The 447,455-nt window shown below is 65.3% G+C and carries 453 protein-coding genes, 5 tRNA genes and 1 pseudogene (1 of these 459 running past the window's edge); 251 read left to right on the top strand and 208 right to left on the bottom strand.

Annotated features, from left to right (window positions below):
- A protein-coding gene (locus ACXJ1Z_RS07305) for a hypothetical protein (protein WP_463780675.1) crosses the window boundary here: on the top strand, positions 1-148 show its final stretch. 179 nt of this gene lie to the left of the window's left edge; only the last 148 of its 327 coding nucleotides appear in the window; the start codon falls outside the window, past its left edge; the stop codon is at positions 146-148.
- 45 nt (positions 149-193) lie between these two features.
- Here ACXJ1Z_RS07305 and ACXJ1Z_RS07300 read toward each other — a convergent pair whose 3' ends face one another.
- Positions 194-820 (bottom strand): outer membrane protein, encoded by a 627-nt coding sequence (locus ACXJ1Z_RS07300; RefSeq protein ID WP_463780674.1) that lies wholly within the window; start codon positions 818-820, stop codon positions 194-196.
- 547 nt (positions 821-1,367) lie between these two features.
- Here ACXJ1Z_RS07300 and ACXJ1Z_RS07295 point away from each other — a divergent pair.
- On the top strand, positions 1,368-2,855 hold the full coding sequence (locus tag ACXJ1Z_RS07295; protein ID WP_463781193.1) for a phosphomannomutase: 1,488 nt from the start codon (positions 1,368-1,370) through the stop codon (positions 2,853-2,855).
- 188 nt (positions 2,856-3,043) lie between these two features.
- Here ACXJ1Z_RS07295 and ACXJ1Z_RS07290 read toward each other — a convergent pair whose 3' ends face one another.
- Positions 3,044-3,718 (bottom strand): YiaD family glycine zipper/OmpA-like lipoprotein, encoded by a 675-nt coding sequence (locus tag ACXJ1Z_RS07290; RefSeq protein ID WP_463780673.1) that lies wholly within the window; start codon positions 3,716-3,718, stop codon positions 3,044-3,046.
- Positions 3,719-3,900: 182 nt separating this feature from the next.
- Here ACXJ1Z_RS07290 and ACXJ1Z_RS07285 point away from each other — a divergent pair, with 182 nt between their 5' ends.
- A complete protein-coding gene (locus ACXJ1Z_RS07285; RefSeq protein ID WP_463780671.1) occupies positions 3,901-5,232 on the top strand; it encodes a hemolysin family protein in 1,332 nt (443 codons plus the stop codon).
- A gap of 76 nt (positions 5,233-5,308) precedes the next feature.
- On the opposite strand, the gene ACXJ1Z_RS07280 is transcribed toward ACXJ1Z_RS07285, so the two are convergent.
- The 5 genes from ACXJ1Z_RS07280 to panC all read right to left on the bottom strand — a co-directional run bounded on the left by ACXJ1Z_RS07280 (position 5,309) and on the right by panC (position 10,918).
- A complete protein-coding gene (locus ACXJ1Z_RS07280) occupies positions 5,309-5,752 on the bottom strand; it encodes a DUF3035 domain-containing protein (RefSeq protein ID WP_463781192.1) in 444 nt (147 codons plus the stop codon).
- 3 nt (positions 5,753-5,755) lie between these two features.
- Positions 5,756-6,283: a signal peptidase II gene (lspA, locus tag ACXJ1Z_RS07275; protein WP_463780670.1), complete on the bottom strand. Its 528-nt coding sequence runs from the start codon at positions 6,281-6,283 to the stop codon at positions 5,756-5,758.
- The gene (ileS, locus tag ACXJ1Z_RS07270) at positions 6,280-9,081 is read right to left on the bottom strand and encodes an isoleucine--tRNA ligase (protein ID WP_463780668.1); all 2,802 of its coding nucleotides are present in this window, start codon (positions 9,079-9,081) and stop codon (positions 6,280-6,282) included. The genes lspA and ileS overlap by 4 nt, the downstream gene beginning before the upstream one ends.
- Positions 9,082-9,180: 99 nt before the next feature.
- Positions 9,181-9,948 (bottom strand): CsgG/HfaB family protein, encoded by a 768-nt coding sequence (locus tag ACXJ1Z_RS07265; RefSeq protein ID WP_463780667.1) that lies wholly within the window; start codon positions 9,946-9,948, stop codon positions 9,181-9,183.
- Between the two features lie 115 nt (positions 9,949-10,063).
- Positions 10,064-10,918 (bottom strand): pantoate--beta-alanine ligase, encoded by an 855-nt coding sequence (panC, locus tag ACXJ1Z_RS07260; RefSeq protein WP_463780665.1) that lies wholly within the window; start codon positions 10,916-10,918, stop codon positions 10,064-10,066.
- Positions 10,919-11,015: 97 nt separating this feature from the next.
- Between panC and ACXJ1Z_RS07255 the strand changes: the two genes are divergently transcribed.
- From ACXJ1Z_RS07255 to pgmG, 3 genes are read left to right on the top strand one after another with little or no spacing between them, the layout of a single operon-like run.
- Entirely contained in the window at positions 11,016-11,846 is an 831-nt protein-coding gene (locus tag ACXJ1Z_RS07255) for a division plane positioning ATPase MipZ (RefSeq protein WP_463780663.1), read from the top strand.
- The gene (locus tag ACXJ1Z_RS07250) at positions 11,843-12,133 is read left to right on the top strand and encodes a J domain-containing protein (RefSeq protein WP_463780662.1); all 291 of its coding nucleotides are present in this window, start codon (positions 11,843-11,845) and stop codon (positions 12,131-12,133) included. Before ACXJ1Z_RS07255 ends, ACXJ1Z_RS07250 begins: the two co-directional genes overlap by 4 nt.
- Before the next feature lie 3 nt (positions 12,134-12,136).
- On the top strand, positions 12,137-13,540 hold the full coding sequence (gene pgmG, locus ACXJ1Z_RS07245; RefSeq protein ID WP_463780660.1) for a phosphoglucomutase/phosphomannomutase PgmG: 1,404 nt from the start codon (positions 12,137-12,139) through the stop codon (positions 13,538-13,540).
- Positions 13,541-13,625: 85 nt separating this feature from the next.
- Here the strand turns inward: pgmG and ACXJ1Z_RS07240 are convergent, their stop codons facing one another.
- Positions 13,626-14,918 (bottom strand): BON domain-containing protein, encoded by a 1,293-nt coding sequence (locus ACXJ1Z_RS07240; RefSeq protein WP_463780658.1) that lies wholly within the window; start codon positions 14,916-14,918, stop codon positions 13,626-13,628.
- A gap of 225 nt (positions 14,919-15,143) precedes the next feature.
- On the opposite strand from ACXJ1Z_RS07240, the gene ACXJ1Z_RS07235 reads away from it, so the two are divergent.
- On the top strand, positions 15,144-17,606 hold the full coding sequence (locus ACXJ1Z_RS07235; protein ID WP_463780656.1) for a ligase-associated DNA damage response DEXH box helicase: 2,463 nt from the start codon (positions 15,144-15,146) through the stop codon (positions 17,604-17,606).
- Positions 17,607-17,821: 215 nt separating this feature from the next.
- On the opposite strand, the gene ACXJ1Z_RS07230 is transcribed toward ACXJ1Z_RS07235, so the two are convergent.
- From ACXJ1Z_RS07230 to ACXJ1Z_RS07215, 4 genes are all read right to left on the bottom strand, one after another.
- Entirely contained in the window at positions 17,822-18,256 is a 435-nt protein-coding gene (locus ACXJ1Z_RS07230) for an ExbD/TolR family protein (protein WP_463780654.1), read from the bottom strand.
- 36 nt (positions 18,257-18,292) lie between these two features.
- Positions 18,293-18,823: an ExbD/TolR family protein gene (locus ACXJ1Z_RS07225; RefSeq protein WP_463780652.1), complete on the bottom strand. Its 531-nt coding sequence runs from the start codon at positions 18,821-18,823 to the stop codon at positions 18,293-18,295.
- 133 nt (positions 18,824-18,956) lie between these two features.
- Entirely contained in the window at positions 18,957-19,727 is a 771-nt protein-coding gene (locus tag ACXJ1Z_RS07220; RefSeq protein ID WP_463780650.1) for a MotA/TolQ/ExbB proton channel family protein, read from the bottom strand.
- 101 nt (positions 19,728-19,828) lie between these two features.
- Positions 19,829-20,494, bottom strand: a complete 666-nt coding sequence (locus tag ACXJ1Z_RS07215) for an energy transducer TonB (RefSeq protein ID WP_463780648.1) — start codon at positions 20,492-20,494, stop codon at positions 19,829-19,831.
- A 423-nt stretch (positions 20,495-20,917) separates the two neighbouring features.
- Between ACXJ1Z_RS07215 and ACXJ1Z_RS07210 the strand changes: the two genes are divergently transcribed.
- Both ACXJ1Z_RS07210 and ACXJ1Z_RS07205 read left to right on the top strand, forming a co-directional pair.
- Complete coding sequence (locus ACXJ1Z_RS07210) at positions 20,918-21,724, top strand: hypothetical protein (RefSeq protein WP_463780647.1); 807 nt, start codon at positions 20,918-20,920, stop codon at positions 21,722-21,724.
- A gap of 101 nt (positions 21,725-21,825) precedes the next feature.
- Entirely contained in the window at positions 21,826-23,145 is a 1,320-nt protein-coding gene (locus tag ACXJ1Z_RS07205) for a homoserine dehydrogenase (RefSeq protein ID WP_463780646.1), read from the top strand.
- 68 nt (positions 23,146-23,213) lie between these two features.
- On the opposite strand, the gene ACXJ1Z_RS07200 is transcribed toward ACXJ1Z_RS07205, so the two are convergent.
- Positions 23,214-23,555: a hypothetical protein gene (locus ACXJ1Z_RS07200; RefSeq protein WP_463780644.1), complete on the bottom strand. Its 342-nt coding sequence runs from the start codon at positions 23,553-23,555 to the stop codon at positions 23,214-23,216.
- A 177-nt stretch (positions 23,556-23,732) separates the two neighbouring features.
- Between ACXJ1Z_RS07200 and glpX the strand changes: the two genes are divergently transcribed.
- On the top strand, positions 23,733-24,719 hold the full coding sequence (gene glpX, locus ACXJ1Z_RS07195; RefSeq protein ID WP_463780642.1) for a class II fructose-bisphosphatase: 987 nt from the start codon (positions 23,733-23,735) through the stop codon (positions 24,717-24,719).
- A 195-nt stretch (positions 24,720-24,914) separates the two neighbouring features.
- Complete coding sequence (locus ACXJ1Z_RS07190) at positions 24,915-25,850, top strand: ribose-phosphate pyrophosphokinase (protein WP_463780640.1); 936 nt, start codon at positions 24,915-24,917, stop codon at positions 25,848-25,850.
- Positions 25,851-25,857: 7 nt separating this feature from the next.
- Here ACXJ1Z_RS07190 and ACXJ1Z_RS07185 read toward each other — a convergent pair whose 3' ends face one another.
- Positions 25,858-26,760, bottom strand: coding sequence for a helix-turn-helix domain-containing protein (locus tag ACXJ1Z_RS07185; protein WP_463780639.1), 903 nt, complete (start codon positions 26,758-26,760; stop codon positions 25,858-25,860).
- Between the two features lie 248 nt (positions 26,761-27,008).
- On the opposite strand from ACXJ1Z_RS07185, the gene hisN reads away from it, so the two are divergent.
- The 6 genes from hisN to ACXJ1Z_RS07155 all read left to right on the top strand — a co-directional run bounded on the left by hisN (position 27,009) and on the right by ACXJ1Z_RS07155 (position 32,211).
- Positions 27,009-27,791 (top strand): histidinol-phosphatase, encoded by a 783-nt coding sequence (gene hisN, locus ACXJ1Z_RS07180; protein ID WP_463780637.1) that lies wholly within the window; start codon positions 27,009-27,011, stop codon positions 27,789-27,791.
- 17 nt (positions 27,792-27,808) lie between these two features.
- Positions 27,809-28,234 carry a gamma-glutamylcyclotransferase family protein gene (locus tag ACXJ1Z_RS07175; RefSeq protein WP_463780636.1) on the top strand — a complete coding sequence of 142 codons (426 nt, stop codon included), beginning with the start codon at positions 27,809-27,811 and terminating at the stop codon, positions 28,232-28,234.
- 49 nt (positions 28,235-28,283) lie between these two features.
- Positions 28,284-29,006 carry a tRNA (guanine(46)-N(7))-methyltransferase TrmB gene (gene trmB / locus ACXJ1Z_RS07170; protein ID WP_463780634.1) on the top strand — a complete coding sequence of 241 codons (723 nt, stop codon included), beginning with the start codon at positions 28,284-28,286 and terminating at the stop codon, positions 29,004-29,006.
- Complete coding sequence (locus ACXJ1Z_RS07165) at positions 29,006-30,625, top strand: NAD(P)/FAD-dependent oxidoreductase (protein ID WP_463780632.1); 1,620 nt, start codon at positions 29,006-29,008, stop codon at positions 30,623-30,625. The genes trmB and ACXJ1Z_RS07165 overlap by 1 nt, the downstream gene beginning before the upstream one ends.
- A 97-nt stretch (positions 30,626-30,722) precedes the next feature.
- Positions 30,723-31,502 (top strand): sulfite exporter TauE/SafE family protein, encoded by a 780-nt coding sequence (locus tag ACXJ1Z_RS07160; protein ID WP_463780631.1) that lies wholly within the window; start codon positions 30,723-30,725, stop codon positions 31,500-31,502.
- 70 nt (positions 31,503-31,572) lie between these two features.
- Positions 31,573-32,211: a DUF4328 domain-containing protein gene (locus ACXJ1Z_RS07155; RefSeq protein ID WP_463780630.1), complete on the top strand. Its 639-nt coding sequence runs from the start codon at positions 31,573-31,575 to the stop codon at positions 32,209-32,211.
- 31 nt (positions 32,212-32,242) lie between these two features.
- Here ACXJ1Z_RS07155 and ACXJ1Z_RS07150 read toward each other — a convergent pair whose 3' ends face one another.
- Positions 32,243-34,504, bottom strand: a complete 2,262-nt coding sequence (locus tag ACXJ1Z_RS07150) for an NADP-dependent malic enzyme (RefSeq protein ID WP_463780628.1) — start codon at positions 34,502-34,504, stop codon at positions 32,243-32,245.
- Between the two features lie 148 nt (positions 34,505-34,652).
- On the opposite strand from ACXJ1Z_RS07150, the gene mutS reads away from it, so the two are divergent.
- Both mutS and ACXJ1Z_RS07140 read left to right on the top strand, forming a co-directional pair.
- A complete protein-coding gene (mutS, locus tag ACXJ1Z_RS07145) occupies positions 34,653-37,259 on the top strand; it encodes a DNA mismatch repair protein MutS (protein ID WP_463780627.1) in 2,607 nt (868 codons plus the stop codon).
- Between the two features lie 24 nt (positions 37,260-37,283).
- On the top strand, positions 37,284-37,478 hold the full coding sequence (locus tag ACXJ1Z_RS07140; protein WP_463780626.1) for a hypothetical protein: 195 nt from the start codon (positions 37,284-37,286) through the stop codon (positions 37,476-37,478).
- Between the two features lie 250 nt (positions 37,479-37,728).
- Here ACXJ1Z_RS07140 and ACXJ1Z_RS07135 read toward each other — a convergent pair whose 3' ends face one another.
- The 5 genes from ACXJ1Z_RS07135 to gluQRS form a co-directional block, all read right to left on the bottom strand.
- A complete protein-coding gene (locus ACXJ1Z_RS07135) occupies positions 37,729-38,034 on the bottom strand; it encodes a hypothetical protein (protein ID WP_463780624.1) in 306 nt (101 codons plus the stop codon).
- A 56-nt stretch (positions 38,035-38,090) separates the two neighbouring features.
- Entirely contained in the window at positions 38,091-38,960 is an 870-nt protein-coding gene (locus ACXJ1Z_RS07130) for a 3-hydroxyacyl-CoA dehydrogenase family protein (protein ID WP_463780623.1), read from the bottom strand.
- Between the two features lie 108 nt (positions 38,961-39,068).
- Positions 39,069-39,638: a cob(I)yrinic acid a,c-diamide adenosyltransferase gene (locus ACXJ1Z_RS07125; protein WP_463780621.1), complete on the bottom strand. Its 570-nt coding sequence runs from the start codon at positions 39,636-39,638 to the stop codon at positions 39,069-39,071.
- A gap of 18 nt (positions 39,639-39,656) precedes the next feature.
- Positions 39,657-39,890 (bottom strand): hypothetical protein, encoded by a 234-nt coding sequence (locus ACXJ1Z_RS07120; protein WP_463780619.1) that lies wholly within the window; start codon positions 39,888-39,890, stop codon positions 39,657-39,659.
- Positions 39,887-40,732, bottom strand: coding sequence for a tRNA glutamyl-Q(34) synthetase GluQRS (gene gluQRS / locus ACXJ1Z_RS07115; RefSeq protein WP_463780618.1), 846 nt, complete (start codon positions 40,730-40,732; stop codon positions 39,887-39,889). The genes ACXJ1Z_RS07120 and gluQRS overlap by 4 nt, the downstream gene beginning before the upstream one ends.
- A gap of 218 nt (positions 40,733-40,950) precedes the next feature.
- Between gluQRS and ACXJ1Z_RS07110 the strand changes: the two genes are divergently transcribed.
- Positions 40,951-41,559 carry an HNH endonuclease gene (locus ACXJ1Z_RS07110; RefSeq protein ID WP_463781191.1) on the top strand — a complete coding sequence of 203 codons (609 nt, stop codon included), beginning with the start codon at positions 40,951-40,953 and terminating at the stop codon, positions 41,557-41,559.
- Between the two features lie 11 nt (positions 41,560-41,570).
- On the opposite strand, the gene ACXJ1Z_RS07105 is transcribed toward ACXJ1Z_RS07110, so the two are convergent.
- The gene (locus ACXJ1Z_RS07105; RefSeq protein WP_463780617.1) at positions 41,571-42,854 is read right to left on the bottom strand and encodes a dicarboxylate/amino acid:cation symporter; all 1,284 of its coding nucleotides are present in this window, start codon (positions 42,852-42,854) and stop codon (positions 41,571-41,573) included.
- Positions 42,855-42,998: 144 nt separating this feature from the next.
- Between ACXJ1Z_RS07105 and glmM the strand changes: the two genes are divergently transcribed.
- The 3 genes from glmM to thiD are packed head-to-tail and all read left to right on the top strand — an operon-like array spanning position 42,999 to position 45,327.
- Positions 42,999-44,339, top strand: coding sequence for a phosphoglucosamine mutase (glmM, locus tag ACXJ1Z_RS07100; RefSeq protein ID WP_463780615.1), 1,341 nt, complete (start codon positions 42,999-43,001; stop codon positions 44,337-44,339).
- On the top strand, positions 44,339-44,563 hold the full coding sequence (locus tag ACXJ1Z_RS07095) for a DUF1272 domain-containing protein (protein ID WP_463780614.1): 225 nt from the start codon (positions 44,339-44,341) through the stop codon (positions 44,561-44,563). Before glmM ends, ACXJ1Z_RS07095 begins: the two co-directional genes overlap by 1 nt.
- Before the next feature lie 5 nt (positions 44,564-44,568).
- On the top strand, positions 44,569-45,327 hold the full coding sequence (gene thiD / locus ACXJ1Z_RS07090) for a bifunctional hydroxymethylpyrimidine kinase/phosphomethylpyrimidine kinase (protein WP_463780613.1): 759 nt from the start codon (positions 44,569-44,571) through the stop codon (positions 45,325-45,327).
- A 66-nt stretch (positions 45,328-45,393) separates the two neighbouring features.
- Here the strand turns inward: thiD and ACXJ1Z_RS07085 are convergent, their stop codons facing one another.
- The 4 genes from ACXJ1Z_RS07085 to ACXJ1Z_RS07070 all read right to left on the bottom strand — a co-directional run bounded on the left by ACXJ1Z_RS07085 (position 45,394) and on the right by ACXJ1Z_RS07070 (position 50,800).
- A complete protein-coding gene (locus tag ACXJ1Z_RS07085; protein WP_463780611.1) occupies positions 45,394-47,001 on the bottom strand; it encodes a cisplatin damage response ATP-dependent DNA ligase in 1,608 nt (535 codons plus the stop codon).
- Positions 47,001-48,005, bottom strand: coding sequence for a ligase-associated DNA damage response exonuclease (locus ACXJ1Z_RS07080; RefSeq protein WP_463780609.1), 1,005 nt, complete (start codon positions 48,003-48,005; stop codon positions 47,001-47,003). The genes ACXJ1Z_RS07085 and ACXJ1Z_RS07080 overlap by 1 nt, the downstream gene beginning before the upstream one ends.
- Before the next feature lie 75 nt (positions 48,006-48,080).
- On the bottom strand, positions 48,081-50,453 hold the full coding sequence (clpA, locus tag ACXJ1Z_RS07075) for an ATP-dependent Clp protease ATP-binding subunit ClpA (RefSeq protein WP_463780607.1): 2,373 nt from the start codon (positions 50,451-50,453) through the stop codon (positions 48,081-48,083).
- A gap of 128 nt (positions 50,454-50,581) precedes the next feature.
- Positions 50,582-50,800 carry a DUF1192 domain-containing protein gene (locus tag ACXJ1Z_RS07070; protein ID WP_463780606.1) on the bottom strand — a complete coding sequence of 73 codons (219 nt, stop codon included), beginning with the start codon at positions 50,798-50,800 and terminating at the stop codon, positions 50,582-50,584.
- Between the two features lie 100 nt (positions 50,801-50,900).
- Between ACXJ1Z_RS07070 and ACXJ1Z_RS07065 the strand changes: the two genes are divergently transcribed.
- Positions 50,901-51,902: an NAD(P)H-quinone oxidoreductase gene (locus ACXJ1Z_RS07065; protein ID WP_463780604.1), complete on the top strand. Its 1,002-nt coding sequence runs from the start codon at positions 50,901-50,903 to the stop codon at positions 51,900-51,902.
- Between the two features lie 60 nt (positions 51,903-51,962).
- Here ACXJ1Z_RS07065 and ACXJ1Z_RS07060 read toward each other — a convergent pair whose 3' ends face one another.
- Positions 51,963-52,169: a hypothetical protein gene (locus tag ACXJ1Z_RS07060; protein ID WP_463780602.1), complete on the bottom strand. Its 207-nt coding sequence runs from the start codon at positions 52,167-52,169 to the stop codon at positions 51,963-51,965.
- Positions 52,170-52,347: 178 nt separating this feature from the next.
- On the opposite strand from ACXJ1Z_RS07060, the gene ACXJ1Z_RS07055 reads away from it, so the two are divergent.
- Both ACXJ1Z_RS07055 and ACXJ1Z_RS07050 read left to right on the top strand, forming a co-directional pair.
- Complete coding sequence (locus ACXJ1Z_RS07055; protein ID WP_463780601.1) at positions 52,348-52,962, top strand: glutathione S-transferase family protein; 615 nt, start codon at positions 52,348-52,350, stop codon at positions 52,960-52,962.
- Between the two features lie 160 nt (positions 52,963-53,122).
- The gene (locus ACXJ1Z_RS07050) at positions 53,123-53,830 is read left to right on the top strand and encodes a DUF1013 domain-containing protein (protein ID WP_463780599.1); all 708 of its coding nucleotides are present in this window, start codon (positions 53,123-53,125) and stop codon (positions 53,828-53,830) included.
- 89 nt (positions 53,831-53,919) lie between these two features.
- On the opposite strand, the gene ACXJ1Z_RS07045 is transcribed toward ACXJ1Z_RS07050, so the two are convergent.
- Together ACXJ1Z_RS07045 and ACXJ1Z_RS07040 are read right to left on the bottom strand one after the other, a co-directional pair.
- Complete coding sequence (locus ACXJ1Z_RS07045) at positions 53,920-54,378, bottom strand: bactofilin family protein (protein WP_463780597.1); 459 nt, start codon at positions 54,376-54,378, stop codon at positions 53,920-53,922.
- Between the two features lie 4 nt (positions 54,379-54,382).
- Entirely contained in the window at positions 54,383-55,405 is a 1,023-nt protein-coding gene (locus tag ACXJ1Z_RS07040) for a peptidoglycan DD-metalloendopeptidase family protein (protein WP_463780595.1), read from the bottom strand.
- 335 nt (positions 55,406-55,740) lie between these two features.
- On the opposite strand from ACXJ1Z_RS07040, the gene ACXJ1Z_RS07035 reads away from it, so the two are divergent.
- The 9 genes from ACXJ1Z_RS07035 (at position 55,741) to ACXJ1Z_RS06995 (ending at position 63,217) form a co-directional block, all read left to right on the top strand.
- Complete coding sequence (locus ACXJ1Z_RS07035) at positions 55,741-57,009, top strand: glutamate-5-semialdehyde dehydrogenase (RefSeq protein WP_463780593.1); 1,269 nt, start codon at positions 55,741-55,743, stop codon at positions 57,007-57,009.
- A 13-nt stretch (positions 57,010-57,022) separates the two neighbouring features.
- The gene (locus ACXJ1Z_RS07030) at positions 57,023-57,694 is read left to right on the top strand and encodes a nicotinate-nucleotide adenylyltransferase (RefSeq protein ID WP_463780591.1); all 672 of its coding nucleotides are present in this window, start codon (positions 57,023-57,025) and stop codon (positions 57,692-57,694) included.
- Positions 57,695-57,822: 128 nt separating this feature from the next.
- Entirely contained in the window at positions 57,823-58,230 is a 408-nt protein-coding gene (gene rsfS / locus ACXJ1Z_RS07025; protein ID WP_463780589.1) for a ribosome silencing factor, read from the top strand.
- Positions 58,231-58,312: 82 nt separating this feature from the next.
- Complete coding sequence (locus ACXJ1Z_RS07020; RefSeq protein ID WP_463780588.1) at positions 58,313-58,738, top strand: 23S rRNA (pseudouridine(1915)-N(3))-methyltransferase RlmH; 426 nt, start codon at positions 58,313-58,315, stop codon at positions 58,736-58,738.
- Between the two features lie 133 nt (positions 58,739-58,871).
- Positions 58,872-60,095: a murein hydrolase activator EnvC family protein gene (locus ACXJ1Z_RS07015; RefSeq protein WP_463780587.1), complete on the top strand. Its 1,224-nt coding sequence runs from the start codon at positions 58,872-58,874 to the stop codon at positions 60,093-60,095.
- 125 nt (positions 60,096-60,220) lie between these two features.
- Positions 60,221-61,570, top strand: a complete 1,350-nt coding sequence (locus ACXJ1Z_RS07010) for a S41 family peptidase (protein ID WP_463780585.1) — start codon at positions 60,221-60,223, stop codon at positions 61,568-61,570.
- Entirely contained in the window at positions 61,567-62,061 is a 495-nt protein-coding gene (locus ACXJ1Z_RS07005; protein WP_463780583.1) for a disulfide bond formation protein B, read from the top strand. The genes ACXJ1Z_RS07010 and ACXJ1Z_RS07005 overlap by 4 nt, the downstream gene beginning before the upstream one ends.
- Positions 62,054-62,566, top strand: coding sequence for a demethoxyubiquinone hydroxylase family protein (locus ACXJ1Z_RS07000; RefSeq protein WP_463780582.1), 513 nt, complete (start codon positions 62,054-62,056; stop codon positions 62,564-62,566). The genes ACXJ1Z_RS07005 and ACXJ1Z_RS07000 overlap by 8 nt, the downstream gene beginning before the upstream one ends.
- A gap of 105 nt (positions 62,567-62,671) precedes the next feature.
- Complete coding sequence (locus ACXJ1Z_RS06995; RefSeq protein ID WP_463780581.1) at positions 62,672-63,217, top strand: hypothetical protein; 546 nt, start codon at positions 62,672-62,674, stop codon at positions 63,215-63,217.
- Between the two features lie 47 nt (positions 63,218-63,264).
- Here ACXJ1Z_RS06995 and fabI read toward each other — a convergent pair whose 3' ends face one another.
- From fabI to ACXJ1Z_RS06980, 3 genes are all read right to left on the bottom strand, one after another.
- Positions 63,265-64,068, bottom strand: coding sequence for an enoyl-ACP reductase FabI (fabI, locus tag ACXJ1Z_RS06990; RefSeq protein ID WP_463780580.1), 804 nt, complete (start codon positions 64,066-64,068; stop codon positions 63,265-63,267).
- Entirely contained in the window at positions 64,065-65,054 is a 990-nt protein-coding gene (locus tag ACXJ1Z_RS06985) for a YihY/virulence factor BrkB family protein (RefSeq protein ID WP_463780578.1), read from the bottom strand. The genes fabI and ACXJ1Z_RS06985 overlap by 4 nt, the downstream gene beginning before the upstream one ends.
- A gap of 94 nt (positions 65,055-65,148) precedes the next feature.
- Positions 65,149-66,099: a DnaJ C-terminal domain-containing protein gene (locus tag ACXJ1Z_RS06980; RefSeq protein WP_463780577.1), complete on the bottom strand. Its 951-nt coding sequence runs from the start codon at positions 66,097-66,099 to the stop codon at positions 65,149-65,151.
- A 127-nt stretch (positions 66,100-66,226) separates the two neighbouring features.
- On the opposite strand from ACXJ1Z_RS06980, the gene pdxH reads away from it, so the two are divergent.
- The 3 genes from pdxH to ACXJ1Z_RS06965 are packed head-to-tail and all read left to right on the top strand — an operon-like array spanning position 66,227 to position 68,588.
- Positions 66,227-66,838, top strand: coding sequence for a pyridoxamine 5'-phosphate oxidase (pdxH, locus tag ACXJ1Z_RS06975; RefSeq protein ID WP_463780575.1), 612 nt, complete (start codon positions 66,227-66,229; stop codon positions 66,836-66,838).
- Positions 66,835-67,794, top strand: coding sequence for a cation diffusion facilitator family transporter (locus tag ACXJ1Z_RS06970; protein ID WP_463780574.1), 960 nt, complete (start codon positions 66,835-66,837; stop codon positions 67,792-67,794). The genes pdxH and ACXJ1Z_RS06970 overlap by 4 nt, the downstream gene beginning before the upstream one ends.
- Positions 67,794-68,588: a PhzF family phenazine biosynthesis protein gene (locus ACXJ1Z_RS06965; RefSeq protein ID WP_463780572.1), complete on the top strand. Its 795-nt coding sequence runs from the start codon at positions 67,794-67,796 to the stop codon at positions 68,586-68,588. The genes ACXJ1Z_RS06970 and ACXJ1Z_RS06965 overlap by 1 nt, the downstream gene beginning before the upstream one ends.
- A gap of 6 nt (positions 68,589-68,594) precedes the next feature.
- Here the strand turns inward: ACXJ1Z_RS06965 and ACXJ1Z_RS06960 are convergent, their stop codons facing one another.
- Complete coding sequence (locus ACXJ1Z_RS06960) at positions 68,595-69,740, bottom strand: serine hydrolase domain-containing protein (protein ID WP_463780570.1); 1,146 nt, start codon at positions 69,738-69,740, stop codon at positions 68,595-68,597.
- Between the two features lie 29 nt (positions 69,741-69,769).
- Here ACXJ1Z_RS06960 and ACXJ1Z_RS06955 point away from each other — a divergent pair, with 29 nt between their 5' ends.
- Complete coding sequence (locus tag ACXJ1Z_RS06955) at positions 69,770-70,126, top strand: hypothetical protein (protein ID WP_463780569.1); 357 nt, start codon at positions 69,770-69,772, stop codon at positions 70,124-70,126.
- A gap of 65 nt (positions 70,127-70,191) precedes the next feature.
- Here ACXJ1Z_RS06955 and ACXJ1Z_RS06950 read toward each other — a convergent pair whose 3' ends face one another.
- The 3 genes from ACXJ1Z_RS06950 to hflK all read right to left on the bottom strand — a co-directional run bounded on the left by ACXJ1Z_RS06950 (position 70,192) and on the right by hflK (position 73,934).
- Positions 70,192-71,736, bottom strand: coding sequence for a Do family serine endopeptidase (locus tag ACXJ1Z_RS06950; RefSeq protein ID WP_463781190.1), 1,545 nt, complete (start codon positions 71,734-71,736; stop codon positions 70,192-70,194).
- A 165-nt stretch (positions 71,737-71,901) separates the two neighbouring features.
- On the bottom strand, positions 71,902-72,741 hold the full coding sequence (hflC, locus tag ACXJ1Z_RS06945) for a protease modulator HflC (protein WP_463780567.1): 840 nt from the start codon (positions 72,739-72,741) through the stop codon (positions 71,902-71,904).
- The gene (hflK, locus tag ACXJ1Z_RS06940; protein ID WP_463781189.1) at positions 72,738-73,934 is read right to left on the bottom strand and encodes a protease modulator HflK; all 1,197 of its coding nucleotides are present in this window, start codon (positions 73,932-73,934) and stop codon (positions 72,738-72,740) included. The genes hflC and hflK overlap by 4 nt, the downstream gene beginning before the upstream one ends.
- 143 nt (positions 73,935-74,077) lie before the next feature.
- Here hflK and ACXJ1Z_RS06935 point away from each other — a divergent pair, with 143 nt between their 5' ends.
- The 5 genes from ACXJ1Z_RS06935 to ACXJ1Z_RS06915 all read left to right on the top strand — a co-directional run bounded on the left by ACXJ1Z_RS06935 (position 74,078) and on the right by ACXJ1Z_RS06915 (position 79,819).
- Complete coding sequence (locus ACXJ1Z_RS06935) at positions 74,078-75,061, top strand: Mrp/NBP35 family ATP-binding protein (protein ID WP_463780565.1); 984 nt, start codon at positions 74,078-74,080, stop codon at positions 75,059-75,061.
- A 31-nt stretch (positions 75,062-75,092) separates the two neighbouring features.
- Entirely contained in the window at positions 75,093-77,363 is a 2,271-nt protein-coding gene (locus tag ACXJ1Z_RS06930; protein WP_463780563.1) for a molybdopterin cofactor-binding domain-containing protein, read from the top strand.
- Positions 77,363-78,403, top strand: a complete 1,041-nt coding sequence (gene hemH, locus ACXJ1Z_RS06925) for a ferrochelatase (protein WP_463781188.1) — start codon at positions 77,363-77,365, stop codon at positions 78,401-78,403. The genes ACXJ1Z_RS06930 and hemH overlap by 1 nt, the downstream gene beginning before the upstream one ends.
- Positions 78,404-78,621: 218 nt before the next feature.
- A complete protein-coding gene (locus ACXJ1Z_RS06920) occupies positions 78,622-79,632 on the top strand; it encodes a MarR family transcriptional regulator (RefSeq protein WP_463780561.1) in 1,011 nt (336 codons plus the stop codon).
- 111 nt (positions 79,633-79,743) lie between these two features.
- Positions 79,744-79,819 (top strand) — tRNA-Val (locus ACXJ1Z_RS06915).
- A gap of 188 nt (positions 79,820-80,007) precedes the next feature.
- Here the strand turns inward: ACXJ1Z_RS06915 and ACXJ1Z_RS06910 are convergent.
- From ACXJ1Z_RS06910 to ACXJ1Z_RS06820, 19 genes are all read right to left on the bottom strand, one after another.
- Positions 80,008-80,613: a response regulator transcription factor gene (locus ACXJ1Z_RS06910; RefSeq protein WP_463780559.1), complete on the bottom strand. Its 606-nt coding sequence runs from the start codon at positions 80,611-80,613 to the stop codon at positions 80,008-80,010.
- Between the two features lie 158 nt (positions 80,614-80,771).
- On the bottom strand, positions 80,772-81,143 hold the full coding sequence (locus ACXJ1Z_RS06905; protein ID WP_463780558.1) for a flagellar protein FliS: 372 nt from the start codon (positions 81,141-81,143) through the stop codon (positions 80,772-80,774).
- 1 nt (position 81,144) lies between these two features.
- Positions 81,145-82,581: a flagellar filament capping protein FliD gene (fliD, locus tag ACXJ1Z_RS06900; protein ID WP_463780557.1), complete on the bottom strand. Its 1,437-nt coding sequence runs from the start codon at positions 82,579-82,581 to the stop codon at positions 81,145-81,147.
- Positions 82,582-82,611: 30 nt separating this feature from the next.
- Positions 82,612-83,751, bottom strand: a complete 1,140-nt coding sequence (locus tag ACXJ1Z_RS06895) for an EscU/YscU/HrcU family type III secretion system export apparatus switch protein (RefSeq protein ID WP_463780555.1) — start codon at positions 83,749-83,751, stop codon at positions 82,612-82,614.
- On the bottom strand, positions 83,748-84,530 hold the full coding sequence (gene fliR, locus ACXJ1Z_RS06890; protein ID WP_463780554.1) for a flagellar biosynthetic protein FliR: 783 nt from the start codon (positions 84,528-84,530) through the stop codon (positions 83,748-83,750). The genes ACXJ1Z_RS06895 and fliR overlap by 4 nt, the downstream gene beginning before the upstream one ends.
- 13 nt (positions 84,531-84,543) lie before the next feature.
- Positions 84,544-84,816 carry a flagellar biosynthetic protein FliQ gene (locus ACXJ1Z_RS06885; protein WP_463780552.1) on the bottom strand — a complete coding sequence of 91 codons (273 nt, stop codon included), beginning with the start codon at positions 84,814-84,816 and terminating at the stop codon, positions 84,544-84,546.
- 22 nt (positions 84,817-84,838) lie between these two features.
- A complete protein-coding gene (gene fliP, locus ACXJ1Z_RS06880; protein WP_463781187.1) occupies positions 84,839-85,606 on the bottom strand; it encodes a flagellar type III secretion system pore protein FliP in 768 nt (255 codons plus the stop codon).
- Positions 85,607-85,620: 14 nt separating this feature from the next.
- Positions 85,621-85,896, bottom strand: coding sequence for a flagellar biosynthetic protein FliO (locus ACXJ1Z_RS06875; RefSeq protein ID WP_463780550.1), 276 nt, complete (start codon positions 85,894-85,896; stop codon positions 85,621-85,623).
- Entirely contained in the window at positions 85,896-86,228 is a 333-nt protein-coding gene (gene fliN, locus ACXJ1Z_RS06870; RefSeq protein WP_463780548.1) for a flagellar motor switch protein FliN, read from the bottom strand. The genes ACXJ1Z_RS06875 and fliN overlap by 1 nt, the downstream gene beginning before the upstream one ends.
- A gap of 28 nt (positions 86,229-86,256) precedes the next feature.
- Entirely contained in the window at positions 86,257-87,153 is an 897-nt protein-coding gene (locus tag ACXJ1Z_RS06865; protein ID WP_463780546.1) for a FliM/FliN family flagellar motor switch protein, read from the bottom strand.
- A gap of 8 nt (positions 87,154-87,161) precedes the next feature.
- On the bottom strand, positions 87,162-87,740 hold the full coding sequence (locus ACXJ1Z_RS06860) for a flagellar basal body-associated FliL family protein (RefSeq protein ID WP_463780545.1): 579 nt from the start codon (positions 87,738-87,740) through the stop codon (positions 87,162-87,164).
- Positions 87,741-87,773: 33 nt separating this feature from the next.
- Positions 87,774-89,927, bottom strand: coding sequence for a hypothetical protein (locus ACXJ1Z_RS06855; protein WP_463780543.1), 2,154 nt, complete (start codon positions 89,925-89,927; stop codon positions 87,774-87,776).
- Positions 89,928-89,962: 35 nt separating this feature from the next.
- Positions 89,963-90,403: a hypothetical protein gene (locus tag ACXJ1Z_RS06850; RefSeq protein WP_463780542.1), complete on the bottom strand. Its 441-nt coding sequence runs from the start codon at positions 90,401-90,403 to the stop codon at positions 89,963-89,965.
- Positions 90,400-91,725, bottom strand: coding sequence for a FliI/YscN family ATPase (locus ACXJ1Z_RS06845; protein WP_463780541.1), 1,326 nt, complete (start codon positions 91,723-91,725; stop codon positions 90,400-90,402). Before ACXJ1Z_RS06845 ends, ACXJ1Z_RS06850 begins: the two co-directional genes overlap by 4 nt.
- Complete coding sequence (locus ACXJ1Z_RS06840; protein WP_463780539.1) at positions 91,719-92,339, bottom strand: FliH/SctL family protein; 621 nt, start codon at positions 92,337-92,339, stop codon at positions 91,719-91,721. Before ACXJ1Z_RS06840 ends, ACXJ1Z_RS06845 begins: the two co-directional genes overlap by 7 nt.
- Complete coding sequence (gene fliG, locus ACXJ1Z_RS06835) at positions 92,323-93,330, bottom strand: flagellar motor switch protein FliG (RefSeq protein ID WP_463780538.1); 1,008 nt, start codon at positions 93,328-93,330, stop codon at positions 92,323-92,325. Before fliG ends, ACXJ1Z_RS06840 begins: the two co-directional genes overlap by 17 nt.
- A complete protein-coding gene (gene fliF, locus ACXJ1Z_RS06830) occupies positions 93,330-95,054 on the bottom strand; it encodes a flagellar basal-body MS-ring/collar protein FliF (RefSeq protein ID WP_463780536.1) in 1,725 nt (574 codons plus the stop codon). The genes fliG and fliF overlap by 1 nt, the downstream gene beginning before the upstream one ends.
- Before the next feature lie 3 nt (positions 95,055-95,057).
- Complete coding sequence (gene fliE, locus ACXJ1Z_RS06825; RefSeq protein ID WP_463780534.1) at positions 95,058-95,426, bottom strand: flagellar hook-basal body complex protein FliE; 369 nt, start codon at positions 95,424-95,426, stop codon at positions 95,058-95,060.
- Positions 95,426-96,691: a sigma-54 interaction domain-containing protein gene (locus ACXJ1Z_RS06820; protein ID WP_463780533.1), complete on the bottom strand. Its 1,266-nt coding sequence runs from the start codon at positions 96,689-96,691 to the stop codon at positions 95,426-95,428. The genes fliE and ACXJ1Z_RS06820 overlap by 1 nt, the downstream gene beginning before the upstream one ends.
- A gap of 245 nt (positions 96,692-96,936) precedes the next feature.
- On the opposite strand from ACXJ1Z_RS06820, the gene ACXJ1Z_RS06815 reads away from it, so the two are divergent.
- The 12 genes from ACXJ1Z_RS06815 to ACXJ1Z_RS06760 all read left to right on the top strand — a co-directional run bounded on the left by ACXJ1Z_RS06815 (position 96,937) and on the right by ACXJ1Z_RS06760 (position 109,684).
- On the top strand, positions 96,937-97,782 hold the full coding sequence (locus ACXJ1Z_RS06815; RefSeq protein WP_463780531.1) for a flagellin N-terminal helical domain-containing protein: 846 nt from the start codon (positions 96,937-96,939) through the stop codon (positions 97,780-97,782).
- Positions 97,783-98,496: 714 nt separating this feature from the next.
- A complete protein-coding gene (gene gmd / locus ACXJ1Z_RS06810) occupies positions 98,497-99,561 on the top strand; it encodes a GDP-mannose 4,6-dehydratase (protein WP_463780530.1) in 1,065 nt (354 codons plus the stop codon).
- A 16-nt stretch (positions 99,562-99,577) separates the two neighbouring features.
- Positions 99,578-100,540 (top strand): GDP-L-fucose synthase, encoded by a 963-nt coding sequence (fcl, locus tag ACXJ1Z_RS06805; protein WP_463780529.1) that lies wholly within the window; start codon positions 99,578-99,580, stop codon positions 100,538-100,540.
- Positions 100,537-101,757, top strand: a complete 1,221-nt coding sequence (locus ACXJ1Z_RS06800; protein WP_463780528.1) for a WcaI family glycosyltransferase — start codon at positions 100,537-100,539, stop codon at positions 101,755-101,757. Before fcl ends, ACXJ1Z_RS06800 begins: the two co-directional genes overlap by 4 nt.
- 103 nt (positions 101,758-101,860) lie before the next feature.
- Positions 101,861-102,199, top strand: coding sequence for a spike base protein, RCAP_Rcc01079 family (locus ACXJ1Z_RS06795; RefSeq protein ID WP_463780526.1), 339 nt, complete (start codon positions 101,861-101,863; stop codon positions 102,197-102,199).
- 13 nt (positions 102,200-102,212) lie between these two features.
- A complete protein-coding gene (locus ACXJ1Z_RS06790; protein WP_463780524.1) occupies positions 102,213-103,610 on the top strand; it encodes an SGNH/GDSL hydrolase family protein in 1,398 nt (465 codons plus the stop codon).
- Positions 103,607-104,782, top strand: coding sequence for a glycosyltransferase (locus ACXJ1Z_RS06785; RefSeq protein ID WP_463780522.1), 1,176 nt, complete (start codon positions 103,607-103,609; stop codon positions 104,780-104,782). The genes ACXJ1Z_RS06790 and ACXJ1Z_RS06785 overlap by 4 nt, the downstream gene beginning before the upstream one ends.
- Entirely contained in the window at positions 104,775-105,383 is a 609-nt protein-coding gene (locus ACXJ1Z_RS06780) for an LbetaH domain-containing protein (protein WP_463780520.1), read from the top strand. The genes ACXJ1Z_RS06785 and ACXJ1Z_RS06780 overlap by 8 nt, the downstream gene beginning before the upstream one ends.
- A complete protein-coding gene (locus tag ACXJ1Z_RS06775) occupies positions 105,380-106,360 on the top strand; it encodes a glycosyltransferase family 2 protein (protein ID WP_463780518.1) in 981 nt (326 codons plus the stop codon). The genes ACXJ1Z_RS06780 and ACXJ1Z_RS06775 overlap by 4 nt, the downstream gene beginning before the upstream one ends.
- On the top strand, positions 106,357-106,977 hold the full coding sequence (locus ACXJ1Z_RS06770; RefSeq protein ID WP_463780517.1) for an LbetaH domain-containing protein: 621 nt from the start codon (positions 106,357-106,359) through the stop codon (positions 106,975-106,977). Before ACXJ1Z_RS06775 ends, ACXJ1Z_RS06770 begins: the two co-directional genes overlap by 4 nt.
- On the top strand, positions 106,974-108,323 hold the full coding sequence (locus ACXJ1Z_RS06765) for a hypothetical protein (protein WP_463780515.1): 1,350 nt from the start codon (positions 106,974-106,976) through the stop codon (positions 108,321-108,323). Before ACXJ1Z_RS06770 ends, ACXJ1Z_RS06765 begins: the two co-directional genes overlap by 4 nt.
- The gene (locus ACXJ1Z_RS06760) at positions 108,320-109,684 is read left to right on the top strand and encodes a lipopolysaccharide biosynthesis protein (RefSeq protein WP_463780514.1); all 1,365 of its coding nucleotides are present in this window, start codon (positions 108,320-108,322) and stop codon (positions 109,682-109,684) included. Before ACXJ1Z_RS06765 ends, ACXJ1Z_RS06760 begins: the two co-directional genes overlap by 4 nt.
- 49 nt (positions 109,685-109,733) lie before the next feature.
- Here ACXJ1Z_RS06760 and ACXJ1Z_RS06755 read toward each other — a convergent pair whose 3' ends face one another.
- The 14 genes from ACXJ1Z_RS06755 to flgB form a co-directional block, all read right to left on the bottom strand.
- Positions 109,734-110,240 carry a hypothetical protein gene (locus ACXJ1Z_RS06755; protein ID WP_463780512.1) on the bottom strand — a complete coding sequence of 169 codons (507 nt, stop codon included), beginning with the start codon at positions 110,238-110,240 and terminating at the stop codon, positions 109,734-109,736.
- 109 nt (positions 110,241-110,349) lie between these two features.
- A complete protein-coding gene (locus tag ACXJ1Z_RS06750; protein ID WP_463780511.1) occupies positions 110,350-111,198 on the bottom strand; it encodes a flagellar motor protein MotB in 849 nt (282 codons plus the stop codon).
- Position 111,199: 1 nt separating this feature from the next.
- A complete protein-coding gene (motA, locus tag ACXJ1Z_RS06745) occupies positions 111,200-112,063 on the bottom strand; it encodes a flagellar motor stator protein MotA (RefSeq protein ID WP_463780509.1) in 864 nt (287 codons plus the stop codon).
- A 110-nt stretch (positions 112,064-112,173) separates the two neighbouring features.
- A complete protein-coding gene (locus tag ACXJ1Z_RS06740; protein ID WP_463780508.1) occupies positions 112,174-113,097 on the bottom strand; it encodes a flagellin N-terminal helical domain-containing protein in 924 nt (307 codons plus the stop codon).
- A gap of 7 nt (positions 113,098-113,104) precedes the next feature.
- A complete protein-coding gene (gene flgK / locus ACXJ1Z_RS06735) occupies positions 113,105-114,442 on the bottom strand; it encodes a flagellar hook-associated protein FlgK (protein ID WP_463780506.1) in 1,338 nt (445 codons plus the stop codon).
- 3 nt (positions 114,443-114,445) lie between these two features.
- Positions 114,446-114,787 (bottom strand): rod-binding protein, encoded by a 342-nt coding sequence (locus ACXJ1Z_RS06730; RefSeq protein WP_463780505.1) that lies wholly within the window; start codon positions 114,785-114,787, stop codon positions 114,446-114,448.
- A complete protein-coding gene (locus ACXJ1Z_RS06725) occupies positions 114,784-115,899 on the bottom strand; it encodes a flagellar basal body P-ring protein FlgI (RefSeq protein WP_463780503.1) in 1,116 nt (371 codons plus the stop codon). The genes ACXJ1Z_RS06730 and ACXJ1Z_RS06725 overlap by 4 nt, the downstream gene beginning before the upstream one ends.
- On the bottom strand, positions 115,899-116,591 hold the full coding sequence (locus ACXJ1Z_RS06720; RefSeq protein ID WP_463781186.1) for a flagellar basal body L-ring protein FlgH: 693 nt from the start codon (positions 116,589-116,591) through the stop codon (positions 115,899-115,901). The genes ACXJ1Z_RS06725 and ACXJ1Z_RS06720 overlap by 1 nt, the downstream gene beginning before the upstream one ends.
- A gap of 5 nt (positions 116,592-116,596) precedes the next feature.
- Positions 116,597-117,385, bottom strand: coding sequence for a flagellar basal-body rod protein FlgG (gene flgG, locus ACXJ1Z_RS06715; RefSeq protein WP_463780502.1), 789 nt, complete (start codon positions 117,383-117,385; stop codon positions 116,597-116,599).
- Between the two features lie 19 nt (positions 117,386-117,404).
- Positions 117,405-118,145 (bottom strand): flagellar basal body rod protein FlgF, encoded by a 741-nt coding sequence (locus ACXJ1Z_RS06710; RefSeq protein ID WP_463780501.1) that lies wholly within the window; start codon positions 118,143-118,145, stop codon positions 117,405-117,407.
- 10 nt (positions 118,146-118,155) lie between these two features.
- On the bottom strand, positions 118,156-118,956 hold the full coding sequence (locus tag ACXJ1Z_RS06705) for a flagellar hook-basal body protein (protein WP_463780499.1): 801 nt from the start codon (positions 118,954-118,956) through the stop codon (positions 118,156-118,158).
- A 12-nt stretch (positions 118,957-118,968) separates the two neighbouring features.
- Positions 118,969-119,283 carry a flagellar hook capping FlgD N-terminal domain-containing protein gene (locus ACXJ1Z_RS06700; protein ID WP_463780498.1) on the bottom strand — a complete coding sequence of 105 codons (315 nt, stop codon included), beginning with the start codon at positions 119,281-119,283 and terminating at the stop codon, positions 118,969-118,971.
- Complete coding sequence (flgC, locus tag ACXJ1Z_RS06695) at positions 119,280-119,684, bottom strand: flagellar basal body rod protein FlgC (protein WP_463780497.1); 405 nt, start codon at positions 119,682-119,684, stop codon at positions 119,280-119,282. Before flgC ends, ACXJ1Z_RS06700 begins: the two co-directional genes overlap by 4 nt.
- Positions 119,685-119,687: 3 nt before the next feature.
- A complete protein-coding gene (gene flgB / locus ACXJ1Z_RS06690; RefSeq protein WP_463780495.1) occupies positions 119,688-120,038 on the bottom strand; it encodes a flagellar basal body rod protein FlgB in 351 nt (116 codons plus the stop codon).
- A gap of 286 nt (positions 120,039-120,324) precedes the next feature.
- Between flgB and ACXJ1Z_RS06685 the strand changes: the two genes are divergently transcribed.
- The 8 genes from ACXJ1Z_RS06685 (at position 120,325) to ACXJ1Z_RS06650 (ending at position 126,588) form a co-directional block, all read left to right on the top strand.
- The gene (locus tag ACXJ1Z_RS06685; RefSeq protein ID WP_463780493.1) at positions 120,325-120,990 is read left to right on the top strand and encodes a MotA/TolQ/ExbB proton channel family protein; all 666 of its coding nucleotides are present in this window, start codon (positions 120,325-120,327) and stop codon (positions 120,988-120,990) included.
- Positions 120,990-121,472, top strand: a complete 483-nt coding sequence (locus tag ACXJ1Z_RS06680; RefSeq protein ID WP_463780492.1) for a hypothetical protein — start codon at positions 120,990-120,992, stop codon at positions 121,470-121,472. Before ACXJ1Z_RS06685 ends, ACXJ1Z_RS06680 begins: the two co-directional genes overlap by 1 nt.
- Entirely contained in the window at positions 121,469-121,966 is a 498-nt protein-coding gene (locus ACXJ1Z_RS06675) for a flagella basal body P-ring formation protein FlgA (RefSeq protein ID WP_463780490.1), read from the top strand. The genes ACXJ1Z_RS06680 and ACXJ1Z_RS06675 overlap by 4 nt, the downstream gene beginning before the upstream one ends.
- A gap of 114 nt (positions 121,967-122,080) precedes the next feature.
- Positions 122,081-122,407, top strand: a complete 327-nt coding sequence (locus ACXJ1Z_RS06670; RefSeq protein ID WP_463780488.1) for a flagellar biosynthesis anti-sigma factor FlgM — start codon at positions 122,081-122,083, stop codon at positions 122,405-122,407.
- Entirely contained in the window at positions 122,404-122,769 is a 366-nt protein-coding gene (locus ACXJ1Z_RS06665) for a flagellar protein FlgN (protein WP_463780487.1), read from the top strand. Before ACXJ1Z_RS06670 ends, ACXJ1Z_RS06665 begins: the two co-directional genes overlap by 4 nt.
- 71 nt (positions 122,770-122,840) lie before the next feature.
- Positions 122,841-123,716, top strand: coding sequence for a transglycosylase SLT domain-containing protein (locus tag ACXJ1Z_RS06660; protein WP_463780485.1), 876 nt, complete (start codon positions 122,841-122,843; stop codon positions 123,714-123,716).
- Positions 123,713-125,836 carry a flagellar biosynthesis protein FlhA gene (locus ACXJ1Z_RS06655; protein WP_463780483.1) on the top strand — a complete coding sequence of 708 codons (2,124 nt, stop codon included), beginning with the start codon at positions 123,713-123,715 and terminating at the stop codon, positions 125,834-125,836. The genes ACXJ1Z_RS06660 and ACXJ1Z_RS06655 overlap by 4 nt, the downstream gene beginning before the upstream one ends.
- Entirely contained in the window at positions 125,833-126,588 is a 756-nt protein-coding gene (locus tag ACXJ1Z_RS06650; RefSeq protein WP_463780481.1) for a sigma-70 family RNA polymerase sigma factor, read from the top strand. Before ACXJ1Z_RS06655 ends, ACXJ1Z_RS06650 begins: the two co-directional genes overlap by 4 nt.
- Before the next feature lie 43 nt (positions 126,589-126,631).
- Here ACXJ1Z_RS06650 and ACXJ1Z_RS06645 read toward each other — a convergent pair whose 3' ends face one another.
- On the bottom strand, positions 126,632-127,441 hold the full coding sequence (locus tag ACXJ1Z_RS06645; protein ID WP_463780479.1) for a class I mannose-6-phosphate isomerase: 810 nt from the start codon (positions 127,439-127,441) through the stop codon (positions 126,632-126,634).
- A complete protein-coding gene (locus tag ACXJ1Z_RS06640) occupies positions 127,438-128,475 on the bottom strand; it encodes a mannose-1-phosphate guanylyltransferase (protein WP_463780478.1) in 1,038 nt (345 codons plus the stop codon). Before ACXJ1Z_RS06640 ends, ACXJ1Z_RS06645 begins: the two co-directional genes overlap by 4 nt.
- Positions 128,476-128,874: 399 nt before the next feature.
- Between ACXJ1Z_RS06640 and rpoZ the strand changes: the two genes are divergently transcribed.
- Positions 128,875-129,219, top strand: coding sequence for a DNA-directed RNA polymerase subunit omega (gene rpoZ / locus ACXJ1Z_RS06635; protein ID WP_463780476.1), 345 nt, complete (start codon positions 128,875-128,877; stop codon positions 129,217-129,219).
- Between the two features lie 38 nt (positions 129,220-129,257).
- On the top strand, positions 129,258-130,079 hold the full coding sequence (locus tag ACXJ1Z_RS06630) for a ParA family protein (protein WP_463780474.1): 822 nt from the start codon (positions 129,258-129,260) through the stop codon (positions 130,077-130,079).
- A 223-nt stretch (positions 130,080-130,302) separates the two neighbouring features.
- Here the strand turns inward: ACXJ1Z_RS06630 and ftsH are convergent, their stop codons facing one another.
- Both ftsH and ACXJ1Z_RS06620 read right to left on the bottom strand, forming a co-directional pair.
- The gene (gene ftsH / locus ACXJ1Z_RS06625; protein ID WP_463780473.1) at positions 130,303-132,237 is read right to left on the bottom strand and encodes an ATP-dependent zinc metalloprotease FtsH; all 1,935 of its coding nucleotides are present in this window, start codon (positions 132,235-132,237) and stop codon (positions 130,303-130,305) included.
- 111 nt (positions 132,238-132,348) lie between these two features.
- Entirely contained in the window at positions 132,349-133,404 is a 1,056-nt protein-coding gene (locus ACXJ1Z_RS06620; protein ID WP_463780471.1) for a histidine kinase dimerization/phosphoacceptor domain -containing protein, read from the bottom strand.
- Positions 133,405-133,619: 215 nt separating this feature from the next.
- Between ACXJ1Z_RS06620 and ACXJ1Z_RS06615 the strand changes: the two genes are divergently transcribed.
- Positions 133,620-134,795, top strand: a complete 1,176-nt coding sequence (locus ACXJ1Z_RS06615; protein ID WP_463780469.1) for an aminotransferase — start codon at positions 133,620-133,622, stop codon at positions 134,793-134,795.
- Positions 134,796-134,916: 121 nt separating this feature from the next.
- Positions 134,917-136,422 (top strand): NCS1 family nucleobase:cation symporter-1, encoded by a 1,506-nt coding sequence (locus ACXJ1Z_RS06610; RefSeq protein WP_463780467.1) that lies wholly within the window; start codon positions 134,917-134,919, stop codon positions 136,420-136,422.
- A 41-nt stretch (positions 136,423-136,463) separates the two neighbouring features.
- On the opposite strand, the gene ACXJ1Z_RS06605 is transcribed toward ACXJ1Z_RS06610, so the two are convergent.
- The 3 genes from ACXJ1Z_RS06605 to ACXJ1Z_RS06595 all read right to left on the bottom strand — a co-directional run bounded on the left by ACXJ1Z_RS06605 (position 136,464) and on the right by ACXJ1Z_RS06595 (position 138,712).
- Positions 136,464-137,042 (bottom strand): LOG family protein, encoded by a 579-nt coding sequence (locus ACXJ1Z_RS06605; RefSeq protein ID WP_463780465.1) that lies wholly within the window; start codon positions 137,040-137,042, stop codon positions 136,464-136,466.
- Positions 137,043-137,154: 112 nt separating this feature from the next.
- Positions 137,155-137,688, bottom strand: coding sequence for a phosphoribosyltransferase (locus ACXJ1Z_RS06600; protein WP_463780464.1), 534 nt, complete (start codon positions 137,686-137,688; stop codon positions 137,155-137,157).
- 73 nt (positions 137,689-137,761) lie between these two features.
- Positions 137,762-138,712 (bottom strand): LysR family transcriptional regulator, encoded by a 951-nt coding sequence (locus ACXJ1Z_RS06595; RefSeq protein WP_463780462.1) that lies wholly within the window; start codon positions 138,710-138,712, stop codon positions 137,762-137,764.
- Positions 138,713-139,089: 377 nt separating this feature from the next.
- On the opposite strand from ACXJ1Z_RS06595, the gene ACXJ1Z_RS06590 reads away from it, so the two are divergent.
- Positions 139,090-141,648 (top strand): TonB-dependent siderophore receptor, encoded by a 2,559-nt coding sequence (locus ACXJ1Z_RS06590; protein ID WP_463780460.1) that lies wholly within the window; start codon positions 139,090-139,092, stop codon positions 141,646-141,648.
- 53 nt (positions 141,649-141,701) lie between these two features.
- On the top strand, positions 141,702-142,823 hold the full coding sequence (locus ACXJ1Z_RS06585; RefSeq protein ID WP_463780459.1) for a purine nucleoside permease: 1,122 nt from the start codon (positions 141,702-141,704) through the stop codon (positions 142,821-142,823).
- A gap of 4 nt (positions 142,824-142,827) precedes the next feature.
- On the opposite strand, the gene ACXJ1Z_RS06580 is transcribed toward ACXJ1Z_RS06585, so the two are convergent.
- The gene (locus tag ACXJ1Z_RS06580; protein ID WP_463780458.1) at positions 142,828-143,925 is read right to left on the bottom strand and encodes an endonuclease/exonuclease/phosphatase family protein; all 1,098 of its coding nucleotides are present in this window, start codon (positions 143,923-143,925) and stop codon (positions 142,828-142,830) included.
- Positions 143,926-144,035: 110 nt separating this feature from the next.
- Here ACXJ1Z_RS06580 and ACXJ1Z_RS06575 point away from each other — a divergent pair, with 110 nt between their 5' ends.
- Genes ACXJ1Z_RS06575 through ACXJ1Z_RS06565 form a run of 3 tightly spaced genes read left to right on the top strand, consistent with a single transcriptional unit; the run spans position 144,036 to position 146,106 of the window.
- Positions 144,036-144,452, top strand: coding sequence for a secondary thiamine-phosphate synthase enzyme YjbQ (locus ACXJ1Z_RS06575; protein ID WP_463781185.1), 417 nt, complete (start codon positions 144,036-144,038; stop codon positions 144,450-144,452).
- A gap of 11 nt (positions 144,453-144,463) precedes the next feature.
- Complete coding sequence (locus tag ACXJ1Z_RS06570) at positions 144,464-145,348, top strand: cytochrome b/b6 domain-containing protein (protein WP_463780457.1); 885 nt, start codon at positions 144,464-144,466, stop codon at positions 145,346-145,348.
- Positions 145,345-146,106: a molybdopterin-dependent oxidoreductase gene (locus ACXJ1Z_RS06565; RefSeq protein ID WP_463780455.1), complete on the top strand. Its 762-nt coding sequence runs from the start codon at positions 145,345-145,347 to the stop codon at positions 146,104-146,106. Before ACXJ1Z_RS06570 ends, ACXJ1Z_RS06565 begins: the two co-directional genes overlap by 4 nt.
- A 21-nt stretch (positions 146,107-146,127) precedes the next feature.
- Here ACXJ1Z_RS06565 and ACXJ1Z_RS06560 read toward each other — a convergent pair whose 3' ends face one another.
- From ACXJ1Z_RS06560 to wecB, 3 genes are all read right to left on the bottom strand, one after another.
- The gene (locus ACXJ1Z_RS06560; RefSeq protein ID WP_463780453.1) at positions 146,128-148,494 is read right to left on the bottom strand and encodes a TonB-dependent receptor; all 2,367 of its coding nucleotides are present in this window, start codon (positions 148,492-148,494) and stop codon (positions 146,128-146,130) included.
- A 153-nt stretch (positions 148,495-148,647) separates the two neighbouring features.
- Positions 148,648-149,949 (bottom strand): UDP-N-acetyl-D-mannosamine dehydrogenase, encoded by a 1,302-nt coding sequence (gene wecC, locus ACXJ1Z_RS06555; RefSeq protein WP_463780452.1) that lies wholly within the window; start codon positions 149,947-149,949, stop codon positions 148,648-148,650.
- The gene (gene wecB, locus ACXJ1Z_RS06550; RefSeq protein WP_463780451.1) at positions 149,927-151,066 is read right to left on the bottom strand and encodes a non-hydrolyzing UDP-N-acetylglucosamine 2-epimerase; all 1,140 of its coding nucleotides are present in this window, start codon (positions 151,064-151,066) and stop codon (positions 149,927-149,929) included. Before wecB ends, wecC begins: the two co-directional genes overlap by 23 nt.
- Positions 151,067-151,284: 218 nt before the next feature.
- Between wecB and ACXJ1Z_RS06545 the strand changes: the two genes are divergently transcribed.
- The 11 genes from ACXJ1Z_RS06545 (at position 151,285) to ACXJ1Z_RS06495 (ending at position 161,204) form a co-directional block, all read left to right on the top strand.
- Positions 151,285-153,318: a putative bifunctional diguanylate cyclase/phosphodiesterase gene (locus tag ACXJ1Z_RS06545; protein WP_463780449.1), complete on the top strand. Its 2,034-nt coding sequence runs from the start codon at positions 151,285-151,287 to the stop codon at positions 153,316-153,318.
- 37 nt (positions 153,319-153,355) lie between these two features.
- A complete protein-coding gene (locus tag ACXJ1Z_RS06540; RefSeq protein ID WP_463780448.1) occupies positions 153,356-153,778 on the top strand; it encodes a BLUF domain-containing protein in 423 nt (140 codons plus the stop codon).
- A 67-nt stretch (positions 153,779-153,845) separates the two neighbouring features.
- Positions 153,846-154,400, top strand: a complete 555-nt coding sequence (gene dcd / locus ACXJ1Z_RS06535) for a dCTP deaminase (protein ID WP_463780446.1) — start codon at positions 153,846-153,848, stop codon at positions 154,398-154,400.
- A 95-nt stretch (positions 154,401-154,495) separates the two neighbouring features.
- Complete coding sequence (locus ACXJ1Z_RS06530; protein ID WP_463780444.1) at positions 154,496-155,056, top strand: DoxX family protein; 561 nt, start codon at positions 154,496-154,498, stop codon at positions 155,054-155,056.
- 91 nt (positions 155,057-155,147) lie between these two features.
- Entirely contained in the window at positions 155,148-155,672 is a 525-nt protein-coding gene (locus tag ACXJ1Z_RS06525) for a nuclear transport factor 2 family protein (protein WP_463780442.1), read from the top strand.
- Entirely contained in the window at positions 155,669-156,448 is a 780-nt protein-coding gene (locus tag ACXJ1Z_RS06520) for an SDR family NAD(P)-dependent oxidoreductase (protein WP_463780440.1), read from the top strand. The genes ACXJ1Z_RS06525 and ACXJ1Z_RS06520 overlap by 4 nt, the downstream gene beginning before the upstream one ends.
- Positions 156,445-156,912: a nuclear transport factor 2 family protein gene (locus tag ACXJ1Z_RS06515; RefSeq protein WP_463780439.1), complete on the top strand. Its 468-nt coding sequence runs from the start codon at positions 156,445-156,447 to the stop codon at positions 156,910-156,912. Before ACXJ1Z_RS06520 ends, ACXJ1Z_RS06515 begins: the two co-directional genes overlap by 4 nt.
- A 154-nt stretch (positions 156,913-157,066) precedes the next feature.
- Positions 157,067-159,025, top strand: a complete 1,959-nt coding sequence (locus tag ACXJ1Z_RS06510) for a 3-oxoacyl-ACP synthase III family protein (protein WP_463780437.1) — start codon at positions 157,067-157,069, stop codon at positions 159,023-159,025.
- 191 nt (positions 159,026-159,216) lie between these two features.
- Complete coding sequence (locus ACXJ1Z_RS06505) at positions 159,217-159,636, top strand: hypothetical protein (RefSeq protein WP_463780435.1); 420 nt, start codon at positions 159,217-159,219, stop codon at positions 159,634-159,636.
- A 168-nt stretch (positions 159,637-159,804) separates the two neighbouring features.
- Entirely contained in the window at positions 159,805-160,536 is a 732-nt protein-coding gene (locus ACXJ1Z_RS06500; protein ID WP_463780433.1) for a cytochrome c oxidase assembly protein, read from the top strand.
- Positions 160,533-161,204 carry a cytochrome b gene (locus tag ACXJ1Z_RS06495; protein WP_463780431.1) on the top strand — a complete coding sequence of 224 codons (672 nt, stop codon included), beginning with the start codon at positions 160,533-160,535 and terminating at the stop codon, positions 161,202-161,204. Before ACXJ1Z_RS06500 ends, ACXJ1Z_RS06495 begins: the two co-directional genes overlap by 4 nt.
- Here the strand turns inward: ACXJ1Z_RS06495 and ACXJ1Z_RS06490 are convergent.
- Positions 161,101-161,781, bottom strand: coding sequence for a c-type cytochrome (locus ACXJ1Z_RS06490; protein ID WP_463780429.1), 681 nt, complete (start codon positions 161,779-161,781; stop codon positions 161,101-161,103). The genes ACXJ1Z_RS06495 and ACXJ1Z_RS06490 overlap by 104 nt on opposite strands.
- A 99-nt stretch (positions 161,782-161,880) precedes the next feature.
- On the opposite strand from ACXJ1Z_RS06490, the gene ACXJ1Z_RS06485 reads away from it, so the two are divergent.
- The 4 genes from ACXJ1Z_RS06485 to ACXJ1Z_RS06470 are packed head-to-tail and all read left to right on the top strand — an operon-like array spanning position 161,881 to position 166,010.
- Entirely contained in the window at positions 161,881-162,243 is a 363-nt protein-coding gene (locus ACXJ1Z_RS06485; RefSeq protein ID WP_463780428.1) for a c-type cytochrome, read from the top strand.
- Positions 162,236-163,189: a cytochrome c oxidase subunit II gene (locus ACXJ1Z_RS06480; protein ID WP_463780426.1), complete on the top strand. Its 954-nt coding sequence runs from the start codon at positions 162,236-162,238 to the stop codon at positions 163,187-163,189. Before ACXJ1Z_RS06485 ends, ACXJ1Z_RS06480 begins: the two co-directional genes overlap by 8 nt.
- Positions 163,186-165,729 (top strand): cbb3-type cytochrome c oxidase subunit I, encoded by a 2,544-nt coding sequence (locus ACXJ1Z_RS06475; protein ID WP_463780425.1) that lies wholly within the window; start codon positions 163,186-163,188, stop codon positions 165,727-165,729. Before ACXJ1Z_RS06480 ends, ACXJ1Z_RS06475 begins: the two co-directional genes overlap by 4 nt.
- Positions 165,729-166,010, top strand: coding sequence for a hypothetical protein (locus ACXJ1Z_RS06470; protein WP_463780424.1), 282 nt, complete (start codon positions 165,729-165,731; stop codon positions 166,008-166,010). The genes ACXJ1Z_RS06475 and ACXJ1Z_RS06470 overlap by 1 nt, the downstream gene beginning before the upstream one ends.
- 34 nt (positions 166,011-166,044) lie before the next feature.
- Here the strand turns inward: ACXJ1Z_RS06470 and ACXJ1Z_RS06465 are convergent, their stop codons facing one another.
- Positions 166,045-166,233 (bottom strand): hypothetical protein, encoded by a 189-nt coding sequence (locus tag ACXJ1Z_RS06465; protein ID WP_463780422.1) that lies wholly within the window; start codon positions 166,231-166,233, stop codon positions 166,045-166,047.
- A 34-nt stretch (positions 166,234-166,267) separates the two neighbouring features.
- Here ACXJ1Z_RS06465 and ACXJ1Z_RS06460 point away from each other — a divergent pair, with 34 nt between their 5' ends.
- Both ACXJ1Z_RS06460 and ACXJ1Z_RS06455 read left to right on the top strand, forming a co-directional pair.
- On the top strand, positions 166,268-166,711 hold the full coding sequence (locus tag ACXJ1Z_RS06460; RefSeq protein WP_463780421.1) for a hypothetical protein: 444 nt from the start codon (positions 166,268-166,270) through the stop codon (positions 166,709-166,711).
- A gap of 5 nt (positions 166,712-166,716) precedes the next feature.
- Positions 166,717-167,526 carry a ferredoxin--NADP reductase gene (locus ACXJ1Z_RS06455; RefSeq protein WP_463780419.1) on the top strand — a complete coding sequence of 270 codons (810 nt, stop codon included), beginning with the start codon at positions 166,717-166,719 and terminating at the stop codon, positions 167,524-167,526.
- 29 nt (positions 167,527-167,555) lie between these two features.
- Here ACXJ1Z_RS06455 and ACXJ1Z_RS06450 read toward each other — a convergent pair whose 3' ends face one another.
- Positions 167,556-168,563 (bottom strand): alpha/beta fold hydrolase, encoded by a 1,008-nt coding sequence (locus tag ACXJ1Z_RS06450; RefSeq protein WP_463780418.1) that lies wholly within the window; start codon positions 168,561-168,563, stop codon positions 167,556-167,558.
- A 132-nt stretch (positions 168,564-168,695) separates the two neighbouring features.
- Here ACXJ1Z_RS06450 and ACXJ1Z_RS06445 point away from each other — a divergent pair, with 132 nt between their 5' ends.
- Positions 168,696-168,902, top strand: coding sequence for a hypothetical protein (locus tag ACXJ1Z_RS06445; protein ID WP_463780416.1), 207 nt, complete (start codon positions 168,696-168,698; stop codon positions 168,900-168,902).
- A 29-nt stretch (positions 168,903-168,931) separates the two neighbouring features.
- Here the strand turns inward: ACXJ1Z_RS06445 and ACXJ1Z_RS06440 are convergent, their stop codons facing one another.
- The 3 genes from ACXJ1Z_RS06440 to ACXJ1Z_RS06430 form a co-directional block, all read right to left on the bottom strand.
- Positions 168,932-170,581: a cation:proton antiporter domain-containing protein gene (locus ACXJ1Z_RS06440; protein WP_463780414.1), complete on the bottom strand. Its 1,650-nt coding sequence runs from the start codon at positions 170,579-170,581 to the stop codon at positions 168,932-168,934.
- 269 nt (positions 170,582-170,850) lie between these two features.
- Positions 170,851-171,255, bottom strand: a complete 405-nt coding sequence (locus ACXJ1Z_RS06435) for a hypothetical protein (protein ID WP_463780413.1) — start codon at positions 171,253-171,255, stop codon at positions 170,851-170,853.
- A 315-nt stretch (positions 171,256-171,570) separates the two neighbouring features.
- Positions 171,571-173,730 (bottom strand): TonB-dependent receptor, encoded by a 2,160-nt coding sequence (locus ACXJ1Z_RS06430; protein ID WP_463780412.1) that lies wholly within the window; start codon positions 173,728-173,730, stop codon positions 171,571-171,573.
- Between the two features lie 296 nt (positions 173,731-174,026).
- Between ACXJ1Z_RS06430 and ACXJ1Z_RS06425 the strand changes: the two genes are divergently transcribed.
- Both ACXJ1Z_RS06425 and ACXJ1Z_RS06420 read left to right on the top strand, forming a co-directional pair.
- Complete coding sequence (locus tag ACXJ1Z_RS06425) at positions 174,027-174,638, top strand: hypothetical protein (RefSeq protein ID WP_463780411.1); 612 nt, start codon at positions 174,027-174,029, stop codon at positions 174,636-174,638.
- 403 nt (positions 174,639-175,041) lie between these two features.
- On the top strand, positions 175,042-176,892 hold the full coding sequence (locus ACXJ1Z_RS06420) for a putative bifunctional diguanylate cyclase/phosphodiesterase (RefSeq protein WP_463780410.1): 1,851 nt from the start codon (positions 175,042-175,044) through the stop codon (positions 176,890-176,892).
- Positions 176,893-177,029: 137 nt separating this feature from the next.
- Here ACXJ1Z_RS06420 and ACXJ1Z_RS06415 read toward each other — a convergent pair whose 3' ends face one another.
- Positions 177,030-178,835: a DUF885 domain-containing protein gene (locus ACXJ1Z_RS06415; RefSeq protein WP_463781184.1), complete on the bottom strand. Its 1,806-nt coding sequence runs from the start codon at positions 178,833-178,835 to the stop codon at positions 177,030-177,032.
- A gap of 508 nt (positions 178,836-179,343) precedes the next feature.
- Positions 179,344-179,417 (bottom strand) — tRNA-Gln (locus ACXJ1Z_RS06410).
- A 179-nt stretch (positions 179,418-179,596) separates the two neighbouring features.
- Between ACXJ1Z_RS06410 and ACXJ1Z_RS06405 the strand changes: the two genes are divergently transcribed.
- Together ACXJ1Z_RS06405 and ACXJ1Z_RS06400 are read left to right on the top strand one after the other, a co-directional pair.
- Complete coding sequence (locus tag ACXJ1Z_RS06405) at positions 179,597-180,973, top strand: Ppx/GppA phosphatase family protein (RefSeq protein ID WP_463780408.1); 1,377 nt, start codon at positions 179,597-179,599, stop codon at positions 180,971-180,973.
- Positions 180,974-181,010: 37 nt separating this feature from the next.
- Positions 181,011-181,697, top strand: a complete 687-nt coding sequence (locus ACXJ1Z_RS06400) for an RlmE family RNA methyltransferase (protein WP_463780407.1) — start codon at positions 181,011-181,013, stop codon at positions 181,695-181,697.
- Between the two features lie 286 nt (positions 181,698-181,983).
- Here the strand turns inward: ACXJ1Z_RS06400 and ACXJ1Z_RS06395 are convergent, their stop codons facing one another.
- Positions 181,984-182,670 (bottom strand): c-type cytochrome, encoded by a 687-nt coding sequence (locus ACXJ1Z_RS06395; protein WP_463780406.1) that lies wholly within the window; start codon positions 182,668-182,670, stop codon positions 181,984-181,986.
- 127 nt (positions 182,671-182,797) lie between these two features.
- Here ACXJ1Z_RS06395 and ACXJ1Z_RS06390 point away from each other — a divergent pair, with 127 nt between their 5' ends.
- Positions 182,798-183,691, top strand: coding sequence for a prephenate dehydratase (locus tag ACXJ1Z_RS06390; RefSeq protein WP_463781183.1), 894 nt, complete (start codon positions 182,798-182,800; stop codon positions 183,689-183,691).
- A gap of 15 nt (positions 183,692-183,706) precedes the next feature.
- On the opposite strand, the gene ACXJ1Z_RS06385 is transcribed toward ACXJ1Z_RS06390, so the two are convergent.
- The gene (locus ACXJ1Z_RS06385; RefSeq protein ID WP_463780404.1) at positions 183,707-184,099 is read right to left on the bottom strand and encodes a VOC family protein; all 393 of its coding nucleotides are present in this window, start codon (positions 184,097-184,099) and stop codon (positions 183,707-183,709) included.
- Positions 184,100-184,172: 73 nt separating this feature from the next.
- On the opposite strand from ACXJ1Z_RS06385, the gene ACXJ1Z_RS06380 reads away from it, so the two are divergent.
- The 8 genes from ACXJ1Z_RS06380 to ACXJ1Z_RS06345 all read left to right on the top strand — a co-directional run bounded on the left by ACXJ1Z_RS06380 (position 184,173) and on the right by ACXJ1Z_RS06345 (position 191,766).
- Positions 184,173-184,838, top strand: a complete 666-nt coding sequence (locus tag ACXJ1Z_RS06380) for a hypothetical protein (protein WP_463780402.1) — start codon at positions 184,173-184,175, stop codon at positions 184,836-184,838.
- Positions 184,835-186,169 (top strand): DUF4350 domain-containing protein, encoded by a 1,335-nt coding sequence (locus ACXJ1Z_RS06375; protein WP_463780400.1) that lies wholly within the window; start codon positions 184,835-184,837, stop codon positions 186,167-186,169. The genes ACXJ1Z_RS06380 and ACXJ1Z_RS06375 overlap by 4 nt, the downstream gene beginning before the upstream one ends.
- Before the next feature lie 8 nt (positions 186,170-186,177).
- Positions 186,178-187,134: an AAA family ATPase gene (locus ACXJ1Z_RS06370; protein WP_463781182.1), complete on the top strand. Its 957-nt coding sequence runs from the start codon at positions 186,178-186,180 to the stop codon at positions 187,132-187,134.
- A 4-nt stretch (positions 187,135-187,138) separates the two neighbouring features.
- Complete coding sequence (locus tag ACXJ1Z_RS06365) at positions 187,139-188,455, top strand: DUF58 domain-containing protein (protein ID WP_463780399.1); 1,317 nt, start codon at positions 187,139-187,141, stop codon at positions 188,453-188,455.
- A complete protein-coding gene (locus tag ACXJ1Z_RS06360) occupies positions 188,455-189,504 on the top strand; it encodes a stage II sporulation protein M (protein ID WP_463780397.1) in 1,050 nt (349 codons plus the stop codon). Before ACXJ1Z_RS06365 ends, ACXJ1Z_RS06360 begins: the two co-directional genes overlap by 1 nt.
- Positions 189,444-190,427 carry an RDD family protein gene (locus ACXJ1Z_RS06355; RefSeq protein ID WP_463780396.1) on the top strand — a complete coding sequence of 328 codons (984 nt, stop codon included), beginning with the start codon at positions 189,444-189,446 and terminating at the stop codon, positions 190,425-190,427. Before ACXJ1Z_RS06360 ends, ACXJ1Z_RS06355 begins: the two co-directional genes overlap by 61 nt.
- On the top strand, positions 190,424-190,894 hold the full coding sequence (locus tag ACXJ1Z_RS06350; RefSeq protein ID WP_463780394.1) for a GNAT family N-acetyltransferase: 471 nt from the start codon (positions 190,424-190,426) through the stop codon (positions 190,892-190,894). Before ACXJ1Z_RS06355 ends, ACXJ1Z_RS06350 begins: the two co-directional genes overlap by 4 nt.
- Before the next feature lie 122 nt (positions 190,895-191,016).
- Positions 191,017-191,766: an SDR family NAD(P)-dependent oxidoreductase gene (locus ACXJ1Z_RS06345; RefSeq protein ID WP_463780393.1), complete on the top strand. Its 750-nt coding sequence runs from the start codon at positions 191,017-191,019 to the stop codon at positions 191,764-191,766.
- Between the two features lie 115 nt (positions 191,767-191,881).
- Here ACXJ1Z_RS06345 and ppa read toward each other — a convergent pair whose 3' ends face one another.
- On the bottom strand, positions 191,882-192,439 hold the full coding sequence (gene ppa, locus ACXJ1Z_RS06340; RefSeq protein ID WP_463780391.1) for an inorganic diphosphatase: 558 nt from the start codon (positions 192,437-192,439) through the stop codon (positions 191,882-191,884).
- A gap of 141 nt (positions 192,440-192,580) precedes the next feature.
- Complete coding sequence (locus ACXJ1Z_RS06335; protein ID WP_463780390.1) at positions 192,581-194,521, bottom strand: M61 family metallopeptidase; 1,941 nt, start codon at positions 194,519-194,521, stop codon at positions 192,581-192,583.
- Between the two features lie 99 nt (positions 194,522-194,620).
- On the opposite strand from ACXJ1Z_RS06335, the gene hisS reads away from it, so the two are divergent.
- The 7 genes from hisS to ACXJ1Z_RS06300 all read left to right on the top strand — a co-directional run bounded on the left by hisS (position 194,621) and on the right by ACXJ1Z_RS06300 (position 203,143).
- Complete coding sequence (gene hisS / locus ACXJ1Z_RS06330; RefSeq protein ID WP_463780389.1) at positions 194,621-195,874, top strand: histidine--tRNA ligase; 1,254 nt, start codon at positions 194,621-194,623, stop codon at positions 195,872-195,874.
- Positions 195,875-195,878: 4 nt separating this feature from the next.
- Positions 195,879-196,949 (top strand): peptide chain release factor 1, encoded by a 1,071-nt coding sequence (gene prfA / locus ACXJ1Z_RS06325; RefSeq protein ID WP_463780388.1) that lies wholly within the window; start codon positions 195,879-195,881, stop codon positions 196,947-196,949.
- Between the two features lie 42 nt (positions 196,950-196,991).
- Positions 196,992-197,825 (top strand): peptide chain release factor N(5)-glutamine methyltransferase, encoded by an 834-nt coding sequence (prmC, locus tag ACXJ1Z_RS06320; RefSeq protein ID WP_463780386.1) that lies wholly within the window; start codon positions 196,992-196,994, stop codon positions 197,823-197,825.
- Between the two features lie 242 nt (positions 197,826-198,067).
- Positions 198,068-199,168: a DUF4167 domain-containing protein gene (locus ACXJ1Z_RS06315; protein WP_463780384.1), complete on the top strand. Its 1,101-nt coding sequence runs from the start codon at positions 198,068-198,070 to the stop codon at positions 199,166-199,168.
- Between the two features lie 67 nt (positions 199,169-199,235).
- Entirely contained in the window at positions 199,236-200,963 is a 1,728-nt protein-coding gene (gene lnt, locus ACXJ1Z_RS06310; protein ID WP_463780383.1) for an apolipoprotein N-acyltransferase, read from the top strand.
- A gap of 25 nt (positions 200,964-200,988) precedes the next feature.
- Positions 200,989-202,233 (top strand): methionine adenosyltransferase, encoded by a 1,245-nt coding sequence (gene metK, locus ACXJ1Z_RS06305; protein WP_463780382.1) that lies wholly within the window; start codon positions 200,989-200,991, stop codon positions 202,231-202,233.
- 61 nt (positions 202,234-202,294) lie between these two features.
- On the top strand, positions 202,295-203,143 hold the full coding sequence (locus ACXJ1Z_RS06300; protein ID WP_463780380.1) for a sulfurtransferase: 849 nt from the start codon (positions 202,295-202,297) through the stop codon (positions 203,141-203,143).
- Positions 203,144-203,182: 39 nt separating this feature from the next.
- Here the strand turns inward: ACXJ1Z_RS06300 and ACXJ1Z_RS06295 are convergent, their stop codons facing one another.
- The 4 genes from ACXJ1Z_RS06295 to ACXJ1Z_RS06280 all read right to left on the bottom strand — a co-directional run bounded on the left by ACXJ1Z_RS06295 (position 203,183) and on the right by ACXJ1Z_RS06280 (position 205,540).
- Positions 203,183-203,728 carry a glutathione peroxidase gene (locus ACXJ1Z_RS06295; RefSeq protein WP_463780378.1) on the bottom strand — a complete coding sequence of 182 codons (546 nt, stop codon included), beginning with the start codon at positions 203,726-203,728 and terminating at the stop codon, positions 203,183-203,185.
- Positions 203,729-203,847: 119 nt separating this feature from the next.
- On the bottom strand, positions 203,848-204,498 hold the full coding sequence (locus tag ACXJ1Z_RS06290) for a CoA transferase subunit B (protein ID WP_463780376.1): 651 nt from the start codon (positions 204,496-204,498) through the stop codon (positions 203,848-203,850).
- Positions 204,498-204,824: a DUF5076 domain-containing protein gene (locus ACXJ1Z_RS06285; protein WP_463780373.1), complete on the bottom strand. Its 327-nt coding sequence runs from the start codon at positions 204,822-204,824 to the stop codon at positions 204,498-204,500. The genes ACXJ1Z_RS06290 and ACXJ1Z_RS06285 overlap by 1 nt, the downstream gene beginning before the upstream one ends.
- Positions 204,821-205,540: a CoA transferase subunit A gene (locus ACXJ1Z_RS06280; protein ID WP_463780371.1), complete on the bottom strand. Its 720-nt coding sequence runs from the start codon at positions 205,538-205,540 to the stop codon at positions 204,821-204,823. The genes ACXJ1Z_RS06285 and ACXJ1Z_RS06280 overlap by 4 nt, the downstream gene beginning before the upstream one ends.
- Before the next feature lie 540 nt (positions 205,541-206,080).
- Between ACXJ1Z_RS06280 and ACXJ1Z_RS06275 the strand changes: the two genes are divergently transcribed.
- On the top strand, positions 206,081-208,396 hold the full coding sequence (locus ACXJ1Z_RS06275; RefSeq protein ID WP_463780370.1) for a CDC48 family AAA ATPase: 2,316 nt from the start codon (positions 206,081-206,083) through the stop codon (positions 208,394-208,396).
- Positions 208,397-208,448: 52 nt separating this feature from the next.
- Here ACXJ1Z_RS06275 and ACXJ1Z_RS06270 read toward each other — a convergent pair whose 3' ends face one another.
- Positions 208,449-209,570 (bottom strand): mechanosensitive ion channel family protein, encoded by a 1,122-nt coding sequence (locus tag ACXJ1Z_RS06270; RefSeq protein ID WP_463780369.1) that lies wholly within the window; start codon positions 209,568-209,570, stop codon positions 208,449-208,451.
- Positions 209,571-209,742: 172 nt separating this feature from the next.
- Here ACXJ1Z_RS06270 and ACXJ1Z_RS06265 point away from each other — a divergent pair, with 172 nt between their 5' ends.
- On the top strand, positions 209,743-209,955 hold the full coding sequence (locus ACXJ1Z_RS06265; protein ID WP_463780367.1) for a DUF4287 domain-containing protein: 213 nt from the start codon (positions 209,743-209,745) through the stop codon (positions 209,953-209,955).
- A gap of 16 nt (positions 209,956-209,971) precedes the next feature.
- Here ACXJ1Z_RS06265 and polA read toward each other — a convergent pair whose 3' ends face one another.
- Positions 209,972-212,842, bottom strand: a complete 2,871-nt coding sequence (polA, locus tag ACXJ1Z_RS06260; protein WP_463780366.1) for a DNA polymerase I — start codon at positions 212,840-212,842, stop codon at positions 209,972-209,974.
- Positions 212,843-213,066: 224 nt separating this feature from the next.
- Between polA and ACXJ1Z_RS06255 the strand changes: the two genes are divergently transcribed.
- Both ACXJ1Z_RS06255 and mobA read left to right on the top strand, forming a co-directional pair.
- Positions 213,067-213,366: a hypothetical protein gene (locus tag ACXJ1Z_RS06255; protein ID WP_463780364.1), complete on the top strand. Its 300-nt coding sequence runs from the start codon at positions 213,067-213,069 to the stop codon at positions 213,364-213,366.
- Between the two features lie 159 nt (positions 213,367-213,525).
- On the top strand, positions 213,526-214,053 hold the full coding sequence (mobA, locus tag ACXJ1Z_RS06250; protein WP_463780362.1) for a molybdenum cofactor guanylyltransferase: 528 nt from the start codon (positions 213,526-213,528) through the stop codon (positions 214,051-214,053).
- A 28-nt stretch (positions 214,054-214,081) separates the two neighbouring features.
- On the opposite strand, the gene ACXJ1Z_RS06245 is transcribed toward mobA, so the two are convergent.
- Both ACXJ1Z_RS06245 and ACXJ1Z_RS06240 read right to left on the bottom strand, forming a co-directional pair.
- Complete coding sequence (locus ACXJ1Z_RS06245; RefSeq protein WP_463780360.1) at positions 214,082-214,801, bottom strand: winged helix-turn-helix domain-containing protein; 720 nt, start codon at positions 214,799-214,801, stop codon at positions 214,082-214,084.
- Between the two features lie 139 nt (positions 214,802-214,940).
- Positions 214,941-216,140: an LL-diaminopimelate aminotransferase gene (locus ACXJ1Z_RS06240; protein WP_463781181.1), complete on the bottom strand. Its 1,200-nt coding sequence runs from the start codon at positions 216,138-216,140 to the stop codon at positions 214,941-214,943.
- A 237-nt stretch (positions 216,141-216,377) separates the two neighbouring features.
- On the opposite strand from ACXJ1Z_RS06240, the gene ACXJ1Z_RS06235 reads away from it, so the two are divergent.
- From ACXJ1Z_RS06235 to lptG, 5 genes are all read left to right on the top strand, one after another.
- Positions 216,378-218,237 carry a PHA/PHB synthase family protein gene (locus ACXJ1Z_RS06235; RefSeq protein ID WP_463780358.1) on the top strand — a complete coding sequence of 620 codons (1,860 nt, stop codon included), beginning with the start codon at positions 216,378-216,380 and terminating at the stop codon, positions 218,235-218,237.
- A 169-nt stretch (positions 218,238-218,406) separates the two neighbouring features.
- Entirely contained in the window at positions 218,407-219,615 is a 1,209-nt protein-coding gene (locus tag ACXJ1Z_RS06230) for a phasin family protein (RefSeq protein WP_463780356.1), read from the top strand.
- 217 nt (positions 219,616-219,832) lie between these two features.
- Positions 219,833-220,207 carry an ATP-dependent Clp protease adapter ClpS gene (gene clpS / locus ACXJ1Z_RS06225; protein WP_463781180.1) on the top strand — a complete coding sequence of 125 codons (375 nt, stop codon included), beginning with the start codon at positions 219,833-219,835 and terminating at the stop codon, positions 220,205-220,207.
- A gap of 372 nt (positions 220,208-220,579) precedes the next feature.
- Positions 220,580-221,827, top strand: a complete 1,248-nt coding sequence (gene lptF, locus ACXJ1Z_RS06220; protein ID WP_463780354.1) for an LPS export ABC transporter permease LptF — start codon at positions 220,580-220,582, stop codon at positions 221,825-221,827.
- A 1-nt stretch (position 221,828) separates the two neighbouring features.
- Positions 221,829-222,926: an LPS export ABC transporter permease LptG gene (lptG, locus tag ACXJ1Z_RS06215; protein ID WP_463780353.1), complete on the top strand. Its 1,098-nt coding sequence runs from the start codon at positions 221,829-221,831 to the stop codon at positions 222,924-222,926.
- Positions 222,927-222,969: 43 nt separating this feature from the next.
- On the opposite strand, the gene ACXJ1Z_RS06210 is transcribed toward lptG, so the two are convergent.
- Positions 222,970-224,058, bottom strand: coding sequence for a fatty acid desaturase family protein (locus ACXJ1Z_RS06210; protein ID WP_463780352.1), 1,089 nt, complete (start codon positions 224,056-224,058; stop codon positions 222,970-222,972).
- A 164-nt stretch (positions 224,059-224,222) separates the two neighbouring features.
- On the opposite strand from ACXJ1Z_RS06210, the gene ACXJ1Z_RS06205 reads away from it, so the two are divergent.
- Positions 224,223-225,371, top strand: coding sequence for an N-acetyltransferase (locus ACXJ1Z_RS06205; RefSeq protein ID WP_463780350.1), 1,149 nt, complete (start codon positions 224,223-224,225; stop codon positions 225,369-225,371).
- Between the two features lie 22 nt (positions 225,372-225,393).
- On the opposite strand, the gene ACXJ1Z_RS06200 is transcribed toward ACXJ1Z_RS06205, so the two are convergent.
- Both ACXJ1Z_RS06200 and lipB read right to left on the bottom strand, forming a co-directional pair.
- On the bottom strand, positions 225,394-225,672 hold the full coding sequence (locus ACXJ1Z_RS06200; RefSeq protein WP_463780348.1) for a hypothetical protein: 279 nt from the start codon (positions 225,670-225,672) through the stop codon (positions 225,394-225,396).
- Positions 225,669-226,379 carry a lipoyl(octanoyl) transferase LipB gene (lipB, locus tag ACXJ1Z_RS06195; RefSeq protein WP_463780347.1) on the bottom strand — a complete coding sequence of 237 codons (711 nt, stop codon included), beginning with the start codon at positions 226,377-226,379 and terminating at the stop codon, positions 225,669-225,671. The genes ACXJ1Z_RS06200 and lipB overlap by 4 nt, the downstream gene beginning before the upstream one ends.
- A 99-nt stretch (positions 226,380-226,478) precedes the next feature.
- On the opposite strand from lipB, the gene ACXJ1Z_RS06190 reads away from it, so the two are divergent.
- Genes ACXJ1Z_RS06190 through ACXJ1Z_RS06175 form a run of 4 tightly spaced genes read left to right on the top strand, consistent with a single transcriptional unit; the run spans position 226,479 to position 227,999 of the window.
- The gene (locus ACXJ1Z_RS06190; RefSeq protein WP_463780345.1) at positions 226,479-227,294 is read left to right on the top strand and encodes a DUF7847 domain-containing protein; all 816 of its coding nucleotides are present in this window, start codon (positions 226,479-226,481) and stop codon (positions 227,292-227,294) included.
- Positions 227,294-227,509 (top strand): nucleotidyltransferase substrate binding protein, encoded by a 216-nt coding sequence (locus ACXJ1Z_RS06185; protein ID WP_463780343.1) that lies wholly within the window; start codon positions 227,294-227,296, stop codon positions 227,507-227,509. Before ACXJ1Z_RS06190 ends, ACXJ1Z_RS06185 begins: the two co-directional genes overlap by 1 nt.
- Positions 227,510-227,535: 26 nt before the next feature.
- On the top strand, positions 227,536-227,700 hold the full coding sequence (locus ACXJ1Z_RS06180; protein ID WP_463780342.1) for a nucleotidyltransferase substrate binding protein: 165 nt from the start codon (positions 227,536-227,538) through the stop codon (positions 227,698-227,700).
- Positions 227,697-227,999 carry a nucleotidyltransferase domain-containing protein gene (locus ACXJ1Z_RS06175; protein ID WP_463780341.1) on the top strand — a complete coding sequence of 101 codons (303 nt, stop codon included), beginning with the start codon at positions 227,697-227,699 and terminating at the stop codon, positions 227,997-227,999. Before ACXJ1Z_RS06180 ends, ACXJ1Z_RS06175 begins: the two co-directional genes overlap by 4 nt.
- 3 nt (positions 228,000-228,002) lie before the next feature.
- On the opposite strand, the gene ACXJ1Z_RS06170 is transcribed toward ACXJ1Z_RS06175, so the two are convergent.
- The 9 genes and pseudogenes from ACXJ1Z_RS06170 to ACXJ1Z_RS06130 all read right to left on the bottom strand — a co-directional run.
- A complete protein-coding gene (locus tag ACXJ1Z_RS06170; RefSeq protein ID WP_463780339.1) occupies positions 228,003-228,641 on the bottom strand; it encodes a class I SAM-dependent methyltransferase in 639 nt (212 codons plus the stop codon).
- A 94-nt stretch (positions 228,642-228,735) separates the two neighbouring features.
- Positions 228,736-229,080 carry an arsenate reductase family protein gene (locus tag ACXJ1Z_RS06165; protein ID WP_463781179.1) on the bottom strand — a complete coding sequence of 115 codons (345 nt, stop codon included), beginning with the start codon at positions 229,078-229,080 and terminating at the stop codon, positions 228,736-228,738.
- A 14-nt stretch (positions 229,081-229,094) separates the two neighbouring features.
- Positions 229,095-229,625, bottom strand: coding sequence for a (2Fe-2S)-binding protein (locus ACXJ1Z_RS06160; RefSeq protein WP_463780338.1), 531 nt, complete (start codon positions 229,623-229,625; stop codon positions 229,095-229,097).
- 41 nt (positions 229,626-229,666) lie between these two features.
- Positions 229,667-231,709, bottom strand: coding sequence for a TonB-dependent receptor plug domain-containing protein (locus ACXJ1Z_RS06155; protein ID WP_463780337.1), 2,043 nt, complete (start codon positions 231,707-231,709; stop codon positions 229,667-229,669).
- 65 nt (positions 231,710-231,774) lie between these two features.
- Positions 231,775-232,194, bottom strand: coding sequence for a DoxX family protein (locus ACXJ1Z_RS06150; RefSeq protein WP_463780336.1), 420 nt, complete (start codon positions 232,192-232,194; stop codon positions 231,775-231,777).
- An 11-nt stretch (positions 232,195-232,205) separates the two neighbouring features.
- Positions 232,206-232,619, bottom strand: a complete 414-nt coding sequence (locus ACXJ1Z_RS06145; RefSeq protein ID WP_463780334.1) for a hypothetical protein — start codon at positions 232,617-232,619, stop codon at positions 232,206-232,208.
- A gap of 104 nt (positions 232,620-232,723) precedes the next feature.
- The gene (gene tldD, locus ACXJ1Z_RS06140; protein ID WP_463780333.1) at positions 232,724-234,151 is read right to left on the bottom strand and encodes a metalloprotease TldD; all 1,428 of its coding nucleotides are present in this window, start codon (positions 234,149-234,151) and stop codon (positions 232,724-232,726) included.
- A 66-nt stretch (positions 234,152-234,217) separates the two neighbouring features.
- A complete protein-coding gene (locus ACXJ1Z_RS06135; protein ID WP_463780332.1) occupies positions 234,218-234,463 on the bottom strand; it encodes a zinc-finger domain-containing protein in 246 nt (81 codons plus the stop codon).
- A 178-nt stretch (positions 234,464-234,641) separates the two neighbouring features.
- Positions 234,642-235,070: pseudogene (locus ACXJ1Z_RS06130) on the bottom strand (AAA family ATPase); the annotation flags it as partial.
- A gap of 59 nt (positions 235,071-235,129) precedes the next feature.
- Between ACXJ1Z_RS06130 and ACXJ1Z_RS06125 the strand changes: the two are divergent.
- Positions 235,130-236,068: an ABC transporter ATP-binding protein gene (locus tag ACXJ1Z_RS06125; RefSeq protein WP_463780330.1), complete on the top strand. Its 939-nt coding sequence runs from the start codon at positions 235,130-235,132 to the stop codon at positions 236,066-236,068.
- Between the two features lie 58 nt (positions 236,069-236,126).
- The gene (gene nadB / locus ACXJ1Z_RS06120; protein ID WP_463780329.1) at positions 236,127-237,728 is read left to right on the top strand and encodes an L-aspartate oxidase; all 1,602 of its coding nucleotides are present in this window, start codon (positions 236,127-236,129) and stop codon (positions 237,726-237,728) included.
- A 31-nt stretch (positions 237,729-237,759) separates the two neighbouring features.
- Here nadB and ACXJ1Z_RS06115 read toward each other — a convergent pair whose 3' ends face one another.
- Entirely contained in the window at positions 237,760-238,086 is a 327-nt protein-coding gene (locus tag ACXJ1Z_RS06115; protein ID WP_463780327.1) for a GlsB/YeaQ/YmgE family stress response membrane protein, read from the bottom strand.
- Between the two features lie 510 nt (positions 238,087-238,596).
- On the opposite strand from ACXJ1Z_RS06115, the gene ACXJ1Z_RS06110 reads away from it, so the two are divergent.
- The 3 genes from ACXJ1Z_RS06110 to ACXJ1Z_RS06100 all read left to right on the top strand — a co-directional run bounded on the left by ACXJ1Z_RS06110 (position 238,597) and on the right by ACXJ1Z_RS06100 (position 242,056).
- Positions 238,597-240,582, top strand: a complete 1,986-nt coding sequence (locus ACXJ1Z_RS06110) for a ribonucleoside-diphosphate reductase subunit alpha (protein ID WP_463780325.1) — start codon at positions 238,597-238,599, stop codon at positions 240,580-240,582.
- Positions 240,583-240,752: 170 nt separating this feature from the next.
- Positions 240,753-241,826 (top strand): DUF1440 domain-containing protein, encoded by a 1,074-nt coding sequence (locus ACXJ1Z_RS06105; protein WP_463780324.1) that lies wholly within the window; start codon positions 240,753-240,755, stop codon positions 241,824-241,826.
- Between the two features lie 50 nt (positions 241,827-241,876).
- Positions 241,877-242,056 carry a hypothetical protein gene (locus ACXJ1Z_RS06100; protein ID WP_463780322.1) on the top strand — a complete coding sequence of 60 codons (180 nt, stop codon included), beginning with the start codon at positions 241,877-241,879 and terminating at the stop codon, positions 242,054-242,056.
- Positions 242,057-242,162: 106 nt separating this feature from the next.
- Here ACXJ1Z_RS06100 and ACXJ1Z_RS06095 read toward each other — a convergent pair whose 3' ends face one another.
- A complete protein-coding gene (locus ACXJ1Z_RS06095) occupies positions 242,163-242,384 on the bottom strand; it encodes a DUF2171 domain-containing protein (protein WP_463780320.1) in 222 nt (73 codons plus the stop codon).
- Between the two features lie 191 nt (positions 242,385-242,575).
- On the opposite strand from ACXJ1Z_RS06095, the gene ACXJ1Z_RS06090 reads away from it, so the two are divergent.
- The gene (locus tag ACXJ1Z_RS06090; RefSeq protein WP_463780318.1) at positions 242,576-242,950 is read left to right on the top strand and encodes a DUF4440 domain-containing protein; all 375 of its coding nucleotides are present in this window, start codon (positions 242,576-242,578) and stop codon (positions 242,948-242,950) included.
- Between the two features lie 98 nt (positions 242,951-243,048).
- Complete coding sequence (locus tag ACXJ1Z_RS06085; RefSeq protein WP_463780317.1) at positions 243,049-243,432, top strand: PepSY domain-containing protein; 384 nt, start codon at positions 243,049-243,051, stop codon at positions 243,430-243,432.
- 54 nt (positions 243,433-243,486) lie between these two features.
- Here ACXJ1Z_RS06085 and ACXJ1Z_RS06080 read toward each other — a convergent pair whose 3' ends face one another.
- Positions 243,487-243,936 (bottom strand): DUF2171 domain-containing protein, encoded by a 450-nt coding sequence (locus ACXJ1Z_RS06080; RefSeq protein WP_463780315.1) that lies wholly within the window; start codon positions 243,934-243,936, stop codon positions 243,487-243,489.
- A gap of 609 nt (positions 243,937-244,545) precedes the next feature.
- Between ACXJ1Z_RS06080 and ACXJ1Z_RS06075 the strand changes: the two genes are divergently transcribed.
- The 5 genes from ACXJ1Z_RS06075 to ACXJ1Z_RS06055 all read left to right on the top strand — a co-directional run bounded on the left by ACXJ1Z_RS06075 (position 244,546) and on the right by ACXJ1Z_RS06055 (position 248,608).
- Positions 244,546-245,598: a ribonucleotide-diphosphate reductase subunit beta gene (locus ACXJ1Z_RS06075; protein ID WP_463780313.1), complete on the top strand. Its 1,053-nt coding sequence runs from the start codon at positions 244,546-244,548 to the stop codon at positions 245,596-245,598.
- A gap of 399 nt (positions 245,599-245,997) precedes the next feature.
- On the top strand, positions 245,998-246,504 hold the full coding sequence (locus tag ACXJ1Z_RS06070; protein WP_463780312.1) for a hypothetical protein: 507 nt from the start codon (positions 245,998-246,000) through the stop codon (positions 246,502-246,504).
- Positions 246,505-246,571: 67 nt separating this feature from the next.
- The gene (locus ACXJ1Z_RS06065; RefSeq protein WP_463780310.1) at positions 246,572-247,342 is read left to right on the top strand and encodes a transporter; all 771 of its coding nucleotides are present in this window, start codon (positions 246,572-246,574) and stop codon (positions 247,340-247,342) included.
- 318 nt (positions 247,343-247,660) lie between these two features.
- Positions 247,661-248,041, top strand: a complete 381-nt coding sequence (locus ACXJ1Z_RS06060; RefSeq protein WP_463780308.1) for a hypothetical protein — start codon at positions 247,661-247,663, stop codon at positions 248,039-248,041.
- Between the two features lie 132 nt (positions 248,042-248,173).
- Positions 248,174-248,608, top strand: a complete 435-nt coding sequence (locus tag ACXJ1Z_RS06055; RefSeq protein WP_463780307.1) for an MAPEG family protein — start codon at positions 248,174-248,176, stop codon at positions 248,606-248,608.
- A 13-nt stretch (positions 248,609-248,621) separates the two neighbouring features.
- On the opposite strand, the gene spt is transcribed toward ACXJ1Z_RS06055, so the two are convergent.
- From spt to ACXJ1Z_RS06040, 3 genes are all read right to left on the bottom strand, one after another.
- A complete protein-coding gene (gene spt / locus ACXJ1Z_RS06050; protein WP_463780305.1) occupies positions 248,622-249,872 on the bottom strand; it encodes a serine palmitoyltransferase in 1,251 nt (416 codons plus the stop codon).
- Positions 249,873-249,879: 7 nt separating this feature from the next.
- Positions 249,880-250,119 (bottom strand): acyl carrier protein, encoded by a 240-nt coding sequence (locus ACXJ1Z_RS06045; RefSeq protein WP_463780302.1) that lies wholly within the window; start codon positions 250,117-250,119, stop codon positions 249,880-249,882.
- An 84-nt stretch (positions 250,120-250,203) separates the two neighbouring features.
- Complete coding sequence (locus ACXJ1Z_RS06040; RefSeq protein WP_463780300.1) at positions 250,204-250,566, bottom strand: response regulator; 363 nt, start codon at positions 250,564-250,566, stop codon at positions 250,204-250,206.
- 106 nt (positions 250,567-250,672) lie between these two features.
- Here ACXJ1Z_RS06040 and ACXJ1Z_RS06035 point away from each other — a divergent pair, with 106 nt between their 5' ends.
- The 5 genes from ACXJ1Z_RS06035 to ACXJ1Z_RS06015 are packed head-to-tail and all read left to right on the top strand — an operon-like array spanning position 250,673 to position 253,967.
- Entirely contained in the window at positions 250,673-250,921 is a 249-nt protein-coding gene (locus ACXJ1Z_RS06035) for a DUF3572 domain-containing protein (protein ID WP_463780298.1), read from the top strand.
- Positions 250,918-251,571 carry an HAD family hydrolase gene (locus tag ACXJ1Z_RS06030; RefSeq protein ID WP_463780297.1) on the top strand — a complete coding sequence of 218 codons (654 nt, stop codon included), beginning with the start codon at positions 250,918-250,920 and terminating at the stop codon, positions 251,569-251,571. Before ACXJ1Z_RS06035 ends, ACXJ1Z_RS06030 begins: the two co-directional genes overlap by 4 nt.
- Positions 251,568-252,050: a RidA family protein gene (locus ACXJ1Z_RS06025; RefSeq protein ID WP_463780295.1), complete on the top strand. Its 483-nt coding sequence runs from the start codon at positions 251,568-251,570 to the stop codon at positions 252,048-252,050. Before ACXJ1Z_RS06030 ends, ACXJ1Z_RS06025 begins: the two co-directional genes overlap by 4 nt.
- Positions 252,022-252,831 carry a glycerophosphodiester phosphodiesterase family protein gene (locus tag ACXJ1Z_RS06020; protein ID WP_463780294.1) on the top strand — a complete coding sequence of 270 codons (810 nt, stop codon included), beginning with the start codon at positions 252,022-252,024 and terminating at the stop codon, positions 252,829-252,831. Before ACXJ1Z_RS06025 ends, ACXJ1Z_RS06020 begins: the two co-directional genes overlap by 29 nt.
- Entirely contained in the window at positions 252,828-253,967 is a 1,140-nt protein-coding gene (locus tag ACXJ1Z_RS06015) for a GNAT family N-acetyltransferase (protein WP_463780293.1), read from the top strand. Before ACXJ1Z_RS06020 ends, ACXJ1Z_RS06015 begins: the two co-directional genes overlap by 4 nt.
- A 41-nt stretch (positions 253,968-254,008) precedes the next feature.
- On the opposite strand, the gene ACXJ1Z_RS06010 is transcribed toward ACXJ1Z_RS06015, so the two are convergent.
- Entirely contained in the window at positions 254,009-254,350 is a 342-nt protein-coding gene (locus ACXJ1Z_RS06010) for an SEL1-like repeat protein (protein ID WP_463780291.1), read from the bottom strand.
- A 295-nt stretch (positions 254,351-254,645) separates the two neighbouring features.
- Between ACXJ1Z_RS06010 and dksA the strand changes: the two genes are divergently transcribed.
- The 22 genes from dksA (at position 254,646) to ACXJ1Z_RS05900 (ending at position 277,581) form a co-directional block, all read left to right on the top strand.
- Positions 254,646-255,104 carry an RNA polymerase-binding protein DksA gene (dksA, locus tag ACXJ1Z_RS06005; protein ID WP_463780290.1) on the top strand — a complete coding sequence of 153 codons (459 nt, stop codon included), beginning with the start codon at positions 254,646-254,648 and terminating at the stop codon, positions 255,102-255,104.
- Between the two features lie 151 nt (positions 255,105-255,255).
- A complete protein-coding gene (locus ACXJ1Z_RS06000) occupies positions 255,256-255,612 on the top strand; it encodes a PilZ domain-containing protein (protein WP_463780289.1) in 357 nt (118 codons plus the stop codon).
- A gap of 65 nt (positions 255,613-255,677) precedes the next feature.
- On the top strand, positions 255,678-257,210 hold the full coding sequence (locus ACXJ1Z_RS05995; RefSeq protein WP_463780287.1) for an ABC transporter substrate-binding protein: 1,533 nt from the start codon (positions 255,678-255,680) through the stop codon (positions 257,208-257,210).
- Between the two features lie 33 nt (positions 257,211-257,243).
- Positions 257,244-257,660: a DUF4112 domain-containing protein gene (locus ACXJ1Z_RS05990; protein ID WP_463780285.1), complete on the top strand. Its 417-nt coding sequence runs from the start codon at positions 257,244-257,246 to the stop codon at positions 257,658-257,660.
- A 71-nt stretch (positions 257,661-257,731) separates the two neighbouring features.
- Positions 257,732-257,956 (top strand): hypothetical protein, encoded by a 225-nt coding sequence (locus ACXJ1Z_RS05985; RefSeq protein ID WP_463780284.1) that lies wholly within the window; start codon positions 257,732-257,734, stop codon positions 257,954-257,956.
- Between the two features lie 182 nt (positions 257,957-258,138).
- Positions 258,139-259,290: a bile acid:sodium symporter family protein gene (locus ACXJ1Z_RS05980; protein WP_463780282.1), complete on the top strand. Its 1,152-nt coding sequence runs from the start codon at positions 258,139-258,141 to the stop codon at positions 259,288-259,290.
- Positions 259,287-260,639: an AtzE family amidohydrolase gene (locus tag ACXJ1Z_RS05975; protein ID WP_463780280.1), complete on the top strand. Its 1,353-nt coding sequence runs from the start codon at positions 259,287-259,289 to the stop codon at positions 260,637-260,639. Before ACXJ1Z_RS05980 ends, ACXJ1Z_RS05975 begins: the two co-directional genes overlap by 4 nt.
- 14 nt (positions 260,640-260,653) lie before the next feature.
- Positions 260,654-262,012 (top strand): NCS2 family permease, encoded by a 1,359-nt coding sequence (locus ACXJ1Z_RS05970; RefSeq protein WP_463780279.1) that lies wholly within the window; start codon positions 260,654-260,656, stop codon positions 262,010-262,012.
- Positions 262,012-262,938, top strand: coding sequence for a 5'-methylthioadenosine/S-adenosylhomocysteine nucleosidase (locus ACXJ1Z_RS05965; protein ID WP_463780277.1), 927 nt, complete (start codon positions 262,012-262,014; stop codon positions 262,936-262,938). Before ACXJ1Z_RS05970 ends, ACXJ1Z_RS05965 begins: the two co-directional genes overlap by 1 nt.
- A complete protein-coding gene (locus ACXJ1Z_RS05960) occupies positions 262,938-264,515 on the top strand; it encodes a gamma-glutamyltransferase family protein (RefSeq protein WP_463780275.1) in 1,578 nt (525 codons plus the stop codon). The genes ACXJ1Z_RS05965 and ACXJ1Z_RS05960 overlap by 1 nt, the downstream gene beginning before the upstream one ends.
- A gap of 133 nt (positions 264,516-264,648) precedes the next feature.
- Positions 264,649-265,902, top strand: coding sequence for an allantoate amidohydrolase (locus tag ACXJ1Z_RS05955; protein WP_463780274.1), 1,254 nt, complete (start codon positions 264,649-264,651; stop codon positions 265,900-265,902).
- Positions 265,895-267,133, top strand: coding sequence for a pyridoxal-phosphate-dependent aminotransferase family protein (locus ACXJ1Z_RS05950; protein ID WP_463780272.1), 1,239 nt, complete (start codon positions 265,895-265,897; stop codon positions 267,131-267,133). The genes ACXJ1Z_RS05955 and ACXJ1Z_RS05950 overlap by 8 nt, the downstream gene beginning before the upstream one ends.
- Positions 267,130-268,014 (top strand): allantoinase PuuE, encoded by an 885-nt coding sequence (gene puuE / locus ACXJ1Z_RS05945; protein ID WP_463780271.1) that lies wholly within the window; start codon positions 267,130-267,132, stop codon positions 268,012-268,014. Before ACXJ1Z_RS05950 ends, puuE begins: the two co-directional genes overlap by 4 nt.
- Complete coding sequence (gene hpxZ, locus ACXJ1Z_RS05940) at positions 268,001-268,381, top strand: oxalurate catabolism protein HpxZ (RefSeq protein WP_463780269.1); 381 nt, start codon at positions 268,001-268,003, stop codon at positions 268,379-268,381. Before puuE ends, hpxZ begins: the two co-directional genes overlap by 14 nt.
- Positions 268,378-268,821 carry a 2-oxo-4-hydroxy-4-carboxy-5-ureidoimidazoline decarboxylase gene (uraD, locus tag ACXJ1Z_RS05935; RefSeq protein WP_463780268.1) on the top strand — a complete coding sequence of 148 codons (444 nt, stop codon included), beginning with the start codon at positions 268,378-268,380 and terminating at the stop codon, positions 268,819-268,821. The genes hpxZ and uraD overlap by 4 nt, the downstream gene beginning before the upstream one ends.
- A complete protein-coding gene (locus ACXJ1Z_RS05930; RefSeq protein ID WP_463780266.1) occupies positions 268,818-270,230 on the top strand; it encodes an NAD(P)-binding domain-containing protein in 1,413 nt (470 codons plus the stop codon). The genes uraD and ACXJ1Z_RS05930 overlap by 4 nt, the downstream gene beginning before the upstream one ends.
- Positions 270,227-270,556 carry a hydroxyisourate hydrolase gene (gene uraH, locus ACXJ1Z_RS05925; protein WP_463780265.1) on the top strand — a complete coding sequence of 110 codons (330 nt, stop codon included), beginning with the start codon at positions 270,227-270,229 and terminating at the stop codon, positions 270,554-270,556. The genes ACXJ1Z_RS05930 and uraH overlap by 4 nt, the downstream gene beginning before the upstream one ends.
- Entirely contained in the window at positions 270,546-271,982 is a 1,437-nt protein-coding gene (gene xdhA, locus ACXJ1Z_RS05920) for a xanthine dehydrogenase small subunit (RefSeq protein ID WP_463780263.1), read from the top strand. Before uraH ends, xdhA begins: the two co-directional genes overlap by 11 nt.
- A complete protein-coding gene (gene xdhB / locus ACXJ1Z_RS05915; RefSeq protein WP_463780260.1) occupies positions 271,975-274,278 on the top strand; it encodes a xanthine dehydrogenase molybdopterin binding subunit in 2,304 nt (767 codons plus the stop codon). Before xdhA ends, xdhB begins: the two co-directional genes overlap by 8 nt.
- A complete protein-coding gene (xdhC, locus tag ACXJ1Z_RS05910) occupies positions 274,275-275,192 on the top strand; it encodes a xanthine dehydrogenase accessory protein XdhC (RefSeq protein ID WP_463780258.1) in 918 nt (305 codons plus the stop codon). Before xdhB ends, xdhC begins: the two co-directional genes overlap by 4 nt.
- A 47-nt stretch (positions 275,193-275,239) precedes the next feature.
- Entirely contained in the window at positions 275,240-276,529 is a 1,290-nt protein-coding gene (gene guaD / locus ACXJ1Z_RS05905; protein WP_463780257.1) for a guanine deaminase, read from the top strand.
- Positions 276,530-276,561: 32 nt separating this feature from the next.
- Positions 276,562-277,581, top strand: coding sequence for an adenosine deaminase (locus tag ACXJ1Z_RS05900; RefSeq protein ID WP_463781178.1), 1,020 nt, complete (start codon positions 276,562-276,564; stop codon positions 277,579-277,581).
- Positions 277,582-277,600: 19 nt separating this feature from the next.
- Here ACXJ1Z_RS05900 and ACXJ1Z_RS05895 read toward each other — a convergent pair whose 3' ends face one another.
- A complete protein-coding gene (locus tag ACXJ1Z_RS05895; protein ID WP_463780255.1) occupies positions 277,601-278,338 on the bottom strand; it encodes an SDR family oxidoreductase in 738 nt (245 codons plus the stop codon).
- A 7-nt stretch (positions 278,339-278,345) separates the two neighbouring features.
- Complete coding sequence (locus tag ACXJ1Z_RS05890) at positions 278,346-279,860, bottom strand: replicative DNA helicase (protein ID WP_463781177.1); 1,515 nt, start codon at positions 279,858-279,860, stop codon at positions 278,346-278,348.
- Positions 279,861-279,998: 138 nt separating this feature from the next.
- Between ACXJ1Z_RS05890 and ACXJ1Z_RS05885 the strand changes: the two genes are divergently transcribed.
- From ACXJ1Z_RS05885 to ACXJ1Z_RS05870, 4 genes are all read left to right on the top strand, one after another.
- Positions 279,999-280,481, top strand: a complete 483-nt coding sequence (locus ACXJ1Z_RS05885; protein WP_463780254.1) for a UPF0262 family protein — start codon at positions 279,999-280,001, stop codon at positions 280,479-280,481.
- 4 nt (positions 280,482-280,485) lie between these two features.
- Positions 280,486-281,211, top strand: a complete 726-nt coding sequence (locus tag ACXJ1Z_RS05880) for a glycoside hydrolase family 25 protein (RefSeq protein WP_463780252.1) — start codon at positions 280,486-280,488, stop codon at positions 281,209-281,211.
- Positions 281,208-281,630, top strand: a complete 423-nt coding sequence (locus ACXJ1Z_RS05875; protein ID WP_463780250.1) for a cytidine deaminase — start codon at positions 281,208-281,210, stop codon at positions 281,628-281,630. Before ACXJ1Z_RS05880 ends, ACXJ1Z_RS05875 begins: the two co-directional genes overlap by 4 nt.
- Before the next feature lie 105 nt (positions 281,631-281,735).
- Positions 281,736-282,548, top strand: a complete 813-nt coding sequence (locus ACXJ1Z_RS05870; protein WP_463780249.1) for a hypothetical protein — start codon at positions 281,736-281,738, stop codon at positions 282,546-282,548.
- Positions 282,549-282,627: 79 nt separating this feature from the next.
- Here the strand turns inward: ACXJ1Z_RS05870 and ACXJ1Z_RS05865 are convergent, their stop codons facing one another.
- From ACXJ1Z_RS05865 to ACXJ1Z_RS05855, 3 genes are all read right to left on the bottom strand, one after another.
- On the bottom strand, positions 282,628-283,800 hold the full coding sequence (locus ACXJ1Z_RS05865) for a M14 family metallopeptidase (RefSeq protein WP_463780247.1): 1,173 nt from the start codon (positions 283,798-283,800) through the stop codon (positions 282,628-282,630).
- Positions 283,797-284,399 carry a DUF4136 domain-containing protein gene (locus ACXJ1Z_RS05860; protein ID WP_463780246.1) on the bottom strand — a complete coding sequence of 201 codons (603 nt, stop codon included), beginning with the start codon at positions 284,397-284,399 and terminating at the stop codon, positions 283,797-283,799. Before ACXJ1Z_RS05860 ends, ACXJ1Z_RS05865 begins: the two co-directional genes overlap by 4 nt.
- Positions 284,400-284,479: 80 nt before the next feature.
- Positions 284,480-285,244: a hypothetical protein gene (locus ACXJ1Z_RS05855; protein ID WP_463780244.1), complete on the bottom strand. Its 765-nt coding sequence runs from the start codon at positions 285,242-285,244 to the stop codon at positions 284,480-284,482.
- Positions 285,245-285,456: 212 nt separating this feature from the next.
- Between ACXJ1Z_RS05855 and ykgO the strand changes: the two genes are divergently transcribed.
- From ykgO to ACXJ1Z_RS05745, 22 genes are all read left to right on the top strand, one after another.
- Positions 285,457-285,582: a type B 50S ribosomal protein L36 gene (gene ykgO, locus ACXJ1Z_RS05850; protein WP_003046794.1), complete on the top strand. Its 126-nt coding sequence runs from the start codon at positions 285,457-285,459 to the stop codon at positions 285,580-285,582.
- Between the two features lie 84 nt (positions 285,583-285,666).
- A complete protein-coding gene (locus ACXJ1Z_RS05845; protein ID WP_463780239.1) occupies positions 285,667-286,296 on the top strand; it encodes an HAD-IA family hydrolase in 630 nt (209 codons plus the stop codon).
- Positions 286,297-286,359: 63 nt separating this feature from the next.
- Positions 286,360-287,058 (top strand): PEPxxWA-CTERM sorting domain-containing protein, encoded by a 699-nt coding sequence (locus ACXJ1Z_RS05840; protein ID WP_463780238.1) that lies wholly within the window; start codon positions 286,360-286,362, stop codon positions 287,056-287,058.
- A 38-nt stretch (positions 287,059-287,096) separates the two neighbouring features.
- Positions 287,097-287,777: a L,D-transpeptidase family protein gene (locus tag ACXJ1Z_RS05835; protein ID WP_463780236.1), complete on the top strand. Its 681-nt coding sequence runs from the start codon at positions 287,097-287,099 to the stop codon at positions 287,775-287,777.
- 104 nt (positions 287,778-287,881) lie between these two features.
- Entirely contained in the window at positions 287,882-288,433 is a 552-nt protein-coding gene (locus tag ACXJ1Z_RS05830; protein WP_463780234.1) for a CAP domain-containing protein, read from the top strand.
- 73 nt (positions 288,434-288,506) lie between these two features.
- Positions 288,507-288,875 carry a hypothetical protein gene (locus tag ACXJ1Z_RS05825; RefSeq protein ID WP_463780232.1) on the top strand — a complete coding sequence of 123 codons (369 nt, stop codon included), beginning with the start codon at positions 288,507-288,509 and terminating at the stop codon, positions 288,873-288,875.
- Positions 288,876-288,996: 121 nt separating this feature from the next.
- Complete coding sequence (locus ACXJ1Z_RS05820; RefSeq protein WP_463780231.1) at positions 288,997-290,427, top strand: circularly permuted type 2 ATP-grasp protein; 1,431 nt, start codon at positions 288,997-288,999, stop codon at positions 290,425-290,427.
- A gap of 46 nt (positions 290,428-290,473) precedes the next feature.
- Positions 290,474-291,421, top strand: coding sequence for an alpha-E domain-containing protein (locus ACXJ1Z_RS05815; RefSeq protein WP_463780229.1), 948 nt, complete (start codon positions 290,474-290,476; stop codon positions 291,419-291,421).
- Positions 291,422-291,433: 12 nt separating this feature from the next.
- Complete coding sequence (locus ACXJ1Z_RS05810) at positions 291,434-292,303, top strand: transglutaminase family protein (RefSeq protein WP_463780228.1); 870 nt, start codon at positions 291,434-291,436, stop codon at positions 292,301-292,303.
- A gap of 92 nt (positions 292,304-292,395) precedes the next feature.
- Entirely contained in the window at positions 292,396-293,130 is a 735-nt protein-coding gene (locus ACXJ1Z_RS05805; RefSeq protein WP_463780226.1) for a proteasome-type protease, read from the top strand.
- Between the two features lie 188 nt (positions 293,131-293,318).
- Entirely contained in the window at positions 293,319-293,585 is a 267-nt protein-coding gene (locus ACXJ1Z_RS05800) for a hypothetical protein (protein ID WP_463780224.1), read from the top strand.
- 496 nt (positions 293,586-294,081) lie between these two features.
- Positions 294,082-296,727, top strand: coding sequence for a calcium-binding protein (locus tag ACXJ1Z_RS05795; protein ID WP_463780223.1), 2,646 nt, complete (start codon positions 294,082-294,084; stop codon positions 296,725-296,727).
- A gap of 363 nt (positions 296,728-297,090) precedes the next feature.
- Positions 297,091-297,558, top strand: coding sequence for a glucuronosyltransferase (locus ACXJ1Z_RS05790; RefSeq protein WP_463780221.1), 468 nt, complete (start codon positions 297,091-297,093; stop codon positions 297,556-297,558).
- The gene (locus tag ACXJ1Z_RS05785) at positions 297,555-298,031 is read left to right on the top strand and encodes a glycosyltransferase (protein WP_463780220.1); all 477 of its coding nucleotides are present in this window, start codon (positions 297,555-297,557) and stop codon (positions 298,029-298,031) included. Before ACXJ1Z_RS05790 ends, ACXJ1Z_RS05785 begins: the two co-directional genes overlap by 4 nt.
- A gap of 146 nt (positions 298,032-298,177) precedes the next feature.
- The gene (locus tag ACXJ1Z_RS05780) at positions 298,178-299,287 is read left to right on the top strand and encodes a glycosyltransferase (protein ID WP_463780219.1); all 1,110 of its coding nucleotides are present in this window, start codon (positions 298,178-298,180) and stop codon (positions 299,285-299,287) included.
- Positions 299,274-300,626, top strand: coding sequence for an O-antigen ligase family protein (locus ACXJ1Z_RS05775; RefSeq protein WP_463780217.1), 1,353 nt, complete (start codon positions 299,274-299,276; stop codon positions 300,624-300,626). Before ACXJ1Z_RS05780 ends, ACXJ1Z_RS05775 begins: the two co-directional genes overlap by 14 nt.
- 82 nt (positions 300,627-300,708) lie before the next feature.
- Complete coding sequence (locus ACXJ1Z_RS05770) at positions 300,709-302,037, top strand: O-antigen ligase family protein (protein ID WP_463780215.1); 1,329 nt, start codon at positions 300,709-300,711, stop codon at positions 302,035-302,037.
- On the top strand, positions 302,034-303,308 hold the full coding sequence (locus ACXJ1Z_RS05765) for a polysaccharide biosynthesis protein (protein WP_463780214.1): 1,275 nt from the start codon (positions 302,034-302,036) through the stop codon (positions 303,306-303,308). Before ACXJ1Z_RS05770 ends, ACXJ1Z_RS05765 begins: the two co-directional genes overlap by 4 nt.
- Before the next feature lie 226 nt (positions 303,309-303,534).
- Complete coding sequence (locus ACXJ1Z_RS05760) at positions 303,535-304,329, top strand: WecB/TagA/CpsF family glycosyltransferase (RefSeq protein WP_463780213.1); 795 nt, start codon at positions 303,535-303,537, stop codon at positions 304,327-304,329.
- A gap of 222 nt (positions 304,330-304,551) precedes the next feature.
- Entirely contained in the window at positions 304,552-305,586 is a 1,035-nt protein-coding gene (locus ACXJ1Z_RS05755) for a glycosyltransferase (RefSeq protein WP_463780211.1), read from the top strand.
- A complete protein-coding gene (locus ACXJ1Z_RS05750; RefSeq protein WP_463780210.1) occupies positions 305,583-306,683 on the top strand; it encodes a glycosyltransferase family 4 protein in 1,101 nt (366 codons plus the stop codon). Before ACXJ1Z_RS05755 ends, ACXJ1Z_RS05750 begins: the two co-directional genes overlap by 4 nt.
- Before the next feature lie 119 nt (positions 306,684-306,802).
- A complete protein-coding gene (locus ACXJ1Z_RS05745; RefSeq protein WP_463780208.1) occupies positions 306,803-308,044 on the top strand; it encodes a hypothetical protein in 1,242 nt (413 codons plus the stop codon).
- A 152-nt stretch (positions 308,045-308,196) separates the two neighbouring features.
- Here the strand turns inward: ACXJ1Z_RS05745 and ACXJ1Z_RS05740 are convergent, their stop codons facing one another.
- Complete coding sequence (locus tag ACXJ1Z_RS05740) at positions 308,197-309,369, bottom strand: acyltransferase family protein (protein ID WP_463780207.1); 1,173 nt, start codon at positions 309,367-309,369, stop codon at positions 308,197-308,199.
- A gap of 281 nt (positions 309,370-309,650) precedes the next feature.
- Here ACXJ1Z_RS05740 and ACXJ1Z_RS05735 point away from each other — a divergent pair, with 281 nt between their 5' ends.
- Complete coding sequence (locus ACXJ1Z_RS05735; protein ID WP_463780205.1) at positions 309,651-310,574, top strand: glycosyltransferase family 2 protein; 924 nt, start codon at positions 309,651-309,653, stop codon at positions 310,572-310,574.
- Here the strand turns inward: ACXJ1Z_RS05735 and ACXJ1Z_RS05730 are convergent.
- The 3 genes from ACXJ1Z_RS05730 to ACXJ1Z_RS05720 all read right to left on the bottom strand — a co-directional run bounded on the left by ACXJ1Z_RS05730 (position 310,559) and on the right by ACXJ1Z_RS05720 (position 314,141).
- Positions 310,559-311,410 carry a glycosyltransferase family protein gene (locus ACXJ1Z_RS05730; RefSeq protein WP_463780203.1) on the bottom strand — a complete coding sequence of 284 codons (852 nt, stop codon included), beginning with the start codon at positions 311,408-311,410 and terminating at the stop codon, positions 310,559-310,561. The genes ACXJ1Z_RS05735 and ACXJ1Z_RS05730 overlap by 16 nt on opposite strands.
- Before the next feature lie 105 nt (positions 311,411-311,515).
- Positions 311,516-313,009, bottom strand: a complete 1,494-nt coding sequence (locus ACXJ1Z_RS05725; protein WP_463780202.1) for an oligosaccharide flippase family protein — start codon at positions 313,007-313,009, stop codon at positions 311,516-311,518.
- Positions 313,010-313,064: 55 nt separating this feature from the next.
- Positions 313,065-314,141 carry a glycoside hydrolase family 5 protein gene (locus ACXJ1Z_RS05720; protein ID WP_463780201.1) on the bottom strand — a complete coding sequence of 359 codons (1,077 nt, stop codon included), beginning with the start codon at positions 314,139-314,141 and terminating at the stop codon, positions 313,065-313,067.
- Between the two features lie 571 nt (positions 314,142-314,712).
- On the opposite strand from ACXJ1Z_RS05720, the gene ACXJ1Z_RS05715 reads away from it, so the two are divergent.
- Positions 314,713-315,291: a nitroreductase family protein gene (locus ACXJ1Z_RS05715; protein ID WP_463781176.1), complete on the top strand. Its 579-nt coding sequence runs from the start codon at positions 314,713-314,715 to the stop codon at positions 315,289-315,291.
- Positions 315,292-315,404: 113 nt separating this feature from the next.
- Here the strand turns inward: ACXJ1Z_RS05715 and ACXJ1Z_RS05710 are convergent, their stop codons facing one another.
- Positions 315,405-316,046 carry a sugar transferase gene (locus tag ACXJ1Z_RS05710; RefSeq protein ID WP_488199533.1) on the bottom strand — a complete coding sequence of 214 codons (642 nt, stop codon included), beginning with the start codon at positions 316,044-316,046 and terminating at the stop codon, positions 315,405-315,407.
- A gap of 104 nt (positions 316,047-316,150) precedes the next feature.
- Positions 316,151-316,669 carry an FxDxF family PEP-CTERM protein gene (locus ACXJ1Z_RS05705; protein WP_463780196.1) on the bottom strand — a complete coding sequence of 173 codons (519 nt, stop codon included), beginning with the start codon at positions 316,667-316,669 and terminating at the stop codon, positions 316,151-316,153.
- An 860-nt stretch (positions 316,670-317,529) separates the two neighbouring features.
- Here ACXJ1Z_RS05705 and xrtV point away from each other — a divergent pair.
- Genes xrtV through ACXJ1Z_RS05690 form a run of 3 tightly spaced genes read left to right on the top strand, consistent with a single transcriptional unit; the run spans position 317,530 to position 320,053 of the window.
- Positions 317,530-318,495 (top strand): exosortase V, encoded by a 966-nt coding sequence (xrtV, locus tag ACXJ1Z_RS05700; RefSeq protein ID WP_463780194.1) that lies wholly within the window; start codon positions 317,530-317,532, stop codon positions 318,493-318,495.
- Positions 318,492-319,223, top strand: coding sequence for an exosortase C-terminal domain/associated protein EpsI (locus tag ACXJ1Z_RS05695; RefSeq protein ID WP_463780193.1), 732 nt, complete (start codon positions 318,492-318,494; stop codon positions 319,221-319,223). Before xrtV ends, ACXJ1Z_RS05695 begins: the two co-directional genes overlap by 4 nt.
- Positions 319,224-319,234: 11 nt before the next feature.
- Complete coding sequence (locus tag ACXJ1Z_RS05690) at positions 319,235-320,053, top strand: hypothetical protein (RefSeq protein ID WP_463780192.1); 819 nt, start codon at positions 319,235-319,237, stop codon at positions 320,051-320,053.
- 347 nt (positions 320,054-320,400) lie between these two features.
- Here ACXJ1Z_RS05690 and ACXJ1Z_RS05685 read toward each other — a convergent pair whose 3' ends face one another.
- Positions 320,401-320,892, bottom strand: coding sequence for an acyltransferase family protein (locus ACXJ1Z_RS05685; protein ID WP_463780190.1), 492 nt, complete (start codon positions 320,890-320,892; stop codon positions 320,401-320,403).
- Positions 320,893-321,003: 111 nt separating this feature from the next.
- Between ACXJ1Z_RS05685 and ACXJ1Z_RS05680 the strand changes: the two genes are divergently transcribed.
- Positions 321,004-322,113: an acyltransferase family protein gene (locus ACXJ1Z_RS05680; RefSeq protein WP_463780189.1), complete on the top strand. Its 1,110-nt coding sequence runs from the start codon at positions 321,004-321,006 to the stop codon at positions 322,111-322,113.
- A 785-nt stretch (positions 322,114-322,898) separates the two neighbouring features.
- Here the strand turns inward: ACXJ1Z_RS05680 and ACXJ1Z_RS05675 are convergent.
- The 5 genes from ACXJ1Z_RS05675 to ACXJ1Z_RS05655 form a co-directional block, all read right to left on the bottom strand.
- Positions 322,899-322,972, bottom strand: a tRNA-Cys gene (locus ACXJ1Z_RS05675).
- A gap of 100 nt (positions 322,973-323,072) precedes the next feature.
- Positions 323,073-324,113 (bottom strand): serine hydrolase, encoded by a 1,041-nt coding sequence (locus ACXJ1Z_RS05670; protein WP_463780187.1) that lies wholly within the window; start codon positions 324,111-324,113, stop codon positions 323,073-323,075.
- 182 nt (positions 324,114-324,295) lie between these two features.
- A complete protein-coding gene (locus ACXJ1Z_RS05665; protein ID WP_463780186.1) occupies positions 324,296-326,227 on the bottom strand; it encodes a potassium transporter Kup in 1,932 nt (643 codons plus the stop codon).
- A 222-nt stretch (positions 326,228-326,449) separates the two neighbouring features.
- The gene (locus ACXJ1Z_RS05660; protein WP_463780185.1) at positions 326,450-328,162 is read right to left on the bottom strand and encodes an amidohydrolase; all 1,713 of its coding nucleotides are present in this window, start codon (positions 328,160-328,162) and stop codon (positions 326,450-326,452) included.
- Between the two features lie 89 nt (positions 328,163-328,251).
- Positions 328,252-329,151 (bottom strand): NAD(P)-dependent oxidoreductase, encoded by a 900-nt coding sequence (locus tag ACXJ1Z_RS05655; protein ID WP_463780182.1) that lies wholly within the window; start codon positions 329,149-329,151, stop codon positions 328,252-328,254.
- 79 nt (positions 329,152-329,230) lie between these two features.
- Here ACXJ1Z_RS05655 and ACXJ1Z_RS05650 point away from each other — a divergent pair, with 79 nt between their 5' ends.
- Both ACXJ1Z_RS05650 and ACXJ1Z_RS05645 read left to right on the top strand, forming a co-directional pair.
- Positions 329,231-330,547, top strand: coding sequence for a threonine ammonia-lyase (locus tag ACXJ1Z_RS05650; RefSeq protein ID WP_463780180.1), 1,317 nt, complete (start codon positions 329,231-329,233; stop codon positions 330,545-330,547).
- 250 nt (positions 330,548-330,797) lie between these two features.
- The gene (locus tag ACXJ1Z_RS05645) at positions 330,798-331,643 is read left to right on the top strand and encodes an arginyltransferase (RefSeq protein WP_463780178.1); all 846 of its coding nucleotides are present in this window, start codon (positions 330,798-330,800) and stop codon (positions 331,641-331,643) included.
- A gap of 22 nt (positions 331,644-331,665) precedes the next feature.
- Here the strand turns inward: ACXJ1Z_RS05645 and ACXJ1Z_RS05640 are convergent, their stop codons facing one another.
- The 7 genes from ACXJ1Z_RS05640 to ACXJ1Z_RS05610 form a co-directional block, all read right to left on the bottom strand.
- Positions 331,666-332,994, bottom strand: a complete 1,329-nt coding sequence (locus ACXJ1Z_RS05640) for a M1 family aminopeptidase (protein ID WP_463780177.1) — start codon at positions 332,992-332,994, stop codon at positions 331,666-331,668.
- 59 nt (positions 332,995-333,053) lie between these two features.
- A complete protein-coding gene (locus ACXJ1Z_RS05635; RefSeq protein ID WP_463780175.1) occupies positions 333,054-333,410 on the bottom strand; it encodes a hypothetical protein in 357 nt (118 codons plus the stop codon).
- A gap of 106 nt (positions 333,411-333,516) precedes the next feature.
- Positions 333,517-334,926 (bottom strand): type I glutamate--ammonia ligase, encoded by a 1,410-nt coding sequence (glnA, locus tag ACXJ1Z_RS05630; RefSeq protein WP_463780174.1) that lies wholly within the window; start codon positions 334,924-334,926, stop codon positions 333,517-333,519.
- Between the two features lie 105 nt (positions 334,927-335,031).
- The gene (locus ACXJ1Z_RS05625) at positions 335,032-335,370 is read right to left on the bottom strand and encodes a P-II family nitrogen regulator (RefSeq protein ID WP_463780172.1); all 339 of its coding nucleotides are present in this window, start codon (positions 335,368-335,370) and stop codon (positions 335,032-335,034) included.
- A gap of 279 nt (positions 335,371-335,649) precedes the next feature.
- The gene (gene argC, locus ACXJ1Z_RS05620) at positions 335,650-336,588 is read right to left on the bottom strand and encodes an N-acetyl-gamma-glutamyl-phosphate reductase (RefSeq protein WP_463780171.1); all 939 of its coding nucleotides are present in this window, start codon (positions 336,586-336,588) and stop codon (positions 335,650-335,652) included.
- A complete protein-coding gene (locus ACXJ1Z_RS05615) occupies positions 336,585-336,938 on the bottom strand; it encodes an SH3 domain-containing protein (RefSeq protein WP_463780170.1) in 354 nt (117 codons plus the stop codon). The genes argC and ACXJ1Z_RS05615 overlap by 4 nt, the downstream gene beginning before the upstream one ends.
- Before the next feature lie 119 nt (positions 336,939-337,057).
- Positions 337,058-338,437 (bottom strand): leucyl aminopeptidase family protein, encoded by a 1,380-nt coding sequence (locus ACXJ1Z_RS05610; RefSeq protein WP_463780168.1) that lies wholly within the window; start codon positions 338,435-338,437, stop codon positions 337,058-337,060.
- Positions 338,438-338,484: 47 nt separating this feature from the next.
- On the opposite strand from ACXJ1Z_RS05610, the gene ACXJ1Z_RS05605 reads away from it, so the two are divergent.
- The 3 genes from ACXJ1Z_RS05605 (at position 338,485) to ACXJ1Z_RS05595 (ending at position 341,460) form a co-directional block, all read left to right on the top strand.
- Positions 338,485-339,345 carry a DUF4163 domain-containing protein gene (locus ACXJ1Z_RS05605; RefSeq protein WP_463780166.1) on the top strand — a complete coding sequence of 287 codons (861 nt, stop codon included), beginning with the start codon at positions 338,485-338,487 and terminating at the stop codon, positions 339,343-339,345.
- A gap of 77 nt (positions 339,346-339,422) precedes the next feature.
- Positions 339,423-340,250 carry a type I methionyl aminopeptidase gene (gene map, locus ACXJ1Z_RS05600; protein ID WP_463780164.1) on the top strand — a complete coding sequence of 276 codons (828 nt, stop codon included), beginning with the start codon at positions 339,423-339,425 and terminating at the stop codon, positions 340,248-340,250.
- A gap of 169 nt (positions 340,251-340,419) precedes the next feature.
- On the top strand, positions 340,420-341,460 hold the full coding sequence (locus ACXJ1Z_RS05595; protein ID WP_463780162.1) for a DUF7064 domain-containing protein: 1,041 nt from the start codon (positions 340,420-340,422) through the stop codon (positions 341,458-341,460).
- Positions 341,461-341,689: 229 nt separating this feature from the next.
- Here the strand turns inward: ACXJ1Z_RS05595 and ACXJ1Z_RS05590 are convergent, their stop codons facing one another.
- The 12 genes from ACXJ1Z_RS05590 to ACXJ1Z_RS05535 all read right to left on the bottom strand — a co-directional run bounded on the left by ACXJ1Z_RS05590 (position 341,690) and on the right by ACXJ1Z_RS05535 (position 351,839).
- Positions 341,690-341,818 carry a hypothetical protein gene (locus ACXJ1Z_RS05590; RefSeq protein ID WP_463780161.1) on the bottom strand — a complete coding sequence of 43 codons (129 nt, stop codon included), beginning with the start codon at positions 341,816-341,818 and terminating at the stop codon, positions 341,690-341,692.
- Positions 341,819-342,374: 556 nt separating this feature from the next.
- Positions 342,375-343,046 (bottom strand): CDP-alcohol phosphatidyltransferase family protein, encoded by a 672-nt coding sequence (locus ACXJ1Z_RS05585; protein ID WP_463781175.1) that lies wholly within the window; start codon positions 343,044-343,046, stop codon positions 342,375-342,377.
- Between the two features lie 399 nt (positions 343,047-343,445).
- Positions 343,446-344,699, bottom strand: a complete 1,254-nt coding sequence (locus ACXJ1Z_RS05580) for an adenosylmethionine--8-amino-7-oxononanoate transaminase (protein ID WP_463780159.1) — start codon at positions 344,697-344,699, stop codon at positions 343,446-343,448.
- Positions 344,696-345,331, bottom strand: a complete 636-nt coding sequence (gene bioD, locus ACXJ1Z_RS05575; protein WP_463780158.1) for a dethiobiotin synthase — start codon at positions 345,329-345,331, stop codon at positions 344,696-344,698. The genes ACXJ1Z_RS05580 and bioD overlap by 4 nt, the downstream gene beginning before the upstream one ends.
- Positions 345,332-345,336: 5 nt before the next feature.
- On the bottom strand, positions 345,337-346,080 hold the full coding sequence (locus ACXJ1Z_RS05570) for a methyltransferase domain-containing protein (protein WP_463780156.1): 744 nt from the start codon (positions 346,078-346,080) through the stop codon (positions 345,337-345,339).
- A 10-nt stretch (positions 346,081-346,090) separates the two neighbouring features.
- Positions 346,091-346,732 carry an alpha/beta fold hydrolase gene (locus tag ACXJ1Z_RS05565; protein WP_463780154.1) on the bottom strand — a complete coding sequence of 214 codons (642 nt, stop codon included), beginning with the start codon at positions 346,730-346,732 and terminating at the stop codon, positions 346,091-346,093.
- Positions 346,723-347,898: an 8-amino-7-oxononanoate synthase gene (gene bioF, locus ACXJ1Z_RS05560; protein ID WP_463780153.1), complete on the bottom strand. Its 1,176-nt coding sequence runs from the start codon at positions 347,896-347,898 to the stop codon at positions 346,723-346,725. The genes ACXJ1Z_RS05565 and bioF overlap by 10 nt, the downstream gene beginning before the upstream one ends.
- A 671-nt stretch (positions 347,899-348,569) precedes the next feature.
- Positions 348,570-348,770, bottom strand: a complete 201-nt coding sequence (locus tag ACXJ1Z_RS05555) for a hypothetical protein (protein WP_463780151.1) — start codon at positions 348,768-348,770, stop codon at positions 348,570-348,572.
- On the bottom strand, positions 348,770-348,949 hold the full coding sequence (locus tag ACXJ1Z_RS05550) for a DUF4169 family protein (RefSeq protein ID WP_463780149.1): 180 nt from the start codon (positions 348,947-348,949) through the stop codon (positions 348,770-348,772). The genes ACXJ1Z_RS05555 and ACXJ1Z_RS05550 overlap by 1 nt, the downstream gene beginning before the upstream one ends.
- A gap of 9 nt (positions 348,950-348,958) precedes the next feature.
- Positions 348,959-350,425, bottom strand: coding sequence for a helicase HerA domain-containing protein (locus ACXJ1Z_RS05545; RefSeq protein ID WP_463780147.1), 1,467 nt, complete (start codon positions 350,423-350,425; stop codon positions 348,959-348,961).
- Positions 350,426-350,519: 94 nt separating this feature from the next.
- Positions 350,520-351,248, bottom strand: coding sequence for a hypothetical protein (locus tag ACXJ1Z_RS05540; RefSeq protein ID WP_463780146.1), 729 nt, complete (start codon positions 351,246-351,248; stop codon positions 350,520-350,522).
- A gap of 96 nt (positions 351,249-351,344) precedes the next feature.
- Entirely contained in the window at positions 351,345-351,839 is a 495-nt protein-coding gene (locus ACXJ1Z_RS05535; RefSeq protein ID WP_463780144.1) for a hypothetical protein, read from the bottom strand.
- Between the two features lie 170 nt (positions 351,840-352,009).
- Between ACXJ1Z_RS05535 and ACXJ1Z_RS05530 the strand changes: the two genes are divergently transcribed.
- Positions 352,010-352,783, top strand: coding sequence for a DUF72 domain-containing protein (locus tag ACXJ1Z_RS05530; protein WP_463780143.1), 774 nt, complete (start codon positions 352,010-352,012; stop codon positions 352,781-352,783).
- Between the two features lie 12 nt (positions 352,784-352,795).
- On the top strand, positions 352,796-353,254 hold the full coding sequence (locus ACXJ1Z_RS05525; protein WP_463780142.1) for a COG3650 family protein: 459 nt from the start codon (positions 352,796-352,798) through the stop codon (positions 353,252-353,254).
- Between the two features lie 68 nt (positions 353,255-353,322).
- On the opposite strand, the gene ACXJ1Z_RS05520 is transcribed toward ACXJ1Z_RS05525, so the two are convergent.
- Positions 353,323-353,748 (bottom strand): OsmC family protein, encoded by a 426-nt coding sequence (locus tag ACXJ1Z_RS05520; RefSeq protein WP_463780141.1) that lies wholly within the window; start codon positions 353,746-353,748, stop codon positions 353,323-353,325.
- Between the two features lie 244 nt (positions 353,749-353,992).
- Between ACXJ1Z_RS05520 and ACXJ1Z_RS05515 the strand changes: the two genes are divergently transcribed.
- From ACXJ1Z_RS05515 to ACXJ1Z_RS05505, 3 genes are read left to right on the top strand one after another with little or no spacing between them, the layout of a single operon-like run.
- Complete coding sequence (locus ACXJ1Z_RS05515) at positions 353,993-355,081, top strand: PAS domain-containing protein (protein WP_463780139.1); 1,089 nt, start codon at positions 353,993-353,995, stop codon at positions 355,079-355,081.
- A 34-nt stretch (positions 355,082-355,115) separates the two neighbouring features.
- Positions 355,116-355,490, top strand: coding sequence for a response regulator (locus ACXJ1Z_RS05510; RefSeq protein WP_463780138.1), 375 nt, complete (start codon positions 355,116-355,118; stop codon positions 355,488-355,490).
- Positions 355,490-355,789, top strand: coding sequence for a hypothetical protein (locus tag ACXJ1Z_RS05505; RefSeq protein WP_463780137.1), 300 nt, complete (start codon positions 355,490-355,492; stop codon positions 355,787-355,789). Before ACXJ1Z_RS05510 ends, ACXJ1Z_RS05505 begins: the two co-directional genes overlap by 1 nt.
- Positions 355,790-355,793: 4 nt before the next feature.
- Here the strand turns inward: ACXJ1Z_RS05505 and ACXJ1Z_RS05500 are convergent, their stop codons facing one another.
- The 3 genes from ACXJ1Z_RS05500 to ACXJ1Z_RS05490 form a co-directional block, all read right to left on the bottom strand.
- Positions 355,794-356,231: a cupin domain-containing protein gene (locus ACXJ1Z_RS05500; RefSeq protein ID WP_463780135.1), complete on the bottom strand. Its 438-nt coding sequence runs from the start codon at positions 356,229-356,231 to the stop codon at positions 355,794-355,796.
- 15 nt (positions 356,232-356,246) lie between these two features.
- Entirely contained in the window at positions 356,247-356,528 is a 282-nt protein-coding gene (locus ACXJ1Z_RS05495) for a DUF427 domain-containing protein (RefSeq protein ID WP_463780133.1), read from the bottom strand.
- A gap of 66 nt (positions 356,529-356,594) precedes the next feature.
- Complete coding sequence (locus ACXJ1Z_RS05490; protein WP_463780132.1) at positions 356,595-358,196, bottom strand: GMC family oxidoreductase; 1,602 nt, start codon at positions 358,194-358,196, stop codon at positions 356,595-356,597.
- 141 nt (positions 358,197-358,337) lie between these two features.
- On the opposite strand from ACXJ1Z_RS05490, the gene ACXJ1Z_RS05485 reads away from it, so the two are divergent.
- The 3 genes from ACXJ1Z_RS05485 (at position 358,338) to ACXJ1Z_RS05475 (ending at position 361,049) form a co-directional block, all read left to right on the top strand.
- Positions 358,338-359,198 carry a TIGR03620 family F420-dependent LLM class oxidoreductase gene (locus ACXJ1Z_RS05485; RefSeq protein WP_463780130.1) on the top strand — a complete coding sequence of 287 codons (861 nt, stop codon included), beginning with the start codon at positions 358,338-358,340 and terminating at the stop codon, positions 359,196-359,198.
- Positions 359,195-359,710 (top strand): SRPBCC family protein, encoded by a 516-nt coding sequence (locus tag ACXJ1Z_RS05480; RefSeq protein WP_463780129.1) that lies wholly within the window; start codon positions 359,195-359,197, stop codon positions 359,708-359,710. The genes ACXJ1Z_RS05485 and ACXJ1Z_RS05480 overlap by 4 nt, the downstream gene beginning before the upstream one ends.
- A gap of 82 nt (positions 359,711-359,792) precedes the next feature.
- Complete coding sequence (locus tag ACXJ1Z_RS05475) at positions 359,793-361,049, top strand: dipeptidase (RefSeq protein WP_463780127.1); 1,257 nt, start codon at positions 359,793-359,795, stop codon at positions 361,047-361,049.
- Between the two features lie 57 nt (positions 361,050-361,106).
- Here ACXJ1Z_RS05475 and ACXJ1Z_RS05470 read toward each other — a convergent pair whose 3' ends face one another.
- Complete coding sequence (locus ACXJ1Z_RS05470; RefSeq protein WP_463780126.1) at positions 361,107-362,390, bottom strand: cytochrome P450; 1,284 nt, start codon at positions 362,388-362,390, stop codon at positions 361,107-361,109.
- A 189-nt stretch (positions 362,391-362,579) separates the two neighbouring features.
- Here ACXJ1Z_RS05470 and ACXJ1Z_RS05465 point away from each other — a divergent pair, with 189 nt between their 5' ends.
- Complete coding sequence (locus ACXJ1Z_RS05465) at positions 362,580-363,848, top strand: amidohydrolase family protein (protein WP_463780125.1); 1,269 nt, start codon at positions 362,580-362,582, stop codon at positions 363,846-363,848.
- Positions 363,849-363,943: 95 nt separating this feature from the next.
- Here ACXJ1Z_RS05465 and ACXJ1Z_RS05460 read toward each other — a convergent pair whose 3' ends face one another.
- Together ACXJ1Z_RS05460 and ACXJ1Z_RS05455 are read right to left on the bottom strand one after the other, a co-directional pair.
- The gene (locus tag ACXJ1Z_RS05460; protein WP_463780123.1) at positions 363,944-364,624 is read right to left on the bottom strand and encodes a DUF2490 domain-containing protein; all 681 of its coding nucleotides are present in this window, start codon (positions 364,622-364,624) and stop codon (positions 363,944-363,946) included.
- Positions 364,625-364,705: 81 nt separating this feature from the next.
- A complete protein-coding gene (locus tag ACXJ1Z_RS05455; RefSeq protein ID WP_463780122.1) occupies positions 364,706-365,362 on the bottom strand; it encodes an extensin family protein in 657 nt (218 codons plus the stop codon).
- A 216-nt stretch (positions 365,363-365,578) separates the two neighbouring features.
- Between ACXJ1Z_RS05455 and ACXJ1Z_RS05450 the strand changes: the two genes are divergently transcribed.
- From ACXJ1Z_RS05450 to ACXJ1Z_RS05420, 7 genes are all read left to right on the top strand, one after another.
- Entirely contained in the window at positions 365,579-366,709 is a 1,131-nt protein-coding gene (locus tag ACXJ1Z_RS05450; protein ID WP_463780121.1) for a phosphoserine transaminase, read from the top strand.
- 111 nt (positions 366,710-366,820) lie between these two features.
- On the top strand, positions 366,821-368,404 hold the full coding sequence (gene serA / locus ACXJ1Z_RS05445) for a phosphoglycerate dehydrogenase (protein WP_463780118.1): 1,584 nt from the start codon (positions 366,821-366,823) through the stop codon (positions 368,402-368,404).
- Positions 368,405-368,491: 87 nt separating this feature from the next.
- Complete coding sequence (locus ACXJ1Z_RS05440) at positions 368,492-369,613, top strand: ATP phosphoribosyltransferase regulatory subunit (protein WP_463780116.1); 1,122 nt, start codon at positions 368,492-368,494, stop codon at positions 369,611-369,613.
- 47 nt (positions 369,614-369,660) lie between these two features.
- Positions 369,661-370,161 carry a nuclear transport factor 2 family protein gene (locus ACXJ1Z_RS05435; RefSeq protein ID WP_463780115.1) on the top strand — a complete coding sequence of 167 codons (501 nt, stop codon included), beginning with the start codon at positions 369,661-369,663 and terminating at the stop codon, positions 370,159-370,161.
- Positions 370,162-370,294: 133 nt separating this feature from the next.
- Positions 370,295-371,584 carry an adenylosuccinate synthase gene (locus tag ACXJ1Z_RS05430; protein WP_463780113.1) on the top strand — a complete coding sequence of 430 codons (1,290 nt, stop codon included), beginning with the start codon at positions 370,295-370,297 and terminating at the stop codon, positions 371,582-371,584.
- A gap of 276 nt (positions 371,585-371,860) precedes the next feature.
- Positions 371,861-372,118 carry a L,D-transpeptidase family protein gene (locus ACXJ1Z_RS05425; protein WP_463780111.1) on the top strand — a complete coding sequence of 86 codons (258 nt, stop codon included), beginning with the start codon at positions 371,861-371,863 and terminating at the stop codon, positions 372,116-372,118.
- A 118-nt stretch (positions 372,119-372,236) separates the two neighbouring features.
- Entirely contained in the window at positions 372,237-373,253 is a 1,017-nt protein-coding gene (locus tag ACXJ1Z_RS05420) for a sensor domain-containing diguanylate cyclase (RefSeq protein ID WP_463780109.1), read from the top strand.
- On the opposite strand, the gene ACXJ1Z_RS05415 is transcribed toward ACXJ1Z_RS05420, so the two are convergent.
- Entirely contained in the window at positions 373,250-373,420 is a 171-nt protein-coding gene (locus ACXJ1Z_RS05415) for a DUF1674 domain-containing protein (protein ID WP_463780107.1), read from the bottom strand. The genes ACXJ1Z_RS05420 and ACXJ1Z_RS05415 overlap by 4 nt on opposite strands.
- Before the next feature lie 54 nt (positions 373,421-373,474).
- On the opposite strand from ACXJ1Z_RS05415, the gene ACXJ1Z_RS05410 reads away from it, so the two are divergent.
- A complete protein-coding gene (locus tag ACXJ1Z_RS05410) occupies positions 373,475-374,707 on the top strand; it encodes an RsmB/NOP family class I SAM-dependent RNA methyltransferase (RefSeq protein WP_463780106.1) in 1,233 nt (410 codons plus the stop codon).
- Between the two features lie 64 nt (positions 374,708-374,771).
- Here ACXJ1Z_RS05410 and msrA read toward each other — a convergent pair whose 3' ends face one another.
- Complete coding sequence (gene msrA, locus ACXJ1Z_RS05405; RefSeq protein WP_463780104.1) at positions 374,772-375,299, bottom strand: peptide-methionine (S)-S-oxide reductase MsrA; 528 nt, start codon at positions 375,297-375,299, stop codon at positions 374,772-374,774.
- A 119-nt stretch (positions 375,300-375,418) separates the two neighbouring features.
- On the opposite strand from msrA, the gene ACXJ1Z_RS05400 reads away from it, so the two are divergent.
- The 4 genes from ACXJ1Z_RS05400 (at position 375,419) to ACXJ1Z_RS05385 (ending at position 377,770) form a co-directional block, all read left to right on the top strand.
- Complete coding sequence (locus ACXJ1Z_RS05400; protein WP_463780103.1) at positions 375,419-376,279, top strand: class I SAM-dependent methyltransferase; 861 nt, start codon at positions 375,419-375,421, stop codon at positions 376,277-376,279.
- Positions 376,280-376,292: 13 nt separating this feature from the next.
- Positions 376,293-377,159 carry an N-carbamoylputrescine amidase gene (gene aguB / locus ACXJ1Z_RS05395; RefSeq protein ID WP_463780101.1) on the top strand — a complete coding sequence of 289 codons (867 nt, stop codon included), beginning with the start codon at positions 376,293-376,295 and terminating at the stop codon, positions 377,157-377,159.
- Between the two features lie 80 nt (positions 377,160-377,239).
- Entirely contained in the window at positions 377,240-377,704 is a 465-nt protein-coding gene (folK, locus tag ACXJ1Z_RS05390; protein WP_463780100.1) for a 2-amino-4-hydroxy-6-hydroxymethyldihydropteridine diphosphokinase, read from the top strand.
- Positions 377,695-377,770, top strand: a tRNA-Lys gene (locus ACXJ1Z_RS05385). Before folK ends, ACXJ1Z_RS05385 begins: the two co-directional genes overlap by 10 nt.
- 131 nt (positions 377,771-377,901) lie before the next feature.
- Here the strand turns inward: ACXJ1Z_RS05385 and ACXJ1Z_RS05380 are convergent.
- The 6 genes from ACXJ1Z_RS05380 to ACXJ1Z_RS05355 all read right to left on the bottom strand — a co-directional run bounded on the left by ACXJ1Z_RS05380 (position 377,902) and on the right by ACXJ1Z_RS05355 (position 382,194).
- Positions 377,902-378,051 (bottom strand): hypothetical protein, encoded by a 150-nt coding sequence (locus ACXJ1Z_RS05380; protein ID WP_463780098.1) that lies wholly within the window; start codon positions 378,049-378,051, stop codon positions 377,902-377,904.
- 82 nt (positions 378,052-378,133) lie between these two features.
- Positions 378,134-378,775, bottom strand: a complete 642-nt coding sequence (locus tag ACXJ1Z_RS05375; RefSeq protein WP_463780096.1) for an FABP family protein — start codon at positions 378,773-378,775, stop codon at positions 378,134-378,136.
- A 63-nt stretch (positions 378,776-378,838) separates the two neighbouring features.
- Positions 378,839-379,204 (bottom strand): response regulator transcription factor, encoded by a 366-nt coding sequence (locus ACXJ1Z_RS05370; RefSeq protein WP_463780095.1) that lies wholly within the window; start codon positions 379,202-379,204, stop codon positions 378,839-378,841.
- 76 nt (positions 379,205-379,280) lie between these two features.
- A complete protein-coding gene (locus ACXJ1Z_RS05365; RefSeq protein WP_463780093.1) occupies positions 379,281-379,928 on the bottom strand; it encodes a response regulator transcription factor in 648 nt (215 codons plus the stop codon).
- Complete coding sequence (locus ACXJ1Z_RS05360) at positions 379,925-381,397, bottom strand: sensor histidine kinase (RefSeq protein ID WP_463780092.1); 1,473 nt, start codon at positions 381,395-381,397, stop codon at positions 379,925-379,927. The genes ACXJ1Z_RS05365 and ACXJ1Z_RS05360 overlap by 4 nt, the downstream gene beginning before the upstream one ends.
- Before the next feature lie 149 nt (positions 381,398-381,546).
- Positions 381,547-382,194 carry a sensor histidine kinase gene (locus tag ACXJ1Z_RS05355; protein WP_463780090.1) on the bottom strand — a complete coding sequence of 216 codons (648 nt, stop codon included), beginning with the start codon at positions 382,192-382,194 and terminating at the stop codon, positions 381,547-381,549.
- Between the two features lie 234 nt (positions 382,195-382,428).
- Between ACXJ1Z_RS05355 and ACXJ1Z_RS05350 the strand changes: the two genes are divergently transcribed.
- Complete coding sequence (locus ACXJ1Z_RS05350) at positions 382,429-382,728, top strand: UBP-type zinc finger domain-containing protein (RefSeq protein WP_463780088.1); 300 nt, start codon at positions 382,429-382,431, stop codon at positions 382,726-382,728.
- Positions 382,729-383,263: 535 nt separating this feature from the next.
- Positions 383,264-384,034 (top strand): EAL domain-containing protein, encoded by a 771-nt coding sequence (locus tag ACXJ1Z_RS05345; RefSeq protein WP_463780086.1) that lies wholly within the window; start codon positions 383,264-383,266, stop codon positions 384,032-384,034.
- Positions 384,035-384,149: 115 nt separating this feature from the next.
- On the opposite strand, the gene ACXJ1Z_RS05340 is transcribed toward ACXJ1Z_RS05345, so the two are convergent.
- The 4 genes from ACXJ1Z_RS05340 to ACXJ1Z_RS05325 all read right to left on the bottom strand — a co-directional run bounded on the left by ACXJ1Z_RS05340 (position 384,150) and on the right by ACXJ1Z_RS05325 (position 388,249).
- Entirely contained in the window at positions 384,150-384,791 is a 642-nt protein-coding gene (locus ACXJ1Z_RS05340; RefSeq protein ID WP_463780084.1) for a glutathione S-transferase, read from the bottom strand.
- Positions 384,775-385,752: an oxygen-dependent tRNA uridine(34) hydroxylase TrhO gene (trhO, locus tag ACXJ1Z_RS05335; protein WP_463780083.1), complete on the bottom strand. Its 978-nt coding sequence runs from the start codon at positions 385,750-385,752 to the stop codon at positions 384,775-384,777. Before trhO ends, ACXJ1Z_RS05340 begins: the two co-directional genes overlap by 17 nt.
- A gap of 64 nt (positions 385,753-385,816) precedes the next feature.
- Positions 385,817-387,460: an inorganic phosphate transporter gene (locus ACXJ1Z_RS05330; protein WP_463780081.1), complete on the bottom strand. Its 1,644-nt coding sequence runs from the start codon at positions 387,458-387,460 to the stop codon at positions 385,817-385,819.
- Between the two features lie 87 nt (positions 387,461-387,547).
- A complete protein-coding gene (locus tag ACXJ1Z_RS05325; protein WP_463780078.1) occupies positions 387,548-388,249 on the bottom strand; it encodes a TetR/AcrR family transcriptional regulator in 702 nt (233 codons plus the stop codon).
- Between the two features lie 199 nt (positions 388,250-388,448).
- Here ACXJ1Z_RS05325 and ACXJ1Z_RS05320 point away from each other — a divergent pair, with 199 nt between their 5' ends.
- From ACXJ1Z_RS05320 to ACXJ1Z_RS05310, 3 genes are all read left to right on the top strand, one after another.
- On the top strand, positions 388,449-389,663 hold the full coding sequence (locus ACXJ1Z_RS05320; protein ID WP_463780077.1) for a CaiB/BaiF CoA transferase family protein: 1,215 nt from the start codon (positions 388,449-388,451) through the stop codon (positions 389,661-389,663).
- Positions 389,664-389,712: 49 nt separating this feature from the next.
- Positions 389,713-390,738: a phytanoyl-CoA dioxygenase family protein gene (locus ACXJ1Z_RS05315; RefSeq protein WP_463780075.1), complete on the top strand. Its 1,026-nt coding sequence runs from the start codon at positions 389,713-389,715 to the stop codon at positions 390,736-390,738.
- A gap of 101 nt (positions 390,739-390,839) precedes the next feature.
- Positions 390,840-392,150 (top strand): LLM class flavin-dependent oxidoreductase, encoded by a 1,311-nt coding sequence (locus tag ACXJ1Z_RS05310; RefSeq protein WP_463780072.1) that lies wholly within the window; start codon positions 390,840-390,842, stop codon positions 392,148-392,150.
- 57 nt (positions 392,151-392,207) lie between these two features.
- Here the strand turns inward: ACXJ1Z_RS05310 and ACXJ1Z_RS05305 are convergent, their stop codons facing one another.
- The 8 genes from ACXJ1Z_RS05305 to ACXJ1Z_RS05270 form a co-directional block, all read right to left on the bottom strand.
- On the bottom strand, positions 392,208-392,789 hold the full coding sequence (locus ACXJ1Z_RS05305; RefSeq protein WP_463780071.1) for a DUF7700 domain-containing protein: 582 nt from the start codon (positions 392,787-392,789) through the stop codon (positions 392,208-392,210).
- 58 nt (positions 392,790-392,847) lie between these two features.
- The gene (locus ACXJ1Z_RS05300; RefSeq protein WP_463780070.1) at positions 392,848-393,717 is read right to left on the bottom strand and encodes a fumarylacetoacetate hydrolase family protein; all 870 of its coding nucleotides are present in this window, start codon (positions 393,715-393,717) and stop codon (positions 392,848-392,850) included.
- A gap of 200 nt (positions 393,718-393,917) precedes the next feature.
- Entirely contained in the window at positions 393,918-394,472 is a 555-nt protein-coding gene (locus tag ACXJ1Z_RS05295) for a nuclear transport factor 2 family protein (protein ID WP_463780068.1), read from the bottom strand.
- 94 nt (positions 394,473-394,566) lie between these two features.
- Positions 394,567-396,936, bottom strand: a complete 2,370-nt coding sequence (locus ACXJ1Z_RS05290) for a PQQ-dependent dehydrogenase, methanol/ethanol family (protein ID WP_463780066.1) — start codon at positions 396,934-396,936, stop codon at positions 394,567-394,569.
- A gap of 32 nt (positions 396,937-396,968) precedes the next feature.
- Complete coding sequence (locus ACXJ1Z_RS05285) at positions 396,969-399,752, bottom strand: xanthine dehydrogenase family protein molybdopterin-binding subunit (RefSeq protein ID WP_463780065.1); 2,784 nt, start codon at positions 399,750-399,752, stop codon at positions 396,969-396,971.
- Positions 399,749-400,240 (bottom strand): (2Fe-2S)-binding protein, encoded by a 492-nt coding sequence (locus ACXJ1Z_RS05280; RefSeq protein ID WP_463780063.1) that lies wholly within the window; start codon positions 400,238-400,240, stop codon positions 399,749-399,751. The genes ACXJ1Z_RS05285 and ACXJ1Z_RS05280 overlap by 4 nt, the downstream gene beginning before the upstream one ends.
- Positions 400,237-401,106 (bottom strand): FAD binding domain-containing protein, encoded by an 870-nt coding sequence (locus ACXJ1Z_RS05275; protein ID WP_463780061.1) that lies wholly within the window; start codon positions 401,104-401,106, stop codon positions 400,237-400,239. Before ACXJ1Z_RS05275 ends, ACXJ1Z_RS05280 begins: the two co-directional genes overlap by 4 nt.
- Positions 401,103-401,816 carry an SRPBCC family protein gene (locus ACXJ1Z_RS05270; protein ID WP_463780059.1) on the bottom strand — a complete coding sequence of 238 codons (714 nt, stop codon included), beginning with the start codon at positions 401,814-401,816 and terminating at the stop codon, positions 401,103-401,105. Before ACXJ1Z_RS05270 ends, ACXJ1Z_RS05275 begins: the two co-directional genes overlap by 4 nt.
- Before the next feature lie 354 nt (positions 401,817-402,170).
- Here ACXJ1Z_RS05270 and ACXJ1Z_RS05265 point away from each other — a divergent pair, with 354 nt between their 5' ends.
- From ACXJ1Z_RS05265 to ACXJ1Z_RS05250, 4 genes are all read left to right on the top strand, one after another.
- Positions 402,171-402,707: a hypothetical protein gene (locus ACXJ1Z_RS05265; protein WP_463780057.1), complete on the top strand. Its 537-nt coding sequence runs from the start codon at positions 402,171-402,173 to the stop codon at positions 402,705-402,707.
- Positions 402,707-403,186, top strand: a complete 480-nt coding sequence (locus ACXJ1Z_RS05260; RefSeq protein ID WP_463780056.1) for a DUF421 domain-containing protein — start codon at positions 402,707-402,709, stop codon at positions 403,184-403,186. Before ACXJ1Z_RS05265 ends, ACXJ1Z_RS05260 begins: the two co-directional genes overlap by 1 nt.
- Before the next feature lie 180 nt (positions 403,187-403,366).
- On the top strand, positions 403,367-404,296 hold the full coding sequence (locus tag ACXJ1Z_RS05255) for a LysR family transcriptional regulator (RefSeq protein WP_463780054.1): 930 nt from the start codon (positions 403,367-403,369) through the stop codon (positions 404,294-404,296).
- The gene (locus ACXJ1Z_RS05250) at positions 404,289-404,879 is read left to right on the top strand and encodes a TMEM175 family protein (protein ID WP_463780053.1); all 591 of its coding nucleotides are present in this window, start codon (positions 404,289-404,291) and stop codon (positions 404,877-404,879) included. The genes ACXJ1Z_RS05255 and ACXJ1Z_RS05250 overlap by 8 nt, the downstream gene beginning before the upstream one ends.
- Here ACXJ1Z_RS05250 and ACXJ1Z_RS05245 read toward each other — a convergent pair.
- From ACXJ1Z_RS05245 to ACXJ1Z_RS05190, 12 genes are all read right to left on the bottom strand, one after another.
- Positions 404,876-405,592, bottom strand: a complete 717-nt coding sequence (locus ACXJ1Z_RS05245) for a YoaK family protein (RefSeq protein ID WP_463780052.1) — start codon at positions 405,590-405,592, stop codon at positions 404,876-404,878. The genes ACXJ1Z_RS05250 and ACXJ1Z_RS05245 overlap by 4 nt on opposite strands.
- Before the next feature lie 102 nt (positions 405,593-405,694).
- Positions 405,695-407,053, bottom strand: a complete 1,359-nt coding sequence (locus ACXJ1Z_RS05240) for an alginate export family protein (RefSeq protein ID WP_463781174.1) — start codon at positions 407,051-407,053, stop codon at positions 405,695-405,697.
- A gap of 5 nt (positions 407,054-407,058) precedes the next feature.
- Entirely contained in the window at positions 407,059-407,484 is a 426-nt protein-coding gene (locus ACXJ1Z_RS05235; protein ID WP_463780051.1) for a DoxX family protein, read from the bottom strand.
- Positions 407,481-408,386 carry a glyoxalase gene (locus tag ACXJ1Z_RS05230; RefSeq protein ID WP_463780050.1) on the bottom strand — a complete coding sequence of 302 codons (906 nt, stop codon included), beginning with the start codon at positions 408,384-408,386 and terminating at the stop codon, positions 407,481-407,483. The genes ACXJ1Z_RS05235 and ACXJ1Z_RS05230 overlap by 4 nt, the downstream gene beginning before the upstream one ends.
- 25 nt (positions 408,387-408,411) lie before the next feature.
- The gene (locus ACXJ1Z_RS05225) at positions 408,412-410,268 is read right to left on the bottom strand and encodes an amidohydrolase (RefSeq protein WP_463781173.1); all 1,857 of its coding nucleotides are present in this window, start codon (positions 410,266-410,268) and stop codon (positions 408,412-408,414) included.
- Between the two features lie 86 nt (positions 410,269-410,354).
- Positions 410,355-410,603, bottom strand: a complete 249-nt coding sequence (locus tag ACXJ1Z_RS05220; protein ID WP_463780049.1) for a XapX domain-containing protein — start codon at positions 410,601-410,603, stop codon at positions 410,355-410,357.
- A 22-nt stretch (positions 410,604-410,625) separates the two neighbouring features.
- Positions 410,626-411,465, bottom strand: coding sequence for an alpha/beta fold hydrolase (locus tag ACXJ1Z_RS05215; protein WP_463780048.1), 840 nt, complete (start codon positions 411,463-411,465; stop codon positions 410,626-410,628).
- Between the two features lie 84 nt (positions 411,466-411,549).
- Positions 411,550-412,209 carry a hydrolase gene (locus ACXJ1Z_RS05210; protein ID WP_463780046.1) on the bottom strand — a complete coding sequence of 220 codons (660 nt, stop codon included), beginning with the start codon at positions 412,207-412,209 and terminating at the stop codon, positions 411,550-411,552.
- Positions 412,210-412,453: 244 nt separating this feature from the next.
- Positions 412,454-413,380, bottom strand: a complete 927-nt coding sequence (locus tag ACXJ1Z_RS05205) for a DMT family transporter (protein WP_463780044.1) — start codon at positions 413,378-413,380, stop codon at positions 412,454-412,456.
- A gap of 90 nt (positions 413,381-413,470) precedes the next feature.
- Complete coding sequence (locus ACXJ1Z_RS05200) at positions 413,471-415,144, bottom strand: acetolactate synthase large subunit (protein WP_463780043.1); 1,674 nt, start codon at positions 415,142-415,144, stop codon at positions 413,471-413,473.
- A gap of 228 nt (positions 415,145-415,372) precedes the next feature.
- A complete protein-coding gene (locus tag ACXJ1Z_RS05195; RefSeq protein ID WP_463780041.1) occupies positions 415,373-416,083 on the bottom strand; it encodes a PspA/IM30 family protein in 711 nt (236 codons plus the stop codon).
- The gene (locus tag ACXJ1Z_RS05190; protein ID WP_463780040.1) at positions 416,080-416,538 is read right to left on the bottom strand and encodes a DUF2170 family protein; all 459 of its coding nucleotides are present in this window, start codon (positions 416,536-416,538) and stop codon (positions 416,080-416,082) included. The genes ACXJ1Z_RS05195 and ACXJ1Z_RS05190 overlap by 4 nt, the downstream gene beginning before the upstream one ends.
- A gap of 329 nt (positions 416,539-416,867) precedes the next feature.
- Here ACXJ1Z_RS05190 and ACXJ1Z_RS05185 point away from each other — a divergent pair, with 329 nt between their 5' ends.
- The 6 genes from ACXJ1Z_RS05185 (at position 416,868) to rodA (ending at position 422,489) form a co-directional block, all read left to right on the top strand.
- Positions 416,868-417,530, top strand: a complete 663-nt coding sequence (locus tag ACXJ1Z_RS05185) for a DUF2491 family protein (protein ID WP_463780039.1) — start codon at positions 416,868-416,870, stop codon at positions 417,528-417,530.
- 58 nt (positions 417,531-417,588) lie between these two features.
- Entirely contained in the window at positions 417,589-417,990 is a 402-nt protein-coding gene (locus ACXJ1Z_RS05180) for a DUF350 domain-containing protein (RefSeq protein ID WP_463780037.1), read from the top strand.
- 22 nt (positions 417,991-418,012) lie between these two features.
- Positions 418,013-418,633 carry a DUF1190 domain-containing protein gene (locus ACXJ1Z_RS05175; RefSeq protein WP_463780036.1) on the top strand — a complete coding sequence of 207 codons (621 nt, stop codon included), beginning with the start codon at positions 418,013-418,015 and terminating at the stop codon, positions 418,631-418,633.
- 5 nt (positions 418,634-418,638) lie between these two features.
- On the top strand, positions 418,639-419,790 hold the full coding sequence (locus ACXJ1Z_RS05170; RefSeq protein ID WP_463780034.1) for a glutathionylspermidine synthase family protein: 1,152 nt from the start codon (positions 418,639-418,641) through the stop codon (positions 419,788-419,790).
- Between the two features lie 335 nt (positions 419,791-420,125).
- Positions 420,126-421,319, top strand: a complete 1,194-nt coding sequence (gene nhaA / locus ACXJ1Z_RS05165; protein WP_463780033.1) for a Na+/H+ antiporter NhaA — start codon at positions 420,126-420,128, stop codon at positions 421,317-421,319.
- A 90-nt stretch (positions 421,320-421,409) separates the two neighbouring features.
- Positions 421,410-422,489 (top strand): rod shape-determining protein RodA, encoded by a 1,080-nt coding sequence (rodA, locus tag ACXJ1Z_RS05160; protein WP_463780031.1) that lies wholly within the window; start codon positions 421,410-421,412, stop codon positions 422,487-422,489.
- 58 nt (positions 422,490-422,547) lie between these two features.
- On the opposite strand, the gene ACXJ1Z_RS05155 is transcribed toward rodA, so the two are convergent.
- The 3 genes from ACXJ1Z_RS05155 to ACXJ1Z_RS05145 all read right to left on the bottom strand — a co-directional run bounded on the left by ACXJ1Z_RS05155 (position 422,548) and on the right by ACXJ1Z_RS05145 (position 426,306).
- A complete protein-coding gene (locus ACXJ1Z_RS05155) occupies positions 422,548-423,585 on the bottom strand; it encodes an aldo/keto reductase (RefSeq protein WP_463780030.1) in 1,038 nt (345 codons plus the stop codon).
- Positions 423,586-423,761: 176 nt separating this feature from the next.
- Positions 423,762-425,012 carry an arsenic transporter gene (locus ACXJ1Z_RS05150; RefSeq protein ID WP_463780028.1) on the bottom strand — a complete coding sequence of 417 codons (1,251 nt, stop codon included), beginning with the start codon at positions 425,010-425,012 and terminating at the stop codon, positions 423,762-423,764.
- Positions 425,013-425,055: 43 nt separating this feature from the next.
- On the bottom strand, positions 425,056-426,306 hold the full coding sequence (locus ACXJ1Z_RS05145) for an MFS transporter (protein WP_463780027.1): 1,251 nt from the start codon (positions 426,304-426,306) through the stop codon (positions 425,056-425,058).
- A 234-nt stretch (positions 426,307-426,540) separates the two neighbouring features.
- Here ACXJ1Z_RS05145 and ACXJ1Z_RS05140 point away from each other — a divergent pair, with 234 nt between their 5' ends.
- Positions 426,541-426,927, top strand: coding sequence for a hypothetical protein (locus ACXJ1Z_RS05140; protein ID WP_463780025.1), 387 nt, complete (start codon positions 426,541-426,543; stop codon positions 426,925-426,927).
- 165 nt (positions 426,928-427,092) lie between these two features.
- Here ACXJ1Z_RS05140 and ACXJ1Z_RS05135 read toward each other — a convergent pair.
- A tRNA-Ser gene (locus ACXJ1Z_RS05135) sits at positions 427,093-427,184 on the bottom strand.
- Between the two features lie 244 nt (positions 427,185-427,428).
- On the opposite strand from ACXJ1Z_RS05135, the gene ACXJ1Z_RS05130 reads away from it, so the two are divergent.
- The 3 genes from ACXJ1Z_RS05130 (at position 427,429) to ACXJ1Z_RS05120 (ending at position 430,075) form a co-directional block, all read left to right on the top strand.
- Positions 427,429-428,277 carry a DUF1134 domain-containing protein gene (locus ACXJ1Z_RS05130; RefSeq protein ID WP_463780024.1) on the top strand — a complete coding sequence of 283 codons (849 nt, stop codon included), beginning with the start codon at positions 427,429-427,431 and terminating at the stop codon, positions 428,275-428,277.
- Positions 428,278-428,339: 62 nt separating this feature from the next.
- Positions 428,340-429,518: an amino acid aminotransferase gene (locus tag ACXJ1Z_RS05125; RefSeq protein ID WP_463780022.1), complete on the top strand. Its 1,179-nt coding sequence runs from the start codon at positions 428,340-428,342 to the stop codon at positions 429,516-429,518.
- Positions 429,519-429,529: 11 nt separating this feature from the next.
- Positions 429,530-430,075: a GNAT family N-acetyltransferase gene (locus tag ACXJ1Z_RS05120; protein ID WP_463780020.1), complete on the top strand. Its 546-nt coding sequence runs from the start codon at positions 429,530-429,532 to the stop codon at positions 430,073-430,075.
- On the opposite strand, the gene ACXJ1Z_RS05115 is transcribed toward ACXJ1Z_RS05120, so the two are convergent.
- Genes ACXJ1Z_RS05115 through ACXJ1Z_RS05090 form a run of 6 tightly spaced genes read right to left on the bottom strand, consistent with a single transcriptional unit; the run spans position 430,072 to position 434,074 of the window.
- Entirely contained in the window at positions 430,072-430,689 is a 618-nt protein-coding gene (locus ACXJ1Z_RS05115) for a riboflavin synthase (protein ID WP_463780019.1), read from the bottom strand. The genes ACXJ1Z_RS05120 and ACXJ1Z_RS05115 overlap by 4 nt on opposite strands.
- An 8-nt stretch (positions 430,690-430,697) precedes the next feature.
- Positions 430,698-431,663 (bottom strand): bifunctional diaminohydroxyphosphoribosylaminopyrimidine deaminase/5-amino-6-(5-phosphoribosylamino)uracil reductase RibD, encoded by a 966-nt coding sequence (ribD, locus tag ACXJ1Z_RS05110; RefSeq protein WP_463780017.1) that lies wholly within the window; start codon positions 431,661-431,663, stop codon positions 430,698-430,700.
- A 33-nt stretch (positions 431,664-431,696) separates the two neighbouring features.
- Positions 431,697-432,194, bottom strand: a complete 498-nt coding sequence (locus tag ACXJ1Z_RS05105; protein WP_463780016.1) for a hypothetical protein — start codon at positions 432,192-432,194, stop codon at positions 431,697-431,699.
- A 48-nt stretch (positions 432,195-432,242) separates the two neighbouring features.
- Positions 432,243-432,968, bottom strand: a complete 726-nt coding sequence (locus ACXJ1Z_RS05100) for a M48 family metallopeptidase (RefSeq protein WP_463780014.1) — start codon at positions 432,966-432,968, stop codon at positions 432,243-432,245.
- Positions 432,969-433,472 carry a YcgN family cysteine cluster protein gene (locus tag ACXJ1Z_RS05095; RefSeq protein WP_463780013.1) on the bottom strand — a complete coding sequence of 168 codons (504 nt, stop codon included), beginning with the start codon at positions 433,470-433,472 and terminating at the stop codon, positions 432,969-432,971.
- On the bottom strand, positions 433,460-434,074 hold the full coding sequence (locus tag ACXJ1Z_RS05090) for an SCO family protein (RefSeq protein WP_463780011.1): 615 nt from the start codon (positions 434,072-434,074) through the stop codon (positions 433,460-433,462). The genes ACXJ1Z_RS05095 and ACXJ1Z_RS05090 overlap by 13 nt, the downstream gene beginning before the upstream one ends.
- Positions 434,075-434,172: 98 nt before the next feature.
- On the opposite strand from ACXJ1Z_RS05090, the gene ACXJ1Z_RS05085 reads away from it, so the two are divergent.
- The 5 genes from ACXJ1Z_RS05085 (at position 434,173) to ssb (ending at position 438,347) form a co-directional block, all read left to right on the top strand.
- Positions 434,173-434,823: an ankyrin repeat domain-containing protein gene (locus ACXJ1Z_RS05085; RefSeq protein ID WP_463780010.1), complete on the top strand. Its 651-nt coding sequence runs from the start codon at positions 434,173-434,175 to the stop codon at positions 434,821-434,823.
- Between the two features lie 20 nt (positions 434,824-434,843).
- A complete protein-coding gene (locus ACXJ1Z_RS05080) occupies positions 434,844-435,524 on the top strand; it encodes a COQ9 family protein (RefSeq protein WP_463780009.1) in 681 nt (226 codons plus the stop codon).
- Between the two features lie 63 nt (positions 435,525-435,587).
- Positions 435,588-435,827, top strand: a complete 240-nt coding sequence (locus tag ACXJ1Z_RS05075; protein WP_463780007.1) for a FeoA family protein — start codon at positions 435,588-435,590, stop codon at positions 435,825-435,827.
- 24 nt (positions 435,828-435,851) lie between these two features.
- Positions 435,852-437,699, top strand: a complete 1,848-nt coding sequence (gene feoB, locus ACXJ1Z_RS05070; protein ID WP_463780005.1) for a ferrous iron transporter B — start codon at positions 435,852-435,854, stop codon at positions 437,697-437,699.
- Positions 437,700-437,780: 81 nt separating this feature from the next.
- The gene (gene ssb, locus ACXJ1Z_RS05065; protein ID WP_463780004.1) at positions 437,781-438,347 is read left to right on the top strand and encodes a single-stranded DNA-binding protein; all 567 of its coding nucleotides are present in this window, start codon (positions 437,781-437,783) and stop codon (positions 438,345-438,347) included.
- 30 nt (positions 438,348-438,377) lie between these two features.
- On the opposite strand, the gene ACXJ1Z_RS05060 is transcribed toward ssb, so the two are convergent.
- Both ACXJ1Z_RS05060 and ACXJ1Z_RS05055 read right to left on the bottom strand, forming a co-directional pair.
- Positions 438,378-438,887, bottom strand: coding sequence for a YceD family protein (locus ACXJ1Z_RS05060; RefSeq protein WP_463780003.1), 510 nt, complete (start codon positions 438,885-438,887; stop codon positions 438,378-438,380).
- Positions 438,884-439,333, bottom strand: a complete 450-nt coding sequence (locus ACXJ1Z_RS05055; RefSeq protein ID WP_463780002.1) for a ubiquinol-cytochrome C chaperone family protein — start codon at positions 439,331-439,333, stop codon at positions 438,884-438,886. The genes ACXJ1Z_RS05060 and ACXJ1Z_RS05055 overlap by 4 nt, the downstream gene beginning before the upstream one ends.
- A 274-nt stretch (positions 439,334-439,607) precedes the next feature.
- Between ACXJ1Z_RS05055 and ACXJ1Z_RS05050 the strand changes: the two genes are divergently transcribed.
- From ACXJ1Z_RS05050 to ACXJ1Z_RS05030, 5 genes are all read left to right on the top strand, one after another.
- Positions 439,608-440,099 (top strand): outer membrane protein assembly factor BamE, encoded by a 492-nt coding sequence (locus ACXJ1Z_RS05050; RefSeq protein ID WP_463781172.1) that lies wholly within the window; start codon positions 439,608-439,610, stop codon positions 440,097-440,099.
- An 81-nt stretch (positions 440,100-440,180) separates the two neighbouring features.
- Positions 440,181-440,753, top strand: coding sequence for an ATP-dependent protease subunit HslV (hslV, locus tag ACXJ1Z_RS05045; RefSeq protein WP_463780001.1), 573 nt, complete (start codon positions 440,181-440,183; stop codon positions 440,751-440,753).
- Positions 440,754-440,823: 70 nt separating this feature from the next.
- A complete protein-coding gene (gene hslU, locus ACXJ1Z_RS05040; protein ID WP_463780000.1) occupies positions 440,824-442,125 on the top strand; it encodes an ATP-dependent protease ATPase subunit HslU in 1,302 nt (433 codons plus the stop codon).
- An 84-nt stretch (positions 442,126-442,209) separates the two neighbouring features.
- Positions 442,210-442,611, top strand: a complete 402-nt coding sequence (locus ACXJ1Z_RS05035; protein ID WP_463779998.1) for a GFA family protein — start codon at positions 442,210-442,212, stop codon at positions 442,609-442,611.
- Between the two features lie 2 nt (positions 442,612-442,613).
- Positions 442,614-442,814 (top strand): DUF1737 domain-containing protein, encoded by a 201-nt coding sequence (locus tag ACXJ1Z_RS05030; protein ID WP_463779997.1) that lies wholly within the window; start codon positions 442,614-442,616, stop codon positions 442,812-442,814.
- 4 nt (positions 442,815-442,818) lie between these two features.
- Here ACXJ1Z_RS05030 and ACXJ1Z_RS05025 read toward each other — a convergent pair whose 3' ends face one another.
- The 3 genes from ACXJ1Z_RS05025 to ACXJ1Z_RS05015 form a co-directional block, all read right to left on the bottom strand.
- Positions 442,819-444,648, bottom strand: coding sequence for an ABCB family ABC transporter ATP-binding protein/permease (locus tag ACXJ1Z_RS05025; protein WP_463779996.1), 1,830 nt, complete (start codon positions 444,646-444,648; stop codon positions 442,819-442,821).
- Between the two features lie 67 nt (positions 444,649-444,715).
- A complete protein-coding gene (locus ACXJ1Z_RS05020) occupies positions 444,716-446,212 on the bottom strand; it encodes an oligosaccharide flippase family protein (protein ID WP_463779995.1) in 1,497 nt (498 codons plus the stop codon).
- Positions 446,209-447,228 carry a glycosyltransferase gene (locus ACXJ1Z_RS05015; protein ID WP_463779994.1) on the bottom strand — a complete coding sequence of 340 codons (1,020 nt, stop codon included), beginning with the start codon at positions 447,226-447,228 and terminating at the stop codon, positions 446,209-446,211. The genes ACXJ1Z_RS05020 and ACXJ1Z_RS05015 overlap by 4 nt, the downstream gene beginning before the upstream one ends.
- Between the last annotated feature and the right edge of the window lie 227 nt (positions 447,229-447,455).

Below are 447,455 nucleotides of genomic sequence, written 5' to 3'. Positions count from 1 at the left end.
GTTCGGCCACGGGTTGCGAGCGAACATGCCCTGGTGGGGGCCTTTCGACATGCGGGTCTGGCCAAAGGCGGATCAATGGATCGACTGGATGGGGCCGTTGACGGCCACTTGCGCCTTGGCGCGATACAGCACCCGTAAGCCGCGATAGATCGGACCAGCACCGATCACGGCGCTGGTCCGAAGGTGCTCAAGCTTACTTGAAGCGGATGCCCACGCCACCCATCAGGCGGCTGCGCGACGAAGCGCCGTTGTAGTTCGAGTAGACATACTGCGCGTTGACATAGACCGGGGCACGGCCCTGAGTCAGCGTGAACTCAGCGCCGCCGCCAAGCTGATAGCCGTCAGCATTGTACTTGTCATAGACGAGCTGGGTGCCGGTAGGACCGTCGATACGGCGGCGCTGCTCGCCGTTCACGTAACCGCCCTTGCCGAAGACCAGCAACTGCGGGGTAACCAGATAGCCGACGCGGAAGGCAGCGCCGAGTTCCTGGAACGCCTTGTGGCAGATCGAGTTGGTGTCGGGGAGGCCAGTGCAGTTCTCGTTGCCGTTGCCCGGACGCCAGTAGCTGCCCTCGGCGCCGATCACGATGCGCTCACCCAGCGTGCCGTCGAAACCGATGGTGCCACCGTAGCCGAACTTGTCGTTGTGCTCGCCTTCGGAGTAGAAGCGATCGCCGCCTGCGTTTCCTTCGATGCGGATGCCGCGGAACGAGGTGCCGTTGGCAGCCAGGTCGGTGCCGGTCGCGTCCTGAGCGAACGCCGGCTGAGCGGCGATGCCAGCTACCAGCATCGCGGCGAGGGTGAGGGTTGTCTTCTTCATTTCAAATCCTTGCATTGCCGTCAGGCGACAAACGGCCGCGTACTTGTGTAGTTGCCGTTAGTGAAGCCTCTAGGATTGTTATTTGTCGGATCGTGCTTTTTGCGCAACAGCACGATTACAGTTACGTTCAGCGACAATGTCGCGGAACTGAGGAAGGCAATTCGCTACGTCTGATCGGATCACGATAAGCCGGTAAGCATGCGATCGTTCTGTCGATGTCGTTTGCCAGCAAACTTTTGCTAGAGAACCACCATGACCATTCGTCGTCGAGCGTTCACGGGACCAAAGATACAGTGCTGCCTAAAGACCTTGTTCGACTGGCCATGCTTTTGATTCCAGATTCCCGGTACGATTCGCAACGGCCCATCCCGGCTTGGCAGCTGGTGCAGCCACAGCTAACAGGTGGCGTCTTGATAAGGTGCGCTGAAACTGGGTCGATCGGTGGTGCTGCCCGGCTATTCACAGGCGAATTCATGGACATTCGAACGGGCAAAAAGGCGGGCAGCATGCCGGCCTGGACCGAAAAGGCAGCGGAGTTATGCAGATGATGGGCGACTATGTGGCGGTCGACGACGTGATGATCCGATCGGGTGTCGCCTTCGGTACCAGCGGCGCTCGCGGCCTCGTGGAAGCGATGACGGATCAAGTGTGCTTCACGTATACGTGCGCATTCCTCCAGCATCTGGAAACCATCGGCCAGTTCTCTGAAGGCAAGCCGGTCGCGATAGCCGGTGATCTGCGACCATCGACCGCTCGCATCATGGCCGCTTGTGCAGCGGCGATCCGCCACAAGGGGGGCCTGGTTGCGTATTGCGGTTACGTGCCGTCGCCGGCCGTGGCCGGCTATGGTTTCGTGCACGGGCATCCATCGCTGATGGTTACCGGCAGTCATATTCCCGATGACCGAAACGGGATCAAGTTCAACCGTGCCGACGGCGAGATCCTGAAGCCGGACGAGTTGGCGATCCGCGCGCAGACCGTCTTGCTGCCAAACATATTCGATGATCACGGCATGCTGGTGCAAGATGTCGATTGCGGGCCGCTGATCGATGTCGCGACGGCGTACACCGCGAGATACGTCGATTTCTTCGGTACCGAAGCACTGAAGGGATTGAAGCTCGGCATCTATGAACACTCCGCCGTGGGCCGTGACCTGCTGGTGGCGATCGTCGAAAAGCTTGGTGGCGAGGCCGTTCGCCTTGGGCGTTCCGAACGGTTCATCCCGGTCGATACCGAAGCGGTCCGACCCGAAGATCAAGTCCTGGCAAAGCAGTGGGCCGTCGAGCACAATCTCGATGCGATCCTGTCGACCGACGGCGACTCGGATCGCCCATTGTTGGCCGATGAAGCAGGATCGTGGCTGCGCGGCGATCTGCTCGGCATCCTGTGCGCCCAAGCCTTGAACATCGAGGCGGTCGCGGTGCCGGTCAGCTGCAACACCGCCTTGGAGCAGACGGGAAGCTTCAAGCAGGTACGACGCACCCGCATCGGTTCTCCCTTCGTGATCGAAGCCATGAACGAACTGCTGCACGACTGGGCGACCGTTTGCGGGTTCGAGGCGAATGGCGGCTTTCTGCTCGCCACGGCGGTCGAGGACGGGGGGCGGCATCTTCCGGCGCTTCCGACCCGTGATGCCGTTCTGCCGATGGTCGCCGTATTGACCCAGGCGCGTCGCCAGGGCGTGTCCTTGTCCCAGCTTCAGGATGGGCTGCCGGATCGCTACACCTACAGCGAGCGGCTGAAGGACTTTCCGACAGCGCACAGCCAGGCGTTGCTGGCATCGCTGCAGGAAGGTTCGGGGTCCGCGGTTCTTGCTCGTCTGAGCGAGATGTTTGGCGCGCTTGCAGGCGCCGCCACCTCGTTTGACGTTACGGATGGATTGCGGATCTCGTTCGATGGCGGCGACATCATCCACCTGCGTCCCAGCGGCAATGCTCCTGAACTACGCTGCTATACCGAAAGTGCCACGGCCGAACGTGCGGCATGGCTGAACGACAAGGTTCTTGAGCTTCTGGCCCAGCAGGTGGCGGCCTGATCCATTCGGCTCATCGCCTGGGACGGGCCAGAACTTTGCGTCGTTCGTCCCACGATCGGCCGATGGCGGTCGGAATGGTGGTATTCCGACCGTCCTGATCCGCGATAGCCACAGCGAGCACATGCCGCCCGGAGAACGAAGGCTCCCGCCCTCGGTCGCCGGGCGCCTAGGCTCGCTCCGGCCGGTTACTAGCGGGCGCGCTGCACGTCGTCCGTCGACACGGGCGTGATCTTGACCTCGACGCGGCGGTTCTTGGCGCGGCCATCGGCGGTCGCGTTGTCGGCGACGGGGTAGCTTTCGCCCATGCCCTTGGCCTGTAGGCGTGCCGACGAAACCCCGCGCGAAATCAGATAACGCGCCACGGCATCGGCGCGGCGCTGCGACAGATCGAGGTTGTACTGGTCGGACCCGGTCGAATCGGTATGTCCGTACACGTCGACCAGGCTGTCCGGATACTGGATCATGCTCTGCGCCACGCGATCGAGCGCGCTTTGGAAGGCGGGGCTGACTTCGGTCGAATCCACCGCGAACGTAACGTCGGGCAGGTTGAGGAGAATACCATCACCCTGCTCGGTCACGTCGATGCCGGATCCGGCGGTTGTCTCGCGCAATTCGCGGATTTGCTTGTCCTTCTGGTAGCCGATGGCGCCGCCGGCGACACCGCCGATGCCCGCACCCAGGATGCGCGCCGTCTTGCCGCCGATTACGCTTCCCAGCAGATAGCCCAGGCCCGCACCACCCGCGCCGCCGATCGCGGTGCGCGAAACCTTGCGTTCTCCGGTGTTGGGATCCGTGACGCAAGCTGAGACAGTGACGAGCGAGATCACCGCGGCAGCGGACGTCAACAAGCGGGAAGTCTTCATGGCAGGGCCTTTCCTATCGGTAGCGACTTTTTGTATTTCGGCAGATTAACATCGTCTGGATGATAAGCCGCGGAACGGATCGCCCGGCCTTCGGTTCCGCATGGTAGTTCTTGCAGCGCCTGGATTGCTGACGCACCATACGCTTCGCTCGGGCTTGTTTGTCTGCTAGCGCCTGGAACATCGTGACGCCTTTCCCCTGGACTGATCTCCTAATCATCGCCGCGCTCATCCTGGTGAACGGCCTCTTCTCAATGTCCGAGCTGGCAATCGTCTCCGCGCGGCCGGCACGCCTGCGGATGTCGGCGGACAAGGGGAGCAAAGCCGCGCTCACTGCGATCGCCCTCGCGGAAGATCCCGGCAAGTTCCTGTCGACCGTGCAGATCGGCATCACCCTGATCGGTATCATCGCCGGCGCCTTTTCGGGCGCGAGCCTTGGCGGGCCCACCGGCGAGCGGATGGCGGCGTTTGGCGTTCCGGCGCAATACGCTCCGCAAGCCGGTTTCGCCCTGGTGATCGCCATTACCACCTATCTCAGTCTGGTTGTCGGCGAACTCGTACCCAAGCAGTTCGCCTTGCGGGCCGCCGAACCGATCGCTTTGGTGATGGCGCTGCCGATGTCCTTCATGGCCCGCGTCATGGCGCCGTTCGTGTGGCTGCTCGACAAGTCGTCCAGCGTGATCCTGCGCCTGTTCTCGGTGCATCGCGGCAGCGAAGGGCAGCTCACCGCCGAGGAACTGCATATGATCTTCGCCGAGGCGACGCGGTCAGGCGCGATCGAAGAGGGTGAGCGGGCGATGATGGCGGGCGTGCTGCGTCTGGCCGATCGTCCGATCCGCGAACTGATGACCCCGCGCCCCGAAGTGCACTGGATCGAAGCGTCCGCAACGCAGGAGCAATTGCTGGCGCGCATCGCCGATACGCCGCATGCGCTATTGCCGGTGGCGGAGGGCTCGCCCGACAACGTCGTCGGCGTACTGCGTGTACGTGAAGTGCTTGCTGCCGTCGTCGAAGGCCGCGCGGTCGACATCGCGGCCTTGATGCGCAAGGCCGAAGTGATCCCCGATCAGATCGATGCGATGGACGCGCTCAAGGTGCTGCAGCGCGCCGAAGTGCCGATGGCGATGGTGCGGGACGAATACGGCCACCTTGAAGGTCTGGTTACGCCCAGCGATGTGCTGGCGGCGATCGCAGGCGATTTCGTCAGCCACCAGGACGAGGGCGACCACCCGATGCTGGTCGAGCGCGAGGACGGATCGCTACTGATCTCGGGCGCGATGCCGGCGGATACACTCTCGGACAAGCTGGGCCTGAGCCTGCCCGAAGATCGCGAATTCGCGACGGCGGCAGGCTACGTCCTGGCGGTCATCAAGCGAGTGCCGCAGGAAGGCGAGCACTTCTTGGAGCAAGGCTGGCGTTTCGAGGTCGTCGATATGGACGGCCTTCGGATCGACAAGCTGCTGGTTTCGCGCGAAGACACGGACGAAGAAGGCGATGGCGTGGCCGGCGACGAGTAGAACCTTGCCGCTCGTTCCCTGAGGCTAACGCATCTCGCCCGACGACCCGAACATCCCCCGCACCGTCGCGACGCGATCAGGTGCCGGCAGGCGCCTGTCCGGCAGGGGCTGCGCCCGCGGTCGCCTGCGCGTCGCGACCATCGCCCTGCGGAGCGGCGAGAATCTGCTGGGTCACGCGGCCCTTGGCGACAGTGTGGGTGCCGGTATCGCCCACGGTCGAACGGATTGATGGGTCCGACGTGCCGGCAAGTCCCAGAGCAGAAGATTCGATGTCGCTACGTGCGGACGGTCCGCCGAACAGCGCGTCGAGCGTCTGTCCCTGCAACGTCTCGTCCGCTGGACGCGGTTCGCCCTGCTGTGGGGGCTTGAGCGCGAAATCCGGCGGCACGACGAGCGGTGACTGGCGCTGCACGGCGAACTCGTCGGGGCGGTCGCGATTGAGCAGCCCGGTGCTGCCGCAGCCCGAAAGCGCGGCTGCGCCCAAGGCCACCAGAGCCAGCGTCGACAGGTTCAGCTTCATCACTTAAATCTCCGGGGCCGGCTCGGCTGCGTCGGGCTTTTCGCGCGAAAGCAGGGAGCGGGCAAGGATTATCACGACCCCGATGGTGATCGCGGCGTCGGCGAAATTGAAGATCAGGAACGGCCTGAAATCGCCGAAATGCAAGTCGGCATAGTCGATGACGAAGCCGTGTTCCCAGCGGTCGCGGATGTTGCCTGCGGCACCACCCAGCACCAGTGCGAGCGGCAGAACATCCCCGAGCAGCTTTTCACGCAGCATCCATGCTGCCACGAACAGGCCGATACCGGCGGTCATCGCCAGCAGCACGAAACGCATCTCGATCGATCCGGCGGTGAGCAGGCCGAGGCTGACGCCGTAGTTTTCGGTCCAGCGAAAATCGAAGAACGGCAGCACCTTCACCAGACGCACGTTGTAGAGGTTCAAACCCTTGTCGACCCAGATCTTGATCCCCTGGTCGATCACGAAAATCGCCAGTGCTATCAACAGGCCGATGCCGCGATTGCGCCAGGGATTGACCGGAACCGCCGTCACGCAGCAGGCTCCATCGCGCCGACGACGGTTTCGCAGCGCGCGCACAAAGCGCCGTCTTCCTCGACTTCGGGGAGATGGCGCCAGCAGCGGCCGCACTTGTGATCTTCGGATGGGGCAACCTGCACCGCCTCGCCCTGGCCGCGGTGGACTTTCGCAGTGATGAACAGTTCGGCCAAGTCACCCTCGGGTGCCGCATCGGGCACAGTGACTTCGGCGGCGAGGCTGGATCCGACGATCTTTTCGCGCCGCAGCGGCTCGATCGCCTCGGTGACTTGCTGGCGCAGCGCGCGCAGGTTCGCCCAGTGCGCGAGATCGGCCTGCGCTTCGGGGACTTGTGGCCACTCGAGCAAGTGCACGGTTTCGGCGCCGGGATAGCGGCTCTGCCAGATCTCCTCGGCGGTGAAGACCAGCGCCGGCGCGGCGTAGCGGATCAGCGCCTGGAACAGCGTGTCGAGGACGGTGCGATAGGCACGCCGCTTCGGGTCCGTGGCTGCGTCGCAGTAAAGGCTGTCCTTGCGGATATCGAAGAAGAACGCGGACAGGTCCTCGTTGCAAAAGTCGATCAACGTGCGGACGTAAGTGTTGAAGTCGAAGTCCGCGACGGCTTGCCGCAAGGTGGCGTCGAGTTGGCCGAGCAGTGCGAGCACGTAGCGTTCCAGCTCGGGCATCTCGGCCACGACGACGGTCTCGGCCGGATCGTAATCGGCCAGCGCGCCCAACATGTAGCGGAAGGTGTTGCGCAGCTTGCGGTACTGGTCGGCCACGCCCTTGAGGATCTCGTCACCGATGCGGTGATCCTCGGTGTAGTCGACCGACAGCGCCCACAGGCGGATGATGTCGGCGCCGTTGGTCTCCATGACCTTGAGCGGGCTGACCGTGTTGCCCAGCGACTTCGACATCTTGAGGCCCTTGGCGTCCATGGTGAAGCCGTGGGTCAGGACCGCATCGTACGGCGCACGCCCGCGCGTGGCGCACGATTCGAGCAATGAGGACTGAAACCAGCCGCGATGCTGGTCCGAGCCTTCGAGGTAGAGGTCGGCCGGCCACGACAGCTCGGGCCAACGGCCGCTTTCCAGCACGAAGGCGTGGGTGGAGCCGGAATCGAACCAGACGTCGAGAATGTCGACGATGCGCTCATAGTCGTCGGCGCGATACTCGTTGCCGAGATACTCTTGGGCGCGGGCGTCGGACCAGGCATCGACGCCGTCCTGCTTTACCGCTGCAATGATGCGCGCGTTGACCGCCGGGTCGACGAGATACTGGCCGCTCTCGCGGTTCACGAACAGGGTGATCGGCACGCCCCAGGCGCGCTGGCGGCTGAGCACCCAGTCGGGCCGGCCCTCGACCATCGCGCCAATGCGGTTGCGGCCCTTTTCGGGAACGAAGCGGGTGTCGGCGATGGCCTGGATCGCGGTCTGGCGCAGGGAAGGGCCGCCGCTCTCGCGATCCATCGGCACGAACCACTGCGGGGTGCAGCGGTAGATCACCTTGGCCTTCGAGCGCCACGAGTGCGGGTAGGAGTGCTTGTAGTCCGCGCTAGCCGCCAGCAGCCCACCGGCTTCGCGCAAGTCCGCGCAGATCTGGCCGTCGGGCGCGTTGAACTTGGGGTTGATGACCGAGCCCTGGCCGCCGAGCCAGGTCCAGTCGGCGCGGTACTTGCCGTCGGCTTCGACCACGAACTTGGGGCCGATGCCGTGCGCCTTGCACAACTCGAAGTCGTCCTCGCCATGGTCGGGCGCCATGTGGACAAGGCCGGTGCCGCTGTCGGTGGTGACGAAGGCGCCCGCCAGCATCGGACGCGGCTCGGCGAAGAAGCCGCCGAGGTGGTGCATGGGGTGGCGGGCGATGGTGCCGGCGAGGTCGGAGCCCTTCAGCAGTTTCCGGTTTTCCGTGGCCGCAAGCTTCCAGCCTTCCCAATCAAATGAGACGTGTTCTGGATTTGCATGAGCGAGACGTTGCAGAAATGGCGCGACCAGGGCCTCTGCGATGAGCCACCTTTTGCCATCTATCGACAGAAGTTGATAATCAACCTCAGGCCCATAAGCCAATGCCTGGTTCACCGGGATCGTCCAAGGCGTCGTCGTCCAGATCACCGCATGCGCGCCGACCAGTTCGTCGATGGGCGAGTGCGTGATCTCGAACGCCACGTCGATCTGGGTCGAGACGATGTCCTCGTACTCGACCTCGGCCTCGGCCAGCGCGGTCTTCTCGACCGGGGACCACATCACCGGCTTGGCGCCGCGATAGAGTTGCCCGCTCTCCGCGAACTTGAGCAGTTCGGACACGATCGTGCCTTCGGCCTGCGGGTCCATCGTCAGGTAGGGGTGGTCCCAGTCGCCATTGATGCCGAGGCGCTTTAGCTGCTCGCGCTGGACGTTGACCCACTCGGCGGCATAGGCGCGGCACTCGGCGCGGAACTCGACGGGGTCGACCTGATCCTTGTCGAGCTTCTTCTTGCGGTACTGCTCCTCGACCTTCCACTCGATGGGCAGGCCATGGCAGTCCCAACCGGGCACGTAAGGCGCGTCCTTGCCCAGCAGCGTCTGGGTGCGCACGACCATGTCCTTGAGGATGTGGTTCAGCGCATGGCCGATGTGCATATCGCCGTTGGCATACGGTGGCCCGTCGTGGAGAATGAACTTCTCACGCCCGGCGCGGGCGGCGCGGGTCTTCTCGTAGAGGCCGGCTTCCTGCCAGCGCGCGAGGATGGCCGGCTCCTTCTGGGGCAGGCCCGCCTTCATCGGGAAGTCCGTCTTCGGCAGGAAGACAGTGGCTCGGTAATCGCGCTCTTGGGTCATGACCTGCGGCCCTTAGCGAGACGCGGGCTCAGGTGCAATTTTTGGTTGTCGCGCCGTCGTGCCCCCACCATCACCGTCAACGATGGTGGGGGCACGAGCTTACTTGGCGCGCGGCGCCGCCAGCGAGGCGTTCGCGGGCAAACCACCCATCTGCGACACCAGCTTGGTATAGGCGTCGAGATAGGCAAGCACAATGATCTGGCCGATCTGCGTATTTTGGTAGCCACCGCCACCCGCCGCGCCGAACGTGCCGCCGAAGAACCCGCCGCCGCCGCCGCCGAAGCTGACATCGGACTTGCGCGAATACCCCTCGGTCATCGCCTCTTCGACTGTGGTGCGCGAATTGACGATCGAGAGCGTGACGTTGGCCTCACCCTTCTTGATGTTCAGGCCACCGGCGACCGCGCCGATGCCGCGCCCGAACAGGCCGCCCACGCCGCCGAGTACGCCGCCCAGCGCGCTGCCGCCCGAATTGTTGTTCGTGCTGACGATGTCGGGCTGCAGGAAGTAATCCGCCGCCTTGATCTGGCCCTTGCCGATGTTCGAGCCGCCCTGCAGTTCGCCCTGGTCGGCCAGCGCACGCTCCATGGCGCTGCTCTGCAGCGAGCGACCTCGATTGACGAGCGTGAAGCAACCCGACTTCTGCACGAAGATGCGCAGGATCGACTCGGGGCTGCCCAGGCTGAATTCGCGCCACCACTGATTATCAGGCTCGACGATCGCGACCGAACCCAGGTTGCGCGAGCAGACGGGGATCTGCTGCATGCCGCGTTCCTGCAGCTGGCGGCCCGAGGACGTGTCGGCCAAGGCGGCGCCGCTGACGAACAAGGTCGACAACGCTGAAACGGCACAAGCGAATTTCTTCATGATATCAATGCTCCCCGAGCCATGACTTGCACGGCAACCCGCGACACCCCTCGCGGTTCGGGCGATTACTTGCCCAAATTGCCTGTTCCGCACAAGTCATTCTGCATAAGGGCGCTCAGGGCATGACCGCCATGTTGTCGATCAAGCGGGCCTTGCCGATTCGCGCGGCGACCAGCAGCCGCATCGGTCTGTTCGAGCGCGAGGGCAGGAAGGTAAGATCGTCCGCATCACGCAGTTCGGCATAGTCGACCGAGAGAAAACCCGCCGACAGCACAGTGCGCGACAGTTGCGCCAGCGCCTCGCCAACGTCGAGGCCCCCTTCGATCTCGGCGATGGCTTCGCGCATGGCCCGGGGCAGGGCGACGGCGGCCGCGCGCTGTTCGGCCGTGAGATAGGCATTGCGCGAACTCATCGCCAAGCCATCGGCTTCGCGAACGGTGGGGACGCCGATGATTGCATCGACATGCGGGCGGATCAGGTCGAGGTCGCGGGCCATACGGCGGATGACTGCAAGCTGCTGCCAGTCTTTTTCACCGAACAAGGCGGTGTCCGGCTGCACTTGCTGGAAAAGCTTGCAGACCACGGTGGCGACGCCATCGAAATGTCCGGGGCGGGCGGCGCCGTCCAGGCCTTCGCTCACGCCTGCGACCGAGACGGTCGACGCGAAGCCGGCCGGGTACATGACCTCTACCGATGGTGCCCACAGCAGGTCGACGCCTTCGCTCTCCAGCATCGCGCGATCACGTTCGAGCTGGCGCGGATAGGCGCTCAGATCTTCGTTGGCACCGAACTGGAGCGGGTTGACGAAGATCGACACCGCGACGCGTTCCGCTTGGCTTTTGGCTTCGCGCACCAGCGTAAGATGGCCTTCATGCAAAGCGCCCATCGTCGGCACGAGGGCGAGTCGGCCATCGGCACGCAAGACGTCGACTACGCTTCGCAGTGGATCAAGAGTGTGGATCAATTGCATTGATGCAGCCTGCTCCGGTATGATGTCCGCGACCGGACTCGGATCGCGCGGCTTAAACGCCGCACGGTTCGTCGGGCAACGATTTTAGGGAATTACCGTGACAACGCATCGCATCGTCTTCGCCAACGAGAAAGGCGGCACCGGCAAGTCCACCACGGCGGTCCACGTGGCCATCGCGCTCGCCTATCAGGGCGCGAACGTGGCGTGCATCGATCTCGATCACCGCCAGCGGACACTGTTCCGCTATATGGAAAACCGCCTCGATACCGAGAAGCGGCGCAAGATCAGCCTGCCGGGCACGCGGTTCACGGTCTATGACGGCACCAGCATCGACGAGCTCGAAGCGTTGTCGGACGAGATCGCGGACGGGATGGACTTCCTGGTGTTCGACACGCCGGGCAAGGACGATCCGCTTGCCCGCCATGTCGCCACCACCGCCGATACGCTGGTGACGCCATTGAACGACAGCTTCGTCGACTTCGACCTGATCGGCCAGGTCGAGGGCGAGACGTTCAAGGTCAAGAAGCTGTCGTTCTATGCCGAGCTGATGTGGGAAGCACGCAAGAAGCGGGCGCATTCGACAATCGCGGAGCAGCGCCGCGACCTCGACTGGGTGGTGGTCCGCAATCGCACCCAGCATGCCGAAGCGCGCAACATGAAGCGTCTGAACGGGGCGCTGCAGGAACTGTCCAAGCGCGTGGGCTTCCGGATTGCCGGCGGCCTGTCGGAGCGCGTGATCTTTCGCGAGCTCTTCCCGTCGGGCCTCACCCTGCTCGACAAGGGGCATCTGGGCGACCTCGGCACCAGCCACCTGGTCGCGCGGCAGGAAGTACGCGGGCTGTTGGCAGGCCTCAACCTGCCGATGCCCAATCACGGCGGCTCTAGGCAGCCGCAGAACGATGCCGACATGGCGGTCGCGGCGGAGTGATAAAACTCCTTCTCCTGCTCGTCCTGGCGCTGGTCGCATGGAAGATGATCACCGGACGCTGGCCCTGGGAAGCAAAAGGCCTTGCGGGACGATCGGACCAGCGGGTCCGGGCGCGGGCCTTGCTGGGCGTGGAGCGGAGCGCCGGGCGGCAGGATATCCTCGAGGCGCATCGCACCCTGATCGCGACGGTTCATCCCGATCGCGGGGGCAGCAATGAACTGGTGCACGAAGCGAATGCCGCGCGCGACGTCCTGCTTGCGGATTTGCCTGCGCCCGTCAGGGATTGAAAGGTGAACCACAGGTTCGATCCGACGATCCTGCGCGAATATGATATCCGGGGCATCGTTGGTAATGGGATCGCAGCGGCGGATGCCCGGGCGATCGGTCGCAGCTTCGGCACCCTGGTGGCGCGGGCAGGAGGACGGACAGTCGTCGTCGGCTATGACGGACGCCTCAGTTCGCAGATGCTCGAGGCGGCGCTGGTCGAGGGACTGAACGCCAGCGGTATCGACGTGGTGCGTATCGGCATGGGGCCAACGCCCATGCTGTATTATGCCGAAGCCTCAATGGAAGATGTGCAGGGCGGCATTCAGATAACTGGCAGCCACAATCCCGCCGATCACAACGGCTTCAAGATGGTATTTGCGGGCCACCCCTTTTTTGGGGCGGATATCCAAGCCATCGGGCGCATGGCGGCTGAAGGTGACTGGAGCACCGGGAGCGGTACCAGCAGCCGCGTCGATATCCTCGATACGTATGTCGCGCGCCTGCTGTGCGGGTTGACCGGGATACCCGAGGGCGAGTTGAACAGTCTGCGGATCGGTTGGGATGCCGGGAATGGCGCCGCCGGCCCCGCCCTGGAACGGCTCACCGGCCACATGCCGGGTGAGCATCATCTGCTGTTCACCGAAGTCGACGGACATTTTCCCAATCACCACCCTGATCCCACCGAAGAAGCCAACCTTGCAGACCTGAGGGCGCTCGTCGCGCGCAAGCGGCTCGATTTCGGTGTGGCTTTCGATGGCGATGCGGATCGGATCGGTGTCGTCGATGGCGAGGGACGCGTGATCTGGGGCGATCAGCTGCTGATGATCTTTGCCGAGGATCTGCTGAAGATCGAGCCAGGCGCGACGATCATCGCCGACGTCAAAGCCTCGCGCACGGTGTTCGACATGATCGGTGCACATGGCGGCGTCCCGCTGATGTGGAAGGCGGGACACTCGCTCATCAAGTCCAAGATGAAGGAAACGGGAGCGCTGCTCGCCGGTGAGACGAGCGGGCACATCTTTTTCAAGCACGACTACTATGGCTACGATGACGGGCTTTATGCGGCGGTCAGGCTGATCGCGGCGGCATCGCGACTGGGTCGGTCGGTAACGCAGTTGCGCGGGGCGATGCCCCGGATCCTCAACACACCCGAGCTACGCTTCCAGGTCGACGAAAGTCGCAAGTTCGCGGCGGTAGAGGAGGTCAGGCAGCGCCTTGCCGCTACCGAAGCCGACGTAAACGACATCGACGGAGTGCGCGTCACCAACGATGATGGCTGGTGGCTGCTGCGCGCGTCGAACACGCAGGATGTTCTGGTCGCGCGCGTCGAAAGTGAGACACCCGAGGGGCTTGATCGACTGCTCGCGCAGGTCGATGCACAGCTTGCGCTATCTGGTCTGACGCGGGGCGAGCGAGCGAGTCACTGATAACCGGGCTGCATTAAGCCACATGGGTGCGGACGCAAAAAGGGGAGCCGGCAGGCTCCCCTTTCCATTCGCGGTGACGAACTGGTTAGCTCGGTTTGTCGCTCGAGCGAGTCGCACTTGCGCTGCCGACGCCGGCGGTTGCGGACGAGCCGATGCCGCCTGTGGTGCTGGCACCGGTTTGGCCTGGCGTCGCCGTTCCAGAACTCGCGGTGGTCGACGACCCGACGCCCGAAGCGGCACTGCTGCCACGCAAGGACGAACCGGACGAGGCGCCGCCGCTCTGACCATAGGTCGCGCCCCCGTCGAATGCTGACGTGCCGGAATAGCTGGAGCTGCCATAGTTGGCGCTGCTATCCTGGATGCGAAGGTTGTTCTGCACGTGCTTCACGCCGGAAATATGCTCCACCGTGTCCTCGGCGCGTCGTTTCGCATGACGACTGTCGACCGTGCCATCAAGTGTCAGTTCGCCGTCCTTCACGCTGACGGTGATATGGCTGGCATCGACATGATGGTCATGCGTCAGATGATCGTTGGCATCCTCGCGAATGCGTTCATCCGAGCGGGTGTAGTTGGATGGTCCGCGCCCGCGATGGCTGCGGGATGAGTCCTGGCTTTGATCATGGCGGTGATCTTGATCGCGACGGCGCGAGGCCTCCTCGTCACCGAACCAGCTCGCCACTTCGTCACCGGCGCGCTGAAGGAAACCGCGGCTTTCTCCATACTGGCGCCAGTTGCCATAGTCCTCACGACCGGACGAACGACCCGATCGGCCTTGTTGCCTATCATCATCGTCGTTGAACCAGCTGGAGAGACCATAACTGGGGCGATACGACTCGCTGGAACGCGCGCCACCGGTCACGCCGCCGCTGCGGTTCGAGAAGTCGCGACCGCCAAAATCCTCACTCGTGAAGCTGGAGAAGTCGTTGCCGCCGCTGGCATCGAAGTCGCGACCACCGCCATACCTGGGATCGTTGGCCTGGCTGCCTTGCTGGCCGTAACGCCCCTGCGCATCATCGCGCTGCCAGCCTTGCTGATAACGCGCCGGCTGCTCGCGATCGTTGTGCTGCCCATATTCGGGACGTGAGCGATCATGGTTCGAAGTGTAGAGGTCGTGATCGCGCCCTGATCCATAGGTTCGCGAGCCTTGCTGGCTTCTTGCGCCACCGCCGTATGGACTGCCTTGCCCCGAAAAGCGGTACGCGCCGTCCTGATCGTCGCCGCGACCACGATTGTCGCCCTGCAGGTATCCGCCTTGCTGACGATCGCCGTCGCTTTGCCATTGATTTGCCTGGTCCGAGCCACGGCCTTCGCTGCCACGATAGTTGCTGCCGAACTGGCTACCGAAGTCGTCTCGATTGTGACGGTCGCGTTCGCTCATGAGATCTCTCCATCATCATTGTCCGGGGGCGGGTCGGCGCTTCGCTGCGCGTAACGGCTCCTCCCAGTGACAATAGAACGCCGCTGCGCACGCAATCGGTCCACCGCTTGACGCAACGGCCACTCGGTCGGACGCAACCTAAGTTACCTGCCGCAAGTGCCATGGTTTGCAGCACCTTAGCGGTCCTGCTTGCTTCTGGTGTGCCCGATCGCCAGCTTGCAACGGATGGTCTCACCGCTTCGCGTCCCACCCGAGATAGATGCCTGGTTCGCGGGACGAGGGTGGACGCCGCGACGGCACCAGCGCGAAATGCTCGACGCTGCAGATGCCGGTCATCATGCATTGCTGGTCGCGGATACGGGCGCGGGCAAGACGCTGGCGGGCTTCTTGCCGACGCTCGCGGCGTTCTGCCCCTCGCGGTTGGACGGAGCGCCGCCACCCGAAGGCTTGCACACGCTGTATGTCTCGCCGCTCAAGGCCTTGGCGCACGACGTGCAGCGCAATCTGCTGACCCCGGTGGAAGAGATTGGCCTGCCGCTGCGTATCGAGACGCGCAGCGGGGATACGCCGTCCGACCGCAAGGCACGTCAGCGCGCGCGACCACCGCACGTGCTGCTCACCACGCCGGAATCCCTGTCGCTGCTGCTGAGCTATCCAGAGGCCACGACCTTGTTCACCGGCCTTAAGCGCGTGGTGATCGACGAGGTCCATGCCTTCGCCACCGGTAAGCGCGGTGATCTGCTGGCGCTCGCGCTGTCGCGTCTGCAGGCGCTTGCGCCCGAGATGCAGCGCGTTGGCTTGTCGGCCACGGTGGCGATACCCGAGGACTATCGCGGCTGGCTGGCCCCCTGGGGCGATATCGACAGCGTCGCCTTGGTGCAGGGTGAGAAAGGCGCCGATCCGGAAGTCTCGATCCTGCTCCCGGACGAGCAACGCATTCCATGGAGCGGGCATGCGGCCACTTGGGCGATTCCGCAGCTATACAGCCAGATCCGCGATCATCGTACGACGTTGATCTTCACCAACACGCGGTTTCTTGCCGAATACATCTTCGATTGGTTGTGGGACGCCAACGAAGACAATCTGCCCATCGGCATCCATCACGGCTCGCTGTCGAAAGAGGCGCGACGCAAGGTCGAAGGCGCGATGGCCAGGGGAGAGTTGCGTGCCTTGGTCTGCACGTCCAGCCTGGACCTTGGCGTCGATTGGGGCGACATCGATCTGGTCGTGCAGATGGGCGCGCCAAAGGGCTCGTCACGGCTGCTTCAGCGTATCGGGAGGGCCAATCACCGGCTCGATCAATCGAGCAAGGCGATGCTGGTGCCGGGCAATCGATTCGAGTTCATCGAGGCGATGGCGGCGCAAGAAGCGGTAGCTCTGGGGATCCGCGATGGCGAGGACTTTCGCGATGGCGGCCTCGATGTGCTTGCCCAGCATGTCATGGGGTGCGCCTGCGCCGGGCCGTTCCGCGAAGAGCAGCTCCTGCGCGAAATACGAAGTTCGCTGCCTTACGCCTGGATCGACGAGACGATCTTCGCTCGCGTGCTCGATTTCGTAGCGACGGGCGGATACTCGCTGCGCTCCTACGATCGCTTCAAGCGGATCGTGAAGGACCGGGACGGCACCTGGCGGCTGGCGCATCCCGAGCATGCGGCCCGCCATCGCCTCAATGCCGGCATCATCGTCGACAGCGAGATGCTGGAGGTGCGTTTCAAAAACGGCCGCTCATTGGGCAAGGTCGAAGAGATGTTCGGCGCCAGTCTTTCGCCGGGGGATACCTTCCGCTTCGCCGGCATCGACCTCGAAGTGGAATCGATGCGCGAATCGGAACTGATCGTGCGCGCGGCGAAGAAGTCGGCGACGATCCCGAGCTATGGCGGCGTGCGCCTTCCGATCAGCGGCACCCTGGCCGAGCGCGTGCGCGAGATGCTGGCCGATCGGGCCGGATGGGCTCGCTTCCCCGACGACGTGCGCGAATGGCTCGAGGTGCAGGATTACCGCTCTCACCTGCCCGCGCCCGGGCGATTGCTGGTCGAAAGCTTTCCGCATCGCGGTCTCGCCTACACGACCTACTATACGTTCGAGGGATGGAACGCGAATCAGTCGCTGGGCATGCTGTTGACCCGGCGCATGGAAGATCGCGGCCTGGGCCCGTTGGGATTCGTCGCCACTGATTACACGCTGGCCGTATGGGGGCTGGAGCCGGTGGACGATCCCGTCGACCTGCTCTCGCCCGACATCCTGACTCACGAATTCGTCGACTGGGTACAGCAATCCCATCTGCTGCGTCGCGCCTTTCGCGAGGTGGCGGTGATCTCCGGCCTGGTCGAGCGTCAGCAGCCGGGCAAACGCAAGTCGGGCAAGCAGGTCACTTTCTCGACCGATCTGATCTACGACGTTCTGCGCAAGTACGAACCTGACCATCTTCTCATTCAGGCGGCCTGGGCGGATGCGCGGGCGCGGATGACCGATGTGGGGCGAGTGGGAGACGTGCTCGATCGCGCGGCACGCGAAATCGACCATGTGCATCTCGACCGGATCAGCCCGCTATCGGTACCCGTCATTTCGATGATCGGGCGAGAGAACCTGCCTTCAGGTGCCGCCGACGACGACCTGCTGCTGGAGGCGGAGAGCCTGGCATCGCTGGCGATGCGCACCGATGCGGTCGAATCGATCGAGGGCGACTAGGCCTGACGTGACGCTGGCCGAGCGGTCAGCTACCGATGCCGGCTGGCATTTGGTGAAGCGCGGCTCGCATTTTGGCGTTCGTCGCAATGGGCTGACGCTGCAGCCCGTGTTTTTCTGATCCTTTTGTGAGCGGGCCCAGATCGCTTCACAAACGAAAAGGGGGCGGATCGCTCCGCCCCCCTCCAGACCCTTTCGGGTTTTCGTTGCCAGTTTTATTACTTGTTGAATTCGGCGAACTGTTCGTTGCCGACGAAGCCGAACTTGGTGACCTGCGATGCCTTGATGATCTGCAGCACCTTGGCCGACAGATCGTAGCTGGCACCGCCGTCGGGCTGGAACTGAAGCTCCGGCTCGTTGGCGAAAGTCAGCGATTCCTTGAGGTTGTTCACCAGTATGGGACCGTCGATCTGGGTGCCGTTCCACAGGATCTTGTCGTCCGGTGTAAGCACAACCTTGTTCTTGATCGGATCGACCGGCGGGGGCGTGTTCGTCGGCGGGGTCGCCACCGGCAGGTCGATATCGATCGAGTGAGTCGCCACCGGAATGGTGATGATGAACATGATGAGCAGCACGAGCATGACGTCGATCAACGGCGTCGTGTTCATCTCCATCATCGGAGAGCCGTCGTCCTTGCCGCCTGACATTGCCATGGGAAGTACTCCTAGTTTCTTAGCGGAACCGACGCGTCAGGTCGGGTCGACGGGATTCGAGATGAAGCCGACGGTCGGATAACCGGAGACCTGCACGTTGTAGATCGCACCCGCCACGCAACGCCAGGGAGCGCTTTGATCGCCGCGAATATGCACCTGCGGAATCAGGTCCGGGTTGGCCTTGAGGGCTTCGGGACCGCCTTCACGCTTGACCACGTCGTCGAGACGCTTGAACGCACGATCGCGCAGCTCTTCTGAAGTGACCGGCGTCACGTTGTTGAAGTAGATCCGGCATTCACCGTTTCGCGACGCACCCTGGAATCCGGGCTCGCCGGCGGCGCGGCCACCCTCGTCGGTGGTTGAAACGGTGAGCAACAGGTTGTCCACCTTGTCCTTGGATTCGGTCGACACGATGATCGGGATACGCAACTTCTCGATCGTCTGGATCGCGACCGGAACCGCGATGAGGAAGATGATCAGCAGCACGAGCATAACGTCGACCAGCGGCGTCGTATTGATGTCGGACATCGGTGACTCTACACCGCCTCCGCCCGTGGAAATCGCCATAGTCTTGTCCTAGTTCCTAGCCCAGATGTTCGGGCTTCCCTCGGGAGCGGCCGGTGAGCGTGCATGCCCACCCACCGGTTCGCATCCGCGACGATCGTCCTGCCGCGAGGCAGAGCGATCGTCGCCGGTAGCCTTACGACTTGACCGGGGTGGCGGCGGGCTTCGCCGGGGCAGCGACGGTCTTGGTCGGTGCGACCGCAACCACAGGCTTGACCGCACCGCGCGAGGTGATGTTGGCCAGCACGTCGTTCGAGAAGCCGGTCAGCAGTTCGGCGATACGCTTGTTGCGGGCCTGCAGGTAGTTGTAGGCGAGCACCGCCGGAACGGCGACGAGCAGACCGAGCGCAGTCATGATCAGAGCTTCACCGACCGGGCCAGCGACCTTGTCGATCGAAGCCGAACCGGCCAGACCGATTGCGATCAGAGCGCGGTAGATGCCGACGACGGTGCCGAACAGACCGACGAACGGCGAGGTCGCGCCGACGGTGGCGAGGAACGGCAGACCCGAAGCGAGACGCGCTAGGATCGAGGCTTCCGAACGCGCCAGCGAGCTGTGCATCCAGTCGTGTGCTTCAAGAGCGTCGGTCATCTTGGCATGCTGGTCCTCGGCAACCAGACCGTCTTCGACCAGCTGGCGCCAGGCGCTGTTCTTCTCGAGCTTGGTCGAACCTTCGCGAAGCGTCGGTGCCTTCCAGAAGTGCGTACGGATCGTGCCGAACTGACGCAGGATCTTCGACTGTTCGAACCACTTGGTGAACAGGATGTAGAACGAGCCGAACGACATGATGCCCAGGATGATGACCGTCGCATAAGCGATGAAACCGCCCTGCTCGAGCGCCTCTACGAAGCCGAACTTGTTCTGAGGCGCGCCTTGGGCGCCTGCTGCGAGAAGATTGATAAGCATGCGGTTAAGTCCTCTTGAAACAGGTAAGCGAAGTTGGAAGGCGACGCGGACGGCCCGGCGTCGCCTGGCAGATCACTTAGAATGGATCGGCCGGATCGGGATCACTGCGGAATGACCCAGCGGATGCGATTGGTGTAGGTCGACTGTACCGGTTGACCATCCTGCATCGCCGGCTTGAAGCGCGCCCTGCGGCTCACGTTCTTGCAGGTCGCGTCATCGAGTTCGGGCGTTCCGCTCGAACCGGTGATCGTGCAGTCCACCACGCGGCCATCGGTGCCGACGGTCACGCGGAACGTCGCCGTACCGGCCTTTTCCTCGCGCAGAGCACGCTGCGGATAATCCGCATCCGTCGCCCACGAACCTGGGTTGCCCCTTGGCTGTACACCCGATGTCGCGCCCTTGGGAGCGGGCGGTGCCGGTGGCGCCACGATCGGCGCTGGCGCGGCAAGAACGACCGGCGGAGCCGGTGGTGGCGCGATTTGAACTGTCGCGATTTCCGGCGGCCGGGTAGCCACGTTGATCTTGACCGGAGGAGCCACCGGCGGCGGTGGCGTGTCGAGCTTCTTCTCCGGCGGAGGTGGTGGCGGTTCCTCCTTCTTCGGTTCTTCTTCCTTGATGTCCACGGTGGTCACTTTTTGCATGACCTTCTTCGCCGCCTCATACGCGAGGCCGGTGACGAGCGCGTAACCAACGAAGATATGTATCAGCGCCACAATGACGAGCGCGGTAATCTTGTTACCGCTCATTGTTTGGTCAGCGTAAGCCATTCAGATACATCACTCCATCTAACAGGACTCGGGGCTAAGCCCGGCGGGAGCCCACGAGCGCCGCGGTCGCGACACCCATGAAGAACAATCTATATCCACCCTGACGGCTGCCGGCCAACCCATTACGAACGTGTCCGTAGATTGGGAAAACCATCCGGGGGCCTTTTTTTTGGCTAATAGCCCCGCTTCTGCGAAATTCTTAGCGTCGGATCTACCCACACGCAACGGCATTGTATTCCCACAAGGCGTTAACGCGCAATTCAGCAGCTGGTGCCTCCAGTCCAAAGGAAATTTGGCCCTTGCCGACGCCCGTGCCATGATCGGCGTAACGCAGTTTACCGGAAGACCGCAACGATGATTATACCCTTGCGCCGGATGGCGTTTCCTCTGGCTGCAGCAGTGGCTCTGCCGGGTTCGTATACAATGCTGCCGGAAAATGGGGTGGCGCAGATCATCCCCGCGGCGGTGCCGCCCGAATCGCGCCCGTCCGGCCCGACCTATGCCGATATTGCCGGCCTTGCCGATGGCAGTCCGCTGGTCGTGCGTGGCAGGGTGCGCAAGCTGGTGCGCGTGGAGGACGAGCGAGCGCGCGCGCCGGCGCCAGGTACCGCGCGGTTCTATGTGATGGCTGAGACCGTCGCGCTGCTTACCGGGGCCAGCCCGATCGGACAGTCGTTCGCCTATCTGGTCGACTTGCCGGTGGACGGGCGAGGCAAGCCGTTCGTGCGCAAGAAAGACGAGGTAATCGTGTTCGCACGTCCTGTTTCGGGACGTCCCGGCGAACTGCAGCTTGTCCGCCCCAATGCGCAGATCGCCGGCGGTCAAGGCAACGAGACCCGGTTGCGCGCGATCCTGACCGAACTGCTTGCCCCCGGCGCGCCCGCGCGGGTGACCGGGGTGCGGGAACTGGCATACGTGCCGGGCACCCTGGCGGGTGAAGGCGAGACGCAGATTTTCCTGACCACGGCGGATGGATCGGCGGCAAGCGTGACGGTGCGGCACCAACCGAATCAGCCGCCGAGATGGGGGGCGTCGTTCTCCGAACTGGTTGCCGAAGTCGAGCATCCACCACAGCGAGAGACCGTACAATGGTATCGGCTCGCCTGCTTCCTGCCCCAGCGCCTGCCCGGCAAGGCCAATATGTCGGAAGGCGAGGAGGCAAGGGGCATGGCGGAGGCGGACTACCGCCTGGTGATGGACTCGCTTGGCCCCTGTCCCCGCACATTGTAGCGGTGCTGGGTGGCGCCGGGCGCCACGGTGCGGGTGCCATGCGCAAGCCGCTGGCCTTCGGCGCTCGCCTCGCCTAGGGCGCGCACCCGAAAAGGAGCGTCATGGCTGAACCGTTGAACATCGCCCTTGCTGGGCTAGGCACCGTGGGATCGGGCGTCGTGCGCCTTATCGAGACCAATGCCGCCTTGATCGCCCGTCGTGCTCGCCGGCCGATTCGCATCGCGGCGGTCAGCGCACGAGATCGCGGCAAGGATCGCGGCATCGACTTGTCGTCCTATCTCTGGCTCGACGATCCCGCCGAGATGGCGGCACGGCCCGAGATCGACGTGGTCGTCGAGATGGTCGGAGGTTCCGACGGGCCGGCGTTGACGTTGGCGCGAAAGACGATCGCCAGCGGCAAGTCGTTCGTGACCGCCAACAAGGCGATGATCGCGCATCATGGGCTCGAACTGGCGGCTGCGGCCGAGGCGGCGGGCGTCGCGCTGAAGTTCGAGGCGGCGGTGGCCGGCGGCATTCCCGTCATCAAGGGGCTGAGCGAAGGCGCGGCCGCCAACGCGATCGAGCGGGTCTATGGCATCCTCAACGGCACCTGCAATTACATCCTGTCGACGATGGAAGACACCGGGCGCGATTTCGCGGACGTGCTCGCCGAAGCGCAGCGGCTCGGCTATGCCGAGGCCGATCCGACTTTCGACGTCGAGGGTATCGATGCGGCGCACAAGCTGGCGATTCTGGCCGGTATCGCGTTCGGCACGCGGCTGCGCTTCGATGCGGTGGAGACGACCGGGATCACCGGGGTCATGGCTGCCGATATTTCCCAGGCGCGTGCGCTCGGCTATGTCATTCGATTGATCGGAACGGCCGAGATCGACGGCGGCGCGACCGGTCAGGGCACCCCCCGCGGACTGTTCCAGCGCGTCCGCCCGCACCTGGTCCCTTGCGATCATCCGCTGGCAAGCGTCGATGGTGCGACCAATGCGGTCGTGGCCGAGGGCAATTTCATGGGCCGACTGTTGTTCCAGGGGGCGGGCGCCGGTGATGGTCCGACCGCGAGCGCCGTGGTCGCCGATCTCATCGACATCGCGCGGGGCGAAAAGGGGGCGGCGTTCTCGATGCCGTCCAGCGAGCTCGAGGCGCTGGAGCCCGCGGAATCGGGGCACCGCGTCGGCCGTGCCTACTTGCGCTTCATCGTGCCCGATCGTCCCGGCGTGCTGGCGGAAATCACCGCGGCGATGCGCGATGCCGGCGTGTCGATCGAAAGCTTCATCCAGAAGGGCCGAGGCGACCAGGGCGGCGATGTGATCGTCGCGCTGGTGACGCATGAAGGCCCCGAGGCGGCGGTGAGTGAGGCGCTGCGCATCCTCGAGGGGTCGGACAGCGTCGCCCGTCCGCCGCTGGTGATGCAGATCATCGGCGGCTGAAGCCCCAGGCCCGCGTTTGCAGGCCCGGTATCGGACCGAACGCCTCGACGGGGCCAGTCGGCAGACCGCTAGGGCGCGCGGATCTCGCCCTTGGCGATCTTGTCGGCCTCCGATCCCGCCGGCGCGTCGGGAATGCTCGCGAGGTCGATCATGTAGGCCTTGGGCGCGGCGCACGGCGGGATCAGGCACATGCCGCCCATCGTCGGCTTGCCCTTGAAGATGCCGTTGCCGGCGACGTCCGGAGGCGTAAGGCGACCGTCGTTGGTGCCCGCCTTGCCGGTCGGATCCTCGTCGCTGCTGCCCTGGGCGCGGAACTGCTTCTGATCCTGCGCGCAGACCACGATATCGTCGCCCTTGGGCGCTTCGCAACGCGGCCGTGCCGGTGGCGCGAGCTTGCCGACGCGCAGCATGAGCCCGCGCGCGACCTCTCGGTCCCGATCGGAGACGGTCTGTGCCGAAGCGGGGGCCGCAATGGCCCCTGCGACGAACAGTAAAAGGATAGAGGCGCATCGTCTCGACAATTGGGGTTCCTCTGTCTAAGCGCTTCGTACCTTAAAGCACGCCGTCACGCTTAATCCGGAGTGAACATGCCACACAAGTCGACTCCTGCAAGCCAAGTCCTCGATCGCGTCCTGGTCCTTGAAATGGTCCGTGTGACCGAGGCCGCCGCGATCGCCGCTTCGGAACTGATCGGGCGAGGCGACGAAAAGGCCGCCGACCATGCCGCCGTCGAAGCGATGCGCGAGGCGTTCGACGAACTCTACATGGACGGCACCGTCGTCATCGGCGAAGGCGAACGCGACGAAGCGCCAATGCTGTTCATCGGTGAAAAGGTCGGTGGCGCACCGGGCAAGGGCCCCAAGATCGACATCGCGCTCGATCCGCTGGAAGGCACCACCATCTGCGCCAAGGCCGGCCCGAACTCGCTCGCCGTGCTCGCCGCTGCCGAAGAGGGCGGCCTGCTCAACGCGCCCGACGTCTACATGGACAAGCTTGCGGTCGGCCCCGGCTACCCCGAGGACATCATCTCGCTCGACAAGTCGCCGACCGAGAACGTCAAGGCCGTCGCCGCCGCCAAGGGTGTCGAGCCGGGCCAGATCAACGTCTGCGTGCTCGACCGTCCGCGTCACGAGGCGCTGATCGCCGAGTTGCGCGCGCTGGGCTGCGGCGTCGTGCTGATCGGTGACGGCGACGTCGCCGGCGTGATCGCGGTGACCGACGAGGACACCACGATCGACATGTACATGGGTTCGGGCGGCGCTCCCGAAGGCGTGCTTGCCGCTGCGGCCCTGCGCTGCGTCGGTGGCCAGATGAACGGTCGCCTGCTGTTCCGCAATGATGATGAGCGTGGCCGCGCCCGCAAGTGGGGCATCGAGGATCTCGATCGCGTCTACAAGCTGCACGACCTTGCCAAGGGCGACTGCATCTTCGCCGCCACCGGCGTGACCAGCGGTTCGCTCCTCGACGGCGTGAAGCGTCGCAAGGATGGCACCATGACCACCGAGAGCGTCGTGATGCGCGCCAGTTCGGGCACCGTGCGCTGGATCAAGGGCGAGCACCGCAAGCCGGGCTGACACTGCCCAAGTCCTGATACCCACCTGGCATTGCCAAGGCCTCGTCATCTCTCTCGCGAGGATGACGGGGCCTTTGTTGTGTTGCGAACAGCACGGCGCGTAATCGTCTCGCGTTGTCGACACCCGTTGTCTTGCAATCGCGTGACGCTGGGGTAGAGGCGGGCGCGTCCTGACGCGGCCAAGGAACCCCTCGCGATGAAGATCATGTCCGGCAACAGCAACCTGCCGCTCGCGCGTGCGGTCGCAGGCTATCTCGAGCAGCCGCTGACCGATGCCAGTGTTCGTCGCTTCGCCGATGAGGAGGTCTTCGTCGAGATCCACGAGAACGTACGCGGCGAGGACGTGTTCGTGGTCCAGCCAACCAGCTTCCCGTGCAACGACAACCTTATGGAACTGCTGATCTGCATCGACGCGCTACGCCGCGCCTCGGCCAAGCGGATCACGGCGGTGGTGCCTTACTTCGGGTATGCGCGTCAGGATCGTAAACCGGGGCCACGCACCCCGATCTCGGCCAAGCTGGTTGCGAACCTGATCACCCAGGCCGGCGCCGACCGCGTGCTGTCGTGCGATCTGCATGCCGGGCAGATCCAGGGCTTCTTCGACATTCCCACCGACAACCTGTTTGCCGCCCCGGTCATGTCGGCGGACATCCAGGCGCGCCTCGGCGGGCAGGATCTGATGGTCGTGTCGCCCGACGTCGGCGGCGTGGTTCGCGCGCGCGCGCTCGCCAAGCGGCTCGACAACGCTCCGCTGGCGATCGTCGACAAGCGCCGTGACCGGCCCGGCCAGTCGGAGGTGATGAACATCATCGGCGACGTGAAGGACCGTGCCTGCATCCTGATCGACGACATCATCGATTCGGGCGGCACCTTGTGCAACGCGGCGCAGGCGCTGCTCGACGCCGGCGCCAAGAGCGTTACCGCTTACATCACTCATGGCGTCCTGTCCGGCGGGGCCGTGGCGCGGGTGAACAATTCGGCACTGACGGAACTGGTGATAACCGATTCGATCCTGGCGACCGATGCCACCAAGCAATCCGATCGCATCCGTACTCTCACCATAGCACCCCTGCTGGGCGAGGCGATTCGCCGCATTGCCGACGAAAGCTCGGTCTCAAGCCTGTTCGACTAGGCTTAACTCACTCCCACGGACGCTTGGCCCCAGGCGCGAGGCGTTTGATCATCTCCAGCCGTCGCGCCTGGCGGATCTCGAGATTGAGCGTGAGCAAGGGCTGGGGCAATGCCGCGAACTGGCGCGGGGACATTCCGAACAGTTCCACGAACTCCCGGATCAGATGGCTCTCGTCGTAATAGCGCAGCGCCAGCGCCTCGCCTTCGTCGCCGTCGGCCACGCCACGCAAATAGCTCGCCATGTCCAGCGCACGCGCGCGTTTCAGCATTTGCTTGGGCGACATGCCGAAGTCGCGGACCACGAGCCGTTCGAGCTTTCTTCGGTCCACGCCGATTTCCCGTGCGGCTTGTGCGATCGAGACCGCGGGGTCGAGAAAGGCGATCTCTTCCAAGCGAGCCGTAACCGGGTTCGGATCGGCGCCGGTCGATCGCTTGCGCTCTTCGCGGAGCAAATCCTCCATCACTTGAAGCCAATCCTCCGGCGACCCTTGGGGGTCCAGTCGGGGAAACACGTAATCGTACGACCAGCGTTGGCTGACGATGACCTGATCGACGAAGTCGGTCATTGGCTGGTCGAACAGCATCGGCCATGCACTGGGCCGGAATGAGATGCCGATGCTGATGAGGTCGCCATCGACGTGCACCGGCATAAGCTTGGACTGCGGACCGAAGAACAAGGGTCCCTGGCCATGATGCTGCATGCCGTTCACGGTTTGGATGCGAAAATCCCCGGCAAGCTGAAAGCGAAAGCCGGCCGTATCGGCAAACAGGCCGCAGGACAGCGAGCGGCCGCTTTTCAGCTCCAGCCTGGTGACCGACAATCGCGCGACAAGGCCAGCCAGGTCGGCGGCCGGAGCACGATTATAGGATAGCGGCTGGCCATCCCTGGTCGCGCCAAGGCCGGGCTTCACGCGCGCATCAATGGCCGGTCGCGAAGTGCGGATGATGCTCCCTTTCCCTGGCTTGATGGTTAACGCCCGGTGCGGTTGGTAGGCCTAAATCAATAAGAACTACATCTGTTCCGTCGGCGGATTGCACGGGTTTGAACCTATTTTATGGGAATAGTCTGGCGTGAGTAAATATTGGAGTCGTTTACCCTAGTGGCGGCGCCTCTGAGGTGTGGCTTGCCGGTCACGCGCCACAGTGGCACAGCGGCGGCATGAAACTCGACGACGAACTTGCCCTCGCCTTACGCCTCGCCGATGCCGCCGGTGCCGCGATCCGTCCGCACTTTCGTAGTGGCCTCATGTCCGAGCGCAAGGACGACGCCTCGCCCGTCACTGTGGCCGACCGCGCCGCTGAAGAAGCGATGCGCCGCATCCTCAAGGCCGAGGTTCCGCGCGACGGCGTAATCGGGGAGGAGTTCGGCGAGGACGAGGGCGTCAGCGGCCGAACCTGGGTGCTGGACCCGATCGATGGCACCGTATCGTTCATCGGTGGCCGACCGATCTTCGGCACCCTGATCGCCTTGCTGGTGGACGGCTGGCCGGTGCTGGGCGTGATCGACCAACCGATCCTAGGCGAACGGTGGGTCGGGGCCAGCGGCAGGCCGACGCGCTTCAACGGAGCCGAGGCACGTACGAGCGCCTGTCCGGCGCTGGACCAGGCGATGCTGGCGACCACGGGGCCGCAGTATTTCGATGATCACGAGGGCGGGCATTTCATGGCGCTCGCCGCCAAGACCGATCACAAGCGGATGATGATGGGCGGTGACTGCTATAACTACGGCCTGCTCGCCAGCGGCCACATCGACGTCATCTGCGAGGCGGGTCTGAAGCTGCACGACTGGGCGGCGCTGGTCCCCATTGTCGAAGGCGCCGGCGGCACGATGTGCGACTGGAACGGCGACCCGCTCCACCAGGGCTCCGATGGGCATGTTCTTGCCTTGGGGGATCCTGCACGGCTGGAGGACGTCGTCGAGGCGATGGCCTGTCACCACTAGGCTGCTGCCGCGGACGCATGCGCCTGTTCGTATATGGCACGCTGCGGCCCGGCGCCGATACCGCGATGGCGCGATGGCTTGGTTCACGTGCGCATGAAGCACGGGCGGCGACGGTCCCCGGCCGCCTGATCGCGATCAAAGGGGGCACCGGCTGGTTCCCGGCACTGGTGCGCGGCAGGCCGTGGGAGCGATGCCATGGAACGCTCATCCGGGTCGCGCTGGAACCCGGAGATCTCGCGCGGCTCGATCGCTACGAAGGGCCCGAGTATCGACGCGAGGCCAGGCGCGTGCATGTCGTGGGCGGGCCTGCGGTTGCGGCTACGGTCTACCGCTGGCGTGGCGCCGCGCCTGCCAACAGTCTGGCCATCCCCTCGGGTGACTTCCTGAGCTGGATTGCGCAAAGCGGCAGGCGATCGTTCACGGTCGCTCGTGGCGGCGCATGATCATGCCCGGCATTGACCCGCGCCGGTGCGCCTGCCATCGCGCGCCGCCATGACCGCTAACAAGCCCGGCGACCCGACCACCCTCAGCCGTCTCTATGGCCGTGCCAAGGGCAAGACCCTGCGTGCCGGCCAGCAGGGGCTGATCGATACCTTGCTGCCACGCATCGCCGTGCCTGACGATGGGCCGATCACGGCCGAGCGGTTGTTCGGATCGGCGCGTCCGCTCCATTTCGAGATCGGCTTCGGCGGCGGCGAACACATGGCCGGTCGCGCCGACATGCTGCCCGACCATGGCTTCATCGGTTGCGAGCCGTTCCTCAACGGAGTGGCGCAGGCGCTGACCCATGTGGAAGGCGATAACGGCGCCGGCACGCCCTTGGGCAATGTGCGCATCCATCACGGCGACGCCCTGGAAGTGCTGGCCCGCATACCCGACGGAACGCTGTCGTTCGTGTACCTGCTGCATCCCGATCCCTGGCCCAAGGCGCGCCATGCCAAGCGCAGGATGATGAACGACGGGCCGGTGCGGTTGATCGCGGCCAAGCTCAAGCCCGGCGGCGAATTTCGTTTCGGCACCGACCATCCGGTCTATCTGCGCCACGCGCTGATGGTGATGCAGCGCCACACGGCCGAGTTCGCGTGGCTGGCCGAGGGGCCACAGGATTTCCTGCGCCGCCCCGGCGGCTGGCCCGAGACCCGCTATGAGGCGAAGGCGCGCAAGCTAGGCCACGAAGTCTGGTACTTCCGCTACCGGCGTGCGATGGCGGGCTGATGCTGCGACTTTCCGGGCTCGGCCTGCCGCTCGACCATGAGCCGGATGCTTTGCCGGCAGCGATCGCCCAACGCCTGGGCGTAGCGCGCGAATCGTTGATCGGGTTCACCATCGCCAAGCGCGGCAACGACGCGCGCCGCCGCACCGCAATCCTGCTGGTCTATACCGTCGACGTCGAACTTGCCGACGAGACCGAGGTGCTGACGCGCCTGGCCGGCGACAAGGATGTGCGGCCGACGCCCGACACCGGCTACCGCTTCGTCGCCTCTGCTCCCGAGGGCTGGTCGGGTCTGCGACCGGTCGTCATCGGAGCCGGTCCCTGCGGCCTGTTCGCCGGGCTGATCCTGGCGCAGATGGGTTTTCGCCCGATCATCCTCGATCGCGGCAAGGTCGTGCGCCAGCGCACCAAGGACACCTGGGGTCTGTGGCGCCGGGCCGAGCTGAACCCCGATTCCAACGTCCAGTTCGGGGAAGGCGGGGCGGGCACCTTCTCCGATGGCAAGCTCTACTGCCGGGTCAAGGATCCGCGCTTTCTGGGCCGCAAGGTGCTGCAAGAGTTCGTGAAGGCCGGCGCTCCTGACGATATCCTGTGGCAGGCGCATCCGCACATCGGCACGTTCCGGCTGGTCACGATGGTGGAAAGCATGCGCGCCAGCATCGAGGCGCTCGGGGGCGAATACCGCTGGGAAACGCGGGTCGACGATATAGCGCTGGATCGCGATGGCGAGGGGCGCCAGCGGGTTCGCGGCCTGCATCTGCATGACGGTTCGTTTCTGGAAGCCGATCATGTCGTGCTCGCTGTCGGTCACAGCGCGCGGCCGACGTTCGAGATGCTGCATGCGCGCGGGGTGCACATCGAGGCCAAGCCGTTCTCGATCGGCGTGCGGATCGAGCATCCGCAGAGCTGGGTCGATCGCGCCCGCTATGGCAACTGCGCCGGGCATCCCGACCTTGGCGCGGCGTCCTACTCCCTCGCGCATCACTGCGCGAACGAGCGCACGGTCTACAGCTTCTGCATGTGCCCCGGCGGGCGCGTGGTGGCCGCGACATCCGAGGAGGGCCGCGTCGTCACCAACGGTATGAGCCAGTATTCGCGCGCGGAGTTCAACGCCAATTCGGGCCTTGTCGTCGGGATCGATCCGGCGCGCGACTATCCCGATGGGCCGCTGGCCGGAATCGCCTTCCAGCGGCATTGGGAATCGCTCGCCTACGAGGCGGGCGGCCGCAACTATTCGGCCCCGGGGCAGAAGGTCGGCGATTTTCTGGCGGGACGCGCATCGACAGAGCTTGGCGAGGTCACGCCCTCCTACAAGCCGGGCGTGACCATGACCGACTTGTCGCACTGCCTGCCGGCTTTTGCGGTCGAAGCCATGCGTGAAGCGCTGCCCGCGTTTGGCCGGCAGATCAGCCGCTACGATCATCCTGACGTCGTGATGACCGGGGTGGAAACACGCACGTCCTCTCCGATCCGCATCACGCGCGACAAGCAGTTCGAGAGCCTGAACACCGCACGGCTGTTTCCGGCCGGAGAAGGCGCGGGCTACGCCGGCGGCATCCTTTCCGCCGCCATCGACGGTATCAAGGTCGCCGAGGCGGTGGCCAAAAGCATCGTTGGTTAGGCCCCGGCAAAGTGGTGCTTCGGAGGGGGCAACAATAATCCACTGGAACTTGAGGGCAGAAAGTCTACCAGCGAAGTAGACGACGGAGAGCTACCGCATGGATTTCGCCAGCACGGCATTTGGAAGTTTCGATCTCGCCGCGCTTCTGCCGTTCATCGCCGTCGGCTTTGCCGCGCAGTTGGTCGACGGCGCGCTTGGCATGGCATTCGGTGTGATCACCAACACCATGCTCGTGGCAGTGCTTGGCGTGCCCCCGGCGCTGGCATCCCAGCGCGTGCATCTGGTCGAATGCTTCACCACCGCCACGTCCGGCGTCAGCCACCTGTTGCATGGCAATATCGATCGCAAGCTGTTCTTCAGCCTGCTGGTCCCCGGCATCATCGGCGGCGTATTGGGCGCCTATGTGCTGACGTCGCTGGATGCCGGCGTGGTGAAGCCGTTCGTCCTCATCTATCTGGCCGCGATCGGCGTGTGGTTGCTGGTACGCGGCCTGCTCTATCCGCCCAAGCTGAAGGAAGCCAAGTTCATCGCACCGCTGGGTCTGATCGGCGGCTTCCTCGATTCGGCGGGCGGCGGCGGCTGGGGGCCGGTGGTTACCTCGAACCTGCTGATCCAGGGCGCCGATCCCCGCAAGGTGGTGGGCACCGTCAACTCGGTCGAGTTCTTCCTGACGCTGACGGTATCGGCCGCCTTCATCTGGCACCTTGGCCTCGCCAATGTGGCCGGGGCGACGCTGGGCTTGCTCATCGGCGGGGTTGCGGCGGCGCCCATCGGGGCCTGGGCGGCCAAGCGCATCCCGGTCAAGCCGATGTTGACGCTGGTTGGCGTGGTGTTGACGTTGACCAGTGCTTTCGGGATTTACAAAGCCTGGTTCTGAGGTCGCTACGCGCGTTAGGATTGCCGGTCGCCGGGCGGCTCGGTCCAGGTTCTCGGAGGCAGGAGCAGGCATGAGTGAACGCCCCCTCGATCGCGGTCTGCCTCTGTTGGACAGGTACGCGCATAGAGCGCGTTTTGCGCTGTATGCCTACATGGGCGTGCTGCCATTCTCGACCTTGGAAACCGCTGCCGAATGGGTCGGATGGGTCGATGCCGAAAACGGTGGCTCCGACCCCTGGAGCACGGTCGCGTTGGCGATCCTGATCGTCACGTTCGTCGTGATGATCGTCACCATGATCCTGGTCGCGATGTGGATCTACCGGGCGCACGCCCATCTGAAGTTCACGCGTGCGCAGGGTCCGACGATGGATCCGAGTTGGGCGATCGGCTGGTACTTCATCCCCATCGCCAATCTGGTCAAGCCGTTCGACGCGATGCGACAGCTCTGGACCCGCAGCGGGACGCGTGAGGTGACCGATGGCCAAACCAGTATATTGAAGTTCTGGTGGGGTGCCTGGATCCTGGCCAACATCTTCAGCAACGCGAGCGTACTGCCTAGCAGCTCGCCTGCGATCATGCAGATCGCCCCGGCGCTCGCGATGATCAGTGACGCCCTGATGATGGCCGCTGCCTGGCTGCTGGTCAGGATCATCACCGCGATCACCCAGGCGCAGAAAACCACGCTGGGCGTCGCCGCGACTTTCGCCTGATGCGAGTACCACCCGGCGGTGTGGTAGGCGCCTACCCCACCACACCGGCAGCGGCCAGCACGGCGCTGGTCAGCACGTCGGGCGCGATCGCGGTCATCGGCACCACCTGCACCGGCTTTTCCATGCCGATCAGCATCGGTCCGATGGTGGTCGCGCCCGCCAGTTCGCGCAGCAGCTTGGCCGAGATGTTGGCGGACTGCAGACCCGGCATCACCAGCACGTTGGCCGGCGCGGACAGGCGCGAGAACGGGTACAGCTTCATGATGTTGGGGTTCAGCGCCGCGTCGGGAGCAAGGTCGCCCTCGTACTCGAACGGCTGTTCCTCGCGGTCGAGGATCTGCACTGCCGCCCGGATATTATCCAGCCAGCGCCCCGAAGGATTGCCGAAGGTCGAATAGGACAGGAACGCGACGCGCGGCTCGTGCCCGAGACGGCGAGCGACCGCAGCGGTTTCGCGCGCGATCACCGCGAGATCCTCGGGGCTCGGACGCTCGTTGATGGTGGTGTCGGCCATGAACACGGTATGGTTCTTCGCCACCATCATGTGGATGCCGAACGGCAATGCGCCGGGGCGCGGATCGAGAATACGCCGCACTTCCTTGAGCGATTGCGCGAAGGGCCGGGTCATGCCGGTGATCATCGCATCGCCGACACCCAGCTTGAGCAGGCCCGAGGCGAACACGTTGCGATCCTGATTGACCATCCGGCGCACGTCGCGCTCCAGATAGCCGCGGCGCTGCAGCCGCTCGTAGAGCATCTCGACCATCGGTTCGACATGGTCGGATACCAGCGAGTTCTGGATCTCGTAGCTTTCGGGATTGCTGACGCCCAATTCTACCATCTTGTCGATCACGGCCTGGGTGCGGCCGACCAGCACCGGCTCGCCATAGCCGAACTCACGGTATTGGACGGCTGCGCGCAGCACGACTTCGTGCTCTGCCTCGGCGAAGATCATCCGCTTGGGCTCTGCCTTCACTTGCGCATAGACCTGCGTCAGCACGGAGGTGGTCGGGTTCAGCCGGCTCTTGAGCGCATGGCGATAGGCGTCGAAGTCTTCGATCGGCTTTTGCGCCACGCCGCTGTCCATCGCCGCCTTGGCGACGGCGGAGGAGACGCGCTCCATCAGCCGCGGATCGAACGGCGCCGGGATGATGTAGCTGCGGCCGAACTGGTGGTTCTGGCCGTATGCCGCCGCGACTTCCTCGGGCACCTGCTCGCGCGCCAGTTCGGCGATGGCGTTGGCGGCGGCGATCTTCATCTCTTCGTTGATCGCCGTCGCGCGCACGTCGAGCGCGCCGCGAAAGATGAAAGGAAAGCCAAGGACGTTGTTGACCTGGTTCGCATAGTCCGAGCGGCCGGTGGCGACGATCGCATCGGGGCGTACCGCCATGGCGTCGGGCGGGTTGATCTCGGGATCCGGATTGGCCATCGCGAAGATGATCGGCTGGTCGGCCATCTTGCGCACCATGTCCTGCGTCACCGCACCCTTGGCCGAAAGGCCCAGGAAGATGTCGGCACCCACGATCGCTTCGCTGAGCGTCCGCATGTCGGTGTCGATCGCATGCGCCGACTTGAACTGGTCGACGTTGGCGCGGCCGCGATAGATCACGCCCTTGGTATCGCACACGATCACGTTCTCGTGGCGCACGCCCATCGACTTGATCAGCGCGGTGCAGGCGAGCGCCGAGGCGCCGGCGCCGTTGACCACCACCTTCACGTCCTCGAACTTGCGCCCGGTCAGAAAGCAGGCGTTGACGAGACCGGCGGCGGCGATGATCGCGGTGCCGTGCTGGTCGTCGTGCATGACCGGGATCTTCATCCGCTCACGCAGGGCCTGCTCGATGATGAAGCATTCCGGCGCCTTGATGTCCTCAAGGTTGATGCCGCCGAAGCTCGGCTCCATCATCGCGATCGCCTCGATCAAGGCGTCGGTGTCTTCGGATGCGAGCTCGATGTCGATGGAATCGACGTCGGCGAAGCGCTTGAACAGCACCGCCTTGCCTTCCATCACCGGCTTGGACGCGAGCGCGCCAAGGTTGCCCATGCCCAGGATCGCGGTGCCGTTGGAGATCACGGCGACGAGGTTGCCCTTGGCGGTGTATTCGTAGGCGTCGGCGGGATTGTCGGCGATCGCCTGCACCGGCACGGCGACGCCGGGCGAGTAGGCGAGGCTCAGGTCGCGCTGGGTCGCCATCGGTTTGGACGCGATGATTTCGATCTTACCCGGACGGATCGTCTGGTGATAGAACAGCGCCTCGCGGTCGGTGAACTGAACCCTGGTTTCGTCGGACACGCGCCATTCTCCCGCAATCGCACACCGCGCCCGGCAAGGCCGAACTGCGATCTTGGCTGGGCCCTAACCAAAGTTTGCCTCTCTTGGTAGGGGAAAGGGCGCGCGGGCGCGTTCCCTATTGCCGCGCGGGGCGCTAACCGTGCGGGCGATGGCCGATGGCTCCGCTCCGACTCCGATGATGGCGCAGTATCTCGCTTTGCGCGAGCAGGCGGGCGATTGCCTGTTGTTCTACCGCATGGGCGACTTCTTCGAGTTGTTCTTCGACGATGCGAAGACGGCGGCGGCGATCCTCGACATCTCGCTGACCAGCCGTGGCGAGCACGATGGCGCACCGATCCCGATGTGCGGGGTGCCGGTGCATTCCTCCGAAGGCTATCTCGCCCGGCTGATCCGCGCGGGTTGCCGGGTCGCTATCGCCGAGCAGGTCGAGAGCCCGGCCGAGGCCAAGAAGCGCGGCGGCTCCAAGACGCTGGTGGCGCGCGATATCGTGCGGTTCGTCACTGCCGGCACGCTGACCGAGGAGGCGTTGCTCGAACCACGCCGGGCCAACGTGCTGGCGGCCGTGTGCGAAGTGCGCGGAACGATCGGAATCGCCGCGATCGACATCTCCACCGGGCGCATGGAGCTGGAAGAGTGCGAGCCGGAAGCCATGGGTGCGGCGCTGGCGCGGGTCGGCGCCACCGAACTGGTCGCGCCCGAGGGTTGGGGTATGCCTTTGGAGGCCATCGACCGACCGGCGCGCGACTTCGCCAGCAACGCGGGTGAGGCGCGGCTCAGGGCTGTGCACAGCGTCGCCACACTCGACGGGTTCGGTGTGTTCAGCCGGGCGATGCTGGGCGCGGCGGGTGGGTTGATCGCCTATCTCGATCATGTCGGGCGTGGCAAGCTGCCCTTGCTGCTGCCGCCCGAAGCCCGCGCGAACGCCGCGACGCTGGCGATGGACGAGGCGACACGCGCCAGCCTCGAGATCCTGCAATCGGCGCAAGGCGGGCGCAAAGGCAGCCTGATCGACGCGATCGATCGCTGCGTCACCGGCGCGGGCGCGCGCCAGCTGGCGGACGATCTGTCGGCGCCGTTGCTCGATCGCCAGGCCATCGCCGAGCGGCTCGAGCTGGTTGCCTGGTTGCACGAGGATGCGCTGCTGCGCGATGACGTGCGCGCCGCCTTGCGCGCGTTGCCGGATATCGGGCGTGCGTTGGGCCGCGTCGTGGCGGGTCGTGGATCGCCGCGCGATCTTGGCCAGTTGCGCGACGGCCTTGGCGGTGCGCGATCCTTGCACGAGCGGCTGGCGCGGCGGGAGGGCCTGCCGGTTTTGCTGGCGAGGATCATGCCGTCGCTCGCGGGGCATGGCGAACTCGTGGACTGGCTGTCACGCGCGCTGGTGTCCGCCCCGCCGACCGAGCGCGGACAGGGCGGCTATATCGCCGAAGCCTACGATGCCGCGCTGGACGAGTTGCGCCAAATTTCCGGCAACGCACGCCGCGCGATTACCGCGCTTGAGGCGAAGTATCGTGACGAGACCGAAGTGACCGGTCTCAAGATCAAGCACAACAACGTGCTGGGCTATTTCGTCGAAGTGCCGCAGCGTCATGCCGACAAGCTGTTGCTGCCGGAAAGCGGCTTCACCCACCGGCAGACCATGGCCGGGGCGATGCGCTTCAACGCGTTGGCCTTGCACGAGGAGGCGAGCCGCATCGCCGAGGCTGGCGGCCATGCGCTCGCGGCCGAGGAATCGCATTTCGAAGAGCTGGTCGCGGCCGTCGTGGCGGCACGCAATGCGATCGCCACCGCCGCCGCCGCACTGGCCCGGATCGATGTCGCGGCGGGGCAGGCCGAGCAAGCGGCACAGGGCGGCTGGAGCGCGCCCGAGATCGTCGAGGAGCCATGCCTCACCATCGAGGGTGGGCGTCATCCAGTGGTCGAGGCGGCGCTGACGGCTCGCGGCGAGCGCTTCGTCGCCAACGATTGCCGGCTGTCGGCGTCGGATCGGCTATGGCTGATCGGCGGACCCAACATGGGCGGCAAATCGACCTTCCTGCGCCAGAACGCGCTGATCGTGCTGCTGGCGCAGGCGGGCGGCTTCGTGCCTGCGGCCAAGGCGCGGATCGGGTTGGTCGATCGCCTGTTCAGCCGCGTCGGCGCCTCGGACAATCTGGCGCGTGGGCGCTCGACCTTTATGGTCGAGATGGTAGAGACCGCCGCGATCCTGTCGCAGGCGACCGAGCGGAGCTTCGTGATTCTGGACGAAGTCGGCCGCGGCACTTCGACTTATGACGGTCTCGCGCTCGCCTGGGCGGTGGCCGAGGCGGTGCACGAAACCAATCGCAGCCGCTGCCTGTTCGCCACGCATTACCACGAACTCGCGCGCCTCGCCGAGACGTGCGACGCACTGTCGCTGCATCATGTCCGCGCGCGAGAGTGGAAGGGTGACCTAGTGCTGCTGCACGAACTGGCGGAAGGCCCTGCGGATCGCAGCTATGGCTTGGCGGTCGCGCGGCTTGCCGGCGTGCCGGCCAAAGTCGTCAGCCGTGCCAAGTCGGTGCTGGACAAGCTGGAGAAGGGCCGCGCCCGCACGGGCGGTCTGGCGGCGGGTCTGGGCGACCTGCCACTGTTCGCCGCCGCCGCGCTGGCGCACGAGGAGAAATGCGACACGCTGCGCGATCGGCTCAAGGATGTCGATGTCGACGCGCTCAGTCCACGCGAGGCGCTGGACCTGCTTTACGTGCTCAAACGCGAGGCGGGCACGGAAGCTTAACCCTCATAGGCGCATGGCGAGGGGATGATCTCGACGCTCGGGCCTTCGATGAAAACGGTATTCCGCAGCCGCTGGCGCGCACTGTGGTGGTCGGCCGGGGTGTTGCTTACTGCCTACTGCTCGATTCCGTCGCAGGATGACGAAGCGGCGAAACCGACGCCTGTCACGCAGCCTTCGGATGACGCGGGCCCATGGGCGAAGGACGTGCCGGCGAAGTAGGGTCTTGGCAGGTTCGTCCTAATCTATTCTTCTGCCTTACCCATATCCTAGGCCAAGTTCGCCTCACTCATTCGCATAGAGGAAGGACTACAGCTCGGGAGCTCCCGAACTCCCGATCGGTGAGGCTTGTGCGCTCCCGGCCCTTGATCACCTGCAAATCTCTCGGCGACGATGAATGACGAGGCCAGCAGGCGACCAAGCTTGTGCTCGCGCGGCAGCGGGCGCCGCGTCGCATGCCAACCTCAATCTTTCAGCTGTCGTCTTCGGAGAACTCGTCGTCCGCCGCATTGCGGCTGCCGTACTTGTTCTCGAGATCGTCCATGGTCTCTTCGCCGTCGAAGGCACCCATATCGATGCGGCCGCTGCTTTCCATCTGGTTCATGCGGTCGATGAGGTCGGGCGCATCGACGTCTTCCAGGCCGCTTTTGTCCTTCTCGCTTTCGCCCGGAGTGCGGGTGTCCAAACCGATCGCCTCATCCGCGACGGTCTGCGCCTGGGTCTCTTCGTCTTCCTGCTCGGGCACGATGTCTTCGCGCGACTGGTTCTGGTCGATCATGGAAAGTCTCCTTCACCCGCAGCAACCCACGGGTGAAGGAGTCGGTTCCGTGATGGTCAGCGCGAGGGAACCGGCTTTTCGCCCGAGTAGTCGTAGAAACCCTTGCCACTTTTGCGCCCGTACCAGCCGGCCTCGACGTACTTCTGCAGCAGTGGTGCGGGGCGGTACTTGGGATCGCCGGTGGTCGCGAGAAACACCTTCATGATCTCGTAGAGCGTGTCGAGCCCGACGAAGTCCGCCAGCGTCAACGGACCCATCGGGTGGTTCAGGCCGATCTTGCAGCCCGCGTCGATGTCCTCGACCGAACCGAGACCCTCGCCCAGCACGAAGATCGCCTCGTTCAGCATCGGGCACAGGATGCGATTGACGACGAAGCCCGGCGCGTCGCCGGCGAGCACCACCGTCTTGCCCAGCGCCTCGCCGAATGCCTTCATCCGGTCGATGGTGTCCTGCGAGGTGGCGAGGCCGGGGATCACCTCGACCAGCCCCATGACCGGCACCGGGTTGAAGAAGTGCAAGCCGCAGAAGCGCGCCGGGTCGGGCGAGCCTGCCGCCATCCGCGTGATCGGGATGGAACTGGTGTTCGACGCCATGATCGCATCGGGGCCGAGCACCTTGCCGGCCGCTTCGAAGATCTTGGCCTTGATGTCCTCACGCTCTGTCGCGGCCTCGATGATGAGGTCCGCCTTGGTCATCGCGGCATAATCGCCCACCGGGGTGATGCGGGCGAGCAGCGCGTCGGCATCGGCCTGGGTCAGCTTTTCCTTGGCGACCAGCTTGGCCAAGCTCTTGGCGATGCCAGCCTTGCCCTTGTCCGCGAGCTCCTGCGACACGTCGGACAGGATGACATCCATGCCCTTGCCCGCAACCGTCTGGGCAATGCCCGCACCCATGATACCCGCACCGATGATCGCGACTGTCTGCACCGTTGGCTCTCCCTTGATGAACTCGGAGTGCTGACTAGCGGGATTGAATCGGGAGGCAAACCGGAACAGCGATCATCGCGAAACCGCCCCGCCGCTCATGCGAGATACCTAACGGTTCTTGCCCGGGACCCACAGCACGTCACCAGCTCCGGCAGCGTTGATCGCACGTGCCAGGACGAACAGATAGTCGCTCAGCCGGTTGATATAGGCGAGCGCGGCCGGATTGGTCGGCGCTTCGCTGGCAAGGGCTGTGGCGGCCCGCTCGGCGCGGCGCGTACCGGCCCGCGCGATATGGACGCGCGCCGAAGCCTCGCTGCCACCGGGCAGGATGAAGCTTCGCAGTGGTTCGAGATGCTCGTTCAGCGCATCCATGGCAGCTTCGAGCCAGTCGACTTGCGCCTGGACGATCCGCAGCGTCATTTCGCTTGGCGCGAAGTCATCGCCAGGTGTGGCAAGGTCCGCGCCAAGATCGAACAGATCGTTCTGGATCCGAGTGAGCGAAGCGCCATGCGAGGTGTCGCCCAGCGCGCACACCGCGAGGCCGATGGCGCTGTTCACCTCGTCGACCGCGCCGATCGCTTCCATGCGCGCGGCGTGCTTGGGCAGGCGCGATCCATCGACGAGGCCGGTGGTGCCATCGTCACCGGTGCGCGTGTAGATGCGGTTCAGGCGGACCAAGTCAGCGTGCCGGTGCGATTACTTGGACATCGCCATGACCAGCGCCACGACGACGACCGCCGCGGCCTGATACTTGATGCGGTTGAACATCATCTTGTTCTGCATCAGCTGCGCCGGCGAGGCGCCGGTCGCCGACGGGTCGCGTTCGAGATCCGCGCGGGTGCTCTGCATGAACGCGATGATGCCGCGGATCAGGCTGATGACGACCATGATCATCAGGCCGCCGATGATGGGGATGAGGATGTAGTTCATGGGAGATGATGTAGGCTTCCAGAGAGCGAAATACCAGCGGGCAGGCGACCGTCCCGAAGGGCAGATGCCAGCGCCATTCCATCCTCTCCGCCACGCCGCCGATCGGCCAGCGACGGTGAGCCGCGCCGCTTGGCGAGCTTGCGTCCATCCGGCTCGATCAGCAGCGCGTGATGATGCCACGTGGGAACCGGCAGTTCGAGCAGGGCTTGCAGCAGGCGGTGGACATGGCTGGCGGCGAACAGGTCGACCCCGCGCGTGACCAGGGTGATGCCGTCCGTCGCGTCGTCCAGCGTCGCGGCGAGGTGATAGCTGGCGGGCAAGTCCTTGCGCAGCAGGACCACGTCGCCGAAGGCACCGGGCGTGGCCGCCTGACGTCCGGCAAGCTCGTCGAGCCATTCCAGCGGGCCGGCGAGCGCCACGGCGGCCGCCATGTCGAGACGCCAGGCCGCGCCTTGCGGATCGACCACGGCATGCCGGCAGGTGCCGGGATAAATCGGGCCATCCGGCCCTGACCGGATCGCGGCGGCCACGATCTGGGCGCGGGTACAGTGGCAAGGGTATAGCAGCCCCATCGCTTTGAGATGCTCGCCTGCAGCGGCATAGCTTGCCAGCCGCTGCGACTGGAACACCACCTGTCCGTCCCACGCAAGTCCGAGCCAGGCGAGGTCATCGCGGATCTGGGCGACGTACTCGGGGCGGCTGCGCTCGCCATCGATATCCTCGATCCGCAGTACGAACGTGCCGCCACGCGTCCAGGCGACGTCATGCGCGACGATCGCGGCATAGGCATGGCCGAGGTGCAGCGGTCCGTTGGGACTGGGGGCGAAGCGCGTGCGGATCATCGCTCCCGGATGTCGTCCAAGGCGGCATCTGGCGCAAGAGGACACGGGGCAACGCGATACGGCGCATCGGTACCGATCGCGGCGGCGCCTTCATGCGCTCGCCTGTGGATTTCGGCCCCCGCGGGCAGCACGCGGAACTTGACGCTTTCTCGCACAAATGCTGGAATTGAAATCATGCGTTGCCATCAAACCGCAATCTCGGCCTGCAACAGGAGGCCATGCTCAAGTCGGAGCTGATCGAGCGCGCGGCCCGGTTCCGCAGCGCGGAGGATGATCCCTCCCGCAGTCTCACCGACTGTCCTGCCCTCGTTTTGAATGCGGATTACACGCCGCTCTCCTATTATCCGCTCAGCCTGTGGCCATGGCAGACCGCGATCAAGGCGATCGTGCTGGAGCGGGTCGATGTCGTCAGTTCGTACGAACGCGCAGTGCATTCACCCAGCTGGACGATGCAAATTCCCTCGGTGATCGCGTTGCGCCAGTATGTGAAGCCGTCCGAATTTCCGGCCTTCACCCGCTTCAACGTGTTCCTGCGCGATCGGTTCAGCTGCCAGTATTGCGGCAGCCCGGCGCACCTGACGTTCGATCACGTTGTGCCACGAAGACTGGGTGGGCGCACCAGTTGGGAGAACATCCTCACCGCCTGCGCGCCATGCAACATGAAGAAAGGCGGACGCACCCCCAAGCAGGCCAAGATGCCGCCGCTGATCCCGCCGATCCGGCCGACCAGCTGGCAATTGCAGGAACGCGGACGGGCTTTTCCGCCCAACCACTTGCACGAGACCTGGCGAGACTGGCTCTATTGGGACGTCGAGCTGGAGGCCTGACGTCGCGGCGTTCAATGAACCGTGGCGACAGGCGCATCTTCACTGGATCGGTCGACCACGGTGGTGATCGCCACGTCCATCGTGACGTTGCCGATCGTGCGCATCAGGTCGGGCAGCATCTCGACCGCGACCAGCAGGGCCAGCGGCTCCACCGGAACGCCCATGGCGATGGCTATCGGTCCGACCGAGGTGACGAAGCTGATCGCGCCCGGCAGCGACACCGCGCCGAAGGTGGTCGCGAAGGCGGTAAGGATGCCGGCGGCCAGCACCATCGGCGTCAGCGTCACTCCGGTCAGGTGCGCGGCATAGACTGCGACCGCCATGTTCATCCCGGGACCCGTGGCGCGAAACAGCGCGGTCGCGAGAGGCAGGGAGAACTCGGCTGTGTTCTCCCGCAAGCTCAGTCGCCGGCATGACACGAGCATCGCGGGCAGGCTGGCCAACGACGATTGCGTGGAGAAGGCGACCGTCTGCGCCGGCAGCATGGCGCGTGCAAAAGCCGGCAGCGAGCGCTTGCCGCCGATGACCGCCATGGCGTAGCCGCCAAGGAATACCATCGTGCCGATGGTGGTGACGATGACGATGTAGTGGGCCAGCGCTCCGATCGCCGCGCCGCCGCTGCCAGCCGCGACGCCGAACGCCAGACCGAACACGCCGATCGGGGCGATTGCCAGCACCCAGCCGATCACCACCATCATCGCCCCGGCCAGACCCTCGAACACCACGGCCAGCGCCCTGCGCGGCTCTGTCGTCAATCGGGTCGAGGCGACTGCGAACAGCGAAAAGAACACGATTACCGGCAGCATCGCATTCGCGCCGGCGGCTGCGACGATGTTGGAGGGGATCAGCGAAGACAGGAACTCCGCCATGCCGGGTACCGGCCCCGGATCGGCGGTCTGCGCGCCGATGGCGGCGGCGGCGCCTGCCGGTACCGGCGACAGCTGCAGCAGCAGCGGCGTGACCAGTCCGCCCAGCAGCGCGCTTGCCGCCAGGACGCCAATGATCAGGCCAAGCGTGCGCCGCGCCATGGCGCCGGCGCGGGCAGCGGCGACCGTCTCGACCACGCCGGTGAACAGCAGACCCGCCACCAGCGGCAGGATCGTCATGGTCAACGCCTGCAGCCACAGCTTGCCCACCGGCCCGGCGACTTCGAGAATCCATTCGGCGGCCGATGTCGAACGCAGCAGCCATCCGCTTGCCAGTCCCAGGGCCAGACCCAGGAACGTCAGGCCGGCGGGCACCTTGATCTCGGGCATGCGGGTCGCGCTGCTTTGGCCGCTTACGACTGTGTCCATATCTTCCTGTGTCGCCATATGTCGTCGTGAACGCACGAGACGTGACACTAGCACCCGATGACGACATAGCAATTTGTCGGCAACGTCGCAGTAACGTGGCCTGTTCTAGGGAATGGCCATTAGGTGACGATCGTAGGAACGCGCATGACCAAGCAATTTTTCGGCACCGACGGCATTCGCGGCCGCACCAACGCCGGCGTGATGACCGCGACGATGGCGATGAAGGTCGGGCAGGCGGCGGGCACGCGCTTCTTGCGCGGCGATCATCGCCACCGCGTCGTCATCGGCAAGGATACGCGGCTTTCGGGATACATGCTGGAGAACGCGATGGTTGCCGGATTCACGTCGGTGGGCATGGACGTGGTGCTGCTGGGACCGATGCCGACGCCTGCGGTGGCCTTGCTCACGCAGGAACTGCGCGCCGACGTCGGCGTGATGATCTCGGCCAGCCACAATCCGTATGAGGACAACGGAATCAAGCTGTTCGGCCCTGACGGCTTCAAGCTTTCGGATGCCGATGAAATGGCGATAGAGACCATGCTGGCGCAGGAGATGCCGCTTGCCGCCGCCGAGCAGATCGGCCGGGCACGACGCATCGACGATGCCCGGGGGCGCTACATCCATGCGGTCAAAGGTTCGCTGGCCAAGGCGATCCGTCTCGACGGGCTTAAGATCGCCATCGATTGCGCCAACGGGGCCGCCTATCAGGTCGCGCCCTCGGCATTCTGGGAGCTGGGCGCGGACGTGGTGGCGCTTGGCGTCGATCCCAACGGCAAGAACATCAATCACAATTGCGGCTCGACCCATGTCGCCGCCTTGCAGGAGACGGTGGTTTCGTCCGGCGCCGACATCGGCATCGCGCTCGATGGCGATGCCGACCGGCTGATCGTGGTGGACGAGAAGGGCAAGGTCGTCGACGGCGACCAGATCATGGCGCTGATCGGCAGCGAGTGGGCGACGCAGGGACGTCTGACCGGCGGCGGCGTGGTGGCGACGGTCATGTCGAACCTGGGGCTGGAGCGTTTCCTGCAAGGACGCGGGCTCGACCTGGTCCGCACCGCTGTCGGGGATCGCAACGTACTCGAGGCGATGCGCAAGGGCGGCTACAACGTTGGCGGTGAACAGTCGGGCCACATGATCCTGCTCGACCATGCGACGACCGGCGACGGCACCGTGGCGGCGCTGCAGGTGCTTGCCGCGCTGGTTCAGTCGGGCAAGCGGGCAAGCGAACTGCTGCACCTCTTCGACCCGGTACCACAACTGCTGCGCAACGTACGTTTCGGCGGCGGCAAGCCGCTTGAGGCCGATAGCGTCAAGGCGGTCATCGCCGATGCCGAAGCCTCGCTGAACGGCAAGGGCCGGCTGGTCATTCGCCCCTCGGGCACCGAACCCGTCATCCGCGTCATGGCCGAGGGTGACGATGCCGGAGAAGTCGAAACAATGGTCGCCGCGATCTGCTCCGCCGTGGAAAAGGCTGCCGCCTGATGCTGGAAATGCGCCCCGACTGCGAACGCTGCGGCACCGAATTGCCAGCCGAGGCACCGGGCGCGTTCATCTGCAGCTTCGAATGTACTTACTGCGCCGAATGCGCCGAGACGCTGGACGACTTTTGCCCCAACTGCGGCGGCGAACTGGTCGATCGGCCGACGCGAGCCAGGAAGCATCATGCCAAGAGCCCGCCCTCCAACCAGCGCCAGTTCAAGAACTGAAACCCATGCGGCCACCCCCACGCATCCTTTCCATCGCCGGTTCCGACAGTGGAGGCGGTGCGGGTATTCAGGCTGACATCAAGACCATCACCATGCTGGGCGGCTTTGCGATGACCGCGATCACCGCGATCACCGCGCAGAACTCGCTGGGCGTGACGGCGGTGGACATCCTCTCGCCCGAAATGGTCGCGGCACAGATCGAGGCATGCACGTCCGACATCGGCGTCGATGCGGTAAAGATCGGAATGATCGGCTCGCCCGCGATCGCCCACGTCGTCGCCGATCTGCTCGACGGCATGGCGGTGCCGATCGTGTTCGATCCGGTGATGATCGCCAGCAGCGGCTCGATCCTGGCGGACGACGCCACCCGCGCGGCATTCGAGCGGCTGATGCTGCTGGCGGTGGTGACGACGCCCAACGTCGCCGAACTCGCGGCCTTGGGGGGTGACGCGATGATGGCGAAGCGCGACATCGCATATCTCGCCAAGGGCGGCGATGCCCCCGGTGACGTAGTGCTGGACCGCTTGTTGCGCCCCCACCACGAACCCGTCGCGTGGAGCGCGCCGCGCATCGTCACCCGGCACAATCATGGAACCGGCTGCACGCTATCGAGTGCGATCGCCACGGCGCTGGGGCGGGGAGACGGGCTGGTCGAGGCGATCCAGCATGCCCGCTCGTTCGTGCGATCGGCGCTCGAGGCGGCGCCCGATTTCGGTGCGGGGCATGGGCCGATGGGCCACCACGCGGTGCGCGGCGAGATCTGACACGCGGTTCCTCGCAACTGTCGGGCAGTCCTCAGACGATGCATAGCATGGTCGACGACCGCCAAGTCAGTCGCGGATCAGGGCTTTCAGTGCCTCGATGCGGTCGGCTTCGTGGGCGGGCTTGTCGGTCCGGATGCGGTTGATGCGGGGAAAGCGCATGGCGACGCCGGACTTGTGGCGCTTGCTCAGGTGGATCGAATCGAACGCGATCTCCAGCACCAGCGAGCGTTCGACTTCGCGCACCGGGCCGAAGCGGTTGAGCGTGTGCTGGCGCACGAACTTGTCGAGCATCTTGAGCTCTTCGTCGGTGATGCCAGAGTAGGCTTTGCCGACCGGTAGCAGCTCGGCGCCCTGATCCGGGTCGCCATCCCAGCAGCCGAAGGTGTAGTCGGAATAGAACGACGAGCGCCGCCCGCTGCCGCGCTGCGCGTACATCATCACGCAGTCGACCAGCAACGGGTCGCGCTTCCACTTGTACCACAGGCCGGTGCGCCGCCCGGCGATGTAGGGCGAATCGCGGCGCTTTAGCATGACCCCCTCGATCGCATCGTCGCGGGTGCGGCTGCGAATCTCGCCGAGTTCATCGAGGGTTCCGGCCTCGATCACTTGGCTCAGGTCGAAGTCGTCGGGATCGAGGCGCGGCATCAGTGCTTCGAGCCGCTGGCGGCGCTGCTCCCACGGCAGTTCGCGCAAGTCCTCGCCATCCACGATCAGCGCGTCGTACAGGCGCACGAAGGCGGGGTACTCGGCGAGCATCTTCTTGCTCACAACCTTGCGTCCGAGCCGCTGTTGCAGCGCGTTGAAGCTGGCCGCGCCGCCTTCCTCGCCACCTTGGTGCGAGCCGCGTACCAGCAGTTCGCCATCGAGCACGGCAGGGAAGGGCAACGATGCGGCGACTTCCGGGAAGGTGGCCGAGATGTCATCGCCCGAGCGCGAGTAGACGCGCGTTTCACCGGTCCCGTCCGCATTGTTTGCGCGCACCAGTTGGACGCGGATGCCGTCCCATTTCCACTCGGCGGCATAGTCGACCATATCGACGATCGTCTCATCGAGCGGATGCGCGAGCATGAACGGGCGGAACAGCGGGATGCCTTCGGACGAGGGTGCATCCTCGCCATGTGCGGCCCAGGCGAACAGCGGCTGGTAGGGCGGCGTCTGGCCGTGCCAGTGCTCCTCCACTTCCTCGACCGTGACGCCAAACGCCTGCGCGAATGCGGTCTTGGCAAGGCGCGAGGATATGCCGATCCGCATCGCACCGGTCGCCATCTTGAGCAGCGCATAGCGGCCATCCGAGTCGAGACGGTCGAGCATGCGCGGCAGTTCGCTTGCGACAGTGGCGCGGGTCATCGCGGCGAGTGCGTCCACCGCTTCGGTCACGGTCGGCGGCGTGGGCGCGGCGTCGGGCTCCGGCCAAAGCAGGCTCGCGGTCTCAGCGCTATCGCCGACGAAATCGCGGCTGAGCGCGTAGAGTACCGGGTCCACCCGCTCGCTGAGCAGGTTGCGAATCGTGGAGGATTTTACCGCCGGAAAGTCCAGCCCGTTGGTCAGTGCCGCCAGCGCCCAGCCGCGGTCGGGGTCGGGCGTGTCGCGCAGGTAGTCGGCCAGGAGCTTGAGCTTGGCGTTGCGGCTGCGGGTATAGACCAGCGCGTCGAGGAGGGCGGCGAACGCCTCCATCAGTCGTCCTCGTCCTCGTAGCCGACCAGTGCCAGCGCCTTGGCACGACGCTGGTGCAGCTGGCACCAGCGCAGCATCGCCTCCTCACGGCCGTGGGTGATCCAGGTCTCGTAAGGGTTCACGTCCACCACCGTCTGGGTGAGTTCGTCCCAGTCGGCATGGTCGGAGATGACCAGTGGCAGCTCGACCATGCGCTGGCGGGCACGTTGGCGCACGCGCATCCAGCCCGATGCCATCGCCGTGATCGGATCGGGCAGGCGGCGGCTCCAGCGATCGTTAAGCGCCGAGGGTGGGCTGACTACGATGTGGCCGACGATCTCGTCCTTCTTGACCTCGCTGACCAGACGCAAGTCGCCCAGGCCAACGCCGAATTCCTCGTAGAGCCGGCACATCCGCTCCATCGCGCCATGCAGATAGATCGGCGCGGTGTGACCGGCGCGGCGCACTTCGGCGATCAGGCGCTGCGCCTTGCCCAGCGCGTAGGCGCCGACCAGCACGCAGCGGTCAGGGTTCTCGGCCCGCGCTTTTAGCAGCTTGGCGATTTCGCCCTCGATCGGTGGGTGGCGGAACACTGGCAGGCCGAACGTGGCTTCAGTGATAAGCACATCGCATGGCGTGACCTGGAACGGAGGGCAGGTGGGGTCGGCGCGGCGCTTGTAGTCGCCGGTGACGATGATCTTTTCGCCGGCATGCTCGAGCAGGATCTGCGCTGAACCCAGGACATGCCCGGCCGGCAACCAGGTCGCATCGACGCCGCCGCCAAGGCTTATCGTCTCGCCGTAAGCCACCGGCGTCGCGCCTTCCTCGGTCGAGTAGCGCAGCTTCATGATCGCCAGCGTCTCGGGCGTGGCAACCGTCACCCCATGGCCGCCTCGCGCATGGTCGGCATGGCCATGAGTGACCAGCGCGCGATCGACCGGACGCGAGGGGTCGATCCAGGCATCGGCGGGGGTGACATGAATTCCCCAGGGTTCGGGTCGGATCCAGGAGAAGTCACGGGTCATCACAGAAGAATGGGGCGGAACCGTCGTGGTTCCACCCCATGCTTGAGGGCAGGCTTTAACGAGTGGCCCGAAGGCCTACTCGTCCGAGCTTGCTTCCGGTTCGGAGCCGGTTTCGGGAGCGGGCGACTTCACAGCGCCCTTCTTCTTCGCCTTGGGCAGCTTGGGCGGGGCCGGGGTCAATTCGAACGACAGCGCGTTCTCCTTGATCGAGACGTGCACCTCGCCGCCTTGCGCCAGCTTGCCGAACAGCAGTTCCTCGGCGAGCGGCTGCTTGACCTTCTCCTGGATGAGGCGGCCCATCGGGCGCGCGCCATAGAGCTTGTCGTAGCCGCGCTCACCCAGCCACTCGCGCGCATCCGTATCGAACTGGATGTGCACGTTCTGGTCCGCCAGCTGCAGTTCGAGCTGGAGGATGAACTTGTCGACGACGCGGCTGATGGTGTCCTTGCCGAGGTAGGCGAAGGGCACGATCGCATCGAGACGGTTGCGGAATTCCGGCGTGAACATCTGCTTCACTGCTTCCTCGCCGGCATCCGCCTTCGAGGTGTCGCCAAAGCCGATGCCCGACCGTGCCATGTCCGAAGCGCCCGCATTGGTGGTCATGATGAGCACCACGTTGCGGAAGTCGACCGTCTTGCCGTGGTGATCGGTCAGGCGTCCGTTGTCCATCACCTGCAGCAGGATGTTGAACAGGTCCGGGTGTGCCTTCTCGATCTCGTCCAGCAGCAGGATGCAATGCGGGTTCTGGTCGATCGCATCGGTCAGCAGGCCGCCCTGATCGAACCCGACATAGCCCGGAGGTGCACCGATCAGGCGGCTGATCGAATGACGCTCCATGTATTCGGACATGTCGAAGCGCTTCAATTCGATGCCCATGATCGTGGCGAGCTGGCGCGCGACTTCGGTCTTGCCGACGCCCGTCGGTCCGCTGAACAGGAACGAGCCGATCGGCTTGTCCGGATCGCGCAGGCCCGCACGGCTCAGCTTCATCGCGGTGGACAGCAGGTTGATCGCCTTGTCCTGCCCGAACACCACCTGCTTCAGATCACGCTCGAGGCTTTCCAGCGCCCGCTTGTCATCGGAACTGACCGACTTTGGCGGGATGCGCGCCATCGTCGCGATCACTTGCTCGATCTCGCGCGCGGTGATCGTCTTCTTGCGACGGCTGGGGGGCACCAGCATCTGCATCGCGCCGACTTCGTCGATCACGTCGATCGCCTTGTCCGGCAGCTTGCGGTCGTTGATGTAGCGCGCCGAAAGCTCCACCGCGGTCTTGATCGCGTCGGGTGTGTACTTGACCTTGTGGTGATCCTCGAACGCGGTGCGCAGGCCCTTGAGGATCTTGATCGTATCCTCGATCGTCGGCTCGTTCACGTCGATCTTCTGGAAGCGCCGCAGCAGCGCGCGGTCCTTCTCGAAGTGGTTGCGGAACTCCTTGTACGTGGTCGAGCCGATGCAGCGGATCGTGCCGCCCGACAGTGCCGGCTTGAGCAGGTTGGACGCATCCATCGCCCCGCCGCTGGTCGCGCCGGCACCGATCACGGTGTGGATCTCGTCGATGAACAGCACCGCGTGCGGCATCTTTTCCAGCTCGGAAACGACCTGCTTCAGCCGCTCCTCGAAGTCGCCGCGATAGCGGGTACCGGCCAGTAGCGAACCCATGTCGAGCGAGTAGATGACCGCCTCTTCGAGAACTTCAGGAACTTCGCCCTCGACGATCTTGCGCGCGAGACCTTCGGCGATGGCGGTCTTGCCGACGCCGGGGTCGCCCACGTAGAGCGGGTTGTTCTTGGAGCGGCGGCACAGGATCTGGATCGTGCGGTCGACCTCAGGGCCACGGCCGATCAGCGGATCGATCTTGCCGGTCAGCGCCTTCTCGTTGAGATTGACGGTGAACTGGTCGAGCGCGGACTCCTTCTTGTTGCCACCCTTCGCGTCCGACTTTTCTTCGGACGCATGGGGCGCCTGCTCTTCGGAGCCCTTGGCGTTCTTGTCCTCGATCCGGCGACCGCCCTTGCCGATGCCATGGCTGATGTAGCTGACGGCATCCAGGCGGCTCATGTCCTGCTGCTGCAGGAAGTACACGGCATAGCTGTCGCGTTCGGAGAACAGCGCGACCAGCACATTGGCGCCGGTGACGGTGTCCTTGCCGGACGACTGGACATGGAGGATGGCGCGCTGGATCACCCGCTGAAAGCCGGCGGTCGGAGCGGGGTCGCCCTTCTCCTCGGTCTTCAAGGACTGATATTCCTGGTCCAGGTACTGGCGCACCACGTCGCCCAGATCACCCAGGTCGACACCGCAGGCGGTCATCACTTGCGCCGCATCGGTATCGTCGATCAACGCGAGCAGCAGATGCTCCAGCGTGGCGTATTCGTGGCTACGGTCCGACGCATGCGACAGCGCCGAATGCAGTGTCTTTTCAAGGCTTTGCGCGAAACTTGGCATTTAGCGTTCTTTCATTGGGTAGGATCGCGCTCCTTGTCGGGCCAGGGTTCCCTGATGCGCCCGAAGGTCAGCACTCGTTTCCATCAATATAGGAACCCGCCCTGCCGTTTCGAGACGACGCATCGGGTTCATCGCTGTTTTGGCCGAAACAAGGCATCGGCTGCTTGCATGTGGGCCGCGCTCTTGTCGCGAAATTGCCTTATGCGGGCGATATCGGCTTCGAGCAGGGCAATGCGTGCGTCGAGTTCATCCAGCGAGTAGCGTTCTAGGCTCTCGCTGGAGAGGAGGCTGGCGGCACCGAAGTTTCCTTCGGTCGACCGTCGCCGCGGTCGCTCGTCGTCGTCCATTGCATTGCAGCATCGGACTCGATCCCTCACCTGTCAACTGCCTCGACAAACACGCGCGAAAACAGTTCCAAAGCGCCTTCGCCTTGTGCCATCAGGTACCATGCCCAACACAGTGCCCGAGCAGATGACCGCCATCACCATCGACGCTCCTGGAGGGCCGGAAGTGCTGGTTCCCCGCCAGGTCGCGGTGCCCCGGCCGGGGCCGGGAGAGGTGCTGGTAAAGGTCGCTTTTGCCGGGGTGAATCGTCCCGACGTGGCCCAGCGCCAGGGAACTTATCCAGCCCCGCCCGACGCTTCCCCGCTGCCGGGTCTCGAGATATCGGGCAGCGTCGTGGCGTTGGGTGAGGGCGTTACGACGCTCCTGCCGGGGGAGCGGGTCTGCGCGCTGGTCGCGGGCGGTGGCTACGCCGAATATTGCGTCGCCGATGCCGCGCAATGCCTGCCGGTCCCAGATTCGCTATCGTTGGCCGAAGCGGCGGCGATCCCGGAAACGCTGTTTACCGTGTGGCACAATGTGTTCGAGCGCGGCTGGGCGAGCGAGGGCGAGACGATGCTGGTCCACGGCGGCACCAGCGGCATCGGCACCATGGCGATCATGCTGGGCAAGCTGTTCGGGCTGACGGTGATCGTCACTTGCGGAGGCGCGGCCAAGTGCGCACGCGCTGTGGAGATCGGCGCCGATCACGCCATCGATTACAAGGCGAGCGACTTCGTCGAGGAAGTGGCGCGCATCACCAGCGGCAAGGGCGTAAACCTAGTCCTGGACATGATTTCGGGCGACTACGTCGCGCGTAATCTGAAATGCCTGGCGGAAGATGGGCGCCATGTGACCATCGCGGTGCTGGGCGGGGCAAAGGTCCAGCTCAACATGGCGGTGGTGATGAGCCGACGCTATACGCTGACCGGCTCAACCTTGCGAGCGCGCAGTGTCGAGTTCAAGCGATTGCTGGCGCAGGAGATCATCGCCAACGTGTGGCCCATGGTCGAAGGCGGTCGCTTGTGCCCGGTTATGGATGCCACATTTTCCCTGACAGACGCCAGCGCGGCGCATCGCCGCATGGAAGCGGGCGATCACGTCGGCAAGATCGTGCTGGAGGTCTGAAGAAAGGCTCGCTGCAAGCCGGCCCGGCGGCGGAGAGCGACCGGGCCGGCGATTCGCGAATCACACGCCGATGGTGGGATCGTCCGTGTACGGAAAATGATCGGGAAAATGGATGCGGCACATGTCCAGAACCTGCTGCACAAGCTCTTCTTCCGAAGCGAAGGCGGGCTGCGATTTCATGTAAGGTTCGGTGCTATCGTCACGATAGACTTCGGCATAGACGCCACCCGAACTGTCCGAAACTGCCTTGATCGTAACCGATGCCATTGTGAACTCCCTTTGCCTTCACAAGCATGCGGGCGGATGAAGGTTCCGAAGCGTGCCGCGCGGTCATGCGATCGTCGGGTCGACATGCTCTCATCCCGGCGCGACATCACGCGATGGCTGAAAGGTGTTCCGCTTTGGCGACTTAGACCCTACGCTGACTGCAAATGGAAGGGGACGCATGGACAAGCTGACGCTTCACGAGGATCCGCGCAGTGGCAACTGCTACAAGATCCAGCTGACGGCCGCGCTGCTGGGACTGCCGCTGGCACGCCGTAAATACGACATCATGCGGGGCGACACGCGCACGCCGGAATTCCTGCGCGACGTCAACCCGAATGGCCGCATTCCGACCTTGCAGATCGGCAACCGCTTCCTGCCCGAAAGCAACGCCGCTTGCTGGTACCTCGCCGAGGGGACGAAGCTGGTGCCGACCGACCGGTTCGAACGGGCCGACATGCTGCGATGGATGTTCTTCGAACAGTACAATCACGAACCCAATGTCGCCACGCTGCGGTTCTGGCTGCTGTTCGTGGGCGAAGGCAACCTGTCGAAATTCCAGCGCGATCAGATTCCGGCGAAGCGCGTCGGCGGCGAAGCGGCGCTGGCGATGATGAACGATCATCTGCTCAAACACGATTGGCTGGTCGGCGGACAGGCGAGCCTCGCCGACATCGCGCTCTACCCCTACACCCATGTGTGCGAGGCCGGCGGATTCCGCCTGCGCGATTACCCGGCGCTGTGCGGCTGGCTCAAGCGGATCGAGAAGTTGAAGGGCTTCGTGGCGATGGATTGACGAGCGCGTGATTGCAGTCCTGGCGACCCCATCCAGCCTCGATGGACCGAAGAGCTTGCCGAATCCGCCGCGATTGCCTAGATCAGCCATCTACGGCCGCTCCGCAAAGGGGCGGCCCTTATCGTTTTTGCGCCATACGAATGTATCGGGACCAAGAGACATGAGCCAGCCCACACCGCTGATGCCGCACGCGACCGCCTCGTGGCTGGTCGACACCACCGGCCTCACCTTCGAGCAGATCGCCGAATTCTGCGGCCTCCACATCCTGGAAGTCCAGGCCATGGCGGACGACCTCGCCTCCAGCAAGTACACCGGCCGCGATCCCGTGCGCTCGGGCGAACTGACGCTGGAAGAGATCGAGAAGGGTCAGGCCGACCCCTCGTACAAGCTCAAGATGCACAAGGCGCCGGTCAACGTCACCCGTACCAAGGGCGCGCGTTACACCCCCGTGTCGAAGCGGCAGGACAAGCCCGATGGCATCGCCTGGATCCTGCGCAACCACCCCGAGGTTTCGGACGCGCAGATCGGCAAGCTGATCGGTACCACCCGCACCACGATCGCGGCGATCCGTGACCGCAGTCACTGGAACATCTCGAATATCACGCCCAAGGATCCGGTCACGCTGGGCCTGTGTTCGCAGCGTGAGCTTGACGGTATTGTGGCGAAGGCGGCGAAGAAGGCCGGCATCGAAGACGATGGTCGCGACGACGAGCGTCTGGGCGATGATCGCCAGGCGCTGCTCGAGGAGCTGCGGCAGGAGCGTGACGATGCACGGGTCGCCGCCAGCCAGGCCGCCCAGGAAGCCGAAGCCGCCGCCTGGCTCGAAGCCAAGCGCGCCGCCGAAGCCGAAGAGCGCGCCGCTCGCTGATAAGCGCCGCAATACGGTCAGAAAAAGGCCTGGTCCGCGCTATGCGGGCCGGGCCTTTTTCATGGTCGACGGGTTGGTGGTGGCAGGCTTCAATCGTCCGATTGCGCCTGGCTTTCGGTCGGCTCGGGCTTCTGGACGGCGGCAGCCAGGATCAGCCGGGCTTCGGCGCCTTCGACGTTGCGCGTGATCGTTTGCGATTGCGCGGTACGCGGGGTCAGCCGGCCATCCAACTGGGCGCCCTGCTCGATGGTGAGCGAATCATAGACGATGTCGCCCCTGATCCGCGCCGTCTTGAGGATGACGACCTCACGCGCTGCAACGGAACCTTCGACCCGGCCGGCGATCCGGGCCGATTCGGCGGTGATGGCGCCCACGACTTCGCTGTTTTCGCCCTGCACCAGCGCGGTGCAGGCGACATCGCCCTCGACGCGGCCATCGATGTGCAGGTCGGTATCGGCCTTGATGCTGCCGGCGATCGTGGTGTCGCCGCCAAGCACCGATACGGTGGCGCCGTTGATCGGACGGTGGGTTCCAATGGGTTTGGGCATCGAGCTAGGAGTCCGGGGTGTGACGGGGTTGAGCACGGCTTGCAGCCTCCAGAAAGGGGCGCGGGTTTACCGGCCGATCATTGATACGAACTTCGAAATGCAGGTGCGGCCCGGTCGAGCGACCGGTGCTGCCCATCGCTCCGATCCTGGCACCTGCATCGACCTGCTGACCGACACGTGCGCCAAGCGCGGACATGTGAGCATAGCGTGTCAGCAGCCCATTGCCATGGCTTATCTCGATGCAATTGCCATAGCCCTGCCTCTGGCCGACGAACGAGACGGTGCCCTTGGCGGCGGCATAGATCGCCGAACCCAGCGGTCCGGGAAAGTCGAGCCCGGCGTGAAAGGCGGCGCCGCCGTTGAACGGATCGGTGCGATAGCCATAGCTGGACGAGACATAGGCGACATGCGCCGGCTGAACCTGGGGCAGGCTGGCAAGGCCGGACGCCAGTGCGTCCATCCGCGCGAGGCTCATGCCCATGCGCCGGAATCGCGGATCGACTGTGCCGTTGCGCGCGGTCGTCAAACGCAGCAACGGTCCACCTTCGGCCATCCGGGCGCTGGAAATCATCGTATTCGGATTGAGGCCCAGGCCGCGAATCGCAGCGGCGGTGCGGCTGGCGCGGCGATCGGCATAGCGGGTCAGCCGCTCGACGAAGGCGAGTTGCTCGGTCTCTATGCGAGCCAAGGCACTGGCTTCGGGGAGAGCCCGGCTCAGCTTTTCCGGCGCTTTGACCTCCGCGGCGTCCGCCTCGGAGACCTCGGGCAAGTCACCCAGATGGGCTTCCACCATGCGCTGGATGAAATCCTGACGTCGCGCGAGATCGGATGCGACCGATCGGACGTCGCGGCGATAGGCGTCGACCCGGTGCTGCTGGCGCGCGACTCGCGCCTCGCGATCTAGCAGGGCGCCGCGCTCGCGGTTCGCGGACCATTGCGACACGGTAAGGCTCACCATCGTCGCAAGCCAGGCTGCGACCACGATGACCACCACCAGCGCGGCAAGTGCCTGAATCTTCGTCGACAATTTGATAAATCGGACCTGGCCCTGTGATCGCATGAAGAATTCGCGATCCGGGAAGAGGGTCCGCAGACGTGCATGAAGCCCGTCGGCGGCTGGCATTTTCAATTCGACCCCGCTTTTGCGTAAGCTGTTGTTGCCGCGGCCCCTATCGACCAAGAGCCGTGATGGCGAATCCGCCTGTCTTGTGCAGATGCGAACACGCGGTGAGCCGCGAGCCGATCGCGACGGATCGAATTATCGGCGGTCCCACACCCATCAAATCGCAATACTTCACGATCACTCGAACGCGCTGTTGCGGTGACATCGCTACAGCGCGGTGTTAGGCGGCGACCATGGATATGCACAGTTCCGTCACGGAGTCGCCCGAAGTCCTCGTCACGCGGTTGGCGCAGGCCGGTCGTATCGCGCAGCGGCAGCTGGCGCTGCTGCCGGACGCGCAAAAGGCCGAGGCGCTTCGCGCGGCGGCTGTCGCGCTGCGCCAGGATGAGGCGGAAATCCTGGCGGCCAACGCCACCGACTATGCTGCGGCGCAGGCACGCGGCACCTCCGGCGCGTTGCTCGATCGGCTCAAGCTGGATGCCGCCCGCCTGGCGGGCATGGCGGATGCGGTCGAGCAAGTCGCGGCGTTGCCCGATCCGGTTGGGCAGGTGATCGACCACACCGAGCGTCCCAATGGCCTGCAACTGTCGCGCGTGCGCATCCCGATCGGGCTGATCGGGATCATCTATGAAAGCCGTCCCAACGTCACCGCCGACGCCGCAGCGCTGTGTCTGCGCTCGGGCAACGCAGTCTTGCTGCGCGGTGGTACCGAGGCCTTGCACTCGAACCGCGCCATCCTGGCCGCGATGGTGCGCGGACTGGTGAGCGCGGGCGTCCCGGCCGATGCGGTGCAATTGATGCCGACGCAGGATCGCGCGGCCGTGGGCGCCATGCTAACCGCGGCGGGCCTGATCGACATGATCGTGCCGCGCGGGGGCAAGAGCCTTGTCGCGCGGGTGCAGGCCGATGCGCGGGTGCCGGTGCTCGCCCACCTCGACGGCATCTGCCACACCTACGTCCACGCATCGGCCGATCCTGCCATGGCGCGCGCTCTGGCGCTCAATGCCAAGATGCGCCGTACCGGCATCTGCGGGTCGATGGAGACGTTGCTGCTCGATGTGCAATTCCCCGATTCGATCCCGCTGGTGGGCGACCTGCTCGACGCCGGTTGCGAAGTGCGCGGCGATGCGCGGGCGCAGGCGCTCGACCCGCGCGTGGTGCCCGCCAGCGACGAGGACTGGGATACCGAATATCTCGATGCGATCCTGTCGGTGGCGGTCGTCGACGGCCTCGATCCGGCGCTGGAGCACATCGCCACGCATTCCTCGCATCATACCGACGCGATCATCACCGCCGACGATGCTTCGGCAGAGCGCTTCCTGGCCGAAGTCGACAGCGCGATTGTGATGGTCAACGCATCGAGCCAGTTCGCCGATGGGGGCGAGTTCGGGCTGGGTGCCGAGATCGGCATCGCCACCGGGCGGCTGCATGCCCGGGGACCGGTCGCGTTGGAAGGGCTCACTACCTACAAGTGGCAGGTGCGCGGGACCGGTCAGGCGCGACCGTAGGCGAAGCCGTCGCGTGACGCTTACCGGGCTGCTTGGCGGCAGCTTCAATCCGGCGCATGGCGGCCATCGCAAGATCTCGCTCGAGTCGATTCGCGCCCTCGGCCTGGACGAGGTATGGTGGCTAGTTTCGCCCGGCAATCCGCTAAAGCCGCGTTCCGGCATGGCGCCACTGGCTGCGCGCGTCGCGTCCGCGCGGCGGCGAACCCGCCGCGCACCTATCCGCGTCACCGCGATCGAGCGGGAACTGAACACCCGTTACACCGTCGATACCTTGCGCAAGCTGGTGCGGCGCTACCCTCGGCGGCGCTTCGTCTGGCTGATGGGGGCCGACAATCTCGCGCAGTTCCACCTCTGGCGTCAGTGGCGCAATCTGGCGCGACTCATGCCGATTGCGGTGATCGCGCGTCCGGGCTATGATGGCGCCGCCTTCGCGAGCCCCGCGATGGCATGGCTGGGCCGGTACCGGAAGCCGCCCGCCAGTCCACAGTTCCGGGAAACGTGGAGCGCCCCGGCGCTGTTGATCTTGCGTTTCGATCCCGACCCGAGCTCGGCCACGGCGCTTCGTCGTGCCGATCCGGACTGGGCCGACAGCTCGTCGGTCCTCGGGGCAAGACGCAAAGGCATACGCGACGAGGTTACCCATCACGTGATCCCCGGAGACGCCCATACAGAAGCGGGGGCGTGAGCGTGCGGGTTGCCCTTTACCTTGGCGACCACCATTTCCCCGACATCGCCCACGCCATCCGGAATGGCCGTCTTCCAAGCACATGACGGTCCCGCGTACCCCCAAGAGAGGAGCTGACTACCCCTAAGATGCCACAGGCACATCTACCACCGGCCCAGGCCGGCACTGCGACCCCGGTCGGAACCCAGGTTCAGCCCGGATCGGACGATCCGCTACTCGCCATCGTCCTGCATTCGCTCGACGAAGACCAGGCGCAGGACGTCGTCACGATCGATCTAGAAGGCAAATCCAGCATCGCCGATCACATGGTGATCGCGTCGGGCCGGTCCAGCCGTCAGGTCGCCGCGATCGCCCAGAAGCTCGCCGAGCGGTTGAAGCATGGCGGCCATGGCAATCCGCGCATCGAAGGGCTGCCCGCAGCCGATTGGGTGCTGGTGGATGCCGGCGGCGTGGTCGTTCACGTTTTCCGTCCCGAGGTCCGCACCTTCTACAACCTGGAGCGGATGTGGGCCTTCGGCGAAGGCGGCGCCGCGTAAACACCGTGATGCCGGGCGGCGTGGCCGTCCGGCCCACGCCAGGGGAGGTGCGCGGGTTCGCGCCGGCGCTTACGCTGCTGCCATGCTTTTGCACATCATCGCCCGGGGCAAGATCGCCCGCTCGCCCGAAGCCGAGTTGCTCGACCGCTATGCCAAACGGCTGGCATGGCCGTTTCGTCACACCGAACTTCCAGACGTCGGCGGCCGGGTGCCACCCCCGGCCCACACCCCCTCACGCGCGGTGCTGCTGGATGAGCGGGGCAAGCTCATGTCATCGGAAAGCTTCGCCGAACTGCTTGGCCGCTGGCGCGACGAAGGCGTGCGCGAGACTCGCTTTCTGATCGGGGCGGCGGATGGCCACGGCGACGCCGCGCGCCGGGAAGCCGATCTGCTGCTCGGATTTGGCGCCATGACATGGCCACACCTGATGGTCCGCGCGATGCTGGCCGAACAGCTTTGGCGCGCGACCAGCATCCTTGCCGGTCACCCCTATCATCGGGCGGGGTAAACCAATGCGGGCTGCGAGTGTCCTCGCGCACGATCACCTGCCGGGTGAGGGGTGGTCGCAATCGTGGGTTCCAACGGATCCAGTCCGGGCGAATAGGCAATTGCCAGAGCAGATTGCTCCGCTCCGATCCCGGTTGGCGGCATGGCTGGCTGCATCCACGTCCGCGGTGATCGTCCTCACGCTTGCCTTGAACGCCAGCGCCCAGAATGCGCCACCTGCGCCTGCGGACGATGTCGCGCAGACCCGCCGCGAACTTGCGTTCGCCCATTCGCAAGGCGTTGCGGCCCGGCGACGCGCCGAAACGCTCGAAGGGCAGGCGCGCGCCGTGACGCAGCAGGCGGATCGCACCGCGCGCGAGGCAGCGGCGCTCGCGGCGCGAGTGCAGGAAACCGAAGCACAGATCGCCGCGCAGGAAGCGCGGGTGAAGCTGATCGCTTCGGCCCGCGCAACCTTGCGGGCACGGCTGGCCGAGCGGCAGGCCCCGCTGATCCGGTTGACCGCCGCGCTTCAGCGCCTGTCGCGCCGGCCGCCGGTGCTGGCCTTGTTGCGGCCAGGATCGCTGCGCGACCTCGTGACGATGCGGGCGCTGCTGGAGACGATGCTGCCCGAGGTGGAGCGCCGCACGGCCGCCTTGCGCAGCGAGATCGAGCAGGTGCGCAGGCTGGAGGAGTCAGCCCAGGCGGCATCCACGCAACTGCGCAGCAGCGAGAGCCAGCTGGGCGAGAAACGCCGCCAGCTGGCAGCGGTGGAGGCGCGACAGCGGATCGCCAGTCGCCAGGCCGTCGGGATCGCCGCGCGCGAAGCGGACCGGGCGCTGGCTCTGGCAGAGCGGGCACGAGATCTTGGCGACCTGATCGGTGCGATCGGCCGCGACGGTGCCTTGCGCGATGCGCTGGCACGCCTGCCGGGGCCGATCATGCGCCCACCGCGGCCGCAGGATTCCCGGGTCGTCGATGCACCGATCTTCACGCCGCCGCCGCAGGGTCTGCCGATCTGGATGCTGCCCTTGGCAGGGCGGCTGGTCACCGGCTTTGGTGAGCAGGGCCTCGGTGGCCAGGGCCGGTCGCGCGGGATCGTCATGGCGACGCAAGCCAACGCGCAAGCCGTGGTGCCCGCGCCGGGCCGCATCGCCTATGCCGGTCGCTATCGCGGATATGGCCAGATCGTCATCGTCGAACATTCCGGAGGCTGGGTTTCGCTGGTGACCGGGCTTGCCGCGCTCAACGTAGCGGTCGGCCAGCAGGTCGTCGCGGGATCGCCGCTGGGCACCACCGGGCCGGGCCGCCCGCAGGTCGGCATCGAGCTGCGCCACGACGGCGAACCGGTGAACCCGCTGCAATATCTGCGATCGCTGTGATGGCGTGCCGCAAACGCCATCCTTCGGGCAGGTGCTGGTCATACCCGCCGATGCGCACTAATAACTGATATACGCAATGCACCGACGCGCTCCTGCGCGGTCACTAGAGAGGCCGTTCCGCCCCGATGAAATTCGCCCCCCTCCTGCGCGCGACCATGCTGGTCAGCGCCGTCGCGTTGATCCCGGCCGCGACTGCCGGCCTCGCCGCGGTCGATGCGCGCAGCGGACCGCAGTTCGGCAAGTTGCTGGCGATCTACTCGCTGGTGAAGGAGAACTACGTCGACAAGGTCGATGACGACAAGCTGCTGAAGGGCGCCATCGATGGCATGCTGGCGAGCCTTGATCCGCACTCGACTTATCTGGACGGTCCCTCGTTGCAGCGGATCGAGACGATGATCGACGGCAACTACACCGGGCTTGGCCTCTCGGTGGTCGAGGAGGATGGCGCGGTGAAGGTCGTCTCGCCGTTCAAGGGCAGCCCGGCGGAGAAGGCGGGAATCAAGGCGGGCGATTTCATCACCCACCTCGACGGGACACTGTATTTCGAACGCGACCTGGATGAAGCGGTCGCCAAGATGCGCGGTGCGGCGGGCACGTCGATCCGGTTGACGATCTTTCGCACGGGCCGCGACGAGCCATTCGACGTCACCGTCACGCGCGGCGTGATCGAGCTGGAGCCGGTCACCTCCGAGCTGCAGGGCGATGTTGGCGTGATCTCGGTCAACGAATTTTCGCGCGATGTCGGCAAGGACGTGAACCTCGCGATCAACTCGCTCAAGGCGCAAGTCGCCAAGACGCCCAAGGGCAAGCTGGCCGGGCTGGTGCTCGATCTGCGCTCCAACCCCGGCGGGTCGCTGGACGAGGCGGTCGCACTGTCCGACCTGTTCCTGGAAAAGGGCGACATCGTCTCGCAGCGCGGCCGCGTCGCGTCCGAGAACCAGTTCTATCGCGCCGAATCGGTGTTCAAGGGCGATGCGATCAAGGGTATGCCGATGATCGTGCTGATCGACGCCGGCAGCGCCTCGGCATCCGAGATCGTCGCGGGCGCGCTGCAGGACCAGCATCGCGCGGTCATCATGGGCGAGACCAGCTTCGGCAAGGGCAGCGTCCAGTCGCTGATCGGCCTGGACAAGACCAGCGCGGTCAAACTGACGACGGCGCGCTACTTCACGCCGTCGGGCCACTCGGTGCAGGAGGGCGGCATCGACCCCGACATCCGCGTGCCGCAGCTTACCGATCCTGACGCCAAGGCCCGGTCGCAACGCGCGGTGCGCGAATCCGATCTGCGCGGTCACCTGATCAACGAGGCCTCGCTCGACGACAAGGAGCTGGAGACCGACAAGAAGGACGATCCACGCTTCACCGCGACGCCCGAGGAATTGAAGAAGCAGGGCATCAAGGACTTCCAGCTGCACTACGCGGTCCAGACGCTCGATCGCACCGCCGGGCGGCCGGCGCTCGCCGCGCGCAAGTGACGGTTGCCATACCTGCCTCGGGCCCGCTGCGGGGGGCACGCTGGCTGGCGCTGCTGTTTCCGACTGCGGCGTTGGCGGCCGTTTATGTCGCGCAATACGGGTATGGCCTGGTACCGTGCGAGATGTGCTGGTGGCAGCGCTATCCGCACTTTGCTGCGCTCGCCCTTGCAGCGGTTGCATTCGTGGTCCCGCCCCGCGTTCCCGTGGCGCTGGCCGCGGTCGCGATCGCCGTGTCGGGGCTGATCGGCGGCTTCCACGCCGGCGTCGAGTATGGCTGGTGGAAAGGCGTGACCGCATGCACCGCCAATGCTTTCGCCGCTGGTGGCGACCCGCTCGCGGCGATCCTGGCCGCGCCGGTGGTCCGCTGCGATGTGGCGCCCTGGTCCTTGCTCGGGATCTCGCTCGCCGGCTGGAACTTCCTGTTCTCGCTCGCCACGGCGTTGGCGATCGCAATTCTCCTCAAACGCGGCAGGACTTTGGTCGATGGATAAGCGTTCGGAGCGCATGCTGCGTGTCGATCAGGCCGGGGAGTACGGGGCGACGCGCATCTATGCCGGCCAACTGGCGGTAATGGGCAGTCGCGCGCCCGGTGCGGGCGAGATCGCCGGCATGGCCGCGGCGGAGGCAGAGCACCGCGCGGTGTTCGACGCGCTCATCGCACGGCGTGGCGTCAGGCCGACGCTGCTGCAACCCGTGTGGTCCGCCGCCGGCTTCGCACTGGGCGCGGCGACGGCGCTGCTCGGACCCGAGGCGGCGATGGCCTGCACCGCCGCGGTCGAGACCGAGATCGAACGCCATTACAGCGAGCAGCTGGACGAACTGGGCACCGACGACCCGGAACTGGCCGGACATATCGCCAAATTCCGCGACGAGGAGCGCGAGCATCACGATGCCGCCATTGCCGGTGGTGCCGAGAAGGCGCCGGCCTATGCCTTGCTCTCCGGCGTCATCCGGCTCGGATGTCGTTTCGCGATCAAGGTGTCCGAACGCATCTGATGAAGGCTTGGGCGGGAACCAAACCGCCCGGCTTCAGCTATCATTCAAGCGGTGCCGACCTTATATGATGGGCAAGAGGCGCCTTGCCTGATGGAGCTATCGATTATGTTGCGCACTTTGACCGTCGCTTCCGCACTCGCGTTCGCGGCGTTTGCCGTTCCCGCCTTTGCGCAGGACGATGGTGGCAGCGACAAGGTCAACCAGGTGATCGTCTATGGCGACGATCCCTGCCCGGCATCGACCGGTGACGAGATCACCGTCTGTGCCCGCAAGCCCGAGGGCGAACGCTATCGCATCCCCGAGCCGCTGCGCGGCATCGATCGCCCGACATCGGAAGCCTGGAGCAACAAGGTAACCGCTTACGAAACGGTCGGCCGCTTCGGAACCGACAGTTGCTCTCCGGTGGGGGCGGGCGGTTTTACCGGCTGCAACCAGCAATTGCTGCAAAAGGCGCGGGCCGAAAAGAAGAACGGCACCGACATCAAGTTCGGCGAACTGATCCAGAAAGAGCGCGAAAAGCGCCTGTCGACGATCGACGCTACCGCCGCGGATGAGCAGGTGAGCGTCGAAGCCGAGGAGCGGGCCTACGAAGCGCGGCAGAAGGCGGCGGCGGATGCGAAGGCCGGGACTGCGGCTACGACGACCCCGTAAGCCTCTACCTACTTAGTAGCGTCGTTGCCAAGCAGCCGGCGCTACGATCAGGTCAGCGCGATATCCGGCGCGTCTTCCTGCTTCATGCCGACGACGTGATAACCCGCGTCCACATGATGCGTTTCCCCCGTCACGCCAGAGGACAAGTCTGACAGAAGGTAAAGACCGCTGCCGCCGACATCGTCGATGGTGACGTTGCGACGCAGCGGCGCGTTCAGCTCGTTCCACTTGAGGATGTAGCGGAAGTCACCGATGCCGCTGGCGGCCAGGGTCTTGATCGGACCAGCTGAGATCGCATTCACCCGGATGTTCTGCGGGCCCAGGTCGTTGGCGAGGTACTTCACCGAAGCCTCCAACGCCGCCTTGGCCACGCCCATCACGTTGTAGTGCGGCACGACCTTTTCGGCGCCATAGTATGTCAGCGTCACGATCGAGCCGCCGTTGGGCATCATCGCCGCCGCGCGCTGCGTCACCGCGACCAGACTATAGGCCGAGATGTTCATCGTCATCAGGAAGTTGTCGAGGCTGGTGTCCATGTACTTGCCGCGCAACTCGTTCTTGTCGGAAAAGCCGATCGCGTGGACCACGAAGTCGATGGTCTCCCATCGCGCCTTCAGTGTCGCGAAGGCGTCATCCAGCGCGTCCATGTTGGACACGTCGCATTCCAGCAGGAAATCGCTGCCCAGGCTTTCGGCGAGCGGCCTGACCCGCTTGGCCAGTGCTTCGCCCTGATAGGAGAAGGCCAGTTCGGCACCGTGCTCGGCCAGCTTCTTCGCGATCCCCCAAGCCAGCGACTTGTCGTTCGCCAGGCCCATGATGAGACCGCGCTTCCCCTGCATCAGACCAGTCATCTATTGTCTTCCCGTACAATGTCTTCGCCGCCGCCGGAGTGGGCGAGCGCCCGCTCCTCAGGCGTTTGCGTCAGCGCCGCATTCAGTTCGGCGCCCATTACCATCCCTAGTCCGACCAGCCAGAAAAAGAAAAGCGCGATCATCACTCCGGCCAGGCTGCCGTAGGTCAGATCGTAAGTGAGGAAGGTGCGCAACACGCGCGGCAGTCCCAGCGCCACCATCACCCACCATGCGGTGACCAGCAGCGCCCCGGGCCAGCGCGGATAGATCGGCTTCTGGTATGCCGATGGCGTCAGCGTGTAGAACAGGGTGTAGATCGACGCATAAAGCATCAGCGCGGTCAGCCCGTGGGTGAACACCAGCGTCGCGATCGGGGCGGGCAACTTGGGGAACAGCGCGAAGACGATCTCCTGGATCGAGGCGATCAGCACTTGTCCCGAAAGCGAGACGAGCAGAAGCAGCACCGCACCCAGGATCATGCCGGTCGAGGTCAGGCGATAGCGCCAGAAGGCATGGCTGGGTTGCGTGCCATAGGCCCGGTGCAGGATGTCGCGGATCGTCTCGATCAGGCTGGCAGCGGTCCAGATGCCGAACAGTCCACCCGCCCACAGCAGCCAGCCCTGCCGCGCCGCCGCGGTATTGTGCGCCACCGGGGCCAGAACCTCAGACACACGAGCGGGAAGCGCGGCCAAGAGCGAATCGATCGATGCGTCGAGCTGCGTCTGCTCGCCGATCAGCGAGAACACCGCCGCGACGACGATGAAGAACGGAAACAAGGCCAGCATCGTCATGTAGGCAAGATTGCCGGCATGAATGAAGCCATCCTGATACGTGCCGGCAATCACCCGCCAGGTGACGTTGATGACGCCCGAGCCGATGCCGGTCTTCTCGTGGATGCGCGCCTGCATGCCCGAGCTGCGGCGCACGGCATCCTGCCGCCGCGCCTCGGGTGTGAGCGCCGATTTCGATGCGGTGGGCTCGGTCATCGTGGCCGTGCCCGTGCCGGCGAACTCCCGACAGCATCGTCAGGCACCGCGCGCTCGCCGCCTCCCCGACGTGGGGAGGGACCCGGCGCATACTTCAAACGACCAGCTTTCCGCGCACGTCGCGCGCATCGGTCCAGCCTTGCAGCCGCTGGGCCAGGTCCGCGTCGCCTTCGGGCAGCGTGATTTGCAGCGTCACCATCTGGTCGCCCCGCGTGCCGTCCTTGCGCGTGAAGCCGCGACCCTTCAGCCGCAGCACCTTGCCCGAGGAACTGCCCGCCGGCACCGACAGCATCACCGCGCCGCCAACGGTCGGTACGCGCACTTTTGCGCCGTTGACGGCCTCGTCCAGCGTGACCGGCAGGTCGAGCCGCACGTCGTCGCCCTCGCGCTTGAAGAAGGTGTGCGGCTGGATCTGGATGGTGACGATGGCATCGCCGGCACCACCGGGCCCGGCCTCACCCTTGCCGCCGAGCCGCATCTGCGTGCCGTCCTCCACGCCGTTGGCCAGCTTGAGGTCGATCGTCTTGCCATCGCTGAGCGTGATCCGCTGCGGGCTGAGATTGGCCGCGTCGGGAAGGGACACAGCCAGACGATAGGCGACATTGGCCCCCTTGGGTGCCGCGCGCCGCTGGCGTCCGCCAAACGGGTCGCCGCCGCGGGCGCCGGCACCGGCCGACCTTCCGCCGAAGACGTCGCCGAACAGATCGCTCAGGTCGATGCCTTCGCTGGAAAAGCCTTCGAAACCACCGCCCTGGCCACCGCCGCCAAAGCCGCGCTGACCGCCGCCGAAGCCGCCGCCCTGGCCGCCGAACCCCATCGGGTTGCCGTCCGCATCGATCTCGCCGCGATCGAAACGCGCCCGCTTGTCCTTGTCGGACAGCAGGTCGTAAGCCGAAGTGACCACGCTGAAGCGCTCGGTCGCCTTGGGGTTGTCCTTGTTCGCGTCGGGGTGGAGTTCCTTGGCCAGCTTGCGATAAGCGGACTTGATCTCCTTCTCGCTCGCGCCGCGGGTCACGCCCAGTGTGGTGTAAGGGTCTGCTGCCATATCGGCGACATAGCTAGGATTGCGAGAGCATTCCGGCAAGCGGCGCGTTGGCACTAACCGTCATCGTGCGGTAACTGAACCGGCATCGACGCGTTATCGCCACGACACTCCAGCTTCGAGTACTCCGATGGACCTTGATACCAGCCAAGACGTGATCCCGCAGACGGACCCGTTTGCCTTGTTCGATCGATGGTACGCCGAAGCGCACGAATTCGAACTCAACGATTCGAACGCGATGGCGCTGGCTACCGCGACATCGCGGGGGGTGCCATCGGTCCGCATGGTATTGCTGAAGGATCATGGCCCCGACGGCTTCGTGTTCTACACCAATGCGCAAAGCCGCAAGGGGCGCGAACTGCTGGCCAATCCGGTGGCTTCGCTGCTGTTTCACTGGAAGAGCCTGCGCCGCCAGATCCGCATCGAAGGTACGATCAGCGAAGTCGATGCGAGCATGGCGGACGACTACTTCCATTCGCGCGCCCGCGATTCACAGCTCGGCGCTGTCGCCTCCGATCAGTCCGCGCCGCTCGATTCGCGCGAGACGTTCGTGACGCGTTTTCGGGATGTCGAGGCACGCTTCGCCGAAGGCGAGATCGAGCGTCCTGCCCACTGGACGGGCTTTCGGGTGACCCCGCGCGTCATCGAATTCTGGATCGACCGCCCCAACCGCCTGCATGAACGCCGCCAGTTCGTGCGTGACAGCACCGCCGGCTGGTCGAGCACGCTGCTCTATCCATGACCGCCTCGGGTGCGCTCAACCGCAGTGCCGCGTACGCCAGCATCGGCGCGGCATTGGTGTTGCTGGGGCTGAAGGGCTGGGCGGCATGGTCGACCGGGTCGACCGCGATGCTCGGCAGCCTTGCCGACACCACGCTCGATCTCGTCGCCAGTTGCGCGACGCTGGCAGGGGTGTGGATTGCGGCGATGCCCGCCGACGACAAGCACCGTTTTGGCCACGGCAAGGCCGAGGCGATCGCGGCGCTGTTCCAGGTCGTGCTGATCTCGATTTCGGCGCTGGCGATCGCAGCGCGCGCGATCGAGGAGTTCATCGCCGGGTCGCGCACCGTGGCGGCGCAGGACGGTATCGCGGTGTCGGTCGTCGCGATCGTGATGACGCTGGCCCTGCTCGCCTGGCAACGCCATGTGGTGCGACGCACCGGCAGCCTGGCGATCCACACCGACAGCGTGCACTACCAATCCGACCTGCTACTCAACATCACGGTGATCGCCGCGCTGCTGATTGATCACTATGCCGGGGTCGCTGGGGCCGACCCGGTGTTCGGCCTGGGCATCGCCGCGTGGCTGGGATGGAGCGCGTGGGGCGCCTCGCAGGCGGTGGTCGAACAGCTGATGGATCACGAATGGCCGGTCGAGAAGAAGGACCGCTTCCTGGCGGTGCTGGCACGAAATCCCGACATCACCGGCGTGCACGACATGCGCACGCGCACCTCGGGCAACCGCGATTTCGTGCAGTTCCACGTCTGGATCGATCCCGAGATGACGCTGGGTGAAGCGCACCGGGTGATGGACGAGATCGAGAATCGCCTCCAGGCCGAGTTTCCGGACGTCGAAATCCTCATTCATCCCGAACCGGTCGGGCATGTCGACGAGATCGGACCGGCGGGGGAAGACGTGTTGCCACACGTATGCGATGTCGAGGCGCACTATGCCCGGATCAAGCAAGGACGCACCTGATGCCGACCGTTCCCTACTGGCATGTCGATGCCTTCGCCGATCGACCCTTCGCCGGTAACCAGGCGGCGGTGATGATCCTCGATGGCTGGCCCGACGATGCCGTGCTCCAGGCGATCGGGGCGGAAAACCTGTTTGCCGAGACCGCCTTCGTCGTGCGCGACGCGACCGGCGTGGCCGACTGGGAACTGCGCTGGTTCACGCCGGCCTGCGAGATCCGCCTTTGCGGCCACGCCACGCTCGCCTCGGGCCACGTCTTGCTAGGGCTTGAGCCGGAGCGCGGGGCCGTGACCTTCCGCACGCGCAAGGCCGGCCTGTTGCAGGTTCGCCGCGACGGCGCGACACTGGAACTGGCCTTGCCGACGATCGCCACCGAGCCGGGCCGGTTTGCCGAAGCGGCGGCGTTGCTGGGGGCCGAACCCGTCGAGACCTGGCGATCCGAGCTGGGATACAACGTGTTCCTCTATCCCGACGAGGCGGCGGTGCTGGCGTTGAAGCCGGACATGCGCGGGCTTGAGGCATTGGGCGACGACCAGTTCATCGTCACCGCCCCGGGAACGACCAGCGATGTGGTCAGCCGTGTCTTCGTGCCCGGCGGCGGCATCGACGAGGACAGCGTGACCGGTTCGGCGCACGCGGTGCTGACGTCTCTCTGGGCGGGCAAGCTGGGCCGCGACACGTTCACCGCCTTCCAGGCCTCGACGCGTGGCGGGCACTTGACCTGCCGTCGCGATGGCGATGTCGCCTGGCTGGGCGGTCCTTGCGTGACCGTGGTCGAAGGCACGTTCACCTTCTGAAGAACGTCACCCGGGAAACAGCGCGATCAGTTCGCCCAGTCGCTCGTGCAGTGCCGCTTCCTGCATGGGCGAGGAGTGGCCCAGCCGTACCACCGTCAGCAACTGGTCGGGTGAGCCGACTACGTACTGTCCGTAATCGCCCAGACACGCGAACATCTTCTTGCGGCCCTGGCCCGGCCACAACGGAGCCGGCCCTGTTGGCGCATTCGCATTGAGCCACACGCCCGCGCCGTATGCAGGATTGCGCGGGCTGGGCTTGCGCATGAAGGTGACCCAGCGGTGGGGCAGCACCTGCGCGCCTTTTACCGAACCGGCATGCCGCAGGAATTCCCCCAGTTGCGCCCAGTCGCGCGCGGGAGCCAGCATTTCGCTCGATCCCACCATCGTTCCGGTACGATCGAAGCTGACGCGCATATCCTTCATGCCCACCGGATCGAGCACGCGGTTGCGCAGGTAGTCGGCCACCGCGCGCCGGCGACTGGCGGGATCACGACTGTCGGTAAGGACGCGCGCGGCAAGGTCGGCCAGGATCACCCCGGTGGCGGACGAGGGTTCGAACGCGCGGCCTGCCGGCGCTTCCAGTGGTTGCGCTTCGGCGTAGGCCGCCATGTCGTCGCGCCCGTCGAGGAACAGCAGCCGCGTTCGATCGGACTTGCGATCCGCGCCATCGCCTTGCGCGGTGGTTTCGGTGTGACGCAATCCGGAGCGCATCTGCAGCAGCTGGCGCAAGGTGATCTCGCCACGTGGGTCACCCGGGCGCTGCCAATCGGGCACCGGCGCGGTCTCGTCCATGCGCAGCCGTCCGTCGCTGACCAGCTGGCCGATCATCAGGGTGGTGACGCATTGCGCCATCGACCAGCCGGGCAGCGGTGTCTTGGCATCGATCCCCGGCGCGAAGCGCTCCACGACCACGCTGCCGCGCTTCATGACAAGCAGCGCCTGAGTCGGCCCCACGCTTTCGTCGTCGAACAGCGCATCGATCGTGCGCGCCAATGGCAACCGCGCGGCGCCGCCATCGTCGCGCACCGCGGCCTGTGCTTCGGCGCTGGGCGGGGGCGGGCCTTCCTGTCCACTGCCACATCCACCCAACATCAGCAGCGGGGCTGGCAGCAGGGCGAGGGCGAGGATAAGGGGCAGGCGGCGCGGCGACATCGCGCGGGTGATGTGCGAGAGGCGGGGCGATGGCAACAGCCAAGAGGGCAGAGATGCAGCACCGTCAGCCGGTCCGCTGGGGACGAAATCTCACGATCCTGGTGTTGCTGATCGCGTCTGTCGTGACCGCCTGGTTCTGGAACCGCATGCAGGTCGCCGCGCAAACCCGCACCGCCTATGCGGCGCAGACCGGCTGCCTGTGCCGTTATACCGCACAGCGCAGCCTGGCTTCGTGCCAGGGCGATGCCGGTGTCAAACAAAGCTGGGTCGGCTTGCACGAGGATGCACAGGCGCGCAGCCTGACCGCGAGCGTGCCGCTGCTGGTCAGCCAAACCGCGCGCTGGTCGCCCAAAGGGGGCTGTGTGCTGGATCCCTGGAAAGATTGAGCGGAGGCGATCGGCCGCTTGCGTTTGAAGCCACCGACCGTCGCATGACGGTCGGTGGCAGATCCTCAGCGGATGCGGATCGGCAGGTAGGTGGCGGGCTGGCCACGGCGTTGCACGCGCAGAAGCACGGCATCGCGGTTGGAGCTCTTGGCCGCGCGGGCAGCGTTGTCGAGGTCCTGCGTCCCGGTCACATCCTGATAGTTGACCGACAGGATGATGTCGCCCCGGCGCAGACCCTTCTGGCCGGCGTCCGAGCTTGGATCGACAGCGGTGACGACCACCCCGCGCGTACCATCGGCGGCACCAAGCTGGCGGGTGATCTGCGGAGTCAGCGGGATCGCGGTAAAGCCGAGCGCCTGATTGGCGATCGCCGGATTGGGATCCTGCTGCGGCTGGGTGAGATCATCGGGGCTCTGGTCCGGATCGGCGTCGAAGCTTTCCTGCGCCAGTTGCTCGCTGCTCGGTCGCTTGCCGACGGTGGCATTCAGCGTCAGGCGCTTGCCGTTGCGGATGACCTCGACCGGAATGCGGGTTCCCGGACGCTCGTTCGCCACGATGAACGACAGGGTCTGCTCGCGAGTGACGTCCTTGCCGTCGATCCGCACGACGACATCGCCAGCCTGCAGGCCAGCCGCCGCGGCGCCGCCGCCGGGCGTCACCGCCTGGACGAACTCGCCACGATTGCGCGGGATGCCCAGCGATGCAGCCAGATCCTCGGTTACCGGCATGATCTGGATACCCAGATAGCCACGCTCGATCGCGACACCCTTGATCAACTTCTGCACGATCGGCGAAGCGGTCTCGGCCGGGATGGCGAAGCCGATGCCGACGCTGCCGCCGGTGGGCGAGAAGATCGCGTTGTTGATGCCCACGACCTGGCCGTTCATGTCGAACAGCGGGCCACCGGAGTTGCCCCGGTTGATCGAGGCGTCGGTCTGCAGGTAGCGGTCGTAAGCGCCGCCGCCGGTGTTGCGGTAGACGGCCGAGATGATGCCGGCGGTGACGGTGCCACCCAGCGCGAACGGGTTGCCGATCGCGATCACCCAGTCACCCACGCGCGCCTTGCTGGAATCACCGAATTTGACGAACGGCAACGACTTGCTCGCGGTGATCTTCAGCACCGCAAGGTCGGAATCCGCATCCTTGCCGACCAGCTTGGCGGGATAGTCGGTTCCGTCGGGCATGGTCACGGTGATCGATTCGACCTGCGCACCCTTGCTGTCGGCGGTGATGACGTGGTTGTTGGTGACGATATAACCGTCGGCCGAGATGATGAAGCCCGAGCCCAGCGACTGCGCCTCGCGCGTTTGACCGCCACCGCCGCCGCCCTGGCCACCACCGAACAGCCCTTCGAACGGGGTGCCGGCGAAGGGGTTTTGTTGTGCCGCCGATACCTGCACCCGCTGGCGCGTGGAGATATTTACGACCGCCGGGGCGAGCTGGGCCGTCAGGTCGGCGAAGCTGGATGGGGCGCCGGCCCGCGGGACGACGTTCGTCATCTGGCTGGCTTCGTTCTGGGCGACTTGCGCGCCTGCCGGCAAACCGGTGACGAGTGAGGCGGTGGCGCCCCCGACCAGAAGGGCGGTGGTCAATCCATAAGCATAGCGCACTGGCTTCACGTCCTTTATTTCCTCCAATGCGGCGTTCCTGCCAGAAGCAGGCGCGCCGACTTTCCGGCTCGGCATCGATTCAGACTTCGGCGGCTTAACCGGCATTGAATGGCAGGTGTTCCCACCTCATTCGCCGATCGTCCGGCCCGGGTCTCCCCGGACGGCTCACGGCCCTTTGAATTCCTTCAGGTACGAGTTGTCGGGGGACAGCACGATCGTCGTGCCGGCTTCGCCATCGCCAAACGCGAAGTCGTAGCTCTGCATCGCGCGATAGAAATCATAGAACTGCGGATCCTTGCCGAAGCTTTGCGCATACGTCTTCGCAGCCTGTGCTTCGGCCTCGGCGCGGGTGATCTGCGCCTGTTTCTGGCCTTGTGCCCGGATCGTCGTCGATTCCTGCTCGCGCGCGGCCTGCATGCTCGAGAACGCGCTTTCGAGGGCGCCATCGGGCAAGTCCGCGCGCTTGATCCTGACATCGACGATCTGCGCACCGTATTCGCGCGCCTCCTTGTCGAGCCCGGCGCGGATGTTTTCCATCGCCCGGCCCCGCTCCGCCGTGAGCAGCGAGCGGAAGGTGCGCTTGCCCAGTTCCTGGCGCAGGACGGACGTCAGGATCGGCTCGAGCTGTTCCTGCACTCGTTCCGGCGTGCCGGCGGTGCGCACCATGCGCACCGGATCGATGATGCGGAAACGCGCGTAAGCATCGACGTTCAGCCGCAGCTGATCGGTCGAAAGCACCTGCTGGGGCTGCATGTCGAGCGACAGCAGCCGCTTGTCGATCCGGATCACGCGCTCGGCGAACGGAATGCGCAGGCTCAACCCCGCACCCGTGCTGCCATAAGGCACGTCGGCGCGATAGCGGTTGATCACGCGCACCGGATCACCGAACCGCAACACGACCGCCTGCTGTTCCTCGGGCACCATGATCACGCTGGCGAGCAGGACGATGATCAACGCGACCGCGGCGACCAGTGGCGCCTTGTAGGTTTCCCAGATGGCGTTCACTGAGCCGCTCCCGTGGTTGCGCCGGTCGTCGGAGCCGGGCTGGGCGCCGGGGCGGGCGCCGCCGCAGCCGCGCCGCGACGGCGCACTTCCGGCAGGGGCAGGTAAGGCGTGACGCCGTTGCTTTCCACGATCACCTTGTCGTTGTTGGCGAGCACTCGCTCCATGGTTTCGTAGTACATGCGCCGCTTGGTGACTTCGGGGGCAAGCTTGTACTGCTCGTACACCTTGTCGAAGGCGGCAGCGTCACCCTGCGCACGGGCGAGCAGCTGCTGCGCCCAGGCGCGCGCGTTCGAGCGATCACGCTCGGAATCCTGCTGTGCCGCCGTGACTTGCTGGAAGGCACCGATAACCTTGGTGGGCGGATCGGCCTTCTTGATCTCGACACCCTGCACGATGACCCCGGCCTTGTAGAAATCGAGCACGCGCTGCATCCGTTCGCGCACCGCCTGTTCGGTCTGCGCGCGTCCTGCGCCCGAAAGCGCGCCATCCAGCGTGACTTCCGCGATCGCCGACCGCATCGCCGCCTCGGCCACTTCGCGCACGGTGTCTTCCGGATCCGACAGCCGGAAGCGGTAATCCATCAGGTTCTTGATGTTCCAGCGCACGAGATACGACAGGTCGACTAGGTTCTGGTCGCTGGTGAGCATCAGCTTCTCACCCTCGCCCTCGGGGATGGTGTAGCGCTGGATCGAGGTCACGTCGGTGACTTCGACCTGCTGGATCGGCCAGGGCAGCGTGATCGACACGCCCGGCCCGATCGTGCGCGCGTACTTGCCGAAGGTCATGACGATGCCTTCTTCCTTCGGCCCGACCATGTGCACGCTGGTGACGCCCAGCCAGACGAGCGCGACACCCGCGACGACAAGCGGAAGCCAGCTCTTGCCGTCGGGGCGCACCGGCATCCGAGGCATGCCACCACCACGACCAGGGCCGCCGCCGCCGCCTCCGCCCTGACGTTGATCGCGGCTCTTGAAGATGTCCTCTATGCCGGCAGACCGACGCGGTCGCTCAGGGGGATTGCCGGCGGGGGGCAGCCACGGGTTGCGTGGGCCGCGTTCCGGCGTGGAGTCGGCGGGCTTGCCGGAGGTGCCGGGATCGGCGGCAGGATCGCCGGTGCCTTCGCCGCCGGTTCCATCCTCAGGCTCGGAGCCCTTGCCACCATCGCCGCCCCAGGGGCTGCGTCGTCCCGCCATCGCGAGCGCTCCGCGTGCCCATCCACCACCAAACGTTTTCATGGCCTCGTTATAGGAACGGCTTGCCGCTAAAAACAGTGTCCTTCTCGCCCTTTTTCCTTGCTAGGGAGCCCGGGGGCGCCAAGCTCCCACACGGAGCGGACATGAGCAGCGATCCCGTAGAGAGTCTGAAGGCACGCCTGCCGGCACGGTCGAAAGAGCGGCTGCAATCGCTGCGGGTAACCGATGGTCGCGCGATCCTGGTGCTCGACGCGTCGGGATTTACCGCGACCGAGCGCGATGCGATGGAAGGCGAGGCGCGCGGTGCGCTGGAAACGGTCGACGGCATTGCAGAGGTGCACGTCGCGATGACCGCCGAACGTGGCGACAGTGCCGGGCCGCGTCGCCGGATCATCGCCGTCGCCTCGGGCAAGGGCGGGGTCGGCAAATCCACCGTGGCGACCAACCTGGCGGTGGCGCTCGCGCGGGCCGGACACCGGGTCGGCGTCGTCGATGCCGATATCTACGGTCCGTCGCAGGCGCGGTTGCTGGATACCGAAGACCAGCGGCCGATCGCTCGCGACAAGAAGATGATCCCGCTGCAAAGCCGATGGGGCGTGTCGGTCCTGTCGATGGCCCATCTGGTCGAGCCGGGGCAGGCCGTCGCCTGGCGTGGGCCGATGGCAGGCAATGCGCTGGTGCAGATGCTGGAGGGCGACTGGGCAGGCGTCGACGTGCTGGTGGTCGACTTTCCGCCGGGCACCGGTGACATCCAGCTCACCATGCTGCAGCGCTTCAAGCCGGATGGCGCGGTGATCGTCTCGACTCCGCAGGATCTGGCGTTGATCGATGCCACCCGCGCGATATCCCTGTTCGACAAGGGCGGCGTGCCGGTGATCGGCTTGATCGAGAACATGGCCGGCTATGCCTGCCCGCATTGCGGCGAAGTCAGCGATCCGTTCGGTCGCGGCGGTGCGGAAGCCGCCGCCACGGACGGCCAGCACCGTTTCCTGGGGCGCATCCCGCTCGATATCGCCATCCGGCAGGAAAGCGACGCGGGTACGCCCCCGGCGGCCGGCGACGGTCCGCAGGCGCAGGCATTCATCGCGATCGCCGGGCAAGTCGCGGATTGGATCGCCGCACGGTGATGCGCCGCCGCCCGACGAGCCGCGGCTGACCATGGCCGTCACCCGGCGGGGCGTGTTGGTGGGCGGGCTCGCGAGCGGTGCGCTCGCGGTCGGCTACCTCGTGCGTCCGCACCGGTATCCGCTGCCGCTGGCGCCGGGTCGCGATGAAGTCGCCTTCGATGCCTGGCTGAAGTTGAGTTTCGACGGTGTGGTGACGGTGGCCGTGCCGCAAGTGGAGATGGGGCAGGGCGTGACCACCCTGATCCCGCAAGTGGCGGCGATGGAACTGGGGGCCGACTGGCGGCGGGTGGCCGTGGAGCCGGCGCCCGCCAGCGCGCTCTATGCCAACGTGCCACTGGCCTCGCGCTGGGCCGAACTCACCATGCCGGCCACGCCGGCCTGGCTGACCGGTGAGAACGGCGCGCTCGTTCGCCGCTGGGCGCAGGACCATGCCTTCGACGTCACGGCGGACGGCACTTCACTTGCAGCCTACGAGGCGCCGGTGCGAGCGGCGGCGGCATCGTTGCGAGCATTGCTGTGCATGGCCGCGGCGAAGCGGTGGGATGTGTCTTGGCAGCAATGCGATACGCGCGACGGCTTCGTGACGCACGGGGCAAAGCGCATCGCCTTTGGCACCCTTGCCGAAGAAGCAGCGGAGTTCGATCCTCCCGGCACCCCGCCGCTGCGCGTAACGGCACCTGCGGAGGATCCCGGCACGATGCCGCGCGGCGCAGCGATCCGCTTTCCCCGGCTGGACCTGCCGGCGAAGGTGGATGGCAGCTACACTTTTGCCGGCGACGTTCGCCTGCCGGATCTGGTCTATGCCGCGATCCGCCATGGTCCGATCGGCCAGGCGGTCCTCGCCGGCTACGACAAGACCGCAGCGGTCGGCACGCGCGGCCTGTTGACGTTGGTTCACAATCCCGGCTGGGTCGCGGCGGTGGCGACCAACTGGTGGGCGGCCGAAAGCGCGCTCAAGCTGATCGACGCGCGGTTCTCCGCTACCGATCGCGCCGACAATAACGCCATCGATGCGGCGATGGAACAGGCGATGCGAAGCGGCAAGGCGACGCGCATCCACAGTCGCGGCGATCCTGACAGCTATCTTACCGGACGTCTGCCGCTGCAACTGCGTTACCAGGTCGCGCCCGCGCTTCACGCCACGATCGAGACGGCGACCGCCACGGCGCGCTTTCATGACGGCCGCCTCGAGCTTTGGCTGGGCACCCAGGCGCCGCAAGCCGCGCGTGAGGCGGCTGCGCGCGCGCTGGGCATCGAAGCGCATCGCGTGGTGCTTTATCCGATGCCGCTGGGTGGCAGCTTCGATGCCCGGCTCGAGCATGATCATGCGGTAGAGGCCGCGCTGATCGCACAGGCTTGCGGCCGCCCAATCCAGCTCGTCTGGTCGCGCAAGCAGGAGCACATGGCCACCAGGCCACGTCCGCCGGTCGTCGCCATGCTGGGCGCCAATCTCGATGGCGAGGGCCGGATCGGAGGTCTGCGCGCGCGGATCGTCGCGCCGCCTTCGGCGCGCGAGTTCGGGCGACGCCTGTTCGCGCAGGACACGCCGCACGATGCAATCGCGGCGACGGCGGACGCGGCGGATCCGCTGGTGATCGAAGGCGCGATGCCGCCTTATGCCATCGCCCACCTCGCCATCGATCACGTGCCGGTGCGCGTGCCGCTTCCCACCGGGCGGATGCGCGGCAACGCCCACGGCTATACCGCCTTCTTCACCGAATCCTTCATCGACGAGCTGGCCCATCGCGCCGGACGAGAGCCGCTGGCCTACCGCATGGCGATGCTGGGCAACGATCCCCGGCTTGCCGCCTGTCTCCAGCAGGTCGCCAGCTTGTCGGGTTGGGGTGGCGGCGGTGACAACAGCGGACAGGGTATCGCCTGCCATGTCATCGACGATCCGGTGCGGCCCGGGCGCATTGCGATGGTAGCCAGCGCCAGGCGTGAGGCCGGCGGCGTGCGCGTCGATCGTCTGGCAGCGGTGGTCGATATCGGCCGCATCGTCAACGTGGATATCGCGCGTCAACAGATCGAGGGCGGGCTGATCTTTGGCCTCGGGCTGGCGCTGGGTTGCAGCACCGGGTACGAAGCCGGCCTGCCGGTTACCGGGCGGCTGGGCACGCTGGGTTTGCCGGTACTCGCCGACTGCCCGACGATCGAAGTCGGCTTTATCACCAGTGTCGCCGAGCCGGCGGATCCCGGCGAGTTGGGGGTCGCCGCCGTGGCGCCCGCCGTTGCCAATGCGCTGTATTCCGCAACCGGCTTGCGGCTGCGACAGTTACCCCTGCTTTCGGAGGACGTGTGATCCCCAATACCACCCCATCAACATTGGCGGCCAAGCCTGCGGACCACCCACGCGTCGCGTTTGGCCGGGTCGGGGTCCTGCTGGTGAACCTGGGCACGCCCGACGCTTCGACTCCGGCGGCGGTGCGCCGTTACCTCGCCGAATTCCTCAGCGATCCGCGCGTGGTCGAGATCCCGAAAGCGGTTTGGAAGCCCATCCTCCACGGCATCATCCTTCGCACCCGCCCCGCCAAGTCGGCGCATGCATACCAGCAGGTATGGACCAAGGACGGCTCGCCGCTGGCTGCGATCACCGCACGCCAGGCCCGCGCCTTGCGTGAGCGGATGGGCGATGGCGTGCTGGTCGATTGGGGCATGCGCTATGGCAAGCCTGCGGTTGGTGATCGCCTCGCCGCACTCAAGGCGCAAGGCTGCGATCGCATTCTGGTGGTGCCGCTCTACCCGCAATACTCCGCCGCCACCAATGCGTCGGTGCTGGATGCGGTTGGTCAAGCGATGGGGGCGATGCGCTGGCAACCGGCCTTGCGAACGTTGCCCCCGTACTATGACGATCCTGCCTATATCGAGGCATTGACCACGGACCTGTCCTGCCAGATCGATGGCTTGGCGTTCAGGCCGGAGGTGCTGCTGCTGTCGTTTCACGGCATGCCAGCACGGACGCTGGAGTTGGGCGATCCGTATCACTGCCATTGCCGGAAGACCGCGCGGCTGCTGGCCCTGTCTCTGGCGCCGCGATATCCGGAAATGCGAATCGACACGACGTTTCAGTCACGCTTCGGTCGCGCGAAATGGCTCGAGCCTGCGACGGACACCACGATTGCGGCCGAAGCGCGTGCCGGGACGCGCCGCATGGTCGTCGCTGCGCCAGGCTTTTCCGCCGACTGCCTCGAGACGCTGGAGGAACTGGCGATACGCGGGCGCGAGACGTTCCTCGAAGCCGGCGGGACACAGTTCGCGACGCTGGCCTGCCTGAACGACGGTGCCGCTGGCATGGCCATGCTGGAGCGAATCGTGCGTCGCGAACTGGGTGGCTGGGTCTGACGCATTCCACCGGAATGGGGTAACCAGCAGACTGCCCGGTCCGTCCCCGCTCGGGGCAGGCGGATGCATGCAGCGTTCGCCAAACGATAAAACGCCTTAGATTGAACGGTTTGGCTCCGAGGCCCTCCGCCACCTAGGTATTTTACCAAGCGTCGTTGACATTTACCTGCTTTGTTCCATTATTGTTCTTGTTATCACCTTCGTGACGAGAGCGCGCCATGAACAATTCGACTTCCGCCCTAAGCCGTCCCCAAGATCAGGTCGATGACTGGGCCTATGGCGCCACAGCGGACGGACCTGCCGGGCTGCCTCTGGCGCTTTCGATCTACGCCGACCGATCGCTCGTTCGTAGCGTCCTGTCGGAGGATGCGCAGGCCGCCGGGTTGCGCGTCGGCGTGGCTGCGGACCTCGGCGCCTTGAGCGATGGCGACGCGCGGCCGCTTGGTGATGTCGTGCTTGTCGACTGTCCGGTCGTCGATGCCGCCACGCTTGCCGCGCTCTCGCGCCTCGATGTGCGGGCGAAGCGATCCGGAACCAAGCTTATCGTTTCGACAAGCGTTGCCGCATTGGACGATGTCTTCGGCTGCCTCGATCAGAGCGGGGCGCAGATCCTGGTCGATCCAGATCGTGCCGAACGCGTGATCGCGCTGGGTCACGTCATGGCGCAGTTCCCCTCCGCGCGGCTGCGTGAGCTTTCCGAGGATGAGCGGCACCTGCTCATGCGACTGACCGAACAGGTGGGCCAGATCGCCGGTCGGATCGAACGCCTTGCCCCGACGCCGCCGGGCCAGACGCAAGCCGTGGCTGTGGCCGGGACGCAAACGCTGGCCGCTCCGGAGGTCCAGCCCGAAGACGCCCGCGCCACACGTGCCGTCCGTCCGCCCCTGCCGGATCCACGCCTCGTGCGCCGCATCATCCGCCATCGGCAGCTTCGCGGTCGGTATCTCGACGCCCAACTTTTCGCCGACCCGGCGTGGGACATGCTGCTCGATCTTACCGCGGCGCGTGTCGAGCATCGCCGGGTGTCGGTGACGTCGTTATGCATCGCCTCGGGCGTCCCGCCGACCACGGCCTTGCGCTGGATCGGCCAGATGGTGGAGCAGGGTCAGTTCGTTCGTGTCGGCGACCAGACCGATCGCCGCCGCGCGTTCATCGAATTGAGCGAGCGGTGCGCCGACAGCATGGCGAAGTACTTCGCCGAGATCGGCACCACGACGACGATGGTCTGATCGGGACGGCGATTGCGATCCTAACCTGGTCGACCGTCCATTGGGCAATTGCGTGACAGCGGCGATTGACGATCGTGCGATTTGGCGGCATTGCGCCTCCACCGGCATGCCGGGCGGTTAGCTCAGTTGGTAGAGCATCTCGTTTACACCGAGAGGGTCGGCGGTTCGAGCCCGTCACCGCCCACCACTCTCCGAGAGAGTCGACTTCCATTTATCCATCGCAATGATCACGGCATAGACCGCGGTTATCGGCCATCGCATTTGGGGGCCGTCGTGCTGCTCGACCAAGTGTGCGCGCTTGGTTCGTGTGTATCCGCTGTCAGCGTCGATGAGTGGCAGCGGAATTCTCGGGCGCGCACGTCATGCCGGTGACAATCAATTGACCAGTGCGGCCTCGATAGCGATGCGAATGGCTTCCGAGGTGTGGTTGGCGCCCAGTTTGTTGAGCATATTGGCCCGATGGATCTCGACCGTCCGGGGGCTGATCGCCAGCTTTTCGCCGATCAGGCGGTTGGACAGACCGCTGGCGACACCATCGAGCACTTCGCGTTCCCGTTTGGTCAATCGATCCAGCCGAGACCGCGCCATGACCTCGCGCAGCTTCGTATTGCCTGTCCCTTCGGATTTGTCAGTCGCGCGGGTCAGCGCGTGGCCAAGCTCGGCTGGCGTGATCGGCCAGGCGACGTAATCGATGGCACCGTCCAACACCGCTTGGACGATCTGATGTGGCGAGGGATCTTCGCAAAAGGCGATGATCGGATACCATTCGCCATCGGCGGCCATTTTCTCGATCAGATCACCGATCGACCCGGCATCATCGTGCATCATGATCACGCCCGAACGCGGCCACGCCATCGCCAGTTCGCCGATGTTCTCGAACGGTTCGACATGGATCTGGCTGGCGGCGAGGGCGTGGCTGATCGCCGCGCGGCGTCTGGAATCGCGATCGACCAGAATGAGAGTGGAAACGTGCTGCACCATGAAGTGCCCCCTAATGGTTTGTGCCTAGGGGGAGCTTCGGGTTTTTTAGCCCTGCCGGGTGCTTTGTCCGATCCGATTCCGAGCGACAAGCGGCTCTGCACCGGGCAAAGTCTTGCGGAGGCGGGCTTAGATAAAGCCCGTTATGGGGGCTATACTCGTCATGCGCTGCGAAGCGCCTTGCCGATATCGATGAAATCGCTGCGTAAAGTGTTAATTTTGCGCGAATCAAACGCAGTAGCGCTATCGAGAATGGTGCGCCGCGCGGCTTCATAGACCTGGCGCAGTGCTGCCGCGATGCCCTCTTCGCCGCTGACACCGAGTTGCAGCGCGGTCACCGATGTCAGCGCGCGTGTGATCGACCGGCTCTTGAGTTCGTTGTCGCCCCCGGTGGCGGCATGCAGTGCGGTTCCGAGCGCACCGATCAGGTGCTCGATACACAGGTGCACGAGGTCCGACGGTCCCGATGCGCTGACGCGCGCATCGAAGTCCACCCGGCGATAGGCTTCCTGGGGGGTGCGGGCGATCATCATCCTAGTTGCTCGACTTGTTCCAGGCGGCGATCTGGTTCTGGATGAACGACAGCGTCGACTTCGAGGCAGTGATCCGGGTATCGGACGCGGCATAGCGCGCGGTCAGGTTGGCACGCAGCGTCTCCTGCTTGGCGGCGATGCCCGACTGATCCTGCTTCACTTGCGCCAACTGCTTGTTGAAGCGGCTGATCGATCCTCCCAGAGAGCCGGGATCGCTCGGGCTCGAAGCACTGCGGCCCAGTTTGTCGATCGTCGCGAAAACGCCGTACAGCCCGGTGGTGAACATCGCCGCGACACCATCCGGATCCTTGGCGAGCGTGGCATTCAGGCGATTGCTGTCGAGCACGAAGGTGCCGTCGCGCTGGGTCGAGAGACCCAGATCCGCCAGGGTCTTCGCCGCGCCCGTGGCATTGGGCATGACGGTGGAGCCGGCAAGCTGGCCAAACGCCTTCTTGAGCGCCCGCGCGCCGTTGTCCGCGCGCAGATCGCCCGATGTGGGGTCGGTGGCGGTATTGAGCGCGCCCGCGATTTCGTTGAGAGCGGCGGTCAGGTCGGCCATCGTCGTCGCCAGCGCGGCGGACGTATCCGTGAACGCCACGGTGGTGGGCGCGCCGGTGTTCACGCCGGTCAGCTTCAGGGTGACGCCCGGAATCGCCTCGGACACGGTGTTGGAGGTTGCGGTGCGCGAGATGCCGTCCACCAGAAACTCCGCATCGCTGGCCGTCGCGATCAACTGGCTGCTGGCCGCAGGTGTCCAGGCGAGGTCTGACAAGCTCGGAGTGCCGGCGTCTGGCGTGGTTGTGATCTGGAAGCCGTTGGCGGCCCCTTCGGCACCCTTGAACACCAGCTGTGCGCCCGTGCCGGTTTGCGCGACATAGGCGGTGACGCCGGATTTTTTGGCGTTGATCGCGTTGGCGACGTCGTTCAGCGTGGCTCCGGCGGGTATCGCGATGTCGACCGCCGCATGAGCGCTGTCGGGGTTCAGAACGCCGCCGGCTATGGTTCCAAAACTCAGGGTGAGCGTGCCCGAGCCGACCTTACTGGTGGGCGTGTCATACGGCACGCTGGTCAGCGTCTGGCTCTTGGCCAGCTTGGTGACCTCCAGCGAAAAGTTGCCGGCAGGCGTGCGCGTGCCAGACAGCGTCCCGCTCGCCACGGCGGCGTTGGCGATCTGGGGCTGGGGCGAAAGGCTGCCGGTGCGCACCGCCGTGCCCAGCGATGTCGAGAAGGTCAGCAGCATCGACTTGATGTTCGATGCCGAAGAGATCTGCGCGGTGAGGGTCTCGGTCTTGTTGGTAAGCCGATCGACCTGGCTGGCGAACTGGGCGGTAGCCAGATTGGTGGCGAGCGCCGCCATGTCGATGCCGCTACCGGCGCCGAGCGCGGTGACGAGTGACTGCGTGGCGCCCGTCGAAGTGGTCGAAGTGGTGGTCGTCATGGTGATAAGAACGGCTTTGCGGCGCCGGTCTTAAGCGAGAATCGACGGATCGAGCCTGCCGTCGGTGTCGAAACGCAGGGTAACCGGCACGGAGACGTCGGGCCGTGCCGGATGCTCGCCGCGCCTGATCGCGAACACGAACGCCAGGATCGCGGCGACGGCGACGTAAAGCTCCTCGCGGATCATCTGCCGCTCGCGCGTGGTGTAATAGACCGACCGGGCGAGCGCCGGGTATTCGAGGATCGGCACGTTGTACTCGGCTGCCAGCTCGCGCATCGCCAGCGCCTTGTCGCCCCGGCCTTTCGCCAGCACCACCGGCGCCGCGCCGATCTCCGGATCGTAGGTGAGTGCGACCGAGAAGTGCGTCGGGTTGGTGAGGATGAACTGCGCCTCCTTCACCGCCGGGATCAGGCCGCCCATGGCGATCTTGCGCTGGCGGTCGCGCTGCGCCGCCTTGTTCTCGGGCGAACCTTCGCTTTCCTTATGCTCGTCGCGCATCTCCTGCATCGTCATCATCAGGCGATTGCGGCGCCGCAGCCACTGGACCGGAAAGTCGATGAAGGCGATGATGACCAGGCCGCCCGACAGGGTGAACAGCAGCATCACGATCTCGTGCCAGCCATAGGCGAGCTGTTCGAACAGTTCGCCCCGGCCGAGGCGCGACAGGGCGCCCAGATGATTGCTTCCCCAGTAATAGGCGATCGTGCCCAGCAGCACGACCTTGGCGATCCCTTTGCCCATCTCGATCCAGCCATTCGCACCGAACATGCGGCCAAGGCCGGACATCGGGTTCAGCCGCGAACCCTTGGGCGCCAGATTGCCGGCGATCCAGCGTCCCTCGCCAAAGCCAAGTTGCGACGCGACACTGATGACGATCACGCCGACGCCCAGGATGGCGATGGGCGGCAGCACCGCCCATGTCGCGGCGAACAGCATCTTGCCGGGTTCGAAATCCTCGATCGAGGCGCGGTCCCAGGTGAAGCTGGAGCGAACCGTCTCGACCAGCAGGCGCAGCATCCAAGGCCCCGCGAGCAGCAGCCAGGCGGCAGCGACCAGCGTCGCGCCTGCGGTCGCCAGCTCGCGCGAGCGCAGGACGTCGCCCTTCTTGGCGGCATCGCGCACCCGCTTCTGGGTTGGTGCAAACGACTTTTCGCCGGCGTCTTCGCTCATTTGGCGAGCACCCTTGCCGTTGCGGCGAGCGCGTCGCTGGTGAGCAGGCTGGCCTGATCGGTCAGCACCGGCGCCGCGACGATCAGCCCGGCGATACCGGCGAGCACCCCGGCGGGCAGGCCCAGCGAGAACAGGTTGAGTGCAGGGGCCGAGCGGCTGAGGATGCCGGTTACCACTTGGACCACCAGCATGATCAGCGAGACGGGCAGGGCGATTGCGACGGCTGTGATGAACATCGTCCCGCCAAAGCTGGCGATTTCGGCCAGTTTCTCAGCGCCTAGCCAAGTCTGGCCTGGGGGGAACACGCGATAGCTTTCGATGACGAGGGCGATCCACTGCAAATGACCGCCCAACGCCAGGAAGATCAGCGTGACGACGACCGTGAAATACTGGCCGAGCGCGGGCGACTGGCTGCCCGAGTTGGGATCGACGGCGGTCGCCATGCTCATGCCCATGGCACCCCCGATCATCTCGGCTGCGATCACCGGTGCGGCAAAGGCGAACTGCAGCACGAACCCCAGCGCCACGCCGACCAGCACTTCGCCCGCGACACTGACCATGCCGGCGACCGAGAGCAGGTTGGCGGGCGCGGCGACCGGGGACCACGCGCAGATCAGCACCGCGATCGCGCCCGCCATCATCACCCGCGCCTGCGCCGGCACGCCGGCCATGCCGAACAGCGGCGCGGCGACCAGCGCGGCGCCGACGCGGGTCATCACGAAGACCAGGCGCCAGAACTCGTTCTCCAGCGGGCCGAAGCCGAAGTCGAGCTGGAGCACGGCGTCTTGCCCGCTACTTCGAGATGTTGGCGATCTGGGCGAAGACGTCCTGCGTGAAGTCTCCCACCAGCGCCATCATCGATCCGCCCATGACGACCAGCACCAGCGCGGTGATGGCCAACTTTGGCACGAAGGTCAGCGTCTGCTCGTTAACCGAGGTCGCGGCCTGGATCACGCCGACCACCAGCCCGACGGCCAGCGAGGCAAGCAGGATCGGCGCGGCGACAAGCGCGGTTGTCCAGAGCATCTGGTCCGCCAGGGCAAGCGGCGCGGTGATATCGTCCATGACGCGTAATCGCCTAAATTGGTTAACCGAAGCTTGAAGCGAGCGAGCCCATCAGCAGCGCCCAGCCGTCCACCAGCACGAACAGCAGCAGCTTGAAGGGCAACGAGACGACCATCGGGCTCATCATCATCATGCCGAGACTCATAAGCACCGAGCTGACGACCAGATCGATCACCAGAAACGGCAGGAACAGCATGAAGCCGATCTGGAAGGCGGTCTTCAACTCGCTGGTGACGAACGCCGGCAGCAGGATCGAGAACGGTACGTCGTTCGAGTTCTGGAACTTGGGCGCCTTGGCCATCTCCGCGAACATCGCCAGATCGCGCTGGCGGGTCTGGCGGATCATGAAGTGGTGGAATTCCTGCCCGGCGTTCTGGATGGCGACTTCGGCGTTGATGGTACCGGCCGAGTAGGGCTGGATCGCGCGGTTGCTGACCGCCTCGAGCGTCGGCGCCATGACGAACAGCGACAGGAACAGCGACAGGCCGATCAGCACCTGGTTGGGCGGCGACTGCTGCAGCCCGAGCGCCTGACGCAGGATCGACAGCACGATGAGGATGCGCGTGAAGCTGGTCATCATCAGGATCAGGCTGGGCAGGATCGTCAGCAGGCCCATGATCATGAGCAGCTGCAGCGACAGCGTCATGCCTTGGCCGCCGGTTCCGCCCATCGACCCGAATGCGCGATCGAGCGCGCCGGGAATGGCGGAGGGCGCCTGGGCCGCCGCCTGGGCGTAGGCCGTGGCGGGAAGCAGGGAAAGCGCCGTGACGATAGCCACGCCACGCGCCATGATGCGCGCGAAAGTCACTCGACGATCTCCTTGGCGCGCGCGGGCGCTTCAGCGAGCCGGGTCAGCCCGTTGCGTCCGGCGGAGACCAGGATCTCGCGGCCGTGAAACTCGATCACCGCCAGCTTGACCGTGGGGGATAGCATGGTCGTCTCGATCACCCGCACCGACTTGCCGGCGTTGCCCGCCAGCCCGGCCTTGGCTTGAACCTTCTGCGCCAGCTTGAGGCAGCCCCAGATTGCCAGGCCGATCAGCGGCAGCATGATCAGCAGCTTGAGGATGTACCAAAGCATCAGGCCAGAGTTCCGCCAAGGTTGGCTCCACCGCCCAGCGACGAAAAGTCGACCGGTGCGATCTCGGTGCTCTGTTCGGCCGCCTGCGACCCGGCGAGTTCGACGATACGCAGGCCGAAACGGCCGTTCTGCGCCACGATCTCGCCCTTGGCGATCGGCTTGCCATTGACCAGCACGTCGAGCAACTCGTCGGTCAGGCGGTCGAGAATGACCACGCTTTCCTGGCCGAGCGACAGCACGTCCTTGAGCTTCATGTCGACACGGCCAAGCTCGACCGAAAGGCGTACGTCGACATCCTTGAGAAAGTCGAAACCGCGAGGGTGAATGGACATTGGTGAACTCCCCAGTTCGATGAAAATATTAGAATGCGGCGGTGATCTGGACCGCGACCTGGTCCTCGAAATCACCGATGGAGCCGGTCGCGATCGTACGGTCGCCGGCCTTCACCGGCACGCTGCGGGCGAGGGCGACGGGAATGACGTCACCCGGGCGCAACGCGGCGAGCCGGGTGAACGGCACCATCATGTCGACGACGACGGCGGTCAGCGTGATCGGCAGCGAGGCGAACGGCTCGCTCATCGGATCGGGCGCATGCGGCGCGGCGGGCGCCGGCAGCTTGCGCTCACGCCCGGCGAACAAAGCGGCCAGCGTCGCCTGCGGGAACGTCAGCGCCAGCGTCCACGGTTCGCAGCCGGGCTCCTCGACGCCGACGGACAAGTCGAACACGGTCTCTTCGGCGGTGAACGGCGCGATCTGCGTGAGGTCGGTGTCTCGCTCCAGCGGCATCACCGACAGGGCCCCGCCACCCAGCGCCTCCTGCAGGGCTGCGGCGATCGTCTGCTCGAGCCGCTGGACCAGCAGGTCGGCCGACAAGGGAAAGCAGGACGGCAGTGGCTTGGGCACGGTGCCGCGACCGCCAAAGGCGCGGTCGACGAGGCGAAAGACCGGCGCCGCCGCGATCGTCAGCAGCACGCGATGGCGCTCGGGTCCGATCCCCATCACGGCGTAGCTGGCCAGCGATGGCGCTTCGCCGGAAAGTTCGACGGCCGTGATGGCACGCGGCGGCGCGGCGACTACCGCCGGCGATTCGCTGCTGGACAGGCGGCCCAGGCCATGAGCGATGCTGAAAGCCAGACGGCCCGACAGCAGCGCCAGCGACGGCGCGAGCTCGCTCATCGCCGGGGTGGTCGGCCCGAGCAGTTCGGAGCAGTGCTGCGCGACCATCCGGTCCGCGACGAAGGTGCGTTGAGGCTTCACGGACCGCCTTACTGAACGATGAAGCTGCGGAAGAAGACGTCGTCGACGCCGCCGAAGCCTTCCTCGTCGGTGAGGACCTTGTTGATTGCGGCGGTCAGGCGCTTTTGCAGGCGGGCCTTGCCTTCGATCGTGGTGACTTCGTCCTCGGTGGTATCGGCGAGCACTGCCAGAATCGCCGAGCGGATCGCCAGTTCATGCTCCTTTTGCCACATCAGCACACGACCATCGCGGCGGGTGGAGGAGGCCACGCTGACCTGGATCATTGAATCCGAATCCTTGAGGTTGGACGTGAAGTCGCCCTCGTAGGTGTAGTAGGCGGTGCGATACTCGCTGCCGCCTTCGCCATAGACCGCTTCGCCTGCGGCTTCGTCGCCCTCGGCGGGCTTGGCGGCGTAGGGATCTTCCTCGCCCTTGCGGATCAGCTTGGGGTGGTTGTCTTCCTTGGCTTCGGCATGGCCGCCGATGATGCCGGTCTGGATCAGCGCGAACACGCCGCCGCCGCCCAGCGTCAGCAGCACCAGGCCGCCGATCGCCTTGACCATCAGGCCCTTGCCCTTTTTCGGCTTCTTCTCTTTATCGTCGCTCATCTTGGTACCTTGGGGATCGAAGGGGTTTCAGGTTCAGGCGTAGATGCCGCCGCGCCGCTGGGGCACGGGTGTGGACGAAGCGCGCTCGCCGGGGTTCGCAGGCTGGCGGCCGGGTGCGTGCCGGCTCTGCTGGCGTTCGCCCGTCGCCGCACGCTCACGCTGCGCCTGCTGCTGTGAAGAGGCATCGTTGCGGGCGGTGTCCTGCGGTTGCGCGCCGGTTTGCGGTGCCGGCGCATCGCGGCGGGTCTGTGCCTCGTCGCTGGTCTGGCCCGCCATGTTGGCTGCCGCCGCTGCCTGTACCGCCGGGGCGAAACCTGGATCTGCACTGCCGAGGGTGACGTGGATTTGCGAGGCTTCGGTGCGGAAGTTCAGCGAGACCGCGCCGAAGTCCTCATGCATCAGGGCAGCGCGGATCGTCTGGGGCGCTGCTGCTGCACGCGCCTCGGTGATGCGGTCCACCAGTGCGGCGATGTCTTGGGTCGGGGATTGCGCGGTAGCTGGTGCTGCCGGTGCAGCGAAGATCGCGGCAGTGCGCATGTCGCTTCCGGTGACGATCGAGGTCGGTTCGGGCCGGGACATCGCCACCGGCGCGTCCGCGGCAGCGACCGTCGGCTGGCTCCGCTTGTGCTCGACGGCGACGCTCACCGGAGCGATCGCCCGCAGATCGCCGGACGCATCTGCGGCGGGCTTGGCGGGTGTCGGGGTCGCGGAAGCGATCGTTTCACCGGTCGAGATCGGCAGCGCGGTGGTGACGATACCGGTGACGGGTGCGGATGGCACCGCCGCCGCCGAAGCGCCGACGACTGGCTGATGGGCGACCTGGGAGTGCGGAGCTAGCGTTCCTATCGGCGCGGCATCGGGCCGCGCTTCGTTAGGTGCCGAGGCTGATGTCGTAGCCATTGCGACCGCAGGGATGATGACGTCGTTTGGCCCGCTCAGCGGCATGGCCGCTCCGGGCGTTGGCGCTGCGATCACGGGCTGGCGGGTGTTATCCTGCGCCGGGGATGCCGGTGCCGTGTTCGCGAGAGTCGGGATCGCCACAGTCGAAGTCGTCAGAGCCGCAGGCGTCAGAGTCGCGCTCGGCAGGATTGCGCTCGGCGGAGTCGCATCAGTCAGATTGGCGATCGTGATCGGCGCAGCGTTAGCGCCGGCAGCTTGTGCCGGGGTGTCGTTGGCCACCACCGTCAGCGAGATCGCGGGAAGAGCGACAACGGGTGCGCTCACGTTGGCTGGCGCTTCAACAGCCGGCGCCACCACCGCAGTCCGCGCGATTGGGATCTGGGTCGTCTGGATCGGGATCAGGTTCGCGGCCGTTCCTGCCGCGAGGGTGGCCTTGAGGGGAACCGCCGCACCTTGATCCTTCGGGGCGACGTTACCTTCGTCCATCTTTGGAGCGGGCAGCGGCGTTTCAGGCGAAACCGCGCGCGGGGCAGTACCCGCGCTATCGATCGAGATTGGCGCGATCAAGGTCGACGAAATCGAGGTCGGCGCGATCGAGATCACGGCGGGCTCGGCTTTGGCGATCGCCGACGGCCCGATGTGCGGCGCTGCGGGAGCCGTTGGTTTCGGCTGTGCCGGCAGGGCGGCGTCCAGCGGGCGCGAAGGGACTGCCGGGCGATCGACGACAGTAGTCATCTGGACCAATGCCTCTTGCGTCGTCGGCGTTGCCGCCTCGATCGGCACTGGTTGCTCGGGAGGAGCCGTCACGAACGGCAGCGCGGCGGACGGCGCTGCTATCGCAGGCGCATTGGGATCTCGCGTCTCGGCAGGGACAGCAGCATCCTCGATCGCGGGGTCGGCCTGCTCAGCCTCGGCAAGGCCGGCGTCGTCATCCGTCACCTTGCTCGTAGCGGGATGCGGCACTTTGACGGAGGCGGTCGAGACGCGAGTGGCCGGCGGTTTGCCGCCCGGCAAGATCTTGCCGGTTTCCTTGCCGGGATTGCCGTTCTTGCCGGCTGCCGTTGTCGAAAGGGTGGCAAGCTCGGGCACTACGGGCGCCGTTGCCTGAGTCTCGGGTTCCACCGTTGCGGTCGGCTCGGGCAACTGGGAGGCGAGGGTAGCGCCGGCGAGAAGCACGGAAAAGTCAACGATCTGCCCGCCATCGCTGCTGGCGAGTGCCGGCGCGGCAGCGAGGATCGCGCCGGACGGGGCAACGGCGGGAACAGCAGCGGCGGACAATTCGATCATGGATCAGACGAACCTCGTGACGGACACGTGGTTAACTATACAAGGTCCGTGCCAGAGTCGGTTGCAGCCGGCTTGCGACTGCCCAGCGCGGGCACTTCGGCACTGCGCGCAATGAGTTTTTCTTCCAACCGAGCCCGTTCCTCAACGGCGGCGCGGCGGCGTTCTGCCTCGCCCAGCAGGCGCAGCTTGGCATCGGCGATGGCCTCGGCACGCTGCGCATCGGCGTGGGTGGTGCGGGTGAGCTTGCCAAGGCCCTCGACGAACCCGGCGAGGTGGCGCAGCGAGGCGCCGTCCTGCGATCCCCGGCGCGAGGCGTAGTCGGCGGCAAGGCGCCCGGTGCGATCGGTGAGCGCGCGCAGTTGCGACAACGTGCTTTCCGCCTCTGCGGCCTCGCGCGCGGCGGTCTGCTTGGCGATGGCGCGGATCTTCTCGAGCCGGTTCAGCCGCAGCAGCCGGGCGCGTTCATCCTGCGTCATGCGCCCAGCAGTGCGGCCAGCTGCGCGGCGGCGACGTCGAGGTCGATGATCTCGCCCTGGCTTTGGCACAGGAACGCGGTGAGCAGTTCGTGCATGACGATCGCACGGTCGAGCTGCGGGTCGGCGCCCGCGCGATAGGCGCCCATCAACACCAGGTCGCGATTGGCCTCGTAACTGGCGATCAGCGCGCGGAACTCGCGCGCGAAGCGCTGGTGTTGCGGGCTGACGATGTCGTTCATGACGCGGCTGAGCGAAGCAGCGATGTCGACCGCCGGATACTGCCCGCGCTGCGCCAGCGCGCGATTGAGCACGACATGGCCGTCCAGAATAGCGCGCGCGGTGTCGACGACCGGGTCGTCCTGGTTGTCGCCGTCCGCCAGCACCGTGTACAGGCCAGTGATCGAGCCGCCGCTTGCCGCCGAATTGCCCGCCCGCTCGACCAGCTTGGTGATCGCGGCCAGCGCCGAGGGCGGATAGCCGCGCGCGGCGCCGGGCTCGCCCAACAGCAACCCGATCTCGCGTGCGGCGTGCGCGACGCGGGTCAGGCTGTCGAGGATCAGCAGCACTTTCTTGCCCTGCGCGCGGAAGTGCTCGGCCATCGAAGTGGCGAGCATCGCGCCACGCAGGCGCAAGTTGGGGGCGTGGTCGGCGGGCACCGCGACGATCACGGTGCGCTCGCGCTTTTCGGAACCCATGTGGCGCTCGACGAAGTCGGACACTTCGCGCGCACGCTCGCCGATCAGGCCGACGATGATGATCTCGGCGCTGGCACCATGCGCGATCATGTCGATCAGCACCGACTTGCCGACGCCGGAACCGGCCATGATGCCGATCCGCTGGCCGACGCCGAACGTCGTCAGCGCATTGAGCGAGCGCACGCCGGTGTCGAAGCGCTGGCGCACCGGGCTGCGATCGAGCGCGGATGTGCGCAAGCCGCCCGAGGGCCACTCGTTGCGCGAATGGATCGGGGGACCGCCATCGATCGGCAGGCCTTCGCCGTCGACCGCACGACCCAGAAACTGCGGGCCGACCGGCAACATGCCGGGCCGTCCTTCAGGCGTGACCCGCGCGCCGGGGCGCAACAGCACCGAATCGCCCAGCAGCATCATCAGCGTGCGGCCGTTGCGAAAGCCGATGACCTCGGCGGACAAGGTGGCGTTGCGGCCATGCGCGACGCGGCACATCGCCCCGACCGGGATCGACAGTCCGCTCACTTCGAGCAAGCCTCCGTCGCACGCGGCCACCAGTCCGAAGCGGCGGGGCGTCAGGTCGATGGGTTCTGCGGACAGTTCGGTGAGGATCGGGTCGAACAGGTTCAGCACTGGTGCAGGGCCTCGGCGATGGCCCGGCGCCAGGTGGCGGGGCCATCTTCGACGCCGCCGTTCGCGCCCTCGACGCGGATCGCGCCGCGTTCGAGCGAGGAGTCCGGTTGCACGTCCCAATCCGCCTGCAGGCGCGGGGCGAGTCGTTCCAGATCCAGCGGATGGATGCGGATTACCCGGTCGTCATCGGCACGCGCCAGCATGGCTGCGGCGATGGCGATGCGGCGCGTCAGCATGTCCTCGTCGATCGCAAGCGGGGCCAGCGCCGATTCGCACAGTGCCACGACAGTGTCGCGCAGACGCTGCCGCAGTTGTTCTTCCATCGCTTCGTCGACCTTCGCGAACGACAGCGCCAGTCGGCTTGCGGCGGCGACATCGTCTGCCGCGCCGGCCTCGGCCTCGCTCCGACCCATCTCGAGGCCCTGGTTGTAGCCTTTCATGAACGCATCGCTGACGGGATCGACTTCGGGTTCAAGCCGGACCGCTGCGATCGGCTCGCGTTCGAGCGTCGGCTCGGGCTGCCAATCGCCGAAGCGACTGTCGGGCTGGAACGCCGAAGCGCGCGACAGCCCGCTCAGCGACAGCCGCGTGTAGCCATCAGACATAATCGCCATCGCCCGAACCGAACACGATCGTGCCATCGGCGGCAAGCTTGCGGGCGACTGCCACGATCTGCTTTTGCGCCTCGACCACTTCGGCCAGCTTGGTGCGGCCGCGCGCGGCGATCTCGTCCCTCACGCCATCGGCGGCGCGGCTCGACATCGCGCGGAAGAACACCTCGCGCTCGCTTTCGGGAATGCCCTTGAGCGCGCCGATCAACAGGTCGCTTTCAATCTCGCGCAGCAGCGCACCCATCGATTGCGGATCGAGCACGAACAGATGCTCGAACTTGAACATCTCCTCTTCGATCTTGCGCGCCAGCACCTTGTCCAGCTTGGCGATCTGCGGAAGCACCCGCGCTTCGACCACCTTGCCGGCGCCGTTGATGATCTCGGCGGCTTCCTTGATCCCGCCGATGCTGAGCGGGGTCTGGCCGTGGCGCTCGGCGATACGGCGGGTGAGCAATTCGTCGAGGATGGTGATCGCCTCGGGCGCGACCGGGCCCAGCGTGGCGATGCGATGCACGATCTCGCCCTGGTCCGTCGTCGGCAGCGCATGCAGCACCGCAGCGGCGACTTCGGGATCGAGCTGCACCAGCAGCACCGCGATCATCTGCGGATGCTCGCCCTTGATCAGCGGAGTGAGCGCTTCTGGCACCAGCCAGCGGGCGAGTTCGATGGTCGAGGCCTTCGGGGTCTGCGGCGCGATCCGGCGCATCAGGTTGTCGGCCTTCACGTCACCGACCGCACGACCCATCATGTTGCGCACGTGGCCGACGCGATCGTGGGTGACGAGGCCGAGCGACTCGGTCTTCTCGACGAAGCCGGCGATGGCGCCGGCGATGACCTCGGGGCCGATCTCGCCCAGTTCGACCATCTTCTGGCCGAGCAGGCGCAGCTCTTCAGGCTCCAGTTCGGACAGGATGCGCGCGGCCTGGTCGTCCTGCAGCAGCATGACCATGACCGCGGCGTTGCCGGCGGGATCGAGATTGGCAAGGATGCTCATCAGGCGGCCTGTGCTTGCGCGGCGGACGGGGCCGGCGGTTCATTGAGCATCTGGCGAAGTGCCTGGACCGAGCTGCCATGCTTTTCGGTGACGATGCGTTGCGCCAGCTCGACCTGACGCGCGAGCAATTCGGAGCGCGAGATGTCGACGGCGACACCACCATTGTCACGCGCGCTCGTGCCCAGCGACGCAACCGGTGCCGAGGCGAGATCCGAAGCGGCATCGCCCTCGTCGTTGTCGGCCGCGCCCTTCTTGCCCTTTTTCGGCTTGGCCACCTTTTCGCCACCCATCTTGGCGATCAGCGGACGCACGGCGAGAAGCAGCACCAGCAGGACCGCGATCACCGCCGCGCCATAGCGTACGACGGTGGCGAACCACGGTGTCTCGTAGAAGGCGGGCGGGGTATCGTCGACTGCTTCGAAGCTGCGCTGGATGACCTTCACCTGGTCGCCGCGCTGGGTGTTGGCACCCACGGCCGCGCCAACAAGCGCCTCGATGTCGGCCAGGTCCTTGGCCTTGGCGCCCTTGAGCGCTTCCTTGCTGAGTACGACCGCGACCGACAGGCGCTTGATGCCGCCGGGGCGCTGGTTCGAGACGGAGACCTCGCGACCCAGTTCGTAGGTGCGGGTGGAACTCGACTCGCCGTTGGTGGAGGGCGGTGCGCCAGGAGCAGGCTGGGTGCCCTGCGGCGGGCCGTTCTGCACTTGCGTGGCGGGCGGCGGGGAGTTGGAGAGCGCACCGGGGATGCCGACGGCAGGCGTGCTACCCGCCTGCTGCGACTGTTCCTGCGTTTCGGAGCGGACGACGCCGTCCTTGTCATAGCTTTCGCGCGCGGAGGTCACGTCGTCCATGTTTAGCTCGACCTGGATCTCGCTGCTGAAATTGCCGTCGCCCAGCATGGGCCGCAGGATCTGGGCGACTTGAGCGCGCAGCTTGTCTTCCATGCGCGCCTGCATGTCGAGGCGATCGTCCTCGGCGGTGCCCTTCGTCGAAAGCAGCGAACCGTGCTGGTCGACGACGCGCACCGCATCGGGCGACAGCCCCGGCACCGAAGCGGCGACGAGGTTGACGATGGCCGAGACCTGGCCCTCGCTCAACTGACGGCCCGACTTGAGGCGGACCATGACGGACGCGGTGGGTGCGACGTTATCGCGTACGAAGACCGACTTCTCACCCTCGGCCAGATGGACGCGGACCGTGTCCACCCCGTCGATCTCGGCGATCGAGAGCTCCAGATCGCGCTCGCGTGCCGAGCGCAGGCGCTGGCCTTCGAGGTTGCGGCTGGCGCCCATCGGCAGCTTGTCGAGCATCTGGTCGCCGGTCTCGGGCGTGGCGAGCGCGCCATCGGACGCGACCAGCATCCGCGCCTTGTAGAAGTCGCTTTCGTCCACCGTGAGCGCGCCGCTGTCGTTGTCGATGTGATAGCCGATGTTCGCGGTGTCGAGCGCGGCGGTGACGCCGGCCCGCTCGCTGTCGTCGAGCTGCGTGTAAAGAGTGCGCTGCGGGGAGGGCGCGACCGCCGCCCACGTCAGCGCCGCGCCGCCGAGCGCCGCGACGCCGAGGAACCACGGCAGCATGCGCTTGACCGCCGGTTGGGCGGAAAAGGCGCTCATGCGCGTGAGGGCATTGCCGCCGGCCGGATCGGTCAGCGGGCCAAGGAAGGACGTGCCGCCGGCACCGCCCTGAACGTTGGCGGGAACCGTGGCTGGAACGAGGTCAGCCATCTATCAGACTCCCATCCGCATGATGTCTTGGTAGGCGCTCAGCAGCTTGTTGCGGACCTGCAGCGTCGCTTCGAACGAGACGCTGGCTTCCTGGCGCGCGAGCATGACCTTGGCGACGTCGGTCACTTCGCCGCGCTGGTAGGCGTCGGTGATGCCTTCGGCCTTCACTTGCGTGGCGTTCACCCCGTCGAGCGCGGTCTTGAACGCGTCGGCGAAGTTCTGCGCCGGAGCCTGGGTTTGGGCGACTTGTGCCGCCCCTTGCGGGGCGTGGAGCTGCTGCAGGGTCTGCGAGCGGTCCATGATCTGCTGGCGCAAGGCCATGATCTGCTGGACGCCCGCCGCGCCCCCGCCGATGCCGGAGATCGCGCTCATCAGCGGCCACCCGCCGCAACGCGGCCGATCTCGATGCCGGCGTCACGGAACGATGCCAGGCGGTAGCGTAGCGTGCGTTCGGAGATGCCGAGCTCGCGAGCTGCGCGAAGACGGTTGCCGCCGCAGGCTTCCAGCGTGTCGATGATGGCGCGCGCTTCGGAAAGCTGGACGACGCTCGACAGCTTGCGGGCGATCGGCTCGGCCTCGGCGGTTTCCACCGTGGCGACGTTGACCAGCCGGGCGGGGCTGTCGAAGACGATATGGTCGGGGGTGATGGTCACCGAATCACCCGCGAGCAGCAGCGCGCGGCGCACCACGTTCTCCAACTCGCGCACGTTGCCGGCCCAGGCATGCAGCTTGAGCATGGCGAGCGAGGCCTCGTTGAAGCAGGGCACCCGCGCCGGGTTCGGAGCGTGGCGCAACGCCATGCCGAAGGCGAGCGGGGCGATGTCGTCGGCGCGCTCACGCAGCGGGCGCAGCGAAAGCGGGAAGACGTTGAGGCGGTAGTAAAGGTCGGCGCGGAAGCGGCCTTCGGCGACTTCGATGGGCAAGTCGCGGTTGGCGCAGGCGATCACGCGGATGTCGACGGGGATCGGCTTGGTCGCGCCGATCGGCACCACTTCCTGCTCCTGCAGCGCACGCAGCAGCTTGGCCTGCAGCGACAGCGGCAGTTCGGCGATCTCGTCCAGCAGCAGCGTGCCGCCGTCCGCCGCGCGCATGAAGCCTTCGCTGGCGTTGGTGGCACCGGTGAAGGCGCCCTTCTGGTGGCCGAACAGCATGGCTTCGAGCATGTGTTCGGGCATCGCGGCACAGTTAACGGCGATAAAGGGTCCGCTGGAACGCTTGCTGCGCGCGTGGATGAAGCGGCTGAGCACTTCCTTACCCGTACCGGTCGGTCCGTTAATCAAGACCGGGATGTCGCTGACCGCCAGCCGATCGGCCAGCGCGAACACGGCGAGGCTTTCGGGATCGGCGGCGATCGGTGCACCCGGACCCGCGGCGGCCGCCAGGATCATCGCGAGGGACGATTCGCTGGCGGGATCGCCGTAGCTCACCACCGTGCGGCCGCAGCCATGGCGTGCGATCGCGGAAAGTCCCCGGTTCAGAGCAACTTGGCGGCGACCCGCGACAGGTGCGGTCTTTTCCGCAGCGTCGATGAAAACGACCTCGTTCGTACCAGCCAGCGTGGCGAGCACGGCATCGGCCCGCTGCATGAGCAAGCCATGCGTGCCACAAGTATCTCGCGTACCTTCGAAACGGGTCATGTGCTTTGCGATCCCCAACGACATTAACCACTCTGTCGATGCGCTCTTTTTGCGCGAAACGTCGAAAGGATCGGTAATTTAAGGCCTAGGGGTACTACGTATTTTGGGATGTAGTTCCCGCCGAACGGAAAAAACCTGCGATTTTCCGCTTAAAAGTTCGGGCTCGCCTTCCGTTCTGGTGGTCAGCAGCTGCGCCGGATGGGCTGGCAGGCTGACGGTTTCGGGTCCTCACGGGAGTACATCTAATGTCCGCCATCAACACCAACATCTCCGCCATGAAAGCGTCCAACGCATCGCTGAACGCCAACAAGGCCCTCGGCACCGCCATGGAGCGCCTGTCGACCGGCAAGCGCATCAACAGCGCCAAGGACGACGCCGCCGGCCTCGCCATCGCAACCTCGATGACCTCGCAGATCCGCGGCATGAACCAGGCGGTTCGCAACTCGAACGATGGTATCTCGCTGGCGCAGACCGCTGAAGGTTCGCTGGGCGAAGTCACGAACATGCTGCAGCGCGTCCGTGAACTGGCCGTGCAGTCCGCTTCGGGTACTTACGCCGACGCCGACCGCGACAACATGCAGACCGAAGTCGATCAGCTCACCGCCCAGATGGGCCAGATCATCAGCAACACCGAATTCAACGGCGTGAAGCTGTTCGACGGCACCACCACGACCGTGACCATCCAGACCGGTTCGAACGGCAGCGATCAGGTCGACCTCGAGATGGCCGATCTCACGACCATGCAAGCCAGCGGCGGCGGTGCCGCATCGTACGACATCTCGACCGCAGCCACCGCGACCGCGCTGCTGACCGGTACGGCCCCGGCCAAGGGCGTGCTCGATACCGAGCTGGACGCGATCTCGAGCGCGCGTGCGAAGCTGGGTGCCGGCCAGAGCCGCCTCGAATCGGTCGTCAACAACCTGACCACCAACGTCACCAACCTGTCGGATGCACGCTCGCGCATCGAAGACACCGACTACTCGACGGAAACGACCGCTCTCGCCAAGGCGCAGATCCTGTCGCAGGCATCGACCGCGATGATCTCGCAGGCCAACCAGAGCCAGCAGAACGTCCTGTCGCTGCTGCGCTAAGCTTCAATACGCTACCCCTGCCTTCGGGCAGGTTCGGGCCCGGCGGGTTTCCCCAGACCGCCGGGCCCATTTTCATGCCTCGCGTCCTTGCCGGACGCGCTTGGCCATCGCGCGCTCGGCGCCGCCGCGTTCGTCATGAAGCGTTACTATCCCATCGCCATACGCGGTCTTTGGGTGTGGGCACCAATGCTTGAAGCCATGTGCAGACGCCGAGAATTCGCGCCGAAATCGTCTCTATCGGGATCGTGCGCGAAGTGTCCAGAGGACAGCGGCAACGATGAGCGGAGAGGAAGTCAAGGACATCGCGGTCAAGGTAGAGGGCGATGGCTTCGGCTATACCTTTGGCTGCTAGATCCGAGCCCAAGGTCTGCTGCGGCACCTGATCAGGGCGCCATCGCTTCTGCAAGCCTGTTCGGGCCGCCGCTCCGACCAGGCTTGCCCGATAGTGCCTTAAGGCTGCTACGCTCGGTGGACGCCGAGCTTAAGTTACAACGCTGTAACAAGAATAACCAAATCTTAAATTGCGGGTAACCCTGGGCTGTGATCTAAACGCCTTGGGCGCAGTAATCATCATCATCATCTTATATACGTGACAAGCCTTTCGGTATCGGTATTTCGCCGAGCCGTTTTGTCTTGTCCTGTGCGTAGTTTTGGCTCCAGAAGTAAGCTTGCTTCCTGGATCGCATCGACTTGTCCACCTTACCAGGAGCGAACATGACCAGGAATGTTGCATTGATTACTGGCGTTACTGGTCAGGACGGCGCCTATCTGTCGGAGTTTCTGCTTGAGAAAGGCTATGAAGTTCATGGCATCAAGCGACGTGCAAGTTCGTTCAATACCGGGCGCATCGAAACGATGTACCAGGACCCACACACCGAAGGTGCGCGGTTTCATCTCCACCATGGCGATCTGACCGACTCGTCGAACCTGATCCGCATCGTCCAGCAGGTGCAGCCGACCGAGATCTACAATCTGGCCGCGCAAAGTCATGTGCAGGTCAGCTTCGAGACGCCCGAGTATACCGCAAATGCTGACGGCATCGGCACGCTGCGACTCCTGGAAGCCATCCGTATCCTGAAGTTGGAGCAGAGCACGCGGTTCTACCAGGCATCGACTTCGGAAATGTATGGGCTGGTGCAGGAAGTGCCGCAGCGCGAAACGACACCGTTCTATCCCCGCTCTCCTTATGGGGTCGCCAAACTCTACGGGTTCTGGATGGTCGTCAACTACCGAGAGGCTTACGGGCTGCATGCGTCGAACGGCATTCTGTTCAATCACGAAAGCCCGCTTCGTGGCGAGACCTTCGTGACGCGCAAGATCACGCGGGGCGTGGCGGCGATCAAGCTGGGGCGGCAGGACCGACTGTATCTCGGCAACCTCGATGCCAAGCGTGATTGGGGGCATGCCCGCGATTACGTACGCGGCATGTGGATGATCCTGCAGCAGGACGAACCGGACGATTTCGTGCTGGCCACAGGCGAAACGACCCAAGTGCGCAAGTTCGTCGAGTGGGCGTTCGAAGATGTCGACATCAGCCTGGAGTGGGATGGGCGCGATGCCGACGAGAAGGGGTATTGCCGCCGCACGGGCAAGTGCCTTGTCGAAGTCGACCCACGCTATTTCCGCCCCACCGAAGTCGATTTGCTGATCGGCGATCCCAGCAAGGCAAAGCAGCGTCTGGGCTGGAGCCATGAGACTCCGGTGCGAGAACTGGTGCGCGAAATGGTGACCGCCGACCTTGCCCTCATGCGCCATGCGCCGATCGGCAAAGGTGCCTGAAAAGGAAGACTGCGCAATGAATGAAGCGATTTTTACGCTTGCTGGCAAGCGCGTGTTCGTTGCCGGTCATCGCGGCATGGTGGGCTCGGCGATCGTCCGGCGCCTCGCTGGCGAGGACTGTACGATCATCACCGCAGACCGGGCCCGTCTCGATCTTCGGGAACAAGGCGCGGTGCGATCGTGGTTTGCCGATCATCGTCCCGAGGTGGTGTTCCTTGCCGCTGCGAAGGTCGGCGGCATACTGGCGAACGACAGCTACCCTGCGGATTTCCTGGCCGATAATCTCTCGATCGCCACCAACGTCATCGATGCGGCGCACCGCAGCGGCGTCAGCAAGCTGTTGTTTCTGGGGTCGAGCTGCATCTATCCTCGCCTCGCCGCACAGCCGATCGTCGAAGAGGCGCTGCTGTCGGGCCCGCTCGAAGCCACCAACGAATGGTACGCGATCGCCAAGATCGCCGGCGTCAAGTTATGCCAGGCTTATCGCCGCCAGCATGGTTGCGATTTCATCTCCGCGATGCCCACCAACCTCTACGGCCCTGGCGACAACTTCGATCTGACATCAAGCCACGTCCTTCCCGCAATGATGCGCAAAGCGCATGAGGCGATGGTCACTGGGGCAAATGGCATCACCATCTGGGGCACGGGCAAGCCGCGTCGCGAGTTTCTGCATGTGGACGATCTGGCAGACGCCTGCGTTTTCCTGATGCAGCGTCATTCGGACGAGATGCACGTCAATGTCGGGTCGGGCGCGGACATCGCGATCGCCGATCTCGCGCGTCTGGTTTGCGACGTTATCGGCTATAACGGCGAGATCTGGCATGACCTCGACAAGCCGGACGGTACGCCGCGCAAGCTGATGTCGGGGGCGCGGCTCGCGGCACTTGGCTGGCAGCCGCGGATCGGCCTGCGTGAAGGGATTGCCTCGGCGTACCAGGCATTCCTGCGGACGCTGGACGTTCAGGCGCAAGCGGCGTGAACGTCCTGATCCTGGGCTTGAACTACGCGCCCGAGCCGGTCGGCATCGGGCCGTACACCACCGGCATGGCCGAGGCGCTGGTCGGCGCCGGGCATCGCGTGTCGGTGGTTTGCGCCAAGCCCTATTACCCCTACTGGCATGTCGAGCCCGCTTTTCGCGGACCGCGCGCCCGCCGTGGCGTCGAAGGCGGTGCGCGGGTGATCCGCTTGCCGATCTACGTCCCGCGCGAACCCAGCGGGGCGCGCCGGTTGGCGCATCACGCAAGCTTCGCCTTGCGCGCCTTTCCGGCATTGCTGGCCGAGGCGCGGCGGCAGCGGCCCGACGTGGTGATCGCGATCGCGCCGTCGTTGCTGTCCGCCGCGATCGCGCGCGCGGTCGCCCGTTTGCTGGGCGCGAAATTGTGGCTGCATGTGCAGGATTTCGAGGTTGATGCCGCCTTCGCCACCGGGCTGCTGCGCGATGGGGGCCTGCTGTCGCGCGCCGCGCGCCGGTTCGAGCAGTGGTCGCTCAAGGCCGACCGGGTGAGCACGATTTCGCCGCAGATGTGTGCAAGGCTGGCGCGGCGTGGCGTGGCGGCGGCGAAGATCGTCGAGTTTCGCAACTGGGCGACGCTGGATGGCATCGTGCCCTCGGCTGGCGGATCGGGTTATCGGCAGGACTGGGGCATCGATCGGCCGCATGTCGCGGTGTATTCCGGCGCGATCGGCAACAAGCAGGGGATCGAACTGATCGTCGAGGCGGCGCGCCAATTGCAGCACCGCCACGACCTCACGTTCGTGATATGTGGCGATGGCCCCCATCGCGGTCGCCTTGCCGATCTCGCCGCCGGGCTCGACAACATCCAGTTCCGGCCGCTGCAGCCTGCCGAGCGACTGGGCGAACTGCTCGCGCTCGCCAGTGTGCATCTGCTGCCGCAGATCGCCGGCGCCGCCGACCTGCTGTTGCCGTCCAAGCTAACGAACATGCTGGCCTCGGGGCGTCCGGTCGTGACCACCGCGCTGGCGGACACCGGCATCGCGCGTGAAGTCGAGGGCTGCGGCCTCGTTGTCGAGCCGGGTGACGCAGCCTCGTTCGCGCGCGCCATCACCCGCCTGCTCGACGAACCCGCGCTGTGCGCCGCGATGGGCGCGAACGCCGCGCGACGCGCCCAGGAGCGCTGGAGCCGCGGACAAATCCTGCATCGTTTCGAGCGGCAGCTGAGCGAGCTGGCCGCCTGATCATGCCAGCCTGTTCGCAATTTGTTCTTTCCTACACGCCTGACTTGCGCATAGTTTTCCGGCTCCCAACGCTGCGGGTGATTCCCGCGATCAGGAGCCGCCGATGACCATCCAGATCACCGCCCCTGCCGCCTATGTGCCGCAGACCGCCATCGCCTTCGCCGCGCCCGAAGGCGCCGCGCTCGTCTCGATCGACACGCCGCTGCCGATCAGCGAGCCGTCGTACCGGGGCGCCGCGCCGATCGCGCTGGACGCCGTGATCCCGCCGCCGCGCGCCATCGCGGTGATCGCGCAAGGCGCCGGTGCGGTCGCGTTTCGCTTCGCCGATGCCAGTGCGATCACCGTGCCGGTCGCCCCCGGGCTGACGATCCTGCCGTTTGCGGCGACGCAGATCCTGGCGAGCGGCACCACTGCCGCCGCTTCGTTTCACGCGCTGGTCTGAGGAAGGACGTTCGATGCTTGCCGTCATGCTCCCATCCGCCAGCCCGCGCGACCTTGCCAACCAGCGCCTGCTCGATCGCGTGCGCCGCGCCGCCGCCAAAGCCGCGCTGGCCAATCCACGAATTTCCGGCGTGCATCCGGCCCCGCCGACCATCACCGACAACGGTCCGAACAGTCCCACGATCACCGCCGCCAATCCCTATGGCTGCAACGCCGTCAGCCGTGGCGTGTGGCATGTGGTCGGCGGGCGTTATGGCAGCGGTGGGCGGATCACGGCGGCGGTGCTCGATGCGGTCCCGACCGACGTCAACACGTACGCCCGCTGGGAGGTGATGGCGGACAGCCGCTACTTCACCGCGCGCCTCGGCCCGACGACGGTGCCGTATCGCTTCATCGTCGACGGCCGATACGTCTCGCTGGCGGGGACCGTGCTGGCGACGACGACCGGCAACATCGACCAGTACCTGACGCTCGACCTCGGCACGCGCGCGGTCCGCCGCATCACGGTCGAGGCGATGCGCAGTGGGCGATTGGCCGGTGGCTTCGTCGAGGATGGTGCGGCGTTGTGGCCGATCGATGCCAGCGAGGCGCCGCACGCGGTGTTTCTGGGCGACAGCTACGTGTTCGGCTCCGGCCCCGATCTTGGCGCGGATGGAGTCGCGGTGCAGATGGCCGATCGCATGGGCCTCGCACTACAGGCGAGCGGTTCGGGCGGCACCGGCTGGAACCAGACCGCGACCGGGGTCTATCGCTTCGATCAGCGCATCGGCAACGGCGACCTGGCACTTGGCTACCACCCACCAGAGCTGATCTTCCTGCATGCCTCGGTCAACGATGCCTATGCCGGGCAGAACGGCGCGACGGTGCAGGCCAACGCGCTGGCGGGCCTGAAAGCGGCGCGTGCGCAGTATCCGACGGTACCGATCATCGTGTTCGGTTGCATCGCCGCGCCGAACCGGACGGCGGCGCAAGTGGCGCTGGCCGAGACGAGCGTGGCCGCCGCCGTTGCCGCCTTCGCCGATCCGCTGTGCCGGTTCGTGCCGGTGGATGGCGATCCCACCGGCAAATGGGTCACCGGGTTGGGTTCGGAACTGCGCTTCACCGGTCCGATCGCGGGCGCGACCACCGCCACGCTCGCCGCGCCCTGGCCGGCGGGGACGTCGGCGAGCGCTTACACGATCCTGTTCTCGGACGGTTCCATCCGGCTCGCCAGCCTGACGCAGAACGGTACTGCGGTCAGCTGGACCGGCGCGGTCACCGCCGGCGCCTCTGCGATGGTGCGCCAGACCGAAGGCAACGCCCGCTTCGTGATGAACGCGGACTGGATCCACCCTAGCAACCATGGCGCTGCCTATCTTGGCGAACGCTATGCCCGCAGCGCCCTGGCGGCGCTGGAAGCGATCCTGAAATGAACACGGCGGCCGGGCATGAGGACGAACGCGGCCCCGGCGCACGCATGCGCGTCGCGGTGGTCTATCACGCCTGGCCGCACTACCGCCAAGCCGTCATGCAGGCGATGGATCGCAGCGGCGCCATCGCCTATGACTTCTTCGGTAGCGGCGATGCGCTGGAAGGCGTGCTCCATGCCGATGTCGGCGCAGTCACGCGCTTCGTGCGCGCGCCGTTCCGCCGCTGGGGCAAGCTGCTGTGGCAGCCCGGCGCGGTGCGGGCGGCGCGCGATGGCCGCTATCAGGCGATTATCCTGCTGGCCGATCCCAACTTCGCCTCGACGTGGGTGGCCGCCGCGATCGCGCGGGTCCGGCGCGTGCCGGTGCTGTTCTGGGGACATGGCTGGCTGCGTCCCGAAAGCGAAGCGAAGCGCGCGGTGCGCCGGGCCTATTTCGGCCTCGCGCACCGCTTTCTCGTCTATGCCGAGCGGGGCAAGCGGCTGGGCGTCGCCGCCGGATATGCGGCTGAGCGGATAACGGTAGTCTATAACAGTCTCGACGTCGCGCGCGCGGACGCGGTGATTGCCGGGATCGAGAGCGCCTCGGCATCCCTGGCAAGGCCGCAGACGCTGTTCGCCGATCCCGCGCGGCCCTTGTTGATCTGCACCGCCCGGCTCACCGCGAAGTGCCGCTTCGACCTGCTGCTGGCGGCGGCGGCGCTGCTGGCCAGGCGCGGAGTGCCGGTCAACGTGCTGCTGGTGGGGGATGGCCCAGAACGCGGGACGCTCGAACGACAGGCGGCGCAACTTGGCGTCGCTGCGCTTTTTCATGGCGCGTGCCATGACGAGGCGATCGTCGGCCCGATGATCTACCATGCCGACCTGACGGTTTCGCCCGGCAAGATCGGCCTCACCGCGATGCACAGCCTGATGTACGGCACGCCCGCCATCACGCACGGCGACTTCGACGCGCAGATGCCGGAGGTCGAGGCGATCGAGCCGGGTCGGACCGGCGCGTTCTTTCGCTGCGACGATGCGGCGGACCTTGCCGCCACGATCGCGCATTGGCTCGAGACCGCACCGGCGCGCGCGCAAGTGCGTGCCGTCGCGCGGGAAGCGATCCGGCGCAAATGGACGCCGCACGCGCAGGCCGAGATCATCGAGCAGGCCGTGCTGGAGGTGGCAGGTCATGGCTGATCGTACGCTCCTGGCGTCGCTTCCCGCACCCGATCGCGCCAGCGAGGCGATGATCGCACGCTGCCGCCGCGAAGTCGAAGGGCGCGGCAAGGCCATGGTCCGCGCCCTGCTGCTGCCGCTTCTGCGCCGCCGGTGGCGCCTGGCCGAACTGGGCGAGGGATTTCAGTGGGGGCGCGGGCTGATCGTCGGCGCGGGTAGCCGGATCGGGCGTTTCGCCTATCTCGGCCCCGGCTTCGCCAGTCATGGGCCGGTCGTCGTCGGCGATTTGTGCATGATCGCGGCGGGCTGTCGGATCGTCGGCGCCGACCACCTGATCGATCGCGCCGGCACCCCGACCCGTCTCGGCTGGCCCGACGAGCCGCGCCAGGTGACGATCTTCGGCGCGGATGCCTGGATCGGCGAACGGGTGACCATACGCGAAGGCGTGACCATCGGCGCCGGCGCGGTGGTCGGTTCGGCGGCAACCGTGGTGCGCGACGTCGCGCCCTATACCATCGTCGCGGGCACCCCGGCGCGGGTGGTGCGCGACCGGTTCGCGGCCGAGCACCTCGCCCTGCACGATGCGGCGGTCCGAGGCGCATCGTGCGAGCAGGCGGCATGACGGCGGTGCTGGCGCACGACAAGGCGCGGATCGTCGCGGCGCCCTCCTCCTCGGTCCGACCGGGGTTCGTGGCCGGCGTGACCACGGTCATCCTCACCTTCGACGAGGAGATCCACATCGCCCGCGCCATCGCCAGCGCCCGCGCCTTTTCGCACGAAGTGCTGGTCGTCGACTCGTTCTCGCGCGATGCCACCGTCGAGATCGCGCGCAGCCTGGGCGCGCGGGTGGTGCAGAACGCCTGGGTCAATTACGCGCGGCAGTTCCGCTTCGCGCTCGACGAATGTGGCATCGCTACCGAATGGGTGCTGCGCCTCGACGCCGACGAGCGGATCGGCGACGATCTGGCCGCAACCTTGCGCGACACGCTGCCACGATTGCCGCGCGACGTGACCGGGGTGATGCTCAACCGCCGCCACGTCTTCATGGGCCGCTGGATCCGCCACGGCGGTCGTTATCCGCTGCAGCTTTTGCGGTTGTGGCGCAACGGGCTGGGCGAGGTCGAAGACCGCTGGATGGACGAACACGTTCGCCTGCGCGAGGGGCGCAGTATCGCGCTGCCCGGCGAATTCGCCGACGAGTGCGAGCGCGACATCGCCTTCTTCGTCACCAAGCACAACAGCTATGCCACGCGCGAGGCGATCGATGTGCTGGCCCGCAGGCACGGCCTGTTCACGCAAGCCGACCTGACCGACGAAGGGAGTGGCCGACAGGCGCGGACCAAGCGCCTTGCCAAGGAGCGGATCTACAACCGCCTGCCGTTCGGCGTCGGGCCGCTGGCCTATTTCCTGTACCGCTACATTCTGCAGCGCGGTTTCCTGGATGGACGCGCCGGCCTGATCTATCATGTCATGCAAGGCTTCTGGTACCGCTTCCTCGTCGACGTCCGGGTGGTGGAACTGGAACGGGCGATGCGCGGCTGCGATACCCGCGAGGCGCGTCTTGCCGCCTTGCGCGATGCCACCGGGCTGAAGCTGTGAAGCCCGCCGCCTCGCCGATCCTCGATGCTCGCCGGGCTGCGCCGCGTGACGGCGGCGCCAGCTTCACGCTGCGTTCGCGGCTGGTGCGCGCGCTGTTCGTGGTGTGCTGGACCGTGCTTGCGGCCTGGACGCCGCCACCGTTGCGCGGCTGGCGGCGGCTGATCCTGCGCGCGTTCGGGGCGACGATGGGGAAGGGCGCCAACGTCTATGCCAGCGTGCGCATCTGGCATCCGGCGCTCCTCGTCATGGGCGATCACGCCACGCTGGGCCCGCGGGTGAACTGCTACAACCAGGCGACGATCACGCTGGGCGATTACGCCGTGGTGTCTCAGGACGCGAGCCTGTGCGCGGGCACGCACGACTACGAGGATCGCGACTTTCAGCTGCGCACGCGACCGATCACGCTTGGCGCGCATTGTTGGGTAGCGGCCGAGGCGTTCGTCGGTCCCGGCGTTGCCGTCGGCGCCTACGCGGTGCTGGGTGCGCGGGGCGTGGCGATGCGCGATCTGGAGGCGGGCGTGGTCCACGCCGGCAATCCGGCCATGGCGGTGAAGCGGCGGCGGCTGGGACCGCCGGACGTGCGATCGGTCGATCGCCAAGGGGCGGACAAACTGTGATCGCCCTCTTCGTCTGGTATTTCTTCATCGTCGGCGTCGCCATCAACGTGGCGATGTTCATGCGGATGGATCTGATCCGGCTCGACTTTCTGGACGGCATCCTGATCGGCCAGGCTTACTACATCATCGTGCCGTTGTTCGTCTTCCTGATCGAGGGGCGCACGCAGATGCCGGACGTTTCGCTGACGTACGAACCCTACGCCGATCTTGCGACCACGAGCATGCTCGTCTCCGGCATGTACCTGTTCCCGTTCCTGCGCATCGTGTGTCCCCGGATTCCGCGCGGTGCCCACGACACCAGCGATTCCGCACTGGTTTCGACCGTGATGCTGCTGTTCGTGATGACCGCGTCGCTGTCGTTCCTGCTCAGCGGTCTCGCGCAGGGCGGGCACTGGCAGGCCAATCTCGATGGCGCGTTCGAAAATCCGCTGTTCCTGCCGATCAAATATGCCGCCAATGTCCTGCGCAACGCCGTTTTCGCGGTGCTGCTGTATTGCGCGGCGACCGGGCGCATCACCATGGCGCGCGCGATCGGGATGGGCGTCGCCTTCGTCGTCATCGACCTGCTGACCACGTTCAACCGCATCACCGGGGTGTACCTGCTGATCATGGTCTTGCTGCTGCTGAAACGATATCCCTGGCGCATGGTGATGGCGGGGGCGGCCAGCCTGTGGAATATCTCGGCTTTCAGCATGCTGTGGCCGGCATTCAGGGGGCTGGCGACGGCGCAGGGCTATTCGTTCGCATCGTTCGTGCAGGCCTGGGAAATCGCCCGGCGCGCGCAGCGCTTCGATGCCGGGACGCTCGACGCGTCGCTGAACGGTGTCTTCGAATCCTCGAACATCGTGGTGCTGAACTGGATCGTCGAGAATTATGGCACGACCGCGCGGCCGTTCCTGTCGTTCGCGATGTTCGCGCGCCCCGTCACCCTGTTGCTGCCGGGATCCTTGTGGCCCGATCGTCCGCAGAACTTCGGCCTCGCGCTGGGAGAAGGCATCGCGCAACTGCCGTCGCTGGCGCTCAACTCCACGCTGTACGGCGAAAGCTATGCCAACTTCGGCTGGTTCTGGCCGCTGGGGCTGAGTGCGTTCGTGCTGCTGTGGCACGGCATCTACCGCCTGATCGCACCCGAAGCGCGCGTGGTGCAGATGATGGGGGCATTCGCCGCCATCGCGATGTGGCGGTTCGACGCCTCGTTCATCGGCTGTGCCGCGCTGCTGACCGGCGCGATCGTGTTCGGGCGCCGGGCGATACGCGCCCGCTCGGCAAGGCCGGCACCCGTGGCAGGTCTGCTGACCGATGAACGCGCTGGCCGGAGCGTCGCTCGGGCAAGGCGCCTGCGATGATCCGCAGGATCGCGGCGGGGATCGGCATGACCGCGTTCGACAAGCTGGTCGTTGCCGGAACCCAGCTCGCGCTGGTGCCGATCCTGGCGAGCCGCTGGGGGCTGCCGCTCTATGGTCAATGGCTGCTCCTGGCGACCTTGCCCCAGTTCCTGAGCATGAGCGACTTCGGTTTCGCCACCGCGGCCGGCACCCGCATGACGATGGCTGCCGCACAGGGTAAGCGCGACGAGGCGATCCGTATCTTCCAAAGCGCCTGGCGTGCGATCCTGCTCAGCAGCGCGGTGATGATCGCACTTGCTCTGGCGGCAGCATGGCTGACGCCCGACAGCGTGTTCGGCGCCGCGCCCGCTGCGCCCGTGGCGGACCTGCGGATGACGCTGGCGATCCTCGCGCTTTATGGCGTGATCGCGGTGCAAGGCAGCATCTTCTTCGCAGGGTTTCGGGCGGCGCAACTGTTCCCGGTCGGCGCCTTCTGGAACGCGATGGTGCTGTTGATCGAGAACGGGGCGCTGGTGGGTACCGTGCTGCTGGGCGGCGGGATCGTCGCGGCGGCGACGGCCTGGCTGGCGGGTCGGTTGCTCGGCCTCGCCGGACAGAACTGGCTGCTGCGGCGCCGCGTGCCGTGGCTGCCGATCGGCCTGGCACAAGGCAGTTGGGCCGAAGCACGAGCGCTGCTGGCGCCGGCGGGCGCGGTGATGCTGCTGCCGATCGCACAGGCGCTGGTGCTGCAAGGGATGGCGCTGGTCGTGGGCGCGGCAGCCGGGCGCGCCGCGGTCCCGGCGTTCGCGGCGGCGCGCACGCTGTCGCGCGTGGGCATGCAGCTGTGCTGGGTGGTGAGCACGCCACTGATGCCCGAGTTCTCCGCCGCGCTGGCCCGGCGCGACGGTATGCGCATGGCGGCGATGATCGGTGCGACGCTGCTGATCTCGGCGGTGCTGGTCGTGCCCTATGCGCTGATGTTCATGGGACTGGGCACCACGATGATCGGCTTGTGGACCCACGGCGCGATCGTGGTTCCCCAGTCGCTCGCGGTTGTCTTCGGGTTCACCGTGCTGCTGGGAGGCATCTGGTATCCGCTGTCGAACCTCATCCTCGCGAGCAACCGGCAGGCGGGCTATACGACCTGGTATGTCGCACTCGCGGTGCTGTCTTTGCCGATCGGCTACGCGCTGGCCGCCCGGTTCGGCGCCAGCGGCGCGGCCGCCGCGATGGTTGCGCTTGATCTTGCGATGCTGATGATCGTCGGACGGCTGGCGTACCGGATCTTCGGCGCGCAGATAGACCCGCGCGCGGCATTATCGGTCGCGCAGGCTCGCGCGACCGCGGTTGTGCGCCTGCGCCGCAAACCGAGCTCTCAATAGATCACGAGCCGCGCGCCCTCGGGCTCGCCGTCTATGCAGTACGTTATGCTCAGGATGCCACTGGCTTCGTCCAGCATCGAGCCGGACGCGAGATATTCTCACCATCGCCGTTCCACTCCCCGCGCACGGCCGCACCCGCGCGCCATTGCGCTTCGGTCATCGCTGCCCGGTTATCCGTAGTCCAAAACATGCCGTTGGGATTGCTGCCGGAATCGATTACGCGGTAAATCTTGATGGCTTCGGGCAAATCAACGGCTTCGGGATAGGACTTGAACGTCTGCATCTGATTTTCCGGAATGTCCGACCAACCCGGTTTGCTCATCGTGCCATTTGGCGCCACGAAGCTTGGCGCGCTGTCTCTCGCGCAAGGTCTTGCCATCCGGCGGTTGTCGCCAGGCTTGCTGGCATTGGACCGGGTGCCATATTCGACAGGCTCGGCATCATGGTCAGCACGCTCGACCATGGATTGCTCAAGATCGAGCCGCCTGAGCTGCGCCAGCTGCTGATGGCGGCGGATGGCACCTGGACCCTGGACGAGGTGGCGCAGGCCGGGCACGGCATCCCGCCGGCGACGTGGAGGCCGCGCTTACCGCCTCGGCCCGGCGTGCGTTGTTGTCGCACCAGGCCGGCGCCGCGAGCGGGGTGGCGCCTGCCCCGCCGCGCGCCTAGTCGAGCAGCAGGATCGAGATGCGGCGGTTGCGCGGATCCGAGGGATCGGCGGGGATCAGCAGTTCGCGATCGGCGACGCCTTCGATACGGTTGAAGCGTTTTTCGACGATCCCGTCGCGCAGCAGCGCCTGCCGCGTCGCCTCGGCGCGCCCGGCCGAAAGCGACCAGTTGTTGCCGGGTACGCCGTCGCGCCAGGGCAGGGCATCGGTGTGGCCGCGGATCGTCAGCGCGCCGGCATCGTCGCCGACCGCCTGCGCGATCGCGACCAGCAGCTCGCTCGCCTGCGGGGTCAGGATCGTGGTGCCGACCCGGAACATCGAGAAGTTGGCATCGTCGACCAGATCGATCCGCACGCCTTCGGTGGTATCGACCATGCGCACCTGACGAGCCAGCTTGCGCAGGGCATCGGTGGACTTGAGCTTCTGTTCCAGCGCCGCCTTGGCGCGCGCGGTGCGCTTGATCTTGGAGCCGCCCTCTTTGGGGCCGCCGGTCGCGTCGCGCGGGATGGTCAATGTCTTGGTGCCGGTCTGCCCGGCGCGATGGGGATACTTGTCGGGCGCGGTCAGGGAGTCGCCGCCGAGCAGGCCGTTGGCCGAACCGGCGCTGCCTTCCTTGGTCTTGACCAGGGTGGGCGTGAAGTAGTCGGCAATGCCCTGGCGCTGCTTTTCGGTCGTGGCGCCCAGGATCCACAGCAGCAGGAAGAACGCCATCATCGCGGTGACGAAATCGGCATAGGCGACCTTCCAGGCGCCGCCGTGATGCCCGCCCGCGACGATCGTCACCTTCTTGACGATGATCGGAGCCGGCAGTTCGTTCTTGCCGGACTTGGCAGCGGCCGAGGCCATGTCAGCGCGCCCGCATCGCGTCGAGCAGTTCGGACAGCCCGGGGCGGAAGGCATGGCCCAGGCCCGACCGCGCGCTTTCCACCACCAGCGGCTGCGGATAGCCATGGAGGCTGGCGATCACGACCTGCTTCACCGCGTGAAAGATCATCTCGTCCTGCTCGATGATCTGCTTGAGGCGGCCGGCCATCGGCGCGACGATGCCATACGCCAGCAACACGCCCATGAAGGTGCCAACCAGCGCCGAACCGATCATTCCGCCCAAGATCGAGGGTGGCTTGTCGATCGAGCCCATCGTCTTCACCACGCCGAGCACGGCGGCGACGATACCCAGCGCAGGCAACGCGTCGGCCAAAGTCTGCAGCGCGTGCTGTGGCTCGTGCATCTCGTGGAAGATGGTCTTCATGCCGTTGTCCATCACTTCCTCGACCGCATGGGTTTCCAGCGTGCCGGACGAGACGACGATCAGCGTCAGCGTGTCGCAGATCAGCGCGATGAGCGGCTTGTTGGACAGCAGCCGGGGAAATTCGGCGAAGATTGCCGAGGATGCCGGATCCGTGACATGCGATTCCAGCGCCACCGGGCCTTCGGAACGCAGCAGCTTCATCAGCCGGCTCGTCAACACGATGGCATCGACATGATCCTGCTTGTTGTGCTTGGGGCCCTTGAAGATCTTGGCGAACGAACCGCCAAGGCCCTTCAGTTCGTGCATCGAGTTGCCGGTCACGATCGCGCCCAGCGCCGCGCCGCCGATGATCAGCATCTCGTGCGGGATCGCGTGCATGACAGGGCCGAGCGCACCGCCGGTGAGGGCGAAACCGCCGAACACCATCACCAGCAGGATGACTACTCCGATTGCAGCAAACATCGTTCAAAAACCCCAGAGTACCAAAGTACGGCGTGCCAAAGTACGGCGTGCCAAAGTGCGGCGAGACTTTGTGCGGCGAAAGTCGATCGCCGCGATCGCGATGCAGCCGATCAGTTCAGCTGATTGAACAGGCTGAGCTGCGACATCTTGGTGAAGCTGGCCTGGCTCGCCTGCAGTACGGTCGCCAGTTCCTGCAGCTTGGCGTACGAATTCGCGATATCGATACCGCCGATGGAGGATTCCTCGCTGGCCCGCGTGTCCTCCATGTTGGCGCGACGATCGGTGGTCAGCTCGATCCAGGCGAGCCGCGTGCCCACCACGGTCTGCCCGGTCGATACCGTGTCCAATCCGGTGGTCAGCGCATCGAGCGCGCCGCGCGCGGCACTCGCGGGATCGGCCACGCCGCCCTGCAGCGCATCGGCCAGCGACTTGATCGTCGCCATCAGGTCGGTCGGCTGGCCATTGACGTTGAAGTTCAGGAACTCGGGCCCGGTCATCGAGCGGGTGACCGTCTGGCCATCGCCGAGGGGCAGCTCGCTGGTTCGCGCGGTGCCGGTATAGACCGCGTTGCCATTGGCATCCAGCGTATAGGCGGTGGATGCGTTCTCGCCCCCGAACAGCGCGTTGCCGTTGGAATCGCGGGTGTTGACGAGACCGACGATGGTACCGTGGATCGCTTCCATCTGCGTGCCGATGGCAGCGCGCTGTTCCTTGGTCAGCGTCCCCGACGCGGCTTGCGTCGCCAGCACCTTGGCCTGGGCGATGGCATTGGTGATGTCCGACATCGTCGAATCGGCCAGGTTGAGGTCGGCGGTGGCGCGATCGGCGTTGGCGGTGTCGATCTTCGACAGTGAGTCCGCCCGCGCCAGGTTGCGCAGCCGCGAGGCGGCGACCGGATCGTCGGACGACTTGGTCAGCCGGCTCTGCGAGCCGATCTGGTCCTGCAGCTTCTCGGCCTGCGTGCGCAGGGACGTCATGTCGCTGCGCGCGCGGTTGTAGAAGGCGGCGGTGCTGTTGCTCAGGATGGTGGTCATGATCGCCTCACCGGATGTTCAGGAGTGTGTCGAACAGATCGTTGGCGACCTGGATCACCCGGCCCGATGCCGAGAACGCCTGCTGGAAGCGGATCAGGTTGACCGCCTCCTGGTCGAGATCGACGCCGGATTGCTCCGACAGCGCGATGCTGGCGCTGTCCGCGATCGAGGCGAGCGCGTCGCGCGTGACGGTCCGTCCGGCGACGGCGCTCGATACATCGAACAGCACGGCATCGAGACCGCCCGAAGGATTTGCGGCGCCAAGCGCGTTGCGCAAGGTGGTGAGGTTGCCGGGATCGCGACTCTTGGCTGCGGCGCCGGCCGGCGCGGTGGCGATCTTGCCGCCATCGTTGGTCGCCATCGCGATATCGGCGGCATTGGTGCCCGAAAACAGCGCCTCGCCGGGGGTTCCCTGCAGGTCGACGCCCGAGCCTTGCGCACCGTTTACCGCGTTGATGATGTTGGTGGCGATCGTGTCGATCTTGCCGCGGGTGTCGGCCAGCTGCACCAGCGCCTGGCTCTTGCCCGCCAATGCGCCGGCGGCGGGGGTGACCGCTGCACCGTCCAGCGTGAACCCGATCGTGCCATTGGCGGCGGTCGTCATCGTCAGGGTCGCGGGGGTCTGGCCGCTCAGCAGCACCGGGCCGGTGGCGCCGCCGATGCGCACTTCCACGGTCTTGTCGGCGGCGTAGGTGGTGGTGATGTCGAGCTGGCCGCTCATCTTCTGCAGCAACGAATCACGCTGGTCGAGCAGCGTCGACTGCGCGGCCGAGCCATCGGTGGTGCGACCCAGGCGCGCATTGACGCGGGCGAGTTCGCCGGTCAGCAGGTTTACCTGGTCGACGCCGTCCTGCGCCTCGAAGCGCATGCCCTTGCCCGCGGCATCGAGGCTGCCGGCGGTGACGTTCAGCGTGCTGGCCAGCGTGCGGCCGCTTTCGATCACCGATGCCCGCAGCGAGCCGTCGGTGGGATCCGAGACCAGTCGCTGCAGCGATCCCTCAAACGCGACCGACGCCTTGTAGACGCCGCTCTGCTCGACCGCCGCTTCGATGTTTTCCAGCCCCTGCACCTCGGTCGAGGCGCGGGCCGCGTCGGCGCCGGTGCGGCGGGCCTCGATCTGGCGGAAAATGTCGGCATTGCGCACGATCCCGCTGACCCGCACGCCCGCCAGCGTGGTGCTGCCGACGCCGCCAATCGAGCCCGACGCCGCAACCTCGCTCAGCTCGGTCGAGCGGCGGACGTAGCCCTCGGTCGAGGCATTGGCGATGTTCTGCGCGGTGACGTCGAGCGCGGCGCGTGCCGCGCGCGTGCCGCTGCGGGCGATGGCGAGCATATCGGAGGACATGGCTTATTCGGTCCCTCCGGACTTGGTGGCAGGCGTCGTCGGGGCGGCTTGCTCCGACGGCAGGAAACGAGCGATCTGTGCCTCGATCTTGGCGGCGAAACCCAGCGCGCCGGTTTGCGAGGCGATGTCGGCGAAGTTGTTGTCCTGCATCTCGCGGAAGGTATCGAGCGCGCTGCCACCGGTGAGGTCGTTGCCGCCGAAATCTGTCTTGCGCGCCGCGGCCAGCATCTGGCGCACGAAGATCGCCTCGAACTGCTTGGCCGTGGCCGACAGCTTCTCGCGGTCGGTCTTGGCGGCGAGGCCCAGTTTGGTGGTGGCAAGGTTCGTGGTGGTAACGCTCGTCATATCACCACCATCTCCGCTTTGAGCGCGCCGGCCTGCTTCAACGCTTCAAGGATCGCCACCAGGTCGGACGGGGTGACGCCCAGCATGTTGAGCGCGTCGACGATCTTGCTCAGCGACGCGCCGGGCTGGAACATCATCACCTTGCGGTTCTCTTCCTCGACCGTGATCTTCGAGCTTTGCTCCACGGCGGTGCGGCCACGGCTGAACGGCGCGGGCTGGACCACGGTGGGCTTCTCGTCGATGCGGACCACCAGCTTGCCGTGGCTGATTGCGGCGGGCGACACGCGCACCGCGCTGTTGATCACGACGGTGCCGGTGCGGCTGTTGACGATCACGCGGGCGGGCGTCTCGGCCGGATCGACGTTGATCATCTCGATCGCTGCCATAAGGCTGGCGCGGGTGTCGGCGGCCGGTGGCAGGCGCAGCGACAGCGAGACGCCGTCGGTGATCGTGGCGGTGCCGGGCAGCTTGGAATTGATCGCGTCGCGCACGCGGCTCGCGGTCAGGAAGTCGGCGGTGAACAGGTTCCAACTCAGGTCCGCGCCGTTGTCGAACCCGGTGGCGACCGCGCGTTCGACGCTGCCGCCATCGGCGATGCGGCCGACGGTGGGGATGTTGATGGTGACGTTCGAGCCGTCACGGCCGCCGACGTCGAGACCGCCGACCGCCAGGTTGCCCTGCGCCATCGCGTAGATCTGGCCGTCCGCGCCATACAGCGGCGTCATGATGAGCGCGCCACCGCGCAGGGACTTGGCCTTGCCGATGGTGGAGACGGTTACGTCGATGCGCTGGCCGGGCTTGGCGAAGGCGGGCAGGTCGGCTGTGATCATCACTGCCGCCGCGTTCTTGAGGCCCGGCTGCACGCCCGGCGGCAGGGTGAAGCCCATGCGGCCCGACACGCCCTTCATCGCCTGCGTGACATAGGCGAGGTTGTCGTCGCCGGTGCCGGGCAGGCCGACGACGACGCCGTAGCCGGTCAGCTGGTTGGAGCGCACGCCCTGGAACTGGCCGAGATCGCGCACCCGCTCGGCATGAGCCGTGCCGACCGCGAACGGGGTGACGATCAGCAGCGCACACAGGGCGGCGGTGAAGGCTTGGAGCAGCTTGCGCATCAGAAGGGGGAGATCACGTTGAAGAAGCGGCCAAGCCAGCCTTGCTTGCTGGCCTGCTGGAGCGCGCCCTTGCCCGAATACTGCGCGTGGACGTCGGCGATGCGTGTGGACAGGACGATGTTGTCGGCATCGATGTCGACCAGACGCACGATGCCCGAGAATCGGACCCATTCGTCGCCTTGGCTGACAACCATCTGCTTTTCACCCCTGACTAGCGCTGTGCCGTTCGGACGGACTTCGACGATGGTGACGGCCAGCGTGGAACTCAGGCTGCTCGTTTGGGCCGCACTGCCCTGTCCATTGAACGACGAAGTGGACGAGGCATTAAGGGCGTTAGGGTTAAGAAACGACAGCGGCCCCGACGTCGGCGGCGTGATCGAGGCGCCGCCGCCCTTGTTGCTTTTGGAATTCACCGCCTTGGCGGCCGTGGTCGTTTCGACCAGCCGGATCGTCAGCGGATCGCCGACCCGGCGTGCACGGTTGCCTTCGTACAACCCGGCATAGCCAAGGTTGGCCTGGAAGATCGAACCGTTGGCGATCGGCAGCGGCGCCTCATAGGGAAGCGTCGGCTCGTAGCCCGAAGGCTTGGGCGCCTTCTTGGCGGCGGCGGGGTCGGGCAGCGCGGCGCTGATCGCGGCGGCGGCGGCAACCGCGCCGGCCATGCGCAACATTCCACGAAGCTGGGCGGGCATGGTGATCACAGGGTCTGGTTCGCGTTGCGCAGCATTTCGTCGACCGACGAGATCATCTTGGAATTGATCTCGTAGGCGCGCTGCGTCTCGATCATGTCGACCATCTCCTCGACGATGTTGACGTTCGAGCCTTCGAGCATGCCCTGGCGGATGTGGCCGCGGCCTTCCTCTCCGGCGACGCCGATCTGGGCGGGGCCCGAGGCGCTGGTCTCCATCATGAAGTTGTCCGAAGCGGGCTGCAGCGCCGCCGGGTTGGTAAACGTGGCGACGGTGATCTGGCCGATTTCCTGCGCTTCGTTCTGGCCTGCGACCTGCGCCGAAACGGTGCCGTCCTGGCTGATCGTCACCGAGGTCGAGCCGGTCGGCACGTTGATCGGCGGCTGCAGCGGATAGCCTTGCGTCGTCACCACCTGGCCTTCGCTGGTCAGCGAGAAGTTGCCGGCCCGAGTATAGCCAAGCTGTCCGCCCGGCAGCTGGACCTGGAAATACCCGTCACCGTCCAGCGCCATGTCATAGGAGCGGTCGGTGGTTTCCAGGGTCCCTTGCGTCTCGATCCGGGTGGTCGACTGCATCGCGACGCCGGTGCCCAGGTTCAACCCGTTGGCATAGGCGGTCTCGCTGGAAGACTGTGCGCCGGCCACGCGCGCGTTCTGGTAGGCCAGCGTCGCGAAGTTGGCGCGGTCGCGCTTGAAACCGGTGGTCGAGACGTTCGCCAGGTTGTTGGCGATGACGCGCATGCGCTGGTCCTGGGCTTCCAGGCCGGTGCGGGCGACGTGCAGGGCGGAGGTTGGCATGGCTTACAGCTTCCTTGGATTAATCGAGGCGCATGAGCTTGGACGAGCCTTCGTCCAGCTCCTTGGCGGTCGAGACGAGCTTGGTGCGCAGATCGAACAGGCGCTGCGATTCGATCATGTCGACCAGGACTTCGGAGGAATTGACGTTCGATTGTTCGACCGATTCAGGGACGACATGCGCGTTGTCGTCGACCGGCAGCACGCCGCCGCCGGGGACGCGGAACACGCCTGTCAGATCCTTTTCCAGGTTCGAGCCGGCGGTGCTGACCAGCTTTAGCCGGTCGATCTTCTGCGGCTCCTGCTCGGGCGTCGAGGGATCGCGCACCATCACCGAGCCATCCTGCGAGATGCTGACGGTGGCGCCGGGCGGCACCATCAGCGGCCCGGTCTCGCCCAGCACCGGCAGCCCCTCGCCGTTTTCGACCACGCCGGTGGTCGAGATCGAGAGGTCGCCGCGCCGGGTATAGGCCTCCTGGCCATCGGCGCCTTGCACCGCCAGCATCGTGTCGCCGGTCATCGCCACGTCGAGCGGGCGCCCGGTGGCGATGATCGCGCCTTCCTTCATGTTGGCGCCCTTGACCTCGGACCGGTTCATCGCCCGCACGTCGAGCTGCGGACCGTCGAGCGTGACGGTCTCTGCCCGCATGACCTCGGCCTTGAAGCCGATGGTCTGTGCGTTCGCCATGTTGCTTGCGATCATGCGCTCGCGCATCATCGAAGCGTTCATGCCGGAGACGGCGGTGTAGACGAGCCGGTCCATCGGTCAGCCCTTACGAACGCAGGCCGATGATGGTCTGCGAGATCTGCGTCGCGGTGTCGATCGCCTTGGCGTTCGCCTGGAAATAGCGCTGCGCCGTGATCAGGTTGACCAGCTCCTCGGCGATATCGACGTTCGAATGCTCGATCGAGCCCGACAGCAGGGCGCCGAAGTCACCGGTGTCGGGAACGCCGCGCTGAGGGGCGCCGGACAGGCCGGTGGCCTTCCAGTTGGAGCTGCCGACCTGCTTGAGGCCATCGGGTGCGATGAAGCTGGCGAGCGAGACCGTGCCCATCGGCAGGGTCGAGCTATCGGCGTAGGATGCGGTGACCGCGCCGCGGCTCGAGATGGTGACACCGACGAAGGCGGCGCCGGCCGCGTTGGTCGCGGGGACCACCACGTCGCTCGGCGTGCCCGGAGGGGCGGTGCCGGGAGCGAAAGCCTGCAGCTTGTTGCCCGAGCCATCGTTGACGATGCCGTTCTCGTCGATCGAGAAGCTGCCGTTGCGCGTGAACATGGTGTCGCCGGTGGGTGACTTGACTTCGAAGAAGCCGTTGCCGGTGATCGCGACGTCCAATGCCGAACCGGTCTGCTCGACCGGGCCGACCGAGAACGTCTGCGTGATCGAGTCCACCGCCGAGCCGATGCCCTGGACTTGCTTGGGGTTGGTGAACGACGAGCTGGCGACGATGTCGGCGAAGTCGACGCGCGACTTCTTGAAGCCGTTGGTCTCGGCGTTGGCGATATTGTGGCTGATGACGTTGAGGTCGGTCTGGGCGTTCTTCAGCCCGCTGATCGAGGTGTAATAGGACATGAGGCTGGCTCCTTACGAGGCGGTCGGTGTGGTGGTGCCGGGGGTAATCGTGGCGGTCTTGGAAATCAGGACGTCGAGCTTGCTGGCGATCGCCTTCATGGTGCTGCCCATCTCGGACGTGCTGGCGAGCGAGGAGAATTGCGCCATCTGCGACAGCATCTGCTTCTGATCGACCGGATCGGTGGGATCCTGCTGCTTCATCTGCTCGGTCATGAGCTTGAGGAAGTCGTTCGCGCCCAGCGAGCCGAGGCCGGTCTTGGCGGTCGTCGTGTCGGTGGCGGCGGTCGTCTTGGCCGCATAGTTCGAGAATACGGAGCTTACGGTCATTTCAACCTCATCGTTTCGAGCATGAGTTGCTTGGCGGTGGAGAGGGCCTCCACCATGTTCTGATACTGGCGCGAGCTTTCGAGCATCTCGACCATCTCGGCGTTTTCATCGACCGGCGCGCTCCACACGTCGCCGTTCTTGTCGGCGAGCGGATGGTTCGGGTCGTGCTGGCGGATCGCGGCGCCATTTTCGCGCACCACGCCCTGCACCTTGACCGAAGCCATGCCGGTGGCGCGGTCGAAGTCTTCGGCGAAGACGGCGCGGATCGGGCGATAGGCCGCCTCTTCGCTGCCGGTGATGGTACCCGCGTTGGCGAGATTGGACGCGGCGGCGTTCATACGTACGAGCTGCGCCGACATGCCGCGCTGGGCGACATCGAACAGGGAGGTGGGGCCGCTCATCGCTTATTCGCCCCGCATCGCGCGCGTCAGCGTGTCGACGCGGCCGCGGATGAATTCGAGCGTGGCGGAATAGCCCACCGCGTTTTCGGAAAACGCAAGCTGCTCGCTTTGCATCTCGACCGTGTTGCCATCCATCGATGGCATCACCGGCGTGCGATAGAGCACCGCGCCCTTGGCGGCGGCATCGGTATCACCGTTCCCGCTCTGGCTCTTGGCGAGCGCGGCGTGAAAGTCGATGTCCTTGGCCTTGTACCCCGGCGTCGCGGCGTTCGCGATGTTGGAGGCGATCATGCCCATCCGCTGCGAACGCAGTTCGAGAGCGGCGGCGTGGATGCCGAACAGGCTCTGGCTCATCGCTTGGGTTCCCTTCCTGGCTTGCATGGTCGTGGGTGTCACGACATTCGCGAGCCATATCAGCAAGCACCGTGCCAACTGCTCTCGACCACGCTGTGCAAGGGCGTCTGGCCGGCCACGCCGCTGGTGATTTCACCCCATAGGCCACACGGGTCACCGCACGGTGGATCGCACGCCACGTTGGCCGGCACCGGCAAGCTCTTGCCGCCAACCGGCAAATGCACGTTGCCGCCAAAAAGTCTTGAAGCGGGCGCCGTTCTTGTGTTGCGAAGGAGTGTCTCGCGTCATGCATCCCCAAGCCCTGATCGATCCCGTGTCCGCCGCCATCGTCGTGGGAGGCACGTTGCTGGCCACGTTCCTGCGCTGCGGGCCGAGCGATTGCCGGGTCGCGCTGGGCGTCGTGTTGGCGCTGGGGCGCAACCGCTTCAATGCCGAGCGTGCCCGCAGCGAACTGGCCACGCACGTGCAGGCGATCCGTCGCGACGGACTGCTGCGCGCGCAGCCGCACCACTTCGGCGACGCCGAGTTCGACGATGCCTGCGACAGCCTGGCCGAGACTCATTCGCTGACCGCCTTGCGCGACGCCCATCGCGCCCACCGCCAAAAGCGACAGGATCGCAGCCGTCGCGCGATCGACGTGTTCGCCCAGGCCGCCGAGATGGCTCCGGTGTTCGGTCTGGCCGGTACGCTGATATCACTCAGCCAGTTGCCGCCCGGTGGCGCCGCGAGCGGCGATTTCACCGGCGCGATCGGCATGGCGGTGATCACCACGCTGTATGGCCTGCTGCTGGGCAACGTGCTGTTCGCTCCGCTGGCCCGGCTGATCGAACGCATCGCCGATGCCGAGGAGTATGAGCGTCAGACGGTGGTCGACTGGCTCGAGACGCAGATCGCGCCAGCGGTGCCGCGATTGCACGAAGGCAAGGCGACATCCGAAAAGGCGCGTGCCTGATGAGCGTTCGCGTCGGCACCGGCTGGCAGACGATCATCGCTGACCTGTCGATGATCCTGTTCATGCTGACGGCTAGCGCCGTGGCGCATCAAGGCTCGCGGACCAGCCCACCGCCAGTCAGCCCACCGCCGGCTAGCGCGGTCACGTCGAAACCGGCGCCCCTTCAGCCCACTGCCCGTGGCGAGCCGGTGGCCGTATGGATCGCCGGCGAGGGGGCGCCGCCGCTGCGCGAGTGGCTGGCGCAGCAACCGCGCGACAGCCGCCAGCAAGTCACCATCACCGCGACGTATGCGCCCGGCGCCATGGCGCAGGCGATGGCGCAGGCCCAAGCCCTGGCCTTGCAGGCGGGGGATGCGCGTGTCGTCGTCGAGCCGGGCCCGGCGAGCGTGAGAGTGGAGATCGGCTACGATGCGCCCGAGGCGCGGCTGGCACATGACTTGCGTAGGGAAGCGGACGCTATCAAGTCCAAGGACCGTTCATGAGCTTCACTCTTGCCATCTTCGCCGCGGCGGCTGCCGCGGGCGGTTATGCCGATCTCGAGACGATCGACCGCGAGGTCGCCGGCTTCACCGGGGCCCAGATCGGGCAGAGCGGCGGCGCGATGACGCCGGTGGACCGGCGCCTGCGCCTGGCACCGTGCGGATCGCCGCTGGCGCTCGCCTGGCGCACCCAGAACCATGAAAGCGTCGTCGTCCAGTGCGGCGATCCCGGCAGCTGGCGGCTGTTCGTGCCGGTCAAGCGCGACATGCAAGGGGCCGGACAGGGCATGGCCGGTGCGCCCGCGATCAATCGCGGCGACGGCATCTCGATCGCGGTCAACGGCGATGGCTTCAGCGTGGCGCAGCCGGGCGAGGCGATGGAGTCCGGCGCGGTCGGCAGCTGGATCCGGGTGCGACCGATCAACGCCAAGCCCAATGCCGAGGCCATGCGCGCGCAAGTCGTGCGCCCCGGCCTGGTCGCGCTGCCGCTCGACTGAGACGCGGCCGACATGATTTTGCCGGGCAGACCGGCAACGATTTGCCGCTTCGCCCCTTAATCGCTTTTCGCCGCTACCGTTCTTTCCTGTAAGAAGTCACACAGGAGCGGCGAAATGCCTCCAATCGAAGTGGGTGCAGCCCGCGCGATCGGCGCGGTAAGTCCCGAATTGACCCGCAGAATCAGTGCGGAAACGGCGACCGACAGTGCCACCGTCAACGCAAGCCCCGCGCAGGCGACCGTGCCGCAAAGCACGCAAGTCGACGCCAAGCCAGCCATCGCCACCAGCGAAGCGCTCGATCCGGGCAAGGAACCGGTCGACATCGATCGCGTGGCGCAGATCCGTAAAGCGGTCGAAAGCGGCTCCTATCCGCTGGTGCCGGCGCGTATCGCCGATGCCATGATCGCCGCCGGCATGTTCCTCAGGAGCAGTAAAGCGTGACCATTCCCCGTTTCCCCGCGCCGGTCCCGGCCACGATCACCAACGCGGCAACCCTGCGCGACTCACTGCGGCAGATGCTTGCCGTGCTCGAGGCAGAGCGGCAGGCGCTTGCCGGGCTGGACGTCGATGGCGTGATGGGTGCGGCGAACGACAAGGGGCGACTTTGCGATGCGCTGGACGGCGCCGCCGGGATCATCCTGGACGACGAATGCCGCGCCATGCTCGAAGCGGCGCGCCGCCTCAACGAGGTAAACCGACAGATTCGCAACCTCGTGGCCGCCAATGTGAGCCGCCGGCTCGACCTGATGACGGGCGGACCGCAGCTTTATCGTGCCGGCCCGCGTCATGCGTACGCCGGCTGAGGCCCATCTTTAAGGGCAATTGGCACGCCCCTTGCTGAACGACTCCGGTAACTTTCCACCGGGATCCAGCATTGAGCGATTCTCCTTACGTCGGCACCTCGGCCCTTCCTGCAGACAACGGCACGCCCGTGCGTGCCGCCATCGCCCGGGCCGCCCAGGCGACCGGTGTCGATTTCAACTACCTGCTGGCGCAAGCCAAGCTGGAGTCCAGCCTGAACCCCTCGGCCAAGGCGCCGACGTCCAGCGCTGCCGGACTTTACCAGTTCACCAAGGGTACCTGGCTGCAGACGCTCGACCGTCACGGCTCCGCCCACGGGCTGGGCTGGGCCGGCGATGCGATCTCGGACGGACAGGTAAGCGACCCCTCGATGCGCGCGCAGATCATGGCGCTGCGCATGGACGCGAACACCTCGGCATTGATGGCGGGTGAACTGGCGGCGGACAACCGCGCCGAACTGGCGACCGCGCTGGGCCGCGAGCCTGACGCCGCCGAGCTTTACCTCGGCCACTTCCTCGGCATCGGCGGCGCGACCAATTTCCTGACCACGCTGGCGAACGATCCCAACGCCAGCGCCGCGGCCCTGCTGCCACAAGCCGCTGCCGCCAACCATGGCATCTTCTATGGTCCGCAAGGCGCGCGCAGCGTGTCCGACATGATGAACCTCATCCGGGGTCGGGTCAGCGGGGCGATGGAAGGCGGCAGCGCCGCGATGTGGGCCGCAACCGGCGCCGGCATGCCGGGCCAGATGCAGACTTTCAACGTGCCGACGCAGCAGCCCACCGGTGGCCCGATCGAGCGTGAGTTCCGCTCTGCCGAGATGCAGATGCCGACCTCGACCAGCCGCTCGATGGCGCAGACGGTCAGCGACAGCTTCGGCGGCAGCGTCGCAAGCGCGCCTGCGCATGTCCGTAACGCCTATGCCCAGCTGGCGAGGCTGGGCCTGTGAGCGCCTTCCTTAATCGCCTTTCCGGGATCGGCTCGCTGGCGCTGCCCAGCGGCATCCTCGTCCTGATCGTGCTGATGATCGTGCCGGTCCCGGCGATCGTGCTCGATATCTCGTTCGTGCTCAACATCGCGCTGTCGGTGGCGATCCTGATGGCGGCGATGAACGCGACCAAGCCGCTCGACTTCTCGTCCTTCCCGTCCGTGCTGCTGTTCGCGACATTGCTGCGCCTGGCGCTCAACGTCGCCTCCACCCGCGTCGTGCTGGTCCACGGCCACGAGGGCGAGGCGGCCGCCGGCATGGTGATCGAAAGCTTCGGCGCGTTCCTGATCGGCGGCAACTTCGCGGTCGGCATTTTCGTGTTCATGATCCTGATGATCATCAACATGGTGGTGGTCACCAAGGGTGCGGGCCGCGTGTCGGAAGTTTCGGCGCGCTTCACCCTCGACGCCTTGCCCGGCAAGCAGATGGCGATCGACGCGGACCTTGCCGCCGGCCTGATGAACGCCGACGAAGCCAAGGCCCGCCGCCGCGAAGTCGCGACCGAAGCCGACTTCTACGGTTCGATGGATGGCGCCAGCAAGTTCGTGAAGGGCGACGCGGTCGCCGCGCTGCTGATCCTGGGCGTCAACATCATCGCCGGTTTCTGCCTGGGCATGATCAGCCACGGCCTGTCCGCAGGCGAGGCGGCGCAGCACTACATCACGCTCGCCATCGGTGACGCGCTGGTGGCGCAAGTGCCCTCGCTGCTGCTCTCGATCGCCGCAGCCGTGATCGTCACCCGCGTCTCGGACACCCGCGATCTTGCCGGCCAGATCGGCGGCCAGTTCGCCACGCCCAGCACCTGGTTGCCGGTGGCGGTGGTGATGGGCGCGATCGGCTGCATTCCGGCGATGCCGCAGTCGATCTTCCTGCCCGCCGCCGCGCTGGCCGGCTGGCTGTGGCACACGCTGAGGAAGCGCGCCAATCGCCCCGCTCCGGTGGCCGAGGAGCCCGCAGCGCTCCCCGTCGATCCCGGCCGCATCGTTCTGGAGGACGTGTCCGACCACACCCTCGTCACCATCGAGCTGGGCTATGGCCTCGTCCAGCTGGTCGACGAGCGCAAGAGCGCGCCGCTGATCACCCGCATCACTGGCGTGCGCAAGCAGCTGAGCCAAACCTTCGGCTTCATCGTGCCCCAGTTCCGCGTACGCGACGCGCTCGACATGGCGCCCAACGATTATCGCATCGTGCTGGGCGGGGTGACGCTGGGCGGTGCCACCATTCGCGCCGATCGGGTGCTGGCGATCGACGCCGGTGAGGCACGCCCCACCCATACCTTGCGGGGCGATGCCACGCGCGATCCCAGCTTCGGCTGCCCGGCCTTGTGGATCGATCCCGCCGCGCGGGACCACGCCGTGGCCGAAGGCTTCCTGACCGTCGATGCCGCGACCGTGATCGCCACGCACCTCAACCAGTTGCTGGCAGAACGACCGCACGACCTGCTCGGCCCCGACGAGGTCCGCATGCTTATCGATGGCGTGAAGGAACACTCTGCCGGTCTGGTCGAAACCATCCATCCGGCACCGCTGAGCCTCGCCGCGATCACGCGTGTGCTGCGCGCGCTGCTGGAAGACGGCATCCCGATCAGCCACCCGCTGCCCATCCTGGCATCGCTGAGCCGCGCGGTCATGCAGACCATCGATCACGATCGCCTCGTCGAACTGGTCCGCGCCGATCTGGGCTCGCTGATCGTCGGGCGCATCTGCCCGCCGCACGAGCGCCTGCCGGTGATCACCCTCGACGCTGGCCTCGAAGGCGCCATCGTCCAGGGCATGCACGATCCGGTCACCGGCCAGCCGGTGATCGAGCCCGACCTCGCGCGCATGATCGGCGAGCGTGTCGCGATGCTGTCGGCCGAGCGGGGCCCCAATGCGATCCCGCTGACGCTGGTGGTGCAGCCGCGCGCCCGCCGGGTGCTGGCCGCGCTGTTGCGGATGCGTGCGCCCGCCTGTCTCGTCCTGTCGATTTCCGAATTGCCGCCGACACAGCCGATCGAGGTCGTCGACGTCATCGGTGCCGCACCGCCTGCCCCGGCGCTGCCCGAACCCCACATCATCGAATCCATGGATATGGCCGCATGAAGCTAGACCATTCGAATTTCGGTTCCAACGCATCGGGTGCGCGTCGCATCGCTGGCGCCTATCAGGGCGATACCGGCGATCGCGTCCGCCGCTTCCTGCCGATGGTCCGTCGCCTCGCCTGGCACGTCAACGGCACCGGCCGTCCCGGTATCGAGGTGGAAGATCTGGTGCAGGCCGGTCTCGTCGCGCTGACCGAATGCGCGCAAAAGCACCAGGGTCCGGGCGAGGACGGCTTCGCGGCCTATGCCAAGATGCGTGTGCGTGGGGCGATGGTCGATCTGATCCGGCGCACGATACCGATGTCGCGGGGCGCCTCGGAACGCAGCCGTAACTTGCGCGAGAAGGAAACCGAACTGCGCGGCACGCTGGGGCGCGACCCAACCTCGTACGAACTGGCCACGGCGCTCGGCGTCGACGAGACTCACCTGGCGGCGCTGCGCGATACCAGCCAGCCGCTGCGGTTCGATTCGATCGACGAGGTCTATTCCGACCAGAACACCGCTTTTGCCGATCAGACGCCAGACAGCCTGAGCTTGCTGCAGGACGAGGAAACCCGCGGCGCGGTGATCGCCGCGATCGGTGGCTTGCCCGAACGGCTGCGGCTGATCGTGTCGCTCTACTTCGTCGAGGAACTCAACCTGTCCGAGATCGCGCAAGTGCTCGATGTGTCGATCCCGCGCATCCACCAGTTGAAGGCGCAAGCCTTGTCCAAGCTGCGCGACGCGCTGGAAGGCGTAGCGGACGTGGTCTGAATCTGCCTCCGGTCATCCCCGCGAGAGCGGGGTTGACGAGGGTTCAGCGGTAAGGCGCCGCCAGCAAGCATAATCCTAGCTTCGCGAACGTCACGTCGGCGAGGCTGCTCGCCACGGCGCAGCCACCCGGAGCGATCTCCTCTCCGGCGACATGGACTGACTGTTCACGCGGGATCACCAGCAACGCGCCGGTATAGCGCGAGGCTATGTCGTCGGACGGCAGACCGGCAACCTGATCCAGCAGGAACAACGGTCCCGGCACCAGCGACACCGTGGTGCCCTCGGCTGCCTTGCCCTTCCACTTGTCGTCGTAGGGCTCGCCGATCGCGATCTCGACGCTCTCGTCCAGGTGCAGTTCGCGCGGGCGGCCATAGTCGTACAGGCGATAGGTGATGTCGGAGTTCTGCTGGACTTCGATCAGGCTGATCCCGGCGCCGATCGCGTGCACCGTATTGGCCGGGATGTAATAGAAATCGCCCGGCGACACCGTATGCCAAGTCATCAGGTGTTCGATCGAACCGTCCAGCGCCGCTGCGCGCATGCGCTCGGCATCGATGTGCTGGTTGAAGCCGATACCCAGCTTCGCGCCCGGCTCGGCCGCGACGATCACCCAGCACTCTTCCTTGCCCTGGCGACCGAGACCCTTGGCGAGGGTCTGGGCATCGCTGGGGTGGACCTGCACCGACAGCGGCTCGCTGGTGAAGATGTACTTGACCAGCAGCTCGGGCAACTCCGGCGGCGGTTCGAACCAGACTTCGCCGATCTTCTTGCCTTCCGGCGCGGTGAACGGCGCAGGCAGGGTTTCGCGACCCCAGGGCTTTTCGACTTCCTTGATAGGGAGTGAGCCGCTCACTGGTTGGCAGCGCCTGAAAGCTTGCCGACTTTCTGGGCGCCGGCGGCAGTTGTGATCATGATATCGTCTCCATCGACCACGACGTAGACACCCTCCAGTCCGATCACGGACACACGCGGGCCGTCGCTATCGACAAGAACATTGCGGCAGTCGACCAGTTCCACCGGCCCGCGCGTGGCATTGCCGTTTTCGTCCTGCTCGCGCGCCAGATGCAACGCCGGCCAGTTGCCGATGTCGGACCACGCCATGTCGGCCGGGACCATCGCAGCGCGCCGGGTGTTCTCCATCACCGCGTAGTCGATCGACTCGCTGTCCACCGCGGCAAAGGCGTCCGCGTCAGGGTGGAAGCGGCGGCCGTCCTCGTGCCCCTTTTCGACCGCGACACGCACCGCGGCCAGAATTGCGGGACGATGCGCTTCGAGCTCGCGCAGGAAATCACCCGCAGTGAAGGCGAAGATGCCGCCGTTCCAGGCATAGGATCCGTCGGCGAGGAAAGCCTCGGCTCGCTCCAGTTCGGGCTTTTCCACGAATTGAGCGGTCCGAAAACCGACCGAACCGATCGCTTCGCCGCGCTTGAGATACCCGAAGCCCGTTTCGGGGGCAGTGGGCTCGATGCCGAGGGATACGAGCCAGCCCTCCTTCGCCAGGCCCGCTGCGGCACACGCCGCTTCGCTGAATGCGCGGGGGTCGCCGATGTGATGATCGCTGGGGCATACCAGCATGACCGCGTCCTCGGGCAGGCGCAATGCCGCCAGCGCGATCGCCGCCGCTGTGTTGCGGGCGACAGGTTCGATGATGATCGAGGCCCCCTCAGCTTCACCGATTTGCGCTTCGACATGCTGGAGATGATTGCGCCCGGTCACGATTATCGGCGGCCCAAAGCCATCGCTCGCCGGACAGCGCAAAAGTGTCGCCTCGAACAAAGTGGCATCACCTACCAGCGGCAAAAATGGTTTGGGCTGGGTCGCCCGGCTGCGCGGCCAGAGCCGCGTACCATTGCCGCCACACAGGATTACCGGGGTGATCGCGCTCATCTTCGTCCTTGCAACTCGTCGCATTAGATTGCTGCTTTGCAACATATGCCGATGCAAAGCCAGAGGTCCGTCTGCACCCCCGGCTTCCGGTGTTCCCGTAGGTGACCATCGGCAAGGCGTAGAGCCTACGTACATCTGCCAGATATGTTGTGCCGGTGTGACGATGCCGCAAGGTGAGACGCCCATCTCCGAAACCGGATGCATCGGCTTGGCTCCGGCATTGCCGAGCGCGACCGCAGTATCGTTCGCGCCATCCGCGTGACCATGGTAGGCGTCGTATGCATGAAGGATGGACGCGCCCTAAGCCTGATCGCGCCGTATGGGTGAGATCGTTGACTTTTTCTCATTCGCGCGGTACGAGGTAGCCCTTCTTATTCCGTTGATGTTCTGGAGTGCCCTATGGCGCGCGTTACCGTCGAAGATTGTGTCGACAAGATCCCCAACCGTTTCGATCTGGTGTTGCTGGCGGCACAGCGTGCGCGCGAGATCTCGGGTGGCGCGGAACTGACCATTGAGCGTGACCGCGACAAGAACCCGGTCGTCGCGCTGCGAGAGATCGCGGAGACGACGGTGCGCCCGGCCAACCTCAAGGAAACACTGGTTTCGTCGCTGCAGCGCGTCCTGCCTGAAGATGATGACGAAATGGACGATGTGGGTTCGCTGAGCCAGTCGGCCGAGGCCCTGCGGATCACCGCTGCCGCGCCGACGCGCAATACCTCCATCGGGTCCGATTACGATGGCTGAGGCCTGATCGGGCAGGCGAAACGCGGGGACGGTCGGGCGTGGCGAAACGCGAACGGACGCTTCCGCGTATTGCCGGCCTGGTTCGTGCACCCAGGTCGGTTCCGACAACCCAGCTGCGCAAGAGTGCGACGATCGCGGTCTATAGCGTCAAGGGCGGTGTCGGAAAGACCACTGTCGCTGCAAACCTGGCTTGGTGTTCCGCCGAGCTATCAGGGCGTCCCACTTTGTTGTGGGACCTCGATGCCGCGGGCGGATCGGGGTTTCTCTATGGACTCGACCCGTTAGCGTCCTCGCAGGCGGGCGAAGTGTTTTCGCGCGATGCCGATCCCGACGCGCTCATACGCGAGACGGAATTTTCCGGTCTGGACGTCCTTCCGGCAGACGAATCGATCCGCAGCATCGATGCGACGCTCAACGCCATCGGCAAGCGCAAGCGGCTGGCGCGTCTTACCGAGATGCTGGGGTCGCGCTATGAGCGGATCGTGCTGGATTGTCCGCCGGTCATGAACGAGTTGAGCGCGCAAGTCGTGCGCGCGGCGGACCTGATCATCGTGCCGCTGCCGCCGTCGCCCTTATCGGCCCGGGCGCTCGAACTGGTGGTGCGCGAAGTTGCGGATCACGCCAAGCGGCACCCGCCGATCCTCCCCGTCCTCTCGATGATCGACATGCGCCGCGCTCTGCACAAGCAGGTACGCGAAGCGCATCCGGACTGGCCGACGATCCCCTACACCAGCGCGATCGAACAATGCGCCGTGCAACAGCGGCCGGTCGGGGCGATCGCCCCGCAAAGTCCCTCGGCTCAACGTTTCATCGGCTTGTGGCGTGCGATCGAGAAGAAGCTTGAGGATCGAGGCAGCTGATCCGCGTCAGATGACAGCATGCTTTGAAGGTGGCTTTAGCACGCAGGCGTAATGCGCCAGGAGAGCGGGGGCGTGGTTTCACACCAAGGCCGGGCTATGCGGGGTAGGTGTCCTGGCTCGAATGCCCTATCCGCGATCCGTCACGTATCCCCTTCCATGGAGCACGAAAAAGGGCCGAGAGTTTCCCCACGGCCCTTCTCTTAAGACTACGGGCTAGCGAAAATCAGGCGCCTTGCGGCGCTGCTCCGCCTGAAAAACGTTTGCCTGTCTTCGGGATCGAGGACCCCTTGACCGCTACCGCTCGAGCGGGGCCCTTGGGTTCGTTGGGCCGGTCGAGCTCGCCAGTTTCCATCAGCTGCTTGATATCGTCACCGCTCAGGGTTTCGTATTCGAGCATGGCGTTCGCCAGCAGGTGCAACTTTTCGGCCTGATCCTGCAAGATGTCGGTCGCACGCTTGTGCGCGGTGTCGACGAGCAGGCGGATCTCGCTATCGATCAGCTTGTTGGTCTCGTCAGAGCCCATCAGTCGGGCCGAAGCGCCCATGCCAAGATAGCCTTCCTGCTGCTCTTCGTACTGCAGCGGTCCCAGCTTGTCCGACATGCCCCACTTGGTGACCATGTTGCGGGCGAGGCCGGTGGCGTACTGGATGTCCGAAGACGCGCCCGAGCTGACCTTGTCGTAACCGAAGATGATCTCTTCGGCGACGCGACCGCCCATGGCGACGGAGAGGTTCGCAAGCATCTTGTCACGATGGTACGAGTAGCTGTCACGCTCCGGCAGGCGCATCACCATGCCCAGCGCGCGACCGCGCGGAATGATCGTGGCCTTGTGGATCGGATCGGACGCGGGCTCGTTGATCGAGATGATCGCATGGCCGGCCTCGTGATAGGCGGTCATCTTCTTCTCGTCGTCGGTCATCACCATCGAGCGGCGTTCGGCGCCCATCATGACCTTGTCCTTGGCATCCTCGAACTCCTGCATGGCGACCAAGCGCTTGTTGCGACGCGCGGCGAGCAAGGCGGCTTCGTTGACGAGGTTGGCGAGGTCCGCACCCGAGAAACCGGGGGTGCCGCGAGCGATGACGCGCGGCAGCACGTCGGGAGCCAAGGGCACCTTCTTCATGTGCACCGACAGGATCTTCTCGCGACCCTCGATGTCGGGGATCGGCACCACGACCTGACGATCGAAGCGGCCCGGACGCAGCAGGGCGGGGTCGAGCACGTCGGGGCGGTTGGTGGCCGCGATGATGATGATGCCCTCGTTGGCCTCAAAACCGTCCATTTCGACCAGCAGCTGGTTCAGCGTCTGCTCGCGCTCGTCGTTCGAGTTGCCCATGCCATGACCGCGATGGCGGCCAACGGCGTCGATTTCGTCGATGAAGACGATGCAGGGTGCGTTCTTCTTGGCCTGCTCGAACATGTCGCGCACGCGGCTGGCGCCGACGCCGACGAACATCTCGACGAAGTCGGAGCCCGAGATGGTGAAGAACGGCACGCCGGCCTCACCCGCGATGGCGCGAGCCAGCAGTGTCTTACCCGTACCGGGCGAGCCGACCAGCAGCGCGCCCTTGGGGATCTGGCCACCCAGCTTAGAGAAGCGCGTAGGGTCGCGCAGGAACTCGACGATCTCTTCCAGCTCCTCGCGCGCTTCGTCGATGCCGGCGACATCGTCGAAAGTAACGCGACCCGAACGTTCGGTCAGCAGCTTGGCCTTGGATTTGCCGAAACCCATCGCGCCCGATCCGCCACCCTTTTGCACCTGACGCAGCGCGAAGAACGCGACGCCAAGGATCAGCACGAACGGCAGCGCCTGAACCAGGATGTAGAGCAATAGGTTGGGCTCATCCGCAGCCTTGCCGGCATAGCTGACGTCATTTTGCTGAAGCAGCTGCGGCAACGTGGTGTCGTTGGGAATCGGGATGGTGCTGAACGAGTCGCCGTTCTTGTACTTGCCGACGATGCGATCGGATCCGATCTGCACTTCGGCGACAGTGCCGCCCGCCACCTTCGACCGGAAATCCGAATAGCGAATCGACTGTCCGACATCGCTGCGCGACCCGAACATCGAAACGACCATCAGCAAAGCCAGGAAGATGCCGCCCCACACCAGAAGGCTTTTGATCCAGGGATTGCCGTTGGGCTGCTGATCGTCGTTCATAGCTGTCTTTCGAAACTCGCTTTGCCTTCGTAATGTAGGCCGAAGACACTGAATGACAAGTTATCGCCGGGCGTCAGAGAAATCGACTTTGGTGCAATCCGCGATCGTCGTTCAGCGCGCCGTCGTGAGCCGCAGTGCCGGCAGTGACAGGATCATTTCGCAGCCGGGATCGGCGTTGCGCAGTGTATAATCGGCGCCGAGCTGGCGGCTCAGGATGCGCGAGATCCGCAAGCCCAGGCTGTCCGTCAAACTCGGGTCGAGGCCCAGGCGCAGGCCATGTCCATCGTCGCGCACGCTCAGGCGGACCATGTCCCTTCGGGTCACGAGTTCCACCACGATGCGGCCGTGATCGCGATCGCTGAAACCATGTTCGAGCGTGTTGGCGATGGCCTCTGACAGGATCAGCGCCAGTGGCACCGCGGCATCGGGCGGCAGCACCAGCCCGGTCGATGCCTCGACGTTGCAGGTCACGCCCGGCTTGCCGCTGGATCGGATAAGCTGATCGCACACGTCGCCGACGAAATCGTCGATCGGCACCAATTCGCCAGTGGTGCGATAGAGCTGCCGCTGGATCGCCCCGATGATCTGGATGCGCGACACCGCGTCCTCGATCGCGCGTCGTGCAAGCGGCTGGTCCAGCTTGCGCAACTGCAGCGAGAGCACTGCGGCCACCATCTGCAGGTTGTTGCCAACGCGATGCTGCAGTTCCTGGAACAGCAGTTCGGAGCGTTCGGCCAGCTTCGTGCTGTGCTCGGCCAGGCGGCGTCCCTCTTCGCGCGCGGCGCGCAAGCGGGCGTTGGCGCGCTGCATCCAGTGGATCAGCGCGATGTCGACTGCGACGACGCCGCAGTAGAATGCCATGGCGATCAGGCTGGCAGGCGAGAACGCGAGTGTGAACACCGGCGGGATGAACAGGTACCAGGCGAAAAGGCCACACATAGTACCGGCGCAGATGCCCGCACCGCGTCCGAACAGGAACGAACTGACGATGACGACCGGAAAGAACGTCAGGAACGGGTAACCCGGTGGCAGCGAATCATCGAGAACCCAGCGCACGGCGAGTGCCGAGATGCTCAGCACCAGGACCAGCGCATAGCGCCAAGCCGGTCGCTCCTGCAGCAGCGGCAGCTGTTCGAACTCGTCCACGGCCTTCCCAAGGTGGATCATCGGGCCGGGTCTTCGCGAACAAGCATGCCTGGGCGGCAGCAGGGCAAGCGCATCTCCATCTTCCCCCGCTATCAATCAGGACAGCCGATGGCGAGACGTATTCGCCATGGCCATAGCTGGCATGCGGCGCATGGTCCGCGCTGGCCAGAGGCTGGCGCGGGTGTGATGCGGCGGCGGCTATGGAACATCACGCGCACGGCTGTATCGTAGCCGACATGACTGACAATCCGCGCATCAATCCCGTCTATGCCACGATGAGCCGAACCGTGTTCGACCGCATGAGCGCGCTGGCTCGTGAACATGGCGCGATCAACCTTGGGCAGGGGTTCCCCGATGCTCCCGGCCCGGCGCCGTTGCTCGATGCCGCGGCGCGCGCGTTGCAGGATCGCTCCAGCCAGTACCCTCCCGGAGCGGGCGTCGCCGAGTTGCGCGTTGCGGTAAGTGACTACTACGTCCGGCGGCAGGGGCTGGCGCTTCAGGCCGGGGATGTGACCGTGACCTCGGGCGCGACCGAGGCCCTGGCCGCGTCGCTGCTGGCGCTGGTCCAAGCCGGCGACGAGGTGATCCTGTTCCAGCCGGCATACGACGCCTATGCACCGATGATCCGGCGCGCGGGCGGGGTGCCGGTATCGGTGCCGCTTGCGCCGCCAGCCTTCGCCTATCCACTCGCTCGGCTGGAGGCGGCAATGGGGCCACGCACGCGATTGCTGATGCTCAACGATCCGCTCAACCCCGCCGGAACCGTGGCCAGCGAGGAGGAGCTTGGCGGTATCGCGCGAATATGCGTCGCCCACGATCTCATCGCGATTTGTGACGAAGTTTGGGAGGATGTGCGTTTCGACGGTGTGCCTCACCGATCGCTGATGTCCTTTCCCGGCATGGCTGAGCGCTGCGTGAAGATCGGTTCGGCGGGCAAGATCTTCGGGCTCACCGGATGGAAGATCGGCTGGATGGCGGCAAGTGGCGCTACCGGCACCGCTCTGGCCCGCGCGCACCAGTTCTTGACATATGCGACCGCCGTGCCGCTGCAGTGGGCGGTGGCCGACGGCCTGGCGATGTCGGACGCCATGCTCGATGCGCAGCGGGCGGGCTGGGCCGCCTCTCGCGCGCGGTTGCGTGATGGTCTGGCGCAGGCCGGCTACGCCGTCCTGCCCAACGCGGCGACCTGGTTCCTTTGCGTCGACCTTGCGGCTTCCGGCATCGCGCTGGACGATGCGACCTTCGCGGAGCGCGCGGTGCGCGAAGCGGGCGTAGCGACGATCCCGGTCTCCGCGCTGTTCGAAGGCGAGGGCGCGCCTGTGACGATCGTGCGGCTCTGCTTCACCAAGGCCGACGCCGTGATCGATGAGGCGGTGGCGCGGCTGGCCCGGTTTCGGCGCGCCCTGCTCTGAAGTCGTGGCGATCGGACGGCGCCCATCTCCGTCTGGCAGATAGGCGGCAACATGATCTTGCGGTTTTGCTGCAATGCGGCATTCTCGTGGCCGAGTGCGGATCCGCATGGGGGCTTTGAGCATGCACGACGATCGTGGCGCACTTTCCAGGCCGGATTTCACGAATGCCGATCTGGCCAATGCCGATCTGGCACCGACCGGGCCGGAGCAGCGGACCTGGCGCTGGTATCACTTCGCGGCGCTGTGGGTGGGCATGATCGTCGCGGTGCCGACGTGGATGCTGGCCTCGGGCCTTATCGAGCAGGGCATGTCGGCGGCGCAGGCGGCCTGGACGGTGCTGCTGGGCAACATCATCATTCTGGTGCCGATGCTGCTGATCGGCCATCCCGGCGCGCGGTATGGCGTGCCGTTCGCGGTGCTGGTGCGCGCCTCGTTCGGCACCACCGGCGCGCGGCTGCCGGCGCTGGCCCGCGCGCTGGTCGCCTGCGGATGGTACGGCATCCAGACCTGGATCGGCGGCGAGGCGCTGCTGACGTTGCTGGGCATCTTCCTCAAGCAGGACTTGCGCGGCGCGACGCTGCCGATCCTCGGCATCGGCGCGGGACAGCTGCTGGCTTTCCTGGTGTTCTGGGCGGTGCAGCTGCTGTTCGTTCGCAAGGGTCTGCTCACGATCCGGCGGCTGGAAACCTGGACGGCGCCGCTCAAGCTGATCGCCTGCATTGGCCTGTTGTGGTGGGCGCTCGATGCGGCGGGTGGGCTGGGTCCGATCTTCGCCACGCCATCCGCGTTCGCGCCGGGGGGCGCGAAGGAGGGGCAGTTCTGGGCCGTGTTCCTGCCGACCCTGACCGCGATGGTCGGCTTCTGGGGCACGCTGGCGCTGAATATCCCGGACTTCACCCGGTTCGCCCGCAGCCAGCGCGATCAGGCGATCGGCCAGACGCTCGGCCTGCCGCCGACGATGGGCCTGATCGCGCTGATCAGCGTCATGACCACATCCGCCACGGTGGTGATCTATGGCAAGGCGATCTGGGATCCGGTCGAGCTGGCCGGCACGCTGTCGGGTCCGTTCGTGCTGCTGGGCCTCATCGTGATCGCGGTCGATACCGTGTCGTGCAACATCGCCGCCAACCTGGTGTGTTCGGCCTATGACTTCGCTTCGATCGCGCCATCGCGCATCGATTACCGGCGTGGCGCGCTGATCACCGCCTGCATCGGCCTGTTCATGATGCCGTGGAAACTGCTGGAGAGCACGCAGGGCTTCATCTTCACCTGGCTGACCGGCTACGGCGCGTTGCTCGGGCCGATCGCGGGCATCCTCATCGGCGACTACTGGCTGGTGCGCGGGACCAGGCTGGACGTCGCCGGGCTCTATCAAGCGGACGGGCCCTACGCCTACGGCAACGGCTGGAACGGCAAGGCGCTGATGGCGCTGGTGCTGGGTATCGCGCCCAACCTGCCGGGGTTCCTGGCCGTAGCGGCACCCGGGACGTTCGGCGGCATCGGCGCGCCGTGGCCCGGAATATACACCTATGCCTGGTTCGTGGGCGTGGCGGTTTCGCTGGTGAGCTATACGGTTATGATGAAGGCGGATCGATCGCTGGCCGAGCCGGAATGGCAGGCGGCGTGATGCCTAGCGTGCCACCCGCCCGCGGTTCCTGACGGTATCGGTCAGACGTCCTTATCGCCCAGCCAGTGCTCGGTCTCGGGCGGCACGAAGTTGACGATTCGATCCAGCATCACCTCGGGATCCTTCTCCACCAGCAACATCGCGCGGTGACGCGGCTGGAGGAAGCCTTGTGACACCACATGGTCGATGAACTCGCGCAACTGCGAATAGAAGCCGCCGACGTCGAGCAGCCCGACCGGCTTGGCGTGATAGCCAAGCTGCGACCAGCACCACGCCTCGAACATTTCCTCGAACGTGCCGATCCCGCCGGGCAGGGTGACGAAGCCGTCCGCGAGGTTGGCCATCATCGCCTTGCGCTCGTGCATGGTCTGGACGACGTGCAGCTCAGTGATGCCCTGGTGATCGTGTTCGCGCGCGCGCAGCGCTTCGGGGATGACGCCGATCACTTCGCCGCCCGCCGCGCAGACCGCATCGGCGATCACGCCCATCAGCCCGACCTGGCCACCGCCATAGACAAGGCCGATGCCGCGCTTGGCCAACAAGGTGCCGAACTGCTCGGCGGCTTCGCGGTAGATCGGCAGGGTTCCGGCTGACGAGCCGAGATAGACGCAGATCCGCATCAGGAAACTCCTTTGTTTGGAGGCGGCACCGGCCTGCGCGCCCACCCGACCTCCCATCAGAATACGCTGTTCGGGAGGTCGGGTGGGCGCGCAGGCCGGTGCCGCGCCTAGATCAGGAAAGCCGCTCGGGCACCGACAGCGCTTCCTCGACAATCGAGGCCTTGGTGCTGACCGACTCCCACGGGAACACGAACCAGCGCTTGTCCTCGGCGCGGTCGATTGCGTCGGTCCAGTAATCGACCGTGGCGCGGCTGCCGCTGTTGTTGATCAGCACGGCGAAGCGCAGATTGTCGGCGGTGCAGCCGTTGCCCAGCAGCAGGTCACGGATATAGGTGATGGTGCTGCCGCTGTCGTTGATGTCGTCCACGAACAGCAGCCGCGAGCCCTGCGCGCTCATTGCCGCGACTTTGGCGAGCAGTTCGTCGGCAAAGCCGGGCACGCGGCTGGAGTGGTCGATCGACAGCATCGGCAGCTCCAGCTGATGCGAGATGTAGACCGCCGGCACCAGACCGCCACGACCCACGCCGATCACGAATTCGGGCCGCCAGTCGCTTTCCAGGATCTTGCGCGACAGCAGCCGCACCTTGGCGAGGAACTCCTCGTAGTATTCCAGGTAATACAGTTCGGGTTCGGCCGCTTCGCTCATCGATGTTCCTGTCCGCTGGTGTCACGGGTGACGTGCCGGGTTACCCAACCTCGCCGCACTCGGCAAATGCTGATCATCCGGGCGTCCCGGCGCGTGCCTCGACCCCCTGCATCATCGCGGCATAGCTCAGCTGCGAGAAAGCGGTCTCGATCTCGCCCAGCACGATCCCGGCGGCATAGGTCGGCGTGCGGGCGGAGGCGGTGCACAGCGCCAGGGTCATCGGTCGCAGCAGCGTGTCGGAGATGCGGGTGAACGCCAACAGTCCACGCTCGACCTCGGTCATCACGTCGAGCGAGGTGAGCACGCCGACGCCGACGCCCTGCAGCACCAGCGAGGTGATCATCTGGATGTTGTCCGAACTGGCGGCGCGTTCGGGCTGCAACCCGGTCGCGCCTTCGAGCACGGCGATCTGCTGCGAGACCTGCAGCGGCTCGGCCGGCACGATCAAGGGCTCGCCCATGCACGCGGAAAAGCGCGCCTCGCTGCGCCGGGCAAGGTGATGGCCGGAGGGGGTGACGAAACCCAGCACCACTTCGGCGAAGGCGCGCACGGTGAGGTCGCGATAGGAATGGGGTTCGAACAGGATGCCGAAATCGACCTCGCCCGCACTCACCGCGCGGCGCACTGCCTCGTTCTCCAGCACGCGAACGGAAATGGTGATGCCGGGATAGCGCTGCTGCAGCGCGTGGATCGCGCCCGGGATCACGCCCTTTGCCATCGCGTCGATCACCGCCATGTCGACATGGCCGCGCTTCAACCCGCGCAAGTCCTCGATCTGCGCGCGTACGTCGGCCATGTTCTTTTGCCAACGCCCGCCCGCCGCCATCATGATCTCGCCCGCCGCGGTCAGCCGCAGGCCCGAGGGCAGGCGCTCGAACAACGGCGTTCCCAATTCCGCCTCGACGTTAAGGATCTGGCGCGCGATCGCCGAGGCGGAGACGTTGAGCTCGTCGGCGGCTCGCCGGATCGAGCCGAGGCGGCCCACGGTCATGAAGTAGCGCAGGAAACGGGAAAAGGCGGGCATTCAGGTGTGCTCTGTTTTTTGCAACGCGGTGCGAGATTCATTGCGTTTGCGCGGTGCATGTCAAGCGCATACCGTTTGGAAAGTGCGCGGGAGGGTTAATTGGCATCCGCGACACAATGAGGGCTTCTACTAACACGAGATTGACATGGCGCGGCCCCGGCCGTTCGCCGCGCGCCGGCCTGAACGCTTTGTTTGCGTGACGGCACAGGCACCGCGGTGACGTGTCGGGGCGCAGGCGGGTCACGATCGCCAGACAGAAACCTCAGCCCCGCAACGAGGGCGAGACGAGGGCACCGGGGGGAGGCGACACACGCATCGGGGATTGCGGACGGGGGAGGAGACTTCGACCGATCGCAGACCCATTCAGGGGGTTTTACATGACGGCCAAGCTCACCACGGTTGCTTCGCGCGGCGATACCGCGACACCGTACACCCGATCCGCACGATTTGTGACGGCGCTGACAACCGGCCTGCTGGGCTGCACCGCGCTGAGCACGGCCGCCTTCGCGCAAGACACCGCCGCCAGCACGACGTCGGGCGAAGAACCCGCCGGCGACATCGTCGTCACAGGCGCGCTGGACGCTTTGCCGGTAAAGGGCGTGGGCACCGTGCTTGGCTTCGACAAGACGCTGACGGAAACCCCGCGTTCGGTCTCGACTGTCAGCCGGGCGCAGATCGAGCGTTTCGGCGTCACCAGCATCTACGACCTGATCGCGCAGGCGCCGGGCACGTTCACCAACTCGTTCTTCGGCGTCGGCGGTTCGCTCGATATTCGTGGCACCCCGGGCGAGACCTATTTCCGGGGCATCCGTCGCCTCGACAATCCGGGCAACTACCCCACGCCGATCGGCGCCGCCGACCGTATCGACATCGTGCGCGGCCCTGCCTCGCCGATCATGGGCCCGGCCAAGACCGGCGGTTACATCAACTTCGTGCCAAAGTCCGCGCGCGTCTCGGGCGGCGGCTACCTGAGCGAGCCCAAGGCGGAGTTCACCTACACGCGCGGCAGCTGGAACAACAACGTGCTATCCGCCAACGTCGTCGGCCCCGGCAGCATCGGCAATCATGCGTTCGGCTACAGCCTGTATGGCGAGGTGACCGATGCCGACAGCTATTACGACAACATCAAGACCCGACAGACGCTGCTGCAAGGCTCGTTCGACACCGAGATCACGCCTGACCTTCGGGTCGAGTTCGGCGGCATGTACCAGAATTTCAAAGGCACGCAGAACGGCGGCTGGAACCGCGTGACGCAGGACCTGATCGACAACGGCACCTACATCACCGGGCAGGCCAAGCCGCTCGACACCGATGGCGACGGCAAGATCTCCGCGCCCGAAGCCCGTGCGGCCAACGGCGGCAGGGGCCTGGGTACGTTCGGCGGCGCGTTCTGCACCACCCCGCCGTTCAGCAACCCCTTCGCTTCGGGCCTCAACAACGCGTGTCTGGCGACGCTCTACCCGGACTCCGGCCTGACCAACGTCGGCACCACCAAGCTGAGCCGCAAGAAGACGCTGACGGGCGAGAACGACTTCCTGGATAACATCGCGACGACGCTCTACGCCGACCTGATCTGGGACGGCGGCAACGACCTCGAGATCAAGAACCAGGCGTTTTACGACGGCTACAAGAACAGCAACGAGAACGCCTATGGCTTCTCGCAAAAGGCGGACTCCTACGTGATCGAGGACAAGGTGGTCCTGTCCAAGAAGTTCACCAACGATGCCGGCGTCTTCTCGATCCAGGCGGCGCCGTCGATCCGCTATACCAAGTTCAACCACGCGGACGATTTCGGCTACGAATACTTCGGTCGCGTCGACCTGAGCCAGGGTTACAACGCGCTGTCGAACCGGCTGGTATCGACACGCACGGATTCTGATTATTCGAGCTACTTCAAGGGGCACTACACCGACGCCGCGTTCAGCCTGCTGGCCGACCTCGACTTCGCCTTCGGCCTCGATATCACCGTGGGCGGTCGCTACGATCGCATGAGCGTGACTTCGACAGCCGTGCTGCCCAAGATCGACGCGACCCAGTTCAACGTCAACATCCCGCTGGCCGCGGTCAACACCGCCAATCGACCCAATGGCAACAACACGCAGAAGGACAGCAAGGGCGTGTGGTCGTACACCGCCAGCGCCAACTACAAGCTGCCCTTCGGCCTGATCCCCTATGCCACAATCGCCAAGCAGTCGGTCATCATCACCGGGCAGGGTGCCGAGGTCGATCCCTCCAACGTCTACAACAATGGCTGGATCACCGCGTCGAAGCTCTACGAAGGCGGCGTCAAGGGCAGCTGGCTGGACAACAAGCTGTATGCGGCGCTGTCGGTCTACAAGCAGACGCGCACCGACTACACGATCCAGTCGCTTACGGTGAACCAGGCGATCAAGACCACGGGCCTTGAGGCCGAAGCGCGCTGGTCGGTCGATCGCCATCTGCTGCTGACCGCCGCCTATACCCATACCAAGGTGGTGAACCTGTCGTTCCTCAACGGCGGTGGCGCGTTCTTCTATTACTATGGCGCCGATCTGCTGGCGGCGAACGGCGTCGACCCCACGCTGATCCTGGGCGCCGCGCCCAACGGTCTGGTCGCGCTGACCGACAAGAGCATGGCCGAGCGGCCGGGCATCCCACGCAACCTCTATTCGGGTACGGCATCGTATTCGTTCGACAACGGCATCTCGCTGACCGCCAGCGCCTATCACGTGCCCAAGCAATGGGCGGACTATCCGCACACGCTGCGCCTGCCGTCGTACACCATCGTCGATCTGGGCGTGACGTACGACACCGAGCACTGGATGTTCCAGGTCAACGTCAAGAACGCGCTGAACGAGCGCTATTTCCGCGCCAACTTCGTCGAACTCTATGCCTCGCAGAACGTCAAGCCCGAACTGCCGCGTAGCTGGCAGGGCACCGTCAAGTACAAGTTCTGAAAGGTCTTTGCCTCGTCATCCCCGCATCTGCCGGGGATGACGATGAACCGATAATGAGAAAGCTTTCGATGCGCCCGATGTCGCTTGCCATGATCCTCGCCGGATTGGGCGCCATAACCGTGCTGCCTGCCCATGCGGCCCCGCCACCCGCCCATGCGGCTGCCGATTGTGCACCCGCCCGGCCTTGCGCCTCGCCCCTGCCGGTCAAGGTGGTGATCGTCTCGCTGTTCGAGATCGGCAAGGACGAGGGGGACGTCGCCGGCGAGTTCCAGCTGTGGAAGGCGCGGCGTGGCCTGACGCAGCGGATCGCGTTTCCGCAAGGATTTCACGACCTTTACTACAATCCCACGACGCAGGTGCTGGGTATCGTCACCGGCGTCGGTACCGCGCGATCGACCGCGGCGACGATGGCGCTGGGGCTCGACCCGCGCTTCGACCTGCGCCGCGCCTACTGGCTGGTCGCCGGCATCGCCGGGATCGATCCCGAGGATGCCTCGATCGGGTCGACCGCCTGGGCGCGCTATGTCGTCGATGGCGATCTGGCGCACGAGATCGACGCGCGCGAGATCCCGAAGGACTGGAAGACCGGCTACTTCGCCCGCAACACCAAGGGGCCCAACGACTGGACCACCAGGCTCGACACGTCCGGCGGTGACGTGTTCCGGCTCAACCCGGCGCTGGTCGGGTGGGCTTACGGCCTGACCAAGGACATCAAGCTGCCGGACGCACCCGCCATCCGCGCCGAGCGGATGCGCTTTACCGGCTATCCCAACGCGCAGAAGCCGCCGTTCGTGCTGGAAGGGGAGCAATTGTCGGCGATGACCTTCTGGCACGGCAAGCTGCTGACGAACTGGGCCAACGACTGGGTCAAGCGCTGGACAGACGGCAAGGGCGAGTTCGTCACTTCGGCGATGGAGGACACCGGCGTGCTTCAGGCGATGACCTACCTCGATGCGGCGGGCCGGGCCGACAAGGACCGCGTGCTGGTGCTGCGGGCGGGCAGCAACTACACGATGCCGCCACCCGGCACCGAGGCCGCCAGCTACCTGCTGCGCGAGAACGAGGGCTACGCCGGGCTGGAGGCGGCGGTGGAGAACCTCTACGTCGTCGGTTCCAAGGTGGTCGATGCCTGGCTCGACCACTGGGATCGCTTCGAGGCCGCCCCGCCGCGCTGACGCGCTACTTGGCCGGGGCGAACTGGAACCGGCAGGCGAGGCCGAAGTGGTCGGAGTTGCCGGCGCCGGTGCGCCGGCAATCCGCGCCGGCCCAGCGATCGTCGGCCATCATGTGATCGATCCCGACGAACGCGGGTATCGGGCGATTGGCCGGATACGTCGGGATGAAGCCGTCGGCGCGCTGCAGATGCGCTTCCTTGGCAAGGCGGGTCAGCCCGAAGCTGCCGGTCGCGGCGTTGAAGTCGCCCGCGACGATCACCGGCAGTTTGGCATTGGCGCGCGCGACCAGCGCCAGCAGGTGCGCGAATCGTTCGGCGCCGGGGTCGTAGGGCCGAGGCATGTGGACGTTGATCAGCCGAAACCGCCCGAATGGCGCTTCGACCTCGGCGACGAGCACATCGGGCGTTGCGCGCCTTTTGTCGTATCGCATGAGGATGTGGCGCAGCGGCCATCGCGAAATGATAAGCAGCGTACAGGTGGGTCGCCGGCAGGATTTGAGGCGGTAGTACGTCGGCAGCAGCGTGCCGATCACTTGCGCGGCGTTGCCGTTGGCTTCCTGCAGCAGCACGATGTCAGGCTTCTCGGCCATGACGGCCTTGCGGATGCCTTCCGGTTTCGGATTGGCGTGAAAGGCGCTCAGCGTCATGATCCTGAGGCTGGGCGGCCCCCCCTGCGCCGGACGGCCGCGCTGCGCGAACGCGGCGCCGCCCAGTTGCACGGTGCCCACGATCAGGCCGATCCCGGCCAGGATCGCCACCCACCGATCGCGCATCGCCAGCCCGACGACCAAGACCAGCGCCAGACCGATCAGCAGCGGCGGCAGCAGCGCGTTGATCTGATCCAGCAAGTGGTACGATCGGCCGGCTTGGCCGAGCAGCACCAGCGTCGTGGCTCCGGCTGCGGCAAGGCCCAGCACCGATCGAACGATCCGGCGAACCTTCATCGAGCCGTATGCCCAAGCGAGCCGGCGAAGCCGCCCAGCGATGCGGCCGCCACCATGGTATGCGCTGCCTGCATGCACGTCCTCGCGATAGAGCCGATCGTAGCCGCCGTGCCGGGCAAGCCGGTTGCTGCAAGTGCGAAGGTAGCCGCCTCCTGCCATCCTCGCAACCCGGCGATACCGATCGCGAATGGCCTCATGCCGCGACGTCGCGCAGCTTTCCCTGGGGCGGCACGATTGCAAGCGCGCACCCAGCACCCCAAAACAGGATGATGCAGCAATCCAGTACCACCCTTCGCTTCGATACCTCCGGCCGCGGGCTGACCGACATCACCGATGTCGTCGCGCGATGGCTGGCCGAAGCACGGATCGACGAAGGGGTGCTGACCTTGCTGTGCCGCCACACCTCGGCCTCGCTGCTGATCCAGGAAAATGCCGCGCGCGCCGTGCGCAGCGATCTGCTTGCCTGGTTCGAGCAGGTCGCGCCCGAAGGCGATCACTACGCCCATGACGATGAAGGGCCCGACGACATGCCTGCGCACTTGCGCGCCACGCTGACCGGGGTGAACCTTCAGATCCCCATCGCGGGCGGACGGATGCGCCTTGGCACCTGGCAGGGGATATACCTTGCCGAGCATCGTCGGATGCCGCACCGTCGCGAAATCGCCGTCCATGTGATCGGCGAGTGAAGCGGAGCGTCATGCCGGTCGAGTCCGAGATATCCAGGGGTGCGGTGGCGGGTGATGCCGGATCGATCGAGCGTCCAACGCCCAAGGGCGGGGACGTGGTGCGGCGTCATCGCCTTTCCACGCGCATCTGGCATGCGGTCAACGCGGTGACCCTGCTCGTCATGCTGATGAGCGGTTTGATGATCTTCAACGCGCACCCCCGCCTCTACTGGGGCGAATATGGCGCCAACTTCGACCGGGCCTGGCTCGAGATCGGGCAGCAGAGCGGGCAGGGGTTCCTGCGCATCGGCTCGCTGCGGATGCCGATGGGGCACTGGCTGGGCGCGTGGACCGACGCGGCGGGGATCGAGCGGCACCGCGCCTTTCCGTACTGGGCGACGTTGCCGTCCAGCTACAGCCTGGCCGATGGACGGATCTGGCATCTCGCCTTCGCCTGGCTGCTGGCCGTCGGGTTGCTGGTCTATCTCGTCTGGTCGCTGGTGAACGGCCATCTCAAGCGCGACATTCACATTCGCCGGGCCGAATGGCGACCATCGCATATCTGGCATGACATCAAGGCCCATGCGCGCCTTCGGTTTCCCACCGGAGCGGCGGCGTTGCGATACAATGTGCTGCAAAAGCTGTCCTACGCCGCGGTGCTGTTCGGACTGATTCCGCTGATGATCCTCACCGGTCTGGCGATGTCGCCGGGCACGGACGCCTGGGCGCCGGTAGTGACCGAGCTGTTCGGTGGCCGCCAGTCGGCGCGATCGGTGCATTTCGTATGCGCCTGGGGGCTGGTGGCGTTTGTGGTGGTGCATGTCGCGATGGTCATTCTCGCCGGGCCGATCAACGAATTGCGCTCCATCGTCACCGGCAAGTACCGGCTGCCGCGCGATCGGAGCGACAAGGCATGAGCAGGCTGATCCTTTCGCGCCGCACGCTGATCCGCACCGGGGCGCTGGGTGGCGGGCTGCTGCTGTCGGGTTGCGACAAGCTCTACCAGCAGCCGGGATTCAAGAACCTGCTGGAACGTGGCGAGGACTTGCACCAGGTCACCCAGCGCGCCTTGGGCGGTCAGGCCCTCGCGCGCGAATACCGGCCAACGGACATGTCGCTGCAGTTCCGCGCGAACGGCAGCAAGCAAGGCGCGGGCGAAGAATACCAGCGGCATCTGGCGCAGGGCTTCGCACGATGGGCACTGCGGGTCGACGGCATGGTGGCACGGCCGCTGGCCTTGCCGCTGTCAGCCTTGCAAGCGATGCCGCAGCGCCCTCAGATCACGCGTCACGATTGCGTCGAGGGCTGGAGTGCGATCGGACAATGGCAGGGCCCGCGCCTGTCGCACGTGCTGGATTTGGCGCAAGTCAGCTCGGCGGCGAAGTACCTCGTGTTCCATTGCGCCGATATCTACGGCGGCGCGCCCTACTACGAATCGATCGACATGATCGATGCGCGCCACCCGCAGACGATCCTCGCCTGGCAGATGAACGGCCGCCCGCTGGAAGAAGCTCACGGCGCCCCGGTGCGACTGCGGGTGGAACGCCAGCTCGGCTACAAGCATGCCAAGTTCGTCATGCGCATCGAGGCGCGAGACACTCTGGCGGGCGTTTATGGCGGCAAGGGTGGCTACTGGGAGGATAGCAGCGGCTACGCCTGGTACGCGGGGATTTGACAGCGCCCGGGGCTGAACGTCCTACTGCCATGCTCGCAAGGTCACGCCGATGGTGCGCGGATCGCTGGGCGTGCCCAGGATCAGGCCGGAATTGCCCGCCTGGATCGTCAGGTTCTGGATGTAGTCCTTGTCGAACAGGTTGCGTGCGAACACGCTGATCTCCACCCCGGCGTTCAGGCGATAGCCGATGCTGGCGTTGGTGAGATTATAGCCCTTGATCAGCGTGAACTGCGACAGGCTGGGATCGCCGTAGTAGCTGGTGCGCCAGCTGGTGTCGGCATGGGCGACGAGACTGCCGTGACTGCCGAGCGGCGCCGCGTAGTCGAGTGTCACGCTTTCCGACCAGCGGGGCAGACCGACCAGCGGTTTGCCGGTCAGATTGCAGGCGGTGGTGGCGGCGGTCTGTACTTCCAGCGGGCAAGGACCGGCGGGATAGTCGGTGTACTCGCCATGTGCGTAGGCGAGTGAGCCGCCGATCGTGAGACCCGCGATCGGGCGCAGGGCGGCGTCGATCTCCACGCCCTTCACCGTCACCTCGGGGATGTTGGACAAGTAGCCGCGCAAGGCCACGGTCTGGCTGCTGTCCACCACGGTCGCCTGGAAATCGCGCACCTTGGTGATGTAGCCGGTGAGGTTGAAGGTCAGCCGCTTGTCGAACAGCTGCGTCTTGAGGCCCGCCTCGTAGGTGGTGTTCCGCTCGGGCCGCACCACTGCGGTCGATAGCGCCGGCTGGTTGGCACTGGTCAGCACCAAGCCCGACATGTTGATGCCGCCCGATTTGAAGCCGCGCGCAAAGCTGCCGTAAGCCATGACGGCGTCGGTCAACCGGTACGAGAGGTTGGCCCGGCCAGAGAGGCTGCCATCCTTGTCACGGGCCGAGTAGGTTTGCCGCCGCAGGATCGAAAGCCGCGCCGCCGTCAGCGCGGCGATCTGCGCCGGGGTGCCGCTCAGCGCCGGACCGCCACCGACCGGGCTGTCGTAGTCGCCGTGCTTGCGCTCGTAGGTATAACGCAGGCCACCAGTCGCGGTCAGGCGCGGGGTGACGTCGTAGTTTACTTCCTCGAACGCGGCGTAGCTGCTGGTGACGAAGTGGGTCTGACCGTTGGTGCCGTAGCCGTCGAGCAGGTTGGTCGGCACGGCGACGGTGGTGCCGTTCGCGGTGAAGGTCGGGCCGATCAGCCATGGCGCACCGGCCGGGCCGTAAGTGCTGATCGGACTGCCATCGAGCTGCTGGTGGAAATAATACAGGCCGCCGACATAGCGCAGCGGGCCGGTGCCGTTCGACGCGATCCGCAGTTCCTGGCTGTACTGGTCCTGGCGCGAGGGGATGTGCTGTTCCAGCTGGATCGGGACGCCGGTGTAGTCGCGGTCGTTGTCCGCATCCCAGTTCCAGAAACGCCAGGCGGTGATCGAGGTCAGCGTCACTGCGCCCAGATTCCAGTCCGCCGTGCCCGACACACCGCCCTCGTTGGTGTTCACCCCCAACGCGGCATCGATGTTGGTGCGCCGGTCGTACGGGTCGAAGCTGGCGGGCGAGTAGCCGAAGCGCGCGGCGAGGGCCGGATACTGCCGCGCGGCGGGGCGCAGGCTGGTGCCGACGCGCAGATAGACTTGGGTGCAGCATTCGCTTTCGAAGTTGGTGAAGTCGGCGCTGAGGCGGAACTGGAAATCCTCGTTCGGCTTGAACAGCAACTGGCCGCGCACCGCCTGATTGCCGATCCCATTCAGCTTGCGGCCGTTGACGACGTTGCGGATCACGCCATCGCGCCGGGTGCTCAGGCCCGAGACGCGGAACGCCAGCGTGTCGGTGATCGGACCGGAGGCGGATGCGCGCACCTGGACGAAATCGCGCGATCCTACGCTGATCTCCTCGCGCGCCTCGGGGGTGAAGCTGGGTGCGCGGGTGACGATCGAGATGGCGCCGGCGGTGGTGTTCTTGCCGAACAGCGTGCCTTGGGGGCCGCGAAGCACTTCGATCCGCTCGATGTCGGTGAAGTCGAAGGCGGCGGTGGCGGGGCGGGCATGATAAACGCCATCGACGTAGAAGCCGACGCCCGGTTCCAGCCCGTCGTTCGCCTGGCTTACCGCGACCACGCTCGAGCCCAGACCGCGTATCGTGAACGACGTATTGCGCGGATTGGCCGACGAATAGTTCAGCGTCGGCACCAGCGTCGTCAGGTTCTGGGTGTTGACGACATAGGCGCGCTCGATCGTTTCGCCCTGCACCACGGAAACCGCGACGGGCACTTGCTGAATGTTTTCGGCGCGCTGCCGGGCGGTGACGATGATCGGGCTTTTGGCATCGGCAGCCTCGTCGGCACGGGCGAGGCCGGGTGCCGCGCACAGCAACGGGGCGGCGCAAAGCACCGCGCTAAAACGCATCGTCATGATCGAAGCCCTCAATCGCCCTGTTCTATATCCGCCGGTATATAGAAAAAAGCGCGAAGGAAAGGGCTTGAAAACACCAGCTTCGTAAAAAAGCCTGCCTTCTCCCGCGGAGCGGGGCCGTCGAAGGCCCAGAAAGTCAGATCGGGAGCGGGGTCAGCCCGCCAGACGGACCGGCGCCGCGTCTTCGCGGATGGCGCGCGGCTGATCGGGCCAGATGCCGCGGGTGTCGTAGACCAGCTTGTCCGCCCGTTCGGCCAGCGGCACGACGCGGAACACGTCGTGGTCGACCAGCACGATGAGGATGTCGCAGGTCTCCAGCGCCTCGTCGACGTCGATCAGGTGCGCGCCGGTATCGGTGAATTCGATCGGGAGCTCGGCGGCGTAGGGCTCGACGATGTGGACTCGTGCCCCATACTTGCGGGCCAGGCGCGCCGCGACGAAGCGCGCGGGGCTTTCGCGGAAATCGTCGATGTTGGCCTTGAACGCCAGGCCCAGGCAGGCGATCTTCGCCCCGGGGTTGGCGGCGACCAGTTCGTCTGCCTTCTTGATGACGTGGTGCATCTTGCCATCGTTGACCCCGCGCGCGGTGCGGATCAGCGGGGTCTCCTCGGGCGCACCGTGGACGATGAACCAGGGGTCGACCGCGATGCAGTGGCCGCCGACGCCGGGGCCGGGCGACAGGATGTTCACGCGCGGGTGGCGGTTGGCGAGGCGGATCACCTCCCACACGTCGAGGCCCATGCGGTCCGACACCATCGATAGCTCGTTGGCGAAGGCGATGTTGACGTCGCGATAGGCGTTCTCGACCAGCTTGGTCATCTCGGCCGAGCGGGCGTCGGTGGTGACGCACTCGCCGCGCACGAAGCGCTTGTAGAACGCCAGCGCCTTGCGCGCGCAGCGTGGGGTAATGCCGCCGATCGAGCGGTCGTTGTTGATCAGCTCTTCCAGAATGCGGCCCGGCAGCACGCGCTCGGGGCAGTAAGCCACCGCGATGTCGGGCGTCTCGCGGGTGAGGCCGGGAATTTTCAGGTCGGGGCGCATTTCGGCGATCATGTCGCGCAGCCGGTCGGTAGTGCCGACCGGCGAGGTCGATTCGAGGATGACGATGTCGCCCTGTTTCAGCACCGGCGCGATCGTGCGACCGGCGGCGAGAACATACGAGATGTCGGGCGCGTGATCCTTGTCGAACGGCGTCGGCACCGCGATCACGAACACGTCGGCGGGCGCGACGTCGACCGAAGCCGACAGCAGCCCGCGCGCGACGACGCCCTGGACCAGGCCGTCGAGATCGACTTCCTCGATGTGGATCTCGCCGCGGTTGATGGTGTCGACCACCCGCTGCGAGACGTCGAGACCCAGCACCTTGCACCCGGCGCGCGCGATCACCGCTGCGGTGGGAAGGCCGATGTAGCCAAGGCCGACTACACAGACGTCAGGCTTCGAATCCGATTTCATTGGCGAGCAACTCCACGATGCGGGCCGAGCTGTACCCATCCCCGAACGGGTTGTGGGCACGCGCCATGGCCTCGTATGCTTCCCTATCGTCGAGCAGGGTTGATAATTCGGTAACGATGGTCAGGGGATCGGTGCCGACCAGCCTGGCGGTGCCCGCTTCGACGCCCTCGGGCCGTTCGGTGGTCTCGCGCATGACCAGCACTGGCTTGCCCAGCGCGGGCGCTTCTTCCTGCACCCCGCCGCTGTCGGTCAACATGATCTCGGCGATGTTGATGAGCCGGGCGAAGTGCGGATAATCGAGCGGTTCGATCAGCGCGACGTTGTCGAGCCCGGCAAGCCCCTCGTTCATCACCTTGCGCACGTTGGGGTTGAGGTGGACGGGAAAGATCACCGCCACGTCGGGGCGCTCGGCGATCTGGCGAATCGCGCGGGCGATCCCTTCCATGCCATCACCGAAGTTCTCGCGCCGGTGACTGGTGACGCCGATGATGCGCTTTCCCGCAAACCGCCTCTCGAGCTCCGCGAGACCGCCGGCGAGCGCCGGCTCCGCCTCGATCCGTTCCGAAACCCAATGCAGCGCATCGATCACCGTGTTGCCGGTGACGTGGACGCGCGCCGGATCGATGTTTTCCTTGAGCAGGGCGCCGGCTGCCGTCGCGGTGGGCGCGAAGTGCAGGCTGGCCATGGCGCCGATGATCTTGCGGTTCACCTCCTCGGGCCAGGGGTGATAGATGTTGTAGCTGCGCAGCCCGGCTTCGACGTGATCGACCGGGATCTTGCGGTAGTACGCGGCCAGCGCACCCGACATGGCCGTCGCGGTATCGCCTTGCACGATCACGCGATCGGGTCGCACCTGGTCCATCAATTCGCCAAGCCCGGTCAGCAACCGTGCGGTGAGGGCGTCCAGCGTCTGGTCGGGCTGCATGACGTCGAGGTCGTGATCCGCGACGATCCCGGAAATTTCCAGTACCTGATCGAGCATCTGGCGATGCTGCGCGGAGATGCACACCATGCATGCGAACCGGGGATCGGCGCGCAACGCATGGATGACGGGGAAAAGCTTGATCGCCTCGGGACGAGTGCCGAAGACGACGAGGATACGCGAAGGTGAGGTCATGGCGCCGGCCGTACCATCCTCGGGTTAAGCATGACATAAGACGTTGCGGTCGCGAGATGCCAATGCGCACGGCCCCCTGCGAGCGCGCAATCCATCTATAAATGTCACGTAGTAGAATCTGCTAGATGTACCAAAATGGCTTCAAATGACCGAATCTTAACGATATCCGGCACAGATAGTGCCTGCGGGCGACCTTGCCCGTCGTCATGGAGCCGTCGATGCGGGTCTTAACTTGCCTGGTCTACGAGCACGACTGGCGGATCGTCCTGGTGGCCGCGCTGATGTGCTGTGCCGGCGCGATCGTCTCGATCACCCTGTTCCAGCGTACATTGCGCGAAAGCGGCCCCTCGCGGCTGCACTGGTGCCTGCTATCGGCGATCACCGCGGGATGCGCGACATGGGCGACGCACTTCATCGCAATGCTGGGATATCGCACCACCGCCCCGGTCGAATTCAACGGGCCGTTGACGGTAACCTCGGCGATGATCGCGATCGGCGGGATCGGTTGCGGGCTGATGCTGGCATCGATCCTGCGCCGATCGCTCGCGGTGGTGATCGGCGGCGGCGTGATCGGCCTGTCGATCGCGGCGATGCATTATGTCGGCATGTTCGCCTACCGTGTCGAGGGTACCGTTGACTGGATCCCCGGCTATGTCGTCACCTCGCTGTTCGTGGCGTCCTTGATGGCGATGGCGGTGGTATATCGACTTCAGGCGCGGCCACTGGATCGTCTGGCGCCTGCGCTCATCCTCGTCGGTGCGATCGTCGGCCTGCACTTCACCGGCATGGCCGGGTTCATCGTCACCCCGATCCGCGGCATGCCCACCGTCGCGCAGAACCAGACCTTCATCGCTGTCGCGCTGGCGATCGCGATGGTCGCGCTGCTCATCGTGGGCATGGGTATTTCCACGTATCTGATCGAAGTGCGGGTTCAGGCGCACTCGCAGGATCAGCTCAAGCACATCGCGATGCACGACACCCTGACCGAACTGGCCAATCGCCATTCGTTCTCGCAGGCTTTGCTGAGCGAATGCGGCAAGCTTAGTCGCTATGGTCGACCCTTCGCGTTGCTGATGGTGGATCTCGATCGCTTCAAGCCCATCAACGACACATTGGGCCACCCCACCGGCGACATCGTGCTGAAGAAAGTCGCCAAACGGCTTCTGCGTGCCGTCCGCGCCGGGGATCTGGTCGCGCGGATCGGCGGGGACGAGTTTGCCATTATCGCGTTCGGCATGTCCGACAGCACGCAGGCGAGCGGGCTGGCCGCGCGGGTCGTCGAGATCCTGTCACGGCCGTTCATCATCGACGGCAACGTCGCCGAACTCGGCGGCAGTGTGGGCGTGGCGCTGGCGCCCGATCACGGGAGCGAACCCGAGGATCTGATCCAGTATGCCGACGTGGCACTCTATTCCGCCAAGGGCGCCGGCAAGAACCAGTTCTGCCTGTTCGAATCGGCGATGATGGAAGAGATGCAGCGAAGGCGGTTGCTCGAAGTCGAACTGCGCCGCGCCTGTATGCGCGACGAATTCACCGTGGTCTATCAGCCGATCATGGATTCGCTGACCGGCGGCATCGCGGGAGCCGAGGCGCTGTTGCGCTGGAACTGCCCGGGACGTGGCGACATCTCGCCTGCGGAGTTCATTCCCATCGCCGAGGATCTGGGGCTCGTCTCGCGCATCGGCGCCAGCGTGCTGCGCCAGGCCTGCACAGACGCGATATCGTGGCCGGAAAGTCTCGACATCGCCGTCAACGTGTCACCGGTCCAGCTGCTCGACCCGCGCTTGCCGCAGATCGTCGCCCAGGCGCTGCAGGACTCCGGGCTCAAGGCGGAGCGGCTCGAACTGGAGATCACCGAGACCGCGCTGCTGGGTGACGACGAGGCGGCGCTGCGCACGCTCAACAACTTGCGCGATCTCGGCGTGCGGATTTCGCTCGACGACTTCGGCACCGGGTATTCCTCGCTCAGCTATCTGCACCGCTTTCCGATCAGCCGGATCAAGATCGATCGCTCGTTCGTACAAAAGCTGCCGTCCGATCCAGGCAGCGCCTCGATCGTGCGTGCGATCGCGCAACTTGGCGAGAGCCTCGACATGAAGGTAACCGCCGAGGGTATCGAGACCGCGGAACAGCTATCCTTCATCTCTCAGCATGGCTGTGATCACGTTCAGGGATTCCTGCTCAGCCGACCCATCAAGACCGCCGACATGATCGCGCTGCTGCACAGCCGCGTGGGCTCGATCGCGGCCTGACACTTCAGCGATCCGGCACGGGGCCCTATCGATGTCCATGAACAGACTTCTCTATATCAGCCGCTGCGCCCTGCCCGAGCAAGGCGCGGCCCGCGAAGCGGCGGTGCGCGAGATCGCCACACGCTCGGCGCAGCGCAATGCCTCGGCAATGCTGAGCGGCAGCCTGCTGTTCGTGAACGACAGCTTCGTGCAGGTGCTCGAAGGCCCCAAGTTGGCGGTCGAGCGCACGTTCGAGGCCATCTGCTGCGATTTTCGGCATGACGACGTCAAGCTGATCGATCTGGTGCCGATCACGGAACGCGCGTTTTCCGAGTGGAACATGGCGTTCCTCAGCGCGGGCGAAGAAACCACGCTGAAGATGCGCGACGACTTGCAGGAAGTGCGCTTCATGGTCGGGATCAACGCACGCGAGGCGGTGACCCAGATGCGTCAACTGCTGAAGCAGGACGCCTTCGCCTGAACCGCTTTGGTGGACAAGCTGCGGCGGCCTCTTGCTACAGGGGCCAGCTTGGGGAATCGCACCCGCCATGTCAGTTCTGAGCGACAAGTGGATCCGCGAGCAGGCGCTCGCTTCCAAGATGATAGAGCCCTTCGTCGAAGGGCAGCGGCGTGATGGCTGCATTTCCTACGGCCTGTCGTCCTATGGCTACGATGCGCGCGTGGCGGACGAGTTCAAGATCTTCACCAATGTCGATTCGGCCGTGGTCGATCCAAAGAACTTCGCCGCCAACTCGTTCGTCGATCGCAAGACCGACGTCTGTGTGATCCCGCCCAACTCGTTCGTGCTGGCGCGTACGGTCGAATACTTTCGGGTGCCGCGCGACGTGCTGGTAATCTGCCTGGGTAAATCGACGTATGCTCGTTGCGGGATCATCGTCAACGTCACCCCGCTCGAACCCGGCTGGGAAGGCCATGTGACCCTCGAATTCTCGAACACGACGCCGCTGCCGGCCAAAGTTTACGCCAACGAAGGCGCGTGCCAGTTCCTGTTTCTGAAAGGGAACGAGCCCTGCGAGGTCAGCTATGCCGATCGTGCGGGCAAGTACATGGGCCAGCGCGGGGTAACGCTGCCAAAGCTCTAGGCGCGTGCGGCGATGAAAGTGGCCTCGCCCGTTCGGGAACAAACCTGATCGTCGATGCGTCCTAGGCTGGATAACAGTCGGGAAGAGGGCACGCCATGTCGAAGATCGCCGCCATCATCGGACGCTTGCTGATCGGCATCCTGTTCATCGCGACAGGTGCCGGAAAGCTCATGTATGTCGCCGGACCGGCGGGAATGCTGGCGAACGCCGGCTTGCCCAGCAATCTGGCAGTGCCGGTCGGAATCTTCGAGCTTGTTGGCGGACTGTGCCTGGCCGCCGGTTTCGCGGTGCGGCTGGTTTCGATCCTCCTCGCCGGGTTTACCGCGCTGACAATCCTGTTCTTCCACAACCAGTTCACCGATCCAGTGCAGCAGATCAATGCGCTGAAGAACCTTGCTATCATCGGCGGCCTGGTGCTCGCGTTCGCGCATAGCCAGATGTGGTGGCACTATTATTCGCTGCGCACCGAGCGGCGCGGTGAACTCGCGACCCGGGATGCCGAGCAGCGGGTGCACGATGCCGAACTGCGCGCGGCTCGCGCTGAAGCTGTCGCCGAAGCGACGAGGACCGGTGCGGCCGCTCCTACATATGTCGATACGCATACCGACGTCGTCGCGGGCAGCCATGCCGGTCGCCGTCGCTGGCTCGAATGGTGAGGCTGGCCGCGATCCCGCTCACTTATTCCATGCGCCCCCACGCGGGAACTTGACCCGGCCCATCCCGTCGCGCTGAATTGCCAGCGATAATATGACCGGAGAGGCAAGGATCATGGCGCAATCGACGATCGAGGAGCGGCTCGCGGCCCTGGAGGCAAGATGCCGCAAGGCGGAGGATCACCTCGAGATTCTTAACCTGCTGAACACCTATGGTCCGCTGGTGGACAGCGCCACCGCGCAACCTGCCGGAGAATTGTGGGTGCCGGGCGGCGGCTATTCGTTCACTCTTCCCGATGGCGGCACCAAGCGTCTCGAGGCGCCTGACGATATCGCGGGCATGTACCACTGGGAGGGTCACCTTGAGCTGGTGAAAACCGGCTGCGCGCACCTCACAGCGACGCCCAAGATCACGGTGACGGGCGACGATGCGGAAGCGGTCGGCTATTCGCTGGTCATCCTCAAGGAGGCCGAGCGCTGGGTGCTGTGGCGTGCAGCGGTCAACCACTGGACGCTGCGGCGCACCGACGACGGTTGGCGCATTGCCGAGCGCTTCAACCGTACGCTCGACGGGTCACCCGAAAGTCACGAGACCATGCGCAAGGTCGCGACGATATGAGCGGCCGGTTCGAAGGCAGGGTCGCCATCATCACCGGCGCCAGCACGGGTCTGGGCCCGGTAATGGCGCGGATGATGGCGCAGGAGGGCGCGCGGCTGGTGCTTGCCGCACGTCGGCTGGAACTGGTCGAGGAGGCTGCGGCCTCGATCGGCGAACAGGCCATCGCCGTGCGCGCCGACGTGACGATCGAAGACGACGTCGCCGCGATGGTCGAGGCGGCCATGAGCCGCTGGGGGCAGGTCGACGTTATGATGAACAACGCCGCCGTTCCGGGCACCGACAAGTGGATCTGGGAGCAGACGGTCGACAACTTCCTCGATACCTACAAGGTCGATTGCATGGCGGCGATGCTGTGTACGCGCGAAGTGCTCAATCGATCGATGCTGGAGCGGCGCAGCGGCTCGATCATCAACTTCTCGTCCAGCGCCGGGTGGGACGGCATGGTGCGCAAGAGCCATTACAGCGCTGCGAAAGGGGCGTTGCGCATCCTGACCAAGACGATCGCGCGCGAAGTGGGCGAATTCGGGATACGTTGCAATTGCGTGGTCCCGGGTGCGATCGGCACCGACCTCATGGTCAATTACATGAAGCGCGTCGCATCGGAGCAGGGCAGGACCTACGAGGAAGTGGAAGCCGGCATCGTCGCGCCCCTGCCGCTCAAGACGTTCTCGACGCCCGAAGATGTCGCGCGCATGGCGCTGTTCCTCGCCTCCGACGATGCGCGTACCGTCACCGGGCAGTCGATCAACGTCGATGCCGGACTGGTGATGTCATGACCGTGGACGACCTGCTGGCTCGCGAAGCGATCCGGCATGTCATGGCGCGCTACACGACTGCGGGCGACCGGTTGCAGGTCGACGATTTCGTCGCCTGCTTCACGAACGATGCCGTGATCGAGAGCGAACACGTGCCACCCGACCGCGCGTTTCGCTATGTGGGTGTCGCGGCTATCCGGGCGTGGCAGGATCGTTGGCGCTCGAGTGAGGGTGGTACCCACCAGGCCTCGTTCGTGCGCCACCACCTTTCCACTTCCCGGATCGACCTGATCGGCACCGGGGAGGCGGAAGCGCGCACGTACTGGGTGGCCTGGACCGACATCGGACCGGACCACGCGGGGCTGTACCTCGACCGGTTCCGCAAGGTCGGCGACGAATGGCTGATCGCACATCGCCGCGTACGCATGGACTGGGAAGCACCAGGCAGCCTGTTTCGCCAGGCGATCGTCAATTCGGGTACTTGAGCGTTCGTGTCCGCCCGATTGGCTGTTCTTTGCGAATAGTTTCGACCGCACAACAATTTGCCTTCATGGTGGCGATCGCGACCGAGGGGATGACGATGTCCGGTCTGGACAGTCATCCGTTGGGATCGCGTCACGAACACGGGAGACGGGCCTTATGAAATCTTTCGTGCTTAACCGGCATGGCTCGTTGGTATTGCCGGCAAATCTGTTCGCGCAACTCGACTTTTCGATCATCACGTCGCTCTCGCAGTTCGAAGCGATCGTTAAGCGTGACATGGAGTCCAAGGCACCGACCGGGACCGAGATCCTGGGGTCGATCGAAGCGGGCAGATATCGCAGCCGTATCGAACTGCTGCGCGACGTCGCGCTCAATCTCCACTGGGTCAACCGCAACACCATGACGTTGTACCAGAAGCGTCCGATGCGCTGGCGTGACGTGCCCCGGAACCGGCATGACCTGTTCCTGCCGGTGCAGGAGCCGTGGCAGGATGCGGATCGCAAGATCGCCTCCATGGGGTCCGCCTTCGAACAGCTGCCCAGCAGCAATCCCCAATCCGCCGCATCCGAGAACAAGATCTTCGGCCTGCTGTTCGAGATCGTGCGCTACAAGCGGCATCACGCGACCTACATGCCTGCGATCAAGCCCACCATCGCGGAGTTCCTGGCCGATCCCGAAAACCTGACCACGGTGCTGGATCGCCACGATCCCAATTTCCCGGTCTTCACCGAGAAGGACGTCGTCGACGTCAAGGAAGACTTGCCAGAACTGGAGGCGATACACCGCTGGGTGATGCTGCTCCACAACCTCTATCCGTGGGATCGCTCGCGCCAGCGGCTCGCACGCCCGCATGAGATCGCCGACGACGATTTCGTGATCGTCTTCGAGCCGCGCAACCGCGAAGTCCTGGAGTTCATCAACCGCGTGAAGGATGCGCGGGAAACGTCGACAGCGGCGGCGCCACCGCGGGCTGCCGTCGAGGCGAAACAGCCGATCCGGCCATATCCACCCGTGATGGTGCGAGACAAGTTCACCGTCATGCCCAGGATCGAAGCGCTGGCCGCAAGCCCCGGCGAACAGGTCTGCACCAATGAAGACGTCATCCGCAACTCGGCGATGAACTGGTCGCCGATGACGGCCGAGGAGATTCAATCCAAAACCGGGATCGAGGCGAGGTGCTACACCAACCGCGCGCTCGAGGAGATTTCGCTCGACGTGGCGCGCAGCGCACTCGCGCATTCGGGGCGCCAGCCCGAGGAGATCGGCGCGGTCCTGTTCTGCTCATGCACCAGCATCCGCCTCATCCCCTCGGTGGCGACCTGGCTCTCGGCCGAGCTTGGGATCTATCAGACGCACAATTCGAGCGACATCGTCGCGGCCTGTGCCGGCATGCCCTATGGCCTGTCGGAAGCCCTGCGGATCCTCGATGAGGTCAACCGCCCGGTCCTGCTCGTCTGCGCCGAGAAGTTCTCCGACAAGATCGGTAACGTGCGCACGTCCCGCATGCTCTTCGGCGATGGAGCGGCGGCCATGGTGATCGGACCGGCCCCAGCGGGCGGCGAGCCGGACATCGACATCGTCCAGACATACGCCAGCGGTCCCCGAAACGAAGTCAATGCGATCGTCTGGCCCAATCCCGATTTCGACAACAACATAACCGTCTATGGTCCGCCGGTCCGCGCGCTGGCCAAGCGCTACCTGATCCAGATGCTGGGCGAACTGCGGGATATCCCGGGCATTCATGGCGGGGACAAGATGATCGACGACATCGATCTGGTCGTGCCGCATCAGGCCAACAAGACCATGGTCACCGAATTGGCGGTCGAGGCCGGGCTGACTCCGGATCAGCTTTACTTCAATATCCAGCGCGTCGGAAACACCTCGGCGGCAAGCATCCCGCTCGCGATCCACGACGCGGTTGTCGAAGGGGTGATCGACAAGCCGATGCGCCTGTTCGCCCCGGGGTTCGGAGCCGGAGCCGTTGGCGGATATTCGGTGATCCGGATCGATCCTGCCATCGTGGCGACCATGGACCCGGCGGTGACGCGCAAAGGCAACGTGTTTCCCGTGCCCCGTTCATCGTCGGAGGATGTGCGGGTTGGTTTTGGCAGCTGATATGCCGGCGGATCGTCGCCGCTCCCATCAAGGCAGAGCCTCGTACTTCAACAAGCCCGGGTCGCGGGTGCCAGGCCAGGATCGGCATCGATCCGACAACGCGTGACGAACGCGATGTTCGCCGCCATGATGTCACGAACGTCGCTCCCCAAGGCTTTGGGCGAAGATGGCGGGAAAAAAGGAGAGTAAGCATGGCAGGCGACTGGACGACCCGAGGTGAGATCACGAGTGACCGCGTGCGCAAGGCGCTGGAGTGGGGCGACCGCATGAAGGACATCGTCAACGGAGCGTCCGCTGACGACTGGGACGTGCTGGTACCGATGATCGACGCCGACCGTTTCGTGCGCCGGGGCAACGAGCGCGATCAGGAGCTACGCTGGCCGGCGTACCGTGAATTGCTGGTGCAATGGAAAGCCGGCGGCGGCGTTTACGACAAGACGTTCCACCGCGCGACGGAAGCTGGCGACGTAGTCTATCTCGACCTGGACGAGCGCAGCGAGGCGCCGGACGGAACGGTGAGCACGCTTCGCTCCATCTCGATCTACGCCTTCGACGATCAGGATCGTATCGTGTCCGTTGACGTCTGCATGGGCTTCCATCAGCCGGGGTGAGGCACTTGATCGGTGCATCCAAATCGGGTCGGGGTGCGCCGGTCGGCCCTCCGCATCGGCGGGTTTTGGAAGGCGCTCGCACGGTTGGCTTGGGCGTGGGGAACCGCCGCCCAGGTCCTGCGTATGTCCTTGATGAGCCTTTTGTCGCGTGATCGAGGGATCGCTTAGTTGAACGTCGAGAATACCTGGACACCCTATTGCGGGGTCGCTCCCGTCCCCGAAGGTTGGCTTTCCCAGTGGAATTTCGACCCCATGGTTCTGATCGCGGCGCTTGCCGTGGTGCTATGGTCGATGGTGCGCCGTGATCGTGGGATGTCCTTGCAACTGGGTGCGGTGGTGTGCTTCACGATCCTGTTTGTTTCGCCACTTTGCGCGCTGGGCTCGGCGCTGTTCTCGGCTCGCGTCGTCCATCACCTCATCCTGACGATGATCCTGGCGCCGCTCGTCGTTTCGGGATTGCGCCTGCATCAGCGCCGGCTGCCGGGTTCGCTTGCCGTGCTGACGGCGGTGCAGGCCCTGACCTTCTGGGCGTGGCACGCGCCGCCGCTTTATGGCGTGGCGCTCGGCAGCGACATGATGTTTTGGGTCATGCAGGTCACGATCACCGGCACCGCCGCCTTGTGGTGGGCCAAGTTGCGGCAGGCTCCCTCGGCGGCTGCGGTCGCGGCGCTGCTGGCGACAATGGTGCAGATGGGGCTGCTTGGCGCGCTGCTGACCTTCGCGAACAGCGCGCTATATGCGCCGCACTGGCTGACGACGCAGGCGTGGGGACTGACACCGCTTGAGGATCAGCAGGTCGCCGGTCTCGTCATGTGGGCACCGGCTTCGGCCATCTACCTGCTGGTCGCGCTGACCATCCTGTACCGCGCGCTGTCGGTGCCCCGCGTGGCGCATTCGTGATCAAGAGCCTGCAGGAATGGTCGCACGCCTATCGCGAGCGGGGCAAATACACGCCGGTCGGCGTGTCGTTCCACTGGATCATGGCGGCGGCGGTGATCTATCAGCTCCTCTCGGGCTGGATCATGCAGCGCTATCTGGTTGGTCCGGACAAGCTGGAAGCCTATCGCCTCCACACCGAAGTCGGATTGAGCCTGCTCGCGCTGGGTGTCGCGCGGCTATTGTGGCGCATGGTGGTTCCCGGACCGATCAACGACGCCGACGATCAGGGATGGCGCACGACCGTGGCGCACACCATCCACATCGCCTTCTATGCACTGTTCGCGGTACTGCCGTTATCGGGCTGGATGATGTGGTCGGCGATCCAGCCGGCCGAGGAACTGTACCTTGCCGGCTTCATCCCGGTGCCCAACATGCCGTTCCACAACCTGTCGCCCGAGTGGCAGTTCTGGATCATGGATCGTGCGCTGTGGGTCCATGTCGCCGGCGTAATCATGCTGACCTTGTTGGTGCCGGGACATGCCCTGGCCGCGATCAAGCATCACTTCTGGGACAAGGACGACGTGCTCAAAGGCATGCTTCCGGAGATTGTGGATTCCGAGTGGCATCCCGGCGGGCCGGATTATAATCCGCGAGCGCATTCCGTTCCGCATCGGTCAGAGCGTGACTGATCCGCGTCATGACCCGCTGCGGATCGCCGGTGCGCTCACCCGCGCGCCATTGGCGTAGCTGTTCGGCAAGGTAGGCGGCGGGTTGATCCGCAACCGCTGGGTTGCCGGGCCTGCCGCGACCATCCTCGCCGTGGCAGGCGGCGCAGGCCTGTATGCCGCGGGCGGGGTCGCCCTGATGATAAAGGTTCACGGCGACGCACTGCGGTCGCTGGGCTTGCGGCTGCTCCGGCACGGGGAGCGCCGCGTAGTAGCGGGCCAGCTTCTCGCGGGCCGGACCATCCAAGCGCCGGGCGATCCACGACATCTGCTCGTTCCGGCGCAAGCCTTTGGCGTAGAACTCCATCTGCCTGGCGAAATAACCCCGATTCAGCCCCGCCAGACGCGGGGCGAGGTGGCCATCGCCTTCTCCATTCAGACCATGGCAGGTCACGCATGCGCCTGTGGCTCCGGCGTCGCCGCCACTCAGGGCGATGACTTCGCCGCTGCTCTCGAACTGGCTTTCGCGCGGCGACAAGTCGGCGCATCCGGCGCCCGACAAGGCGGCCACGATAAGCGCCTTGCGCAAGATTTGGGTCAAGACTGCCACCGTGCATGGGAACCAAGCGAGCCTGCACAGGTTCCCGTTCAAATGCGGGGGAGCGTTTTTCGGATCGGGGCGGTTTCGCCCATAAGCCTATTGCGGGTTTCGGTCCTTGGCTGCGTCGCCTTGGGCGCCTGCAAGCCTCCTCCGGACGCAAGATACCAGTTCGACAGCAAAGCCATCGAACGCGGACGCATTGCGATCGAGCGCGTCGGATGCGCGGCGTGTCACGAAATTCCGGGGATCGATTGGCCCAAGGGGCGGACCGGCCCTTCGCTCGCGGGGTTCGATGACGTCGGCATGATCGCCGGAGCCTTGCCGAACACGCCTGCCAACCTCGCCGCCTTCGTGCGCAACGCGCCGGAGGCCAAGCCCGGCTCCACCATGCCGCCGATGCCGCTTACGCCCGCCGAGGCTCGTAATGTGGCGGCTTATCTGTTGGGAGCGGGGGATGCTTGATGCCTTGTGGGGCTGGCCCCCGCCGGTGCTCGACCCGGCAGGACCCTACGCTTACAGCGTGACCACGCTCACCTGGGCGCTGCTGGCGATGGGTGTGCTGGTGACCGGGATCGTCGTCGTGGCGCTCTACATCGCCATCAAGGGACCACCGAGGCTCAAGGCCAAGCTGGGCGGCGAGCGCGCGGTGTGGATCGGCGGCATCCTGTTCCCCGGCGTCGTGCTGACCGCATTGCTGATGTGGGGGCTGACGCTCACCGCATCACTCAGCCGTCCGATCACCGGCAAGGAGATGCGGGTGCGCGTCACTGGTGAGATGTGGTGGTTCCGCGTTCAATACCTCGATCCTCAAGGCCGCGTGATCCTTGAGGATGCCAACGAACTTCACCTTCCCGTCGGCCAGCCCGTGGTGCTGGAACTGCGCTCGGCGGACGTGATCCACAACTTCTGGGTGCCGAACCTCTCGGGCAAGAAGGACATGGTGCCCGGCCGCGTCAACCTTTTACGCGTGCAAGCCGATCGGCCCGGTCAGTTCGGTGGCCTCTGCGCCGAATACTGTGGCGGTCCGCATGCGCTGATGGGCTTCGTGGCCGTAGCGCACGCGCCGGACCAGTACCGGGCCTGGCTGGAGAAACGACGCGCTCCTCCGCGCACGGTCGAAAACACGCCGCAACTCGTAAAAGGCCGCAAGCGGTTCATGGAAAGCGGGTGCGCCGCCTGCCACCGCGTCGGCGGTACCGAGGCGAACGGCTTGGCCGGACCCGATCTGACCCACATGGGCGAGCGCCTGACGGTGGGTGCCGGCATCCTGCCCAATAATCGCGGCACGCTAACCGGCTGGATCGGGGACAGCCAGTCGATCAAGCCAGGCAATCGCATGCCCAGCTATGACCGGCTTTCGGCCCGGGATCTGGAGGCGATCGCCGCCTGGCTCGAGCAGCGGCGATGAAATCCGAAACCGGGTTCGACCACACGCTTTACGAACTGTTCCCCACGCGTCAGCCAAGGCCCGAGGGCGAGGTCGAACAACTCGAACGCATCTGGTGCAGGCCCAGGGGGTGGGAACTGCTGACGGCGGTCAACAACAACTACATCGGCTTTTACTACATCGGGACCGCCTTCCTGTTCTTCCTGCTCGCGGGGGTGCTGGCCCTCGGCATGCGGGTGCAGTTGACGGCGCCGCTGCTGCAGATCCTGCCGCAGGAAACCTACAACCAGTTCTTCACCATGCATGGCACGGTGATGATGTTCCTGTTCGCGGTGCCGATGGTCGAGGCGATCGGGGTGTTGCTGCTGCCGCAGATGCTGGCGGCGCGAGACCTGCCGTTCCCACGCCTGTCGGCCTATGCGTTCTGGGCCTATCTGGTGGGCGGTCTGTGCTTCTTCGCTTCGCTGTTCGTCGGCCTCGCGCCGGACGGCGGCTGGTTCATGTACCCGCCGCTGACCTCGATCGCGTACAGCCCCGGCATCAACGCCGACTTCTGGCTGCTCGGCATCGGCTTCATCGAGATCAGCGCGATCGCCGGCGCCATCGAAATCATCGTCGGCGTCCTGCGCACCCGCGCGCCGGGCATGACGCTGGACCGCATGCCGATGTTCGCCTGGGCCATGCTCGTGTTCGCGGCGATGATCGTCATCGCCTTTCCGTCGGTCATCCTGAGCACCTTGCTGCTGGAGCTGGAGCGGGCGTTCAACTGGCCGTTCTTCGACCCCACGCGCGGCGGCGACCCGATGCTGTGGCAGCACCTGTTCTGGTTCTTCGGACACCCCGAAGTGTATATCATCTTCCTGCCCGCCGCCGGGTTGATGAGCATGATGGTTTCGACGGTCGCCCGCACGCCGCTGATCGGCTACCGGCTCAACGTGCTGGCACTGGTCGCCACCGGCTTCATCAGCTTCGGCGTCTGGGCGCACCACATGTTCGCGACCGGCATGCCACGGCTGTCGACCGGCTACTTCAGCGCCGCCTCGATGGCGGTGAGCCTGCCCGCCGGAATTCAGGTGTTCTGCTGGATCGCCACGCTCGCGAGCGGAAAGATCCGCTGGTCGACGCCTGCCTTGTTCGTGGTGGGATCGGTGCTGGTCTTCACCATGGGCGGGCTGACGGGGGTGATGGTCGGCATGGTGCCGTTCGACTGGCAGGCGCATGACACCTACTTCATCGTCGCGCACCTGCACTACGTCCTGATCGGCGGCATGGTCTTCCCGATGTTCGCCGCGTTCTATCACTGGGTCGGGATGACCAGCAGCCGGCCGCTGAGCGAACGCGTGGGCAAGTGGGTGTTCTGGCTGCAGTTCACCGGGTTGCACATCACCTTCCTGCCGATGCATCTCACCGGCTTCATGGGCATGCCGCGCCGCGTGTACACCTACATGCCGGGGCGCGGCCTCGATCTGCTGAACCAGATCTCGACCGTGGGCGCGTTCGTCATGGGCGCCGGCGTGGTGCTGTTCCTGATCGATCTCGCGCGCAATTTCCGCTTCACCACCGATGACGACGCCGGCAACATCTATGGCGGAAGCACGCTGGAGTGGCTGCCGACCGGGCTTTACTCCACCCGCTCGATCCCGGTGGTGCGCAGCCGCGATCCGCTGTGGGACGATCCCAGGATCTGTGACGACGTGGAGCAGGGTCGGTACTTCCTGCCGGGCAGCGTCACCGGCTTGCGCGAGACGATCGTGACCTCGCCGATCAACGCCGAGCCGCAGTACCTGCAACTGATGCCTGGTCCTTCGGTGTGGCCGCTCGCCGCGGCGGTGCTGACGGCAGGCTTCTTCCTTGCGCTGACCGTGCAGGCCTACATGTTCGGCGCGGTCAGCGGCGTTCTGGGCATCGCCTGCGTGCTGCGCTGGTTGTGGGAAACCGACCGCCCCATCCAGCAGGACAAGGCCGATATCGGCGCCGGTATCATCGTGCCGATCTCGCTCACCGGCCCGCAGAGCCATGGCTGGTGGGCGCTCAACACGCTGTTCACGGTCATGGGCATGATCGTGCTGATGGGTTTGTTCGGGTACCTCTATCTTTACGGCATCCACCCCGAAGTATGGATCCCGGCGCCGCCGACGATGCAGACCATGGCTATCTCGCTCATGCTTGTTCTGGCGATCGTCGCTGCATGGCTTTCGCGCCGCGTACTTGCCACCACCGAGCGCGGAGAATTCGCCGGGCAGTGGCCGTGGCTGCTTGGCCTCCTGGGCGCGATGCTGCTTGGCGCAGCCTGCTGGTGGGACGTTGCGAGCTGGAGCGGCGCGGGGCTTGACCCCAAGATGAGTGGGCAGGGCGCTACCGTCTTCGTGTTGATCGCCTTCCAGGGGTTCACCGTCGCGATCGCCGGGATCATGGCGCTGTACCTCGGTTATCGCAGCGGCAAGGGACTGCTGACCACGCCGACCAACGTCACGCTCGATATCGTCGTACGGTTCATCGGTTACACCGCGTTCCAGGGCCTCGTGATCGTCCTGCTGACGCGCCTCTATCCGGGGGCGTGATGCAGCACGACTTCACCAACCGCCTTGACCTGCTCACCCCGTTTCTGGCGTTCAGCATCTGGGCCGCGCATTTCACCCTGTTGTGGAGCGTGAGCAGCGTCTTTCCCGAACAATCGCTGGCCCGCTGGCTGGCGGCGGTGCTCACGGTGGTCGCCTTTGCCGCGCTCTACGGCATCACCCGCTGGCGATCGATCAGGACGCTGGTCTCGATACCGGGCCTTGGGCTGTCACTCTCGATCGTCGCGATCGCCTTCACCGCGTTGCCGGCGCTGATCGGGTAGTCCCGTCGGCGCTCGATTGCTGCCCAGATACCAGTCAACCTGTCATCTTGCCTTGTGACGCTCGCGTGCTCGGCATCGGCACGCCGCGATTGCTGGAAGCATGGCTAGTCAGCGCCTGCATTCCCTCACCGGTCTTGACGGGCAGCGCGTACTTCGTCATGCTTATATGATAATGACTCGCAATATCCTTTTTGATTGCAAGTGCGGCGATGAGCCGCGTCACCTGCTCCGAGCGCCGGAGATTTAGAGGCCCGCCTATGTATGCCTTCGTAGATCGTCACCCCAGCACGCTGGGCAATGCCGGGCGCTTCGTGATTTGGGCCATGCGCGGCTGGACTTCGGCGGTCGCGAACAAGTCCTGCCCGCCACGGACCCTGTTTCGCGGCTTCAACGGCATGGGGGCGAGCGCCGCTCTGCCTGACTTTCACATCGCGAACGCGCTGCTCCATCGCGATGCGCTGACCAGGTTGCAGTTCGCCCAGGTCAATTGCTGCCGCATCCATGAGAACGAGGCCGTGCTGCTCTCGCTCTGGAACGCGACGGGACAGGGTAACAGCGCGCTCGTCATGGCGACACTCGGGCGTCTGGTGCGCGAGGAGAGCGTGCAGCCCGTCACTCGGGCCATGGCGTCGTGCACCATGCATCTTCTGCTTGCCGGGATCGACCTGACCGAAACCCTGACAACGCCAATCGAGAATTGAACCTGATGAGCGATCGCAAGATGACGCTGGCCGCCCTCGCTCCGTCGACGCTGACCGTGGAGGAGGTGGTGCGCGTGCATCACTGGAACCAGCACCTGTTCAGCTTCGCGATCACGCGGCCGCCCTCATTCCGTTTCCGCTCGGGCGAGTTCGTCATGATCGGCCTTCCGGGCGAGACGCGTCCGCTGTTGCGTGCGTACTCGATCGCGTCTCCCTCGTGGGCGGAAGAACTGGAATTCCTGTCGATCAAGGTCGCCGATGGACCGCTGACATCGCGCCTGCAGCTCGTCCGTCCAGGCGACCCGGTCTTCCTGGGCCGCAAGCCTACGGGCACGTTGGTGGCCGACGCGCTGCGGCCCGGGCGGCGATTGTTCATGCTGTCGACCGGAACCGGCCTTGCGCCTTTCCTCTCGTTGATCCGCGATCCGGATATCTACGATCGGTTCAGCCAGATCGTGATCGTCCATTGTGTCCGCACGGTCAGCGATCTGGCATACCGCGACGACCTCGAGAGCCAGCTTGCGCACGATCCCTTGGTCCAGGACCAGGCATTGCTGCAACTGACCTATGTTCCGACCGTGACGCGCGAGCCGTTCCACACCACCGGCCGCATCGGCGCGCTGATCGAAAGCGGCCGCCTGTTCGATGGCTTGGGCGGTGGCCATCATTTCGATCCCGTAAGCGACCGGGTCATGCTGTGCGGCAGCATGGAGATGATCCGCGACTTGACGGGAACGCTGGAATCGCTCGGCTTCAGCGAAGGCTCGAACGCCAACCCGGGAGACTTCGTGATCGAGCGAGCCTTCGTGGGATAGCGATCGGCGCGAACGCCAGCAGCCGACGGTCATTGCGCGGCGAGTGCGGCGAACAGGCTGTCCATGAACTGTGCCGGCGCCTCGACTTGGGGCGAATGGCCCAGGTCGGCGAGGCGGGTCAACGTCGCGTTCGGCATGAGCCTGATCGCGACCTCGGCAGCCTCGGGCACGGTCTTCACCTTGCCGCGCAACTCGGGTGGGGCAGTGTTCGCCCTGAACGCCGTGGTATCGCGCTGGCCGATGATCAGCGTGACCGGTACCTTCAGGCGGGAGAGCTCGGCCGCGACGGGCTGGGTCTGGATCATGTCGGACAAGCGCGCTTGCGCGTCCCGAACGGTATCACCATCGGGGCTGGCGTATTGTCCCGCCAGCATTGTCACCCATTGGTCATAGGCGGGTCTCCATTCGCCATGGTAATAGTTGCGAAGCTGATAGGCCTTGATCGAGGCAGCGTTGGTATTCGCCTCCTCGGCCCTCAACGCGCCAAGGTCCGCATAGGGTACCCCCTCGGCCAACGTGTCGTTCAGTCCCAGGGGATTCACCAGCACCAGCTTCGACACGCGATCGGGATAAAGAAGAGCGAACCGCATCGCCAGCATGCCACCGGTCGAGTGGCCGACGACCACTACTTTTTTCGCACCCACATGATCGAGCAGGCTGCGGGTCATCGCCGCCATGGTGTGGAAACTGTACTGATAGCCCGCCGGCTTCGACGACTTGCAGAAGCCGACCTGATCCGGTGCGATGACCCGGAAATGCTTGGCTGCAAGCGCTCGGGCGGTGTCGGCCCATGTCGCGGCGCAAAAATTCTTGCCATGCAGCAGGACGACCGTCTCGCCGTGTCGATCGTGCGGGGCCGCGACATCGAGATAGGCCATGCGGATCGGATCGCCTTGCGAAGTGGTCTCGAACCAGTTCACCGGGAACGGATAAGCGTACCGCTCAAGGTTGGCGCCAAGCGACACGCTCTGCGCTGCGGCACCGAGCGGCGACAAGGCGAGCGCGAGGCCCCTAACGGCGATTTTCCAGCCTATCATCTGGCATTAACGATTGAATGGACGAAGCGATGCATCCGCCGTCCGGCGAAATGCCGTCGCCGTGGCATGCGGCGCCCCTCTACCGAGATGCTTCGATCGACATCGGGAAGTCCGCGGTCTAGGATCCTGGCTATGGGTACCGTGCACAAGTTCAAGCGTCCGCCGAAGAACGAACGGCAGTTTCAAGGCTACCGGCCAGAACCGTCGAGCGGACTACGGAACGCGAAGCCGGCACGTTGGCAACTGCGCGATTGGCAGAAAACTTTGCTCGTCTGGTCGGCGGTGGTGTTGTTTGCTGCGGGGATATGGCTCGTCGGAAAGATCTTCGGGGGCACTTGAGCATGGCGTGGCCGGCGAACGAAGCGCAGCTAAGCACGCTGGCTTTCCGCCACCGGCCGTGAAGCCAGGCTGAGCATGCGTGCCGAGATCTCGCGCTCTCCGGTGACCACGTCGGGCACGCCGAGTTGTTCCAGGTGCGCGACTTCGGCATCCGAATGCGCGCGCGCGATCACCGCAAGATCGGGGTTGAGAGTGTGCACCCGCTCGACGATCGCGCCGCCCTCAAACCCTTCGGGTATGGCGATGAGCAGGCGCCCGGCCTGTTCGATCCCCGCCGCTTCGAGGGTGCGCGTGTCGAGCGCATTGCCGCGCACGACCTTGTGACCGTCCTGCACGGCACGGGCGACGATGTCCTGCTGATCCTCGATGATTACATACGGTTGCTCGCCGCGTTGCAGTTCGGCGGCGATACGCGAGCCGATGCGCCCGTAGCCGACAAGGATGATATGGCCCTTGGTCGTGCGCGGCACCGCCGGCATCGGCCGCGTGGACTCGTCTTGCTTGTGCCGGGTGGCGACGAGCGAGAAGATGAAGGGATTGAGGAAGATCGATATGATCGCGCCGGCCAGGATGAGGTCGCGCCCTTCGCCCGGCAGCACCTCCAGGCGCGTTCCCAGCGACACCAGGATGAACGAGAACTCGCCGATCTGTGCCAGACTGGCAGCGACGGTCAGGGCCGTGCGGTTGTCGTGCCCGAACACGCGCACGATCAGGTACGCGGCGAGCGACTTGCCCAACAGGATGATCGCCACCGTGCCCAGCAGCGGCAGCGGGTGTTCGAGCACGATCATCGGATTGAACAACATGCCCACCGACACGAAGAACAGCACCGCGAACGCATCGCGCAACGGCAGGGTCTCCACCGTGGCCTGGCGGCTCAGCGGTGTCTCGCCCAGGATCATGCCGGCGAAGAAGGCACCGAGCGCGAAGGACACGTCGAACGCCAGCGCGGCCCCGAACGCGACGCCCAGCGCGATCGCCAGCACGGCGAGGCGGAACAGCTCGCGTGAACCGGTATGCACGACCCAGTGAAGCGCCCACGGGATCAACTTGCGCGCGACGAGCAGCATCAGCGCCATGAATCCGGCGATCTTGACCGCAGTCGTCGCCAGAGGCTGGACGATGGCTTCGATCCCGGCACCGGACGCCTCGTTCATGATGCGCGCCAAGACCGGCAGCAGCACCAGCGCGAGTACCATGACCAGGTCCTCGACGATCAGCCAGCCCACCGCGATGCGGCCTCGCTGTGTCTGGACGATGTTGTGACCCTCCAGCGCGCGCAGCAGGACCACCGTACTGGCGACCGACAGCGCTAGGCCGAAGACGAGACCTTCCATCATGGTCCAGCCGAACAGACTTGCCAGCCCGAGGCCCAGCAGCGTCGCGACGGCGATCTGGCAGATCGCGCCGGGTATCGCGATCCTGCGGACCGACAGCAGATCGCGCAGCGAGAAGTGCAGGCCGACGCCGAACATCAGCAGGATGACCCCGATCTCCGCCAGTTCGTTGGCCAGGTTCGTGTTGGCGACATATCCGGGAGTGAACGGGCCGACGATGACGCCGGCCAGAAGGTAGCCCACCAGTGGCGAGACCTTCAGCCTATGCGCGAGTGCGCCCATCAGGAAGGCGACGACCAGACCGGCGACGATCGTGCCGATCAAGGGGGTGTGATGTGGCATGACTTGTTCCAGCATGCCGGGGAGGGCACGTGCATCCCCCGGCATGGCTCTATCATTCGGTTGCGCCGATCACGATGGCGAGGACGCTCACCGCGACGGCCATGCTGGCCCACACGGTTGGCGCGAACCAACGGGGCGGGCGTCTTTTCGGCTGATCCATACCGACCTCCGTACGGAACCTGAGCTTTCGCGGTCTTTCGATGGCACGCCAGAGGTGCCGGATCGAAAGTTCGCAATTGGCCAAGCGGCGTGGGCCGCAAGGCCGCGGGTCAGGAAATCGGGGGCGCTCTGGCGTCGAACCGCGCACCGCTGTCGGGCGATGGCGGTCTCAGGGTAAGTGCGGCGTAGCCATGCGGCGCGATATGAGCAGGAAGTCGGCTCACTGTCGCGCTCGGCGCATGCACGGCGCAGGCACCGATGCAGGTGGTGGGATGGGGGGAACTATCGTCGTCCGACTGGCGGATCGTGCGCTCGTCCTGCGTCGGGTCGTCTGATCGGGGCTGCAGCGACATCACCGCCGTCGTCGGGTCGAAAGCCGATCCGTAAGCCTGCACCGTCGCCGCTCCGAGCGGTATGACGGCGAAAAACATGGCGGTGAAGAGCGCGATGAACGCCGCGAACACAAACCCGGGCCAGTTGAATGGCCCTCGGTCCGGTCGTGAGCGGACGTTCATAAAGACAGGCATCTCCATATCGATCAGGGGCGATCTGGTTCGTCTCCGCCACACGGATGACGACGGCACACTTGCGCTTGTGATACTAAACCACTCTTCGCCACGCGAGTTGCGAAAGCCATGTTTTGATACATAGCGGAACAGCCGCCGCTGGCCTCTGCCCGTCGGCCGATCATCTTGCCGATGGCGCTTAACGTGATCGTAGCCGGCATCACGTCCCGATGATGCGTGTCGATAAGCTGGCGGATCCCCGGCGGATCGGACAATCCCACCGGATGCCAGCGGCGCCGAATTGGCCCGGCGCCGCTTGGGACACTAGATGCTGAAGCGGATCGTGGCGCGGAAATCACGTCCCGCCAGTGGCGCGAAGTCTTTCAGGAAGCTCGCGTGGCGCCGCGCCACGACATCGAACAGATTGTTGGCGCTCAGCAGCAGGGTCGTGTTGTTGTCGCGACCGAACGGACGGATCGCGATGTTGGCGTTGACCAGCGTGTATTCATTCGTCGGTGTTTCGAACGATGCAGTGCGTTTCTGATCAAACACATGCTCGATTTCGGCGCGCGCGGTAAGCAGATCGCTTTGCGCTTCCACGCCGCCCAGCAACCGCAGCGGAGGGATGCGCGGCACCGGACCACCACCACGGATGTTCGCATGCACGTAGTCGCCTACGCCATCGAGATTGATGGTGTAGCTTCCAAGCCGCGCCACACGTACCGACGCATCCGCCTCGAAACCATAGAACCGGGCATTGGCTTGCTGATACTGGAAACACGGGAGTTCGACCTCGCGCCCCGAAGGGTCGGCAGCGGCCTGACAGATGCCCTGTCCCACCTGGTTCTCGTAAATGAAGTTGTTGAACCAGTTATGATAGGCGGATGCATCGAAGCTGAAACCTTCGCCATGCGCATGCAAGGTGGCTTCGATCCCCCATGAACGTTCCTTGCGGAAATCGGGATCGCCCAGCTCGTAAGCCTGCGTCCCGGCATGGCCACCATTGGCGAACAGCTCCTCGGCAGAGGGCGCACGTTCGGTTCGCGACCCGTTCAAGCCCAGCCGGATACCTTCGACCGGGGCAAACGATACGCCCAGCGATCCCGACAAGGCCGCAAAGTTGCGATTGCCGCCGAAATAGCGAAGGTCGCCTTGTTCGGTCTTCGCCTGTTGCCTGGTCCACTCGTATCGCAGGCCGCCCTCGGCCTTGAAGGAGCCGAGATCGATTTGCTGCAACGTGAAGACACCGGTCTGATTGGTTTCATTGCGCGGCAGGAATGCTTCTTCGCCTTGCACGTCGAATTGCCGGTTGAAGTACTGGACGCCGCTTGCGCCGTGCCAGCCGTCGCGATTGGCCTGAACCAGTTCGACGCGGCCCTCCAGGCCGTTGTTGCGGAAGGTGGTGGCGATCTCGCCATTCTCTTCGACTTCGAAGTGGCGATACGTCGCATGCCCGGCGCGCACGCGTATCTTATCCAGGAATCCGCCGCCGGTCTCCACTTCCCCGCGCAAGTCGACGCGATTCTGCACGATGTCCAGGCGCGGAGCTTCCTGTTCCTGCCCGATCAGCGTCGCATATCGTACGGGTACGCCATAGAAGCTGTCGTAGTGGCTGTAGGAAATGCCAAGGTGACCCGTGTCGGTGATCAGCGATGCGCCGGCGCCGGCCGACCACGTCTTGCTCGCAGAGTTCGGCAGACGGCCGCGCAAGGCGGCATTGCCGGCAAAGTCGATCGGCTCGCCCGGGGCACCGTCTTCGCCGGGCTCGATCTCCTGTGGCAAGCCGACCTGGCCAAGAGCCTGTTCGCGCGCGCTGCGAGAGAGAACATGACCGCCGATCTCAAGGTCGTCGGTCTTGAGGTAAGAGCCATCGGCATGCAGCACCAGCCTGCCGACCGCTACGTCGCCGGCTGCCGAGCCCGAGCGCTCGTTCGCGGCCGACCCATACGTGCCGATCGCACTGACACGATATCCCTTGTCCGGGATCGAGCGGGGAATGCGCGTGTCGATCACGTTGACCACGCCGCCGATTGCCGACGAGCCGAACAGCAAGGCGGAAGGGCCGCGCAGGACTTCGATCCGTTCGGCAAGAAGCGGATCGATCGCCACGGCATGATCGACCGAGGTGTTGCTGACATCGATCGAGCCGATGCCGTCGGTAAGCACGCGAATGCGATCGCCCTGAAGGCCGCGCAGGACGGGACGGGATGCCGAGGGCCCGAACGAGGTCGACGACACCCCTGGCTGCCGCGCGAGCGTTTCGCCGATCGTTGGTCGCAATTCGCGCGTGAGTTCCTCGCCGCTGATGATCGACGTACCTTGCAGGATGTCGGCCTCGCTCTGCAGGAAAGGCGCGGTCACGATGATGTCGCCCTGGCGGGGCGGAGCCACAGGGTCGGATCGTCCGGGACCGGTCGTCTGGGCAAACGTTGGCTGCGTGACGCAAAGTGCCAACAGGCTGGCGCCGAATAATAATCGAGTCATGGGGCGTGCTCCCTGGGCATTATCGTCCCGCTCGTAACCCCAATGATACAGTGTATCAAGAACTATGTTATAACATTTCATGGGCCTTGGCGGAGCAGGTGGGGGACGCGCGTGCTGGACCTGTGGGCACTGGCCGTTGTCGCGGATTCGCGAACGTCCTAGAGACGTTGGATGGCCGCGATGTCCCATCAGCACGGAGAACGGCAAGGCGAGGCTTCGATGGAAAGCCCCTTGGCTGATCCATTCGCCGCCCTGCATGGCGCTGTTTCACCTGCAGATAGTTGCGAGATGATTCCATGACGACTTCGACAGCAAGGCGGCAAGGCTTACGATCGTCATGGTTGCTGCCGGTCGCGTTGGCGCTGCTGGGCTGCCAGGGCAAGCCCGAGTTGCCGGTGGAGACGCGCCCCGAGTGGACGGGCGCCGCGATCGACGGCATCGCCCCGCTGATGTCGCCACCGCAGGTGGAAGCGGCGCTCAAGCAGCATGGCTACGTCCAGATCCCGTGTACGAGCAAGGATAGCCTGCTGGTCGACCCGTTCAACCACGGCGACGATTCCCCCTGTTACCAAGCTGCGAAAAAGCCGATGCGGGTCAGCCTGTTCTTCCTCGACCTCGTCGAAGGTCGCAGGTTGGCAGTGGTGAATTTCAGCAATCGTTGGGAGAGGGACGAGTCCCCTGCCACTCTCCTTGCCGAAGGCGAGGCACTTGCCCGGCAGCTTCGCGCCCGCTTCGGCCCCCCGCTCATGTCGAGCGACAGTCCCGATTTTCGGACCTTCTACTGGCGGCGCCCGGGTGGGCGAGCGTCACTTCCGGACATGGTCAGCACCACCGTTGGCAAGCACTTCGGTCGCAACGTGACGATGACCAGTATGTGGGCCTACGGTCAGCAGCGGCCGAGGCCTTGAGCGGCCTGATCAATGTTATTGGCTGCCTCCAGCAATGGCATCGGATCGCATGGCATCCCAACTATATGGCGGTGCGGCCGAGAATGCCGCGTCCGAGATCGAAGGCATGCACACATCGGTCCTGGTCGGTAGGGTGTGATCCCTATCGTGGGGCCCGTTGTGCGAAAGTCGCGGCAGTTCTCGCGAAAGACGTGAGATGGAAGCTACCGCCCCGTGTTTCAGACTATTACAGCTTCTCGCCACTGAGAGGCGAGCAAACGAATGCTCCACGCGGGCCCTTGCATAATCGGGATATAGGCAAAACCCGCAGTGGGCATGCGAGCACGCGTTAACAACTTTCGAATATCAGATCATGCTTGTCGACTGCCGATCCAGCCCGTCACCACCGCAAGCTTCGAGAACAGTGCTAGCACTTCAAAACATAATCCTCGAACTGATAGCGACGGGCGAAACGCTCGCGAACACGGCATCCCGGATGTGCGTCGAGGCGGAGAAACTGTCTCCCGGCGTCATCTGTTCGGTTCTGACCGTTGCTGGCGACGGCTTCATCCATCCGCTGGCCGGACCAAGCCTTCCCGCCAGCTATTCCGCGGCGTTGGATGGCGTGGCAATCGGACCGGAAGCTGGCTCCTGCGGCACTGCGGCATATTACCGTAAGGAGGTGACCGTCGCCGACATCGCGAGTGATCCACGGTGGGCTGCCTTTCGCCATCTGGCCCTTCCACTGGGCCTTCGGGCATGCTGGTCCAGTCCGATCCTCAATGTGGCAGGGGAAGCCATCGGAACCTTCGCCTTCTACTATCGCGAGTGCAGAGGCCCGACACAGCTGGAGAGGGAGATCGTTCAACACTGCGTGCACCTTTGCGTCATCGCGCTCGATCGCCACCAGCGTCTTGTCGAACATGAGAGGCGGGCTTTTAACGACGGACTTACCGGTCTCGCCAATCGTGCCGCTTTCGATGCAGCCCTGGCGAAGCTGGACCACAGCCAACCAGGAGACTGGGCGCTGCTCGTGCTTGATCTCGACAATCTGAAAGTCGTGAACGACACCTTCGGCCACCATGCGGGTGACAGCCTGCTTCGAATTGCCGGCCGCAGGATTGCCGCATCAGCCGCCAACGGCAAAGCCTTTCGCACCGGGGGTGATGAATTCGCCATCATACTCGACGCGGGAGACGAGCGGCTCGATCTTGACCAGAGCGCAGAGCGGATCCTTGCAGCCCTGGCCCATCCCGCGGATTGCGGCGGCCACATCATCGCTCCGCGTGCCACCATAGGCGGGGCGGAGTTCCTGGCTGGCGACAGTATTGCGGAGCGGGTCCGCCAGAATGCGGATTATGCGCTGTATCACGCCAAGGAGACCGGCCGGGGCGGTTTTGTGCGCTATTGGCCGGGTTTGGGAACAAACATGACGCGCCGCCTCGGCCATATCCGCGAGGTGGATGCCGCTCTACGCGAAAACCGGATCGAAGCGTTCTACCAACCCGTCGTTCGTCTCGACACGCGTGAGATCGTGGGGTTGGAGGCCTTGTGTCGCATGCGGCTGGGAACCCGGATCATCGCCGCCGCCGACTTCCAAGACGCCATGCAGGACGTGCATGTTGCACGCGCGCTGACAGGACGGATGATGACGCTCGTGGCTACCGATGTCCGTGACTGGTTGGACATGGGCATTCCATTCCAGCACGTGGGCGTCAATATCTCGTCCGCCGACATGCATAGCGGTGCGCTCGACACCATGCTCGAGGACACGTTCGGGCAGGCTGAAGTGCCGTTGAAGCATGTCATCGTCGAGGTGACCGAAACCGTTTACATGGGCGATGCCGGTCGCTCCGTGCAAAAAGGCGTGGAAACACTTCGCGCCAAGGGTTTCCGAGTGGCGTTGGATGACTTCGGGACAGGTTATGCGTCGCTGACGCACCTGCTGACGGTGCCAGTGGACATCATCAAGATCGACAAGAGCTTTGTCGACCGGCTCGCCGCTGACAATGCGAGCATGGCTATCGTCGAAGGCATACTGCAGATCGCAACGAAGCTCGGCATCCGCGTCATTGCCGAGGGGATCGAGACGGAAGTGCAGGCGGATATGCTGCAGGCGGCTGGATGCGTCCTCGGCCAAGGCTACCTGTTCTCCCGTGCCGTCGATCGGCACACGACGACGGACCTGCTTTTAGAGAAGGCGCAGCCCCTGGGCGAGCCGATGGCAACTTACCCCGACCCTCGCCTGCAGGATGCGCGACGACGGATCTCCTAGTTGCCTGGGCGGCTTCGTCCCCCGTCTCGCCATTTGCGCATGGGCGATACCGCACCTGGATCCCGAACGCCTGCCATCGACGAGCGTCCGAAGCCGGGAGCCTCGCCAACGGTGCCCAATGACCGCGTGTGGGCCTGCTATGCCATCTGTTCGCGAGCGACTTTTTCGAGAACCGTCAGCGGCATGGCACCGGCCGTCAATATCCGGTGGAACGTTTTCGGATCCCAGTTCGCGCCGGCTTTCCGTTTCGCTTCGTCGCGCAGCCGCACCCAGACGGTGTGGCCAATCTTGTAGCTGCATGCCTGCCCCGGCCAGACCGTGTAACGGTCGATCTCGCCTTGGCTGCGCCCGCGCGCGATACCTGTGATGGCGATGAGGTAGTCGGTCGCCTTCTCGCGGCTCCAGCGTTTGGCGTGCATGCCTGAGTCGACGACCAGTCGCGTGGCGCGGAACAGCAGCGACTGCAGATAGCCGATCTGTCCGAGCGGATCGCCCTCGTACATACCCATCTCATCGGCGAGTTGTTCGGCGTAAAGCGCCCATCCCTCGGAGTAGCCGGAGTAGAAGCCGCGACGACGGATGAGCGGAATATCCTCGCTCTCCAGCGCGGACATGACCTGGAGGTGATGACCCGGCACCGCCTCATGGTAGCTGAGCGTCCCCAATCCGAACTTCGGTCGATCGAACGTATCCCGCAGATTGATGAAGTAGATGGCCGGCCGCGTTCCGTCGAGCGAGGCGGATTGGTAGTAGCCGCCGGGCGCACCGGCCTGAATGGCTTCGGGAACGCGGCGGACCTCGACAGGTGCCCGCGGCAAGACGGCGAACTGCTCGGGCAGGCGCTTCGTCATGGCCATGATCTGGCCGCGCAGTTGCTGGAGCAACTGTTCGCGGCCCGGATCGGTGTTCGGGTAAAGCTGGTCTGGCCGCTTGTTCAACGCCACCAACCGTTCGCCCACGCTTCCTTGCGTGAGCCCCTGTGATCGCAGGATGCCGTCGATGCGCGCACCGATCTCCGCCACCTGCGCCAGCCCAAGCTGGTGGATCTCGTCGCCGGTCATCTCCACCGTGGTCGCGGCGCTCGCAGCCGCAGCATAGTAGGCGTCTCCGTCGGGGAGGCGCCAGACACCCGCGTCGTGCCGGGCGCGCCCGCGCAGTTCGGTGACCAGCGCCCGTTGACGGTCGAGTGCGGGGAACACCTGCTCGGCCATCAGCGTGGCGACTTGCCTGGCACGTTCGGGCGGCAGCTTCGCAGCCTTCAGCTTGGCGGCCAGATCCGTCACCGGGCCGGTGGCATCGGGCGCCTTGTCCCGCAGGGAGGCTAGCTGCTTGAGCGTGGTATCGAGGATGTAGTCCGGGGCGAACACGCCCGTGCCGGCGTCCTCGCGCTGACGCTCCGTCTCCGCGTCGATCGCACCGGCGAACGCCTGCAACCGTGCGACATAGGCGTCGGCATCGGCGGCGTTTGCGATCCTGTGCTGGTTGGCAAGAAAATCGGGCACGTTGCGGTAAGCGCCCGTTAGCTGCGACAGCACGTAGGGGGCGTACCGCCCCGCGCTAGCCCCGAAAGCGTAGCGCTGTCCCGCGATCACCCGCTGCAGGCCATACTCCACGACATCGTAGTCGAGCTGCGCCGTGCTGCTCAGCGTATTGCGTCGTACGGTCTTCAGCGACGCCAGTTCCTGCCGTGCCCGTGCGAACTGTTTCGCCTGGCCAGCGCGCGACGTTTCGTCCAGCCTCGACTTCAGTTCCGCCCGTGCGCCCGTGTCGAGACCAAGCGAAGTCGCCTGCTCGGGGCTGTCCTGCAACCGTGCGTAGAAGAAGCGGTCGAGCATCGCGCGAAAATCGGCGTCCCGTGCGCCTGAGGCGGCGCGAACCGCGTTTGGCATGGCCACCGCTGCTGACAGGAGGCTGGTGGATGCCAGAAACTGGCGGCGATGCATCATGAATGCTCCCGATGGTAGGCCGTTGATTATTGGCCTTATCTTAAACGAGAGTGTCGCCGGCACCACCCATGGCGTCGTGCTCGTCACGTGCGTCCAGGACCGCCCCCAATTCCCCTCGGATGTGTGAAGCGGCCTTGGTCTATGTCGTGGGCGGCTCGCCCAAGTCACAGACGCGTGGGTCACGATCCCCAAGCGCATGGTCGGCCAAGCGGTTCGCCATTGGATGAGCCGGGCAGACGAGCCGTTTCGACAATCAGTAACTTGGCGCAAGCCCACAAGGGTGCGTGGGCGAGCAAGAGATGGTCCCGTGTTGCGATATTCGGATCGAAAAGTCGCCCGTCTGCTTACCGGCCAGCCTGGCAAAGGCCGAGTTTCAACCGGCAGCTGGAAGACAACACGCGCTTATCGCAGCGTCGGCGCTCTGTCGCAAAAGCATCCTGGGCAGCCAGGCCCGCAGACAACGTGTGTCGTGACGGTGAAGCTTAACTGTCAAGCGACAGAGTGGTGGATGCCCGACAAGGATTCGAACCTTGATTGACGGAGTCAGAGTCCGCTCTCTTACCGTTAGAGGATCGGGCAGCGAGAGGGCGCCAATAAGCGGGGGGCGGCTGGGGGTCAAGTCTCATTTGCCTTCGCGGATGCGTGCTGCGGGTGAGGGGCATTGCACCGCTCTTGCTCCCGAGGCTCGCGGGCGGTAGCATCGGTTTCAGGTGTCCGCTCCTTCGGGCGGAATGATAGATTGAAAGAGTTTGCTACCCATGGCGGATACAGCTCCGCCGGCAGCGAAGGTCGAGGTGTCGGGCCGCCGTGCGAGACGGCGCCATGCGCGGAAAGGCAAGGGTCGCCAAACCGCTGCCGACACGCCCGAAGCTCGGATCACGGGCGGACGGCCGCATGCGACAGGCGCCACGCCGCGCGACATACCCGTAGGCTCCACCAGCGTCGATCCGGGCGATGGTGAGGCACGCGCCTTGTCCCCTGCGGCCCAAGGGGCTGCTGTCCCCGCCGCGGGCATGGTCGATGGCCCGGTCCGTATCGCGCCGACCAGTGCGGGGAGCGGGCACGCGCGGTCCGGCGGCCATCGTCAGGCTTATGCGGCGATCGACCTTGGTACCAACAATTGCCGGCTGCTGATCGCGCGGCCTTCCGGCGAGAACTTCACCGTAATCGACGCCTTCAGCCGCGTCGTGCGGTTGGGGGAGGGTGTCGCGCAGAACGGGCGCTTGTCCGACGAGGCCATGGATCGCACGCTCGCGGCGCTGCGGGTTTGTGCGGACAAGCTCATGCGCCGCAATGTCTTTCTGGCGCGCTCTGTCGCTACCGAGGCTTGCCGGCGGGCCGCCAACGGCCCCGCGTTCATCGAGCGGGTCCGCGAGGAAACGGGCATCGCGCTCGACATCATCAGCGCGCGCGAGGAGGCTCGGCTCGCGGTTCTGGGCTGCCATGTCCTGCTCGAAGACGGACTGGGGCCGGCGATGATATTCGATATCGGCGGCGGCTCGACCGAACTCGTGCTGATCGAAAGCACCGACACCGTACCCAGGATACTCGACTGGCAAAGCGTGCCATGGGGCGTGGTTTCGTTGAGTGAGAGTTGCGGCACGGAAGGGGCGACGCGCGAAGAGCGGGTCGCACGCTACCGCCACATGCATGGTCTGGTTGCGGAGAGTTTCGCCGCTTTCGCCAGGCGCACGCAGCCGGCACGCGAATCCGCATCGAGCACCGGACCGCTGCGTTTGCTGGGCACCAGCGGCACGGTGACCACGCTTGCCAGCCTGCACCTGGAACTGCCGCAATACGATCGCAGTGCGGTCGACGGCTTGATCGTACCGGCCGATGCCATGCGCGCGATCAGCACGCGATTGTCCAGCATGGCGATCGAGGAACGGCGTGAACTCGCCTGCATCGGGCGCGAACGAGCCGATCTGGTCGTCGCCGGCTGCGCCATTCTCGAGGCGATCCTCGATCTGTGGCCCGCGCACCGCCTTGGCGTGGCGGACCGCGGCATTCGCGAAGGCATCCTGCGCAGCCTGATTTCGGCCGGTGGCCAGGGTCAGAACCACAATCATCTGCAGGGCGGCCAGCATCACGGCCATGGCCGGGGCGACCGGCCGCGCATGGCGGGCTCGTCATGAGCCGCTCCACGAGTATTCCCACAATGACCCCAGCATCATGACCCGATCCGGCCGCGACCCGGGCGAGCGGCTGAAGACCGCGCGCAATCGTACCAGCAGTTCGGTACGTTGGCTGCAGCGGCAGCTAAACGATCCTTACGTAAAGAAGGCGAAGGCCGATGGTTATCGCAGCCGCGCGGCATACAAGCTGCTGGAACTCGACGACAAGTTCGGGTTGATAAAGGGTGTGTCGCGGGCGGTCGACCTGGGCATCGCCCCGGGCGGCTGGAGCCAGGTGCTGCGCAAGCGCAATCCCAAGGCCAGAGTGGTCGGGATCGATTTGCTGCCCACCGATCCGATCGAAGGGGTGACCATCTTCGAGATGGATTTCATGGCCGACGAAGCACCCGCCGCGCTCGAGGAAGCACTCGCCGGTGCGCCCGATTTGGTGCTGTCGGACATGGCGGCCAACACCGTCGGGCACAAGCAGACCGACCATCTGCGCACGATGGGCCTGGTCGAGACCGCTGCGGATTTTGCGATCGCCACGCTGGCGCCGGGCGGCACGTTCGTTTCGAAGGTTCTTGCCGGGGGCACCGATACGGCGCTGCTGGCGCTGCTCAAGCGTCACTTCGCCACGGTCAAGCATGCCAAGCCGCCAGCCAGTCGCAAGGATTCGTCTGAGTGGTACGTGATCGCCAAGGGTTTCAAGGGCGTAAGGGAGGCGGAACCAGCGGACGATTAGTTGCTGTTGACGTGACGGGTGCGACCATTCATTGGGTGATCCCCGTCATTGGGCCGGTTTAGCCGGTCGCGGGTATCGCCACCGGCCCGTCAATCGAGCATGGCTGCGCGCGATCTACGTCGCGCACGAAGCCCGCCAAACGTTTCCTGCATGATTCCTCGCGCTGAGCGGCAAAGTAGTCGTCTGCCTCCGGCGCGAGAGATCGACAAGTCTTGCGACCTGCTCGCTGCGGCAGCTTCAGCCATGACCTCTCCGCGCCAAAGCGGAGAGAGGCCAGCGTATTATGTCAGGGCGCCGAGTTGGAGCCGGCCGCGCCGACGGCCTTGTCGCCACCTTCGGCCTTTGGCGCGGGTGCGGCAAGAGCGCCGGCAGCGGCCTGCGTGCCGGAGGGCGCGGGTTCGCCACCCTTGCCCGCGGGGGCCACGTCGGCAGCGGGCGCGGCTGCGGTCGGCAACGGCAGGTTCGAGCCTTGCGAGTTGAGATACGCGATCACGTTCGCGCGATCCTCACCCTTCGACAGGCCGGCGAAGGTCATCTTGGTGCCGGGTGCGAACGCCTTGGGGCTTTTCAGCCAGTCGTTCAGCAGCTCGAAGGTCCAGTTGCCGCCCTTGCTCTTGAGCGCGTCGGAGAAGGCGAATCCACCGGCACCCTGGCCGATCGCTTCGCCCACCACGCCGTGCAGGTTCGGACCGATGCCGTTGGCGCCGCCGGCGTTGATGGTGTGGCACGAGGTGCACTTGGCGAACGTCGCCTCGCCCTTGGCCACGTCGGCCTTTGCCAGCAACGTCGCGATCGGCACGTCGGCGGCAGCGCCGCCGCCCTCGGCTTCGACGCCCTCGATCGCGTAACCCTGCTTTTCGGGAGCGTGCGGCTTGTTGGCGCGGAAGTAGTGCGAGCTCACGCTGCTCAGGCCCAGGGCCACGACGCCTGCGAACAGCGTCCAGCCGGCGATGGTATTGAAGCGATCTTCCATTAATCCGTGCCCCGGGAGTCTTTGGTCAGCTGAATGGCCAGCGCTTAGTGTTGCCCGCCCCCGAGCGCAAGAGTCATCGCGAGATCCATTGCAGATGCGGCTCTGCGCCCTTAAGCGCGCTGGCGACATGGAAGCATATCCGCAACCCGCCCGCGCGCTCGTCGCCCAGATGGAGGCCCAGGCCGCCGCCGATCCCGCCCGCGCCATGGCCTTGCAAGGCGCGCCGGGCTGCAACGGTCACCGCGCTGCGCTCGAATACGACGCCGGTTGCCAGCCACTACCCTGCTTCGCCTTCGAGGACGCGCTGGATGCGGTGAAGGAAGGCCGGGCCGACCGCGCAATCATTCCGATCGAAAATTCGCAGCACGGAAGGGTCGCGGACATCCACTTCCTGTTGCCCGAAAGCGGCCTGGCGATCGTCGGCGAGTATTTCATGGACATTCACCATGCATTGATGGGCAACGGACGGGGACCGTTCACCGCAGCGTACAGCCATCCGCAGGCGCTTGGGCAATCGCGCCATTATTTGCGGTCACGCGGGCTGTTGCCGCTGTCCTATGCCGATACGGCCGGTGCCGCGGCGTTCGTAAAGGAGCAGGGCGATGCCTCGGCGGCGGCAATCGCGCCGGCGCTGGCGGCCGAGCTTTACGGTCTCGAGATCATCGAGCGCAACGTCGAGGATGCAGCCGACAACATGACCCGGTTCGTAGTGCTTGCGCGCGACCCGCTCGACCCGGCGACGCTGGCGGACATCCCGGCGATGACGACCTTCATCTTCGAAGTGAACAACGTCTCGGCCGCGCTCTACAAGGCGCTGGGCGGGTTCGCCACCAACGGCGTCAACATGACCAAGCTGGAAAGCTACCAGGTCGGCGCCAGCTTCGCGATGACGACGTTCTATGCCGACATCGAGGGCGCGCCGGGTGATCCGCGCATCGATCGTGCGCTGGAGGAACTGGCGTTCCACTGCAAGTACGTGCGTCGGTTGGGCTCCTATCCGCAGGCCCGCATACGCGGCTGAGCGATCGAGAGTGCCTCAGCCCCAGGCCGCGTGTTGCAGGACGATGCGGTAGCCGTCGGGATCCTCGAAGGTGAGGCCTTGCCGGTCCCAGTAGGGGTTGAACGAGGCGACCGGTGCGAAGCCCGCCGATCGCATCCGCGCGACGGCCGCCTGCCATGCATCATCCTCGGGCAGGTAGAACACCAGCAGGTGATCCTGACTGGGCGCACGCCCCGCGCGATGCGCCGCCGAGCGTGTGAATTCGAGATGATAGGGCGCGCCCCGCTTGCCCAGCATGACGCCGTCGAAGCCGCCGTGATCCTCGAAGCGATAGAGGATGTCGAAGCCAAGGCCGTCGCGATAGAAACCGAGCAGCGGTTCGAGATCGTTCGAGGGGCGGGCGATGCGCACGATCGCGGATGGGTCCATCACGACTAGCTAAACGCCGGCGCGGCCGGACTCAAGCTTGCGCCTCGCGCATGTGCATGCCACCAGTCCCCGAGTGAGTGTGCGGGGCGCAACTATCGCCGAAGCGGCGGCTTCGCGGGATGCGACAAGCGACTGGGAGGCCGTGCGCCGCTCGGCCGAGATACAGTTCGCGCCAGTTCCGCCGGTCAAGGACGTGCCGCCGCCCGCCTGGCTCGAAACCCTCAACGAAGCGTTGCGTGCGATGTTCGGGCCGCTGGCGAAGTGGATGGTCGCAGTATGGCCGGTGATCGAGAAGCTGCTGATCGTGCTTGCCGTGTTGCTCGTGCTGTACTTGGTATGGCGCCTGCTGGGGCCGCTGGTCACGCGGCTGCGCGATCCCAAGGCCAAGCCGGAAGTATGGGCGCCCAGTCGTGAAGAAGCGCTGGCGCTGCTCGACGATGCCGATCGGCTGGCGGCGGACGGTCGCTTTGGTGAGGCGGCGCATTTGCTGTTGCTGCGCAGCGTCGGTCAGATCCGCGCGGGGCGGCCCGGTACGGTGATCCCCGCCAGTACCGCGCGCGAGATCACGGCTCTGCCGCAATTGCCAAAAACCGCCCGCACCGCCTTTGCCATCATCGCCGATCGCGTGGAGCGCAGCCTGTTCGCGTTGCGCGATCTCGATGCCGCCGACTGGACCGTGGCCCGCGCCGCCTACGCCGACTTCGCGCTTGCCGACTTGCGGGCCGAGGGCCAGCGATGAGCAGGGCGCCGACCGCCGCGGCGGGTGCCAGCCCGTTCACCGCGCGCACCGCGCTGGCGCTAGTCCTCTTCGGCAGCTGCATGTTCGTGGCGCTGCTCTGGTTGATCGGCAACGGGCTTGGCGAGGGGCGCGCGAACGACGGTGGCGGTCATGCAGAGGGACGCGGACTGAACGGCTTTGCCGCGATGTCGGATTTTCTGGAGCGGCGCGGCTTCACCGTCAGGCACGGTCGCAGCGAGAAATCGTTCAAGGAACCGGGATTGCTGGTGCTGACACCGCCGGCGAACATGGATGGCAAGACCATCGAAAAGATCGTCTCGGGGCGCCGCCTGATCGGCCCGACGCTGGTGATCACGCCCAAGTGGAACGCCTATGCCACCGGCAGCGCGGAGACCAATGCGAAGCGCGGGTGGGTTCACCTTGCCGGACCGATCTCGGTGGAGTGGCGCGGCTTCCTGGATAACCTGACGCTCTACCCGGTCGACAGCGCCAGGAAGCCCGGTGGTCGCGAATGGTTCGCACGGGGCATCCGGGGGACTTTCCCGCAGCCCGCGCTGGTGATGGCGGGCAAGGGACCGGGCATGGTGCCGCTGGTCCTGGGTGCCGATGGCCGTGACGTCTTCGCGGCGTATGTAGATGACGGCGTCTACCCCGCGCTGACCGAGATGAGTCCGGCCGACTGGCCGATCATGGCCGAGGAGGACGAGGGCGAGGCCTATCCGCTGGTGATGGTCTATGACCCCGACTTGCTCGACAACTACGGCATGGCCCGCCAGTCCGGCGCGCAACTGGCCGAGGCGCTGGTACGCGGCGCGATGGCGGATGCGGATGGCGAGACGAGCGGGCCGCAGACGGTGACCTTCGACCTCACGCTCAACGGCATCAAGCGCAGCGACAACCTGCTGACGATGGCATTCTCGCCGCCGTTCCTGGCCGCCACGCTGTGCCTGTTGCTGGCCGCCGCCGCCGTGGGCTGGCGGGCGTTCCTGCGGTTTGGTCCGGCGCGGGTGCCGGGACGCGCGATCGCTTTCGGCAAGCGGGCGCTGGTCGCCAACTCGGCGGGCCTGATCGTGCGATCGCGGCGCTATCATCTGCTCGGCCCGCCCCTAGCCGACGCTTCGCGCCAACGCCTTGTGCGCGCCTTCGCCTTGCCGAGGGACCGCGATACCGCTTCCGAGCTTGCCGCGCTCGATCAGGCGGCGCGCGCCGCCGGCGCCGGCGATCACGCTTTCTCCCAGATCTCCGCGCGGCTGAGCCAGGCGCGCAACCAGCGCGACCTCGTCAAGGCCGCAGCCGAACTCCACGCGCTCGAAAGGACGCTCACCAGATGACTGACGCCATGAACCTGAACGAGGTGGCCGACATCGCCACCGCCATCCGGGGTGAGATCGCCAAGGCGGTGGTCGGGCAGGCGCCGATCGTCGATCACTTGCTGATCGCGCTGATGGCGCGCGGGCATGTCCTGCTCGAAGGGCCTCCGGGCACCGCCAAGACCTTCCTCGCGCAATGCTTCGCCGCCAGCCTGGGGCTCGATTACGGGCGCATCCAGTTCACGCCCGACCTGATGCCGGGCGACATCCTGGGTTCCAACCTGTTCAATTTCCAGACCAGCACCTTTACCCTTACGCGCGGCGCGATCTTCCGCGACCTGCTGCTGGCGGACGAGATCAACCGCACCCCGCCAAAGACCCAGGCTGCGCTGCTCGAAGCCATGCAAGAACGGCAGGTGACGCTGGACGGCACCACGCATCCGCTGCCACAGCACTTTACCGTGGTCGCGACGCAGAACCCGATCGAAAGCCAGGGCGTCTATCCGCTGCCCGAGGCGCAGCTCGACCGCTTCCTGTTCAAGCTGTCGGTGCCCTATCCCAGCCACGAAGAGGAACGCGCGATCGTCACGCGCTATGCGGAAAATCGCGGTCTTCCCAGCCCGGCGGACCTCGGCATCGTGCCGGTGGTCAGCCCCGAGCGTCTTGCCGCCGCGACCGAAGCGGTGCGCCAGGTCACGCTCGCCGAGCCGGTCGCGGATTATGTCGTGCGGCTGGTGCGCGCCACCCGCGAAAGCAACGAACTGTCGCTGGGCGCATCCCCACGCGCGGCGGTGCTGCTCGCGGGTGCGGCGCGTGCCCGCGCCGCGCTGGATGGGCGCGACTATGTGCTGCCCGACGATGTGAAGGCGTTGGCGGCGGGCGTGTTGCGTCATCGTCTGGCACTCAGCCCTTCGGCGGAGATCGAAGGGCGGCGGGTCGAGGATCTGGTCGCGACGCTGGTCTCGTCGACCGAGGCGCCGCGCTGAGCCGATGGCGCCTGTCGTCCCCACCGGTCGCACCGTCGCGATCCTTGCCGGCGCCGCGCCGCTGGCGGTGCTCGTCGCCGCGGTGGCGCCGCAGACCTGGCTGGCGGTCGTAGCGCTGGCGCTGCTGGTGCTGCTGGTAGCGATCGGTGACGGACTTATCGCCGGCGGTTTGGAGGCGTTCACCGTGACCGTGCCCGGCGACGCGGAAGTCGGCGCCGAGCATCGCTTCGGCTTTCATGCGCGATTTTCGGGTGGACGGCGCCACGATGTGCAGGCGGCGCTCGCGCTTGATCCGCGTCTGGCGGATGGAGGCCGGATCGCCACGCAGCTGACGGGAAGCGGTCTCGACTGGGCCGGGCGAGCCACGTTCACCCCCTCGCGCCGGGGGACCGGCCGGGTGACCACCGCCTGGCTGCGCTGGACCGGGCCACTGGGTCTCGGCGCGCGCCAGCATTCGCGCGCGCTGGACGATGACGTCCGCGTCTGGCCCAACTTGGGCGACGTGCGCAGCCCGGCGCTGCAGACGTTCCTGCGCGATGCCCAGTTCGGCCTCATCGCCCGGCGTATCCGCGGCGAAGGCACCCAGTTCGAGGCACTGGCCGAGTACCAGCCCGGCATGGACCGCCGCCGGATCGACTGGAAGGCCTCGGCCCGCCACCAGCATCTCTACGCCAAGGAGATGGAGACCGAGCGCAACAACCAGATCGTCTTCGCCTTCGACTGCGGCCAGGCGATGTGCGAGCCGGTCGTCGGCATGGCCCGCATCGACCGCGCCACCAGCGCCGCGCTGACCACCGCCTATGTCGCACTGAAAGGCGGTGACCGCGTGGCGCTTTATGGTTTTGCCGCAAGGCCCGAGGCGATGAGCCCGTTCGTTTCCGGCTCGGCGCAGTTCCACCGCCTGCAACGCGCCGCCGCCGCGTTCGACTACCGACCCGAGGAGCCGAATTTCACCCTCGCGATGGCGACGCTGTCGTCGCGGCTGACCCGGCGATCGCTGGTTGTCGTGTTCTCGGACTTCACCGATCCCACGGGCGCCGAACTGATGCTGGAAAGCGTCTCGCGGATGGTCGCCCGCCACGTCGTGCTGTTCGTGACCTTGGCCGACAGCGAGCTGGAGGATCTGGCGGTCGCCGTACCGTCGGACCTCGATGCGGTGGCGATGGCGGTGTCCGCCGACGGGTTGCTGCGGCAGCGGGCGCTGGTCTTGCAGCGCCTGCGCCAGCTTGGCGTCGACGTGATCGAGGCGCCTTGGGACAAGATCGGCACGCGGCTGCTAGACGCCTACTTCGCGATCAAGCGCAAGGGAGCGATCGGGTGATGGCCAGCACTCCAGGCCCCCTGGGCTCCGATCTTCTCACCGCCGCCTTGCTGCGGTCCGACCGCTTCCGGATCGAGCGCGAGGCGGATTGGCAGCGCCTCGATGCGATCGTCACCGCGATGGAGAAAGGCCGTATCCGCCGCGTTTCGGACGAAGACCTCCTGGCGCTGCCGCAGTTGTATCGCACCGTCGCCTCCAGCCTCTCGATCGCGCGCGCCATCTCGCTGGATGCGGCGACGCTGGCCTATCTGGAATCGCTGGTGCAACGGGCCTGGTTCGTCGTCTATGGCCCGCGCTCGTCGCTGAGCGCCTGGCTGCGCGAGTTTCTGGGCGGCGGCTGGAGCCGGGCCGTGCGCGGGCTGGGTCTCGATCTGAGCTTGGCGTTCGCGGTGATGGTGGCGGGCGTGCTGGTCGGCTGGCTGCTCGTCGCTCACGATCCAGACTGGTATCGCGCGCTGGTGCCCGGCGACTATGCCGATGCCCGCGTGCCCGGCGCCACCCCGGCGGCCTTGCGCGCCACGCTGTTCGGCCAATCCGGTCAGGATGGGCTGGGCGCGTTCGCCGCCTATCTGTTCAGCAACAACGCCGGCGTCTCGATCATGGCGTTCGCGCTTGGTTTCGCGTTCGGCATCCCGACGCTGCTGCTGCTGGTGCAGAACACCGCCATTCTGGGGGCGATGCTGTGGCTGTACCACGGCGCCGGCCTGACGCTGGATTTCGCCGCCTGGATCAGCATCCACGGCACGACCGAGCTGTTCGCGATCCTGCTGTCGGGCGGCGCCGGACTCCACATCGGGCGGGCAATGGCGTTTCCCGGCACCCGCAGCGTGCTGGCTGCCGCGTCGGAGGCCGGGCGCCGCGCGGCGCAGGTCATGGCCGGGGTTGTCATCATGCTGGTCGTCGCCGCGATCCTCGAAGGGTTCGGGCGCCAGCTGATCGACAACACGCCGGGCCGGTTCGCGGTCGGCGGCTTCATGCTGGCGTTCTGGTGCGCCTACTTCTTCGCGTTCGCCCGCAGCGACGCGGTGATCCCGTCGGAGCGCAGCTGACGATGGCCGCCACCGCCGCGCTGCCGCTGCGCGCGACCCGCAGCAACCGTGATCGCGAGCTGATCACGCCCGAGGGCGTGGTGTTGCCGATCACTCTTGCCAGCCGGGGCTCGCGGATCGGTGCGCTTTCGCTCGACTTCCTGTTCCTGGGGACCGCCTTCGTGGTGGTGACGATCGCGCTGGCATCGCTCGCGGGTGGAGTCGCCAGCCTGATGGGCCGGCTGGGCAGCGGGGGCGGCGCGTCTGGCGCGTTGCAGTTCCTGATCGTCGCCTGGATCATCATGGCCTTCCTGGTGCGTTATGCCTGGTTCCTGTGGTTCGAGCTGGGCGCACGCGGCGCGACGCCCGGAAAGCGGCTGACCGGGATCCGCATCGCCGCGCGCGATGGCGGGCGGCTGACGCCCGAGATGGTCATCGCGCGCAACCTGCTGCGCGACGTCGAGCTGTTCCTGCCGATAGGCTTCATCGTCTCGGCGGGCGTGGACAGCACCCCGGCATGGCTTGCCGCTACCGCCTGGTTCGCGATGTTCCTGCTGTTTCCCTGCTTCAACCAGGACCGCCTGCGTGCGGGTGACGTCATCGCCGGCACTTGGGTGGTCGAGGCGCCGCGCCGCAAGCTGGAAGCGGCGATGACACTGCGCGAACCCGTGACGGCCGCAAGCGCGCAGCACCGCTTCAGCGATGCCGAGCTGATGGTCTATGGCGAGTACGAGCTGCAGACGCTCGAACGTATCCTGCGCGAGGACCGGGCCGAAGCGATCCAGTCGGTGCAAGCCACGATCGCCGCCAAGATCGGGCGCGACCCCGACGGGACGGATGCGCGCGCATTTCTAGAGGCGTACTACGCCCAACTGCGCGCGCGCCTCGAAGCCGGGATGCGCATGGGCAAGCGCAAGGCCGACAAGTTCGCAGGCGATGCATGACGGTACCGGAGTTGCGCATCGTTCCCGACGATCTCACCGGGGCGCATATCCTGGCGCTGCTGCAGCTCCACCTCGACGACATGCACCGCTGGAGCCCGCCCGAAAGCGTCCACGCCATGCCCGCCGGGCGCTTGCGCCAACCCGACGTCACCTTTTTCGCGGCTTGGGATGGCGAAAAGCTTGCGGGTTGCGGTGCGATCAAGCGTCTCGATGCTACTCACGGCGAGCTCAAATCGATGCGCGCGGCGCCGGCCTACCGTGGCCGAGGGGTGGGCCGGGCGATCCTCGACCGCCTGCTGACCGAGGCGGGGGCGCGTGGCTATACGCGGGTGAGCCTGGAAACCGGACGACCCGATCCGTTTCTCCCTGCCCAGGCGTTGTATCGTGCCAACGGGTTCGTCGAGTGCCCGCCGTTCGCCGACTATGTCGCGGACGATTTCAGCCTGTGCATGACCCGGGCGCTTTAGCGTTCCGTTCGTTTGTCGGACCGCGCTCCGGCGATGCTGAACAGGCGTTCAAATTCGGGGTTCCCGTGATGCCGTTTTGGTCTTAGCCACCGGCAAGACAGAACAATCGCGGAGAGACCTGCATGAGCTACAAAGTCGCCATCGTCACCGGCGCGGCCGCCGGCATCGGCGCCGCCTGCGCCAAGCGCCTGTCGCGTGAGGGCGTCGCCATCGGCGTGCTCGATCTGGACGAAGCGCGCTGCGCGGACACCGTCGCCGCGATCAAGGCTGCGGGCGGCACCGCCATCGCGCTGGGCGCCGACGTCTCGAACCGCGCTTCCGCCACGGCCGCCGTCGACAAGTGCCGCGATGCGCTCGGCTCGATCACGATCATCGTCAACAACGCCGGCGTCACCGACTTCACTCCGTTCGAGGATATCACCGACGAGCGCTGGGACTCGGTCTATGCCATCAACGTGCGCGGTCCGATGATCATGACCCAGTTGGTCCTGGGTGACATGAAAACCGCCGGATGGGGGCGCGTCGTCAACATTTCGTCCTCCAGCGCGCAGACCGGTGCGACCAGCATGATCTGCTATTCCTCGTCGAAGGGCGCGGTCGTTACCATGACCCGCTCGATGGCGCAGGAATTCGGTCCGCACGGGATCACCGTGAACAACATTCCGCCGGGATCGGTGATGGGCACGATCATGTCGGAAGAGAACCGCGACCGCTTCCAGATGCCGACCGAGTTGCTGATGCAGGGTATTCCGGTGCGCCGCATGGGTGAGCCGGACGACATCGCCAACGCCTGCGCATGGCTGTGCGACGAACGCAGCAGCTATGTCACAGGGCAGACCATCGGCGTCAACGGCGGTCGCGTGGTGAGCTGATTTATGGCCTCTCCCGCCACATGCGGGGAGGGTCCGACACACTTGCACCCGATAAAGAAAAGGCCGGCGAGGGATATCCCTGCCGGCCTTTTCGCTTGATTCGTGTCGCTGGCGATCAGGTCTGCTTGGGGTCGCCCTCGGGACCGGCCTGCTGATAGCGCTCGATCGCCTCGGTGACGATGCGGCGCGCTTCCTCGGCGCCGCCCCAGACGCCGACGCGAACCCACTTCTTCTTTTCCAGGTCCTTGTAGTGCGTGAAGAAGTGCTCGATCTGCTCCATCACGATGCCGGGCAGGTCGTCCTTCTCCATGACGTCGGAGTAGTACGGGAACACCGAGTTGGCAGGCACGCAGACGATCTTCTCGTCACCGCCGGCCTCGTCTTCCAGGTTCAGCACGGCGATCGGGCGCGCGGCGACGACGGCACCGGGCACGAACGGCGAACGTGCGATCACCAACGCGTCCAGCGGATCGCCATCGGGCGAGAGCGTGTGCGGCACGAAACCGTAGTTCGCGGGGTAGCGCATCGGCGTGTGCAGGATGCGATCGACGAACAACGCGCCAGAAGCCTTGTCGAACTCGTACTTGACCGGCTCGCCGCCGACTGGAACCTCGATAATGACGTTAAGGTCGTCGGGCGGGTTCTTCCCCACCGGGATCATGTCGATACGCATGGCCGTCCTTCTCTCACGCGCGCGAGGGCGCTCCGTTGACTTTGACTGCGGCGGCTTAGCGAGCGCGATGCTGCGCCGCAACGCAATTGATGCGCGTCGCAGCTCAAGCCTGTTCCGATTTGTCGCGCTGGCGCTGCGGTTTTATTTGCGTGGCGCCAGCAAGCGATCGAGCGGCGCTTCCTTCAATCCCGCAGCGCGCTCCAGCCAAGGGTAACGCAAGCCGCCGCTCCAGGTGATCGAAACCGTCTGGAAGCGATCGCCGCGCTTGATCAGCAGCTCGATCGGCTTGGAGCCGCCCTTGGCTGCGGTGATCGCGTCCTGCATGACTTCGGGGGTATAGGTATTGGCATTGACCGCCACGATCTTCACGCCCTTCACCACGCCTGCGTTGAAGGCGGGGCCATCCCACACGGCGGCGGTCACGTCTCCATCGGTGCCGATCGTCATGCCCAGCGAATAGCTGAGGTCGAGGTTCTTGCGCTCCTTGGCGGCTCCGGCGTCCGAGGGGTTGGGCTTGTCCTTCCACACCAGGCGATAGCCCGCCTGCTCGATCCCCGCCATGGGCGCGGGGCGCCCGGACTGGTACAGGCGATCGCGCAGGAACTTGGCCCAGTCATAGGCATAGACGCCGTTCAGGGTCTTCACCACGTCATCGAAATCGTACGTCAGTTCGCCCCAGTCGCCATCGCGCATGCCGAAGAAGGCCTTGGCGAAATCGTCGAGGCCCCTGGCGCCGCGCGTGCCCTGGCGGATCACCTGGTCGGCCTCCAGCCACACCAGCGCGCCTTCGGTGTAGTAATCCTCGCCACGGATCAGCGAGGCATGCGGCAGCGGCTTGCGTCCGTTGATGATCGGATCGAGCGTGGTATCCTCGACCGAGCGCCAGCCACGGCCCGGCGTCCCTTCGGCGAAGCGGGCGGCGTTGCCCGCCAAGGCGCCCAGCACCACGTCCTTTGGCTGCACGCCCGATCGCGCGGCGAGCACCAGTCCCCAGAACTGCGTCTGGCCTTCATAGACCCACAGCAACGTGTCCCCCATCGGGTACTGGTATTCCGGCGTCCACAAGTCGGCCGGGCGACGGAACTTGCCGTTCCAGCTATGGACCAGCTCGTGCGGGATGACGTTGCGATCCCAAGCCATCGCATCCCAGTCCGTCCAGGTGTCGGGCTCCATCTGGTTCTCGCTGGAGCGATGATGCTCCAGGCCGATACCGCCCATCCGGTCGGTCAGCGCCAGCAGCAGGTCGTAATGATCGAAGTGGCGCGCGCCGAACAGCGCGGTCGCTTCCGTGACCAGGTTGCGATAGGTTTCGAGATGCTCGGGCTTGATCGCCAGATCGCGAGCATCGTCGGCCACGACGTCCAGCTTGACGTTCTGGCCCAGATCCCAGCTCTTGGCATACGTCCCCGCGAAGATCGGCGAATCGACCAGGGTAGCGTAGTCGACCTTGCTCCAGCGCAGGGTGTCGCCGGTCCGGTTCATGCCATCGAGCGCGGTGAACACGCTCCAGCCCTTGGGCACCGTCACTTCAGGCGCCACCGCGATCTGGCGGGCGTAGTAGCCGGCGGGATAGAGCGTCATCTTCTCCCACTGCAAATTCAGCATTTCCTGCGTCATCGTGATCCGCCCCTCGGCGGTCTGCAGTGGAGAGGTGTGGACGAAGCGCGCGGTGACCTGGCGGGTGCCTTCCGGCAGGGCGATGTGAAACGCGTTCACCTGCACGGTGTCGCGCTGCCAGGCGACCGGCTTGCCGTCGGCTTCGAAATGGATCTGCGCGAACAGTGCCAGGCTGTTGCGCGGGGCGTGGCCGCCCGGGATCCACAGCGGCTCCAGCAGCGTCAACTCGCGCGTGCCGGAGACGACGGGGATCGTCTCGACCACCTTGTAGACGCCGCGACGGGTGTCGGTGGCGTCGATCGAAAGCGCGATGGTGCCGGGATACGCGACATCGCGCGGTTCGGGCAGGGCGGCGGGCAGAGGGCTTGCCATTGGCGCGCTGTTGCCGGGCACCGGCTGCGCCGAAGCGAGCGGGGCGAGAGTGAAGGCGAGGGCGAGGGGTGCGATCCCGTAGAGTTTTCTCATGATGAACCATTGCTTAGCCACGCGACGATCCGCAAGCCCCGTCTTGCCCGATCGACGCATCGCTTTGCAGCCGGGCGCGGGTCCGCTAAGCGCCCCGCCATGAGCATTCCCACCCCCCAGGCCATTCGCGGCACCCAGGACATCTTCGGTCCGGAGGCGGAGGCGTTCGCTCGCGTCGTCGAAACCTTCGAGCGTGTCCGCCGGCTGTATCGGTTCAAGCGGGTCGAGATGCCGGTGTTCGAAAAGACCGCCGTGTTCTCGCGCTCTTTGGGCGAAACCACCGACGTCGTGTCCAAGGAGATGTATTCGTTCGAGGACCGCGGCGGCGAATCGCTGACCCTGCGCCCCGAATTCACCGCCGGCATCGCGCGCGCCTATCTTACCGACGGCTGGCAGCAATACGCCCCGCTAAAGGTCGCGACCCACGGCCCGCTGTTCCGCTACGAACGTCCGCAAAAGGGCCGCTATCGCCAGTTCCACCAGATCGATGCCGAAGTGATCGGCGCGGGCGAGCCGTCCGCCGATGTCGAGCTGCTGGTGATGGCGGATCATCTGCTGCACGAACTGGGCGTTGCCGATGGCGTGACCTTGCAGCTCAACACGCTGGGCGATGCGGCCAGTCGCGATGCCTGGCGTGCCGCGCTGGTCGAGTATTTCCGCGCGCACGCTGCCGACCTGTCGGAGGATTCGCAGGACCGGCTCGAGCGTAACCCGCTGCGCATCCTCGATTCGAAGGATCCGCGCGATCGGCCCTTCGCCGACGCCGCGCCTCGCATCGACGACTATTTGTCGGCCGAGGCGCAGGATTTCTTCGGCGCGGTGACACAAGGGCTCGAGGCGGCGTCGGTGGCTCATACCCGCGCCCCGGCCCTTGTGCGTGGGTTGGACTACTACCGCCATACTGCTTTCGAATTCGTGACGACCCGTCTGGGCGCGCAGGGCACCGTGCTGGGCGGCGGTCGCTATGACGGCCTGATGGAGGCGCTCGGCGGTCCGGCCACCCCGGCGGTGGGCTGGGCGGCGGGGATCGAGCGGCTGGCGATGCTGGTCGCCGATGCGGGAGAAGTGCACGAGCCCAAGGCCGATGTCGCGATCATTCCGCTGGGGCCGGCCGCCGAGACCGCGTGCCTGGGTCTGGCGGCGACCTTACGCCGCACCGGCCTGGCGGTCGACATGGGCTATCGCGGCAATATGAAGAAGCGGATGAGCCGCGCCAACGACAGCGGCGCGCGCTTCGCGCTCATCATCGGCGACGAGGAACTGGCCGCCGGCGAAGCGATGGTGAAGGACCTCGTCAGCGGCGAGCAGGAGCGGCTGGCGCTGCACGCGATCCCGGCCCGGATCGGCGTCTGATCCGATGGCGGTAAGCGATTCCCGTCTGTCCCAGCTTGCCGCGCGGTTCGCGGAGCTGGAGGCGCGCCTGGCGTCCGGCACGCTGGAGGGCGAGGCATTCATCGCCGCCAGCCGCGACTATGCCGAGCTGGAGCCGGTCGCGGCCATCGCGGCGCAGATCGTCTCGATCCGGGGCGAGTTGGAGATCCTGCAGGCCTCGTCGGACCCCGACCCCGAGATGCGGGCGATGACCGACGAGGAGATCGCCCGCCTCAAGGCCGAGCTGCCCGAGGTCGAGCGTCGGCTGGCCCTCGCCATGCTGCCGCGCGATTCGGCGGACCAGCGCCCGGCCATGCTCGAAATCCGCGCCGGCACCGGCGGCGACGAAGCCGGCCTGTTCGCCGCCGATCTTTATCGCATGTACGAAAAGTACGCCGCCGAGATGGGCTGGCGGGTCGAGATGATCAGCGCCAGTTCCAGCGATGTCGGCGGCTTCAAGGAAGTCGTCGCGAACATCGCCGGGACCGGCGTGTTCGCCAAGCTCAAGTTCGAGAGCGGCGTCCACCGCGTCCAGCGCGTGCCGGTGACCGAAAGCGGCGGGCGCATCCACACCTCGGCGGCGACCGTGGCGGTGCTGCCCGAGCCCACCGAAGTCGATGTCCAGATCAACGACGGCGACCTCAAGATCGACATCTACCGCGCGTCCGGGGCGGGCGGCCAGCACGTCAACACCACCGATTCGGCGGTGCGCATCACCCACTTGCCCAGCGGCCTGGTGGTGATCCAGCAGGACCAGCGCAGCCAGCACAAGAACAAGGACAAGGCGATGCAGGTCCTGCGTACGCGCCTGTACGAAAAGATGCGCGACGAAGCGCAAGGGGCCGAGGCCGAGGCGAGGCGGGCGATGGTCGGGTCGGGCGACCGCTCCGAGCGGATCCGCACCTACAACTTCCCGCAAGGGCGCGTTACCGATCATCGCATCAACCTGACGCTGCACCGCTTGCCCGAAGTCCTCGAGGGGACCGGTCTCGCCGAACTGATCGACGCCCTCATCGCCGAGGACGAGGCCAAGCGGCTGGCCGCGATGGATGCGTAAGCCGCGCGGCGAAACCGGCGGCGGCACACAGCTTTCCACCACATGACGCGCATCGCCCAGGCCCTTCGCGACGCCGCAACACAGCTCGCCCCCACCAGCGATACCGCGCGGCTCGATGCCGAGGTGCTGATGACGCATGCCTTGGGCGTATCGCGATCGGACTTGCTTCTGCGCCACATGGGCGATGTTGCCCCGGCAATCTTCGGCTCGCTGGTCGAGCGACGCGCGGGCCATGAGCCCGTCGCCTACATCGTCGGGGCGCAGGAATTCTACGGTCTGGCCTTTCGGGTGACACCCGACGTCCTGATCCCGCGCGCCGACAGCGAGGTGTTGGTCGACAAAGCTTTGGCGGGGAGCCCGGACGCCGTCCGCGTACTCGATTGCGGGACCGGTTCAGGGGCGCTGCTGCTGGCATGTCTGACCCATCTGCCCGGCGCAAGCGGTGTCGGCATCGATCGTAGCGCCGCCGCTCTCGCGATCGCCGAGGGCAACACCATGGCGCTTGGCCTGAAAGATCGGGTCAGGATGATCCAGGCCGACTGGACGCAGACGGGCTGGCCCGGGGAACTCGGCCGTTTCGACCTGATCCTCGCCAATCCGCCGTACGTCGAGCTGGCCGCCGACCTTGCGCCGTCGGTTCGTGCTTTCGAGCCCGCCGGGGCGTTGTTCGCGGGGGCCGACGGTCTCGATGACTATCGCATCCTCATCCCGCAACTATCGAACCTGCTGATGCCGGGCGGCACGGCTCTGTTCGAAATCGGCGCGACCCAGGCCGGCAGCGTGCGGGCGCTCGCCCATGATTTCGGTTTCGAGACAAGCCTCCACCTGGATCTGGGTGGCCGCGCCCGAGTGGTGCAATTCAGGGCTGGTGAGTAAGATTTCGCTTGGAATTACCTGCTATAGCACCTAAGTCCGTCTTCGAACCGGCCTATGGACGTTATTTTCCCATACCTGGTTCAACTCCAACATTTGCAGTCAGTCGCGGCGGGGGAGTTGCGGCTACGCAGATTTCGGGATCACGGCTATTGAAAAGCAAACCGTGGTCTAATGCCAATCGGCATCGTGGGCTCTCGTTGCAGGGTTCCGATAGAGCCCCGGGGTTTTGAGGAACGCTATCCTTGAATAACAATCGTAATGCCAACAACAACAACCGCAGGCGTGGCCGCGGGAGTAGCAACAATCGCCAGCAGGGCGGTCAGCAGCTGAACCGGATCGACAGCAGGGCGCGCGGAAATGCGCCGCAGATGCTGGAGAAATACCGCAAGCTGGCCCATGACTCGCATCTCAATGGCGATCGCGTGACAGAGGAGTATTACCTCCAGTTCGCGGATCACTATTTCCGCGTGATCGCCGACCAGCGGGTGCGTCAGGACGAGCAGCGCCAGCCGCGTCCGAACGATCGCCCGGCGGAATATGGCGATGAATACGCCGAAGATGATTTTTATGGCGATGCAAACTCGCCCTACGATCGCGCGGGCAACTATGCGCCCAGCGTTCAGGGCAGCACGCAAGGCAACACCGGCCAGCCTCAGTCAAGCCAGAACCAGAATGGCAATGGCCAGCAAAGCCCGCAGGGCGGCAACGGCCAGAACCCGCAGGGTGGCAATGGTTCGCAGGGCCAGGAGAGTCGTGGAAACGACAATCGCGGCAACGACAATCGCAATAACGACAGTCGTAACAATTACGAAGGTCGTAATAACGACAATCGTAATGAAGGTCGCAGCGCGGATCGCAATGACAACCGCGGCGATCGTGGGCGGCGTAACGATAACGACCGCAACAATCGTCAGGACCGCTCCGAGCGGCCCGCTCGCAACGATGGTCCGTCGGAATTGCCGTTCAACGAGACGCAGCCCGCTGCCGCGCAGCCTGCTATCGTCGAGCCGGTCGATGCGCCGCAGGCCAACGAGCCGTCGGTCTACGAGCCGGTCGAAAACCCCTTCGTGCGCGCCGATCGCGCGCCTCGTGCCCCGCGCGCGCGCAAGCCGCGTCGCGAGGATGCAGGTGACGCGGTGAACACGCCCGCCGCTTCGGCCGGACAGGACGAGCCGGCAGCCAATCTGGACTTGTCCAGCTTGCCGCCCGCGATCTCGCGTCGCGACGACGCGCCTTCCGAAGCTCCGGCGGCCGAGGAAGCGCCGGCCAAGCCCAAGCGTCGCACGCGCCGTGCCGCGCCTCCGGCGGATGATGCCCCCGGCACGTTGGAAAACGTAAACTGATCCTGAAGCGAGGGCGGCGCAGCACAATCGCTTGCGCCGCCCCGCTGGTAACGGCAATCCCGCGCGCATGGACACGCCGCCCGACACCTTGCCCCAGCCCAATCGCGCGAACGATCGCCTGGGCGCGCGCCGCCCCGGCGCCTCGCGGTTTCCGCGTGCTGTCACCGCAACCTTGCGTCACCCTCACGCCGCAGCGCTGATCGCAGGTGCGTTGGCCGCCTGCGGTTTTCGGCCGCTGGGTTGGTGGCCCCTCACGTTGATCGCATTGGCTTGGCTGATCGAACTGCTCGGGCGTGCGCCCCGACGCGGGCAGGCGTTCCTGATCGGTTGGCTGTTCGGGCTGTCGCACTTCACCATCGGCAATAACTGGATCGCCACCGCCTTCACCTATCAGGCCGAAATGCCCGCTTGGCTGGGCGCGATCGCAGTCGTGCTGCTGTCCGTCTATCTCGCGGTGTTCCCTGCATTGGCGACGGTGGTCGCGTGGTCGCTGGCGCGTGGTCGGCGTCGTCCGGGTGCGCCCACGCGCGCCGTGCTTGGCATCGCGCTGGCAGGCTGCTGGATCGTCACCGAATGGATGCGCGGTTGGGTCTTCACCGGCTTCGCCTGGAATCCGCTGGGCGTGGCGCTGCTCGGATCGTTCACCGGACAGGGCCTTGCCGCCCTGACACCCTGGATCGGGACATACGGCCTGTCCGGTATCGTCGTGCTGATCGCTGCCGCCTTGCGGCGTTGCTGGCACGGAGCCATCGCGCGCCAACCTGCGTCAGGGCCCGCCACGTCGCGCGCGGGGTGGGCGGTGGCTCTGGTGCTTCTGACGCTGGCGGTGACGCTGCAAATGTTGCTGCCCGCCGCCTATCTGACGCGGCGCGAGGGCGAGATCCGCTTCACGCTGGTCCAGCCCGATCTGCGGCAGGAAACCCTGGACGATCCCCGCAACTTCGAGCCTCACTTCATCAAGCTGGCGCGGCTGACCATGCCCGAGCGCCGCGGCGATCGCCGACTGGTGCTGTGGCCCGAATCCGGCTTGTCGGACTATCTGCGCGATGGTTATCCCGACTACTATTATCGCCAGATGACCTACGCCGCCGATCCCGTGCAGGCCCGCAAGCGGCTCGGCCAGGTCATCGGACCGTACAGCCTGTTGCTCACCGGCGCTGTCGATCTGGTGCTGAAGGACGATCAGGTGCTTGGCGCGCGCAATTCGGTCACCGCGATCGATTGGCGCGGCAGCATCCTGGCCGGCTATTCCAAGGCGCATCTGGTTCCCTACGGCGAGTATCTGGCCTTGCGCTGGCTGCTGGAGCCGCTTGGCGCGACGCGGCTGGTTCCCGGTGCGCTGGACTTCTGGCCCGGGCCAGGGCCGCGCACCTACGACTTCGGAGTCTTGGGCAAGGCGGGCATTCAGGTCTGCTACGAGATCATATTCTCTGGCGAGGTCGTCGATCCTGCCGAGCGGCCCGACTACATCTTCAATCCGTCGAATGAAGGATGGTTCGGAAGCTGGGCGCAACCGCAGTTCCTGGCGCAAGCGCGTCTGCGTGCGGTGGAGGAAGGCCTACCCGTCCTGCGGTCCACGACGACGGGTGTAAGCGTCGTGATCGATGCCGACGGGATCGTGCGCAACGCCATACCGACGAACACTGCCGGGCGTATCGACGGACATATCCCCCCGCCGCACGAACCGACTCTGTTCGCCCGGCTGGGCAACCGGTTGCCGCTCGCCCTGGCGGTTCTGCTGCTGATCGCATCCGTGGTTGCACGCCGCTTCGCGAAGGACTATCGAGCCTCATAAAGATTTCTTTATATGATGGTGGCCGATGCGTAACGATTATGTCTTCACGTCCGAAAGCGTTGCTGAGGGTCATCCCGACAAGGTGGCGGATCAGATCTCCGATGCGATTGTCGACCTGTTCCTCAGCAAGGATCCCGAGGCGCGCATCGCCTGTGAAACGCTGACCACGACGCAAAAGGTGGTCCTGGCCGGCGAAATTCGCTGCAAGGGCGTTTACGAGAACGGCCAGTGGGCCGAGGGCGCGCTGCAGGAGATCGAGGATACCGTGCGCGGCGTCGTGCGCGACATCGGTTACGAGCAGGACGGTTTCCACTGGCGGACGCTGGAGTTCAGCAACAACCTGCACGGCCAGTCCGCCCACATCGCGCAAGGCGTGGATGCCAGCGGCAACAAGGATGAAGGCGCCGGCGACCAGGGCATCATGTTCGGCTTCGCCTGTGACGAGACGCCCGATCTGATGCCGGCCACCCTCGACTACAGCCACAAGATCCTGCACCGCATGGCCGCCGATCGCCATTCGGGCGCGGCACCGTTCCTCGAACCCGACGCCAAGAGCCAGGTCACGCTGCGCTTCAACGGCGAGCACCCGGTCGCCGCCACCGCGATCGTCGTTTCGACACAGCACAAGGAAGGCTGGGACAGCGGCGAGAAGGAGGCCGAGCTCAAGGCCTACGTCAAGAAGGTCGTGGCCGAAGTGCTGCCGGCCGAACTGCTGTCCGACCAGACCGTCTATCACATCAATCCGACCGGCAGCTTCGTGATCGGCGGGCCTGACGGTGACGCCGGCCTGACCGGGCGGAAGATCATCGTCGACACCTACGGTGGCGCCTCGCCGCATGGTGGCGGTGCGTTCTCGGGCAAGGATCCGACCAAGGTCGACCGTTCCGCCGCTTACGTGACGCGTTACCTCGCCAAGAACGTGGTTGCCGCAGGGCTCGCACGCCGGTGCACGATCCAGGTGTCCTACGCGATCGGCGTATCTGCGCCGCTGTCGCTCTACGTCGATACGCACGGCACCGGCAGCGTGCCAGACGACGTGCTGGAGGCCGCGATCACGCAAGTCGCCGCGGACAAGCTTGGTGGCCTGACCCCGCGCGGCATCCGCGTCGGCCTCGACCTCAACAAGCCGATCTACCGGCCCAGCGCGGCCTATGGCCACTTCGGCCGCAAGCCCGAAGGCGCGTTCTTCCCGTGGGAACGGACCGATCTTGGCGACGCGCTCAAGGCAGCGGTCGCGCAGCAGGCCGCCAAGCTCGAGCCGGCGGAATAAGGACGCCGCCCCGTTCCTGCCGCAGGCGGCACGGGGCGCTTCGTTGGTGAAGGTGAGCGCGATGTTCGAGACGATCCTGTCGGTCGACGACCTGCACGCGCTCATGGCGGCGGCTGCTGACGTACTGGTCCTCGATTGCGCGTTCGATCTGACCGATCCCGACCGCGGCCGGGCGATCTATCGCGAGAGCCATTTGCCCGGCGCGCGCTATCTCGATCTCGAGCGCGACCTGTCCGGACCCGAGACCGGCGCGAATGGCCGGCACCCCTTGCCCGCCCGCACCGCCTTCGCGACGATGATGCGCAGGCTCGGTCTTCAGACCGGGCAGCAGGTCGTCGTCTACGATAGCAGCGCGGGCATCTATGCCGCCCGGGCCTGGTGGATGTTGCGCTGGCTTGGCCATGCGCCCGTAGCCGTACTGGACGGCGGTCGGCAGGCGTGGGTCGAAGCCGGCATGCCGATGGACACCACCAAGCCGGTGCCCGCACGCGAGGGCGACTTCGTTTTGGGCGAGGCGCTGGTCGGCGCTCCGGTGACGGTCGACGACGTTCTCGCCAACCTCGATGCAGGTGTGCTGCAAGTGATCGATGCCCGCGATGGCCAGCGCTTCGCCGGCGCCGCGCATCCGCTGGATACGGCATCGGGCCATATTCCGGGAGCAACCAACCGCTTCTTTCGCGACAACTTGGACGCCAGCGGTCGTTTGCTGCCGGCAGCCGAACTGGCGGCGGCATTCGCCGTGGCGCTGGCGGGTAAGCCGCCGGAGCAGGCGGTGCTGCAATGCGGCTCCGGCGTGACGGCGTGCCACAACGCACTGGCGATGGAAGTCGCCGGGCTACGCGGTGCGCGACTTTATCCCGGGTCGTGGAGCGAGTGGACCAGCGATCCCTTGCGACCCATCGCCACCTAATCCCGACGCCGCCCTGTCAGGCCGCGTCGGGATGCATGCTCACTTTGCCAGTTCGGCCTCGATCGCCGAGACCAGTGCAGGGTCGTCCGGCGTCATCGCCGGCGCGAAGCGTCCGACCACCGAACCATCCTTGCCGATCAGGAACTTCTCGAAGTTCCACAGCACTTCGGGATCGTCATTGGGCGTCATGCCATAGCCCTTGAAGCGTTCCTTCATGCCTTCGACATCGCCCAGCTTGGTCGGCACGCTCTCGATCAGGGCGGCGTAGAGCGGCTGCTTGTCGGGGCCGGTGACGGGGGCCTTGGCGTAAAGCGGAAACGAGACGCCGTAGTTCAGCTTGCAGAACGCCTCGATCTCTTCGTGCGTACCGGGCTCCTGCGCGCCGAAATCATTGGCCGGAAAGCCAAGTACCTCGAGGCCCTGATCCTTGTACGTCTCATAGAGCTTCTCTAGCCCCTCGTACTGTGGGGTAAGGCCACACTTCGACGCGACATTGACCACCAGCAGCACCTTGCCCTTGTGCTGCGCGAGCGTGTCGGGCTTACCGTCGATGCGGGTGAGTTCGATCGTTTCGAGGTCGGCCATGCTTCGTCTCCCAGGGGTTCGCAGGAAGGTATGGGGTGGCCGCGTGACGGGGGCAAGACGCGCGACAGGCAGATCGTAAGACCAACCGCCCGCGTATTCGGGCGGGCAGCCATTTCGCCTCAACTATCGTAGTGCGCGGTGGTTCTGGCCGCGACATCCTCGGCGGTTACGCCGGGCGCCAGTTCGATCAGCTTGAACGCGCTGGCGTGATCGGGCCGCGCGAACACGCACAGGTCGGTCACGATCATGTCGACCACGTTGCGCCCCGTCAGCGGCAGGGTGCACTCGGGGATAAACTTGGGATCGCCGTTCTTGGACGTGTGCTCCATGACCACGATGATCTTCTTGACCCCGGCGACGAGGTCCATCGCGCCGCCCATGCCCTTGATCATCTTGCCTGGGATCATCCAGTTGGCGATATCGCCGTTCTGGGCGATCTCCATCGCGCCCAGAACGGCAAGATCGATGTGGCCGCCCCGGATCATCCCGAAGCTGGTAGCGCTGTCGAAGTAGGCCGACTGCGGCAGTTCGCTCACGGTCTGCTTGCCGGCGTTGATCAGATCGGCGTCGACCTCATCCGGATAGGGGAACGGGCCGATCCCCAACATGCCGTTTTCGGACTGCAGCGTCACTTCGACGCCGGCCGGCACGTGATTGGCCACCAGCGTCGGGATGCCGATGCCCAGGTTCACGTAGAAGCCGTCTTCCAGTTCCTGCGCCGCGCGCGCTGCCATCTGGTCGCGGCTCCAGCCCTTGTTCTGCTCGGTCATCAGTTGAGGCTCCCCGGATTGAGCGCGTTGCTGCCCACGACTTGCTCGCGTAGCTGGATAATCACGCCGTCGACGATCGCCTGGAGCGCCGAGTTTTCGTCCTGGCTCGAGGTCTCGGCGTAGGCGGTGGCGGCGTGGCGGATCAGATCGGCGACGAGGAAGCCAAATACCTTGGGGTCTTCGAGCAATTGCGCATCGACCCACACGCTGCTCCCGGCGTTGTTCGTCACCCACACCCGCATGACTTCGTGCGACTGATCGGTCAGGTTGCCCAGATCGCCAAGATCGATCGCGTGGGGATGTGTTTCGGAGCGATCGGGCATCATGCGCTCTCCCGCTCGCGGGTCGTCGTGAATTCGATCTTCTTGTCATAGGGCGCACCCAGCACCAGGCGCTGCACGAAGACGCCGGGCAAGTGGATCGCATCGGGGTCGAGCGATCCCACCGGCACGATTTCCTCGACCTCCACTACACAGGCTTTGCCGCAGGTCGCGGCAGGCACGTTGAAGTTGCGAGCGGTCTTGCGGAACACGACGTTGCCGGTCTCGTCCGCCTTCCATGCCTTGACCAGGCTGAGATCGGCAAAGATCCCGCGTTCCAGCACGAACTCCTCTTCACCGTTGCGGCCTTCGAGGAGCATGGTTTCCTTGCCGTCGGCGATGATCGTGCCGACGCCGGTCTTGGTGTAGAAGCCCGGAATGCCGGCACCGCCTGCACGCATGCGCTCGGCCAGGGTCCCCTGCGGGCAGAACTCGACCTCCAGTTCGCCCGACAGGTACTGACGCTCGAACTCCTTGTTCTCACCGACGTAGGAGGAGATCATCTTCTTCACCTGCCTGGTGCGCAGCAGCTTGCCGATACCCTCGTTGTCGATCCCGGCGTTGTTGCTGGCGAAAGTCAGATCCTTCACGCCGCTGTCGCGTACCGCATCGAGCAAGCGCTCGGGCACGCCGCACAGGCCGAAGCCGCCGCTGGCGATCAGCAGGCCATCGCGCAGCAGGCCGTCAAGCGCGGCTACGGCATCGGGATAGAGCTTTTTCATCGGCAGCCAGGTCCTCGCGGGCGAATGGGCGCTGCTGGATACAGCATCAGCAAAGGCCGATAGCCGAACCAGCGAGCAAAGGTAAAGTTGTCATGGCGGCACCGACCGACCGGATACTATGCTAGGTCAGGAGATGCGGCGTCGCAGCGTGAGCACCGTATTGGCGTTCCACCCAGGCGGATGAGGCGCAAAGATTAGCGCGGGTCTGGCGTTGAACAGGTCGCGCCATGCAAGAAGCGCAATCCATCGGCAGCGTTGACAACGTTAGACATGCATAAAATGCAACTGAGTAACAGCTTTTCGCACTTGCAACAAAGTCGGTCCAAAGTCATAAAGAACGTGCCTTTCAGGCATCCTCTCCCAAAACTTCCAAGGCCCGGTCGGTTTCGATCGGGCCTTTTTTTCGCAATTTGCTCAACCGGCGTCTTTGCGAATGGACCGTGCTGGCCGTTCCGTCCTTCGGGCACCGGTTTGCAATCGCCCTCTCTCGTTCCTAGCTTCGACAGAACCCTGATGGGTGATTTGCGAGAGGGAATTTCGATGGCAGATGCCGCGGTCCATACGGAAGACAGGACGATCAAGCTTCAGGTCGCGGCTGCCCGCCAGGAAGAGAGCGGGCATGGCATCGCGCGTCTGTCGCGCGCTTCGCTTTCGTCGCTCGGCGCGATGGAGGGCGACGTGCTGGAGATCGCCGGCAAGTCGATGACCGTCGCACGGGCGGTCCTGGGCTATCCCGAGGACGAGGAACTGCAGGTCATCCGACTCGATGGTCTTCAGCGCGGCAATGCCGAGGTAGGCTCGGGCGAGCACGTCAAGGTTCGAAAGGCCGAATCGCGCCCTGCCCAGCGCGTCGTATTCGCGCCGGCCCATAAGGAAATGCGGCTTCAGGGTCCGCCCCAGGCATTGAAGCGCAACTTCTTCGGCCGCTCGATGGTGCAGGGCGATCTCGTCGCTACCACCGGCCAGCAGCAGGTCGCCGACTTGCCGCCGCAGTTGCAGCGCATGTTCAACGCGCCTGCCTATTCCCTGACGCAGATCCGCCTCAACGTCGTCACCACGGTGCCCAAGGGCATCGTCCATATCGACGAGAACACCGAAGTCGAACTGCGCGAGGTCTATGAGGAGGCGCACGGCCCACGCGGCGACATCAACTATGATGATGTCGGCGGCATGGGTGAAACCATCCGCCAGCTGCGCGAGATGGTCGAGCTGCCGCTGCGCTACCCTGAACTGTTCACCCGCCTTGGCGTCGACCCGCCGCGCGGCGTGCTGCTGCACGGGCCGCCGGGGACCGGCAAGACACGGCTTGCGCAGGCCGTCGCCAACGAGAGCGACGCCACTTTCCTGTCCATCAACGGCCCCGAGATCATGGGCTCGGGCTATGGCGACAGCGAAAAGGCGCTGCGCGACGTGTTCGAGGAGGCGGCCAAGTCGTCCCCTGCGATCATCTTCATCGACGAGATCGATTCGATCGCACCCAAGCGCAGCCAGGTTCACGGTGAGGCCGAAAAGCGTCTGGTCGCACAGCTGCTGACGCTGATGGACGGCCTCAACTCGCGGGTGAACGTGGTGGTGATCGCCGCCACCAACCGCCCCGATGCGATCGACGAGGCGCTGCGCCGGCCCGGCCGCTTCGACCGCGAGATCGTGATCGGCGTACCCGACGAGAGCGGCCGGCGCGAGATCCTGGCCATCCACACGCGTGGTATGCCGTTGGGGCAGGGCGTCGATCTTGGCGAACTCGCCCGCACCACCCATGGTTTCGTCGGTGCCGATCTCGGTGCGTTAACCCGCGAGGCTGCGATCGACGCGGTGCGCCGGATCATGCCCAAGCTTGACTTGGAAGCGCGCACGATACCGGCCGACGTGCTCGAAAGCCTGTCGGTGGAACGCGACGATTTTCTGGCCGCACTGAAGCGCGTGCAGCCTTCGGCGATGCGCGAGGTCATGGTGCAGGTGCCGACGATCGGCTGGGCCGACATCGGCGGCCTCGACGACGCGCAGATGAAGCTGCGCGAAGGCGTCGAGCTGCCGCTAAAGAACCCTGAGAGCTTTCACCGCCTCGGCATTCGGCCGGCCAAGGGCTTCCTGCTCTATGGTCCTCCGGGAACCGGCAAGACCTTGCTGGCCAAGGCCGTGGCAAAGGAGGCGGAAGCCAACTTCATCTCGATCAAGTCGTCCGACCTGCTCAGCAAGTGGTACGGGGAGAGCGAACAGCAGATCGCCAAGCTGTTCAGCCGCGCTCGCCAGGTGGCGCCGTGCGTGATCTTCATCGACGAGATCGACAGCCTGGTGCCCGCGCGCGGAATGGGTGGTGCCGGCGGCGAGCCGCAAGTCACCAGCCGCGTGGTCAACACCGTGCTGGCCGAGATGGACGGCATGGAGGAGATGCAGTCTATCGTCGTCATCGGTGCCACCAACCGCCCGGCGCTGGTCGATCCGGCGCTGTTGCGGCCGGGTCGGTTCGACGAACTGGTCTATGTCGGGACACCCGACGAGGCAGGGCGCGAGCACATCCTGGGCATCCACACCGCGCGGATGCCGCTGGGCGATGACGTCGACCTCGGCAAGGTGGCTCGCCAGACCGAGCGGTTCACCGGCGCCGACCTCGAAGACGTGGTGCGCCGCGCCGGTCTGATCGCCATTCGCAAGCGCGGAGCGGCGGTGATGTCGGTCATCCGCGAGGACTTCGACGAGGCGCTGGACGACAGCCGCGCCACCGTGACGCTGGAAATGGAGGAAGAGTACGCCCGGATGAAGGGTGAACTCAAGAAGCGGGCGATGGCCGTGGAGCCGATCGGCTTCATCGCGCCGGGCATGGTAGAGCCACGGCGCGAGCGTAAGCACGGCGATTGAAGCTTATAGTCAGGAAGGAGCGGGATCAGTCCGATCTCGCCCCCTCTCGCAATCAGCTCCTGGGCGCTGCGATCGCATCCGCCATCGATGGTGGTGCGGACAACTCCATCGGGCCAACCGGCAGTAGCCTCTGGCGTACCAGCGCTTCGGGCTGATTGCGACGGATCCAGTCGAGCATGGTCTCGCGGATTTCGCAGCGCAGATCGAACAGCGTCGGGCCGTCCTTGGCGCTGAGCAATAGCCGCACTTCCATCGCGTCGGCCTTGTGGTCGGTCACCTGCAGGATCTGCGCGCGCTTGTCCCACAGGCGATGCGCGGTGATCTGGCGAGTGTACTCCTCGCGGATCGGGCCGATGTCGGTCGCGGGATCGAGGTAGATCATCACGAAACCCAGTAGCTGTGCGGTGCTCTTGGTCCAGTTCTGGAAGGTGTCCTCAAGGAACCGGGTCGTCGGCACCACCAGTCGCCGGTCGTCCCACACGCGCACGACGACGTAGGTGGTGCGGATGTCTTCGATCCGGCCCCACTCACCATCGATGATGACGACGTCGTCGATGCTGATCGGCTCGGTCAGGGCGAGCTGGAACCCCGAGATCAGCGCCTTCAATGCCGGTTGCGCAGCGGCGCCGACCGCGAGTGCGGCAAGGCCCGCCGACGCCATCAACGTCACGCCGATCTTGGCAACGCCCGGAATCGAGAGCAGCATCAGCGAAACGGTGAGGAACACGATGCCGAAACTGACGATCCGGCTGATGATCCCGAGCCGCGTGCGACGGCGTCTGGCGTTACGGTTGTCCTCGACCGAGATGTCGTAGCGCAGGTACATTGTCTCGACGAAGGTGCGCAGGATGGCGAGTGCGATCCAGCCGATCAGCACCGGCATGACGAAGCCCGCGACCTTTTCCCACGCCGCCGCCAGCGCCGGGGTTTCCCGGGCGGCGATGATGACGCCCAGCGTGACGAACGACCAGCGGGTGGGCCTGGCGAGGCGATTGATGAGGATATCGTCAGCCTGGCTCTTGCTGGCGCGGGCGATGCGGGCGCTCACCCGATAGAGCAGAGTGTGGATGACGAGCGCGATCAGTCCGCCGACGAATGCGGCGATGACGGCGACGATGGTACGCTCCGCCCAAAGCGGCACGCCGGTGATGTAGTGTTCGATGAGTTGGATCATGTGCGATTCAACTATGCTGCATTGCAACAGTTGCACGCCGGAGCCCGGTCAGGCCACGGATGGTCGACCATTCGTGGTGGCGTCCGGTCCTCGCGGAAATGCCTCGACTCTCTTGAAAGACGTCGAGCGATCGCGGAAGATCGCGGGTGCTTCTGATCCGGATGACAAGCCCATGAGCGATGAACCCGTAAAAGGCCCCGCTTCCTACTTCCCCGCAATCGAGAAGAAGTATGGCCGCCCCGTCTCGGAGTGGCAGGACCTGGTACGCCAACGCTTGCCGGCCAAGCACATGGAACTGGTCGCGATGTTGAAGGACGAGCATGGAATGGGCCACGGCCACGCCAATGCCGTGGTGGCGCACACCCTCGCGCAGCAGAAGGGCTAGGCTCGCGGCACGACGTCTAGTGCGCCGCGCCCCAACTCAGGCCCGAACCGATCTCGACGCCGAGCGGCACGTCCAAGGTCACCGCCGGCAGCGCGGCTTCGGCCATCACGCGATGGATCACCGGCTTGGCGGCCTCGACGTCGCCCTCGGGAAGTTCGAACACCAGTTCGTCGTGCACCTGCAGCAGCATCCGGACGTGACCCAAGCCTGCGTCCGCCAGCGCTGGCCCCATGCGGACCATCGCACGCTTGATGATGTCGGCACTGGTGCCCTGAATCGGCGCGTTGATTGCCGCGCGTTCGGAGCCCTGCCGTTCGGCCTGCGCCTTGGAAGTGATCCGCGGGAACCAGGTCTTACGACCGAACAGCGTCTCGGAATAGCCGCGGTGGCGCACTTCCTCCAGCGTCGAGACGATGTAGCGCTGGATGCCGGGGAAGCGCTCGAAATAGCGGTCGATCATCGCCTGCGCTTCGTCGGATTCGGTACCGAGCCGCCCGGCCAGACCCCAGCGCGAGATGCCGTAGAGAATGGCGAAGTTGATCGTCTTGGCCCGCCCGCGCGTGTCGCGATCGACGGTGCCGAACATTTCCAGTGCGGTGCGGCTGTGGATGTCCTCGCCCTGTTCGAACGCTTCCTTCAGCGGCGGCACGTCGGCCATGTGCGCGGCGAGCCGCAGCTCGATCTGCGAGTAATCGGCGCTGAGCAGGACATGACCCGGCTCGGCGACGAAGCAGTCGCGGATCTGGCGGCCGATCTCGGTGCGGATCGGGATGTTCTGCAGGTTCGGGTCGGTCGAGGACAGCCGCCCGGTCTGCGCGCCGACGAGGGAGTAGCTGGTGTGGACGCGCCCGGTATCGGGGTTGATCGCGGCCTGCAGCGCCTCGGTATAAGTGGAGCGCAGCTTGGTCAGCTGGCGCCATTCCAGCACCTTGGTGGCGACTTCGGCGCCTTGCGCGGCGAGGCCTTCGAGGATGGCCTGGTCGGTCGAGTACATGCCCGACTTGCCCTTGCGCCCGCCCTTGTAGCCCAGCTTGTCGAACAGGATCTCGCCCAGCTGCTTGGGGCTGCCGATGGTGAACGGCTGGCCGACGGTGGCGAAAATCGTCTCCTCCAGCGCGGCGACGGCGACGGCGAACTCGCCCGACAGGCCGGCGAGCTTCTCGCGGTCGACCTTGATGCCGTGGCGCTCCATCTGCGCCACTACCGGCACCAGCGGGCGGTCGACGCGCTCGTAGATGCGGGTGCCCCCTTCGAACGACAGGCGGGGCTTGAGCAGCTGGTGCAGCCGCCAGGTGACATCGGCATCCTCCGCGGCATAGCGAGTGGCGCGGTCGAGCGGCACTTCGCCGAACGGGATCGCCTTCTTGCCGGTGCCGCAGATGTCCTTGAAGGTCATCGTCGTGTGGCTGAGATGACGCGTCGCCAGTTCGTCCATGCCGTGACCGCCACCGATGCCGTCGAGCTGGCGACCGGCGTCGAGGCAGAACGAGATGATCATCGTGTCGTCGATCGGCGCGACATGAATGCCGTGACGCGCCAGCACGTTGAGGTCGTACTTGATGTTCTGGCCGACCTTGAGGACGGCGTCGCTTTCCAGCAGCGGTTTCAGCCGGGCGAGCGCCTCGTCGATGGGGATCTGTAGCGGCCGCTCGGCGAACATGTCGGTGCCGCCATGGTGCAGCGGGATATAGCACGCGTCGTTCGGCCCGATCGCCATGCTGATCCCGGCCAGATCGGCGCGCATCGCATCGAGCGCTGAGGTCTCGGTATCGATCGCGATAAGCCGCGCGGCGGCGGCGCGGGCGATCCATTCGTCCAGCTCGGCCACGGTGGTCACGCACTTGTAGGCGTCGAGGTCGATCGCGGGCCATTCGGGCAGCGGCTGGCGTTTGGTTCCCTCGCGGGCCCCGGCAACGGCGCCGGGCGCAGCGGCGTTGCCCAGCTTGGCGGGATGCAGTTGGGTGTTGCGCTCGGGGCTGCCGTGCCCACCGTCCAATCGCTTTAGCAGGCTGGTGAAGCCGTGCTTGGCGAGGAACGCGGCGAGCGGCTCGGGCGGGATCGCGGTCAGCGCGAAATCCTCGATGGGGATCGGTAGCGGGCAATCCTCCTTCAGCGTGACGAGCCGCTTGGACAGACGCGCGAGCTCGGCATGTTCGATCAGGCGCTCCTGCAGCTTGCCCTTCTTCATTCCTGGCGCGGCGGCCAATGCCGATTCCAGATCGCCATGATCCTGGATCAGCTTGCTCGCCGTCTTGGGGCCGACGCCATAGACCCCGGGCACGTTGTCGACCGAATCGCCCATCAGCGCCAGCACGTCGCCGACCTTCTCAGGTGGCACGCCGAACTTCTCGATCACTTCGGCGACGTCGATGCGCTGGTTCTTCATCGTGTCGAGCATGTCAATGCAGCCGCCCTGAACCCCATCATGCGGTTCGCCGCACTTGCCGACGAGTTGCATCAGGTCCTTGTCGGAAGAGACGATCGTCACGTCCCATCCGCGGCGGGTGGCGTCGCGGGCATAGCTGGCGATGATGTCATCCGCCTCTACGCCGGGTTCTTCGATGCAGGCGAGGCTGAAGGCGCGGGTCGCATCGCGGATCAGCGGAAACTGCGGCACCAGATCTTCGGGCGGTGGCGGGCGGTGCGCCTTGTACTGATCGTACATCTCGTTGCGGAACGAGGTGCTCGCCTTGTCGAGGATGACCGCCAGATGCGTCGGGCCATCTGCCTTGTTGAGGTCTTCGGCCAGCTTCCACAGCATCGTCGTATAGCCATAGACCGCGCCGACGGGCGTGCCGTCCGGGTCGGTCAGCGGCGGCAGGCGGTGATAGGCGCGGAAGATATAGGCCGAACCATCGACCAGATAGAGATGCTGCTTGGGGTCCATCGCGGCGTGGTAGCAGCGTGAGGTTCGCGCGTCAGCAGATTGCTGCGGCTATGGGCAGGGGAGGGGCAGCGGGGGCAGATGCGACGAGTTGCAGGCGGTGATTGCGGCGAAGACTTGCATGGATGCGGCAAGCCGATTATTGGCGGCGGCGAAGTCTATCCGTGAGGTAGGCTTTTTGTACGAATTCACCGTTCCGTCCGGAAGCAAATCAAGGGTACTACACAATGCGCAAGATCGTTCTCGCGGCCGCTGCCGGCCTTGGCCTGCTGACGCTGGCTGCTTGCTCCGAGAAGACGCAGGACGCCGCTGATGCGACCGCGACCTCGGCTGCCGATGACATGTCCGGCACCGCCACCGACGCGGCCGTTGCCGCTGATGCTGCTGCTGACAGCGCTTCGGAAGCTGCTGATTCGGCTGCCGATTCGGCCAAGGCTGCTGGCGCCAAGGCTGCCGACGCCGCTGGCGACGCTGCCGCTGCCGCTTCGGACGCCGCTGCCGATGCAGAGGCCGAGCTGAAGAAGTAAGCTTTCCTCTTCGTTCGCAAGACAAGAAGGCGCGCTGGGTCCACCCAGCGCGCCTTTTTCGTGCCTGACGTCAGGACCGGCTCGACTCGTCCATCGCCCATGGTTCTGCAACCAATCGCCACGTAATCGCTTGACCGCAGAAGTATTCAGGAGACGGCGATGATATTGGGAGCGGTGCTGGCGGGCGGACTATCGCGCCGCTTTGGCAGCGACAAGGCACTGGCTGAAGTCGATGGTCACACCCTGATCGCGCTGATGGTCGATACCCTGGCAGGCTGGTGCGATCACGTCATCGTCGTCGGGCGGGCCGAAGCGCCGGCCCCCACGCTACCGGACTGGCCCCGCCCCGGGATGGGGCCCTTGAGTGGCCTTGCCGCGGCCCTGCGCCTCGCCACCGACGAAGGCTACGCCACCGTCCTCACCTGTGGGGTCGACTCGCTTGGCTTGCCCGATAACCTGCCTGACGTGCTTGGACCGGCCCCGGCCTGCCTGCGCTCGCAACCGATTATCGGCGTATGGCCCGCGGCGGCCGCATCGACGGTGGAAGAGATCCTGCATGGGGATGAGCCGCATTCGGTCTATCGCTTCGCCGAGGCGACCGGCGCTCGCTTGGTCGACCTTGCGGATCCCCCCGCGAACCTCAATACGCCCGACGACTTGAGGGCATTCAGCCAAAAGCCGCGCTGAGCGCAGGGGCTGCACTGCTGTAACGCCCTTACAGGTGCATCGATTCCGACGGAATGGCCAGGGATGCCGTGGGCGAATACCGTCGCCATATGGCTGGCCGGCTCTTCTGTAGCACGGAACACCGCAGGCGATATCCGCCACCAACCGTCTCGAGCAAACCTTTGAGACCGCCTGCCGCCAGTTTCGCCCGTGTGCGCGAGAGATGCACCGCGACGCTGTTGCTGTCGGGTGAAACGTCTAGGCGCCAGACATCCTGCACCAGCGCCTGCTTGCTCACCGTTTCTCCCGGCACCGCCGCCAGTCGCCACAGCAAGGCGAATTCGCGCGGATGAAGGTTGAGCGGCTTGCCCATGAACGTCGCATCGCGGCCCAGCAGGTCGAGTTCGAGCTCTGCCAACACCCGTCGGCGGGGAATCCACGCGGCCAATTCCACAATCCGACCCGCGCGAACCTGCAGTTCCTCCAGCGAGATGCCATGCGCGGCAACATCGCCGAAACCCTCGATCAGCAATCGCGTGCGTGCCGTCGAGGTGTCGATCCCGATGACCAGCATCAGCCGTCGATCGTCCGGACTGGCGGCAGTCAGCAGGTGCCGCCAGCATGTGCTGTTGAGGCCTGTGGCGTCGACGATCGCGACGCATCCCGCATCACCTTCCACGCCGGATAATTCCACCTGAGCCCAGCCCAGAAGGCGCAAGTCCAACCCCTCGGGTATCTCGCGAGTGGAGACCCACCTGAACTGCCGCATATCTGCTCCATGCTGAAACGATCTCGATTTCCGTAGCGTTTACGGATCGTTAGGCATGCGATGCGGCAGTTTTGTAGATCCAAGTAGGTAGAAATGCTTGCAGGTGCCGCCTTGTAGGTTGCGGCACCTGCCAAGCGGTTCAGGCCGCCGAGGCGTTGACTCCCATCGAACTGAGATAGCGCCGCACGTTGCGTGCGGCCTGGCGCAGGCGCTGTTCGTTCTCGACCATGGCGATACGCACGAAGCCCTCGCCATCCTCGCCGTATCCGACCCCTGGAGCCACCGCGACACCGGCATGGGTCAGCAGCTGCTTCGAAAACTCCAAGCTGCCCATGTGCTTCAGCGCCGGCGGCAGCGGCGCCCAGGCAAACATCGAAGCCTTGGGCGGGGGAATGTCCCAACCGGCGCGGCCGAACGCCTCGACCATGACATCGCGGCGCTTCTGATAGAGCTGGCGATTGCGCTCGACGATATCCTGCGGGCCGTTCAGCGCGGCGCAGGCGGCGGCCTGAATCGGCGTGAACGCACCATAGTCGAGGTAGCTCTTCACCCGCGTCATCGCGGCGATCAGCTTCTGGTTGCCCACCGCGAAGCCCATGCGCCAGCCGGCCATCGAGTAGGTCTTGGACATTGATGTGAATTCGACCGCCACGTCCTTGGCGCCCGGCACTTCGAGGATCGAACGCGTCGGGTTGCCGTCGAAATACAGCTCGGAATAGGCAAGGTCGGACAGGACCCAGACCTTGTTCTCCTTGGCCCAGGCGACCAGTCGTTCGTAGAACGCCAGGTCCACCGTCTCGGCGGTCGGGTTGCCGGGATAGTTCACCACCAGAATCGACGGGCGCGGGACGGTAAAGGCCATCGCCTTGTCGAGCGATCGCCAATAGTTTTCGTCCGGCGTCGTCGGAACCGAGCGGATCGTCGCGCCGGCGATGATGAAGCCGAAGGTATGAATCGGGTAGCTGGGGTTGGGCGCCAGCACCACGTCGCCGGGGGCCGTGATCGCGGTAGCGAGGCTGGCGAGGCCTTCCTTCGACCCCATGGTCACCACGACCTCGGTCTCGGGATCGAGCTCGACGTTGAAGCGATTGGCGTAGTAACCGGCTTGCGCGCGGCGCAGCCCGGGGATGCCGCGCGACTGCGAATAGCCATGCGCGCCGGGCTTCTTGGCCACTTCCACCAGCTTGTCGATCACGTGCTGGGGAGGGGGCAGGTCGGGGTTGCCCATGCCCAGGTCGATGATGTCCCGTCCCGCCGTGCGCGCCGCGTGCCGCATCGCGTTGACTTCGCTGATGACATAAGGCGGCAGTCGCTTGATGCGGTAGAACTCGTCTTCCATGACTTGGCACAGCTTTCGTGGTCGCGGCAGGATCGCCACGGTGTTTCCTGTAGGTCATTAAGACGGCGCCGCAAATGCCTCATCGCACGGCTCGTGCCACGGATCGCGCCAGTCGATCGCACACGACGAAGGGGACTCGACAATGTCACTCGCACCCAGCACTTAGACGGTAAGCCAGTGAGAGTGCAGCCGATGCCGACGAAGGCGGGTCCGCCCGAAAATGCAATGAATCTGCCTATGAACCTGTTCGGCGAGCTGATGATGGCGCAGGCGCAAGGCGCGATGGCCCTGTTCGGGCAGATGCTCCCGGCCAAGACCTCCGGCGGCGCCACGGATGAAGCCGAAAAGTGGGGCGATGCGGCTGGCCGCTTGCAGAAGCTGTGGACCGACTTCCAGCTCGAACAGATCACTCGTGCGACAACCGCGCCTGCCCAGCTGATGGATCCGGCCAACTGGCTGGCAACATCCGACACGGTGCTGCGCCAGCTGCCGCTGGCCAACCCCGACGTGCAGCGCAAGTTATGGGAGGAGGGGCTCGAACTCACCCAGGCGGTGTTGGCTTCGTTCGAGATCGGCGCCAGCGGCAAAAACACGCAACAGCCCACAGGCAACACGCCGCGCCTGCCGCGCAGCGATCCACGCTTTGCGGATCCCAGCTGGCGCAACCAGCCGTTCTTCGCGCTGGTCCATCAGCTGTATCTCATGCTGTCCGAGCAGGTGTTGGGCATCGCCGAGAACGCCGAGGGGCTCGATGCGGCCAAGAAGCGCCAGCTGGTGTTCGCCACCCGCGCGCTGCTTGACGGGCTGAGCCCCGCGAACTTCGCGCTGACCAACCCGGTCGCCCTGGAGCGCGCGATCGAGACTCGCGGCGAAAGCCTGGTGAAGGGCATGGAGAACCTGCTGGGCGACATTCGGCGCGGCCAGCTGACTCATACCAGTCCCACCGCGTTCCGCCTGGGTGAGAACATCGCCACCACGCCTGGCAAGGTGGTTCACGAAACGCCGCTGTACCAGCTGATCCAGTACGCGCCCACCACCGAGCAGGTGCTGGCGACCCCGCTGGTGATCTTCCCGCCGTGGATCAACCGGTTCTACATCCTCGATCTCAACGAGCACAAAAGCTTCGTGCGCTGGGCGGTGGGGCAGGGCGTGACCGTTTTCATGGTGTCGTGGAAGTCGGCCGACGCTTCGATGGCCGACATGGTATGGGACGATTACATCGCCGCGCAGATGGACGCGATCGAGTTCGTGCGTGCCCGTCTTGCGGTGCCGGCGGTCCACACGATCGGCTACTGCGTCGCCGGGACCACGCTCGCCGCCACGCTGGCCGTGCTCGCCCACCGCGGCGAAGCGGACAAAGTGGCGTCAGCCACCTTTTTCACCGCACAAGTCGACTTCGCGGATGCTGGCGACCTCAGCAACTTCATCGATGATCACCAGATCGACACGATCGGGCACCTCTCGCCCGAGGGCTACGTCGACGGGCGCTATCTTGCCGCCACCTTCAACCTGCTGCGCGGCAACGACCTGATCTGGAACTACGTCGAGAAGAATTACCTCAAAGGCGAAGCGCACCCCGAGTTCGACCTGCTGCACTGGAATGGCGACGTCACGAACTTGCCCGCACGCTGGCACCGCGATTACTTGCGCGATCTCTACCGTGACAACCGGCTTGTCGTACCCGGATCGCTGACCGCGTGCGGCGTGCCGCTCGACCTGGGGCGGATATCAACGCCCTGTTACATCCAGGCGGGGCGCGAGGATCATATCGCGCCGCCCGGCAGCGTGTGGAAGCTGACGCGATTGCTGACCGGGCCGTGGACGTTCGTGCTGGCGGGGTCAGGGCACATCGCCGGCGTGGTCAATCATCCCGACGCGGGCAAGTACCAGTTCTGGACCAATCCCGGCGAGCACGAATCACTCGAGCGGTTCGTCGCTGGCGCACAGGAGCACCCAGGCAGTTGGTGGCCGCATTGGCGCTCCTGGCTCGACTCCGTCGACGCGGCGACCGTGCCAGCGCGCGGCAAACGCAAGCCGGGCGCCCGTGGCGACAAGGTCATCGAAGACGCTCCGGGAAGATACGTAGCCAGTCGCTAAGGCGTTTTTATCTTCGTAAAACAAGCTCTTGACGCTATTGTATCTTCATGTTGCAGTGCAACATAGGATATTGACACGTTTTGAGTGACCGTGTATTGTTGCGTCGCAGCATGTGAGATTCAGGTCTCGGCGCGCTGCAAGCGAGCTGAAGATCCAGGACCCTGATTACATGGCCGATTTCGACGATATGGCAAAAGCTTCTGCCCCGGCATCGGTCAACTCCGCTAACGGTGCGGGCGCGACCAGCAAGGGTGCAAAGCGCCGCAAGGTCATTGGGCGGGGCCAGACGTCGTTGTCATCGCCATTGCCGCTCGTGTTGCCGAGCGAGGCCAACGTGGGCGTTGCTTCGTCAAAACCTTCCGACAGCGCGATATCGGCAAAGCCCGCTACGATCGACAAGCCGCTCGATATTTCGCCCGCACCCGCTGCGATGACGCCGACACCGTCGGCGCAAGTCGTTGTCTCCGCCGATGCCAAGTCGCCGTCGCCAGCGGCCGCAAAGCCCCTCGATGGTCCGGTCGATGCCGGTTCTGCCGCCAAAGCAACCGATGCCGTTTCCGAGGTCGCGCCCAAGCGTGGCGTCGGTCGGCCGCGCAAGCTCACGGCCAGTGCGCAGGTGCCGGCGGCGTCCGTGCCTGCCAAGCGCTTGATCGCGAAGCCATCGCTGGCCAAGCCGGTCGTCGCTAAGCCACATCCGATCGAGCCTGTCGCAAAGCCGGTTGCCGCCAAACTGCCCCGCGTAAAGGCTTCGACCACGCCGCCGGCATCGCCGGTCAGTGCGGCGCAGGCCGCCGGCAAGCTTGCTGCATCGGCAGCCGCCGAGGCGCGACCGGCTCTGCGCGCGACCCGCATCATCAATTCCGTTTCCACACCCAGCACCACCCCACCTTCCGGTATCAGTATCAAGGACTTGACCATGGATATGAGCGCAAACTTCAACGGCTTTCAGGGTGCAATGAGCGAAGCTCAGGCCAAGGCACAGGCCGCTTTCGAGAAGAGCTCGAACATGCTCGGCGAGGCCGGCGATTTCGCCAAGGGCAACGTCGAAGCGATGGTCGAAGCATCGAAGATTTTCGCCGAGGGCGTTCAGGAAATCGGCAGCACCCTCGTCGCCGAGAGCCGCACCGCGTTCGAGAGCATGACCGGTGACATCAAGGAACTGGCCGCTGCCAAGTCGCCCACCGATTTTCTCAAGCTGCAGAGCGATCTGGTTCGCAAGAACTTCGACACCGCGGTGTCGTACAGCTCGAAGAGCAGCGAACATTTCCTGAAGCTGATGAGCGACGCGTTCGCTCCGCTTTCGGGCCGTGTCAGCCTCGCTGTCGAGAAGGCGCGCCAAGTCGCGCCAATCAGCGCACCGACCAACATCGCCGCCTGATTTCAAGCCTATCGAACGCGCGAGGGGGCCGGGCCGTCACAGGCTCCGGCCCTTTCGTGTCTCATGCGCGACGATGCTTGCGCAGGGCATCTTGAAGATGACCCACTGGATACGATATTCTGCATTCATGGTTTCCGAATCCGCCAGCTCCGATTCCCGCCTTTCGGCATCTTCCAACGCGTCTCGCGTCGGCGATGGCCGGGACGATGACGTCTGGCTGCAGCGGAACCGCCGGGCCGATGCGCCGCGCTGCGCTGGTGACGACGATGGCAACGACAATCGTCGCCCGGGTGACGGCGATCAACTCGGCATCGCCACCAAGACCCGTGCGAAGCCAAAAAAGCCCAGCCAGTTCAAGGTTCTGATGTTGAACGACGATTATACTCCGATGGAGTTCGTCGTCCTCGTCCTGAAGCGGTTCTTCAATATGGACATGGAAGCGGCGACGCGCGTCATGCTTCATGTCCATCAGAAAGGCGTCGGCGTCTGCGGGATCTTTCCCTACGAGATCGCCGAGACAAAGGTGAATCAGGTCATGGATTTCGCCAAAGAGCATCAGCATCCGCTGCAGTGCACGCTCGAAAAAGCCTGACTGCGCCGACCCGCAGCCTAGAACCGTCAGGTTATGGGTTGTCATACTAGACCGGTTTGCGGTTCGATCCACTTAGTGGCCGTCACCTTGGATCATGCGCGACGGCCGCCGCCAGTATACGCGCTATGCCTCGTAGCGGCGTGGTATTCGCCTGCCGTGCGGCCCGAGGATATGCTGGCGTCCGGTTCCAGCATCCGAAGTGAGCAGGCGACCGTAGCGTACGGCAAACCTCCACGCCACGCGTCGAGACTTATCTATGCCCTCTGATTGCAGGCGTACGCCATTCTACGGTGACCGTGACAAATCCGCCCCTTTCGTCCGGCGCACCTTGCGGGTAAGGCGATGGGCCAGCCATGCGGTGATGTCGTACACGTGAAATTCTTCAGTGCCATAGACCGCTATATCTTCCGCCTCGTGCTGATGCCCATGGTGGGGGTCTTCGTGATCGCCGCCTCGCTGCTGATGCTCGACAAGATGTTGAAGCTGTTCGATTTCGTCGCGACGGCCGGCGGGCCCGTCGGCGTCGTGTTCAAGATGCTGGCCAATCTGCTGCCCGAGTATGCCAGCCTGGCGATACCGCTTGGACTCATGCTGGGCATCCTGCTGGCATTCCGCAAGCTGGCGACGTCCAGCGAACTCGACGTCATGCGCGCGGTGGGGCTTTCTTACACCCGTCTGCTGCGCGTGCCCTATATGTTCGCGATCGGGCTGGCGCTCCTCAACCTGGTGATCGTCGGATATTTGCAGCCGCTGGCGCGCTATTACTACGAACAGCTCGACTACGAACTGCGATCGGGTGCATTGGGCGCGGCGATCAAGGTAGGCGAGTTCACCACGCTCAAGGACCGCGTTGCCTTGCGTATCGAGCATAGCGAGGATGACGGCCGCAAGCTGGTGGGCATCTTCGCCCGCGTGTCGAACGAAAAGGGTCAGGTGCTGTCGATCTCGGCGCGAGAGGGAAGCTTCCTGGCGCTGCGCAACAATCCCAACACGATCATCCTTCGCCTGTCTCAAGGGCAGATCATCCAGGACATGCCGGGTGATCCCCCGCGCGTACTCAGCTTTACCCGGCACGACCTGCCGATCGACTTGCCGGCGATCGAGCGTTTCCGCAGTCGCGGTGGCGATGGCGATCAACGCGAGTATCTGTTGCCGCAACTGCTGCAGATCGGCTGGAACAAGAGCCTGCCCGAGTCGCAGCGCGTTTCCAGCCTGGCCGACTTAAACTTCCGCATGGTCGAGGTGATGATGATGCTGTTGTTGCCGCTGCTGGCGGTGGCGCTGGCGATCCCGCCAAAGCGGTCGACGTCGTCGCTCGGCCTGTTCGTCTCGATCGTGCTGGTGGTCGCATACCACAAGATCAACCAGTATGCCTCCGATGTCGCCTCGCTGGGCAAGATCGGGCCAGTGATCGGACTGTGGGGGCCGTTCATGCTGTTCGCCGCGATGATCCTGTGGATGTACTATCGCGTCGCCTACGTGCCGGGCGGCCAGGCGATCGGCTGGCTGGAGAAGGCGGCGGAGACCGTGACCAAGCGCTTCAAGTCGCTCCTGCGCCGCCAGCGCAGGGGCCCCATCCTGCTGCCCGATCCGGGCCCGTCCACGCAGGGGACTCTTTGAAGTGAACCTCGAATTCTTCCCGTCGCGCACGCTGACGCTGTATCTTGCGCGCCTGTTCGTGGTGCGCATCCTGGCAGTGCTGTTCATGCTGGTGCTGGTGCTGCAGATGCTCGATCTGTTGGGCGAGAGCGGCGATATCCTGGCGTACAAGGGCAATGGCCAAGCGCAGCTGCTGTACTACGTCTCGTTGCGGGTGCCCCAGTTGATCGCGCGGTTCCTGCCGTACTCGGTGCTGCTGGCGACGATCATCACCCTGGCCACGCTCAACCAGAACAGCGAGGTCATTTCGATGAAGGCCGGCGGCATGTCGGCGCATCAGGTGCTCGCGCCGCTGGTGGCTGCGGCGCTCGCGATCTCGGGCGTAAGCTTCGTCTTCAACGAACGCGTGGTGACGCATGCCACCGCCACCCTGAACGCCTGGCAGGCGGTCGACTATGGCCCGATCCCGAAGACGTCGAATTCGCGCAGCAACCTCTACCTTGCCGAAGGGCCGGACATTCTGGTCGCCGGCACGATTGAGGGGACCGGCGATGCCATGGTGATGACGCAGGTCACCTATTACCGGCGCGATGGGACTGGCATGATCGTGGAGCAGCTGCGATCGGCACGCGCGACCTACGCCAACCCGGGCTGGCGGCTGGATCAGCCTTATCGCTTCGATACCAAGACGGTGACGGCAAGCCGGCTCGCCTCGGCAGTCGTAGCCAAGGGCATCACGCCGACCCGCGTGGCGATCACCGGCGTCGATCCCGATGCGGAAGGCATTCTGGCGCTTTCGGGCTCGATCGACGCGATGGCGCTGGCGGGACGGCGTACCACCGATCTCAACGCGGCATGGTGGCACAAGATTTCCGGACCCTTGTCGGCGGCGCTGATGCCGCTGCTGGGCGCCGTGGCGGCGTTTGGTCTGGCACGATCCGGACAGCTGCTGATCCGCGCAGTTGTCGGCATGGCGTTGGGTTTCGCCTACTTCGTGCTCGACAATGCCGCGATGGCGATCGGCAACTTCGGTGGCTATCCGCCCTTCGTCGCGGCGTGGGCGCCGTTCCTGCTGTTCCTGCTGATCGGCGAGACCGTGCTGATCAGAACCGAGGAATAGCCCGCCACCTACGGGCTCGCGCGACCATGGTAAGGCCTAGGGCTCAGCGTGCGCGCATCGTGCTGCGCGCGATCTTTCCTACCAGCGGCAGCAGCCCGGCGTGGTTCGCTTTCACGTAAGTGCCCTCAACGCCCATGTGCGCGTGCAGCCGACGGTGTGCCTCGGCCAACGAGTGATACGGCATGCTGGGCAACAGGTGATGCAGCGCGTGATAGCGCAGGCCCACCGGTGCCCACAGCGCGGGGATCGGTCCGGGTGGGGGCACGTTGACGGTGTCGAGGTACTGGGCGGTGACGGTCATCGTCTCGCCTTCGTTCTCCCATAGATGCGCGACGAGCGTGCGCAGCTGGTTGAGCACGGCGGCGAACGCGACGACCGCGAGCGCGATACCCAGCGGGCGCCACCCCCACGCGAAACTCGCAGCGAGCAGGGACACTGCCCATAGGCTCGATCCCAGTTCCTGCCAGTACACCATGCGTGCGAACGCACCCTCGGGTGGGAGGCGACGAAAGGCGGGATTGATCGACAGTGCCGAAAGCCGCTGCCACACCAAGCGGCGAACAGGCGGTACCAGCGCGCCAAGCGGCACCAGCACGGCCGAGCGGACGAGCAGCGCGAATGGCAGCAGCAGCGACGTTACCAGGAACAGCGGCAGCGACCATGGTTTCATCAGCGCCAGCGGCAGATATTCGGGATCCTCCACCGTGCCATAGCGCGTGCGCGCATGATGCAGCGTGTGCACGCCTTCGTACATGAACGAGGGCGTGAGCAACGGAATGCCGACCGCGAGGTTCCAGCCGAAGCGGAAACCCGGCAGGGCGTCGCGGTGGATGTGGGTCAGCTCGTGGATGAACAGCAACGCGCGGTACAAGGCCAGCGCCGCGATCACGCCACATGCGATCGTCAGCGCCGGATGCGAAGCGAGGATGGCGCCGGCCAGCGCGGCATAGCCCAGCACGGCTGATAGCAGCATGTCGGCCCAGTAGATCGAGGGCTTCGCCGTCGCGAGGTCGCGCGTCAGTTCGACGGCGGCGCGCAACATCTCCTTGTCGTCCGCGATCGCGACACGTTGCGTCGAGCCGCCCCGGATCGACCAGGCGCTGGGAGGAGAAATCGACTGTTGCACGCTCATGCCTCGTTGTATCCGTATGCGTGTTCACCGGGGTGCCGGGTTCGCCGTGCCAATCAGCCGATACTTGACAAGCTGGCCGGGCCGGACGCACTTCGCGCCACACCGCTTAACTACCCCAGAACAAAGGCAGCATCGTGGCCGTATCGCAGCACACCAGCGACCTAGTGATCGAACCGGTTACGAACAAGGCCGGCCGCGCCGCCTTCGTTGACTATGCCTATCGCCGCAATGCCGGCGATCCGAACTGGGTGGCCAATTTGCGGATGGAGGAGATCGAGAAGTTCACCCCCGGCAAGAACCCGTTCTTCGATCACGCCAGGGTGCAGCTGTTCGTCGCCAAACGAGGTGGAAAGATCGTCGGGCGAATATCCGCGCATATCGACGAACTGGCGCTCACCACCCCGGTCGAACAGGGCATGGGGCCGGGTACCGGCAATTGGGGCGCGATCGAGGCGGACGACGAAGCGACATCGCAAGCGTTGATCGCCAAGGCCGAGGACTGGTTGCGCCAACAGGGTATGACCCGCGTCCTGGCGCCGATGAACCTGTCGGTATGGGAAGAGCCGGGTTTGCAGGTGAAGGGCTTCGATCATCCGCCGATGGTGATGATGGCGCATCACTCGGCCAGCTATCAGCCCTGGATCGAGGGCGCCGGCTACGCTCCGGTCAAGAAGCTGTACACGTACGACCTCGACATCACGCGCGAGTATCCCAAGCTGATCCAGCGGATCATCGCCTCGGGTGAAAAGAACCCCAAGATCCGTATTCGCAATGTCGTGCTCAAGGATTTTGCGAAGGAGGCCGCGATCATCTGCGACATCCTCAACGATGCCTGGTCGGACAACTGGGGCTTCGTGCCGTTCACCGACAAAGAGATCGCCTACACCGGCAAGAAGCTCAAGCCGCTGGTGCGACCGGACCTGATCCGCATCGCCGAGTATGAGGGAGAGCCGGTGGCGTTCATGATGACGCTGCCCGACCTCAACGGACCGCAGCTGCGGATCAACGGCCGCACCGGTAAGCCCTCGCTGCTGGGCTGGATCAAGCTGGCGCTGTGGCTGCGCAAGCCACGGCCGGCTGACATGCGCGTGCCGCTGATGGGCGTGCGCAAGCGGCTGCAGAGTTCGCGTCTTGCCAGCCAGCTTGCTTTCATGATGATCGAATACATCCGCCGCGCGGCCATATCGGAATATGCCGGTAAGCGCGCGGAGATCGGCTGGATCCTCGAGGACAACCAGGGAATGGTCGCCATCGCCGATTCGATCGACAGCAAGATCAACCGCGAATACTGGATCTACGAAAAGGCGTTGTGATTCTGCGCAGCGCTGTCGTGGCTCAGGTCGGCTCGGCTTCCGGCGCTACGTCGCCCATCGAAGCTTCGGAATGTGTCGCGGCGGGGCGTGCTCCGTCTTCATCGGCGGGTGCGTCGTATGTCTCGGGCGCCAGGGGCGGCGACGAGCTGGCGGTGTCGTAAGGCGGCATCGCGTCGCTGGCCGAGCCCGGTAGCACTTTGCCGAACGAGGCGCCTTGCGGCTGCTTGGTCTCCTTACTCCCGCAACCCGCCAGCGCACCCAGCACCAGCAGCGAGGCGGCTACCGCGATCGAGACTTTCATGCCGCAGGCCCCGCTGACGATACTGTTGGCGATAGCGGCGGACATGCCCGGTCGAGCATCGCCAGGAAAGCCGGCGCACGGGCCAGCAGCGCATCGTCCCATTCCGCCGCGCTTACCGTATGGCCGAGCCGTGCCATGCTGGTCACGCCAAACTCGTTGATGCCGCAGGGTACGATGCCGGCGAAGTGCGACAGGTCGGGGCTCAGATTCACGGAGAAGCCGTGCATCGTCACCCACTTGCGGATGCGCACCCCGATCGCGCCGATCTTGGCCTCGCGCCCGTCGACGTCGCGGGTCCAGATACCGATGCGGCCGTCGCTGCGGAAGCCGTCGATGCCGAACGATGCCAGCGTGTCGATCACCCAACCCTCCAGCGCGTGGACGAAGCCGCGGGCATCGCGCGCGCGGGTGCGCAGATCGAGCAGCACATAGCCGATGCGCTGGCCCGGCCCATGATAGGTATAGCGCCCGCCCCGCCCCGCCTCGACCACTTCGAAGCGCGGATCGAGCAACTCGGCGGCGGCGGCGCTGGTGCCGGCAGTATAGACGGGCGGATGCTCCAACAGCCAGACCAGCTCGCGCGCTTCGCCGGCGGCGATCGCGGCATTGCGCGCGGTCATCTCGGCCAGCGCCTCGCGATAGGGCACCGGCGCGCTGGCGATCCGCAGTTCGATGTCGTCGGCGATCATCTGTGTGGCAACCGTCATGCGCCGTTGCGTGGCCGCAATCGCCCCGCTTATCAAGGGGGACTTTCTTCGCGCCCCGCGCACGCCTAGAGCGCTGGCAGGTTCAATCGGAGTTGGTGGATGAAGCTCGACAGCAATCGCGCCTGGAAGCATGCGTCACGCAACGTATCGCGCAACCGCGACGCGCTGCTGGCGGTGGCGGGCGTGTTCTTCCTGTTGCCGCAACTGGCGTTGGCGCTGTTCTTCCCGCAACCCGAACCGGCGGTTGGCATGAACGAGCAGCAGATCATCGCGCTGGCCCAGAACTATTATCTGACGACCTTGCCGGCGATGATCCCGCTGGTGATCTGCCAGGCGCTCGGCACGCTCAGCCTGCTCAGTCTGTTGCGTCATGCCACCCGGCCCACCGTCGGCGAGGCGCTGCGCCTGGGGCTGGCCGGACTGCTGACATATCTTGGTGCGCAGATCCTGCTCGGCCTCGGCCTGGGCGCAGCCGGTGGGCTGCTGCTGGCGCTGCTGGCGATGGGCGGGATCGCGGCGCTCGCCGTCGCCGGCCTGCTGCTGATCGTGCTGCTTGCGGTCGCGGTGGCGCTGCGGGTCTCGCTGTCGGGCGCGGTCGTCGCCATCGAAGGGGAGCGCAGTCCGATTCGCGCGCTGCGGCGCTCGTGGGATCTGACGGCGGGGAATGCCTGGCGGCTGCTGGGCTTCTACGCGCTGTTCCTCGTCGCTTTCCTGGTTGTCCTGATGATCGTCAGCCTGATCGTGGGCATTCCGCTGCAGATGATCGCCAGCCCGTCGGTAGCCGAGATCGGCACCGCGGTAGTTTCCTCGACGCTGAACGCGCTGATGGCGATGTACCTGGTGGCGATCATCGAGGCGGTACACCATCAGCTTGCCGGTGATCCCACCGAGCAGGAGCGTCGGGCGTTCGAGTAATGGCTCTGGATTTTCGGTCTTTGGCAAACGCTGTCGATCGCCTTGACGAGGGCCTCCAGCAATACCGATCGGATCCGACCCATTCGCTCGTCCGCGACGGACTGATCCAACGGTTCGAATTTACCTACGATCTGTCGACCAAGATGCTGCGGCGTGCGCTTGAGGCTACGGCCGATATTCCTGAATACGTCGATCAGATGACGTTTCCGCCCTGATACGCACGGCAAGCGAGCAGGACCTGTTGCTCGGTTCATGGCCGGACTGGCACGGCTATCGCAATATGCGAAACATCACCTCACATACTTACGACGAGGCGAAGGCCAAGGACGTCGTCGCGAAAATCCCGGCCTTCCTCGAGGAAGCGCGTACGCTCCTGCTGCGGCTGCAGGAGCGATCCTCGACGTGACGCTGGTCACGCTTGAAGATGCGGAGCTTGCCCAAGTGCGCTCCGTCTTGCGCGCCCACCTTCCGCCGGATGTCGACGTCGCCGTATTCGGAAGCCGGGCCGGGGGACGCGTCATAAGGTTCTCGGACCTGGACCTCGTGCTGGAAGGGCCGAAGCCTTTGCCTTTGTCTCTGCTGGCGATCCTTGCCGAGGCATTCGACGAGAGCCTCCTGCCGTTCAAGGTCGACCTGATCGATCGGCGCGCCGTCGGCGAAGAGTTCGGCGCGATCGTCGATTCCACGAAGCGACCACTGCCGTGAAGGTCAGGCCGCCTCGCGATCCTTCCAGCCCCAGAACAGGTGGCAGGGCAGGATGTTGAGCGGTTCGTAGTCTTTCTCGATCCGGGTGAAGTGACGCGCCATGAAGTCGCGCGCGCGGGTCGAGAACTGATACACCAGGAACGCGCCGCCGGGACGGATCACGCGATGCGTGGCAGCTGCGATCGCCGGGCCGACACCGTCGGGCAGGGTCGAGAACGGCAGGCCGGACAGTACGTAATCGGCATGGTCATGCCCATGCGCGCGAACGATGTCCTCCACGTCCGCCGCTGAGCCCAGCACCGCGGTGAAGCGGCTGTCGGTGATCGTCCGGCGCAGATAGTCGATATACAGCGGGTTGGTGTCGATCACGATTAGCGCCCCGTCGCGCGACATGCGATCGAGCACCGGCTGGCAGAAGGTGCCGACGCCGGGGCCGTACTCGACGAACAGCTTGCACTCGTTCCACTTCACCCGGCTCAGCATCTTCGTAATGGTGAAGCGCGAGGACGGAATGATCGAACCGACCATCACCGGGTGGCGGATGAAGCCTTCGATGAAGACGCCCCACGGGCCAAGCGAGTGCTTGATCTTGCGAACGATTTTCTGGGGCAGCGCCTCGCGGGAAAGCTCTGAACTGTTCATGCGGGGGCGGCTCTCGGACTTGTCATGGCACTGCTGTGTCGAATTCGGGCGGTGGCAGATTCACTCCGCCTTGGCAAGCGGAGCGCGTCGGCGGTCAGAGGATCTCATGGACCTTGTCTTGCGGGCGACACAGTCGAACGCCCTTTTCGGTTTCGACCAGCGGCCGTTCGATCAGCGCCGGAGTGGCCGCCATCGCCGCAAGCACGGTAGCATCGTCGGCGTCGGGCAATCCCTTCTCCGCCGCATCGGTACCCCGGATACGCAGGCCTTGCTGCGGGGTGATCCCGGCATCGCGATAGAGTTGCTCCAGCTTCTGCGCGCTCGGCGCGGTCTTGAGATATTCGACCACCTCCAGCGCGATGCCGGGGGTTTCCTGGAGGATGGCCAGCGTCTTGCGCGAAGTGCCGCAATTCGGGTTATGCCAGATCGTCGCTTTCATCATGTCCTCACGGTTCAGGGGTTCGTAACCAGTGCGGCATCGGCCGCCGGCGTGGGATTGGTTGGCGCTGATACGGGCACCACCGGGTTCGTCGCCCGCATCGCCGCGCCTGCGCGCTGCACCACGCGCAACAGACGCGGATAGACGCCGCAGCGGCACAAGTTGGGAATACCGGCCTTGATCTCGGCCTCCCCGGGATTGGCGTTGCGCGCCAGCAGGGCGGCGGCGGCAATGACGATGCCGGGCGTGCAGAAGCCGCACTGTATCGCCTGTTCCGCGACCATCGCCTGCTGCACCGGATGCGAGCGATCACGCGACAGCCCCTCGATCGTGGTGACCGCGCGGCCTTCGCATTCCGCCAGGCTGATCAGGCAGGACCGCAGCGCCTCGCCGTCGATCAGCACCATACAGGCGCCGCAATCGCCGACACCGCAGCCGTACTTGGTGCCGGTCAGGTTCGCCGCATCGCGTAAGGCCCACAGCAGCGGCGTCATCGGATCCATGTCGATCTCGATCGCGCGATCGTTGACGGTGAGGCGAGGCATGCGGCCGGTCTAGAGGATGCCGGAGGGCAAGGTAAGTCCCTTCACCGCAACCCCACGCGCACGCCCGCCCAGATCGTGCGCGGGGTGCCAAGATCGATCGATCCGGCCTGGTTGCGGGTCACGATGCGCTCGTTGAACAGGTTTTCGCCGCGCAGCGTCACGCTCAGTCCATGGCCGACTGGCACCTGCAGTACCGTGTCGAGCGTGGTCGCGGCCGGCAGGACGTCGGTTCCCAGATCGTCCTCGAACTGGGCGCCGGTGTGGCGCAAAGTCGCGGCGATGCGCCAGTCGCGCTTCGGTGTCCATGCCACTGTGGCGCTGGAAGCCAGACGCGGCACTTGAGCAGGACGCTTGCCGTCGAGCGCCGCCGAGCTACCGCTCGCCTCGACCCTGGCATCGGTCCACGACAGGCTGCCGGTGAACGACACTGTGCCAAGCTTCGCCTCGGTGCCCAATTCTAGCCCGCGCGCGCGAATGGCGTCGACGTTCTGGCGCTGGCGCGTGGTGGCAGTCAGGGTAACGTTGGCGACGGCATCCTCTAGGCGGTTGTCGAACGCGGTCAGCGTGAATGTCAGCGCCGGGGAGGGGGTCAGTTCGACGCCGGCTTCGTAACCCTTCAGCCGCTCGTTCTTCAGCGCCGCGTTCGCCTGGGTGGTGATCGGGAACACCACGAAGGGCCGATACAGTTCGTTGAGCGTCGGCTGGCGAAAGCCCGTGTACGCTGCCGCGCGCAACGAGATACGGGCGCCGGCCTGCCACACCGCACCGCCGCGAAAGTTGCCGACCCAGCCGGACCGATCGGCGAAGCGTCTGTCGACTACCGGCACACCCGAGGCGCTGGCTTCGCGAAAGAAGCCGTCGCTCACGCGCCAGCGGTCGGCGCGCGCCCCGGCGGTGAGGATCAACCTGCCGATCGTCCAGTCGTCCTCGGCATAGAAGCCGACATCGCCGTTGCGCCCGCCGGCATGGCGCGCTGCCGTGCGCTGGCCGGTCACAGCGCTGATCAGCTCTTCGTAAAGAGCGCCTTCGGCGATCCGCAGGTCGGCGCCCAGTCGCAACACGTGTGCAGATCCGACCGGCGGGCGCAGTTCCAGCTTGCCGCCGTAGCCGGTCGAAGGCGTCCTGGCCTGATCCAGGGTCTTGCGAAAGCTGGTCGCGCTGATGACCACGTTGGAGAAGTCCTGCAGCTGGACGTAGCCCAGCACGTCGAACGCCCAGTCGCCGCGTCCGACCAGCCGCAGGCTCGCCTGCTGGCCGCTCGAGGTCGCGTTCGCACCATCGAACCGCAGCGTGCGTGCGTCGTTATAGACCAGCGCCGAGGCCTGGGCCTCGACCGCATCGCTAAGCGGGGCGACCGCGCGGATCGCTCCCGACCAGCTTTCGTACTTCGCGCGCGCACTTGCCGGAACGCGCTGGTCGCGCGGGGTAGTGTAGAAGCCCTGGCCGCGATCCCATGCGGCGCTGGCGACGGCGAAACCCTGACCCAGCGTCGGCGCCACGGTGAGCGAGGCCTGCGTCTCGCCGCGCTGGTCGACCAGGGCTTGCCCTGCGAGCAGACCCAATGCCTGCGGACCGCCGCTTTCCAGCTCGATCGTGCCGGAGACCGCGCCAGCGCCGAACGCGCCCGAGCCGCCGCCACGCGTCACACGCACGCGCGCCAGTCGATCGGGTGACAGCGCGCTGAACGGAATGTAGCCGAAGAACGGGTTGGCCACCGGCACCCCGTCGAGCAGCACCAGTGCCCGGCTGGAGGCATTGCCGCCGAGCGCCCGCAGGGTGGCGCCCTGGTTCGAGGGATTGGATGAGCGGCTATCGGACCGGCGGAATTGCGCGAACCCGGCGACCGCGCTCAGCACATCCTCGATCCGTCCCGAGGCGCTGGATCTGATCGCCTCGCGATCGATGTCGACCACATCATAGGCGGGGGTCGCGGGACTGTCGGGCAAGCCGCGCCCGATGACGATGATCGGGCCGGCAGGATCTGCCGATTGCGCGAGGGCTGCAGGCGCGAACACCGTGGCGGGGGCGAGAGTGGCGATGACGCCAAGAGTTCGTGCGCCATAATGCAAGGAGGACAGGACCATGGCGGGCCCTTAACGACTGCGACGGGCAAGGCATAGCGCGCCCGGCGGTCAGGCCAAGATCGCAGCTATTGACGCGACTTGCGCGGCCATGCTCCGCTGGCCCAAAGAGCCCACCAGATGATGAGCGGCTGCGCGAGCAGGCGCGGGATGTGATAGCCCAGACCCAGGCCGTGATCGGGCCGCGCGAGGTCGAGTTGCATGTGATGATAGTTCGCCGGCCATACGCACAAGGCATATAGGGCCAAGCCCCAGCCAGCCGCACGGCGCAGGGTTGGAGAAACCGGCTGCAGCAACCCCGCCGCTCCGGCCAGTTCCGCAACGCCGGTCAACGCGACGACGGTGGCGGGAGCCGGAACCCATGCGGGGACGATGCCGATGAACGGCCCGGGATTCGCGAGGTGAATGACGCCCGCCGCGCCATAGACGACAGCCAACCCGATACGCGCGAACCGCCGACCCCGACTTTCGAGGGGTTTCGGAAGCATGGCCAGCACCCTCAGTTGGCCGTCGCCACCTTCTTGTAGGGCACGAAGTCCTGCAAGCCGACGAACCCGCTGTAAAAACGGCTGGTGCGGTCGATCAGCTGCACGGTATCGAGCCGACACAGCTGACCCGAGGTCTGGCGGGTAAGGAGGATATCGTCGTCATCCAGCGATGTCGCGTTGCTCGGGCGATTCACGTACAAGGTGTTGCCATAGCGATAGACGATCGCCGTCTTGTTGATGATGTGCGACTCCTGCGACTGGCCCAGCGGCAGGCAATTGACCGGCTTGCCGGGTTCCCGCCCTTCGAGCATTTTCGACAGCTCCGCCTCGCCCGTCAGCCTGGGCTGGCGGGCCATGGCGGGGGTCGCGATCAAGGTAATGGTTGTGGCGGCGAGCGTTGCCGCGGTGACGATCCGGCTGATCATGGCGATCTCTTTCTGCTTTATGCCTATTCCGTACGTCAGCGGTACTGAACCGGCGCTGAAGGTGTAACGCGCGTGATCCGCGATTGTATCCTCTGCGCCGGGGCTCAGGCGGTACCGCCGACGGTCAGCCCCTCGATCAAAAGGCTGGGCTGGCCGACGCCGGCAGGCACGCTCTGTCCGCCCTTGCCGCATACCCCCACGCCTTCGTCGAGCGCGAAATCGTTGCCGATGCCGCTGACCCGCGTGAGTACCGACGGCCCATCACCGATCAGCGTGGCACCCTTGATCGGGGCACCCAGCTTGCCGTTTTCGACCTTGTAGGCCTCGGTGCAGGAGAACACGAACTTGCCCGAGACGATGTCGACCTGGCCGCCACCGAACGACTTGGCGTAGATGCCGTTCTTGATGCGCGACAGCAGCTCGCCCGGATCGTCGTTGCCGCCCTTCATGAAGGTGTTGGTCATCCGGGGCATCGGCACATGGGCATAACTTTCGCGCCGGCCGTTGCCGGTGGCGGGCACACCCATCAGGCGCGCGTTGAGGCGGTCCTGCATGTAGCCCTTGAGGATGCCGTCCTCGATCAGCACGTTCTCCTGCGTGGGCGTGCCCTCGTCGTCGATCGAGAGCGAACCACGACGGTTGAGGATCGAGCCATCGTCGACCACGGTGACGCCGGGCGCGCCCACCCGCTCGCCGAGGCGGCCGGAAAAGGCGCTGGTACCCTTACGGTTGAAGTCGCCTTCCAGGCCATGGCCGACCGCTTCGTGCAGCAGCACGCCAGGCCAGCCGGGGCCGCACAGCACGGTCATCTCGCCCGCCGGCGCGTCGACGCTCTCGAGGTTCACCAAGGCCTGGCTGAGCGCGATGTCAATGCCGCGATTCCATTGAGCGGGATCGAACAGGTCGTCATAGAGCCAGCGGCCGCCCATGCCGAAAGTGCCGGTCTCGCGCCGACCGTTCTGTTCGGCGACGATCGAGATCGAGAGCCGCACCAGCGGGCGAACGTCCGTGGCGACAAAGCCGTCTGGGCGCACGATCTCGACCACCGACCAGCTGCCCGTGAGCGAACACGACACTTGCGCCACGCGCGGATCGCGAGCGCGAGCGGCGGCGTCGACCGTCTCGAGCAGCTTCACCTTCTCGGCGAAGGGCACCAGGTCGAGCGGCGAGGCATCGGTGTAGAGGTGGCGATTGCTGGCGCGTGGCGGTGCCTGACGCGCGCCCTTGGCCGGATCGAGCAACCGGAGCGTCTCGCCCGCGCGGCGGATCGCGGCGGCGCTGATGTCATTGGCATGGGCAAAGCCGGTCATCTCGCTCGAAACCCCGCGCAGGCCGAACCCGGCATCGCGCGAATAGTCGCAGGTCTTCAGCCGGCCATCGTCGAAGCCGAATGCTTCGGAGGCGATGAACTGAAGGTACAATTCACCGTCATCGCATGACTTCAGCGTCTCGGCGGCGAGCGCCTGCGCTTCGTCGGGAGAGAGCTGGCCGGAACGGTACAGGAGCGAGCGGGGGTCGGGTGCGGAAGCCATCGGAGAGATATAGGCCCGCACATCGATTCCGCCAGCGGCATCAAGCGCGTGCCGCCGCGGGCCTGCTTACTCGACCGAGGCGTCGCCCGGTTCGGGCAGGTCGCCGGGGAACAGTTCCTTGTCACCGCGCGCGTGCGGATCGCCCTTGAGCACGAAGCGGCGGTCGCAATAGCCGCACTCGACATAGCCCTTCTGGTCGATCTCCAGATAGACGCGCGGATGCCCCAGCGCGGCGCCGGCGCGGATGCTGGTGGCGCCATCGCAGAAGACGCGGCGCTTGTCGGTATAAACGGTTTCGGGTGGCTGGATCATGGGGGAGCGGCTTACCAATGCGGCCGCCGGTTTGCCAGTTCGAATGTCGCCCATCATCACGTCGCCCATCATCACATGGCAAGATGGGAAAGGACGAACCGGACGCGCTCGACCACGCCTTCGGCAGCGCGATCATGGTGTAGCCGAGCTGGGCGTACGTTTCGGTCATGATGCGGCACGTCGCCTCGGCCTCCGGCGCCTCCTGCTTGCGCTCGGCATCCTGCGCAAAGATGTCCGGCCAGAAAGGCGCCACGAAGACCTTGTCGGCATATCGCACCGATTCGGCCGCCCATTGCAGATGGACCGGGACCGGCACGCTCGAAAGACGAAGATAGCCGAGCACGTCCGGAACGCCCCGATCGAAGAAGACCGGACCGCTGCGCGATCGCGCTTCGCGGTGGGATCGCAGGTCCCAGCACAGCATCTGCTCGGCAAAGGCGCGCGGGTCCGACCACGGCAGGGCCGACCCGCCGATCGCGACCTGATCCTGGATGATGGCGCGGCCGGCTTCGGGCATATGTGCGAAGCCTTGCGCCGCCAACGCCGCGATCAGGGTGCTCTTGCCCGATCCGGGCCCTCCGGTGAGGACGTGAAAGCGATCGCTCATCGTGCGCTCCTTTGCTGCGAATCCTTTACCCGTTGCCGATCCTGCGCCAATGCCGGAACATGACCGACCAACCCGCCATCTCGATCCGCGACGTCGTCAAGCGCTATGCGCCCAGCAAGGGCGCGGAGGGCAAGCTGGCGTTGAACGGCGTCAGCTTCGACGTGCCGGCCGGCAAGATCTTCGGCCTGCTCGGGCCGAACGGCGCCGGCAAGTCGACGTTGATCAACATCATGGCCGGGCTGGTCCAGAAGACGTCGGGCTCGATCGACATCTGGGGCTTCGACATCGACCAGAACATGCGCAACGCCAAGCGCTCGATCGGGATCGTGCCGCAGGAGATCGTGTTCGATCCGTTCTTCACGCCCTACGAAGTGCTCGAGAATCAGGCGGGTCTCTATGGCATCGTCAAGCACTTGCGTCGGTCCGAAGATCTGCTGCGCGCCGTCCACCTCTCGGACAAGCGCAACTCTTACGCCCGCACCCTGTCAGGCGGCATGAAGCGGCGATTGCTGATCGCCAAGGCGCTGGTGCACCAGCCCCCCGTGCTGGTGCTGGACGAGCCGACCGCCGGCGTCGACGTCGAACTGCGGCGGCAGCTGTGGCAGCTGGTCGCCGAGATGAACGCCGAGGGTGTCACCATCGTACTGACCACTCACTACCTCGAAGAAGCCGAGGAGCTGTGCGATCGGATCGCGATCATCAACCACGGCCAGTGCATCGCCAACAAGCCGACGCGCGAACTGGTCGGCATGGCGCGCGAAAAGGTGGTGGAACTGACGCTGGACCGCGACATGGGCCAGATGCCGGTCGATGCCGCCTTCATCAAGAGCGAGAAGACGGGCGAACGCTCGATCGCGATCACTTACAACAAGGACGTCAGCAATGCGGGTCAAGTGCTCGCTTCGGTGCAGGCGCAGGGGTTCGCGATCATCGACGTGACCACGCGCGAGGCCGATCTCGAAGACGTGTTCGTCAGCCTGACGAGCGCGGCGGCTTAACGCCCTTCCGGCCCGCAAGGATGTTGCCCGGATCGTCGGTTGCCGCCAAGGAAGCGTGATGACTGACCTACCCCATGGCGCAACGCCGCATCACGACGTCATCATCGTGGGTTCCGGTGCCGCCGGCCTCACCGCCGCCCTGGCGCTGGCGCAGACGCTCAAGGTGCTGGTGCTTGCGAAGGGTGAGCTAACCGGAGGCTCCACCGCCTGGGCGCAAGGCGGCATCGCCGCCGTGCTCGACGCTGGCGACACCTTCGAGGAGCATATTCGCGACACCATGGTCGCCGGCGCCGGGCTCAACCGGCTCGACACGGTCGAGTTCGTGATCGAGCGCGCGCCGCATGCGATCGCGCGGCTGACCGAACTGGGCGTCCCCTTCAACACCGAAGGGAACGCGCTTCACCTCACCCGCGAAGGCGGCCACTCGCAGCGCCGGATCGTCCATGTCGACGATGCGACTGGCTGGGCGGTGCAGGCCGCGCTGATCCGCGCGGCGCAGGCCAATCCCAACATCACCTTGTTGCCAGGCCGCGCCTGTATCGACCTGATCACCGGGCGGCACGAAGCGCGCTACTCGGGCTCGGGGCGGGTCTGGGGCGTCTATGCGCTGGACCAGGAGAGCGGCCGGGTGGAGGCCCACACCGCCCGCGCGACGATCCTGGCGACGGGCGGCGCAGGCCGCGTCTATCAGTTCAGCACCGCACCGCGCGGCGCCACCGGCGACGGCATCGCCATGGCCTGGCGGGCGGGCGCGCGCGTCTCCAACATGGAGATGATGCAGTTCCACCCGACCTGCCTCTACAATCTCGAAGTGAAGAACTTCCTCGTCACCGAGGCGGTGCGCGGCGAGGGCGGGCATCTCAAGCATCCCGAGACCGGCCACCGCTTCATGCCCGACTACGACGAGCGCGCCGAACTGGCCCCGCGCGACATCGTGGCGCGCGCGATCGACGATCAGATCAAGCGCTTCGGCCTCGATTATGTGCACCTCGACATCAGCCACCAGCCCGCCGACTTCGTGCGGCATCACTTCCCGACCATTTACGAGAAACTGCTGGGCCTGGGCATCGACATGACGCGAGAGCCGATCCCGGTAGTGCCGGCGCAGCACTATACTTGCGGGGGCGTCCTGATCGACCTCGATGGCCGCACCGATCTGCCCGGCCTCTACGCCGCGGGCGAGTGCACCGAAAGCGGGCTGCATGGCGCCAATCGCCTCGCCTCCAATTCGCTGCTCGAATGCTTCGTATTCGGCGAGGCGGCAGCGGCGCACATCCTCGACCATTGGGACGCCTTCGACGCGCCGCCGCCGGTGCGCGCCTGGGACGAAAGCCGCGTCATCGATTCGGACGAAGAGGTCGTCATCAAACAGAACTGGACCGAAATCCGCCGGTTCATGTGGAACTATGTCGGCATCGTGCGCACCACCAAGCGGCTCGAACGCGCGCAACACCGCATCAAGCTGCTCAATCGCGAGATCGAGGCCTATTATCGCGAGTTCCGTGTCTCCACCGACCTGATCGAACTGCGCAACCTGCTGCAAAGCGCCGAGTTGATCGTGGTGTCTGCTCTGAAGCGGCATGAAAGCCGCGGCCTGCACTACACGCTCGATTATCCCGACGCGCTGCCCGAAGCGGTCGACACGCTGCTGGTGCCCTGAGCAAATCGGCACACCGGCGCGGCCTCAGCCGTCAGCCGATGTTGAGCAGGCGGCCGAGGAAGATCAGCACCACCGCACCGACGATCGAGGCAAGACAGCCGGCGCGATTGAAATCGCCCGACCCCCGGCTCGTCACCAGCCCTGCCAGCACCGAGCCGCCTATGCCCAGCAGCAGTGTCGCGATCCAGCCCATGTTGACCGAGCCGGGATAGAAGAAGCGCGCCAGCACGCCGATGACAAGGCCGCTGATAATAGCGCTGATAATATTGATCATGGCGTAGTTCCCCGCATGGATGAGCCTGCAGACTGCCAGCGCAACGCGGCATCGGGCAAGCGGTTGCGGATTGCCGATACGCAAAAAGCGTAGCCTGCATGGATGGATCGGGGCGGGCGTCGGACGAAACCCGCCTTGGCCATGTCGTTCGTCGCAAATGCGATTCGCTTCGCCGCTCGCGGATGTGGAAAAAGAAAGCCGTCGCAGGCGTGATTTGCCTATTGCATGTCGCAAGAGTGAAGGACTTCCCACGCGTCGCGGGCCGCGCATTGACCGCTATCGAGACGTCGGCACTGATGCACGCACCCCTTGCTTCGTCCGGGTAAAGGCGCACTATATAGTGGCTGCTGTACGCAGGGGCACCAACACCTAGATTAACGCGGATGGCCGTTTGTCCCTCCGCAAGGTCGGGTCGGGATCGCAAATGGGCGAACCGCCGGAACGGACGAGTAGGTAGCAGGGCAATGTTCCTGTTTCGTACTGATCCTGTTAGGCTGTTTGCGCGCCTTCGATTCGGACCGGCAGGTCATTCGAGACAGGGGACGCGACTTGGACTTCAGGAACGGCAGCGAAGGTCGGATCGGAAACAGTGATATGAGCGATACGGACGTTCTGGATGCCAGTGGCGGTGGTCAGGCCGAACTGACCTTTGCGGTCAAGGCGCGGCAGGCGGGTCGCACCCCGGCGGCGGAAGCCGAAAAGGGCGAGGTCGCCACCGATGAACCGATCGCGAAGGCGCCCGTGCACGCCCCGGTGGTCAAGGGCGATTCCAAGTCGATCGACGTGCGCCGCTTCGACATCGTTACCGATCCGTCACGCGATGCGCTGCTGACCGAGTTCGGCAAGGATACGCTGGACGATCGTTACCTGCTTCCCGGTGAGAGTTATCAGGATTTGTTCGCCCGTGTCGCGTCGGCCTATTCGGACGATCAGGATCACGCTCAGCGCATCTACGACTACATTTCCAAGCTGTGGTTCATGCCGGCGACGCCGGTGCTGTCGAACGGCGGTACCGGTCGCGGCTTGCCGATCTCGTGCTATCTCAATTCGGTGGACGACAGCCTGGAAGGCATCGTCGCCACCTGGAACGAGAACGTCTGGCTGGCCTCGCGTGGCGGCGGCATCGGCACGTACTGGGGATCGGTACGCGGTATCGGCGAGCCGGTCGGCCTCAACGGCAAGACCAGCGGCATCATTCCGTTCGTACGGGTGATGGATTCGCTGACGCTGGCGATCAGTCAGGGGTCGCTGCGGCGCGGTTCGGCCGCGGTCTATCTCGACGTCGCCCACCCCGAGATCGAGGAGTTCCTCGAGATCCGCAAGCCTTCGGGCGACTTCAATCGCAAGGCGCTCAACCTGCACCATGGCGTGCTGCTGACCGACGAGTTCATGCAGGCGGTACGCGATGGCGCCGAGTTCGCGCTGCGCAGCCCCAAGGATGGCTCGGTGCGCAGCACGGTCGATGCACGCTCGCTGTTCCAGAAGCTGGTCGAAACGCGGCTGGCGACGGGCGAACCGTACATCGTGTTCAACGACACCGTGAATCGGGCCATGCCGCGCCACCACCGCGAACTGGGCCTGAAGGTCTCGACGTCGAACCTGTGCTCGGAAATCACGCTACCGACGGGCCGCGATCACCTTGGCAACGACCGCACGGCCGTGTGCTGCCTCTCGTCGCTCAACCTGGAGACCTGGGAAGAGTGGAAGGGCGAAAAGCACCTGATCGAGGACGTGCTGCGTTTCCTCGACAACGTGCTGCAGGACTACATCGACCGGGCACCGCCAGAGATGGCGCGCGCCAAGTACTCGGCCATGCGCGAGCGGTCTGTCGGCATGGGGGTGATGGGCTTCCACTCGTACCTGCAGAAAAAGGGCATCGCCTTCGAAAGCGCGATGGCCAAGGCGCTGAACATGCAGATGTTCCAGTACATCAACCAGAAGGCCAACGAGGCCTCGATGCTTCTGGCCAAGGAGCGCGGACCGTGCCCCGACGCGGCGGACGTCGGCGTGATGGAGCGTTTCAGCTGCAAGATGGCGATCGCGCCGACGGCGTCGATCTCGATCATCTGCGGCGGCACGTCGGCCTGCATCGAGCCGATCCCGGCGAACATCTACACCCACAAGACCCTCTCGGGCAGCTTCGTGGTCAAGAACCCGTATCTGGAGAAGCTGCTGCAGGCCAAGAGCAAGGATTCCAACAACGTGTGGAATTCAATCCTCGAGCATGGCGGATCGATCCAGCATCTCGACTTCCTCAGCCCCGAGGAAAAGGCGGTCTACAAGACCAGCTTCGAGATCGACCAGCGCTGGCTGCTTGAATTCGCCGCCGATCGCACGCCTTATATCGATCAGGCGCAGTCGCTGAACCTCTACATCCCCGCCGATGTCGACAAGTGGGACCTGATGATGCTGCACTTCCAGGCGTGGGAGAAGGGCATCAAGTCGCTTTACTACCTCCGCTCGAAGTCGGTGCAGCGCGCCGGGTTTGCCGGTGGGGTGGAAGCGGACAACACGCCCGAAGCACCCAAGTTCGAACTGGGCGAAACCACCGACTACGATGAATGCCTCGCCTGCCAATAAGGCACGCCGTCCGACCGTGATCCCCGCTATTTGCCGGATCACGGTCGGACGCGGATCGTTGGCGCAGGAGCGTTCGCGTGAGGCGCTTTGCCGCTCGCATGGGAACCGCTCTGCGCGTGATACGTCCATCTTCTGAATGCCCGCGCGGCATGACAGGACAGGACGATCACATGCTTCTCGAAACCAGCACCGGCGAAACCGTTAAGACGACGACGCGACCCAAGGTGGATACCGCCGTCGATGTCGCGCAAGGCGCCGCCGCCGGTGCGGTCGCGGGCCTTGCCGGCTCGGCCGTGATGGAGATCTTCCAGACCTATTCGGCATCGCTGTTTCAGCCGTCGGGATCCAATCCGCCGGCGACCGAGCAGGCGGCGCAAGGGGCTGCACGGCTGGCGGCCGGGGCAAAGCTGCGCAGGGCGGATCGCGAGATCGGCGGGGCGGCGGTACACTACGTCACCGGCGCGATCACGGGTGCGGCCTATGGTGCCTTTGCCGAAGCGGCACCGGGCGTCACGCGCTGGCGCGGCCTGGCGTTTGGACTTGCCTGTGCGACGCTGATCGATCAGATCGCGGTTCCATTGGCCGGATTTGCCAGACCGGCATGGCGCTACAGCCTGCGCACGCATTTTTATGCCTTCGCCTCGCATGCGGTGTTCGGCATCGTCACCGAGGCGGTGCGCAAGGCGCTGCGCAGCCGCAATGTGGCCGCAGCCGAAGAGCGCGCCGGTATCACCATCGAGGACGTGTCGGTGCCGCTGTTGCTGGGCATGGCGAACGGGCAGCGTACGTTCACGCCGACTGCCGCCGTCACCATCGCGGCGGCTGGCAGTGGCCTGGGTCTGCAAGGAACGCCGCTGTCGTTCCTCACCTCCAAGTGGACCGGCATGATCATGAGCGCGGCGGCGGTGGGCGAGTATATCGCCGACAAGCAGCCCGGCATTCCCGATCGTACCTCGCCTGCCGGCCTTGCAGGCCGCGCGATCGGCGGCGCGCTGGCGGGTGCCGCATCGGCGCGTCCGGGCAAGGCGTTGCTGGCAGCCGGCGTCGGCGTGGCCGGCGCCCTTGCTGGCGCCTATATCAGCTATCGCGCCCGCGCCGTTATCGCCAAGGCGCTGGGCCGCGACACGCCGGTGGCGTTCGTGGAGGACGCTCTCTCGCTGGTCGGATCGGCGGCCCTGGCAGGCTATGCCGCCTTGCGCGAAAACCAGCGCCAGAATCGCATATCCGAACCACTGGCTGCTTGATTGCGGCCTAACGTCTTGCTTGTTGGTGGCACGGGCACGATGTTGCGCGGATGGGAACCGTCGTCGCCATCCTTTCGCAGCTGTTCTGGGGCGTGACCGTTGGCGCGCTGACCGGTACCGCCGCGCTTGTCGGCAAGCTTGCTGCCGTGGCCGGCGGCCTGTTCGGAGGGGGTTTCGCGGTCTTCAAGTGGCGCAAGCTGCTCGCGCTCCTGCCGTTCAGGCGCCGCTAGCGCGCCCTTTCTTCCATGATCAAGAAAAAACCCCGGCATCCTTGTGGGACACCGGGGCCATCGCGCGGCGGCAGGGGGGGGGAGGGCCGCCGCGAAGACGGTCAGCTCAGTTCAGGCCAAGCGGGATCGGGGTGCCTTGCTTGAGATAGATGCGGTTGTCCTCGATGCGATCGATCTGGTCGATCGCGATGAAGTGATGTGCACCATCGGCGCTGTCGGTGCGCGTCAGCTTGATGCGATCATCCACCACTTCATCGACGGTTCCGACATGCTGGCCACCGTTGTCGGTGATTTCCATGTGTTCCTTGATGCGAAGTTTCTCGAACATGAAGTCGCTCCTGCTAAATGTTTATCAGTTACGAAGCACCAACAGCGTGTGCCGTTCTTCGTTCCCCTGAAATTCGGATTGCCGCTACGGCCTTGGGGGCAGGGAACCGCCTGCGGGCCTGATGCTATTCTTTCCGATGATCCGGCCCGATTTTGCGTGAGGCGCGCGAAGGCGCCGGTGGGAGAAAGCACATGGACGACGAACGCATCTGGAAGTTCGAGCGGGAACTGTGGACCGGCGGAAACGAGGTCTATCATGAGCGGGTGAGCAAGGATTGCCTGATGGCGCTGCCGGCAGAGCCTTTCCTCTACGCTGGCGAAAAGGCGACCCAGGCCGTGCAGGACACGCCGAAGTGGGACGAGGTGGAACTGCTCGACACACAGGTGAGCCGCCCGCAGGAGGGCCTTATCGTTATCGCCTATCGCGTCCAGGCAAGCCGTGGCGACAAGCATTATCACGCGCTGTGCACCAGCACGCTACGCCGCCTGTCGCACGAGGAATGGGATGTCGTGCAGCATCAGCAGACACCGTTGGGCGTGATCGTCGCCGATCCGGCGGACGCTTGAGCGGGCGCGTCGCCATTCTGCGACAAGCGATCGGTTGATCGCACGGTCGGTTGCTGCTTGAGCATGTGGGATACGGGCAATGAAGGACACGCTCTGGCATGCGCAAGTGGCACCGCTGGCTTTCGGTATTCTTCGGACTTTTCCTGTTTTGGATCGCCGCGACCGGCGTCCTGAGTCAGGTGGCGGTGTTGTGGCCCGGTAACGAGCCCAAGGCGGAGGTGAGCAGCGTGCCTCCGCCGGGCTTCGTATGTCCGCAAGGTTGGCGTTGCATGCCACCACGTCCCGAAGGCGGCATGCGATCCCTCGTGGGCACGTTCCACCATTTGCATTCTGGCGAGACGTTCGGTCCGGTCGGCACCATCATTTCGCTGCTGTCCGGTTTCGCGATGATGTTCTTCGCCGGGTCTGGCGTGTGGCTCTATGTGCAGATGTGGCGGAACCGCGCTGGCCGCGCCCTGAAGCCGCGATGGTTCTGGCGCTAGCCAAAGCCGAAGGCGTTATCGAGGCCCGATGGTCTCGATAACGCGCGTTTCCGATTATTCCCCCAACATGCCGAACGATGCATCGCCGCGTCCGCCGAGCAGGACACGGTTGCCGTCGATCCCGTCGATCAGGCTGACCGGCAGGAACGAATCGCTGTCGTCATGCGGATCGTTCGACGCCAGGCGCATCTTGTCGCCTTCGATGCGCGAGACGATGCCGATCGTCTGTCCGGCGTTGTCGACCACGATCATCCCACTGCGTACCGTCCCTTCCGCGGTTTCGAAACCGGGCGCCGAAGTCGGTACGGGGGCGCTGTCGGCCTGCTCGGTGGGGCGCGTGGCAAGACTTGCGGGCAGGGGATCCTCGGGCTGCGACGTATGATCGCCCGGCCGCTCGACCGGCGCATAAGCGCTCAGGGTCGATTGCGCCTCGGAGAAGTATGGCTGCTCCATGGCTTCGGGGCCATCCGATCCGGATACATGATCGGGGCGCCTTTCCGGCATCGCTGCCGGAGTGGGGCCATCGTAGGGCGAGGTGGGATCTGGTTTGGCGGGCGTGGATAACGATGCGCCTTGGCTTTGCGACTGTCCTTGAGACTGGTTTTGCGATTGACCCTGGCAGGATTGGGACTGCGTTTGTCGTTGGCTCACGGGAAAGCTCCGTTCGTAATAGGATCGCGACAGGCGCGGCGTCATGATCAAGGGAATGTCCGGCGGGCAGGGCGGTTCCCCGGAATGGCGAATGCGTCAAACCACCTGGCTTGGTTTTGACCGCTTGCAGACATTGGCGCTTGCCAGAAATGGAGCGGAACAAGCAAAGAACATCGGATGTGGTGCGACTCGCCGGAATGAGCCGCATTTTACCGCTCTCAGGCCGATCCCCTCGACGCGCATGCACGAAGGCTCCACAAGCCATGGGGTTGGTTGAGCGGCCGAACCACCAGAACATGTGGTTCACACGACTGTGGACAAGGCAAACGATGCCCCTAAGCCCCCTCCCAATTTGCGCCAAAATGCTTATCTCCTGAGAAACGCGGTGGCCTCGTGCCGCCGGTCGCGTGTGAGCGCCTCCCAAGGCGCGCCCGCCGCCACCAGTCCTGCCGGAGTTAACCGATGCCCCTTCTCGAAGCCCGCAAGACCTACAAGCCCTTCGAGTATCCCTGGGCCTACGACATGTGGAAGCGCCAGCAGCAGATCCACTGGATGCCCGAGGAAGTGCCGCTGGGCGAGGATTGCCGCGACTGGGCGCAGAAGATCTCGGACCACGAGCGCAACCTGCTCACCCAGATCTTCCGCTTCTTCACGCAGGCCGACGTCGAGGTGCAGGATTGCTATCACGACAAGTACGCGCGCGTGTTCAAGCCGACCGAGATCAAGATGATGCTCGCCGCGTTCAGCAACATGGAGACGGTGCACATCGCCGCCTACAGCCACTTGCTCGATACCATCGGCATGCCCGAAAGCGAGTACGGCATGTTCCTGGAATACGAGGAACTGCGCGCCAAGCACGACTACCTGCACACCTTCGGGGTGGAAAACGACGAGGATATCGCGCGCACCCTGGCGATGTTCGGCGGCTTCACCGAAGGCCTGCAGCTGTTCGCCAGCTTCGCGATGCTGATGAACTTCCCGCGCTTCAACAAGATGAAGGGCATGGGCCAGATCGTCACTTGGTCGGTCCGCGACGAGAGCCTGCATTGCGAAGGCATCACCAAGCTGTTCCACACCTTCACCAAGGAGCGCGGTTGCCTGACCAAGGCGGTGAAGGAGGACATCATCGACTGCTGCCAGAAGACGGTGCGGCTGGAGGATGCCTTCATCGATCTGGCGTTCGAGCAGGGCCCGGTCCCCGGCATGAGCGCCAAGGAGATCAAGAAGTACATCCGCTACATCGCCGACTGGCGGCTGGACCAGCTCGGCCTGCCGGCGATCTACATGCAGGAAGACCACCCGCTGCCCTGGCTGCAGCCGCTGCTCAACGGCGTCGAGCATGCCAACTTCTTCGAGACGCGCGCAACCGAGTACTCGAAGGGTGCCACCCGCGGCGACTGGAACACCGTGTGGGACAACTTCGATTCGCGCCGCAACGTGCGCCATGGGGACGAAGCGAACGACTCGGTGGAAATGGTGCCCGGATTGTTCGGCGAGGCGGTCGCAGCCGAGTAATCCAGGCCGATTCTGATGACCAAGGGGGCGCAGTCATCGATCCCCCTGTCATTGCTGCGTTTGCCCGCGATGCGCAGGCGCCGATAGCCTAGCTTGAACGTCGAGCGCTCGCGCGTCGCTGACCGCGCGGGTCCGGTTCATGGCGAATCTCTTCGAATGATCGGATATCGGCGCGGACGATGCGGCGATCGGTCCCCGTCCCCCGAGCCGGCACCTTGCCGGCGGCTTTTGCATGCTTGCGCTCGGTCGGGCGCGCGCCGGCTTCAAGCGGTCGCGCGCCTGCCTTCGGCCACAAACCCTCCATCGGCTCTCCACCGGCGCGTGGTGATGGAAGGAGGCATCGACATGTTGCCCCGCCCCCGTGGTGGCCGGTCGATGCCGAAAAATCGGAGAAGCATCATGAACAAGTCAGTCCTTTCCCTCCTCCCGATCCTCGCCCTAGCCGGCGTTGTGGGATACGCCGGAACCGCCTCGGCACAGACTGCACAGGATGCCCGCGACGCGGCAATCCTGGCATCGCAGGAAGCACGCGCAGCGGCCACCAAGGCGGCCAGTGACGCACGCAGCAGCGCCAAGCAGTCGGCGGCCGACAGCCGCGCCGCTGCCAAGCAGGCTGCTGCAGATGCGCGCGCCAAGAGCTCTGAGTACGCTCAGTCCGCGCAGGATGCCCGCGCCGCTGCCAAGCAGGCTGCGGCCGACGCCCGCGCCAAGAGCTCGGAGTACGCCCAGTCCGCGCAGGATGCCCGCGCCGCCGCCAAGCAGTCGGCCGAAGAAGCGCGCGTGAACGCCAAGCAGGCAGCGCAGGACGTCAAGGCCGCGGTCAAGCAGGCGACGGCCGATGGCCGTGCCGCTGCCAAGCAGGCCGCCGCGGATGCTCGCGCCGCGATCCTCGCCGCGCGCGGCTGATCCGGTCCATCAATGAAGAAGTGGGGCGCGCCAGCGCGCTCCACTTCGCTTGGCGAGTAACGATGCGATGAAACACGGCGTAGCCGCGGCCTGCGCGATGCTGGGGCTGGTCTTCGCGACGCAGGTCAAGGCGAACAGCGGTGATGGGGCGGTGGCCTCCGTCGGCGCCGATTTCTCCAGCGGGTCCTATGGCGGCGATACGAAGACCGACATCCTCGTCGTGCCGGCGAGCGTGCGGTATCGCACCGGAAACTGGCGCGTAAGTGCAACGGTGCCCTGGTTGCACATCACCGGATCCTCGGCGGTCGTGGCCGATGGCGACGGCGGCTTCATCATCGATCCCGACGCTCCGCGCACCGCGCGCAACGGGATCGGCGACATGAGCGTGGGCGCCGCCTACACGATCCCCGAGTCGACCCTTGGCATCGGGATCGAACTGGGTGGCAGGATAAAGTTGCCGACCGGATCACGTGCCCGCGCGCTCGGCACCGGCAAGGTCGACTACGCGGTGTCCGCCGAAGTCAGCAAGTCGGTCGGCCAGTTCACCCCGTTCATCAGCGTCGGCTACCGAATCCCCGGACAGCCCAAGGGTACGGACCTGCGAAACTCATGGTCGACGTCGGTCGGCACCAGCGTGCTGCTCGGCAAGACGGTGCTGATCGGATCGTATGACTACCGGCAGGCCAGCAGCGCCCTGGCCACCGATTCGCATGAACTGTTCGGTGCGGTCAGCCGGCCGGTGTCACAGCGGCTGACGTTGACCATCTATGGCAGCGCCGGATTGACGCAGGGCGCGGCCGATTATGGCGTGGGTACGAGCCTGAGCCTGAAGCTATGAAATGACGTGATGGTAATCCCATTGCGGGACACCAGATGCTTTATGGCGCATTCAGCATCAGCGCAACTCGCTGGCGGTTCATCGTGGCATCGACGGCACTGGATCAAGAAAGACGCCAGTTGAGTCAGCGCTTTTTACAAGGCGTATGGCGCGCTTGCTCGCAATCGGGCGTCATCGTCACCATCTCTCATTCAAGTTGACGGCTTGGCAGCCGCACGGTGGGCGCAGTCACCTAATTTCGGTTGGGGACTTCGCAAGTGCAACTTGTCGGGCCCGATCGGCATTCCATCGGCAGGCCGACAAACACGAGAGACGCGAATGAACAAGATTATCCTTATGGCCGCGACAGCGATGCTGGGCATGGCCGCTCCTGTCGTGGCGCAGGACGTGACCGACAATCCTGCCGTCGAAGCGGCGCTGAACCAGAACAACGTGATGACCGTCCGCAACATCGCGCGGACAGAGCTGTCGCGTGGGATGCAGATCTATGACGCGGGTGGAAAGCCGGTCGGCATCGTCGATCATCTGTCCGGCAACGACGTGGTGCTGGCTGACGGATCGCGCGCCTATACCGTGCCGATCACCGAGTTTTTCGCCTACAACCAGTACGGCAAGGACTACTTTGCGACGCGCGCGCCCAAGGCCGAACTGGAAGCGCAGGCGTCCGCCGGCGGTGGGCGGCCACTCGCCGTTCGCTGACGCCGGCTGCGGATACCGTCACCACTGCGATCACGCGGCACAAGCGTTGTTGATCGTCACGGGCAGGCCACTTGCCCTGCCGCATAGCTAGGGGCATCCTCCCGATCAAAATCGATAAGGGAGGCTGCGTTCGTGCCGTACATCGTCAATCAGACCCATATATTCCTGCCAGTGCTGGTGCTGGTCGCGCTTACCCTGGTCGCATTCGTGCGGCTGGCGCTGGGCCGTACGGCGGCGATCAAGGCGGGGCACGATCCGGCGTACTACCGGGCGCATCTTGGCGCGCCGGAGCCCGAGGCGGCCGCTGTGGGTGCGCGCCATTGGGACAACCTGTTCGAACTGCCGACGCTCTTCTATGCCGCGTGCATTACGGCCTTCGTGCTGGGCGCGGTCGGGCGCTGGACGATCTATTTCGCCTGGGCCTATGCCGTGGCGCGCGTGCTACAAAGCCTGGTGCACATGACCAACAACAATCCGGCGCAGCGCGGCGGCATGTTCTCGCTCGGCGTGTTGTTCCTTTTCGCGCTGTGGGCGAACATCGCGATGACGGTGATCGCCCACAGCTGATACGGAACGGCGGCTAGAGGATGCCGGCCTTCGCGCCGGCGCGCTGGAACATGCCGATGATCTGCTGCACCTGTTCGGCGGTGTGGGCGGCGCACAGCGAACAGCGCAGCAGCGTCATGTTGGCGGGCGTTGCCGGAGGTCTTGCGAGGTTCACGTAGAGCCCCTCGTGCAGCAGCGCTTCCCACATCGCCGCGCCACGCTCCAGATCGGGCATGATGACGGCGATGATCGCGCTCTGCGGTGTTTCGGTGCCAAGCTGGAAACCAGCTTCCTTAAGCGCCTTGTGCAGGGTGCGGGAGTTCTCCCACAAGTGCGCCCGCTTGTCGCCCGCCGTCATCAGCTTGCGGATCGAGGTGCAGGCGGTGGCGACGACGCTGGGCGGCAGGCTGGCGGTGAACACGTAGGGGCGGCAGACCAGGCGCATGATCTCGAACTTGGGATGGTTCGAGACGCAGAAGCCGCCGACGGTGCCGACCGACTTGGAGAAGGTGCCGATCACGAAATCGACGTCGTCCAGACAGCCCTGATCCTCGGCCACGCCGCGCCCGTTGGGGCCGATGAAGCCCATCGAATGCGCCTCGTCGACCAAGACCATCGCGCCGTACTTCCTGGCGACCGCGACCATTTCCTTGAGCGGGGCGATGTCGCCCATCATCGAATAGACGCCTTCGAGGATCACCAGCTTGCCGGCGCCTTCGGGAATGCGCTTGAGGCGCTTTTCCATCGCTTCGATGTCGTTGTGCTTGAACGGCACGACCTCGGCGTCGCCCATCTTGCAGCCGTCCCAGATGGAGGCGTGGCTGTCGATGTCGAGGACGATGTAGTCGCCCTTGCCGGCGATCGTCGAGATGATGCCCAGGTTCGCCTGGTATCCGGTCGAGAACACCATCGCGTGGTCCATGGCGTAGAAATCGCACAGCGCCTGCTCGACCGCGCGGTGGCCGGAGTAGGTGCCGTTGAGCACGCGGCTGCCGGTGGTGCCCGAGCCGAAATCGTCCAGCGCCTGCTTGCCCGCCGCGATCACATCGGGGTCGAATGTCATGCCCATGTAGTTGTAGGTGCCGAGCAGGATCGTCTCGCGCCCGTTGCAGATCGCCGTGGTGGGCGAGAGCACATGCTCCATCACCAGGCTGAACGGATCCTCGACGCCTGAGGCGAGCAGGTTCTCGCGCATCTGGATCAGGGGGTCGAACTTGCTGAACAGGTCGGGCTGGCCGCCCTCGATCGTTTCGGGACGGTCGGGCTGGCTGATCGCTTCGGTCATGGCTCGCTCAGCCCTTCAGCTTCATCACGGCGTCGACCAGCTGGCCGTAGTTCTCGATCTCGGCCTGCTGGTTCATCGAGATAATGATGTCGAAATCGTCCTCGATCGCGGCGACGAAGTCCATTACCGTCAGGCTGTCGAGCTCGAGATCGTCGGTGAAGCGCGTGGCGTCGGTGATGGCGATGCCCTTCTTGTTGAACGGCTCGATCAGGGCGTCGATGCGGGCCTTGGTGGCTTCGCGGTCCATGTGGGTACTCCGATAGGTCTGTGGGCCATATGGCCGCAGAATGGGGCGCAAAAGCGGCGCGCGGCGTGTCGTGTCAAGTCCGGCCTAGACCAACGCCCGTACCGCCTGCATGAACGGACCGATCGAGACCGGCTTGGCGAGGTAGCCTTCGGCCCCGGCATCGCGGATCCGCTCCTCGTCGCCCTTGCCGGCATAGGCGGTCACCGCCAGCACCGGGATGCTGCGCAAGGTCGCGTCCTTCTTGGCCGCTTCGATCAGGTCTAGACCTGACACATTGGGCAACTGGATATCCATGATGATCAGGTTGGGCACGAACTGGCGCGCGCGTTCCAGCGCATCGCGGCCATCCGCCACGGGTTCGACCGCGAATCCCTGGCTTTTGAGCACGTCGCAGAACAACCTGCGATTGAGGTCGTTGTCCTCGACAACAAGAATGCGCTTTGCCATTCGGATCGCGACCCTATCTAGATCCCGGCACCCACCGGGTCGATTTCCCGACCTCTATGGCACGTACGCGAGGCTGACAATTCTCAAGCAACACAACTCCGGTAGCATGGACCCCCACACCCTGGCGCTCAGCGCGCTGGGCTGGATCGTCGTGGACGAGGACCGCGCAAGCCGATTCCTCGATCTCACCGGCCTCACCCCGGACGAACTGCGCGCGTCGCTGACCTATCCGTCGACGCTCGCCGCGGTGCTGGAGTACCTGTGCGGTCACGAGCCGGACCTGATCGCCGCCGCCGAGGAACTGGGTTGCCGCCCGCAGGACATCGTCACCGCCCGCGAAAGGCTTGCCGCATGAAGCCGATCGTAACCGGCCGTCCGCTGGTCATCACCGACTGCGACGAAGTGCTGCTCTACATGATATCGCATTTTCGTGACTGGCTGGCGGAGGAGGAGGGTATCACCTTCGACATGGCGCGGCACGACTTCGTCAGCGCCATGCGCTACACCCAATCGGGGGAGGCGATCCCACAGGACGAGATCTGGGCCTTGCTGAACCGCTTCTTCGACGATCAGATGCACCGCCAGACGGCGGTCACCGGCGCGATCGACGCGATCAACGCGTTGCGTGAGGAAGCCGAAGTGGTGGTGTTGACCAACCTCATGGATTTCCGTCAGGAAGCGCGCACCAGACAGTTGCTTGAACACGGACTGGACCTGCGGGTCTTCACCAATCAAGGGCCGAAGGGTCCGGCGTTGCAGCGCATCCTCGACGAGTACCAGCCCAGCCGCGCCGTGTTCATCGACGATCTGCCGCAGCATCACGATTCGGTGGGCGAGATCGCCCCGCAGGTCGCGCGGCTGCACTTGTGTGCCGAGCCGCTGATCGCGCCCAACATCAGTTGCGCGTTCGTGGCGGGGCATGCCCACGCGCGGATCGACAACTGGGCAGAGGCGCTGCCATGGATACGCGCCCAGCTTCGCGACGAACGGAAGGAAGACGCATGACCAGCCCATTGACCGCCGAGCAGATCGAACAACGCCTCGCGGCGCTGGGCCTCACGCTGCCCGAGCCGGCCGCGCCGGTGGCGGCCTATGTCCCGGTCGTGGTCGCTGGTGGGCTCGCGCATGTGTCGGGGCAATTGCCGTTCATCTCCGGCCAGTTGGTGACCGGTCGACTGGGCGAGGACGTCAGCCTCGAGGACGGCGTGCTGGCCGCCCAAGCTTGCGGCGTGATGATCCTGGCGCAGCTCAAGAAAGCGCTGGGATCGCTTGACCGGGTCGAGCGGATCGTCAAGCTGGGCGGGTTCGTCAACTCGACCGGCGCGTTCACCGACCAGCCCAAGGTGATCAACGGCGCGTCCGAGCTGATGGCCGCCGTCTTCGGCGAGGCCGGACAACATGCCCGCAGCGCGGTCGGCGTGCCGGTGCTGCCGCTTGGCGCCGCTGTCGAGGTCGATGCGATTGTCGCCGTTCGCGCTTCTTGATCACTGGTTCGCGCCGGCGCCCGATCCGCGCAGGATCGCTTGGATCGGCGCGCAGGACTATGCCCATCGTGGCTTGCATGGTGCCGGCAGTCCGGCGGGTCTGCCCGAAAATTCGCTGGCCGCGATTGATGCTGCGATCGAGCGGGGTCTGGGGATCGAGTGCGATATCCAGCGATCGGGTGACGGGCAGGCGATGGTCTTCCACGACTGGGAGCTTGACCGCTTGACCGGCGAATCGGGGTCGGTGGCCGGCCGCAGCGCCGAGCAGCTCGGGCGGATCGCCCTGACCGGCGGCAGCGGCACGATCCCCACCTTGCGCAAGGTGCTGACGCTGGTGGCCGGCCGGGTGCCGCTGCTGATCGAGATCAAGTCACGCCGCGACGTGCATATCGCGGCGCTGTGCCTTGCCGTGCGCCGGGTGCTGGAGGGATATGCCGGACGGCATGCGGTGATGAGCTTCGATCCGCGCGTATCGCATTGGTACCGCCGCCATTCTGCGCACACGGTGCGTGGCCTCATCGTGTCGGAAGCCGACGACGCGGGACTGGTCGGCAGGTTCCGCCGCCGGCTGGCGCTGTGGCATGCCCGACCCGACTTTCTGGCCTATGACGTCCGCGATTTGCCAAGCCGGTTTGCCGCCACCCAGCGCGCGCGCGGGCTTGCGATCGCTACGTGGACCGTGCGCAACGCCGAACTTCGCGAGCGTGCCGCCCGCCACGCCGATGCCGCCATCGCCGAGGGCGACGGTATCGCACCCGTCCGGATGGAGGCGCACGCGTGAGCGAAACCGAGCTGGTCGCCAAAGTCGCCACCGGGGTCGCGGGACTTCCCGCCGCCGAGTGGGACGCGCTGACCGATGGGGCCAATCCGTTCGTCAGCCATGCCTTTCTGGCGGCCATGGAGGATTCGGGCAGCGTCGGACGTCGCACCGGCTGGTCGCCCGCGCCGATCGTGATCGAGGGACCGTACGGCGCTCTGGCCGGGGCTTTGCCCGCCTATGTAAAACAGCATAGCCAGGGCGAATACGTGTTCGATCATGCCTGGGCCGATGCCTGGCACCGGGCCGGGGGGAGCTATTACCCCAAGCTGCAGATCGCCGTGCCGTTCACCCCGGCGACGGGCCCGCGAGTGCTGACCCGCGATCCCGAACTGGCCTTGCCACTGCTGCGCGCCGCCGAGGCGCTATGCGTGCAAAGCGGGCTGTCATCGGCACATGCGACGTTCATCGAACCCGAGCAGGTGCCGTTATTCGAGGCGGCTGGTTGGCTGATTCGCGAGGATACCCAGTTTCACTGGACCAATCGCGACTACACCAGCTTCGACGATTTTCTCGAAGCGCTGTCGTCGCGCAAGCGCAAGGATCTGCGCAAGGAGCGTGCGAAGGCGCAGGAAGGCATCGAAATCCGCGCCTTGCGCGGCGACGAGATCGAGGAGCGGCACTGGGATGCGTTCTGGCAGTTCTACCAGGACACCGGACAGCGCAAATGGGGTCAGCCCTATCTCACCCGCAACGCGTTTACGCTGCTGGGCGAGCGGATGGCCGACAGGATCCTGCTCGTGCTGGCGTTCGACGAAGGTGAGCCGGTTGCCGGCGCGCTGAACTTCATCGGCGGCGATGCGCTTTATGGCCGCTACTGGGGCGCCCTAGTCGAAAAGCCGTTCCTGCATTTCGAGCTGTGCTATTACCAGGCGATCGACGCGGCGATCGCGCTGGGCCTGTCGCGTGTCGAGGCGGGTGCCCAGGGCGGGCACAAGCTGGCGCGCGGATACGAACCCGTCAGCACGCTATCGGCGCACTACATCGTCCACGACGGTTTTCGCGAGGCGATCGCCGATTTCCTGGTGCGTGAGCGCCAGGGTGTCGAGCAGGACCGGCTGTGGCTGGGTGAAAAGCTGCCCTTCCGCAAGGAGGACTGAGCCGTTCGCCACAAGCGGACGGCCCGCACCGGCCGCGGTGATCAGGCGGCGCGGCGCATCGTGCTGGCCAGCCACTCGCGGGCGCGTCGCTGGGCCTCGGCGATTTCACGCGCGGTCATTTCCTCGGCGACGTCGGCGCGGCACATGCCGGCTTCCTCATGGCCGGCGACCGCGGCCAGGTTGAACCACTTGTGCGCCTCGATCAGGTCGCAGGCGGCGCCGTGGCTGCCCGTCGAAAAAGCGACGCCAAGGTCATAGTATGCAGTCACGTCGCCTTGCGCCGCAGCGGCGAGGCAGGTCGCGACGAGTGCGTCTTCGATGTCGGATGGCGTAGCCGCCATGGCGGAGGCGAAGTCGTCTTGGTTAATCCAGGCAATGCTCATCGGACGTTATCCCCGGCCTGAGATCGAACCCCTGTGGTCCCTCGGCCCACGTGCAAACTGCGTCACCATGCTCTACAAATGGTTAACGCGCGAAATTAATCCGGTGACATCGTAAACGGCACGTCCGCTATTCGGACGAGACGCACCTTTTTCGCACAGGTTAAGCATCAGCGCTTGTGCGCGTTACTCACCGCACTTATAGGCCCGCTCATCCTGGGAAGCGGGGCAATCACCGGGTCATCCGGGGTGGCAGGGCGCCGCGGATCCCACGGTGAAAAGGTGCGGAGTTCATCACATGGCGACTGCCCTGACTGACGAGATTGACGTACTTGCCAAGGCGAAGCGCGAAATCGGCGGCGCCTACGTTCCGTCCGACGACGAAGCTTACATGAACGAGACGCAGCAGGAATATTTCCGTAAGCTGCTGTCATCGTGGAAGCGCCTGATCCTGGCCGCATCGGCCGGGACGTTGCAGCAGTTGCAGGATGGCCCGATCCGCGACGCCGATCTCAACGACCGCGCCTCCAGCGAAACCGATTGGGGCATCGAACTGCGCACCCGCGATCGCCAGCGCAAGCTTATCACCAAGATCGAATCGGCGCTGCGCCGGATCGACGACGGCGAATACGGCTATTGCGAAGTCAGTGGCGAGCCGATCGGCCTGGGGCGCCTGATCGCCCGCCCGATCGCTACGATGACGGTCGAAGCGCAGCAGGCCCACGAACGCCGGGAAAAAGTCTCGCGAGAGGACTGATCGCGTACCCCATCCTGCCGATCGATTGCCGGCGCGGTGAAGGTGGGCGTTAAACGTTCATTCGGGCTTTGCGCCTAAAGCTGCGTTGCCCGGGACCAGAGTTGGTCTCGCATGAAGATCTGAAACCGCGATGGTTTGCGTGATGGAGCCGATGGACGGAAGCGAAAACAGGCAGATTGCTCGCGACAGTCTTTTCGTGCTGGCGGATTTGCGAGTCGATGGCCTGCCGCAGGAACATCGTATCAAGGTGCGCAATCTGTCCGACGGCGGGATGATGGGCGAGGGCACCGTTCGCGTTCGCCGCGGTTCGGCGGTCGAGGTGAACATCCGCAACATCGGCTGGGTTCTGGGATCGGTCGCCTGGGTGCAGGATACGCGCTTTGGTGTCGCCTTTGTCGAACCGATCGATCCACGGCTGGCGCGTGCGCGGCCGAACGAGGAAGAGCCCGCTCCGCACTTCACCCGCAGCCCCGCGACCGCTCCACAAGGCACCGTCCGCAAAGTGTGATGCGATCTGCCCCTCGCCAAGCTGCGAGCGGCTTTGCGGGCGCGGCAAAATCGACTAGGCGAACGATGATGGCCGCCCCGCGACACGCGCTCGCCAAACCTTTCCCCGCCCGCACCGGCGCGCTGCGCATCCTGTTGGCCGCAAGCGCCCTGCTGCTGCTCGGTTCTTGCGGATCGAGGAACAGCTCTACCTTCGCGCTCGCCGCGATCACCGAGCCCGAAGATGGCGAGCAGTCCGGCGGCATCGATCGTCCGCTTGCCGCCCAACTCACCCGCGCCTCGATCGCCGAGGGATTGGTCTCGTTCGACGAACAGGGCCGCGTCGTTCCCGCGCTGGCCGACCGGTGGATCGTCACTGACGACGGGCAAAGCTATATCTTCCGGTTGCGCGATGGCGAGTGGCGCAACGGTGAGCCCCTGACCGCGCGATCCGCCAAGGCTGCACTCGACGCCGCCATCCGCGCGCAACGCAAGACGACACTGGCGCTCGATCTTGCCGCAGTGGACGAGATCCGGGTGATGGCCGGCCGCGTCATCGAGATCCGCATGGTTCGCCCGATGCCCTACTTCCTCCAGCTGCTCGCCCAGCCCGAGCTTGGCCTGCTGAACGGCAAGCAGGGCGACGGGCCGATGTCGCTGGAGCGGCGCGGCGCCGTTTCGCAGTTCACTCCGATCGATCCTACCCGCCTCGGCTTGCCCGAGGTGCCCGACTGGGATCGCCGCGCCCGGCCGCTGACGATGTCCGCCCTGCCCGCCAGCGATGCGGTCAATCTGTTCAACGAGGGTAAGGTCGATCTGGTGCTGGGCGGACGCATCCAGAACTTCCCGCTGACCAGCTCGGTCGGCATTCTGCGCGGAACGATCCAGCTCGATCCGGTGAGCGGGCTGTTCGGTCTCCAGGTGGTAAGCGACAAGGGCTTCCTGTCCACCAGCCGGAACCGCGAGGCGCTGGCGCTGGCGATCGATCGCCCTGCGCTGATGGCGCCGTTTGGCGTCAGCGGCTGGACTCCGGCGACGCGGCTGGTCGCGCCGGGGCTGGAAGGCGATCTTGGCACCAATGGCGAGCGCTGGGCCGACCAGTCGATGGATGAACGGCGGACCGCTGCCGCCAGTCGCGTGAAAGACTGGGTGGCGGCAAATGGCGGTCGGGGCGCGGGCGCCGCGCCGAGCGTCGCGATCTGGCTGCCTGCGGGGCCGGGGGCCGATATGCTGTTCGATCGTCTGAAGCGCGATTTCAGCACGATCGGCATCGCCAGCACGCGTGCGCTTACGCTTGCCAAGGCCGACTTGCGGTTGATCGACGATGTCGCGCGTTACCCTCGTGCCAGATGGTTCCTCAACCGGCTGTCGTGCACCGCCCGTCGGGGCCTCTGCGATGCAGAGGTCGACGCGATCGTCGCGGGCGCCTCGCGCGTGATCGACGATTCCCAGCGCTCGGCGCTCCTGGGTGAGGCGGAGGCGCGGCTGACATCGGCCAATCTGTTCATTCCGTTCGGCTCGCCGATCCGGTGGTCGCTGGTGCGCGGCAACGTCAACGGCTTCGCCAGCAACGCCTGGGCCTGGCACCCCTTGATGCCGCTGGCGTGGCTGCCCAGATAGGTACGTATCGAGCTAGAAGGATTGCGCGCGAAGATGGCTGGTGCCGACACGGTTCGACGCATGGGTCTGGAATTGCCGCTCGGCAATGATCCCGCCGCTATCCGCCAGCGGGTTGAGGCGCTTGAAAAAGTTCTCGAGCGCAGCTTCAACGTGCCCGGTACCAAGCGACCCGTCGGACTTGACGCGGTCGTCGGGCTGATACCGGTCGCAGGCGATCTGATCTCGGCAGCCTTGGGGCTTTATCTCGTGTGGGAGGCGCGCAACCTTGGCATGTCGAAGTTCCGGCTTGCCCGCATGCTCGCCAATGTCGGCTTCGATACGGCGGTGGGTGCGATCCCGGTGGCGGGCGACCTGTTCGATTTTGTCTTTCGCTCGAACAGCAAGAACCTCAAGCTGATCCGCCGCCACCTGGACAAACATCACCCGCAGACGCGCATCATCGAAGGCTGAGGTTCAGCTTTTGACGGCGTAAGCGCTTGTCTGCGCTTTGCCTCGGGCTGCGGCACGCTATGGTGCGTGCTATGAGAGGATACTGGATCGCGATAGCGGGACTGGCGTTGACCGGGTGCGAGAAACCCGACAACGCCCCCGGACCGGGTGGCGTCAGCATGGGTGAGGCGCGCGCGCTCGATGAGGCAGCGCAGATGATCGATGCGCGAAGACCACCGCCGGGCTTGAGCCGGCTTCCGCCCGTGGCCTGGCCGTCGTCCGGCGCGAATGAAGGCGGCGCGGCGGTAGATCCGTAGACTCGCGTTGTGCCGGCGGTTTGCGCACCGTTGGACCGTCTTGCGGATCGAGGCCGGCATCGGCCAAGCGCAACTCTCTGGTTCAAGCTTTAGCGCTCGTCCTCCTGCGCGCATTTTTGCAACGATCCGTTCCGATCATTGCGTTTGCTAGATAGGGGGCGGGCAGGCAGGAGAAACTCACCATGCGGCAACCGTCGTTCATCCCCAAGATCGATCCCTTTCTCCTCTGCCTGATCGCGGTGGTGGCGGCTGCGTCGCTGCTGCCGGTACGTGGGCCGGCGGCGGCGGCGTTCGACGTCTTCGCCGACCTGGCGATCATGCTGCTGTTCTTCCTGCACGGCGCCAAGCTGTCGCGCGAGGCGATCGTCCAGGGCATCGGCAACTGGCGGCTTCATGCGCTCGTGCTGGCGTCCACCTTCGTCTGGTTCCCCTTGGTCGGCTATGCCACCGGACAGCTGGCGAGCGGCTGGCTCGATCCGTTGCTGGTGTCGGGCGTGCTGTTCCTGACCTTGCTGCCCTCGACGGTGCAATCCTCGATCGCGTTCACCGCGATGGCGCGCGGCAACGTCGCGGCGGCGGTGTGCAGCGCCTCGCTGTCGAATCTGCTGGGCATCGTCATCACGCCGCTGCTTGCCAGCCTGTTCATCCATTCACGCGCAGCAGGGCAGGGGTTCGACTGGCACGCGGCGCGCGGCATCGTCGAACAACTGCTGCTGCCGTTTCTCGCCGGGCATTTCCTGCGCCCGCTGATCGGCAAGTGGGTGGATCGGCACAAGAAGATCCTGATGCCGGTGGATCGTGGCTCTATCCTGCTGGTGGTCTACACCGCCTTCAGCGCCGCGGTGGTGAACGGAATCTGGCAGACGCTGGGGGTAAGCGACCTGCTCGTCCTCCTGCTGATCAGCGCGCTGATCCTGGCCGCGATCATGGTGATCAATGCGCTCGTGGCCCGGCTCGCCGGCTTGCCGCGCGAGGATGCGATCGTGCTGCTGTTCTGCGGTTCGAAGAAAAGCCTCGTCTCGGGCGTGCCGATGGCGGGCGCGCTGTTCGCGCCGGCGCAAGTGGGTATGGTGGTGCTGCCGCTGATGATATTCCACCAGCTGCAGCTGTTCGTCTGCGCGTGGCTTGCCGCACGTTATGCCAAGGCGGCCGGGGACACGGCGGTCGTGCCGTCGAGCGACGTACCGCAAACGCCTGAGCAGATTGCCCAGGCCGCCCGCGCGCGCGGGATCGAGATTCCGGCCGCCAGCGCGGAAGGCGTCGCCACCAACCTGTCGCTACTGTCGGGCCATGCCACGCGCATGCGCGGCGATCCGCCTCCTGGTTCCGCATGACACCCGCGCTGGACATCGCCGCACAGGTGCGCACCGGCGCCTTGAGTGCCGTCGCCGTGGTCGAGCAAGTGCTCGCCGACCTCGCGCATCGTGATCCAGAGCTGAATGCCGTCACGCGCCTCTTGCCCGAGCGGGCCCGGCGCGAAGCCGCCGCGGTCGACGCCGCCGTCGCCGCCGGGCGCGATCCGGGGCCGCTTGCTGGCGTGCCCTATGGCGTCAAGGATCTGTTCGACGTCGAGGGCTTACCGACCACCGCCGGCTCCGCACTCTATGCCGATGCCCCGCCAGCGACGACCGATGCCGAGGCGATCGTGCGGTTGCGTGAAGCAGGCGCCATCCTCGTCGCGACGCTCAACATGGACGCGTTCGCCTATGGCTTCGCGACCATCAACGCCGTGCACGGCACCACCCGCAACCCGCATGATCCCTCGCGCCTTGCCGGTGGTTCGTCGGGCGGCTCGGCGGCAGTGGTCGCAGCCGGGTTGCTGGGTTTCTCCCTGGGATCGGACACCAACGGCTCGGTGCGGGTTCCGGCGAGCCTGACCGGCACGTACGGTCTCAAGCCGACCCACGGCGGTTTGCCCCTGGGCGGCGTGTTCCCTTTCGCAGCCAGCTTCGATGACGTCGGACCGTTCGCCAACACCGTCACCGACCTGCGGGCGGTCTGGCAAGTGCTGGCTGGCGGTGACCCCGACGATGCTCCGGCAAGCTGGCGCGTCGCGCGCCTCGGCGGGCGCTTCCGCGAGAACGCCGACGCCGACCAACTTGCCGCCATCGACGCGATCGCGCCCGATGCGCCACTGGTCACATTGCCCGAGATCGCCCGCGCGCGGTCCGCCGCGTTCCTCATCACCGCCTACGAAGGCGGCGCGCTCCACCGTGAGGCCCTTTCGCGAAATGCGATGGCGTTCGATCCCGTCACGCGCGACCGGCTGCTCGCGGGTGCGCTGCTGCCGGACGAACTCTACGCCGAAGCGCAAGGATTCCGCACTGAATACAAGGCGCGGATCGGCGCCCTGATCGCCGGGTTCGACGTGCTGCTCGCACCGGCGACGCCGTGCACCGCGCCGCTGGTCACCGACCCGCGCATCCTGATCGACGGCGCGCTGTCACCGGCGCGGGCGGACCTCGGCATCCACACGCAGCCGATCAGCTTCCTCGGCCTGCCGTCGCTGTCAGTGCCGCTGCACCGTCCCGGGCGCTTGCCGCTGGGGCTGCAGCTGATGGGTCGGGCGAATCGCGAGGCGGACCTGTTCGCCTTTGCCGTAGGGCTGGAAGCACGTGGAGTAATCGGGTGGACGGAGCCGGGCGCCCTGGCGTCCGCAGCCAAGTTGGGGGCAACGGCGTGACACAGGCGGGCATCATGGATCCACCGGGCGAAACGCACGTCCCGCCCGAAAACGGCGCTCTGGCGCGGTACTTCCAGCTTGGTGCGCGCGGCACCACCGTGCGCACCGAAGTGCTGGCCGGCGTCACCACGTTCCTGACGATGGCCTATATCGTGCTGGTCAACCCGGCGATCCTGGGCAGCGCCGGCATGCCGGTCGCCGCGGTTGCCGCCGCGACGTGCTTTGCCGCCGCGTTCGCCTCGATCCTGATGGGGCTGGTTGCCAACACGCCGCTGGCGCTGGCGCCCGGCATGGGGCTCAACGCCTACTTCAGCTACACCGTGGTGCAGCAGATGGGTGTGCCCTGGCAGGTGGCGCTGGGCTGCGTGTTCATCTCCGGCATCGCCTTCCTGATCCTGACGCTGACCGGCATCCGCCAGCTGATCGTCAACTCGATCCCGCAATACCTGTTCGCGGCGGTCGCGGGCGGGATCGGGCTGTTCATCGGCTTTATTGGCCTGAAGGACGCGGGCATCGTCGTCGCCAACGCCGCCACGTTCGTCGCGCTGGGCGATCTCAAGGCGCCGGGTGCGGCGCTGGCGATCCTGGGCCTGGTGATCATCGGCGCGCTCAGCGTGTGGAAAGTGCGCGGCGCGATGCTGATCGGCATCGTCGCGACCACGCTGGTCGCCTGGGCGACCGGGCAGGTCGTGCTCAAGCCCGAGCCCTATTCGCTGGCGGCGCTGACCGGCACCGCGTTCCAGCTCGACCTCAAGGGCGTGTTCGGCCTCAATGGCAGCCACGGACTAGGCCTGCTGGAGATCCTGTTCGTGTTCCTGTTCGTCGACCTGTTCGACAACATCGGCACCCTGGTCGCGGTGACCAAGCGCGCCGGGCTGATGGACGCCGATGGGCGCATCCCGCGCCTCAACCGTATTCTCATCACCGATGCTACCGCCACCATCGTTGGCTCGATGGCGGGTACCAGCACCGTCACCAGCTATGTCGAGAGCGCGGCGGGCGTGCAGGCGGGCGGCCGCACCGGCCTTACGGCGGTGGTCACCGGCGTGCTGTTCCTGGCGATGATGTTCGTCGCGCCTTATGCGCAAGTGATCCCGCTGGCGGCGACCGCGCCGGCGCTGATCATCGTCGGCGGTCTGATGCTGCTGCCGCTGACCGAGGTCGAGTGGGAGGACCCGCTTTCGGCGATCCCGGCGTTCCTGACGGTGGCGATGATCCCGCTAACGTTCTCGATCGCCAACGGCCTCGCCTTCGGCATTACCGCGCATGCCGCGCTCAAGCTGGTGCGCGGTACGATCGTCAGGAGCGACTGGTTCCTGCTGCTGCTGGCGGTGCTGTTCGTGTTCCGCTTCGTCTGGATGGGAGCTTCGTGATGCGCGTTCTTCTCGCGATGCTGCTTGCCTTGTGCGCCACTCCGGTGGTGGCCAAACCGCTGGACGCGACCCCGCGCACCGTGGTCATGACCGCATTCTTCCCCGAATGGCAGGCGCTGGAACATGCGGTGCAGAAGCCGAAGACCTACAAGATCAACGGCCTGACGATCCTGACCGGCACGATGGAGGGCAAGCCGGTGGTGCTGATGCAAAGCGGCGTCAGCATGGTCAACGCGGCGATGAACACGCAGCTGGTGCTCGACCGGTTCACCGTGAAGCGCATCGTGTTTTCGGGCATCGCCGGGGGTGTCGATCCGGATCTGTCCATTGGCGACGTCGTCGTCGCGCAGGACTGGGCGCAATATCTTGAGGTCTCGTTCGCGCGCAAGACGCCGCAGGGTTGGAAGACGCCCGAGCCGCAGGACCCGCAAGCGCCCAAGAACTGGGGCATGATGTTCCCGCGCGGCGTGCGGGTGGGCAACGCCAGCGAAGAGGCGACACGCCACTACACCATCGCCGTCGATCCGGGACTGGTCGCGCTCGCCCGCCAGGTTGCGGCGACGACGCGTTTGCAGCGCTGCATCGGCACGGCGCCCGCGAACACGGCCGCCCCGCGCGGCTCCTGCCTTGAGCACGAGCCCAAGATCGTCGTCGGTGGCACAGGGGTGAGCGCCACCGTGTTCGCCGACAATGCCGAGTTTCGCGAATACCTCCAGTCGACCTACAAGGCGCGCGTGCTCGACATGGAGAGTGCGGCGATGGCTCAGGTCGCCTATGCCAACCAGGTGCCCGCGATCGTCTTTCGCAGCCTGTCCGACCTTGCCGGAGGCGACGAGAGCGAAAATCAGATGGAGACGTTCATGGCGCTTGCCTCGGTGAATTCGGCGCAAGTGGTGCGGGCTTTCGTAAAGGCGCTGCCCAACTGATGCAGACGGTCCACGCCTCGAACGGCATCGTCACCGCGCCGCATTACCTTGCCGCGCAGGCGGGTTGCGATGTGCTCAAGGACGGCGGCAGCGCGGTCGAGGCGTGTGTGGCCGTCGCGGCGACGCTGGCGGTGGTCTACCCGCACATGACCGGCATCGGCGGCGACGGCTTCTGGGTGATCCGCGAGCCGGATGGTTTCGTCCACTCGATCCACGGCTGCGGCGGTGCTGCGGCGATGGCGGACCTGTCGCTGTATGCCGGGCTGGAGGCCGTGCCGACGCGCGGGCCTCTGGCGGCGAACACGGTGGCTGGCACGATCTCCGGCTGGGAAGCGGCGCTGGCCGAGCCTTACTGCCAGCTGCCGCTCAATCGCCTCCTGCGCGATGCGATCGCCCATGCCGAGGCGGGGGTGACGGTCACCGCCGGGGGAGCTGCCATCGCCGCTGCCAAGGGACCGGAATTGCGCGTGCAGCCCGGCAGCTATGGTGCGGTGTTCGAGCCTGAGGGCCGCCCGCTGCAGCAAGGCGATGCCCTGCGCCAGCCGCTACTTGCCGCGACCCTGCGCAAACTGGCGGCGAACGGACTGGATGACTTCTACCATGGCGAGCTGGCGGCGATGATCGCGCAGGATTTGGCGGCGCTGGGCAGTCCGGTCTCCGCCGCCGATATCGCCGCCCACACCGCCAGCCGCCCCGCGCCCCTCACCGTACCGATTGCCGGAGCCCAGCTCTACAACAGCACGCCGCCGACCCAGGGCTTCGCCGCTCTGGTGATCCTGGCGCTGTTCGACCGTCTTGCCGCCGCCGCGCCGGACGGGTTCGACCATGTCCACGGGCTGGTGGAGGCGACCAAGCAGGCGTTCCTGCTGCGCGATGTCCACGTCGGCGATCCGCTGCACACGACCTATGACTTTCAGGCGCTGCTCGACGATACCAAGGCGCTCGATGTCTTGGCCACGCGGATTGATCCGACGAAGGCGCTGCCCTGGCCGCAGCCGCCGCAGTGGGGCGATACCTGCTGGTTCGGCGCGGCAGACCGCGAGGGCCGCGTCGTCTCGGCGATCCAGTCGACCTACTTCGAGTTCGGCTCTGGCCTCGTGCTGCCGCAGACCGGCATCACCTGGCAGAACCGTGGCAGCTCATTCCGTTTGGCCGAGACCGGCTGGAATGCGCTGAAACCTGGCCGTAAGCCGTTCCACACCCTCAACCCTGCGCTGGCGGTGTTCGACGATGGCCGCGTCATGGCCTACGGCACCATGGGCGGCGAGGGCCAACCGCAGACGCAGGCCGCCCTGTTCACCCGCTACGCCCGCTTCGGCGTCGACCTGCAGGACGCGATTAGCGCCCCGCGCTGGCTGCTGGGCCGTACCTGGGGCGAGCAATCCACCACGCTCAAGCTGGAAGATGGGTTCGACGAAGCGCTCTATGTGCAGCTTGCCGAGGCCGGGCACGATGTCGAACGCATCGGCCCACTGACGGCGACGATGGGCCATGCCGGCGCGCTGGTGCGCCATCCCGGCGGAACCTTCGACGGTGCCACCGACCCCCGCAGCGATGGCGGTGTGTCGGGATGGTGAAATCGAGAACCTCGTCATTCCCGTGTAGGCGGGAATCCATCTCCAGGTGGTTCCCTTTACGCGACCTCGGGAGATGGACCCCCGCCTTCGCGGGGGTGACGAACATTGAGGTCGAGGGAAGGGCTCTACGGTGATGCTTGGGCTTCACTTTGGCGGAGCCCGCGCGGTCGCGCGTTGCGATGCGCTCGGCGTCGCGCCCTTTAGCGACATGGCTGGCGGGCTCTATCGCGCCTACCTGACGCCCAGCTACATGGCATCGCAGGACGCACTCACCGGCTGGATGGCCGAGGCCGGGATGACCGTGCGCCGCGACCCCGCCGCAAACCTCGTCGGCCGTTACGAAGGCTCCGACCGCGAGGCACCCGCGCTGCTGATCGGCAGTCATCTTGACAGCGTGCGAGACGGCGGGCGCTACGATGGCCCGCTGGGGATCATGCTGGGCATCGAGTGCGTGGCGACGCTCCACGCGCAAAACCGCCGGTTCCCGTTCGCCATCGAAGTCTACGCGTTCGGCGACGAGGAAGGCTCGCGCTTTCCCGCCGCCATGCTCACCAGCCGCGCGGTGGCGGGCACGTTGGAGCCCGCCGCTCTCGAAATCACCGATGCCGGCGGGATCACGCTGGCTTCGGCGCTGCCGGACGGGGTGGCCGATTACCTCGATGCGGCCCGGCCCTCCGGATCGGCCCTCGCCTATCTCGAAGCGCATATCGAGCAAGGCCCTGTGCTGGAAGCGGACGGCCTGGCTGTCGGCACCGTCACCGGCATCGCCTCGCAGCTGCGCTACAAGGTCGCGGTGAAGGGCATGGCGGGGCACGCTGGAACCACCACCATGCGCCTGCGCCGCGATCCGCTGGCCGGGGCCGCCGCGATGATGCTGGCGGTGGAGCAGCTGGCGCGGGCCGACAATTCGGACGTGGTCGCCACCGTCGGTTCGATCGAGGCGCTGCCCGGCGCACCCAACGTGATCCCCGGCGACGTGCGCTTCACCATCGACGTACGCTCGGGCGTCGAAAGCCGGCGCGATGGCGTGGCCGAGGCGATACTCGCCCGCATTGCCGAGATCGCCCGGGCGCGCGACCTGGACCTTGCCGTCGAGCGCATCCACGACCTGCCCGCGAGCCCCTGCGACCCCGCGCTGATGGACCTGATGGACCAGGCGCTTGTCGCCGCTGGCCAGCCGGTTCGTCGCCTCGTCTCGGGCGCCGGGCACGATGCGATGAACATGGCCGCGCTGTGCCCCACGGCCATGCTGTTCATCCGCTGCAAGGGCGGTATCAGCCACAATCCCGCCGAGCATGTCGACCCTGCGGACGCCGAAATCGCGCTGCAGGTCATGCTCGGCTTCATCGAACGACTGGCCCAAGAAAATGGAGCGTCGTATGCTTGACCTCGACCCCCTCCTGTTCGGCGAGATTGATCCGCCCCAGCGCCTGCTGATGGGCCCCGGCCCGGTCAACGCGCATCCGCGTGTCCTGCGCGCGATGTCGGCCGACCTGCTCGGCCAGTTCGACCCCGAGATGACCGGCTACATGAACCAGGTCATGGCGCTGTACCGCCCGATCTTCGGCACGCAGAACCAGTGGACGATGCTGATCGACGGCACCGCCCGTGCCGGGATCGAGGCGGCGCTGGTCAGCATGGTCGCACCGGGCGAGACGGTGCTGGTGATCAACTTCGGCCGCTTCGGGCTGCTGCTGACCGAGATCCTCAGCCGCATCGGCGCCAAGATCGAGACGGTCGATGCGCCGTGGGGTGAGGTGGTGCCGCTCGACGCCATTGGCGAGGCCATCCACCGCGTCCAGCCGCACCACGTCGCGACCATCCACGGCGACACCTCAACCACCATGGCGCAGCCGCTCGACGGCCTGGGCGAGCTGGCCCAGGCCGCGGGCGCGCTGCTCTACGTCGATGCGACCGCCACGCTCAGCGGCATGGAGATCGCCGCCGACCGCTGGGGCGCGGACGTCGTCACCGGCGGCTTGCAGAAGTGCCTTGGCGGCCCGTCCGGCTCGGCACCGATCACCATCTCGGACCGCGCCGCCGAACACATTGCGCGCCGCCGCCATGTCGAACAGGGCATCCGCCGCAGCGACATCGCCGACGGGCAGGGGCCACGTATCGGCTCCAACTATTTCGACCTGGCGATGATCATGGACTACTGGTCTGACAAGCGGCTAAACCACCACACCGAGGCGACCTCAATGCTCTACGCGGCGCGCGAATGTGCCCGCGTCGCGCTGGCCGAGGGGCTGGAGGCGCGGTTCGCCCGCCACGTCAGCGCCGGCCGCGCGATGACGGCGGGCTTGCGCGCGATGGGGCTGACGGTGTTCGGCGACGACCGCTATCGCATGACCAATGTGACCGGCGTGTACATCCCCGACGGCGTCGACGGCGAAGCGGTGCGGCTCGCCATGCGCGAACAGTTCGAGATCGAGATCGGCACCGCCTTCGGCCCGCTGCAAGGCAAGATCTGGCGGCTGGGCGCGATGGGCTACAACGCAATGAAGCACAAGGTGCTGCTGACGCTCGCGGCGCTGGAAGCTTGCCTGAAGCGTGAAGGTTACGCGGTGCCTCTGGGCGGGGCGGTGCCGGCGGCGATTGAAGCATGGCACGCATGACGCAGGCGCGCGATCTCGTCGGCTACGGTGCGTCCCCTCCCGACCCGCAGTGGCCGAACGGCGCGCGGGTCGCGGTGCAGTTCGTCGTCAACTACGAGGAAGGCGCCGAGAACTCGGTCCTAAACGGCGACAAGGGCTCCGAGGCGTTCCTCTCCGAGATGGTCGGCGCGCCGAGCCATCCGGACCGGGCGATGGCGACGGAAAGCCTCTACGAATACGGTAGCCGCGCCGGCTTCTGGCGCCTCCACCGACTGTTCGCGCAGCGCAACCTGCCCGTGACCGTGTTCGGCGTGGCCAAGGCCCTGGAGATGAACCCCGAGGTCGCCGCCGCCATGCGCGCGGCCGACTGGGAGATCGCCAGCCACGGCCTGCGCTGGATCGACTACCAGACTGTGCCCGAGGCCATCGAGCGCGCCCACATCGCCGAGGCCATCGCGCTGCACGAAAAGCTTACCGGCAGTCGCCCGCTCGGCTGGTATCAGGGCCGCACCTCGCCCAACACCGCGCGGCTGGTCGCGGAGGAGGGCGGCTTCCTCTACGACGCCGACAGCTACGCCGATGACCTTCCCTACTGGCAGGGCAAACAACTGATCGTCCCCTACACGCTCGACGTGAACGACATGAAGATCGTCGCGCTCAACGGCTTCACCGAGGGCGAGCAGTTCTTCCGCCACATGCGCGACACCTTTGACCAGCTGCGCGAGGAAGGCGGCCGGATGATGAGCGTGGGCCTCCACGCCCGCATCGCCGGCAAGCCCGGCCGCGCGCGGTGGGTGGCGCGGTTCGTCGATCATGTGATGGCGAGCGGCGACGCCTGGGTCGCGCGTCGCATCGACATCGCCCGGCACTGGATGGAGGTGCATCCCCATGGAGATCGATAACCCCGTCCTCCTCGCCGAAGTCACCGCCGCGTTCGAGGAATACGAACGCGCGCTGATGGCCGACGACGTGCCCGCGATGGATGCGCTGTTCCACGATGCGCCCACCACCAATCGTTATGGCGTGGGTGAAGTGCTTTACGGCATCGAAGAGATCCGCGCCTTCCGCAAGGGCCGCGGCGGCTCGCCGCAACGCAAGCTCGGCAAGGTCGCGATCACCGTCTACGGCGACTGCTTCGCCACCGCCGATGCCGAGTTCTTCCGCGAGAACAGCGACCGGCGCGGGCGCCAGACGCAAAGCTGGGTCCGGTTCGCGGACGGCTGGAAAGTCGTCTCCGCGCACGTCAGCCTGGAAGGGGTCACGTCATGAGCGCGCTGTTCGAGCATAGCCCGTGGGTCGAAGAGCGCGCCGATGCACAGCCCTCGTCCGGTGATCGCCATGCCGATCTGATGGCCGTGCTGCACGACGCCACGTCCGACGAGCAACTCGCGTTGATCCGGGCGCACCCGGAGCTGGCGGGCAAGGCGGCGATCGACCGGACGCTCACCGCCGCCTCCGCCGCCGAGCAGGCCAGCGTCGGCCTCGATCGCCTGACCCCTGAGGAGTACGACCGCTTCCATACGCTCAACGCCGCCTATCGTGAGCGGTTCGCCATGCCGTTCATCATCTGCGTGCGGCTGACCGACAAAGCTGGTATTCTGGCCGCCATGGAACGGCGCCTCGCCAGCACGCGCGACGAGGAAGTCGCGACGGCGCTGGAGCAGATCGGCGAGATCGTGCGGCTGCGCCTGAAGGACCAGACCGCATGAGCCTCGCGGACCTCGAAACCGAACTCGCCCGCCAGCTGGCACTGGTCGGCCATGGCGGCCCGGACTGGACTCGTCCCCGCACACACCCCGACAGCCACGTGTACGACGTCATCATCATCGGCGGCGGCCAGAGCGGCCTCGCCGCCGCCTTCGGCCTGCTGCGCGAGCGGATTTCCAACGTGCTCGTAATCGACGAGAACCCCGCCGGCTACGAAGGCCCCTGGGAAACCTACGCGCGAATGCTCACCCTGCGCACGCCCAAGGACCTGACCCCGATCGACTTCGGCGTCCCTGCGCTCACCTACCGCGCGTTCTGGGAAGCGCAGCATGGGGCCGAGGGCTGGGCGGCGGTCGACAAGATCGCCCGCGGCGACTGGATGGCGTACTTGCGCTGGTATCGCCGCGTGCTCGACCTGCCGGTGCGCAACGAGGCGAAGCTCGATCATATCGAGCCCATCGGAGACGGTCTGTTCCGCCTCGATCTGGTCGGCGGCGACCGTCTGCTGGCGCGCAAGGTGGTGCTGGCGACCGGCATCCAGGGCGGTGGCGAGTGGCACACCCCGCCGATGGTCTCGCGCGCGCTTTCGCCCGATCGCTATGCCCATACCAGCGAACCGATCGACTTCGCCCCGTTGGCGGGCAAGCGCGTCGCGATTCTGGGCGGCGGCGCCTCGGCGTTCGACAACGCCAATGCGGCGCTGACGCAAGGCGTGGGCGAGGTTCACGTCCACATCCGCCGCCAGGTGCTGCCGCGCATCAACCCGATCCGCTACATGGAGCGCGTCGGCTTCACCGCCCGTTATCCGGCGCTGAACGATGCCGAGAAGCACGCGGTAATGCACGCGTTCCTGGGCCACAACCAGCCGCCCACCAACGATACCTTCAACCGCGCCGCCGCCTGGCCGGGCTTCGAACTACACCTGGGCTCGCCGTGGCTCTCGGTCGAGGAAACGGCGCAAGGCGCCCGCGTCACCACGCCGCAGGGCACCTACGAGTACGACTTCTTGATCCTCTCGACCGGCCTGATCAGCGACCCCGGCCTGCGCCCCGAGTTGCGCCTGCTGGGCGACCGCATCGCTCGCTGGTCCGATCGCTATACGCCGCCGGCGGGTCAGGAGAACGCGCTGATCGACGCGCATCCCTACCTCGGCCCCGCGTTCGAGTTCCTGCCGCGGGAGGGCGGGGATCGCTCGCTGCACGGGTTGTTCGCATTCAATTACTCGGCGCTGGTCAGCCTGGGCCTGTCCGCTTCGGCACTGTCCGGCCTCAAGAACGCCTTGCCGCGACTGGTGAAGGGCGTGGCCGACCAGCTGTTTCTCGACGACCGCGAGACGCTGATCGCCGATTTGATCGCTTACGAGGAACACGAGTTCGTCGGCGACTGGCCGAAGCGGGAGGCCGCCGAATGAACACCTTGTCCACCCACGTCCTCGACACCACGCACGGCCGGCCCGCCGCCGAGGTCTCGCTGACGCTGTGCGATGCGAACGGCGTGCCGCTGTTCGCCGGCATGACCAACGCGGACGGCCGCTGCCCCGGCCTGCCGGAGTTAGCGGAGGGCCGCTACAAGCTGACCTTCGCGGTGGCCGATTACTTCCTGAAGGCCGGCATGACGCTGTCCGAGCCGCCGTTCCTCGACGTGGTGTCCATCGACTTCGGCATCTCGGGCGAGGGCCACTATCACGTGCCGCTACTGGTCTCGCCTTATGGCTACTCGACCTATCGTGGCAGCTGAAGTGACCGTCCGCTTCCTTCTTGACGGCGAAGTGATCGAACTCGCCGATGTCGATCCCACCGCCACCGTGCTCGACCACTTGCGCTACAAGCTGCGCCGCACCGGCACCAAGGAAGGCTGCGCCGAGGGTGACTGCGGCGCCTGCACGGTGCTGGTAGGGGAACTCGCGGGCGAGGCGGTCGCATGGCGCGCCGTCAACGCCTGCATCCTGTTCCTGCCGATGCTGGACGGCAAGGCGCTGATGACGGTGGAGAGCCTGGCGCCGACTGGCGAGCTGAACCCGCTGCAGGCCTGCATGGCGGCGAACGGCAGCTCGCAGTGCGGGTTCTGCACCCCCGGCTTCGTCATGGCGTTGCATGGCCGGGCGATCGGCGCGAGCGGCTGCGACTTGCCGGTGGCCGACGTTATCGCCGGCAATCTGTGTCGCTGCACCGGCTACGGCCCGATCCTGGATGCGGGCGAGGCCGTCCCCAGCCTCCCGCAGGACGACACCGCGCTGGTTCCCGCGCTCCGGAACATCATGCCGCGTGAAATGGCCTCGGGCGAACATCAGGGCCGCGAGTGGTTCGCGCCGCGTCAGCCGGCCATGCTGGCCCAGCTCCTCGCCGAACACCCCGACGCGCGCATCGTCGCTGGCGCGACGGATGTGGGGCTGTGGGTCACCAAGGGCCTGCGCACGCTCGATACGCTGGTCTTCATCGGCGACATCCCCGAACTTCGCACGATCGACGAGACGGCGGATGGCCTCACCCTCGGCGCGGGCGTCACGTATGCGCGGGCGCATGAGGCCTTGGCCCGGCTGCACCCCGACCTCGACGAACTCACGCGGCGCTTCGCCGGGCTGCAGGTGCGCAATGCGGCGACGATCGGCGGCAACATCGCCAATGGCTCGCCAATCGGCGATGGTCCCCCGGCGCTGATCGCCTTGGGCGCCACGCTCACCCTTCGCGATGTCGAGGGGCGCCGGACGATGCCGCTGGAAGACTATTTCCTCGATTACGGCAAGCAGGACCGCCGCGCGGGCGAGTTCGTCGAGAGCGTGTTCGTGCCCCGGCCCAAGTCGTCCGCAGTGATCCACGTTGCCAAGCTCTCACGCCGGTTCGACAGCGACATCTCTGCGGTATGCGGCGCCTTCGCGCTCGATGTGCGAAATGGCATGATCGCGCGGGCGCGTGTCGCATTCGGCGGGATGGCGGCGACCCCGCGACGCGCCTTGGCATGCGAGGCGGCGCTGAAGGGCAAGCCATTCGCTGCCGAAACGATCGAGGCGACGACGTTGGCGTTGCGCTCCGATTTTACCCCGCTCGACGACGTGCGCGGCAGCGCCGCCTATCGCCTCGAAGCCGCCGCCAACCTGCTACGCCGCCTGTGGGCGCGCGAGCAGGGGCAGGCGATCTCGGTGCTGGAACTGCAGGTCGATGGCTGAGCGCGATCCCGCCCTGGTGCTGCCCAAGCCCTCGCACCCGCACGACAGCGCGAGCCTGCACGTCAGCGGTGCGGCGCGCTATGCCGACGATGTGGCCGAGTCCGCAGACATGCTCCACCTCGCGTTCGGGCAAAGCAGCGAGGCGTGCGGGCGTATCGTCGCCATGGACCTAGCAGACGTTCGGGCAGCGGACGGCGTGGTCGCGGTCTTCACCGCCGCCGACATTCCCGGCGAGAACAACGTCGGCCCGGTTGCGCACGATGACCGCCTGCTGGCCGACGGCGAAGTGATCAGCCACGGCCAGCCGCTGTTCCTGGTCGCGGCGACAAGCCAACTGGCCGCGCGCAAGGCGGCGCGCCTGGGCAAGGTCACGTACGACGCGGTTGCGCCGATCCTCACCATCGCCACCGCACAAGCGGCGTCGTCGCGGATCGAGCCGACGCAGCGCATGGCGCGCGGCGATGCCGAGACCGCGCTGGCATCAGCGCCGCACCGCCTTTCGGGTCGCTTCGAGATGGGCGGGCAGGATCACTTCTACCTCGAAGGCCAAGTCGCCGTCGCCACGCCGGGTGAGGACGGGCAGATCCACCTGCTCAGCTCCACCCAGCACCCCAGCGAAGTGCAGCACCTGATTGCCCTGTTGCTGAACCTCAGCTCCGCCGACGTGACCGTGGAAGTGCGGCGCATGGGCGGGGCGTTCGGCGGCAAGGAGACGCAGGCCGCGCTGTTCGCCGCCGCCGCCGCGCTGGCCGCGCATCGCACCGGCCGCCCGGCCAAGTTTCGCTGCGACCGCGACGACGACATGACTCTCACCGGCAAGCGGCACCCGTTTCAGGTGTCCTACGATGCCGGGTATGACAAGGAAGGTCGGCTGCTCGCGCTCTCGCTGCACCTCGCCTCCGACTGCGGCGCCACGCTCGACCTGTCCTCGGCGATCAACGACCGCGCGATGTTCCATGCCGACAACTGCTATTACATCCCCGACATCGTCATCGTCTCGGAACGGCTGAAGACCAACACCGTCTCCGCCACCGCCTTTCGCGGCTTCGGCGGACCGCAGGGGATGCTGGCGATCGAACGGATCATCGACCACGTCGCCGCCGCGCTGGGCCGCGATCCGCTCGATGTGCGCATCGCCAACCTCTACGGGCCGGGCCGCGACGTCACGCCCTACGACATGCGCGTCACCGACAACATCGCGCCGCCGCTGATCGCCTGCCTGCGCGCGACCTCACGCTACGACGCGCGCGCCGCCGCGATCGAGGCGTTCAATGCCGCCAACCCGATCCTCAAGAAGGGTATCGCGCTCACCCCGGTGAAGTTCGGCATCAGCTTCACCACCACCCATCTCAACCAGGCCGGGGCGCTGGTGCACGTCTACACCGACGGCTCGATCCAGGTGAACCACGGCGGCACCGAGATGGGGCAGGGGCTCTACGTCAAGGTCGCGCAAGTGGTGGCGGACGTGTTCGCGGTGTCGCTCGCGACCGTGCGGATCACCGCGACGCGGACCGACAAGGTGCCCAACACCTCGGCCACCGCCGCCTCCTCGGGCGCGGACCTTAACGGCATGGCGGCTTACGAGGCGGCAATGACGATCCGCGACCGGCTGATTACGTTTCTCGCCCGCACCTACGATTGCGCACCTGAGCAAGTGCTGTTCACCCTCGACGGCGTGCTGGTCGCGGGTGAGGTAATCCCCTTCGCCCACGTCGCGCGCAAGGCGCACATCGGGCGGATCTCGTTGTCATCGACCGGCTACTACGCCACGCCCGGCATCGAATACGACCGCGCCGCGCACAAAGGCCGGCCGTTCTACTACTTCGCCTATGGCGCCGCCGTGTCCGAAGTCGCGATCGACACGCTGACCGGCGAGCACAAGGTGCTGGCGGTCGACATCCTCCACGACGTCGGCCGCTCGCTGAACGCGGGCGTGGACCGGGGCCAGATCGAAGGCGGCTTCGTGCAGGGCCAGGGCTGGCTTACCACCGAGGAGCTGGTGTGGGACCAGAAGGGTCGCCTGCTCACCCACAGCCCCGCGACCTACAAGATCCCCACCGCCTCCGACCGCCCCAAGCGCCTGCGCATCGACCTATGGGACGGCGAGAACGCCGAGCCGACGATCAACCGCTCCAAGGCGGTGGGCGAGCCGCCGTTCATGCTGGCGATCTCGGTGTTCAGCGCCCTGAACCGCGCCATCGCCGCGACAAATCCGGACAAGCGCGACTTGCCGCCACTCGACGCCCCCGCCACGCCGGAGAAGATCCTGAACGCCATCGCCGGACACCGCTCATGACTCAATGGATCGGCTGGCTGCGGCGACTGCCGGACAAGCCCACCGCGATGATCTCGCTGCTGGCGACGGAGGGATCGGCACCGCGCGGCGCCGGTACGCGGATGCTGGTCTGGGGCGACGGGCAGGAAGGCACCATCGGCGGTGGCCAGCTGGAACTGCGCGCCATCGAGCAGGCGCGCGCCGTGCTGGATCTGCCGCGCGGTAGCTGGCGCGTGCAGGACTATCCGCTCGGCCCGCTGCTGGGCCAATGCTGCGGCGGGCGCGTGCGGCTGATGGTCGAGCACCTCGATCCCACCGCGCTCGACTGGCTGCACGATGCCGAGCCCGGACGGATGCTGGAGACGCGGCTGGAAGACCGCGCCGTGCTGCGCGCCGTCCACTTGCGCGAGACCGCGACCCGCCAGTCCGCGCGCGGCGACAAGCCCATGCCCGGCGCGCGCCTGGTCGAGCCGGTCGGCGAGCGCCCGCGCCCGCTCTACCTGTTCGGCGCGGGGCATGTCGGCCAAGCCATCGCCCGGCACGTCACCGGTCTGCCGTTCCAGCTTGCCTGGTTCGACACCCGGCCCGAGCAGGCGACGATCGACGGCGTGACCGTGGTGGACGAGGAGACAGTCGGCGCTTGCCTCGCCGATGCGCCGGCCGACGCGGCAGTGGCGATTCTGACGCACGATCACCCCCTCGACTATTACCTCGCGCTGGCGGCGCTGAGCGGCAAGCCGCTGGCTTTCGTCGGTCTGATCGGCTCGCAGACCAAGATCGCACGGTTCAAGTCGCGGCTTGCGGCAGATGGGTTGGGAGAGGAAGCGCTCGCCCGCCTCACCGCGCCGATCGGCATGCCCGGCGTGCGCGGCAAGGAGCCGGACGTGATCGCGATCTCGGTGCTGGCGCAATTGCTGACGTTGCGGGGGGACTAGGCGGTGACCTTGCAGCCCCAAGACGTGTTGCGCCGGCAGGCCGCCGCATGATCCACGCTATCCGCGGCGAACTGCTGTCCGTCCCCCACGACCCCCGCGACGCGCCTGGTTGCGCTCGCCACGAACCCGACGGCTTGCTCGTCATCGAGGATGGTATCGTGATCGCGCGTGGCGCTTACGCTGACCTTGCCGACAGCTACGCCCATGTCCCGACCGCGCATCTGCACGGACTGATCGTCCCCGGCTTCGTCGACGCCCACGTCCACTACCCCCAGACCGACAAGATCGCCTCGCACGGCGAGCAATTGCTCGACTGGCTCGACCGCCACATCTTCCCCGCCGAGAAAGCCTTCGCCGACAAGGTCCACGCCGACACGGTGGCCGCGTTCTTCCTCGACGAACTGCTGCGCAACGGCACCACCAGCGCGCTGGTCTTTCCCACCGTCCACGAACACTCGGTCGATGCGCTGTTCGAGGCTGCTGAAAGCCGCAATATGCGCGTAATCTCGGGCAAGGTGCTGATGGACCTTGGCCCCGACGGCCTGCGCGATACCGTCGCCAGCGGGCGGGCGCAGAGCGAGGCCCTGATCCGCCGCTGGCATGGGTGCGGCCGGCTGGGTTATGCGGTGACCCCGCGCTTTGCGCTGTCCTCCAGCGACGCGCAATTGGCCGATGCCGGCGCGCTCGTCGCCGAACACCCCGACGTGTTGATGCACACACACCTGGCGGAGAATGTGCGCGAGTGCGAGGTCGTGGCGGATCGTTTTCGAGAGGCCGCCGACTACCTCGATGCCTACGATCGCTTCGGCCTCGTCACCCCGCGATCGGTCTTCGCACACGGCATCCACCTGAGCGATCGCGCCTGCCATCGCCTGCACGAAAGCGGCGCCGGCATCGCGGTGTGCCCCAGCTCCAACCTGTTCCTGGGTTCCGGCTTCTTCGACTTCGGCCTGAACGATCGCCACAAGGTTCGCCTGGGCCTGGGCACCGATGTCGGGGCCGGCACCTCGTTTTCGCTTCTGCACACCGCGGGGCTCGCGTATCAGGCGGCGCTGGCGCGAGGCGAGGCGCTCGACCCATTCCGCGCGCTCTATCTCGCCACCGCCGGAAGTGCCGCGCTGCTCCACATCGGCGACCGCGTCGGCGCGCTCGAACCCGGGCAGGAGGCCGACTTCGTGGTGCTCGATCCCGCCGCCACGCCGCTGCTGGCGCGTCGCACGCAGGGCGCCGACCTTGCGGCGCGGCTGTTCGCACTCCAGATCCTGGGCGACGACCGCACGATCGCGGCAACCTACATCATGGGCCAGCCTGCGTGGCACAGACACGCACCGAACTGACTCGCCTGGAGCCGACCTTACCAATGACCAGCATGACCGACCTCGACGCCTTCATCACCGGCTTGCCCAAGGCCGAACTGCACCTCCACATCGAAGGCAGCCTGGAGCCGGAACTGATGTTCGCGCTGGCGGAGCGCAACGGCATCGCCATCCCCTATAACTCGGTGGAGGAGGTGCGCGCGGCCTATGCCTTTTCCAACCTGCAGGATTTCCTCGACATCTACTACGCCGGCGCCGCCGTGCTGCAGACGCGGGCCGACTTTCACGATCTCGCCACCGCCTACTTCGATCGCGCGGCCGCCGGTGGCGTCACTCATGCCGAGATCATGTTCGACCCACAGACCCACACGACACGCGGCATCGCCTTCGCCGAGGTGATCGAAGGGCTGCTCTCGGCCCAAGCCGAAGCGTACGAACGCCACGGAATGACCACGCGGCTGATCCTGTGTTTCCTGCGCCACCTGAGCGAGGACGCCGCCTTCGCCACCCTGGCGCAAGCCGAGCCGTGGCTGGACCGGATCACCGCCGTCGGGCTCGATTCGTCGGAACTGGGCCATCCCCCCGCCAAGTTCGCGCGAGTGTTCGCGGCGGCGCGGGACAAGGGCCTCAAGATCACCGCACATGCGGGTGAGGAGGGGCCGCCCGCTTACGTGTGGGAAGCGCTCGACGTGGTTGCCACCGACCGCATCGATCACGGCAACCGCGCACTGGAGGACGCCGCGCTGGTCGAGCGCCTCAAGCGCGATGAGATGACGCTGACGGTCTGCCCGCTCTCCAACCTCAAGCTGTGCGTAGTCAGCGATCTAGCGGACCATCCGATCGATCGCATGCTGGCGGCTGGGCTGAAGGCAACGCTGAACTCGGACGATCCAGCCTATTTCGGCGGCTACATCGGCGACAACTATCGCGCGGTGACGGTCGCACGCGGGCTGAGCCGGGACGATCTGGTGACCCTGGCGCGCAACAGCTTCACCGGCGCCTTCCTGCCCGACGCGGAAATCGCGCGCCATCTCGACACGCTGGAGGCTTATGTGGCTGCGGAGCAAGCCTGACTGAGCCGCCTCTGACAGGTCAGGCGTTCAGCCCGCCGTTCACGCTGATGACCTGACCGGTGATCCTCGCCGCACCATCGCTGCACAGGAACACCGCCAGCGGCGCGATATCCGCGGCGGTGGGCAGGCCCAGCCCCGCACGGCTTGCCGCCTTCGCCATGCGTTCGGCTCCCATCCGCCGCGCGCTGTCGCTGTCGGCGACGTAGCTGGGCGAGATGCAGTGCGCACGGATGCCGTCGCGGCCAGCGTCCATCGCGAAGTTGCGCACGAACCCGATTGTTCCGGCGCGCGCGGCACCGATCAGCGCCTGGCGCGGCGCGGCGAACACGCCGGCATCGGAGACGAAGGCGATCAGCGTGCCGCCCTCGCGCGCCAGGTGTGGATAGGCGGCATGCGCCAGCCGTTGCAGCCAGCCCAGCGACAGGTCGAGCAAGGTGCCGAACGCGGCTGGATCGGTTTGAGCGAAGGCGCCGGTGATCCCTTGCGGCCCGGTGGCGGTGCAATCGATCACGGCGTCGAGGCGGCCAAACTGCTCGACGACATCGGCCACCAGGGCATCGGCGGCATCGGCCTGCCAGATGTCGGTGACGAACCCCTCGGCGGTGCCGCTGGCCGACACCTCGGCGACCACCGCCGCCACCTTGTCTTCGCTGCGGCCATGGACGGCCACGGTCCAGCCTTGCGCCGCCGCAGCGCGCGCGATCGCTCCACCGATCGAGCCGCTGCCGCCCGCGATCAGCATGACTTTGCCGATCACCTGCAGATCACTCGTCGTCGTAGGCCTGCTGCATCGATTCGTCCGCGAGATCCGAGAATCGCGTGATCCGCGCCTCGAAGCGCAAGCGGACCTTGCCGGTGGCGCCGTGGCGCTGCTTGGCGACGATCAGTTCGGACAGGCCGGTGATCTGCTCCATCTTCTCGTGCCAGGCCTGCCACTTGGTGTGCACGTCCTGCGGATCGTTGTCGGTCGGCTCCTTGGGTTCGGTCGCCATCGCGTAGTAATCCTCGCGATAGACGAACCAGACCATGTCGGCGTCCTGCTCGATCGAGCCCGACTCGCGAAGGTCGGACAGCATCGGCCGCTTGTCCTCGCGCTGCTCGACCGCGCGGCTGAGCTGCGACAGCGCGATCACCGGAACCTGCAGTTCCTTGGCCAGGGTCTTGAGGCCGCGGCTGATCTCCGAGATTTCGTTCACGCGGTTGTCGCTGGCGCGGCCTGAGCCCTGCAGCAGCTGCAGGTAGTCGACCACGACCAGCCCGATGTTGTGCCGCCGTTTCAATCGCCGGGCGCGGGTGCGCAGCGCGGCGATGGTCAGGGCCGGCGTATCGTCGATGTAGAGCGGCAATTCGGCGAGACGCTGGCTGGCAAAGGAGAGCCGCTGGAAGTCATCGCGGCTGATCTTGCCCATGCGCAAGGCTTCGGAGCTGATGCCGGATTGCTCAGCCAGGATACGCGTGGCGAGCTGGTCCGCGCTCATTTCCAGGCTGAAGAACACGGTGGCCGCGCCGACCGATTGCTCGAGCGGGATGCCGTCATCGATGTCGCGGCGCAGGCGGTCGGCGGCGTTGAAAGCGATGTTGGTGGCAAGCGAGGTCTTGCCCATGCCCGGACGGCCGGCGAGGATGATGAGATCGGAATCGTGCAGGCCGCCGATCTTGTTGTTGACCGAGACGAGGCCGGTGGTCTTGCCCGAGATGTGGCCACCGGAATTGAACGCCTTTTCGATCGCGCTGATCGCGGTGCGGGTGGCGGTGCTGAAGCTTTGCGCTTCGCTGCCGGTCGCGGCGCCTTCGGCCACTTTGTAGAGCGCGGCTTCGGCAAGCTCGATCTGCTCGCGCGGCTCCACCGATTCGGAGGTGTCCATCGCGCCTTCGACGAGATTGCGCCCGACCGAGACCAGTTCGCGCAGCAGCGCCAGGTCGTAGATCTGGTCGGCCAGTTCACGCGGGGCGAGCAGGCCCTGTCCGTCGGCCGTCAGCCGCGCGAGATAGGCGACGCCGCCCAGTGCCTTCAGCGATTCGTCCGCCTCGAAATACGGACGCAGCGTGACCGGGGTGACCACCGCCTTGCGGTCGAGCAGTTGCAGCACGCGCTCGAAGATGCGCGCGTGAACCGGCTCGAAGAAGTGCAGCGGGGTGAGCGGAGTCTGCATTTCCTCCAGCACGCGATTGTCGATCAGGACCGCGCCAAGAAACGCGGCCTCGGCCTCGACGTTCGAGGGAAGTGCGCGAATCGCAGGGGTTTCCGCATCGCGGACGAGAGAGGGTGCCGTTGCCATAAGCGGCCGTTTTTGCGCTCCGGTGCCTCCCCCCGCAAGCGACTTGCGACGGGTTATTAATCCACAGCTTGTGGAGAGTGGCGATACCGGATCGAACCTTGCCCCGGACTGTCGCAAAAGCGTAAAGCGCGGACAACCATGGCCGACCCGCGCATCTCCCACATCGAACTCGACGAGGCGACCATCCTGTGGCGCAACGCCGATATCGAGCAGGAGCGGCGCATCGCCATGTTCGACCTGATCGAAGATAACACTTTCAAGCCGTTGCGTGCGTTCGAGGCCGGGCATCAAGGGCCTTATCGCCTGAATCTGGCGGTTCGCGACGGACGGCTGTCGGTGGAGATCGCCGATGGCGCGGGCACACAGCTCGAGTCGCTGATCCTCGGGCTGGCGCGCTTCCGGCGCCCGGTCCGCGAATACTTCGCCATCTGTGAAAGCTACTACCAGGCGATTCGCAAGGCATCGCCGCTGGAGATCGAGACGATCGACATGGCCCGGCGCGGTGTCCACAACGAAGCGGCCGAGATGCTGCTCGAGAAGCTGGAGGGCAAGGTCGAAACCGACTTCGCCACCGCACGGCGGCTGTTCACCCTCATCTGCGTCCTGCACATCCGGGGATAGCGCGATGGCCAGAAAACCTGTCAAACGTCGCGCGTCGGGCGGCGGCCGCAGCCCGTGGGGCTTGCGCATCCTGGGCGCGCTGCTGTTGCTGGCGATGATCGGCGGCGGCTGGGCCTGGTGGCACCTGCACCACTGGTTGCCCGAGCGCACTGCGTTTCCGATGCAGGGGGTCGAGATCGGCGCGGGCGATGGCGATGTCAGCTTTGCCTCGCTCAAGGCGATCGGCGCCGACTTTGCCTATATCGACGCCAGCGTCAGCGTCTTCGCGCGCGATCCCGCCTTCGTCGCCAACTTCGAGAAAGCCAAGGCGGCGGGCATGCAGGTGGGCGCGGTGCATCGTTACGATCCGTGCCAGCCGGCCGGGCGGCAGGCGGCGAATTTCGTCACCACCGTGCCGCGCGATGCCGCGCTGCTGCCACCGGCGGTCGAGCTCGACATGCTGGCGGATGGCTGCCCGGTGAAGGTCACCGACGCCAAAGTCGAAAGCGAACTGATGACGTTCCTCAACCAGGTCGAGACGCACACCGGCAAGGCGACGGTGCTCAAGATCACCAAGGCGTTCCAGGCGCGCTATGCGGTAGCGCGCAAGCTGGACCGCAACTTGTGGCTGGTCGAGGATCGCGTGCAGCCCGACTATGCCGGGCGGCCGTGGACGATGTGGACGGCCAACACTGCGCTGGCCAACGAAGTGTCGCAGCAGGGGCTACGCTGGGTGGTGGTGCAGCGATGATCGAACGGGACGAACTGCTGGCGCGGGCGCGCGAGGCTTCGACGCGGGCCTATGCGCCCTATTCGAAATTCCACGTCGGCGCGGCGCTGTCGTTCGCCAATGGTGACGTCGTGACCGCCGCCAACGTCGAGAATGCCAGCTATGGCCTGTCGCTGTGCGCCGAGACGGTCGCGGTCGGCAAGGTGCTGAGCGAGGCGAATCGCGGCGGGCTGGTCGCGGTGGCGGTGACCGGCGGCGCGCCGGGCCGGCCGGGGCAGGGTGCCACGGTCACGCCGTGCGGCCGCTGCCGGCAGATGCTCAACGAGGTCGCGCAACTTGGCGGCACCGATCCGGTGGTCTGGTGCGATGGCGACGAGGTGCTGGAAACCACCCTCTCGGCGCTGCTGCCGCATGCGTTCGGCCCGGCCAATCTCGCCTAGACCGCTGCCCCCGCGCCGCGACGAGGACAGGCATTCGTCACGAATTGTCACAGCCGCGCCGCATGCGATTGCCGCCGCAGCGCTTCCCGGCTAGCGACGCGCGCGATGGACATGGAGTATCGGCCCGCGACCGGCTATCAGCCGGGCTCCCCGCGCGAGCGGCTGATATCCTCGGCGCTCTCGCTCGGCATCATCCTGCTCGTGATCCTCGGGCTGATCTTCTCCGCTGTGGTCGGCCCCGAGCGGATTATCAGCAAGAACCCGGTTTCGTTCAGCATCGACGCCGCGGATCCCAACAAGACCGCGCGCAGCAGCCAGGCGCGCCCCAAGGCACCGCGTGTCGCCACGCGCGCGAACAAGCCCGCGACGACTACCCAGCCCAAGCCCGTCATCCGCATTCAGAAGCAGGTCGAAAAACCCGATGCCGAGGATGGCATTCCCGGCTTCATCAAGATGTCCAAGGCGGATCTCGCGGCGGCGGACATCGGCAAGATGAAGGGGCCTGCCCAGGGATCCGACAGCAACGGCAAGGGCAACGATTCGCGTACCGCGTATGGTCCGGGAGACGGGCCGGGCGGCGTGCGGCTGTACGAGGCGGACTGGTATCGCCGGCCGACCGACGCCGAACTCGGCACGTACATGCCGCAGAAGGCCGGCTTGGAGGGCTGGGGCCTCGTCGCCTGCCAGACGATCGACCGCTACCATGTCGAAAACTGCGCGATCCTGGGGGAATCACCGCGGGGATCGGGGTTTGGTCGGGCAGTGCAGAACGCGGCCTGGCAGTTCCTGGTGAAGCCCCCGCGGATCGACAACAAGCCGCAGGTCGGCGCGTGGGTGCGCATCCGCATCGATTATACGGTCAGAAAGTCGCGCTCGGGCGTAAGCGACGATGCGCCGGCGGGGCCGCCCGAGAACTAGCGGCTAGGACAGGGTGGGGATTGGGACACCCGCTCGCTTCAGCGCATGAACCTTGATCCTGTGCCGCGCGCCGTGCGCCTCAAGGATAAAGCGCGACTTCGCTCACCGCCGCGCTGCGGGCATCCAGCCACTCCAGCAGCGCGCCCAGGCTATCACGGCCAAGCTGCTTCGATCGTTCGGGGCTCCACGCCTGAATTGCGTCGGGCGCCGGGTCGTGGTCCTTGAACGGCATCTCGAGCGTCATCGAAACACAACCGCGCCCCGAAAACCGTTCTGCCAGATAATTGGTCGACATCGCCAGATTGCCGCGCCCGGCGGGAGTGACCGGGTATCCGCGCTTGGTCTGGAAGTCGGGCGTGCGCCGTTCGAGTACCGAGGCGAACAGGCGCAAGCCGTCCAACTGCTCGGGCCGCAGCGACGGGATGCCCTCGAACCCGGCGAGGAACACCGCCGGGATCGCTTCGTCGCCGTGCACGTCCATCGCAAAGTCGACGCCGGTTTCCTCGATCGCGCCGCGCAGCGCGACGATCTCGGGCGAGCGTTCTAAAGTCGGCTCGGCCCACTCGCGGTTGAGATTCACGCCGGCGGCGTTGGTGCGCAAGTGGCCGCGCGCGGCGCCGTCCGGGTTGACGTTGGGCACCAGGTGCAGGCGGCAGCGGCGGCGCAGCTCGCGCGCGGTCGAGTTGGCGGGGTCGGCCAGCATTTCGGCGACGCCTTCCATGAACCACTCGGCCATCGATTCGCCCGGATGCTGGCGCGCATAGAACCAGACCTGGGTAGAGCCGGTGCCGGTCTCCAGGCAATCGAGCGACGCGCCGTCGAGCGTGGTGCCCAAGCTGCGGTATTCGAATCCAGGCGCCTGCGCGATGCGCGCGATCAGCGCGTGATGCCGCTCGGTCGAATAGGGCGCGAAATAGGCGAACCACGTCAGGTTGCCGGCGGCGGTATGCCGGATGGTCAACGTGCCGCCGTCGCTTTCGTCATAGGTCGTGTCGGCGCGGCTCCAGAACTGGCGGTCCGCCGAGACGCAGGCGTTATAGCCGGGCCAGCCCATCGGATAGGCCGAGCCGTTGAGGCCGGTGATGCGCAGCACGAACTGCTGGCCGCGTTCGCTTTCCACGCGAAAGTGGAACCACTGCTTGAAGCTCGATTCACGGTCCGGGCAAAGCGTTAGTCGCGCCTCGGCTCCTTCGATGGAAAGAATCTCGATGTTGCCGGAATCGAAGGCGGAGCTGATCTGGATGGCCGTCATGGCACCGAGATAGTTTCACCCGAGCGTCCCGGAAAGCCCTTGAACAACGCCTGTGCCATCTTGGCGGCACCCAGCGACGTCTGCGCCACCGGCGCATCGGCCCGCACCGAGAACTGCGCGCGGCCTTCCCACAGGCTCTGCCCGGTCGCACGATCGCGGATCATCACGCTCATCCGCGTCTCGACCTGATCCTTGGGCGGTCCTGAGAGATTGATGCCCAGGCCCAGCCCCAATCCCGAACCATAGCTGCCGGTGCTGCCGCCGACACCGACCGAGACTGGACTGCGGCGCTGGCCGGGCGAGAACGTCTGGCGATCGACGCTCAGCACCGCGACCTGCGTGCCGCCTGGGCCGCCGGGCTGCGCCTCGCTATAACCCAGCCGCGTCAACTCCTGCGAGACGGCAGCGGCGTAAGTCCGAAACTCGATGCTGCCGCCATCCTGCCCCTGCGCTGGCTCGACCCGGATCGGACCCCGGCCCAGCACCGTGGTGTCGGGCAAGTGAAAGCGGGTGACCTCGACCGGACCGATCGGGGTGGCGCAGCCTTGCAGCAGCGCGCAGGCCAGCACAGCGGCGGGCAGCAAGGCGATCGGCTTCATGGCATCGTCTCCGTGGGACGGATCGGTCCCTTGTCGTCAAGGATTTGTGCCTTGTCGCCCGGGGTTGCAAGGCCCGGTGCTCAGCCGGTGGGCTTGCGAAAATCATCGAACAGCGCCTCGGCCAGGCGATTCGCGATCGCGCCGTCGTTCCACTTGTCGTCGCCATCGCGCGTCGCGATCTGCGCGCGGCCTTCCCACAGCACCTTGCCGCTCACGCGGTCCTTGATGCGGGCATCCAGCCGGGTGGAGAGCAGGGCGGTGCGCGGCTTGCTCATGTCCACATTCACCCCCAGTCCATAGGCCGACCCCCGGGTGCCCACCTCCATGGCGGCCGTTCCGCTGACGGGGCTGCGCTTGATCTCGGCAGGGACCAGCACCTCGCGGCTGACGCGCACTTCGGCAACCTGGCCGCCTGCGGGATCGGCGTGGATGGTGTCGTAACCCACCGCGACGAGGCGATCGACCACCGCAGCCTCGAACGGTGCACGCGCATCATGCGCCAGATAGTCCTGCGTGCCATCTGCCCCGGGGCCATCTCCTCCGGGGCCATCGCCGCTCAATGGTCCGGCGCTGGCTGGCGCTGTAAGCGACGTCACGGCGACGGCTCCGTGGCCCAGCAGATCGGCGGAAGCGTCGGTGGTGATGAAGCGGCTGACCTGCACCCGCCCTTCGCGCGGATCACCGCGATTGCCCGATCGAGCACGCGTGTTCGCCAGCGGATCGCCCCATCCGCCGCCATACCCACCACCCCAACCCGGTCCGCCCCATGTCGAACCGCCCCAGTCTCCGGGACGTGCCATGGCGATGGTGGGGATGGCGGCCAGGCTCACAATGCAGGCGGCCACGACGGCGGAACGCGAAGATCGCATCTTTACTCCAGAATCACATGCCGCCATCACCCGCCTAAGCACATGGCTTATTGCCAGGGCGTGAACGGCGATGGTCTGGCTTTGGTGGCAAGCCATACTTGACTCATGCAGGCTACACCCTTAACGGCGCGGCTTCGATTTTCCGGCGGTTGGTACCGCCCCAATAACCGAATCACGAGAGAACCGTCATGAAGATCCGCAACAGCCTCAAGTCGCTGAAGGACCGCCACCGCGACAACCGCGTCATCCGTCGCCGCGGCCGGACTTACGTGATCAACAAGACCAATCGCCGTTTCAAGGCGCGTCAGGGCTGATCTGGCGGGCGTCCTTCGGGACGCCGGCAATCACGGCGGGACACGCTCGCCGTTCGAGCCCCTGCTGTTGCGGGGGCTTTTGTTGTGTCCAGCGTCAAGCCACAGGCAGCATCGGTCGAGGCGGTGGTCTTCGATATCGGCCGCGTGCTGGTCGAGTGGGACTTGCGCTGCCTTTATCGCAAGCTGATCGCCGATCCGGCGAGGCTGGAGTGGTTCTGCACCACCGTCGTCACCGAAGATTGGCATTACCAACACGACGCCGGTCGCGATCTGGATGAACTGGTTGCGGAGCGAAAGCTGGCCTTTCCGGCCGAAGCCGATCTTATCGACGCCTATGCCACGCGCTTTCTCGAGACCATTCCGGGCTCGGTCCCCGGCACTGCCGCGCTGATCGACCGTTTGGCGCAACGTGGCGTGCCACTTTTCTCCATCACCAATTTCGCGGCCGCGTTCTGGACCCAGTTCCGACCGACCCTGCCGATCCTGACCCGGTTTCGCGACGTGGTGGTTTCAGGCGACGAAAAACTCGCCAAGCCCGACGCGCTCATCTTCGATCTTGCGGCGGAGCGGTTCGAGTTTGCCCCGGCGGCGATGCTGTTCATCGATGACAACGCCGCCAACATCGCGGCTGCTGCGCATCTGGGATGGCAAGTTCATCATTTCACCAATGCATCCGCGCTGGAGAATGACTTGACGGAGCGTGGCCTGATCTGATCGCGGGCCAGTACAGCCGGCGTTGCCTCCACAACGGACCCATCACGCAGCCTGCTCACCGCCATGCGTGTTAAAGCAGTCACTTACGGGGAGATGCAGGCGTTGGGCGTGCTCAAGCAGTGGTTGTCGCGGCTCGGAACCAGACAAGGCAAGTTGGCACTGGGCGGCTTGCTGGCTGTGATCCTGGCGGTGCTGCTCGCCGTCCTGACCCGGGGTGACAATGCGCAGGCGATCGCATCGACCTTGCGCAATCCCCTTTCCATCTTTGCCTCACGATCGCCGGGGGTGCGATTGAGCGGCGCACTGTACCAGACCAAACCGCGAGTCGCCCCGGCTGTTCGCGCTCGGCCCGTCAGCCCGATCCCGCGTGAACGCGTGCTGTCTGTCGGGCGCACGCGCCCCGCGCCAGCACCCTCGTTCGGTCCTGGTGAACCCGATCTCGCGCTGCTGGGTCGGCCCGATCCGATCCTGAGCGTCCCCGCGATCGGCACGCCGGACTTTGCGCCGGTCGGGTTCGAAGTTCCCGGTTTCGGTTTTGGCGATACCCCCGGCTTCACCGGCAATCCCGCGCCGCCGACCGACGGCAATCCGTCGCCTCCCGGTGGCGGGGGCGGGCCGGGTAGCAACACGCCGGGCTCGGCGGTCCCCGAACCCGCGACTTGGCTGCTGATGATCCTGGGCGTGGGCATGATCGGTCGTGCCCTGCGCCGACAGCGGGTATGCGGACCGGCAAGCGATCGCCTCTCGTCGGTCAACATCTGACATTGCGGAAGGCGCGAGTCCTCCCACCCGGCGCCGTGTTGCTGGCACGGTCACGCGGCAAGCGCCGCCGTTGGCTTGCCGCCGGTCTGGCGATCGTCGTATCCATTCCGGCGGTGGTGTTGCTGAAAGCCCCAAGCGAACTGCGTGCGTCGACTATCGCCGCGACCGCGCAGGGGGGCGCTCACAGCCGGCAATCGCACGATATCGGCGCCATCGTGCATCCCTCACCCGCAGGCCGGATCGTCTATCCCGCAGGAGGCTATCCCACCATGACGCTTCCCGATGGCCAGCAGCGCACGATCCGCAGTCTGCTCGACGTGACGAAGCCACTACGTTTCGGCGACTACGCTTGGAATGATGCCGGCGTACCGGCGGGGCCAATCTGGATCCGGGTCGACCTGTCGCTCCAGACGCTATCGGTCTTTCGCGAAGGGCACGAAATCGGAACGACGCTGATCCTGTACGGCGCCGATGGCAAGCCGACGCCGCTGGGCGTGTACCCGATCCTGGAGCGCGCAAAGCAGCACCGCTCGACGCTTTACGACGCAGAGATGCCCTACATGCTGCGGCTCACCCCGGATGGCGTCGCCATCCACGCCAGCGCCGTGCGGGCGGCCGCCGCGACGCACGGCTGCATCGGAGTGCCGCGTGCATTCGCGCGGCTGCTGTTCGCCCAGGCACGGCGGGGAGACCGGGTCGCCATCATGGCGTCGCGCTGATCGGATGGCGGCAGAGTAGCGCGGCCGCCATGGAAGAGGATGGTCGACCGTAAACGGGCCGGTAACCAAATCGGCCAACCTCATCGTTATGTCTGTTCGGCACATTGCTCCACATCGTCGTGGAGCTTGGGCCGATGTGGCATCGCGTGTTGGAGGGAATGGGCCGGCTTGCCCTGATCGCCGGCGCGCCGTTGCTGATCGGGGCGACCGACTTCACCAGCAATTTCGAAACGCGGGTTCTCGCCGCGCATAATCGCGAGCGCTCCACGCTGGGCATCGCGCCCTTGTACTGGGACCAGGGGCTGGCGCGATCGGCCCAGCGTTGGGCCGATCACCTGTCCGCGACCCAACGCTTCGAACACGCGCCCGAACGCGCCTCCGACCCCGAAGGCGAGAACCTGTGGGCGGGCACGCGCGGCTACTACGCGATCGAGGCGATGGTGGACGGCTGGGTGCGCGAAAAGCGCCATTTCCGTTATGGCACGTTCCCCGACAACAGCACCACCGGGCGCGTCGCCGATGTCGGCCACTATACGCAGCTCGTGTGGCGCCAGACCCGCCATGTCGGCTGCGCGATCGCCAGCGGCGCCGTCGAGGACGTGCTGGTCTGCCGTTACAGCGAAGCGGGCAACTACCTGGGTGAGGCACCCTTTTGATGGTGTGCTTGCCGGCAATTTTTCGGGCTTTGCATGACGGGGCCTTCAGCCCGCCCGAACCAAGGAGCGCGCCGTGGATCTGATCACCAGCTATCACGACCTCACCGAGGTGGCCAAGGCGGTGACCGGCGCATCGCCGAACATGCTGCACGTCCATGTCGGCATGGCGATCTACCTTGGCGGGCAGGTCCTGCTCGGCAGTCGCCGCGCTTCGTGGCTGGCCTTGTTCCTCGTCGTCGAGATCGAGCTGTTCAACGAAGTCATGAATTACTTCTTCTATGGTTCGTGGCGGTGGGACGACACGCTGTCGGACATCGCGCTGACGCTGATGTGGCCGGCGATGTGCGTCTTGGTCGGCACCTACCGCCGCCGCCGCTGGACCCGCAAGCGCGCCCGTCGCACCGTCCTGATGGAACAGCTCGCCGTTCCTTCCCGGGCCTGATCGCCGCTAGGGAGGACTGCGCAAGCGCCGCCCGCAAGCGCTTTTCTTTCGCAGGCGCAGCGTAACCCGCTTGGCAAGCGGTGATCCTTGTTGCATCACCGTGGCTCAAACGGGAGTCACGATGAGTTCTGCCGACGGGTCACGCTACGACGAGATGCTGAACGACGACGGCTCGGTTCGCACCGCCTATGCCGATTTTCGGCAGTGGTATGATGGTCAGGATGTGTCGTGGCTACGCCGCCAGGATGCCGAGGCGGAGCGCTTCTTCCGGCGCATCGGCATTACCTTCAATGTTTATGGCGACGATGCCGGCGAAGAACGGCTGATCCCCTTCGACATGATCCCGCGGATCATCACCGCACGCGAATGGCGCAAGCTGACACGCGGGATCGAGCAACGGGTGCGCGCGATCAACGCCTTCCTGCAGGATCTCTACCACCGGCAGGAGATCGTGAAGTCCGGCCGCCTCCCGGTCCACTTCCTGCGCGATAACGAGGCGTTCCTGACGCAGATGATCGGGTTCACGCCACCCGGCGGCGTCTATACCCACATCGTCGGCATCGATCTGGTCCGCACCGGAGCGGACGACTTCATGGTGCTGGAGGACAATGCCCGCACGCCGTCCGGGGTCTCGTACATGCTCGAGAACCGCGAGACGATGATGCAGATGTTTCCGGAGTTGTTCACCAAGATTCCGGTGCGGCCCGTCTCGGATTATCCGCGGCGGTTGATGCGTTCGCTCCAGGCGTGCGCGCCATCGTGTGCCGGCTCGCGTCCGGCCGTCGCGGTGCTGACGCCGGGTATCTTCAATTCCGCCTATTTCGAACACGCATACCTCGCCGATCAGATGGGGGCAGAACTGGTCGAAGGCAGTGATCTGCGGGTTTCCGGCGGGCGCGTGCAGATGCGCACGACCGAGGGCTACAAGCCTGTCGACGTGATCTATCGGCGGGTCGACGACAACTATCTCGATCCCTTGAGCTTCGAGCCCGACAGCGTGCTGGGCGTGGCCGGGATCATGGATGTCTATCGCGCCGGGGGCGTCACCATCGCCAATGCGCCGGGCACCGGCATCGCCGACGACAAGGCGATCTACAGCTTCATGCCCGATATCGTCGAATTCTACACCGGCGAGAAACCGATCCTGAAGAACGTGCCGACGTGGCGCTGCAGCGAGGCCGACTCCCTGGCCTACGTGCTTGATAATCTGGCCGATCTGGTGGTGAAGGAAGTGCACGGGTCGGGCGGATACGGCATGCTGATCGGTCCGACCTCCTCCAAGAAGGAGATCGCGGAGTTCGCGGCCAAGCTGCGCGCCAAGCCGGCGAACTACATCGCCCAGCCGACGCTCTCGCTGTCGACCGTGCCGATCTTCACCAAGGAAGGTCTCGCCCCGCGCCACGTCGATTTGCGGCCATTCGTGCTGGTCTCACCCGATGGGATCGACATCACGCCCGGCGGGCTGACGCGAGTGGCGCTGAAGAAGGGCTCCCTGGTGGTCAACTCGTCGCAAGGCGGCGGGACCAAGGACAGCTGGGTGCTGGACGAATGATGGTGAACCCTATCGTGCCGCACTACGCCGCCATGGCTGCCCGCTGATGCTCGGCCGGGCAGCGAACGGCGTCTATTGGATGGCGCGCTACCTTGAACGGGCGGAGAATACCGCGCGCCTCATCGACGTGGGCTTCCATCTTGCCCTGACGCGCGGCAGCCGTGCCCGCCAGGAAGAGGAGTGGCGTTCGGTCCTGACTACCACGGGACAAGAGGCCGGGTTCCTAGCCAAGAATCAGGATGTCACCGGCGCGCAGGTGTTCAACTACCTGCTGCGCGACCGCGACAATCCCGGCAGCGTTCTGGCCATGATCGAGAACGCGCGCACCAACGCGCGCGTCGTGCGCACCAGCCTGACCAACGAGGTCTGGGAAGCCACCAACGAGACCTGGATGATCCTGCGCGAACTGCTCGCGCGGCCGGTGCGCGAAACCAACCTGGGTGAAGTGCTCTCCACCATCCGCCGCCGCGCCACGCTGGTCCGCGGGGCGATGGAAGGGACCATGCTGCGCAACGAGGTGTTCAACTTCGCGCGGATCGGCACCTTCATCGAGCGGGCCGACAACACCGCGCGGATCCTCGACGTGAAGTACTACGTGCTGTTGCCCTCGGTCGCCTGGGTCGGATCGAGCCTGGACAACGTGCAATGGGACACGCTGCTGCGTTCGGTCGCCGGCAACCGCGTCTATTCGTGGCTGAACGCAGGCGCCATGGACCCGCGTGACATCGCCCGCTTCCTGATCCTCGACGGCCGGTTCCCCCGCAGCCTCGTGTTCTGCTTCGAGAAGATCCGCAGCAACATGGCCGGGCTCGCCAAGCAATACGGCAGCGAGACGCAGGCACACCAGTTGCTGCGCGACGCTGGTTGCCGCCTGCACGACACCAACATCGAGGAAATCTTCGAAGGCGGACTCCACGAATTTCTCCAGGACTTCATCGGGCGCACGTATCGCATCGGCGAATCGATCGCCGCCGATTACAGATTCACGGCATAGGAACGGCGGCGCGTGCTCCTCACCATCTCCCACGAGACTCGCTATTCATTCGATCACGGCGTCAGTCATGGCCTGCAGCGGCTGCGGTTGCGACCCAAGTCGACGCACGGCCAGCAGATCGTCGACTGGACGACCACGCTGGAAGGCGCGCGGCCGGAAGCCGAGTACGACGACCAGCACCACAACCATGTCGAACTGGTCTCGCTGGAGCCGGGCGCGCGCGAAGTGGTGGTTACGTGCAGCGGCACCGTCCGCACGGTCGACAACAACGGCGTGCTGGGCGATCATGTCGGCCATATGCCGCTGTGGTGCTTCCTGCGCGCCACGCCGCTGACCCGCGCGGGCCTGAAGGTACGCGCGCTGGTGGCCGGGATCGATGCCGATCGCGGTGATACGCTCGCGTTCCTGCACCGGCTCAGCGATGCGGTGCGCAGCGCGGTCGAGTATGTGCCGGGCACGACCGACGTGAAGACCTCGGCCGAGCAGGCGCTTGCCGCCGGACGCGGTGTTTGCCAGGATCAGGCTCACATCTTCATCAGCGCCGGGCGGCTGCTCGACATCCCCACCCGCTATGTCGGCGGTTACCTCAAGATGGACGGCCGCAGCCAGCAGGATGCCGGTCACGGCTGGGCGGAAGCCTATGTTCGCGGGCTTGGCTGGGTCGGCTTCGATGTCGCCAACGAGATCTGCCCGGACGAACGGTATGTCCGCGTAGCCACCGGTTGCGACTATCGAGAGGCGGCGCCGTTTACGGGAGTCGCGACGGGAACCGGGGAAAGCCGGCTTGCGGTCAATCTCTCCGTGGACGAAGCCGGAGCCGGGCAGCAGCGGCAGTCCCAACAGCAAGGGCCGGGCGGGCAGCAGCAATCCCAGGGGGGCTGACGCCCGTGGGCGCCAAGGCGCAAACAGGCATAATCCGGTCGAGCGTCGCGCAGGAGCGTGCCGGCCGCAGGGAATGAGGAAGTTGTAACACCATGACCTATTGCGTGGGCATGATGCTCGATCGTGGGCTGGTGCTGATGAGCGATACCCGCACCAATTCGGGCGTCGACAACATCTCGACCTTTCGCAAGATGTTCCACTGGTGCGTGCCGGGCGATCGGATCATCACGGTGATGACGGCGGGCAATCTGGCGACCACCCAGACCGTCATCAGTCACCTCGAAGAGCGCAGCAAGGCGCCGTCCGAGCGGCACAATTCGCTGCTCGAAGCGCCGACGATGTTCCAGGTCGCCAGCATCATAGGTGACCTCCTGCGTGACACCATCGCGTCGAGCTCATCCGAAAACGGGCAGGGCGGGGGTACCCGATTCGGCGCATCGATGATTGTCGCTGGTCAGATCAAGGGCATGGAGCCGCGGCTTTTCCTGATCTATCCGGAAGGCAACTTCATCGAGGCGAGCTTCGACACGCCGTTTTTCCAGGTCGGTGAGACCAAGTACGGGCGCCCGATCCTGATTCGTGGTTATGAACGTACGATGAGCTTCGAAAGCGCGGTGAAGCTGCTGATGGTCTCGTTCGACTCGACGTTGAAAGCCAACCTCTCGGTCGGCCTTCCGCTTGATCTGCTGGTGATCGAGCGTGACCAGTTCAAGCCGCTTCACGAACGGCGCATCGACGGTAGCGATGATTATTTCCGTTCGATCTCAAGCGGATGGGGAGAGGCGCTGAAGGCAGCGTTCCTGTCCTTGCCGAACTACCAGATCTGAAATTTCGCTCTCGGGCAGCGTTCGCCCGGTAGCCGCAACCGCGCGGATCGTCACGTTTGCCGGGTGTGCACGAGGCGATCCCACTTCGCTTTTTATGATGGCAATCGATAGCGCGCTGTTAACCAGCAGCTTTAAGTTCGTCGCAAAGGCGCACCGGTATACCGCTTGTAGAGCCGGAGTATTTTTCAATGCACGTTCAACGCAAGATCGATGTAGCGCAGCTTCAAGCCGAGGCCGAGGCTCTTGAGAAGCGCCGGTCGTTCGATCAGGACGAACTCGTCCACCCCACGGACGACAGCGTGTACGCACGAGCACTCCAGTATAGGCTGGTCGAGGCCTACGTCGAAGCGCCGGTGCAAAACAAATTGCCGGTGCGCCAGCGCCTGGCGGTGATCGTCGGCGCGACCACGGCTTTGTGGGCGATGATCGGTTTCGGCATCTACCTGGCACTTTAATATCGAAGGACCCCTGGGCACGGTTGCCTGGGGATGATCTGCACGGATCGCGCGGGCTATCCCGCAGAGCGAACCCGTGCCCGACAATCGCGTCGCGATCGCATCGCGACGGCGCCTCTTCACGTCCGGCGCATTGCGCCCCAGCAGCATGGCTGCCGCCACGATTGCCGCTAATTGGTGGCCCGCGCGATTAACCCTGACAGAGCTATTCGATAGTTGCATAAACGCAACATCACGCGCGGCAGCCGGATTACGGCTCCGTCGCGTTGGCGCCCCCGACGCGTCGAAGTTCCATCAAGTTAACATCGAGCCCTCAGTAATCTGCCAATCTTGTGATGGCTGAGAGCCTTTTTGCGTTGGGCATCGCTCGGCGGACAAGGCGTGTCATGGCAACATCACATTCGATGTAAATTGACAACAGCGCGTTAACCGCACCTGTCAGGTGGTTTGGAAGAAGCTGGGCATAAACACCTAGATGACCAACGAGGAATTGCGCATGTATCTGACATCCACCGGAAGATCCCTGAGCCTCACCAGCGGCACGAACAACTGGACCATGACGGGCACGCTCGGGGTGTCGCGGACCGGGACCGTGAAGAACGACGTCTTCGATGTCTCCACGACCGAGAAGGTCGCCGGGCTGGGCGGTGACGATGTCTACAAGCTGTGGAGCGCGGGCGCGACGATCATCGAGCAGGCGAATGGCGGCAACGATACGGTGTATGTCGGCTACTGGGGCGGCATCAACCTGGCCGACAATATCGAGAACGTCGTGCTGTCCTCTGCTGGCGCGACCTGGGCGAACGGCAACGCTCTGGACAACCTGATGATCGCCGGGACCGCCGGTGCCAAGCTGAACGGCGGCAAGGGCAACGATGTGCTGGTCGGTGGCGTGGGCGCCGACATCTTCACGATCGAGAAGGGCAATGGCAGCGACGCCATCATGAACTTCAAGCCCGGCTGGGACATCGTCAACATGGCGACCTACGGGTTCACGTCGTTCTCCCAGCTCAAGGCGGCAGGCACCCAGTCCGGAGCGGACACGGTGTTCAAGCTGGGCAACGGCGAAACCCTGACGCTGCGCGATGTCAAATTGAACACGCTGAGCGCGTCCGATTTCAACCTGCCCTCGACCGGGCTGAGCGTGGGCGTGGATCAGATGGCGTTGCAGGCCTACCAGGGCCGCAACTACAACGGCTGGGTCGTGCTGACGAACGCCTGGGGCTCGTCCAACCTCAAGGAGGGCGTGGATTTCACGCTCAAGAGCGTCTTCAACCCCAAGGATGCTACCGCGGGCACCACGTTCGAGTGGAGCTACCCGATCTCGAACGCCGCCAACGCCAAGATCCTCGCCTATCCCGAGGTGATCTTCGGCCACAGCCCGCTCGACATCGCGACCAGCAACCCGAACGACAAGGCTGCGGTGTTCCCGGTCAAGGTTTCCAACATGGTGGGCCTGAAGGCGGACTACGACGTCACGTTCTCGGGCAACCTGGCCGAATTCAACGTGTCGTACGACATCTGGCTGAGCAAGGATCCCAAGGCGATCGGCAAGCAGTATGTCTCGAACGAGATCATGGTCTGGGTGCACAAGGGCGGGTTCGAGGCCTTCGGTAAGGTCGTCGGCACCTACCAGTGGGGTGACGCCAAGGCGACCATTTATCATGAGGGCACCTACACCGCCGTCGTGTTCGACCGTGACATCCCCAAGGGCAACCTGGATGTCGGCGCAATCATGCAGAAGCTGGTCGAGCTCAACATCGTGTCGAAGGACGAGTATATCCGCTCGCTCGAATTCGGTTCCGAGGTCAACGGCGGTCAGGGCAAGCTTGTCATCAACAACCTCGACCTGTCGGTGCAGACCAGCAATGCCGATGGTTCGATCACGACCAAGACGGTGACGGGATCGGGCACCACGGTGGACACGGTTCAGCCGGTGTCGAGCAAGCCGGTGCCGACCAAGGCCTCCCTGCTCGCCCAGGACAATTTCAAGGCCGCGGTGACCGACGCGACGAAGGCGGCGGTGGACGATAACGGCCACAAGATCGGCACGCAGACTTCGACGACCAACGCCGACGGCTCGGTCTCGATCAAGGAGTTCACACTGCTCGGCGCCCTGAGCGGCTCGCAGTTGATCGTGAACCTCGGTACCTCGATCCAGATCCAGCATTTCGATGCGGCCGGCAAGTTCACCGGAGCGGAACAGCGTGACTTCGCCAAGGACGGCATGCCGTCGGTCAGCCAGTTCGACGCCAGCTGGAAGGTGACGGGATCGTCGCTGACGGTCGACATCGGCAATGGTCGCACCGAAGTTCAGCATTTCGACGCCAATTACAAATTGATCGGCGCCGATCAGATGTACACCGAGACCAATGGCGCCCACACCACGCTGCATTATGGTTCGAACTGGGCCTTCACCGGCGCGACAACCGTGTACTCCAGCGCCACGAGCACAAGCACTTACATGTACGATGCGAATTGGGTGCTGCAGGCACGCGACAAGGTCGTGTTCTCCGCGGCTGCCGACTCCGACATCGTGATGACCTCGCACTACGATGGTGCGAGCAAGCTGCTGGGCGCGGACCAGGTGCGGTACTACGCCGATCACACCACCTATACGCATTACGATGCGAAGAACGTGCTGACCGGTGGAAAGGACGTCTATCTACAGAAGGACGGATCGCTGACCTCGATAACGTTCGACGCCAACCAGAAGGCCATCAGTCAATCGCTAGACGGAACCGCGCTCGCCAATACGATGCAGGGCTCTGCCCTTGCCACCGACTTCCACAGTGGCGCGGGTTCCGACGTGCTCAAGGGCGGTGCCGGGGTCGATCGCTTCTTCTTCGACACCGACATTCGCAAGGGCGAGTTCGACACGATCACCGGCTTCACCTTGAAGCAGGACAAGATCGCCCTCGATCACGACATCTTCTCTGCCCTGAACGCAGGGACGACGCTGGATGCCAAGATGTTCGCGGCGGGCAAGGTGGCGCAGGATGCCAATACCCACGTGCTCTACGACGCGGCCAGCCAGAACCTGTACTACGACGCCGATGGCAAGGGAGGTGCCGATGCGATCCTGATCGCCAACATCAAGGCGTCGGGCATGCTTTCGGCGACCGATTTCATTCTCGTGTAAGGTCTTTGCGGGTGTCGGGGTGGCCCACCGCGACCGGCTTGGATGGCCGGGACTGTCGGGCCGCCTGGACACTCGCGTAGATGGATGTTGGGCATCACGCCATCCATCGGCGTGCAACAGGGTGCGGGCGCGGTCTGCCCAACGCGGAGCATCAAGCGTTTGTTGACGCTTTCACGGCATAGCTGGCGCAGCGAAAGTCCCGGCCGTTTCCTTGGCTCGAATGCATGCGGCGCCACGTTGCGATCCGTGTCGAGGCGCGATGTGTCCCGGTAGAAAACAACGGGCCGCAAGCTTTGACTTGCGGGAGAACACGTGCGCTGCGATAGTTTGCGTTGAGGATGGCTCCATGAGCCCTGGAGCATTATGAGCAGCTTACACGATGGCCGAACGACTGTTCTTGCGGTAGCATCCGGTGGCGGCCACTGGGAGCAGCTGATGTTGCTGCGGCCTACCCTGGATCAATTCGCCACCGTGTATGTCACGACAAACCCGGACGTCGTCAGGCGTGATGGCGTCGCCACGAGCCTCGTCATCCCCGATTCGAACCGCCACGTGCCCATGGCAGCGCTGCGGACGGTGGTCGCCGCGCTGCGCATCGTGGTGAAGGTCCGCCCCAGGGTCGTGGTGACCACGGGTGCGTTGCCGGGGCTCGCCTGCCTCATGCTAGGGCGGTTCATGGGCGCGCGCACCGTGTGGATCGACAGCCTGGCCAATTCCGAGCGCCTGTCCATCAGCGGCCGTTTTGCCCGCCTGTTCTCCTCGGTGTGGCTTACCCAATGGCCAAAAGTGTCGGAAGAGACCGGTGCACAGTTCAGCGGTTGCCTGCTTTGATCCTGCTTACCGTCGGAACGCAGCTACCCTTCGATCGCCTGATTCGTGCGGTGGACGAGCTTGCCCCCGCGCTGGGCGAGACGGTGTTCGCACAGACCGGCAAGACCAAGTACACCCCGCTGCACATGGGCTTCGCCTCGATTGTCGAGCCGGTCGCCTTCGATACCATGGCGCGCCGCTGCAGCCGGATCGTTGCGCACGCCGGGATCGGCACGGTCCTGCTTGCGCGTCGATATGGCAAGCCAATCATCCTTGTGCCGCGGCAGGCATCGCTGCACGAGCATCGTACCAACCACCAGGTCGCGACCGCCACGGCTTTGCGGGATCACTCGGGCATATATATTGCCGACGACATCGCCATGCTGCCCGACCTGCTCACCCGCGATCTGCTTCCCCCGGCCGCGGACGACGTTCCTCCGGGGCGCAAGCAGTTGAACGACACCTTGTTCGATTTCATTCGCAAGGCGCGCTAGCACGGGCGGGCCTATCCGCGCGCCCAAACCGACCGCCGGCCTGAAATAGGACGGATGCGCGCAAACCCTCGCGCCTTATGGGGTGTAATCGAAACATTTAGCTAGTAGTTGGACGTAGTCGGCCCTGGCGGCATGTAGAGGATATCATGCAGCTGGAAGCCCGTTCGACATACTTTTTCAGCACGCACCCTTCGGGCGGAATCCGTGAATTGTGGGCGAACCTCGCCGAAGGTCTGCAAGCCGAAGGCATGCCGACCGGGCTTGCCGCGCTCTACCCGGTCCAGCCAGCTGCGGACGAACCTGGAGCCTTGCGCTGGCACCATCTCGCGTCCGCCAAGCCGAACGGCATCGTCGGGCAGCTGCGGCTACTCGCATCGCTCGCCCGGTGGCTGCGCCGCACCCGGCCGGCCGCTATCGTCACGGCCATGCCCGCCGCCAATGTCGTGGTGCCGATCTTCGCCCGCATGTTCAGCCCGTCGACCCGCGTGATCGTGTCGCATCATTCCCCCACCGAAACGCATAGCCGGGCGTTCGACCTGATCGACGGCTGGAGCGGCAAGCTTGGGAATGTTGCGGCAGTGGTGAGCGTGTCGGACACCGTCGCGCAATCGTTGGCGGCCAAACCGGCGCGCTATCGATCCAAGCGCGCGACCATACACAACGGCCTGCCGCCGCAGATCGAGCGCTTGCTCGACGGGTTGGGGCAGGATCGGTCGCGTGATCGGGCGCATGGCCGGCGCCTGGTCGCGACTGGAAGGCTGGCTTACCAGAAGAATTATCCGCTATTGCTGCGTGCCTTGTCGCGCATGCGCGATGTCACGCTGGACATCGTGGGCAATGGGCCCGACGAGGCCGAGCTGCGCGCGATGGTCGTCGCGCTCGGCATCCAGGAGCGGGTGGTCTTCCACGGTTATCGTCCGCGAACCGAGGCGCTGGCCTTGCTCGCCCGGTGCGATGTCTTCGTCCAGGTCAGCCGCTTCGAAGGGCACAGCCTCGGCTTGCTGGAAGCGGCCAGGCTTGGGCTGCCGCTTGTCGTGTCCGCGATCCCGGTGCAGATCGAGGCGGTAACCGGGCCCGACGGCGAAGTACGAGCGCAAAGCGTCGGCCTTGACGATGTCGACCGGCTTGCCTCCGTCTGCGAGGGCCTGCTCGACAATCCCGACGAGTACCGGTGCTGGAGCGCCTTGTCGGGCCAGGTCGCGCGCGATTTCACCTTTGCCGCGATGGTCGCCAAGTACCGCCGTGTTCTTCGCTGAACGTTTCGTCCGGCGGCTGGCGCACAAGGTGCCGGCGCTGGTGCTGATCACCGCCAAACGGCTTTACTCAGGTACCAACTCCAGACTGCGCTATCGGGTCGCGATCCTCTCGCTGGCCGTAATCCTGTACACGGTGATCATCGGTACAAAGCCCTTGCAGATCAAGGTCTCGAGCGCTGCCGCGGTCGATGGCGACCCCGTGCGCCAGCTGATCTATCTGGCTGTCACCGGGTTGTTGCTCTGGTCGTCCCAGGTGCATCGCAAGCCTTCGCGGCTGGTGCCGTTTCCGCTGCTGATCTCGCTGCTGCTGGTTTGGTGCATGATCAGTCTAAGCTGGTCGGCGGTGCCCGACATCGCGGTGCGTCGCCTGTTGCTGACCTTCATCGTCATGTGGGTGATCTTCCGCTCGGTCGACGAGATCGGCTATGCCCGCGTGGTGGTGGTGCTCAGGGTCGCGCTGGTGGCGGCGCTGATCGCGAATTTCCTCGCGGTCGCGCTCAGCCCGGTGGCGGTGCATCAGGCCAACGAACTGGCCGACCCCAAGCTGGTGGGCAGCTGGCGCGGCTTCCTGCCGCACAAGAACTGGGCCGGCCCGTTATGTTCGATCACGATCATCGTGTTCGTGTTCAACACGCGCCAGCTTGCCGGCCGCTATCGCATCGTCCAGCTGCTGACCCTGATCGGCAGCGCATTTTTCCTTTACAAGACTCAGTCCAAGACCTCGATGAACCTGCTGGGCGTTTCGCTGATCCTGGGCGTCGTTTTCCAGCGCTACAATCCCGCATACCGCGTCTTCGTCATCCCCGTGGTCGCCACCCTGGTGATGACCGGGGTCGTCGCCTTCAGCGCCTATCACGATGAACTGCTGGCCCCGTTCTGGGGATCGGACCGCACGGTGCTGACGGGGCGAGTCGATATCTGGCCGTTGCTGATCGACTACTGGAACGATCATCCCATGGGGGCGGGCTTCGGTTCGTTCTGGAAGGTGGGTCCGGATAGCCCGATCAACCACTACACCGATACCTGGGTGGCGGGCGTGGGCAACGGCCACAACGGCTACCTCGATCTTCTCGTCACCATCGGCTGGCCCGGCCTGATCCTGGCCGTCCTGGCGGCGGTCATATCGCCGCTGGGACGGTTGATGCTGAGTGGAAACATATCACGACCGGCGAGGGGCATGTTGATCGCGTTGCTTGTTTTCTGCGTCTCGCAGAACTGTACCGAGACGAGCCTGTTCGACCGCGACATGCTGATGCAGGTCTTCTTCATGCTCGCGGTAGCGCTGATCTACGAAGCGTCGCGCTTCGGCGATCTCCCGCGCTCGGTTCATCCTCGATGACGCAGGGGCTGGCGCAATCGCGCGCATCACGGCAGGTACATCCACGTGTGCCGATTCTTGCGCGCAAACAAGGAGTAAGGACGTGAGAACGCCGACCAGGACACGAGCCGGCGCAATCGCCGCAGGCGAGGCGCCAAGCGAGACCGGTCTTGTCGTCTCGCTGGTGATGCTGATCGCGCTGATGATGCTGGCGCCCTTGATGAGCTTTGACACCGGGCCGCTCACGGGCGGTGGCAATCTGGCGCGCCAGACCGCGTACCTGGCGACACTGGGCGTGGCGATCTATGCGGTGCGTCCGCTGCAGGATCCCAAGCGGCTGCTGGTGGTGCCCTGGCCACTGACCCTGGTGCTTGCCTACTGCGCCATCACTCTGACATGGTCGCTTGCGCCGGGCATCGGCGCGCGAAGGCTGCTGCTTACCGCTGTCGTGGTGTGGACGATCTGCCTGATCGTCGCACAGCTGCCCTTCCGGCGGCTCATCACCACGCTTCGCTGGGCGCTGATCGTGGCGCTCATCGCCAATTTCATCACCGTATTGTTGTTTCCCGACTGGGGTATCCACCAGAGCAACGATGGTTTCTCGAAGGATCTCGTCGGCACCTGGCGCGGCTTCATGATCCAGAAGAACTACGCTGGCGTTGCCTGCGCGGTGACCTTCGTGACTTTCGCTTTCGATAACGAGGGCATGCCCAAGTGGGTTCCGCCGGCGGCGATGGTCGGATCGGCGATCTTCCTGCTGATGTCGGAATCGAAGACGTCGTTCGGCATCGGCCTCTACGCCATTGCCGGGGGCCTGCTGTACATGATCCAGTCGCCGCGATACCGCGCCTTGTTCCTGCCGGTTCTGTTCACGGGCGGGCTGGCGGCGCTGATCGGTTTCGCGATGTTCTGGCGACCGATCAACGCGACCCTGAGCAACCCTGTCGCTTTCACCGGTCGCGTGCAGATCTGGCAGGCTACCGCCGGTTACTGGCGCGATCATATGTGGACGGGTGCTGGCTTCGGATCTTTCTGGAACATCGGTTCGGACAGTCCGGTCTATACGTATGGACGTGGTTTCGTCACCGGCCTGACCTCGGGCCACAGCGGCTTCCTTGATCTTCTGGCCACGATCGGGCTGCCCGGCCTGGTGCTCGTCGTCTTTGCTTGCGTACTCTTCCCGCTGGGCAAACTGCTGGTGAACGTCACCCTTTCGCGCAAGACCGGTGCGCTGCTCACCGCCTGGGTGTTGTTCTGCATCGGGCACAATTCGACCGAGACCAGCCTGTTCGAGCGCGATCAGATCCCGCAAGTCATCCTGATGTTCGCGGTCGCGCTGATCGTCAAATTCTCCAAGCCCGACGCTGTCGTCCAGAAGGGGGCGGCGGATCGGTTGTGGGCGGATCTTGGCGTCGGCCGGACGCGCAAATGAAGACACTGTTGCGCTATGGCCTTGCGGCCATAGGGCCGATCTCCTCCGCGGGTGTGCAATTCGCCCTGTCGCTGGTGCTGCTGCACGCGCTTCCAGCCGCGCAGTTCGGAAGTTTCTCCTTCCTGCTGGTGTTGTCGCAGTTCTCTTCGGGCATTGCCATGGCGCTGTTCTGCGCGCCGTTGCTGATCGTGATCCATCAAAAGTCGCTGTCGGAGGTCGACCGGCAAAGCGTTCTGGCGGCCCTGTTCGCAGGCAACGCCTTGTTCAGCGTGGCGATCGGCATCGTCGGCCTGGTCTGTGGCCTGCTGTTGGGCATCGGCGCGAGCGCGGCGGCGCTGTTTGGTGTCTATGCCGCGATCTATCTCGTGCGTTGGTACGGACGGGCTTTCGCCTACGCCGAACAGCGGCAGCTGAGCACCACCTTCTCCGACCTGACATACACCGTAGTGCTTGCCGGGGGAGTAGGCTTCCTGCACTTCGCCCAGGCTACCACTTTGCCGCGGGTCTATGCGGTGCTGATTCTGGGCGCGGCGGCGGGCCTCGTCCCGTTCGGGTTGCCGTACCTCGCCACGCAACTGGCACCGCGCACGATGCGCCGGCTCGGACATTACCGAATCGTCTGGAAAGAGCATGCGCGCTGGTCGCTGCTGGGCGTGCTTTCGACCGAGGCGACGATCAACGCGCATGCCTATCTGGTGACGGCGATCGCGGGGCCGGCCGCTTTCGCGCCGATCGCCGCCAGCGCGCTGTTGCTGCGGCCGTTGTCGGTCGGCACCAACGCCCTGTCCGAATTCGAACGTGCGCGAATGGCGCGGATGTTGGCGAATGATGATCTCGCCGGCGCCCGACGGGCGGCAAACGGCTTTCGCATGATGCTGGTGCTGGTCTGGCTGGGCACAGCCGCAATGGCCGCAGCGATCCTGCACTGGGCACCGACTTTGCTGTTTCCCGCGCGCTATGATCTGCACTTCCTGGTTGTCGGTGCGTGCATGTGGATGGTAATCGGCTTCATCCGTATGGCGCGTGCACCGGACAGCGCATTGCTTCAGGCCAGTGGCCGATTTCGGCCATTGGCGATGTCCAGCATGGTTTCCGCCGGTATCTCGGTGGCGGGCGTGCTGGTGCTGTTGATGTTCGCGGGGCCCTTGTGGTCGATCCTGGGATTGCTGGCTGGAGAGATGGTGTACGCCTGGCGGATGAGCCTGCTTATGCACGATCTGCAGCCCAGGCCTCGGTTCACCGCAAGCTCGACAACATTGTTACCACGCTAAGCTTTTCTTGGCATCTGCGTGCGATAAAGCCACGGAACCGTCACAAGGATGCACAGGACCATACTCGTCCATTGTCTCCGGGACTTAGGGGCGATACGGTTAAATGACTGGTGAGGATCGCATCTGCCATGATGCTGTTGCAACGCTCGGCAGGAACGGGCGTGCTTTGGGCCAGTTGCGGAGAGAAGGTATTGTCGGACGTGCACGTGTTATCACTGGACCAAGGGTGAGAGCGCGGAATCACCAGGCTGCAGGCGGGGCTGACGACGACACCTTGACGGTCGGCGGCATCGTGTGTTCGCGCATGAACCGCGCGCAACTTGCCGCCGCCATGGTTGCCGACACGTTGAAGGCGCGAAGCGGGGCGCTGGCCGAGCCGCGAATCGTGATCTCGTCGAACGGGATGGTGATCGCGCGCTACCATGCCGATGCCGAGTTCCGCGGCCTCGTGGATGCTTCGGACATCGTCGATGTCGATGGCATGCCGCTGGTGATGGCCACCAAGCTGTTCTGCCGCACTCCGTTGGTCGAGCGTGTCGCCACTACCGACTTCGTCCGCGACGCCAGCGCCGCCGCCGCCGCGGACGGTATCCGCTTTTTCTTCCTGGGTGCCGCTCCCGGCGTCGCGGATGATGCGGCGCGCAACCTCGTCGCCGCGTATCCGGGTCTGCAGATCGTCGGTACGCGCAACGGCTACTTCCCGCGCGAGGCTGAGGAAGAGGTCTGCGCACAAGTGCGGGAAAGCGGCGCGGACGTACTGTGGCTGGGCATCGGCAGTCCTTATCAAGAGCAATTCGCGTTTCGCAATCGCTCTAGGCTGGGCGGACTGGCCTGGATCCGCACATGCGGCGGGCTGTTCGATTTCTATGCCGAACGCGTGCCCCGCGCGCCCGACTGGGTGCAGGATACCGGGTTTGAGTGGTTGTTCCGCACGCTGCAGGAGCCGCGGCGACTGACCGGCCGGTATCTGCGCACCAATCCTGTCGCGGTCTACCACCTGCTGACCAAGACGCACGACTAGTCCAGCGGGGGCGGTGCGTGGCTCTGGCACGGCGAGCCGCGCTGACTGGGGACGTATTAAACCCTGTTCCTCCTTGGTGTAACCACCTATAGACCTTGTGTGCAGATGCAGCATGAGCGGGATCAGGTGGCGATGTAGCGCTTCGTGTATCCCGCCAGGCTGCACCGTCACCGGGATGGGCAGGACTGACTGCCGGCCCCGCGACAAGATGAGGCAGGCGTAATGGCAATCGGCGTAGATTTGGTCCTGGCGACGCGACCAAACGCGACAACCGGCATCGAACGCTATGCCCTCAACCTGTTTTCCGCGCTGCGTGAGATCGCCCCCGATGCCATCGGCTACATCGACCAGTCGAGCGGCGTCATCGATGGGCCCGGCCTGATCCGCGTAAAGGGAGGCTTTTCGGGTTGGCTAACCTTGCCAGGCCAAAGTGCGTATCGAACCGGGCGGAGCGATATTCTACTGTGTCCGGCTTTTCCGCCCAGCCCGCTGGTCCTCGCAAAGGGCATCCCGGTCGCCCGCATTATTCACGACGACTTCCCCTGGACCCGCACCAAGGCGCTCAACCTGCGCGGTCGCATGCTGTTCAAGCATTTCGAGGCGCTGTTCGCAGCGCGCTATCGCCACGTCTTCGCGCCGACCCAGATGATGGCGCGCAATCTCACCGCCATCCTTAAGAGGCCTGTCGCCCCGATCGGCAACGCGCCGGGTCTCGACCTGACGAAGGCGCCCGCCGTTACCGCGCGTCGCCCCCAGTTCATCGCTGTCGGCACGATCGAGCCGCGCAAGAACTATGAGGCCCCGCTGGCGGCTCTCGATCGCCTGCCACCTGAGTGGACCGCCGCGGTCGTCGGCCGCAAGGGCTGGGGCCCCGTCGCCGAAGCCTGGGACGAACAGCTTCGCCGAACCGGCAGTCGGCTCACGTGGCACGGTCATGCCTCGAACGAAGATCTACTGGCGCTCTACCAGCAGTCGTCCTGCTTCGTCAGCATGTCCTTTGCCGAGGGCTTCAACATGCCGCTGGTCGAGGCGGGCAGCCTTGGCCTGCCGGTCGTCGCCAGCGATATCGAGATTCATCGCAGCGTCGCGCCACCGTGGGCGCGCTTCGTCCCGCTCGACGCCACGCCCGACACGCTGGCGCAAACCATAACGCAGGCCGCCGCGATCCCCATTGCACCCGGTGACGCCGAGGCTTACCGGCGCAAGTTCAGCTGGGGACATATCGCCACAGAGGTCAGGAGCAGGCTGCAGCCATGAAGCCAAGTCTTACCCTCGTCTGGCATGAGGCCGGCAACGCGCTGTATCACGATCGTTTCCGTGAACTGGCCAAGCTGTTCGACCTGACCGTGCTGGGCCCCGCCGTGTTCGCAGGCGTCGATTACGCCGCCGCCGCGCCCGCCGATCCGGGCTTCCGGCTCAAGCTGTTCAAGTCCTACGCGCACCGGCATTGGCTGTCCTACGTCAGCCCCGGCATGCTGGCCTACATTCGGGCCAACAAGCCGCAGATCCTCTACGTTCACGAAGAGCCACATTCCCTGACCGCGTTGCTGACGGTCCGGCTCAAGCGGGACAGCGTGTTCGTGCTCGAAAGCAGCGCGATCAACATGAAGGGCAACTTTTCGGGCCGCAACCTGGCGGAGCGATCGGTCTATGCCCGCGCCGACATCATCTTTCCCAAGAACACCGAAGTCGCCGGCGTGCTCAAGGCGCGCGGCGCCGATCCCGCGCGGATCGTCGCGCCGCTGGGCAACGGGGTGTCGCTGCAGTCCTTCCGGCCGATCGCCACCGCCCGAGAGCAGCTGCAGGAGATGTTCCCGCAGACCGCCGAGGTCTTCGCGGGCGGCATGCTTGTCGGTTTTGCCGGACGCATCTGGCGGCCGAAGGGGCTGGAGACGCTCGCGCGCGCCGCCCGCAAGGCGCAAGTGCCCCTGCTGCTGTGCGGCCCGGTGAGCGATGCCGACGTGGCGACGGCGGTGCAGGATCTAGGCGCGGTGCTGTTGCCGGCGCTTAACAAGGCGCAGCTGCCGCTGTTCTACTCCGCGCTCGATCTCTTCGTCCTGCCCAGTGAGCCGACGCCCAATTGGCGCGAGCAGTTCGGCCGGGTCTGCGCCGAAGCGGTTTTTTGCGGAACCCCGGCAATCGGATCGAACGTCGGCGGCATTCCCAGCGTGGTTGGTGAGGACGCGACCTTCACCCCGGCCGACGTCGACGAACTCGCCGCGAAGATTGAAGCACTCAAAGGCGAAGATGCCCGCGCCGCCTTGCTTGAGAAACAACGTGCGCACATCGACAGCAACTTCTCGTGGTCCGCCATTGCCCTGCGCGTCCAGGCCGAGACTGCGAGACGGGTATGAATTTCATAAAAAAACAACTGCAGCTTCAGCGTGTGCTGAAGGTTCGGCTGGCAAGAAAATCAGAATCACTGCCGCGATGCGCGCATCAGTCCGCACGCGCAATCTTAGGGTAAAATCAAATGCCTCCACCATCCAGGGTAACATTTGATAATCTTCTGCACGGGTTTTTAGAAAACTGCATCTTTCTCGGCGTTTTTCTCAACCTGATATTATCATTTATCAATGCACACGTTTTTGGCGTCAACATAACGGTTGTGACAAGCGTACAGGTAGCGCTGACTATCATAATACTTGTCGTTTCGCTTATTTATACCAAGCAGATTAGTCCAAGGCTGATATTTTCAGCTCTCGCTCTCGTCTTCTTTGTAATTGCGCTTGGCTTGCTTAACAATAAGTTGGTGATCCGCAACGTATACGATGTCACCGTCTTTCCCATCTGCATTATGGCGGGACTAGCCCTCGGGCGGTATAGCAAGGTCAAAGCTTTTTGGGGTCTTGGGATTGTATTGGCGATCTCCCTACTAGACGCTGCGTCACCATCCACTTACTCTGAAATAATTAACCCACAAAGCTTCTATAACAACACTCGTGCTTGGGCAGCGGCAACAGCCATTCAGCAAAAGAAGACTGATGATGAAGGGCTTTATGTTGGAGCTGAAAGAACTGACGGAAACATATTTTCCTTTCTAGGCGTTGATCACCGCGTGGGCGGGCCTTTCCTCGAGCCTCTCTCTCTGGGATACTTTGCAATCATACTTGCGATAATTGTATTATCCTCAAATTTGAGATCGGTTACTAAAATATATGGTATTGGCTATAGTCTATTAATTGCCCTTATGGCTGATACTAGACTAGCTGTTGCCATCATCGTTCTGTTTGCTCTCTCATTCAAGTTTCTCCAACGAATCCCGAAAATCATTCCTATCGCACTTCCTTTCGTGGTGCTCGCCGTAAGTGCCTTGGTCTACAGTTCTCCGCTTATTGATCCGGAGTTAGAATATCGTCTCTCTCTGACCTTCGATCCGCTGATGTCGTCATGGTACGGAGCGCTGTTGGGCTTAGTGAATGACTCAAGATCAGGCGATAGCGGTGTCGTGTATCTTGCAAGTGCCGCAGGGATCATGGGATATTTTCTACTCGTCTACGTCGCATCGGGCCTACTTGTGAGCAGGACGTTTCCCTCGGTCATATCGCTGTGCATCATCCTCTACTTGGTCGTCACATCAATGTTCGGCGCTGCATTTCTGTCGATTAAAACAGTTGCAGTGCTCGGCACCTTCGTCGGGATCATCGCCCGCCAGACTTTACCGCTTGCGAGACCAAGGGCGATAATGGAACGGGATGAACTTAGCGCCGCGTGATTATGATGAAATGCCCATGCTGTTGCTGAACAGCATGGGGTGGCCCCTAGGGGATCTGGCTGGTATCCGCCGGCCAGATCGCCGATGTTAAATCATCAATATGCCAGAATACATCAAAATTGAACCGTGACAGGCAGCATGCGTGCCATGGGTCAGGTCGGGGATCTCATGTCAAAGTTGGCATCCTGACGTTTTGCCCTCAGTCGCTTTACGATAGCATCGCCCACGCTTTTGCCTCTCAACTCGATTAGGTGATATGTGGCTGTCGATACGAGAGTCGCGCAGATGAGAACGACGACATAGCCGCATATGGCGACAAGGTTCGCGCCATACTTACTGCCTGCATTGGGGAGCAGGTCTTCGATGGCACGAAGGAAGAAGAAGTGAGTGAGGTAGATGCTGAAGCTCACCGTCCCGACATGCTTGAGGAGAGGCGATTTCAGCAGAGTCGAACCGGAGAGTGCTCCGCTGGTGACCATCAATGAAAAAAGCAGGTCTGCGGCTATGTAGCTTGATGTCAGTCCCCGCGTCGTTGACGCAAGCAATGTCAGGACGATCGATAGCGGGAACACGATTTTGGCGAGGTGCGCGTGTTTTTGTAGATGTGGAAGCCAAGCTGCGATGCAAATTCCTGACGTGAATGCAGGCAATTGCACGATCCAGAAAAAGTAAGCGAAGTAGCTCAAGTCTTCAGGTTTACCTGGGACGAACATGATTATCGCTTTGTATGTAACAAACGAGAGAATGTAACTTCCTGCGGCGATAGCCAGTGCCGCCCATTTACGATATTTTAGCTTTAGCAAAAATGGAAACAAAAGATAAAACGTCATCTCCGCGCCGATGCTCCACGCACCTGGTGAGAAGCTGTTAACGGTGTTGGGGTGCCAACCGTTGGTAAAAGTCAGCGCAGCCAAACCGCTTATAATCGAATGATCTTTTGGGAGTATGTTTGGAAGAAGTGTTAGGCCAAGCACGATATACGCAAAGGTCGTCAAATAATACATCGGTGCGATACGAAAAAAGCGTTTGATGAAAAATGACGGTATGTCGAGGCGGTCGCGGTCGTAGTTGAGGGTAAGCGTTAGGCCGCTTACTAAAAAGAATAACTGGACTCCTTTTGATCCAAAGTGCATGATATTATCAAGCATCGGGGATACGGGCCCAGAAAACCAGACGATATGTGTTAGGACAACACCAGCCACTGCCAGCCCGCGAAAAGTATCCAGGTATGCAAAGTGGTGTCGCTCTGCCATATTCTTTCCTTTGATATTATACGCCCCAGAGAAAAAGCTGAAGTCGGCAAATGCAAGTTCGTTAATTTTCAAGATCTGTCGTTATTTAATACGTGAAGTGCTTTTGCATGGCGCGTGTATACATCTCACCTAGGTTCACCAGGTTGCCAGCCCTTGCTTAAAGCCATTCCTGCAATCAAGCGCCGGACGTCAACGTTTGCTGCAGCTGCGAAAAGCGTTAGCACAAACACGTAGAGCTTCTAGCCAAATCGTGATCCGTTGCCTAGGTTGGCGCGCCACTGGCGACCGTGGCCGTTTGAAAGTTCGATATGTCAGCCTTTGCAATTTGCAGGTGCCTAAATGCGTAAATGTGCGTGATGCCCTTCTCAGCCGTCATCGCGACAAGCGCCAGTCCCGGGAGGCGGGCGCGTCTGCTCGAGATCGTGCGTTTTATCGTCGAGTTTGCGCTTCTTGAGGAGGTGATCGTCGTTTGGCAGTCGAGCGATCTGCCGGGGCCTGAATTCGACCATCCCAAGTTGCGCATTCTCATGTGCCGTGCGCGCGCAGTTTCGCTTGCGCGCAATCTTGGAGCGTATCAGGCACGGGCCGATTGGGTGTGGTTTCTCGATGATGATACCATTCCCGCGTCGGCGGCGTATCTCGACAGGGCTAAAGCCGTGCTGGACGGCTCGGACTTCGACTTCCTGACGTCCAACGTATGCGGAGACGGTGTTGGTCAGGTCTGTCGCCGGATTTCCGAAGATGTGCGGATCGACGAGAGGACGATTGCGGGCAATTTCTGGGAGCCTGGACTGATCGTCTCGCGTCAGGTCTTCGTCGCCAACCCCTACGATATCTGCCTGGGGCCAGGTTGCCTGCATGGTTCGAGCGAGGGTTCGGATCTTGGTATCCGTCTGCTGCGTGCCGGCCACAAGGGTATGCGCGTGCACGATCTTGAGCTCGATCACCCTGCTATCGACATCCCTGACGACTATCGGAACAAGCTGTTCCTATATGCCCTTGGCAATGGGCTGGTGGCGATCCGCCATGGCGGGAAAGCCGGTTTCGTCCGTACGGCGGGGAAGTCGGCGTTGAAAATGCTGGTGCTGCTGGCGACGCTTCGTTTCTCCGCCGCGCTGGATCAGTTCGTGCGGTTGTGCGGTCTGCTGGTGGGGCCAAGCTTGCGGCCCAGCCCTCCGTTAAACCTGGAGCCATCCTTGCTTGGAAGTCCGGCCATCATCCATGAACTCGGCTCGGTGGCGGCGCAAAGCCAATCGCAGTTTCAAACGAGTCCGTAGTGCGCGGCCATTTGCTTGATCTGCAAATCGTTTCCTGAGTGGGCCACATTGGCGGCCATCAAGGATTCAGCCTGGCTTCCCCGCCAATTCGCCGACACAAAGGTTCCGCCTACCTTTCGGTACAGTGAGCCAGCTTTTCTGGCCATCCAATAGAGCCAGACGTCGTCGGCGGCCGGACAGATGCTCAGGAATGCGTCGCGGTTCAGGACTTCCGGATCGAAGCAGCCCGGGAAGTAGAGCACGCCGCCATGGCCCGTGGCGAACAGATCGGTACGGCCCGCCGCTGGGGGGGTGTCTTCAGAGATATTGCCGTTCCACTCCAGGTAGGGCCGTATCTCGCCATTCTCGAAGCGCGTGATCTGGTTGACCCGGCGGCAATTGATGGTTGGCCTTTCTGGATCGAATTCTTCGGTCAGAACCTTGACCAGATCCGTCGGGTAGAAACAGTCGTCGTCCACAGTGATGATGTAGGCCTTCGGATCGGCCTCGATCGCGGGGATGATCTTCTTGTATGAGCGGATGTCATCGCAGAACAATATGCGCAGTCCGTCTTTCTCAAGCGATCTGACTTGCGAGGGCAAGGCATCCTTGTCCTTAAACGCGATCCAGAGTTGCACTTCATCAGGTTTGACGTGCTGATCCAAAAGGCTCCGCAGGGTCAGGTGAAGGGTGCCAAAGCGTGGGGGATAGCTGGTCAGCGATACGACGACCTTGCCGGGCAGCGTATGCGCCCTGGGCCTTTTTACGGTCGGATAGCGCAACACCTGCTGGTATGCCGCCGCGAGATGACGCGCGATCCTGGCTTTCTCGACCCATTTCTTCAGCAGGTTCGACATATGGTAATCCAAATAGAGTGTTCGATGACACTGCCACGCGATCATGGCAGATTGGCACGGAGAGTTCAGCGCCGTTTATCATAGCTTATAGAACGATAGCTTGGCTTACGAAAATTGGCGTTGGGCGGGCAGCCTCAGGAAGCTGCGAAGTTTCGTCTTGAGGGGCGCCGGCGTCGGTAGCACGTCGATCGTAATGTCGATCTCGCGCCGACAAAGCAGAAGGCACAAGCCAGCGAAGACTATCAACGCCACCGATAGTGCTGCCACGCTTTCGGGAATGCTCTGGGGTGTGAGCCCGATCCGCAAAGCCAGAAGGTAACCGCCCAAGCCCACGATCAGAGCCAGCACTTGGGGTATCAGCACCCGCATGCCGAGGAGGGGGCGTAGTGCCGGTATCTCATGCCGCATGAACAGGATCATGCCAAACAAGGCCAGGTATGTGCAGACGGTATAGCCGATCGCCGCGCCGTTCACGCCCAGCATGTAACCGCCCCAGGCCAGGCAGGTCGTGCTCGTGACCAGCCTGATCGCGTTGGCCGCCAGGACCGGTCCCGAGCGCCCGCGTGCGATAAGCAGCGGCTGGGAGGCCGATATGCACATCGTCGGAAACAGCGGTGCCAGGAATATCAGCACCCATCCCAGGACCGGCCAGGAGTTGCCCAGGAACACGGTTCTGAAGGATTCGGCTCCGAAGATCGTGCAGATTTCCACTGCGGAAAACACGAGGCTGCACGCCACGACGATCTTGACGTACATCGACAGCACCTTGTCCGGTTCGTCGTTCGCCTTGGCAAAAATAGGCAGCAGCACGTTGGCAAGAGGCGTGAACGTGAAGCTGAGGATGAGGTCGATGATCGTGCGCGCCAGCCTGAATGCGCCCGCGCCCGCAGGTCCGGTAAAGTAGCCGACGACCAGATCCGACAGGCGGGTGTTCCCCTGAATCAAGGCGGTGGAGGCGCAAAGCAGTCCGGACTGCTTTGCCACGACGCCCGCTTCGGCTCTCGTGAAGCGTTCGAACATGCGTACCGGGGCGGCAAAGACAGCGGCAACCGACATGACCGCCGCCGTCAGAATGGTCTGAACGACAAGGCTCCATGCGCCATAACCCAGCCAAGCCAGCAAAACACAGGCAAGCCCGGCCAAGGTGATCCCGACCGTGCGGCGAATGGCGAGAAGCCGGAATTCGAAGCGCCGGGTCATCTTGCCTTGCGAGACGGCTCCGAAGGCGGCCACGATCGGCACGCAAGCGGTCGCCATCATCAGCGGTTGGATCTCGGGGGCACGGACCAGCACGCTTACCGGACCGGCAAAAAAGAAGATCAGCAGACCCAGCACGAGTCCGGCAGCCATGTTGACCCAAAACGCGGCCGCTTCGAACGAAGGGCGAAGTTCCTTATCTTGCACGACTACCTGGCTTGCGCCCTGCATGACTGCGGCGGCGACGGCTGCGGGTGCCACGGCCATCGCTGCGAGGCCGAACGCCGTCGGAGCCAGCAGCCGCGCCACCACGAAAAAGACCACGGTCTGGAAGAACCGCTCACCGACGGTCTGGACGATATTCCAGAAGAACCCGGATGCGGCGATACGCCGGTTCGACATGGTCTGCCTCAGCTACGAATGCACGAAGCAGGCTGCCCGGTCGCTTGATCGTGGTTCAACGCGTACGCTCCAGATATCGTTCGAGCAGGCGTGTCTGGGGCTTCTCGACCCCATCGACGGGATCGGTCGATCCAAGATTTTTTCCCCAGCTGCCACCACCGGCAAAATACGTCGCACCGACGAAGACGTCCCTGTTCGAAATCACCGTTGCCAGCAAGGCATCGAGTTCCGTGAGAAAGTCCTTGGCGGGACCACAGCCGAACTCTCCCAGAAAGAGCTTCTTGCCATTGGCTCGCGCCCAAGCCGTGACTCCTTGAAGAGTGGTCGAGCCGGCTCCTGGAACAACCGGTGCCTTGCCCGATCCGCCAAAGCCCACGTTCAGGTACTGATGAATGTCGAACGCATAATTGTTGGCTGGATCATGCGCATCCAGCATGACCTGGCTGTTACGGCTCTTGAGCCAGGAATGTCCGCCGGTCCACGCGTTTCCGGAGAAAAGAACTTTCGAGGATGCTCCCGCCCGGCGGATGGCCGAGCAGGCCGCATTCTGCGCATCCAGATTGGCAGCGTCGGGCATGTCGTGCGGTTCGTTCATGAGGTTGTACCACACCAGCGACCGCGATTTATAACGCTCACCCATGCGACCCCAGAAATCCGCGAAGTCGTCGGTTGTCACTCCGGAGCCATCGACGCCAATGATTTGCTTTTCGCGCCGACCATAATTGTGCGCGTCAAGGATGGCGACGGCCCCTCTCGCGTTCATCGCGGTCACCAGCCCGTCCAAGCCTTCCAGGGCCGAATCCAGGAGCGGGCCCTGCAATTCGGGCTGGAGTCTCTCCCAGCGGAACGGCACGCGAAACGCATTGAAGCCTTTGTCCAGGTAGTAATCGAGGTTTGCCTGCCCCGGCCATCCCCAGCGATTGCCGATGGCTTCGAACTCCGCTCCGGCAAGATTTACGCCTAAGCGAAAAGTCGCTTGGGACCCTCCTCGTACAGAGCGCGCCTCACCAAGGGTCGTGACTGAGTGTGACGCACCGAGCGCGACTGCCAAGGCGCCGTGCTGGATGAAATCTCTGCGCGATCTGGTAAACATACCTAATCTTCTGCGCACAACGATCTTGCATTGCAACATGCAATCTAGAAGCTGTCATTTGTTCGCGGTAGTCCGTGCTGAGCGCCCTATATCTGTGCTAAAACTGGGCGGCTGCCCAGTAGGCGAGGTGCTTGACCTATGTCCCCGTTCAGGACGCAATCAGTTTTCGTGCGCCGTCGCAGCACGGCGGTGAGGCCGCTGAGATTATGAACCAGCCTGAACCTATGCCGAGACGCAGGCGTGGCGCGGGAGCGAAGCTTGAATAGCGGTCGACGCGACCACTCATGTCTCATGCGGCCCGGCCAACCATCGACCTTTCGACTTTCTCGATCGTCGAGGTGCGGTTTTTACGACTTCCCAAGCTCACGATGCGCGCCAAAATAGCAGGTGATGGAAGCGCGCAATCACTTGGAGCTCGGCGTAGAATGCCACTTAACCGTGAAGAGGTGCCGGCGTCCGCAAGATCTCAGCCGAGACGGATGGCGTGACAGCACCTCGATTGCCTGACGCGTGACTTGAAAGTTTTCCAAATTTCACCGTTCCCGCATCGTCGACCAAGCTGTCACGAATGCGCGATCTACCTCTTCAACCATTAAAGGAATCAACGCACATGACCGATCGTAAATCGCATCCCCGAGTGGAAAGATTGATCGTCGATCGCTGGAGCCCGCGCGCTTTCGATGCGAGTGAGATGCCACAAGAGGATTTGGACGTGATCCTGGAAGCCGCAGGCTGGGCTCCCTCTGCTTATAACGTGCAGCCCTGGACCTTCCTATATGCAAAGCGTGGCGACGCAAATTGGGACCTGTTCCTGAATCAGCTTGTCGATTTCAACCAGGGCTGGGCCAAGAATGCTTCTGCCCTGGTCTATGTCGTCTCAGACACGCTTATGCGATCCGAAAAAGGCGATACGCAGAACCATAGTCACAGCTTCGATGCAGGGTCTGCCTGGACATTGGCGGCGCTGCAGGCCTCGGCGATGGGATATCACACCCACGGTATGAGCGGGATCAAGTTCGGTGAAGCGGAAGCAGCGCTTGGCATACCAGAGGATCACCGGCTGGAAGCGGCCTTCGTGATCGGCAAGATCGCGCCGAAGGAGGTCTTGCCGGATTATCTTCAGGAGCGCGAAGTCCCGAGCAGCCGCAAGCCTCGGAGTGAGATCGCTCGCCAGGGCAAGTTCGCCTGATATCGAACCCAACGGACCTGCCACAGGTTAAACCGCGCTCACTACGGTTAGGTCATCCAGCTCGCCAGCCTGGCGCGATCTTCGGATCGCACTGGGCTGGCGGCGCGATGCGGCTAGTAACAGCCCGAGCCGAGCACGACCGCCGGTACGGTCCGCGCCAGTATCGCGATGTCCAGTGCGACATTGCGGCTGCGCGCATAGGCGGTGTCGAGCGCCACCCGCCGGCGGTAAGTCGTGTTGTTGCGGCCGCTGATCTGCCACAGGCCGGTGATGCCCGGCTTCACGCTCATGTAATCGACGATGTACTGGCGATAGCGAATGACCTCGCCTTCGACGATTGGGCGAGGGCCAACCATGCTCATCTCGCCTCGCAGTACGTTGAAAATCTGCGGCACTTCATCCAGGCTCGAACGGCGTAGTAGCCGACCGATCGCGGTGATACGTGGATCCTTGCGCAGTTTGTGATCGCGCGACCACTCCAAGCGCGCCTGGGGGCAATCGATCAGATGGCGTTCCAGCACTTCGGCTGAGTTCACCACCATCGATCGAAACTTGTAGCACGGAAAGGATTTCCCGTCCTTGCCGATCCGACGATGCGCGAAAAGCACCGGCCCTGGCGAAGTCAGCTTCATGGCCACGATGATCAGCACCAGCAGCGGGAGCAGCAACAATACCGCCGTCAGGGCGATGGTGATGTCCATGGCCCGGGTCAGTATCGCGTCTCGCGTCGCTGCTTGGTCACGATCGCCGCGCAAGAGGGTCGCGGCTTCGAAAGAAACCTGGTTCGTCGCACTGACCTGCATGGCCGTCCTCGTCGCTGGGGAAGGGGATAGCCCCGGAATTGCTTCCGGGGCTACGATCAGAAGGCGTAGTTGACCTGATAACCCGATTTGCGGCGGCGCATCGCGAAACCGGTGAAGCCGACACCCGCGATCATCATCAACCAGGTGGCAAGTTCGGGCACTGCAGCCGAGAACGTGACGTTGCCCGAGTAGGAGCCGGCGCCCCCCGAAAGGCCGCTGATCGAGATCGTTTGCGGCCCGGCCGAAACCGGCTTGCTGAGACCGCCGGAATACAACGTTCCGCCCAGATTCACGAAGTTGATCGCCGACCCGTTGAACAGTGCCGTCAGGTTCTTGATACCGGTTACGGTCTTCAGATAGATGACGCCGACATCGGCCGTGCCCGTGGTGGGTACGGTGAAGTCGATCGTGTCCGTGAAGGTCCCGGCCGGAATTGCCGAATCGTAGAATGCTCCGGTGCCATTGGTGATCGAGGTCGATCCGCTGCCCGCGAAGGTCGTGGCCTGCGCGGGCGCGCTGAGGGTTAGTGCCGATGCGATGAGCGCGGATGCGGCAAGTACTTGACGACTTGGCATGATTAAAACTCCCCTACAGGAAAAATACGTATCTTCTTTAAAGGCGAATCAGAGTTAATCTGTGCCTATGTAAAGTTCTCACGAATTTTTGTGCAGCGCAACGAGGGGTAGTTCCATTAGCGCAGGCGACTTGCTGTAAAACTGATTGTCTAAAATCCGCAGTTTTACGTCAAATAATAACCGTAACTACTGTAGATATACGTAGTGGATGGTGATCTGTTTTCAAACACTTCGCGCGGTTTCCGAGCTAATTCACCATTACCCGCATATGTCGGATGCAAATTTCATTGCAACTGCGAAGGGGGGCTCAGCGTCGGGATGCGCGTACTCGTGACGAGCTTCGCACTTCGATACCTTATCGGTAGGCAAGAACGGCGACGATTATAGCCGTCCAGATGCCAACGCCGATGCTGACGCCTGTGATGAGCCCGCTTGCTCCACCGATGCGGTCGTCATCAACAAATTGGCTGGCTTCGTCGTCGCTCGAACATCTCGTCGGATCCGACGGAGGGGACGATTTGTTGGGTCTGTCTGCATTTGCGACCTCTCGCCGCGATGCGCGCCCTAGCTTGTGATAAATCCCGGCGATGCCACGATGACGAGGATGCACAGCGGACCTTTCCTGACGGGATGAATAACTAGTCGTTACATCCATTCCGGGTAAAAAGCATTTCAGTCGATTTGTCGATCGCAGCCGATCCACTGTCTCGCCAAAGCTCGGCGAGGCAGTTGGATTTATGTCTTCGCACCGGGGCTGCGGCGTATCCTGGCATTCTAATGGCGTCACCATGGAGTTGATCTGATTGGTGGTGGCCGACCGCATGCGCTCTAGACAGGCGATGCCGTCTGCTGATGCCCCCTTGATCTATACAACGACTGAGCTTGGCGACAGCTTCGGTGAAGGCATGTCGGCGGCCGGCCATCCCAGAGGCGACGATTCCTCTGGTACGGGCAGCGATTCGTCCGCGCCGATCGGGCATTCGTCCGATGGATGGTGGTTGCGCCATGCCTTCATTCTCTTTGCCGCAGCGATCACGGCGCTACCAGGTCTGGTCGCGTTGGCGCGTAACTACTGGTCGACCGAGCAGGGCGCGGCCGGCCCTATCATCCTGATGACAGGACTTTGGCTTTTGCATCACGAAGCCTCGGGCTTTCGCGCAAGGCGCGATCCCGCAGCCCGCTGGCTCGTCCCGGTCGGGCTGGTGCTGCTGGGCGGCTGCATCGTTGTCGCCACGATCACCGCCAAGCAATGGCTCCAACTGCTTGGGATCTACCTGGCCTTGGCGCTTACGCTCTACGACGTTCTGGGTTGGAGCCAGTGGAAGCGTCTTCGCGTACCCATCCTCTACCTCGCCTTCGTCATTCCGCCGCCGGACAGTGTCGTTGTGCCTATCACCCATTCGCTAAAGGAGCTGGTGGCCAACGCTGCGATCGGGATTCTGGCAGGCCTGGGATACCCGGCCGCACGCGACGGTGTCCTGCTTTACATCGGTCAGTACGAACTGGTGGTGGCAGCGGCGTGTTCGGGGATGAATTCGCTGGTCAGCCTGACCGCGATCGGGCTGTTCTATGTCTATCTCCTGCATCGGGCGCATACGCGATACGCGGCGCTGCTGGCGATACTGATGATCCCGGTCGCCTTGTTCGCCAACGCCGTGCGGGTGATCGGCCTGCTGCTGATAACGTACTACGGCGGCGAAGCCCTGGGTCAGGGCATCCTGCACGAGGTTGCAGGGCTTTTCATCTTTTTGGTCGCGCTGACCACGCTCGTCACGATCGATAAGCTCTTGGCCCCCTTGTTGCTGCGAAAGGGGAAGCGCGCGTGACGACAGGATCATCCGCGACGATACCCGCAGGGCCGTCCCGGCTTCGTTTCGATCGCCGTGATCTGCTGGCGGGATCGCTGTTGCTGGCGATTACCGGAGCATCGCAGCTGCTCAAGCCGGTCCGCATGTTCGACACTCTGAGCCACGATGAACTCTCGGCCGCGATCCCCCGGCAAGTGGGCGCCTATCGGTTTGCGACCAGCTCTGGACTCGTGCTTCCGCCTACCGATGAATTGTCCGAACGGCTCTACGATCAGGTGCTGACGCGGGTTTACCTCGCGCCCATGCGATTGCCGGTCATGGCGCTGTTCGCCTACGGCAGCGTGCAGAACCTTTCGCTTGAGCTGCACCGGCCGGACGAGTGCTATCCGCAGCAAGGGTTCACCATCACCGAGCCAAGGCTTCTGCCCCTTGTCCTGGGCGCGCATCGCATCCCGGCAAGCCTGCTCACGGCAACCCGGCCCGACGGCTATGTCGAGCAGGTCGTGTTCTGGTCCCGTATCGGCACGCGGTTTCCCGCCGATCGCACGGCGCAGTCGCTCCAGGTCGCGCGCGAGAACTTCGCCGGGCGGATGCCCGATGGGCTGCTGGTCAGGCTCTCGATCCCGACTGTGAGCCGTTCGGCGGCAATCGCGACGGCACTCGCTTTCCTCACCGAATTGAACAACAGCCTGTCGTCAAGCGGACGGCGGATCATGTTCGGCCAAGCCAAGGACATCCCAGCATAATGCCCACCCGCATGCAGACCCGCTTGAGTCGATCGCTTGCGGTCATCATTTTGGCCGGCATGTCGGTCGGGTGCAGCAAGAAGGCCGCCGAAGGGCAGGTCGTGGCTGTCGTGGATGGCGAAGAGGTCACGCGACGTGATCTCGCCGGTGAGCCAGGCGCGACGGCCATGTCCGATGGCGATGCGGCGCGATCGTCGCTCGGAGTCGTGTTGCAAGGCGTGGTGGATCGCAAGCTCGCCGCTGCGGAAGCGCAGCGGCTGGCACTGGATCGCACCCCGCAATATGTCGCGCAGGCGAAACGGTTGGACGAGGTCATGTTGAGCCGCACGCTGTTCGACCGCTGGGCCGCCGAGATGCCGGAACCCGACAAGCGGGCCATCGCGCGATTCGTGGCCGCCAATCCCCAGCGCTTCGATGGACGCAAGCTGTTTCTGGTCGATCGGATTGAAACGGTGATGGGCCAGGGGCAGAGCGCAGCGCTCGCTCCGCTGCAATCCAACGATGCGATTGCCGCATATCTCGATTCCCGCTCGCAATCCTATCGACGCGAGCGGGTGGTGCTGGATTCGTCGACACTGCCTCTCGCGCTGTATCGCCGCCTGCTTGCCCAGGCACCCGGCAACCCGCTGGCGATTGGCAAAGGCGATAATCTCGTCGCACTTGCAGTGATCGAGGCGCGCGATGCCCCGCTGAATGCCGCCGACGGCGCCGCCGAAGCCGTGACGGCGATCAAACAGCAGGCAGTTCAAAGGAAGCTGGCCACCTTACGCAAATCGGCCGATATCACGTATCAAGCTGGGTATCGACCGCAGACCGGAAAGTCGGAGTAAGGCAAGGTTCTACCAAGCGGGTTGGCGAAGTATCGCTGGCTTCGATTTGGTTCGCAGACCAGAGTGGCTTCGGGCCTGCCTACACCGCCTCGCTCGCCCGCCTGCTCGCCGATCCGGTATCTGCGACCAAACATCAGAGTGGCGTGGGGTACCTGACGCTCGGCTGTGCCAGCATCTCACGTCGTTTACACGCGAGCGCCACTTGTCGATATGTGGAGCCGCTGGTCTACGCTTGTCCGCGTCGCCGCCGTTGTCTTCCTGAGCGTCACTGCTGTACTGGCAGCCCTATGCCTGTAGTAAGGGCGACCGCGGCCTCGGGGTGCTGCACGAGGCCGCCAGCGAGGCCTTCACCGATGCAGCGGCCTTCGCGTGACGGTTGCAAGCCATTTGCGAACGGGACGATCAAGCCATTTCTCTGCGAATATCGCAACAACGCTCATGCCGATTAGGAATGCGATTTCTAGAAGCGGGATCGACCAGGGAAACCTCGCCTGCAACAATTTTGCTGCGAAGATCTCGAAGCGTTGGAACGCGCCATGAAGCGCATAGATCGGAAACGATATCAGGCCGAGTTTGGTGAACACGGGTATCAGGCCTGCACCGGGTTCGCGCGTGGCCGCCAGAATGAGCAGCGGATATCCGATCATGACGACCGCCAAGTCGTAGAAGGCCTGCTGCTGGGTCGGTATAGCGAACGAAGCGATCAACAGGGTAGTCGCGATTGCGGGGTGCAGCCGCAGCCAGGGCAAGGCACCAGATTGCCACACTCGAAAGAAAGCAACACCAACGAAGAACGAGTAAAAGTGAGCTATTGGATCGCAAGGATTTCTGGCGCTCATCCAGACTATGAAGGAGAAAGATTTAATAGCTAACTCCGTATTAATATGTATGAGAGACGCTGCTTACTGAGGGGGGAGCTCAGTTGAAAGTGCATTTCGGGGGGGTGATCGATGGCTGAGCGTGAGCGATACGAATTTCTAGATGGCCTTCGTGGCTTAGCTGCAGTCGGTGTGATGGTGATGCACTATACCGATTATCTTGGGGCACCTTTATTGCCAAGCGCGGCGCTCGCTGTAGATTTCTTCTTTATGCTCAGCGGCTTCGTACTTGTTCATGCATATGGGCACCGCGATAATGGGAATATCCTCAAGTTCATGGTCGCGAGAGTCGTGCGCCTCTATCCCATGTTTTTAGCTGGTATAGTCATAGGCGCGCCATGGCTATTTATTAAAGTTGCCGAAAGTGGCGCAAATCTGCAGATCGCCTATGGTTCACTCGCACTGAATCTTCTCTACCTTCCATATTTCGGTGATCTACCGCAATCCATTTGGGGTGGCGCGCCTTCGGCCCCGCTTTGGCCGGTAAACAATCCAGCTTGGTCTCTATTTTTTGAGATGATTATTAACATAGCTTTTTTAGCGCTTATTCGCTGGCGTTTTATAAGCTTGATCCTTCTAGCAGCGGGGGCGTTTATAGGCATTTATGTGGTCGGATTTTTATCGGCCCGTTTAGTGGGTCACCATGGGTTGATACTCCCAGCGGGCTGGGGTCAGGTCGGATTTTCTGGCGGATTCCCGCGAGTGACCTATGGGTTTGTTACCGGCATGATTATCTATTATGCAACACGGTCTGCAGTGTATGGAAAGTATAAGCCGCAGCAGCAGCACTCGTTGGTGCTTGCAATGCTTAGCTGTGCCATCCTCTTGCTGATGTTTTTGACACCTTTGCCGAAAGGTTTCGGAGCGGTGATCTATGCCATCCAATCTGCAGCAGTTTGCCCTCTTCTTCTTATCATGGGAGCCTCGGTAAATATCACGAGCTTAGGCGTCATGAAGTTCGTTAAGTATTTGGGATTCCTTTCATATCCGATATATTGCATTCATATGCCCATTCGTAACGAGACTGAGTTGATCTTCACCGGGGCACACCAAGGCTTGGTGTCGCTTATCGCATTTGGCACTACTTTGATTTCAGCAGCTGCCCTTGGATCCCTTTATGATGTTCCTGTACGCCGCTGGTTATCATCGCTAAGAGGTCGGGGGACATCTGCTCTTGCATAGCGACCCCTCAGTTAACTTGATCTAAGCGCCACCTAGGGTAAGCGCCCTTGCTACGGCTAGGTCAGTACTTCCTGTATCAAGCATGCATTCTACTGCGGATGAAGCAGAGCCGTACGCATGTGCCCCCTCTTTGACCTATCCGCCCGCCTGGGAAGCCGCCCGCGCGCGCATCGAGACAGGTGAGTCGTCGAGAGCCTGATTTTATCCCTCGACGACCTTGGTGGCGATACGCATCTCGAAGACAATCAATCCGAAATCGACAGGCTTACGTGGTCCGCATGGGCGATCCGGCGTGGTGTGAGTGGCACACGCTTCCCGGCGCAACCCGCAGGCCTGTAAAGCTGAACGCCATGCCGACAGACGATTGGCGCGGCTCGACCGTTGAGGGAGGAAGAGCACGACGCGCTGAAGGATGCCCAGCGTCGTGAGGACAAGGTCCGCCGCGATGGTCAGGGCGAATGGGTGGCTGGCCGATCGCCGGCCAGGCTGCGCCCTCGAGTGACCCTGGCGAGGGCGACGGCGGCGAACTCATCGCGCAGTGCGAGCCCGAACTAAGCGACAACTGGGGCGACCCAGATCCGGACCATCATCGGCCCCGGCTTGGCTTGCCCGTGCCCGGGGGTCCCTTGTCCGCTTCGATGAGGTGGCATCGGCGTCGCTTGCGTGTCGCTTGGAGGGACCGATGGTTCTTGGCAAATGACGGGGAAGACCGGCTCTCACACGCAACGGACCGCAACACGGCAAGATCCGCCCGAAGGCGCGTTGTAGGGCCGGTTATCGAAAAATGGAGGCCCGAGCCGGAATCGAACCGGCGTGCGAGGATTTGCAGTCCTCTACGTAACCACTCCGCCATCGGGCCATCCGGGGCGTGCCCCGTTTCCGGGAAAGGGGCGCCTAGCAATCCTGCCGGGTGGGCGCAACTCGATTCGCAACGATTGGCGGCTCGCTGGCGGTACTGCTCAGCGTGCGGCGGTGTGGCCGTAGAGGGCGGGCTGGCTGGTGTAGCCCTGGAACAATGCGCGGGCGATGCTGGCGATACGGCCTTCGCGATTCACGCGGTTGCCCTGGCCGGTGACGTAGATGGCGACGGCATAGGCGTGGCCATCCGGCGCCTGGATGATGCCGACGTCGCTCGACGTGTTGCTGAGCGAACCGGTCTTGTGCAGCACCGTGGTGCCGCTGGGCAGCAGCGCCGGGATACGGCGCTTGCCGGTGACGCAGCGGCCCATCGCGCCAAGCAGGACGTCGCGGCTCGATCCGCTCAACATCTGGCCACTGTAGATCTGCGAGAGCAGACGCACCATCGCCAAGGGCGTGGCGCTGTCGCGGGTGTCGATCACGGTCGCGGGATTGACCGCGCCGTCATCACGCACCAGCGTGGCGATATCGCGATCGATGTGCCAGTCGGACACGCCGGCGCGGCGCACCCAATCGTTGACCGCACGCGGGCCGCCCACGACCTTCAGCAAGGCGTCGGTGGCGTAATTGTTGGAACGGGTGAGCATCAATTCGATCAGGCTTCGCGCACTCATGTACGAGCCCGGGCGCACCGGGGCGACGGCGCTGGAAAACCGGGCCGAGGGCACCGGCATCATCAGCGGGAATTCGCTGCTGAGGGTCCAGCGCCCTTGATCGACGCCTTCGAGGAAGGTTGCAGCGATCGCGATCTTGCTGGTGCTGGCCATGGGGAAGCGTTGATCGCCCAGAACGTCGATCGTGCGGCCCGTCGCAAGGTCGAGCGCCGCGACGCCGATGCGGCCCTGCGATGCCTCGGCCAGGCTGGCCAATTGCTGCTCGAAACCAGGCAGGTAGCGGCGCTGCGACTGGAGCGGGGCGGCGGGTTGCAGCGGGGTGGCGGGCTGCATCCTCGTGCCGAGCAGGCTGTCGAACGCGCTTTGCACCTCGCCGATGCCACCGCTGTCCAGACTGCCTGCATGTGAGGGCGCGAGCGGCATGAGCACGGCGGTAGCCGCCATCACGATCCGGTAGAATCGGTTCATAACAATCCTGTTTGCCCCCACGGCGTAGCCCACAATATGGCCCGCGACCTTTCTGAAAAGGTTAACGAACCTGCTGCGAAACGCCACTGACAAGCGACGAACCGCTGATTTCTTGCGCCAATTGCCGGAACGGTCTCGTTTGCACGAGAATTTCGCGGTGTTGGATCAGTCGGGGGAGCCGGTCAGATCGCGTATTGCGCGCCCAGTTCGATCACCCGGTTGTGCGGTATGCGATAGTAATCGGTGGGATCGGCGGCGTTGCGGTAGAGCGCGAGGAACAGGAAATCCTGCCACAGCGGCATGCCGACATCGGCGCTCATCGCGAAGTTGTTGCGGCCGATGAAGAAGCTTGCGCGGTCGACGCCGGGGATGCGCTCCGCCGCCGCGATCAGGTCCTCGCGCACGGAGGGCGTTTCCATGAAGCCGTAACGCAGCAGCAGGCGGCAGAAGTTCTCGTCGACAGGTACGATCTCCAGCCGATCGGCCGGATCGCAAGTGGGGCGGCGCAAGGTGCGGATCGTCGCGACGTAGTTGCGCCTGTGCAGGACGTGATTGTGCTTGATGTTGTGCAGCAGCGCGTGCGGCGTCAGGTCGTTGCGGGCGGTGAGGAAGATCGCGACGCCCTCGACCCTGGCGGGAGGGCGAGCGGCGAGGCTGCGGGCCATGTCGACGAGCGGGATCGCGCCTTCATCCTCCAACGAGGCGATATAGCGGCGGCCCCGGTTCCAGGTTAGGATGACGATCAGGATCATCGCTCCGACCAGCAATGGCACCCAACCGCCTTCGATCACCCGCAGGCTGTTGGCGCCGAAGAACAGCAGGTCGATCGTGATGAACGGAAGGATCAGCGCGATTGCCGCAGGGGCGCTCCATTTCCAGCGACGGCGCAGGACAAGGTACGCGAGGCAGCAGGTCACCACCATCGTGCCGGTCACCGCGATACCATAGGCAGCGGCCATCGCCGACGAATTGCGGAAGCCCAGCGCCAGGATGAACACCCCCGCCAGCAGCATCCAGTTCACCGCGCCGATGTAGATCTGTCCCGAATGCCCGGCCGAGGTTTGGCGGATGTTGAGGCGCGGGAGCAAGCCCAGCTGGATCGCCTGCTGGGTGAGCGAGAAGGCCCCGGTGATGACGGCCTGGCTGGCGATGATGGAGGCCGCGGCGGCAAGCAGCACCATCGGCAGACGCACCGCCGGCGGGATCATCAGGAAGAACCAGTCCTGATTGTGAAACACCTTGCCGCTGGCTTCGGCCATGTCCAGCGCGTGGATCGCGAAGGCGCCCTGACCCAAATAGTTGAGCGTGAGCGCCGGAAAGACGAGCGCGAACCAGGCCAGCCGGATCGGCAGCCTGCCAAAGTGACCCATGTCGGCGGTGAGCGCTTCCGCTCCGGTGACGGTCAGGAACACCGCGCCCAGCACGAACAGGCCCAGCACGCCGTGGTGGATGACGAACATCACCCCATGCCAAGGCAGCAGCGCGGCGAGGATGCCGGGGCCATCGGCGATGTGGATCGCGCCCAGTGCCGCCAGCGCCAGGAACCAGACGATGCAGATCGGGCCGAACAGCTTGGCGACCGATGCCGTTCCGCGCGATTGGGCCAGGAACAGGCCGGCCAGGATCACCAGGCTGATGACGAGGATGCGATGCTCGGTGAAGAACGGGCCGATGCCATGCAGCGAGCGCATGCCTTCGACCGCCGACAGCACGGTGAGCGCCGGGGTGATGATCGCGTCGCCATAGAACAGCGCCGCGCCGATCGCGCCCAGCACCAGCATGGTCCCGCCGATCCGCGCTTCCTTGCCGCTGGCCAGCGCCAGCAGCGCCAGTACGCCGCCTTCGCCTTCGTTGTCGGCGCGCATGAGGAACAGCACGTACTTGATGGTGACGATCAGGATCAGCGCCCATAGCATCAGGCTCATGACGCCGAGGATTTCCTCGCGGACCAGGCCGTCGGATGCGGCCTGGGCCAGCGCCTCGCGAAAGGCATAGAGCGGGCTGGTGCCGATATCGCCGAACACCACCCCGATCGCGCCGATCGTCAGTGGAATGACCGGGCCGTGCGGCTGGTGGTCGTTGGCCTCGGCATGCTCGTGCGCCGATGTCGCCATCGGGGTTGTGGCAGGATCGGCAGGTACAGACGCATTCGTCATCGTGACACGCCCCGTATGGAACAGCCCCTGCGAGATCGCGGGCGGCGCGCTTTACGCTTCCTGCATCGCCGTGCAAGCGGATTGATGGGACGCGAGACACCGCCCTCGTGGGCAAGGCGGATCATCTCGGCATCGACGCGTCGATACCGGCCCCGTGCTGCAAGGCCGGTCGCTTTTGGATCAACGCTTGTCGGTCGGCTTGGCGACCCCGCGCGCCGCGCTCCAGGCCTGCTGTCCGTTGATCCAGGTTTCCAGCACTTTGGTCTGCCGCAGCGCGTCGGGCGTCGCCGTCGACGGATCGCGGTCGACGAACAGGAAGTCCGCCTTTTGACCGAGCGCGATGCGGCCGAGCCGGTCCTCGGCGAACATCGCATAGGCCGCACCGGCAGTGTAGGCTGTCAATGCCTGAGCCAGGGTCAGCCGTTCCTGCGGTTGCCATCCGCCAGCAGGCTGGCCATCGGCGCCCTGGCGGCTGATCGCGGCGGCGAGGCCGACGAAGGGCGTGGGCGGCTCGACCGGCGTATCCGATCCGAACGCCAGCGTGGCGCCGGTCGCGGCGATCGAGCGCCAGGCATAGGCTCCGGCAAGCCGGTCGGGGCCCAGTCGCGCCTCTGCCATGACCCGGTCGGACGGTTGGTGCTGTGGCTGCATCGAGGCGACGACGCCGAACTTGCCGAACCGGGCGATGTCGGCGGGCGCGACGATCTGCGCATGTTCGATCCGCCAGCGCCGGTCCCCCTTGTAGGTGTCAGAGAGCTGTTCGATCGTATCCAGGACGGTCTCGTTGGCCTTGTCGCCGATAGCGTGGACGGCCACCTGGAAGTTGTCGATCGCGGCGCGGCTCATCAGGTTACCCAACTGAGTCTCGTTCATCATCGGCAGGCCGGAGGTGTCGGGGGCATCGGTATAGGGCGCCTTGAGCCACGCTCCGCGCGAACCCAGCGCACCATCTAGATAGAGCTTCACGCCCTGCAGCTTGAGGCGGTCGTCATAGAGCCACTGCGTCGGCTTGGGCCCGCCGATCAGCGCCATCGCATCGACGCCCCTGGCGTAGGAGACAATCCGCACGCGAAGGTTGCCCGCATCGGCGGCGCGGCGATAGGTCTGCCAGTCCTCGATCGTGGTGCCCATGTCCGCCATTGCGGTGACCCCCTGTCGCAGGAATTCCAGCTGCGCCTCGCCGAAGGCGGTATCGCGATCGGACGGACGCGGCGCCGGAACCTTGGCATGGACCAGCTCCTTGGCGGCATCGATCAGCACACCGGCGGGCTTGCGGCTGCCGGCGAGGCGCTCGATGTGGCCGCCGGTGGGATCCGGCGTGGCCTCGGTCACCTTGGCGGCATTCAGGGCGGCGCTGTTGACCCAGGCGGCGTGGCCATCGACGCGCGACAGATACGTTGGCTTGCCCCCCGTCGCCCGATCGAGTTCCGCCGCCGTGGGCATGCGGTCCAGCCCCCAGTTCGCCTGGTTCCAGCCGCCGCCCTCGATCCAGGCGCGGTCCGGGTGCGCGGCGACATAGGCGGTGACCCGCGCCAACGCCTCGTCCAGCGAGCGCGCGGCAGACAGGTCGAGCGTCAGCTTGGAAAAGCCGGTTTCCATCACATGGACGTGCGCATCGATCATGCCCGGCACCACGACGCGGCGCTTGCCGTCTACCTTGTACGCCACCTGCTTGGGGCGCTTGTCCTTGTCGTGATAGACGGCGGCGATGCGCCCCTGCGCATCGATCAGCAGTCCGGTGAAGCGCTCCAGCCCGCCCTTGCCGTCGGGCGTGACGCCGATGACGTCGTCGACCAGGATGCCGGTCGGAGGCGGGGCCTTCGCCTGCGACGTCGTGGTGATCGCAAGGAAGGGCAGGAAGGCGCCGGTGACTGCAAGTCGCTTCAATGTCATGTGTTCTGCCTACGCCCTCAACTCATCATCCGCCGCGGGAATGACGAAGGTTCTTTCGCAATGTTCCAAGCCGGACGAAGCGGGATCGATCACTTCCCCCGGCGCGGCAGGCGCTTGATGATGGCGCTGGTGTCCAGCCGACCGCCGCCCATCGCCTGCACGTCGGCATAGAACTGGTTGATCAGCGCGGTCATCGGCAGCGACACGCCAAGGCCCCGTCCTTCGTCCATCGCCAGCCCCAGGTCCTTGCGCATCCAGTCGATCGCGAAGCCGAAGTCGAACTCGTCCGCGTTCATCGTCTTCCAGCGGTTGTCCATCTGCCACGATTGCGCCGCCCCGCCCGAGATCGCCTCGTAGGCGCGTTCCATGTCGAGGTGCGAGGCTTGGGCGAAGCGCACCGCCTCGGCCAGACTGGCGACGATGCCGGCGATGCAGATCTGGTTGGCCATCTTGGCGGTCTGTCCCGCGCCCGCCTTGCCGACGTGGACGATGCGTTGAGAGTAGGCCTCCATGACAGGCCGCGCCGCCTCGATCGCATCCTTACGCCCGCCGCACATCAGGGTGAGGGTGCCGTTCTCCGCGCCGATCTGCGATCCGGTCATCGGCGCATCGACGCAGTGGATCTGCAAGTCACGCGCCTCGACCGAGATCTGCCGCGCGATCCGCGCCGAGACGGTGGTGTGATCGACGAAGGCACCACCCTTGCGCAAGGTCTTGAACACCCCGCGCGGCCCCAGCACCACGTCGGCAAGGTCATCGTCGTTGCCCACGCAGGTGATGACGATGTCCGCGCCGTCCGCAGCGTCAGCGGGGCTGGTGGCGACTCGCACCGCCAGGTCCGGGTTCGCCTCATGCCAGGCATCGGTGCGCTGGGGCGAGCGGTTGTAGATCGTCAGCTGGTGACCGGCTTGCCCGATGTGTCGGGCGATCTCGCCTCCCATGACGCCCAGGCCAAGGAAGGACACTTTTCTGGCATCGCTCATGATCATACTCTTAGAGCGTGAGGCGCTTGCGTGGAAGCGCCCGCGTGGCTTTCCATCGTAGCCGGATTCGGGTAGCGCAGCGGTCATGGATCAAGCGCTGAAAGAGATCGCCGCGCAGCAAGCCGAGGAAGCCCTCGACGAGCCCGCGCTGACCGTCGAGGATATCCGGGCCGCTGCGGTGCGAATTCACGGCGCGGTGATCCGCACGCCGACGCTGCACAGCCGCACGCTCAGCCGCATCGTCGGCGCGGACGTGTGGCTCAAGTTCGAGAACCTGCAGTTCACCGCCGCCTACAAGGAGCGCGGCGCGCTGAACAAGCTGCTGACGCTGCCCGACAACGCCCGCACGCGCGGCGTGATCGCGGCGTCCGCCGGCAATCATGCGCAAGGGCTGGCCTATCATGCCGGCCGTCTCGGCATCCCGGCCACCATCGTCATGCCCAAGACGACCCCGATCGTGAAGGTCCAGCAGACGCGCGGCCATGGCGCCGAAGTCGTGCTCGATGGCGAGAACTTCGACGAGGCCTATGCCATCGCTCGCCGGATCGAGGGTGAGCGCGGCCTGATCTTCGTCCCCCCGTTCGACGATCGCGAGATCATGGCGGGGCAGGGCACGGTGGGGCTCGAGATGCTGGAGGACGTGCCCGAACTCGACACGATCGTCGTGCCGGTCGGTGGTGGCGGGCTGATCTCGGGCGTCGCGGTCGCGGCCAAGAGCATCAACCCCGATATCCGCGTCGTCGGCGTGCAGTCCAACCAGTACCCCGCGATGTACCTGCTGCACCGCAACCAGCCGGTCGCCGGCGGCGGCGACACCATCGCCGAGGGCATCGCGGTGAAGGAGCCCGGCCTGCTCACGCGCGCCGCGATCCTCAAGCACGTCGACGAGATCCGCGTGGTCTCGGAAACCCGGATCGAGGAGGCGATCTCGATGCTGCTCGATATCGAGAAGACCGTGGTCGAGGGGGCGGGCGCGGTCGGCCTCGCCACGCTGCTGCCGCTCAAGAACGGGGCGTTCCGGCCCGAGTTCATCGGCCGCAAGATCGGCGTGATCCTGACCGGCGGCAACATCGACCCGCGTTTCCTCGCCAACGTGATCCTGCGCAATCTCGCCCGCTCGGGCCGGATCGGCCGCATCGCGGTGCTGATGAGCGACAAGGTCGGCGAACTCGCCAAACTGGCCGAGATATTCACCCGCAACGATGCCAACATCATCGAGGTCTCGCACCAGCGGATCTTCGGCGTTCTGTCCGCCAAGGGCAGCGAGGTCGAGATCGAGTACGAGATCCGCGACAAGGACGCGCTCGAAGGACTGCTGAACGACCTGGACGAAGCGGGTTACACGTACGAGGTGATGACCATCTCCGGCAGGCGGCCGGGTCGCTCGATGCGCCCGCACTGATCGATCGGCCGCGCGGACGCGCGCAACCTCGCGTGCCGTCCGGACGTTGCCGAGGGGTATGCTGGACATGGAAACAGTCGCGCGCCGGACGGTCCAAACCGAGACAGTCCCGGCACGAAAGGTTCATCCCAGCGCAAGTTTACCGCAAGCCGCATCACTTTCGTGGTTAAAGCCCTTTCAACGCAACGGGTCGGCAGGCATATTCATGATACGCAGTTCAGCCGCATCTTAGAGAGGACCAGGCGCTCAAGTGACGGCTCCCGTTCGTTTTCCCCGTTTCTTCGTCACGAGCCCCGCGCCGTGCCCCTACCTGCCGGGTCGCAGCGAACGCAAGGTGTTCACCGAGCTCAAGGGCCCCCACGCCGACGCGCTGAACGATGCGCTGGGGCGGATCGGGTTCCGGCGCAGCCAGACGGTCGCCTATCGTCCCTCGTGCCTCGATTGCCAGGCCTGCGTCTCGGTGCGCGTGGTCGCGGGTGAATTTGCGGCATCCTCTACCCAGAAGCGCAACCTGAAGCGCAATGGCGATCTGGTGACGACGGTGTGCCGCGCATGGTCCACCAACGAGCAGTTCGAATTGCTTCAGCGCTATCTCGGCGTCCGCCATCCCGAAGGCGGGATGACCAGCATGGACGAAGTCGATTTCGCTGACATGGTCGAACATACGCCCGTCACCAGCTACATCATCGAATATCGCGAGCCGTCGCTGGACGGGGTGACGCCGGGCCGGCTCGTCGGTGCCTGCCTGACCGACAAGCAGTGCGATGGATTGTCGATGATCTACAGCTTCTACGACCCCGATCATGCCACGCGATCGGGGCTGGGCAATTACATCATCCTCGATCACATCCGCCGCGCGACCGATAGCGGGCTGGCCTATGTGTACCTGGGGTACTGGGTCGAAGGTTCGCCGCGGATGCAGTACAAAGTGCGCTACCGCCCGATGGAGCGCCTGACGCGCGGCGGCTGGCAACGCATCGACGAGGCCGAGCACGACCGCCTGATCGCCGCCGCCGCCAGCACGCCCAAGGGCGTCGGCGGCGAAGGTTCCGGCAAGGACGGGCTGGGTCTGGCGGAAGCCTGCAAGGCCGGCTGACCATCGGCGCCGCTGGCGCCGTTCAACGCACCGTGGGGCGATCGTCGCCGAAAACCCACGCGTCGAAAAGGGAGCGCAAGTCGCGGCCGCTGGTGGTTTCCATCGCCAGTTGCAGATCGATGCTGGTGACGATGCCGCCCGCATGGTCGCGGGTGTAGCGGCGCAGTCCGGCCCAGAACACGGCATCGCCCAGTTCGCTGCGCAGGTGGTCGAGGAACAGCGCGCCCTTGCCGTATTGCACCGCACGGCGCGTTCCGAGCGATGGATAGCGCCCACTCCATGCCAGCGGCTTGTCGAAGCCGAGTGCCCGCGCCTTGGCAAGCCTAGCCCGCGCTACGTCCAACTCGGCATCGTAGGCCGCCTGCCCATAGCGATGCTCCTTCCACGCTGCGGTCATGAACGTGGTGATCCCCTCGTTCAGCCAGAAATCCTTCAGCGTGGCACAGGTGACGAGGTTGCCCCACCACTGGTGGGCGAGTTCGTGCGCGATGGCCCAGTCCTGCGCCGGATCGCCGGCTTGGGCCGGCAAAGTCTCGGCGCCCAGAACGCTGTAGGTCGCGGCTTCCTGTGCCTCGTCGCCGGCCACCAGCACCTGGCTGTAATCAGCGGTGGGCAGGACGACGCCCGCCTTGTCGGTGAAGAAGCGCACGATTTCGGGTGTCGAGGCGAAGCGACGCTTCAAGGTGGCGGCATCGGCGGTATCGCCCAGGTACGACAGGGTCGCCGATCCGCTGCGGTCGCGGGTGCGCGTGAAGCGGCCGATCGCGAAGCCATAGAGGTAGGCTGAATAGGGCCGCGCGGTTTTCCAGCGCTGGACCTCGCTGCCATCCGGGCCGGGCCAGGCCGCGATCTTCTGGCCGACGGCGAGTGCATCCATGCCGGCGGGAACCGTCAGGTCGAGCGAGAACGCCGCCTTGTCACCAAATCGATCCTGCAGGCACACCATCCAGTCGCAGGCGAAATAGCTGGTATAGAGCGAGGTGGCCGATCCCGTGAACCCACGCGCCGGGCGGCCATGATACGACAGCGCCAACCGCACGATACGCCTGCGTCTGGCCGAATGGGGTAGTTCGAAGGTGAGAGCGTCCTGTGATCGCGCGTGCGCGACCGGCGATCCATCCAGCCTGGCGTCGTCGATGGTAAGCGCGTTGCTGGAGAAGTGCAGCCGCCGCACCTCGCTGCCGGTTATGCGCAGCGTGATCGTTTCTCGCCCGGAAACCGTCGCATTGCCGAGGTCCGGGGTGAGCGACAGGGCATAGCCGATGACGTCGAAACCGTCGCCGGGCTCATCGTTGGCAAACGCCGTTGGGGCCAGGGCCGCGATGATGATTGCGGCTGCCGGCGCGATCACGCGGCGTCCTATGCCGGAAGACTCCCTGACAGCACGATCGGGGTAAGCCGCCACCGGGCTCATTGATAGCGACGCGTCTTGTCGAAACCCTCGTTCGTCTTGGTCATCCTGGCGAGCTTTCTCAGGTAGCTGCGCACGTGTCGCTCGAACCGGATGTCGTCGTTTACGCCAGCGACGGGGTATTCGTCCTGGGCGATCAAGTCCTTGATGCGTGTGGCGAAGGCCGCCTGATCGTTCGTGCAGTCCGCGGACTTGAGCGTCTTGCAGACCCACTCTTCGGCGGCGGCGACATCGTATTCGTCACGCGCCTCGTATCCGCGGCGGTCGGCGGCGGTCTGGTCCAGTCGCGATGCCTCGAACCGGCTTTCGAGCCAGGTGCGAACGCGGGTACCATCCCAGGGTGCCGGATCGCTCATGGGTCTTCCTTTTGCACTTGGCATGCCCGCACCGGACTGGCGTGCCTGAAAACGAAAAGGGCGCCCGGATCGCTCCGGACGCCCCCCTCGGTGAACCGATAGAGGATCAGTTCGAGTAGTACATGTCGAATTCGACCGCCGATGGCGTGGTTTCCCAGCGCAGCACTTCGGGCCACTTGAGTTCGAGGTAGGCTTCGATCTGGTCTTCGGTGAACACGCCACCCTCGAGCAGGTAGGCGTTGTCGGCGGCCAGCGATTCCAGCGCTTCACGCAGCGAACCGCAGACGGTCGGCACTTCGGCGAGCTCGGCCGGCGGCAGATCGTACAGGTTCTTGTCCATGGCTTCGCCCGGGTGGATCTTGTTCTTGATCCCGTCGAGGCCAGCCATCAGCAGCGCGGAGTAGCACAGGTAAGGGTTCGCCATCGCGTCGGGGAAACGGAATTCCACGCGCTTGGCCTTGGCACCCGAACCGTAAGGGATGCGGCACGACGCCGAACGGTTGCGGGCCGAGTAGGCCAGCAGAACGGGGGCTTCGTAGCCCGGCACCAGGCGCTTGTAGCTGTTGGTGGTCGGGTTGGTGAAGGCGTTCAGCGACTTGGCGTGCTTGATGACGCCGCCGATGAAGTACAGGCACATGTCCGACAGACCGGCGTAGCCGTTGCCGGCGAACAGGGGGTTGCCCTTGTCCCAGATCGAGATGTGCGTGTGCATCCCCGATCCGTTGTCCTTCATGATCGGTTTGGGCATGAACGTCGCCGTCTTGCCGTATGCCTGCGCGACCATCCACACGACGTACTTGTAGATCTGCATGCGGTCGGCGGTGGTCACCAGCGTGCCGAAGGTCATGCCGAGCTCGTGCTGCGCGGCGGCGACTTCGTGGTGGTGCTTGTCGCACGGCAGACCCATTTCGAGCATGGTCGAGACCATCTCGGCACGGATATCGACCGAGCTGTCGACCGGAGCGACCGGGAAGTAGCCTCCCTTGGCACGCGGGCGGTGGGCCAGGTTGCCGGTGTCGTATTCCTTGTCGGTGTTGCCCGGCAGCTCGATGTCGTCGATCTTGAAGCCGTTGCCGTTGTAGCCGTCGTAGAACTTCACGTCGTCGAACATGAAGAACTCGGCCTCGGGGCCGACGTAGACGGTGTCGCCGAAACCGGCCGACTTGACGAACGCTTCGGCGCGCTTGGCGGTTGAGCGCGGATCGCGGCCGTACAGCTCACCGGTCGAAGGCTCGACGATGTCGCAGAACACGATCAGCATCGGCGTGGCCGAGAACGGATCGGTGTAGACCGAATCGAGGTCCAGCTTGAGGATCATGTCGGACTCGTTGATGGCCTTCCAGCCCTCGATCGAGGAGCCGTCGAACATCAGGCCGTCTTCCAGCTCGTCCTCGCCCAGAACGGTCGAAACCATGGTGAGGTGGTGCCAACGGCCCTTGGGATCGGTGAAGCGTAGATCGACCCACTCGATCTCTTCGTCCTTGATCCGCTTGAGGACGTCCTTTGCAGTAGCCATGAGAACTTATCTCCGAGTTGAACTCTTCCGATCCCCGAAAGAAGCTTGGTGGATATGGATCCTGAGGCGTCATCGGCCTCCCAGCCGCCACGCCCCGATGGAATCTTACAGTGCCGCGTCGTCGCGCTCGCCGGTCCGGATGCGCACCGCGGTCTCGATCGGCACGACGAAGATCTTGCCGTCGCCGATGCGGCCGGTCTGCGCGGCTTCGGCGATCGCCTCGACCACGCGATCGGCCAGGGCATCGGGCACGACGACCTCGAGCTTAACCTTGGGCAGGAAGTCGACGACGTACTCGGCGCCGCGATACAGTTCGGTATGGCCCTTCTGACGGCCAAAGCCCTTGGCCTCGGTAACGGTGATGCCCGAAACGCCGACTTCGTGCAGTGCTTCCTTCACTTCGTCGAGCTTGAAGGGCTTGATGATGGCTTCGATCTTTTTCACGCGTGTAAGGTTCCCCGCATTCGGCCGGTCCGCTTGCAATCGGCGGGCACTAGGACCTGATGCCCCGCGCGCGAGTCCATCAAGAATCGTGCCAGCACCGTTCGTCGGCGATAGGCTTATTGTGCAGACGCGAAAAGGCCCGAAACGCTAGATTTATTGCTCACCAGTTAAGCATCACGGTTCGCGACATCGTCTGAAACACGTCCTGCTGTTCAGAAATTAAGCAGGCGTGCCTTAATGTTGGGCACGCTCGCCTGCCAACTTCGCCAGCGGGCCGGATCAGAGCCTGAGACCGGCCGTCTCGTCGAGCCCGGCCATCAGGTTCAGGTTCTGCACCGCCGCGCCGCTGGCACCCTTGCCGAGATTGTCGAGAACGGCGGCAAGGCGCGCCTGAGACCCGTCCGCCGCAGCGAAAACATAAAGCTCGATCGAATCGACGGGGGGCATCGAAGCGCGCAGCACGATCTCGCCCGGCTGATCGTCGCGCACCTTGATCACCTGGCTGCCGCGATAGGCCTCGACCAGGCTGGCGAGAAGCGCATCGGGGGCGGCGACGGCCAGCGATCCGGACGCCTTCATCGCCGACAACTGCAGCGGCACTTCGACCAGCATGCCACGATGGGCCGGAATCACGGCAGGCGCGAACAGCGGCGTGACATCGAGGCCGACGTGGCGCTGCATCTCGGGGATGTGCTTGTGATTCATCGCCAGGCCATAGGCGCGATAGGCGATGTCGCGATCCGCCTCGAACTGGGCGATCATGGCCTTGCCGCCGCCCGAGTAGCCGGAAACGGCGTGGCAGATATAAGGCCAGTTCTTGGGTAGCAGCCCGGCGCCGACCAGCGGTGCGAGCAGGGCGATGAAGCCGGTCGGATAGCACCCGGGATTGCTGACGCGCCGCGCGGTCGCGACCGCCTCGCGCCCGATCACCTCGGGAAAGCCATAGGTCCAGCCGATCGCGGTGCGGTGCGCCGAGGACGCGTCGATCACGCGGACCCGCTCGTTGCGGATCATCGCGACGGCATCGCGCGCGGCATCGTCGGGCAGGCACAGGATCACGAAGTCGGCGTCGTTCAGCGCTTCGGACCGCGCGGTGTCGTCCTTGCGGCGCGCCTCGTCGAGAGTCACCAGCGTGAATTCGGACCGCCCCGCCAGCCGGTCGGCGATTTCCAGCCCGGTGGTGCCGGCGGCGCCGTCGATGAAGACCGTCGCGCTCATGCCAGCGGCTCCAGTTCTGCGTTGGCGATATAGCCGACCATGCCATCGTCCGCGAACTGGCCCCAGCTCCAGGCGCCGGCGATATCGAGCACGTCGAAGAGCGTGCCCGACGGGGCGGTGGCGATCACCTCGGCGCCGACGCGCGGGTGCGCCAGCAGCGATGCGGCGGTTTTCGTGCGATGAGCCATCGGCACGGCATAATGGGGCACGAAATAGCGTCCCGCCAGTTTGATATGCGCCAGATCCCCGCGCAAAGGCAGGCGGCTCGCGTCGGTCGGAGCATTGGGGCCACTAAGCGCAAGGTATCCCTCGGCAGCTTCGGTGCGCGTTGGGGAGAGCTCGAGCGGCAACTTGGCAATGTCTTTCGAACAGGGAACGGGCGAAACTGAATGGGCGCGCTTAGACGCGGTTGGGGCAGGGTGCAAGTTGTCGGCGCCGCCGCTTCGTCGCAAGGTGCAAGCCGGGCGCTTCAGCGATAGCGCTCCTCCAGCATCCGCCAGGCCGCGCGCAGGCCCAGCGCGTCGCCGCCCTTGGGGCGGCCGGGCTTGCCCGCAGGGCGCCAGGCGAAAGTGTCGAAGTGCGCCCAGTCGATGCCCTTGGCCACGAACCGGTCGAGGAACAGCGCGGCGGTGCTGGCGCCGGCAAAGCCGCTGGATCCGGCATTGTTGATGTCGGCGATGTCGGATTTCAGGAACTCGCGGTAGCCTTCGTAAAGCGGCAGGCGCCAGCATGGATCGTCCACCGCCAGTCCCGCATCCAGCAGGTCGCGCGCGGTCTCGTCGCGCCGGGTGAACAGCGCCGGCAGGTCGGGGCCGACCGCGACGCGCGCCGCGCCGGTCAGCGTGGCGAAGTCGATCAGCAGTTCGGGCTCGTCCTCGCTCGCGCGGGTGAGCGCGTCACCCAGCACCAGCCGGCCTTCGGCATCGGTGTTGCCGATCTCGACCGTGATCCCGGCGCGCGATCGCAGCACGTCGCCGGGGCGAAAGGCATTGCCCGCGATCGCGTTTTCCACAGCGGGGATCAGCAGGTGAAGGCGCACCGGCAGTCCGGTGCCCATGATCAGCTGCGCCAGCGCCAGTGCGTGCGCCGCGCCGCCCATGTCCTTCTTCATCAGCAGCATGCTCGAGCCGGGCTTGATGTCGAGCCCGCCCGAATCGAAGCAGACACCCTTGCCGACCACCGCGACGCGCGGATGTGAAGGATCGCCCCATTCCAGTTCGATCATCAGCGGCGCGTGGCTGCGCGCGGCGGCGCGACCCACCATGTGGACCATCGGGAACGCGCGCTCCAGCTGATCGCCGCGAGTCACGCGAAGCTGCGCGCCGTGCGCCTTGGCGAGCGCCTCGACGTGCGCTTCGATCTGTGCCGGACCCATGTCCTCGGCAGGCGTGTTGACCATGTCACGCACCAGCGCCGTGGCCTCGGCTTGCGCCAGTACCGCGGGGGTCGCCTTGGCATCGCTCGACAGCAGGACGCGTGGGCCCTCGCTGCCGGGCTCCGACAGATAGCGTTCGAACCGGTATTGCGCAGTCGCCCAGCCCAGCATCGCCGCGCCCGGCTCCCCGCCCGTGCAGCGATAGGTGCCGGCGGGCAAGCCGTCGCCCAGCTTCGCCAGGCACCATGGCGAGAGCTTCGCCACCTCGCCGACCCCGGCGACGACCGCCCAGCCATCACCATCGGGAACGATCACCCACGATCCGGCATCGCCCTTGAACTTGTGCGCGGCGAGGGCGGCGCGCTGGGGAACCGGGCGTTGCTTGAGGAATTCCTCAAGTCCGTCCTTGTCGACAAGGTGAATGGCGATAGCGGGCTGTCCCCGGTCGGGCTGGATCAATGGCTGATTGTTCATCGAGATCCGTCTAGACCCTGGCCGGCAAGCAGCGCGAGAGGAAAAGCATGCGTTCCAGTGCTCATCGGGGCCGTTCCGGTCTGACCAACGTCATGGCGGCAGCGATCGCGCTGATGGCGGCAGGCTGCGACAACACCAGCCCCGCCGCTCCCGACGGCGTCGCCAGCGATGCAGCGACCGTACCCGGCGGCCCCAAGATCCGCCGCGGCGCGCAGACGCAGGCCGTCGCCGTTCCGGCCAAGGGGCGCATGGTCGAGGTGAAGAACGACCTCTATGAATTCAGCTACAGCTATCCCGGCAAGGCGGCGGCGATCCCTGCGTTGAAGACGCTGCTCGACAAGCGGCTGGAAGCGGACCGCGCCGAGCTGGTCAAGAGCGCGAAGGCCGATCAGATCGAAGCGAAGCAGAACGACTATCCCTATCGCGCGCACAGTTCGAGCGCGACCTGGCAGGTGGTGACCGACCTGCCGCGCTGGCTGTCGCTTTCGGCCGAACTGTACGACTACAGTGGCGGCGCGCACGGGATGACGTTCTTCGACGGATTGCTGTGGGACCGCGACCAGGGCCTGGCGCGTGAGGCCGCCGACCTGTTCATCAGCAAGGCGGCGCTGAGCAGCGTCCTGCGCGAACCCTTCTGCGCGGCGCTGGACAAGGAGCGTGCTAAGCGACGCGGTGCGCCGGTGAATCGCAACAGCGGCGACTCGTTCGACGAATGCATCGACCCCGCCGAGCACACGATCATCCTGGGGTCGTCCAATGGCCGCACGTTCGATCGCATCGGCGTGCTGGTCGAGCCCTATGCCGCCGGCTCCTATGCCGAGGGCACGTTCGACATCACGCTGCCGGTGACCTCGCGCATCCTGGGTTCGGTCAAGCCGGCCTACCAGAGTGCGTTCTCGATCAAGTAGCTGGCCGTCGGCTTGTGGCCTTGCGGGAGAGGACGCAGGCTCTCGCAATTTCGTGCCGTTTGCGCTATATGCACCCCATGACCGAATACCAGCTGATCGAAGCCGACACCGCCATCCTGCGCGATGGGACCATCAAGCTCCACGGGCCCGAGGGCTTCGAGGGCATGCGTCGCGCGGGGCGGCTCGCTGCCGAGATCCTCGATGCGATCGCACCGATGGTGCAGCCCGGCGTCAGCACCGGGGCGATCGACGACAAGGTGCGCGAGCTTACCCTGGCTGGCGGCGCGGTGCCGGCGACGCTGGGCTATCGCGGCTACCAGCACTCAAGCTGCGTCTCGATCAATCACGTCGTCTGCCACGGCATTCCGTCGGACAAGACCCTGAAAGATGGCGACATCGTCAACATCGACGTCACGCCCCTGCTCGATGGCTGGCATGGTGATTCCAGCCGCATGTACCTTGTGGGCGACGTATCGCTCAAGGCGCGTCGGCTGGTCGACGTGACGTACGAGTGCCTGATGATCGGCATCGACAAGGCCAAACCCGGTGCGCGCCTGGGTGACATCGGCGCGGCGATCCAGGCTCATGCCGAGCAGCACCGCTATGGCGTGGTGCGCGAATTTTGCGGCCATGGCGTCGGTCGCCTGTTCCACGATGCGCCCGAAGTGGTGCACGCGGCGCGTCCCGGCACCGGGCCAGAGCTAAAGCCCGGCATGTTCTTCACCATCGAGCCGATGATCAACCTCGGCAAGTCGCCGGTGAAGCTGCTGGCCGATGGCTGGACGGCGGTGACGCGCGACAAGTCGCTGTCGGCGCAGTTCGAGCATTCGATCGGCATCACCGAAGACGGCTGCGAGATCTTCACCGAGAGCCCGAAGGGTCTGCACAAGCCGCCGTACAGCTGACACTCCGGTCGCTAGGCGCGGCAAGGCTTCCGGCTCTGCACGAAGTTGCCGATCGCTTGCATCATGGCGCGGGTGTCGTGCGGCCGATATCGCTCGCACGCTGGCAACGGCGCGTGACCTGACCCGCCAGCCATGACAGCCTCCTCACGGTTCGTGAAGGAGAGAGCACATGGCAACCACCGACCTTAGCGGAGGCATACCCGTCGAGCGCGAATACGTGCTTGTCGATCGTCCCGATGCAGGCGTGCGCGACGCAGTCAACGTGTGGATCGAGGAGGAGAACGGCGCCTTCGCGATGCGCCTGGGCGTCGAGGCGGTGGCCGAGCAATGGGACCGGCACGAACTATGGCTCGACGTCGCGTTTCCCGATGGCCGGCTGTTCCAGCGCCGCATCGCCGCCGATACGCTGCCGGCGATCGGCCCCGAAGGTTTGCCGACCATTCGCGGCACCGGGCCGATGACGTTGCGTTGCGTCGAGCCGTTCCGCCTGTGGATCGCCGCGTTCGAAGGCGAGGCGGATGCCCTCACCACGCAGACGCTGATCGACACGCCCATTCCCGATGAAAGCGACTTGTTGCAGGCCGATATCGGCATCGACGTGGCCATGACGATGGCCGCGATACCATGGATGCCGGGCTCATTGTTGCCCGAGGCGGCCGCCGCGCTGGGCGGCGAGCAGGGTGACTTCATGAGTCCGCGCTACGAACAGCTGCTGCGTTGCGAAGGCAGCCTGCGCATCGATGGCCAGGAACACGCCTTTCGCGGCAACGGCCTGCGTATTCGCCGCACCGGCTTTCGCGCATTCGCCGGATTCGAGGGGCATTGCTGGCAATCGGCGATATTCCCAAGCGGCAAGGGCTTCGGGTTCAACATCTACCCGCCGCGCAGCGATGGCCAGCCGAGCTATGCGGAAGGCTTCGTGCTGGATGCGAACGGCACCCGCACCCCCGCGCGGCCGGTCGAAGTGCCGTGGCTGCGCAAGCTGGTGACCGGCGGTGAAAGCGTGTCTTTCGTGCTGGAGACGATCGATGGCCGACGCGTCGCGGTGGATGGCACGACGTTCGTCAACGTGCGCTCACGCGGGCATGCGGTACTGCCGCCGGACTTCCCGATCGTGCAGCAGGCGCATGCGCGCTACATCTGGGATGGTGAGGAGACCGTCGGCATGATCGAACGATCGAGCAAGCCCAGCGTGATGGAAGGCTCGTGACCGGCTTGTAAGGGGCCGGGCGCGGCTGGCATCGAAAGCAGGCCGCGCCCTGGCCGATCGAGCGCCGACCATGCCACCTTGGTCATGCCCGCCGGCGGGTCCCCCCGCCTGTGATGCCAGACGTTGCGGTCAGGCGACATCGGCCACGAGCCGGCGGCTGATTCTTCCCGGTCGAATACGAATCTCAACCCGTTGTGTCGCCGCCGTTGCGAGCGGCGAAGCTCAGTCGTTACCCATGCCGACGATGCGGTTCTTCGACAAGGTCGCGCGATACCGTGTCCTGGCCCTGTGCCTTGGCGAAGGTCTGGTAGTCCTGCTTGTCGACGAAGGGCAGCTTCTCGCCGATCGCTGCGTTCATCGCCGCCCCCCCTGGCGGCGTCGGCGGCCGCCTTGGTCGCCGCAGCGGCAGTCTCGTTGGCGTTCTGCTTGGCCTTGCCGATCAGCTTCTTGATCGAACGCCCGGCCAGCGCCGCCGAAATCTTGCGGATGTCCACCGTGCCGCCGGCGAACATGTCCTGTAGCGCCTCGATCCGCGCCTGCTCCATCGCTGCGCGTGCGTCGTTCTCGGCCCAACTCTCGATGCCGTAGCACCGCAGCTCGGCCATATCCTTGCGCACGCAATTGGCGAGCGGCTAGGGCTGGCCGAACACCTGCATGTCGAGGTTGGATACGCCGCTGCGCTTGGTAAGCTCCATCCAGGTATCATGCCTTCATGACGTATGGCATGCTGGTAATCCCCCGTCCGAAGGAGCCCGGATGCCGACCCAAATCGCATCTTTCCTTTGTTCGTTGAGGCGGCCGCACAACTATCGTTCGGCGTGGGCGTGACGCGACCGGTTCAGCGGTGTCGTGCCGCTGGCGGATCGCCATCATCGTTGCGACGGGTATCGCAAAGCGAGCCACTTTTGCGCAAATCAGCGTGTGCGATCGGCTCCACGGGCAGCTTCGCCGGCCAGGCGGCGGCCGGTGATCAGCGTCTGCACCACGAACAGCGTCATCATCAGCGCGCCCAGTGCACCGACGAACAGGTCGAAGCCCGATACCCATCCGAACAGACCCGGGCCGCTGCCCAGCACCATCATCATGATGGTGAGGCCGACCAGCAGGAAGCGCAGCTCGGTCGGGCCGGCATTGAGGTACGACAGCTTGAACTCGCCCAGCACGCGTGCCGACAGGTAAGCATGGATCGACAGCAGCAGATATCCCACCAAAGCCACCATCACCACGTCCATGATGACATAGGGACTGGTGCCGATCCCCCACACGATCAGGGCGGTGGTCAGCCCGTCGCAACTGTGATCGATGAAATAACCGTAGGATGGTCGCTCGATCTTGCGCCATCGCGCCAGGCTGCCGTCCATGGAGTCGCCGAACCACTGGACGACGTAGCCCGCGATCGCCAGCCACAGCCATCCTCCAGACAGGTTGCTGGCCGCGTAGCCCGCGAACACCAGCACGGCCCCGAGGACGCCCAGCGTCGTCAGCACGTCGGGCGTGACCCAGGCCGGCATCCGCGCGCAGAGCCAGTTGAGCAGACGACGTTCGTGGCGCGCCAGGATGTTCTCCTGGATGCGCAACGTGGTCATCTGGCCCGCGACCGTGTCTCCGCGCTGGGCAGCAAGCCTCAAGGGTGGGACGGTGAGGTCGTCGCGCGCCTCGATGGGCTGGGTTCGGGGGGAATCAAGCATGAAGGCCAACTCTTATGCAGCAGCGCATTGGATTATGACAATTTTACTTCGGCCGATGCGCCTGCCGGAGCGATAGGCAGGATCAACTGCGGCCGACCCGCCATCGCGACCGGCTCGCCGATCGGAAATCAGAACGTCGGATCGGGCCATGGCAGCTCTCCTGGTGGCGGGAGCGCATGGTCTCTCAGTCGCCGAAGTGCGTCTTCGGGATCGGCGATGCTGTCATCATACCGTAATGGTCAACCAAATGCCACCGGCTGCGGGTGATGCCACATACCCGCCGCCGCTATCATGGCGTCAGTGGGTGATCGCCGCCTCGCCTATGGCATCCCACACTTGGCCCAGCTGCTCGCGGGTGATGCAGTAGGGCGGCATGACATAGACGGTGTTGCCCAGCGGCCGCAGCAACACGCCGTTTTCGCGAAAGAAGGCGGCGAGGCGTGGGGCGAGGGTGTCGAGATATCCCGCGCCTTCGCCCGTCTTGAGATCGAGCGCGGCGATGGTGCCCAGGGTGCGCGGATTGTCGAAATGGCAATAGCGGGCCAACGTCTCGATCCGCTCGGCCTGCATCGCCGACAGCGTGGCGACGCGTTCCAGTACGGGTTCCTCGCGCCAGATCGCCAGGTTGGCATTGGCGGCGGCGCAGGCGATGGGATTGGCGGTGTAGCTGGACGAGTGGAAGAACATCCGCGCGCGGTCGGTCGACCAGTGCGCCTGGAACACCGCCTCGCTGGCCATCGTCACGGCCAGGGGGATCGCGCCGCCGGTCAGCCCTTTGGACAGGCACAGGATGTCGGGGACGATGCCGGCCTGCTCGCACGCCAGCAGCGTGCCGGTACGGCCCCAGCCGGTCATCACCTCGTCGGCGATGAACAGCACGTCGTGCGCGGCACAGATCGCGTGCATCTGCGCCAGCACTTGCGGCGCGTAAACCAGCATGCCGCCCGCGCCCAGGATCAGCGGCTCGACGATCAGCGCAGCCGCGTCGCCCGCGCGGCACAGCGCCTCCAGCGCGTCGAGCGTCGCCTGCTCCGCGCCGGCAGCCGGGAAGGGTATGCGCGAGACGTCGAACAGCAGCGGCTCGTACGTGCGGTTGAACACCCCGCGCGCGCCCACGGACATCGCGCCGATGGTGTCGCCGTGATAGGAATGCTCCATCACCACGATGCGGTGGCGTGGTTCGTCTCGGGCCGCCCAATACCCCAGCGCCATCTTCAGCGCGACTTCGACGCTGGTCGAGCCGGAGTCGGAGAAGAACACCCTAGTCAGGCTTTTGGGCATGATCGCGGTGAGGCCGGTGGCCAGCGTCTCTGCCGGTTCGTGCGTCCAGCCGGCGAAGATCAGCTGGTCGAGCCGCTGCGTCTGTTCGGCGATCGCAGCCATGATCCGGGGATGGCAGTGCCCGTGCGTGGTCACCCACCACGACGAGATCGCGTCGATCACTGCATGGCCGTCCGCCGTATGCAGCAGCGCGCCTTGTGCCCGCTCGATCAGCGGGATCGGCTCGCCCAGCCCATGCTGGGTGAAGGGGTGCCAGATGGGCGAGGTCACGCGGCGAAATCCTCCACCCGGAAGTTGCGGGCAAAGGCGATCGCCAGTGATTGCGCGTCGAGCCGGGCGAGCCGGGGCAGGCGGCCGAGGCGTTTCACCGCGCCCATCTGCGCGATCGTGGCTTCGCTGTCGTCGTTCGCCTCGCCGACGAAGGCGACGCCCAGGATCGGCACGCCGCGTGCACGCAAGGCCTCGATGCTGAGCAGCGTGTGATTGATGGTGCCAAGTTCGGTCCGCGCGACGATCACCGCCGGGTGGCCCCATCGCGCGAACACATCGGCGAACGTGTGCGTGCGGGTGACGGGTACCAGCACCCCACCCGCGCCCTCGATCACCAGCGGCCCTTCGACGCGCGGGGGCGTAAGCGCGGCGATGTCGATGGTCACGCCGTCGATCTCGGCGGCGCGGTGCGGCGAGCATGGCGTGGCCAGGCGCCAGGCTTCGGGGAGGATACGTTCGGGCGTGACGCCGGAAAGCCGCGCGACGGTGTCGCGATCGCCGCTGCCGTCGGCTTCGAGCCCGGCCTGCACCGGCTTCCAGTACGAGGCCTGCAGCGCGCCGGTCAGCGCGGCGGCGAACACGGTCTTGCCGATCCCGGTGTCGGTGCCGGTGACGATGATGGTCTGGCTCATCGTGGCTAGCTAGCGCGGGCGAGGTGGCACGTCACCACCTCGTAGCTGGCAATCGCGCCGTTAGCCTCAAAGCGGCGCATGACCTGGCGCAGCGCGGCGGGGACAAGCGGGCGGTGATCGGCGGCGGCGGTCTGCGCCCCGATCGCACGCAAGGCATGGAGGAACGCGCGCGCATCGGCATGGCGCTCGCGATAGCGGTCGATGGTGAGGGGATTCGCCAGATCCAGCGCGGCGAAGGCGGGCAGCGGCGTGAATGCCAGAGTGCCGGGGGTCAGCCCTTGCGCCTCGTGCGCCTCGCGCCACTCGGCAAAGGTGCTGGGGCCCAGCGTCGCCACCATGATCTGACCGCCGGGCGCCAGCCACGCGCGCCAGCGCGCGAGCGCGGCGGGCTCGTCGACGAACCACTGCGTCGCCAGGCTGGAGCAGATGAGGTCGAACGGACCACCCGCCGGCGTGTCATGCTCGCCATCCAGCACGGCGTACGTCACTGCATCCCCAAGCCGCGTCTGCGCGCGATCGAGCATCGCCGCGGCCAGGTCAGTGATCAGCCATTCGCCCGACAGGCCTTCGTCGCGCAGCGCCTGGGTGAGCAACCCGGTGCCGCAGCCGATCTCCAGCACGCGAAGGCGGCGCGGCAGCGGCAGCGTGGCGATGCGGCGCGCCAGCTCGCGCGCGGCGAGGCGCTGGACGCGGGCATGGCGGTCGTAACCGGCGGCAGCGGCAAAGGCGCGCGCCACGGGCTCGCTCACCTTATCGATCTCACGCCAGCGTCGCGGCGAAATCGCGGATCGCCTGTGCGCACCAGGCCGGGTCTTCGCGCGCGAGCAAGTGTCCGGCGTCGGGATGGGTGCGGCGCATCACCCCCTCGACCGTGGCGAACGCCGTTTCGCGCAAGCCCACCGCCAGCAAGCTATCCTTTTCGGCCTGGAGCGACAGGATCGGGACGCCGATCCCGCCAGCGGCCTCGCGCATATCGCCATCGCGCAGGCCGATGAGGTCGGTCTGCAGGCGGTCCGCGTCGACGACGCCGCCCGGAACCGTGCTGTCGAACAGAGCGTGGAAGTCGGCCAGGACGGTCTCGGGCTCCTGCACCACCGCGCTGACCATCCGATCGACGACGCGAAACGGCGTGCCGGGAAAGTCGTCGGTCGCGGTGAAACGGTCGAACCCGGCGATCGCGACCAGTCCGACCAAGCCTGATGGCGGCGCGGCGAGCAGGCGCATGGTGCCATAGCTGTGCGTCACCGCCAGGTACGGCTCGTTCGCAGCCGGCGTTGCGGGCGCTCCGAAGTAGCCGGCGTCGTCGCGCTGCTGCGGATACTCGGGCAGCAACGCGGCGAGGGCATCCCAGTAAGCGGCGTCGAAGCCCCAGCCGTGGTAGAAGATCAGGCTCAGCGGCATGTGGCGATCGCCTCCAGCAATGTGTCGATGTCGGCGTGCGTATGCGCGGCGCGCAGGGCCAGGCGCAAGCGGCTGGTGCCGGGCGGGACCGTCGGCGGGCGGATCGCGGCGGCGAGGAAGCCGCGTTGTTCCAGCGCGGCGGCGAGCGCCATCGCCTCGCCTTCGGCACCGATCACCGCCGGCACGATCTGGCTGGCCGACGCGCCATGATCGAGGCCGAGTGCGGCGAGGCCCTCGCGCAGCCGCGTGGCCAGCGCCGTAAGATGCGCGCGTTCAGTGTCCATGCTGGGCACCAGATCGAGCGCGGCGTCGATCGCGCCAAGCACGCCGGGCGGCAGCGCGGTCGAGAACACGAAGCCGCTCGCCGCATTGGTCAGCCAGTCGATCAGCGCGCGCGATCCCGCGACATAGGCGCCGAAACCGCCGAATGCCTTGCTGAAGGTGCCCATGATCACGTCGACGCCGCCCTGGGTTGTCTTGGGCACCAACGCCGATAACCCGGCGCCGCGCGGACCCATCACCCCGCTGGCATGCGCCTCGTCGACGAACAGCACGGCGTCGTGGGCGCGGGCTAGCGCCACCAGCGCAGGCAGGTCGGCGACGTCGCCGTCCATGCTGAACACGCTCTCGGTCACGATCACCCGCGCCGGCGCATCGGCGCCCTTGGTGGCGAGTAGCGTTGCGAGGTGGTCGAGGTCGTTGTGGCGGAAACGGTGCTGGCGTGTGCCGGATATGGCGAGTCCGGCGTGCATGCTGGCGTGGATCAACCGATCGCTGAACACCGCCGCGCCCGGCAGGGCCGCCAGCAGCGCGGGGATCGCGGCGGCGTTCGCCTGCCAACCCGAGGCGAACACCAGCGCGGCTTGCGTCCCCTTGAACGCGGCAATCCGCGCCTCGAGTGCGAGCACGGCCTCGCTGGTCCCGGTGACCAGCCGCGAGGCGCCGCTGCCGGTGCCATGGCGCGCGGTCCATTCTTGCGCGCGCTGCTTAAGCAAGGGGTGGGTGGCGAGGCCGAGATAGTCGTTGCTGGAAAAATCGAGCAGGGTGTCGCCACCGCGCTCGATACGCCCGCTGCCGGCCAGCGCGGTCGCACGCAGCACGCGCCGCCGCCCGGCTGCGTCCACGCGCGCCAGTGCCGCTTCGAGGTGCTCGTCCAGGCTCGCCATCACTGCAGCCGGTAGGACATGACACGCGCGGGCACAATCACCGGTCTTGACATAGTGAACCGTATCGGTTATATGCTGCATCCGCTGGAACAAGCTTCGGCTTCGTTCCGGCAAACGGCGGGTGCGGGTGGACATGGCCATGTTCGACACCAACCCGCGCCGTGCGGCCGGCGCTTACAGACGGGCGCCTGCACCGATGCGAAGCATTTACGATCGGAAATACCGACGGTACGCCCGGAGGCTCTCCCGAACGTTCGACCGGCGTGACTTTGCGAACCTCTAGCGCCGGGGCCTTCGCACAACAGAGGTCGAGTTGACGGTCCGCTTGCGCGTTCCCCCGTCGACCGGTCGCGAGATGGAACGCGAGCCAACCCTGTCGTGCCAGGGTCCGCGCCGGTCGCAACGTCCGCCGTGTTTGCTTGAGGCGTAACCCCGCACTCGCCAGCGGGCGAGGGCGCGTGCCCAATAGTTTCGCAGGCACACCTCTCACCAACACTTCGTCGTTCCCACGCAGGCGGGAATCCATCTCCTGCTCGTGCCGGTAGAGCGGCGGTGAGCAGGAGCGCGGCCGTGAGGCGTGGTGGGTGTGTGCACACACCATAGTGGCAATCGACAGCTCAGGAGATGGATTCCCGCGTGCGCGGGAATGACGAAGCTTGGGTTAGCGACCTTCAGTCCTGCAGATCGAGGTAAGCCACCACATCGTTGTCCGTCGCCAGCCACAGGCCCTCTTGCGTCGCCTCGTCCTGCTGTGCGGCCACCGCCAGCGCTTCGGACAGCGGACCGTAGAACAGCGTCGTCGCCGCGCCACCTTCGCCAGCATCGTCGAGATGGTACAACCGCACCGAAGCGTCGTGATAAGTCGAGCGCATCAGTCCGGCGTCCGCCGCGCGCCGTCGAGCGTGCGTTCGAGCCGGTCGGCGTTATCCTGCACGGTTCGGCGTTCGGCCTTGGTGACGCCGTGGCGCGCACGGTTGGCTTGCGCCTGCGCTGCGTCGTCGGCACGTTTGCGGGCCTTGCGCGCCTGCCTCAGGTTGACGATCTCGGCCATGGGGCGACGTTACGCCGCGATGGTGCCGGTGGCCAGACCCAGATGCGGCAGCCCGACCGAGCGCTTGCCCGAAAAGTCGGTACGCACCACGATCAGCCCGTCCTTTTCCAGATAGTCGAGCAGGCGCTGGATCCGGCGCGGCGAGCTGGTGCCGTAGATCTCGGCCAGTTCGGCGTCTTCGGGGCAAGGGCGGCCTTCGGTGGCGGCACGGCCGATCAGCAGGAACGGGGCCAGCAGCTCGTCCGGCACCCCGGTGGCAAGCTCCAGCAAGTCGGCCCAGCGCTCGTCGTTGGGATCTTCGATGCCCGCCACTGCCATCGCGAAGCCACGGCGAAAGCGTGTGACGTCGAACGAGCGGGTCGAAATGCCGCGCATCCGGCAGCGCAAGGTGAAGTCCTGGAACAGCGTCGCAGCGGGCTGGAAGGTGCAGCCTTCCTCGGCCGCCATCGCGCTCAGGATCTCGGCAAAGGCGGTTTCGGTCTCGATCTCGTCGAACAGCGGCAGGTCCGGACGGCGGCGCGCGCCAGGAGCGGGCTCGGCGTTCTCGCTGGCGACGATCTGTTCGACCAGCGCGTCCGGATCGGCGCGCACCGGCACCGGGCGCGGCTCGCGCGCCGGCTCGGCCAGGTTGTCGTGCAGCAACGCGTGCAGTTCCTCAGGGTTTGAGGTCGGCGGCGGGGTGAAGCTTTGCACCACCGCGCGGCTGCCGGTGCGCACCTTGCCGATGTTGACCGCTACGGGGCGCCGGCTGATCGCGGGGCCGAGGCCCAGGAACTGCCCGCGCGCAAGGTCGCGGATCGCCTCGGCCTGGCGGCGCTCCATGCCGAGCAGATCGGCGGCGCGCGCCATGTCGATGTCGAGGAAGGTGCGGCCCATCAGGAAGTTGCTGGCCTCGGCGGCGACGTTCTTGGCCAGCTTGGCGAGGCGCTGGGTAGCGATCACGCCGGCGAGGCCACGCTTGCGGCCCCGGCACATCAGGTTGGTCATCGCCGCCAGGCTGATCCGGCGGGCTTCCTCGCTGACTTCTCCGGCGGCGGCAGGCGCGAACATCTGCGCTTCGTCGACCACCACCAGCGCCGGATACCACTGCTCGCGCGGGGCATCGAATAGCGCCGACAGGAACTGGCCGGCGCACTTCATCTGCTGGTCGATCTCCAGCTCGTCGAGCGCGAGGACCACCGAGGCGCGATGCTCGCGGATGCGTTGCGCCAGGCGCACGATCTCGCCCTCGGCATAGGCGGATCCATCGATCACGACATGGCCGAACGCCTCGCCCAGCGTCACGAAGTCGCCTTCGGGATCGATCACGATCTGCTGCACCAGCGGGGCGCTTTCCTCGAGCAGACGGCGCAGCAGGTGCGACTTGCCCGAACCCGAGTTGCCCTGGACCAGCAGGCGCGTCGCCAGCAGTTCGCCCACATCGATGGTAAGGGGCGTGCCGTTGGGTTCGGTACCGATGACGATGGATGCGCTCACCGGTTGCGCCTTACGCGCGAACCGTACCGATTCGGAACCGGGCGGGAGGGGGCTTTCCCACAGCTTTGCGGTCGGGGCGTGTCCGCGCGCAACCCTATTGCAGGCTCTCGGCGGCGCGGACGTCCTGCGCGGCCTGTCGCGCCCGTTCGGCCGCGCTATCGGCGGCATCGTCGGCCGGGGCCGGCGCGCGCTGGCGCATCGTCCCTGACTCGCGACGGGTCTGCGGTGGCTCGCCATAGCCGCCGGATTGCGCCAGGGCAGGGGTCGAGGGCGGCAGCGGCTGGATCCATTGCTGCTGCTGCTCGCCGTAGGGCGTCTCGGCACCGTCGTCCTCGTCGCGCCAGTGGCGCTCGCCCCGGGGTTGATAGCCAGGGGCGTAGTCCTGCCGATAGTTGCGGCGGTCGTCGTCGCGATAGCCGTAGCCATAATCGTGGCCGCGAACGGGGCCGCCGGTATCGAAAGGCTCCGCGTCGGCATCGCCGGGCTCCACCCAGTCGCGCCAGGCGCGCCGACCCGCGACCAGCCACTCACCGCCGTCCTCGACCCAGCGGGGCAGTTCAAGCACCTGCGACTGGTCCTGCATGCCGGGGCGCGGCGTCTGGCCGGAGCTGCCGTTTGGCGGCGGCACGCCATATTCGGGAAGCTGCCGGACGTCCTGTTCGGAGTCGCGCGCGGCCACGAGCGGAGCGTTACCCTCGTGCTTTGCGATTCGGTACGGCTCCAGCGCGGGGATCGTCGACACGGCCAGAAACGCGCCCGCACCGATGGCCAGTACCGCCATCGCCATAACCATGCGCGTCGCGCCCATTGAAAATCCTGACAATTTCGATCGACGCGGCGGCTAGGGCCTCGCGGCTGACGCCAGGATGAACGCTACGTTTTTCAGACAAGGTCGCACGGTTGCGACGTTACCCGCTTCCTAGGTGACCGGTACGGCGATCACCGCAGGCGCAATCGCAGCGGGAGCCGGATCCTGTTGCACCACAGTCACCTCGCTGGCAACGGCATCGGCCGCCTGAGCGGACTGCGCGGCGACATCATCATCCATGGGATGGCCGATCTCGGGCTCCTGATCCTGCTCCCGGTCGGGCAGCGAAACGGCATCCGACGGGCCGGAAAGCTGCGTGGCTTGCTGATCCGCATAGATTCGATCTAGCGCGTTTGCCCTGTTCGAGCCGGGATACTCGTCAGCCGCGCTCTGCCACTGTACCGGGGTCAGGTCCTCGGGCGGGGCATAGACCGGCACCATGTCGTCATCGCTGACCGTCCGCTGCAGCCCGAGCAGGTCGCGCCAGGTTTCGGACTTGCGTTTCATCTCGGTTGGCATCGCCATGGCCAGGAGCATGCCGGTCGCCAACCCGCCCACCAGCACGGCACCCGATATCCTGATCGCCTTGGCATTGCCGGGAGTCACGATCGATCCTCGCCTTCGTCTCAAACCCTGTCGCTGCCGCAACGCGATGAGCTTTGCTCCTGTTCCATCGGGGGAACCGGCTTTGTTGCCGTTCGCTGTCCCGGAATGATACCGCGCCGTATAGCGCGTTCGTCGCGCAGGAACGAACACATAGCAGGGGGCAAGTTGCGATGAGCCAAAAGGGCGCGATCCGGATCGGCGTCGGCGGCTGGATCTACGAGCCGTGGCGTGACAACTTCTACCCCAAGGGCCTCGTTCAGGCGCGCGAACTGGAATATCTGGGCGCGCATCTCACCGCTACCGAGATCAACGCCACGTTCTACCGCCTGCAGAAACCGGCCAGCTTCGCCAAGTGGCGCGATGCGGTGCCCGCGTACTTCCGGTTTGCGGTGAAAGGATCAGGCTATTGCACCAATCGCAAGAACCTGGGCGAGGCGGGCGAGTCCGTGGCGAAGTTCGTCAATCAGGGGCTGGTCGAACTCGGCGACAAGCTGGGCCCGATCAACTGGCAGCTCAAGGGCACCAAACAGTTTGATGCTGACGAGATCGCCGCGTTCCTGGCGCTGTTGCCGGCCAGCCACGAAGGCGTGCCGCTGCGCCATGCGATCGAGGCGCGGCATGAAAGCTTCGACGATCCCGCGTTCTACGATTTGGCGAGGAACGCCGGCGTCGCCGTGGTGGTGGCGCAAAGCGACAAGTTCGCCGACTTCGATCGCGCCGACGGACCCTTCGTCTATGCGCGCCTGCAGCGCTGCCGGGCGGAGGAGGCGAACGGCTATCCCCGGCCCGAGCTCGACGACTGGGCAAGCAAGGCCCGGCACTGGGCCAAGGATGGACGCGACGTCTTCACCTTCTTCATCGCTGGAGCAAAGGAGCGGGCGCCGGCCGCCGCGCGGTCGCTGATCGAGGTGTTGGGAAAAGATGCGGTCGCGCCATCTCGGTGATAGAGGACGGTCATGACATTTCGCCGAACCATCGCGCTGTCCGCGCTCGCCTGCCTCGTCCTGTCGGGTTGTCACGCGCGAGGCGGTGACGGCAACGGCGGGGTTCCGGGCGACGAGGATTCCCCGCGTCCATTCCATGGCATCGCCGAGACCGAGACGCTGCATTTTCTCGGCACCGAACCGTTCTGGGGCGGCGAGGCGCGGGGCGACACGCTGACTTACACGACCCCCGCCACGCCGGCGGGCACCAGGGTCGCGGTGCGGCGTTTCGCCGGGCGCAACGGCTTGGGATTGAGTGGAATGCTGGCCGACAAGAGCTTCGACATGACCATCACGCCGGGCGCCTGCAGCGATGGCATGTCGGATCGCGGCTTCCCCTTCGTGGTCACGCTGAAGCTGGGCGAGGAGGTTCGCGCCGGTTGCGGCTGGACCGACCGCCAACGCTTTACCGAGCCCAAGCCGCAGCCCTGATCGCGATCCGATAAAGACGGGCGCCGCCCGCCGCCCGCGCTGTCGCAAGGCGGACGGTCGGCCCGCGATCAGCTTGCGAGGTTGGTCGTCAACGTGATCTCGCAGTTGAGCACCTTGGAGATCGGGCAGCCGGCTTTGGCCTCGGCGGCGATCTTCTCGAATTCGGCCGTCTCGATACCGGCGATTTTCGCGGTCAGCGAAAGCTCCGACTTGGTCACCGTAAAGCCGCCATCATCGGGCTTGAGCGTCACCTTGCATTCGGTTTCGAGCGAACCATCGGAATAGCCGGCCTTCGCAAGCGCGAAGCTGGTCGCCATGGTGAAGCAGCTGGCATGGGCCGCCGCGATCATCTCTTCCGGATTGGTGCCCGGCGCATCCTCGAAACGAGTGGCGAAGCCATAATCCGCGTCGATGACGCCCGAGCGGCTCGAGACGTGGCCTTTGCCGGTCTTGCCAAGGCCTTCGTAGCGGGCGACGGCTGTGTTGACGGTCATTCTCGGTTCCTTCTCGTTGCTGACCCAAGGCACGTGGGGTGCGGGTGAAGCCGGGGCAAGGCCGGGCGGCTCCGCACGACCGACGCGGCCCGTCAGACCAGCATGCACGGGCGGAGCGATACGGGACAGTGTGACATTTTGGTGCAGGTGCGAAGGTGGGCGCGGGCTGCTATGCGGGAACCCTTCGCAACTGCGGGCATTCTAGAGCGCAGGTTGAGTTTTGGACCATAAACAAAGGCGATCGATGTCGCACGATGACAAGGTGCCGTCGGACGCCCCGCTAGGCTGGGATGCCGGCCAGACCCGATACAACGCAGGAACGGACCTGCCGGGCACCAATCGCCCCGAAGACCGATTCTACGGCTCGTCCGGCGTCCTGTTCGAGCAGGCGATGGCGCAGACCCGCATGGCGGTCTGCCTTGCCGACCCCAAGCAGCCCGATACGCCCATCGTGTTCGCCAATCGCGCTTTTCGCAGCCTCACCGGCTATGAGGAGCACGAAGTCGTCGGCCGCAATTGCCGGTTCCTGCAAGGGCCGGAAACCGACCAGGCCGAGCTCGACAAGATCCGCGCCGCCATCCGGGACGAGGATGTGGTGCTCGTCGAACTGCTCAACTATCGCAAGGACGGCACGCCGTTCTGGAACGCGCTGCACCTTGGGCCGATCTATCGCGCTAACGGTGAACTGGCATATTTCTTCGGCAGCCAGTGGGATGTGTCGGACGTGCGCGCGGCCCGCGCGGAAGAGCGGCACGCCCGGATCATGGCGCGCGAGCTGTCGCACCGCATGAAGAACATGTTCGCGGTGATCTCGGGCATCGTCAACATCACCGGCCGGGTGCGCGGCATTCCCGGCCAGGCTGCCGAAATCAACGGTCGCATACAGGCGCTTGGCCGTGCCTACGAAACCACGCTGGACGAAGCATCGAGCGGTACGATCGAGATCGGGCCGGCGATCCGCGCGATTCTGGCGCCTTACGACGCCGACAAGACGCGGCTCAAATTTCTCGGCAACGGGCTGCGCGTCCACTTCGCCACCGTCTCGGTCGTCGGATTGGTCCTGCACGAGCTTGCGGCCAACGCCACCAAGTTCGGGGCCTGGTGCTGCGATGGTGGCGAGGTCGCGGTCGATTGGCACGAGGAAAAGCGCGACGACGTCAGCTTGCTGGTGCTGGTCTGGCGTGAGAAGGGCGGGCCTGCGATTCCGTTCTCGCCCGACGAGCGCGGGACCGGCACGCAGATCGTCGATCGCATGCTGCGTCACGGCGGCGGCTCCATAGAGCGCACGTGGAACAGTGACGGATTGGTAGCCACTATCGTGATACCCGCATGATCGGACACGAGCAATTCGCGGGGAATCCCTTGGTATGAATATCCTGATGCTCGAGGACGAGCCGTTGATCCTGATGGACCTGGAATTCGCCGCCGAGGATGTCGGTGCGAATGCATTGTGCGCTTCCAGCGTGCGCGAAGCCATGGCCATCCTGCAGGCCGGCGATCCGGTCGACAGCGCCATTCTCGACGTCACGCTCAAGGATGGCGAGACCTGCGTGCCCGTCGCCCGGGCGCTGGACGAGCGCGGTATTCCCTACCTGCTGCATTCGGGCGATCTCGATCGCCATGACGAGACGGTGCGGGCGCTGGGCGCGGAACTGATCGCCAAGCCGGCGAGTGCCGCTTGCGTGATCGATCGCGCGATCGGCTATGCCCGGCGCAACGACGCCCAAGTGGAAGGCAGCTGATGCCGCGCAAGTCCGCAGCCGCCGCGATTCAATGGCCGATGCTGGCGTCCCAGGCGTGGATGCTCGGGGCCGAGGCGAGCTGGGTGATCTGGCTGCGTTGCGCCCGGATGGCGCAGGGCGGGGCCGCCGCGAACAGCGAAGCTAGGCTGATGGTCACCGAAAAGGTACAGGCGCAAGTCGAACTGGCGACGGCGCTTGCGGCGGGCAGCTTTGGCACCGATCCCGGCGGCATCGCCGCCAGCACCATGAGCCACTACAGCAAGGCCGTGCGCGCCAACCGCTCCCGCCTGACGCGCTGAAGCGTCAGACGCCCGGCTGCCAGCCGGGCGCAGCAAGTTCGAAGCCGTCGAACGAAAAGCCGGGCACCACGACGCAACTCACCAGCGACCAGCCGCCGATGGGCGCGGCGGCTTGCCAGTGACCGGTCGGGACCAGCACCTGCGGGGTTTCGTCTGCCAGCACATCGGGTCCAAGCCGGTGCACCATGACCGGCGCCGCATTCCCGGCTGCGATCGACAGCGCGATCGGCGAGCCCGCGTGCCATAGCCAGATCTCGGCAGCATCGACGCGATGCCAATGCGAACGCTGGTGCGCTTCGAGCAGGAAGTGGATCGCCGTCCCGCCGGAACGCTCTGCGCCATCCGCACCGGCTTGCCAGGTCTGCCGATACCAGCCGCCTTCGGGGTGCGGCGCGAGGTCCAGTTTCGCGATGATCCGGGCGGGCGTGTCGTCGCAAGCCATGCGCGGGATCCCGGATCAGCCGACTTCCACACCCTTCCAGAAGGCGACGCGCCCACGGATTTCCGCCGCGGCGTCCTTGGGCTCCGGATAGAACCACGCCGCGTCGCGGTTGATCGCGCCATCGACTTCGATCGAGTGGTAGCTGGCCGTCCCCTTCCAGGGGCATACCGAAGTCGTGTCGCTGGGTTGCAGGACCGATGCGTCCACCGCGTCGATCGGGAAGTAATGATTGCCTTCGACGACGAGCGTGTCGTCGCTGCTCGCGATGATCTTACCGTTCCAGCGTGCTTCGACCATGATAGGCTCCTTCGGTCGATTAACGCGCGGGGACGATGATCGGCTGCGTGGGCACGGACAGCCGCATCATCTTCGCGCGCGGGCATCCTCGCGAATCATCTCGGCCCCTTTTTCGGCGATCATCATGGTGGGCGCGTTGGTGTTGCCCGAAGTGATCGTGGGCATCACCGAGGCATCGATCACCCGCAGGCGATCGACGCCGTTCACGCGCAGCCGCGCATCGACCACGCTGCCCATCGCCGCCGTGCCGACCGGATGGAAGATGGTGGTACCGATCTCTCCCGCCGCGCGTTCCAGGTCCTCCTCCGTCTGGAACGCGACGCCGGGACGTGTTTCTTCGGGGTGATACTTCGCCAGCGCCGGCTGCGCCGCGATCGCGCGGGTGATGCGGATGGCATCGGCGGCGACCCGCCGGTCTTCGGTTGCCGACAGATAGTTGGGGCGGATGACCGGGGCGCTGTCGGGATCGGCATCGGCGATGCGCGAGCTGCCCCGGCTTTCGGGACGCAGGTTGCAGACGCTGGCGGTAAAGGCGGGGAACACGTCGAGCGCGCCGCCGAACGCCTCGAGGCTGAGGGGCTGGACATGGTACTCCAGGTTGGCGGTGGCAAAGCGCGGGTCGCTCTTCACGAACAGGCCAAGCTGGCTGGGCGCCATCGCCATCGGCCCGCTGCGCCGCGCAAGGTACTCCAGCCCGATCAGCGCCTTGCCGAACAAGTGCCCGGCGCGCTGGTTCAGCGTCGACACGCCCGAGACCTTGAAGGCGCAGCGCAATTGCAGGTGGTCCTGCAGGTTGGCGCCGACCTCGGGCCGATCGACCAGTGGCGCGATGCCGAGGTCGCGCAGGGCCGCCGCATCGCCGATGCCGCTGCGCTCCAGCATCGCCGGCGAGCCGATTGCGCCCCCGGACAGGATCACCTCGCCGCGTGCGCGGGCCACGCGCCGCTCCCCGCCCGACTTCGCGCCCTGCCGCCAGCAGATACCGACCGCGCGCCCGTCCTCGACCAGCACCTTGTCGACGTGCGCGCCGGTCACGACCTTGAGATTCGCGCGGCCCCGCACCGGCTTGAGGAACGCGTCGGACGCGCTCCAGCGCCAGCCGCTGCGCTGCGTCACCTGGAAGAAGCTGGAGCCTTCGTTGTCGCCGGTGTTGAAGTCCGGGATCGCCGGGACGCCGTATTGCCCGGCCGCCTCGCGAAAGGCTTCGAGGATGTCCCAGCGCAGCCGCTGCTTCTCGACCCGGATCTCGCCGCCGACGCCGTGGAAATCGCCGCCTTCGTAGTGATCTTCGGCGCGGGTGAAATAGGGCAGCACCTCGTCCCACCCCCAGCCGGGATTGTCCGCCTGGCGCCAGCCGTCGTAGTCGGCGGCCTGCCCGCGCATGTAGATCATGCCGTTGATCGACGACGATCCGCCCAGCACCTTGCCACGCGGATACTTCAGCGCGCGACCGCCCAGCCGCTCCTCGCCCTGGGTCGACAGGCACCAGTCGGTCCGGGGATTGCCGATGCAATACAGATAGCCGACAGGCACCCGGATCCAGACGTAGTTGTCGCGCCCGCCAGCCTCGAGCAGCAGGACGCGATTGCGCGGATCGGCACTCAAACGATTGGCCAGCACGCAACCCGCGCTGCCGGCGCCCGCGACGATATAGTCGAATTCGTCCATCGCCGCGGGGCTAGGCCGGCAGGCGATCCCGATCAAGCCTCGCCCCGACGATGGCGTGCCGCCCGGTCGGGCAAAGCGCTTGAAGGAAAGGGCGGGCGGCTCCTAGATACCGGGCAAGTCATATTACCAAGGAAGCGCAGCATGAGCACGCCCGCCATCGGCAAAATCGGCATCTGGTCGCTCGAACTGCGATACTGGGATCGGGCGGAGGCGCTCGAGGCGACCGCCGAACTCGACGAACTGGGCTTTGGCGCATTGTGGGTGCCGGGCGGCATCGACAACGGCGTGCTTGGCGACATCGAGCAGCTTTTGGCTGCCAGCAAGCGGGCGGTGATCGCCAGCGGCATCCTGAACATCTGGAAGCATGAACCCGCCGACGTCGCCGCCTGGTACCTCGCGAGGGGCGAGGCGGAGCAGGCGCGCACATTGCTGGGCATCGGGGTCAGCCATGGGCCCATCATCGGAGAGAAGTGGGGCAAACCGCTGGAGGCCACCGGCGCCTTTCTCGACGGGATGCAGGCGGCCGGCATGGCGATGGATCACGTCTGCCTCGCCGCGCTTGGCCCCAAGATGGTCGCCTTGTCGGGCGAACGCACGGCCGGTGCGCATCCCTATCTCGTCACGCCCGAACACACGTCGCAGGCGCGCGAGATCCTGGGGCCGGGCACGTTGCTCGCGCCCGAACAGGGCGTCGTGATCGAGAGCGATCCCGTCAAGGCGCGGGCGCTGGCGCTGGGCGCGGTCGAGCATTATGCGCGGCTGCCCAACTACCGCAACAACTGGAAGCGCCTCGGCTTCGAGGATGCCGAGATCGACGCCTGCAGCGATCGCCTGCTGAATGCACTGTTCGCGATTGGCTCGGTCGACGCGGTGGTGGAGCGGGTGCAGGCGCATCTCGATGCCGGGGCGGATCATGTCTGCCTGCAGGTCATCGCCGATCCGCAAGGTGGCTTCGCACCGCTGCGCGCGCACTGGCGCGAGATCGCGAAGGCACTGGTGTGAGCGAGCTTGCCGGGACGATCGCACAACGCACGTCGACCACGGAGCGGAGCAAGGGCCATCGCCTTCAGCACGGCGTCACCATCGAGGCACCGCCCGAGCTGGTGTGGGACTTCGTGTCCGACTTCGCGGGATGGTCCAGCTGGAACCCGCTATACCGCAAGACCCGCGGCGATGCCGTGGAGGGTGGGACGATCGGTTTCGCGATCGAGCTCAAGGGCATGCGCCTGCGCAAGGCCCGCGCCAGGGTCACGCGGGTGCGGCCGAACGCCTTGCTGGAATTCAACATCTCTCGGCTGGCAGGGTTGCTCAAGGTCGATCACTTCGTCGAGATCGAGGAGCTTTCGCCCACCCGATGTCGTGTGACGACCGGCGAGGTCTTGGCCGGTCCGCTGGCGGGTATGGCGATGCGAACGCTGGCCTCGCGGCTCGCGACAGGGCGTGAGGCGATGAACATGGCGCTCAAGGACGTCGCCGAACGCAAATGGCGTGGGCAGCGCGCGCAGACGCGATAATTCCCGATTAGCGGTGCCGGAGTGAAAGCGATACCACGGTCCTGACGCACGCTTCGCGTTGCCTGGCTGCAAAAGGATCATCATGCGTCTGCTTCCTGCCCTCGCTCTCGTCACCTGTGTCGCCGCCCCCGGTGCGCTTGCCGCCACGCCCGAACAGACCGCCGCCGCCGCGCTGAAGGCCGCGCCGGTATGGGACGGGCATAACGACGTGCCCGAGCAGCTGCGCGAGCGGCGCAAGGACGTGATTGCGGACTTCGACTTTCGCGACACCACCGGCACCGCCGATGCGGCCAAAGCCCTTGGTGCGATGAACACCGACCTCGCGCGGCTGCGCCGGGGCCGGGTCGGTGCGCAGTTCTGGTCGGTCTATGTCTCTGCCGATCTCACCGACCAGCAGGCGGTGCAGGCCACGCTCGAACAGATCGACGTGATGAAGCGGCTGATCGCGCGCTATCCGCAGGATCTGCAGCTTTGCACCACCACCGCCGAGGTTGAGCGGGCGATGAAGGCCGGTCGCATCGCCTCGTTGCTGGGCATGGAGGGCGGCCACTCGATCGGCGGCTCGCTGGGCGTGTTGCGCCAGATGTACGCGTTGGGCGCGCGCTATATGACGCTGACGCACTTCAAGAACACCAGCTGGGCCGATGCTGCGACCGATGCACCGGTGCATGGCGGCCTCACCGATTACGGTCGGGACGTGGTGCGCGAGATGCAGCGCCTCGGCATGCTGGTCGACCTCAGCCACGTCAGCGCCGACACCATGCGCGATGCGCTGGACGTGGCGAAGGCGCCGGTGATCTTCAGCCACTCGGGCGCGCTGGCGGTGACGGGCCACCCGCGCAACGTGCCCGACGACGTGCTGGCGCGGCTCAAGGCGAACGGCGGCATCGTGATGGTCGATTTCGCACCCGACTACATCAGCGACCAGGTCCGCATCTGGTCGGCGGCGAAGAAGGCGGAGGTCGCGCGCAACGCGGCGCTCCATATCGGCAATCCCGATGCTGCGGCCAAGGCGAACGCCGACTGGCTCGCGGCCAATCCCGGTCCGAAGGCGACGCTGGCGCAGGCCGCCGACCACATCGACCATGCGGTGAAGATAGCCGGTATCGACCATGTCGGGCTGGGCGGGGATTTCGACGGGTTGGGCTCGCTGCCGACCGGTCTGGAGGACGTGTCGACCTACCCGGCGCTGTTCACCGAACTCGCCCGGCGCGGCTATTCCCGCGCGGACCTGGAGAAGATCGCCAGCCGCAACACGCTGCGGGTGATGAAGGCCGCGGAAGCCTATGCCTTGGCGCACCGCAGCGATCCGCCGATCGAGGCGCCGACCACGTTCTAGTGGCGCCATGATCGCACGCCAGGCCGGCCCGCTCCGACAAAGAGAGCGGGCGAGGGCTCAGCCGTGTTTCACGTCCCACTCCAGCGGCAGGTTGCGGATCGACATCAGGCCCGGGAATACGCTGGTGTCGGCACCCGGCTTCACCCGGAACGACGGGATGCGCTTGAACCATTCTTCAAGCAGCACCCGCAGCTCGCGCCGGGCGAGGTGGGCGCCCAGGCAGATGTGAACCCCGCCTACGAAGGTGAAGTGGCGGTTCGCCTTGCGCTCGGGATCGAACTCGCGCGGGTTTTCGAAGCGGGCAGGATCGAAGTTGCCGGCGGGATTGAGGCACTGAAAGGTCTCGCCCTTCTTCACCTGGATGCCGTGCCATTCGAAGTCGAGCTTCGCCGAGCGGGCCGACGACAGGATCGGCTGGGTACGCAGGAATTCCTCGACGGCGGAGTTGATGATTGCGGGATTGTCGCGGATGCGGTCCTGCAATTCGGGCTGCAACGCCATGCGGCGGAACATCTGCGCGATCGTGGCGGCGACGGTATCGAGGCCGCCGAGCCACAGGAACCAGACGGTGCCGATCTTCTCGTCTTCGGTCAGCGCGCGACCCTCGATCTTGCCGTGGACGATCGAGGAGACGAGGTGTTCGTCGGGGCTGGCTTCCTTTTCGGCGATGAAGCCGCGCAGGTATTCCAGCACGCTGCGCAGAGCCGCCTGCATCTTTTCGAGCGATCCCGAGTGCAGGATGTCCCACTCCCAATCGAGGAACTGGGTGAACTTTTCGTCTGGAAAACCCATCAGCCCCATGAAGATGCGGACCGGAAACACGCGCGCGAAATCCCACGCCATGTCGACTTCGCCCTTGTCCACGAATTCGTCGATCATCTCGACGCAAATGCGGCGGATGCGCGGCTCGATGTCGCGGGTGATCCGGGCCGGCGAGAAGAACGGCATCAGGAACAGGCGGTACCTGGAATGATCCGGCGGATCGATCGCCAGCGGGATCGACTTGAACGTCTCGCCGATCAGGCGCTGGAATTCGGCGGTCCCGGCGTTGGAGAAGTGGTCGTTGTCGGAATAGACGCGCTCGATATCCTCGTAATGGGATACCACCCAGCTGCCGTTGCGATTGCCCGAGATCGACCCCAGCCCATGGCTGGCCGGCGGACTGAACAGCAGCCGCGGGATCGAAGGATCCGCCAGCCAGCCCACGGGTTCATAGGGGTCGACAAGATCGTTGGGCGCCGAACCCATCGCAAAGCTCAGGTCGACGATGCGATCCCTCGGCACGTTGTCGGGCGCGTCGAAGTCGACGCGGATCGCGTCCAGCGTGGCGGTATCAGGCATCGTCTTCTCCCGTGGTTATCGACTTTGCCCTGACCCTTGCTGTCCCGCAAGGCTTGCCATGCCCTTTGGGGAGGACGGCGGACCCGCCGGTCCATTCATCGTGCCAGCGTTGGGCGACGCATTGAATTTACGCGCGTCGTACGCAAAATAACGATACATCGACGCATTCGAGCTTTCCGGGAGAGTATTATGGCAGACGCCGACACCAAGGAGTTCGCGGAGAACGCCCGCAAGTATTGGTCCGCAGAGGGCTATACCGAAGGTGGCGTCATCCGCGAGGTTGACTACTCGACGCAGTCGGGTGGCCTCGATCCGATGTTCGAGGGCATCAAGATCGTGGACACCGACACTCACATCACCGAGGCACCAGACCTCTTCACCAGCCGCGCCCCTGCCAAGTACAAGGACAAGGTGCCGCACGTTAAGCTCGACAAGGATGGCGTCGAGCGCTGGTACGTGGGCGATCGCAACTTCGGTTCGATGGGCGGCAACGTCATCCGCAAGGATAACAACAAGCTGCTCGGTCGGCTTGCTTTCCCTAAGCTCGAGCAGGCCCACCCCGGTGGTCACCAGCTCAAGGAGCGTCTGCAGGCGATGGACGACATGGGCGTCTATGCCCAGATCGGCTTCCAGAACTCGGGCGTGACGCAGGCCGGATCGCTGATGAGCCTGGGCGACAACGACCTGGCTCTGGCGATCGTGCAGATGTACAACGATGCCTCGGCCGAATTCCAGGAAGCGTCGGGCCAGCGCATCTTCAACATGGCGCACCTGCCCTTCTGGGACAAGGCGGCCATGGAAACCGAAGCGCGGCGTTGCCACGACATCGGTCTGCGCGGCTTCGTGCTGCCCGACACCCCTGAGCGTGTCGGCGTGCCCAGCTTCATGCACGACTATTGGACCCCGGTCCTCGAGATGTGCGACGCGACCGGCATGCCGCTCAACTTCCATCTCAACTCGGGTGTCGATCCCAACACGATCACCTGGGAAGGCTTCGAGTTCGAGCAGACGTTGTCGGTGGTTGCGACGATGTTCTCGATCGGCAACGCCGCGACGCTGGGCAACTGGTGCGTTTCGGGCCGTCTCGACCAGCATCCCAACCTCAAGATCGGCTTGATCGAAAGCGGCGCCGGCTGGGTGCCGTTCGCGATCGAGGCGCTGGAGCACCAGTTCAACGAGATGCTGCCGCGCTTCTCGAAGACGCTCAACCGCCGCCCGGCCGAGTACTTCCGCGATCACTTCTGGTGCACGTTCTGGTTCGAGAAGGTCGCACCCAAGATCCTGCTCGAGACGATCGGCGTCGACAAAGTGATGTTCGAAACCGATTTCCCGCATCCGACCTCGCTCTATCCGGGCGTGCAGGAGCATCTGAAGGACGTGCTGGGCGGTTACGATCGCACGATCCAGAAGAAGGTCCTGCAGGACAACGCGACCAAGCTGTACAACCTGCCGTTCTGATCGGCGGTTGACCGACGAAAAGGGCCGGGGCGCTGCAAGGCGCTCCGGCTTTTTCGCGTTATGGTGTTATCGTGCGGAAGCCGAAGTTCCTAGTCTCAATGCCGATACCACAGCGTCACCGATGCCGCATGGTTCATCCGGGTGCGACCAGCGGTCTGGTTGATCGTCTGGTTCAGGTATCCGACCTCGACCGTCGATGCGCCGGGTAAGCCGATTTCGGCTCCAAGGAACGTGCGCAGCTGGTCGAACCCGCCGCGCGCACCCCAATCGGTATCGTTGAGCGCGACGAAGGCTTCGCTCCAGACCAGCGCATTCACCGCGTCGCTGCCGGCCTTGAGCGGATGTTCGTAGCGGATCATCTCGCGCAGGCGCCAGCCGGTGTCGCTGCCATTGCTGCGCCAGCGCTGTTCCAGCCGGGTGCGCGAGGATAGCTCGCCGCCAAGCGGCTTGCCCAACGCAACCCCAAGCTGCTGGAAGCTGCGCTCCTCATTGATGTCGCGCCCGCCCTCGATCGCGGTGACGGTATGCGCATAACCCTGATAGAGCGTGACCTTGGATGATAGCTTCCACCCGAGCGCGCCACGCAGCAGCAACTGGTCGAGCCGGATGCCGTTGCCGAACCGTGGCTGGACCTCGGCGAAGTACACCAGGTCGCCGGACACCGGGCCGATGGCGGTGAGATTGAGCCAGGCCTGTTCGTCGTGCTCGGTCTGCGCGAGGGCGGGACCGGCCCAGACGGTGGCGACGGCGAGGATGGTAAGGCGGAAACGGTTCATGTCGTGCGAGAAAGCCTATGTCCTGCAGGCGCGAATGGGGTGAGCCCGCCTCGGCGTAGTGCTGGACGGCGGCCGCGCTGTCTAGCGGCAGAACGCGGCACCATCGGCTTCGAGGTGCAGGTGGTTCTTGTGCGCCGCATTGTACTGCGGTCCCAGCGTGGTGCCGAACCGCTTGCAGGCGCTGGCGTGAACCACGCGCAAGAAGCGGCGTTCCTCTGCCGTACCGCCATCCCAATCGCTCAGCACGGTGACGCGGCGACCGTCTTCCAGGACGAAGCCCGAGACGTCGATGGCGTTTGCGGTCGCGTGGCCGGACAGGCGTCGGCTACCGGCCACCGTCCGGCACGAGTAGCTGCCGAACGTCTCGATCCGTGCCACGTGCGAACCCAGGATCTGCAAAGCCGCGCGATCGACGCCATAGCGCGCCCAGCCGGCGAATTGGGATGCCATCGTACAGGTCACCGGGCCAAGGTTGGACAGCGCCATCTGCGCCGTGTCCGCGCGAAGGTTGGCCAGTCGCACCGTGCCGATATTGCTGCATCCGCCGCCGAAGCTGCGGTCCGGCAAGGGCGCGAAGCTGGCTCCGCTCGCCCCCAGTTGCGCGAGGCACTGCCGCAGCGCGGGTGGTCGCGCGGGGTTCGTGGTCGGGCGAGGGGGCGCGCGGCGGGCCACGCGAGGGGTGTCGGCGCAGCCATAAAGCGTCGCCAGCAGGGGAAGTATCAGCACGATCCGTCGCATCGCCACGGGTTAGTCCCATTCCAGGTTTCATGTCGCTTAACAGCCGTATGGCCTTGCGACAGTACGACGCCTGCATGCCACGAGCGAGCCGCAGCCGCTCGGGATCGGATGCCCGGTTGGGGATATCTTCCTTGACTTGGCGAGGCCCGGCCCTAGAGCCGGCGCCGGGCCACGCGGTCCCAACGCCGCGCGTGCTCTCTGTGAGGAGAGACTACATTGACTGAGCATACCAAGCCGTCGGTTAAGCCGGCGCGCCCGTTCTTCTCTTCGGGCCCTTGCGCGAAACCTCCGGGCTATTCGCCAGACAAACTTGCCACGCAATCGCTGGGCCGATCGCACCGTGCGAAGATCGGCAAGTCGCGCCTGCAGTACAGCATCGACCTGATGCGCGAAGTGCTGCAGCTTCCCGACACGCACCGCATTGGGATCGTCCCGGGCTCCGACACCGGCGCGTTCGAGATGGCGATGTGGACGATGCTGGGTGCGCGCCCCGTGACCACGATGGCGTGGGAGAGCTTCGGCGAGGGCTGGGTGACCGACGCGGTCAAGCAGCTCAAGATCGATCCCACCGTGATCCGCGCCGATTACGGCCAGCTGCCCGACTTGAGCCAGGTCGACTGGTCGAACGACGTGCTGTTCACCTGGAACGGCACCACCTCGGGCGTGCGCGTGCCGAATGCCGACTGGATTCCGGATGACCGCGAAGGGCTGTCGTTCGCCGACTCGACCTCTGCCGTCTTCGCCTACGACATCGACTGGTCGAAGATCGATGTCGCCACGTTCTCCTGGCAAAAGGTGCTGGGCGGTGAGGGCGGCCATGGCGTGCTGATCCTGGGCCCCCGCGCGGTCGAGCGGCTGGAAAGCTACACGCCGGCCTGGCCGCTGCCCAAGGTGTTCCGCCTCGTCTCCAAGGGCAAGCTGGCCGAAGGCGTGTTCAAGGGCGAGACGATCAACACGCCTTCGATGCTCGCGGTCGAGGACGCGATCTTTGCGCTGGAATGGGCCAAGGGTCTTGGCGGTCTGACCGGCCTCAAGGCGCGTTCGGATGCGAACGCCGCCGCGCTCGATACGATCGTCGCTGAGCGGGATTGGCTCGGGCATCTTGCCGCCGATCCGGCCAGCCGGTCCAAGACCTCGGTCTGCCTGACTGTCGAGGATGCCGACGCCGACTTCATCAAGCAGTTCGCTGCCTTGCTGGAGAAGGAAGGCGCGGCCTACGACGTAGCCGGATATCGCGATGCCCCGGCGGGTCTGCGCATCTGGTGTGGCGCTACGGTCGACACGGCCGACATCGTCGCGCTGGGACCGTGGCTCGACTGGGCCTACGCGACCGTCAAGGCCGGCTGACCCCTCACAGGTTACAGCGTCCCAGCGAAGGCTGGGACCGCTTTTTCTCATGGCGCCGCCCTCGCGGCAAGCGACCCCGGCCCGCGCCGGGATGACGCAAGGATATTTGACATGACCAAGCCCAAAGTCCTCATTTCCGACAAGATGGACCCCAACGCGACCCGCATTTTCCAAGAGCGCGGTTGCGATGTCGACGTCATCACCGGTGAGACGCCCGAAGAACTGATTGCCCGCATCGGCCAGTACGATGGCCTCGCGATTCGCTCCTCGACCAAGGTGACCAAGGCCGTCCTCGACGCCGCCACCAACCTCAAGGTCGTCGGACGCGCGGGCATCGGCGTCGACAACGTCGATATCCCCGCCGCCTCGGCGCAAGGCGTGGTGGTGATGAACACCCCGTTCGGCAACTCGATCACCACTGCCGAGCATGCGATCGCGCTGATGTTCGCGCTCGCCCGCCAGCTGCCCGAGGCGAATGCGCAGACGCAAGCCGGCCTGTGGCCCAAGAACGGCTTCATGGGCGTGGAAGTCACCGGCAAGACGCTCGGCCTGATCGGCGCCGGCAACATCGGCTCGATCGTCGCCAGCCGCGCGCTCGGCCTGCGCATGAAGGTCGTTGCCTTCGATCCGTTCCTGACGCCCGAACGCGCGATCGAGATGGGTGTCGAAAAGGTCGATCTGGACGGATTGCTCGCCCGCGCCGACTTCATCACCCTGCACACCCCGCTCACCGACCAGACCCGCAACATCCTCTCGGCCGAGAACCTGGCCAAGACCAAGAAGGGCGTGCGCATCGTCAACTGCGCGCGCGGTGGCCTGATCGACGAGACGGCGTTGAAGGCCGGGCTCGACAGCGGCCACATCGCCGGCGCCGCGCTCGACGTGTTCCAGACCGAACCGGCCAAGGAATCGCCGCTGTTCGGCACGCCCGGCTTCATCTGCACCCCGCACCTGGGCGCATCGACCAACGAGGCGCAAGTCAACGTCGCGCTGCAGGTGGCCGAGCAGATGGCCGACTTCCTGGTCAACGGCGGCGTCACCAACGCGCTCAACATGCCGTCGCTCAGCGCCGAGGAAGCGCCCAAGCTCAAGCCCTACATGGCACTGGCCGAGAAGCTGGGTTCGCTGGTGGGCCAGTTGACTCGCGACTCGGTGCCCCGGATCTCGATCCATACCGAGGGTGCGGCGACCGAGCTCAACGGCAAGCCCATCACCGCCGCCGTTCTCGCGGGCTTCATGCGGGTGCAGTCGGCCACGGTGAACATGGTCAACGCGCCGTTCCTCGCCAAGGATCGCGGCCTCGAAGTGCGCGAAGTGAAGACCGAGCGCGAGGGTGATTACCACACGCTGATCCGCGTCTCGGTGAAGACCGAAGCGGGCGAGCGGTCGGTGGCGGGCACGTTGTTCAACAACACCGAGGCGCGGCTGGTCGAGATGTTCGGCATCAAGGTGGAGGCCGACCTGTCGGGCCACATGATGTACATCGTCAACGAAGACGCACCCGGCTTCATCGGCCGCATCGGTACGCTGCTGGGTGAGAGCGGCATCAATATCGGCACCTTCAACCTGGGCCGCCGCGAGGCCGGGGGCGAAGCGGTGCTGCTGCTGTCGGTCGATAGCGCCGTTTCGCCAGAGCTTATCGAAAAGGCGCAGCGCCTGCCAGGCGTGAAGATGGTGAAAGCACTGTCGTTCTGAGTGGCGCTCCCTCTCTCCGACAGGGGAGAGGGGCCGGCCACGAAGGGGTTTGTGTCAAGCCCGGCTTGATCTAAGGGCGCTTCCACCATGCATGATACCGATCGCGATCTTCTGCCCGAGGGCCTCGGCGACCGTCTGCTCGCGCAAGCGGCGGCGGCCAGCCGCGTTCGGCGCGGTTGCCTCGATGTGTTTGCCTCATATGGTTACGGGCGCGTCGAGACCCCGGTGATCGAATTCGAGAAGTCGATGGCCAGCCGCATGGCCGGCGTCGAGCCGCGTCGCATGTTCCGCTTCGTGGATCCGGTGTCGTTGCGCACGCTGGCGCTGCGGTCCGACATCACCGTGCAGGTCGGCCGCATCGCCGCCACCAGCCTGGCCAACAGGCCGCGCCCGTTGCGCCTGTGCTATGCCGGGCCGGTGCTGACGATCAAGGGCGACGGCCTCGACCCCGCGCGCGAGCGGTTGCAGCTGGGCACCGAGCTGATCGGCGTCGACAGCGTCGCCGCCGCCGCCGAAGCGGTGGTGCTGGCGATCGAGGCGCTGGAGCGGGTGGGAGCCACCGGCATCTCGGTCGACTTCACGCTCCCCGATGTGGTCGACACCCTTGCGGTCGAGGCGCTGCCGCTGGCGGCGAGCCAGATCGATGCGGTGCGCCGCGAGCTCGATGCCAAGGATGCAGGTGGCCTGGTCGATGCGGGCGGCGCGGCTTACTTGCCGCTGCTCTACGCGGTCGGTCCCTTCGAACAGGCGATCGAGCGGCTCTCGGCTTTCGACGCAGGCGGCGCGCTGGCCAGCCGTATCGTCGCCTTGCGTGAGATCGCCGCGCGGGTCGGCGGCCGCGCGCGCATCACGCTCGATCCGTCCGAGCGCCATGGCTTCGAATATCAGTCCTGGTTCGGGTTCATGATCTACGCGCAGGGCGTGCAAGGTGCGGTGGGGCGCGGCGGCACTTATCGCATCCTCGGCCAGACATCCGAGGGTGAACCCGCGACCGGATTTTCCCTGTATCCGGATCGCCTGATCGATCTGCTGGCTGAGGCCACCAGCGATCCGGCCGCACTGTTCCTGCCGCTTGGGTATGATGCCGATGGAGCCGCACGCCAGCGTGCGATCGGCTGGCGCACCGTGGCGGCATTGTCCGAACATGACGACCCGGTGGCGCTGGGCTGCTCGCACCGCCTAGAAGCGGGCGAGGCGCTGCCCCTCTAGTCTTGACGATCCAGCGCGTTATCCTGCGTCAAAACGGGAGAGCGGCATTGAGCGGATTCGTCGAAGCCGAAGCGCGTGTTCGCCAGCTTCATGCCGCCTATGCCGACGCGGTCTGGCGCAAGGACCTCACATCCTTCGGCGATTGCTACACGCCTGAGGCCGAGTGGCGCATCTCCGGCATGGTCCTGCGGGGGCGCGGGGAGATCGAGGCGGGATTCGGCGCCGTGCTCGCCACCTGCAATCGGATATTGATGACCTTTCGCACGCCGCAGGTCGAGCTGACCGGCGATGGCCACGCCAGCGCCCGCGTCTACGTGACCGAGCAATGCACCTGGACAGACAAGGCGCCGACCATGAATATCGGACGCTATTACGACCGTTGCGTCGTAAATGGCGATCGCTGGCGGTTCTCGTGGCGGTTGTTCCAGTTGCTCTACACCGGCCCGGCCGACCTGACCGGGGAATACCAGGAGCATCCCGATTACGGGGTCTGGCCGGGCATGCCGCCGCTCGACGCAGTCCCGCCGCCGGCGCCATCGCGCCCTTGACGGCCTCGTCGCGCGCACTTAGGAGCGCGCCTGAAAACCGGGCGGCGCTTCGCCCGATCGTACCATCCCGATCGCCGAGTCCTGTCGAAGGGCGTTTCGTGGATCCACCCTGGCAGGTGGAGGCAGTGTACCTGTGGCCAATGTAACCGTTATCGGCGCCCAGTGGGGCGATGAAGGCAAAGGCAAGATCGTCGACTGGCTGGCTAGCCGGGCCGACGCCGTCGTGCGTTTCCAGGGTGGGCACAATGCCGGCCATACGCTCGTCGTGGGTGAGCAGGTGTACAAGCTCAGCCTGCTGCCGTCTGGCATCGTCACCGGCACGCTGTCGATCATCGGCAACGGCGTGGTGCTCGATCCCTGGGCGCTCAAGGCCGAGATCGAGAAGCTCGAAGGCCAGGGCGTGGTCATCAACACCGAAAACTTCGCCATCGCGGACAACTGCCCGCTGATCCTGCCGATCCACAGCGTGCTGGACGGATTGCGTGAGGCCGCCGCCGGATCGGGCAAGATCGGCACCACCGGGCGCGGTATCGGCCCCGCTTACGAGGACAAGGTCGGCCGCCGGGCCATCCGCGTGTGCGATCTTGCGCACCTCGACGCGCTGGAGCCGATGCTCGATCGCCTCTGCGCCCACCACGATGCGTTACGCGCCGGGTTCGGCGAGCAGCCGGTCGACCGCGCGGCGCTGATCGCTTCGCTCAAGGAGATCGCCCCGTTCGTGCTGCAGTATGCGCAGCCGGTGTGGCGCCGCCTCAACAAGGTGCGCAAAGCCGGCGCGCGCATCCTGTTCGAAGGCGCGCAGGGCGTGTTGCTCGATGTCGATCACGGGACCTATCCGTTCGTGACCAGCTCGAACACCGTCAGCGGCACCGCCGCCAGCGGTTCGGGCCTTGGTCCTTCGGCGACCGGGTTCGTGCTGGGCATCGTCAAGGCCTACACCACTCGCGTCGGCTCGGGCCCGTTCCCGACCGAGCTGGAGGACGCGACGGGCCAGCGCCTGGGCGAGCGGGGCCATGAGTTCGGCACCGTCACCGGACGCAAGCGCCGTTGTGGCTGGTTCGACGCCGTGCTGGTGCGCCAGTCCTGCGCGATCTCGGGCGTGACCGGCATCGCGCTGACCAAGGTCGACGTGCTCGACGGCTTCGACACGGTGAAGATCTGCACCGGCTATCGTCTGAACGGAAAGGTGCTGGACTACTTCCCCAGCCACGCCGCCGACCAGGCCAACGTCGAGCCGATCTATGAGGAAATGGAAGGCTGGAGTGGCACCACCGCCGGTGCCCGCTCGTGGGCGGACCTGCCGGCGCAGGCGATCAAGTACATCCAGCGCGTGCAGGAACTGATCGAAACGCCGGTGGCGCTGGTCTCGACCAGCCCCGAGCGCGAGGACACTATCCTCGTGCGTGATCCCTTTCAGGATTGAACCGGCAAGGCGGCGGTATCATGCGCCGCCTCGCCTTCGTGCTGCTGTCGGCGATCGCGGCCTGCACATCGCCCCCGCCACAGCCGCGCCCGACCGACGGGTTGCCGCCGACAGGCGCGCCCGTCGATCTTGTCCGCATCCACAAGGCCGCGCGCACGCTCGAGGTCTGGTCGCGGGGGCGCTCGGTGCTGATTTCTGACTCGCATCCAGCTTGGCCATCGACCCATCGGGCCCAAGCAGTTCGAAGGTGATGGCAGGACGCCCGAAGGTCGCTACTTGATCGACTGGCGCAATCCGCGCAGCAGCTATCATCTGTCGCTCCATGTCTCGTACCCCGACCCGCGGCAGGTCGCCGCAGCCCGAACGCAGGGTCGTAGTGCCGGCGGCATGATCATGATCCATGGACAGCCTAATGGTCGCGCCACTCGCATGTCGGGCGACTGGACCGATGGCTGCATCGCCCTGTCGAACCAGGAAATCGAGACATTATGGGATCTTGTACCGGATGGCGCGATCATCGAGATACTGGCGTAGGGATTGCCGCTCGTACGTGATGAACGCAGGTCCACCTTGGGCGTTTGCCAAAAAGTAACCATCGTCTGCCTAAGGTTTTGCGACTCGAAAACAAAAAAGGTTGCAGCAAGCAGTTTCGATGCAGTGCCAACCCGCCTTGAACGATGAACCGGCTCGTCTTGCCGCCTTGCAGCGCCTGGCGGTGATGGATACGCCCGCAGAGGAACCGTTCGAGAACGTCGTCGCGCTGGTGCGAGCGGTTCTGGGCGTACCGATCGCGACCGTGTCGCTGATCGCCGAGGACCGGCAATGGTTCAAGGCCAGCGTGGGGCTTGATGTGTCGGAGACACCGCGGGATATCTCATTCTGCACGCACACCATCAAACAGCACGAGCCGCTGGTCATTCCCGATGCGACGAAGGATCCGCGTTTCGCGAACAACCCGCTGGTGCTCGGCAATCCATACCTGCGCAGCTACGCCGGCATCCCGTTGCGGACGTCGGAGGGCTACAATGTCGGCTCGTTGTGTGCGATCGACACCAAACCTCGCGAGTTCTCCGATGTCGAACTGGCGATGCTGGACAAGTTCGCCCGGATCGTCGTGGCCGATCTCGAATTGCGACGGATCGCCGGCAAGGATCAGTTGACCGGCGCGCTGACGCGGCGTGGATTCATCGAGCGGGTGACGCAGGAGATCGATCGATATCATCGCTATGCCCGGCCCGTCAGCCTCGCGATGATCGACATCGATCACTTCAAGGCGATCAACGACACACACGGCCACGCCACCGGAGATATGGTCCTTCGCGAGGTTTCGCGGCTGTTGCGGATGGAAGCGCGACCCAACGACCTGCTGGGCCGGCTCGGTGGCGAGGAGTTCGCGCTGCTCATGCCCGAGACCGACGCCCGATCGGGTTACGTCGCGGCGGAGCGTTTTCGCGAATGTATCGCTGCGGCCGGGATCGAGGCGGCGCCGGGCCTGCAGATCCGGGTCACGGCCAGCTTCGGCGTGGCGGAATTGGTCCCGGCCTTCACCGATCCCGAAAGCTGGTTCGCAGCCACGGACGTGCTGCTGTATGCCGCGAAACGGCGCGGTCGCAATCGCTGCATCGCCTTGTTCGACGATGCGTTCGAAGTACCGCCGGTGGCCGCCTAAAAGTCGATCGCGATACCCTTGCTTACCCAGTCGCCATAGCGGGTGGGAGAGAGGCCATCCGGATCCTTCTCGTCCTTGTTCGCCGCTTCCGGTTTTGGAGCGGGCGTATCGCTCCAGTGTGCCGGCTTGCGGAAAGTGTCGGGCCGTTGTGTCGCGCGCTGTGTCATACGGTGAATGTGGGGCGGCTGGCGGTCCTTGGCAATCGCGCCTAGGGGCAGGGGATGGATATTCCCGGTCTTCCCGCCAGGCGCGCCGCGCTCAATCTGATCGATGCCGTGCTGCGCCGTGGCGAGACGCTGGAGCAGGCTGCCGGCGCATCGCTGGCAAGGGTACGTGGCGAGCCCGATCGGGCGCTGGCACGGGCGATCGCATCCGAAGTGCTGCGCTGGCGCACCGATCTTGATGCCATGATCGACAGTGCGACGCGGATGCCGTTGCCCGAAGATGCGAAACCGCGCGCGGTGCTGGCGATCATGCTGGCACAAGTGCTGCGGCTCGACACGCCGCCACACGCCGCCATCGCCACCGGCCTGCCCTTGCTGATGGGCGGTCCCCGTCGACTGGCGCATGGCGTGTTCACCACCCTGACCAAAGGTGGCGCATCGCTACCCCCGATGCCGACGCTTCCCGCTGACGTTCGCGAGCGGTGGGGCGAGCGGGCGGCTGCGATCGCCGGCGGGCTTGGCGTGCCCCCTCCGCTCGACCTTGCCTTGCGCGATCCCAAGGACACTGCCGACTGGGCCGAGCGGCTTGGCGGCGTATCGTTGGCACCGGGCCATGTGCGCCTGCCGCGCGGGGCCGCGATCGACACGCTGCCGGGCTATCGCGATGGCGCATGGTGGGTGCAGGATCTCGCGGCGACGTTGCCTGCGCGATTGTTGGGACAGGGCGAGGGCCGGCGCGCGCTCGATCTGTGCGCGGCGCCAGGTGGCAAGGCGTTGCAGCTCGCAGCCTCGGGATGGTCGGTGACTGCGCTCGACATCAGCAAGCGGCGGCTTGAGCGGCTGCAGGACAACCTGCAACGCACCGGACTTGACGCGCAGATCGTCACCGCCGACGCGCTGGAATGGCAACCCGAGCAACTGTTCGACGCGATCCTGCTGGATGCTCCGTGCACCGCCACGGGAACCTGCCGCCGCCATCCCGATGTGCTGCATCGCATCAGTCCGCGCCAGATCGGCGAGATGACGCAACTCCAGCGACGATTGCTCGAACGTGCCGCCGATTGGCTCGCACCCGGAGGGCAGCTCGTCTACGCGGTGTGTTCGCTGGAAAGCGAGGAGGGTGAGGATCAGGCGACCCGCATCATGCTCGATCGTGACCCGATAACCGCCGAGGAGCTGCCGGCCGGCTTGCAGCCCACCCAGGGTGGCTGGTTGCGTACCGATCCCGGCATGCTGGCCGAACATGGCGGGCTCGACGGCTTTTTCATCGCCCGCTGGCGTAAGGCCTGACCCTAGCGACGGGCGACTGGTTTAGCCAGGCGCGAAATGAAGAGGCCTCGCGCCCGCTAGGTGGTCAGGCCTTGACCCGCGCCTGGAAGCTTTTGCGCAGCTTCATCAGCTTGGGCGGAATCACGGCCAGGCAGTAGGGATTTCGCTGTCCCTCACCCTCCCAATACTCCTGGTGATACGCCTCGGCGGGATACCAGGTCGCCGGACCCTCGATCGTCGTCACCACGCGCCCGCCGTTTTCCGCATTCGACCGCGCGATCGCCGCCTCTGCTTCGGCACGCTGGGTATCGTCGAGGGGGAAGATCGCGGAGCGATACTGTGTGCCCACGTCGTTGCCCTGCCGGTTGAGTTGCGTCGGATCATGCGTTCCCATGAACACGTCGAGAATTTCACCATACGAGATCGCATGGGGATCGTAGTGCACCTTGATCGCTTCGGCATGGCCGGTCACCCCGGCGCAGACCTGCTTGTAAGTCGGGTTCTCGACCGCGCCGCCGATATAGCCGCTTTCGACCGAATCCACTCCGATCACGTCGCGGAAAACCGCTTCGGTGCACCAGAAGCATCCGCCTGCGAGGATTGCCGTTTCCATGTGGTTGATCGTCCCGTATCTGTATGATGTCGATGCCTAGATAGGTACCGGTGGCGCGCTTGTCAGGGGTGCGGTCCGGGTGCCCGAAGTCACATATGTTTCCATGGGGAGAAACACCGATGCGCCGTTTGATGCTTTCGTTCGCGACCGGCCTTGGTCTGCTCGCCCTTCCACTGGCCGCCGGTGCAGCACCCGCAAAATCCGCCGGCTCCACCTGCAGCGGTTGCCAACCGCTGCTTGAGCGTGCGGCCGCCGATCCCCGGCGCAAGGACGATCGCGCCCGCGATGCGGCACGGCATCCGGTGCAGACCATGATGTTCTTCGGCGTCGCACCCGGCATGAAAGTCGGCGAGTATGCGCCCGGCGGCGAATGGTACTCGCGTTTCCTGGGCCTCTATCTGGGTCAGCAGGGCAAGCTCGTCGGCCTCTTTGCCAATCCCGATGCGCCCGCCTTCAGCGCCAAGGCGCGCGCGGGCATCGCCGCCGGGGTCGCCAAGTACCCGCAGGACGTCGCCAGCTTTACCGGCCTGCCCGCTAGCAGCTTCGCCGCGATGACGCTCAAGGACGTGCCGCAGGACCAGAAGGGCACGTTCGACCGCATCCTCTTGCCGCGCGCGCTGCACAACATGCTCGCCGCCAGCAATGCCGACAGCGAGATCCGGACGATGCGGGAACTGCTCAAGCCCGATGGGATGATCGGCGTCGAACAGCATCGCGCCAAGGCCGGCGCGGCTTATGCCTATACCGACGGCTCCATGGGATACTTGCGTCAGGCGGACGTGATACGGTTGATGGAGCTCAACGGCTTCGAACTGGCAGGCACGTCCGAGATCAACGCCAATCCCAAGGACAGCGCCAACTGGCCCGAGGGTGTGTGGACCTTGCCGCCCTCTCTCGCGCTGAAGGATCAGGACAAGGCGAAGTATCAGGCGATCGGTGAAAGTGACCGGATGACCTTGCTGTTTCGCAAACGCCCCTGATATCGGCGCGGCCATGACCCGTATCTCCGTCGCCACCCTGCAGCTCGCGCTCAACGCTCCTGCCGAGCAGGAGAATATCGCTGCCGTCGGCACCCTGGTCGAGGAAGCGGCGGGGCGGGGCGCCCAGATCGTGTTGCCGCCAGAGCTGTTTTCCGGCCCGTACTTCTGCAAGGTCGAGGAAGAGGAACTGTTCGCGCTCGCGCGGCCGACGGCCGAACATCCCTCGGTGTTGGCGATGCAGAAGCTGGCCGCCAAATTGAAGGTCGCGATCCCGACCAGCTTCTTCGAACGCGACGGTCACCACTATTACAATACGCTGGCGATGATCGGGCCTGATGGCGAAATCATGGGCACGTATCGCAAGAGCCATATTCCCGATGGTCCGGGGTATGAGGAAAAATACTATTTTCGCCCCGGGAATGATGGTTTCAAGGTCTGGAACGTGTTCGGCGCCCGCATCGGCGTCGGCATCTGCTGGGATCAGTGGTACCCTGAATCAGCCCGGGTGATGGCGCTGATGGGGGCCGAACTGCTGTTCTATCCCACCGCGATCGGGTCGGAGCCCTATGACGTCAGCCTTGATACCAGCCGCATGTGGCGACGCGCGATGCTGGGGCACGCGGTGTCGAACTGCATGCCGGTGATCGCCGCCAACCGCATCGGTACCGAGGCCGAATGGGGCGGCCAGGGCCAGGCGTTCTACGGTCACTCTTTCATCACCGACGAGTGGGGCGACTATCTGGCCGAGTTCGGTCGCGAGGAAACGGGCGTGCTGGTGGCCGAAATCGATCTTGCCCGGGCTGCCAAGCATCGCGCCGGCATGGGCTTCTTTCGCGATCGCCGCCCGCAGCTCTACGGCCGCATCGCGCAGGATATCTGAGCGCGAGGGTGGCCAGGCATCGGTACCTCATTGCGCTGGGCTCCAACATGCGCCACCCGCGCCTTGGCGCACCGGCTGCGGTGCTGCGCGCCGCCTTCGCCGCGCTTGACCGCAAGCGGATCAAGTTGCGCGCCGCTTCGCCGATCCACGCGAGCGCGCCCATCGGCCCGTCGCAACGCCGCTATGCCAACGCCGCCGCGGTGATCAGTACGCGCCTCGGGCCTTCGCGTTTGCTGGCTCGCCTCAAGCGCATCGAGGCGCGCTTCGGCCGAAAACATCGCGGGATGCGCTGGCGTGCAAGAGTTCTGGACCTGGATATCATCCTGTGGAGTGGCGGCACTTTCTCCTCACGCCAACTGGTGATCCCGCACCAGCAGTTCCGTTCGCGCCCCTTCGTGCTCAAGCCGGCCAAGGCGATCGCCGCCGCCTGGCGCGATCCATCGACAGGTCTCACCATCCAACATCTGACCACCCGCTTGACCCGGCCGCGCCCCGCCCTTAGGGCTCTGCGCTCCCGCAACGCATCGCGGCTCGGGGGCCCTTAGCTCAGTCGGTAGAGCAACTGACTTTTAATCAGTAGGTCGCTGGTTCGAACCCAGCAGGGCTCACCATTCAGAATTGTTGATACCGATTCGGATGGTGGGTGGTGGTGGTCGCTGTTCTAATCGGGCAACGCGAGTACGCCCGCAAGCGGGCGATCTTGCAGGGTTGCAGAAAACGCGCAGTCGCCGGGTGCGCTTGCCTAACGTTCGTGTTTCCCGATGCTGAAGTGCGCATGAAACTGGTTGAGGACTTCGCTGGCAGCGGCAATGCGTTGCAGGTCGTCTTCGTGCAAAGCGCAGATTCCCGACAGCATCGCGCCAAAGGACGGGTTCGCCATCTCTGGAGCCATGCGGCTGCGGTATGAGGCCATCAGTGGGCAGGCACGCGCAGGCTTCATCAACAGCGACGACCTGGTGAACCTGCGCACCAACCTAATCGCTCAATACCGCCCAAGGGTTCGGCTTGGCCTCGCCGATGCGGTGCAAGGTGTTGCGGTCGGTATGGGCGAAGGGGGCATCGCGCCCTTCCAGCAGCAATTGGGTGTCGGTGACGTAGCTCCATGATCCGTCGGCATGGAAGGTGATGGTCATCGTGTAGCTGTCGGTGCGGAAGGCCTGTTCCAGAAACGTGGTCGAGCAGATGCCGAAGTCGGTTTCACCGCGCTTGGCCGAGACGACGATCGCGTCCGCATCGGGCGCGGCCTGACCCGAAGCGAGCGCGACCTGGCCGCGCGGGATCGCCACCGTTTGCTGCACCAGCCCGGTCGCGGGCTCCCACAGCCAGTAGCCGACCTGATCGTGGAAGGTGATGTCCTCTTCCACGGTCGTGATGTGGGTGTGGTAGCGCAGGCCGTAGAACAGTTGCGGGCCGTTCGCCTGCGGGTCGATCGGCTGGAAGTCCATCGTCTCGATGAACACCCGGCGTTCGGGGCCATCGGCCTTGGGGTTGAGGTCCACGCCCTTGCGAGCCTGCCACCGTCCGGCCAATCGACGCAGCGGACCAAGGTTTGCCAAGGTATCGGAATCGACGTCGGTCGGCTCGGTGAAGATGTCGCGCGCTGCAGGTGTCATCATGGTTGTCCAGTTGCTTCGATGCCGATTGTGTAACCCGTTGTGCCTGTGGTTCCTGAGTGGCGCCTAGCCGATGGCCGCTTCGATCGCGGCGAGCAGCTCGTCCGGATCGACCGGCTTGGTCAGAAAGGCCTTGGCGCCGCTCGCCAACATCTGCTCGCGCACGATCGACGTGGGAAACGCCGTCATTACGATCAGCGGATGCCGACAGCCACGGCTGGCTAAGGCCAGTTGGAGCTGGCGCCCGTCCACGCCAGGCATGTGCAAGTCGGTGACGACGCATGCGAACCGATCCAGCTCGGGGCTGGCCAGCAGTGCGCCGCCGTCGCCGAACTGCGCACCGTCGAAGCCGGCGGACCGCAACAGGCTGGCGATACTGCCCCGCACGCCTGGATCGTCGTCGACGATCGCTACGAGTTGGTGATGGGACAATGCGAAACTCCAAGCCGGGTCAATCTACCCGTAACGCACTGAATTTGGGCGCATGAAGCCTTCCGAACCATCATACTCAGGTATGGTAGCGATGAATGGTCTCGTCACGCACGGCAAGCTGCTCGGCCATGCGGACCAGATCGGCCAGCGATTGTGCCGCCATCTTGCGCATCACGTTGCCGCGATGGATCTTCACGGTAATCTCGCTCAGCTTCAGACGAGCGGCGACCTGCTTGTTCATCAGCCCGGTGACGACGAGCCCCATCACCTCCTGCTCGCGCGGAGTAAGCGTCGCGAACGATGCCTTGAGTGCGGCCGAGCCCTCCGCTTCCGCTCGCCGGATCCGGTCCACCGCGATCGCGGCTGCGACTGCCCCGAGCAGTTGCTCGTCATCGAATGGCTTTGGCAGGAAGTCGATGGCGCCCGCGCGCATGCCGCGTACGGTCATCGGGATGTCGCCATGCCCGGTCATGAGCACCACCGGCAGAGCAATGCCGTGCCCGGCCAGCCGCTCCTGGAAATCCAGTCCGCTCTCCCCGGACAAGCGAATGTCCAGCACGAGGCAGGACGGGACCTCCGGCGATCCGGCGTCCAGAAAGGCGCCGGGGCTGTCGTAGAGGCGCACGTCGAAGCCGCTCGAGCGCAGCAGGCTGCCGATCGAGCCACGGACTTCGCGATCGTCATCGATCACGCAAACGCAGTCCGGGAGCGGGGTCGGGTTCATGCCGCGATCCTTTCGCCGCTGGCAAGGATGGGCAGGCGAAAGCGGAAGGTGGCGCCGCCGTCTTCGTTGCTGCTGGCTGCCAGAGTACCGCCGTGCTGTTCGACGATCGAGCGGCAGATCGAAAGTCCCATGCCCATGCCGTCCTGCTTGGTGGTGAAAAAGGGTCGGAACAGGTTCTCGGGGTCGTTGCTCGCAAATCCGGCACCGCAGTCGCTGACTTCGATGACGACGTGCGTGTCGTCCTGCCGCCCTTCGACACAGAGCTGCCGACGATCCACCGGTGTATCCGCCATCGCCTGCTGGGCGTTGAGCAGAAGGTTCATCAGGACTTGCTGTAGCTGGACACGGTCGCCGCTCACTTCCGGAAGGTCGCCTTCGATCTTGAGCCTCATGGCAACGCCGTTCGCGTTGAGTTCGCGCTCCAGAATGGCCACGGTGTCATGGACGAGAGCCTCGATCCGCACGGCCTCATGCTGCGGTTCCGCCCTGCGGACGAGGTCGCGGATGCGTGCGATGATGTCTGCCGCGCGGATGCCGTTGGCCGCGATATGGTCCAGGCAGTCGCCCGTTTCTGCCGCATCGGGCGCCTCCCGCGCGAGCCAGCGCCGCCCCGACTTGGCGTAGGTGATGATCGCGGAAAGTGGCTGGTTGACCTCGTGCGCGATCGAGGCGGACAGTTCGCCAAGCGTGGTCACGCGCGCCATGTGCGTCAGTTCCGCCTGTGCTTGCGCGAGCCGTGCCTGCGACCGGTTGCGCTGGGTGACGTCGACTGCCGTGATCAGCACGTGTTGCCAGCCCCGGTGATCGGGCGGCAACGTCACGCGCAGCACGACGTCGATGGTTTCGCCGGCCGTCGTCAGGAACTGCACTTCCTCCTCGGCCGGCGCCTCACCGCGCAGCAGCGTGTCGAAGATACGCATCTGCGCGGTCTGAGCATTGGCGGTGTGGTGGCTGATGATGTTGCCGCCAATCAGCTCCGAGCGATCGGCATAGCCGAACAACCGCGCGACCTCCTGGTTGGCATCGCGGATGAACGAGGCCGCGCCCACCCGCCGGATCAGATCGAGGTCGAGCGGCTGGCCCGCACTCAACATCTTGTACGCCGGCGACCAGTCGGATTCCCAGATGGGAAAGCCGGTCGCGTTGAAGATCATGCGATAGCGCTCGTTGGCGCGGCGCCGCTCGTCCGCGACGGTGATCTGGCGCGCGCACAGCAAGGCGGTGGTGGCGATCGCGACCAGGCTGACGGCAAGCCGCATCGTCGCCGCGCCAAGACTGTCGTGGCCATGACTGATCCAGTACGCGACGATCGCGAAAAACGCACAGCTTGCGCCTGCGGCCAGCACCAACCCGCGCTGCTGCTCGCGCGCAACGATCAGCACCACGACGGTATAGAGCACGGCGACGGCGCCTTGGAACGGGCTGAGGATGTCCAATGCGAACAGACCAAGCGCAAGCAGGGCTGCCATCACGACCCTGCCCGAGACAAGCCACCGCCCTGGCTTCCCATGTCCACGCATCGCTGCCTCCCACGACGACCGCCATTGTCGCCATACCCTCGGCAAGCTGGCGTACAAACCGGCGTTGTGCAAACCCTGGTCTCGACGAGCCGGCTGGGTCAGAGAGGAAAGTCCATGACGAAGCGGATCCCAGGTCGTGCGTCCTCCCACTTCACGGCGGCACCCAGACGGACAACAGTGGCCTCGATGAGGCGAGTGCCGAGGCCGGACCCGGCTTCCGGCATGCCAACGTGCGTCCCGCGGTCCTCGACGATCAAGCGATAGCTGCCTTGGCCGCGACGGCGTAGCGTGATGACGACGCTGCCGGGCTCTTCTGGCGCATAGGCATGCTTGCAGGCGTTGGCGACAAGCTCGCTCACCAGCATGCCGATTGTCGAGGCCGTTTCGCTTCCTGCCGGCACCGTGTCTGCATCGATCACGATGCGCCGGTGCGGACCGCAGCTGCGCGCCAACTGCTCGCCCAGGGTCTCAAGGTAATCGCCCAGATCGACCTCCGGGCCGAGGTTCGTGCAAAGCTGCCGGTGCACGCCACCGACCGCCGCGATGCGCTGCTGCATGCGCTTGAGCACGGCCAGAGTCTCGGGAGCGGATACGCTCCGCGCCTCGACGGCGATGAGCGCCGAAATCAGTTGGAGGTGATTGGCGATCCGGTGGTTCGCCTCGTCCTGCGAATTGGGCGGTACGATCTGGGGGCAAACGCGCGTCGGTCGCAACATCATGTCGCTTGCCATAGTCACCTGCATCATGTGGAACCTCCCTCGTCTTCGGTTCCGCCATCAGACTGGAGGCGAAGGGTTCGCGCTATCATACGCAGGTTTGTATCGGCGGGCGTCGGGCCCCAAACGTGGGTATGATAGCGCGAGCGTCGTCCGTCGGCCAGGTTGGCCTTGCCGCTTGGGCGTATCTTTGAAGACGACCATGACCACCATCGCTCAAGACCCAGCCATGTCTGCCACACGGACTGCCGAGGAGATGCATTGATGTCCTGTTCCCACCTGAGGACGATCCGCGACGTGACCCCCAGCGCCAAGGGTTGCGAAGAGTGCCTGAAAACCGGCAGCGAATGGCTTCACTTGCGTCTCTGCCGCGCGTGCGGCCACGTCGGGTGCTGCGATCAGTCGCCCCATCGCCACGCGCGTGCGCACTATCACGCGACAGCGCACCCGATCATCGAGGGTTACGATCCCCCCGAGGGCTGGGGCTGGTGTTGGGTGGACGAGGTCGAAGTCGACTTGCCCGACCAGACGCCGCAAGTGGGACCGATCCCGCGCTACTACTGACGTGATCCGGACCGCCATGCCCAGACAGCATCGATGACGCCTGGCGCCCTATGCCTTCAAGACGCCGCCACACCACCTGCCGCAGCGCTCGCCACCAAGCTGGACTACCTGCCACCAGTGCGCGGCAACACCGTCGAACTGCCCATCGCTTGTCGGCGAGCAAGCTGTTGGAGAACTGCGCGCGGCTGATAAGTTCGCTGCTGTAGTCTCAATGACCTGCAACAAAGCGGAGGGTGGACATGCACTCACCCTCCTGCGTCGGATCGCCTTCCGCCCTCGATGACGGCGAGCGGGTTCGGATTGATGATCACTACGATGTCGACGTCACACCTACCTCGACACCTGGATTGACCAGGTCGATTGCTGCTTTGCAGAGCGTGTCCGCAAGCAGATGCGGCGCTCTAGGCGTCCCGGACGCCTTTTGCGCTTCATCACGCACCAAGGCTGGAGCGCCGCCCGCAGACAGACTTTCCGCTCGTAACAGGCTGTTAGCGATTCTTTGGCACCATCCCCGACGGCTTGGAGATGAAGTGGTATGAGCGTGGGCTGTCAGGGTTGTAAGTCGGAGAAGCAGACGTTTGAGATCGCGATGGCGTTCCAGCCGATCGTCGATGTCAAGACCGGTCGCGCGTTCGCCTATGAGGCTCTGGTGCGTGGCGACAATGGAGCGGGTGCGTGGGAGGTACTTTCACAAGTAACTCCCGATAATCGTTATGCCTTCGACCAGCAGTGCCGGGTGGCTGCGATCGAGGGTGCGGTCGCGGCTGGAATCCTCGACACTGATGCGCGGCTCTCGATCAATTTCCTCCCCAATGCCGTCTATTCACCGACTGCGTGCATCCAGCTCACGCTCAAGACCGCGCGTGCGACCGGCTTCCCCACCGACCGCCTGATCTTCGAGTTTACCGAGAATGAGGAAATGGCGGACACCGATCACGTCCGAACCATCGTCGAGAGCTACCGGGCGATGGGCTTTGCGACCGCGATCGATGATTTTGGGGCCGGGCATGCGGGCCTGGGCCTGCTCGCCAAGTTCCAGACCGACTTCATCAAGCTCGACATGGAACTGGTCAGGGGCATCGACGTCAGCATGCCACGACGACTGATCGTGGAGGGCGTCGCGCGCATGGCCGAAGCGCTGGGTATCACCATGATTGCTGAAGGCGTCGAAACGCGCGCCGAGTTCGAGGCGCTACGCAAGATTGGCGTGCGCTACATCCAAGGTTACTTTCTCGCGCGGCCGGGCTTCAAGTGTCTGCCACAGGTCAGTCTGCCCGCTGAAGAAAAGCGCGCTGCCGCCGCATGATGGTGCTGCTTTACGATTAAGGTCGGCCTGGTCCGGTGGCGCGACCATTTCGGACCAGCGCCGAGCGTGTACCGGACGCGTCCGCCACGCATCGGCAGCAGCCGCAAGCCTGGAGCTAAGCTACCGCCGGGAGGTAGATCGATGCTTGTGCGCTGGTCCAGGCCGGGACACGCAGCATCGCCGCTGCGAACAGATCGGAGGCCAGGTGCCGCGCCAGCCAGGCCTGCAGACGCGGCAGCGCCTGGCTGGCGAACCAGACTGGATCCACCGCGGCGAACTGGCGGACGAACGGCATGATCGCGATGTCCGCCAGCCCCCGAAGATCACCGCATAGCTGGGGTTGCAGCGCCAGCCGGCTCTCCAGATCTTGCAATATGACCAATCCGGCCTCGCGGTGGGCGGCGGGATCGCTGCCATGACGCTCGGGATACTTGTACCGGTCGAGGTCGTGCTTGAAGGCGTGATCGTTCCGCGCGATCAGCACGGGATCGTCGCGCTCAAGCCAGCCCTCGGGGTCCTGCCGGCTCAGCGCCCAGCGCATGATGTCGAGGCTTTCGTCGATGACGCATCCATCCTCCGGCATCAGCACCGGCACGGTGCCCTTGGGCGAGACGGCCAGCATCTCTGCCGGCTTGGCGCGCAGCTGCACCTCGCGCAACTCGCAGCGGAGGCCGCTGACGATCAGCGCCAGTCTGGCGCGCATCGCATAGGGGCAACGCCGGAAGCTGAATAGGATGGGATCAGTCAGGCCGATCATCCGCCGTCTCGTCGAACACCGCACCGACATGCGTGCGGCCTTTCGCCGCCGCGATCGCCTCCTGGCGATGGCGCTCGCGATAGGCGGCGCGCTGCGCCTCGGTACGCTCGGTATAGCAGGTCGCGCAGCTCACCCCCGGCTCGTATAGGGGCGATGTGCGGTCCTGTTCGCTCAACGGCAGGCGACAGGCATGGCACAACGCGTACGTTCCCTGGGTCAGGCCGTGGCCGATGGTGACCCGCTGATCGAACACGAAGCATTCGCCCTGCCACAGGCTTTCGTCTTCGGGCACCGTCTCCAGGTATTTGAGGATGCCGCCCTTGAGATGGTACACGTCCTCTACACCCTCCTGCTTGAGGAACGCGGTCGATTTTTCGCAACGGATGCCGCCGGTGCAGAACATCGCCACGCGCGGCTGCCGTCCGGCCCCCAGCAATCGCTCGCGCTCGCGACGGAACCAGGCGGGAAAGTCGCGAAAGGTGGGCGTCTTGGGATCGACCGCTCCGGCAAAGGTGCCGACAGCCACCTCGTAATCGTTGCGGGTGTCGATGACGAGGGTGTCGGGATCGGCGATGAGCGCGTTCCAATCATGCGCCTCGACGTACGTGCCGACGCTGGCGAGCGGGTCGATGTCAGGCTCGCCCATGGTGACGATCTCGCGCTTTACGCGGACCTTCATGCGATGGAACGGCATCGTCGGCGCGGTCGACAGCTTGACGTCGAGGTCGGCGCAGCCGGGCAGGGCACGCACCACGTCGATGATGCGGGCCACCCCCTCGTGCGGACCGGCGATCGTGCCATTGATGCCTTCGGGCGCCAGCAGCAGCGTACCGCGAATGCCATGTTGCCGGCATGCTTGCGTCAACGGCGCCTTCCAGCGTGCGCAATCGGGCAGCGGCGCGAACCGGTACAGCGCGGCAACCGCGATGGGATCAGCCTGTGATTGGGGCGCCGTGCTCATGCCGCACCCCATAGCGACGCGATCGGCCCGCGTCAGCTTTCGTGTTCGCCGGGTAACCCTGGCGTCAGGATATGCCGGCGATGCGGATACCGGTCAGCAACAGCCAATAGAGACCGCCTGCGATCAGCATCGCCGCAGGCAGTGTGAGCACCCAGGCCAGCGCCATGTTGCGCACCGTGCGCCGCTGCAGTCCCGCCCCGTTGGCGACCGACGCACCGGCGACCCCGGACGAGAGGATGTGCGTGGTCGAGACCGGCATTCCGAACTGTTCGGCCAGCAGGATCGTCGATGCCGCCATCAGTTCGGCCGAGGCGCCCATCCCATACGTCAGGTGCGTGCGCCCGATCCGCTCACCCACGGTGACGACGATCCGCTTCCAGCCCACCATCGTGCCCAAGCCAAGGGCCAGCGCGACGGTCAGCTTGACCCAGCCCGGGATATAGCGCGTGCCCTGTTCGAGCAGGGCGGTATGCGCCTTCACCGCGTCGAGGTCGGCAGCGGTCATCCGGCGGCGCACGGCATCCTCGCTGGCGACCAGCTTCGAAGCGTCGAGCACCAGGTACATATCGTTGCGCAAGTTCGGCGTTGCGGCGGCGGGAACCTTGCGCAGCGATCCATAGCCCTCGATCCGCTTCGTCAGGTCCTGCGATAGCGTCGCCAGGCTGGCGAAAGTGGCGTTGCCCTCAATCTTTCGCGTCCGCAACGAACGGGTCAGCGCCTCACGCGCCGTGGCGGCATCCAGGCGCTGGCCGCCGGTCTGGTGATCGAACGCGCGCTGGGCCGCGCTTGCGGACGCGATAAACGCCGGCGTGGCGCTGTCGGGCATCGTGCGGTTGAGCGCATAGGCGGTGGGCGCGCAGCCGATCAGGATCAGCATGATCAGTCCCATGCCCTTCTGACCGTCGTTGCTGCCATGCGCGAAGCTGACGGCGGTGCAGGTAAAGACCAACAGCGCCCGGATGCCGCGCGGAGGGGGCTGGTCGCCGGCCGGTTCGCGGTACAGCGCCGGGTCCGTCGCCACCCGTTTCATCACTAGCAGCAGCACGAAAGCGCCGGCAAAACCGATGAGCGGGCTGAGCAGCAAGGCCGCCAGCACCTTTTCCGCCTGTGTCCAGTCAACGCCGGAAGTGCCCCCTGCGCCCGCCAGCAGCTGGTTCATCAGCCCGACGCCCAGGATCGAGCCAATCAACGCGTGGCTGGACGAGTTTGGCAATCCGGCCCACCACGTCGCCAAATTCCATGTCACGGCCGCCAGCAGCAAGGCGAAGATCATCGCATAGCCCGCGCCACTGCCGACATGCAGCACCAGGTCGACCGGCAGAAGCGTGACGATCGAATAGGCTACGGCGCCCGAAGACAGCACCACCCCCAGGAAGTTGAAGGCACCCGACCAGATCACCGCCAGGGGGGCGGGCATCGCATGCGTGTAGATCACCGTCGCGACCGCGTTCGCGGTATCGTGAAAACCGTTAACGAATTCGAAGCCCAGCGCGATGATCAGTGCCAGGCCTAGGAACAGAAACACGCCTGTCGCCAATTGCTCGCCGACTTGCGCGGTGTCGGTCAGCACGCTCACCGCTGCGAAGGCCAGGCCACCGATCAGCAGGGCCGCGAAAATCCAGCGACCTGCGGGATGGAGGTTGCCGTCCAGGCGCGGGCGCGAGATGGGGCGGATCGTCTCGCGACCCGTGAGCGCCGAAGTGGCCATGCGTAAGCAACCTTAACAGATCGAGAGGTACGATCAGGGTATGAAGGTTGTGTGACGGTTCGATGACGCTGTCGCGGCTCTGATCTTTTACTCGGTCGGGCGGTAGCTCGCCGGCCACGGCACGTCGCTCTGAATGCGCTCCGGGCGGCGGATGACGCGAAGGACATAGCGGACATAGAAGGCGCCGAGTTCGTCGCGCGACACAATGCCGGAAGCACCGATGGCCGCCGGGTCGTCATGCAGATACCAATCCGCGCCGGTGTTCAGCATCCGGATGATGGTCGACAAGGTCAGGTACAGGTTGATGTCGCCATCGAATGAACCTTCGCGGATGCCGTCTTCCAGCAGGCTGCGCCAGACCAGATAGTGCTCGCGCCTGGCCGCAAGGATATCACGCATGTCGGGGCTGTTGCGAAAGTAGGCGCGCTCCTGGTGAAGGATGGCGTGAACGTCCTGGTTCTGGGTGAATTCCTGCACGTCGAAGAAGATCAGCGCGACCAGCCTGCTTTCCGCGTCGCCGCTGCGGTCGCGTATCTCAAGCGCGCCGTCACGCAACCGAGCGACCGCATCGCGCACCGCTTCGTGAAGCATCTCCTCCTTGTTCGCGAAGTGGTAATAGAGGCTGCCGGCCAGCAGACCGACGTCCTCGGCGATCTGGCGGGTGGTGGTCGCCTCGAACCCAGACGCGGCGAATCGTCGTCGCGCGGCCATCAGGATGCGCTGTCGACGATCGCTGCCCTTGTCGGTGGAAGCACTCGCAAGATGCTTCTTCCTGGGCCGGTCGGTCATGGACGTGCCTGACTGATGCACGAACAAGGGCAAGCAGTCCGGAAAAGCGCAAAACAGGTCATTACCGCACACTTATCGAAAAGCGGGGCCCTCCGGCAACGCCTAGTATTCTCTCAACGAAGCGCACCCCTTCAGAATTGCCTTGCATCATAAACCAAACGCTTGTTAGATAAAGCGACAAGACAGGACAGGGTGCTGGATGAAAGACGTGTTTTCCGGAGTGCGCGTGATCGAACTGGCGCAGTACGTGTTCGTGCCTGCGGGCGGGGCGCTGCTTGCAGACCATGGCGCCGAGGTCATTCATGTCGAAACGGTCGAAGGCGGCGATCCTTACCGCTCCTTGAAAATCGGCGACGGGCGCGAAACCGGCTCCGCCAATCTTTCGCTGGAGCAGAACAATCGCGGAAAAAAATCGATCGCGATCGACCTCAAGACCACGCAAGGACGCGAGGTGTTGTTGCGCCTCATCGACACCGCCGACGTGTTTCTGACGAGCCTGCGGCCCAAGGCTATCGCCGCATTGCGGCTGACACCTGAGGATCTGCAGACGCGCAACCCCCGGCTGATCTACGTTCGTGGCAACGGCTTCGGCTTCAAGGGCAAGGAGATCGACAAGGCCGGCTATGACGCCACGGCGTTCTGGGCGCGTGGCGGCTTTGCCCATGCGTTGCGGCCCACGGGCATGATCGAGCCGCTCAAGCCACGCCCGGCGTTGGGGGACCATATCGGCGGCATCTCGATCGCCTACGGCATCGCCGGCGCCCTGTTCCAGCGGGCGATGACCGGCAAGGCGAGCGTGGTGGACGTATCGCTGCTGTCCACCGCGGTCTGGGCCTTGTCGGCCGATGTGGTCGTGAGCCAGACGCAGACGCCCGACCAACATGCGCACACCGGCAATCCCATGCGGGCGCCGTTGCGGTACCCTTACAAAACTGCGGACGACAGGTTCATCCAGCTCATGTTCCTGGATGCCGAGCGGTACTGGCCCGCGCTATGCCGGATCATCGATCGGCCGGAACTTCTGGAAGACGCGCGATTCGGTGATGGCGCGGGACGCGCGGAACATGGTGCCGCCCTGATCGACCAGATACAGGCCACCATCGGCGCCCGAGACTGGGCGTACTGGCAGCCGATCTTCGACGCCTGGGACGCCCCCTGGGAACTCGTGCGCACCATCCACGACGTCTCCGTCGACCCGCAGGTCGAAGCCAACGGCCTGCTGTTCGAAGTGGAAGTCACCGACGGAAGCCGGATCAAGCTCGCCGCCGGACCGGTGGGGTTCGACGGCCATTACGCCCCTGCTACGCCGGTTCGCGCGCCTCGTCTTGGCGAACACACCCACGCGCTTTTGTCGGCAGCGGGATTCGCGGCCGACGAGGTCGCGGCGTTGCAAGACGAGGCGATCGTGGCCTGATGCCGCGCTGTCATGACGCCTTGATCGCGCCACCCCGCTACTTCGATTCATGGACGAACAGGTGATCCCGATGCACATAGCCGAACTCCCCGATTCGATGCCCCTGCTGGGCGATCCGATGCGCCTGCGCGAGCGGTGGGCGCAGGACGGTACCCTGTTCTTCAAGAATGCCATCGGTGCATCCTCCATCGCGAAAGTGCGGCAAGTCTACCTCGACCGTCTCAAGAAGTTGCAGTTGGTCGATCAGCACGAAACGCAGTCCATCTGGACCGGCAGCGATCGCCTGGATGGTACGCTTGCCGAGCCGATCGACGATGATGTCTGGAAGGCGCTGGTGGCCGACGCATCGTTCGACAACGTCGTCAGCACGCTTCTGGGAGAAGCGCCGACATGGGTTCCGATCGTGGTGCATCGTACCGCGCCTCCGGCGCCGAAAGGCTCGACGATCGAGACCTTCGGCGCGCGGCATCAGGACGGGATTTACAATTACGGCATCGACTTCGCCACCTGCTGGGTGCCGTTGATGGATATCGACGATGAGGTCGGCGGTCTTGCCGTGGTGCCCGGTTCGCACAAGGCCAGCCTCTATCCTGCAGACGTGTTCAAAGATCCGGACAGGCGCGTCGGCATCCCGGCGGGCACCATCCCGGACGAAGCCTGGCGCCGCCCGGACTACAAGGCCGGCGACCTGCTCATCTTCCACAGCATGACAGCGCATGCCGGTCTGCCGAACCGTTCCGACAAGATGCGCCTGTCGATAGACATCCGCTTTCTGCCCTCATCGGGCGTGCCGCTGGTCGGCAAGGTCGTGTCGAACACCACGCGGGACGTGACGTTGCGCACCCAGGGGGGCACAGACATCACCCTCGGCATCGGCGACAGGACGATCGTGCGGGGCCCCAAGGGGCATCCGGTCACGGGCAAGGACCGGGAAGGGATTATCTTTGAGGGCGCCGAGATCATCATCATGCCGAACGATGACGGCAGTGCGAAGCTGATCCGCTCGGTATCGCGCAAGTATATCGATTTGCCCGCCACATGGTACGAAACCCTGCCGGCGGGTTGGGTCAAGTAGGCTTCGGAGACAAGGCAACCCGCACGATCGGGTTCGATCGAGAGCAGCTTCAACAGGATCGGGAAGGGATGACCTTGGCGAAGAACGGAACCAGGCGACAAATGAAACTCGGCGCGTTTTGCGGGGGGAGCTATCATCAGGCGGGCTGGCGTCATCCCGATGCGGACAACGCCTTTGGCCATGATATCGCCAAATGGGTCGAGCTTGCGCGCAAGCTGGAAGCGGCCAAATTCGACATGATGTTCATCGCCGACACGGCTTCTCTCAGCGATGCGCAGAATCCCGAGGTTTTTCCGTATGCAAGCGGTGGCGACAACCTCGAACCCATGACGCTGCTCGCTGCGATCTCCGCGCACACGACGCACCTGGGGCTGGCGGCGACGATCGCGACATCCTATCGGCCGCCCTACGATGCCGCGCGCGAAGTGCTGTCGCTCGACCGCATCAGCGGTGGCCGAGTCGGCTGGAATATCGTCACCGGCATTTCGCCCGACGATGGGGCGCAATACGCGGATCAAGTATTCCCGCCCCAGGAAGAACGCTATGCCCGTGGCGAAGAGTTCGTCGACGTGGTCCTGAAGCTTTGGAACAGCGTCGAACCCGGTGCGTACCCGCATGACAAGACGGGCGGAGCCTACAAGGATCCGTCCAAGATCCACCTCATCGATCATGCCGGCAAGTACTACCGGGTGCGTGGCCCGTTGAAGGGGCTCACATCGCAGCAGGGTCGGCCGGTGTTGATCCAGGCAGGACAATCGCCCGAAGGGCGGGCCATGGCGTCGCGCGTGGCCGAAGCCGTGTTCACCGCGCAATCGACCTTCGACGAGGCCAAGGCCTTTCGCGATGACATCCGCGCCCGCGCTGTGGCGTGGGGCCGTGATCCCGACCACGTCAAGGTGATGCCCGGCGCGCTCGTCGTCTTGGGCGACAGCCGCGAGGAGGCCGAGGAGAAATGGTCCAGCCTCGATTCGCGGATCGATCTGCGCGCTGCGCGTGCACGGCTGCAGATGGCGCTCAAGTTCTACGACCTGAGCGGGCACGATCTCGACGCGCCGTTCCCCGACATTCCGGCGGATTCGGTGATCAGCCGGGGCCGCAATCATGTGGAAGCCGCCAAGCGCGAAGGCCTGACCTTGCGCCAGGTGCTGATCCGCTCGTCCCAGTCGAACGCGCATTTCGCGACCATCGGCACCGTTCAGGATGTTGCCGACGAACTGCAGCACTGGTTCGAGGACGGCGCGTGCGACGGGTTCAATCTGCTTCCGGCGATCTACCCGGTCTCGTTCGACGAGATCATGGACAAGCTGGTGCCGGAACTACAACGCCGCGGCCTGTTCAGACGCGAGTACGAAGGCCGCACCTTGCGTGAGAACCTGCAGATTCCGGCTGTGAGCCTGCCGCTGCTGAACTGAACCGCCGCGGCCTTGGTGGCATAGCCAGAGCGCCAGATTGCCCCGGCTTCTTGGAATTCAGTATTCGTCCGGACCGACGGTGTTGAACTGCGGGTGGATCTGCTTCCACTCGCGCATCCACTCCATGCCTTCGCGTGCGCGAAGCAGGTCGTCGTCGCGCGGGGCCAACGCCTGCGTAGCCGCCGCTTTCACCGCCGGTAGGACCGAAGTGTCCCAGCCTTGCTCCTCGACCCGAGCGGCCAGCGCCTGTGCCCGGCAGCGGCGCAGCATGGCGGGGAGCCGACTGCGTAAGGCATCGGCCGCCCAGTCGATCATCGGGCCGTTCACGTCCGGATCGTAGCCCCACAGGATGTTGTGTTGCGCGTCGTTCAATATGTAGTGGTAGTGCAGCACCTGACCGAAGACGTCGAAGCGGATGTATTCTTCGCTGCGTTCGGCATTGAAGACGTGGATGCTGGGGCCGCGAACCATCCGCTCCGCGCTGTCGCCGAGGGCGCGCGCTTCGACCGCGACCGATATCAGCCCTGCTTCGAACCATTGCGCATGCGCCTCGACCATCGGGATCAGCATGAACCGGTGGTGCTGGCCGCGAATGGTCTCGACGGTACGGTTACTTGGCGGTGTGGGTGCGGTGGTCATTTATCCTCTCCTTTTCGCCATATCGCGCGCTCGATTGCCGATGTCGCCGCAACGGCTGCTACGTGGCCGTAGCCGAGGCCACGTTGCGGGCCTGCGGCGATACCGAGACCTTGGCCACGAGACGACCGATGGCGGGTATTTCCAGCGTCATCGTCTCGCCCAGCCTGACCGGCGCGACATCGGCAGCGCCGGACAGGATCACGTCTCCCGGCTGCAGTGTCATGGCGCTCGCCGCGTAAGCGACCAGTTCGGCCGCACTCCCGGTAAGGTCGGCGAAGCTGCGTTCGCCGCGCAAGTCGTCATCGACCCAGAAGCGGTAGGACAAACCGGACGGATCGGGGATCTCGTCGGCGGTGACGAGGCAAGGGCCCAGCGTTCCGTACGTGTCGAAAGACTTGCAGAAGCTGAAATCCTCCGCCTCTTTCTGCAACGTCGTGTCGAACGCGCAAGTGTAGCCGGCGACGTATGCGAGCGCATCAGCGGGGGTGACGTTCGTGCACTCGCGACCGATGACGATGGCGAGTTCCGGCTCGTGCAGGGTCACCCGATCCGGCCAGCGCACCTGCACGCCCTCGTCGGGGCCGGCCATCGCGCTGGTCACTTTGTAGAGGAACCCGATCGAGCCGAGCGGGGCGCCATGGTGCTTCCAGTTGCCAAGTCCGCAGATGATCTTGCCGGGATTGGCCACGGGCGAAAGCAGCCGCACGTCGGCGTGGGTCAGCAGGGGTGCCCGCTCGCCAAGCTGCGCCATGCGCGGCATCAGATCAGACAGTTGCGCCACGAACTGGTCGCCCGGCGGCAAAGGCCAGCGCATGGGCGCCAGTGCCTCCACCACGTCGGTGACATCGCGGATGCCGGCCTCGTCGTAGATTCCGACCCGTGGCTGTGCGGTACTATCCGCTGCGAGAGTGAAGCGGCAAATCCTCATGCCGCTTCCTCGCGGCTATGGCTTGCCTGCAAGGAGCAAGACCCATTTCGCCAGGCGCTTCGAGCACATGGACGCGTCCGTTCACGATCGCCGATCAGCCAGGGCATACGCGTACAAATCCCAGTTCTTCATCCGTCCCGATGCGAAGGATGGCGCATGGTGCAGCCTGGGACAAGTCAATTCCAAACGCTTGTTTGAAATTACCAGCGCGCTCCTGCGCCGCCGATCGCGAACGGCCGGTGATAGGACAGGTCGTCACGATCGCGCGTGCCCTTGAGGAAGCCTTTGACGGCAGGCTCCTGCAGCCAGGATGCGTCTCCTTGCAGCGCCGTCTCGACCGTTGAGCGGCGCCAGAGGATACGCCACTCATCGCCTCGCCTTTCCAGCTGATCCATGTAGCGGCCCGCGGCGATGGTGCACGTCATCGCATCGTGCGACAGCATGGTCCCCACCACGTAAGTTTCGCAATAGGCGGTGTCGCCATCGATCTCGCAACTGTGATTGGCCAGGTTATGCTGGTTCATGCCGAAGGCATGGGCATGGCCCTTGTTGGCGATCTTCGGATAATCGGATGCGGGGAAGGGCACCGGGCCATGTTCGTCGGCGCCCTCGGGCCAATAGCAGCTGGCGATCATATCCTCGTCATGACGGTCGCGGCCGCGAGACTCGCGCACGATGACGTCGAGAATGTCCTGCCGAGCCTTCAGATGCCTCACCGTGGCCTTGAGTGCGGCCAACTCGTTCTCGTCGCTCATGATCTGCTCTCCCATCATCGATCGTGCGCGCAACCCAAGCGCGTTGCAATGACTGCGCCTCCCCTTCCTGGCGCCATCGGCGGGGCGGCTGGCGCTACCTTGTGCCGGTGACCGGGAAGGTGCCGAAGGGACCGTTGGCGTTTTCACCGGTCAGCGTGCCATCCTTTACCGTCACGTCATAGGAGATGGTGATGGGCATCGGCATGCTGGCCTTGCCCTGGAACTTGGCCCGGCCATTGGCGAAGCCCCCGGCTACGTCCACCGATCCTTGCGCGGCGGAGACCTTGCCGGTCACGACGTTGCCGCTGACCTTGAGGTCCATGACCGCTTTTTGCGGTCCCATTGGGGACTGGATCACGATGTTCCACTTGCCGGCGAAGTCCTGCGGCTTGGCGTTGCTGGCCTTGGCCGCCTGCAATCGCGCCATGTAGGCCTTCTGCTCCGCCGGCGCCTGCTGCGCTCGCGTCCGCAGGTAGAACCGCAAGTCCTCCAGTTCCCTGTCGGTGAACTGCGGGAAGGGAGGCATGCCGTTCAGCTTGAGCCCGCCTTCCTTCACGATCGTGCGGAACGTCGCCGCATCCGTGATCACGGGCGAATAGCGCAAGTCCGGTGCCGCCCCGCCGCCCACGGCATTCCAGCCATGGCAGACAAGGCAGGCCCGCGTGGCGAACAGCATGAAACCGGCCTGGCTGCGCGCCGCGTCCGGCTTGTAGTCGGGATCGGCCGGCGGGGTGAGCACCGGCGGCGTGAACGGCGGTATGGTATCCGTGCCGCCTAGCGCGAAGGTCAGCACATGACGCGGCGAGCGATAGTCGGTGCGATAGGCCTGATTGCCCAGCGTCTGCATCCCGGCGCCCTGGCCGCCCATCCCGGTGATGACGGTGACGTACTGCCTGCCGTTGACGCGGTAGGATATCGGCGCGCCGACGATCGGGCTCTGCGCCCTGTAGGACCATAGCTCCTTGCCGGTTCTAGCGTCGCGCGCGACGAACTTGCCGTCGACCTGCCCCTCGAACACCAGGCCGCCCGCGCTCGCCATCACGCCGCCGGGCCAGGTGCCGGGAAGCTCGACTTTCCAGGCTTCGCTTTGGGTGGCCGGGTTCCAGGCCTTGAGATAGCTCTTGTGGCCGCCCGGCAGTTCGACTTCGGGGATCATCGTCACGCCCATGCCCGCCGCGATCTCGCCACCCCCCTTCTGGCCTTCGCCGATCAGGGCAGGCAGTTCTTGCACGGGGATATAGACCAGCCCCGTTTGGGGGCTGTAGGCCTGAGGCATCCACGAATGCGCGCCGGTCGGCCCCGGCCACATCTCGAACAGGCCGGGCTTGCGGTTGTAGCGGATACCCGGGTTCTCGACCGGGCGGCCGGTCTTCTTGTCGATATGATCGGCCCAGGTCACCTTGGCGATCTTTTCCGCCGAGATGAATTCTCCGGTCGCGCGATCGAGCACGTAGAAGAAGCCGTTCTTGGGCGCCTGCATCAGCACCTTGCGGTCCTTGCCGTCGATCTTGAGCGTCGCCAGCGTCATGTCCGCGGTGGCGGTGCAATCCCACTGCTCACCGGGACAGATCTGGTAGTGCCACTTGTAGGCGCCGGTGTTCACGTCGACCGCGACGATCGAGGCGAGGAACAGGTTGTCGCCGCCACCCGGACTGCGCAGATCCTGATTGTAGGGAAAGCCGTTGCCGATCCCGAGGTAGACCAGATGCAGTTCCGGATCGTAGCTGAAGGCGTTCCAGGCAGAGCCGCCCCCACCGCGCTGGGTGCCGTCGGGGTTCTTCCAGCCTGCCGGCCAGGTCTTGCGCATGATCTGTTCGGCCCGCGCATTGACGGGACTCACCTCGTCGCCCGGGGTGGTGTAGAAACGCCAGGCGCGCTTGCCGGTCGCCGCGTCGTAGGCGGTAACGAAGCCACGCGCGTTGCTGATGTCGGCCCCGCCATAGCCGACGATGACCTTGCCGCCGAACACGCGCGGGGCGCCATTCGAATTGCGCGGGGCCTGGTCTGGATAGTCATAGACCTTCCAGGCTTCCTTGCCGGTCTTGGCATCGAGCGCCACGACATAGCCGTCGGTGGTGACGAGGAACACCTTACCCGCGTCGTAAGCGATGCCCTTGCTGCCCCACGACAGTTGCAGCGCCGTTTTCGCGCGCTGGCGCGTGCCGCCGTCGTACTCCCACAAGGGCTTGCCGGTGGCCGCGTCGAACGCGCGGATGTGCGAATGGCCGGTGGTGATGAAGACCTTGTCCTCGGCCATCAGCGGGGTCGAAGCGGAGAAGCCGGGCTCTAGGTCGTAGTGCCAGGCGAGCTTGAGGTCGCCGACGTTTTCGGTCGTGATCTCGTCCACCGGGCTGTAGTGCGTTTCCAGACCGTTGCGGCCCCAGCTCGGCCATTCGTCGGGATCGGCCAGCATCGCCTGCTCGACCGGCTGCGCGCTCTTGTCGGAGCAGCCTGCCACCAGCATCAAACATGCGAGCGCAACGATACGGATAGTTCTCAAGGCTCGGACCTCCGCTCGCCGGTGACCTTGGCCGAACCGAACATTCCCATCTTGCACTTGCCCGTGATGGCATCGCCGTCGATCTGAAGATCGTACTTGAGCGTTATCTTCATGGGCTGCTCGACCTTCACCTCGAACCTGGCTCGACCGTCTTCCCAAGTGCCGCCGGCAAAGTCCTGACGGCCTTCCGGGGCGGAGAGATAGCCCGACAGGCTGCTATTTTCCGTTTCGAAATGGGCCAGCATCGCCTGCGGACCCATTGGTGTCTTGAGCACCATGTGCCAGTCGCCATCGATGTCCGTCGACGCGGGTGCGGCGGCCTGCGTGCCGCCGGGCAGGATCATCGCATCGATCGGCGGCGGTATGTCGCTGGCGGGCAGCGCCGATGAAGCCTCCACCGTTGCTTCGATCGCGGCGGTGCCAGCCCGGCGGGCTCGTGTGCCCGAGATGTCGCGCTGCTCGATCACGTCGAGGATGCGGGCGGGCGTCAGCGGCAGGACCAGTTCGTCGATCTCTCCGAACGGGCTCAGCGCATCGGCGATGGCGTTGACGAGGGTCGGCGGGCCGACGATCGCGCCGCCTTCGCCCACGCCGCGCATGCCGCCGATGGTCTTGGACGGGGTGTTGGCATGGACGTACTCGAACACCGGAACGTCGGTGATGGCGGGCAGCAGGTAATCCTTGAAGGTGGCGGCCAGCGGATTGCCGCGCGCGTCGTATGGCATGTCCTCCAGCAGAACCATGCCGATCGCCTGCGCCAGACCGCCCGCGACCTGCCCCTCGACTACCGCGGGGTTGATCACGGTGCCGCAGTCTTCCGACGCGATCCAGCGCAGGATCGTGACGAAGCCGGTATCGGCATCGACCTCGACCACGCAGGCATGCGCGGCGCTGGTCATCGTCATCGGCGGCGGCTGGTAGCGAAACTGCATCTCCAGCCCGGCCTCGAAACCGGCGGGCAGGCGGTGCGGCTCGCCATAGGCGATATTAGCCAGTTCCCCGATCGGACGCGACATCTCGGGCGCGCCGGCGATATGGACCATGCCTTGTTCGATGGTCACGCTTTCGGCGGAGGCATTGTAGAGGTGCGCGGCCAGCGTCTTCACCTTGTCTGCCAGCAATTCGGAGCAGCGGATCGCCGCGCCGCCGCCGATCACGCCCTGGCGGCTTCCGGCCGCGCCGGGGCCGAAACCGCCACGGCTGCTGTCGCCCTCGAACACGGTCACGTCCTCGTAGCGCACGCCAAGCCGGTCGGCGATGCACTGGGCCATCGTCGTCGCGGTGCCATGGCCCTGGCTGTGGGTCGACATCGTCGCGGTGACCTTGCCCGTGGGATCGATGCGGATTTGGGCGAGTTCGCCGGTCATCGGCGCCATCGAGCCGGCGGAACCGGTCGGTTCGATGTATGCGGCGATGCCAAGTCCGAGATAACGCCCTTGCCGCCGGGCCTCGTCCTGTTCGCGCCGGAACGCCGGTACGTCGAAGTGCTCGACAAGCTTGTCGAGGCATTCGCCCGGTGTGATGTCGTCGACCGGGATGCCCATGCACGAGGTCACCGGCTGGTCTGACAGATAGACGAGGTTGCGGCGGCGCAGTTCGATCGGATCGATCCCGATGCGGCGCGCCGCCTTGTCGAGCAGGGTTTCGCGGATCAGCGTTTCCATCGCCCACGGTCCGCGATAGGCGGCAAGACCATTGGTGTTGGAGTACCAGCCCCGGCTGACGAAGCCGTAGGTCGGCATCTTGTAGGCCGGCCACAGGAACATGTGGACCGCGATGTTGTTGTCGGCGCCTTGCGGATAGGCGCCGTTGTTGCAGTCGTAGATGCCGTGACTGGCCAGCATCTTTCCCTGCGCGTCGAAGCCGACCTGCAGCGTCATTTCCTGCTCGCGCGCCTGGGGCGAGGCGGTCAGCGCCTCGTAACGATCCTCGGTCCACTTGAGCGGGCGGGGGAACAGCATCGCGGCACAGATTACCGCGCATTCCTCTTTCCACGGCGTGTTCTTCAGTCCGAACGATCCGCCGACGTCCTTGGCGATCACCCGGATCGCGCCATCCGGCAGGCCCAGCGCGGTGCCGACCCACCGGGCGATATTGCTTGGGCTCTGGCAGGTGATGTAGAGCGTGAGTTCTTCGGGCCCTTCGCGCGTGGCGAGAACGGCGCGGTTCTCCATCGGCGCCTGCGAGATCCGCTGGTGCACCACGGTCTGCGTCACGCGATGGGCGGCGGCGTTCAGCGCATCGGCCAGTTCGTCTTCAGGCTCTTCATCGCCGATCTCGGCCGCGATGTTGCTGGTGGTTCCGGGGTGGATCGGCGGCCCCGCCATGGCCTGCGCGATCGAGACGACCGGTTCGAGTTCCTCGTACGTGATCTCGATCAGGGCGGCGGCATCTTCGGCGATCGCGCGGGTATCGGCGATGACGAGGGCGATGGGGTCGCCGACATACTGTACGTACGTGTCGGCAAGCGGGGTCACCGGCACTTCGGATGGCGTGAAGAAGAAGCTCATCATCGTGATCGGCTGCCGGGCCAGATCCCCGGCCAGCATGATCGCATGGACCCCCGGGATTTCCAGCGCTGCGGACGTATCGACCGAAACGATAGTGCCGCGCGCGATCTGGCTGCGTGCGAACGCGACGTGGAGCATGCCGGGCAGCACCACATCGTCGGTGAACTGTCCGCGACCTGTCAGCAGGCGCGCATCCTCCTTGCGCGGTGCACGTTTGCCGATCCAGCGCGTGGCGCCGATACCGGGAGCGGCGGGATCCGCCTCGCTCATGCCGAATGCCCACCGGCTTGCGCCTGTTCGACCAGTATCGCCGCGGCCTTGCGGATGCCCTGATACCCGGTGCAGCGGCAGATGTGTCCGGACATCGCCGCCAACAGCGCGTCTTGGGTGGGCTTGCGACCTTCCCCGGTCATGGCGGCGAACGTCATGGCCACGCCGGGGGTGCAGAAGCCGCATTGCAGCCCATGGGCATCGCGCATCGCCTGCTGAACGGGGTGCAGGGTGCCTTCGGGGTCGGCAAGCCCTTCGACCGTGGTAATGTCGCTGCCGTCGGCCTGCACTGCCAGTATCAGGCAAGACCGCACCGCGCGCCCGTCGACGATCACCGTGCAAGCGCCGCAGACGCCGTGCTCGCAGCCAAGATGCACGCCGGTATAGCCCGCATCGATCCGCAGGAAGTCGCCCAGCGACGTGCGCGCTTCGACGGTGCCGGTCTGCCGGCGGCCGTTGATCGACAGGGAGATGGCGTGCTCGCTCATGCAGTTTCCTTCAGCGTCAGCGTCTCGCGCAACGTTCTGGCCAGAATGCGCCGGCCGACGGTGCGGCGATATTCGGCGCTGGCGTGGTGATCGTCGAACGGGGCGGTGTCGGCGATCGCCGCAGCGGCAAGTTCGTCGATATCAAGGGCGTCCAGCTGTCTGGCGACGATAGCCTCTTCCAGCCCCGTCATCGCGATCGGCGTAGGACCCATGCCGAACCAAGCCAAGCCGGCGCGCACGACCGAGCCGCTCCCGACTACCAAGGCGCCGACCACCCCGACGAGGGCGAAGTCGCCCGGACGCTGCGCCACTTCGCGAAACAGGACATGGTGGCCCGGCGGCCAATCGGGATAGACGATGCCGGTGATCATCTCGTCAGCTTCCAGCACGGTCATATAGGGTCCGACGTAGAAGTCGCGCGCCGCGACCTTGCGCACGCCACGGACGGACGCGATCTCGATCATGGCGCCTAATGCCACGGCGGTGGCCGGCATTTCCGCCGCCGGTTCGCCCAGCGCGATCGATCCGCCGATGGTGCCGCGATTGCGGGTCTGGTGATGCCCGACTTCGCCCAGGGCCTGGACGAACGCGGGCAAGTGCCGGGCCAGGTTTTCGTCCCGCAACGCGTCAGCCTGTGTCGTCGCAGGACCGATGCGGGTGCCGCCCGCAACGCGGCTGACTCCAGCGAAGCCTTCGACCTTGTTGATGTCGATCAGGATGAACGGCTGGCTCATCCGCAAGTTGAGCAGCGGCATCAGCGTCTGGCCGCCGGCGATGATCGTTGCGCCACCTCCGGCGTCGGCCAGAATGCCCACCGCCTCCGCAACGGTTCGCGGCGCGACATAGTCGAACGGCGCCGGCTTCATCGGGACGCAGCCCGTCGACCCGCCTCGTAGGCCGCGGCGGCCGTGACGATCATCAGAAAAGCCACCACCAGCACGACCAGTCCGTTGTAGGATCGCCCAAGCATGAACCCTGCGAACAGCGCCATGACAAGGGCGACGACCCACCCCCAGAGGCTTTGAGGGGCGGCGGCCCGGGAGGTTTTGTCCGAACTTTTCGGGCTTGGCGCCGGCAGCGCGATTTGGCTTTCGGCAGGGGCGGCGGCTGTCGCCTGCGTCGGCGAGGGCGCCGCCGCGCCGGTCACCTCCGCGAACTTGCCGAAGAACTTGGCGGCAAGGTTTTTGGCCGTGGCGTCGATGATCGGACCGCCAAGCTGCGCCATGCGTCCGCCGACATCGGCATCGACATCGTAGGCCACCAGCGTTCCACCATCCTGCGCATCGGACAGCCGTACTTTCGCGATCCCCTTGGCCGAACCCGCAATCCCGCCGTTGCCCGAACCGGTGATCGTATAGCCATTCAGTTCATCCAGCTCCGACAGGACCACGTCGCCTTTGAAGCGAGCCCCGATCGGTCCGATCTTCACTTCCGCGACGGCACGGAAACGCTGGTCACCGTCTGGCTCAAGGGTCTGGCATCCCGGGATGCATTGCGCGAGCACTGCCGGATCGTTCAGCGCCGCCCACACCCGCGCACGCGGAGCGGCGATCAGCTGCTGACCTTTCATATGCATGTCGCCCGCCTCCTTTTATGAGCCACCGTGTATTATACATGCAGGTGGCGTCTGGCAAGCGACGTGGATAGGCAGGCTTGCGTGAAGTCGTGATCGCGTTGATTGATACAGGCGCCGAAGGTCGTCGGCGCAGCCGCAATCCACGGCCGATGGCTTCCAGAACCAGAATGAAGCCCACTGTCCGGCGGCAGGTTGCATTTTGAGGGCGCAAGTGCCTCGGCTTGCGCCTGGCTTCGCGAAGAACCCGCGCGACAGCGCCCCAGGCTGCGGACAAGGCGCTGAATGCTGTCTGCGGCACGCATGTTCCGATATGCCGTTCTTGCCAGCGCCTGCGACAGCTAGCAGGATGACGGAATGGCAAATCAATCCTCGGCAGCTTTTCCGGACGGTATCGATGCGAGTCATGCCAAGCCGCTCGGTGGTTTGCGTGCCCACGCCAGCGTACTGTCGTTCATCATTCTTGGTGGGTTCGTCGGGATCGCGCTGAGCGGGCTGCTCGGGGGCAGGCCGGCGCCCGTCACGCTTGTCAACGCGACCGCGGCCTCGCTGGAGGTCAAGCTGGCGCGGCCGTTGCGAAGCGGTTTGTTCTTCGAAACACATATCCGCGTCGTCGCGCGACGGGACATAGCGAAGCCGGTGATCGGCATCGACGCAGCCTTGTGGCGCGACCTTACGATCAACAGCCAGATACCCGCTGCCACGGAAGAGAGTTTCGAGGACGGACAGTATCGCTTTGAATATCCGGCGCTCAAGGCCGGTGATACGCTGGAGATCAAGATCGATGGCCAGACCAATCCGCCACTGGTCGGGCGTCTCGTCGGAGCGATCACGCTGCTCGACGATGACGTGAAGTTGACCCGGATGCCCGTCTCGATCCCGGTGCTTCCCTGATGGATATCGTGCTGCGGGCCAGCGTCACCTTCGCTGCGCTCTATCTGCTGTTGCGCCTGCTGGGCAAGCGCGAGATCGGGCAACTCACACCCTTCGAACTTGTCGTCATCGTCGTGATGGGCGATCTCGTGCAGCAGGGCGTGACGCACAACGACTTCAGTCTGACCGGATCGATCCTTGCCATCGCGACTTTCGCCTTTTGGGCGCTCGTCATGAGTTGGGCGACTTACCTGTCGCCGCGATTGGAGACGCTGCTCGACGGGCGGCCACAGGTGATCATACAGGATGGCGAACTGATCGAAGCGAACCTGCGGCGCGACAGGATCACGCGCGGCGAAGTGGAAGCGGAAATGCGTCTGGCAGGGATCGCACGGGTGCGGGATGTGGCTTGGGCGATCCTCGAGACGCAGGGCAAGATCAGCTTTATCCGCAAGGATGATGGCGAAGTGCAGCAGAAGTCAGACGACAAGGCAGCATGACGGTCATCAGGAGGTCCAGGGCCGCAGGCAGTGGCGACCGACCGCGCGGCATCTAGCTCCTCTCAGGGACGGGCCGTCTCACGCCGTCAGCCGAGCGCGTGACGGACGCAGTCCCTGCGGCTTGCCAGTTTCCCGGATCAGGTGAATCAAGTCGGTCCGTTCGTTCAGGGAACCAGATACGTGAGCACACCGGGCACGCCCACCCTCGACCAATTGAACATCCTGCTGGCCATCGTCGATACCGGCAGTTTCGCCGCGGCTGCGCGCAAGCTTAACCGCGCGGTCTCGGCGATCAGCTATGGCATCGGCAATCTGGAAGCGCAGCTGGGTCTCACCCTGTTCGATCGCGAAGGTACGCGCCGGCCAAAGCTTACCGAGGCAGGGCGCGCGGTCCTGCAGGAGGCACGCGCGGCGGCGCTGGTGATCGATGGGCTGCGGGCCAAAGTGAAAGGCCTGCTTGACGGGCTGGAGGCCGAGGTCGAGCTGGCCGTCGACGTCATGCTGCCGTCGGAGCGGCTGGGGCAGGTCCTGCGCGACTTCGCAATCGCATTTCCCACGGTGCAGCTTCGCCTCCACGTCGAAGCGCTGGGCGCGGTGACCGCCATGGTGCTGGATGGGCAAGTCGGCGTTGGCTTGTCGGGCCCGCTCTCAGCCGGGGTGCCCGGGATCGAGAGCCGTCTGGCGGGATCGGTGCCGATGGTGCCCGTCGCCGCGCCCAGCCATCCGCTGGGCCGCATGACGCAGATACCCCCAGGCGCCGGGCGCGAGCACATCCAGCTGGTCCTGACCGACCGTTCGCGCTTTACCGACGGGCAGGATTTTTCGGTGATGAGTCCGAAGACTTGGCGCCTGGCCGATCTTGGCGCCAAGCACGCGCTGCTGCGCGAAGGGATCGGGTGGGGCAACATGCCGCTGCCGATGATCGAAGCGGACCTCACCGCCGGGACGCTGGTGCAATTGGCGATGCCGGACCACGTGGGCGGTACGTATCGCTTCTCCGGCATCTGGTGCCGCGCCAAGCCGCCAGGTCCCGCCGCCACCTGGTTGCTCGAGCAGTTCGTGACGCTCGGCCAGAACGATCGTGAAGTCGAGGGGATGGTCGATGTCTGAGCACCGGCTCAAGGCCATGACGCCGGGACGCATGGAGGCCTTCACCGATGGCGTCGTGGCGATCATCATCACCATCATGGTGCTGGAACTCAAGGTGCCGCGCGACGGCAGCCTGGCCGCGCTTTCGGAAGCGGTGCCGATCCTGCTCGCCTACGTGCTCTCGTTCATCAACGTCGGGCTGTACTGGAACAACCACCACCACTTGCTCCACGCCACCGATCGCGTCGATGGCAAGGTGCTGTGGGCCAACCTGTTCCTGCTGTTCTGGCTCTCGCTGGTGCCCTTCGTCATCCGCTGGCTGGACGATAGCGGCTTTTCGGCGATGGCGACCGCGTCGTACGGGGTCGTGCTGGGCATGGCGGCGATTGGTTACACGCTGACCGAGCGCGCGATCATCGCCTGCAACGGTCGGGACTCGGCGCTCGCCGGTGCGATCGGTAGCGATCTCAAGGGCTGGGGGTCGATCGCGCTCTATCTTGTGGCCATTCCTGTCGCCTTCTTCGCCCGGCCGATCGCGCTGGCGCTCTACGCTGCGGTGTTGCTGCTGTGGCTGGTGCGTATTGTACGCGCCTTGCGCAGCTAGGCCGCGTGGGGCGCGTCGGCTGAGGGATGCGCCATGCAGGCAAGCGTACCGCCCAGGATCAGGGCGCCGGCCAGGATCAGCGGCAAGGTCAGCCCGCTCTGGGTGACCAGCAACGCGCCGAGCGCAGCGCCGGCGAAGATCGCGGCGACGCTCGCCAGGCGGCGGCCCCAGTTAGGGTTGCTGCCGCCTGCCGCCGACGAATCCGCCGCAAGCCCGGTGACGGTCAGCGTCAGCACCGTGGTCGTAAGATCCGGCACCTTGAGCTGGCGGATGGTGGCGTTACGAAACCCCATGGCGAGGCCAGTCAGGGCGATTATGGCATAGACGCTGGTGTCGGGTGATTGGGTCGCCACATCAAAGCCGACTGCCACGGCTGCTGCCGTCCACAGCAGCACTGCCTCGACAGACGCTGCGACCAGCAACCATCGCCGCAAAGGCAGGCCCGCATGGTGCTTGCCCACCCGACCTGCGATCAAAGCCCCGAGCATGAACGCCGCGATCGCCACGAGATAGGGCGCGACGCGGAACCCCGGCGTGCCGGCCGCAGCGAAGCCGAGGAAAACGACGTTGCCCGTCATGTTGGCGGTAAACACCTTGCCCAAGCCCAACACGCTGATCGCATCGACGAGGCCGGTCGTTACCGACAGCAGGAGCAGCAGACGGTGGATCGGTTGCAAGCCGGTTGGGGCAGCGGCGGCGGGTGTGGGGGTCATCGGGCTTCCTCAGGGTTGATCGTCTGACACCCTGCTACGTGGCTCGGCATCGTCGATGTAGCCGCATAAACTCAGGAGGTTTGTTCTACAGATCCGAAAAGCTCAGATGCGGAAATTGGCTTCCAAGCCAAGCATGGTGATCGTCTTGGCCGGGCCGGTATCGCGCAAATAAGCGCCTGCGCTGAAGGCCGAGAGCGACGTCGAAAGCTCAAGCTCGGGCAGCACCTGCCAACTGAGCGATGCTTCCACCTCCTTGCCGATGAACCGCGAGCGAGCACCGCCCGGCCCACGAATGAGATTGCCGGGTATGTCGTAGATCCCGTCACCCTTGGTGTAGCGCCAATAGGCCATGCCGGCGATGCCGACTGAGAGATTGTCGCGCAACGCCAGGCTGACGCTGGGATGCAGGTTGATGATGTTGGTCGGCCCGACGGGCGACAACTCGCCGAAGTACTTGCCCTTGGGGAACAGGGCATTGAACGTGCCCAGCGTGCGGCCGCCGGCGTGTCGGTCGCCGCTGATCATGTTGAAGCGCATGGTGGCGGTGGGTTTGAGCGGAGCCTGCGGGAATGCGCGCGACACTTCGCTGCCCAGCGTCCAGGCGCGGATGTCCTGATCCTCGAAACGGCCGAACTGGAACACGCCTTCGACGTTCCAATGCCAATCGCCCATGGCGCCGTGGCTGCGCAAGCCGAGACTGTGCCGCTCCTCGCGGCCGGTCATACTGCCGAAGCCGGCGGCGCGGTTGCGATAGCCGAGATAATAGGCGTCGAGCTGCGGCCCTGCGGCGTAAACACCCCACAGCGTTTTGGTCGTCGAGGAGCGATCGTCGAAGGTGCCCAGCCGCGCCTGCACCGGCTTGGCGTAGAGCAGGCTGACCTTGGTCTGGCCTATTACAGCATCCGCTCGCAAGCCATCAAAAGCGAGCGGTACGTTCGGCCCATAGCGCGTACCGATCAGCCGCTCGGTGCCGAGCGACAGCATCTGCCGCCCGCCGCGTAAGGTCACCGGCCCGGCGGCAACCTCGACGAAGCCTTGCAGCAGGTCGGTGCGGGTCTGGTCGATCGGACCGGCGGCTGGCGCCACGCCCACGGCATAGGCGGCGATCGGCTGCACGAAAGCGCGGACAGGGCCGGCGTGAAGATCGACGTAAGGCGTGGCGCGCGTCCACAAGTAAGCGTCATCGGGTGCGTCGGCTCCGCCCCACAGGTTGTTGCCGTAGCTTTCGACACGCGCACGTAGTTCGCCACCGGTGCTCAGCCAGATCTGGCCGTCGATGCCGAGCGGCACGTATTTGAAGTCTTCGGTCCAGTGACCGGTGCGGTTGGCGGGGTCGGCAAGCTTGCTCCAGTCCTCGTCATAGCGGGTTATGGTCAGCGTCGGTGGAGCCCAGGCCTCTTGCGATTGCGCCATGGCGGGGGTGGCGACGGAGAGGACCGCAAAGGGCAGCAGCTTTCGCATGCGCGTCACGCCCTTCGGTGCGAGACCATCGCGACTAGGACCAAGCCGCCGACCAGCCCGAGATGTTCGAAAAAGGCGTTCGTCGCCGCGAAGCGCTCAGGCCCGTGCAGGGTCCAGAAGGCGTTGGCGACGAGCGCTGCCATCAGGGTGAAGACCCCGAGCATGCCGGCGCCGAGCCAGGCCAGCCGATCGGTGAGGATCAGGATGGGGCCGACCAGCTCCACCGCGATCGTCACCGCCGCGAACACGGCGGGCAGCGGCATGCCGAAGTGCGCCTGCTCGGCGATGGCTGCGGGGAAGTCGCTCAGCTTGAACACGCCGCCCAGCAGGTAGGCGCTGCACAGCGCGAGCCGGGTGACGAACCATGTACCCTGCCAGTCGAGCAGATGCTCGACCCACCGGCGCGCGCGGTTGGCAGGTGCAGTGGTCATGGCGCGACGGCCTGGTGGATTTCGGCGATATAGCCGCCGGGGAAGCGGACCATCGCGGTCGTGCGGCCTGGCCCGGCATGGGTCGCCACCAGCGTCTCGGCCCGGGCGGCGTTCGCCTTCGCCAGCGTCGCGGTGAGATCGGCGACCTGATAGCCGGTCATGTCGCGGCCATAGGGCCAGGGCAGCTGGCCGTCCGAGACGATCACCAGCATCTTGCCATAGCCGCTGTCGATGGCGACGCGCCGGATCGTCTTGTTCGGCTGCCCGACTTCCGCGCCGGGAGCACTGCGCTCGTCGGTGATGACCTTGCCATGCGAAAAGGCCAGCCACTTGGCGACGAAGCTCTGGGCGACATCGGCAGTCAGGTAGACGCGGTTCTCCGGTACGGTGCCGAGCGCGGGATAGTTGGGCTTCGTCGTGTGCCAGTACAGCTGCATGTTCACGCCGCCCGGCCATTGCACCACCGCGTCGCGCCCGATCGGATCGAGGAAAGTGGCAATCCGGCGGACCGCGCCGTGCTCGACCGCGCTGGTGACGGCGGCGTCGAGGTCCGACACCAGATAGCCGGTCCGCTCATCGCCGAACGGCACCGGGATCGGCGTCTTGAACCCGAACACCGAGACGGTGCCGGCCGGCGTGAGCACGAGCTGCGATTTGGTCTGGCTCGGCTGCGGGGTGACCTGGAACACGCCCTGCTTGCTGACCGTGCCGCCGAACGTCGCCTGAAAGCTGGTGACGAAGGCGTCGAACTGGTCTTCCGGCACATAGACGTGAGTGGTGTCGTACTGCGGCCCCACCGAGTAGTCGGTCGGTGCCGGCGCAGCGGCGACAGGTGTGACCGATGTAGTCAGGACGGCGAGGCTGAACGTGGACGCGGCGAGCAGGTTCTTGATGCGGTTCATGATGATGGTCCTTTCAGGCAGGAGATCAGACGGCCCAGCAGCCGCAGCCCAGTGCGCCCCAGAAGCTCTGGACGTCGGCGACCGGCGCCTTGGAACCCAGCGCGACGGCGTGATCGTGGCCGTGGACGTTGCAGGACGCGGCGCAACCGCAGGCCGAGGCCATCTTCTGCGCCGTCTCGGGATTGCGGTAGTAGCCTCCGAAGGTCGCGACCGGCGACCAGTCGGGCATGGCCTTGGGCGCTTCGGGCGCCAGCGGGCCGAAGTCGCCCTCGCCGTACACCACCTTGCCGCCCAGCACGGTCAGCACCGAGCGCAGCGTGGCGATCTCGTTCTCCGGCACGGCGAAGTAATCGTCGGAGAGCACAGCCAGATCGGCCAGCTGCTCAGCCTTGATCTGGCCCTTCTTGCCAACCTCGTTGGAGAACCAGGTGTTCCGCTCGGTCCACAGGCGCAGCGCAGTTTCGCGGTCGAGGCGGTTGCGCACCGGGTACAGCGCCAGCCCGCCGACGGTGCGCGAGGTGACCAGCCACGACAGCGAGACCCAAGGGTTGTAGCTCGCCACCCGCGTCGCGTCGGTGCCCGCACCGACCGGCACGCCCGCCGCCATCATCCGCTTGATCGGCGGCGTGGCTTCGGCGGCCTTGGCGCCATAGCGTTCGACGAAGTATTCGCCCTGGAACGCCATGCGATGCTGCACGGCGATGCCGCCGCCCAGCGCGGCGATACGGTCGATGTTGCGCTCGCTGATCGTCTCGGCATGGTCGAAGAACCAGTTGAGGCCATCGAACGGGATGTCGCGATTGACCTTCTCGTAGACGTCGAGCGCGCGGCTGATCGTCTCGTCGTAGGTGGCGTGCAGGCGCCAGGGCCAGCGGCGCTCGGCGAGCAGGCGGATGACCGGCTCCAGGTCGCCCTCCATCTCGGGCGGCATGTCGGGCCGGGCGACGCGGAAGTCCTCGAAGTCGGCGGCGGAATAGACCAGCATCTCGCCCGCGCCGTTGTGGCGATAGGTATCGTCGCCGTCGCCCGGCTTGATCTGGGTGGACCAGCTGGCGAAGTCCTTCAGCTCTTCCTTGGGCTTTTGGGTGAACAGGTTGTAGGCGATGCGCAGCGTCAGCTCGCCATCCTGGTGCAGCTTCTCGACGATCTCGTAGTCGTCGGGATAGTTCTGCGAACCACCGCCTGCGTCGATCACGCTGGTCACGCCCAGCGAGTTCAGCTCGCGCATGAAATGCTTCGTGCTGTTGAGCTGGTATTCGGGCGGCAGCTTGGGGCCCTTTGCCAGCGTCGCATAGAGGATCGTCGCATTGGGCTGGGCGAGCAGCAGCCCGGTCGGGTTGCCGGCGGCATCGCGCACGATCTCGCCGCCTGGCGGGTTGGGCGTGTCCTTGGTATAGCCCACCGCGCGCAGCGCCGCGGCGTTCAGCAGCGCGCGGTCGTAGAGGTGGAGGATGAACACCGGCGTTTCGGGAGCGGCGGCGTTGATCTCGTCGATCGTCGGCAGGCGCTTCTCGGCGAACTGGTGCTCGGTGAAGCCGCCGACGACGCGCACCCACTGCGGCGGCGGGGTGTTCTGCGCCTGGCGCTTGAGCATCGCCATCGCCTCGGACAGCGAGGGCACGCCTTCCCAGCGCAGCTCCATGTTGTAGTTCAGCCCGCCCCGAATGACGTGGATATGACTGTCGATCAGGCCCGGGATCAGGCGGCGGCCCTTCGCGTCGACCACTTGCGCGTTGGGCGCGGCGGCGGCGCGCACTTCCTGCTCGGAGCCTACTGCCAGGAACTTGCCGTTGCGGATGGCCACGGCCTCGGCCTTGGGGTTCTCGCGGTCGAGCGTTGTCACCTTGGCGTTGATCAGGATCAGGTCTTTGGCGGGGGTCATGGCGGAGATCTCCGTGGAAGCGAGGAAGGCGGTGCCGGCGGCCCCGGCAAGGGCTTGGCGGCGCGACAGGCCAGAATGCGGGCGGGTCACGCCTTGTCGTCCTTGTTAGTGGGCAGCTTGCCCAGGATGTGCGTGGCGCAGTCATTGCGCACGAAGCGGCACAGTTCGGTGGTGTTCGCCAGCCGCTGCGCCACCGGGATCACCTGCTCACCGAGCAGGATCCCGGCGAGGCCGATAAGCGCGATGATCGGCGGGGCGGGAGAACGGACCCCGAGCAGGTGATACACCACGCCCACCACCAGGCCCGCGCCCAGCGAAAGAAGATAAGGCTTCATCGGTCCGTCCTCCTTGTTCGCGTCAGCTGCGGATGAAGGCGAGCAGGTCGGCGTTCAGCACGTCGGCGTGCGTCGTCAGCATGCCATGCGGATAGCCGGGATAGATCTTGAGCGTGGCGTCCGGCACGATCTCGGCCGAGAGCACGCCCGCGTTCTTGTAGGGCACGATCTGGTCGTCATCGCCGTGCAGCACCAGCGTCGGCACGGTGATCGCCTTGAGGTCGTCCGTCTGGTCGGTCTCGGAAAAGGCCTTGATGCCCTGATAGTGCGCCAGCGCGCTGCCGATCATGCCCTGGCGCCACCAGTTGTCGACCACGGCGGGCTTCACGTCGGCCCCTTCGCGGTTGAAGCCGTAGAACGGGCCACCCGCCAGATCGCGGTAGAACTGCGCGCGATTGGCGGCGAGCGCATCGCGCAGGCCATCGAACACCGACATCGGCAGGCCACCGGGATAGCGCTCGGTCTTGAGCATGATCGGCGGCACCGCGCTCACCAGCACGGCCTTGGCGACGCGGCCCTGCGGGATGCCGAAGCGGGCGACATAGGCCGCGACTTCGCCGCCACCGGTCGAGTGGCCGATGTGGACGGCTTGTCTGAGGTCGAGGTGCTCGGCGACGGCGGAGGCGTCGGCGGCGTAATGGTCCATGTCGTGGCCGAAATCGACCTGGGCGGAGCGGCCGTGGCCCCGGCGGTCATGCGCGACGACGCGATAGCCTTGCGCCAGGAAGAACAGCATCTGCGCGTCCCAGTCGTCCGACGAGAGCGGCCAGCCGTGGTGGAAGACGATCGGCTGCGCGTCTTTCGGACCCCAGTCCTTGTAGAAGATGTCGACGCCGTCCTGGGTGGTGATGAAGTGGCTCATGGGATGATCCTTTCGCGGGTTCGAGCAAGCAATGTGTGCGGCCGGGCAGTCGGGGGGGTGGGCGTTCTGCCCGGTCGCAGGCGATCAGTGCCCGCCTTCGGAGGCGCCGAACATCATCTTTGCGTATGATATGCCGAGCCCGTAAGCGCCGCCCCACTTGCGGGCGATGCCGGTCGTCATGTCGTAGGTTTCGGTGCGGGCCCAGTCGCGCTGCAGTTCGAGCAGGTACTGCAGCGCGGTAACCGGGCGGGCTCCCGCCTGGATCATCCGTTCGACCGCGCGCTCATGCGCCTCGGTGGAAATGTCGCCGCTGGCGTCGGTGATGACATAGGCCTCGAAACCCTGCTCGATCGCGGAAAGCACCGGGCCGACGATGCACACCGAGGTCCACAGGCCGGCGAAGACGATGCGCTCCTTGGCGATGCGGTTAACCTCCTCGATCACCCCTTTGTCTTCCCAGGTGTTCATCGACGTGCGGTCGAGCATCGGCTGGTGGTCGAAGGCCTCGGTGATCTCGTCGAACATCGGACCCGAGAAGCTCTTCTCGGCGACCGTGGTAAGGATCGTGGGAACCTGGAAACCGGCTGCGGCGCGCGATACCAGCGCGGCGTTGTTGCGCAGCAATTCCGGCGCGATCGACTTGGTGGCGAAAGCCATCTGCGATTGGAAGTCGATCAGCACGAGCGCGTGGTTGGTCGGCGAGAGCAGCGACTTGCCGGGGGTGGCGGTTGCGGTGATCGACATGATGAAAACTCCTCTTTCGAAACTGGCGCCGCGAGATCGTCCCGGGCTGAGAGGAGAGTTACGACCGGGCCTCTTGCCGCAACAGCAGTATAAAACAGGCGGAGTTGTTCGGAAATTTAGGCAAGAGGTCGGCGTTCACGCACGTGAGACGAGGGTGATGGCCGCAAAGATCGATGAACCGCAGGACGTAGAGACGCGGGCCTTGGATGGTGCCAACCGCGCTCATCCGCTATCTAGCGCCTGCTCAGCCAGGCAGGCTTTCGTCCTGCGATGGCCGGCTTGAACGCAGCATCATCCCGGTGAGAGCAATGCCACTGATGATCGCGGCCATCCCCAGCAGATGGTACGGCTGTAACTGCTCGCCCAATATCTGCGTGGCCAAGAGCGCCCCGAATACCGGCATGAGGCTGATCGTCTGACCTGCCGAGCCCGCACCCAATCGCGCCACCGCGCCATTGTAGAGGAAGTAGGCGCACAGGGACGGAAAGATGCCGACATAGGTTAGGGCACCGATGACGTTCGCATTCCAGTCGATGCTGCGACTGCCAAGCTCGGCCAGCGCCAGCGGTGCCATGACTGCGGCTCCGATGCAGAAGGTCAGGTACATGAAGCTGAGAGGCTGGATGACCGGTCGAAGCCGCAGGCACGCGGTGTATACCGCCCACGCCACGCAGCCGCACAGGATAAGCGCGTCGCCCCGGCCCAGGCTAAGCTCCAGGACGGCGCATGGATCCCCGCGAAAGACGATGACGGCCACCCCCAGGGTCGAAAGCAGCACGCCAAGGATCTGCCCCGGGGGCACCTTGTCCTTGAAGGCCAGGGTGCCAGTCAGCAGCACCAGCGCGGGGATGAGTGCCTGCAGCAGCAGGCCATTGCTGGCGGTGGTGAAGCGAAGACCTGAGTACAGAAAGCCGTTGAAGGCGCCTACGCCTACAAGACCGAGGAACAGGATGACCAGCCAGTGGCGTCGGATCTGCGACCACTGCCTGACGATCGGTGGCACGGCGAACGGTGTCAGGATTACGAGGGCGATGAGCCAGCGTCCGAACGCCAGCGTGAAGGGACCGATATCGCCGCGCACGGCGCGACCGGCGATTGCGTTGCCAGCCCAGAACAGCATGGTGAGCGCTAGCGCGGCATAGGCGCGCAGCGAAGATCGTTCCGACGTCATGGCCGCGCGGCTAATCCGCTCGCCTGGCCAAGTACAGGGCAAACGCGGTCGCGCGCCCCCCTGCCGGCGAGCGCGATCGCGCCTGGATCGTCAAAGCCGAGCCGACAGTTCCTTGATCTCGGTGTTGAGGATGTGATCATTTTCGGAGTAGTCGACGGGGCAGTCGATCAAGTGCACACCCGCCGTATCGCGGCAATGCACCAGCAATTCCTTTAGGTGCGCGGCGCTCTCGACCCGGTAGCCGTTCGCGCCGTAGCTCTGGGCGTACCGCACGAAATCGGGATTGCCGTACGACAGTCCGAAGTCGGCAAAGCCCATGTTGGCCTGCTTCCAGCGGATCATGCCATAGGCATTGTCGTTCAGGATCAGCACCGTCATGTTCAGCTTGAGCCTGACTGCGGTTTCGAGTTCCTGGCTGTTCATCATGAAGCCGCCGTCGCCGCATACGGCCAGAACCTTGCGCCCGGGATAAACCATCGCGCTCGCCATCGCCGAGGGTAATCCGGCGCCCATCGTCGCAAGGGCATTGTCCAGCAGCACGGTATTCGGCTTGTGCGCGCAATAGCCGCGCGCGAACCACAGCTTGTAGATGCCGTTGTCGAGGCAGACGATGCCGTCGTCGGGAAGGAGTTCGCGGATCTGCTGCACCGCGTGTGGTGGGAAGACGGGAAACCGCTCGTCACCGGCCAGTTTGGCGGTGTGCTCCACTTCGGCCTGGCGATAGCGCAGCATCGCGTCGAAGTTCCACCTGCCGGATGGCGTGATCGCTTCCTTGATCTGCCACACGGCGTTGGCGATGTCGCCGATGACCTCGATGTGGGGAAAATAGACGGGATCGACCTCGGCGGTTTTGGTCGAGACGTGGATCACCGTACGATCGTCGCGGGTGCCATCGTTGTGCATGAAGAACGGTGGCTTCTCGATCACGTCGTGGCCGATGTTGACGATGCAGTCGGAGTCCTCGATCGCGCGATGCACGAAATCGCCGGAGGACAACGCGGCGCAGCCGACGAACTTGGGATGGCGCTCGTCGATCACGCCCTTGCCAAGCTGGGTGGTGAGAAAGGGAATCCCGGTCTTTTCGACGAACTCGCTCAGCATCTTGCTGGTCATCTTGCGGTTCGTCCCGGCGCCCAGCACCAACAACGGCCGCTTGGCGCTCTGCAACGCTTCGACCGCCTGTGCGATCGATTTCACGTCCGCCGTCGGGCGACGCACCACGGACCGGGGGATCGCCCGCGATTCTGTGTATTCGTCCGCAACGTCTTCGGGCAGCTCGATGTGGGTCGCGCCCGGCTTTTCCTCTTCGGCGATGCGGAAGGCTTCGCGCAGGCGGCTGGGGATGTTGTCGGACGAGGCGATCTGGTGCGCGTACTTGGTGATCGGCTGCATCATCGAGACGACATCGAGGATCTGGAAGCGACCCTGCTTGGACTTCTTGATCGGCTTTTGCCCGGTGATCATCAGGATCGGCATGCCGCCCAGCGTCGCGTAGGCAGCCGCGGTGACCAGGTTGGTCGCGCCAGGGCCCAATGTGGACAGGCACACGCCGGCCTTGCCGGTATGCCGTCCATACGTCGCGGCCATGAAGCCGGCCGCCTGCTCGTGCCGGTTGAGGATCAGCCTGATCTGCTTCGACCGGGAAAGCGAGTCGAGGAAATCGAGATTCTCTTCGCCGGGAACGCCGAACACGTATTCGACCCCTTCCTGCTCGAGGCACTCGACAAATACGTCGGATGCCTTGCGCTTGTCGCTCTCAGCCATGATCCTTACCCCTCACGTCATCGCGTCGGCTGTCAGGGCCGATCGTTGTGGTCTTGATACAGTGCTTATGTGCGCGAGCAACATGTCGCATCGAACCTGCGACGCCCGGCCGAGTCGGAACGGCCTGGTTTCAGGCAAAGCTGCGGCTCGCCGGGCCACCATTCCGGCGTAATCGGCGCGCCAGAGCGAGGGGCCAAGCCTTCCGGTTCTGGGTCACGTTCGAAGCGGTCAGGGCCTCGGCAGCGCTTTCAGTTCACGCGGGCCGGTGATCTCGGCCAGGATGTCGTCGGCGTTGCTGGTCCTGCCGCCGATCCCGGCTTCGAGCAGCTGGCGATCGAGGTCGGCACCGGATTCAATTGCCGCCATCTCCGCGCCCGCTTCGAGGCGGGCATCGAGCTGCGCCTGACGCTCGCGAATGCGTTCCAGCGAGCCGACGGCGTTGCCCAGGCGCGAGTTCACGCCTGCATGCGAAGACGCGATCGCCTTTTGTGCGCGCTGCAGCGAGTCGGTGGCTTTCACACTCTCGACTTCGCGCTTCATCGCCGAGATGCGCTGTTCGGTGTCCTTGACGGTCCGCAGCATGACTTGCTGCTGTTGCTGCATCTTGGCGTGATCCGCCTCGTCACGCGCCAGTTCGGCGCGGACGGCGGCGACCCGCTCGGCAAGACCCCGGGCAAGGTCTTCGCGCCCCGCATCCATCGCGGCGCGCGCGCTCTGGATGTCACGGTCTTCCTTGGCGCGGTTGTCGCCGATGCGCTTCTCGATGCGCTTGGCGGTCGCCATCATGCCGGCCAGATCGCTGCGGGCCTGGCGCAAGGCGTTGTCGGCATCGCGCAGTTCCTGGTCGAGGATCCGCATCGCCTGGCTGTCGACGACCGACTCGGCCGCTTCGTTGGCTCCGCCGCGCATGGCGGTGAACAGCTTGCCCCAAACGCTCATGCCGGTTCTCCTTCCGCATCGACCCATTCACCGATCCACTCCGCCGCCTGGACCGCATTGGCCGCCAACACCGCGACCTCTTCGACCAGCGCCTCGGCGCTCGATCGCGAGGATAGCGCGCCGAACAGCTCGTACCATTCGGTCCCATCGATCTCGGAGATGCCGAAATTCGACAGCGGAATCAGCTTGTGCATCGACAGCGCGCGTCGTTCGAACTGCGCCCGCTCGGGCACGGTTTCGCAGGGGGTCAGCAGCACGCTGCACAGGATCTGCTCGCCGCTCGCGACCATCAGCACGTCGAGCCCGCCACGCTCCTTGAGCGTGATGCGCAGCACGTCGCTGCCCGGCTCGACGCTGACGTCGACGTCGCCGAGTTCCTCGGGGTCGGAGGCGAACAGATTGGTAAGGCTGGCGATATCCCATCCTCCCTGCGGCACGGGCCAATCTTCGCTCATCCGTCATCCTTCTCGCTGCGCTTGCGGCTTGCCGGTGCCGGCATATGGCCGGTCCGCCAGACGCGTCTTCTACCGGCGCCTCGCGCCTGAGCAAGGGGGACCGTGCCGTTGGTCGCGAGGGTGACGCAGCCCGTCTATGACAGCGCTTTGCCAAAGCGCCGCGTCGGGTCATCGGCGAATTTGCCTGTCGTATTGCCGGACGCGATGGCGCAGTTTACGCTGCACCCCGGCGGGGCCGTCTCATCCATGAGCGCCTCCTGGAGGTGACGCGTGCAAGGACTTGGCGAACACTCGATACCGTCGGGTCATGCGCAGATCTGGATCGCGGCATGATCCTGTCGTGGTTCGGCGGCGGTCGCAAGGAGCCGGCGCTTCCGGAAGAGCGTGGACCATTGCGCTGCGCGATCTCGGGTGCGCTGGAGATCGACACGCTGGGCCTGCAGGCGTCGCTCGCCGCCGGAGAGCCGGCGATGGGGGCGCCGAGCGGTGGCAGTTTCATCGTCAGCGCCATCGGCACGGCCCTGCTCGACGGCAACAGCGAACTGACCCGCTACTATGACGACGATCATCGCATGATCCAGGTCATGGCGGCTCCTGGCGGCGGGGAGGAGACCATCACCGATGTCAGCCTCTATGCGCCGTGGGACAGCGTCGTGCCGGCGGGGCCGTCCGAGTGGGCGCGCTGGACCGGGCCGTGCGGACTGATCGGCGCCCCCGCGTACGATGCCGACGGGATCATGTTTACGCGATATTGGGGCTCGGGGCCGGATCATGCCGATCTGGTCGAGTTCGTAGAGACCGTGGACGACGGGGAGCAGAGCCGGCAGATCCATCAGCGCTGCATGCTGTATTCGCGTATCGTCGGCACTGGCGAGGAGATGCTCCTGCTCAACATCGAGCGAGAGCTGGCCGAAATGGCGCAGGCGCAAGGTGCGGCGATCAGCTTCATGATCGGCTATGGTCTTGGCGCCGCCGATATCCGACGGGTCTGACTGCCGCGACATCGTGATACGCCGACCGGGTGCGCTTACTCGGGAAAACGGAGGGGTTATGTACGGTTACGTTTCGGGGCTGCCCGCCTTTCTAGCCTACTTCGCGACGGGCATCGTGCTGCTGGTGGTGTTCGCCACGGTGTACTCGCTGGTGACGCCGCAAAAGGAGCACACGCTCATGCGGTCGGGCAACAGTGCGGCGGCGACTGCGTACCTGGGCGCGCTGATCGGCTTCAGCCTGCCGCTCGCCTCGGCGGCGGCGAATTCGGTCAGCATCGTCGACTTCGTCATATGGGCGGTGATCGGCGCGGTGATCCAGCTGCTCGCGTTCGGTCTTGCCGCTGCAACGCAGAAAGGTCTGGCAGGCCGGATCACCAGCGGCGAGATGGGCGCGGGCCTGTGGGCCGGCGGGATCGCACTGATCGTCGGGCTGCTCAACGCCGCCTGCATGACGTACTGAGCGAGCGGAGGAACGAACAGTCATGGCCGATACGTCATCAGCCAATCCGGCACGTCGCCGCTTTGCGGGACGCAGCCGCTCGCAGCTTGCCATGGGCGGCATCGCGGCGGCGGCAACCGTCACCCTGAGCGGCTGCGGCGGCGGTACGCCGGACTTAAAGGATGCGCAGTTCACCTCGGTGAGCGAATGCGTGAAGGGCGGCTTTCCCGAGAACCTGTGCCAGTCGAGCTACAGCTCGGCCCTGCAGGAGTATCAAAAAGGGGCGCCGCAGTTCGCCAGTCGCCAGAACTGCGAGCAGGAGTGGGGATCCCAGCAGTGCGTGCAGTATTCCGGGTCGGGATATGGCAACGGCTATTCGTCCGGCAACGTCTTCGTGCCGATGCTCGCCGGGTTCGTCCTCTCGCAGGCGCTGCAGCGCCGCTATAACAACGATGGCGGCGCCGGGCTGGGATACTATGGCGGATACGGCGGCGGTTACCGCAGTTCGCCGATCTACCGCGATCGTGGCGGCGGCACCGTCGTGGTGGATCGCAGCGGCGGGCGCGCGATCTCCAAGCCGGTCAACGTCAATACGACGACGGTGGCGCGCAGCGGCTTTGGCGGCATGGGCAAGTCGCGCAGCGGCTTCAGCTTCGGCGGATAGGCGAGGTGCGCCGCATCATCCTTCCGGAACGCCCCGACTGGCGCGACAAGGCACGCGAAGTCGGCTTCGGCTTTCATGAGATGTATGGTGAGCCGTACTGGTTCGAAGGTGCCGCCTATTCCTTCACGCTGCGCGAGATCGAGGATGACATCGAGGCGCCGACCGAGGCGCTGCACGAGCTGTGCATGGAACTGGTGGCGGCGGTCGTCGAGGACGAGGCGCTGCTGCGTCGTCTGCATATCCCAGAGGATCGTTTCGACCTCGTGCGCGAAAGCTGGCGTCAGGGCGACCGGCACCTCTATGGACGGTTCGACCTCGCCTATGACGGGACCGGGCCGGCCAAGCTGCTGGAATACAATGCCGATACGCCGACGTCGATCTTCGAGGCTGCCTTTTTCCAGCACAACTGGCTGATCGACCAGATCGATGCCGGCGTGCTGGCGGACGGGTCGGACCAGTTCAACCTGCTGCAGGAGAGCCTCGTCGAAGCGTTCGCCTCGTTCTCGAACGATCGCATCCTGCACTTCGCCTGCTGGGTCGAGAACGAAGAGGACCGCGGCACTTGCGGCTATCTGATGGATTGCGCCGTGCAAGCGGGGCATCGCGTGGCGATGATCGATATCCGCGCGATCGGAACGGACGTGCACGGCCGCTTCACCGACGCGTCCGATCGTACGATCGACCGCTGTTTCAAGCTTTACCCCTGGGAAGACATGCTGCGCGAGCCTTTCGCGCCGCATCTGAAGCCCGGCGTGTTCATTGAACCGCTTTGGAAGTCGATCCTGTCGAACAAGGGTATCCTGCCGTTGCTGTGGGAACGTCATCCCGGCCATCCCAATCTGCTTCCCGCCTTCTTCGCCGACGATCCGCGTGCATCCGAACTGGAGCGGGCCGTGTCCAAGCCGCTGTTTTCGCGAGAGGGCGAGAACGTGTCGGTGACGCAGCACGGTGCGATCATCGAGGCGACATCGGGCGATTACGCGGACCTGCCCCGGATCACGCAGGCGTTCGCGCCCTTGTTCCTGGCAGATGACCAGCATGCCGTGGTCGGCAGTTGGGTCATCGGCGATCGTGCCGCCGGGATCGGCATGCGCGAAGATAGCGGGCTGATCACCCGCAACCTCTCGCGCTTCGTGCCGCATATCATCACGGTCTAAAGCGAGTGCGCGCGGGAGTTACGCGCGAGCGGCATGGTCTGCCTGTTTCGCATCGCGCAACCTCGCGGACGGCAAGCGTGACGGTATTTGTCATGCGACCACTGGATCATCAGGGCGAGCCAATCATGGGGCTGCGTAAGACGACAGTCTTGCAAGACGCCTGCTGAAGCCGAGAGTGTCGGCAGCCGCGACGATATTGCAGCGGTTCGATGCGCACGACCGGCCTAAAGCCACTACCCGCGACCATTTTCCTTTGCTCGCGGGAGCGGCATCACGCTATCCGGCGTGGCAGCCTCGGCAATTCCCTATCCGCTCGCATATGAGATTCAAGATCTATGGCGAATCGCAATCGCCCACATCCAAGCACCCTGCGGCGCTTCCTGAGCAGCCAGGCATCGGCCGGCCTGGTGCTGATGGCCGCCGCGGCCGCGGCGCTGGTGATCGCCAATTCACCGCTGGCACCCGGATACGAAACGCTTCTTCGCTCTCATATCGGTCCCTTGTCGCTGGAACACTGGATCAATGATGGATTGATGGCGATGTTCTTCCTGCTCGTGGGGCTGGAGATAAAGCGCGAGGTGCTGGACGGTCAGCTCTCCACATGGTCACGCCGGATCTTGCCCGGAATCGCCGCTATCGGTGGAATGGCGGTACCGGCATTGATCTTCCTGGCGCTCAATCCCGGGGTGTCGGCGCGGGGCTGGGCCATTCCGGCGGCGACCGACATCGCTTTCGCGTTGGGGGTCATTTCGCTGCTGGGAAAGCGCGTGCCGACCTCGCTGCGGGTGTTTCTCACGGCGCTTGCCATCATCGACGATCTCGGCGCCGTGGTGATCATCGCGTTCTTCTACACGGCCGATCTGTCATTCGCCTGTCTTGCCGGCGCCGCCGGGATTGTGGTCGTGCTTGTCGCGATGAACCGCTTCGGCGTGCGAAGCCTGATCCCGTTCTTGTTGCTCGGTGCGCTCCTGTGGGTCTTGGTGTTGCTGTCCGGTATCCACGCGACGCTCGCAGGTGTCGTGCTGGCGCTGACGATTCCGCTGGATCGGACGCCGGGCCGATCGGACGACAAGGCATCCAGCCCGTTGCACCGCCTTGAGCATGCCCTGCATCTGCCTGTCGGGTTTCTCATCGTACCGATCTTCGGCCTCGCCAACGCCGGGGTTCCGGTTCTCAGCCTGCCGGCCGCGGCGCTTGTGGCGCCGGTCACCTTGGGTGCCGCGCTCGGTCTGCTCGTCGGCAAGGTGATTGGCGTTTTCGGGCTCTCGACTTTGGCGATCCGCCTCGGCATCGTCGACGCGCCAGCGCATGCGAGCCGCGCGCAGCTGTTTGGCGTTGCCCTGCTGTGCGGTATCGGCTTCACGATGAGCCTGTTCATCACACTATTGGCGTTTCCAGGGAATCCGCTCCTGCAATCCGAGGCGAAGGTCGGCGTTCTGGCCGGTTCGCTTCTGGCCGGGGCGCTGGGGTATCTGGTACTGCGCATTGCCGATCGCGAAGGGCCGCGGAACGCTTTGGAATCCGCATAGTCTTGCCTAAGGCCCTCGGGCGAGGGGCGGCCAAGACACGGCCACCGTCAGTCACACCGGAGCAGTTTGTTGTCGATTATCCCAGCAGCGATGCGCAAGATTCCATGGGGCATGCTCATCACGCTTGTCGCCATCGTCTTGTTCGGTCTGACCACGTTGTACTCCGCAGCCGGAGGAATATCGCCTTGGGCGCTCAACCAGGGTGTCCGGTTCGTCGTGCTGGCCGGCCTCATGTTCGGGCTGTCGCGCGTCTCGGTCTCACGCTGGATGGACATCGCCTACCCATCGTACGCCATCACGCTGGTGCTGCTGCTCGTGGTCGAGCTGTTCGGCAAGATCGGCATGGGCGCGCAGCGCTGGATCGATCTCGGTTTTATTCGCCTGCAACCGTCAGAGTTCATGAAGATCGCCGTGGTGCTCAGCCTCGCCAAGTTCTTCCACAAGCTTCCGCCATCATATGTGAGCCGTCCGTCGACGCTGCTGGCGCCGCTCGCACTCCTGGGCGTGCCGGCCGCGCTCGTCATGCTGCAGCCGGACCTGGGGACGGCGGTAATGATCTCCATGGCCGGCATCCTGGTCATATTCCTTGCCGGCGTGGCGACCCGGTGGTTCGTCGCCGCTGGCGGGATCGCGCTGGCGGCGCTTCCGATCGCCTGGAGCATGTTGCACGACTATCAGAAAAACCGGGTGCTGGTCTTCATGGACCCTGAAGGCGACCCGCTGGGCACCGGTTATCATATCACCCAGTCCAAGATCGCGATCGGCTCGGGCGGGATGTTCGGGAAGGGCTTTCTCGACGGCACTCAGAGCCACCTGGCCTATCTTCCCGAGGCTCACACCGATTTCATCTTCGCCACCATGACCGAGGAATGGGGCATGATGGGCGGTCTCTTCGTGCTGCTCACCTACGGTTATCTGATCCGCTGGGGTTGGGGGCTCGGAACCAGCGGAACGACGATCTTCACCCGGCTGACCGCAAGCGGCCTTGCGTTCACGATCTTCCTCTACGTAGCCATCAACCTGGCCATGGTGATGGGATTGGCGCCCGTCGTCGGAATCCCGCTGCCGCTGATGTCCTATGGTGGCTCCGCCATGATGACGATCATGATCCTGCTGGGCATCCTGATGTCTATCCATCGCGAACAGTCGGGTTCCAGCACCTTCGGATGAGGGGCGGCCATCTCTCGATGCCGCCCAGCCGGGCCAGGTTGCGATAGGCGCCGCGTGCTCAGCGTCGCTGCGCAAGTAGCTCGCGTTGCAGTTCGCCCTGACGTTCGAGCATCCAGCCAGGGTATTCGCGCGGCAGCGCGCTCACCTTGTCCAGCGTGGCGAGTTCCTCGGCGGTCAGGTCGATCTCGGTGGCGGCCAGATTGTCCGCCAGTTGGTCCGGACGTTTGGCGCCAACGATGACGCTGGTCACGGCGCGCTGGTGCAGCAGCCAGGCCAGGGCGACGCGCGCCACCGACACGCCACGGCTTTCGGCGATGGGGCGGATCGCCGCGATCACGGCGTCGCCGAGGGTCGGCTCCACCGGGGGAAAGTCGAACCCAGCGCGGCGGCCGTCGCCAGGCTCGCCGGCGCTGTACTTCCCAGACAGGAAACCACCCGCCAGCGGGCTCCAGACCATCAATCCGACCTCTTCGGACAAGAGCATGGGTGCGATCTCCCGCTCCAGTTCGCGGCCTACCAGCGTGTAATAGGCCTGCAGCGAAGCGAAGCGGTGCAGGCCGAGACGCTCGGCGATCCCGAGCGCCTTCGTGATCTGCCACGCGGCCCAGTTCGATACGCCCACATAGCGGACGTGACCGTGCTGGACGAGCGTATCGAGCGCCCGCAGCGTCTCCTCGATCGGCGTCACGGGGTCGAAGCCGTGGATTTGATAAAGGTCGATGTGATCGAGTTGAAGGCGCTTGAGGCTCGCCTTGCAGGCGTCGATCAGGTGGTAACGCGACGCCCCACGGGCGTTGGGGCCCTGGCCGGTGGCGCCAAAGCCCTTCGTCGCGACGACGATCTCGTCACGTTTCACGCCCAGGTTGCGAATGGCCTGTCCGGTGATTTCTTCCGAGCGGCCATCGGCATAAACGTCGGCAGTGTCGATGAAATTGACCCCGCCCTCGATCGCGGCACCCACGAGCATATCCGCATCTTCCTGGCCAAGTTGGCCGATCTTCGCCCACATACCCTCGCCGCTGCCGCCGAACGTCATCGTGCCGAGGCAGATCTCGGACACGAACAGGCCGGTACGACCCAGGTTGTTGTAGCGCATGATAGGATGGCCTTTTTGGCAAAGTGTTATTCACCGGCACAACGCTCGACATGCCACGGGGTTCAAACTTTCCGTACGATGGCAAGGAGCGGGAGCCATGCGGACGGGCCTACTTCCGGACTCACAACGGACTACGGGTCGTCGCATCAATTCGTTCAGCCTCATCGCACCAACCGTCACCCGATCAGGAGCCTCACGCCGAGCGCCGCGATCAGCGCGAGGGGCATCGCCACCGCGCCGACTTTCAGGAAAGGCCAGAACCCGACATCCTCGCCCTCGCGGCGGATCGCCTGGAGCCACAGTATCGTTGCGAGGCTCCCCGTGATCGACAGGTTCGGCCCCAGGTCGACACCGATCAACAGCCCGTCGACGACCAGCCGTGGCGGCTGGGCTTGCGCCACGGCGGTGCTGGCGACAAGCCCGGCGGGCAGGTTGTTCATCAGGTTCGATGCGACCGCCACGATCGTTCCCGAAACTGCCGACGCCTGCGCCGGGTCGAGCGATGCCGTATCGATGCCTTGCGCGATCCAGGCGATCACCCCGGTCAGTTCCAGCGCCGCGACCAACACGAACAGCCCCGCCACAAGCGGCAGCACGCTCCACGAGACGCCTTTCAGCAGCAGCAGCGGCGAGGAGCGTGCGATCGCGCAGACCGCCAGCGTCGTGACGATCCCGGCGATCGCGGTCGGTAAGCCGAGTTCCATGTCCATCGCCGACACCGCCAACAGCACGAATGCGGTCGCGACGATTCCGGCGAACGCGGCCTTGCCGCCGGTGGTCAGCGCGGTGCGCTCGACCGTGCTCAGGCAGGTGCCCGCCAGCCGCTTTCGCTCGATCCAGCGCAGCACGAGAAAGGTGACGACGATCGACGCAACCGACGGCAGCGCAAACGATGCGAACCATTGTCCCAGCGGCGGCATATGCCCGCCATAGAGCACGAGGTTGGCGGGGTTTGAAATCGGCAGCACGAAGCTGGCGGCATTCGCGATCAGCGCGCAGGCGAACAGCAGCGGCAGCGGATCGGCCTTTGCCTTTCGAGCGGCGGCATAGACGGCAGGTGTCAGCACGACCGCGGTCGCATCGTTCGACAGGAAGGTCGTCGTTATGATCCCGGTGACGTAGACGAGCGCGAACAGCCTCGCAGTCGATCCTCTGGAGTGGATCGCCGCGGTTGCCGCGACCCAGTCGAACAGTCCCTCGGCGCGCGCGACCTCGCTCAGGAGCATCATGCCGATCAGGAAGAGGTAGACGTCCAGCCCCTTGGCGACGGCGCCGACTGCGACGGGAAGGGGCATGAGCCCGAAAGCCAGCAGGAGCACCGCGCCCGCGACCGCCCAGATCGCTTCGGGCCAGCGGAACGGGCGCGCGATCACCGCAGCCGTGGAGGCGGCGCAGATACCCCAGGTAATGCCGGTGGCCAGGATCACGCGAAATCGTCCATTTCGCGGCGCGGGCGCGTGGGCATGGCAGTCACTTGTGCGTTTCCGGCATGGCGACCAGGTAGAGCACGAACCCGGCGGCGGCGATCGCGGCGAGCGTCAGGAAGCTGGCGGTGTACCCCGCCCACACGATGATCGACCCAGCCAACGTTGCCGACAGCGCGGCTCCAAGCCCGAACACACTCGATACGACGCCCTGGCTGACGTTGAAGCGCCCGCTCCCCTTGGTCAGATCGGCGACGATCACCGGGAACAATGCGCCGAAGATGCCGGCGCCGATTCCGTCCAGTGCCTGCACCCCGACCAGCCACCAGGGATCGTTCGACACGGTATAGAGCGCGCCGCGCGCCGCGAGGAAGGCGAACGCGACGAGGAAGATCGGCTTGGTGCCCCACCGCCCGGTGTTGCGCCCGACGACGATCGCGACGGGCACCATGACCAGTTGCGCGGCAACGATACACGCTGCGGTTAGCGAGGTCGCCTTGTCCGTGCCGACCGTGCGCCCGAGCAGCTGACTGACCGAGGTCAGCATCGCGGCGTTGGAGAGGTGGAAGGTGAAAGCCGTGACGGCGAAGATCATCAGCGCACGGTTTTCAAGCAGTGTCTTCCACCCGCTCGGCTCCTCGCAGCCTTCCTCGGGTTCGCAGTCGAGCCCGCGCGCGACCGCATTGTCGATAGCCTTGTTGTCGATGCGCATCGACACGAAGACGCTGGCGACCGTCAGCCCGGCCATCAGCCAGAACACGACGACCGGTCCGAACTTCCAGGCGAGCAAGCCCGCCAGCGCTGCCGACACCGCGTTGCCGGCGTGGTTGAACGCCTCGTTGCGGCCGACCCGCTTGGCGAACAGCTTCGGCCCCACGAGCCCCAGCGTGATGGCCGAGATTGCGGGCGCAAACAGTGCGCCAGCCGCTGCCGCAATCGACTGGGTGATGGTCACCATCGTAAATCCCGACACGATCGGCAACGACAGGCTGCCAAGCGTCACCAGCAGCGCGGCGACGATCACGATGCGCGGCTTGTTCCTGGCGCGGTCGATCAGTCCGCCGGCAGGGGTCTGCGATAGCAGCCCGACGATGCCGGCGATCGTCAGCACCATGCCGACGGTGGCCTCGTTCCAACCGTGAGATGGTCCGCGTACGACGAGCAGATAGATGGCTAGATACGGCCCCAATCCGTCGCGCACGTCGGCAAGGAAGAAGTTCAGTGCGTCCAGCGAGCGGTTTGGCTTTGCCAATGGCGGCGAGATCTCACCGCCGGGGATTGCTTGCGCTGATGCCATTGGCGTCCTCCAAGGTAAATTCGCACGGAATTACCGCCGGGGTTGCTTTAGGGCGCTCCTGCGTCGGGAGCCTGAACGGAACTGTTCAGGTTCGGTTTCCTGATCGTGGCAAAAAGCCGCGGAGGGGGACAGATGCCGGCGCTGGCTCGACCCAATCTGGATGGTCGAAGGCGGTACGGGCCGCGCAGGACGAGATCACTTGATCTCGCATCCGTCCGGATGGCAAGGAAGCGCATGGCTCCACACACCCGCAGCATGATTGCCGCAACCGCCTTCGCCTTTCGCACAGGCAAGAAGGTTGCCGGCCTTTACGACCACGCCGCCGCGCAGGATCGGCGGATCGCCGCCGAATTCCGCGCCAACCAGCTCCAAGGCTTCGATGGCGACCGCAATGTCCGGTTCGGCGGCACGCTGCCCGAGATCTTCGATGCTGGCGAAAAGGCCTTCGTCTCGTTCGAAGTCGAGGACGATGCGATCAAGGGCTACGACCGGGGCTCGTCGACCTTCTACACCGCCAAGGTGAGCGGCGGAGTGGTGCAGGTGTATGACCATGGCGAAAGCGCCTGGTTCGCGTACGATATCCAGGACGCGGATGCGTCACACAGCTATCACCGATCGTAAGCGCCTCCAGGCTCGGGCAGTCCCGATCGAGCGCTCATCTCTGCGGATTGGGGGCGGCAGAATTCGCTAACGGGTCGCCGCCGCCATGGACATCGTAACCGCGCCCATGTGCCTTTGGATGCATGCAGCCTCGGCGATCGTGATGGTGGACTGATGTCGGTACGCTGGCGGAGACGCCGGGATTCGAACCCGGGGTGCCCCCTTAAGAGCACGACGGTTTAGCAAACCGCTGGTTTAAGCCACTCACCCACGTCTCCGGATGCGGCGTTGAGGGCGCGCTATAGCGGCGAGTGGCGTGAGCGGCAAGGGGGCGTGACGTGCGATGGCATATTCGTTCCATCGGCGAGGCACCGTCGCTCGGGCGCGAATTCCACAGTCGCGTTTGGTTCGTTCATTGTCGGATCAGCCATGGTGGCGTTTAGGTGCTTGCGCGATGGGAACGGAGCCTCGGGGGCGCGGCATCGCGCGGCGCTTCGAGGGCGGTTGAAGGATGGCAGGATCATGACGGGATCGAATACACGTCGGCGTGGCGCACGATTGTTCGCGGTTGTGGCAGCGCTCGGCCTGGGATTGAGCGGTGCCGCTCAGGCGCAGGTCCGCTCGGTCGATCCCGACGCGGCGATCGACGGCGACTTGAGCCCGGGACAGAACCGCGCGGCGACGCCCACGCCACCGCGTTCGGCGCCACCGCGCGAGTTGCCCGCGCGCGAGCGCGACCGGGATACGGACAGCAGCTATGCCGGAAACGGCACGCCCGTCGACACGACCTCGTCCGACCGGCCCGTCGCCGATCGGGCCGCTCCCCCGGCCTCGGTCGATGACTGGAACCCCCAGGCGATCGGAACCGAAAGCAACGCGCCCCAAGGGAGTACTTATCGCAAGGACGACCTGATCGGCGCGGCCGAAGGCGTGTTCGGCAAGGGGGCGCAAGGTTTGGCGAGCCTGATCGAGGATCTGCTGCGCAAGCAGGGCGAGCCCAACGCTTATATCGTGGGTCGCGAAGGTTCGGGTGCGATCGGGATCGGCCTGCGATATGGTTCGGGAACCTTACATCACAAGGTCGAAGGCTCGCGCGCGGTCTATTGGACCGGGCCGTCGATCGGGTTCGATGCGGGGCTGAACGCGGCCAATGCCTTTGTGCTCGTCTACAACCTCTATGACACCGAAGACCTCTACAAGCGGTTTCCCGCTGGCGAGGGGCAGGCTTACCTCGTCGGCGGATTCAACGTCAGCTACATGAGGCGCGGCAATGTGGTCATCATTCCGGTCCGCATGGGTGCGGGCGTGCGGCTGGGTATCAACGCGGGCTACATGAAGTTCTCGCACGAGCAGAAATGGTTGCCGTTTTGATCGTTTGACCACCACTCTGCGGCTTGCCGTCGCCGGCGCCGCGGATTAAGGCCGCGCCCGTCATGCTAACAAACCTCAAGCAACAGCCCGCCGATGCGCTCCTCGCGCTGATCAAGCTCCACAATGCCGATCCGCTCGCCGACAAGATCGATCTTGGTGTGGGGGTATATCGCACCGATGACGGGGACACGCCCGTCTTCGGCGCGATCAAGGCGGCTGAGGAAAAGCTGGTCCGGGAGCAGGATTCCAAGGCCTATCTGGGTCCCGAAGGCGACATGGCGTTCGTCGAGGCGCTCATGCCCTACGTGTTCGGCCAGGACAGCGCCGATATGGGCGGCCGGATCGAGGGGATGCAGACCCCCGGTGGCACCGGCTCCTTGCGTCTGGCACTGGCGCTGGCAAAGCGCGCCGGGATCGAGCGGATCATCGTCGGCATTCCAAGCTGGCCCAACCATGCGCAGATCTGCGCCGACCTCGGTCTCGAGGTCGTCGAGTTCAACCATGCCGTCGCCGAAGGGCAGACCGACATGGCCGGCTTGCGCTCGGCGCTCAGTGGCGCTGGCGAGAACGACGCGATTCTGCTTCACGGTTGCTGCCACAACCCCACCGGAATCGACTACTCGCATGCCGAGTGGGACGAAATCGCCCAACTGGTTTCGGACAGCAAGGTGCTGCCGATCCTCGATCTGGCGTACCAGGGCCTGGGCAACGGCATGGAAGACGACGCCTATGGCGTACGCCGCGTGCTGGTTGCCGTGCCCGAGGCGCTGATCTGCTATTCGTGCGACAAGAACTTCGGCCTCTATCGTGATCGTGTTGGCGCATTCTACGTCATGGCATCAGTCCCTGAGGATCTGCCGCGCATGATGTCGAACGCGCACGCACTGGCGCGCGCCAACTGGTCGCAGCCACCCGATCACGGGGCGGCGGCCGTGCGGCTGGTGCTGGAAGATCCGGCACTGACCGCGCAGTGGCTGAACGAGCTCGATGAAATGCGTGAGCGGATGCGGCAGGTGCGGGCCAAGCTGGCTGCGGCGGGCAGTGCCGGTTCGGTGGACCTGCGCCCGATCGGCGGGCAGAATGGATTGTTCTCGATCGTGCCGCTCAGCAAGGAGCAAGTGCTCGAAATGCGTGAGAAGCATGGTGTCTACATGGCAGGTTCTGGTCGCATCAACGTCGCCGGCTTGACGATGGGTAACATCGACAAGTTTACCGACGCGCTCGCTCAGGTCGCCGGCTGAAGGATACGGACATGGACCGGCAGCCAATCCTCGAAGGAGAGCGGCTGCTGCTTCGCCCGCTGCTGCCCGACGATCGCGATGTGCTGTTCGTCGTCGCGAGCGATCGCGAGATATGGGCGCGACATCCGGCGCACGATCGCTGGCAGCGCCCGGTCTTCGATGCCTTTTTCGACGAAGGGCTGGCGGCCAAAGGTGGCCTAGCCATCCTCGACAAGGCAAGCGGGGCCGTGATCGGATCGTCGCGCTATGGTGAATCTGATGATAGCGCCCCCAATACCATCGAGATCGGCTGGTCGTTCCTCGCTCGGTCTTACTGGGGTGGCGGCTACAATGCCGAATTCAAGCGGTTGATGCTTGCCCATGCCCTGGCACACCATGAACGGGTGACGTTTCAGGTCGGAGCGGACAACGTGATCTCACGCCGGGCGATGGCAAACATCGGCGGCGTGCTGCTGCCCGGGCCGGGTCCGGTCATCGAACGGAGCGGCGTCATGGTCGAACACGTCGTGTTCGAGATTACCCGCGAAAGCTTCGCGAAGGGACCTTTGGCGGCTTAACCGCGCAGGCTCTGCATGCGCTTGAGGTAGCGGGCGAGGACGTCGATCTCGAGGTTGACCTTGTCGCCGCGCTGCAGGCTTCCGATCGTCGTCACTTGCGCGGTGTGCGGTATGATATTGACCGAGAAGTGGCAGGTGCCGTCCTCCTGATCGGTCACTTCGTTCACCGTCAACGATACCCCGTCGATGGTGATCGAGCCCTTTGGGGCGAGGTAGGGAGCAAGCTCGTGCGAGACGACCACGCCAATCCGGCGCGAGTCGCCATCGGGGCAGACGCCAAGCACTTCGCCCACGCCATCGACATGGCCGGTGACGATATGGCCGCCCAATTCATCGCCCAGCTTCAAGGCAGGCTCCAGGTTGAGACGGGTGCCTTGGGACCAGCGCTGCGGCACGGTGCGGGCGATCGATTCGCCCGAGATGTCGACCGCGAACCAGGCATCCCCGGCAACGCCGCCCTTGTCGACGACGGTTAGGCACGTGCCCGAACAGGCGATCGAGGCGCCCATCGCGATGCCTGCCGGGTCGAACGGACAGGCGATGACGGCGCGCAGGTCGCCCGCCTGCCGGGTTTCGCGGATGGTGCCGAGGGCGGTGATGATGCCGGTGAACATGGCGCTCCTTAGCCGTGGCGAACGTAGAGTTCCAGCGTGTCGCTGCCGAGTTGTCGCCGATCGTCGAGCCGCCACCGTCCATGCGCTTGCGCCAACGATGACAAGCCGATCGCGGCGATTGCCGGCTGCCCGCCCCCGATCAGGATGGGCGCGCGATAGATCACGAGCCGGTCGACCAGTCCGACTGCGAGAAAGGCCGAGGCCGTCGCAGCGCCGCCTTCGACGAAGAGCGACTGGATCCCCGCCATGTCGCAGATGGCTTCGGGTGCCGAAAGCGCGCGCCAGCCGGCAGGTGCATCGCCTCGGGTCAGAACCCAGCGCTGTGGACTACGCTCTTCAAGCCCGGGCAGGCGCACGTCGAGCCTGGGCGTATCCGCCCGCAAGGTGCCACCGCCGACGAGGATGGCATCGGCTTGCGCGCGCATCGCGTGGGTATGCGCGCGCGCGGCGGGGCCGGTGATCCATTGGCTCTCACCGTTGGCCATGGCGATGCAGCCATCGAGCGAAAGCGCGAGCTTGAGGGTGACCTCGGGCCGACCGAGGCGGGCACGGGTGAGATAGGCCGCAAGGCTCGCTTCGCACTCGGGCGATGGGACGATCTCGCAGGCGATCCCGGCCGCCCGAATCAGCGCTATACCTTGCCCAGCAGTACGTGGATCGGGGTCGCCGCAGCCGACCACCACGCGCGCCAGACTGGAGGCACAGATCAGGTCGGCGCAGGCGGGTCCGCGCTGCGACCGGTGCGCGCAAGGCTCTAGAGTGACGTAAAGCGTGGCCCCGTCCGCAGCGTCTCCGGCAGCGGCCAGGGCGACCGCTTCGGCGTGGGGTCGACCGCCATGCTGCGTCCAGCCACGCCCGACGACCTTGCCGTGGCGCACCGCGATCGCGCCGACTCCGGGATTGGGGCGGCTGAGTGGACGCGCCCGCGCGGCAAGGCTCGCGGCGGCCGCCAGCCAGCGTCGATCTTCGTTCACGAACGATGCACCGTCGGTCCGTCCGCCAGCCAGCTATTCGCCGGGCGCGATGACAGGCTCGCCTTGCGCGGCCAGCTTGGCGTTCGCCTCCTGACGTCGCTTGCGGATGGCGGCGAGTTCGGCCTGCTTGGCGGCGGCATTCTGGGCGTCGGCTTCGCGTGCGATCTTGTCGACATCCATGCCCGAGACCCGGCCAAGCTCCTTGTAGAGATTGCGTACGTCGGCATCGCGACGGGCCTGATCCAGCGCGAAGGCTTCCTTGCGCTTCTGGTTGGCGACGTTCGAAGCCTCGATCTCGGCATCGGTGCGATGCTCCGGTAGCACCGAGATATACGTCACCTTAGGCGGCAAGTGAGGGGCGCTGCCCTCCTGCTGGGTCATGACGTAGAATATGCCGTACGTGCAGGCCCCGGCGACGATGGCGAAGCGCCAGCGGTTGTGGCCGGCCTGCCGCCAGACTTCGCGAAAGTCCGCGATCATGCCCGTCGGATTGACGTCGCGCCACATGCCGGATCGTTTGAACAAAGACATGGCGTGAAGATAGGACATCACGCCCGGTTGTGCCAGCACCCCGGCGGTTCAGCCGAATGGCTGGTAAAGACCACGTCCCTCGCGCTTGAGCCAGTCATTGGCGGCGGCGACTTCGCCTTCGAACAAGCCGGACAGGCACGCGTGGAAAGCCGGTGAATGGTCGAAATGCAGCAGATGCGCGACCTCGTGCGCAACGACGGAGCGCCGCACGAAGTCCGGCGCCATGATCAATCGCCAGTTGATGCGGATCGCCCCATCGACCGCGCAACTGCCCCAGCGGCGGCGCGCGTTCGACAAAGCCAAAGGTGGCACCGGCTTGCCGGCTCGGTCACAGTATTCGCTCAACTCCATCGCCAGCAGCGCGCGTGCTTCGCCCTCCAGCCAGCGCCGCAGTCGCGGTTCCAACGCGGTCGCCGGGCCCCCGACGACGAGCGCATCGTCCACGAGGACCGGGCGGCGCTTGGCGATGGGTTCGTGACGCACTACCAGCGGTTCGCCACGATAGCGGATGACCGCGCCCGGTTCGATCGCCGTCGGCGGCGGAAGGATAGCGAGTTGCCGCTCCAGCCAAGCGCGGCGTGAGGCGGCAAACTGCAGCGCCTCGTTCGTCCGCGCCCACTTCGGGATGGATATCCGCACCTCGTGACCATCGGGTGCCAGGCGCATGGTCATGCGCTTGGCACGATCGAGCCGGCGCACGATGACCGGCAGTTCGCGCCCGGCAATCTCCACAGTGGGAGTCGCACGGGGATCGCGGCGCAGCCAGTCGAGCATTCAGTCGTCGTCCTTCGAGACGGTCCAGGGATCGTCGTCCGCCTCGATCTCCCAACCCTCCATGCCCTCAGGCCAGACGATGTGCTGTTCGAGCGGTCCGGCGACCGTCTCGCTCACCACCCGGCCGACGATCGACACGCCGGCGCGGTGTACCGCGTCGCGGTCGCCCGAGATGAGATAGTGCCATTCGGGCAGCGGCTCCCCGGCGGCCCGGAGGCGATAGGCGCAGGTCTGCGGCAGCCAGTCGAGCGAGGCGGTGTTGCGCGCGGTCAACCGCAGGCAATCGGGCACGAAGCTGCGCCGGTTGACGTAGCTGGAACAGCGCGCGGTCTTGAGGTCGAGCAGCTTGCAGGCGACATTGGTGGGATAGATGTCGCCGGTGTCGGCATCCTCCACCTTGTGCAGGCAGCACTGGCCGCAACCGTCGCACAGCGCTTCCCATTGGCGGCGATCGAGAGTCTCGATCGGCCTCTCCCAGAAGCGGAAAGGGTTCACTTCACCCATTTTTCCAAGTCCGCTGCGACCGCCGGTCCGCCCTTGTCGACCGCCAGCAGCGCGATCGGCTTGCCATCTGGGTCCATCAGGAAGGCGGTGCGGCTGTGATCCATCAGATACCCGCCCGACGTCTCCGCACCTTTGGCATAATACGCGGCGAACGCCTTGGCCGCCGCCGCCACCTGGCTCGGCGTGCCGGTCAGGCCGAGCAGCCGCGGCGAGAAGGCGGCGGTCCACTGGCCGACCACCTTGGGCGTGTCACGCGGCGGGTCGATGGTGATGAAGATCGGCTGCACCTTGGCGGCGCGCTCGGGGCTCGCCTGCTCGAATTGGGCGAAACCCTTCATCAACTGTTGCATGTCGAGGGGGCAGGCGTCGGGGCAGAAGGTATAGCCGAAATAGACGATGCGGTACTTGCCCTTGAAGTCGTTCCAGGTGACCGTCCGGCCATCCTTGTTGACCAGCGTGAACGGACCACCGATCGCGGCGCCTGCGAGCGGCGGGCGTTCGCTCGGCGTGGCGGACGGACCGCTCGAACCACAGGCGGCAAGCGCCAGCGCGGGCAGGACGGCGGCAATCAGGCGAGTGCGGAAGCGGGGGTTAACGATCATGGCGCGGCGGTTCATGCTCTGCTAAACGGCGCGGTGCAAGGGCGGCTCGCCGGCTAGACTCGCGCGGGCAGGCGATAAAGATGCGAAGGAAGCACCAAGTGTCGAAGATTGACCGATCGCGTGACGGCACCTCGCGCGGGGGGCGGGTTTTTAAATCCGCGCTGATCGCGCTCGCCATGACCGGTGGCGGGTTTGCCGTCCCTGCGCAGGCACAGTTCTCCGAAGGCTACAAGTTCCTCGAAGCCGTCCGCAAGAAGGATGGCGACAAGGTCGAAAGCGCGCTGTCGTCCGCCGGATCGACGATCGTCAACACCCGCGACGTGACCAGTGGCGAAACTGCGCTGCACATCGTTACCGCCCGGCGTGATCTCACCTGGCTCACCTTCCTGACCTCGCGCGGGGCCAATGTGAATGCACGCGACGGGCAGGGGCGTACGCCGTTGCAGGTCGCGACCAACCTGGGCTGGCGCGATGGCGTCGGGATCTTGCTGTCGCGCAAGGCCAACACCGAAGTCGCCAACGATGCCGGCGAGACGCCGTTGATCTCCGCCGTGCATCGTCGTGATGTCGAATTGACCAAACTGCTGCTTCAGGCCGGGGCCGACCCCGACCGCAGCGACAACTCCGGCCGATCGGCACGCGATTACGCTACCATCGACCAGTCGAGCGCGATCCTGGCGGCGATCAAGACCGAAACGAAGCCCGGCGCGTCGCAGGCCAACAAGCCGACATACGGCCCGGCACTCTGACTGCCATGACCGACCATGCGATGACACCTCGGCCTGGCGACACGAGCCCACCCCTCGACGAGACGCTAGACGATTTGCGCCTGCGCCTGGCGCCCCTGATCGCCGAGGCCGCTGTGTTCGACGGATGGAGCGAGCAGGCCGTTCGCGCCGCAGCCGCGCAGGTCGGCGTCGATGGCGATGTTGCCGCTTACGCCTTCCGCGATGGGGCGATGCAGATGGTGACAGCCTGGACCCGATCGATCGATGTGGCGATGGCGCAGGCCTGGCCGGCGCAAAAGCTCGTCGACTTGAAGATCAGGCAGCGCATCCGCGAACTCGTGCTGTTCCGGCTGGACGCCGTGCAAGGTTGCGAGGAAGCGCTGTCGCGCGCGCTGGCGATCATGGCGATGCCGCAGAACGCACCGCGCGCGCTAAAGCTGGGATGGCACAGCACCGACGCGATGTGGCGGCTCGCCGGCGACACCGCGACGGACTACAACCACTACACCAAGCGTGCGATCCTCGCCGGAATCTATGCGGCCACGCTGACGGTCTTCGCCGATGACAACGGTCTGGACAAGGCGGACACCCGGGCGTTCCTCGATCGACGCCTTGACGGCATCATGCGGTTCGAGAAGATCAAATCGCAACTTCTGCGCACGCCGGACGAGCGCTTCAGTATGGCGCGGTTTCTGGGCAGGCTACGCTACCCCGCGCACTAAAGATGCTGCCCGGGTTATTGCGAACAAGTTGCAATATTGTGCGTGATCTGGCAGCGGGCTGGCATGACGCTCGATCTCCTACCTGCCGGACAAAGCGCGCGAATCCTTTCGATCCAATGGGGCGCGCTGGTCGATGAAGAGGCACGCCGGCTGCGCGCGCTTGGTATCGACGACGGTGCGCGGGTGAAGGTGAGCCATCGCGGCGTGTTCGGTGGGGCGGACCCGATCGCGCTAACGGTTGGACGGATGACGGTGGCGGTACGCCGGGCTCATGCCGCGGCGATGGAAGTGGAACTGCTGTGAGCCTGTCACGATGAGCCGGCCCTCATGAGCCGGCAACGCAAGATCGCGCTGGTCGGAAACCCCAATGCCGGCAAGAGCGCGCTGTTCAATGCGCTGACCGGTGCGCGCCAGAAGATCGCCAACTATCCCGGTGTTACCGTCGAGCGCAAGTCGGGCCGCATGGTCCTGCCTTCGGGCGAGCCGGTCGAGATGACCGATTTGCCGGGCTCGTACTCGCTCGACTGGACCAGCCCCGACGAGGAAGTGACCGCCAAGGTCATCCGCGGCGACTTCGCCGGCGAGAACGCGCCCGACGCGCTGATCGTCGTGCTCGACGCCTCGAACCTGGAACAGCACCTGGTGTTCGCGCAGGAGATTCTGGCACTGGGCAAGCCGACGGTGATCGCGCTCAACATGGTCGATCTGGCCGAGCGTGACGGGCTGGTGATCGACCCGATGGCGCTGGAGCAGGCGCTCGGGGTAAAGGTGGTGCCGACCGTCGCGGTACGCCGACGTGGTCTTGCCGAACTGGGAGAGGCGATCGCGTCCGCCGGACAGCGCGATCCCGGACCCGGCCTGACTAGCCTCACCATGGTCGAGCGGCGCGTGGCGGCGCATGCGATGACCGACGCGGCGATCCTTTCGGAGTCCAAGCGGCACCGCCTGCATGCCAAGCTCGACCAGGTCTTGCTGCATCCGTGGCTCGGCCCACTGATCCTGCTCGTGCTGCTCTTCGTCATGTTCCAGGCGGTTTTCGCCTGGGCGAGCCCGTTCGCCGATGCGCTGGAGGCCGGCGTCAAGCTGCTGAGCGGCCTGGTGACGGATATCATTCCGCCCAGCCTGGCTCGCGATCTGCTGACCGACGGCGTGATCGCCGGGGTCGGCGCGGTCGTCGTCTTCCTGCCGCAGATCGTAATCCTGTTCTTCTTCATCCTGGCGATGGAAGCGTCGGGCTACATGGCACGGGCCGCGTTCCTGATGGATCGGATAATGGCTGGCGTCGGCCTGTCGGGGCGCAGCTTCATCCCGCTGCTGTCCAGCTTTGCCTGCGCCATTCCCGGCATCATGGCGACGCGCAGCATCACCGATCCCAAGGATCGCCTGACGACGATCCTGATCGCGCCGCTGATGACCTGTTCGGCGCGCCTGCCGGTCTATGCGGTGATCATCGCTGCATTTATCCCGCAACGTGCCGTGGGTCCGGGCATCGGCCTGCAGGGGCTGACGCTGTTCATCCTCTACATCGCCGGCATTCTGGGTGCGATGGCGGTGGCGATGGTCTTGCGCAGCTCGGTGACGAAGGGCGCCGCCAGCGGCTTCATCATGGAACTGCCCAAGTACCAGATGCCTAACGCCAAGGATCTGGCGATCGGCCTGTGGCAGCGCGCCTGGATCTTCCTGCGCCGTGCCGGCACGATCATCTTCACCGTCACGGTGGTGTTGTGGCTGCTGCTCAACTTCCCGCGCGCCGGTGCGGGCGAGAACCAGGTCGACGTCTCGATTGCCGGCAAGATCGCCAATGGGCTGGCCGTCGTGGTCAAGCCTATCGGCTTCAACCGCGACATGGCCTTGGCGCTGATCCCGGCGATGGCGGCGCGCGAGGTGGCGGTCAGTGCGTTGGCGACGACGTACGCGGTTTCCGCCAGCAGCGATGACGAGGACGCGCAGGCGGTGGCGTTGGGCGATCAGCTCAAATCGAAATGGACGCTGCCGACGGCGCTCGCGTTCCTGGCCTGGTTCGTGTTCGCGCCGCAGTGCATGTCGACCATCGCGGTGACGCGGCGCGAGACGAACGGATGGAAATGGCCGGCATTCATGTTGGCTTACCTGTTCGCCATGGCTTATGCGGCGGCGGGGCTGACCTATTGGATCGCGATCTGGGCAGGGCTGTAGACAACCCCCGGCCGCTGACTCGCATAGTCAGGCTGGCCTAGGCTAACCCGTCCGCCGATATTCCACACGAAAGCGAGTCGCATGGCAGGCAGCGTCAACAAGGTCATCATCGTCGGCAACCTGGGTGCCGACCCGGAGGTGAAGTCGTTCCAGAACGGCGGGCGCATCGCCAACTTGCGCATCGCCACGTCCGAGAACTGGAAGGACAAGACCAGCGGCGAGCGCAAGGAGCGCACGGAATGGCACTCCGTGGTGCTGAACTCCGATGGCCTCGTCGGCGTGGCCGAGCGTTTTTTGCGCAAGGGCAGCAAGGTCTACATCGAAGGCCAGTTGCGCACCCGCAAGTGGCAGGATCAGTCCGGCAATGACCGTTACACCACCGAGATCTCGGTCGGCGGCATGGGCGGCGTGCTGACCATGCTCGATGGCGCGCAGGGCGGCGGCGGCGTAGCCGGCGGTGGCGCACGCAGCGGTGGTGGCGGCGGTGATTGGGGCGGCGGCGGTGGTGGCCGGTCGTCGGGTGGCGGCGATTTCGGCGGCGGCAAGTCCTCGGGCGGTGGCTCGTCGGGCGGCAGCGATTGGGGTCGTACCGGTGGCGGATCGTCGGGCGGCTTCGGCGACGACCTGGACGACGACATCCCGTTCTGATCGGACCGGTCGCGTACCGGCCGCAATCGGCTAGTCCAGCTTGAGGTTCTTCAGCGCCGCGAACGGCCCGACATCGTCTTCGCCACTGAATTCGGGCCGTTGGCGCGCTTCCTCTGCCTGCGGTCCGACCGCGAACGGATCGATCGCCAGCGCCAGCGTCTGCGCCACGGCCTCGCCAAGGTCGAAATGCGTGCCCGAATAGTCGACCTCGTCGCATTCCTCGGCGCTGAGTTCGATCTCCTGGTCCGGCGCATAGACGCGCACTTCCGGCACGAAACGGACTTCGACCGGTTCGCGGACGGTGATCGGCAGATCCTCGGCGGAAACCGCGCAAGCCTGGACGATATCGGCGCTCAAAGTCCCTTTGGCGTCGACCACCCGGTCCTTGCGGTGGAGCACTACGTCTGCCTCGAGTCGATCGATCCTGACGATGCCGAACCGCTTCGACAGCGCGGCTCGTTCCGTCTCGTTGGCGCTGATGTGCGCGGCCTTGCCTTCGCACTGCCGCACGTCGAACTCGCGTGAGAATTCCACGCTCATCGTGCGATCCCGCCTGCCAGAAGCGCGTCCGCAGGCGTTTGCTCGAGCTGGCGGAACAGCGCGAGTATCGCGGCGGCAAGGCCGGCCGTATCGGCATTGTCGATCAAGGTCATGTTGCGCTCCAGCACCGGCACCAGCGCCGCTGCAGGGTCCGCATCGGCCATGGCTTCGCGCACCACGCCGATGCGGCCGCCCAGCGTGCTCACCAGCTTGCCCATGCGCTTTCCCACGACCAGATCGCCGACGCCAGACTGACGCAGCTGCCCGTCCATGTCGTCCACGAACAGCTCGGTGATGCGGCCCGCAAGCTGCCGCAGCGGCTCGTCCCGCTCCATCCGCAGCATCGTGAGCGACAACACCATCGTCACGGCATCGAAGCGACCGGCGACCGTATCGGCGACGCCGTACTGCGCGTACCACGGCTTCTCACGTGCGATTTCGATCACGCGATGCCAAAGGGGGCGCACGGCGGCGCGGTCATCTTGGGGACGGCCCAGAAGGCGATCGATCAGGGACAAGCGAGGCGAGCCTTTCGTAGGGTGCGCGAGCGCGCATGTTCATCGGCAATTCAATCGAGCCGGCGCAACGGCCATTGCGCAGTCGGGTGCGTGACCGTAAGGCTCGAACCCGATCGTCAGGGCCGAACGTCTCGGCCGATATATGCGCATGAGGCGTGCTGGCAATGGCCGGCGCGGTGCCGCGTTGGACTGGAGTGGAAAAATGCGGGTGTTCGGGCAAAAGGCCTGGTTGGCGGCGGTATCGCTGGGCCTCGTGGCACTTGCAGGTGGCTGCACGTCGATCACCGATCATCGCGGCTATATTATTGATCAGACGCTGATCGATGCGGTGCAGCCGGGTATCGACAATCGCCAGTCGGTCGAAAAGACGCTAGGGCGCCCGACCTTCACCAGCCAGTTCGGTACAAAGGACTGGTACTACGTCTCACAGAACGTGAAGACGCCTCCTTTCCGTCGTCCCCGCACCAGCGATCAGACGATCTATCGGCTCAGCTTCGATGGCAGCGGGAACGTCTCCAGTATCGACAAGCGCGGGATGGAGCAAGTCGCGCGCCTCAGCCCAGAAGGCGACAAGACCGCCACGCTCGGCCGTCATCGCGGTCTGTTGGAGGATCTGTTCGGCAACGTCGGCACGGTGGGGACCGGCGCCGGTGGCGGCAATGCACCGGCTGGCGGGCCCAACGGCAGCCAATAGCGTCGCACGTTCCCGATCGCGATCAGCCCGCAGCGTCGAGCGCGCATTGAAGACCCGCCGGCTGCGCATATATGCTGCGCCATGGACAATAGCGGGGCGAGCCACGGCCTGATCCAGTGGCATGGGACAACCATCATCGGCGTGCGAAAGGGCGGCAAGACCGTCATCGCCGGCGATGGGCAGGTGTCGATGGGCAACACCGTCATGAAGCCGAACGCGCGCAAGGTGCGCCGGATCGGCAAGGGCGAGAAGGTGATCGCGGGTTTCGCCGGCGCAACCGCCGACGCCTTCACCCTGTTCGAGCGGCTGGAGAAGAAGCTGGAACAGTACTCGGGCCAGCTGACCCGGGCCGCGGTGGAACTTGCCAAGGACTGGCGCACCGACAAGTACCTGCGCAATCTCGAAGCGCTGATGATCGTCGCTGACGAGGAAGCGCTGCTGGTGCTGACGGGCAACGGCGACGTGCTGGAGCCCGAGGGTGGGCCCGAGAGCAAGATCGCAGCGATCGGCTCAGGCGGCAACTATGCGCTGGCGGCGGCCAAGGCGATCGACATGTACGAGCAGGATGCGGAAGTCATCGCTCGCAAGGCCATGGCTGTCGCGGCAGACATCTGCGTGTTCACGAACGACCGGGTGACGCTCGAAACGGTCTGACCATCACCGGCACATCTGGCGCCCCTCATCAAAATCTAGGCTTCCCCGTTAGCAGGGGAGAAAGAAAATCATGATCGATAGCCTCACTCCCAAAGCCATCGTCGCCGCGCTCGACGAGCATATCGTCGGCCAGACCGACGCCAAGAAGGCCGTCGCTGTCGCGCTGCGCAATCGCTGGCGCCGCCAGCGCCTCCCCGCCGAACTGCGTGACGAGGTGACGCCCAAGAACATCCTGATGATCGGCCCGACGGGCTGCGGCAAGACCGAGATCAGCCGTCGTCTGGCCAAGCTGGCCGATGCGCCGTTTGTGAAGGTCGAAGCGACCAAGTTCACCGAGGTCGGCTACGTCGGCCGCGACGTGGAGCAGATCGCCCGCGACCTCGTCGAAGAGGCGATCCGGCTGGAGAAGGAGCGTCGCCGCGAGTCCGTGCGCGATGCGGCGAGCAAGGCGGCGATGGAACGCCTGCTCAACGCGCTCGTGGGTGAGGGCGCCTCCGAAGCGACGCGCGCCGCGTTCCAGCAGCGTATCGTCGAGAACGCGATGAACGACACCGAAGTCGAGATTGAGGTGGAGGATGCCCCTGCCGCGCCGATGGAGATCCCCGGAATGGGCGGTTCGGTCGGCATGATCAACATCGGCGACATCATGGGCAAGGCCTTCGGTGGCCAACAGCTCAAGCGTCGCAAGATGAAGGTGCCCGCCGCCTGGGACAAGCTGGTCGACGAAGAGTCGGAAAAGCGGCTCGACCAGGACGATGTCAACCGCACGGCGCTGACCAACGCCGAGAACAACGGCATCGTGTTTCTGGACGAGATCGACAAGATCGCCGTCTCCGACGTGCGTGGTGGGTCGGTCAGCCGCGAAGGCGTCCAGCGCGATCTGCTGCCGTTGATCGAGGGCACCACCGTGGCCACCAAGTACGGCCCGATGAAGACCGACCACGTGCTGTTCATCGCCAGCGGTGCCTTCCATCTGTCCAAACCCAGCGACATGCTGCCCGAGCTGCAGGGGCGCCTGCCCATCCGCGTCGAGTTGAAGGCGCTGACCGAGGCGGACTTCGTGCGGATCCTGTCGGAGACGCGCGCCAACCTGGTGTCGCAGTACAAGGCCTTGCTGGCGACCGAACAGGTCACCGTCGAGGTCACGCCCGATGCTGTGGCCGAGGTCGCCAAGATCGCCGCGCAAGTGAACGAGAGCGTCGAGAACATCGGCGCGCGGCGTTTGCAGACGATCATGGAAAAGCTGCTCGAGGAATTGAGCTTCGAAGCCGAGGATCGTGTGGGCGAGACGATCACGATCGACGCTCCCTATGTTCGCGAGCGGCTGACCGAACTCGCGGGCGATACCGACCTTTCCAAGTACATCCTGTGATCCCGCTTCCTTCCCGACGCGCTCGGGGGAGGAATTGCCCTTGGCTGGCGGGGCGACTAGGCTCTGCGCCAAGGGAGACGACGCATGAGTCTGGAAGGTGGATGCCAGTGCGGGCAAGTGCGCTACGCGGTCGAGGGTGAGCCAGAGCATGCGGCGCTTTGCCACTGCGGCGATTGCCGCGCCTCCTCCGGAGCACCGGTCATGGCCTGGGCGGCATTTCGATCCGGCCACTTCGCGATTCTGGCGGGAGAGCCGCGCGCGTACAAATCGTCAACGTCGGCCGTACGCCATTTCTGTGCCAATTGCGGCACCGGCCTGTGGTACGTCAACGAGGACGTACTACCGGGTCTTGTCGATATTCAGATCGCCACGCTCGATGATCCCGAGGCGCTTCCCCCAGGCGCGCATATCCAGGCGGCTGAAGAGCTGAACTGGATGAAGGGCAGCAAAGACCTTCCCCACTTCGACCGCTATCCCGGAGCCTGATCATGTCCATTCCGCCAGACGACCGCCCCGTCTATCGCCTGCTCACCGGTATCGATGACCGGGCTTTTTGCGAGCGCGTCTCCGAGGCGCTGGAGCAAGGCTGGCGGCTCTATGGCTCGCCGACGCTGGCGTGGGATACCGCCGAAAACAACATGAAAGCGGCGCAGGCTGTGGTGTGGAAAGATGCCGACGCGGTGAAGTAGCGGCTTACTCCGCCGCCTCGCTGACTTCGCTCATCTCTTCGGCTTCGGCCGCCTGGCGTGCCCACATCTCAGCATAGAGGCCATCGTGTCGCAGCAGTTCGAGGTGACTGCCGCTTTCCGCTAGCTGCCCGTCGTTCAGCACCAGGATCTTGTCCGAGTCCGCGATGGTGGAAAGCCGGTGCGCGATCGAGAGGCTGGTGCGGTCTTCGGACACCCGGTGCAGCGTCGCCAGGATCTCCTGCTCGGTGCGCGTGTCCAGCGCGCTGGTGGCTTCGTCGAGCAGCAGGATCGGCGGGTTCTTGACCAGCGTGCGGGCGATCGCGACCCGCTGCTTCTCGCCACCCGACAGCTTGAGGCCACGTTCGCCCACTTCGGTGGCGAAGCCTTGCGGCAGGCGCTCGATCAGGCCGGTCAGCGCAGCGCCCCTTGCGGCCGCCTCGACGTCGGCCTGGGTCGCATCGCCACGGCCGTAAGCGATGTTATAACCGATCGTCTCGTTGAACAGGACGGAGTCCTGCGGCACGATGCCGAGCGACGCGCGCAAGCTGGTCTGCGTCACCTGCGCGATATCCTGGCCATCGATGAGGATACGGCCCGACCACGGATCGTAGAAGCGGAACAGCAGCCGCGCGATCGTCGACTTGCCGGCACCGGAAGGCCCGACAATAGCGATGTTCTGCCCTGCAGGAACCTCGAAGGACAAGCCCTGCAGGATCGTGCGATCCTTTTCGTAGCCGAACACGACACTGTCGAACACCACCGAAGGCCGGCGGATGATCAGCGCCGGAGCGTTCGGAGTGTCGGAGACCTCCTGCGGCTCGTCGAGCAGGCGGAACATCTCGGCCATGTCGATCAGGCCCTGCCGAATCGTGCGATAGACCATCCCCAGCATGTCGAGCGGACGGAACAGCTGCGCGAGGTAGGTCTGGACGAACACCAACTGGCCGGCGCTGTAGCGCCCCTGCCACCAGCCATAGACGGTCCAGGCCATCGCCGCCGCCATCAGGAGGTTCACCACCACCCCTTGCGCGATGTTGAGCAGGCCAAGCGAGTTCTCGCTCTTCACCGCGGCGGCGGCATACTCGGTGGTCGCGGCGGAATACCGCGCTTCCTCGCGCTTTTCGGCACCGAAATACTTCACCGTCTCGTAGTTCAGCAGCGAATCCACCGCATGTGCCAGCGCGCGGCCGTCGAGCCGGTTCATCCGCTCGCGCAGCGCGGTGCGCCATTCGGTGATGGTCCGTGTCACCCAGATATAGGCGATCACCGCGATCGATGTCGCGATCACCAGCGGCCAACCGAAGTTGATGTAGAAGATCACGCCGACGACCAGCAGCTGCAGCACCGTCGGCGCGATGTTGAACAGCATGAAGTACAGCATCGTGTCGATGCTCTTGGTGCCGCGCTCGATCACCTTGGTGACTTCACCCGTGCGACGCGCAAGATGGAAGCGCAGGCTCAGCTTGTGCAGCTGGGCGAACACGTTCTCGGCCAGCGCACGGGTGGCGTCCTGACCGACTCTCTCGAAGACGATGTTGCGCGCGTTGTCGAAGCCGACGCCGGCGAGGCGGACGGCGGCGTAGGCCAGCACCATCGTCATCACCAGCGTGATCACCTTGGGGCCCGACATGTTCATGCCGTCGACCGCCCACTTGAGCAGATAGGGCAGCACCAGCTGGCTCGCGGTCGACAGCAGGATCATGACCACTGCGATGACGATCCGCGTCCGCAGCGCCCGGTTATCGCGCGGCCACAGGTACGGCAGGAAACGCGCAAGCGTCATCCAGCCGTCATGGCGGGCATTCGGATCTCGGACGGCGGTATCGGGTGGCATCGGCGTGGTATGTAGGGATCGTCGTGCAGGAAGGCAAAGAGCGTCGCACTATCGGGCGAGCCGACGATCAGGCCGCGCGCGCCTTCCACCGATGACGCAACGGTTCCAGCGCGTGACTGGCGGTCGAAACCAGATCCGCGCGCGCGGGATGGCGCAGCAAGAATATGCCGGCGAGCCAAGTGGCGCCTGAAGCGAGCGACGCGATGACGAGCCCGCCGAAGCCCAGCGTCGCAGGCGTGCGCCAGACGTGCACCGCATAAAGCGCGGGCAGGGCGGTCACCAATGCAACGGCGGCGCTGCCCAGGTAGATCCGGCGCATCACCTTCCAGTCGAAGCCGACCAGCTTATGCATCCAGCCGGCATAGATCGCGATCCAGCCCAGGCCCCATACGATCCGCGAGGCTGCCGCGGCTTCCACGCCCAGCATCGCGCCCGCCGCCAGTGTTCCCACCGCCAGCACGGTGTCGGCCAGGTTGAACCAGAGGAGCTGGCGCAAGCGACCCATCAGGATCGGCAGGTCCATGTGCAACGGCAAGGCCACGAACGCACATTCGGCCAGCGCCACCCACGCGAGCAGTGGTGCCGCGGCCCCCCAGCCGTCGCCGTAAAGCAGCAGGATCACCGGCTGCGACAGCACTGCCAGCAACACCATCGCGGGCCACACGATCGCCCCATGCGCCGCGACCACCCGCTCGTAGTAAGGGCCAAGCTCGCGTCCCTCGTCGCGGAGCCGCGCAAACGTCGGATAGTAGATCGCGCTTACGGCCCCGGCCACGAGGTTGTGGAGCTGGCCCGCCAGAGCGACGCCTCGGCTGAACAGGCCGGCGGCCTCCATTCCCAGCATCCGGCCGACGATAAGGTCCGGCATCCGCAAGCTGATTCCGCCAGAGAAGTAGAGTACTGCGCTGCCCGAACCGAAGCCGGCGATCTCGCGAAGGCGGTCGAGGCGGACGTGGAGCGAGAACGGCGTGGGTTGCCAGCATTGCGCCACGATCGCCCGAACGCCGGCCTGCGCGATCATGCCCCAGGCAAGCGATTCAGCGGAAAAGCCAAGGATAGCCAAAGTGAGTGTGCAGGCGCTGTTGGCCACTGCACCGGCGAAATCAACGGTGAACGTCGCGCGAAAGTCCAGCCGTCGCGATAGCAGGGCGACCGGAACGATGCTCCAAGGCGCGAGTACATAGGAGGCCGCGATCAGGCCGAGGATGCCGAACAACCGAGGCTCGCCATAAAAGCGCGCCGCCGGCCCCGCCAGCGCCATGATCACCGCGCCGATGACGAACGAGAACAGCACTGCGATGACCGTACAGTGCCGCACGGTGTCGCCATCGGCAGTGGGATGACGGCCAAGATAGCGGGTGAGCCCCAGATCCCGGATGATCGCGACGATCATCGCCGCGGCGAGTGCGACCGAGAACAGGCCGATCTCTTCGGGCTTGAGGAAGAACCGCGAGACGATGACGGACGTGGCGAACTGCAGGGCGAACAGGCAGTATTGGCTGCCGGCCGCCCATAGCGCGGCAGAGCGGACGCTACCTTGGCCGCGGTTGCTGTCGTCGCTCACGCGCGGCGTGCCGGCGATGTGGCGAGAGTGGCGGCAAGGCGCAGCGCCCGCCATGGCTCACCAAAGCTCAGAAGTCGCACCACGGTGCGCCACATGCCATCGCGCCGCCCGCCATCGCGCAAATGCTGGACGAGCAGGTCGAAGCCTTCCTCGCGCATCGCTTGTGCCGAATAGAGCAGGCCTAGCGCGACCTGTTCGCGCACTTGCCGCGTGACGCCGTTGCGCTTGAACAAGGCATCGAGCTCGGCGATCGGCGGCAGGCGATCGAGCGTCGCGGTGGGATCCGGGCGTCCCGCCGCACGCTCCTGCCAGGCGAGTTGCGCGACGGCGGCACCGAACTGCAGTTCGGTCGAGTGGCGGGCGGAGACCTGACCGTCATAGCGGCGATAGCGGACGAGGCGCTCGGGGATATTGCCAAGCTTGGTCACGCTCGCCAGTCGCAGCCACAAGTCGTAATCCTCGCAATGGCGGAACGCCGAATGATATCCGCCGACAGACAGCACGACCGCGCGGCGGTACATCGCGGCAGGATGGCAGATGACCTGGCGACCCTCGGCGATGGCACCGAGCACCTCTTCATGGGTGATCGGGTGATCGGCCCCGGTGCGAAAGATGGGTTCGCCGTGCTCACCCATGTCCTCGCTCCAGGACCCGACCACGCCATGATCGGGATGTTGCGCAAGATAGGCGATCTGGCGCTCGAAGCGGTTGGGGCGGCAGATGTCATCGGCGTCCATACGCGCGACGATCGGTGCTTTGGCCACCGCCAGCAGTTCGTTCAAGCTGGCGACCAGCCCACGGTTTTCTCGGATTATTGGCCGAATGCGCGAGTCCGTACGCTCGTAGCAGCGCAGGATTGAGGCGGTAGCATCGGTAGAGCCATCGTCGAGGATCAGGAACTCGAAATCGCCGAAGGATTGCCCCAGCACGCTGTCGATCGCGGCCGCCAGGAAGCGCTCTCCGTCGTAGACGCTCATCGCGACCGAGATGGCGGGGGAGGATGCCGCGATGGCCATGTACCTGATGCTGTCCACTTTTCGGTGACACAAACGGTCACGGCTGCATGCCGACGATCTAGGCGATCGCGGTAAACAAACGATGAGGACGTTGGGAAGGCCTGGCCTGCAGCTCACCGTGCGAAGACCTCGCATTGCGGGTGCAGTGTATTCGCCTTTGCCGGGTGAGGTTCCCTTGGTTGGGTGGGGATGTGTCGGTTTTTTGAAAAAGTGTGTTGACCGACTCA

It is taken from the genome of Novosphingobium sp. TK46, from assembly GCF_055361525.1.
The sequence above is the reverse complement of the archived record's forward strand: the minus strand, read 5'-3'. Positions and strand labels throughout refer to the sequence as shown.

Coding starts and splice junctions, on each gene's coding strand:
- ACXJ1Z_RS07300 (WP_463780674.1), bottom strand. CDS start 820: ATGAAGAAGACAACCCTCACCCTCGCCGCGATGCTGGTAGCTGGCATC.
- ACXJ1Z_RS07295 (WP_463781193.1), top strand. CDS start 1,368: ATGGGCGACTATGTGGCGGTCGACGACGTGATGATCCGATCGGGTGTC.
- ACXJ1Z_RS07290 (WP_463780673.1), bottom strand. CDS start 3,718: ATGAAGACTTCCCGCTTGTTGACGTCCGCTGCCGCGGTGATCTCGCTC.
- ACXJ1Z_RS07280 (WP_463781192.1), bottom strand. CDS start 5,752: ATGAAGCTGAACCTGTCGACGCTGGCTCTGGTGGCCTTGGGCGCAGCC.
- ileS (WP_463780668.1), bottom strand. CDS start 9,081: ATGACCCAAGAGCGCGATTACCGAGCCACTGTCTTCCTGCCGAAGACG.
- ACXJ1Z_RS07265 (WP_463780667.1), bottom strand. CDS start 9,948: ATGAAGAAATTCGCTTGTGCCGTTTCAGCGTTGTCGACCTTGTTCGTC.
- panC (WP_463780665.1), bottom strand. CDS start 10,918: ATGCAATTGATCCACACTCTTGATCCACTGCGAAGCGTAGTCGACGTC.
- ACXJ1Z_RS07240 (WP_463780658.1), bottom strand. CDS start 14,918: ATGAGCGAACGCGACCGTCACAATCGAGACGACTTCGGTAGCCAGTTC.
- ACXJ1Z_RS07235 (WP_463780656.1), top strand. CDS start 15,144: ATGGTCTCACCGCTTCGCGTCCCACCCGAGATAGATGCCTGGTTCGCG.
- ACXJ1Z_RS07230 (WP_463780654.1), bottom strand. CDS start 18,256: ATGGCAATGTCAGGCGGCAAGGACGACGGCTCTCCGATGATGGAGATG.
- ACXJ1Z_RS07225 (WP_463780652.1), bottom strand. CDS start 18,823: ATGGCGATTTCCACGGGCGGAGGCGGTGTAGAGTCACCGATGTCCGAC.
- ACXJ1Z_RS07220 (WP_463780650.1), bottom strand. CDS start 19,727: ATGCTTATCAATCTTCTCGCAGCAGGCGCCCAAGGCGCGCCTCAGAAC.
- ACXJ1Z_RS07215 (WP_463780648.1), bottom strand. CDS start 20,494: ATGGCTTACGCTGACCAAACAATGAGCGGTAACAAGATTACCGCGCTC.
- ACXJ1Z_RS07210 (WP_463780647.1), top strand. CDS start 20,918: ATGCTGCCGGAAAATGGGGTGGCGCAGATCATCCCCGCGGCGGTGCCG.
- ACXJ1Z_RS07205 (WP_463780646.1), top strand. CDS start 21,826: ATGGCTGAACCGTTGAACATCGCCCTTGCTGGGCTAGGCACCGTGGGA.
- ACXJ1Z_RS07200 (WP_463780644.1), bottom strand. CDS start 23,555: ATGCTGCGCGTCGGCAAGCTCGCGCCACCGGCACGGCCGCGTTGCGAA.
- glpX (WP_463780642.1), top strand. CDS start 23,733: ATGCCACACAAGTCGACTCCTGCAAGCCAAGTCCTCGATCGCGTCCTG.
- ACXJ1Z_RS07190 (WP_463780640.1), top strand. CDS start 24,915: ATGAAGATCATGTCCGGCAACAGCAACCTGCCGCTCGCGCGTGCGGTC.
- hisN (WP_463780637.1), top strand. CDS start 27,009: ATGAAACTCGACGACGAACTTGCCCTCGCCTTACGCCTCGCCGATGCC.
- ACXJ1Z_RS07175 (WP_463780636.1), top strand. CDS start 27,809: ATGCGCCTGTTCGTATATGGCACGCTGCGGCCCGGCGCCGATACCGCG.
- trmB (WP_463780634.1), top strand. CDS start 28,284: ATGACCGCTAACAAGCCCGGCGACCCGACCACCCTCAGCCGTCTCTAT.
- ACXJ1Z_RS07165 (WP_463780632.1), top strand. CDS start 29,006: ATGCTGCGACTTTCCGGGCTCGGCCTGCCGCTCGACCATGAGCCGGAT.
- ACXJ1Z_RS07160 (WP_463780631.1), top strand. CDS start 30,723: ATGGATTTCGCCAGCACGGCATTTGGAAGTTTCGATCTCGCCGCGCTT.
- ACXJ1Z_RS07155 (WP_463780630.1), top strand. CDS start 31,573: ATGAGTGAACGCCCCCTCGATCGCGGTCTGCCTCTGTTGGACAGGTAC.
- mutS (WP_463780627.1), top strand. CDS start 34,653: ATGGCCGATGGCTCCGCTCCGACTCCGATGATGGCGCAGTATCTCGCT.
- ACXJ1Z_RS07140 (WP_463780626.1), top strand. CDS start 37,284: ATGATCTCGACGCTCGGGCCTTCGATGAAAACGGTATTCCGCAGCCGC.
- ACXJ1Z_RS07135 (WP_463780624.1), bottom strand. CDS start 38,034: ATGATCGACCAGAACCAGTCGCGCGAAGACATCGTGCCCGAGCAGGAA.
- ACXJ1Z_RS07120 (WP_463780619.1), bottom strand. CDS start 39,890: ATGAACTACATCCTCATCCCCATCATCGGCGGCCTGATGATCATGGTC.
- gluQRS (WP_463780618.1), bottom strand. CDS start 40,732: ATGATCCGCACGCGCTTCGCCCCCAGTCCCAACGGACCGCTGCACCTC.
- ACXJ1Z_RS07110 (WP_463781191.1), top strand. CDS start 40,951: ATGCTCAAGTCGGAGCTGATCGAGCGCGCGGCCCGGTTCCGCAGCGCG.
- ACXJ1Z_RS07105 (WP_463780617.1), bottom strand. CDS start 42,854: ATGGACACAGTCGTAAGCGGCCAAAGCAGCGCGACCCGCATGCCCGAG.
- glmM (WP_463780615.1), top strand. CDS start 42,999: ATGACCAAGCAATTTTTCGGCACCGACGGCATTCGCGGCCGCACCAAC.
- ACXJ1Z_RS07095 (WP_463780614.1), top strand. CDS start 44,339: ATGCTGGAAATGCGCCCCGACTGCGAACGCTGCGGCACCGAATTGCCA.
- thiD (WP_463780613.1), top strand. CDS start 44,569: ATGCGGCCACCCCCACGCATCCTTTCCATCGCCGGTTCCGACAGTGGA.
- ACXJ1Z_RS07085 (WP_463780611.1), bottom strand. CDS start 47,001: ATGGAGGCGTTCGCCGCCCTCCTCGACGCGCTGGTCTATACCCGCAGC.
- ACXJ1Z_RS07080 (WP_463780609.1), bottom strand. CDS start 48,005: ATGACCCGTGACTTCTCCTGGATCCGACCCGAACCCTGGGGAATTCAT.
- clpA (WP_463780607.1), bottom strand. CDS start 50,453: ATGCCAAGTTTCGCGCAAAGCCTTGAAAAGACACTGCATTCGGCGCTG.
- ACXJ1Z_RS07070 (WP_463780606.1), bottom strand. CDS start 50,800: ATGGACGACGACGAGCGACCGCGGCGACGGTCGACCGAAGGAAACTTC.
- ACXJ1Z_RS07065 (WP_463780604.1), top strand. CDS start 50,901: ATGCCCAACACAGTGCCCGAGCAGATGACCGCCATCACCATCGACGCT.
- ACXJ1Z_RS07060 (WP_463780602.1), bottom strand. CDS start 52,169: ATGGCATCGGTTACGATCAAGGCAGTTTCGGACAGTTCGGGTGGCGTC.
- ACXJ1Z_RS07055 (WP_463780601.1), top strand. CDS start 52,348: ATGGACAAGCTGACGCTTCACGAGGATCCGCGCAGTGGCAACTGCTAC.
- ACXJ1Z_RS07050 (WP_463780599.1), top strand. CDS start 53,123: ATGAGCCAGCCCACACCGCTGATGCCGCACGCGACCGCCTCGTGGCTG.
- ACXJ1Z_RS07045 (WP_463780597.1), bottom strand. CDS start 54,378: ATGCCCAAACCCATTGGAACCCACCGTCCGATCAACGGCGCCACCGTA.
- ACXJ1Z_RS07035 (WP_463780593.1), top strand. CDS start 55,741: ATGCACAGTTCCGTCACGGAGTCGCCCGAAGTCCTCGTCACGCGGTTG.
- rsfS (WP_463780589.1), top strand. CDS start 57,823: ATGCCACAGGCACATCTACCACCGGCCCAGGCCGGCACTGCGACCCCG.
- ACXJ1Z_RS07020 (WP_463780588.1), top strand. CDS start 58,313: ATGCTTTTGCACATCATCGCCCGGGGCAAGATCGCCCGCTCGCCCGAA.
- ACXJ1Z_RS07010 (WP_463780585.1), top strand. CDS start 60,221: ATGAAATTCGCCCCCCTCCTGCGCGCGACCATGCTGGTCAGCGCCGTC.
- ACXJ1Z_RS07000 (WP_463780582.1), top strand. CDS start 62,054: ATGGATAAGCGTTCGGAGCGCATGCTGCGTGTCGATCAGGCCGGGGAG.
- ACXJ1Z_RS06995 (WP_463780581.1), top strand. CDS start 62,672: ATGTTGCGCACTTTGACCGTCGCTTCCGCACTCGCGTTCGCGGCGTTT.
- fabI (WP_463780580.1), bottom strand. CDS start 64,068: ATGACTGGTCTGATGCAGGGGAAGCGCGGTCTCATCATGGGCCTGGCG.
- ACXJ1Z_RS06985 (WP_463780578.1), bottom strand. CDS start 65,054: ATGACCGAGCCCACCGCATCGAAATCGGCGCTCACACCCGAGGCGCGG.
- ACXJ1Z_RS06980 (WP_463780577.1), bottom strand. CDS start 66,099: ATGGCAGCAGACCCTTACACCACACTGGGCGTGACCCGCGGCGCGAGC.
- pdxH (WP_463780575.1), top strand. CDS start 66,227: ATGGACCTTGATACCAGCCAAGACGTGATCCCGCAGACGGACCCGTTT.
- ACXJ1Z_RS06970 (WP_463780574.1), top strand. CDS start 66,835: ATGACCGCCTCGGGTGCGCTCAACCGCAGTGCCGCGTACGCCAGCATC.
- ACXJ1Z_RS06965 (WP_463780572.1), top strand. CDS start 67,794: ATGCCGACCGTTCCCTACTGGCATGTCGATGCCTTCGCCGATCGACCC.
- ACXJ1Z_RS06960 (WP_463780570.1), bottom strand. CDS start 69,740: ATGTCGCCGCGCCGCCTGCCCCTTATCCTCGCCCTCGCCCTGCTGCCA.
- ACXJ1Z_RS06955 (WP_463780569.1), top strand. CDS start 69,770: ATGGCAACAGCCAAGAGGGCAGAGATGCAGCACCGTCAGCCGGTCCGC.
- hflK (WP_463781189.1), bottom strand. CDS start 73,934: ATGGCGGGACGACGCAGCCCCTGGGGCGGCGATGGTGGCAAGGGCTCC.
- ACXJ1Z_RS06935 (WP_463780565.1), top strand. CDS start 74,078: ATGAGCAGCGATCCCGTAGAGAGTCTGAAGGCACGCCTGCCGGCACGG.
- ACXJ1Z_RS06930 (WP_463780563.1), top strand. CDS start 75,093: ATGGCCGTCACCCGGCGGGGCGTGTTGGTGGGCGGGCTCGCGAGCGGT.
- ACXJ1Z_RS06920 (WP_463780561.1), top strand. CDS start 78,622: ATGAACAATTCGACTTCCGCCCTAAGCCGTCCCCAAGATCAGGTCGAT.
- ACXJ1Z_RS06910 (WP_463780559.1), bottom strand. CDS start 80,613: ATGGTGCAGCACGTTTCCACTCTCATTCTGGTCGATCGCGATTCCAGA.
- ACXJ1Z_RS06905 (WP_463780558.1), bottom strand. CDS start 81,143: ATGATGATCGCCCGCACCCCCCAGGAAGCCTATCGCCGGGTGGACTTC.
- fliD (WP_463780557.1), bottom strand. CDS start 82,581: ATGACGACCACCACTTCGACCACTTCGACGGGCGCCACGCAGTCACTC.
- ACXJ1Z_RS06895 (WP_463780555.1), bottom strand. CDS start 83,751: ATGAGCGAAGACGCCGGCGAAAAGTCGTTTGCACCAACCCAGAAGCGG.
- ACXJ1Z_RS06885 (WP_463780552.1), bottom strand. CDS start 84,816: ATGGACGATATCACCGCGCCGCTTGCCCTGGCGGACCAGATGCTCTGG.
- fliP (WP_463781187.1), bottom strand. CDS start 85,606: ATGGCGCGTGGCGTGGCTATCGTCACGGCGCTTTCCCTGCTTCCCGCC.
- ACXJ1Z_RS06875 (WP_463780550.1), bottom strand. CDS start 85,896: ATGCTTTGGTACATCCTCAAGCTGCTGATCATGCTGCCGCTGATCGGC.
- fliN (WP_463780548.1), bottom strand. CDS start 86,228: ATGTCCATTCACCCTCGCGGTTTCGACTTTCTCAAGGATGTCGACGTA.
- ACXJ1Z_RS06860 (WP_463780545.1), bottom strand. CDS start 87,740: ATGAGCGACGATAAAGAGAAGAAGCCGAAAAAGGGCAAGGGCCTGATG.
- ACXJ1Z_RS06855 (WP_463780543.1), bottom strand. CDS start 89,927: ATGATCGAATTGTCCGCCGCTGCTGTTCCCGCCGTTGCCCCGTCCGGC.
- ACXJ1Z_RS06850 (WP_463780542.1), bottom strand. CDS start 90,403: ATGACGCAGGATGAACGCGCCCGGCTGCTGCGGCTGAACCGGCTCGAG.
- ACXJ1Z_RS06840 (WP_463780539.1), bottom strand. CDS start 92,339: ATGGCGATTATGTCTGATGGCTACACGCGGCTGTCGCTGAGCGGGCTG.
- fliG (WP_463780538.1), bottom strand. CDS start 93,330: ATGAGCATCCTTGCCAATCTCGATCCCGCCGGCAACGCCGCGGTCATG.
- fliF (WP_463780536.1), bottom strand. CDS start 95,054: ATGGCTGACCTCGTTCCAGCCACGGTTCCCGCCAACGTTCAGGGCGGT.
- fliE (WP_463780534.1), bottom strand. CDS start 95,426: ATGAGCGCGATCTCCGGCATCGGCGGGGGCGCGGCGGGCGTCCAGCAG.
- ACXJ1Z_RS06820 (WP_463780533.1), bottom strand. CDS start 96,691: ATGACCCGTTTCGAAGGTACGCGAGATACTTGTGGCACGCATGGCTTG.
- ACXJ1Z_RS06815 (WP_463780531.1), top strand. CDS start 96,937: ATGTCCGCCATCAACACCAACATCTCCGCCATGAAAGCGTCCAACGCA.
- gmd (WP_463780530.1), top strand. CDS start 98,497: ATGACCAGGAATGTTGCATTGATTACTGGCGTTACTGGTCAGGACGGC.
- fcl (WP_463780529.1), top strand. CDS start 99,578: ATGAATGAAGCGATTTTTACGCTTGCTGGCAAGCGCGTGTTCGTTGCC.
- ACXJ1Z_RS06795 (WP_463780526.1), top strand. CDS start 101,861: ATGACCATCCAGATCACCGCCCCTGCCGCCTATGTGCCGCAGACCGCC.
- ACXJ1Z_RS06790 (WP_463780524.1), top strand. CDS start 102,213: ATGCTTGCCGTCATGCTCCCATCCGCCAGCCCGCGCGACCTTGCCAAC.
- ACXJ1Z_RS06785 (WP_463780522.1), top strand. CDS start 103,607: ATGAACACGGCGGCCGGGCATGAGGACGAACGCGGCCCCGGCGCACGC.
- ACXJ1Z_RS06780 (WP_463780520.1), top strand. CDS start 104,775: ATGGCTGATCGTACGCTCCTGGCGTCGCTTCCCGCACCCGATCGCGCC.
- ACXJ1Z_RS06775 (WP_463780518.1), top strand. CDS start 105,380: ATGACGGCGGTGCTGGCGCACGACAAGGCGCGGATCGTCGCGGCGCCC.
- ACXJ1Z_RS06760 (WP_463780514.1), top strand. CDS start 108,320: ATGATCCGCAGGATCGCGGCGGGGATCGGCATGACCGCGTTCGACAAG.
- ACXJ1Z_RS06750 (WP_463780511.1), bottom strand. CDS start 111,198: ATGGCCTCGGCCGCTGCCAAGTCCGGCAAGAACGAACTGCCGGCTCCG.
- motA (WP_463780509.1), bottom strand. CDS start 112,063: ATGTTTGCTGCAATCGGAGTAGTCATCCTGCTGGTGATGGTGTTCGGC.
- ACXJ1Z_RS06740 (WP_463780508.1), bottom strand. CDS start 113,097: ATGACCACCATCCTGAGCAACAGCACCGCCGCCTTCTACAACCGCGCG.
- flgK (WP_463780506.1), bottom strand. CDS start 114,442: ATGTCCTCCGATATGCTCGCCATCGCCCGCAGCGGCACGCGCGCGGCA.
- ACXJ1Z_RS06730 (WP_463780505.1), bottom strand. CDS start 114,787: ATGACGAGCGTTACCACCACGAACCTTGCCACCACCAAACTGGGCCTC.
- ACXJ1Z_RS06725 (WP_463780503.1), bottom strand. CDS start 115,899: ATGCGCAAGCTGCTCCAAGCCTTCACCGCCGCCCTGTGTGCGCTGCTG.
- ACXJ1Z_RS06720 (WP_463781186.1), bottom strand. CDS start 116,591: ATGCCCGCCCAGCTTCGTGGAATGTTGCGCATGGCCGGCGCGGTTGCC.
- flgG (WP_463780502.1), bottom strand. CDS start 117,385: ATGCCAACCTCCGCCCTGCACGTCGCCCGCACCGGCCTGGAAGCCCAG.
- ACXJ1Z_RS06710 (WP_463780501.1), bottom strand. CDS start 118,145: ATGGACCGGCTCGTCTACACCGCCGTCTCCGGCATGAACGCTTCGATG.
- ACXJ1Z_RS06705 (WP_463780499.1), bottom strand. CDS start 118,956: ATGTCCTATTACACCTCGATCAGCGGGCTGAAGAACGCCCAGACCGAC.
- ACXJ1Z_RS06700 (WP_463780498.1), bottom strand. CDS start 119,283: ATGACCGTAAGCTCCGTATTCTCGAACTATGCGGCCAAGACGACCGCC.
- flgC (WP_463780497.1), bottom strand. CDS start 119,684: ATGAGCGGCCCCACCTCCCTGTTCGATGTCGCCCAGCGCGGCATGTCG.
- flgB (WP_463780495.1), bottom strand. CDS start 120,038: ATGAGCCAGAGCCTGTTCGGCATCCACGCCGCCGCTCTCGAACTGCGT.
- ACXJ1Z_RS06685 (WP_463780493.1), top strand. CDS start 120,325: ATGCATCCCCAAGCCCTGATCGATCCCGTGTCCGCCGCCATCGTCGTG.
- ACXJ1Z_RS06680 (WP_463780492.1), top strand. CDS start 120,990: ATGAGCGTTCGCGTCGGCACCGGCTGGCAGACGATCATCGCTGACCTG.
- ACXJ1Z_RS06675 (WP_463780490.1), top strand. CDS start 121,469: ATGAGCTTCACTCTTGCCATCTTCGCCGCGGCGGCTGCCGCGGGCGGT.
- ACXJ1Z_RS06670 (WP_463780488.1), top strand. CDS start 122,081: ATGCCTCCAATCGAAGTGGGTGCAGCCCGCGCGATCGGCGCGGTAAGT.
- ACXJ1Z_RS06650 (WP_463780481.1), top strand. CDS start 125,833: ATGAAGCTAGACCATTCGAATTTCGGTTCCAACGCATCGGGTGCGCGT.
- ACXJ1Z_RS06640 (WP_463780478.1), bottom strand. CDS start 128,475: ATGAGCGCGATCACCCCGGTAATCCTGTGTGGCGGCAATGGTACGCGG.
- rpoZ (WP_463780476.1), top strand. CDS start 128,875: ATGGCGCGCGTTACCGTCGAAGATTGTGTCGACAAGATCCCCAACCGT.
- ftsH (WP_463780473.1), bottom strand. CDS start 132,237: ATGAACGACGATCAGCAGCCCAACGGCAATCCCTGGATCAAAAGCCTT.
- ACXJ1Z_RS06620 (WP_463780471.1), bottom strand. CDS start 133,404: ATGATCCACCTTGGGAAGGCCGTGGACGAGTTCGAACAGCTGCCGCTG.
- ACXJ1Z_RS06615 (WP_463780469.1), top strand. CDS start 133,620: ATGACTGACAATCCGCGCATCAATCCCGTCTATGCCACGATGAGCCGA.
- ACXJ1Z_RS06610 (WP_463780467.1), top strand. CDS start 134,917: ATGCACGACGATCGTGGCGCACTTTCCAGGCCGGATTTCACGAATGCC.
- ACXJ1Z_RS06605 (WP_463780465.1), bottom strand. CDS start 137,042: ATGCGGATCTGCGTCTATCTCGGCTCGTCAGCCGGAACCCTGCCGATC.
- ACXJ1Z_RS06600 (WP_463780464.1), bottom strand. CDS start 137,688: ATGAGCGAAGCGGCCGAACCCGAACTGTATTACCTGGAATACTACGAG.
- ACXJ1Z_RS06595 (WP_463780462.1), bottom strand. CDS start 138,712: ATGCCCGCCTTTTCCCGTTTCCTGCGCTACTTCATGACCGTGGGCCGC.
- ACXJ1Z_RS06590 (WP_463780460.1), top strand. CDS start 139,090: ATGACGGCCAAGCTCACCACGGTTGCTTCGCGCGGCGATACCGCGACA.
- ACXJ1Z_RS06585 (WP_463780459.1), top strand. CDS start 141,702: ATGAGAAAGCTTTCGATGCGCCCGATGTCGCTTGCCATGATCCTCGCC.
- ACXJ1Z_RS06580 (WP_463780458.1), bottom strand. CDS start 143,925: ATGGCAGGAGGCGGCTACCTTCGCACTTGCAGCAACCGGCTTGCCCGG.
- ACXJ1Z_RS06575 (WP_463781185.1), top strand. CDS start 144,036: ATGCAGCAATCCAGTACCACCCTTCGCTTCGATACCTCCGGCCGCGGG.
- ACXJ1Z_RS06570 (WP_463780457.1), top strand. CDS start 144,464: ATGCCGGTCGAGTCCGAGATATCCAGGGGTGCGGTGGCGGGTGATGCC.
- ACXJ1Z_RS06565 (WP_463780455.1), top strand. CDS start 145,345: ATGAGCAGGCTGATCCTTTCGCGCCGCACGCTGATCCGCACCGGGGCG.
- ACXJ1Z_RS06560 (WP_463780453.1), bottom strand. CDS start 148,494: ATGACGATGCGTTTTAGCGCGGTGCTTTGCGCCGCCCCGTTGCTGTGC.
- wecC (WP_463780452.1), bottom strand. CDS start 149,949: ATGAAATCGGATTCGAAGCCTGACGTCTGTGTAGTCGGCCTTGGCTAC.
- wecB (WP_463780451.1), bottom strand. CDS start 151,066: ATGACCTCACCTTCGCGTATCCTCGTCGTCTTCGGCACTCGTCCCGAG.
- ACXJ1Z_RS06545 (WP_463780449.1), top strand. CDS start 151,285: ATGCGGGTCTTAACTTGCCTGGTCTACGAGCACGACTGGCGGATCGTC.
- ACXJ1Z_RS06540 (WP_463780448.1), top strand. CDS start 153,356: ATGAACAGACTTCTCTATATCAGCCGCTGCGCCCTGCCCGAGCAAGGC.
- dcd (WP_463780446.1), top strand. CDS start 153,846: ATGTCAGTTCTGAGCGACAAGTGGATCCGCGAGCAGGCGCTCGCTTCC.
- ACXJ1Z_RS06530 (WP_463780444.1), top strand. CDS start 154,496: ATGTCGAAGATCGCCGCCATCATCGGACGCTTGCTGATCGGCATCCTG.
- ACXJ1Z_RS06525 (WP_463780442.1), top strand. CDS start 155,148: ATGACCGGAGAGGCAAGGATCATGGCGCAATCGACGATCGAGGAGCGG.
- ACXJ1Z_RS06520 (WP_463780440.1), top strand. CDS start 155,669: ATGAGCGGCCGGTTCGAAGGCAGGGTCGCCATCATCACCGGCGCCAGC.
- ACXJ1Z_RS06515 (WP_463780439.1), top strand. CDS start 156,445: ATGACCGTGGACGACCTGCTGGCTCGCGAAGCGATCCGGCATGTCATG.
- ACXJ1Z_RS06510 (WP_463780437.1), top strand. CDS start 157,067: ATGAAATCTTTCGTGCTTAACCGGCATGGCTCGTTGGTATTGCCGGCA.
- ACXJ1Z_RS06505 (WP_463780435.1), top strand. CDS start 159,217: ATGGCAGGCGACTGGACGACCCGAGGTGAGATCACGAGTGACCGCGTG.
- ACXJ1Z_RS06480 (WP_463780426.1), top strand. CDS start 162,236: ATGCTTGATGCCTTGTGGGGCTGGCCCCCGCCGGTGCTCGACCCGGCA.
- ACXJ1Z_RS06475 (WP_463780425.1), top strand. CDS start 163,186: ATGAAATCCGAAACCGGGTTCGACCACACGCTTTACGAACTGTTCCCC.
- ACXJ1Z_RS06470 (WP_463780424.1), top strand. CDS start 165,729: ATGCAGCACGACTTCACCAACCGCCTTGACCTGCTCACCCCGTTTCTG.
- ACXJ1Z_RS06460 (WP_463780421.1), top strand. CDS start 166,268: ATGTATGCCTTCGTAGATCGTCACCCCAGCACGCTGGGCAATGCCGGG.
- ACXJ1Z_RS06455 (WP_463780419.1), top strand. CDS start 166,717: ATGAGCGATCGCAAGATGACGCTGGCCGCCCTCGCTCCGTCGACGCTG.
- ACXJ1Z_RS06450 (WP_463780418.1), bottom strand. CDS start 168,563: ATGATAGGCTGGAAAATCGCCGTTAGGGGCCTCGCGCTCGCCTTGTCG.
- ACXJ1Z_RS06445 (WP_463780416.1), top strand. CDS start 168,696: ATGGGTACCGTGCACAAGTTCAAGCGTCCGCCGAAGAACGAACGGCAG.
- ACXJ1Z_RS06440 (WP_463780414.1), bottom strand. CDS start 170,581: ATGCCACATCACACCCCCTTGATCGGCACGATCGTCGCCGGTCTGGTC.
- ACXJ1Z_RS06435 (WP_463780413.1), bottom strand. CDS start 171,255: ATGAACGTCCGCTCACGACCGGACCGAGGGCCATTCAACTGGCCCGGG.
- ACXJ1Z_RS06430 (WP_463780412.1), bottom strand. CDS start 173,730: ATGACTCGATTATTATTCGGCGCCAGCCTGTTGGCACTTTGCGTCACG.
- ACXJ1Z_RS06425 (WP_463780411.1), top strand. CDS start 174,027: ATGACGACTTCGACAGCAAGGCGGCAAGGCTTACGATCGTCATGGTTG.
- ACXJ1Z_RS06415 (WP_463781184.1), bottom strand. CDS start 178,835: ATGCATCGCCGCCAGTTTCTGGCATCCACCAGCCTCCTGTCAGCAGCG.
- ACXJ1Z_RS06405 (WP_463780408.1), top strand. CDS start 179,597: ATGGCGGATACAGCTCCGCCGGCAGCGAAGGTCGAGGTGTCGGGCCGC.
- ACXJ1Z_RS06400 (WP_463780407.1), top strand. CDS start 181,011: ATGACCCGATCCGGCCGCGACCCGGGCGAGCGGCTGAAGACCGCGCGC.
- ACXJ1Z_RS06395 (WP_463780406.1), bottom strand. CDS start 182,670: ATGGAAGATCGCTTCAATACCATCGCCGGCTGGACGCTGTTCGCAGGC.
- ACXJ1Z_RS06390 (WP_463781183.1), top strand. CDS start 182,798: ATGGAAGCATATCCGCAACCCGCCCGCGCGCTCGTCGCCCAGATGGAG.
- ACXJ1Z_RS06385 (WP_463780404.1), bottom strand. CDS start 184,099: ATGGACCCATCCGCGATCGTGCGCATCGCCCGCCCCTCGAACGATCTC.
- ACXJ1Z_RS06375 (WP_463780400.1), top strand. CDS start 184,835: ATGAGCAGGGCGCCGACCGCCGCGGCGGGTGCCAGCCCGTTCACCGCG.
- ACXJ1Z_RS06370 (WP_463781182.1), top strand. CDS start 186,178: ATGAACCTGAACGAGGTGGCCGACATCGCCACCGCCATCCGGGGTGAG.
- ACXJ1Z_RS06365 (WP_463780399.1), top strand. CDS start 187,139: ATGGCGCCTGTCGTCCCCACCGGTCGCACCGTCGCGATCCTTGCCGGC.
- ACXJ1Z_RS06360 (WP_463780397.1), top strand. CDS start 188,455: ATGGCCAGCACTCCAGGCCCCCTGGGCTCCGATCTTCTCACCGCCGCC.
- ACXJ1Z_RS06350 (WP_463780394.1), top strand. CDS start 190,424: ATGACGGTACCGGAGTTGCGCATCGTTCCCGACGATCTCACCGGGGCG.
- ACXJ1Z_RS06345 (WP_463780393.1), top strand. CDS start 191,017: ATGAGCTACAAAGTCGCCATCGTCACCGGCGCGGCCGCCGGCATCGGC.
- ppa (WP_463780391.1), bottom strand. CDS start 192,439: ATGCGTATCGACATGATCCCGGTGGGGAAGAACCCGCCCGACGACCTT.
- ACXJ1Z_RS06335 (WP_463780390.1), bottom strand. CDS start 194,521: ATGAGAAAACTCTACGGGATCGCACCCCTCGCCCTCGCCTTCACTCTC.
- hisS (WP_463780389.1), top strand. CDS start 194,621: ATGAGCATTCCCACCCCCCAGGCCATTCGCGGCACCCAGGACATCTTC.
- prfA (WP_463780388.1), top strand. CDS start 195,879: ATGGCGGTAAGCGATTCCCGTCTGTCCCAGCTTGCCGCGCGGTTCGCG.
- prmC (WP_463780386.1), top strand. CDS start 196,992: ATGACGCGCATCGCCCAGGCCCTTCGCGACGCCGCAACACAGCTCGCC.
- lnt (WP_463780383.1), top strand. CDS start 199,236: ATGGACACGCCGCCCGACACCTTGCCCCAGCCCAATCGCGCGAACGAT.
- metK (WP_463780382.1), top strand. CDS start 200,989: ATGCGTAACGATTATGTCTTCACGTCCGAAAGCGTTGCTGAGGGTCAT.
- ACXJ1Z_RS06300 (WP_463780380.1), top strand. CDS start 202,295: ATGTTCGAGACGATCCTGTCGGTCGACGACCTGCACGCGCTCATGGCG.
- ACXJ1Z_RS06295 (WP_463780378.1), bottom strand. CDS start 203,728: ATGGCCGACCTCGAAACGATCGAACTCACCCGCATCGACGGTAAGCCC.
- ACXJ1Z_RS06290 (WP_463780376.1), bottom strand. CDS start 204,498: ATGACCGAGCAGAACAAGGGCTGGAGCCGCGACCAGATGGCAGCGCGC.
- ACXJ1Z_RS06285 (WP_463780373.1), bottom strand. CDS start 204,824: ATGATGCCCGATCGCTCCGAAACACATCCCCACGCGATCGATCTTGGC.
- ACXJ1Z_RS06280 (WP_463780371.1), bottom strand. CDS start 205,540: ATGAAAAAGCTCTATCCCGATGCCGTAGCCGCGCTTGACGGCCTGCTG.
- ACXJ1Z_RS06275 (WP_463780370.1), top strand. CDS start 206,081: ATGGCAGATGCCGCGGTCCATACGGAAGACAGGACGATCAAGCTTCAG.
- ACXJ1Z_RS06270 (WP_463780369.1), bottom strand. CDS start 209,570: ATGATCCAACTCATCGAACACTACATCACCGGCGTGCCGCTTTGGGCG.
- ACXJ1Z_RS06265 (WP_463780367.1), top strand. CDS start 209,743: ATGAGCGATGAACCCGTAAAAGGCCCCGCTTCCTACTTCCCCGCAATC.
- polA (WP_463780366.1), bottom strand. CDS start 212,842: ATGGACCCCAAGCAGCATCTCTATCTGGTCGATGGTTCGGCCTATATC.
- ACXJ1Z_RS06255 (WP_463780364.1), top strand. CDS start 213,067: ATGCGCAAGATCGTTCTCGCGGCCGCTGCCGGCCTTGGCCTGCTGACG.
- mobA (WP_463780362.1), top strand. CDS start 213,526: ATGATATTGGGAGCGGTGCTGGCGGGCGGACTATCGCGCCGCTTTGGC.
- ACXJ1Z_RS06245 (WP_463780360.1), bottom strand. CDS start 214,801: ATGCGGCAGTTCAGGTGGGTCTCCACTCGCGAGATACCCGAGGGGTTG.
- ACXJ1Z_RS06240 (WP_463781181.1), bottom strand. CDS start 216,140: ATGGAAGACGAGTTCTACCGCATCAAGCGACTGCCGCCTTATGTCATC.
- ACXJ1Z_RS06235 (WP_463780358.1), top strand. CDS start 216,378: ATGAACCTGTTCGGCGAGCTGATGATGGCGCAGGCGCAAGGCGCGATG.
- ACXJ1Z_RS06230 (WP_463780356.1), top strand. CDS start 218,407: ATGGCCGATTTCGACGATATGGCAAAAGCTTCTGCCCCGGCATCGGTC.
- ACXJ1Z_RS06210 (WP_463780352.1), bottom strand. CDS start 224,058: ATGAGCGTGCAACAGTCGATTTCTCCTCCCAGCGCCTGGTCGATCCGG.
- ACXJ1Z_RS06200 (WP_463780348.1), bottom strand. CDS start 225,672: ATGAAAGTCTCGATCGCGGTAGCCGCCTCGCTGCTGGTGCTGGGTGCG.
- lipB (WP_463780347.1), bottom strand. CDS start 226,379: ATGACGGTTGCCACACAGATGATCGCCGACGACATCGAACTGCGGATC.
- ACXJ1Z_RS06190 (WP_463780345.1), top strand. CDS start 226,479: ATGAAGCTCGACAGCAATCGCGCCTGGAAGCATGCGTCACGCAACGTA.
- ACXJ1Z_RS06185 (WP_463780343.1), top strand. CDS start 227,294: ATGGCTCTGGATTTTCGGTCTTTGGCAAACGCTGTCGATCGCCTTGAC.
- ACXJ1Z_RS06170 (WP_463780339.1), bottom strand. CDS start 228,641: ATGAACAGTTCAGAGCTTTCCCGCGAGGCGCTGCCCCAGAAAATCGTT.
- ACXJ1Z_RS06165 (WP_463781179.1), bottom strand. CDS start 229,080: ATGAAAGCGACGATCTGGCATAACCCGAATTGCGGCACTTCGCGCAAG.
- ACXJ1Z_RS06160 (WP_463780338.1), bottom strand. CDS start 229,625: ATGCCTCGCCTCACCGTCAACGATCGCGCGATCGAGATCGACATGGAT.
- ACXJ1Z_RS06155 (WP_463780337.1), bottom strand. CDS start 231,709: ATGGTCCTGTCCTCCTTGCATTATGGCGCACGAACTCTTGGCGTCATC.
- ACXJ1Z_RS06150 (WP_463780336.1), bottom strand. CDS start 232,194: ATGCTTCCGAAACCCCTCGAAAGTCGGGGTCGGCGGTTCGCGCGTATC.
- ACXJ1Z_RS06145 (WP_463780334.1), bottom strand. CDS start 232,619: ATGATCAGCCGGATCGTCACCGCGGCAACGCTCGCCGCCACAACCATT.
- tldD (WP_463780333.1), bottom strand. CDS start 234,151: ATGGCTTCCGCACCCGACCCCCGCTCGCTCCTGTACCGTTCCGGCCAG.
- ACXJ1Z_RS06135 (WP_463780332.1), bottom strand. CDS start 234,463: ATGATCCAGCCACCCGAAACCGTTTATACCGACAAGCGCCGCGTCTTC.
- ACXJ1Z_RS06125 (WP_463780330.1), top strand. CDS start 235,130: ATGACCGACCAACCCGCCATCTCGATCCGCGACGTCGTCAAGCGCTAT.
- nadB (WP_463780329.1), top strand. CDS start 236,127: ATGACTGACCTACCCCATGGCGCAACGCCGCATCACGACGTCATCATC.
- ACXJ1Z_RS06110 (WP_463780325.1), top strand. CDS start 238,597: ATGAGCGATACGGACGTTCTGGATGCCAGTGGCGGTGGTCAGGCCGAA.
- ACXJ1Z_RS06105 (WP_463780324.1), top strand. CDS start 240,753: ATGCTTCTCGAAACCAGCACCGGCGAAACCGTTAAGACGACGACGCGA.
- ACXJ1Z_RS06100 (WP_463780322.1), top strand. CDS start 241,877: ATGGGAACCGTCGTCGCCATCCTTTCGCAGCTGTTCTGGGGCGTGACC.
- ACXJ1Z_RS06095 (WP_463780320.1), bottom strand. CDS start 242,384: ATGTTCGAGAAACTTCGCATCAAGGAACACATGGAAATCACCGACAAC.
- ACXJ1Z_RS06090 (WP_463780318.1), top strand. CDS start 242,576: ATGGACGACGAACGCATCTGGAAGTTCGAGCGGGAACTGTGGACCGGC.
- ACXJ1Z_RS06085 (WP_463780317.1), top strand. CDS start 243,049: ATGCGCAAGTGGCACCGCTGGCTTTCGGTATTCTTCGGACTTTTCCTG.
- ACXJ1Z_RS06080 (WP_463780315.1), bottom strand. CDS start 243,936: ATGCCGGAAAGGCGCCCCGATCATGTATCCGGATCGGATGGCCCCGAA.
- ACXJ1Z_RS06075 (WP_463780313.1), top strand. CDS start 244,546: ATGCCCCTTCTCGAAGCCCGCAAGACCTACAAGCCCTTCGAGTATCCC.
- ACXJ1Z_RS06070 (WP_463780312.1), top strand. CDS start 245,998: ATGAACAAGTCAGTCCTTTCCCTCCTCCCGATCCTCGCCCTAGCCGGC.
- ACXJ1Z_RS06065 (WP_463780310.1), top strand. CDS start 246,572: ATGAAACACGGCGTAGCCGCGGCCTGCGCGATGCTGGGGCTGGTCTTC.
- ACXJ1Z_RS06060 (WP_463780308.1), top strand. CDS start 247,661: ATGAACAAGATTATCCTTATGGCCGCGACAGCGATGCTGGGCATGGCC.
- spt (WP_463780305.1), bottom strand. CDS start 249,872: ATGACCGAAGCGATCAGCCAGCCCGACCGTCCCGAAACGATCGAGGGC.
- ACXJ1Z_RS06045 (WP_463780302.1), bottom strand. CDS start 250,119: ATGGACCGCGAAGCCACCAAGGCCCGCATCGACGCCCTGATCGAGCCG.
- ACXJ1Z_RS06040 (WP_463780300.1), bottom strand. CDS start 250,566: ATGGCAAAGCGCATTCTTGTTGTCGAGGACAACGACCTCAATCGCAGG.
- ACXJ1Z_RS06035 (WP_463780298.1), top strand. CDS start 250,673: ATGGACCCCCACACCCTGGCGCTCAGCGCGCTGGGCTGGATCGTCGTG.
- ACXJ1Z_RS06030 (WP_463780297.1), top strand. CDS start 250,918: ATGAAGCCGATCGTAACCGGCCGTCCGCTGGTCATCACCGACTGCGAC.
- ACXJ1Z_RS06025 (WP_463780295.1), top strand. CDS start 251,568: ATGACCAGCCCATTGACCGCCGAGCAGATCGAACAACGCCTCGCGGCG.
- ACXJ1Z_RS06020 (WP_463780294.1), top strand. CDS start 252,022: ATGCGATTGTCGCCGTTCGCGCTTCTTGATCACTGGTTCGCGCCGGCG.
- ACXJ1Z_RS06010 (WP_463780291.1), bottom strand. CDS start 254,350: ATGAGCATTGCCTGGATTAACCAAGACGACTTCGCCTCCGCCATGGCG.
- dksA (WP_463780290.1), top strand. CDS start 254,646: ATGGCGACTGCCCTGACTGACGAGATTGACGTACTTGCCAAGGCGAAG.
- ACXJ1Z_RS06000 (WP_463780289.1), top strand. CDS start 255,256: ATGGACGGAAGCGAAAACAGGCAGATTGCTCGCGACAGTCTTTTCGTG.
- ACXJ1Z_RS05995 (WP_463780287.1), top strand. CDS start 255,678: ATGATGGCCGCCCCGCGACACGCGCTCGCCAAACCTTTCCCCGCCCGC.
- ACXJ1Z_RS05990 (WP_463780285.1), top strand. CDS start 257,244: ATGGCTGGTGCCGACACGGTTCGACGCATGGGTCTGGAATTGCCGCTC.
- ACXJ1Z_RS05985 (WP_463780284.1), top strand. CDS start 257,732: ATGAGAGGATACTGGATCGCGATAGCGGGACTGGCGTTGACCGGGTGC.
- ACXJ1Z_RS05980 (WP_463780282.1), top strand. CDS start 258,139: ATGCGGCAACCGTCGTTCATCCCCAAGATCGATCCCTTTCTCCTCTGC.
- ACXJ1Z_RS05975 (WP_463780280.1), top strand. CDS start 259,287: ATGACACCCGCGCTGGACATCGCCGCACAGGTGCGCACCGGCGCCTTG.
- ACXJ1Z_RS05970 (WP_463780279.1), top strand. CDS start 260,654: ATGGATCCACCGGGCGAAACGCACGTCCCGCCCGAAAACGGCGCTCTG.
- ACXJ1Z_RS05965 (WP_463780277.1), top strand. CDS start 262,012: ATGCGCGTTCTTCTCGCGATGCTGCTTGCCTTGTGCGCCACTCCGGTG.
- ACXJ1Z_RS05960 (WP_463780275.1), top strand. CDS start 262,938: ATGCAGACGGTCCACGCCTCGAACGGCATCGTCACCGCGCCGCATTAC.
- ACXJ1Z_RS05955 (WP_463780274.1), top strand. CDS start 264,649: ATGCTTGGGCTTCACTTTGGCGGAGCCCGCGCGGTCGCGCGTTGCGAT.
- ACXJ1Z_RS05950 (WP_463780272.1), top strand. CDS start 265,895: ATGCTTGACCTCGACCCCCTCCTGTTCGGCGAGATTGATCCGCCCCAG.
- puuE (WP_463780271.1), top strand. CDS start 267,130: ATGACGCAGGCGCGCGATCTCGTCGGCTACGGTGCGTCCCCTCCCGAC.
- hpxZ (WP_463780269.1), top strand. CDS start 268,001: ATGGAGATCGATAACCCCGTCCTCCTCGCCGAAGTCACCGCCGCGTTC.
- uraD (WP_463780268.1), top strand. CDS start 268,378: ATGAGCGCGCTGTTCGAGCATAGCCCGTGGGTCGAAGAGCGCGCCGAT.
- ACXJ1Z_RS05930 (WP_463780266.1), top strand. CDS start 268,818: ATGAGCCTCGCGGACCTCGAAACCGAACTCGCCCGCCAGCTGGCACTG.
- uraH (WP_463780265.1), top strand. CDS start 270,227: ATGAACACCTTGTCCACCCACGTCCTCGACACCACGCACGGCCGGCCC.
- xdhB (WP_463780260.1), top strand. CDS start 271,975: ATGGCTGAGCGCGATCCCGCCCTGGTGCTGCCCAAGCCCTCGCACCCG.
- xdhC (WP_463780258.1), top strand. CDS start 274,275: ATGACTCAATGGATCGGCTGGCTGCGGCGACTGCCGGACAAGCCCACC.
- guaD (WP_463780257.1), top strand. CDS start 275,240: ATGATCCACGCTATCCGCGGCGAACTGCTGTCCGTCCCCCACGACCCC.
- ACXJ1Z_RS05900 (WP_463781178.1), top strand. CDS start 276,562: ATGACCGACCTCGACGCCTTCATCACCGGCTTGCCCAAGGCCGAACTG.
- ACXJ1Z_RS05890 (WP_463781177.1), bottom strand. CDS start 279,860: ATGGCAACGGCACCCTCTCTCGTCCGCGATGCGGAAACCCCTGCGATT.
- ACXJ1Z_RS05885 (WP_463780254.1), top strand. CDS start 279,999: ATGGCCGACCCGCGCATCTCCCACATCGAACTCGACGAGGCGACCATC.
- ACXJ1Z_RS05880 (WP_463780252.1), top strand. CDS start 280,486: ATGGCCAGAAAACCTGTCAAACGTCGCGCGTCGGGCGGCGGCCGCAGC.
- ACXJ1Z_RS05875 (WP_463780250.1), top strand. CDS start 281,208: ATGATCGAACGGGACGAACTGCTGGCGCGGGCGCGCGAGGCTTCGACG.
- ACXJ1Z_RS05870 (WP_463780249.1), top strand. CDS start 281,736: ATGGACATGGAGTATCGGCCCGCGACCGGCTATCAGCCGGGCTCCCCG.
- ACXJ1Z_RS05865 (WP_463780247.1), bottom strand. CDS start 283,800: ATGACGGCCATCCAGATCAGCTCCGCCTTCGATTCCGGCAACATCGAG.
- ACXJ1Z_RS05860 (WP_463780246.1), bottom strand. CDS start 284,399: ATGAAGCCGATCGCCTTGCTGCCCGCCGCTGTGCTGGCCTGCGCGCTG.
- ykgO (WP_003046794.1), top strand. CDS start 285,457: ATGAAGATCCGCAACAGCCTCAAGTCGCTGAAGGACCGCCACCGCGAC.
- ACXJ1Z_RS05840 (WP_463780238.1), top strand. CDS start 286,360: ATGCGTGTTAAAGCAGTCACTTACGGGGAGATGCAGGCGTTGGGCGTG.
- ACXJ1Z_RS05820 (WP_463780231.1), top strand. CDS start 288,997: ATGAGTTCTGCCGACGGGTCACGCTACGACGAGATGCTGAACGACGAC.
- ACXJ1Z_RS05815 (WP_463780229.1), top strand. CDS start 290,474: ATGCTCGGCCGGGCAGCGAACGGCGTCTATTGGATGGCGCGCTACCTT.
- ACXJ1Z_RS05805 (WP_463780226.1), top strand. CDS start 292,396: ATGACCTATTGCGTGGGCATGATGCTCGATCGTGGGCTGGTGCTGATG.
- ACXJ1Z_RS05800 (WP_463780224.1), top strand. CDS start 293,319: ATGCACGTTCAACGCAAGATCGATGTAGCGCAGCTTCAAGCCGAGGCC.
- ACXJ1Z_RS05795 (WP_463780223.1), top strand. CDS start 294,082: ATGTATCTGACATCCACCGGAAGATCCCTGAGCCTCACCAGCGGCACG.
- ACXJ1Z_RS05790 (WP_463780221.1), top strand. CDS start 297,091: ATGAGCAGCTTACACGATGGCCGAACGACTGTTCTTGCGGTAGCATCC.
- ACXJ1Z_RS05780 (WP_463780219.1), top strand. CDS start 298,178: ATGCAGCTGGAAGCCCGTTCGACATACTTTTTCAGCACGCACCCTTCG.
- ACXJ1Z_RS05765 (WP_463780214.1), top strand. CDS start 302,034: ATGAAGACACTGTTGCGCTATGGCCTTGCGGCCATAGGGCCGATCTCC.
- ACXJ1Z_RS05755 (WP_463780211.1), top strand. CDS start 304,552: ATGGCAATCGGCGTAGATTTGGTCCTGGCGACGCGACCAAACGCGACA.
- ACXJ1Z_RS05750 (WP_463780210.1), top strand. CDS start 305,583: ATGAAGCCAAGTCTTACCCTCGTCTGGCATGAGGCCGGCAACGCGCTG.
- ACXJ1Z_RS05745 (WP_463780208.1), top strand. CDS start 306,803: ATGCCTCCACCATCCAGGGTAACATTTGATAATCTTCTGCACGGGTTT.
- ACXJ1Z_RS05730 (WP_463780203.1), bottom strand. CDS start 311,410: ATGTCGAACCTGCTGAAGAAATGGGTCGAGAAAGCCAGGATCGCGCGT.
- ACXJ1Z_RS05725 (WP_463780202.1), bottom strand. CDS start 313,009: ATGTCGAACCGGCGTATCGCCGCATCCGGGTTCTTCTGGAATATCGTC.
- ACXJ1Z_RS05720 (WP_463780201.1), bottom strand. CDS start 314,141: ATGTTGCAATGCAAGATCGTTGTGCGCAGAAGATTAGGTATGTTTACC.
- ACXJ1Z_RS05715 (WP_463781176.1), top strand. CDS start 314,713: ATGACCGATCGTAAATCGCATCCCCGAGTGGAAAGATTGATCGTCGAT.
- ACXJ1Z_RS05705 (WP_463780196.1), bottom strand. CDS start 316,669: ATGCCAAGTCGTCAAGTACTTGCCGCATCCGCGCTCATCGCATCGGCA.
- ACXJ1Z_RS05690 (WP_463780192.1), top strand. CDS start 319,235: ATGCAGACCCGCTTGAGTCGATCGCTTGCGGTCATCATTTTGGCCGGC.
- ACXJ1Z_RS05685 (WP_463780190.1), bottom strand. CDS start 320,892: ATGAGCGCCAGAAATCCTTGCGATCCAATAGCTCACTTTTACTCGTTC.
- ACXJ1Z_RS05680 (WP_463780189.1), top strand. CDS start 321,004: ATGGCTGAGCGTGAGCGATACGAATTTCTAGATGGCCTTCGTGGCTTA.
- ACXJ1Z_RS05670 (WP_463780187.1), bottom strand. CDS start 324,113: ATGAACCGATTCTACCGGATCGTGATGGCGGCTACCGCCGTGCTCATG.
- ACXJ1Z_RS05665 (WP_463780186.1), bottom strand. CDS start 326,227: ATGGCGACATCGGCGCACGAGCATGCCGAGGCCAACGACCACCAGCCG.
- ACXJ1Z_RS05660 (WP_463780185.1), bottom strand. CDS start 328,162: ATGACATTGAAGCGACTTGCAGTCACCGGCGCCTTCCTGCCCTTCCTT.
- ACXJ1Z_RS05655 (WP_463780182.1), bottom strand. CDS start 329,151: ATGATCATGAGCGATGCCAGAAAAGTGTCCTTCCTTGGCCTGGGCGTC.
- ACXJ1Z_RS05650 (WP_463780180.1), top strand. CDS start 329,231: ATGGATCAAGCGCTGAAAGAGATCGCCGCGCAGCAAGCCGAGGAAGCC.
- ACXJ1Z_RS05635 (WP_463780175.1), bottom strand. CDS start 333,410: ATGAGCGATCCGGCACCCTGGGATGGTACCCGCGTTCGCACCTGGCTC.
- glnA (WP_463780174.1), bottom strand. CDS start 334,926: ATGGCTACTGCAAAGGACGTCCTCAAGCGGATCAAGGACGAAGAGATC.
- argC (WP_463780171.1), bottom strand. CDS start 336,588: ATGAGCGCGACGGTCTTCATCGACGGCGCCGCCGGCACCACCGGGCTG.
- ACXJ1Z_RS05610 (WP_463780168.1), bottom strand. CDS start 338,437: ATGAACAATCAGCCATTGATCCAGCCCGACCGGGGACAGCCCGCTATC.
- ACXJ1Z_RS05605 (WP_463780166.1), top strand. CDS start 338,485: ATGCGTTCCAGTGCTCATCGGGGCCGTTCCGGTCTGACCAACGTCATG.
- map (WP_463780164.1), top strand. CDS start 339,423: ATGACCGAATACCAGCTGATCGAAGCCGACACCGCCATCCTGCGCGAT.
- ACXJ1Z_RS05595 (WP_463780162.1), top strand. CDS start 340,420: ATGGCAACCACCGACCTTAGCGGAGGCATACCCGTCGAGCGCGAATAC.
- ACXJ1Z_RS05590 (WP_463780161.1), bottom strand. CDS start 341,818: ATGAACGCAGCGATCGGCGAGAAGCTGCCCTTCGTCGACAAGCAGGAC.
- ACXJ1Z_RS05585 (WP_463781175.1), bottom strand. CDS start 343,046: ATGACCACGTTGCGCATCCAGGAGAACATCCTGGCGCGCCACGAACGT.
- bioD (WP_463780158.1), bottom strand. CDS start 345,331: ATGAGCCAGACCATCATCGTCACCGGCACCGACACCGGGATCGGCAAG.
- ACXJ1Z_RS05565 (WP_463780154.1), bottom strand. CDS start 346,732: ATGCCGCTGAGCCTGATCTTCTACCACGGCTGGGGCTTCGACGCCGCT.
- bioF (WP_463780153.1), bottom strand. CDS start 347,898: ATGGCGAGCCTGGACGAGCACCTCGAAGCGGCACTGGCGCGCGTGGAC.
- ACXJ1Z_RS05555 (WP_463780151.1), bottom strand. CDS start 348,770: ATGCGCTCGACTTATCACGACGCTTCGGTGCGGTTGTACCATCTCGAC.
- ACXJ1Z_RS05550 (WP_463780149.1), bottom strand. CDS start 348,949: ATGGCCGAGATCGTCAACCTGAGGCAGGCGCGCAAGGCCCGCAAACGT.
- ACXJ1Z_RS05530 (WP_463780143.1), top strand. CDS start 352,010: ATGAGCCAAAAGGGCGCGATCCGGATCGGCGTCGGCGGCTGGATCTAC.
- ACXJ1Z_RS05525 (WP_463780142.1), top strand. CDS start 352,796: ATGACATTTCGCCGAACCATCGCGCTGTCCGCGCTCGCCTGCCTCGTC.
- ACXJ1Z_RS05520 (WP_463780141.1), bottom strand. CDS start 353,748: ATGACCGTCAACACAGCCGTCGCCCGCTACGAAGGCCTTGGCAAGACC.
- ACXJ1Z_RS05515 (WP_463780139.1), top strand. CDS start 353,993: ATGTCGCACGATGACAAGGTGCCGTCGGACGCCCCGCTAGGCTGGGAT.
- ACXJ1Z_RS05510 (WP_463780138.1), top strand. CDS start 355,116: ATGAATATCCTGATGCTCGAGGACGAGCCGTTGATCCTGATGGACCTG.
- ACXJ1Z_RS05505 (WP_463780137.1), top strand. CDS start 355,490: ATGCCGCGCAAGTCCGCAGCCGCCGCGATTCAATGGCCGATGCTGGCG.
- ACXJ1Z_RS05500 (WP_463780135.1), bottom strand. CDS start 356,231: ATGGCTTGCGACGACACGCCCGCCCGGATCATCGCGAAACTGGACCTC.
- ACXJ1Z_RS05495 (WP_463780133.1), bottom strand. CDS start 356,528: ATGGTCGAAGCACGCTGGAACGGTAAGATCATCGCGAGCAGCGACGAC.
- ACXJ1Z_RS05490 (WP_463780132.1), bottom strand. CDS start 358,196: ATGGACGAATTCGACTATATCGTCGCGGGCGCCGGCAGCGCGGGTTGC.
- ACXJ1Z_RS05485 (WP_463780130.1), top strand. CDS start 358,338: ATGAGCACGCCCGCCATCGGCAAAATCGGCATCTGGTCGCTCGAACTG.
- ACXJ1Z_RS05475 (WP_463780127.1), top strand. CDS start 359,793: ATGCGTCTGCTTCCTGCCCTCGCTCTCGTCACCTGTGTCGCCGCCCCC.
- ACXJ1Z_RS05470 (WP_463780126.1), bottom strand. CDS start 362,390: ATGCCTGATACCGCCACGCTGGACGCGATCCGCGTCGACTTCGACGCG.
- ACXJ1Z_RS05465 (WP_463780125.1), top strand. CDS start 362,580: ATGGCAGACGCCGACACCAAGGAGTTCGCGGAGAACGCCCGCAAGTAT.
- ACXJ1Z_RS05460 (WP_463780123.1), bottom strand. CDS start 364,624: ATGAACCGTTTCCGCCTTACCATCCTCGCCGTCGCCACCGTCTGGGCC.
- ACXJ1Z_RS05455 (WP_463780122.1), bottom strand. CDS start 365,362: ATGCGACGGATCGTGCTGATACTTCCCCTGCTGGCGACGCTTTATGGC.
- serA (WP_463780118.1), top strand. CDS start 366,821: ATGACCAAGCCCAAAGTCCTCATTTCCGACAAGATGGACCCCAACGCG.
- ACXJ1Z_RS05440 (WP_463780116.1), top strand. CDS start 368,492: ATGCATGATACCGATCGCGATCTTCTGCCCGAGGGCCTCGGCGACCGT.
- ACXJ1Z_RS05420 (WP_463780109.1), top strand. CDS start 372,237: ATGCAGTGCCAACCCGCCTTGAACGATGAACCGGCTCGTCTTGCCGCC.
- ACXJ1Z_RS05415 (WP_463780107.1), bottom strand. CDS start 373,420: ATGACACAGCGCGCGACACAACGGCCCGACACTTTCCGCAAGCCGGCA.
- ACXJ1Z_RS05410 (WP_463780106.1), top strand. CDS start 373,475: ATGGATATTCCCGGTCTTCCCGCCAGGCGCGCCGCGCTCAATCTGATC.
- msrA (WP_463780104.1), bottom strand. CDS start 375,299: ATGGAAACGGCAATCCTCGCAGGCGGATGCTTCTGGTGCACCGAAGCG.
- ACXJ1Z_RS05400 (WP_463780103.1), top strand. CDS start 375,419: ATGCGCCGTTTGATGCTTTCGTTCGCGACCGGCCTTGGTCTGCTCGCC.
- aguB (WP_463780101.1), top strand. CDS start 376,293: ATGACCCGTATCTCCGTCGCCACCCTGCAGCTCGCGCTCAACGCTCCT.
- ACXJ1Z_RS05380 (WP_463780098.1), bottom strand. CDS start 378,051: ATGGCTCCAGAGATGGCGAACCCGTCCTTTGGCGCGATGCTGTCGGGA.
- ACXJ1Z_RS05375 (WP_463780096.1), bottom strand. CDS start 378,775: ATGATGACACCTGCAGCGCGCGACATCTTCACCGAGCCGACCGACGTC.
- ACXJ1Z_RS05365 (WP_463780093.1), bottom strand. CDS start 379,928: ATGAACCCGACCCCGCTCCCGGACTGCGTTTGCGTGATCGATGACGAT.
- ACXJ1Z_RS05360 (WP_463780092.1), bottom strand. CDS start 381,397: ATGGCAGCCCTGCTTGCGCTTGGTCTGTTCGCATTGGACATCCTCAGC.
- ACXJ1Z_RS05355 (WP_463780090.1), bottom strand. CDS start 382,194: ATGATGCAGGTGACTATGGCAAGCGACATGATGTTGCGACCGACGCGC.
- ACXJ1Z_RS05350 (WP_463780088.1), top strand. CDS start 382,429: ATGTCCTGTTCCCACCTGAGGACGATCCGCGACGTGACCCCCAGCGCC.
- ACXJ1Z_RS05345 (WP_463780086.1), top strand. CDS start 383,264: ATGAGCGTGGGCTGTCAGGGTTGTAAGTCGGAGAAGCAGACGTTTGAG.
- ACXJ1Z_RS05340 (WP_463780084.1), bottom strand. CDS start 384,791: ATGATCGGCCTGACTGATCCCATCCTATTCAGCTTCCGGCGTTGCCCC.
- trhO (WP_463780083.1), bottom strand. CDS start 385,752: ATGAGCACGGCGCCCCAATCACAGGCTGATCCCATCGCGGTTGCCGCG.
- ACXJ1Z_RS05330 (WP_463780081.1), bottom strand. CDS start 387,460: ATGGCCACTTCGGCGCTCACGGGTCGCGAGACGATCCGCCCCATCTCG.
- ACXJ1Z_RS05325 (WP_463780078.1), bottom strand. CDS start 388,249: ATGACCGACCGGCCCAGGAAGAAGCATCTTGCGAGTGCTTCCACCGAC.
- ACXJ1Z_RS05320 (WP_463780077.1), top strand. CDS start 388,449: ATGAAAGACGTGTTTTCCGGAGTGCGCGTGATCGAACTGGCGCAGTAC.
- ACXJ1Z_RS05315 (WP_463780075.1), top strand. CDS start 389,713: ATGGACGAACAGGTGATCCCGATGCACATAGCCGAACTCCCCGATTCG.
- ACXJ1Z_RS05310 (WP_463780072.1), top strand. CDS start 390,840: ATGAAACTCGGCGCGTTTTGCGGGGGGAGCTATCATCAGGCGGGCTGG.
- ACXJ1Z_RS05305 (WP_463780071.1), bottom strand. CDS start 392,789: ATGACCACCGCACCCACACCGCCAAGTAACCGTACCGTCGAGACCATT.
- ACXJ1Z_RS05300 (WP_463780070.1), bottom strand. CDS start 393,717: ATGAGGATTTGCCGCTTCACTCTCGCAGCGGATAGTACCGCACAGCCA.
- ACXJ1Z_RS05295 (WP_463780068.1), bottom strand. CDS start 394,472: ATGAGCGACGAGAACGAGTTGGCCGCACTCAAGGCCACGGTGAGGCAT.
- ACXJ1Z_RS05290 (WP_463780066.1), bottom strand. CDS start 396,936: ATGCTGGTGGCAGGCTGCTCCGACAAGAGCGCGCAGCCGGTCGAGCAG.
- ACXJ1Z_RS05285 (WP_463780065.1), bottom strand. CDS start 399,752: ATGAGCGAGGCGGATCCCGCCGCTCCCGGTATCGGCGCCACGCGCTGG.
- ACXJ1Z_RS05280 (WP_463780063.1), bottom strand. CDS start 400,240: ATGAGCGAGCACGCCATCTCCCTGTCGATCAACGGCCGCCGGCAGACC.
- ACXJ1Z_RS05275 (WP_463780061.1), bottom strand. CDS start 401,106: ATGAAGCCGGCGCCGTTCGACTATGTCGCGCCGCGAACCGTTGCGGAG.
- ACXJ1Z_RS05270 (WP_463780059.1), bottom strand. CDS start 401,816: ATGCATATGAAAGGTCAGCAGCTGATCGCCGCTCCGCGTGCGCGGGTG.
- ACXJ1Z_RS05265 (WP_463780057.1), top strand. CDS start 402,171: ATGGCAAATCAATCCTCGGCAGCTTTTCCGGACGGTATCGATGCGAGT.
- ACXJ1Z_RS05260 (WP_463780056.1), top strand. CDS start 402,707: ATGGATATCGTGCTGCGGGCCAGCGTCACCTTCGCTGCGCTCTATCTG.
- ACXJ1Z_RS05250 (WP_463780053.1), top strand. CDS start 404,289: ATGTCTGAGCACCGGCTCAAGGCCATGACGCCGGGACGCATGGAGGCC.
- ACXJ1Z_RS05245 (WP_463780052.1), bottom strand. CDS start 405,592: ATGACCCCCACACCCGCCGCCGCTGCCCCAACCGGCTTGCAACCGATC.
- ACXJ1Z_RS05240 (WP_463781174.1), bottom strand. CDS start 407,053: ATGCGAAAGCTGCTGCCCTTTGCGGTCCTCTCCGTCGCCACCCCCGCC.
- ACXJ1Z_RS05235 (WP_463780051.1), bottom strand. CDS start 407,484: ATGACCACTGCACCTGCCAACCGCGCGCGCCGGTGGGTCGAGCATCTG.
- ACXJ1Z_RS05230 (WP_463780050.1), bottom strand. CDS start 408,386: ATGAACCGCATCAAGAACCTGCTCGCCGCGTCCACGTTCAGCCTCGCC.
- ACXJ1Z_RS05225 (WP_463781173.1), bottom strand. CDS start 410,268: ATGACCCCCGCCAAAGACCTGATCCTGATCAACGCCAAGGTGACAACG.
- ACXJ1Z_RS05220 (WP_463780049.1), bottom strand. CDS start 410,603: ATGAAGCCTTATCTTCTTTCGCTGGGCGCGGGCCTGGTGGTGGGCGTG.
- ACXJ1Z_RS05215 (WP_463780048.1), bottom strand. CDS start 411,465: ATGAGCCACTTCATCACCACCCAGGACGGCGTCGACATCTTCTACAAG.
- ACXJ1Z_RS05210 (WP_463780046.1), bottom strand. CDS start 412,209: ATGTCGATCACCGCAACCGCCACCCCCGGCAAGTCGCTGCTCTCGCCG.
- ACXJ1Z_RS05205 (WP_463780044.1), bottom strand. CDS start 413,380: ATGACGTCGGAACGATCTTCGCTGCGCGCCTATGCCGCGCTAGCGCTC.
- ACXJ1Z_RS05200 (WP_463780043.1), bottom strand. CDS start 415,144: ATGGCTGAGAGCGACAAGCGCAAGGCATCCGACGTATTTGTCGAGTGC.
- ACXJ1Z_RS05195 (WP_463780041.1), bottom strand. CDS start 416,083: ATGAGCGTTTGGGGCAAGCTGTTCACCGCCATGCGCGGCGGAGCCAAC.
- ACXJ1Z_RS05190 (WP_463780040.1), bottom strand. CDS start 416,538: ATGAGCGAAGATTGGCCCGTGCCGCAGGGAGGATGGGATATCGCCAGC.
- ACXJ1Z_RS05185 (WP_463780039.1), top strand. CDS start 416,868: ATGATCCTGTCGTGGTTCGGCGGCGGTCGCAAGGAGCCGGCGCTTCCG.
- ACXJ1Z_RS05180 (WP_463780037.1), top strand. CDS start 417,589: ATGTACGGTTACGTTTCGGGGCTGCCCGCCTTTCTAGCCTACTTCGCG.
- ACXJ1Z_RS05175 (WP_463780036.1), top strand. CDS start 418,013: ATGGCCGATACGTCATCAGCCAATCCGGCACGTCGCCGCTTTGCGGGA.
- nhaA (WP_463780033.1), top strand. CDS start 420,126: ATGGCGAATCGCAATCGCCCACATCCAAGCACCCTGCGGCGCTTCCTG.
- rodA (WP_463780031.1), top strand. CDS start 421,410: ATGCGCAAGATTCCATGGGGCATGCTCATCACGCTTGTCGCCATCGTC.
- ACXJ1Z_RS05155 (WP_463780030.1), bottom strand. CDS start 423,585: ATGCGCTACAACAACCTGGGTCGTACCGGCCTGTTCGTGTCCGAGATC.
- ACXJ1Z_RS05145 (WP_463780027.1), bottom strand. CDS start 426,306: ATGGCATCAGCGCAAGCAATCCCCGGCGGTGAGATCTCGCCGCCATTG.
- ACXJ1Z_RS05140 (WP_463780025.1), top strand. CDS start 426,541: ATGGCTCCACACACCCGCAGCATGATTGCCGCAACCGCCTTCGCCTTT.
- ACXJ1Z_RS05130 (WP_463780024.1), top strand. CDS start 427,429: ATGACGGGATCGAATACACGTCGGCGTGGCGCACGATTGTTCGCGGTT.
- ACXJ1Z_RS05125 (WP_463780022.1), top strand. CDS start 428,340: ATGCTAACAAACCTCAAGCAACAGCCCGCCGATGCGCTCCTCGCGCTG.
- ACXJ1Z_RS05120 (WP_463780020.1), top strand. CDS start 429,530: ATGGACCGGCAGCCAATCCTCGAAGGAGAGCGGCTGCTGCTTCGCCCG.
- ACXJ1Z_RS05115 (WP_463780019.1), bottom strand. CDS start 430,689: ATGTTCACCGGCATCATCACCGCCCTCGGCACCATCCGCGAAACCCGG.
- ACXJ1Z_RS05105 (WP_463780016.1), bottom strand. CDS start 432,194: ATGTCTTTGTTCAAACGATCCGGCATGTGGCGCGACGTCAATCCGACG.
- ACXJ1Z_RS05100 (WP_463780014.1), bottom strand. CDS start 432,968: ATGCTCGACTGGCTGCGCCGCGATCCCCGTGCGACTCCCACTGTGGAG.
- ACXJ1Z_RS05095 (WP_463780013.1), bottom strand. CDS start 433,472: ATGGGTGAAGTGAACCCTTTCCGCTTCTGGGAGAGGCCGATCGAGACT.
- ACXJ1Z_RS05090 (WP_463780011.1), bottom strand. CDS start 434,074: ATGATCGTTAACCCCCGCTTCCGCACTCGCCTGATTGCCGCCGTCCTG.
- ACXJ1Z_RS05080 (WP_463780009.1), top strand. CDS start 434,844: ATGACACCTCGGCCTGGCGACACGAGCCCACCCCTCGACGAGACGCTA.
- ACXJ1Z_RS05075 (WP_463780007.1), top strand. CDS start 435,588: ATGACGCTCGATCTCCTACCTGCCGGACAAAGCGCGCGAATCCTTTCG.
- feoB (WP_463780005.1), top strand. CDS start 435,852: ATGAGCCGGCAACGCAAGATCGCGCTGGTCGGAAACCCCAATGCCGGC.
- ssb (WP_463780004.1), top strand. CDS start 437,781: ATGGCAGGCAGCGTCAACAAGGTCATCATCGTCGGCAACCTGGGTGCC.
- ACXJ1Z_RS05060 (WP_463780003.1), bottom strand. CDS start 438,887: ATGAGCGTGGAATTCTCACGCGAGTTCGACGTGCGGCAGTGCGAAGGC.
- ACXJ1Z_RS05050 (WP_463781172.1), top strand. CDS start 439,608: ATGCGGGTGTTCGGGCAAAAGGCCTGGTTGGCGGCGGTATCGCTGGGC.
- hslV (WP_463780001.1), top strand. CDS start 440,181: ATGGACAATAGCGGGGCGAGCCACGGCCTGATCCAGTGGCATGGGACA.
- hslU (WP_463780000.1), top strand. CDS start 440,824: ATGATCGATAGCCTCACTCCCAAAGCCATCGTCGCCGCGCTCGACGAG.
- ACXJ1Z_RS05035 (WP_463779998.1), top strand. CDS start 442,210: ATGAGTCTGGAAGGTGGATGCCAGTGCGGGCAAGTGCGCTACGCGGTC.
- ACXJ1Z_RS05030 (WP_463779997.1), top strand. CDS start 442,614: ATGTCCATTCCGCCAGACGACCGCCCCGTCTATCGCCTGCTCACCGGT.
- ACXJ1Z_RS05025 (WP_463779996.1), bottom strand. CDS start 444,648: ATGCCACCCGATACCGCCGTCCGAGATCCGAATGCCCGCCATGACGGC.
- ACXJ1Z_RS05015 (WP_463779994.1), bottom strand. CDS start 447,228: ATGGCCATCGCGGCATCCTCCCCCGCCATCTCGGTCGCGATGAGCGTC.